This window comes from Enterococcus sp. S86.2, assembly GCF_059834485.2.
Window position 1 is genome coordinate 2,465,687 of the sequence record NZ_CM206813.1, and the last position, 361,602, is coordinate 2,827,288.

General features: G+C 38.1%; 339 protein-coding genes, 9 tRNA genes, 3 rRNA genes, 2 pseudogenes and 1 other annotated feature (1 of these 354 running past the window's edge). Of the genes and pseudogenes, 92 read left to right on the top strand and 261 right to left on the bottom strand.

The genetic code is table 11. The features are described from left to right. A protein-coding gene (gene citG, locus AC6R0T_RS11700) for a triphosphoribosyl-dephospho-CoA synthase CitG (RefSeq protein ID WP_303754085.1) crosses the window boundary here: on the top strand, positions 1-71 show its final stretch. 787 nt of this gene lie to the left of the window's left edge; 71 of the gene's 858 nt are visible here — the last part of the coding sequence; its start codon lies off the left edge, out of view; its stop codon occupies positions 69-71. On the opposite strand, the gene AC6R0T_RS11705 is transcribed toward citG, so the two are convergent. Further along, positions 68-781, bottom strand: a complete 714-nt coding sequence (locus AC6R0T_RS11705) for a response regulator transcription factor (protein WP_303754086.1) — start codon at positions 779-781, stop codon at positions 68-70. The genes citG and AC6R0T_RS11705 overlap by 4 nt on opposite strands. Positions 782-821: 40 nt before the next feature. Between AC6R0T_RS11705 and AC6R0T_RS11710 the strand changes: the two genes are divergently transcribed. Next, positions 822-2,621 carry a sensor histidine kinase gene (locus AC6R0T_RS11710; RefSeq protein WP_303754087.1) on the top strand — a complete coding sequence of 600 codons (1,800 nt, stop codon included), beginning with the start codon at positions 822-824 and terminating at the stop codon, positions 2,619-2,621. 323 nt (positions 2,622-2,944) lie between these two features. On the opposite strand, the gene AC6R0T_RS11715 is transcribed toward AC6R0T_RS11710, so the two are convergent. From AC6R0T_RS11715 to AC6R0T_RS11785, 15 genes are all read right to left on the bottom strand, one after another. After that, positions 2,945-3,601: a CPBP family intramembrane glutamic endopeptidase gene (locus AC6R0T_RS11715; protein ID WP_206903401.1), complete on the bottom strand. Its 657-nt coding sequence runs from the start codon at positions 3,599-3,601 to the stop codon at positions 2,945-2,947. A gap of 123 nt (positions 3,602-3,724) precedes the next feature. Further along, the gene (gene ftsY / locus AC6R0T_RS11720; protein WP_303754088.1) at positions 3,725-5,164 is read right to left on the bottom strand and encodes a signal recognition particle-docking protein FtsY; all 1,440 of its coding nucleotides are present in this window, start codon (positions 5,162-5,164) and stop codon (positions 3,725-3,727) included. Positions 5,165-5,196: 32 nt separating this feature from the next. Further along, positions 5,197-6,006, bottom strand: coding sequence for a Cof-type HAD-IIB family hydrolase (locus AC6R0T_RS11725; protein ID WP_303754089.1), 810 nt, complete (start codon positions 6,004-6,006; stop codon positions 5,197-5,199). Between the two features lie 50 nt (positions 6,007-6,056). Next, complete coding sequence (gene smc / locus AC6R0T_RS11730; RefSeq protein WP_303754090.1) at positions 6,057-9,635, bottom strand: chromosome segregation protein SMC; 3,579 nt, start codon at positions 9,633-9,635, stop codon at positions 6,057-6,059. A gap of 29 nt (positions 9,636-9,664) precedes the next feature. Further along, positions 9,665-10,354, bottom strand: coding sequence for a ribonuclease III (gene rnc, locus AC6R0T_RS11735; protein WP_230711062.1), 690 nt, complete (start codon positions 10,352-10,354; stop codon positions 9,665-9,667). A 220-nt stretch (positions 10,355-10,574) separates the two neighbouring features. Further along, positions 10,575-12,362, bottom strand: coding sequence for an oligopeptide ABC transporter substrate-binding protein (locus AC6R0T_RS11740; RefSeq protein WP_303754091.1), 1,788 nt, complete (start codon positions 12,360-12,362; stop codon positions 10,575-10,577). A 71-nt stretch (positions 12,363-12,433) separates the two neighbouring features. Continuing rightward, positions 12,434-13,363 carry an ABC transporter permease gene (locus AC6R0T_RS11745; protein WP_206903395.1) on the bottom strand — a complete coding sequence of 310 codons (930 nt, stop codon included), beginning with the start codon at positions 13,361-13,363 and terminating at the stop codon, positions 12,434-12,436. Positions 13,364-13,378: 15 nt separating this feature from the next. Then, complete coding sequence (gene opp4B, locus AC6R0T_RS11750) at positions 13,379-14,341, bottom strand: oligopeptide ABC transporter permease (protein WP_206903394.1); 963 nt, start codon at positions 14,339-14,341, stop codon at positions 13,379-13,381. A gap of 1 nt (position 14,342) precedes the next feature. Then, the gene (locus AC6R0T_RS11755; RefSeq protein ID WP_206903393.1) at positions 14,343-15,287 is read right to left on the bottom strand and encodes an ABC transporter ATP-binding protein; all 945 of its coding nucleotides are present in this window, start codon (positions 15,285-15,287) and stop codon (positions 14,343-14,345) included. Beyond that, positions 15,288-16,292 (bottom strand): ABC transporter ATP-binding protein, encoded by a 1,005-nt coding sequence (locus tag AC6R0T_RS11760; protein WP_206903392.1) that lies wholly within the window; start codon positions 16,290-16,292, stop codon positions 15,288-15,290. Between the two features lie 551 nt (positions 16,293-16,843). Next, positions 16,844-17,086 (bottom strand): acyl carrier protein, encoded by a 243-nt coding sequence (gene acpP, locus AC6R0T_RS11765; protein WP_071864237.1) that lies wholly within the window; start codon positions 17,084-17,086, stop codon positions 16,844-16,846. Between the two features lie 112 nt (positions 17,087-17,198). Then, positions 17,199-18,209, bottom strand: a complete 1,011-nt coding sequence (gene plsX, locus AC6R0T_RS11770; RefSeq protein WP_206903649.1) for a phosphate acyltransferase PlsX — start codon at positions 18,207-18,209, stop codon at positions 17,199-17,201. Between the two features lie 85 nt (positions 18,210-18,294). Beyond that, positions 18,295-20,331 carry an ATP-dependent DNA helicase RecG gene (recG, locus tag AC6R0T_RS11775; protein ID WP_303754092.1) on the bottom strand — a complete coding sequence of 679 codons (2,037 nt, stop codon included), beginning with the start codon at positions 20,329-20,331 and terminating at the stop codon, positions 18,295-18,297. 228 nt (positions 20,332-20,559) lie between these two features. After that, the gene (gene fakA, locus AC6R0T_RS11780; RefSeq protein WP_303754093.1) at positions 20,560-22,248 is read right to left on the bottom strand and encodes a fatty acid kinase ATP-binding subunit FakA; all 1,689 of its coding nucleotides are present in this window, start codon (positions 22,246-22,248) and stop codon (positions 20,560-20,562) included. A gap of 45 nt (positions 22,249-22,293) precedes the next feature. After that, positions 22,294-22,656, bottom strand: a complete 363-nt coding sequence (locus tag AC6R0T_RS11785) for an Asp23/Gls24 family envelope stress response protein (protein WP_206903389.1) — start codon at positions 22,654-22,656, stop codon at positions 22,294-22,296. 319 nt (positions 22,657-22,975) lie between these two features. On the opposite strand from AC6R0T_RS11785, the gene rpmB reads away from it, so the two are divergent. Beyond that, positions 22,976-23,164 (top strand): 50S ribosomal protein L28, encoded by a 189-nt coding sequence (gene rpmB, locus AC6R0T_RS11790; protein WP_016173549.1) that lies wholly within the window; start codon positions 22,976-22,978, stop codon positions 23,162-23,164. Between the two features lie 499 nt (positions 23,165-23,663). After that, a complete protein-coding gene (locus tag AC6R0T_RS11795; RefSeq protein WP_303754094.1) occupies positions 23,664-26,282 on the top strand; it encodes a YfhO family protein in 2,619 nt (872 codons plus the stop codon). Positions 26,283-26,391: 109 nt separating this feature from the next. Here the strand turns inward: AC6R0T_RS11795 and truA are convergent, their stop codons facing one another. From truA to AC6R0T_RS11965, 34 genes are all read right to left on the bottom strand, one after another. Further along, positions 26,392-27,135: a tRNA pseudouridine(38-40) synthase TruA gene (gene truA / locus AC6R0T_RS11800; protein ID WP_206903387.1), complete on the bottom strand. Its 744-nt coding sequence runs from the start codon at positions 27,133-27,135 to the stop codon at positions 26,392-26,394. Between the two features lie 10 nt (positions 27,136-27,145). Continuing rightward, on the bottom strand, positions 27,146-27,943 hold the full coding sequence (locus AC6R0T_RS11805; protein WP_206903386.1) for an energy-coupling factor transporter transmembrane component T family protein: 798 nt from the start codon (positions 27,941-27,943) through the stop codon (positions 27,146-27,148). Next, a complete protein-coding gene (locus AC6R0T_RS11810; protein WP_303754096.1) occupies positions 27,940-28,797 on the bottom strand; it encodes an energy-coupling factor ABC transporter ATP-binding protein in 858 nt (285 codons plus the stop codon). Before AC6R0T_RS11810 ends, AC6R0T_RS11805 begins: the two co-directional genes overlap by 4 nt. Further along, a complete protein-coding gene (locus AC6R0T_RS11815) occupies positions 28,773-29,612 on the bottom strand; it encodes an energy-coupling factor ABC transporter ATP-binding protein (RefSeq protein WP_206903384.1) in 840 nt (279 codons plus the stop codon). Before AC6R0T_RS11815 ends, AC6R0T_RS11810 begins: the two co-directional genes overlap by 25 nt. Positions 29,613-29,966: 354 nt before the next feature. Beyond that, on the bottom strand, positions 29,967-30,347 hold the full coding sequence (gene rplQ, locus AC6R0T_RS11820) for a 50S ribosomal protein L17 (RefSeq protein ID WP_016173543.1): 381 nt from the start codon (positions 30,345-30,347) through the stop codon (positions 29,967-29,969). A gap of 32 nt (positions 30,348-30,379) precedes the next feature. After that, positions 30,380-31,318 (bottom strand): DNA-directed RNA polymerase subunit alpha, encoded by a 939-nt coding sequence (locus AC6R0T_RS11825; protein ID WP_071864228.1) that lies wholly within the window; start codon positions 31,316-31,318, stop codon positions 30,380-30,382. A gap of 82 nt (positions 31,319-31,400) precedes the next feature. Next, a complete protein-coding gene (rpsK, locus tag AC6R0T_RS11830) occupies positions 31,401-31,790 on the bottom strand; it encodes a 30S ribosomal protein S11 (RefSeq protein WP_016173541.1) in 390 nt (129 codons plus the stop codon). A 27-nt stretch (positions 31,791-31,817) separates the two neighbouring features. After that, on the bottom strand, positions 31,818-32,183 hold the full coding sequence (gene rpsM / locus AC6R0T_RS11835; protein WP_173103860.1) for a 30S ribosomal protein S13: 366 nt from the start codon (positions 32,181-32,183) through the stop codon (positions 31,818-31,820). A gap of 18 nt (positions 32,184-32,201) precedes the next feature. Beyond that, positions 32,202-32,318, bottom strand: coding sequence for a 50S ribosomal protein L36 (gene rpmJ / locus AC6R0T_RS11840; protein ID WP_002288710.1), 117 nt, complete (start codon positions 32,316-32,318; stop codon positions 32,202-32,204). Between the two features lie 32 nt (positions 32,319-32,350). Further along, a complete protein-coding gene (gene infA, locus AC6R0T_RS11845; protein ID WP_010754744.1) occupies positions 32,351-32,569 on the bottom strand; it encodes a translation initiation factor IF-1 in 219 nt (72 codons plus the stop codon). A gap of 183 nt (positions 32,570-32,752) precedes the next feature. Then, complete coding sequence (locus AC6R0T_RS11850; protein WP_206903383.1) at positions 32,753-33,397, bottom strand: adenylate kinase; 645 nt, start codon at positions 33,395-33,397, stop codon at positions 32,753-32,755. Between the two features lie 65 nt (positions 33,398-33,462). Beyond that, on the bottom strand, positions 33,463-34,758 hold the full coding sequence (gene secY / locus AC6R0T_RS11855; protein WP_206903382.1) for a preprotein translocase subunit SecY: 1,296 nt from the start codon (positions 34,756-34,758) through the stop codon (positions 33,463-33,465). Next, a complete protein-coding gene (gene rplO, locus AC6R0T_RS11860) occupies positions 34,758-35,198 on the bottom strand; it encodes a 50S ribosomal protein L15 (protein WP_016173537.1) in 441 nt (146 codons plus the stop codon). Before rplO ends, secY begins: the two co-directional genes overlap by 1 nt. A 38-nt stretch (positions 35,199-35,236) precedes the next feature. Further along, positions 35,237-35,416, bottom strand: coding sequence for a 50S ribosomal protein L30 (gene rpmD / locus AC6R0T_RS11865; RefSeq protein ID WP_071864224.1), 180 nt, complete (start codon positions 35,414-35,416; stop codon positions 35,237-35,239). 14 nt (positions 35,417-35,430) lie between these two features. Next, positions 35,431-35,931 carry a 30S ribosomal protein S5 gene (gene rpsE / locus AC6R0T_RS11870; protein WP_016173535.1) on the bottom strand — a complete coding sequence of 167 codons (501 nt, stop codon included), beginning with the start codon at positions 35,929-35,931 and terminating at the stop codon, positions 35,431-35,433. A 20-nt stretch (positions 35,932-35,951) separates the two neighbouring features. Beyond that, positions 35,952-36,308, bottom strand: a complete 357-nt coding sequence (rplR, locus tag AC6R0T_RS11875) for a 50S ribosomal protein L18 (protein ID WP_016173534.1) — start codon at positions 36,306-36,308, stop codon at positions 35,952-35,954. A 111-nt stretch (positions 36,309-36,419) separates the two neighbouring features. After that, the gene (rplF, locus tag AC6R0T_RS11880) at positions 36,420-36,956 is read right to left on the bottom strand and encodes a 50S ribosomal protein L6 (RefSeq protein ID WP_173103863.1); all 537 of its coding nucleotides are present in this window, start codon (positions 36,954-36,956) and stop codon (positions 36,420-36,422) included. Between the two features lie 29 nt (positions 36,957-36,985). Beyond that, positions 36,986-37,384 carry a 30S ribosomal protein S8 gene (rpsH, locus tag AC6R0T_RS11885; protein ID WP_173103864.1) on the bottom strand — a complete coding sequence of 133 codons (399 nt, stop codon included), beginning with the start codon at positions 37,382-37,384 and terminating at the stop codon, positions 36,986-36,988. Positions 37,385-37,416: 32 nt separating this feature from the next. Continuing rightward, positions 37,417-37,602: a type Z 30S ribosomal protein S14 gene (locus tag AC6R0T_RS11890; protein WP_016173531.1), complete on the bottom strand. Its 186-nt coding sequence runs from the start codon at positions 37,600-37,602 to the stop codon at positions 37,417-37,419. An 18-nt stretch (positions 37,603-37,620) separates the two neighbouring features. Beyond that, on the bottom strand, positions 37,621-38,160 hold the full coding sequence (rplE, locus tag AC6R0T_RS11895) for a 50S ribosomal protein L5 (protein ID WP_230711069.1): 540 nt from the start codon (positions 38,158-38,160) through the stop codon (positions 37,621-37,623). Between the two features lie 23 nt (positions 38,161-38,183). Beyond that, positions 38,184-38,495: a 50S ribosomal protein L24 gene (gene rplX, locus AC6R0T_RS11900; RefSeq protein WP_016173529.1), complete on the bottom strand. Its 312-nt coding sequence runs from the start codon at positions 38,493-38,495 to the stop codon at positions 38,184-38,186. 34 nt (positions 38,496-38,529) lie between these two features. Next, a complete protein-coding gene (gene rplN, locus AC6R0T_RS11905; protein ID WP_016173528.1) occupies positions 38,530-38,898 on the bottom strand; it encodes a 50S ribosomal protein L14 in 369 nt (122 codons plus the stop codon). 51 nt (positions 38,899-38,949) lie between these two features. Next, complete coding sequence (gene rpsQ, locus AC6R0T_RS11910; protein WP_016173527.1) at positions 38,950-39,213, bottom strand: 30S ribosomal protein S17; 264 nt, start codon at positions 39,211-39,213, stop codon at positions 38,950-38,952. 24 nt (positions 39,214-39,237) lie between these two features. Continuing rightward, entirely contained in the window at positions 39,238-39,426 is a 189-nt protein-coding gene (rpmC, locus tag AC6R0T_RS11915) for a 50S ribosomal protein L29 (protein WP_002288664.1), read from the bottom strand. After that, a complete protein-coding gene (rplP, locus tag AC6R0T_RS11920) occupies positions 39,416-39,850 on the bottom strand; it encodes a 50S ribosomal protein L16 (RefSeq protein ID WP_010742757.1) in 435 nt (144 codons plus the stop codon). The genes rpmC and rplP overlap by 11 nt, the downstream gene beginning before the upstream one ends. Before the next feature lie 2 nt (positions 39,851-39,852). After that, the gene (gene rpsC, locus AC6R0T_RS11925) at positions 39,853-40,518 is read right to left on the bottom strand and encodes a 30S ribosomal protein S3 (RefSeq protein WP_206903380.1); all 666 of its coding nucleotides are present in this window, start codon (positions 40,516-40,518) and stop codon (positions 39,853-39,855) included. A gap of 13 nt (positions 40,519-40,531) precedes the next feature. Continuing rightward, positions 40,532-40,879: a 50S ribosomal protein L22 gene (rplV, locus tag AC6R0T_RS11930; RefSeq protein WP_173103866.1), complete on the bottom strand. Its 348-nt coding sequence runs from the start codon at positions 40,877-40,879 to the stop codon at positions 40,532-40,534. Between the two features lie 22 nt (positions 40,880-40,901). Then, on the bottom strand, positions 40,902-41,180 hold the full coding sequence (gene rpsS / locus AC6R0T_RS11935) for a 30S ribosomal protein S19 (RefSeq protein WP_071864217.1): 279 nt from the start codon (positions 41,178-41,180) through the stop codon (positions 40,902-40,904). Positions 41,181-41,222: 42 nt separating this feature from the next. Then, entirely contained in the window at positions 41,223-42,056 is an 834-nt protein-coding gene (rplB, locus tag AC6R0T_RS11940) for a 50S ribosomal protein L2 (protein ID WP_173103867.1), read from the bottom strand. A 37-nt stretch (positions 42,057-42,093) separates the two neighbouring features. Then, complete coding sequence (locus AC6R0T_RS11945; RefSeq protein WP_173103868.1) at positions 42,094-42,384, bottom strand: 50S ribosomal protein L23; 291 nt, start codon at positions 42,382-42,384, stop codon at positions 42,094-42,096. Further along, positions 42,384-43,007, bottom strand: a complete 624-nt coding sequence (rplD, locus tag AC6R0T_RS11950) for a 50S ribosomal protein L4 (RefSeq protein WP_206903379.1) — start codon at positions 43,005-43,007, stop codon at positions 42,384-42,386. Before rplD ends, AC6R0T_RS11945 begins: the two co-directional genes overlap by 1 nt. Before the next feature lie 28 nt (positions 43,008-43,035). Beyond that, positions 43,036-43,665, bottom strand: coding sequence for a 50S ribosomal protein L3 (rplC, locus tag AC6R0T_RS11955; protein WP_206903378.1), 630 nt, complete (start codon positions 43,663-43,665; stop codon positions 43,036-43,038). A gap of 28 nt (positions 43,666-43,693) precedes the next feature. Next, positions 43,694-44,002 (bottom strand): 30S ribosomal protein S10, encoded by a 309-nt coding sequence (gene rpsJ, locus AC6R0T_RS11960; protein ID WP_002290443.1) that lies wholly within the window; start codon positions 44,000-44,002, stop codon positions 43,694-43,696. 433 nt (positions 44,003-44,435) lie between these two features. Further along, positions 44,436-44,873, bottom strand: coding sequence for a MarR family winged helix-turn-helix transcriptional regulator (locus AC6R0T_RS11965; protein ID WP_303754107.1), 438 nt, complete (start codon positions 44,871-44,873; stop codon positions 44,436-44,438). A gap of 77 nt (positions 44,874-44,950) precedes the next feature. Between AC6R0T_RS11965 and AC6R0T_RS11970 the strand changes: the two genes are divergently transcribed. Further along, positions 44,951-45,514 carry an NADPH-dependent FMN reductase gene (locus AC6R0T_RS11970; RefSeq protein ID WP_282462025.1) on the top strand — a complete coding sequence of 188 codons (564 nt, stop codon included), beginning with the start codon at positions 44,951-44,953 and terminating at the stop codon, positions 45,512-45,514. A 164-nt stretch (positions 45,515-45,678) separates the two neighbouring features. Here AC6R0T_RS11970 and phnE (AC6R0T_RS11975) read toward each other — a convergent pair whose 3' ends face one another. From phnE (AC6R0T_RS11975) to thiD, 6 genes are all read right to left on the bottom strand, one after another. Beyond that, positions 45,679-46,488, bottom strand: a complete 810-nt coding sequence (phnE, locus tag AC6R0T_RS11975; protein ID WP_206903377.1) for a phosphonate ABC transporter, permease protein PhnE — start codon at positions 46,486-46,488, stop codon at positions 45,679-45,681. Between the two features lie 9 nt (positions 46,489-46,497). Then, the gene (gene phnE / locus AC6R0T_RS11980) at positions 46,498-47,298 is read right to left on the bottom strand and encodes a phosphonate ABC transporter, permease protein PhnE (RefSeq protein ID WP_206903376.1); all 801 of its coding nucleotides are present in this window, start codon (positions 47,296-47,298) and stop codon (positions 46,498-46,500) included. 9 nt (positions 47,299-47,307) lie between these two features. Then, entirely contained in the window at positions 47,308-48,060 is a 753-nt protein-coding gene (gene phnC / locus AC6R0T_RS11985) for a phosphonate ABC transporter ATP-binding protein (protein ID WP_206903375.1), read from the bottom strand. 248 nt (positions 48,061-48,308) lie between these two features. Then, entirely contained in the window at positions 48,309-49,367 is a 1,059-nt protein-coding gene (locus AC6R0T_RS11990; RefSeq protein WP_303754111.1) for a phosphate/phosphite/phosphonate ABC transporter substrate-binding protein, read from the bottom strand. Positions 49,368-49,739: 372 nt separating this feature from the next. After that, on the bottom strand, positions 49,740-50,288 hold the full coding sequence (locus tag AC6R0T_RS11995; RefSeq protein ID WP_206903373.1) for an ECF transporter S component: 549 nt from the start codon (positions 50,286-50,288) through the stop codon (positions 49,740-49,742). Beyond that, entirely contained in the window at positions 50,285-51,109 is an 825-nt protein-coding gene (gene thiD, locus AC6R0T_RS12000) for a bifunctional hydroxymethylpyrimidine kinase/phosphomethylpyrimidine kinase (RefSeq protein WP_303754112.1), read from the bottom strand. Before thiD ends, AC6R0T_RS11995 begins: the two co-directional genes overlap by 4 nt. 191 nt (positions 51,110-51,300) lie before the next feature. Between thiD and AC6R0T_RS12005 the strand changes: the two genes are divergently transcribed. Both AC6R0T_RS12005 and AC6R0T_RS12010 read left to right on the top strand, forming a co-directional pair. Beyond that, complete coding sequence (locus AC6R0T_RS12005) at positions 51,301-52,734, top strand: aminotransferase-like domain-containing protein (RefSeq protein WP_206903371.1); 1,434 nt, start codon at positions 51,301-51,303, stop codon at positions 52,732-52,734. 32 nt (positions 52,735-52,766) lie between these two features. Beyond that, positions 52,767-53,489 carry an NADPH-dependent oxidoreductase gene (locus AC6R0T_RS12010; RefSeq protein WP_303754114.1) on the top strand — a complete coding sequence of 241 codons (723 nt, stop codon included), beginning with the start codon at positions 52,767-52,769 and terminating at the stop codon, positions 53,487-53,489. Positions 53,490-53,870: 381 nt separating this feature from the next. Here the strand turns inward: AC6R0T_RS12010 and tuf are convergent, their stop codons facing one another. From tuf to rpsL, 4 genes are all read right to left on the bottom strand, one after another. Further along, positions 53,871-55,058, bottom strand: a complete 1,188-nt coding sequence (tuf, locus tag AC6R0T_RS12015; protein WP_303754116.1) for an elongation factor Tu — start codon at positions 55,056-55,058, stop codon at positions 53,871-53,873. 152 nt (positions 55,059-55,210) lie between these two features. After that, on the bottom strand, positions 55,211-57,295 hold the full coding sequence (gene fusA / locus AC6R0T_RS12020; protein ID WP_206903368.1) for an elongation factor G: 2,085 nt from the start codon (positions 57,293-57,295) through the stop codon (positions 55,211-55,213). Between the two features lie 103 nt (positions 57,296-57,398). Then, positions 57,399-57,869: a 30S ribosomal protein S7 gene (gene rpsG, locus AC6R0T_RS12025; protein WP_071864205.1), complete on the bottom strand. Its 471-nt coding sequence runs from the start codon at positions 57,867-57,869 to the stop codon at positions 57,399-57,401. 63 nt (positions 57,870-57,932) lie between these two features. Beyond that, positions 57,933-58,346 (bottom strand): 30S ribosomal protein S12, encoded by a 414-nt coding sequence (gene rpsL / locus AC6R0T_RS12030; RefSeq protein WP_003127956.1) that lies wholly within the window; start codon positions 58,344-58,346, stop codon positions 57,933-57,935. 430 nt (positions 58,347-58,776) lie between these two features. Here rpsL and rpiA point away from each other — a divergent pair, with 430 nt between their 5' ends. The 3 genes from rpiA (at position 58,777) to AC6R0T_RS12045 (ending at position 61,097) form a co-directional block, all read left to right on the top strand. Next, positions 58,777-59,460, top strand: coding sequence for a ribose-5-phosphate isomerase RpiA (gene rpiA / locus AC6R0T_RS12035; protein ID WP_230711072.1), 684 nt, complete (start codon positions 58,777-58,779; stop codon positions 59,458-59,460). 229 nt (positions 59,461-59,689) lie between these two features. Beyond that, positions 59,690-60,274 carry a recombinase family protein gene (locus tag AC6R0T_RS12040; RefSeq protein WP_206903366.1) on the top strand — a complete coding sequence of 195 codons (585 nt, stop codon included), beginning with the start codon at positions 59,690-59,692 and terminating at the stop codon, positions 60,272-60,274. 136 nt (positions 60,275-60,410) lie between these two features. After that, complete coding sequence (locus AC6R0T_RS12045) at positions 60,411-61,097, top strand: 2,3-diphosphoglycerate-dependent phosphoglycerate mutase (RefSeq protein ID WP_173103883.1); 687 nt, start codon at positions 60,411-60,413, stop codon at positions 61,095-61,097. Positions 61,098-61,316: 219 nt separating this feature from the next. On the opposite strand, the gene AC6R0T_RS12050 is transcribed toward AC6R0T_RS12045, so the two are convergent. The 17 genes from AC6R0T_RS12050 to AC6R0T_RS12130 all read right to left on the bottom strand — a co-directional run bounded on the left by AC6R0T_RS12050 (position 61,317) and on the right by AC6R0T_RS12130 (position 77,596). Further along, positions 61,317-61,547 carry a hypothetical protein gene (locus AC6R0T_RS12050; protein ID WP_206903365.1) on the bottom strand — a complete coding sequence of 77 codons (231 nt, stop codon included), beginning with the start codon at positions 61,545-61,547 and terminating at the stop codon, positions 61,317-61,319. 16 nt (positions 61,548-61,563) lie between these two features. Beyond that, the gene (locus AC6R0T_RS12055; RefSeq protein WP_282462020.1) at positions 61,564-62,748 is read right to left on the bottom strand and encodes an iron-containing alcohol dehydrogenase; all 1,185 of its coding nucleotides are present in this window, start codon (positions 62,746-62,748) and stop codon (positions 61,564-61,566) included. A 204-nt stretch (positions 62,749-62,952) separates the two neighbouring features. Then, positions 62,953-63,660, bottom strand: a complete 708-nt coding sequence (deoD, locus tag AC6R0T_RS12060; RefSeq protein ID WP_206903363.1) for a purine-nucleoside phosphorylase — start codon at positions 63,658-63,660, stop codon at positions 62,953-62,955. Between the two features lie 66 nt (positions 63,661-63,726). Then, positions 63,727-64,545, bottom strand: a complete 819-nt coding sequence (locus AC6R0T_RS12065) for a purine-nucleoside phosphorylase (RefSeq protein ID WP_282462018.1) — start codon at positions 64,543-64,545, stop codon at positions 63,727-63,729. Between the two features lie 115 nt (positions 64,546-64,660). Continuing rightward, positions 64,661-65,827 (bottom strand): phosphopentomutase, encoded by a 1,167-nt coding sequence (gene deoB, locus AC6R0T_RS12070; protein ID WP_206903361.1) that lies wholly within the window; start codon positions 65,825-65,827, stop codon positions 64,661-64,663. Positions 65,828-65,969: 142 nt separating this feature from the next. Further along, positions 65,970-66,923 (bottom strand): ABC transporter permease, encoded by a 954-nt coding sequence (locus AC6R0T_RS12075; RefSeq protein ID WP_230711076.1) that lies wholly within the window; start codon positions 66,921-66,923, stop codon positions 65,970-65,972. Continuing rightward, positions 66,923-68,074, bottom strand: a complete 1,152-nt coding sequence (locus AC6R0T_RS12080; RefSeq protein WP_242595821.1) for an ABC transporter permease — start codon at positions 68,072-68,074, stop codon at positions 66,923-66,925. Before AC6R0T_RS12080 ends, AC6R0T_RS12075 begins: the two co-directional genes overlap by 1 nt. After that, positions 68,067-69,629, bottom strand: coding sequence for an ABC transporter ATP-binding protein (locus AC6R0T_RS12085; protein WP_206903648.1), 1,563 nt, complete (start codon positions 69,627-69,629; stop codon positions 68,067-68,069). The genes AC6R0T_RS12080 and AC6R0T_RS12085 overlap by 8 nt, the downstream gene beginning before the upstream one ends. A gap of 250 nt (positions 69,630-69,879) precedes the next feature. After that, the gene (locus AC6R0T_RS12090) at positions 69,880-71,001 is read right to left on the bottom strand and encodes a BMP family lipoprotein (protein ID WP_206903358.1); all 1,122 of its coding nucleotides are present in this window, start codon (positions 70,999-71,001) and stop codon (positions 69,880-69,882) included. A gap of 78 nt (positions 71,002-71,079) precedes the next feature. Continuing rightward, complete coding sequence (locus tag AC6R0T_RS12095; protein ID WP_303754120.1) at positions 71,080-71,478, bottom strand: cytidine deaminase; 399 nt, start codon at positions 71,476-71,478, stop codon at positions 71,080-71,082. A gap of 89 nt (positions 71,479-71,567) precedes the next feature. Further along, positions 71,568-72,230 (bottom strand): deoxyribose-phosphate aldolase, encoded by a 663-nt coding sequence (deoC, locus tag AC6R0T_RS12100; RefSeq protein WP_230711077.1) that lies wholly within the window; start codon positions 72,228-72,230, stop codon positions 71,568-71,570. A gap of 140 nt (positions 72,231-72,370) precedes the next feature. Further along, the gene (locus AC6R0T_RS12105; protein ID WP_303754121.1) at positions 72,371-73,672 is read right to left on the bottom strand and encodes a pyrimidine-nucleoside phosphorylase; all 1,302 of its coding nucleotides are present in this window, start codon (positions 73,670-73,672) and stop codon (positions 72,371-72,373) included. 124 nt (positions 73,673-73,796) lie between these two features. After that, a complete protein-coding gene (locus AC6R0T_RS12110; RefSeq protein ID WP_230711079.1) occupies positions 73,797-74,816 on the bottom strand; it encodes a LacI family DNA-binding transcriptional regulator in 1,020 nt (339 codons plus the stop codon). A gap of 180 nt (positions 74,817-74,996) precedes the next feature. After that, positions 74,997-75,920, bottom strand: a complete 924-nt coding sequence (locus AC6R0T_RS12115) for a LacI family DNA-binding transcriptional regulator (protein ID WP_303754122.1) — start codon at positions 75,918-75,920, stop codon at positions 74,997-74,999. A 24-nt stretch (positions 75,921-75,944) separates the two neighbouring features. Continuing rightward, a complete protein-coding gene (locus AC6R0T_RS12120) occupies positions 75,945-76,223 on the bottom strand; it encodes a hypothetical protein (RefSeq protein WP_303754123.1) in 279 nt (92 codons plus the stop codon). 190 nt (positions 76,224-76,413) lie between these two features. Continuing rightward, a complete protein-coding gene (locus AC6R0T_RS12125) occupies positions 76,414-77,019 on the bottom strand; it encodes a class I SAM-dependent methyltransferase (protein WP_303754124.1) in 606 nt (201 codons plus the stop codon). A gap of 4 nt (positions 77,020-77,023) precedes the next feature. Continuing rightward, positions 77,024-77,596 (bottom strand): SGNH/GDSL hydrolase family protein, encoded by a 573-nt coding sequence (locus tag AC6R0T_RS12130; RefSeq protein WP_303754125.1) that lies wholly within the window; start codon positions 77,594-77,596, stop codon positions 77,024-77,026. Positions 77,597-77,833: 237 nt separating this feature from the next. On the opposite strand from AC6R0T_RS12130, the gene coaA reads away from it, so the two are divergent. The 5 genes from coaA (at position 77,834) to AC6R0T_RS12155 (ending at position 84,731) form a co-directional block, all read left to right on the top strand. Further along, positions 77,834-78,757 carry a type I pantothenate kinase gene (coaA, locus tag AC6R0T_RS12135; protein WP_230711082.1) on the top strand — a complete coding sequence of 308 codons (924 nt, stop codon included), beginning with the start codon at positions 77,834-77,836 and terminating at the stop codon, positions 78,755-78,757. Between the two features lie 82 nt (positions 78,758-78,839). Continuing rightward, positions 78,840-80,405 carry a glutamine-hydrolyzing GMP synthase gene (gene guaA / locus AC6R0T_RS12140; RefSeq protein ID WP_206903348.1) on the top strand — a complete coding sequence of 522 codons (1,566 nt, stop codon included), beginning with the start codon at positions 78,840-78,842 and terminating at the stop codon, positions 80,403-80,405. A gap of 414 nt (positions 80,406-80,819) precedes the next feature. Further along, positions 80,820-82,091 (top strand): HNH endonuclease, encoded by a 1,272-nt coding sequence (locus tag AC6R0T_RS12145; protein ID WP_303754126.1) that lies wholly within the window; start codon positions 80,820-80,822, stop codon positions 82,089-82,091. 6 nt (positions 82,092-82,097) lie between these two features. Beyond that, positions 82,098-83,423, top strand: coding sequence for a hypothetical protein (locus tag AC6R0T_RS12150; protein WP_270273007.1), 1,326 nt, complete (start codon positions 82,098-82,100; stop codon positions 83,421-83,423). Positions 83,424-83,426: 3 nt separating this feature from the next. After that, positions 83,427-84,731 carry a DNA methyltransferase gene (locus tag AC6R0T_RS12155; RefSeq protein WP_270273009.1) on the top strand — a complete coding sequence of 435 codons (1,305 nt, stop codon included), beginning with the start codon at positions 83,427-83,429 and terminating at the stop codon, positions 84,729-84,731. Positions 84,732-85,076: 345 nt separating this feature from the next. Here the strand turns inward: AC6R0T_RS12155 and AC6R0T_RS12160 are convergent, their stop codons facing one another. Beyond that, positions 85,077-85,715 (bottom strand): hypothetical protein, encoded by a 639-nt coding sequence (locus tag AC6R0T_RS12160; RefSeq protein WP_270273011.1) that lies wholly within the window; start codon positions 85,713-85,715, stop codon positions 85,077-85,079. 181 nt (positions 85,716-85,896) lie between these two features. Between AC6R0T_RS12160 and AC6R0T_RS12165 the strand changes: the two genes are divergently transcribed. The 8 genes from AC6R0T_RS12165 (at position 85,897) to AC6R0T_RS12200 (ending at position 90,618) form a co-directional block, all read left to right on the top strand. Further along, positions 85,897-86,238: a hypothetical protein gene (locus AC6R0T_RS12165; RefSeq protein ID WP_270273012.1), complete on the top strand. Its 342-nt coding sequence runs from the start codon at positions 85,897-85,899 to the stop codon at positions 86,236-86,238. 66 nt (positions 86,239-86,304) lie between these two features. Further along, a complete protein-coding gene (locus tag AC6R0T_RS12170; RefSeq protein ID WP_270273014.1) occupies positions 86,305-87,603 on the top strand; it encodes a type IV secretory system conjugative DNA transfer family protein in 1,299 nt (432 codons plus the stop codon). A 147-nt stretch (positions 87,604-87,750) separates the two neighbouring features. After that, positions 87,751-88,266 carry a hypothetical protein gene (locus AC6R0T_RS12175; protein ID WP_526159433.1) on the top strand — a complete coding sequence of 172 codons (516 nt, stop codon included), beginning with the start codon at positions 87,751-87,753 and terminating at the stop codon, positions 88,264-88,266. Next, on the top strand, positions 88,253-88,447 hold the full coding sequence (locus tag AC6R0T_RS12180; protein WP_061053617.1) for a replication initiation factor domain-containing protein: 195 nt from the start codon (positions 88,253-88,255) through the stop codon (positions 88,445-88,447). The genes AC6R0T_RS12175 and AC6R0T_RS12180 overlap by 14 nt, the downstream gene beginning before the upstream one ends. Continuing rightward, positions 88,444-88,935: a hypothetical protein gene (locus tag AC6R0T_RS12185; protein ID WP_303754127.1), complete on the top strand. Its 492-nt coding sequence runs from the start codon at positions 88,444-88,446 to the stop codon at positions 88,933-88,935. The genes AC6R0T_RS12180 and AC6R0T_RS12185 overlap by 4 nt, the downstream gene beginning before the upstream one ends. Beyond that, positions 88,920-89,138, top strand: a complete 219-nt coding sequence (locus tag AC6R0T_RS12190) for a hypothetical protein (protein WP_270273019.1) — start codon at positions 88,920-88,922, stop codon at positions 89,136-89,138. Before AC6R0T_RS12185 ends, AC6R0T_RS12190 begins: the two co-directional genes overlap by 16 nt. Before the next feature lie 70 nt (positions 89,139-89,208). Continuing rightward, the gene (locus AC6R0T_RS12195; protein ID WP_061053614.1) at positions 89,209-89,403 is read left to right on the top strand and encodes a DUF3173 domain-containing protein; all 195 of its coding nucleotides are present in this window, start codon (positions 89,209-89,211) and stop codon (positions 89,401-89,403) included. A gap of 9 nt (positions 89,404-89,412) precedes the next feature. Beyond that, complete coding sequence (locus AC6R0T_RS12200) at positions 89,413-90,618, top strand: tyrosine-type recombinase/integrase (RefSeq protein WP_303754128.1); 1,206 nt, start codon at positions 89,413-89,415, stop codon at positions 90,616-90,618. Positions 90,619-90,890: 272 nt separating this feature from the next. Here AC6R0T_RS12200 and AC6R0T_RS12205 read toward each other — a convergent pair whose 3' ends face one another. Together AC6R0T_RS12205 and AC6R0T_RS12210 are read right to left on the bottom strand one after the other, a co-directional pair. Continuing rightward, positions 90,891-91,619, bottom strand: coding sequence for a LytR/AlgR family response regulator transcription factor (locus AC6R0T_RS12205; protein WP_303754129.1), 729 nt, complete (start codon positions 91,617-91,619; stop codon positions 90,891-90,893). After that, the gene (locus tag AC6R0T_RS12210; RefSeq protein WP_303754130.1) at positions 91,616-92,890 is read right to left on the bottom strand and encodes a GHKL domain-containing protein; all 1,275 of its coding nucleotides are present in this window, start codon (positions 92,888-92,890) and stop codon (positions 91,616-91,618) included. Before AC6R0T_RS12210 ends, AC6R0T_RS12205 begins: the two co-directional genes overlap by 4 nt. A 145-nt stretch (positions 92,891-93,035) precedes the next feature. On the opposite strand from AC6R0T_RS12210, the gene AC6R0T_RS12215 reads away from it, so the two are divergent. From AC6R0T_RS12215 to AC6R0T_RS12265, 11 genes are all read left to right on the top strand, one after another. After that, positions 93,036-93,257, top strand: a complete 222-nt coding sequence (locus AC6R0T_RS12215; RefSeq protein ID WP_303754131.1) for a hypothetical protein — start codon at positions 93,036-93,038, stop codon at positions 93,255-93,257. 64 nt (positions 93,258-93,321) lie between these two features. Beyond that, on the top strand, positions 93,322-93,792 hold the full coding sequence (locus AC6R0T_RS12220; RefSeq protein WP_303754132.1) for a hypothetical protein: 471 nt from the start codon (positions 93,322-93,324) through the stop codon (positions 93,790-93,792). 12 nt (positions 93,793-93,804) lie between these two features. Beyond that, positions 93,805-94,098, top strand: coding sequence for a hypothetical protein (locus AC6R0T_RS12225; RefSeq protein WP_303754133.1), 294 nt, complete (start codon positions 93,805-93,807; stop codon positions 94,096-94,098). Between the two features lie 57 nt (positions 94,099-94,155). Continuing rightward, positions 94,156-94,458 carry a hypothetical protein gene (locus tag AC6R0T_RS12230; RefSeq protein ID WP_303754134.1) on the top strand — a complete coding sequence of 101 codons (303 nt, stop codon included), beginning with the start codon at positions 94,156-94,158 and terminating at the stop codon, positions 94,456-94,458. A gap of 73 nt (positions 94,459-94,531) precedes the next feature. Then, on the top strand, positions 94,532-95,236 hold the full coding sequence (locus AC6R0T_RS12235; RefSeq protein ID WP_303754135.1) for an ABC transporter ATP-binding protein: 705 nt from the start codon (positions 94,532-94,534) through the stop codon (positions 95,234-95,236). Continuing rightward, on the top strand, positions 95,226-96,350 hold the full coding sequence (locus tag AC6R0T_RS12240; protein ID WP_303754136.1) for a hypothetical protein: 1,125 nt from the start codon (positions 95,226-95,228) through the stop codon (positions 96,348-96,350). The genes AC6R0T_RS12235 and AC6R0T_RS12240 overlap by 11 nt, the downstream gene beginning before the upstream one ends. Continuing rightward, entirely contained in the window at positions 96,347-97,432 is a 1,086-nt protein-coding gene (locus AC6R0T_RS12245) for a hypothetical protein (protein ID WP_303754137.1), read from the top strand. Before AC6R0T_RS12240 ends, AC6R0T_RS12245 begins: the two co-directional genes overlap by 4 nt. Before the next feature lie 642 nt (positions 97,433-98,074). After that, positions 98,075-98,446, top strand: coding sequence for a hypothetical protein (locus tag AC6R0T_RS12250; RefSeq protein ID WP_303754138.1), 372 nt, complete (start codon positions 98,075-98,077; stop codon positions 98,444-98,446). Then, positions 98,421-99,452 carry a replication initiation factor domain-containing protein gene (locus AC6R0T_RS12255; RefSeq protein ID WP_303754139.1) on the top strand — a complete coding sequence of 344 codons (1,032 nt, stop codon included), beginning with the start codon at positions 98,421-98,423 and terminating at the stop codon, positions 99,450-99,452. The genes AC6R0T_RS12250 and AC6R0T_RS12255 overlap by 26 nt, the downstream gene beginning before the upstream one ends. A 14-nt stretch (positions 99,453-99,466) precedes the next feature. Next, complete coding sequence (locus tag AC6R0T_RS12260; RefSeq protein WP_010745209.1) at positions 99,467-99,673, top strand: DUF3173 domain-containing protein; 207 nt, start codon at positions 99,467-99,469, stop codon at positions 99,671-99,673. Then, positions 99,666-100,883 (top strand): tyrosine-type recombinase/integrase, encoded by a 1,218-nt coding sequence (locus AC6R0T_RS12265; protein ID WP_303754140.1) that lies wholly within the window; start codon positions 99,666-99,668, stop codon positions 100,881-100,883. Before AC6R0T_RS12260 ends, AC6R0T_RS12265 begins: the two co-directional genes overlap by 8 nt. A gap of 287 nt (positions 100,884-101,170) precedes the next feature. Here the strand turns inward: AC6R0T_RS12265 and AC6R0T_RS12270 are convergent, their stop codons facing one another. From AC6R0T_RS12270 to AC6R0T_RS12360, 19 genes are all read right to left on the bottom strand, one after another. Next, positions 101,171-102,091 carry a hypothetical protein gene (locus AC6R0T_RS12270; protein ID WP_230711084.1) on the bottom strand — a complete coding sequence of 307 codons (921 nt, stop codon included), beginning with the start codon at positions 102,089-102,091 and terminating at the stop codon, positions 101,171-101,173. Positions 102,092-102,363: 272 nt separating this feature from the next. Further along, on the bottom strand, positions 102,364-103,161 hold the full coding sequence (locus tag AC6R0T_RS12275; RefSeq protein ID WP_303754141.1) for a hypothetical protein: 798 nt from the start codon (positions 103,159-103,161) through the stop codon (positions 102,364-102,366). Between the two features lie 141 nt (positions 103,162-103,302). Continuing rightward, entirely contained in the window at positions 103,303-103,524 is a 222-nt protein-coding gene (locus tag AC6R0T_RS12280) for a hypothetical protein (RefSeq protein WP_230711086.1), read from the bottom strand. A 454-nt stretch (positions 103,525-103,978) separates the two neighbouring features. Continuing rightward, on the bottom strand, positions 103,979-104,371 hold the full coding sequence (locus tag AC6R0T_RS12285; protein ID WP_303754142.1) for a hypothetical protein: 393 nt from the start codon (positions 104,369-104,371) through the stop codon (positions 103,979-103,981). A 218-nt stretch (positions 104,372-104,589) separates the two neighbouring features. After that, entirely contained in the window at positions 104,590-105,024 is a 435-nt protein-coding gene (locus tag AC6R0T_RS12290) for a hypothetical protein (RefSeq protein ID WP_303754143.1), read from the bottom strand. Positions 105,025-105,248: 224 nt separating this feature from the next. After that, positions 105,249-105,458, bottom strand: a complete 210-nt coding sequence (locus AC6R0T_RS12295; RefSeq protein ID WP_206903327.1) for a hypothetical protein — start codon at positions 105,456-105,458, stop codon at positions 105,249-105,251. A 319-nt stretch (positions 105,459-105,777) separates the two neighbouring features. Continuing rightward, entirely contained in the window at positions 105,778-107,247 is a 1,470-nt protein-coding gene (gene abc-f / locus AC6R0T_RS12300) for a ribosomal protection-like ABC-F family protein (protein WP_303754145.1), read from the bottom strand. 491 nt (positions 107,248-107,738) lie between these two features. Next, positions 107,739-108,605 carry an NmrA family NAD(P)-binding protein gene (locus tag AC6R0T_RS12305; protein WP_303754146.1) on the bottom strand — a complete coding sequence of 289 codons (867 nt, stop codon included), beginning with the start codon at positions 108,603-108,605 and terminating at the stop codon, positions 107,739-107,741. Continuing rightward, entirely contained in the window at positions 108,598-109,029 is a 432-nt protein-coding gene (locus tag AC6R0T_RS12310) for a MarR family transcriptional regulator (RefSeq protein WP_303754147.1), read from the bottom strand. The genes AC6R0T_RS12305 and AC6R0T_RS12310 overlap by 8 nt, the downstream gene beginning before the upstream one ends. A gap of 163 nt (positions 109,030-109,192) precedes the next feature. Further along, the gene (lepB, locus tag AC6R0T_RS12315) at positions 109,193-109,864 is read right to left on the bottom strand and encodes a signal peptidase I (RefSeq protein ID WP_303754148.1); all 672 of its coding nucleotides are present in this window, start codon (positions 109,862-109,864) and stop codon (positions 109,193-109,195) included. A gap of 12 nt (positions 109,865-109,876) precedes the next feature. After that, positions 109,877-110,482: a signal peptidase I gene (gene lepB / locus AC6R0T_RS12320; protein WP_303754149.1), complete on the bottom strand. Its 606-nt coding sequence runs from the start codon at positions 110,480-110,482 to the stop codon at positions 109,877-109,879. 10 nt (positions 110,483-110,492) lie between these two features. Beyond that, positions 110,493-111,152 (bottom strand): hypothetical protein, encoded by a 660-nt coding sequence (locus AC6R0T_RS12325; RefSeq protein ID WP_303754150.1) that lies wholly within the window; start codon positions 111,150-111,152, stop codon positions 110,493-110,495. Between the two features lie 12 nt (positions 111,153-111,164). Then, a complete protein-coding gene (locus tag AC6R0T_RS12330) occupies positions 111,165-112,256 on the bottom strand; it encodes a WxLIP family cell surface protein (protein WP_230711093.1) in 1,092 nt (363 codons plus the stop codon). 90 nt (positions 112,257-112,346) lie between these two features. Further along, positions 112,347-113,138 carry a WxL domain-containing protein gene (locus AC6R0T_RS12335; RefSeq protein ID WP_303754151.1) on the bottom strand — a complete coding sequence of 264 codons (792 nt, stop codon included), beginning with the start codon at positions 113,136-113,138 and terminating at the stop codon, positions 112,347-112,349. A 19-nt stretch (positions 113,139-113,157) separates the two neighbouring features. After that, on the bottom strand, positions 113,158-113,922 hold the full coding sequence (locus AC6R0T_RS12340; RefSeq protein WP_303754152.1) for a WxL domain-containing protein: 765 nt from the start codon (positions 113,920-113,922) through the stop codon (positions 113,158-113,160). After that, positions 113,919-114,278, bottom strand: coding sequence for an LPXTG cell wall anchor domain-containing protein (locus AC6R0T_RS12345; protein WP_206903317.1), 360 nt, complete (start codon positions 114,276-114,278; stop codon positions 113,919-113,921). Before AC6R0T_RS12345 ends, AC6R0T_RS12340 begins: the two co-directional genes overlap by 4 nt. A 17-nt stretch (positions 114,279-114,295) precedes the next feature. Beyond that, positions 114,296-118,477 carry a pectate lyase-like adhesive domain-containing protein gene (locus AC6R0T_RS12350; RefSeq protein ID WP_303754153.1) on the bottom strand — a complete coding sequence of 1,394 codons (4,182 nt, stop codon included), beginning with the start codon at positions 118,475-118,477 and terminating at the stop codon, positions 114,296-114,298. 70 nt (positions 118,478-118,547) lie between these two features. Beyond that, positions 118,548-120,305 (bottom strand): glucosaminidase domain-containing protein, encoded by a 1,758-nt coding sequence (locus AC6R0T_RS12355; RefSeq protein ID WP_303754154.1) that lies wholly within the window; start codon positions 120,303-120,305, stop codon positions 118,548-118,550. 23 nt (positions 120,306-120,328) lie between these two features. Next, a complete protein-coding gene (locus AC6R0T_RS12360) occupies positions 120,329-121,102 on the bottom strand; it encodes a V-type ATP synthase subunit I domain-containing protein (protein WP_303754155.1) in 774 nt (257 codons plus the stop codon). A gap of 535 nt (positions 121,103-121,637) precedes the next feature. On the opposite strand from AC6R0T_RS12360, the gene AC6R0T_RS12365 reads away from it, so the two are divergent. Continuing rightward, a complete protein-coding gene (locus tag AC6R0T_RS12365) occupies positions 121,638-122,660 on the top strand; it encodes an LLM class flavin-dependent oxidoreductase (protein ID WP_206903313.1) in 1,023 nt (340 codons plus the stop codon). Between the two features lie 187 nt (positions 122,661-122,847). Here the strand turns inward: AC6R0T_RS12365 and AC6R0T_RS12370 are convergent, their stop codons facing one another. The 5 genes from AC6R0T_RS12370 to AC6R0T_RS12390 all read right to left on the bottom strand — a co-directional run bounded on the left by AC6R0T_RS12370 (position 122,848) and on the right by AC6R0T_RS12390 (position 126,012). After that, entirely contained in the window at positions 122,848-123,108 is a 261-nt protein-coding gene (locus tag AC6R0T_RS12370; protein WP_206903312.1) for a metal-sensitive transcriptional regulator, read from the bottom strand. Further along, on the bottom strand, positions 123,095-123,397 hold the full coding sequence (locus AC6R0T_RS12375; protein ID WP_303754156.1) for a rhodanese-like domain-containing protein: 303 nt from the start codon (positions 123,395-123,397) through the stop codon (positions 123,095-123,097). Before AC6R0T_RS12375 ends, AC6R0T_RS12370 begins: the two co-directional genes overlap by 14 nt. Then, positions 123,390-125,042: an FAD-dependent oxidoreductase gene (locus tag AC6R0T_RS12380; protein ID WP_303754157.1), complete on the bottom strand. Its 1,653-nt coding sequence runs from the start codon at positions 125,040-125,042 to the stop codon at positions 123,390-123,392. Before AC6R0T_RS12380 ends, AC6R0T_RS12375 begins: the two co-directional genes overlap by 8 nt. After that, entirely contained in the window at positions 125,042-125,356 is a 315-nt protein-coding gene (locus AC6R0T_RS12385; RefSeq protein WP_303754158.1) for a rhodanese-like domain-containing protein, read from the bottom strand. The genes AC6R0T_RS12380 and AC6R0T_RS12385 overlap by 1 nt, the downstream gene beginning before the upstream one ends. 188 nt (positions 125,357-125,544) lie before the next feature. Further along, positions 125,545-126,012: a TspO/MBR family protein gene (locus tag AC6R0T_RS12390; protein WP_303754159.1), complete on the bottom strand. Its 468-nt coding sequence runs from the start codon at positions 126,010-126,012 to the stop codon at positions 125,545-125,547. 207 nt (positions 126,013-126,219) lie between these two features. Between AC6R0T_RS12390 and AC6R0T_RS12395 the strand changes: the two genes are divergently transcribed. Then, positions 126,220-126,414, top strand: a complete 195-nt coding sequence (locus tag AC6R0T_RS12395) for a hypothetical protein (RefSeq protein ID WP_303754160.1) — start codon at positions 126,220-126,222, stop codon at positions 126,412-126,414. A gap of 114 nt (positions 126,415-126,528) precedes the next feature. After that, positions 126,529-127,422, top strand: coding sequence for a diacylglycerol/lipid kinase family protein (locus AC6R0T_RS12400; protein WP_303754161.1), 894 nt, complete (start codon positions 126,529-126,531; stop codon positions 127,420-127,422). A 99-nt stretch (positions 127,423-127,521) separates the two neighbouring features. Here the strand turns inward: AC6R0T_RS12400 and AC6R0T_RS12405 are convergent, their stop codons facing one another. Next, the gene (locus AC6R0T_RS12405; protein WP_303754162.1) at positions 127,522-128,985 is read right to left on the bottom strand and encodes an aldehyde dehydrogenase family protein; all 1,464 of its coding nucleotides are present in this window, start codon (positions 128,983-128,985) and stop codon (positions 127,522-127,524) included. 316 nt (positions 128,986-129,301) lie between these two features. On the opposite strand from AC6R0T_RS12405, the gene rsxC reads away from it, so the two are divergent. The 3 genes from rsxC to AC6R0T_RS12420 are packed head-to-tail and all read left to right on the top strand — an operon-like array spanning position 129,302 to position 132,206. Beyond that, positions 129,302-130,630, top strand: a complete 1,329-nt coding sequence (gene rsxC, locus AC6R0T_RS12410) for an electron transport complex subunit RsxC (RefSeq protein WP_303754163.1) — start codon at positions 129,302-129,304, stop codon at positions 130,628-130,630. Further along, positions 130,617-131,618, top strand: coding sequence for an RnfABCDGE type electron transport complex subunit D (locus AC6R0T_RS12415; RefSeq protein WP_230711102.1), 1,002 nt, complete (start codon positions 130,617-130,619; stop codon positions 131,616-131,618). Before rsxC ends, AC6R0T_RS12415 begins: the two co-directional genes overlap by 14 nt. Positions 131,619-131,630: 12 nt before the next feature. Next, positions 131,631-132,206, top strand: coding sequence for a hypothetical protein (locus AC6R0T_RS12420; RefSeq protein WP_282461990.1), 576 nt, complete (start codon positions 131,631-131,633; stop codon positions 132,204-132,206). Positions 132,207-132,476: 270 nt separating this feature from the next. Here the strand turns inward: AC6R0T_RS12420 and AC6R0T_RS12425 are convergent, their stop codons facing one another. Together AC6R0T_RS12425 and AC6R0T_RS12430 are read right to left on the bottom strand one after the other, a co-directional pair. Continuing rightward, on the bottom strand, positions 132,477-133,031 hold the full coding sequence (locus AC6R0T_RS12425; RefSeq protein ID WP_206903301.1) for a chromate transporter: 555 nt from the start codon (positions 133,029-133,031) through the stop codon (positions 132,477-132,479). Beyond that, positions 133,032-133,586, bottom strand: coding sequence for a chromate transporter (locus tag AC6R0T_RS12430; protein WP_303754164.1), 555 nt, complete (start codon positions 133,584-133,586; stop codon positions 133,032-133,034). It lies immediately after the preceding gene. A gap of 132 nt (positions 133,587-133,718) precedes the next feature. On the opposite strand from AC6R0T_RS12430, the gene AC6R0T_RS12435 reads away from it, so the two are divergent. Further along, entirely contained in the window at positions 133,719-134,582 is an 864-nt protein-coding gene (locus AC6R0T_RS12435; protein ID WP_526159895.1) for a LysR family transcriptional regulator, read from the top strand. A 107-nt stretch (positions 134,583-134,689) separates the two neighbouring features. Here the strand turns inward: AC6R0T_RS12435 and AC6R0T_RS12440 are convergent, their stop codons facing one another. Then, a complete protein-coding gene (locus AC6R0T_RS12440) occupies positions 134,690-135,385 on the bottom strand; it encodes an N-acetylmannosamine-6-phosphate 2-epimerase (RefSeq protein ID WP_303754166.1) in 696 nt (231 codons plus the stop codon). 230 nt (positions 135,386-135,615) lie between these two features. Here AC6R0T_RS12440 and AC6R0T_RS12445 point away from each other — a divergent pair, with 230 nt between their 5' ends. After that, complete coding sequence (locus AC6R0T_RS12445; RefSeq protein WP_303754167.1) at positions 135,616-136,110, top strand: GNAT family N-acetyltransferase; 495 nt, start codon at positions 135,616-135,618, stop codon at positions 136,108-136,110. A gap of 212 nt (positions 136,111-136,322) precedes the next feature. Continuing rightward, positions 136,323-137,939, top strand: a complete 1,617-nt coding sequence (locus AC6R0T_RS12450; protein WP_206903296.1) for an FAD-dependent oxidoreductase — start codon at positions 136,323-136,325, stop codon at positions 137,937-137,939. A gap of 130 nt (positions 137,940-138,069) precedes the next feature. On the opposite strand, the gene AC6R0T_RS12455 is transcribed toward AC6R0T_RS12450, so the two are convergent. Continuing rightward, positions 138,070-138,705: a LemA family protein gene (locus AC6R0T_RS12455; RefSeq protein ID WP_206903295.1), complete on the bottom strand. Its 636-nt coding sequence runs from the start codon at positions 138,703-138,705 to the stop codon at positions 138,070-138,072. A 230-nt stretch (positions 138,706-138,935) separates the two neighbouring features. Beyond that, positions 138,936-139,541: an ECF transporter S component gene (locus tag AC6R0T_RS12460; RefSeq protein WP_206903294.1), complete on the bottom strand. Its 606-nt coding sequence runs from the start codon at positions 139,539-139,541 to the stop codon at positions 138,936-138,938. Positions 139,542-139,638: 97 nt separating this feature from the next. Between AC6R0T_RS12460 and AC6R0T_RS12465 the strand changes: the two genes are divergently transcribed. Then, complete coding sequence (locus tag AC6R0T_RS12465) at positions 139,639-140,241, top strand: TetR/AcrR family transcriptional regulator (protein WP_230711113.1); 603 nt, start codon at positions 139,639-139,641, stop codon at positions 140,239-140,241. A 172-nt stretch (positions 140,242-140,413) separates the two neighbouring features. Here the strand turns inward: AC6R0T_RS12465 and AC6R0T_RS12470 are convergent, their stop codons facing one another. After that, positions 140,414-141,295: an alpha/beta hydrolase fold domain-containing protein gene (locus AC6R0T_RS12470; protein WP_303754168.1), complete on the bottom strand. Its 882-nt coding sequence runs from the start codon at positions 141,293-141,295 to the stop codon at positions 140,414-140,416. A gap of 63 nt (positions 141,296-141,358) precedes the next feature. Between AC6R0T_RS12470 and AC6R0T_RS12475 the strand changes: the two genes are divergently transcribed. Beyond that, positions 141,359-142,348: an acyltransferase family protein gene (locus AC6R0T_RS12475; protein ID WP_303754169.1), complete on the top strand. Its 990-nt coding sequence runs from the start codon at positions 141,359-141,361 to the stop codon at positions 142,346-142,348. A gap of 284 nt (positions 142,349-142,632) precedes the next feature. Here the strand turns inward: AC6R0T_RS12475 and AC6R0T_RS12480 are convergent, their stop codons facing one another. From AC6R0T_RS12480 to AC6R0T_RS12550, 15 genes are all read right to left on the bottom strand, one after another. Beyond that, positions 142,633-143,997 (bottom strand): MFS transporter, encoded by a 1,365-nt coding sequence (locus AC6R0T_RS12480; protein WP_303754170.1) that lies wholly within the window; start codon positions 143,995-143,997, stop codon positions 142,633-142,635. 321 nt (positions 143,998-144,318) lie between these two features. Further along, positions 144,319-144,615: a hypothetical protein gene (locus tag AC6R0T_RS12485; protein WP_206903289.1), complete on the bottom strand. Its 297-nt coding sequence runs from the start codon at positions 144,613-144,615 to the stop codon at positions 144,319-144,321. A gap of 4 nt (positions 144,616-144,619) precedes the next feature. Further along, on the bottom strand, positions 144,620-145,210 hold the full coding sequence (locus AC6R0T_RS12490) for a TMEM175 family protein (RefSeq protein ID WP_206903288.1): 591 nt from the start codon (positions 145,208-145,210) through the stop codon (positions 144,620-144,622). A gap of 12 nt (positions 145,211-145,222) precedes the next feature. Then, positions 145,223-145,741, bottom strand: coding sequence for a GNAT family N-acetyltransferase (locus AC6R0T_RS12495; protein WP_303754171.1), 519 nt, complete (start codon positions 145,739-145,741; stop codon positions 145,223-145,225). Beyond that, positions 145,728-145,952, bottom strand: a complete 225-nt coding sequence (locus AC6R0T_RS12500; RefSeq protein WP_303754244.1) for a hypothetical protein — start codon at positions 145,950-145,952, stop codon at positions 145,728-145,730. The genes AC6R0T_RS12495 and AC6R0T_RS12500 overlap by 14 nt, the downstream gene beginning before the upstream one ends. A gap of 278 nt (positions 145,953-146,230) precedes the next feature. Beyond that, positions 146,231-146,851: a PepSY domain-containing protein gene (locus AC6R0T_RS12505; RefSeq protein WP_206903286.1), complete on the bottom strand. Its 621-nt coding sequence runs from the start codon at positions 146,849-146,851 to the stop codon at positions 146,231-146,233. 235 nt (positions 146,852-147,086) lie between these two features. Next, positions 147,087-153,512 (bottom strand): Cna B-type domain-containing protein, encoded by a 6,426-nt coding sequence (locus AC6R0T_RS12510; protein ID WP_303754172.1) that lies wholly within the window; start codon positions 153,510-153,512, stop codon positions 147,087-147,089. Positions 153,513-154,208: 696 nt separating this feature from the next. Beyond that, positions 154,209-156,059, bottom strand: coding sequence for a C40 family peptidase (locus AC6R0T_RS12515; RefSeq protein ID WP_303754173.1), 1,851 nt, complete (start codon positions 156,057-156,059; stop codon positions 154,209-154,211). Between the two features lie 426 nt (positions 156,060-156,485). Next, complete coding sequence (locus AC6R0T_RS12520; protein WP_206903283.1) at positions 156,486-157,583, bottom strand: lactate oxidase; 1,098 nt, start codon at positions 157,581-157,583, stop codon at positions 156,486-156,488. Between the two features lie 701 nt (positions 157,584-158,284). Then, positions 158,285-159,832, bottom strand: coding sequence for a bifunctional metallophosphatase/5'-nucleotidase (locus AC6R0T_RS12525; protein ID WP_303754174.1), 1,548 nt, complete (start codon positions 159,830-159,832; stop codon positions 158,285-158,287). A 400-nt stretch (positions 159,833-160,232) separates the two neighbouring features. After that, complete coding sequence (locus tag AC6R0T_RS12530) at positions 160,233-161,519, bottom strand: extracellular solute-binding protein (RefSeq protein ID WP_282461978.1); 1,287 nt, start codon at positions 161,517-161,519, stop codon at positions 160,233-160,235. Positions 161,520-161,522: 3 nt separating this feature from the next. Next, entirely contained in the window at positions 161,523-162,824 is a 1,302-nt protein-coding gene (locus AC6R0T_RS12535) for an MBL fold metallo-hydrolase (RefSeq protein WP_303754175.1), read from the bottom strand. Beyond that, a complete protein-coding gene (locus AC6R0T_RS12540; protein WP_206903279.1) occupies positions 162,808-163,626 on the bottom strand; it encodes a carbohydrate ABC transporter permease in 819 nt (272 codons plus the stop codon). The genes AC6R0T_RS12535 and AC6R0T_RS12540 overlap by 17 nt, the downstream gene beginning before the upstream one ends. 1 nt (position 163,627) lies before the next feature. Beyond that, positions 163,628-164,512: a carbohydrate ABC transporter permease gene (locus tag AC6R0T_RS12545; RefSeq protein WP_206903278.1), complete on the bottom strand. Its 885-nt coding sequence runs from the start codon at positions 164,510-164,512 to the stop codon at positions 163,628-163,630. Next, positions 164,512-165,585, bottom strand: a complete 1,074-nt coding sequence (locus AC6R0T_RS12550; protein ID WP_230711124.1) for an ABC transporter ATP-binding protein — start codon at positions 165,583-165,585, stop codon at positions 164,512-164,514. The genes AC6R0T_RS12545 and AC6R0T_RS12550 overlap by 1 nt, the downstream gene beginning before the upstream one ends. A 657-nt stretch (positions 165,586-166,242) precedes the next feature. On the opposite strand from AC6R0T_RS12550, the gene AC6R0T_RS12555 reads away from it, so the two are divergent. From AC6R0T_RS12555 to AC6R0T_RS12565, 3 genes are all read left to right on the top strand, one after another. Then, positions 166,243-167,211, top strand: coding sequence for an ABC transporter substrate-binding protein (locus AC6R0T_RS12555; RefSeq protein WP_206903276.1), 969 nt, complete (start codon positions 166,243-166,245; stop codon positions 167,209-167,211). Positions 167,212-167,453: 242 nt separating this feature from the next. Then, a complete protein-coding gene (locus AC6R0T_RS12560; protein WP_206903275.1) occupies positions 167,454-168,365 on the top strand; it encodes an ABC transporter permease in 912 nt (303 codons plus the stop codon). Further along, positions 168,362-169,165 carry an ABC transporter ATP-binding protein gene (locus AC6R0T_RS12565; protein WP_303754176.1) on the top strand — a complete coding sequence of 268 codons (804 nt, stop codon included), beginning with the start codon at positions 168,362-168,364 and terminating at the stop codon, positions 169,163-169,165. Before AC6R0T_RS12560 ends, AC6R0T_RS12565 begins: the two co-directional genes overlap by 4 nt. Before the next feature lie 80 nt (positions 169,166-169,245). Here AC6R0T_RS12565 and AC6R0T_RS12570 read toward each other — a convergent pair whose 3' ends face one another. The 12 genes from AC6R0T_RS12570 to AC6R0T_RS12625 form a co-directional block, all read right to left on the bottom strand. Next, positions 169,246-170,067, bottom strand: a complete 822-nt coding sequence (locus AC6R0T_RS12570) for a histidinol-phosphatase HisJ family protein (RefSeq protein WP_303754177.1) — start codon at positions 170,065-170,067, stop codon at positions 169,246-169,248. A gap of 12 nt (positions 170,068-170,079) precedes the next feature. Further along, positions 170,080-170,724: a bifunctional phosphoribosyl-AMP cyclohydrolase/phosphoribosyl-ATP diphosphatase HisIE gene (hisIE, locus tag AC6R0T_RS12575; RefSeq protein ID WP_230711128.1), complete on the bottom strand. Its 645-nt coding sequence runs from the start codon at positions 170,722-170,724 to the stop codon at positions 170,080-170,082. A 14-nt stretch (positions 170,725-170,738) separates the two neighbouring features. Then, complete coding sequence (gene hisF / locus AC6R0T_RS12580) at positions 170,739-171,494, bottom strand: imidazole glycerol phosphate synthase subunit HisF (protein ID WP_303754178.1); 756 nt, start codon at positions 171,492-171,494, stop codon at positions 170,739-170,741. Continuing rightward, entirely contained in the window at positions 171,491-172,210 is a 720-nt protein-coding gene (hisA, locus tag AC6R0T_RS12585) for a 1-(5-phosphoribosyl)-5-[(5-phosphoribosylamino)methylideneamino]imidazole-4-carboxamide isomerase (protein ID WP_303754179.1), read from the bottom strand. The genes hisF and hisA overlap by 4 nt, the downstream gene beginning before the upstream one ends. After that, positions 172,207-172,830: an imidazole glycerol phosphate synthase subunit HisH gene (gene hisH / locus AC6R0T_RS12590; RefSeq protein ID WP_303754180.1), complete on the bottom strand. Its 624-nt coding sequence runs from the start codon at positions 172,828-172,830 to the stop codon at positions 172,207-172,209. Before hisH ends, hisA begins: the two co-directional genes overlap by 4 nt. Before the next feature lie 271 nt (positions 172,831-173,101). Further along, on the bottom strand, positions 173,102-173,692 hold the full coding sequence (gene hisB / locus AC6R0T_RS12595; RefSeq protein ID WP_303754181.1) for an imidazoleglycerol-phosphate dehydratase HisB: 591 nt from the start codon (positions 173,690-173,692) through the stop codon (positions 173,102-173,104). Between the two features lie 40 nt (positions 173,693-173,732). Further along, entirely contained in the window at positions 173,733-174,785 is a 1,053-nt protein-coding gene (gene hisC / locus AC6R0T_RS12600) for a histidinol-phosphate transaminase (RefSeq protein ID WP_303754182.1), read from the bottom strand. Then, positions 174,782-176,059: a histidinol dehydrogenase gene (gene hisD / locus AC6R0T_RS12605; protein ID WP_282461973.1), complete on the bottom strand. Its 1,278-nt coding sequence runs from the start codon at positions 176,057-176,059 to the stop codon at positions 174,782-174,784. Before hisD ends, hisC begins: the two co-directional genes overlap by 4 nt. Then, positions 176,052-177,608, bottom strand: coding sequence for an ATP phosphoribosyltransferase (gene hisG / locus AC6R0T_RS12610; RefSeq protein WP_303754183.1), 1,557 nt, complete (start codon positions 177,606-177,608; stop codon positions 176,052-176,054). Before hisG ends, hisD begins: the two co-directional genes overlap by 8 nt. 65 nt (positions 177,609-177,673) lie before the next feature. Next, positions 177,674-177,984: a binding site (T-box leader), on the bottom strand. Between the two features lie 222 nt (positions 177,985-178,206). After that, positions 178,207-178,917, bottom strand: coding sequence for a B3/B4 domain-containing protein (locus AC6R0T_RS12615; protein ID WP_282461972.1), 711 nt, complete (start codon positions 178,915-178,917; stop codon positions 178,207-178,209). Between the two features lie 20 nt (positions 178,918-178,937). Further along, positions 178,938-179,456 carry a GNAT family N-acetyltransferase gene (locus AC6R0T_RS12620; RefSeq protein ID WP_303754184.1) on the bottom strand — a complete coding sequence of 173 codons (519 nt, stop codon included), beginning with the start codon at positions 179,454-179,456 and terminating at the stop codon, positions 178,938-178,940. After that, on the bottom strand, positions 179,440-179,904 hold the full coding sequence (locus AC6R0T_RS12625; RefSeq protein WP_230711138.1) for a MarR family winged helix-turn-helix transcriptional regulator: 465 nt from the start codon (positions 179,902-179,904) through the stop codon (positions 179,440-179,442). The genes AC6R0T_RS12620 and AC6R0T_RS12625 overlap by 17 nt, the downstream gene beginning before the upstream one ends. A gap of 184 nt (positions 179,905-180,088) precedes the next feature. Between AC6R0T_RS12625 and AC6R0T_RS12630 the strand changes: the two genes are divergently transcribed. Continuing rightward, positions 180,089-180,499: an Ohr family peroxiredoxin gene (locus tag AC6R0T_RS12630; RefSeq protein WP_206903261.1), complete on the top strand. Its 411-nt coding sequence runs from the start codon at positions 180,089-180,091 to the stop codon at positions 180,497-180,499. Positions 180,500-180,852: 353 nt separating this feature from the next. Here AC6R0T_RS12630 and AC6R0T_RS12635 read toward each other — a convergent pair whose 3' ends face one another. Both AC6R0T_RS12635 and recQ read right to left on the bottom strand, forming a co-directional pair. Beyond that, positions 180,853-182,982 carry a HelD family protein gene (locus AC6R0T_RS12635; protein WP_303754185.1) on the bottom strand — a complete coding sequence of 710 codons (2,130 nt, stop codon included), beginning with the start codon at positions 182,980-182,982 and terminating at the stop codon, positions 180,853-180,855. 379 nt (positions 182,983-183,361) lie between these two features. Then, positions 183,362-185,107: a DNA helicase RecQ gene (gene recQ / locus AC6R0T_RS12640; RefSeq protein ID WP_230711140.1), complete on the bottom strand. Its 1,746-nt coding sequence runs from the start codon at positions 185,105-185,107 to the stop codon at positions 183,362-183,364. Positions 185,108-185,628: 521 nt separating this feature from the next. On the opposite strand from recQ, the gene AC6R0T_RS12645 reads away from it, so the two are divergent. From AC6R0T_RS12645 to AC6R0T_RS12670, 6 genes are all read left to right on the top strand, one after another. Beyond that, entirely contained in the window at positions 185,629-186,663 is a 1,035-nt protein-coding gene (locus tag AC6R0T_RS12645) for an ABC transporter ATP-binding protein (protein WP_303754186.1), read from the top strand. 51 nt (positions 186,664-186,714) lie between these two features. Beyond that, positions 186,715-187,992 carry an ABC transporter substrate-binding protein gene (locus AC6R0T_RS12650; protein WP_303754187.1) on the top strand — a complete coding sequence of 426 codons (1,278 nt, stop codon included), beginning with the start codon at positions 186,715-186,717 and terminating at the stop codon, positions 187,990-187,992. A gap of 61 nt (positions 187,993-188,053) precedes the next feature. Beyond that, a complete protein-coding gene (locus AC6R0T_RS12655; RefSeq protein WP_242595805.1) occupies positions 188,054-188,857 on the top strand; it encodes a carbohydrate ABC transporter permease in 804 nt (267 codons plus the stop codon). Continuing rightward, positions 188,858-189,676: a carbohydrate ABC transporter permease gene (locus AC6R0T_RS12660; protein WP_303754188.1), complete on the top strand. Its 819-nt coding sequence runs from the start codon at positions 188,858-188,860 to the stop codon at positions 189,674-189,676. Continuing rightward, complete coding sequence (locus AC6R0T_RS12665; protein WP_303754189.1) at positions 189,673-190,623, top strand: prenyltransferase; 951 nt, start codon at positions 189,673-189,675, stop codon at positions 190,621-190,623. Before AC6R0T_RS12660 ends, AC6R0T_RS12665 begins: the two co-directional genes overlap by 4 nt. Next, positions 190,623-191,453: an ABC transporter substrate-binding protein gene (locus AC6R0T_RS12670; protein WP_303754190.1), complete on the top strand. Its 831-nt coding sequence runs from the start codon at positions 190,623-190,625 to the stop codon at positions 191,451-191,453. Before AC6R0T_RS12665 ends, AC6R0T_RS12670 begins: the two co-directional genes overlap by 1 nt. A gap of 286 nt (positions 191,454-191,739) precedes the next feature. Here AC6R0T_RS12670 and AC6R0T_RS12675 read toward each other — a convergent pair whose 3' ends face one another. The 10 genes and pseudogenes from AC6R0T_RS12675 to AC6R0T_RS12720 form a co-directional block, all read right to left on the bottom strand. Then, complete coding sequence (locus tag AC6R0T_RS12675; RefSeq protein WP_303754191.1) at positions 191,740-193,077, bottom strand: hypothetical protein; 1,338 nt, start codon at positions 193,075-193,077, stop codon at positions 191,740-191,742. Next, positions 193,068-193,394, bottom strand: coding sequence for an SWIM zinc finger family protein (locus AC6R0T_RS12680; protein WP_303754192.1), 327 nt, complete (start codon positions 193,392-193,394; stop codon positions 193,068-193,070). Before AC6R0T_RS12680 ends, AC6R0T_RS12675 begins: the two co-directional genes overlap by 10 nt. 120 nt (positions 193,395-193,514) lie before the next feature. Beyond that, the gene (locus AC6R0T_RS12685) at positions 193,515-194,273 is read right to left on the bottom strand and encodes a type I restriction endonuclease subunit R, EcoR124 family (protein ID WP_500559749.1); all 759 of its coding nucleotides are present in this window, start codon (positions 194,271-194,273) and stop codon (positions 193,515-193,517) included. 32 nt (positions 194,274-194,305) lie between these two features. Continuing rightward, positions 194,306-194,485, bottom strand: a pseudogene (locus tag AC6R0T_RS12690) (type I restriction-modification system subunit M N-terminal domain-containing protein); the annotation flags it as partial. Positions 194,486-194,729: 244 nt separating this feature from the next. After that, positions 194,730-196,544, bottom strand: coding sequence for a DUF262 domain-containing protein (locus AC6R0T_RS12695; RefSeq protein WP_303754193.1), 1,815 nt, complete (start codon positions 196,542-196,544; stop codon positions 194,730-194,732). Between the two features lie 337 nt (positions 196,545-196,881). Next, the gene (locus AC6R0T_RS12700; protein ID WP_303754194.1) at positions 196,882-197,268 is read right to left on the bottom strand and encodes an HIRAN domain-containing protein; all 387 of its coding nucleotides are present in this window, start codon (positions 197,266-197,268) and stop codon (positions 196,882-196,884) included. Positions 197,269-197,682: 414 nt separating this feature from the next. Beyond that, positions 197,683-198,234: a hypothetical protein gene (locus AC6R0T_RS12705; protein ID WP_206903242.1), complete on the bottom strand. Its 552-nt coding sequence runs from the start codon at positions 198,232-198,234 to the stop codon at positions 197,683-197,685. 28 nt (positions 198,235-198,262) lie between these two features. Beyond that, positions 198,263-198,820, bottom strand: a complete 558-nt coding sequence (locus AC6R0T_RS12710; RefSeq protein WP_303754195.1) for a hypothetical protein — start codon at positions 198,818-198,820, stop codon at positions 198,263-198,265. A 225-nt stretch (positions 198,821-199,045) separates the two neighbouring features. Next, positions 199,046-199,951, bottom strand: coding sequence for an Rgg/GadR/MutR family transcriptional regulator (locus AC6R0T_RS12715; RefSeq protein ID WP_303754196.1), 906 nt, complete (start codon positions 199,949-199,951; stop codon positions 199,046-199,048). 262 nt (positions 199,952-200,213) lie between these two features. Beyond that, a complete protein-coding gene (locus AC6R0T_RS12720) occupies positions 200,214-201,023 on the bottom strand; it encodes a hypothetical protein (RefSeq protein WP_526159459.1) in 810 nt (269 codons plus the stop codon). A 24-nt stretch (positions 201,024-201,047) separates the two neighbouring features. Here AC6R0T_RS12720 and AC6R0T_RS12725 point away from each other — a divergent pair, with 24 nt between their 5' ends. Further along, entirely contained in the window at positions 201,048-201,281 is a 234-nt protein-coding gene (locus AC6R0T_RS12725) for a hypothetical protein (protein ID WP_526159461.1), read from the top strand. 398 nt (positions 201,282-201,679) lie between these two features. Here the strand turns inward: AC6R0T_RS12725 and AC6R0T_RS12730 are convergent, their stop codons facing one another. The 19 genes and pseudogenes from AC6R0T_RS12730 to AC6R0T_RS12820 form a co-directional block, all read right to left on the bottom strand. After that, the gene (locus tag AC6R0T_RS12730; protein WP_303754198.1) at positions 201,680-202,081 is read right to left on the bottom strand and encodes a hypothetical protein; all 402 of its coding nucleotides are present in this window, start codon (positions 202,079-202,081) and stop codon (positions 201,680-201,682) included. 484 nt (positions 202,082-202,565) lie between these two features. Beyond that, positions 202,566-203,378, bottom strand: coding sequence for a metallophosphoesterase (locus AC6R0T_RS12735; protein ID WP_303754199.1), 813 nt, complete (start codon positions 203,376-203,378; stop codon positions 202,566-202,568). A 281-nt stretch (positions 203,379-203,659) separates the two neighbouring features. Next, entirely contained in the window at positions 203,660-203,935 is a 276-nt protein-coding gene (locus AC6R0T_RS12740; RefSeq protein ID WP_303754200.1) for a hypothetical protein, read from the bottom strand. A gap of 904 nt (positions 203,936-204,839) precedes the next feature. Next, positions 204,840-205,868 carry a hypothetical protein gene (locus AC6R0T_RS12745; RefSeq protein ID WP_303754201.1) on the bottom strand — a complete coding sequence of 343 codons (1,029 nt, stop codon included), beginning with the start codon at positions 205,866-205,868 and terminating at the stop codon, positions 204,840-204,842. 79 nt (positions 205,869-205,947) lie between these two features. Beyond that, positions 205,948-206,163 carry a hypothetical protein gene (locus AC6R0T_RS12750; RefSeq protein WP_303754202.1) on the bottom strand — a complete coding sequence of 72 codons (216 nt, stop codon included), beginning with the start codon at positions 206,161-206,163 and terminating at the stop codon, positions 205,948-205,950. 306 nt (positions 206,164-206,469) lie between these two features. After that, positions 206,470-206,985 carry a hypothetical protein gene (locus tag AC6R0T_RS12755; RefSeq protein ID WP_206903233.1) on the bottom strand — a complete coding sequence of 172 codons (516 nt, stop codon included), beginning with the start codon at positions 206,983-206,985 and terminating at the stop codon, positions 206,470-206,472. 361 nt (positions 206,986-207,346) lie between these two features. Continuing rightward, on the bottom strand, positions 207,347-207,472 hold the full coding sequence (locus AC6R0T_RS12760) for a hypothetical protein (RefSeq protein ID WP_526159464.1): 126 nt from the start codon (positions 207,470-207,472) through the stop codon (positions 207,347-207,349). Between the two features lie 282 nt (positions 207,473-207,754). Further along, positions 207,755-208,799, bottom strand: a pseudogene (locus tag AC6R0T_RS12765) (Fic family protein). Between the two features lie 272 nt (positions 208,800-209,071). Next, positions 209,072-209,896, bottom strand: a complete 825-nt coding sequence (locus AC6R0T_RS12770) for a DUF1129 domain-containing protein (RefSeq protein WP_303754203.1) — start codon at positions 209,894-209,896, stop codon at positions 209,072-209,074. Further along, positions 209,886-210,230 (bottom strand): PadR family transcriptional regulator, encoded by a 345-nt coding sequence (locus AC6R0T_RS12775; protein WP_230711166.1) that lies wholly within the window; start codon positions 210,228-210,230, stop codon positions 209,886-209,888. Before AC6R0T_RS12775 ends, AC6R0T_RS12770 begins: the two co-directional genes overlap by 11 nt. Positions 210,231-210,850: 620 nt before the next feature. Beyond that, positions 210,851-213,070, bottom strand: a complete 2,220-nt coding sequence (locus tag AC6R0T_RS12780; RefSeq protein ID WP_303754204.1) for a peptidase domain-containing ABC transporter — start codon at positions 213,068-213,070, stop codon at positions 210,851-210,853. Positions 213,071-213,083: 13 nt separating this feature from the next. Beyond that, positions 213,084-214,541, bottom strand: coding sequence for a beta-barrel domain-containing protein (locus AC6R0T_RS12785; protein WP_303754205.1), 1,458 nt, complete (start codon positions 214,539-214,541; stop codon positions 213,084-213,086). A 236-nt stretch (positions 214,542-214,777) separates the two neighbouring features. Then, positions 214,778-215,161: a hypothetical protein gene (locus tag AC6R0T_RS12790; protein WP_303754206.1), complete on the bottom strand. Its 384-nt coding sequence runs from the start codon at positions 215,159-215,161 to the stop codon at positions 214,778-214,780. A gap of 73 nt (positions 215,162-215,234) precedes the next feature. Beyond that, positions 215,235-215,693 carry a hypothetical protein gene (locus tag AC6R0T_RS12795; RefSeq protein ID WP_303754207.1) on the bottom strand — a complete coding sequence of 153 codons (459 nt, stop codon included), beginning with the start codon at positions 215,691-215,693 and terminating at the stop codon, positions 215,235-215,237. Between the two features lie 218 nt (positions 215,694-215,911). Continuing rightward, on the bottom strand, positions 215,912-216,052 hold the full coding sequence (locus AC6R0T_RS12800) for a hypothetical protein (RefSeq protein ID WP_303754208.1): 141 nt from the start codon (positions 216,050-216,052) through the stop codon (positions 215,912-215,914). Beyond that, the gene (locus tag AC6R0T_RS12805; protein ID WP_303754209.1) at positions 216,028-216,633 is read right to left on the bottom strand and encodes an accessory gene regulator B family protein; all 606 of its coding nucleotides are present in this window, start codon (positions 216,631-216,633) and stop codon (positions 216,028-216,030) included. Before AC6R0T_RS12805 ends, AC6R0T_RS12800 begins: the two co-directional genes overlap by 25 nt. Before the next feature lie 103 nt (positions 216,634-216,736). Beyond that, entirely contained in the window at positions 216,737-217,474 is a 738-nt protein-coding gene (locus AC6R0T_RS12810; RefSeq protein ID WP_303754210.1) for a LytR/AlgR family response regulator transcription factor, read from the bottom strand. A gap of 1 nt (position 217,475) precedes the next feature. Then, the gene (locus AC6R0T_RS12815; protein WP_526159468.1) at positions 217,476-218,651 is read right to left on the bottom strand and encodes a sensor histidine kinase; all 1,176 of its coding nucleotides are present in this window, start codon (positions 218,649-218,651) and stop codon (positions 217,476-217,478) included. A 168-nt stretch (positions 218,652-218,819) separates the two neighbouring features. Further along, the gene (locus tag AC6R0T_RS12820) at positions 218,820-219,683 is read right to left on the bottom strand and encodes a helix-turn-helix domain-containing protein (RefSeq protein WP_303754212.1); all 864 of its coding nucleotides are present in this window, start codon (positions 219,681-219,683) and stop codon (positions 218,820-218,822) included. A gap of 182 nt (positions 219,684-219,865) precedes the next feature. Between AC6R0T_RS12820 and AC6R0T_RS12825 the strand changes: the two genes are divergently transcribed. The 4 genes from AC6R0T_RS12825 to AC6R0T_RS12840 all read left to right on the top strand — a co-directional run bounded on the left by AC6R0T_RS12825 (position 219,866) and on the right by AC6R0T_RS12840 (position 222,942). Continuing rightward, the gene (locus tag AC6R0T_RS12825) at positions 219,866-220,216 is read left to right on the top strand and encodes a hypothetical protein (protein WP_095803328.1); all 351 of its coding nucleotides are present in this window, start codon (positions 219,866-219,868) and stop codon (positions 220,214-220,216) included. 204 nt (positions 220,217-220,420) lie between these two features. Then, positions 220,421-221,266, top strand: a complete 846-nt coding sequence (locus AC6R0T_RS12830) for a rolling circle replication-associated protein (RefSeq protein WP_303754213.1) — start codon at positions 220,421-220,423, stop codon at positions 221,264-221,266. Positions 221,267-221,305: 39 nt separating this feature from the next. After that, a complete protein-coding gene (locus AC6R0T_RS12835) occupies positions 221,306-221,581 on the top strand; it encodes a helix-turn-helix transcriptional regulator (protein ID WP_060815436.1) in 276 nt (91 codons plus the stop codon). Positions 221,582-221,646: 65 nt separating this feature from the next. Then, the gene (locus AC6R0T_RS12840) at positions 221,647-222,942 is read left to right on the top strand and encodes a site-specific integrase (RefSeq protein WP_303754214.1); all 1,296 of its coding nucleotides are present in this window, start codon (positions 221,647-221,649) and stop codon (positions 222,940-222,942) included. A gap of 711 nt (positions 222,943-223,653) precedes the next feature. Here the strand turns inward: AC6R0T_RS12840 and AC6R0T_RS12845 are convergent. The 10 genes from AC6R0T_RS12845 to AC6R0T_RS12890 all read right to left on the bottom strand — a co-directional run bounded on the left by AC6R0T_RS12845 (position 223,654) and on the right by AC6R0T_RS12890 (position 234,449). Then, positions 223,654-224,721 carry a Fic family protein gene (locus AC6R0T_RS12845; protein ID WP_172843735.1) on the bottom strand — a complete coding sequence of 356 codons (1,068 nt, stop codon included), beginning with the start codon at positions 224,719-224,721 and terminating at the stop codon, positions 223,654-223,656. Between the two features lie 339 nt (positions 224,722-225,060). Continuing rightward, the gene (locus AC6R0T_RS12850; RefSeq protein WP_016173365.1) at positions 225,061-225,831 is read right to left on the bottom strand and encodes an ABC transporter permease; all 771 of its coding nucleotides are present in this window, start codon (positions 225,829-225,831) and stop codon (positions 225,061-225,063) included. Continuing rightward, complete coding sequence (locus tag AC6R0T_RS12855) at positions 225,824-226,759, bottom strand: ABC transporter ATP-binding protein (protein WP_303754215.1); 936 nt, start codon at positions 226,757-226,759, stop codon at positions 225,824-225,826. Before AC6R0T_RS12855 ends, AC6R0T_RS12850 begins: the two co-directional genes overlap by 8 nt. Before the next feature lie 294 nt (positions 226,760-227,053). After that, entirely contained in the window at positions 227,054-228,715 is a 1,662-nt protein-coding gene (locus AC6R0T_RS12860) for an FAD-dependent oxidoreductase (protein ID WP_029487387.1), read from the bottom strand. A 14-nt stretch (positions 228,716-228,729) separates the two neighbouring features. After that, positions 228,730-229,815, bottom strand: a complete 1,086-nt coding sequence (gene arsB / locus AC6R0T_RS12865) for an ACR3 family arsenite efflux transporter (RefSeq protein WP_303754216.1) — start codon at positions 229,813-229,815, stop codon at positions 228,730-228,732. A 10-nt stretch (positions 229,816-229,825) separates the two neighbouring features. Further along, the gene (gene arsB, locus AC6R0T_RS12870) at positions 229,826-230,884 is read right to left on the bottom strand and encodes an ACR3 family arsenite efflux transporter (RefSeq protein WP_016173360.1); all 1,059 of its coding nucleotides are present in this window, start codon (positions 230,882-230,884) and stop codon (positions 229,826-229,828) included. A 91-nt stretch (positions 230,885-230,975) separates the two neighbouring features. Beyond that, on the bottom strand, positions 230,976-232,703 hold the full coding sequence (gene arsA / locus AC6R0T_RS12875; RefSeq protein ID WP_029487386.1) for an arsenical pump-driving ATPase: 1,728 nt from the start codon (positions 232,701-232,703) through the stop codon (positions 230,976-230,978). Positions 232,704-232,737: 34 nt separating this feature from the next. Continuing rightward, positions 232,738-233,112, bottom strand: coding sequence for an arsenite efflux transporter metallochaperone ArsD (arsD, locus tag AC6R0T_RS12880; RefSeq protein ID WP_029487385.1), 375 nt, complete (start codon positions 233,110-233,112; stop codon positions 232,738-232,740). Next, complete coding sequence (locus AC6R0T_RS12885) at positions 233,090-233,437, bottom strand: ArsR/SmtB family transcription factor (RefSeq protein WP_016173357.1); 348 nt, start codon at positions 233,435-233,437, stop codon at positions 233,090-233,092. Before AC6R0T_RS12885 ends, arsD begins: the two co-directional genes overlap by 23 nt. Before the next feature lie 187 nt (positions 233,438-233,624). Continuing rightward, a complete protein-coding gene (locus AC6R0T_RS12890) occupies positions 233,625-234,449 on the bottom strand; it encodes a helix-turn-helix domain-containing protein (protein ID WP_029487384.1) in 825 nt (274 codons plus the stop codon). A 218-nt stretch (positions 234,450-234,667) separates the two neighbouring features. Here AC6R0T_RS12890 and AC6R0T_RS12895 point away from each other — a divergent pair, with 218 nt between their 5' ends. Both AC6R0T_RS12895 and AC6R0T_RS12900 read left to right on the top strand, forming a co-directional pair. After that, a complete protein-coding gene (locus tag AC6R0T_RS12895) occupies positions 234,668-234,958 on the top strand; it encodes a helix-turn-helix domain-containing protein (protein ID WP_003128904.1) in 291 nt (96 codons plus the stop codon). 47 nt (positions 234,959-235,005) lie between these two features. Continuing rightward, positions 235,006-236,193 (top strand): tyrosine-type recombinase/integrase, encoded by a 1,188-nt coding sequence (locus AC6R0T_RS12900; RefSeq protein ID WP_071857945.1) that lies wholly within the window; start codon positions 235,006-235,008, stop codon positions 236,191-236,193. Between the two features lie 91 nt (positions 236,194-236,284). On the opposite strand, the gene rpsI is transcribed toward AC6R0T_RS12900, so the two are convergent. Together rpsI and rplM are read right to left on the bottom strand one after the other, a co-directional pair. Then, positions 236,285-236,677 carry a 30S ribosomal protein S9 gene (gene rpsI / locus AC6R0T_RS12905; protein ID WP_206903211.1) on the bottom strand — a complete coding sequence of 131 codons (393 nt, stop codon included), beginning with the start codon at positions 236,675-236,677 and terminating at the stop codon, positions 236,285-236,287. Positions 236,678-236,692: 15 nt separating this feature from the next. After that, positions 236,693-237,139: a 50S ribosomal protein L13 gene (gene rplM / locus AC6R0T_RS12910; RefSeq protein ID WP_303754245.1), complete on the bottom strand. Its 447-nt coding sequence runs from the start codon at positions 237,137-237,139 to the stop codon at positions 236,693-236,695. 463 nt (positions 237,140-237,602) lie between these two features. On the opposite strand from rplM, the gene AC6R0T_RS12915 reads away from it, so the two are divergent. From AC6R0T_RS12915 to AC6R0T_RS12930, 4 genes are all read left to right on the top strand, one after another. Beyond that, positions 237,603-238,817, top strand: coding sequence for an argininosuccinate synthase (locus tag AC6R0T_RS12915; RefSeq protein ID WP_303754217.1), 1,215 nt, complete (start codon positions 237,603-237,605; stop codon positions 238,815-238,817). A 301-nt stretch (positions 238,818-239,118) separates the two neighbouring features. Beyond that, positions 239,119-240,510 (top strand): argininosuccinate lyase, encoded by a 1,392-nt coding sequence (argH, locus tag AC6R0T_RS12920; RefSeq protein WP_303754218.1) that lies wholly within the window; start codon positions 239,119-239,121, stop codon positions 240,508-240,510. Between the two features lie 414 nt (positions 240,511-240,924). After that, complete coding sequence (locus AC6R0T_RS12925; protein ID WP_303754219.1) at positions 240,925-241,494, top strand: RNA polymerase sigma factor; 570 nt, start codon at positions 240,925-240,927, stop codon at positions 241,492-241,494. Then, positions 241,491-242,855, top strand: a complete 1,365-nt coding sequence (locus tag AC6R0T_RS12930; RefSeq protein WP_303754220.1) for a hypothetical protein — start codon at positions 241,491-241,493, stop codon at positions 242,853-242,855. The genes AC6R0T_RS12925 and AC6R0T_RS12930 overlap by 4 nt, the downstream gene beginning before the upstream one ends. A gap of 768 nt (positions 242,856-243,623) precedes the next feature. Here the strand turns inward: AC6R0T_RS12930 and AC6R0T_RS12935 are convergent. The 14 genes from AC6R0T_RS12935 to AC6R0T_RS13000 form a co-directional block, all read right to left on the bottom strand. Continuing rightward, complete coding sequence (locus AC6R0T_RS12935; protein WP_303754221.1) at positions 243,624-244,376, bottom strand: TIGR03915 family putative DNA repair protein; 753 nt, start codon at positions 244,374-244,376, stop codon at positions 243,624-243,626. A 41-nt stretch (positions 244,377-244,417) separates the two neighbouring features. Further along, positions 244,418-245,737 (bottom strand): putative DNA modification/repair radical SAM protein, encoded by a 1,320-nt coding sequence (locus AC6R0T_RS12940; protein ID WP_303754222.1) that lies wholly within the window; start codon positions 245,735-245,737, stop codon positions 244,418-244,420. A 96-nt stretch (positions 245,738-245,833) separates the two neighbouring features. Beyond that, positions 245,834-246,361 (bottom strand): GNAT family N-acetyltransferase, encoded by a 528-nt coding sequence (locus tag AC6R0T_RS12945; RefSeq protein WP_206903204.1) that lies wholly within the window; start codon positions 246,359-246,361, stop codon positions 245,834-245,836. Positions 246,362-246,602: 241 nt separating this feature from the next. Then, complete coding sequence (locus AC6R0T_RS12950; protein ID WP_303754246.1) at positions 246,603-248,078, bottom strand: helix-turn-helix domain-containing protein; 1,476 nt, start codon at positions 248,076-248,078, stop codon at positions 246,603-246,605. Beyond that, positions 248,062-248,649: a hypothetical protein gene (locus AC6R0T_RS12955; RefSeq protein ID WP_303754223.1), complete on the bottom strand. Its 588-nt coding sequence runs from the start codon at positions 248,647-248,649 to the stop codon at positions 248,062-248,064. Before AC6R0T_RS12955 ends, AC6R0T_RS12950 begins: the two co-directional genes overlap by 17 nt. A gap of 21 nt (positions 248,650-248,670) precedes the next feature. After that, the gene (locus AC6R0T_RS12960) at positions 248,671-249,438 is read right to left on the bottom strand and encodes a class A sortase (protein ID WP_303754224.1); all 768 of its coding nucleotides are present in this window, start codon (positions 249,436-249,438) and stop codon (positions 248,671-248,673) included. Beyond that, a complete protein-coding gene (locus AC6R0T_RS12965; RefSeq protein ID WP_303754225.1) occupies positions 249,413-250,510 on the bottom strand; it encodes a WxLIP family cell surface protein in 1,098 nt (365 codons plus the stop codon). Before AC6R0T_RS12965 ends, AC6R0T_RS12960 begins: the two co-directional genes overlap by 26 nt. Before the next feature lie 178 nt (positions 250,511-250,688). After that, positions 250,689-251,426: a WxL domain-containing protein gene (locus AC6R0T_RS12970; protein WP_282461937.1), complete on the bottom strand. Its 738-nt coding sequence runs from the start codon at positions 251,424-251,426 to the stop codon at positions 250,689-250,691. Between the two features lie 19 nt (positions 251,427-251,445). Further along, the gene (locus AC6R0T_RS12975) at positions 251,446-252,225 is read right to left on the bottom strand and encodes a WxL domain-containing protein (RefSeq protein WP_206903199.1); all 780 of its coding nucleotides are present in this window, start codon (positions 252,223-252,225) and stop codon (positions 251,446-251,448) included. A 46-nt stretch (positions 252,226-252,271) separates the two neighbouring features. Next, positions 252,272-252,946 carry a WxL domain-containing protein gene (locus tag AC6R0T_RS12980; protein ID WP_303754226.1) on the bottom strand — a complete coding sequence of 225 codons (675 nt, stop codon included), beginning with the start codon at positions 252,944-252,946 and terminating at the stop codon, positions 252,272-252,274. 25 nt (positions 252,947-252,971) lie between these two features. Beyond that, complete coding sequence (locus AC6R0T_RS12985) at positions 252,972-253,322, bottom strand: EF2685/EF0750 family sortase-dependent surface protein (protein WP_303754227.1); 351 nt, start codon at positions 253,320-253,322, stop codon at positions 252,972-252,974. An 8-nt stretch (positions 253,323-253,330) separates the two neighbouring features. Beyond that, entirely contained in the window at positions 253,331-255,991 is a 2,661-nt protein-coding gene (locus AC6R0T_RS12990) for a pectate lyase-like adhesive domain-containing protein (protein WP_303754228.1), read from the bottom strand. 622 nt (positions 255,992-256,613) lie between these two features. Continuing rightward, positions 256,614-257,081 carry a Dps family protein gene (locus tag AC6R0T_RS12995; RefSeq protein ID WP_206903195.1) on the bottom strand — a complete coding sequence of 156 codons (468 nt, stop codon included), beginning with the start codon at positions 257,079-257,081 and terminating at the stop codon, positions 256,614-256,616. 189 nt (positions 257,082-257,270) lie between these two features. Next, positions 257,271-257,978, bottom strand: coding sequence for a DUF5105 domain-containing protein (locus tag AC6R0T_RS13000; protein ID WP_303754229.1), 708 nt, complete (start codon positions 257,976-257,978; stop codon positions 257,271-257,273). 139 nt (positions 257,979-258,117) lie between these two features. On the opposite strand from AC6R0T_RS13000, the gene AC6R0T_RS13005 reads away from it, so the two are divergent. After that, positions 258,118-258,834 carry a prepilin peptidase gene (locus AC6R0T_RS13005; RefSeq protein WP_303754230.1) on the top strand — a complete coding sequence of 239 codons (717 nt, stop codon included), beginning with the start codon at positions 258,118-258,120 and terminating at the stop codon, positions 258,832-258,834. 299 nt (positions 258,835-259,133) lie between these two features. On the opposite strand, the gene rpoC is transcribed toward AC6R0T_RS13005, so the two are convergent. Continuing rightward, the gene (gene rpoC, locus AC6R0T_RS13010; RefSeq protein ID WP_206903192.1) at positions 259,134-262,805 is read right to left on the bottom strand and encodes a DNA-directed RNA polymerase subunit beta'; all 3,672 of its coding nucleotides are present in this window, start codon (positions 262,803-262,805) and stop codon (positions 259,134-259,136) included. A 102-nt stretch (positions 262,806-262,907) separates the two neighbouring features. Continuing rightward, positions 262,908-266,522 carry a DNA-directed RNA polymerase subunit beta gene (gene rpoB, locus AC6R0T_RS13015; protein WP_230711185.1) on the bottom strand — a complete coding sequence of 1,205 codons (3,615 nt, stop codon included), beginning with the start codon at positions 266,520-266,522 and terminating at the stop codon, positions 262,908-262,910. Between the two features lie 924 nt (positions 266,523-267,446). Between rpoB and AC6R0T_RS13020 the strand changes: the two genes are divergently transcribed. Then, positions 267,447-268,409 (top strand): biotin--[acetyl-CoA-carboxylase] ligase, encoded by a 963-nt coding sequence (locus AC6R0T_RS13020; protein ID WP_206903190.1) that lies wholly within the window; start codon positions 267,447-267,449, stop codon positions 268,407-268,409. 143 nt (positions 268,410-268,552) lie between these two features. On the opposite strand, the gene menA is transcribed toward AC6R0T_RS13020, so the two are convergent. The 4 genes from menA to AC6R0T_RS13040 all read right to left on the bottom strand — a co-directional run bounded on the left by menA (position 268,553) and on the right by AC6R0T_RS13040 (position 273,917). Further along, positions 268,553-269,509: a 1,4-dihydroxy-2-naphthoate polyprenyltransferase gene (gene menA / locus AC6R0T_RS13025; RefSeq protein ID WP_303754231.1), complete on the bottom strand. Its 957-nt coding sequence runs from the start codon at positions 269,507-269,509 to the stop codon at positions 268,553-268,555. A gap of 151 nt (positions 269,510-269,660) precedes the next feature. Continuing rightward, a complete protein-coding gene (locus AC6R0T_RS13030) occupies positions 269,661-270,743 on the bottom strand; it encodes an FAD:protein FMN transferase (protein ID WP_303754232.1) in 1,083 nt (360 codons plus the stop codon). Positions 270,744-271,474: 731 nt separating this feature from the next. Then, the gene (gene pplA, locus AC6R0T_RS13035; protein WP_230711187.1) at positions 271,475-272,410 is read right to left on the bottom strand and encodes an extracellular electron transfer flavoprotein PplA; all 936 of its coding nucleotides are present in this window, start codon (positions 272,408-272,410) and stop codon (positions 271,475-271,477) included. Positions 272,411-272,762: 352 nt separating this feature from the next. Then, positions 272,763-273,917 carry a peptidoglycan-binding protein gene (locus AC6R0T_RS13040; RefSeq protein WP_206903186.1) on the bottom strand — a complete coding sequence of 385 codons (1,155 nt, stop codon included), beginning with the start codon at positions 273,915-273,917 and terminating at the stop codon, positions 272,763-272,765. A gap of 260 nt (positions 273,918-274,177) precedes the next feature. On the opposite strand from AC6R0T_RS13040, the gene AC6R0T_RS13045 reads away from it, so the two are divergent. The 4 genes from AC6R0T_RS13045 (at position 274,178) to AC6R0T_RS13060 (ending at position 278,708) form a co-directional block, all read left to right on the top strand. Then, entirely contained in the window at positions 274,178-276,205 is a 2,028-nt protein-coding gene (locus AC6R0T_RS13045) for an NAD(P)/FAD-dependent oxidoreductase (RefSeq protein WP_206903185.1), read from the top strand. 450 nt (positions 276,206-276,655) lie between these two features. Further along, positions 276,656-277,075, top strand: coding sequence for a NusG domain II-containing protein (locus AC6R0T_RS13050; RefSeq protein ID WP_303754233.1), 420 nt, complete (start codon positions 276,656-276,658; stop codon positions 277,073-277,075). 16 nt (positions 277,076-277,091) lie between these two features. Next, positions 277,092-277,640 (top strand): Gx transporter family protein, encoded by a 549-nt coding sequence (locus tag AC6R0T_RS13055; RefSeq protein ID WP_206903183.1) that lies wholly within the window; start codon positions 277,092-277,094, stop codon positions 277,638-277,640. 81 nt (positions 277,641-277,721) lie between these two features. Continuing rightward, entirely contained in the window at positions 277,722-278,708 is a 987-nt protein-coding gene (locus AC6R0T_RS13060) for a polyprenyl synthetase family protein (RefSeq protein WP_303754234.1), read from the top strand. Between the two features lie 107 nt (positions 278,709-278,815). On the opposite strand, the gene AC6R0T_RS13065 is transcribed toward AC6R0T_RS13060, so the two are convergent. The 4 genes from AC6R0T_RS13065 to AC6R0T_RS13080 form a co-directional block, all read right to left on the bottom strand. Then, complete coding sequence (locus tag AC6R0T_RS13065) at positions 278,816-279,451, bottom strand: DUF2812 domain-containing protein (protein WP_303754235.1); 636 nt, start codon at positions 279,449-279,451, stop codon at positions 278,816-278,818. Beyond that, the gene (locus AC6R0T_RS13070; protein WP_303754236.1) at positions 279,451-279,762 is read right to left on the bottom strand and encodes a PadR family transcriptional regulator; all 312 of its coding nucleotides are present in this window, start codon (positions 279,760-279,762) and stop codon (positions 279,451-279,453) included. Before AC6R0T_RS13070 ends, AC6R0T_RS13065 begins: the two co-directional genes overlap by 1 nt. Before the next feature lie 157 nt (positions 279,763-279,919). Then, positions 279,920-280,888, bottom strand: coding sequence for an ABC transporter substrate-binding protein (locus AC6R0T_RS13075; protein WP_303754237.1), 969 nt, complete (start codon positions 280,886-280,888; stop codon positions 279,920-279,922). After that, entirely contained in the window at positions 280,888-281,631 is a 744-nt protein-coding gene (locus tag AC6R0T_RS13080; protein ID WP_303754238.1) for a polysaccharide deacetylase family protein, read from the bottom strand. The genes AC6R0T_RS13075 and AC6R0T_RS13080 overlap by 1 nt, the downstream gene beginning before the upstream one ends. A gap of 103 nt (positions 281,632-281,734) precedes the next feature. Between AC6R0T_RS13080 and AC6R0T_RS13085 the strand changes: the two genes are divergently transcribed. Beyond that, positions 281,735-282,442 carry an ABC transporter ATP-binding protein gene (locus tag AC6R0T_RS13085; protein WP_303754239.1) on the top strand — a complete coding sequence of 236 codons (708 nt, stop codon included), beginning with the start codon at positions 281,735-281,737 and terminating at the stop codon, positions 282,440-282,442. Continuing rightward, the gene (locus AC6R0T_RS13090; RefSeq protein ID WP_230711194.1) at positions 282,439-283,173 is read left to right on the top strand and encodes an ABC transporter permease; all 735 of its coding nucleotides are present in this window, start codon (positions 282,439-282,441) and stop codon (positions 283,171-283,173) included. Before AC6R0T_RS13085 ends, AC6R0T_RS13090 begins: the two co-directional genes overlap by 4 nt. A 379-nt stretch (positions 283,174-283,552) precedes the next feature. On the opposite strand, the gene gor is transcribed toward AC6R0T_RS13090, so the two are convergent. Then, on the bottom strand, positions 283,553-284,902 hold the full coding sequence (gor, locus tag AC6R0T_RS13095) for a glutathione-disulfide reductase (RefSeq protein WP_303754240.1): 1,350 nt from the start codon (positions 284,900-284,902) through the stop codon (positions 283,553-283,555). A 293-nt stretch (positions 284,903-285,195) separates the two neighbouring features. Between gor and gloA2 the strand changes: the two genes are divergently transcribed. Continuing rightward, a complete protein-coding gene (gene gloA2, locus AC6R0T_RS13100; protein ID WP_303754241.1) occupies positions 285,196-285,582 on the top strand; it encodes an SMU1112c/YaeR family gloxylase I-like metalloprotein in 387 nt (128 codons plus the stop codon). Between the two features lie 260 nt (positions 285,583-285,842). Here gloA2 and AC6R0T_RS13105 read toward each other — a convergent pair whose 3' ends face one another. The 16 genes from AC6R0T_RS13105 to AC6R0T_RS13180 all read right to left on the bottom strand — a co-directional run bounded on the left by AC6R0T_RS13105 (position 285,843) and on the right by AC6R0T_RS13180 (position 297,547). Continuing rightward, entirely contained in the window at positions 285,843-287,087 is a 1,245-nt protein-coding gene (locus AC6R0T_RS13105) for a peptidase U32 family protein (RefSeq protein WP_230711197.1), read from the bottom strand. A 161-nt stretch (positions 287,088-287,248) separates the two neighbouring features. After that, positions 287,249-288,172, bottom strand: a complete 924-nt coding sequence (locus AC6R0T_RS13110) for a peptidase U32 family protein (protein ID WP_303754242.1) — start codon at positions 288,170-288,172, stop codon at positions 287,249-287,251. A gap of 255 nt (positions 288,173-288,427) precedes the next feature. Beyond that, a complete protein-coding gene (locus tag AC6R0T_RS13115) occupies positions 288,428-290,926 on the bottom strand; it encodes an ATP-dependent Clp protease ATP-binding subunit (protein WP_206903171.1) in 2,499 nt (832 codons plus the stop codon). A gap of 5 nt (positions 290,927-290,931) precedes the next feature. After that, positions 290,932-291,399 carry a CtsR family transcriptional regulator gene (locus AC6R0T_RS13120; protein ID WP_206903170.1) on the bottom strand — a complete coding sequence of 156 codons (468 nt, stop codon included), beginning with the start codon at positions 291,397-291,399 and terminating at the stop codon, positions 290,932-290,934. A 408-nt stretch (positions 291,400-291,807) separates the two neighbouring features. Continuing rightward, positions 291,808-291,881, bottom strand: a tRNA-Arg gene (locus AC6R0T_RS13125). 71 nt (positions 291,882-291,952) lie between these two features. Continuing rightward, positions 291,953-292,026, bottom strand: a tRNA-Pro gene (locus AC6R0T_RS13130). Positions 292,027-292,045: 19 nt separating this feature from the next. Next, a tRNA-Arg gene (locus AC6R0T_RS13135) sits at positions 292,046-292,119 on the bottom strand. 10 nt (positions 292,120-292,129) lie between these two features. Continuing rightward, positions 292,130-292,215: transfer RNA gene (locus AC6R0T_RS13140), tRNA-Leu, on the bottom strand. Between the two features lie 20 nt (positions 292,216-292,235). Beyond that, positions 292,236-292,307 (bottom strand) — tRNA-Gly (locus tag AC6R0T_RS13145). Positions 292,308-292,317: 10 nt separating this feature from the next. Further along, positions 292,318-292,390: transfer RNA gene (locus AC6R0T_RS13150), tRNA-Thr, on the bottom strand. Positions 292,391-292,396: 6 nt separating this feature from the next. After that, positions 292,397-292,478 (bottom strand) — tRNA-Leu (locus AC6R0T_RS13155). A 10-nt stretch (positions 292,479-292,488) separates the two neighbouring features. Continuing rightward, positions 292,489-292,561, bottom strand: a tRNA-Lys gene (locus tag AC6R0T_RS13160). Positions 292,562-292,564: 3 nt separating this feature from the next. Then, positions 292,565-292,637: transfer RNA gene (locus AC6R0T_RS13165), tRNA-Val, on the bottom strand. Between the two features lie 8 nt (positions 292,638-292,645). Then, positions 292,646-292,761, bottom strand: a 5S ribosomal RNA gene (rrf, locus tag AC6R0T_RS13170). A 78-nt stretch (positions 292,762-292,839) separates the two neighbouring features. Next, a 23S ribosomal RNA gene (locus AC6R0T_RS13175) occupies positions 292,840-295,753 on the bottom strand. A gap of 234 nt (positions 295,754-295,987) precedes the next feature. Further along, positions 295,988-297,547: ribosomal RNA gene (locus AC6R0T_RS13180) — 16S ribosomal RNA — on the bottom strand. The 16S, 23S and 5S rRNA genes sit together here with 9 tRNA genes alongside, the layout of an rRNA operon. A gap of 742 nt (positions 297,548-298,289) precedes the next feature. Here AC6R0T_RS13180 and croR point away from each other — a divergent pair. The 5 genes from croR (at position 298,290) to AC6R0T_RS13205 (ending at position 304,444) form a co-directional block, all read left to right on the top strand. Continuing rightward, entirely contained in the window at positions 298,290-298,979 is a 690-nt protein-coding gene (gene croR / locus AC6R0T_RS13185) for a response regulator transcription factor CroR (RefSeq protein ID WP_206903056.1), read from the top strand. Further along, complete coding sequence (locus tag AC6R0T_RS13190) at positions 298,969-300,186, top strand: sensor histidine kinase (protein WP_206902888.1); 1,218 nt, start codon at positions 298,969-298,971, stop codon at positions 300,184-300,186. Before croR ends, AC6R0T_RS13190 begins: the two co-directional genes overlap by 11 nt. Positions 300,187-300,588: 402 nt before the next feature. After that, the gene (serS, locus tag AC6R0T_RS13195; protein ID WP_206902890.1) at positions 300,589-301,866 is read left to right on the top strand and encodes a serine--tRNA ligase; all 1,278 of its coding nucleotides are present in this window, start codon (positions 300,589-300,591) and stop codon (positions 301,864-301,866) included. A 357-nt stretch (positions 301,867-302,223) separates the two neighbouring features. Next, positions 302,224-303,687 carry a polysaccharide deacetylase family protein gene (locus tag AC6R0T_RS13200; protein WP_230709912.1) on the top strand — a complete coding sequence of 488 codons (1,464 nt, stop codon included), beginning with the start codon at positions 302,224-302,226 and terminating at the stop codon, positions 303,685-303,687. Between the two features lie 301 nt (positions 303,688-303,988). Continuing rightward, positions 303,989-304,444: a DUF2798 domain-containing protein gene (locus AC6R0T_RS13205; protein WP_303753249.1), complete on the top strand. Its 456-nt coding sequence runs from the start codon at positions 303,989-303,991 to the stop codon at positions 304,442-304,444. A gap of 202 nt (positions 304,445-304,646) precedes the next feature. Here AC6R0T_RS13205 and guaB read toward each other — a convergent pair whose 3' ends face one another. The 11 genes from guaB to AC6R0T_RS13260 all read right to left on the bottom strand — a co-directional run bounded on the left by guaB (position 304,647) and on the right by AC6R0T_RS13260 (position 317,215). Continuing rightward, positions 304,647-306,131, bottom strand: coding sequence for an IMP dehydrogenase (gene guaB, locus AC6R0T_RS13210; protein WP_206902893.1), 1,485 nt, complete (start codon positions 306,129-306,131; stop codon positions 304,647-304,649). Between the two features lie 186 nt (positions 306,132-306,317). Continuing rightward, complete coding sequence (locus tag AC6R0T_RS13215; RefSeq protein ID WP_206902894.1) at positions 306,318-307,007, bottom strand: DUF1129 domain-containing protein; 690 nt, start codon at positions 307,005-307,007, stop codon at positions 306,318-306,320. A 71-nt stretch (positions 307,008-307,078) separates the two neighbouring features. Then, a complete protein-coding gene (gene ychF, locus AC6R0T_RS13220; RefSeq protein WP_206903057.1) occupies positions 307,079-308,179 on the bottom strand; it encodes a redox-regulated ATPase YchF in 1,101 nt (366 codons plus the stop codon). Between the two features lie 268 nt (positions 308,180-308,447). Further along, positions 308,448-308,636: a DUF951 domain-containing protein gene (locus AC6R0T_RS13225; protein ID WP_071865595.1), complete on the bottom strand. Its 189-nt coding sequence runs from the start codon at positions 308,634-308,636 to the stop codon at positions 308,448-308,450. Positions 308,637-308,680: 44 nt separating this feature from the next. Beyond that, positions 308,681-309,571: a ParB/RepB/Spo0J family partition protein gene (locus AC6R0T_RS13230; protein ID WP_206902895.1), complete on the bottom strand. Its 891-nt coding sequence runs from the start codon at positions 309,569-309,571 to the stop codon at positions 308,681-308,683. Beyond that, on the bottom strand, positions 309,561-310,325 hold the full coding sequence (locus AC6R0T_RS13235) for a ParA family protein (RefSeq protein WP_206902896.1): 765 nt from the start codon (positions 310,323-310,325) through the stop codon (positions 309,561-309,563). The genes AC6R0T_RS13230 and AC6R0T_RS13235 overlap by 11 nt, the downstream gene beginning before the upstream one ends. A gap of 463 nt (positions 310,326-310,788) precedes the next feature. Continuing rightward, complete coding sequence (gene rsmG / locus AC6R0T_RS13240; RefSeq protein WP_206903058.1) at positions 310,789-311,502, bottom strand: 16S rRNA (guanine(527)-N(7))-methyltransferase RsmG; 714 nt, start codon at positions 311,500-311,502, stop codon at positions 310,789-310,791. 272 nt (positions 311,503-311,774) lie between these two features. Further along, complete coding sequence (locus tag AC6R0T_RS13245) at positions 311,775-313,205, bottom strand: glycoside hydrolase family 1 protein (RefSeq protein WP_206902897.1); 1,431 nt, start codon at positions 313,203-313,205, stop codon at positions 311,775-311,777. A 12-nt stretch (positions 313,206-313,217) separates the two neighbouring features. Continuing rightward, the gene (locus AC6R0T_RS13250; protein WP_303753248.1) at positions 313,218-315,086 is read right to left on the bottom strand and encodes a beta-glucoside-specific PTS transporter subunit IIABC; all 1,869 of its coding nucleotides are present in this window, start codon (positions 315,084-315,086) and stop codon (positions 313,218-313,220) included. Beyond that, entirely contained in the window at positions 315,083-315,934 is an 852-nt protein-coding gene (locus tag AC6R0T_RS13255) for a PRD domain-containing protein (RefSeq protein ID WP_303753247.1), read from the bottom strand. Before AC6R0T_RS13255 ends, AC6R0T_RS13250 begins: the two co-directional genes overlap by 4 nt. 264 nt (positions 315,935-316,198) lie before the next feature. After that, entirely contained in the window at positions 316,199-317,215 is a 1,017-nt protein-coding gene (locus AC6R0T_RS13260; protein WP_303753250.1) for an NADP-dependent oxidoreductase, read from the bottom strand. A 252-nt stretch (positions 317,216-317,467) separates the two neighbouring features. Between AC6R0T_RS13260 and AC6R0T_RS13265 the strand changes: the two genes are divergently transcribed. Both AC6R0T_RS13265 and AC6R0T_RS13270 read left to right on the top strand, forming a co-directional pair. Further along, positions 317,468-317,806, top strand: a complete 339-nt coding sequence (locus tag AC6R0T_RS13265; RefSeq protein WP_206902900.1) for an ArsR/SmtB family transcription factor — start codon at positions 317,468-317,470, stop codon at positions 317,804-317,806. Next, positions 317,803-318,480, top strand: coding sequence for a type 1 glutamine amidotransferase domain-containing protein (locus AC6R0T_RS13270; RefSeq protein WP_303753246.1), 678 nt, complete (start codon positions 317,803-317,805; stop codon positions 318,478-318,480). The genes AC6R0T_RS13265 and AC6R0T_RS13270 overlap by 4 nt, the downstream gene beginning before the upstream one ends. Positions 318,481-318,585: 105 nt before the next feature. Here the strand turns inward: AC6R0T_RS13270 and AC6R0T_RS13275 are convergent, their stop codons facing one another. The 3 genes from AC6R0T_RS13275 to AC6R0T_RS13285 all read right to left on the bottom strand — a co-directional run bounded on the left by AC6R0T_RS13275 (position 318,586) and on the right by AC6R0T_RS13285 (position 321,802). Then, positions 318,586-319,617 (bottom strand): Gfo/Idh/MocA family protein, encoded by a 1,032-nt coding sequence (locus AC6R0T_RS13275; RefSeq protein WP_303753245.1) that lies wholly within the window; start codon positions 319,615-319,617, stop codon positions 318,586-318,588. A gap of 87 nt (positions 319,618-319,704) precedes the next feature. Then, positions 319,705-320,673, bottom strand: coding sequence for a sugar phosphate isomerase/epimerase family protein (locus tag AC6R0T_RS13280; protein WP_303753244.1), 969 nt, complete (start codon positions 320,671-320,673; stop codon positions 319,705-319,707). A 49-nt stretch (positions 320,674-320,722) separates the two neighbouring features. After that, positions 320,723-321,802 carry a Gfo/Idh/MocA family protein gene (locus AC6R0T_RS13285; RefSeq protein WP_303753243.1) on the bottom strand — a complete coding sequence of 360 codons (1,080 nt, stop codon included), beginning with the start codon at positions 321,800-321,802 and terminating at the stop codon, positions 320,723-320,725. Between the two features lie 464 nt (positions 321,803-322,266). Here AC6R0T_RS13285 and AC6R0T_RS13290 point away from each other — a divergent pair, with 464 nt between their 5' ends. From AC6R0T_RS13290 to AC6R0T_RS13300, 3 genes are all read left to right on the top strand, one after another. Continuing rightward, positions 322,267-323,127: an AraC family transcriptional regulator gene (locus tag AC6R0T_RS13290; RefSeq protein ID WP_303753242.1), complete on the top strand. Its 861-nt coding sequence runs from the start codon at positions 322,267-322,269 to the stop codon at positions 323,125-323,127. Positions 323,128-323,377: 250 nt separating this feature from the next. Then, a complete protein-coding gene (locus AC6R0T_RS13295; protein ID WP_303753241.1) occupies positions 323,378-324,019 on the top strand; it encodes a hypothetical protein in 642 nt (213 codons plus the stop codon). 30 nt (positions 324,020-324,049) lie between these two features. Continuing rightward, the gene (locus tag AC6R0T_RS13300) at positions 324,050-324,613 is read left to right on the top strand and encodes a hypothetical protein (RefSeq protein ID WP_303753240.1); all 564 of its coding nucleotides are present in this window, start codon (positions 324,050-324,052) and stop codon (positions 324,611-324,613) included. Between the two features lie 54 nt (positions 324,614-324,667). On the opposite strand, the gene AC6R0T_RS13305 is transcribed toward AC6R0T_RS13300, so the two are convergent. The 4 genes from AC6R0T_RS13305 to AC6R0T_RS13320 form a co-directional block, all read right to left on the bottom strand. Next, a complete protein-coding gene (locus tag AC6R0T_RS13305; protein ID WP_303753239.1) occupies positions 324,668-325,054 on the bottom strand; it encodes an MmcQ/YjbR family DNA-binding protein in 387 nt (128 codons plus the stop codon). Between the two features lie 256 nt (positions 325,055-325,310). After that, on the bottom strand, positions 325,311-326,741 hold the full coding sequence (locus tag AC6R0T_RS13310) for an alanine/glycine:cation symporter family protein (protein WP_303753238.1): 1,431 nt from the start codon (positions 326,739-326,741) through the stop codon (positions 325,311-325,313). A 297-nt stretch (positions 326,742-327,038) separates the two neighbouring features. Then, a complete protein-coding gene (locus AC6R0T_RS13315; protein WP_230709868.1) occupies positions 327,039-327,188 on the bottom strand; it encodes a hypothetical protein in 150 nt (49 codons plus the stop codon). A 181-nt stretch (positions 327,189-327,369) separates the two neighbouring features. Next, on the bottom strand, positions 327,370-327,978 hold the full coding sequence (locus tag AC6R0T_RS13320) for a TetR/AcrR family transcriptional regulator (protein WP_206902910.1): 609 nt from the start codon (positions 327,976-327,978) through the stop codon (positions 327,370-327,372). A gap of 148 nt (positions 327,979-328,126) precedes the next feature. Between AC6R0T_RS13320 and AC6R0T_RS13325 the strand changes: the two genes are divergently transcribed. Further along, positions 328,127-331,000: a YhgE/Pip domain-containing protein gene (locus tag AC6R0T_RS13325; protein ID WP_303753237.1), complete on the top strand. Its 2,874-nt coding sequence runs from the start codon at positions 328,127-328,129 to the stop codon at positions 330,998-331,000. Positions 331,001-331,174: 174 nt separating this feature from the next. Here AC6R0T_RS13325 and AC6R0T_RS13330 read toward each other — a convergent pair whose 3' ends face one another. Continuing rightward, a complete protein-coding gene (locus tag AC6R0T_RS13330) occupies positions 331,175-331,807 on the bottom strand; it encodes a FusB/FusC family EF-G-binding protein (RefSeq protein ID WP_303753236.1) in 633 nt (210 codons plus the stop codon). A 970-nt stretch (positions 331,808-332,777) separates the two neighbouring features. Here AC6R0T_RS13330 and AC6R0T_RS13335 point away from each other — a divergent pair. Next, positions 332,778-333,476: an LCP family glycopolymer transferase gene (locus AC6R0T_RS13335; protein ID WP_303753648.1), complete on the top strand. Its 699-nt coding sequence runs from the start codon at positions 332,778-332,780 to the stop codon at positions 333,474-333,476. A 55-nt stretch (positions 333,477-333,531) separates the two neighbouring features. On the opposite strand, the gene AC6R0T_RS13340 is transcribed toward AC6R0T_RS13335, so the two are convergent. Next, positions 333,532-334,416, bottom strand: coding sequence for an SPFH domain-containing protein (locus tag AC6R0T_RS13340; RefSeq protein WP_242595786.1), 885 nt, complete (start codon positions 334,414-334,416; stop codon positions 333,532-333,534). 52 nt (positions 334,417-334,468) lie between these two features. Then, complete coding sequence (locus AC6R0T_RS13345) at positions 334,469-334,684, bottom strand: hypothetical protein (RefSeq protein ID WP_206903061.1); 216 nt, start codon at positions 334,682-334,684, stop codon at positions 334,469-334,471. A 174-nt stretch (positions 334,685-334,858) separates the two neighbouring features. Here AC6R0T_RS13345 and AC6R0T_RS13350 point away from each other — a divergent pair, with 174 nt between their 5' ends. Further along, a complete protein-coding gene (locus AC6R0T_RS13350) occupies positions 334,859-335,773 on the top strand; it encodes a hypothetical protein (RefSeq protein WP_303753649.1) in 915 nt (304 codons plus the stop codon). Between the two features lie 204 nt (positions 335,774-335,977). Beyond that, a complete protein-coding gene (locus AC6R0T_RS13355; RefSeq protein ID WP_303753650.1) occupies positions 335,978-337,171 on the top strand; it encodes an amidohydrolase family protein in 1,194 nt (397 codons plus the stop codon). A 153-nt stretch (positions 337,172-337,324) separates the two neighbouring features. Here the strand turns inward: AC6R0T_RS13355 and AC6R0T_RS13360 are convergent, their stop codons facing one another. The 7 genes from AC6R0T_RS13360 to mnmE all read right to left on the bottom strand — a co-directional run bounded on the left by AC6R0T_RS13360 (position 337,325) and on the right by mnmE (position 346,057). After that, positions 337,325-338,344, bottom strand: a complete 1,020-nt coding sequence (locus tag AC6R0T_RS13360; RefSeq protein WP_230709855.1) for a WxLIP family cell surface protein — start codon at positions 338,342-338,344, stop codon at positions 337,325-337,327. Positions 338,345-338,358: 14 nt separating this feature from the next. Then, positions 338,359-338,991, bottom strand: a complete 633-nt coding sequence (locus tag AC6R0T_RS13365; RefSeq protein WP_303753651.1) for a hypothetical protein — start codon at positions 338,989-338,991, stop codon at positions 338,359-338,361. A gap of 17 nt (positions 338,992-339,008) precedes the next feature. Further along, on the bottom strand, positions 339,009-339,584 hold the full coding sequence (locus AC6R0T_RS13370) for a WxL domain-containing protein (RefSeq protein WP_303753652.1): 576 nt from the start codon (positions 339,582-339,584) through the stop codon (positions 339,009-339,011). Further along, the gene (locus tag AC6R0T_RS13375; protein ID WP_303753653.1) at positions 339,577-339,855 is read right to left on the bottom strand and encodes an LPXTG cell wall anchor domain-containing protein; all 279 of its coding nucleotides are present in this window, start codon (positions 339,853-339,855) and stop codon (positions 339,577-339,579) included. The genes AC6R0T_RS13370 and AC6R0T_RS13375 overlap by 8 nt, the downstream gene beginning before the upstream one ends. Positions 339,856-339,865: 10 nt before the next feature. Next, positions 339,866-342,349 (bottom strand): hypothetical protein, encoded by a 2,484-nt coding sequence (locus tag AC6R0T_RS13380; RefSeq protein WP_303753654.1) that lies wholly within the window; start codon positions 342,347-342,349, stop codon positions 339,866-339,868. 229 nt (positions 342,350-342,578) lie between these two features. Next, positions 342,579-344,471, bottom strand: a complete 1,893-nt coding sequence (gene mnmG / locus AC6R0T_RS13385) for a tRNA uridine-5-carboxymethylaminomethyl(34) synthesis enzyme MnmG (RefSeq protein ID WP_230709846.1) — start codon at positions 344,469-344,471, stop codon at positions 342,579-342,581. A gap of 188 nt (positions 344,472-344,659) precedes the next feature. Next, entirely contained in the window at positions 344,660-346,057 is a 1,398-nt protein-coding gene (mnmE, locus tag AC6R0T_RS13390) for a tRNA uridine-5-carboxymethylaminomethyl(34) synthesis GTPase MnmE (protein ID WP_230709844.1), read from the bottom strand. A 465-nt stretch (positions 346,058-346,522) separates the two neighbouring features. On the opposite strand from mnmE, the gene AC6R0T_RS13395 reads away from it, so the two are divergent. Both AC6R0T_RS13395 and AC6R0T_RS13400 read left to right on the top strand, forming a co-directional pair. Continuing rightward, positions 346,523-346,852, top strand: a complete 330-nt coding sequence (locus AC6R0T_RS13395; RefSeq protein WP_206902924.1) for a heavy metal-binding domain-containing protein — start codon at positions 346,523-346,525, stop codon at positions 346,850-346,852. Between the two features lie 198 nt (positions 346,853-347,050). Then, entirely contained in the window at positions 347,051-348,829 is a 1,779-nt protein-coding gene (locus tag AC6R0T_RS13400; RefSeq protein ID WP_303753655.1) for a glycerophosphodiester phosphodiesterase, read from the top strand. 212 nt (positions 348,830-349,041) lie between these two features. Here the strand turns inward: AC6R0T_RS13400 and AC6R0T_RS13405 are convergent, their stop codons facing one another. The 7 genes from AC6R0T_RS13405 to AC6R0T_RS13435 all read right to left on the bottom strand — a co-directional run bounded on the left by AC6R0T_RS13405 (position 349,042) and on the right by AC6R0T_RS13435 (position 356,214). Further along, on the bottom strand, positions 349,042-349,893 hold the full coding sequence (locus tag AC6R0T_RS13405) for a MurR/RpiR family transcriptional regulator (RefSeq protein ID WP_282461900.1): 852 nt from the start codon (positions 349,891-349,893) through the stop codon (positions 349,042-349,044). A gap of 14 nt (positions 349,894-349,907) precedes the next feature. Beyond that, positions 349,908-350,594: an N-acetylmannosamine-6-phosphate 2-epimerase gene (locus tag AC6R0T_RS13410; RefSeq protein WP_230709837.1), complete on the bottom strand. Its 687-nt coding sequence runs from the start codon at positions 350,592-350,594 to the stop codon at positions 349,908-349,910. Positions 350,595-350,612: 18 nt separating this feature from the next. Further along, complete coding sequence (locus tag AC6R0T_RS13415) at positions 350,613-352,187, bottom strand: PTS system mannose/fructose/sorbose family transporter subunit IID (RefSeq protein WP_303753656.1); 1,575 nt, start codon at positions 352,185-352,187, stop codon at positions 350,613-350,615. Positions 352,188-352,242: 55 nt separating this feature from the next. Beyond that, complete coding sequence (locus tag AC6R0T_RS13420; protein WP_282461897.1) at positions 352,243-352,710, bottom strand: PTS sugar transporter subunit IIB; 468 nt, start codon at positions 352,708-352,710, stop codon at positions 352,243-352,245. A 19-nt stretch (positions 352,711-352,729) separates the two neighbouring features. Further along, on the bottom strand, positions 352,730-353,113 hold the full coding sequence (locus AC6R0T_RS13425) for a PTS sugar transporter subunit IIA (protein ID WP_303753657.1): 384 nt from the start codon (positions 353,111-353,113) through the stop codon (positions 352,730-352,732). A 196-nt stretch (positions 353,114-353,309) separates the two neighbouring features. Next, the gene (locus AC6R0T_RS13430) at positions 353,310-355,196 is read right to left on the bottom strand and encodes an endonuclease MutS2 (protein WP_303753658.1); all 1,887 of its coding nucleotides are present in this window, start codon (positions 355,194-355,196) and stop codon (positions 353,310-353,312) included. 847 nt (positions 355,197-356,043) lie between these two features. After that, positions 356,044-356,214, bottom strand: a complete 171-nt coding sequence (locus tag AC6R0T_RS13435) for a hypothetical protein (RefSeq protein ID WP_303753659.1) — start codon at positions 356,212-356,214, stop codon at positions 356,044-356,046. 617 nt (positions 356,215-356,831) lie between these two features. Between AC6R0T_RS13435 and AC6R0T_RS13440 the strand changes: the two genes are divergently transcribed. Next, the gene (locus AC6R0T_RS13440; RefSeq protein ID WP_303753660.1) at positions 356,832-357,701 is read left to right on the top strand and encodes a hypothetical protein; all 870 of its coding nucleotides are present in this window, start codon (positions 356,832-356,834) and stop codon (positions 357,699-357,701) included. A gap of 116 nt (positions 357,702-357,817) precedes the next feature. Here the strand turns inward: AC6R0T_RS13440 and jag are convergent, their stop codons facing one another. The 4 genes from jag to rpmH all read right to left on the bottom strand — a co-directional run bounded on the left by jag (position 357,818) and on the right by rpmH (position 360,895). Next, positions 357,818-358,597, bottom strand: coding sequence for an RNA-binding cell elongation regulator Jag/EloR (jag, locus tag AC6R0T_RS13445; protein ID WP_230709821.1), 780 nt, complete (start codon positions 358,595-358,597; stop codon positions 357,818-357,820). Positions 358,598-358,612: 15 nt separating this feature from the next. Next, positions 358,613-359,404: a YidC/Oxa1 family membrane protein insertase gene (locus AC6R0T_RS13450; protein WP_206903062.1), complete on the bottom strand. Its 792-nt coding sequence runs from the start codon at positions 359,402-359,404 to the stop codon at positions 358,613-358,615. A 68-nt stretch (positions 359,405-359,472) separates the two neighbouring features. Then, positions 359,473-359,805 carry a ribonuclease P protein component gene (gene rnpA / locus AC6R0T_RS13455; RefSeq protein ID WP_206902928.1) on the bottom strand — a complete coding sequence of 111 codons (333 nt, stop codon included), beginning with the start codon at positions 359,803-359,805 and terminating at the stop codon, positions 359,473-359,475. A 955-nt stretch (positions 359,806-360,760) separates the two neighbouring features. Then, the gene (gene rpmH / locus AC6R0T_RS13460; RefSeq protein ID WP_010766794.1) at positions 360,761-360,895 is read right to left on the bottom strand and encodes a 50S ribosomal protein L34; all 135 of its coding nucleotides are present in this window, start codon (positions 360,893-360,895) and stop codon (positions 360,761-360,763) included. Positions 360,896-361,602 lie beyond the last annotated feature (707 nt).

Here is a 361,602-nt window from a genome sequence, read left to right on the forward strand (position 1 = left end):
GGAGTCCTGGGGGTGCCGCCGATTTATTATCCCTTGGCATCTACTTTGCCCTTTTAGAAGGACTATTTTAAATAGTTGCGACAAATGTATAACCGATTCCCCACACTGTTTGCAAATATTTTGCATTTTTCGGATCATCTTCAATCTTATTGCGTAAATGATTGATAAAGACCATAATAGTGTTGGCATCGGTTTTTTCTTCGTCCCAAACACTTTGGTAAATCTGTTCCTTTGAAAAAACCTGGTTGGGATTTTCCATAAAAAACTGCATAAGTTGTGTTTCTTTGGAAGATAGTTTAAGTGCTACATCGTTTTTATAAAGCTGGTAGCGTTTTTTATCATACGTAAATTCACCAATTTTTAAGACATTGCTGGTTTTAATTTGTTGACCATTATGTTTTTTTAACACCAAACTGCGGTCTAAAGAAGCCAAGACTTGCGCCTTTAAAATAGCAGGCGAAAATGGCTTGGTCAAATATAAGTCCGCCCCTGTTTCAAGGCCGGTAACGATATCTTGATCTTGTGTTTTACCACTTAAAAAAATAATGGGCACGACGCTGTTTTCATTGCGAATCATTTGTGCTAAGTGATACCCGTCATTTTCATATTCCAAACTAATATCTAATAAAAATAAATCAAATTCCACCCGACTCATAATATCAATCGTTTTTTCAATTGAATCACTTTGATAAATCAGGATACCAGTCGATTGCAGTGATTTCCAAATTAAGCGGCGAATCGCTGGATCATCGTCAACTACTAAGATTTTTTCATTGCGCATCGCAAATTCCTCCAAGTTAAAATGAAAGGCTTACCAAAAAATGAAAAAGTTAACTAAAAAAATGAATGCACTTTTTATCACGGTGATGGCGATAACTTTAACAGGTATTCTCATCACGGCTTTAGGCTATCATAACATACAACAAGAAGCTTTAAAAATGGGAAAAACACAATTAGAACAGGTCAATGAGGTAAGTACCAAATTAATTGTAGCTGAAATTACAAGTAGTGCCAGCGACTTGGACAGTTTTGTAACGGATACAATTAATACGGATACCGCCTTACAACTACCACAGCAAAATAATCTTATTACGCAATTTTTTATGCGCAATCACGCTTTTTCTGGTATCTTTCTTTTTGATAAAGAGGGGCAACCATTAGAAAGTCATTATTCTGCTAAAAATCAGGTGACCAATAGTACCTTAAGTAAAAAAATGACTACGGATCCTTTCTTTCAAAAAGCACTAAAAGGACAAGTCAACCAAAATGGGAAGGTCTATTTTATTCAGCAAAACTCTTTTTTTAATCTCTACCATCCAATTTACAATACAAAAAAAGAGCTACAAGGGTTAGTTGTCGTACCGTTAAATTTAGAGCAATTATTCTTAGATAAAATTCAACCAACGGATACAGAACAACGTTACCCTCTAATGAAAAATGAAAAAATGGAAGTCGTCATGCATCCGGCCCGAGAACAAATAGGATTAAATATTATAACTGGCCGTAAAAAACGGTTTCCTAACCTAGATTATACTGATTTAGAAAAACTCGATGTCTATCAAAAAAAGCACGAAAAAGGCAGCCTAAGTTATCATTCTTATTGGTGGAATGAGTCGGATTTAACTTCTGTTTTAAAACTCAATGCCTTTCAATGGGTAAAAATTGGCGAAGAGCGCTTTGTCATTGCCAATACAGCAGACTTTTACCAAGATAACGGTTGGATTTTGCACGATCTACTGATTAATTTAGGGCTTGTTGTAATTTTGTTAATGGTTGCATCGCTTTTAGTTTTGATGGTCCGCCTGCTTGCCAAACAACAGCACACAACTAATGAAAACCAACGCTTAAAAGAAAAACGGCAATTAGAAGCTGAAAAACACCAATTGGAAAAAAGTCTCCTACAAGAGTCAAAAATGGAAACAATCGGTCTTGTTACAACCGGAATCGTACATGATATGAACAATTTTTTGACGCCTTTAATTGGTAATATTGAGCTATTAATGACAGAACACACAGATGATCCAGAACTTATCGCAGATTTAGAAGATATGCACTATGCCGCTAAAAAAGGGCAACAACTTTCGCAACGAATTTTGCATTTTTCAAAGGAAAAAGATCAAACGAAAAAAGTACAGTCTTTAAATCAAGCAATCGAAGAAGCTGTTACAACGATGAAAATTCTAATTCCAAAATCTGTCACCATCATAAAAGAAATCGACCTTTCAGCCGATGCCTTATTCCAACAAGACGATGTTCAAGTTTTACTCTATAACTTAATCACCAATGCCTATCAAGCGAAATCGGACGCGACTATTACTGTTTCACTGACCACACCTTCTGCTGTGATGCAGGCAAAAATTACAGAAGGCGCGTTTATTTATCAAAATAAAAAATTAGCACTGATTCAAGTTTCAGATAATGGTCCTGGTATTGATAAAAGTATTAAAGATCAGATCTTCACACCATTTCTAACTACTAGAAAAGAAGCAGGGGGAACCGGACTTGGTCTTTTCATTGTCTCTTCCATCGTCAAACGCAACAGCTGGCTAATGGAGGTCACAAGTTCAAAAGAAGGCACTACCTTCAGTTTGATCATTCCTATCAGTAGTAAAGAATCATAGTTTTAAACTGCAAAAAGACCGGAAAATGTCGCATCTCACGCTGCATTTTCCGATCTTTTTTACTAGTAGGAGTATCCCTACCCAGCTTTTCATACTAGCTTTCTTTGGCTTTAAGTTGAAATTTTCCAAAATTTAAGAAGCAATTTTCGAAAATTCCATCCTTATTTTTTGCAGTCTGAGCAAGTTTGTTCAGCTTTTCTTATTGGCTAGCTTCACATACTAGTCCGCCAAGAAATAAGTTGAAATTTTCAAAAATTTAAAGAGCAATTTTCGAAAATCCCATCCTTATTTTTTGCAGTCTGGACAAGTTTGTTCAGCTTTTCTTATTGCAATGTTAAAAACATACCGACAAAGCCTAAACCGTTATAGAGCATATGCACCAGCATTGAGCAACGTAAATCTTCTGTTTTTTGATACACACTTGCCAACACAATTCCTAAAGTCATATATAAAAGTAATGCCATTGAAATGCGGGGTTCATGCATTAGACCAAATAATAATGCCGAAGTGAGTACCGCTAAAACTTTTGCACGGGCAGTATCTTTATTCCAAAAGTAATTCATAAAGATCCCGCGAAACAGCAATTCTTCAATTATCGGGGCTAAAATCACACCATAGACAGTCAGGGTGATGGGATTTACCAAAAAGCTTTGATTAATCCCGGCTTGATTTTCCGTTGTTTCTGGCAAAAAATTTGCTAACACAATATTAGCAGCAAACATCGCCAAGACACCTAAAAGCACATACTTCCATTTTCCTACGACTTTTTTTTGACCAATTGCGCGGGGGTTGTAGACCAGCAACTGCTTTTGGTAGCGCGTTGTTAAAAAATAAATAAACCCGCCAGCGACTAACACACTAATTAAAGCGAGCAACACATCGCTAATTTTCGGCAAAAAGACCACCGTTGAAACAAGATTTTGTAATAGAATAAAACCACAATAAAAGATTAAACGTTTTAATAAACTTGTTTGTGTCATACCATTCCTCCAGGTTTTTATTCAAAGTTAAAGACAAAGGTGAAATTTCACCCAGATAGCGAGTAAAACTTCACCTTGCTGTTTTAAAATACCTTTTAAAAAATGCTAGTCATCAGGCTTTTTTTATACATCCTTTATTAAGCCTTTAAACAAGCCGACAATAAATTCATTAGGATCAAAAGGTTCCAAGTCATCGATACCTTCTCCTAAGCCAACTAATTTAACCGGTAGATGCAATTCATTTCGAATGGCTAAAACAATCCCACCTTTAGCAGTTCCGTCTAATTTTGTTAAAATCAGCCCTGTCACATCCGTCGTTTCCTTAAATTGCTTAGCTTGAACCATCGCATTTTGTCCAGTGGTGGCATCTAAAACCAATAGGACTTCATGAGGAGCATCAGGTGCTTCCCGCTTGATAACACGCTTAATTTTTTCCAATTCATTCATTAAGTTGACTTTATTTTGCAATCGTCCCGCGGTATCAACTAATAAAATATCCGCATTTTGTGCCTTCGCTTTTTCCATGGCATCATAAACTACCGCAGCCGGATCCCCTCCGGCATTGCCACGAACCACTTCTACACCAGCGCGCTGACCCCAAACCACTAATTGGTCAATCGCACCCGCACGAAATGTATCCGCTGCAGCTAAGAGTATTTTTTTTCCGGCTTGTTTATACTCATAAGCCAATTTACCAATGCTTGTCGTTTTACCGACACCATTTACCCCAACAAAAAGCATAACTGTTAAACCATTAGGTTGAATATTTAACGTATTGACCTCATCGCTACCGGCTTCATCATACAAATCAACCAATTTTTCAATCATAACATTTTGTACTTCAGCTGGCTTTTTCACGTTCTGTAATTTTACTTCTTGGCGTAAGTCGTCGGCAATTTTCATTGCTGCTTCAAAACCAACATCCGCACCGATCAAGGTTTCTTCTACTTCTTCAAAAAACGCTTCATCCACACTACGGAAGTTGGCAAACAATTCATTTAAGCGTTGCCCAAAAGTTTTTCGTGATTTTTTTAACCCTTTGTCATATTTTTCCTGTACATTTTCTGAAGCAATTGGCTCTTTTTGTTCTTTAATTTCTTCTACTTGTTCTTCTTCGGAAACAAAAGTAGCAGCTTCACTGACAGGTGGTGTGAAATCAACAGTTTCTGGCTGATTGGCATTTGCTTCAACCGTTGATTTTTTTTCAGTCTCGGCTGGTTCAGTGACAACAAAAGCAGCACTATCTTCTGCAGAATCTTCTTTCTTTTCGACCTTGGAATCGGTAATACTTTGTTCTTCTGAGATTTCTGCTGGGATTTCAACTTGTGTAGTAGCAGGTATTTGGGCTACTTTTTCAGCAGCAGCCGGTATATCCGCAGCATTTTCTGTACTTTCTGTACTTTCTGTACCTTCTGTACTTTCAGCTGACGTATCGGGGTTTGATTGCGGTCTGTCATCAGACAGATTTTCCTTTGTTTCTTCGGGTGGCACTTGTGTTTCTTCGGGAGTTTTTGGTTCAGCTTCCCCCATTAAAGCCTTTTTAATCTTATCGAAAAAGCCCATATTGAACCTCCTTATCGTAATTTTGCTTTCATTTATTGTAGCACGTATTTTTCGACTACTTGTGCTACGCCGTCTGCGACATTACTAGCAGTGATAACGTCCGCAGCTTCTTTGACCATCGCTACCGCATTATCCATTGCCACACCCATTCCCGCGTATTCAATCATCGGTAGATCATTTTCTTCATCACCAATCGCCATGACTTCCGCAGCTGTAATGCCAAGATGCTCTGCTAACAATTTACAGCCATACGCTTTGGTTACGCCTTTTGGCATGAATTCCAGTAAAACATCGCGTGTTTTGATAATTTCATAACGTTCTTTGAACTCAGCTGGGATTTTTGCCAACTGTTGATCCAAGTATTCTTGCTCAAAAGCAACCACTGCTTTGTTGTATAACAATTCTTCCGTTAATTCTGCTTGTGAAAAGGGTTGGAAGTGTAACAATGGATTTAACTTGGAATAAATAGATTGGTGATCTGGAGCTGTAGGCAGAATATAAACGACTTCATCGGAAACAATATCTAATGGTAACGCCAAATCACGCGCTAATTTTACCAATTCTTGTACATTATCATAGCTTAAAACAGATTTCGCCATTACTTCACCAGTATCGTTTTTTTGCACGATCCCTCCGTTAAACGTAATACTGTAATCTCCAGCCTCTTTTAACTCCAATTCCTCTAAATAAGGTCTGATTGCCCGTAAAGGTCGTCCTGTACATAAAACAATCTTTACCCCTTGTGCTTTAGCCTTTGCCAAAGCCTCTTTATTACGTTGACTAATTTTCTTTTCCTGATCTAGTAACGTACCATCAAGATCAATAGCGATCATCTTAATCAATCAAATAGACTCCTTTCTAAAAGCTTTTGTAATTGTTCAGAAAATTTTTCTTACACTTCTGTTTTAATCTTACCGCCTTCACTGACGTCTTCTAAACGGACAGAAACAATTTTAGAAACGCCAGATTCTTGCATGGTCACCCCATAGAGCACGTCAGCGGCTTCCATCGTTCCTTTGCGGTGGGTCACTACGATAAATTGCGTATCATCTTGGAAACGACTTAAATAGTGCCCAAAGCGGGTAACGTTAGCTTCATCTAAAGCAGCCTCTACTTCATCTAACACACAAAACGGTACCGGACGTACTTGAATAATTGAAAACAGCAATGCAATTGCCGTTAACGCACGTTCGCCACCAGAAAGTAAACTTAAGTTTTGCAATTTTTTACCAGGTGGTTGGGCTTCAATTTCAATCCCTGTATTTAATAAATCTGTCGGATCTGTTAGTGTCAACTCTGCACGACCACCACCAAACATTTGTGGAAAGACTTCTTTAAAGCGCAAACGAATTGCTTCAAAAATTTCACCGAAACGAACTTTCACTTCTTCGTCCATTTCATCCATTGTTTTAAATAATTGATCTTTGGCTGCTAACAAGTCATCTCGTTGACTTGTTAAGAAGGTATAGCGTTCTAGCACCTGCTCATATTGCTCAATGGCGTTTAGATTGACTGGCCCTAAACGTTCAATTTCACGTTTGTAGCGTTGAATCTCATTTTTAGCTTGTTGACTATCTGAAACTATGTCATATTCTCTAACAGCTAATTCAAAGGTGATACTATACTCTTCTTGCAGATAAGCCAAAAGATTGTCCAAATGAATATCAGCGCGGTTTTTGGCTACTTCTTCTTTGGTTTTTTGCGATAAAAATGTTTTTTGTTCCAAATTCAACTGCGTCATTTCTTCATCTGCAGCGGTGATAACTTGTTGCAACACACTGCGCTCTTGCCGGTTTGCTGCCAATTCGCCCTCTAAATCGGCTTTTTTCTGCCGAAGATCTGCAACTTTTTTTTGCAAGGCTTCTTCAGACAGTTCATGATCACTTGAGTTGGAGTTTAAAGCAGCCATTTGATTAGTTAAACTTTCATGGCGCCTATTTGCTTCTTGTAACGCGGCGTCATTTCTTTCAAGCGTTTGTTTTAAATTGCTGACTTTTTCAACCGCTACTGCTAATTCTGCTTGTTTTGTTGCTAAAGCAGCACTAGCCACTTGTCTTTTCTCTTCAATCACATCTTCTTGTTGGGTCAATTGTTGAATCTCTTTGTTGATGCTTTCTCGTTTGCGGTCGACTTGTGCTTGTTTTGCGGTTAACTCTGCTTTTTGTTCTTCATATTCGGTTAAAAATTGCTGCACTTCTCGATTTTCATAAGCGAATACTTTTTGCTCTTTTTCCAAGCGCTGTAATTCTTGGGTCACATTTTTGACTTGATTGGTTAATTCTTGCTCTGTTAAGCGGGCGCTTTCGCCACTATTGCGTAGTTGCTCCAATTGAGCTGTCTTTTCTTTTACCCGTTCTTCGATGCGCTGAACTTGTTTTTCAGTTGCTAGTAAGCGCGTATCCAGTGTCTGAAGTTCCGTTGTTAAGTTTTGCAATTCATTGGTTTGACTAAAAAGACTCCCTTGATTGCCTCTTTTAGTCGCCCCCCCGGTCATGGAGCCACCAGCGTTCATAACATCGCCTTCTAATGAAACAACACGGTAACGAAATTGCACATCGCGGGCAATTTCATTGGCACTCTTTAATTCTTGGGCAATTAAGGTGCTGCCTAATAAGTTGTCACAAATCGGCTGCAATTTTTCTGCAACTTTAACTAATTCACTGGCTACGCCTAAAAAGCCCTTATTTTTACTTGCCATATTAATGACCGCTTCACTTAAATGGCGACCTTTAATTGTCGTCAAAGGCAAGAAAGTTGCACGGCCAGCGCGACGTTCTTTTAAAAACGTGATCGCCTGTCTTGCATCGCCTTCATTTTCCACGACAACGTGTTGCGCGGCTCCTCCTAGAGCTGTTTCAATTGCTAAGGTGTATTCAGTTGGCACTTGAATAAGCTCTGCCACAGCGCCTACAATTCCTGTCAGCTGCTCTTTGTTTTGTAAAACAATTTTGACCCCTTGATAAAAACCAGTGTAATTGTCTTGAATATCTTGCAAACTTTTTTGCTTTGCTCTTACTTGTTGCACTTGTTGCATCAAGCTATACATTTTCTTTTGTTCCATTTCAAACTCTTGTTGTAACTTTTGGGCTTGCTGTTGGACCAAAATGTAATTTTTACGCTGTTCTACCAAATTTTCTTCAGCTGCTGTTAATTTTTCTGCTAGTGTTGTTTTTTGCACTGAGAGCGTGGCGATTTGGTTATGCAACTCCCCTTGTTTGGTCATTGTTTTCTGGTTTTTAGCATTTTCTTGTAAATATTGACGTTCTAAATATTTTAAATCATTTCCAATATTTGCGTGCTCCTGCATTTTTTCCACATATTGCCCCCGCAATTCTTCTAAGAGCTCTTTGGTGGATTTTTGTAGCCGCGTTAATTCGTCTTTTAATGCTGCAACGCTTGTTTCTAAGTTTTGTACTGCCCCATTTTTAGCTGAAAGTTCATGAATAATTTCTTGTTTCGCATTTTCTAGCTGTTCAATTTTTTCTTTATTCTCTGCTAAATTTTCTTCGTATTCAGAAAAACTACGTTGCGTATGTTTCGAGCGCTCCAACAAGACTTCTTGCTGACCTTCTGCTTGTTTTAAGCTTTCAGTTAGAAAAAGTAATTGTTGATTGGCATTTTCTAACCACTGATCCAATTCTTGTCGCTTTTGGCGCTTATTTTGCAATTGATTTTCTGCTGTTGTCAGTTTATTCGTTATAGCTTTTAGGTCTTGATTTAACTGTTGTAAACTTTCTTCTGCTTTGTCCCAAGTAGCTTTCGTTGTTTTGATTTCTGTGACTGTATGGGCCACGTCAATGCGCTTTAATTCTTCTTTCAGCCGCAAGAATTCTTTTGCAGTGCGACTTTGTTCTTTGAGGGGAGTCAGTTGATCTTCTAATTCATAGACGATGTCTTGGACACGGCTTAAGTTGTCTTCTGTTTCAAATAATTTTTGCTCTGCTTTTTTCTTCCGTTGTTTATACTTTAAAACTCCCGCGGCTTCTTCAAAAATCCCGCGGCGATCTTCTGGTTTACTGGCAAAAATCGCCTCAACTTTACCTTGAGAAATGATAGAAAAGGACTCTTTACCAAGGCCTGAGTCCATAAACAAATCTTGTATATCTTTTAAGCGACAGCTTTGCTTGTTAATATAAAAATCACTTTCACCACTGCGTCGTAAGCGGCGTGTCACACTGATTTCACTATAGTCAAGTGGCAGGTAATGATCACTATTATCCAGTACCACTGTGACTTCTGCGATATTTAATGGCTTGCGGGAATCAGAACCGGCAAAAATAATATCGGGCATTTTGCCACCGCGCAAACTTTTGGCTGATTGCTCGCCTAAAACCCAGCGAATTGCTTCGGTGATATTACTTTTACCACTACCGTTTGGCCCTACAACAGCCGTTACGCCATTTTCAAAGTCGATTACAGTTCGATCTGCAAAAGACTTGAAGCCTGCGATTTCAATTTTCTTTAAATACACGAAAGCTCCGGGCTCCCTTCTGATCTCTACTATGCAAGTTTTTCTAAGGCGTTATTGGCCGCCGCTTGCTCGGCTAATTTTTTTGATTTTCCTTGGCCTTTACCAATTAAACGATCATCGCAATATACTTCTGTCCAAAAAATCCGTTCATGAGCCGGACCTTCTTCTTTGACCAGGCGATAATCAATCTGCACGTCGCCACCTTTTTGCAAGACTTCTTGCAGACGTGTTTTGTAATCCATCTCATGTGAAAAAGCACCCGCAGCAACTTTAGGGAAAATCACTTTTTGAATAAAAGCTTTAACTGTTTCTAAATCTTGATCCAAATATAACGCCCCTAAGAAAGCTTCAAAAAGATCACATAAAAGTGAAGGACGAGTTCTGCCACCAGAGTTTTCTTCCCCTTTACCTAACTTTATTGCTTTGTCAAAATCACATTCTTTAGCAAAAGCAGCTAAACTTTCCTCCCGCACAATAGACGCCCGCATTTTCGTTAGCTTTCCTTCAGGTAAATCGGGATATTGGCGATACAAGTAACGAGAAACCAATAATTCCAAAACGGCATCCCCGAGAAATTCCAGACGTTCGTTGTCGGCTAAATTCAAATTGCGATGCTCATTGACATAAGATGAATGGGTAAATGCTTGTTCTAATAACGATACGTTTTTAAAAACAATCCCAAATTTTTCTTTTAACATAGTTTGTAATTGATTATCCATTATTGACAGTCCTTTTTAGGTTGGATTTTGTTTCAATACTCACCTTCCTATTATACTGATTTTCTAGCGATTAGGAAATGTTATTCACGATATCTCCGTTGATTTACAACGAACTTTTAACTATTTCACCTACAAAAAATAAAAAACACGCTTTTTTTTAACAGACGTTTTTCCCATAAAAAAATGACCACGAAAATTCGTGGTCATTTTTTATCAATTATTAACGTTCTTCAGAACTTACACCGATTGTAGCCCATGGATAAGCATCGTATTGACGTTGAATAGAGAAATCTACGACACGATCACTTACAGGACGTAGTGTGTACATATACATTGTTGGAATTGCAAATGCTTGATCAAAAGCATATTCTTGCCATTCTTTATACATTTCTACTTGTTTTGCAGAATCTAATGCATCTTCAGAAGACATTTCTTCTAACAACTTCGTATTTTCTTCAGATTCAAAACGAGTAAAGTTAAATTGTGCAACTGTTCCGTACAAACCACTTGGATTTGGATCAAAACCAGTTGACCAACCAGCTTGGTAAACGTCGATTTCAGGATCGTCAGCACCTAATTTGTCGTAGAAGCTGTTTACCTCCATCAAACGGCCGCCAGATAATTTAACATCTAAACCAATTTTTTTCCATGATTGGATATAGTAATCTGCAATTGATTTTGCTACACCAGAATTGTCACGGAAAGCAAAGTTGATTGTTAATTTCTTACCGTCTTTGTCTTCACGTAAACCATCGCCATCAGTATCTTTAAAGCCAGCATCGTCTAATAGTTTTTTCGCTTTATCTACATCTTGTGTGTAGCCTTTAAGATCTTTGTCATATAAATCACCAAATGGCGGGATGATTAATGAGTTAGCAGGTATTTTCAACCCAGCAAAGAAACGGTCGCCGATAATTTTATTATCTAGGGCATAACCCATTGCTTGACGTAAGTTTTTATCTGCCATTTTAGCATTTTGATCCATTACAACTTTACCTTTATCAGCATCCCATTTACCCATCTTGAAGCCGATGTAGTCATAGGCATTGTCTAATTGACCTAACATTTGGTAACCTTTGTTGTCTTTCCATGAATCATACGTGTTTGTTGGCATTTCATAGAACATGTCATATTTTTTAGACTTCATAGCTTCAGCTGCTGCAGCTGTACCAACTTTGGTCATGACAACTTTATCTAATTTTGGTTTTTCACCATAGTAATGTTCGTTTGGAACAAACTCAACAGATTGTCCGGCAACGATTTTGTTAATTTTATAAGGTCCCATTGTAACAGGATTTTTACGAACTGGATCAGAACCTTCCATATCTTTAATCGCAATGCCTTCAAAAGCATGTTTTGGCATAGCATAACCTAAGATTGGGTCATTACCACCTTGTAAAATTGAAGGTAGGAATTTTTTGAATTTGATTTTGATTTCTTTGTCGTTAACTTTTTCAATCCCACTGATTGAGTCTGCTTTGCCATCGTGGTATTCTACCATACCTTCGATTTGTTGTAGGGCATCACTGTAACGTACACCTGCGTAGTCTTTGTGTCCGATTACTTCATATGGGAAGATCATGTCGTCGGCTGTAACGTCTTTGCCGTCACTCCATTTTACGCCGTCTTTAATCGTCATGGTAACTGTTTTACTATCTGGATCCATTTTAACTGTTGAGGCTGGATTGTCTTCTTTGATTTTCAAATCTTTATCAACAGAAATCAATGTTTCTTGTGCTGGTTCACTAAAGTAGTCATCCAATGTGATTTGGCTAAAGGCAGGACTAAAAATACCAGTAAAGTCAGTATCTGATACGACTGCTACTTCTAAAGTGCCGCCGTCAATTGCCTTTTTATCATTTTTTGTTGCCATTTCAAAAGATGTGTTTGCTGCTTTGTCACCTGAACCACTGTCATTATTTTTGCTGTTGTCTGAACCGCCAGAACCGCAGGCAGCTAATGCAAAAATACTGAACAATGATACCATACCCATGATTTTTTTCTTCATTTCCGTTCCTCCCATACATTTACTAAAAACTTTTTTTATACAAACATCTGTAAGAGATGGTTATACCGCAATTAACCTAGACGTTGACGCGCATCTGCTGAACGTTTGAATGCTTGTCCTACGTAGTTGATGGCTAACATTAAAACTAAAATTAGAATTGAAGCTGGTACCCAAACCCATTGTTTGTTTACCAAGACATCAGAATCGGTTGCAAATGAAATCAGTGTCCCCAAACTTGGTGTTTCGTTTGGTAAACCAAAACCTAAGAAAGTCAATGTTGTTTCAATCCCGATATTACCAGCAAAGTTCATCGTCAAGTTGGTGATAATTAATGAACTTAAGTTAGGCATGATTTCTCTAAACATAATTTTAAAATCATTTGTCCCCAATGTTTTTGAAGCGGAAACGTAATCCCGTCGAACTTCAGACAATGTTTTAGCACGAAACAGCCGTGCTTTAGCCGTCCAATAAAACGCACTCATGATGATAACCAAACTTAGTGCTGTATAGCGTGGAATAATGGTTACTAACACAATGATGATTAATTGGATGGGTAAAATCATAACGAAATCGACTATACGCATCACGATCATATCGAAAATGCCACCAAAGTAACCCGACATAATTCCGATACCCACACCGATAATCGATGTCGCAATCGTAATTGCAAAACCAATAAAAATTGAGTTACGTGCACCGATTACAAGCAAGCCTAAAACATCACGACCACCATCATCAGAACCTAAAAGTAATTTATGACCTTCCATGGAAATTGATCCTGGTTCCAAATAGCGGTCAATTGGGTTAACGGTATTGACCAAACTCTGGTCAAAGAACAACGCCCCCACAAAAGCAAAAAGTAATAATAAGACTAAGACTATCAGTGAAAAAAGTGCCAAACGATCTTTAACAAATTCGCGGGCAATCATTCGAATTCCCATTGGTGGAACCGATACTTTTTCAACTGGAGCCGTTTTTTCTGTTGTATTTTTTTCAGACATTCTACTATCCCCCTACTACTGAATGCGGATCCGCGGATCAACGATACTCATCACGATATCAGACACCAATGTCCCGATCAAAGTAGCAATCCCGAAAATCAACGTCAAAGCAGTGATGATAGCATAATCCCGTTGTTGGATACTTGAAATGAACAAGTTCCCAATCCCCGGATAGTTAAAGATACGCTCGATAACCACTGAACCAGAAATCAATGCGACAATTTCATACCCCAATTGTGAAGCGATTGGTAATGATGCGTTTCGGAAAATATGGCGGGTAAACACGCGGTTGGTTGGTACCCCTTTAGAACGGGCAGTCCGCACATAATCCATTTGTTTTGCATCGACAACTTCACTACGTAAGTATTGGATGGTTACAGCTGTTCCCAGTAACGCTTGAACAATTGCCGGCAACGCGACGTGGTATAACTCATCTAAGAAGTACTTAAAGGACCCAGCACTGGAGTTAATCGAGACACTCCCCGTGGTAGGGAACCAATCTAGACGGTAACCAAAAATTAACAACATAATCAAAGCTAATACGAATACTGGAATCGCAAAGCTGATGAAGTTATATGCAACAACAAATTTATCAAACCAAGAGTTCTGATATCTGCCGGCAAATAACCCCATTGGAATAGCAATCAAATAAGTCAAAATAACTGTAACAATCGCCAAGCGAACCGTATTGCCGATCCGTTGTCCGATAACTGTCGTAACGGCATATTTGTAGTTATAACTAATACCAAAGTCACCTTTTAAGGCGTTACCAACCCAACGAACATATTGTTGCGGCCATGGATCATTTAAACCAGCTTGTTCTCTTAGTTCTGCAATCCGTGACGGTGAAGTCGTAGGACTGATCAACCCGGTAAATGGATCCCCAGGCATCATTTTGGCTAACATAAAGATTAAAATACTCAAAATAATAACTTGAGGGATCATTAAAAGTACACGTCGTAAAATTGTTTTCCACATTTTATTTAGCCCCCTCGTTTAATAATGCGACAGAATGGGTATCTGTAATCTTGCGTAAATCATAAACGCGCCCCGTATTGTCGTAATAATCTTTTTGATGTTTGATGTATTCTTCTTCCACGTGACGGCGATTTTCTTTATGCGCCTCACGATTTGGTACATCAATTCGAGGAATGGCAGATAATAAGCGTTTTGTATAAATGTGACGTGGATCATTGTAGATATCTTCCCGACTGCCAATTTCAACAAATCGGCCTTTATACATAATAGCGATATTGTCACACATGTGTTTGACTACACCCAAGTCATGGGAAATAAATAAATAACTCAAATCATATTGCTGCTGGATGCGTTTCATGAAATTCAACACTTGTGCTTGAACGGATAAGTCCAAAGCAGATACAGGTTCATCGGCTACAATTAGTTTTGGATTTGTTGCAACTGCACGGGCAACACCTAAACGCTGTCTTTGACCACCAGAGAACTCATGGGGATATTTGTATAAGGCATCTTCTGGCATCCCGACGATATCCAATAATTCTTTTACGCGATTTTTTTCTTCTTGATCGCTTAAACGTTCAAAGTTGCGTAACGGTTCTGCAATAATATCTAATACGCGTTTTTTCGGGTTCAAAGAGGACATAGAATCTTGGAAGATCATTTGAACGTCTTTGTTGTAATTCATTTTTTTCCGGACATTGCGTTTTGTGACATCCTGTCCGTTATAAATAATTTCTCCGCCGGTAACTTTTTCTAATCCTAAAATCGCTTTACCGGTTGTAGATTTGCCTGAACCTGATTCCCCTACAAGACCGTATGTTTTACCTTTTTCGATGACAAAATCAACACCATCAACGGCATAGACATGGTCTGTCACGCGGTTAAAGAAACCGCTGCGAATTGGATAGTGGATTTTCAGATCTTTAATCGTAATTAATTCTGACATTTACACTTCTCCTTCGTCTTTAAAATGGAAGTGCTTGTAGCAAGTACAACGCACCAAGTGATCTTTTCCAACTTCGTGTAAGGTTGGATTTTCCTCGTGATCACTTTCTGGAATCCAAGGAATCCGTGGTGCAAAACGGCAACCTGTCCGTGGCATTTTCACCAAGGTCGGTACAATCCCTTCAATTACATGAAGTTCATTATCGTGATTGTCTTCTTGCGGAATTGAGTTTAAAAGTGAACGGGTATACGGATGTTGTGGGTTGTTAAACAACTCTTCTACTGGTGCCACTTCAACAAATTGACCAGCATACATTACCGCTACTCGGTCAGCCATTTCAGCTACGACACCCAGGTCATGGGTAATCAAAATAATGCCAGATTCCGTTTCTTCTTGTAAATCTTTTAACAAATCTAAAATTTGCGCTTGGATGGTTACGTCCAATGCAGTAGTTGGTTCATCGGCAATCAAAATCGGTGGCTTTGCTGCAATCGCAATCGCGATAATAACCCGCTGACGCATCCCACCAGATAATTCATGGGGATACTGGCGCCCTACTCGTTTGGGATTTGGAATTCCAACTTGATCCAGTAATTCCATCGCCCGTGCTTGCCGTTGCTCTGCGGTCATATTGGTGTGATAAACCAAACCTTCTTTAATCTGGTCTTCAATTCGCATCAAAGGATTTAAGGCTGACAATGGATCTTGGAAGATCATCCCAATATCATTTCCGCGAATTTTGTTATATAAAGTTTCATTTAAATTGGCTAAGTCCAAATCTTTATAAAGCATCTCACCAGTGATACGGGTGTTTTTTGGATCATGCAATCCCATAATGGTCGTTGCAAGTGTACTCTTTCCACAACCTGACTCACCAACAATCGCTAAAATTTCGTTACGTTCTAAAGTAAATGACACACCGTCAACAGCATCGTAGTATTCATCTTTAATACGAAAGCCCGTGTGCAGATCTTGAACTTCTAATAATTGATTATCTTGTGACAATCCAATACCCCTCTTTCGCTAATGCGGAGATTTTTTGCCGGAAAATGTAAAAAAGCATGGGAGAGATGCTGTCTTCTCCCAGTCTCCAATTACTCCCGCTAATATTTCTTAATAATTATATAGAAAGGTGTATCATAATGCAAGTTAAAGAGCTGTGAAAGCAGAATTTTCAGAAAACTCCCAAAATTAATTTTGATTTCTCGTAAATTTGAAGAAAAAGTTGCTATTAAGCTAATCTTTTATAAAAATTAAAGCGTAAATTTCAGCTACAATTCATGCAATTTCACAAAGATTCCCTCAACAAATAACTTTAAAGATTAATTTCCTCGCTAAAAAAGCACTTTCACGTAAACTCACCAGTGAAATTCCATACAAAAATATTTATTTTTATGTATTTTTATCCTACCATAAAAAAGCATTTAAACAACAAATAATGCGCAAAAATGCCAAAATGATTTTGTTTTTTTTTAAAAGAAAAAAAGAGTAAAGAAAATTTTAGGTAAACTTTCTTTACTCTTTTAGTGACAAAAGATTCAGTTTTAACTGGTTTCTTATGACAAGTGGCTGGCAATATAATCTACTGCACTACCTACTGTTTCGATTTGTTCGGCATCTTCATCAGAAATTTCGGTACCAAATTCATCTTCTAATTCCAAGACAAATTCCATCACGCTAATGGAATCTGCATTCAGGTCGTCTTTGATGCTCATAGTATCAGTAACTTGATCGGCATCCACGTTAAAGTGGTTTGCAATCACGGCTGCTACTTTTTTAAATACTTCTTCACGCGTCAAATGTATTCACCTCCACGTTTATGACAATATCAAAAGATAGCTACCAAACATTTTAAGGGTTTCTAAATACTTTGTCTAGCCTTTTTTAAGTAATTGTCGTTTTAAAAGCTTTTTAATTCGCCTTTTCATCTTCCCGCGCCTCAAATTGTGCGACTAATTGTGGGACCATATCCGCTTGTAACATGGTATGAATTTGACGAATTGTATAGCTGACCGCCTCTGGTCCTGTAGCACCATGGGTTTTAATTACTGGTGCTTTTAAGCCAAATAAAACAGCACCACCATATTTGGCGTAATCCATTTCATTTTTCAAATTACGCAAACCATCTTTTAACAGCAATGCGCCCATTTTCCCTTTGAAGCCTTCTGCTAAGATAGATTCTTTTAAAAGCGCCATCATGTTTAACGCTGTTCCTTCAATTGTTTTTAAAACGGCATTGCCGGTAAAGCCATCGGTCACGACAACATCTGCTGCACCGTTTAAAAGTTCTCTTGCTTCCACATTACCAATGAAGTTAATGCTTTTTTCTGATTTTAAGAGTTCAAAAGCTTTTTTCGTTAATTCACTACCTTTGGTTTCTTCGGTCCCATTATTTAACAAACCAACGCGAGGATTTGTAACCCCTCTGACATGTTGGGCATAAAAAGAGCCTAAAATGCCATATTGCAATAAATGTTCTGGTTTATTGTCGGCATTTGCTCCAAGGTCTAACATATCAAAACCGCCCTCTTTACCAATTACTGGTAACGTAGACATTAGACCGGGACGTTCGATTCCTTTAATCCGCCCAACGATAAACAAACCGGCTGCCAATAATGCTCCTGTATTCCCCGCAGAAAAAATAGCATCTGCTGTGCCATTTTTCACTGCTTGTGCTGCTAAGACCATCGAAGCTTGTTTTTTACGACGAATTGCTTTAACCGGTTCGTCATCACTATTAATTTTTTCATCCGTGTGAATAATTTTAACGTTTGTTTCATCGGTTACGAATTTTTTAATTTCTGCTTCTTTACCATATAATTGAAATTCAATATCAGGAAAATCTTTTTTTGCCAACATGACACCTTCGACAATTGCTTTGGGTGCATTATCGCCGCCCATCGCATCGACTGCGATTTTCATCATTTCGTTATTACCTCCTGTAAACCATTAACTACAGCCTATAAGCTGGTTATAAGCTTTTCATATGCTACAAAGTATAGCATAATCAATCAAAGAATTGCGCACTGGTCTGATTTTTTATTGCTGCAGCCAATCCGTGATATTCCGGTAATACTTGCCAGTTTTTCATTCGCCAAACATTTTTTGCTTCACTTTGGGCTACTTCCAAAATATTGGCATCTGCGACTAAATCACCGGCTATAAATTGCGGAATCCCTGATTGCCGGAAACCAAATACTTCTCCTGGGCCGCGTAGTTTCAAGTCTTCTTCACTTAAAATGAAGCCATTATTTGTTTCTGTCATAATTTTCATCCGTGCAGCTCCCGTTTCATTTTTAGGATCTGCAACTAAAATACAATAAGAAGCCTCTGCGCCTCGCCCCACTCGGCCCCGCAATTGATGGAGTTGTGCTAAACCAAAACGTTCGGCATCAATAATCAGCATCACAGTTGCATTGGGCACATTAACGCCAACTTCAATGACAGTCGTGGATACTAGCACTTGCATTTTATTGTCCTTGAAATCAGTCATAATCGCTTCTTTTTCTTGGTTTTTCATTTTGCCGTGAAGCATCCCCACTGCATAATCATCCCCGTAAAAAGCTTGTAGATGTTCATAAATCTCCGTCGCGTTTTTAACATCCAATGTTTCTGACTCCTCAATTAATGGGCAAATAACATACATTTGATGTCCTTTTTTTAACTCGCGATAAGACCAATCCAAAATAGCATCTAACTGACTCGGTCGCACCCAGCGTGTTTCAATTGGAATCCGACCAGCTGGCAGTTCATCGATAACAGAAACATCCATTTCCCCGTAAGCCGTAATCGCTAAGGTTCGCGGAATTGGCGTAGCTGTCATAAATAAGACATCTGGGCGCAAGCCTTTTTCCCGTAATACACGACGTTGGTTTACCCCGAAACGGTGTTGTTCATCGGTAATCACTAAGCCTAAATTTGAAAACGTCACATCTTCTTGGATTAGCGCATGGGTCCCAACAATGACGTCAATTTCACCATTTTCCAATTGTGATAAAATAAGCCGGCGTTCTTTGGCCTTGGTGGATCCTGTCAAAAGAGCCGTAGAAACTTCCAACGGATCAAACAATTGGTTTAGACTTTCCATGTGCTGCTGAGCCAAGATTTCTGTTGGTACCATCAGCGCCCCTTGAAAGCCAGCTGTCATTGTAGCATATAAAGCAATCGCCGCCACGACCGTTTTCCCGCTACCGACATCTCCTTGCAATAAACGTTGCATATGTTGGGGACTCTTTAAGTCGGCACAAATCTCATTGGTTACTTTTTTTTGCGCACCTGTCAATTCAAAGGGTAGACTATCAATAAAAGTTTTCAACCGCTTGACATCATATTGAATCGCCAAACCATTGATTGCAGCTTTTTCTGCTTGCTTTAGGGCTTGCAACTTCATTTGGAACAAGAAAAATTCTTCAAAAACAACGCGCCGCTTGGCTTGATGACTTTCTTCTTTATCCCGTGGAAAATGCATGGCATACATCGCTTTGTCACGATCGATTAAGCGATATTTTTCTTTTAAGGATACAGGCAGATTCTCGTCAATTTGATTTTGATAAAGTTCAAAAGCTTGGCGAATTAAATCGATTAACGTTTTTTGTTTCAAACTTTTATTGACGTGATAAATTGGGGCGAAATCATCATCTGCGCCAGAGCCCAAAATTTTCATACCCGTCATTGCTTTTCGCTTGGCATCCCACTTGCCATAAACTGCCAATTCTTCACCTAAAACAACTTTGTCTTTTAAATAGGGCTGATTAAAAAAAGAGACATTAAAAACCACATGATCTTGCATCATGCGAAATTTCAACATTGATTTTTTGTACCCAAAGCGATTCACCACAGCCGGCGCCACTACGACACCTTTTAAGGTAACTTTTTCTTGATCAGAAAGCTCGGTTAAGTCACGTTCTTTAATATCGTCATAGCGAAAAGGGTAGTAGCTTAGTAAATCTTCTACCGTCACAATCCCAAGGCTAGCTAAATCCTGCGCTCTTTTTGGTCCCACACCTTTTAAATAAGCAACTTCTGTTTTTAGTCCTGCAGTCATCTGTTCACCTCAATTTTCGTAAAAAATAAAAAAAGTCAAAATAACTTGGGCAACTTTTTAGCAATAAACCAAAATAAAGACTTAAAAAAATGTGTTGGCTTTCACTCGTAAGATCTGCTGCATTATCTGTCTGGAAATTTTATTCTTTTCCTATAGAAAACAAAAAGTGAAACCAGGCTCATCTTTTGGAAGTAGCTGGTTTCACCTGCAATTTGTCAAATTTATTTTCTATTCTGCTGCAAACAGGTATGGATATACCGGTTGATTGCCTTCGAGAATTTCGACTTCTAAATCACCATGTTTTGCAAGTAATGCTTCGGACAGTTTTTCGGCATCCTTTTCTTTGGCTTCATCACCAAAAATAATGGTAATAATTTCAGTCTCTGGTGTGATCATTTTTTCCAAAGTCGTCAAAGCTGTCTGCATTTGATCTGGATTTGAAATAACAATTGCACCGTCGACCATTCCTAAAAAGTCGCCTTCATGAATTTCAATCCCATCGATGTTGGTATCGCGAATTGCATGCGTCACTGAGCCTGAGATAACATCTTTTAAGGAATCTGTCATCGCTTGTTTGTTAGTCTCAAGGTCTGCTTGTTCGTTAAAGCTCAACATCGCAGTCATACCTTGTGGAATAGTTTTAGAAGCAATTACTGCTACTGGAATTTCTGCAACTTCTGCTGCTTGATCAGCAGCCATGAAGATGTTTTTATTGTTTGGCAACACAATTACTTTATCGGCATTAACTTTTTTTATCGCATCTAAAATATCTTGTGTGCTTGGGTTCATCGTTTGACCGCCTGAAATCACATAGTTTGCTCCTAAGCTCCGGAATAATTCTGCTACTCCTTCACCCGCTGCAATTGCGATTACAGCATAAGGAACCCGTGGTAAATTAGCTGGTTCAGTGGCAAATTCTTCAACTTGATGGTCATGTTCTAAAATGGTTTCGTGTTGCAAGCGCATATTGTCTACTTTAACTTTAACTAATGCCCCAAATTTTTGACCATAATTCATGACTTCACCAGGATGTTCTGTATGCACATGGACTTTGATGATTTCATCGTCATTGACAACTAATAATGAATCGCCTAAACCATCTAGGTAATTACGGAAAGTTTCATAGTCAAACTCACTGTCAACAGTTGGTCCTTCACCGATATTTACCATAATTTCAGTACAATAACCAAATTTAATATCTGCTGTAGCTAATTGCCCTTGCACGCTACGGTGATGTTCGGCATTGACCATTTCATCCATGGCAGCAGGGGTTGGTTCAAATGTTTCATCCGCTTGATATTCTCCAGTTAATGCAGATAAAAAACCTTCATAAACATAAAGTAAACCTTGACCACCACTATCCACTACGCCAACTTCTTTTAAGACTGGCAATAAATCTGGTGTTTTGGCTAAGGCGCGTTTTCCGCCTTTTACAACTGCTTTTAAAACTTCTACACAGTCATCTGTTTCAGCTGCTTTTTTCTCGCCGTATTCTGCCGCAACGCGAGCCACAGTTAAAATGGTTCCTTCAACTGGCTTCATTACTGCTTTATACGCCGTTTCCACACCATGGGTAAATGCTTTGGCTAAGTCTGTGGCATTTAATGTGGCCACATCTGGAATTTGTTTTGAAAAACCGCGGAACAATTGCGATAAGATAACACCGGAATTTCCTCGGGCTCCCATTAACAATCCTTTAGCTAAAACATTGGCTAATTCCCCAACATTTTCTGATGCAGAATCTAAAACAGCTTTAGCGCCACTGGTCATGGACATATTCATGTTGGTTCCGGTATCGCCATCTGGCACCGGGAAAACATTCAACGAGTTGACATATTCTGCATTGACTTGCAGACGACTAGCACCAGCCTGGACCATTTCCTGGAATTGACTTGCGCTTATTTCCGTTACTTTCACTGATAATCCTCCTTAGAATCGATCCCTCAAAAGCTGATCTCCTGCCTAATCTGGCAGTACACGTACACCTTGAACGAAAACATTAACGGAATTAGCCGTTACACCTAACATACTTTCCAAATTGTACTTCACTTTTTCTTGTACATTACGAGAAACTTCCGAGATTTTCGTTCCGTAGCTGACGATGGTGTAAACATCCACCGCAACGCCGTTTTCTTCTTGTCGCACGATAACGCCACGGGAATAATTTTCTTTACGTAAAATTTCATTGATATTATCTTTGATTTGACTCTTGCTGGCCATGCCGACAATGCCAAATACGTCAGTAGCAGCGCCACCGACCACTGTGGCAATCACTTCGTTTGTAATTTCGATTGTGCCAGATGCAGTATTAATTTTTACAGCCATAAAAATAAGCCCCCTTAATTTAAGCTTTACAAAATTTGTTCCCTTGAATTTCTTCAATTGAATATAACAAAAGAGGGGCACAAATTCCCCCATTTTCTTCTATAGTATTTTATCATAGCTACCCTTTAAATAAAAGAAAGAGCTAACGGCAGTAAAAACTTTGATAAAGCCTGCAACGTTGTTTAATTTACATGGTTTAAAGATAAAAGTCAATATTTGCCGGCAAATTTAGCTTGCATAATTGTATCGTTTGTGGTAAATTCAGTTAGTATGAGCCCTAATATGCGCTCCATAGCAAGGCAAAGGAGGAACTAGTCACATGGCAAAAGTTTGCTATTTTACAGGTCGTAAAACATCAAGTGCAAATAACCGCTCCCATGCGATGAACGCTACAAAACGTACAGTTAAACCTAACTTACAAAAAGTTCGCGTTTTAATCGATGGTAAACCTAAAAAAGTTTGGGTATCAGCTCGTGCTTTGAAATCAGGAAAAGTTGAGCGCGTTTAATTGACACTAGACTACAATACACCGTCTGAGGAAACTCAGACGGTTTTTTTGTATCTTTTTGCGTAAAATCCTAATTTTTTTACAAAAAGTGACCAATAGAAAAAGAACGTTATTATAAAAATAAATTTGAAACCCACTAACAAAAACATCACAACCTACAAAAACGCAAAAAAAGACTGACACAAAGCCAGTCTTTTTTATAGATATGTGCCAATATTAACCGTGTAATATTGAGACGAAATATGTTTTTTTAATACCCTAAAAATACTGCATTTTTTGTAAAGTGTCAAGACGCTTCACCCCCCAAAATGAGAATATACCAATTCGCATATTCGCTTTTTTCTTGCTGATTTATTTGACTATTTCACTTTTTGTACCCCCATTCCTTCTTCAAATTTTAAAAGAGTTTTTTCTTTTTTTACCAAAGCTTTCAGCGACACAGAGTTGTGATAAAATATAGACGAGTTTTAATTTTAATCTAGAGAAATTTGGTGACCTAATGCAGCAAGTGAAGTCTTTTCTAAAAGAAAATCGCCTTTTAATGTTGGCGAGTTTTGGCCTGCCTTTTTTTATTTTGGCCTTTATTTATTTAACCATCGGGATTTATCCCGGTAGCAGCCGGAGTATTTTAGCCAGTGATGCTTTTTCTCAGTTTTCTAACTTTCATGCGAGCTTCCGCAACGCAATGCTCGGCAAACAGAGCTTTTTGTATTCGTGGCATACTTCTTTGGGGCTAAATTATCTTTCGTTAATCTCCTATTATTTAGGTGGAATTTTTACACCCTTAGTGCTATTTTTTCCAAATCAGTTGATGCCAGACGCCCTCTACTTTCTAACTTTATTAAAAGTCGGCAGTGCCGGTTTGGCCTTTTGGTTTTATGCCAAACATACTTTTAAGCTTGATAAATGGGCTCATGTCGCCTTAGCGACAACATATGCCTTAATGTCTTTTATCGTTGCCCATTCTGAAATTATCATGTGGATTGACGCCTTAGTATACCTGCCTTTAATTATTTGGGGTATCGATCGACTCATATTATTGAAGAAACCGCGTCTTTTATTTTTTAGTTATCTGCTCTTATTTATTTCCAGCTTTTACATGGGTTTTATGATCGGTATTTTTTCTGTTCTTTATTTTCTTGTACGCCTTATTGGCAATTTCAAAAAGAACAAAAATGCAATTCTACCTTATGGCATAACTTCTTTATTAGCTGGCGGAGCTGCCATGATTATTATTCTACCGGCTGTTTTAGATTTGCGGACCAACGGTGAGGAACTTACCCAGATTACCCAATTAAAAACTGAAGCCACTAGTTTTTTAGATATTATCATGAAAAATATGATTGGGGTCTACGATACTACCAAATACGGGAGTATTCCTTTTATTTACATTGGTTTATTGCCTTTAGCCTTTTGTTTGTTTTATTTTGTTACCAAAGCGGTTGCCCGCAGGGAAAAAATTCTTTTTGCTGCTTTATTTGCCGTTTTAATTGCCAGTTTTTATCTAGTCCCATTGAACTTATTCTGGCAAGGAATGCATGCACCGAATATGTTTTTATTCCGTTACGCCTACTTATTTTCTTTTTTAGTGATTATGTTAGCCGGTTATGGCTGGGAACAATTCAAGGTCCAACACTGGCCCAAACTAGTAGCAATCATGATTGGTTTGATGCTTGTATTCTGTTTAGCCATGGGGCTTAGAGGCGATCATGAATACACTTATGTAAAATTTGGTTCTTTTGTCTTAACGATTTGCTTTTTACTTTTATACATTTTAGTTTTTACTTTTACTGCTAAAAATAGTTTCACGAAAAAGACCGCGCGCATTTTACTGTTGGCAGTTGTTTGCAGCGAAGCGGCGATTAATACCAACGGCATGGTACACGGCATTTTAAACGATTGGAATTACGCTTCCCGCAGTCTTTATACTGAACCTTATCCGGCGATTAAAAATCTTGTAGATCAAACCCAAGCCGCAAACAAGACATTTTATCGCTTAGAAAATCTTGATCCTGTTTCTAGTAACGACAGCTTTAATTATGGTTACAGTGGGATCAGCATGTTTTCTTCCATTCGGAATCGTCATTCCTCCAGCTACTTGGATCAATTGGGTTTTCGTTCGCGTGGTACCAACCTAAATATCCGCTATACGAATAATACCTTATTAATGGATGGCTTGACGGGGATCAAATACAACTTAACGAAAACACCGTTAAATAAGTTTGGTTTTAAAGAAAAGGCCAAAAATGCTGACTATCAATTATATGAAAACGATTATGCCTTACCTTTAGCCTTTTTAACGGATAACACTGCCGCAAAAATCGTCCAACCGCCCAACGATAATTTGACAAGTCAAACAAACTTAGTGAATAAATTAAGCGGCGAAAATCTCCGTTATTTTGACTTTCTCCCCTTATCTTTAGTCAAAACCGATAACGCGACTGTAACAGATAATGGAAACTTTTTACGCCTAACAGAGCAAAAAGCCAATTTAGCAAAAGATATTACTTGGAGCGTGACCATACCCGCCCATCAGCAAGCTTACCTAAGTCTTTATCCAGAAGACTTCGCTGAATTAGAAAGCTCGACTGTCACGATTTTAATCAACGGGCAAAAGCGCAAAACGCAAATTAATATTAGCGGTCAATATTATGATCTTGGCTATTACGACAAAGAGACCACGATCACCTTTACTGCTAGTTTTTATGGGACTAAATCCATCGGGTTACAAAACCCACAAGTCGTCACATTAGATACGACTGCTTATACAACGGCGATGAAACAATTGCAAGCTAATGGCGTGCCACTAAAAACCGGAAATCGCAGTGCCACCGGTAACTTTACAGCTACCTCTGACCAATTACTCGTGACGACGATTCCCTTTGATAAAGGCTGGCAAGTCAAAATCGATGGCAAGAAAGTCCCAGTTACTGCCTTTCAAGATGCTTTTGTCAGCGTCAAAGTAAAACAAGGAAGTCACACCATTACATTAAGCTACTTACCACCAGGTTTTATCCTTGGTGTTGTTCTGTTTATCACTTGCCTTATCCTCTTTTACTTCTTTGACCGCTTTTATCAAAGAAAAGCGGAACAAACTCGCTTAGTCCACGAGCATTAAGATTTAATTTCACTAAATTGTTCTTCAAATTTTGTGGAATTTTAGCTACGTGGCCATTATAAAAAGCGTTGTTACACTGTCTGTATTCAGACAGCGCAACAACGCTTTTTTAGTCGTATTTCACTTCAACCAAATACAAACCTTCTGGATGAGCTGTTGGTCCTGCTAAATTACGATCTTTAGCTTTAATGATGGCGGGAATAGCATCTGCTTTTATGTGGCCATTGCCAATCTTTAATAACGTTCCCACCATGATCCGAATCATTTTGTATAAGAAGCCATCCCCAGTAAAAGTGAACGTCAATTCATCGCCACTATCATTGACGGCCATTTTTGCAACCCGAATGGTGCGAACTTTATCTTCCACTGAACTACCAGAAGCACAAAAAGAAGTAAAATCATGGGTGCCCAAAAATGCCGGCAGCGCTGCTTCAATTTTTGCCAAATCAAGTGGATAAGGATAGTAGCTGGCATAAAAGCGACGAAATGGACTGCGGGGTTTACCGATATCCACTTTAAATTGATATGTTTTCTCCTTAACTAAATAACGAACATGAAAATCGTCTGGAACAATTTCAACACTTTTACAAGCGATATCCGCTGGTGACTGCGTATCTAGTGCAAAGCGCATTTTTTCTAAAGGCCGCTCTTTGGGAAAGTCAAAATGAATGACTTGTCCTAAGGCGTGTACTCCAGCATCTGTGCGACCGGAGCCTTGAACTTCGACAAAATTGCCGTTATTTATTTTCGTTAACGTTTTTTCTAATTCTGCTTGGACAGTCCGCCCTGACACTTGCCGTTGAAAGCCGTGAAAGTTTGTACCGTCATAAGCAATGATAGCTTTATAGCGCAAATTTATTTCCTCAATTCCGAATCAAAATCAACAAGACTGTAACTGCTGCAAAGACGACTACCACCATGGTATCGCGCAAATGCCAATCCAATTTCCGATATTTTGTCCGACCTTCGCCCCCAGAGTAGCCTCGTGCTTCCATGGCAGTTGCTAGATCTTCCGCACGGTTAAAACTAGAAACAAACAATGGAATTAAAAGCGGGATAATAGCTTTCATCTTTTGAACTAAGTTGCCTTCGCCAAAATCAACACCACGAGCCCGCTGTGCATTCATAATTTTCTCCGTCTCGTCCATTAACGTTGGTACAAAACGCAACGCAATTGAAAGCATTAAACTAACTTCATGAACAGGAAAATGCACAACATTTAAAGGGCGCAAAATATATTCAATAGCATCTGATAACTCCAACGGCGCTGTCGTTAACGTCAATAAGGTTGACATAAAAATGATCAAAATAAAACGGCAGAAAATGAAAGCACCATTTAGCAATCCGTAATCTGTCACCGTAAAGACCCACCAATGCCACAAGACATTTCCACCCGTGGTAAATAGGACTTGCAACAAGACAGTAAATAAAATCAACCAAATTAAAGGTTTCACACCGCGAATAAAAAAGGAAAGCTTAACTTTGGAAAGCGCAACACAGCCTAAGGTAAACAGTGCCAAAAAGGCATAGCTCTGCCAATTATTAGCAAAGAAAATAACTGCGATAAAGTAAAAACTAGCAATTAGTTTCGCCCGCGGATCTAAACGATGAATCAAAGAATCTCCTGGGATATAGCGACCAAAAATCAGTTTATTCATCATTTTTTGCCACCTCCTGCCAATAGCATATCTGCTAACTCTTCAGCAGTAATTGGCAAACGATCAAAATGCATCCCTTTTTCTTGTAAACGCAAAGCAAAATCTGTCGCCATCGGCACGCCAATTTGTTTTTCTTGTACCCATTTAACATCTTGAAAAACATCTACAGGCCGACCTGATTTTACTAAGGCACCTTTTTCCAATACATATACGTAATCAGCAAAATTTGCGACATCATCCATCAAGTGGGTAACTAGAACAATTGCAATATTTTTTTCTTGGTGTAGTCGCAAAAACATCTCCATCATATCTTTACGCCCTTTGGGATCAAGCCCTGCAGTTGGTTCATCTAAGACTAAGACTTCTGGTTCCATCGCTAAGACCCCTGCAATCGCCACCCGCCGCATTTGACCACCGGATAGGTCAAATGGTGAGCGCTCCATGTAAGAGGCGTCTAAGCCAACTAAATCGAGGTATTCTTCAGCCAAAGCTTTCGCGGCTTCTTCTGAGACACCAAAATTTTTCGGCCCAAAAGCAATATCTTTGGCGACTGTTTCTTCAAAGAGTTGTGCTTCGGGAAATTGAAAAACTATACCTACTTTTTTGCGAATTAGTTTTAAATTTTTATTATCTGTCGTAGCGATAATTTTACGGTCTCCAATTGTAACTGCGCCGCTAGTGGGCTTTAATAAGGCATTTAAATGCTGCAATAAAGTTGATTTACCGCTTCCGGTATGACCAACAATGGCAGTATACGATCCTGTGGCAATTTCTAAATCAATATCATACAAAGCGCGTTGTTCAAATGGTGTCCCCGGTTGATAGGTAAAGCCTACTTGTTCAAAACGGATGTCCATAACCACTCCACCATCCCTTCTTCAGTCAAGTATTCAGCAGGTACAGCAACGCCCCGCTCTTTTAAGGCCGCTTTTAATTTTTCAGGGAAAGGTAAATCTAAACCTAGTTCAATTAATTTTTCGCCAGCAGAAAAAATTTCAGCCGGGCTTCCTTCTTTTACCAATTTTCCTGCTTGCATTACTAAAATTCGGTTTGCGTTGGCCGCTTCGTCAATATCATGGGTAATGGATAAAACCGTCAAATTATTTTGATCTTTAATTTTTTTGATGGTCGCAATAACTTCTTCTCTACCTTCTGGATCTAGCATGCTGGTCGCTTCATCTAAAATGATAATATCTGGACGCAGTGCTACCACACCAGCAATGGCTACCCGTTGCTTTTGGCCTCCGGATAAACGTGCGGGTTCTCTTTGTTTGAAGTCGCTCATACGGACCTGCTCTAGCGCATCTGTCACCCGTAATAACATCTCTTCACGAGGAATTCCTTGATTTTCCAGCCCAAAGGCGACATCGTCTTCAACCGTTGAGCCAACAAATTGATTATCAGGGTTTTGAAAAACCATTCCTACCATACGGCGAATGTCCCAAACGTTCTCTTCATTTAATAAATTCTTACCGACTGTAACGCTTCCTTGTTGTGGCAACAGCAAGCCGTTAATTGTTTTAGCCAAAGTAGATTTACCAGAACCGTTATGGCCCACGATTGCAACCCACTCGCCTTTTTTGATACTAAAGCTAACACCATCTAGTGCATTTCTTTCAGCTTCTGGATCGTAGCTGAATTTAATATCTACAAGTTCAATAATATCTTCCATGCCGACTCCTGTCCTTTAATCCTTAGTCTTGTTCACAAAATGAACATTTACTGGTAAAAAAGCTGATTTGAAAGCTTTTCCTACTAAATTTAGCAGAAAATAAGGGCAAATACAAATTGTTATCACTGAATGTCTCCTAAACAATCTTTCATTTTTTTAACTGTTAAAAAATAATTTAGGAGGCATTCTGTTTTAAAACTGTCTTGACAGTAAATTTTGGGTAAAAAAAAAGCACTTTATGATGAGTGCCTGCCCCTTAGTAAAACTAAGGGGCGGCGCTGAGCTAGACTCGGAATTTACTTCCAACATCATAACACTCTAAAGGACATCGATAAAGTGATGAAAAGTGTGATATTAAACAAGTTCTAGGATAACCATTGGTGCTGCATCGCCGCGTCTTGGTTCTGTCTTCAAGATGCGAGTGTAGCCACCTTGGCGTTCTGCGTAACGAGGAGCGATATCGTTAAATAGCTTTTGTAAAGCTGATTCAATAACGATTTCTTCGTTTTCTTCCCGTACACTTGCTACTTCGTTACGTACGAAAGCAGCAGCTTGACGACGGGCATGCAAATCGCCGCGTTTACCTAAAGTGATCATTTTTTCAGCAGTTGAACGAACTTCTTTAGCACGAGCTTCAGTCGTTACGATACGTTCGTTGATCAATAAATCAGTTGTTAAATCACGCAACATCGCTTTACGTTGGCTAGATGTGCGTCCTAATTTGCGGTAACTCACGTGGAATTCCCTCCTTTTTGATTCTGCGACTATTAGTCGTCTTTACGTAATCCTAAACCAAGATCGTGTAATTTAGCTTTCACTTCTTCAAGTGATTTACGGCCTAAATTACGCACTTTGATCATTTCTGGTTCAGATTTGTTGGTTAATTCTTGTACTGTATTGATGCCAGCACGTTTCAGACAGTTATATGAACGAACAGACAAGTCTAATTCTTCGATTGTCATTTCTAACATTTTTTCTTTTTGTGTTTCTTCTTTTTCAATCATGATTTCAGCATTTTTAGCTTCATCAGTTAGATTCACAAAAATATCCAAATGTTCAGTCATGATTTTCGCAGCTAAACTCATCGCTTCCATCGGCATGATAGAACCGTCAGTCCAAATTTCCATCGTCAATTTATCAAAATCGTCACGACGGCCAACCCGTGTGTTTTCTACTTGGTAGTTAACACGATTCACTGGTGTGTAAATTGAATCAACTGGGATAACACCGATTGGCATATCTTCCCGTTTGTTTTCATCAGCTTGCACATAACCACGACCAGGTCGAACAGTCAAGCGGGCATGAAAAGTAGCCCCTTCAGAAACGCTACAAATATACATATCTTTGTTTAAAATTTCTACATCACTGTCAACGATAATGTCACCAGCAGTAACAGTCGCTGGACCGGTAATGTCGATTTCAAGGGTTTTTTCTTCTTGCGTGTACATCTTAAGAGCAAGACCTTTGATATTCAAAATGATTTGTGCGACATCTTCGCGCACACCTTTGACGGTGGAGAATTCGTGTAAGACGCCATCAATTTGAATACTTGTGATCGCTGCCCCAGGCAATGAAGATAATAAAATACGACGTAGGGAATTGCCTAAAGTAGTCCCATAACCTCTTTCTAGAGGCTCAACGATGAACTTGCCATAATCTTTTTCTTCATCAATTTTTGCAACTCTTGGTTTTTCGAATTCAATCATTCTTATCTTTTACCCCTTTCAAAACGAAAAGTGTCTTGTTCAATGACGTAAAAATGTAGAAACTCAAATTGAGCAGCACTCATTAAACACGACGGCGTTTTGGAGGGCGGCATCCATTATGAGGAACTGGAGTCACGTCACGGATTGCAGTCACTTCTAGACCTGCTGCTTGTAATGAACGAATTGCTGCTTCACGTCCAGAACCAGGGCCTTTAACAGTTACATCAACTGTTCTTAATCCATGTTCCATTGCTGCTTTTGAAGCAGTTTCAGCTGCCATTTGAGCGGCAAAAGGTGTTGATTTTTTACTACCTTTAAAACCTAAAGCACCAGCAGATGACCATGCTAAAGCATTACCATGAGTATCTGTGATCATTACGATTGTATTGTTGAATGTTGAATGGATATGCGCAATACCGGTTTCAATATTCTTTTTGACACGGCGTTTACGATTCACTTTTTTTGCTACCATGAAGTTTTAACCTCCTTCACTAGATTATTATTTTTTCTTACCTGCAACTGTTTTAGAAGGACCTTTACGAGTGCGGGCGTTGTTTTTAGTGTTTTGACCACGAACTGGCAAACCACGACGGTGACGGATACCACGGTAAGAACCGATTTCCATCAAACGTTTGATGTTCAAGTTGACTTCACGACGAAGGTCACCTTCAACTTTTAATTTGTCAACTGCTGCACGGATAGCATCTGTTTGTTCATTCGTTAAGTCACGAACACGAACATCTTCAGATACGCCAGCTTCAGCTAACACTTCTTTCGCAGTAGTGTTTCCGATACCATAGATGTAAGTTAAAGAAACTACTACGCGTTTATCACGAGGAATATCTACTCCTGCAATACGTGCCATATTTTGTTACACCTCCGATTATCCTTGACGTTGTTTATGTTTTGGATTTGCTGGGCAAATCACCATAACGCGTCCTTTACGACGAATTACTTTACAATGTTCACACATTGGTTTTACTGATGGTCTTACTTTCATGATAATACCTCCTTGAAGTTTACGGAGTACAATTATTTAAAACGGTATGTGATCCGACCACGTGATAAATCGTATGGCGATAATTCTACCGTCACTTTATCACCGGGCAGGATGCGGATGTAGTGCATACGGATCTTACCTGATACCGTAGCGAGCACTTGGTGTCCGTTTTCCAATTCCACTTTAAACATTGCATTCGGCAAAGTTTCGACGACTGTACCTTCGATTTCGATAACATCTTCTTTTGCCACGCACAGTACCTCCTTGTACTTGTTTCGCTTTACACGATAAAATGGCGGAAACTTGGCGTTCCCACCTGAGATTCTCAAAACTTGCCTTTATTTAACGCTAAAGGCGGACTGACATATTCTATCATAATATATCACACTTAGCAAGAGAAAGTTTCTTTGCAAGTCGGTAGCTGTTTGCGCGTGTTACCCGATGATCTTTTGCACGTCGGCAAAGACTGCATCGATATCACGATCTCCATCAATCGACTGCAATAAACCTTGATCTTTGTAGTAACTTAAGATCGGTTCACTGCTTTTAATGTTGACAGCTAGACGATTCTTGACTGTTTCAGGTTTGTCATCTTCTCGTTGATAAAACTCATGGCCTCCACAACGATCGCAAGTGCCTTCAACTTTAGTTGGGTTGAAGATTTTGTGATACGTCGCGCCGCAATTGCGACACATATAGCGACCCGCTAAGCGTTCAACTAAGATTTCTGACGGAACATGGATTTCAACGACGGCATCTAATTTTTTTCCAAGTTCTGAAAGCATTTGATCTAATGCTTTTGCTTGATCAATTGTCCGAGGAAAACCATCTAACAAGAAGCCCTTGTCAGTATCAGGTTCTGCTAGGCGCTCTTTTACGATACCATTGGTAACTTCGTCAGGCACTAATTCACCTTTATCCATATAAGCTTTTGCTTCCAGGCCGAGAGCTGTTTCATTGGCCATAGCCGCCCGAAACATGTCACCTGTTGAAATGTGAGGAATTTGATACGCCGCAACGATTCTTTCAGCTTGCGTTCCTTTACCTGCACCAGGTAATCCCATTAATACAAGGTTCATACTAACTCCTCCTGTAAGTTTATGGTGGGGGTGTTGAGGAAGACCCTCAACACTTCACCTTCACTCTAATTGATAAAACCAGTATATTTCCGTTTCAGCATTAGACCTTCTAACTGTTTAGCAGTTTCCAGTGCAACACCGATTACGATCAATAGACTTGTACCACCCAAACCAATTGATTGTGGTAAGTTCCAGACCATTTGTGCAATGATTGGTAACAAAGCAACTAGACCTAAGAACAAAGCCCCAACTGCGCTTAAACGCATCAATAAGCGGGAGACATAATCTTCAGTACCTTTACCAGGTCGGACCGATGGAATATAACTTCCTTGCTTTTGTAAGTTTTCCGCTAATTTCTCAGGGTTAACTTGCACGAAAGCGTAAAAGAACGTAAATGCTACAATCAATAATGTATAAATCGTTGCCCCTGGCACCGTATTATAATTAAAGATTTGCATCATTACTTCATACCAACCTTCGCCACGATACGAGCCGCTTAAAGCTTGTAAAATGGCATTCGGGGTAGCAATGAAAGAACTGGCGAAAATAACTGGAATAACGCCGGCAGCGTTAACTTTAAGCGGTAAGTAACTGCTTGTTGGTGCGCCAGCAACTCGTTTTGTATATTGGATCGGAATTTTACGTTCTGCTTGTTGGACATAAGTGACCAACGTGATAATTACTAAAACAGCAATTACCAGAGCAAGCATAAATAATGCCGATTTCCAAATTTCACTTGATTCGATATTAATGAAGTAATCTTCAACTAATTGTTTAATCGCATCAGGTAAACGAGAGATAATACCAGCAAAGATGATCATAGAAACCCCATTGCCGACACCTTTTTCAGTAATTTGTTCTCCCAACCACGTTACAAACATTGTACCGGCAGTTAAGATTAAACCAATTACAACAAAAGTCATCACATCTGGGTTATCCACAAAGCCAAGCTGTGTCCAAGAATTAAATCCAGCTGTAATCCCGACTGATTGAACAAAGGCTAACACCAATGTCAAAATGCGCGTAGCTTGATTTAATTTACGTCGACCTACTTCCCCTTGTTTGGACCATTCAACAAATTTTGGCACGATATCCATCTGCAACAATTGAATCACAATTGAAGCAGTAATATAAGGTGACACACCCATTGAAAAGACTGAGAAATTTTGCATCGCGCTACCACTTACCATGTTTAACATGTTTAAAAATGGTAGTTCTGCGATACTTTGCAGGCGACTAGCATCAACACCAGGAACGGTGATATGTGCTCCTAGACGAAAGACGAATAAAGCAAAAACGGTAAAGAAGATCTTTGATCTAATATCTTTAACTTTAAAAGAGTCTTTCAACAGTTTAAACATTAGATCACCTCAATTGACCCACCGTTAGCTGTGATAGCTTCTTCGGCTGTTTTTGAGAATTTAGCTGCTTTCACAGTTAATTTCTTAGTCAATTCACCGTTGCCTAAAACTTTGATTCCAGCTTTTTCGTTTTTCACGATTCCAGCTTCTACTAGAGTAACAGGTGTTACTTCAGTACCGTCTTCAAAGCGATTTAAGACATCTAAATTGATTACTGCATATTCTTTACGGTTAACGTTAGTAAAACCACGTTTTGGCAAACGACGGAATAATGGTGTTTGACCACCTTCAAAGCCTAAACGCACACCGCCACCTGAACGCGCTTTTTGACCTTTTTGTCCGCGACCAGATGTTTTACCGTTACCAGATGAAGTACCGCGACCGACGCGATTGCGTACTTGGCGTGATCCTTCTGCAGGTTGTAATTCATGAAGTTTCATAGGGTTGGCACCTCCTTAACAAGTTAAACTAAGTTTGATTAAATTTCTTCAACGTCCACTAAGTGAGAAATAGTGTTAACCATACCTTTGATTGCATCATTAGCAGGTTTCACTACAGTTGTATTCACTTTACCTAGACCCAACGCTTTAACAGTATCACGTTGGTTTTGAGGACGTCCGATAACACTGCGTTTTAAAGTAATTTTTAATTCAGCCATTATTGTTGTCCTCCTTATCCGATAATTTCTTCAACTGATTTGCCACGTAATGCAGCAACTTCTTCAGCACGTTTTAATTGAGATAAACCTTCAACAGTTGCGCGAACAACGTTGATTGGTGTGTTTGAACCTAATGATTTAGAAGTAATATCTGAAACGCCTGCTAATTCTAAGACGGCACGGACAGGTCCACCTGCAGCAACCCCAGAACCTTCAACAGCTGGCTTCATTAAAATGCGGCCACCGCCAAAGACGCCGATAACTTCATGAGGGATAGTTGTTCCCACCATAGGTACTTCAATCAAGTTTTTCTTAGCACTTTCGATCGCTTTACGGATAGCTTCTGGTACTTCTTGTGCTTTACCTGTACCAAAACCTACGTGTCCGTTTTTATCGCCAACTACAACTAAAGCTGCAAAACGCAAACGGCGTCCGCCTTTAACAACTTTTGTTACACGGTTGATCGCAACAACGCGGTCTTCTAATTCCAAATGATTTGGATCGATGTAAGTCATGAATGGTGTTCCTCCTTTTCCTAAAATTCTAGTCCATTTTCGCGCGCAGCTTCAGCTAAAGCTTGCACACGGCCATGGTAAAGGTAACCACCACGGTCAAAGACTACTTCTTTAATACCTTTAGCAGCAGCACGTTCAGCAACTAATTTACCTACGGCTTGCGCTTGTTCTGTTTTATTTCCACCTGAAATTTCTTTATCCAAGGCAGAGGCACTTGCTAGCGTTACACCCGCTACGTCATCAATAACTTGCGCGTAGATGTTTTTGTTAGAACGGAATACGTTCAAACGTGGGCACTCAGCAGTACCAGAGATTTTGTTACGGACACGGCGATGACGCTTTTGACGTGTCTTGTTTTTGTCTGGTTTTGTAATCACAATTGTCACCTCTTCTATTTGCTGGCCTAAGCCGCGAAAAGTATATAGTCATCTTCAAAAAAGGAAGATGTGAAGCCGTAATTTTCATACGGGCTTCGGCTATATCCTTTATTATTTACCAGTTTTACCTTCTTTACGACGTACGAATTCGCCAACATAGCGGATCCCTTTGCCTTTGTAAGGTTCTGGAGGACGTACGCCACGAATGTTCGCAGCTAATTCGCCAACTACTTCTTTGTTGATTCCTTTAACGATCACTTGTGTGTTCGCTGGAACTTCGATTTCAACGCCAGCTGGCGCTTCGATCTCAACTGGGTGAGAGTAACCCACGTTTAAGACTAATTTTTTGCCTTGTAATTGGGCACGGTAACCAACCCCGATAAGTTCAAGAGCTTTTTGGAAACCTTCAGAAACACCTACGACCATGTTGTTGAAGTTGGCACGAGTTGTTCCGTGGATTGTTTTCATTTCTTTTGTGTCATTTGGACGAGTGAAAGTTACAACGTTTCCTTCGACATTCATAGTAATGTCAGCAGAAAAAGTACGTGTAAGTTCACCTTTAGGACCTTTGACTGTAATGTTGTTGCCATCTTGCTTAACTTCAACGCCAGCAGGCAATTCAACGATTTTATTACCGATACGACTCACTTAAAGACACCTCCTTGTAAAAGATTATATTACCATACGTATGCGACAACTTCGCCGCCGACATTTTTTTGACGCGCTTCTTTATCAGTGATTACACCGTCAGAAGTCGAGATAATGGCGATACCTAAACCATTTAATACTTTTGGTACTTCGTCAGCTTTAACGTAAGCACGCAAGCCTGGTTTAGAGATACGTTTCAAGTTAGTGATAACACGTTCACCGTTTTTGCCGTATTTCAGGAAGACACGGATCACGCCTTGTTTGTCATCTTCGATATATTCAACATCACGGATGAAACCTTCGTTTTTCAAGATTTCAGCGATGTCACGCTTGATTTTTGATGCAGGCACTTCTAAAGATTCGTGCTTAACCATGTTAGCATTACGAATGCGAGTTAGAAAATCTGCGATTGGATCTGTCATGACCATGGGTTCTTTACCTCCTTTATGCGAGTATTTGTTTACCAGCTAGCTTTCTTCACGCCGGGAATTTGACCTTTATAGGCAAGTTCGCGGAAGCAAATACGGCAAAGTTTAAATTTACGATAAACTGAATGTGGACGTCCGCAACGTTCGCAACGAGTGTAAGCTTGTGTTGAATGTTTAGCAGGACGTTGTTGTTTAGCAATCATTGATTTTTTAGCCACGTAGTTCGCCTCCTTTAATTATTTTTGGAATGGCATGCCTAATTGTGTCAGCAATTCACGTGATTCTTCATCAGTGTTGGCTGTTGTCACAATAACGATGTCCATCCCGCGTACTTTGTCGACCAAATCGTAATCAACTTCAGGGAAGATTAATTGTTCTTTGATACCTAAAGTGTAGTTACCGCGACCATCGAATGATTTTTTACTTACACCATGGAAGTCACGGACACGTGGTAGTGAAACACTTACCAATTTGTCTAAGAATTCATACATGCGTTCGCCGCGCAAAGTAACTTTGGCGCCGATTGGCATACCTTCACGTAAACGGAAGCCGGCAATAGATTTTTTAGCTTTTGTAATCAATGGTTTTTGACCAGCGATTAAAGTTAATTCTTCTACTGCTTTATCTAAATTTTTCGCATTTGAAACAGCATCACCCACACCCATGTTGATAACAATCTTCTCAACTTTTGGTGCTTGCATCACTGAATTATAATTGAATTTATCCATTAAAGCTGGAACTACTTCTTTTGAGTATTTTTCTTTCAGGCGGTTCATTTAGTTGCCCCTCCTTCCTTAAATTATTTATCTAAAACTTCACCGGTTTTCTTGGAAACGCGGACTTTTTTACCGTCAACTTCTTTGTAGCCAACCCGAGTAGCTTCACCGTTTGATGGGTCGATGATCATGACATTTGATACATGAATCGGAGCTTCCATTTCAACGATTCCGCCTTGCGGAGCAGCTTGAGAAGGTTTTTGGTGTTTTTTCACGATGTTAACACCTTCGACTACAACTTTATCTTTTTTCGGGAAAGCTTCTAAAACAACGCCTTCTTTGTTTTTGTCTTTACCAGTGATAACTTTGACTTTGTCGCCTTTTTTAATAAACATTACTGTTTCGCACCTCCTTTTAAAATAGGTTTTCTTATAATACTTCTGGTGCTAGGGAAACGATCTTCATGAAGTTGTTTTCACGCAATTCACGGGCAACAGGGCCAAAGATCCGAGTTCCACGAGGGCTTTTATCGTCACGGATAATTACCGCAGCATTTTCATCAAATTTAATATAAGAACCGTCAGTACGGCGCGCACCTGATTTAGTGCGGACGATGACCGCTTTGACAACGTCGCCTTTTTTGACAACCCCACCTGGCGTTGCTTGTTTAACTGAAGCAACGATCACGTCTCCGATGTTAGCAGTTTTGCGACCTGAGCCACCTAGGACTTTGATCGTCAAAATTTCACGCGCACCTGAGTTATCAGCAACTTTTAATCGGCTTTCTGATTGGATCACGGTTGTATCCTCCTTTATCGCTTTATTTATCTACCAAGTTTCAAAGTGTAATTAGATAATTACAGCTTTTTCAACGATTTCTACTAGACGGAAACGTTTAGTAGCAGATAATGGACGAGTTTCCATAATTTTCACGATATCGCCAACTTTTGCTTCGTTGTTTTCATCGTGCGCTTTGTATTTCTTAGAGTAGTTCATGCGTTTACCGTAGATAGGGTGGTTTTTCTTTGTTTCTACAACGACAGTAATGGTTTTATCCATTTTGTCAGATACCACGCGACCTTGGTAAACTTTACGTTGATTTCTTTCAGTCATACCGCTAATGGCCTCCTTCCACAATTACTTCGCTTGTTCACGCAACACAGTTTTGATGCGTGCAATCGATTTACGTACTTCTTTGATACGTGCAGTGTTTTCTAATTGACCGGTTGCTAATTGGAAACGCAAGTTGAACAATTCTTCTTTCAATTGTTTTTCCTGATCAAGCATTTCGGCAGTGGTTAATTCTCTGATTTCTTTAACCTTCATTCGATTCACCACCCATTTCCTCACGTTTTACGATCTTCGTTTTCATTGGTAATTTGTGAGAAGCAAGACGTAATGCTTCACGAGCAACTTCTTCAGGAACGCCGGCGATTTCAAACATGATTTTACCGCGTTTAACTGGTGAAACCCAACCTTCAGGAGCCCCTTTACCTTTACCCATACGTACGCCAATCGCTTTAGATGTGTATGATTTATGAGGGAAAATTTTAATCCACACTTTCCCACCACGCTTCATGTAACGAGTCATAGCGATACGTGAAGCTTCGATTTGACGGTTGGTGATCCAATGTGATTCAACAGCTTGTAAGCCGAATTCACCAAAAGCAATCTCTTTACCGCCTTTTGCTTCTCCGCGCATTTTACCACGGAATTCACGACGATGTTTTACACGTTTAGGTACTAACATGTTTATTTCCCTCCTTTCTTAGTGTCTTGAGCGTTCTTTTTCGTTGGCAAGATTTCGCCACGATAGATCCACACTTTAACTCCTAATTTTCCGTAGGTAGTATCTGCTTCTTCCCAAGCGTAGTCGATATCGGCACGCAATGTATGAAGTGGAACAGTACCTTCTGAGTAGCCTTCGCTACGAGCGATATCAGCACCGTTTAAACGGCCAGATACCATTGTTTTGATCCCTTTAGCGCCTGAACGCATTGTACGTTGGATCGCTTGTTTTTGAGCGCGACGGAACGCAACCCGGTTTTCTAATTGGCGTGCAATTCCTTCACCAACTAATTTTGCATCTAAATCTGGTTTTTTGATTTCCACGATATTGATGTGGATACGTTTGCCAGTTAAGCTGTTTAATTGTTTACGTAAGTTTTCAACTTCTGAACCACCTTTACCAATTACCATACCTGGTTTAGCAGTGTGGATAGAAACGTTCACGCGGTTAGCAGCACGTTCGATTTCAACAGTAGAAACTGCAGCGTCAGCTAATTTAGTCGCGATAAACTTACGGATTTTCAAATCTTCGTGTAAGAAGTCAGCATACTCTTTTTCAGCATACCATTTTGCATCCCAGTCGCGGATGATGCCTACACGCATTCCAATTGGATGTACTTTTTGACCCACTGATTATCCCTCCTTATTTTTCTGATACGACTACAGTGATATGACTTGTACGTTTGTTGATTGGTGAAGCTGAACCTTTAGCCCGTGGACGGAAACGTTTCATTGTTGGTCCTTCGTTAACAAAGGCTTCGGAAACAACTAAGTTTTCAACATCTAAGTCAAAGTTGTTTTCTGCATTCGCAACTGCTGACATCAAAACTTTTTCGATGATTCCGGCAGCTTTATTTGGTGTGAACTTTAAGATTGCAATTGCATCAGCAACGCTTTTACCTCTAATTAAATCAATCACTAGACGAGATTTGCGAGGAGATACGCGAATTGTTTTCGCAGTTGCTTTAGCTTTTGTAATTTGTTCTGCCATGATGATATCCTCCCCTCAAATATTAACGTCTTGTTTTCTTATCGTCGGCAGCGTGCCCGCGATAAGTTCTGGTTGGTGCAAATTCACCTAATTTATGTCCTACCATGTCTTCTTGAATGTAAACTGGGACATGTTTGCGTCCGTCATAGACAGCAATCGTGAAACCGATAAAATTCGGAAAAATTGTTGAACGACGTGACCAAGTTTTGATGACTTTTTTCTTTTCGGCACCTTGTTGTGCTTCGACCTTTTTCATCAAGTGTTCATCGACGAAAGGCCCCTTCTTTAAACTACGACCCATGGTGAACCTCCTTCCAAAATGTAGACCACATGGTCAAAAACCTTATTTAGCTTTGCTACGACGTACGATAAGTTTGTCTGAAGCAGCTTTTTTATTACGTGTTTTGTAACCCAATGCAGGTTGACCCCAAGGTGATACTGGAGCTTTACGTCCGATTGGAGCTTTACCTTCACCACCACCGTGTGGGTGATCGTTAGGGTTCATTACGCTACCACGAACTGTAGGACGTTTACCCATCCAACGAGAACGACCAGCTTTACCAATGTTAATCAATTCGTGTTGTTCGTTACCAACAGAACCGATTGTTGCACGGCAAGTTGCTAAGATCATACGTACTTCGCCTGAGTTTAAGCGGATTAAGACATATTTGCCTTCTTTACCTAATACCTGAGCGCTTGTACCAGCTGAACGGATTAATTGTCCGCCTTTACCTGGTTTCATTTCGATGTTGTGGATAACAGTACCAACTGGGATGTTTGCAAGTGGTAATGCATTCCCAACTTTGATATCAGCTTCTGGACCAGAAACCACTGTCATACCTACTTCTAAGCCTTTTGGAGCTAAGATGTAAGCTTTAACACCGTCTGAATAATGTACTAACGCGATGTTAGCAGAACGGTTTGGATCATACTCGATTGTTTTAACAGTAGCAACAACGTTATCTTTGTTACGTTTGAAGTCGATTACGCGGTATTGACGCTTGTGACCGCCGCCTTGGTGACGTACAGTGATACGACCGTTGTTGTTACGACCGGCATTGTTTTTCAACGGTGCCAACAAAGTTTTCTCTGGAGTGCTTGTTGTAATCTCAGCAAAATCAGAGCTTGTCATGTTACGGCGACCATTTGAGGTAGGTTTGTACTTTTTAATTGCCACGCCTGTTTCCCTCCTATTTAGTAGTAGAATTTAATGCTTATTCAGCTTCGAAAATTGTAATTTCTTTTGATGCTTCAGTTAAAGTAACGATCGCTTTGCGACGTTTCTTTGTGTATCCTGCATATTTGCCCATACGTTTGAATTTCGGACGCACGTTCACGATATTAACGTTTTTCACTTTAACACCGTCAAAAGCAGCTTCAACTGCTTGTTTTACTAAAGTTTTGTTCGCTTTAGTGTCCACTTCGAAAGTGTATTTCTTGTCATCCATGGCAAGCATAGATTTTTCAGTGATCACTGGGCGTTTGATAACGTCTAGTAAGTTCATTATGCAAGCACCTCCTCAATTTGAGTCAGAGCAGCTTGAGTTGCTAACAATTTATCGCTTGAAACTACGTCCAATACAGATACGTTGTTTGAAGTAACAACAGTCACGTTTGGTAAGTTACGAGCTGATAAAGCAGCAAAGTCGTTGTCTGCTTCAAGTACAACTAATACTTTAGAATCAACTGACAAGTTAGCTAAAACTTGTTTGAATTCTTTTGTTTTTGGTGCGTCAAAGCTTAATGCATCAACTGCAACCATTTTGTTTTCAGCAACTTTTGCTGATAAAACAGATTTCATTGCTAAGCGACGAACTTTTTTAGGAAGTTTGTAGCTGTATGAACGTGGAGTTGGTCCAAAGACAACGCCACCGCCACGCCATTGTGGTGAACGGATTGAACCTTGACGAGCACGACCAGTTCCTTTTTGGCGCCATGGTTTGCGGCCACCGCCTCGAACTGCGCTACGGTTTTTCACAGCGTGTGTTCCTTGTCGTAATGAAGCGCGTTGCATGATGATTGCATCGTAGACAACACTTTCATTTGGTTCAATTCCGAAGATTTCTTCGTTTAATGTGATTTCGCCATTTTGGCTACCATCTTGTTTAAATAATGCAATATTCGGCATTCCTAAGTTCCTCCTTCCTTAAGTTTACTTATTTTGCTTTCACAGCAGATTTAATAGTAATCAATGATTTTTTCGCGCCAGGAACGTTACCTTTGATTAGGATTACGTTACGTTCAGCATCAACACGAACAACTTCCAAGTTTTGGATTGTTACGCGGTTGCCACCCATGCGGCCTGCTAGACGTTTGCCTTTAAATACCCGGTTAGGTGCTACAGGACCCATTGAACCAGGACGACGGTGATAACGAGAACCGTGAGCCATTGGTCCGCGGCTTTGGCCGTGGCGTTTGATTACGCCTTGGAATCCTTTACCTTTAGTTGTACCAGTTACATCGATGACATCTCCAGCTTCGAAAATATCAACTTTGATTTCTGATCCTACTTCTAAGCCCTCTAGCTCAACATCCTTGAATTCGCGAATGAAGCGCTTAGGAGCCGTGTTTGCTTTTGCAACATGACCTTGCGCAGGTTTGTTTGATAAAACTTCACGCATATCTTGGTAACCGACTTGAACTGCTTCATAGCCGTCGTTTTCCACTGTTTTAAGTTGTAATACTACGTTTGGAGTAGCTTCAACAACTGTTACAGGTACTAACTCACCAGATTCAGTGAAGATTTGAGTCATTCCCACTTTTTTCCCTAAGATTCCTTTGGTCATGATTACACCTCCATCTTAATTTGATTAATTATAGTTTGATTTCAATGTTAACGCCGCTTGGCAAGTCTAACTTCATTAAAGCATCAACTGTCTTCGGTGTTGGATTCACAATGTCGATTAGACGTTTGTGAGTACGCATTTCGAATTGTTCGCGAGAATCTTTGTATTTATGAGTCGCACGAATAATTGTGTACAAGCTGCGTTCTGTTGGTAATGGAATTGGACCTGACACAGAAGCTCCAGTTCTTTTTGCAGTTTCTACGATTTTATCCGCTGATTGATCTAAAATACGATGTTCATACGCTTTTAAACGGATACGAATTTTTTGTTTTGCCATTGTTTTCCCTCCTTCGCCTATTTTGAAAAGTAGACATAGCTCCACGAAAATTTCCGTCACGCTCGTCCATGGCAAAGCGTCCGGGCGTGTCGCAACCTCTCGTTTCGTAGCCGGTAGAATAAAACCTTATCCCACCAGTGCTTTTCACACATTTGTAAGCAGCACCTTTATGATTATAGTATATCTAAGTAGTGTTGGCAAGGATTTTTTATTGATTTCATGCACTTTTCACCACTTTTTATTTGCAAAGGCTTTCATTTTAAAAATAAAAAAAATCTCTGTTTTTTCTATTAACTTGTTACGCTGGATAAAAAATAGCCAACTAGCTTTATTAAAAATAATTGACGTAAAATGAGCACACTACACCGCAAAGACCATACTAGAAATGGTTAATTTCTTTCTTGTCTATGCGGCGTAGCGTATTTTAATCGGCTTATTTATTTTTTTCAGCTAATATTTTTGCTAACTTTTGTAGACTAACACTAATCTCTTTTACTTCAGTATAAGTAAAGTGAGTAAGCAACTCCTCCATCACTTCACTTCTCGCGTTAGTCAATTGGGTATAAAGTTTTTTTCCGTCTTCGGTTAAGGTTACGATTCTAACACGCTTATCTTCTTTACTTGGATAGGAAAGTAAGAGGCCTTTTTCCACAAATTTATCAACCTGTCTACTTGTCGAAGAATGATTTTTTCCTAATTGCGCTGCTAATTCTCCCACACTTATTGTTCCACTTTTACCAACACGAACAACTACTGGTAATAAATTTTGATCATTGCTTATCCCTGCCTTCTTTAAAAGTTTAGCATCGTGTCTGGGATCATTAAAGAAGTTGACAATTGTGAAAAGCGCGTCAAATATTTCAGTTTTCATATTTGCAATTATAGCACACATCAACTACAATTTATTGTGTGCAAGTTGCACATAATAAATTGAAATGAGATGAGCAAATGGTTAAAAAGATTGGCATCATTTTAGGCAGCAATCGTCCTAATCGCATTGGTGGCGATATCGCACGTTGGGTACAAGACAAAATGAAACACGATGCGCTAATGGTTGATATTATTGATTTAGCTAAAATCAATTTACCTTTTCTTGATGAGCCACAAATTCCTGCAAAAGGGCATTATCAACAAGCACATACAAAACGATGGAGCGCCCTAATTAAAAATTATGACGGTTTTGTTTTACTCTTCCCACAATACAATTGGGGGTATCCTGCCGTGATGAAAAACGCGCTAGATTTTTTATATGAAGAATGGCAACACAAACCCGTTAGCATCATGGTCTACGGAGGGCACGGTGGTTTCCAAGGATTACTTGCAATGAAGTTGGTTACCCAAGGTTTGAATATGTATAACATGTCTGTCAACCCACCACTAAACATCGCCAAAGAAATGTTTGATAGCAACAATCAGTTCATCGACATCAACGAATCTTTCAAAATGATTGCACCTCAAGTACAGATGGTGACAGAAGAATTTATTCATCTATTCTCACTTCAAAGAGGATAATCCAGGCAATAGCACAAGCAAGGATGTAATGTGCAAAAAATAGACTGGCTAATCTGAGGACATTTTATCCTTTGAAGCTTAGTCAATTTATATATAGGCAGAAACTCGTTATGGGTAATTTCACAAAAAAGGCGATGACAAAAAAAATGTCATCGCCCTTACTTTTATCCATTAATTAATTTTGCACGAATTTTATTTGAAACGACTTCAACGATTAAGATTAAAACGATTAAGCCGATTAAAATTGAGCCAACTTGATTCCACTTATAACCGTTAATAGCAAACATCAACGGTGAACCAATACCACCGGCACCAACTAAACCTAAAATCGTCGCATCCCGTAAATTCATATCAAAACGATAAATCGTAATCGAAACAAAGTTACTTAGCAATTGCGGTAAAATTCCAAAACGGATTTTGTCGAAGGTCGTAGCCCCAATTGAGGTCATTGATTCCAAAACGCCAGTATCAATTGTTTCAATTGCATCAACATAAAGCCGAGAAACCATCCCAATCGAAGTGACTGACATCGTCATTACCCCAGCAAAAGGACCCGTCCCAGTTACCCGTACGAACATCAACCCATAAACCAAAGCCGGCACAGTTCGGATAATGACCACCAAAAAGCGCGTCAAAATGTAAACTGGTTTAGGCATAATACTAGGTGACATCAAAAAGGCAATCGGAATTGAAAAGATCGAACCTAAAATAGTTCCTAAAAAACCGATACAAATTGTTTCAAATAATAAATAGGCAACCCCAGTACTAGAGAAATCAAAAAGAAAATTCAGATCCGGTGTCACAATCCCTTTTAAAATATTCAAGGCAACTTGGGAGCCATCCGTACTGGTTTTATTAATTTTAATGGCCGTCAACGACCAGATAAACATTCCGACAACGATTAAAGCAATCGTAGCGTATTGTACTTTTTTATTGGGCTCTTTTGCCAATTGTTTTTCTACTAATGTATTCATGGCGTCCCCCTATTTTAATTTCTGACGCAAGTATTCACTTAACATCTCGATTAGCGCAACAGTGACAATTAACATCAATAAAATGGAACCAACACTGGCATAATCGCGCCAGCCTAAACGTTCATTTAACAATAAACCTAAACCACCGGCACCAACATAGCCTAAAATAGACGCATACCGGACATTTCCTTCAAAACAGAAGATTGAAGTCGATAAATAGTTAGGTAAAATTTCTGGTAAAATGCTATATCGGAAAGCTTGAATCTTAGTTAAACCGAAAGATTCCATCGCTTCAAAAGTTCGCATATCAATTGTTTCAATTTGTTCGTACATAATTTTACCAACATAGGAAATGGTAAACATAAAGATAGCGATCGTACCGGCAAATGCCCCTAAACCTAAAATGAAGGTAGCAATCAAAGCAACGACTAAAGTTGGCAATGTCCGCAATACGCTCAAAATAAATTTGAAAATACCGGCAACGAACCGATTTTTAACAATATTAATAGAAGATAATACCGCAAAAGGAATCGCCAATAGCGAACCGATAATTGACCCGAGCAATGACATTTTAATTGTTTCTAATAATGGTCCCCAGACCCGATTCATGTATTTCCAATTTGGCGGAATCATGTCGCCGATAATCACAAAGAACTGTTTACTTCTTAAAATTAAAGTGCTAAATGAAAAATTCGTTACGTCTGCTGCTACAAACATGAAGATTACTGTAATTAAAATATAAATTGGCAAAAATGACCGTTTGCTCGTCACTTGTTTGCCATTACTTAAAGTTAATGTCTTTTTAAACAAGCTGACCACCTACGCTTCCACAGGTTGATTTTTGCCGTAAATTTCATCCAAGATGCTTTGATTCACTACATCGGTTGGTCCATCATAAACGATTTCACCTTGACGAATCCCAATAACACGATCACAATATTCTAACGCTAATTCCACATGGTGAATATTCAACAAAATAGAAACATTCATTTCTCGATTGATACGACGTAAATCTTCCATAACTGATTTTGCTGTAACAGGATCAAGAGAAGCTACCGGTTCGTCAGCTAAAATAATGCCTGGCTTGCGGGCTAGCGTGCGGGCTAAAGCGACCCGTTGTTGTTGCCCACCGGAAAGTTGATCTACTCGAGTATAGGCTTTGTCTAAGATCCCAACATTATCTAATGCTTCTAGCGCACGGATTTTATCTTCTTTGGGGAAAATCCCTAAGGTCCGACGCCACAAAGGCATGTCTGGCACTGAAGAAACCAAAACATTTTTTAAAACCGTAGAACGTGTTACTAAGTTAAAAGATTGGAAAATCATCCCAATATTTTTGCGGAATTCACGAATTTCTTTTCCTTTTAATTGACTAACATTGACATCATTAACAAGTAACGTGCCAGAATTAATGTCGTGCATGCGGTTAATACAACGAATTAAAGTAGACTTCCCTGCGCCGGAAAGGCCGATAATTGCCACAAATTCACCTTGTTGGATTTCTAAATTAATGTCTTTTAGTGCAACGGTACCGTTAGGATAAACTTTTTGCACATCTTCAAATTTAATCATTGCTGTATCCTTTCACACTGAAGTTTTAATAATTACTAATTACTGTCGAAAAACACTTTTTCCCACAATAAGACGAAATTTTAATTTCACTGCAAAGCCATTCTGCTTCAGGTAAAAGCTTTTACTTGGCAAGAACCATTAAAATTTCGGCTTATCCCGTAAAAATTTCCAGCATTGCAAACAGAAAGGAAGGGATTGTGTTAATGAACACAACCCCTGCTTTACTATTTTTCGTGCTAGTTGCGCGATTATTCGCTAATTTTTTTGATTAATTCTTGTGCTTTTTTCTCATCGTCGTAATCAGAAGCATTTGCTTCTTTATAACCTTCGTGGTTGTAAATGCTGATTACTTTTTTACCTTCATCTGTTTTACCAATTTCAATAAAAGCTTTGCTTAGTGCTTTTTTCAATTTTGCGTCCATGTTTGGTGCATTTTTGCTGACGCTGATTGTGTCGTTATAGATTGGGTCTGTTACACCGATAACGTTTGTTTCAGACCAAATATCATTTTTACGACCAAATTCTTTTGTCCAAGTGTCAACATAGTCTAAACGTGCATCGGCATAGGCCATCACAACGTCGATTTGACCAGCTGCTAAACGGGCAAATGAACTTGCATAAGAGTCAGATTGAACCGCATCTTTTAAATCTAATAATGTTTTATCGTAGTTTTTGTTCATCCACAAGGTTGGGTAGATGTAACCTGCTGAAGATGAAGAGTTTGCCATTGCCCAAGAAGCACTGTTTAAATCATTCCAAGTCAATTTTTCACCAGCGTTAACTTTTTTAGCTAAAGCTTGGCCTTTTGCTGAAGGACCTGCAATAATCAATGCGCGGTAGTAAGCAACTTGTTCGTCTGTGTTTTTTGTTGGTTTTTCATCGTTCCAAACTTTCGCATCGTCTGAATCAATGGATAAACCTTTCCGTGTTGCAGTTAATAATACGTCTGTTCCATCTTCGTATAAGACATACGTCCCACCTGGAATGAAACCAACATCAAGCGTACCAGAAGACAATGATTCACCAACCGCTTCATAACTCGTACCAACAGAGATATCCACGTTTTCGATGTTATAGCCTTCTTTTTTCATTTGGTCTTTCAAAAGATTTTTCAAAGGTTCAGTAGCTGTTACGATTTCATCTGCGTCACGAGACGGTACAAAACCAATTGTCAGCTTTTCCAACTTGATGTTACCATCGGCATCTTTTTCACCTTTGCTATCATTTGATGAAGAATTACCACAGCCAGCTAGTAAAAGCATCGCTGCCGCACTTGCCAAACCCACTTTCAAAACTTTTTTAAACATAATATCCTCCCATAATGAATAACTACAGCACAGATTTCACTGCGAACAAATAATAACATAATTTAAACTGCTTGAAAAGACGAATATTTTTAAAAAAGGCAGGGAATTTGTCTAGTTTTTAGGTAAATAATACTTGAAAGATTCCCTTCACTTTTATTATTCAATAATGAAAAGAAATTTCTTAATTGCTAACCATAACCAAAAAAGGCTTGTTAATATTTTTTTCTAAGAGATAATCGCTTTTTACTACGCTGAAAACCGGATAAAACACGAACATTCACTACTTAGTAAAAAAAACTACAGTCTGTATTCTATGGTTTTAGCGCCTTAACACTTCGCCAAAAACTATTTTTACAAACAGTAGCTTTTAAATTAAACAAAAGAACGTTTCATCGTAGCAGTCAAAGCTTTTCTTAGCGGAAAGTACAAAAAGGCTACAATCAAAACAGTCATGCTAACATTGATTAACGTTGCTGGTAATTTCGCCGCTGCGCCTACAAAAGCTGCCTGTACGTCCGCTCCGGCGATGACTAACATCACTGTATTTTTGATTTGGGTCATTGCCACTTTTGCAATCCCTGTCACACAACCAATGACAACAACTTGCCAAAGCGCTGTTGGTTTTTTCTTAAAAAGAAGTAACGCCCCATAGGCTGCTGCACCAACAATAAAGCTCTCCAAAATAAAATACGGTGCTTCTGTGGCGTAGCCGTTTAACATATCAAAGATGAAAAAGCCCAACCCACCTGCTAATGAACCTTTAAAGTAGCCTAATAATAAAACTGCCAATAATAATACCGCATTGCCTAAATGGACAAAAGCTCCGGTGGGTAGTGGAATTTTAATCGTGGTTCCGATTACAGTCAAAGCAGTAAACAACGCTACTAAGACAATTGCTTGGACGGAAAAATCTTTTTTCATTGGATGGCCTCCATTCTTTTTTGCGCCTTGTTGTAAGCGCCATGCCAGACGTGTCCGACATAAGGATTAATCTGCACGCCTTCTTTAATAGCAGCGGCGACAAATTGTTTAGCCATCGCCACAGCTCGTTTCATCGGAGCCCCTTTAGCCAGACCGGCTGTCACTGCCGCAGCAAAAGTACATCCCGCACCATGATTGAAATCGGTTTGGTACAATTCATTTTCAAAGGTGACAAATTCAGCCCCGTCGTAAAATAGATCAATAGCTTTATCACTTCCTAAGCGATGACCGCCTTTTATGACAACGTTTTTTGCCCCTTGTTGCCAAATGGCCCGGGCCGCTTTTTTCATATCCGTAAGATTGGTCAAATCACCTAGCTCCGCTAAAATTCCGGCCTCTACTAAATTAGGGGTGGTAATCGTCGCCAGCGGTAATAAATATTTTTTGATTGCCGTAACTACTTCCGGTTGCAAAATTTGCGCCGTACCTTTACAGGCAATAACTGGATCGACGACTATATTTTCCACCTGCTGCTTGTCCAAAAAATCAACAGCCGCTAAAATATTGGCATCATTTCCCATCATCCCTGTTTTCAAAGCTGCCATATCCGCTCCGGCAAAAGCAGAAATAAGTTGCTTTAACAACAGTTCAGCCGGTAATTCCGTCACTTCATGGGACCAACCTGTTTTAGGATCCATTGTGACGATCGAAGTAATACTCGCAAAACCAAAAACACCGTATTCCTCGAAGGTTTTCAAATCGGCTTCCAATCCGGCACCACCGGTAGAATCAGAACCCGCAATTGTTAATACCTTTTTCATTTGACCACTCCTTTTTAAATACCTATTATTAGCCCATTTTTGCTAAACTCATTTTTGCGGGATACTAATTTTAAGTATAGGGCTTGTACTTCTTGACGGAAACGACCAATTGGTTTATTTTGAAACCAACCAATTAATTTTTGGACTATAATTTCTAGAACGTAAAATCTTAATTTTACAAAGGAGCATTTATGACTTTAAACCGTAAAAGTAAAACACCTTTGTTCCAACAACTAATGGAAGTTATCATCGCAGAAATCGAATCTGGAAAATTAGCCCCTGGTGATCGCCTCATGCCCGAGCGAAAAATGGCCGACTTTTATCACGTTAACCGTTCCACTGTCAACCACGCATTAGAAGAGTTAACCAGTTTAGGCTGGCTTGTTCGCAAACAAGGCAGCGGAACCGAAGTCGCCAAAGGTCGGTGGGGCTCGCGGCAAGCACCACAATTTCAATGGCAGCATTTACTGGCCAGTCGCAGTCAGCAAGATCCTTACAGTAAAGCACAAAACCAATTGCGTAAAAACTTGCAAACAATCGATTTAGCCAATGGCGAGCTACCCCAGGACTTAATTCCGGCTTTTAAATTTCCGGCTTTATCCTGGGATCAAATTATTAAAGAAGAAAAAAATTTGCGGGATACTGGCTATTTGCCCTTAAAGGCTACAATTACAAAAAAATTAGCCCAAAAATTCCAGCTCTCCTTAAAAAATCAGGACTTATTGATTACTGCTGGCTCGACGCAGGGAATTTCACTAATTTTGCAAACACTCTTACAACCTGGTGATGTGATTGCCACAGAAGATCCGTCATTTTTATTTGCACTACCTCTTTTTCAGTCGCTGGGATTACGGCTAGAAGGCATTGCCACCGATCACGAAGGAATTATGCCCAGTGAATTAGAAAAGCAGATTTTAGCAAAAAAAGTAAAACTACTCTATTTAAACCCTACTTTTCAAAATCCAACTAGTCGCTGCCTTTCTTATGAACGTCGGCTAAAAATCATTGAAATCTGTCGCAAGTATTACGTCCCCATTATTGAAGACGACATCTTTGGCGAGTTAGATTTCACGACTCCAATTCCTAAATTAAAGGAAATTGCGCCCGAACAAGTGCTCTACCTTGGTTCTTTGTCAAAAATTTTTGGTTCCAGTATTAAAATTGGCTGGCTGTTGGCTCCTAAAAATTTGATTTCTTCCCTCGCTAATACGAAAAAGTCATTGGATAGCGAAACCAACTTATTCACCCAAATATTGGCCAACATTGCCTTAAGTAGTCCTGAATACGATACCCAACACGCCCAACTCATCAAAGAACTTGAACAACGCAGCCAGCTATTGTGCGAAACTTTTGCCCCCTTTAAAACAGATTGGGAATTCACAAAAATTAAAGGCGGCCTTTATTATTGGTTTACGTGGCAACACCAAAATTTGAACCGCAAAGATTGGCAACTATTTTTCGAGGAAAATTTATTGGTCGCCCCTTCTTTTTTCTTTAGTAATGATACAATGTCTATGCGAATAAATTATACCCAGCTAACGCCGGAGCTGGTAACGACGCTGGCAGAAAAAATGGAACGAATTACTCGCAAGCTTTTACGTAAGACACCTTCAACAAAGGCATAACACAAACAATTTCTAATTTTAGGAGGCAAAAAATGAAGGACGTTATCACATTATTGAAAAACCACCGTAGCTATCGCAACTTTGACGAAAACTACGAGCTAAAAGATGAACAGCTACAAGAAATTTTAGCTGCCAGTCGCCAAGCACCGTCTTGGATGAATGGTCAAGCCTACTCGATCATTGTGGTAAAAAATAAAAAATTGCGGGAAAAACTAGTTGAATTAAATCCTAGTAATCCCCACATGCTCCACAGCTCTGTCTTTTTATTATTTGTGGCCGACTTACAGCGCACACAATTAGTTGCTTTAAAACAAGGCGTGGATTATGCCGTAACAGATAGTTTGAACCCTTTGATTATTGCAACGACAGATGCCAGTTTAGCATTGCAAAATGCGGTCACTGCAGTAGAAGCATTGGGTCTTGGCAGCGTGATTGTCGGCAGTGTACGTAATCAAATCGACCAAGTCAGTGAACTTTTCAATTTACCACCTTACGTTTACCCAATCGCTGGTCTTAGCATTGGAAAACCCACTGTTGAAATGCAGGTAAAACCTCGCCTACCAGAAAAAGCCGTCATTCATTACGACACTTACCAAGCATATGACTATCAATTAATCGAAGATTACGACCAGACGATGAAAAAATTCGGCGAGGCCCGCGAAACAAAACTTTGGACTAAAAAATTCGCCGACTACTACAAAGAACCGCGGAACGTTCATTTAAACGACTATTTAAAAAAACAACATTTACTTTAAAAATCAACTACCACACGTCATTTTTTCACACAAAAACCCTACAATTTGAAGAGGACGCCACGCAAAGGGCTTGTTTTCAAATTGTAGGGTTTTTACTTTTATTTCGCCTATTGTACTCGTTTTAAGGATAGCTTACGAAATAAACTGCAGCAAAAAACAGACTCTTTACTAAAAAATCTGCTGTGAATTGCTGGATACTCCTATGTAAATAATAAAAAAAGAAGCAGGAATCCTGCTGGCTCTCACCTTATGGTCTTAGATATCTATTTTTAAAGCACGGTTTAAATCTAACAGTAAAAAGCCGCTATAGGAAATTTTCATTTTTTCTTATAGTCAAAAAAAGAAGCAAAATCCGAAGATTTTGCTTCTAAAGTTCAAGAATTATTTTTCGATTGTTGTAACAACGCCTGAACCAACAGTACGTCCGCCTTCACGGATTGAGAAACGAGTACCGTCTTCGATCGCGATTGGGTGGATTAATTCAACGTCCATAGTAACGTTATCGCCAGGCATAACCATTTCAGTACCTTCTGGTAATTCAACAACGCCTGTTACGTCAGTTGTACGGAAGTAAAATTGTGGGCGGTAGTTTGTGAAGAATGGAGTGTGACGTCCGCCTTCTTCTTTAGTTAAAACGTAAACTTCTGCCGCGAATTTTGTATGTGGAGTGATTGAACCTGGTTTAGCCAATACTTGACCACGTTGGATGTCTTCACGAGCCACACCACGTAATAATGCACCAATGTTGTCGCCAGCTTCAGCGTAATCCAACAATTTACGGAACATTTCAACACCTGTTACAGTAGTTTTAGCAGTTTCTTCAGCGATACCTACGATTTCAACTTCGTCACCAACGCGAACTTGTCCACGTTCAACACGACCAGTTGCAACAGTACCACGACCAGTGATTGAGAATACGTCTTCGACTGGCATCATGAATGGTTTGTCAGTATCACGAACTGGAGTTGGGATATATTCGTCAACTGCAACCATTAATTCTAAGATTTTTTCTTCGTATGAAGCGTCGCCTTCTAAGGCTTTCAAAGCTGAACCTGCGATAACTGGAGTGTCGTCGCCTGGGAAGTCGTATTCTGACAATAAGTCACGAACTTCCATTTCAACTAATTCTAATAATTCTTCGTCGTCAACCATGTCCATTTTGTTCAAGAATACGACGATGTAAGGAACACCAACGTTACGTGACAATAGGATGTGTTCACGAGTTTGAGGCATAGGACCATCAGCAGCAGATACTACTAAGATCGCGCCGTCCATTTGAGCAGCACCAGTGATCATGTTTTTAACGTAGTCCGCGTGTCCTGGGCAGTCAACGTGAGCGTAGTGACGGTTTTCAGTTTCATACTCAACGTGAGCAGTTGAAATTGTGATACCGCGTTCGCGTTCTTCAGGTGCACCATCAATTTGATCGTAAGCAGAAGCTTGTGCTAGACCTTTTTTAGATAATACAGTTGTAATTGCAGCTGTAAGAGTAGTTTTACCATGGTCAACGTGTCCGATAGTACCGATGTTTACATGGGGTTTAGAACGGTCAAATTTTTCTTTTGCCATTTTAAAATGTTCCTCCTAAAAATACGTAATAGTTTTTATTTTTTGATAGGTAAACTGCCGCAAGCGACAGTTTGCCCTTATCATCGTTAATTATTGTACACGAATTTTTTTAAAAAATATAGCTCTTTTAAAAAAATCCTAATCATCAAAAATTATTCAGCTTTGCCGCCGTTTTTCTTAATGATTTCTTCTTGAATAGATTTTGGTACATCTTCATAGTGGTCAAATACCATCATGAAAGTACCGCGACCTTGTGTAGATGAACGCAATGTAGTTGCGTAACCAAACATTTCTGCTAACGGAACGATAGCATTAACGATTTGGGAGTTACCGTGTGCTTCCATACCTTCAACGCGACCACGACGAGCAGTTACGTGACCCATAATATCACCTAAGTAATCTTCTGGAACAGTAATTGTAACTTTCATCATTGGTTCTAAGATTGCAGGTTTTGCTTTTTTAGCAGCAGCCCGCAATGCCATTGAAGCAGCAACACGGAAGGCAGTTTCACTTGAATCGACATCATGGTAAGAACCGTCGTAAAGTTTTGCTTTAATATCAACTAATGGATAGCCAGCTAAGACACCGTTGTCCATTGCATCTACTAAACCTTTTTCAACAGCTGGAATGTATTCACGTGGAACCACACCACCAACGATGGCGTTTTCGAATTCGAAACCGGCACCTTCTTCGTTTGGCGTAAATTCAATCCATACGTGACCGTATTGACCTTTACCACCAGACTGACGTACAAACTTACCTTCTGCTTCAGTAGCAGCACGGAAAGTTTCACGATAAGAAACTTGAGGAGCACCAACGTTTGCTTCGACTTTAAATTCACGACGCATACGGTCAACTAAGACGTCTAAGTGCAATTCACCCATCCCTGAGATAACAGTTTCACCAGTTTCAACGTTTGTTTCAACACGGAATGATGGATCTTCTTCTGCAAGTTTTTGTAATGCAATACCCATTTTATCTTGGTCAGCTTTTGATTTAGGTTCAACAGCAACTTGGATAACTGGGTCAGGGAATTCGATTGATTCTAAGATTACTGGAGAATCTAAGGCACAAAGAGTGTCCCCTGTTGTTGTATCTTTCAAACCAACGGCAGCAGCGATATCACCGGAATAAACGCGGTCGATTTCGTTACGCGTGTTGGCGTGCATTTGCAAGATACGTCCGATACGTTCTTTTTTGTCTTTTGAAGCGTTCAATACATATGAACCACTTTCTAAGACACCAGAATAAACACGGAAGAAAGTTAGGCGACCTACGAATGGGTCAGTCATAACTTTAAATGCTAATGAGGCAAATGGAGCTTCGTCGTCAGCTGGACGAGTTGTTTCTTCGTCAGTCTTTGGATCGATCCCTTTAATTGCTTCAACATCTAATGGTGAAGGCAAGTAGTCAAGAACAGCATCCAACATTAATTGAACCCCTTTGTTTTTGAAGGCTGAACCAGCCATTACAGGGAAGAAGTCAACGTTGATTGTTGCTTGACGGATACCAGCTTTTAATTCAGCTTCAGTAATTTCTTCGCCGTCTAAATATTTCATCATTAAATCTTCATCAGTTTCAGCTACTGCTTCCACTAATTTTTCGCGCCATTCTTGCGCTTGTTCTAGGTATTCTTCAGGAATTTCAGTTTCTTGAATTTCAGTACCTAAGTCGTTTGTGTAGATTTCAGCTTTCATTGTCACAAGGTCAATGATACCGGTGAAATCTTCTTCTGCACCAATTGGTAATTGGATTGGATGAGCGTTAGCACCCAAACGATCGTGTAATGTAGAAACTGAGTACAAGAAGTCTGCACCGATTTTGTCCATTTTGTTACAGAATACAACACGAGGTACGCGGTATTCTGTTGCTTGGCGCCAAACAGTTTCAGTTTGTGGTTCAACCCCTGATTGAGAGTCAAGGACAGTAACCGCACCATCTAATACACGCAATGAACGTTGTACTTCAATTGTGAAGTCCACGTGTCCTGGTGTGTCGATGATGTTGACACGGTAACCTTTCCACTGAGCAGTTGTCGCAGCAGAAGTGATAGTGATACCACGTTCTTGTTCTTGTTCCATCCAGTCCATTTGTGAAGCGCCTTCGTGGGTTTCACCAATTTTATGGATTTTACCTGTATAATAAAGGATACGTTCAGTCGTAGTAGTTTTACCTGCATCGACGTGAGCCATGATACCAATATTACGAGTTTTTTCTAACGAAAATTCTCTAGCCATTTCTTGCTTGTGCTCCTCTCTTTAAAAAGCGGCAAAAGAAATCTTTTGCCCGCTTACTTGGTGTAACAATCGAATTGTCTTTTTTGCAAGAGCAAAAAAGATCTTACCAACGATAGTGGGCAAAAGCACGGTTGGCTTCGGCCATTTTGTGTGTGTCTTCGCGTTTTTTCACAGAAGCACCAGTGTTGTTTGCTGCATCCATGATTTCTTTTGCAAGACGTTCTTCCATTGTGTGTTCTCCACGCAAACGTGCGTAGTTAACAACCCAACGTAAGCCTAAAGTTGTACGACGTTCAGGACGAACTTCAACTGGGACTTGGTAGTTAGAACCACCGACACGGCGAGCTTTAACTTCTAAGACAGGCATGATATTTTTCATTGCTTGTTCAAAGACTTCTAATGGATCGTTACCAGTAGATTCTTTAATAATGTCAAAAGCATTATAGATAATATTTGCAGCAATCCCGCGTTTGCCATCAACCATAACACGGTTGATCAAACGGGTTACTAATTTTGAGTTATACATAGGATCTGGTAAAACATCGCGTTTTGCAACTGGACCTTTACGAGGCATCCGTAACTCCTCCTTTACGTAGTCATTTTGTATTGTGTTCTATATAATAGTCTGTAAACTAGATTAAGCTTTAGGACGTTTTGTACCGTATTTAGAACGAGATTGTTTACGGTCGTTAACGCCAGCTGTATCTAATGCACCACGAACGATATGGTAACGTACCCCTGGTAAGTCTTTTACACGTCCACCACGTAATAAAACAACGCTGTGTTCTTGTAAGTTATGGCCGATACCTGGGATATAAGCTGTTACTTCGATCAAGTTAGACAAACGAACACGGGCATATTTACGCAAAGCTGAGTTCGGTTTTTTCGGTGTCATTGTACCCACACGAGTGGCAACCCCACGTTTTTGCGGAGAGTTCACATTCGTTTGAGCTTTTTTGAAACTGTTATATCCTTTGTTCAATGCTGGTGAATTTGATTTTTCAACCTTGGATTTACGAGGTTTACGTACTAATTGGTTAATTGTAGGCATCCCTTGTTTTCCTCCTTCCTTGATTCGCCTTTCTAGCTCCACACATCCAGGTGGTTCTTTTTCAGCGATAAAAAATAATGCAGCCTTGTGCATAATCGTCAGTTGTACTTTTCTTACAGTCAGCACGTCTGTTTTAAGAGACCTGTAGACAAAGCACCTTTGTTAGAATAGCATGATTGAAAATAGGTGTCAATAAAAAACGCAAAGCTTTTGCAAACTTCTTGAAAAATTTTTAAACAGCCGATTTTTCTCATTCCCATGACGCCTTCTTTGTATTTATCTTATAGAAGTAAAATTTTTATGAAGCCCATTTTGAATAAAGTTGCTTTATAGTTTTTTTAACTGTAAAAGAAACGCCAGAAAGCTATCATTTCCCGTAAAAAAGCTTTAAAATGAAGTCAAATTAGTTTGTAAAGGGGTAAAAATTACGATGGACTTAAAAGAAATGGTTGGCAAAGAAGCCTGCAAGCATATTAAAAGCGGTATGACAGTCGGACTTGGAACGGGTTCAACTGCTTATCACATGGTGGCAGAAGTGGGTCGGATGATTAAAGAAGAGAATTTACAAATTACCGGTGTGACCACTTCTACCCAAACTTTAATTCAAGCCAGAGAACTAGGGATCCCATTGGCCTCAATTGATGAAGTCGATCACATTGATATTACCATTGACGGTGCCGATGAAGTTGATCCTAATTTTTTAGGAATTAAAGGTGGCGGTGCCGCTCTCTTATATGAAAAAATCGTTGCCACGTATTCTGATAAAGTGATTTGGATTGTTGACAGCTCTAAAATGGTCGAAAAATTGGGTAAATTTCCCCTACCAGTTGAAGTGATTCCTTTTGGCAGCCAACAAATTTTCAACATTTTAGCCAAACAAGGCTACAACCCCACTTTCCGTAAAACGAGCGATGGCGAGTTTTTACACACGGATAGCGGCAATTATATTATTGATTTGCATTTAGAGACAATCGCCGATCCTCACGCACTGGCTGAAGAATTAATCCACATGACTGGTGTAGTGGAACATGGCTTGTTTTTAGATATGACGCAGTTGGTAATTGTCGGTGAAAAAGACGGCCCTAAAACGTTACACAACCCCGCTTTTTCTTAATTAAACATTTCAAGGTTGGGATAAACGACAGGTAGTGTTTATCCCAACCTTTTTTTGACCAAACAAAAAAACAAGTAAATATTAAAAAAGCTTTTACCTTATAAAGATCTACTTTTGAACTTTCCTCTTCTCAGAAGCTTTTTTGCGTTTTTTTGCAAGAAACGGTACCATTTTGACGGAGTTTATGCTACATTTTTCTTAATGAAAATGAAGACTGTGAGGATTTATCATGACAATTTTTGGCTATGCCCGCACCACAATCAACGACAATGATTTAGATTCCCAAGTGAAGTCTTTGACGGAATATGGCTGTGGCCCAGTATTTTTAGATACTTTTGAACAAAAATACCACGAGGAAAATCACGCCGATTTAGATACTGTGATTGCACAAATGCAACCAGGTGACGCCTTAGTCGTAAGCGACTTGCACCGTTTGGGCCGTTCTACGCGTCAACTGACCGAATTAACCAGCTTATTTAAAAATCGCAACTTGCATTTAGTCAGTTTGACTGAAAGCATTGACACCAGAAGCCAGATGGGTGACATCTACTTCAATTTAATGGAAGGCTTAGCACAAATGGAATGTGCGCTGATTAAAGAGCGTACCCTTGTCGGTCTAAACAAAGCCCGCCAAAAAGGTAAAATTGGCGGTCGTCCCAAAATCGATGGGAAAACGGTGAAAAAAATTCGCCAGCTTTATTACGATAAAAAAGAAACAATTCAATTCATTTCTTCTAAGTGTGGTGTATCAGTGGGAACCTGCTATAAATACATTAATTTAGCTCCTGAAGAATTGGAAAAAATTACGAATTAAATTGCTGCACAGCGACTTGTCTTTTTCAAAAGAGCAAGGTGCTGTGCCTTTTTTTAGTGGCAAAATGCACTAAAACAGTGTACAATGTGGAAGGAATTGAAAATTTCAGAAACCAAATGACAAAGGAGAGTTATTCATGCCAAAATTAGTATTTTCTCGTCACGGTTTGAGCGAATGGAATGCATTGAACCAATTTACTGGTTGGGTTGACGTAGACCTAGCTCCAGAAGGTGTTGAAGAAGCAAAAGAAGGCGGCCGCAAAATTAAAGAAGCCGGCATCGAATTCGATATCGCTTATACTTCTGTATTAAAACGCGCTATCAAAACTTGTAACTATATCTTAGAAGAATCTGACCAATTATGGGTGCCACAAGTTAAATCATGGCGCTTAAACGAACGTCATTACGGTGCATTACAAGGTTTGAACAAAAAAGAAACCGCTGAAAAATACGGTGACGAACAAGTTCACATCTGGCGTCGTTCATACGACACATTACCTCCATTATTGGATGCAACAGATCCTGGTTCTGCAGCAAATGACCGTCGTTACGCTATGTTAGATCCACGGGACGTTCCTGGTGGAGAAAACTTAAAAGTTACTTTAGAACGTGCTTTACCATTCTGGCAAGATGAAATCGCGCCAGCATTAAAAGACGACAAAACTGTCTTAGTAGCTGCACACGGCAACTCATTACGCGCTTTGGCTAAACACATTGAAGGCATCTCTGATGATGATATCATGGATCTTGAAATTCCAACTGGCCAACCTTTAGTTTATGAATTAAACGACGATTTATCAGTAGCTAAAAAATACTACTTATAAGCCATTTATATAAAGAGGCTGCAACAAAAGTGCATCGGTACTTTTGTTGCAGCCTCTTTTTTTGCAGGTAACTGGTATTTTTAAATACCAATCAGACAAATACCCAACCTGCAATTTTTAGCTTATTTCTTAAAATAAATACTGCTGCCATGGCTTTTTTCACTTACCTGTTAAGACAAAATGCACAGTAATGCCAGCTATCTATTCTACTTTTCAAAATTACTTTAGCATTTTAGCAAAACGGGCCATTGCTGCTTGTACTTCTGGTTGGTACTGCGGTGCAATCAGCGGGACTAATTTTTCACTGACAGCAGCAAACTCTTTTACCGTAAACTCATCGGTTGCTAATTTGGCAAAAGCCGCTACTAAAATTTCTGTTGCTGGTTCTTCTTGACCTGCAACTACCCGCTCTTTAATGAACTGCAAAAACAGCTCTTGCTCTTTTAACATTTCACAACAGCTCCTTTTACAAATAGTTTTGTTCAACCAAACTGTCTTGGTAAATTTTCACAACATCTTCCACTTGTAAGGGTACAAAAGCATCGGTTGCAATTTTGCTATAAGCCACTGCTTGCTTGGCCATCACTTCAAATTTGCGATCATCTTCAATACCAACTTCTGGCAGTGTCATCGGAATGCCACAGGCTTTGAAATAATCATATGTTTTTTGAATCGCCATGCGGGCTGCCATCATCGGTACCGTTTCATTAATTTGCCAAACATTGCGGCCATATTGGGCAAACTTCACTGCAGTCTCTTCATTTAACACATGATGCATCCAACGGGGAGTTAAAATGGCTAGGCCAATTCCATGGGTAATGTCATAAAAGGCACTCAATTCATGTTCCATTGCATGACAGGACCAACTACCGCCTTTCCCACTACCAGTTAAGCCGTTTAATGCCAAGGTGCTGGCCCACATCAGATTTGCCCGTGCATCATAGTCTGTTGGAGTAGCTAAAGCAATTGGGCAATTTTTCGTTACTGTCCGCATCAAGCCTTCACTGATACCGTCTTGCACGTCTGTTGCAGGCGTTGTATTAAAGTAGTTTTCAAATAAGTGGCTCATAATATCTGCTGAACCGGCTGCGGTTTGGTATTTCCCTACACTAAACGTATTTTGCGGATCTAAAAAGGAGACTTTAGGTAATAAGTTTTCTCCTCCCATCCCTAATTTTTGGTTGGTCTGCCAATTGGTAATCACAGCACCGCGATTCATCTCGCTACCAGTTGCGGCCAACGTCAAAATCGTGACGATTGGTAATGCAGCTCCAGCGTAATTTCTTTTTTCAATTACCGCCCATGGCTCTTCATCAGGACTACCATGGACAGCTGCGACGGCTTTGGCACAATCAATTGTCGACCCGCCACCTACTGCTAAAATCACGTCAATTTCATTTTCAGCACATAATTTTGCGCCTCTTGCCACAGTTTCAATGCGCGGATTTGGTTCTACTCCTGCCAGTTCAACAATTTTAAAGTCCGCCAGTTCCTTTAAGACACGGTCATACAAACCGTTTTTCTTAATACTGCCACCACCATATACAAGTAATACCCTTTGGCCAAAATTTTCTATCACTGCGGTCAATTCATGCAGCCGATCTTTACCAAAGCGGATATCTGTTGCAACATTAAAAGTAAAATTATTCATACTTGTCACTCCTTTGAAATTAATCTACATTCTTACTTTACCCTTAAGCTACTATAAAAGAAAGCGGTATCTTAAATCTTACATTACACAAGAAAAAGAGGCTGCTTGAAAGACAATTTTTTGACAACCTTAGAAGATTAGCTTTTTTCCTCTAACTTTTTAAGGTTGTTACAATTCATCTTTTTCAAACTAGCCTCTTTTGACTTATTCTTTAATTGCCGTTTCCAAACCAACTTCAATCATATCGTTAAATGTGATTTGACGTTCTTCTGCGGTGGTTTCTTCACCGGTAATCATATGATCACTAACTGTACAAATAGCAAGTGCTTGCACGTGGAATTTCGCTGCTAGATAATAAAGAGCAGCTGCTTCCATTTCCACGCCTAAAATCCCTACATCAGCTAAAGCAAAAGTTTCAGCCAAATCATCTTTATAAAATGTATCTTCTGATAAAATATTCCCAACATGGGTGGTAAAACCTTTTGCTTTTGCAATATCATAAGAATTTTTCAATAATTCAAAATCAGCGATTGGTGCATAATGGAAAGATTGAAAATTCTTTTGCACAATTGAGGAGCTAGTCGTAGCCGCTTGGGCAATAATCAAATCCCGCACATGCACATCTTCTGATAGCGCACCACAAGTCCCAACGCGAATTAATTTTTTGACACCATAGGAGTTAATCAACTCATGGGCATAAATACTAGCAGAAGGCATCCCCATGCCAGTTCCTTGCACGGATACCCGCTCACCTTTATAAATACCGGTATAACCTAACATTCCCCGCACGTTATTGTAACAAATCGGGTCTTCTAAAAAAGTTTCGGCAATATATTTTGCCCGTAATGGATCTCCTGGTAATAAAATTTTATCGGCGATTTCACCGGCCTGTGCTTCAATATGAACGCTCATGAATAACTTCCTTTCCTTTTTCGTTGGTGATAATTATTTATTGCTAAAATTATTCTGACAGTTTTTTTATAATTTTGCTAGTGTTTCTTTCACTAATGCTTTAAATTCTGCCTTCACACGCTCTGTTGTTTCCACCACTTCTGCATGGTTTAGATTTTTTTGCATGCCCGCAGCTAAATTAGTGATACAAGAAATACCCAATACTTTTAAGCCACTATGAGCCGCTACGATAACTTCTGGCACGGTTGACATTCCGACTGCATCTGCGCCAATTGTGCGAGCAAACCGAATTTCAGCTGGTGTTTCATAAGTTGGACCAGAAAAGCCCATGTAAACACCCTCTTTTAAATGTAAGCCCGCCGCTTTTGCGACTTCTTTTGCCACTGTCATATATTCTATGCTATAGGCTTGGCTCATATCTGGGAATCGTGGTCCCATACTTTCTTCATTAGGACCAACTAAAGGATTTGCCCCCATGAAATTAATATGATCTGTAATTAACATCAAATCCCCGGGTGCAAATGTTTCGTTCACACCACCACACGCATTGGTCACAACCACAGAATGTGCGCCAAGTGCTTTCATCACGCGGACTGGATAAGTGACTGTTTGCATCGAATTGCCTTCATAATAATGAAAACGCCCTTGCATCGCTAAAACTTTTTTTCCTGCCAAATCGCCATAAACCAGCTGACCAGCATGTCCCACGACTGTTGAGATTGGAAAATGAGGAATTTCATTATAGGAAATCACCACTGGATTTTGAATTTCTTCAGCTAATTCTCCTAAGCCAGAACCTAAAATCAAGCCAAATTCAACTGCTTTTACACCTTGTTCTTTGATAAAATCTGTCGTTTCTTGTAATTGTGCTAAAATCTCTGTCATAAAGACCTCCCATGATTGCATTAACCTGTTGTGTAATGTTTTAAAACTTAACAAAGGCAATACTGACAGCAGCAAAAATAATACTATTTCCTACTGTCAGTTTTTCTTAAAAATTTTATTTTAAAGCAGCTAAGAAGCTTTGGCCGTTTTCTGTTGCCGGTACAGCAAAGTTTTCTGCAATAGTTGCCGAAATATCAGCATAAAAACCTTGTGGCAATGCGCCTTTTCCGGTCATTTTTTTGCTATAAGCAAGTAATGGCACATATTCACGGGTATGATCTGTACCAGGGAAAGTTGGATCGTTACCATGATCGGCAGTAATTAACAACAAATCATCATCGGCCATATTGTCCAACAATTCTGGAATCCGCAAATCAAAATCTTCAATGGCATGTGCATACCCCACGACATCGCGGCGGTGACCATACAGCGCATCAAAATCTACCAAGTTTGTAAAACTTAAACCGGTAAAGTCTTTTTTCATTACTTCTAATAATTTATCCACACCGTCCATATTACTCTTTGTGCGAATTGCTTCTGTAACACCTTGGCCGTTAAAGATATCGTTGATTTTACCCACAGCAATGACATCTTTGCCGTTATCTTTTAATGAATCTAAGACCGTTTTACCAAACGGATCTAAGGCGTAGTCGTGACGATTACTTGTGCGGGTAAAATTACCAGGTTCACCTACATAAGGACGTGCAATAATGCGGCCGATCATATAAGGTTCATCTTTTGTAATATCGCGAGTAAATTGGCAAATACGATACAACTCTTCTAAAGGAATAATTTCCTCGTGGGCTGCAATTTGTAAAACTGGGTCTGCAGAAGTATACACGATTAAATCTCCAGTTTTCATTTGGTGTTCACCATAGTCGTTAATTACTTCTGTGCCGGAATAAGGTTTGTTGCAGACGACTTTACGCCCAGAAAAATCTTCAATTTGTTTTAATAATTCATCGGGAAAACCATTTGGGAAAACGCGGAATGGTTTTTTAATATTTAATCCCATAATTTCCCAGTGGCCAGTCATTGTGTCTTTGCCCACAGAGATTTCTTCTAATTTAGTGGCATAACCTTGATGATCTTTTTCATCTTTAACACCTGTTAGAGGGCGAATGCTCCCTAAACCTAATTGTTCCAAGTGCGGGATAGTTAACCCAGCTTCTTTTGCAATGTGGCCTAATGTATCTGCTCCAACATCACCAAATTTTTCGGCATCCGGCGCTTGACCGATACCCACTGAATCCATGACGATTAAATGTACACGTTTAAACATTTTATTCCCTACTTTCTATAATTTTAAGCTACCTCTATCTTACTAGAAGTCACCCTATTTGGCAGTTATAAACAACTTTTTGAATCCATAGAAAAAGAGCAGGACAAAGCAACAATGTCCCTTAGTCCCACCCTTAAACAAACTATTTTGATTTAATATAATTGGTACCGTTGGCCTTGGGACCTGATGCTTTTCCTAAGAAGATTACCAACACTAAAATTGTTAGAACATACGGTGCTGCCTGCAAATAGACATCTGGAATTGATGAAATAATCGGCAATTTAGCACCGGCAATACTGATGTTTTGGGCAAAGCCGAAGAATAACGCCGCTCCCATCGCACCCAGTGGATTCCATTTTCCAAAGATCATTGCCGCCATGGAAATGAAACCTTGACCAGCAATTGTCGTAATGGCAAAACGACCAGAAATAGATTGCGCAAAAACTGCGCCCCCCATCCCGCCTAAAAAGCCAGAAATCAACACTCCCGAATAACGCATTAAATACACGTTAATCCCTAGCGTATCTGCAGCTTGAGGATGTTCCCCCACTGAACGCAAACGTAAACCAAATTTTGTTTTAAAAATAATAAACCAAGCTAAAACAGCAATCAAAATGGCAACATATGCCGGTAAAAACGTATCTTTAAAGAAAATTGTTCCAATAACTGGAATGTCTTTTAAGACTGGAAAACTATAATAACCAAGTGTTCCGCTGATATTATCCGTTTGTCCTTTACCATAGATAGCTTTGACTAAAAAGACTGCCAAAGCTGGCGCCATTAAGTTCATAACAGTACCAGAGATAATATGGTCGGCGCGAAAGTTAATCGTTGCCACTGCGTGTAATAATGAAAAGACAATCCCTGCTAACCCTCCGACTAAAATTCCCAGCCACGGTGTCATTGCGCCAAATTGATCGTACATTTCCAAGTTAAAGACAATAGAGGTGAAGGCCCCCATTACCATAATACCTTCCAAACCAACGTTTACAATCCCACTGCGTTCAGAGAAAACTCCACCTAATGCAGTTAAGATTAAAGGAGCGGAATAAATCAAGGTTTGGGTTAAAATTGAGGCAATTAAATCAATACTCATTAGATTTTCCCTCCTTCTTCATCCTGGTCGCTTGGACTAGCTTCCACTTCAGTTACGACAGCAACTTCTTTTTTAGGCCCAAAGAATTTTGCTAATGCAAAGCGAATAACAAAGCTAATGCCGACAAAGAAGATGATAATGGCAATATCCACATCCACCAATTCTGATGGAATACCTGCAACTTGCATCCCTTGTCCGCCAAGTTTCAAGACACTAAACAGTAATGCTGACAATAAAATCCCTACTGAACTGCCGCTTCCTAGTAACGAAACCGCCATTCCGTCAAAACCAATGGATAGAGAGGTTCCTTGAATAAAGAAGTTTTGGAATGTACCTAAACCTTGAACCACACCACCAAGACCAGCTAAACAACCAGAAATGACCATTGAAACAATGATCGTCCGTTTACTACTCATGCCGGCATATTCAGACGCAAATGGGTTCAAACCCACCGAGCGAATTTCATAACCTAATGTCGTTTTCTTCATTAAGAAATAAACCAACACCAAGAAAATCAAAGCTAAGAAAATCCCCATGTTTAACCGAGAATGATTGGAAATATTGGTTAAAAAGTCCGTTCGTAACGAACCGTTTGCACCAATCATTTTTGTGACCCCTTTGTTACTCATCAATTTTTCGTCCATCACATTGTTGACAATATGGGTACTTGTATAAAGCAAAATATAGTTCATCATAATGGTTACAATTACTTCACTTGTACCAAAGAAGGCGCGTAAAATACCAGGAATTGCCGCTGCGATTGCACCAGCTAAAGCCCCAACAATAATTGCTAAAGGTAAAACTACGATTTTGGGCGCATCAGGCAGAGCCAAAGCGACCCAAATACTAGCAACCCAGCCACATAAAGCCTGACCCGAAAGACCGATATTGAAAAAGCCGGCTGAATTTGCCACCGAAAACCCTAATGCTGTGAAGATTAACGGACCCGCCGTTACAAAAATTTCCCCAATATTCCGCGGGTTAATCGCACCTGTTTGCGGATTTAAAAAGGCGGTCTTCAACATTTGACTATAACCGGCAATCGGATTAAAACCAAAGGCCGCCATAATAATGCCACCTATGATAAACCCAAGTAAAACCGCAATAACCGGTACGAGGAGATTTCTGATTTTTTCAGAACGATTATTCAACTGCCTCACCTACTTCCTCCGTTTGCGCTTGTGTGCTTTCTTTGGCTAATTCTGCCCGTGCTTCTTCTAAAGAATAGCCCGCCATTAATAAACCAAGTTCTTTTTCGCTCGTTTCTTGCGGTGTAACTTCCCCGACAATTTCCCCAGCGTGTAGCACAACAATTCGGTCGGAAACATTTAGAATTTCTTCTAGTTCAAAGCTAACTAATAAAACAGCCTTAAATTTATCCCGTTGTTCAATTAAGCGTTTGTGAATAAATTCAATCGCACCAACATCCAAACCGCGCGTTGGGTTAGCAACAATTAACAAGTCTGGATTTCGATCAATTTCGCGGGCGATAATGGCTTTTTGTTGATTACCACCAGACAATGCTTTGGCTGGAACCAATTCATTTGTCGTTCGCACATCGTATTCTTTGATTAAATCTCGCGCTTTTTCATTGATTTCACCATAATTCAAAAAGCCGTTTTTACTTAAAGGCTCTTGGTAATACGTTTGCAACGCCATATTTTCAGCTAATGTCATCTCTAATACCAAGCCATATTTGTGGCGGTCTTCAGGTACGTGACCTACACCTTTTTCCACGATTTGGCGCGGTTTTTTATTGGTGATATCATCGCCGTCTAAAAAGACCTTGCCACTTTCAACTTTGCGTAAACCCGTTAGCGCTTGAATCAATTCTGATTGACCGTTTCCATCAATACCAGCAATCCCTAAAACCTCACCTGCTCTAACTTGCAAGCTTAAGTTTTTCACAGCCTCTAAACCGCGGCTTTCTTTGACCACTAGATTTTCAACCGACAAGATAACTTCTTGTGGATTGGCATCTTTCTTCGGTGTTTTAAAGGAAACTGCGCGGCCTACCATCATATCAGCTAATTCTTGACTGGTAACATCTTTAACTGTTACGGTACCAATTCCTTTCCCACGACGAATAACAGTACACTGGTCCGCCACTTTTTTAATTTCATCTAACTTATGGGTGATTAGAATAATCGATTTACCCTCTTTGACTAAGCCATGCATAATGGTGATTAATTCATCAATCTCTTGTGGCGTTAATACCGCTGTTGGTTCATCAAAGATCAATACTTCGGCACCACGATACAATGTTTTTAAAATTTCCACCCGTTGTTGCATCCCCACCGAAATATCTCTGACATAAGCGTCTGGATCAACAGCCAAACCATATTGCTCTGAAACGCGCATAATTTCTGCTCGCGCTTTTTTGCGGTCAATCACGCCAGCTTTTGTTGGTTCACTACCTAAAATGATATTTTCTGTCACAGTAAAAGCATCCACTAACATAAAATGCTGGTGCACCATTCCGATACCTAATTTGTTGGCAGCCGTCGGACTGGTAATATTTACTTTTTGTCCATTCATGAAAATATCACCAGAAGTTGGTTCTAATAATCCTGACAAAACATTCATCAATGTTGACTTACCGGCACCATTTTCGCCTAAGAGAGCGTGAATTTCGCCTGGTTTGACCCGTAGATTGATATCGTCATTGGCTTTGAAATCGCCGAAAGCTTTGGTGATATGCCGCATCTCAATGACATATTTCTCTTCTTGTGCCAAATTTTTTCACATCCTTACTTTTCGTCTTGCGCAACTTGTAAAATTGAATACGTTATCTATAAATGCAAAAATTTTTGCGGCGCTGCCGCTAGGAAATTGCTTTCCTTAAAGCTGGATTTGAAATTTTTTACCTCATGTACGTAAAGCCAAATTCACCTTTAAAGAAATCAATTGAAAAATCAGGTCTTGCCCGTCAAACAGACAAGACCTGAAAAATAAATTATTTAACGTCTTTTGGTACTTCTGGTACTTCGATTTTGCCGTCAGCAACTTCAGTTTTAACTTCTTTAATTGCTGCTTTTGCATCGTCTGATAAGAAACCTTCAGTCAAGTCAACGCCACCGTCTTTAAGACCATATACCAAGTGTTCGCCACCAGGGAATTTGTCTTCTAAAGCACGGTTAGAAATATCTTGTACCGCAGCACCTACACCTTTAAGTGTAGAAGCTAATGTACAGTTATCGTCTTTACCATCAGAAGTTTGGAATTTACCTTCTGCTTCTTGATCACTATCCACACCTAAAACCCAAACTTTTTTGTCTTTTAATTCTGCTTCAGTAGATTTTTTGTTTAATTCTTTTGCTTCAGAGAAGACACCAGCACCAGTACCGCCAGAAGCGTGGAAAATTACGTCTACGCCGTCACGGTACATTGCTGCTGCTAAAGCTTTACCTTTAGCGGCATCGTTAAATGAAGCAGCATATTCGTTTTCGATTGTAATTTCTTTGTTTAATTTTTTCGCTGCATCTTTAACACCTTGCGTAAAACCAGCATCGAAACGATCGATTACAGCACCTTCTTCACCACCGATGAAGCCGACTTTATTTGTTTTTGTCGTATAGGCTGCAGCATAACCTGCTAAATATGAAGCTTCGTTGTCTTTAAATGTTGCAGAAACAACGTTCTTTTTGCCATCAATAACACTATCAATAATAACGAAATTATTATCAGGGTTTTGATCTGCTGCTTGTCCGATTGAATCAGTTAATAAATACCCTACACCAAAGACTGTTTTGAAACCATTTGAAACGGCATTGTCAATGTTTGTTGTGTATTGAGATGCATCGTTTGATTGGAAGTAGTTAAAACCACCCACACCTTTTTTCAAATTGTGTTCTTTACCCCAAGCTTGTAAACCTTCCCAAGCTGATTGGTTGAAAGAACGGTCATCGATTCCGCCGATGTCAGTTACGATTGCAGCACTATGTTTTGCATCTGTGCCCTTATCTGAACCGCCACCAGTGCTGTCTGTACTGTTACTTCCGCCGCCACCGCAGGCACCTAACAACATAATGGATGCTAACGCAACTGTTGCCAGACCAAATAATTTTGCTTTTTTCATTTCTGTAAAGCCCCCTAAAAGTAAGTTTTTTTCAACAGTCTATTGACTGAATGAACATGTTTTAGCGACCAGTTGTTACTAGTCAAAATCTTTATCGGTAAAAGAATATGGTAATAATTCTCCTACTGTGGTTTCTTTTGTCACACCATGATCGCCAACTAACGTCACGGGCATCTCTGGTGAACAGAATTCTGCCATCACCTGCCGACAAGCGCCACATGGTGAAATTGGTTCTGGTGTATGTCCTGCTACTACTAAATGACTAAATTCTCTTTCGCCTTCTGATACGGCTTTAAAAAAGGCAGTCCGTTCGGCGCAGTTTGCTAGCCCATAAGAAGCATTTTCAATATTCAAACCTTGATAAATTTTTCCTGCTTTGGTGACCAAACACGCCCCCACCGGAAAATGTGAGTAAGGCACGTAGGCTTTATCTAAAGCTTCGGTTGCCACGTTAATCCATTCTATTTTTGCTTTCATTTTTCCACCTGACCTCAAATTTACCTATTGTAATCGTAATTGACGTTTAGTAAATTCAATCGAAATATCTTGTTTTATTTGTCCAAATTTTAGTAGCCGCCGCCTTGGGAGCCAGTCACGATTGCTACACTAGCCGAAGTACCCAGCCGGTTAGCGCCCGCTTCTACCATTGCCATTGCTTCTTGTTCATTATGAATGCCCCCAGAAGCCTTCACACCCATTTCTGGTCCGACTGTTTGACGCATCAAGCGTACGTCTTCTACCACAGCCCCCCCAGTTGAAAAACCAGTTGAAGTTTTCACAAAATCTGCTCCTGCTGCTTTAGCTAATTCACAAGCTTTTACGATTTCTTCGTTATTTAGTAGCGCTGTTTCAATAATCACTTTAACCAAGGCTTTATCTTTCGCTGCCTTTACCACCGCTTCAATATCTTGTTGAACTTTTTTAAATTGGGCAGATTTTAGCGCACCAATATTGATTACCATATCCACTTCATCTGCACCATTATTGATGGCATCTGTTGTTTCATAGGCTTTAACTTCTGATGTGTTTGCCCCTAAAGGAAAGCCAATCACCGTACAAACAGCTGTCGGTTCACCTTTTAACTGTTCTGCCGCAAAACTTACCCAAGTTGGGTTGATGCAGACAGAATAAAAATGGTATTGTTTTGCTTCTTCAATAATACGTAACACATCTTCTTGTGTTGCGTCTGCTTTTAAAATTGTATGATCGATCATGCGATTTAATTCCATGTTTTGTACAACTCCCTAAATATTTTAATTGCTAAATTTTCTTTGAACTATAAAATAAATCAAATTTTTAATTAAAAACTTTTATTATGACTATTTTACCATGTATCTCGCAATTCAAAAAATGATTCTTGAAACGGCAATCATTTCGTGATGATGTCGTGAATTAGCGGAGGTTCAGTGGCCGTCGCGCCAATTTCAATATTTTGATAAAGTAACGCTTCTACAGCGGCAACATCTTCTGTATTGCTGTAAATGGTCAGTAGTGCCTCGCCTTCTGCAACTTTATCACCAATTTTTTTGTGCAATTTTAAACCGACAGCATAATCGATTTCATCTTCTTTTGTCTTACGACCTGCCCCTAAAAGCATTGCTGCAATACCGATTTCATTGGCTACTAATTTTGTGACAACACCACTTTTTCTAGCTGGCAATTTTATTTCATATTGGGCAGTTAGTAAACGTTCTGGCTCATCTACGACGGTTTCATCTCCACCTTGGTTTTTAATCATCTCTTTGAATTTTGTTAGTGCTTTACCAGAAGTCAGGGCTTCTTCTAACATTTCCCGCGCTTCTTGTAGCGTCTGAGCTTGTTTGGCTAACACGACCATTTGGCTGCCCAATGCATAACACATTTCTACTAAATCAGCCGGTCCAGCGCCTTTTAGCGTTTCAATCGCTTCAACGACTTCTAAGCTATTTCCAATTGCCTCACCTAAAGGTTGTGACATATCCGAAACAACCGCCATTACTTGACGATTGGCTAAATTACCGATGCGCACCATCGTGTGGGCCAAGCGCCGCGCGTCTTTTATATCCCGCATAAAAGCACCATCACCAGTCGTAACATCTAAAACAATGGCATCCGCACCAGAAGCAATTTTTTTACTCATAATTGAGCTGGCAATTAACGGAATCGAGCTGACGGTTGCAGTGACGTCCCGCAAAGCGTAAAGTTTTTTATCCGCTGGCGCCAAATCACCTGATTGACCAATCACAGCCACTTTACTTTCGTTTACGATTTTAATAAATTCTTCGTCTGAAATTTCAATTTTGAAACCTGGGATGGCCTCTAATTTATCTAACGTTCCGCCAGTAAAGCCCAAACCACGACCAGACATTTTTGCAACAGGAACTCCCACACTTGCCACCAGTGGTGCGAGCACCAAAGTAGTAGTATCTCCCACCCCACCGGTAGAATGTTTATCTACTTTGATTCCTTCAATTGAAGATAAATCGATAACTTCTCCAGAATGTGCCATCGCTAAAGTTAAGTTCGTAATTTCTTCATCTGTCATATCTGTAAAATAAATCGCCATCAACAAAGCGCTCATTTGATAATCTGGAATATCACCTTTTGTGTATTCTGTAATAATAAAGTCAATTTCTTCTTTAGATAACAATTGACCATCACGCTTCTTTTCGATTAAATCGACCATTCGCATGCCTTTTCCTCCTTAAGTCCAGTGTTATTATACAACAATAATTCAATTGGTAAACCACTTTAGTAAAACAGTTTACCTAATAAATCCCAACCTGTTAAAGCGCTTACAGGAGCAATATACTGTATTACTCCTCACTTGTCAAGGTCATCACACTCTCACGAATAATTAATTTAGTATCAAATACTTTATTCGGAATTCGTCGTTTGGGAAACTCGATTGCGTCGACTAAAAATTTAGCGGCGTAAAAACCAATATCAAAAGCTGGTTGCAAAACGGTAGTTAACGGAGGTGTCACGTATTCCGTCAAATTCAAGCCATCAAATCCAATCACCGAAATATCTTCTGGCACTTTTTTTCCTAATTCATAAATTGCCTGGTAACAGCCGATTGCCATCGAATCATTGCTACAAAAAATAGCTGTTAATTCTTTTTGTCGCAATAGCTCCTTAGCAGCTTGGTAACCACCAGCTACTGTTAACTCATTTTCTACCACATAGCGTCCTTTATAGGCGATACCGTGATCTTTTAAGCAATGGCGATACCCATTAAACCTCTCTTGCAATTGGTAATAGCCGGTACTTTCTTTTAGCATACCGATGTTTTGGTGTCCTTGTGCGATAAGATAACTTACAGCTTGATAAGCACCTTCGTAATCTTTGACAATTAAACGGCCATTGCTGCGTTGGTTAATCCCGCGATCAATTAAAATCGTCGGCATGTTGTGATAAATTGGGCTCCCAATTTCATAGCCACTTGGCAATAAATGCGGCGTTGCAAATAAAACCCCGTCTACTGAACGGTGACTAAGTTCTTCTAAATACGTAATCTCTTTTTCTTGGCTTTGCTGGGAGTTACACAAAATAATCATATAGCCAAGCGGATTAACATAACGTTCTGCCCCTTCGACTACTTTTGAGAAGAAAAAATCTGTCACATCTGGAATAATCATCCCAATTGTTTTTGAGCGACGATTAATCAAATTAGACGCAAAAAAATCAGGCTTATAGTGATATTTATTTACGATATCCCAGACCCGTTGCCTAGTTTCATTACTAAAGCGCGTCCCTTTATTATTTAAAATTTGCGAAACCGTTGTCACAGATACCCCTGCCATTTCCGCAATTTGTTTAATGGTCATCTTCATTTTAATCCCCCCACAAGCCCTAGTGTACCAAAATCTACTTTAAAAAAATAGCGGGTGAATTATTCTTGCGACAAATTTTCTGATGTCTTTTTACCTCATGGAAATAAAGTAATACAAAACTTTTCCCAAAATTTTCAGCAGCTAAAAAGACCTCTATAGAAAAAACTACAGAGGTCTTTTTTATCGAATTATCAACTGATGTGGAATTGTTATTTGCGCTTTTTTTTCATCATAAAAAAGTTGGAAGGCTGCTTTGCCACATTGCTTTAATTGATGATCAACGGTTGAAAAATGAAGGAGTTGGCTCACCAATAAATTTTCCCGACCAATGACCAAAGGCTGTGCATCTGAAGGGTATTGCGCTAAAATCATCGCAGCGACTTCATCGCCATTGGTGATAATTCCATCCACTGCTTGCTCTTTAAAAAATTCTGCCGCTTGAATGCCGTCTTCAGCATGAATACAGTCCCAAAAAATGTTGTCTGCTGAAAAATTAGGAAAGTATTTTTGGCTTTGTTCAATGGTTAAAATAGAATTACCACTTATACGCTTACTGCGCCCTAGCGTTAACCCCAAGCGCTTCACACCCTGTTCTTTTAAGTAGAGGATGCTTTCTTTTAATGATTTAGCCAAATCAATGGCAACATAACTGATTTCTTTTAAGCCAGAAGCCTCACAAAAAACAATATTATTTTTTTTAAGATAAGGTAAAAAAACATCCATGTGATTGGCTCTGGTTGTCACGATTAACCCGTCAAAACTTTTAGCTGCTAACTCTTCTAAATAACTTTTTTCTAGCTTTTTATCATAATTAGTTGGCAGTAATGTAATTTTATATTGGTGGGCAAAAGCGGCCCGCATAATGCCTTTTAATAACTGATTATAAAAAGGATGATCTACAAAAGGGACAATGACCCCCACATTACGCGTCCGGCCTTTACTTAAATTTTGCGCAGTCCGATTCGGTTTATAATCCAGCTCTGCCATTACCTGCAAAACTTTTTGTCGCTTATCTTCTGCCACATAGGGATGATTGTTGATCACCCGTGAAATGGTCGTCACCGAATAGCCCGTTAGCTTTGCAATATCGCGGATGTTTGCCACTTTTTCCACCTCGTCTCTTACCTGTTATACAGCTACTTGTAATTGATTATATAAATAGTCTATCACAGCAAGCCCCGCTTCATAAACTTGGCAACTCATCTCATCTTTGCCAAATGAAAAACGTCGTCCGCCATAATATTCATCAAAAACTTGCCAATCTAAATCACAAATCTCCTCAGATAAAATTTGGTGCGCTTGCAAACCACTGACATCATTTAGCGTAATTTTGCCATCTGCAATTTCCACTTGCACATAATAAAGCTGGGTACAACCATTTTTAGTTAATTTCACATACGTAAACATCTTTCATTCCCCCTATTTTTTGTTTCATATTTAACATTATAAAAAAGCACTTTCTTTGCTTTCTTCCAACTACATTTAGAGCATAATGTATGAAACTCGTTTCAGAGCAAGGAAAAAGTTTATTTTTTTTTACAGCAAAAAAACAACTCTTCCCATTTAAATTTCCCTGGGAAAAGTTGCTTTTTATTCATTAATCTTCTTTTACACTTTGCAAAATATAGTAGCCTTTGTCTTTTGTTAAAATTTCACAGTTGCCAAAGACTGCTTGCATTTTTTTCTCGGCGCTAGGAGCACCTTGTTTTTTTTGAATGACCACAGTCAATGTGCCGCCTGGCATAAGTAAGGAATAGGCATCGCTTAAGATAGCATGAACAACTTTTTTACCGGCACGAATTGGCGGGTTACTTAAAATTGCAGCATAGCTTGTCTTTTTTACGTCTGCATAAATGTCACTTTCATGAATGTCGACATTTTCAATTTGATTGCGGCTCGCATTGCCACATGCCAAGTCAATTGCCCGCTCGTTAACATCCACCATTTCAACAAAGCGATCGGTTGTCGCCGCTATCGCCAACCCAATCGGGCCATAGCCGCAGCCGACATCAAGCAATGCTCCGGCTGGCAAATTAGTAGCAGTAAAGGTTTCAATTAAAACTCTCGAACCATAATCGATTGTATTGCGGGAAAAAACGCCGCTATCGGTCACAAAGCGCAATCTGCGCCCTTTTAGTTCAAAATCAAATTCAGCAAAGTCGTGGGCTGCATTGGGTTGATTGGTATAATAATGATCACTCATAATTTCATCCTAATAGTTTATTTTTAATATCCCGCGCAATTAGCGCTCCTAATAGATGATACCCGAATTTTGATGGATGTAAACCATCACTTTGTAAAAATTCAGCTGGGTCTGGGTAAACTTCCATATGATGATACATATCAATGTAGTTCACACCAGTTTCTTGTGCGATATCTTTTGCCATTGCAATATATTTCACGAGTGTTTCTTTATTTCCGGCGGTTTTAATCGTCAGATCTACCCAGCTTGGGCCAACTAAAATGACTTTTTCAGCTGGAAAAGCCGTAATCATTTTTTTCAAGTTTTCGCCGTATTCTTTCACGTTCTCACGATTGTTGATAGCATCATTAATGCCAACATTAATTGCGACAAAATCAGGATTTTCAGCTTCTGCTTTAGGTAATTGTTCCAAAGCTGTAGCACTTGACGCACCACGTTCTCCCAAATTAACGACCGCATAATCTGGAAAGCCCATCCCTGTTAGTGTATCTGTCACATATTCATTTAATAAGTCTGTGACTTGCCCTTCAAAAAAACCGGCTGCGATACTATCGCCCATTATTACAATTTTTTTCATGTTCCTCGCTCCTTTAAAATTTTTTTAAATTCAACGTAAACCTATTTTACAGCTTGCCCTGAAATATCATCCATCTTTATACTAGCAGAAAGACCGTTAAACTGCATTTATTTGTGTTTTTACTGATAATAGCGACCATTATGTGTTAAAATGTTCGCGAAGTCCTAGCGCATATTGTCATATCCGCTATGGAAATGTTGTTGGCTTTTTCTGAAAAATAGCCAAAAGGAGTCGCTCATGGAGGAAAAAATGAATTACTACAAAATTTCCCGTCAAGAATGGCAGGGATTTTACAATAGTAACAATATGCCCTTAACCCAAGAAGAATTGGATGGCATCAAGAGTCTAAATGACCGCCTATCGATGCAAGATGTCGAGGATGTTTACATTCCGTTGTGTCATTTGATTCATTTATATATGAAAGAAGCAGAATCACTCAACTTAAGTAAAGGTCTCTTCTTACATCGTTATGTCAAAACACCACCTTTTATTATCGGAATTGCAGGTTCAGTGGCGGTGGGAAAATCAACCACTGCTCGCCTAGTCCAAACATTACTTTCGCGGCTATTTCCTAGACGTAATGTCCAACTAATTACAACCGATGGCTTTTTATACCCAAACCAAGTATTAGCCCAAAAAGGGATCATGGATCGCAAAGGTTTTCCCGAAAGTTACGACATGGAACGTTTGATCCAGTTTTTAAATGAAGTAAAATCTGGCAAGAATTCCATTCAAGTACCTGTTTATTCCCATAATGTTTACGATATTATCCCCGATGAATTTGAATTGATTGAACAACCAGATATTTTAATTGTCGAAGGGATTAATACGTTGCAACTGCCACAAAACCAACAAATTTACGTTAGTGACTTTTTTGATTTCTCACTTTTTGTCGATGCTAAGCCCGAATTAATTGAACAATGGTATTTGGAACGTTTTGAGCAATTACTGGATACCGCCTTTTTAGATCCAACCAATTATTACTATCAATTCGCCATTGGCGATCGCAAAAAAGCGGTTAAAATGGCTGAAAGCGTCTGGCAAAATGTGAATTTGAAGAATTTAGAAGAGTACATCTTGCCTACTAGAAGCAGAGCAGATATAATTCTCCATAAAACAAACCATCATTTAATTGATGAAATCTATTTGCGAAAATATTGATTTTATTTTCATGCCTGTTAAACTGCTTGTAAGAAGCTTACTTCTTTACAATAAATAATCTGAAGAATCGAGGGATTTAACTGTGACAAATGTTGACCACCTGCCGACAGTCGAAAAGATTATCGTTTTGGACTATGGTAGCCAGTACAACCAATTGATTACACGCCGCATTCGTGAATTTGGTGTCTTTTCTGAATTGATGAGCCACAAAATCACCGCAGAAGAAGTCAAAGCCATTAATCCAAAGGGAATTATTCTTTCCGGCGGACCAAACAGCGTTTATGATGAAGGCGCCTTTGGCATTGATGAAGAGATTTTGAAATTGGGAATCCCAGTTCTAGGTATTTGTTACGGCATGCAGCTAATCACTTATAAATTAGGTGGTAAGGTTGAGCCCGCGTTAAACAAAGAATACGGTAAAGCTGAATTAGAAGTAACTGCCGATGATGCAGAACTTTTTGTCGGTACACCGAAAAAACAAAACGTTTGGATGAGCCACGGTGATTTGGTAACACAAACACCAGCAGGTTTTGAAGTTGTAGCAACAAGTAAAGATTGCCCAATCGCTTCTATCCAAAATAAAGAAGACAAAATTTACGGTATCCAATTCCATGCTGAAGTTCGTCACTCTGAATACGGCAATGAATTATTACGTCACTTTGCAATGGATGTCTGCCAATGTAAAGGCGACTGGTCAATGGATAACTTCATCGAAATGCAAATTGCGCAGATCCGTGAAACTGTCGGTGATAAAAAAGTATTACTTGGATTATCCGGCGGCGTTGACTCCTCTGTTGTTGGCGTCTTATTACAAAAAGCCATTGGGGACCAACTAACGTGTATCTTCGTTGACCACGGTCTTTTACGTAAAGATGAAGGCAAACAAGTAATGGAAAGCCTTGGCGGTAAATTTGGCTTAAACATCATTAAAGTTGATGCTCGTGATCGTTTCTTAGACAAATTAAAAGGTGTTTCTGATCCTGAACAAAAACGTAAAATTATCGGTAACGAATTCGTCTATGTCTTTGATGACGAAGCAACAAAACTTGCCGGTGAAGAAGGTATCTCATTTTTAGCTCAAGGTACTCTTTACACTGACGTCATTGAATCTGGTACAGAAACAGCACAAACCATTAAGTCTCACCACAATGTTGGCGGTCTACCAGAAGATATGCAATTTAAATTAATCGAACCATTAAACACGTTATTTAAAGACGAAGTGCGGGAATTAGGAACACAGCTTGGCATGCCTGATGCTATCGTTTGGCGCCAACCATTCCCAGGCCCTGGTCTTGGCATTCGTGTCTTAGGTGAATTAACCGAAGAAAAATTAGAAGTCGTGCGGGAATCAGATGCTATCTTACGAGAAGAAATCGCCGCAGCCGGCCTTGACCGTGACATTTGGCAATACTTCACTGTCTTACCTGGTATTCGCTCAGTTGGCGTAATGGGAGACGGCCGTACGTATGATTACACTGTCGGTATTCGTGCCGTTACTTCAATCGACGGCATGACAGCAGACTTTGCTCGTATCCCTTGGGATGTCTTACAAAAAATCTCTGTCCGCATCGTCAACGAAGTAGACCACGTAAATCGAATCGTGTACGATATTACCTCTAAGCCACCTGCAACTGTAGAGTGGGAATAAAAAACCAATATAATATGGATGGGGAATGCCGATATATCAACATTTTTCAACTCTTAAAATACTATATTTACATTAAAGATGATATGGTTTCCTACCATTTCCCTACCAAAATTTGGTAGGGGTCTTTTATTTTTCTAATTAATAAATTTATTGCTTAAATAACTATCTATATCAAAATCTATAACTCATATAGTTATTCAGGGTCATGAAATAAAGTTATATTTGGCTTTTGTTTAATGTTAGCTTTACATTTTATATAATAAATAACTCTGTAGATATTACTATGAGCAACCTTAACGTTGATGGATTATCATATTTACAGAAGAAAAAGGTATATTCTTGCATAACTAAATACTTAACTACAATTTTTCTGTTAAAATAAGTAAGACAAAAGCGAAGTTTAGGAGGTTTTTTATGCCAAAGTTTGAAGGAGACTGGTTCCATTCAAGAACCGGTAGCCAGCTTTCAGAATTAGCCGCAATTCAATTGCTTGTGGCTTCAAGTATGAAAACTGAATTTATCGGTAAAATTTGGGGAGCAGATAGAAGAAATCCTAAAAATGCTTGGATTTATGATTTTTCAGCTACAGCCAAGTTAGGAAATGAATCCATCCAACCATCAACGATGCAAACAAAAATTAGAAACTGGATTCGTCTAGGTTTTATTAGAGACAGTAATCAACTTCCTTTACAGTGGACTACCATGGGTTTATTATGGTCTGATGCAGTTGATGATGGACGAGGTGGAGATGCAAATTTACTATATAGACTAACAATTGCAAATGCTCTTGCAACTGTTTCTTTTTCTCCTGATAGTAAAAGGTTTGATAGTATTCCAGTTGAAAGTGGTTTGTTAATTAAAAGGCTCATAGAGGAATTGAACTCTAACAACGGTGCTTTGGACAGAAATAGATTAGAATATCTTATAGACGGAGACACTACAAGAAAAAAAGGGAAGAATTATTCATATTGGACAACTGATTTAGTACAGTCAGCTTTGTTTATTAAGAACCATAATGGTGGCTTGGAGTTTGGTAACCAATTTCCAAATATGCTTGAAGCAATAAGAAATTACGTTCCACAGCCAAAAATTAATGCACAAGAAATTAAGAATAATCCATTGGCTTTAGGTGCACCATTTAGAGAAGCATTGCTAAGTGAATTTAAAGAGTATGGAACTCCTCAGCTTATAGATGCAGTTGAAGGATTATCTACGTTTAGAATTACACTTAGCAAGGAACAGCTAGAGAAACGTTGGCAAGCAACTAAACAATCAGAAAGAACATCCACTTGGTCTAAAGCAGTCAAAAATAACTATCATTATCATTGTGCGATTCCAGGTTGTGATGCAGAAGGAACACTATTTATTCAAGCTGCTCATATCATGCCCTTTAGCGCCGAAGATACAATAACTAATAATAAGCATAGAAGTGATGTAGAGAATGGCGTTGCATTATGTTTAAGCTGCCATAAAATGTTTGACGCTGGATTATTTACTTTTGATGGATATGGAAAAATCGTCCCCTCAAAATTTATATATTCATCAGAATTAATTAAGACCGAAAAACAAATAAATGTTATGCGTATTCTGGACAGTCAAGCGAAACAATTAACACTACCAGAAAAAGTCCACTTTAATAGAGTCTATGCGTTATACCATAGAGAAAATGTATTTTTAGGAGAGTAGATTCACGTGGCATATGAAGATAAAATTTTTTTAGAAAACCTCGAAAAACAATATAATATAGTGCTGGATCAGTCGTATTCAAATTTAGTCCATTTCCAAACAACTAATGAAATCCCTTTTCAACGCTGGTATTCTTATCGAGAAGGATACTCTTATAAATTAGTTCAAAAATTTATTACTAAATATAATGTTACTGGTTCCATTCTAGATCCCTTTATGGGGAGTGGTTCCTCCATTCTCGCTGGTAGATTTAGCAATCTAAAAACCTATGGAATAGATGTAAACCCTATTTCTTTATTTGTTTCAGAAGTTGAAAATAGAAATTATTTTGAAGAGGATATTAAAAGTATTCAAAATGAGCTGGGAATTTTCCAAAAATTGAAACGTGACTCCACATTACGTGCTACAAACTTTGAATTAGCATATAAATATTTTAATACAGATATATTGCAAACCATACTTCAGTTAAAAGAACATATCACATCAATTGACAACTCTCACACAAGGGATATATTCTTCTTATCGTGGCTCTCAAATATTGAATCTATTTCCAATGTAAAAAAAGAAGGTAACGGATTAAAGTATAGAAATAGACGAAGAAATAAAAATGGTTATATTAATATACCTATACAGCAATGGGAAGAAGAGCATTTTCCAAAAGATAAATTTTCTTATGTTCTAAATAAAATTATTAACAACATATATAATATTTTAGAAGATTTACAAAGCAACCCTATTTCCGCTCCAGAACCGACTATGCTATTAGGTTCATCTATGGAGAGAGTCTTGGATATTCCCGAGCAAATGGAATTAACAATTTTTTCCCCTCCATACGTGAATTTCTTTGATTACTTTGAAATCCACAAAACTGAATTATGGTTAGGAGAATTTATAAAGAGTCAAGATGAGTTAAAGCAACTTAAAAGAACTGGATTACGTTCAAATGCAAGTGCTACAGTTTCAAAATTATTAGTAAATGCTAACGAATCTGTCTCACATCTAACATCTATTTTAGAAACAAAAAAGTTATGGAGCAATAAAATTCCAGTAGTCGTATCCGGTTATTTTGACGATATGGAGACTTTGATACGTAACCTATATGTAAAAACACAAGATAAAGGTAGAGTAGCTATAGTAGTTGGAAATTCTGCTTATGCGGGAATCATTATCCCATCTGACTTATTAATAGCAGAAATAGGGGAAAAAATAGGATTCGAAGTGGAAGAAATAATCGTTACCAGACATTTAACTACGAGCTCTCAACAGAGAAAATATTTAAAGGACGTAATGGGATTCATGAGAGAATCCATTGTAATCCTTAGAAAAGAGTAACCTATGACAATTTTACACTTTGAAAAATTACCTAGTGCAATACCAAATAATGCACTAGTGAGTATTGACACTAATATTGTCACACCGTTGACACATGGTTTTCATAAGTATCCAGGAAAATTCATTCCTCAGATACCAGAATGGGCAATTAATAACTACCTTAATGATGAAAAACAAATAGTCTTAGACCCTTTTGTAGGTAGTGGGACAAGTCTAGTAGAATCAACAATATTAGGTCATGATTCTTTTGGTATCGATATTGACCCACTTTCTTGTTTAATTTCAAAAGTTAAATCAACTCCTTTGGATCCGAACCAGTTTTCAATTATCAGTGACTGGATTATGAATAACAAGGAAACTGTCGAAGCAAAATTTATGCCTGAAGTTGAAAATTTAAATCATTGGTTTACAGATGATGCAGTAATAAAATTAAGTAAACTTAGAGGGTTAATTGATGAAATCCCTATAATGTTTAAAGATGTTATCAATATATCTGATTATTATGACGCTTTTATTATCGCTTTCTCAGGAATAATTCGTCGTGCATCAAATGCCGATAATCAATCACAAAAAACATATGTTTCTGGAACAAAACCTAAAAAACCCTCTGAAGTGTACTCATTATTTGGAAAACAGTTAGGAATCTTTTTGAACGGTTTTCAGGAATTCAATCTTTTATGGAATAATAAAGCAAAAGCTAGCGTATTTAGAACAAACGGAGATGCTGATTTTTCTAAATTAATTCCTAAAAAAATTGATTTAATAGTTACTTCGCCCCCTTATATTAAGTCAATCGACTATGTATATAATCAGATGGTAGAATTATTCTGGGTTGGAGACTTATTTTCCATGAATACCCAGACAAAACAGAACAAAAAAAGAAAGTTGTATACGGGCACGACACTAGTACCTAAAAAAGAATTTTCAAACTTTTTTGTTGAAGAACGTTCATTAGGCATCCCACTGATGGATGACAGTATAAAAAAAGTACTTGAAGATAAAAAAAATGGTGAGAAACACGCCTATATCATATATAAATACTTTGAATTCATGGAGGAACACTTCAAGTCTTCCATAACCACAATGAATAGCGGTGCTCACTATATTATGGCCGTAGGAAACAGTACTGTTAGTAATGTCGAAGTCAATACTGCAACTATACTCGTACAACTTGCAGAAAAAAATGGATTAATATTAGAAACAAGATGGAGTTATATTATTAAGAATCATTTCATGGGATTTGATCGTGCAAATCGTGGCGGTAAAATTAATGTGGATCATGTATTAGTCTTAAAAAATAAAACATAAAACGTTTATTTATATAATTCAAACTTTATTTCCATAAAAAGATCTCTACCAAATTTGGTAGAGATCTTTTTTCAAAGCTGGATTATTGTCATCCCTAAAAATACATCTAACCAATAAACTTTGCCAGATTCTCATGATAGATTTAGAGTTGAAACTATTTCAATTTCTATCCCTAATCCCACTCTTGACTACACCTTTCAATTAAAATAAATTCTTTTTCAAGATTACCCTTTTAAATATTTATTTAACAAGACTATATCGCTATCTAAAACTTTGATTTCTAACAGAACAACTTATTCATTCGCACAACTGATTATCAATAGAACATGAATAATTTAATAGTCATCATTTCTTTTTATAATAGTTTTCAGCATAATCTATTCTTGATAAGCTTCGAATAATTTTATGATCATGGGCATCATATACTAAATGCTTAGCTTTATTTTGAATATCTACCATCAAATTTTCTTCATTCATTTCAAATTTATCATTAAATAATGCTTCAAGCATTATTTGATACTTTCTTTCTTTATAAAGACTGTCGAATGTAATATTATAGTCCACACGTTGATTTTGTAACTCGAGCTCCTCGTTGGTAGGAGCTGTGCCACAATTTTGAAATATTTCTTTCATTTCATCATCAGACAAACGTTCCATATTGTCTAATTCATATGAAATATTTTTAAATTTCGAATGGTTTTCTAAAGCTAAGCTCTTTTCTTCATCAGATATTACGGAAAATGATGCGAAATAGCGACCACAATATTCTATTAACATATCAACACTCTCTTGGTTATAAATTTTTGGTTTTCCCTTTTTGTGATACTCCTGACGAACATAGGGAATATTTTTTTTAGTCATCATATTCTGTATATATCGTTTTATTGACTTCCCATCACCTTCATGTAATTCAATATATTCAGTTAAATCAAACTCACTCAATATATAGTTATACACATCGTTAATTGTATACTCTAATTCCATATTAACCACCTTTTCCTATGTATAAAAAATAAAAATGAACAATACCTCCAATTGATGACTAATAAGTAGCTTTAAATCAGTCGGATAGCAATGATTGATGAATAACCGCCTAAAAATACTGTGTTATCATATTACTAAGTTAAGTAGCTACTAACTAATAAAAAACGAAAGGACAAAAGTAATGAAAGGATTACGAGAATACCAACAATTTAATGCCAAAAAGTTTTTTCAAGATAAAACCTTGTTAGCGTTGAAAGCTGAGCTATGGTCAGAATATAAAGAAGGGAAGATCACTAAAGAATTAGGAACTACGTATAAATGCGTTATTGCATCTGATAATTCTACCTATAAAAGTGGAATTAAAGATTTGAACGCCGGAGAACAAATTAATGTAAAGGTAAATAAACCTGCTAAATCTTTTAAAAAGATGACGCCTGTAACTTTGATTAATCCGACAGCAACAATTTATGGTCAATATCAATCAGAGCTCTCAGTAAAAGCAGACGATATTGAATTTCAATAATCAGGCATTGGTTAAAGGGGGGCTTCGCCCCCTCTAACTATTCCTAACTTATGAGGTTTATCAATAATGAAAAAAACGTACCGAATGATTCGCGGCATACTATCCTACTCCATTATAGTGACAGCTATATTGACGTGGTTAGTTTACACAACTGTTTATACGAAAATAAAACAACAACCATTGTTCTCAACATTACCGACTGTTTCTTCCAATATTTTTTTGATGATAGCTCTATCTGTTTTTATTATCAACATTATCAGTTGGTGTTATCGCAATAAAATTTGGCACGGCCTTAGTTTTTCCTTAAATCATTATAACATGATTTTAAATATCCGAAAACAAATCAAACAAGCCAGATTTGAAACTATAAACAACTTCGAATCAAAATATGTACACATTCCTAAAATCATCGTCCAGTTTGATGACAATGGAAAACGAGAAACAGGCTTCATCAAAATCCGTAACTCTATTAAGTTTGATAAACAACTTGAGCAAGTAAGACTGGACGGAGCTTTAAAAAGATGCATTATAGAACGAAGATTTCTCTCACAGGATCGAAATTGGTACATCTTTGAATTCTATAGAATAGATTTATTTACTCAAGAAAATTTTCACAGTAAATCTGACTATGTGGAGTGGTCATCCAAAGAAACTGATGCATATCATTTGCGTTTAGATAATCGTTCAACAATTCCGTTACACCATATAGGACTAAGCGGTCAAACAGGTAGTGGGAAAACTTTCTTCCTTGAGATGCTGTGTATTCAAATTTTAAATAAAAAAATTGAGCATACACTTTATATAATTGATCCTAAAAAAGCAGATTTATTTCACATATTTAAAGAAACAAGAGCAACTGTAGTCGATAGAAATAAGTCACTGGAAACAATATCTTTATTTCATTCAAAAATGATAGAAAGGCAAACAGCCTTGCAATCCTTCTTTCTTAACAATCACAATAAAACTTACAAGGATGCTAACTTACCTGCAATAATTCTCTTAGTAGATGAATTTGGTTCTTTACGGGAAAGTTGGAAGCTATTATCAAAAAAAGAACGTGATGAAACTGAGAGTAAGCTGGCTGATATTGCTTTCATTGGAAGACAATTAGGATGTTTCCTCTGGATTTCTACACAACAACTGAATGCTCAAACATTACCTACTAGCATAAGAGAGCAATTAGTAATCAAGATAGTTCTTGGCTCTAGCGATGAGCAAACCTATCGCACATTATTTTCTTCTAGTGTAGAAATACCACTATTAGACTTAAAAGCTGGTCAAGGTCTAATTAGTTGCCCTTCTATTGCAACTGTTGATCATCCCAAAATGGTAAATATTCCTTATTGCAACTTTTTGGATACGTAATTAGTAATTGTCAAAATGCGAGCGATAGCAGAGCATTTTGACTTAGAACTGGGGTAATGGTAATCACCCCAGTTCCACTTGCAAGAGAAATAACTACTAATATTGATATACCAAGGGTTTCAGCTGATAAAACTTTTATAAAGAAAAATGGAGAAGAAAATGGAAAAACACATTGAAGTAGGTGTCGATCAATTTACGATGGTATTGCAACCTACAAATAAGAATTTTAATTTTGATGATTGGAGATCAATAATTGCACCACAGATAATTGAAGAGTTTATTCATAAATCTAAGATGACACAACTCTTCAATGGGTTCGATAAAGCTGATGTACGAATTCCAGATGGATATAACATAGGATACTCTTTTAATAATTCACCTTTTTACTTTTGCATCGCATATCATGAAGCCTTTTATAAGATGGGGATTATCGTAAAGTTTAGTGCATATTCCTGGGAGGAGTACCGCAAACGATATGAGTTAATGTTCAACACTTCAATTCATATCCATACTTTTTTTCGATTAATTGAATCAGATATGTATGATTATCGTCTATCACGTATTGATCCTTGTGTAGATTTTTTTAACTATAACATCAATATCGCTCAATTGAAGCGTTCACTTGAAGCAGGAAGGACTGAGATTAGATATGGAAAATATTAGCAATACCCCACTTGAAAAAATCATTCGTGAAAACCAAAAAAAGCCTTATCGAAAGAACAATTCTAAACTCTCTGACATTTCAAAAAGTTTTAATGCAGAAACAATTTATATTGGGTCTAAATCTCGAAATACAAATGCTCATATAAGAATTTATGATAAAAAGAAAGAACAAGAATCATGAAGCACAAACGACATATTGCAAAATCAGTAGATAACTGGACCCGCATTGAAGCAGAATACAGCGGTATCTATGCACATAGGCTAACCGAAGAAATCCAGAAATGCAAATCCGATGAAGATCTTAAGAACCTATTGCTTAATTCTATTCTAGATAAGTATATGTTTTTTTACACAAAATCCAACAAACCACATCTTATCACAAAACTCATGCTTGAAGCTCTGAATGATAAAAACTTTCAGTTTAATACTCCTTCGTCACGTAACAATTTACTTGAACAATCTATTGATCATCTTGTAAAAGGTTCGGGTTTACTTCCAACATTATACAAAATAGATCAAATATGGGGTTCTCATGCTTCGGAAGATTTATTAATTTATTTATACAAACAATACTACGAAAATTTTATTCCCAATCAAGATCATATAAGTTGGGTAAACAAGTATAAACCATACTATCTATTGGAGGGAAAACCGTGGAAAAAGAATTAGAGAATGCAAAAATTAAAATGATTTATGAGATTAAATCGGTCTATAGCACTATCGACACCATCAAAGCTACTATTTATATGAATCAGAATATGATTGAAGGATTTCCAATGAGCAATGAAGAGTTTATCCACCAAACAAATATTAACATTCAGGAGGTACAGGCTCGATTAAACGATTTATTAATCGAACTACAAAATTTGTAAGAACGATACACTAAAAACTGTACTATATTAATTACAAAAATTTATCTAGTTATAAGAATGGATGATAAAAATGAATAACATGATTTCAAAAAAAGAACTCGAAAAAATGGGATTTAAACCACATCAAGCTGCGTCAATCATTCGGCAAGCAAAATTTAATTTGGTTTCAAATGGCTTTTCATATTATAATAATAAACGACTAGGTGTTGTGCCTCGTCAAGTCGTTGAAGAAATTATCGGTATTCCTCCATCGCAGGAGGAGTAATTAATAAACATGGCAAAGACAAAGTATTCTTGTGTATACCAAGATAAAAGTGGTCGCTTCTTCTATCTAGTTGAATTGGGAACTGACCAAGTGACTGGTAAGAGAATCCAGAAAAAAGGAACAAAAGATTCTTTAGGAAAACGATTTTCATCTGCTCGCGAAGCACATAAAGAAGTCATGCGCATCAAAAATGAATACATGATGACAAACGGATATGCTAATTATGATCTAAGCTATAAGAAATTCATGGAAGAATCTTATATCCCTTACTACAAAGCCAGCGTACAAAGAAGCACTTGGCACTCTCGTGAATGCGGATTAATTCAGATTACCGAGCATTTTGAAAACAAAAAATTGCGTGAAATCAATGTAAGAGATTGTGAAAATTATCGAATTTGGTTATTAAATAATAGTGGTTACTCACAATCATATTGTTCACTTATCTATGGAATGTTCCGTAAATCTCTCGACTATGCAGTTACTCTACAATTCCTAAGCGAAAATATTTCTAAAAGAACAAGAGCAATCCCAAAAGGCAAATCCGTTGTTTCTTACTGGACAAAAGAAGACTTTGAGAAAGTCTTGGCTACAGTCTACAAAGACGATTTTTATGAACATATGTGCTTTGTGCTAATTTGGTTATACTATATGACCGGTATTCGAGTAAGTGAAGGATTAGCGTTGAACTGGAATGATGTAGATTTCAAGCGAAAAAAACTAAGAGTTCATCATACTTTAGAAATGACAAACCAATCTAATTTTATTCGAAAACCCTATACGAAAACTGAAAGCGGATTGAGGATCATTTCTTTAGATGATGACACCGTCAAAGTATTAAAAGAGTGGAAGCAAGTTCAAAAGTATCATGGAGTTAAAGAGTTTATTCTCAGCTATACTGATCTTCCTCTTTATCGCTCAACGGTTCAACGAATCATTCAACGATATGCAAAATTAGCTAGAGTCCCTCTAATTCAAGGTAAAGGATTACGTCATTCTCACGTCAGTTACCTAATCAATGAGTTTAATGCAGATATCTTAGTGGTGTCACAACGATTAGGACACTCTAGTCCAGAAATCACTTTGAAGCATTATGCACATTTGTGGAGTCGGAATGATGAAAACATAGCTAAAAAAATGACTGGTAATATCAAGTTTATCTACGCAAAGGAATCAAACATACCACACTTTAATGGGAATCAAGCAGTAAAAATATAACCCTACCATTTCCCTACCTTAATGTAAGGCAGGACGTATAAATGCTGGTATATCAACGTTTTCGTGAAGCAACTTACATCGAGTGGGAATAAAGTAGTAACCTCACTTGGTTGCGAAATGTTGATTTAACAACTTTTTCGTTCACTTAGAATGGATAAAAAGGACCTATTTTAACTAGGTTCCCCGCCAAAATCCCGCCAGAGAAATCTGACGGGATTTTTGATTTAGGCTTTATTTGACGTTTTTTTCTTTCACACTCAATAGAAAAAATCTCACGTTCTAAGATATTCCAAAACTTTTCTTCGATATCGGTATGCAATGTCGCATTGTTCCCCGCTCAACATAGTCAATATTCTATTTTTCTCGTCTATTTTCATAATATTAATGGGATTTACTAGAATTCCTTGGTGTATTTGAAGTAGTTCAGGATAATCTTTCAAAATATCTTTCAATGTCCCCCTGAATTCTTCTATTCCCTGACGAGTATGAAGTTCAATTATATTCTTTTTCCCGCTAGTACAAAGAATCATCACATCTTGAAATGGATATCGATATAACATTCCCTTACTCTCAATTACTAAGTAGTGTTGATTAGCATAATCTATCCTAGATACTTGATTGATGCATCTGGAAAAAGCTTCCATGAGATTATCCTCTTGATCTTTTAAGATATAATCCAAGGCCTTTAATTGTAATCGAAAGGTAATAGGCATCTGTTCTCCATCTGTTGTTAAAAAAACTAGTTCTCCTTGAGAATCGAACCGTCTAATCTCTTTTGCAAGCTCAATTCCATCCATATCAGATGATAAATGAATATCTAATATGTATAAATGTTTTTCTTCAAGTGAGTAGTTTTGACTACACTTCTCCAACAAAGAATAAGGATTTGAAAATGAGTAGACTTCTCCCTTCCACTTACCCTCCTGGAAAATTTTCATAATTAGTTCTACATAATACTCTCTTTGATGATGATTATCTTCACACACAAACACTTTGATCATTTTGACTCAGACCCTTCAATAATAATAACTTGAATAAATCGTTCTGATGAAATTTGTGTTCTCAATAGAAATGGAAAGTCCGATAAACAATTTTCTAAACTAGCTAACCCTAAACCCCGGTTCGAGCTTTTAGTTGAATAGCCAACACTTTGAAGTTCATAAAGTGGTGGTAAATTTTTCCGGCAGGAATTTTCAACAGTTAACTGAATATCCGTACCATTTTGCTTAACCCCTATATTTAACTCTCCTCCACCTAAAAAAGCCAGTTCTTCAAGTGCATTATCCAGAATAATCCCCAAACCTCGAATCAGATTGGATAAGTAGGATTCCGAAAATACTATATTATCGTCAATTTCTATTACCAAATGAATAGATTTTGAATCTATTGTTCCTAGTTTCGCATACAGTAAGCTTTTTAGTGGAACACTCGTTAATTTTTCTAACGCAGAGAGGTTATATGCAAGTGTTGAGAGTTGTCTGCTTGGTTTTTCTATATATTCTTCAAAGTATTTTGAAATTTCGTCAATTTCACCTTTTTGAATCACCAACTCCATTCCAAGACAAAGATTTTGAAAATCATGCTTAAAATTTCGGATTTGTTGGGCGTTTTTTGCTAGTTCTTGATAGTAAATTTTACTGTTTTCCATCTCTACTTTTTCTTGCGCTACTTTTGTTCGATCTAAAATTGTTCGCTGTGCAAAAAATAAAACTACCAACAGAAACAGGAAGACCGCACATAACGCTGCAATTATTGTAATTCTCAGAAGGGTTCCCGATTCAGCTGCATTGATTCCCGGTAAATCATTAAGCCAAATGCTATATAAAAAACCAATTAATGCTGACATAGCGATTATAATCTTCACTATTTCTGTATCCACATACTTTTCATAAAACCATACCTCTAGTTTAGATAGAGAAAACTGGAAGAATACATAAAACCCAGCTTGAAATATAACTATCATCCACCATTCCATTTTCATTGAAAGAATAGAAATTATGGGAGATACAATAATCTGCAATACCAAATTATTTAAGAAGAATGTTGCAGAGTAAATAAATGCCGTGATGAGATCACGGTCTGAAGATAATAGGAAAACAAAGATAAGTAAAAATGTAGCAATTGTTCCAACCACTGGAAAAGTGTAATTTTGAAAAATAAAAATACCAATAAAAACAGCTAACAAAAAAAATGGATGCTTCTTCTTTCTACTATTCAGTAGAAATGGAAGAACCGGAATTGTGGAGCAAAACGATAAGAACAAATAGTTCATGCCTTCACCTACTTTTTTACTATAACAAAATTATACTACGATTCGTGGAGACGAATATCCTCCAAAACCAGACGAACAGCCCCGTCCAGTATTTAATATATTGCTGGTTTGATACACTTTGAATAAAGAGAAAGGAGGAAAAAAATTGAAAACTGTGTTATTTACCTTAGCTTGCTCCTTAATGATAGGACCAGGTGTACTTGTGAACAATGGTGAGGAGGAGATACAAACAAATCAAGCTATTGAAGGAACTGCATTATACTCTTACAGATTCCCTTCAATCCCTCCCAAAAAATTTGCTGGTAAGACACTACTCTACTATGAGTACATTAGCTCCGGAAAATACTATATTGGTTGGTACAGTTAATTCATACTCCCCTTAGATTTCCAATCAGTATATTAGACAAATTCTTTTTGACAAGGAGATCATCATGAAAAAAATAATTATTGGTATTTTAGCTATGACTTGTCTTCTCTGCGGGACTGGACAAATTGTAGCCTCTGCTGCTGAAAATTCAGATATTTCAGGTCTAACTGGTAATTTTACTGTTGATTCTAACGGATCAACGGATTCACCAGATAAAATCAGAGTTAACAGTGACACTTTGATTGATAATACTTTACTACCAGAACCAGATTCTAGATTACGATCTAATCCCTCATCATACTATGTAAGTTCGTATACTTATACTGACTGGGGAGCAGATCCACTAAAACCAATGCCTACCTATATCAATGTAACAGCTGACGTAAAAAACTACTACGACGGACTTAAAGGAAAATGGATTTACGATCATTATGCAGGAAGATTGAAAATTTACAAACAATATCGAAACACTGGATACTACTCAGGCACAATGTACAAGCAATCTTCAGCTCTATTATCCACGCCAATGAAATAGGGTGCACTTACTATGAAAAAAAAGAAAGCAACTGTTTTTACTATTCTTACCATCTCCCTAATTTTGTCTTTAAGCATAATCTACAATCAAACTACTTTAAAGAAGAATCTTTCCATGGATGATCCGAAGTGGTCCTCGAAAAATTCTCCTAATAGTTCATTTTTTCAAGATGAGTTAACAATGAAGACTATTAAAGACGGAAAGGTTGTTGGTACCGGAAAAGCAAAGATTATTAGACGAAAAATTGATCCAAACTTTTCTAAAGATGAAACTTCTAACGATAATAAATTTATTATTAATAACTAAAAATGTATTTCTTCGATAGTTACACTATCTCAAACTAATTAGCTAAGGAGATTTCAAATGAAAAAATTTATTACTTCCTCACTATTAGCTTTAGGCTTACTTTCCATAGGTAGTGCAAGTTATGCTGCGACTGCCTCCAACGACTTAACACCAACACCCAGAGTTAAAATAGCCAATGTTGAAGATTATTATACTGTAACTCAATACAGTAATGGAAGCTATGGGGCAAAACGAGATATAACCAGACGTGATTTGCGCTATAACACCAGTTTTGTCCGTACAGGATATAATAATATCAGTAGTAAACCATCTGGAACATCCACTATCTGGAGACGACAAAATACTTACAACGTTTGGTAAGATGAAAAAATGGCTTCGATATATTTTCGAAGTCATTTTTGGTTTTATCACTTGAAATACGGGAGGAAAGTAAATGCTAACTGTCCATAATCTTACAGTGAACTATAAGAAACAAAGTATTCTAACTCAGTTGGATTTTTCGATTGAAGGGAGTGAAGTAGTGGGATTAGTCGCTCCCAATGGCACAGGTAAAACAACATTCCTAAAAAGTCTCGTTGGCTTGCTTCCGCGACTAGATGGGACACTGACGATTGATGAAACAATTGAATTAGCGAATCAACGAGAGAAGTATTTAAAACAAACCTTTTTTCTGGAGAGTGCCCAAAATCTTTATCCTGATTTAACAGTGAAACAACATCTAGAAATGATCAAAGAACTTTGGCACTCTACTATCCTACTATCAGAGACATTAGCCCTTTTTCAGATTGCATCCTTTCAAGATATGAAAGTCCGGAACCTTTCTCTTGGAATGAAGCAACAACTATTACTTTCTTTATACTATATTAGTGATGCTCATTTATTGTTCTTTGACGAGCCCTTGAATGGACTTGATCCTACAAACACACAACTTTTTAATTCTTTTATTAAGAAGCTTGCCAAACAGAATAAAGCCATCATTATGTCTTCTCACAATCTGGAAAGTGTGGCTGCGCTTTGTACACGGGTTGTCTTTTTACATAATGGAAAGCTCGTGGAACTATCTGATACATCTGACAGCCTTCAAGAAAAATACAATGAATTATTCGGTGTTCCAGGAGGATTCGACTATGAAAATTGAGAGTTGGAAAATAAATAAATGGGTTGTCCTCCTTCTTACACTCGTCTTCATTCTGGTAGGAAATTCCCCGCTCATTCAGGATCAGAAGAAACAAGCAGATTTAACCAGCCAAAAGATTAATTATATCAAAGAAAATCGTGAGCTTCTGCAGGCTGCAATTGACTCCATGAAGGAACAGAGTGCCCCTGAATATTTAATCAAAGCTTCCGAAGATGAATTACAGGCCTATCAACAAATTCTGACCGGTGTTCGAATGCACGATGAAAAACAGTTACTCTCAGGAGAATCTGCGGTAGCTAAAATTCAACTGGAAAAAGCTGAAAAAGGAAACTTGATTGGTGCAACGATTCCCGAATTGAAACGAAACTATGAAGAACTGCGCTTTTTTCAATCCTCAGATATAAAATGGATTGATCCCTTTTATACGGCAGAATTACCCGCAAGCAATTTTTTATTTGCGACTTTTTTTAAATTACCCTATCCCCTGCTTCTTAGTTTAGGCGCTTTGTTAATTGCCTTATTCTGTAGCTATGAACACCGCAAGAAAACGAACGATTTTTTAATGAGCACACCCCAAAGTATGTTGAAAATTATGAGTAACAAGTCCGGTTTACTTTTGATTACTTTAGCGAGCTTGTTGATAGTGGGGACAGCTGGTATTTTTGCAATCACTGCCGTAAAAAATGGGATGGGCAATCTCAATTATCCGATTTTTTACCTTAATCAAAATGAAATTGTCCACCAAACCACTATCATTCAATATGTAACACGCCTATTAGCTTGCACCTTACTTTTCTTTTTCCTGCTAATTTTGATTGGGTACTTGCTTCAATACTTTTTCAAACAATTTATTCCAATTTTTTTATGTTTAGAAATTCTGATTTTACCTTTAGCTCTTGGAAACTTGCCTGATTTTCTCCCAGCAACAGTCGCAAAATTTCTTCCAACAAGCTACTGGGATTTCCCGAGATTGTTGGTTGGCACCACTCCCTTTTCCTCTGCTGGGATTACGCTTGAAAAAGGTTTGTTGATCCTTGCTGTATTAATTGTTATTTTCTTGATAAGTAACCTCTTTTTAGCAAAAAAATTAGCCAAAGGTAGGATTGTGTCATGAAATGGGAATGGCAAAAGTTTCGATCAAAAAAATTGAATTTCTCACCAATCTTGTTGTTCTTGATCCTACTTCTTATTCCTTTGATTTTTCAGTTCAGCAGTTCCCAAGAAAACCGCGATGCACAAGAAATCATCGATGCCCAATCTACAAAAACAGATCTAGAAGCCGAAATTGACCGTTTAACGAAACAAGAGGGAAATCCCACCAGAATTGCTACACTGACAAAAAAAGTTGAAATGTATCGAGCGCTTCTTAGCGCATTGGAAAACGGCGATGATAAGAAAGTTTTACAGGCTCAAAGCGAGATTGCACAAGAAGATTATCAAGAAATGATTGCTTCAGGGCAGACTGGTGAACAAGTCAAGGAGCAAAAACTCCTTAGTGCTAAATTGAAATACTTTTCGAATCATCAGCTGGCACTAATTGAACCATTGCATACCCAAAAATTGCCATTAATTAACTATTTTGTCTTTTTTATTCAACTAATTCCCTACTCGACTCTTTGGTTAATGGCCCTTCTGTTTCTCTGTAAATACTTTACCGACGAACAAACAGATACTGCTAGTGTGTGGATATGGCTCGCTCCGCAAAAACCAGTTACTCTTTTCTTCAAGAAGATGATCCTTTACTTTGCCTTCCTATGTGCGAGCTTTGTTTTTCCACTGCTTGTTGTTTCAGGCATTGTTAGTATTTTTTCGGGAATTGGGATGAAGGAATATCCATTATTCTTTTTAGGCGAAACAGGTGAAATCGTTAGGAAGACCGCTTTTACTTATCTGATTGAGTATGTCATTGGAACAATCCTCTTGTATCTACTTCTTACTGTTCTTTGCGCAACACTCTCGCTTGTCTTCGAAAAATTCACAATTACCTTTGCCGTTAGTGTATGTTTGATAACTTTGGGGCAACTACTCTTGAAAGACCAAAGCAATATTTTGAACTTATCAGAAATTATCTCTACTTGTAGTAGGAACGAATTTCTGAAACGAATACTAATGTTAGGCCTATTAATTTCCTGCTCAATTTGTGTATTCTTTGTTCTTATTAGAGTGAAAGAAAAAGTAAAATCCTTTATACCTTAGCAAATCACCCCCGTTAGTAACACGGGGGTACCGAACTCATTGGAAATCCCTCTGAGGGTTGCTACAAAAGGCTTCACGAGCATTCTTCAAAGATTCTATTTTTGTCAAAATTAGCTAAATAGAAAAGCAAAAGACGTGTGAACGGACCGGCTGCCAGCGGCAGAGCCGAGTTCGTTTACACGTCTTTTTTGTGTTTTCTCAAAAAAGAAACTTTTTCGAAATGAGGCGATTAAGAAGCAAATAGTTTAAGAATCTCTTACAAGTTAATTCAATTGCCTGTTGTTTCGAAAAATTGCCCTACTCAGATTGTAGTAGTAATGGAAGGGAAATCATCCATAAAGAAAATTATGAGAAATTCCACATTTTTTGGAAAATAGGGGGTTCCAAATTGTTCTTGTTAGTGAAAGGAGGAAATTTTATGCATCTGATTCGTGCACCCACTCTACTTTATTTTAACCAATTAGAACAAAGACTAAATTCAAAACAAAAGGAGAAATACACATGTCAAAAAAATTAATGATCCAAAAAGGAACCACTATCTCCCTAAACGATTCAGAAACGATCAATCTAGCCAGCCTTCGCTTCGACCTTAAACAATTCAAACTTCCTCAACGTTTTGTCGTGGCCAAAAGCGATATTCAAATGCGTATGGAACGTGAACAAAACCATGTTGGGGAACGTGTAGAGACTGGGCTAATGACCATCACCTTCAAAGTCTATGATCGAGCCTTTGTCGAACTAGTTCTAAATAATGGCGGGACAGAACTCGGCTCCCCAATTACCATTGTCGTCGAACACCAAGAAGAATTACCAATTTTAGATAACTATGAAGACGGCGAATTGATTCCCATTCGATTCAATAGTTTAAATGTCTATCCTCGAAAAATTCAGAAAAAGTCGTTTGTGGGAGAAGGCCAACCGATGATTGATACGTGGCAATTTGCAGCGTTGAAAATCAGCGCCACCTCCTATCAACTAGGAGAAGTGAATGAACCAAGCACCCCAGCAAAGTAACGAATGTCTGATCGATTTTCTACGCTTTTCATTGCCGGATGCTTCAATGGAAAAAGTTGCGGATTTATTGGGAATTGCCCTTTCTGACTTTACTTCGGAAAAGAAAGGGAGTCCTTTTCCCACTTATGATTCTCACTATTCCTTTGCAGATATCATCATCCATCAAAGCGACCACCATAACAATCTGTTAGTAAACTTATCGGGGCAAGGGTGTCGTCAATATGAAGAATATATGTCCAGCGTGGAGGGTTGGCATTGGCAAAAATTTTTAGCCACCATTTTAAAAGCCAAAGGAACTATCACCCGTGCAGACTTAGCGATGGATTTATTTGATGGCTCCTCTCCTTCTGTGGCTATGCTCCAAAAATATGTGAAGAACGGCCAACTCAGCTCTCAAAGTCGCCACTTTCGAGAAGTGAATAGTGGTCAATTGCAGGATGGCATTCTGACAGGCCACACGCTTTATATTGGTGCTCAACCTCAACTACTGCGGATTTACGATAAAAAGCAAGAAATTCGAGATAAAACAGGGGAAATCGCCCAAGTCAATGAATGGGTTCGCTGGGAATTGGAATTAACCGATCAAAAGGCTCGACAAGCCGTAGAGAAGATTGCGAAAGGAATACCACTAAATACGGTCATTCGTGGCATCTTAGCTTCCCACTACAGCTTCAAGACCAAACCCAAAGGACCGGTCAATTATCACAATAAAGCTCGTTGGCCCAATATGAAATGGTGGGACAAATTTGTGGGGGGCATTCCAAAAATTCCCTTACGTGTAATTCGTGAAAAGCCAACCTTTTCCAAGAAGAAAGCATGGTTAGAAAGTGCCACTTCGAAATCACTCGCCATGATTTATGAAGCTTTTCTACAAGCCTATGGTCCAGAACAAGCAGAAGTCTATTTGAGAGAATTACTAGCCACAGGAAAAGAAAAATTCACGGAAACAGATCAGACCTTTATCGAACAAAAAATACTGGAATTGGAAAATGAGGATTCTTACTAAGTGAGGTGAAATTGATGGCAGCATTCATTGATAAAAATGAACTAATGGAACAGGGATATCCAAAACATACGGCACAAAATATCATTAGACAATCAAAAGAAATCATGGTACAACGAGGATATCCATTCTATATGAACAAGCGCGTTGGTCGCGTGCCAAAAGAAGTTGTTGAATCCATTCTAGGTTGTGAACTAGAGTCGGAGGAAAACAGCAATGGCTAAAACGAAATATGCAGGAGTTTATGTAGATAAAGAAAATCAGTTTTACTATGAAACAGAGCTAGGCACCGATCGTATAACAGGAAAAAGACTGCGCAAAAAAGGCAGAACGGAGCAATCTGGAAAAAAGTTCACGTCTGCTCACGCAGCCTACAAAGAATTGATTAGAATAAAGAGAGAATATCATCAAGTCCAAAAATATGCAAACTACCATCTAACCTATGGTGAATTCATGGATAAGGTCTATATCCCGGCATACAAAACAGATGTAGAAGAAAGTACTTTTTCAGTCCGAAAAAAGACCTTAGAAAATATCCGTGACCGCTTTTCAGACAAACCTTTACGCGAAATCAATGTAGAAGATGTACAATCCTATCGAACTTGGCTACTAACCGAAAAGAATTCTTGTGGTGCGGGTTATTCTCAAAGTTATGCTAGTCTGATTTTCGGTATGTTCAGAAAAAGCTTAGATATGGCTGTGACTATGCAATATCTTGAGAGTAATATTTCAAAACGTGTGAAGGCTATCCCCAAAGGAAAATGCAATGTTGCTTATTGGACAAAAGATGAATTCGAAAAAGTGATTGCAACTATTTGCATCGATGATTTTTACGAACATTTGTGTTTTGTCATGCTGTGGGTGTATTACATGACAGGAGTGCGTGTAAATGAAGGCACGGCTTTGTGGTGGGATGACATTGATTTTAGGAACAAACGTCTTAGAGTCCATCATATGCTAGTTACACGAAGTCGCACAGACTGGGATCGTAATGATTACACGAAGACAGATGATGGTAAGCGCACAATTGTCTTAGATGATGATACTCTTGCAATTCTAGCAGCTTGGAAAAAGCGTCAAAGCCAAGTAGGAATCCATGATTTTGTCTTCTCGTATGATGGACTTCCAATGATTAAATCCACTATTGGTAGAATCATTGAGCGTTATGCAAACTTTGCCGGTGTTCACAAAATCCAAGCAAAGGGATTACGGCATTCTCATGCTTCTTTCCTAATCAATGAATTCAATGTTTCAGTACTAGTCCTTTCCAAACGAATGGGTCATTCAAGCCCAGAAATCACACTAAAGCATTATTCACATATGTGGTCGGGTGCAGATGAAAGTATCGCAAAGGAAATGGCCGGTAGTATCAAGATTCAAACTGCTAAAAAGACAAAGATTGCTTTTAACGGGAATCAAACCATAAAAAAATAAGAATAATCTAGTTTCCCGCCAGAATCCCCGCCAAGAAATATACAAAGTGCTAGAATCACTGATTTAACAGTGTTTTAAGCTCACCTGTGACATTGGAGTGGGAATAAAGAGCCAACATAATATGGATGGGGAATGCCGATAAATCAACGTTTTTCAACTATTAAAATGCTTGATTTTCATTAAAAACGAGATGGTTCCCTACCATTTTCCCTACAAAAAATCCTTTGTCGGTCACTCTGACAAAGGATTTTTTATTTCAATTCTACGATAAAGTTTACAAACCTTAGCTATTTCTTACTTTTCATTTCTATTTCTTGTAAAAATTTCTTCTCTTGAGTTAAGATTTTACATGATTCCTCTTTTATGCTCAAAAATATTCTTTTGAAATATTCTTTTATGTCAAGAACATGTAGAATACCTGTTTCTTCTTCAAAATCATAAATTAAGAGATTGTCTTTTACAAAATTTTTCGCAGACAGATCATCTGTCACATCCTTCAATAAATCATTCAAACTTGTTATTCTAACATTCAAAATAGGTTCAATTTCATTTAGAAAACTATTATAAATATTTGTGATAGCTAAATTATACTCAGCAATAGTACGCACATATGAAATGTACGGAGCATCTCCGTAAGTCTCGCGTATTTCTTTTTTTATACTTTCCAACTCTTTACTCATCGTACTTGAAATACTAAAATTTTTTACGTCTAAAATTTTACGAAAATCAAAACAAAATTTCCCTTCCAAATCAAAATCAACTGCTAGGTGTCCGTGTTGTGTAAAGTTTCTTATTTGGTTAAAAAAACGATATGAAAATTTCTCATCATAGGTTTTACTAAGAAAATCTTTTTTGAATTTATTGAATAGTATTACATCGTTATTTTTGAGCCATTTCTCTATTGATTCGGTTAATGTCCGCGCAGAACTAATATAATTGTTTGTCCATGCATTTACCAAGATATAACTATCCTCTGTAAAACCTATATTTTTATTTCTTTTTAAAGCACCATTTAATCTCAATTCAAAAGTATTAAGAATATTAGTTAAGTTACATCTAAAAATAAGGAATAAACTATTTACCTCTTGCACGTATCTCGTTATCTCGACATACTTTTCAAAAATTTCTTTATCTTGGGAGTTCAATTCCAGAGCATACAGATTCTCCAAAGAAACTCCTAAATCATCAGGCATATAATATGAATCCATGTTCAAACGATCTCCTTTGACATTTCTTTTGATTAATTGTGTAGGCTTAGTTGTTTTTACTGATGTTATCTTATAAAGTTGGAAAAATCATAAATCGAGGTCTTAAAATCACTTTTGAGAATAGTATCAACCATTTCTTTAATGAAACTATTTACAACATCTAACGCTCTACGCGCATCTTCTTCAAATATTTTTTTCCCTTCATGAACAGCTTCATTTCTTAATAAATATACTAATCTCCAATAATCATTCAGAATAGTTCCGTTTTTCTCTCAATCAAAGGAAAGTCCATTTTTTTTAAAAAAAGGAGCTAAATGTTGATCAATTAAATTCTTAAAATTAGTCCTCTTCATAACATTAGAAATTTTCTTTTTGGTCTCTCCTTCATGAATCATAATGAATTTTGTAACTGTGTATAGAAAGATCTCCATTGCTGTTTGCAATTTTATTAGACCTTCTTGGTAATATCCATGATCTATATCATACCTTCCTCTACTATGATATCTTGTTGATGATAAGAACACTTCATCTGTTTTATTCTCCAAAAAGTTGGCAACTTCTTCAAGTTGCTCCACATTCAACATAGGTATAGGAAAAAGAGAATTATCATACTCCTTGTTTACAAACATCATCGTTCGAATTTTATTTTCATTAATTATTGATGAAGGTAAATAAAATACTGGGAAATGCTGTGGTAAATCCAATCTCGAAATTTCTCTTAATTCCGTATATTGATGATAGTTAAGAATACTTTCTATTGTGTTATTTATAAACTCTATAGAATCATTCAGATAATCGCTTAAAAGATCATCAGAAAAATCTAATCTACCGGATTTTAATAGAAAACTCACAACTTCAATGCTTGAATAATACTGCTTTGTAGTCTCGTTAATTTCACGATATTTTTCCCTACAAATAATCATTTTTTTCGCATAGGTCGATCCTAAATTAATTCCCTTAGGAACAGGTAACTGAAACGGCAAATCAAACTGAAAAGATAAGTACCCACTAGGTTTAATTCTTGAAATATTTTTATTTATGCGGCTACCAACAAGATAACTTTTTTCCATTTAAAATCCTCATTTCTATTTTTTAAACTCACAGAATACCAGCGTATTACTGTAGAATTGAAATCAACAGTAAAAGTAATATCCTATCTTCTTAATTTTTTAGTAGTTTCTATTTATTCTCGTTATCTAGCCCTAATATTATCAAAGCAAACAATATTGTATCCGATTAGAAATTTGTTGAACTGAATTTGGAACCCATTCAGCGGCATTTGCTTGTGTAGAGTTTGTAACCAACATGCCTCCACCAAGCAAAGTCGCAAACAACATACCTTTGATAACCCAACCTTTTTTCCCTTTGACCATTTTCGCGCGATATTTTTCTTCTACAAAAAATGATTTAGGAAAACTTTTTATTTTTCTCATATCTTTCTCCTTTTTTAATTTTCCACACAACTACTAATCATTATATAATAATTTTCTAATCAATTACAAATGTTTCGGAAAAGTAATCCGCTGGTTTTGATTCTAATGTTCCAAATCCAAAGACCAACTCTAAATTTAGCATCAAAATCTACCGTCAATTTTGTTAGATTCATGGCAATCCTATGAGTGTGCTATTTATAGACTTCTCAAAGAAAACAATTGTAATTGAGTGGAAATAAAAATAAGCCTAGAACGTTGTCTGATATGCTCCCTATAAAGTAGACAAGGAAAAACAAAAATTCCAAATCTACTTTATAGGGAGTTTTTGTATGTCTAAGAGAAGTCTTTATTCTCCAGAAGAAAAATATCCTATCATTTCAGAGGTGATAGATGGTCGTCGTAGTATGAACAGTATCGCTAACTATACCTGTTAGAAATAATTTATACGCATAACCTATTTATCAAAAATAATATAAGACTCAAATACTAAGGGATTACTCTCTTTTAAATAAATATCTAGTCCTTTATCCTGTGCAATAATATATCCCTTAGAATCAGAAAGCTCGTATACACCATTGCCAATAAACTTATACTTTGAGCTTAGAATTATTTTTTCTTGAAAAGTGGTTACTTCAATACTTTGATCATCTTTAGTGAACAGATAGTACCCTTTAGGATTACTACTATCCCACTTTTTGGAATCACGCTTTGGTATATAAGTATGAGAACTCAGGATTTTTGTATTTAACATTACCTTAGTGTCATTCGCTTTGACAAAGAATGTAATCGTTGTACCTATCAACAAAATATTGAGTATCAGACTTAATATCATACCTTTATTCTTCATTATTTTCATCCTTTTTTATGAGCCTCCCCAACATAAAATTTTGAGATTATTATTAGATATATATAAATATAAACATAGTGCCAAAACTTGTCGGATTTATTAGATAAGTTAGGCTAAATTTAAACTAACAAATAGCCTTACCCGAGCAAAAAAAGGATCACCTATATCTCTAAACTTTTACACAATCATAGTCATATTAAACTCTAGTACGTTAGTAGTTATATCCGATTTATCTCAATACTTTCACCCACTAAATGTAATTTCATTCTCGAAGTAAAAAGAAGTTCATGTTGTAAATATTTTTCATCATAAGCGGTGATCTCATCTTCTGCAACAGTCCCATATCCATCATCCGTAACATAATCATCCAAATTGGAAAATTTGTACTTTGAGTAATCATACTGAAAAGAAAATTTTTTGATATTTTTCCATCTAATAATATAGTCAATATTTTCATAAGGATTACGTAAACACAGATTAACTTCTATTACTAAATTTTCTAGTTCTTTTACTTCCGTCTTTACTAATCGATAGTCGTGAAAAGAATTATCTTTTAGGAATTGATATGAAGTACCCAAACGTTTTGATAACTGTTCTAAATTTTTATAATAACCCTCAATATCCCAGTGTTCATCATTAACAAAATATTCCATTTACCAACATTCTCCTTATCTATATGAATACTAAGAAAAACGCGCCCCAACTAGCCACTGCTGAAGCAGCGAAAATTGCAAAATCAACTACAGCAATAAATATTCCAATTGCAATTACAATATCAGTCGCTTTCTTCATATTTAATTTTCGAGCTTTAATTTTTGAACGAGCAGCATTCATATTTTTTAAATTTTTTTGAGCCTTTTTGTAATCGTTTAGTCCTTTAACCTTTCCTTAAATCATGCCACTGTCCATAACCACGTGTCAACGCTTCGTTTTTTTCTGGTGTCCAATACGATTCGGAGATATCTACATCATAATTTTCTAATATCTCTTGTAATTTAATTACTTCTTTTTCTTGTTCGTTCAGATTAGTTATGCTTGCAACTAACTCTGCCTGATTAAGTAATTTTCTTGCAGTATTATTTTCCATGTTTGATGCAAATACTTGATATGGATAAATCAATAACAAAATGAGCGTCGAAAATAAAATCATTTTTTCTTCATAGTAATTAGTTCTCCCTTCTTTTTATAGAAGCAAATGCTTTCTCCACTTTGTTTTTCTATCGTTTATGCTAGTATGAATCTTCCTTTAAATAAAAAAGATCACGCTGAATATACTGACTCCCAGAAGTTAGATTTTTGGTCTAACTTCTGGGAGTCAGGTCATTTTCTGTAAACTCTTCCTATATTTTTTTCAGTTTGAATTCAATCCATTTGTCGAAAAAATCGGACCGTAAGGAAAAAAAACATCAATTTTTTAATATTAATTGCTTATTATTTAATATATATACTTCATCTGCCAATTTCTCAACAAAATGAGAATCGTGAGAAGTAAACAGGACCGTTCCGGCATATGCCTTTATTAATTCTTCCAATGCTTCAATCGTTGTCAAATCTATAAAATTAGTTGGCTCATCTAAAATCAAGACATTGGAGGGTATAGTAAAAACTGTAGCTAATGAAATCCGTGTTGATTCACCCCCACTTAGAGAAGTCAATGGTTTTCCAATATCTGTTTGAGAGAATCCTAAATTACTTAATATACTTCGAACAACTGCTTCTGAATATTCAGTACGCTCCATTAAATAGTACAAAATACTCTCTGATTCACTAAATTTATAATCCATCTGTCGATACACTGAAAAGGTGACCTTGGGAGAAAGAATAATGCCTTCTCCATTTGATACAATATGATTTAATAGGGTTGTTTTTCCAGTCCCGTTGTCCCCAACAATAGCAATTTTCTTTTCCAAGGAAAACTGAAAATCACACTTCTCCAACAAACTCTTCTCTCCCTTTTTTAAAGATACTTGCTCTCCACGTATAGGAAATTTGTTATGGATTTCAACTGATTTAACTTTTGGAAATAGAATGTGCTTTTTGCTCTCGGGTTGGATAGGCTCATCTAGCTGGGCTAAACGAGATTCCATTGACTTAAACGATTTTTGAAGCCCCTTTTGAACAGTATCTTTTTGCTTTGAAGAAGATAGACGGTCAGGTCGAACATTCTGCTTTTTTTTCTTGGCAGATACTTTTTCAGAATTGGCTGCCTGCTTCTTTTTTTGAAAAATTGCAGCTTCCAACTTCTTTTTTTCTTTAGTATAGTTATTAGCCGCCCTTTGCCGCTCTAATTTCTCGCTTTCTTTTTGCTGTTTATAGGCATCATAATTACCAATATACTCGGTAACTTGACCATCCCTAATCTCCCAAATTTTAGTTGCTAATTGATTTAGAAAATAGCGATCGTGACTAACAAAAATAAGTGTGCCATAATAATATCTTAACTCTTCAATTAAATAGTCAACCCCATTACGATCTAAATGAGTGGTTGGCTCATCTAGTAACAGACCCATTTGATAGGTAGATAGGGTCTGAGCTAAGCGATATTTGGTCTCTTCACCACCACTTAATGTGTTGATTTCATTTTTGGGAACTTTAAAGCGACTAACAAGCTCCCAATCCATTCTCTCAGAATCAATGACCTTTGTTCCTTTTGGTATTTGTGAAAAATAACTAAAAGATACTTCCCGTTGAATAGAACCGGTTTCTGGTACTATTTCGCCTTGTATTATCTTCAACAGAGTAGATTTTCCCGTCCCATTATCACCAATAATACCAATGCGATTATTTTCATAAACTGTCAATTCTTGTATATTTACTACTTCTTTTGTACCCAAATTTTTTCGGATATTCGTTAGTTTAAGTGCTAAGTTTTCCATTAATTTCCTTCTCTTTCTTCTCGGGAAAAAGAGTACACAAAAAGGATAGTCTAGGACTATCCTTTGATTTCTATATTCAGGAAAAGTACACACTAATCCCTTGAAATCGCTCTTTCCAAGACTTTTGAATTTATTTAATTAGCTATTCAAAAGTTCAATACGCAATTTCATGGATGCAGTCATAATATACAATCTCCTCTTTGTTTTATTCAGTACTGTAATACTACTGTATCCTGACTAGAAAGTAAAGAGAATTAAGACCTTTTTTCATTAATACCATTTACCTAATGATTTGATTTACTTGTATGTTAAACTATCCAATTATCGAAATAAAAGCCTGCCATATAAAAAGAAAAGTGACAGTTTTGAATTGTAAATAATTTATCTGTACAACTTATTTGATCATGTTGATTCTTCATTACAATTTCAAATATAAAAAAACTTATCCGATTTTTTCGTTATTTAATTCCCTAGTGATCACTAAGTTTTCTTTATTGCCAAGCGGCAGCATTTTTTTTGACAAACGTTGCAAAGCTGCGAGGATTTTTACCCATGATGACATTAAATGTATCCGTGACTTTCTTAGCTGTTCCTAAGCGTGTCATCATATAAAGCATCCCCATCACTGTCGCATATTCTTTGTCTAGTCCGCGAATGGTGATCCAATATTTTTTAGCCAAACGTGGCGCAGGATTAGCGTAAGAAATTTTGCGCTGTAAAACTTCACTTAATGTGTCTGCAACTTGATCGTAGTCGATCGCTTCACTACCTGTGATGGCATACGCTGTATTTTGATGCTTCGCTGGGTTAGTCAAAACCTTTGCTATCAATTCACCAATATCTTCAGCATCAATAAAACTAGTTAATGCTTTTTTAACTGGTACAACAATTTTATTGAAATGTTTAATTTCAAAAGCGTGTACACCACTTAGATTTTGCATGAAAAAACTAGGGCGAATATGGCAATAAGGGACGCCAGATTTTTCAATATATTTTTCAATTTTATAATGAGGAGGCACAGGATTATGTTCAATCCCGATCAATGATAAAAAGCTAATTAATTTGATTTTACCGCTGTTTTTTAATGCATCAATAAAAGGATACAAATCAGCGGGATTGCCTAAATGAGGCGGACGCATGATAAAGACTGCTTGTACATCTTGCAACGCTTTTGCATAGGTCTTTTCATCCATAAAATCAAAGGGTACAACGCGGACATTTTCATTATTGCCAAACATTTTTGTTAACGTGTCTGGATGTGTCCCGGCAGCAGTCACTTGCTGGCCATTTTTTAGTGCATATTCTACGACGTACTTGCCGACATTTCCCGAAGCTCCGGTTACTAAAATTCTACTCATGATTCTTTTTTTCCTCCACTAAAATTTCGTTAGCTCTTTCTAACAAGTCAATAAATTCTGCAAACTTTTCTTTTCCCATTTTTTCTTGCAACAATGTCATTGTTTTAAAGTATTCTGTATATGCGCTCTCCACTAATTCAACAGCTTTTTTCGTTGGAATTAAGCTAAAACTGCGCTTATCTATCATCGACTGTTCTTTTGCAATATATTCTTGTTTTAATAAAGAGGTCGTCATATTAGTGGCCATCGCTTTTGTCACATTAAAAAACTTTGCCACTGCATTGGGTGTCTTCTCTCCTTCTGTTTTAACTAAATAGATCAACATTCCCATCTCACTAGAACGAATTGGTAAATTTTTTTTCACGTTAACATTCATGCGACAAAAAAGCGCGATTTCTTCTGAAGCGTGTATAAAATTATCCATCACTATTTCTCCTCACTAATTTAGTACATCTAATTTACTAGATGCGATTATAATACACTTGATGTACTATTTCAACATTAATTTCAATATAAAAAAAGACTAAGCCCATTAGCCTAGTCTTAAAAGTTCTGTATTTTAAATTATCATACTATTAAAATATTGTTCAGTGTACCCAGCCAATTTTATCAAATGGATAAAAACGTAATTTCATAACTCCTTCGATTGCGTTTTTTTGTACAAATCCAATAATACGGCTATCTTCAGAGTTTTTGCGATTATCCCCCAATACAAAATAAGCATTTTTAGGAACCTGTGTCTGATTCCGTAAATTGTCAGCAAGTTTTTTATCTAATTCAAAAATCTGCGTACTATCCGGCAAGTTAACTGAATATCGAAGAGCATCGTATTCTGTATCAATATTTTTTTGGTTAAATAAATACAAAGTTGAGCCCTGAACAACAAATTTATCACCTGGAACACCAATCACACGCTTAATATAAGTCTTGCCTTGTGAGTCATTGCCGTCTGGTGTAAACGTCACAATGTCATAGCGTTGGACTTCTTGTGTTTTTTTTATTAAAATTCGGTCTCCATTATGAAGCGTTGGAATCATAGACTCACCAACAATTTGATGCGCTTTAACATTTATTAAGAAAAGAACACACACTACTATTGTCATTAACAGTAAGAATAGATCCCAGTATTTTCGTATTTGTTCTTTTCGCCGACGCTGCAAAATTAGCTCTATTTGCTCTGAGGTCAGTTTTTTTCGCATCTTTTTTTTTGAAGCCACTTGCGACACAATTTGAGGGTTTTCTTGTTTTTTTTCTGTCATAACTTTCAACTCCTACAATTGCGTCATACGGGAAACTGGTAAAAATATTGCTGCGCCAACACCAAGAATATTTTCCTTTGGTACTAATCCGTAATCCCGACTATCAACACCAAAACTACGATTATCCGCCAAAACTAAATAATGATCAGCGGGAATTCGTTGATTCTTTACACCTCTAATATCACTGGTAGTAAAATCTGGTGTCAGCTGATACGCTTTATCTTTTGCTGCAACTAAATCATCACTTAAAAAGCGTTCGGGTATTTCCCGCGTACCTACGTATAAAATATCTTCATGATAGCGAAGTTCTTCTCCTGGTAAACCAATAACACGTCGAATCGATTGTTGTTTTCTTCCTGGAATTTGAAAAGCAACGATATCAAACCGCTCAATCTTCTTATACTTTCCTAAGATCAACCTGTCTCCCGCTTGCAAATTTGGCAACATGCTGAAGTCATTCACTGTCTGTATTTGAAAAAAAATAAAGAATACTCCCATAACCACTGTAACAAAAATTCCAAAGGTAACAAATAAATCTTGAAGGTAGCGCCTGCGCCTTTTTTTCCGGATGCTTTGCGCAAGTAGTTGTAATTGTTGTTGATTTAATCTTTTTTTCATCAGTTCCCTCCTAATCTTGTTGGAGGGCTGATTTATCTACTTTAAAGTGATTAAAAACTTGTTCTTGAGCAGCTTGCGTTCGCTTAATGTCGTTTAAATAGCCGGAATTAACTTCCTTATTTTTTAGCTGTTTGATGGAAAGTCCGGCTAAATTGATACCCAACTGCTTCATTCGTGTATACAACTGTTTCAATACCAATTTTTCATCTTTTCCTAAACGAGGTTCCGGAACATTCGAACCATAACTAACTAAACGAGAAGATAAATCGTAGATTGTGCTTTGCGCTTTTTTTTCGTTACTGGTGGTTGATAGTTCTTTTAACTGTTTTTCCAATTCTTGAACAATGAAGTAGCCTTGAACAACATTTTCAGAATCCGTTGCCGTTAAACTTGTGGATTGGTAATAGCGGATATAATAGCTTCCACCTGCGAATACTATTGAAAAAATCACAGCAAAAATCACATTATTTCTATTTTTACTTACCTTATCCATCAAATCAACGCAATAGCGCAACCAAGCCCGACGTTGTTTTTTGCTGGGCTTCATTGCGCTGACTTTATTTAATTTCTGCTGGTTGGTTACCCAAGCAGCAATCGAAATAAACATAAAGATGATTGCAAAAATTGCAAGGGAGAGGAGGATTATAAAAAGCCAGTCTAGTAGTTCCATCACTCCTCGCTCCTATCTTTTTTTATTTTTTGCAGCTAGCTTTCGCTCGATTAATTTCTTCTTTTCACGCTCTTTGTTAATTTTGCGAACAATGAAATAGATGATAAGTAGTAATACTAGTAAACCACCGACAATCATTGCTATCAACCGCCAATTAAGGCCTGGATCTTGAACCAAAGTCAAATCCCGTGCATTATATTTATCTGCTTCTTCATCAGTAATGGTAAATTTTTGTTCCCACTCCCAGCGTCCGCCTTTTTCTGTCGTTACTAATATTTTAGCACGATAATCTCCAGGTATCATCTCCGAGCCTTCCAAGCTAACAGGAAAATCAATCATCGTATTTGGCGCCATCCGCATTTGTGATTTTTTAGCGTCATATACGACTTCATTTGAATCTCCCTTCATGATTTGAACATCTGTTGTCATATCATCTACAAAAATCGGCTGGATATTTGAATAATTTATACTAATTACATTACGATGATTTTTTGACGTCGCATAAACGCGATTTAATTTCATTTCTTCTTTATTTGTATTTGGATTTTTTTCACTCAATAGCATCCCAGTTAGATAGGCAAACTTGTTAACAACCATCCCTTGTTGACTTTGTGATTTTGTACCTTCTGCATCTTTTTCCTGTAGTAAAATACCTCCAGCAATGTAACCATCAAATTCAGATTTTGGCATAGTAATGTCAATATTTAAATCTTGTGAAGAATTTGCAGCTAACTTAACTTCTTTGGGTACTTTTACGACGGATTCAAAAGGATACTTCAACGACTTGTCATTTTCAATAGCATTGTTGCTGTACTCGATTACACCACTACTATTAGTCTTTCCTCCATAGGCACCCACTAAAATAGTAATTTCTTTATCTCCAGTATTATGCAGTTTTATTTTGACAGTCTGTTTTTGTTCCGGCTCCATTTTCAAATCAAAGTAGCCGACACCTTTATCAATTTGATTTTCCGGTCGAACAACCTCATATGAAAAACCACCTTGAGCCTCAGCACTATCAGCAGCATAGCTAACTATCGTATTTCCAAGAAATAATCCCATTATGTAGACTAAGATTATTCCCACCCAGGCCTTTTTATTCATGGTACACACCCCTTTAGTCATTAATCAGACGACTGCTTTCACACTGACCACACAAAGCAGTCGTCTGATAGATCAAACTATGTTTCTTAATTATCGCGCATCTTCAATTGTCCACGTAACTTCACCAGTATAGACTCCTGTTAGCATATTAACCGCAGCTGGTACCTCTAATGACACGCCTCTATATGCTTCTTTAGTGTATTCTGATTTATCAGCTTTTTTATCAAAAATAATATCGAAAACACCCCGGCCTTTACCCGCTTCTTTATTTTCTACAATTATCGTTTGCACATCTTCCTTAATTTCTGCGCTTGCCGCATCTTCTACAGCTGTAGCCGACGGTGTATTCGTATCATTCGTACCGTTTCCTGCTTCTAATGTGATTTTCTTGTACAATAATTTTGCTCCATCTAAAAATTTTCCTTCATGATCATTATGAGCAAATTGTTGGGTTAATTTTGCTTTAATTGTATGATGGTTTTCAAATCCGTCGGCACGAACATCCATATAACGAACAAAGTGTGCTGTTTTGAGAGGAGTTTCTTCCTCTCCTTCTGGAGCAACTTCCGTTGTCTCAAATGGCAAAACATCATAAGACCGAGCAGCATTCCCCACTGGTACTTCATTAATATCAAAATCCATTTCTGTTACAGAAACGATTTTCAATGGGTTGGGATCTGGATTAGGTGTTGGTTTTGTAATTTCTGGACCTTCTTCCCCCCCTGGTGTTGGATCTGGATTTTCCGGTTTCTCTTGTTTAAATTCAATATGTCCTTTCCCGATTACATCTGGACTTGTTTCTGCATGTGCTGCTGGAGCTACCACGCCTAATGCAATTGTTCCCAATAATGCTGCTGTAGTTAATTTTGTAATGTTTTTCATCTTCTTTTCCTCCAATTTTTTATGGTAACTCAGATAAAATCCAAGTCAGTTCCGTTTTGTAAGGCTTACCTATAACTTTTTTAGTTCTTCCAGGTACCGATAATTGAACAGCGGAGTTAAAAAATAACGGTTTATTATATCTAGTATCAATAGTCACCTGGTTGTTGCTATCTCTTCTTGGTTCCAAAGTATTCGCCACACCAGCTGAGTTATGCTGGGAAGCGCCAAACGAGATAAACCAAGTTCCGTCACCCGTACCTTTTTTAGCGTTCGCTATTTCTTGTGTCTCACCAATTTTCATTTCAATAATGTCTTTTTTTACAATTGGCGTTCGACTTTCATCAGAGCCATTTGCCCAAGAGTAATCAAAAGAAAGCATCGCACCATCCAATTCAACTTTTTCATCTGTTGCAAATTGCTTTTCTTGTCTCACGCTTACAGTCCAACCAGCATTTGTTCCCCTTCTGTCAGTCACTTGAATGAATTGCGCCCGAGGTGTCGTCTCATCTTCAAACATCATGGCATTGGCGGCATACATTTGATCTCTTCCATCACTTTTCTGCGTTGCAAAATTTAAACTTGGAACATAATCTAAACGCAAGGGATTGGAATTAGGTGGAATAGGATTTTCCGGCTTTATCGGTATGGTTGGATTTTCTGGATCTGCTACTTGTTGCTTGTCTGTGAACTCTATTTTTCCTGTACCTATTCCATCGCTTTGCGCTTGTGCTGTAACTGGAAGCGTGAATAAAAGTAGTGAAGACAGTAAAATGATTCTTTTCATACTTTGTCCTCCTCCTTTTTACGTTTTTTCCAGAATAACAAGAAGAATAAAGCGATTAATCCAATGCCTAGATACATTAAGCTCTTTTTCACTATTTCACCTGTCGCAGGATAACTTTTACCAACTGGTTTTGGTGTACCAGTTGGTTTTACCACGGGTGTAATGCTTTGAGATTGTCCTGTGGAATCTTGTACTTCATCGGTTCCTTCCTCAAAGATAATTACGCCTTCTGTTGTGACACTTTGAGATTTCTGACCTTGTTCTTCAGCATTCGCTACACTAAAGGATGCGAAAAACGCAAGAAAAATAACGACAGTTGTTACATTTTGTTTAAGACTAAAAAATCTTCGTTTCATTTTTTCTCACGTCCTTTCTACCTTGCGTCCCCTAATGTCCAAAGAATTTCAGCTTGATATTCTCCCAGCTTTTTCACTTTAGAAACAGGTGTTTCAAATTTCAACCCTGCCCCGTCTTCAGTCCATGTATCGCTGATGTTATACTCTGCCTGCTCCTCGGTATGCTTCGCTGTAAAAACAGGCTCGGCTTGATCATGCAATAGTACTGCACTTGTTTCTTCATCGGTTACTTGATAACTTAATACATCTGTTAAAACAAAGTTAGGATCTGCCTCATCACCATTTTTAAGCGTAAAATCTTTGGTTAAAGTAGCTGTTAAGGTCCAGTCTGCTTTTGTCCCGCGATTATCCCAAATCACTAATGGATTTTGATATTGTGGCTTATCCACACGTATATTAGAAAACCAGACTTCATGTGTTTTAAAATCCAGTACCTCTGGATAAGATGAAATAAACAACGTACCATCAAATTCGTATTTCACAATTTTCCCAGTTGAAGTAACTTCGACTTCTGTTTCATCGTCTGGCCTTGTTAAAAGCTGATAATTCAAATCTTCTGCATCTTTTAAGGCCCTAAGAACATCTTGATTTTGTGTTAGGTCTACTTTATTTCCAGGAATCTTGTCACTTATCACAACTGCTGTCACAATATCTTTATCCTTGCTGTCTACAAAACGAATGGTAAGACTATTATCAAAGACATTGATTTCAACATTAATCGTTGCTTTATTACCTGCCTCATCTTCAATATCAATCTTTAAATCTTTCTTACCAGGAGTTTCAACCATCACAGCAAAATCTTGCCCTGCAGTATAGCTTACTTTGATCTTATCTTCAGTACTGACATTGTCCTTAATATTACTAAGAAAAACATTCGGATCACTATCCCGTATGGCAGCTACATTACCAATGTTGATATCCGTTGGTTTTGGATCAGCTGTTGGTGCAGTTTTATCGTTAAAAGTAACTTTAATAGTTTGAGAAATATGATCTTTGCCATTATCAATTGTTAAAATAATCTCCATAGGTTGTTCTTCATGACCGCTATCAACAGTAACGTTTGTATCATCGATACTAATTTTATCGAAATCAGTAACTGGAGTAACTACGCCGCCAATCATTTCCAAAGCTTGAACTTCTCCTTTATTTAGGATGAAATCTTTCAAGGTATTGTTAGCGTCAGCCTCTTCCCATTCACTTCGATCTATACGGAAATCTTGTCCTGTTATTGCGACATCACCGCTCACTTCTCCTTTAACGACAGGAATTGGAACATCAATTGGCTCACTTGTATTCTCCGCTTCATCTGTTAAAGTAATCTGTATCGTTTTCTCACCAACTGTTGCAACTAAATCTGCAATACCATCAGGATCAACTAAGGCAGCCGTAATATCTTCGTTAGCCGAAACATTATCGCTGTACTCTGATAAGAAGGTTTTTAAATCTGCTTCCGTAATATATTCTGGCTTATCAAGTGGTACTAGTGTTGGCTTGCCTGTTCCAGTTGGTGGAACATCATCGCTAACGGTTACCACGAGTGTCGCAGATAATGGTGCATCTAACCCAATACTTGGATCAGCAGCAACGCTAAGTGTCACCGTATAGTCACCAGGCGTTTGTTTAAGACCACCTAAATCTGTGATCTCGATTTGCTCGGTTAAATCGTTATTAGCCCCCTCAAATAATTTGAAGGCGGACAACTTGCCGTGATCACGAACGAGTTCTTTCAATTCATCTTCTGTTTTACCAGCAACATCATTGGATTTAACACTAAAATCCTCACCTTTTAGCTCTTCGCCAAGATCCCAGATAATTAATTTAGAAGTAATCGTAGCTCCATTTTTAGCATTATCAGATACAATGATATCTACATCATGTCCTTTCTCTGAAGGAGTATTCAATAATGCATTTACTTTATCTGGATCAGCATAAGCATAGGTAAAAGTTTGTTCTAATGGATTGGTATCCTGAACATTCTCTACTAAGGCCCTTGGATTAGGTGCAGCATCACCGACACTAATAATGTACGGCTTCGGATCAGCAGTTGGTGCAGTCTTATCTAAGATTGTTTGCTCTGCCTCATCATACTTACCTTCTAAGAAAGCCAATACTTTTACCTTTCCTTCAGTTACTAACTTTTTACCATTAGGAATGGTGTACTCAAAATTACCGGTTGTAAGATCTGCTTGTAAAGTGAAGTTGCTTGTGAAATCAGGATCATCTGGCTTAGGTGAAGCCATTTCAGCCGGACTTGCAATTGCGTTATCAGCCGGATCCATCGCCGCCTCAACTGTATTGTTAACTGGCACATCCTTAATACGAACATAAGCTCCCGGATTGGTGTTTCCTCGAATAACATAAGAGGAATCATCATTGACATTATCAGTTGCTACACTGTTGATACTAACGTTTACGTCAGGAATATATTCAAACAAAACACGCTGGGTGTTATCTGTTTTAAATTCATCCTTGAACGTATTTGCTGCATCTTCCGTGAGGGAAGCTGCTTGTGCGACAGTTGACGTTCTACCGTTATAAACAATTTGCATACCATACATTGGTGTCCAAACCTTTGTAGGCGTTGCACCAAGCTCACCTTGATTCCACCGACTTACTTTCTGGATATCGACATCTAGGCGTCCTCCATTACCACCAATATAAATTAGCCCATTAGATGTGCCACTTATCGTACCTGTTCTCTCCAAGTTAACACGTTGCGCATCTGCAAAAGTAAAAGTTGAACTGTTGTTAGAGAAATACAGCAAGTTTTGGGAATTGGATGTACTATCACTTACAATATTGAATATTCCCTTTTTCTTCACCTCAAACGTAGCAGTACCATCTACATAAACGATACTAGAATTTGAGCTTCCCATTTGTTTTGCCGAAATATCCAAAGTACCTTCTTCGTCAACAGTTACAGTCGCTCCAGCTGACAGACGTAACAGATTTCGATAAACATAGTCATCATTATTGGTGTGACCTACAGAATCAATTTCGAACTTCGCGTTCTTCCCAATAACCACTGAGCTACCACTAGATCTTAAAGTAACTGCACTTCGGTTTAATTTAGGTTGAACATACAGATATGCTCCTTCATCCATAATGATGCTCCCCCATAAATCGAGAGCAACACCTTGATATTCATCACCAGAATCAGTCTGTGCTGCGTGCACAATCATTTGAGAATTTTTCCCCATTGTTAGTGAACCTTGATTTTCAAGACGTACATTACCCGCCTGTAAAGTACTCATCTCAAAAACAGCATCTTCAGCAACATGTAAATTGGTAATAAGCATGTTATACTGATTGGTTGCATTATTTTCCCATGAAATAACGTTTCCATCTGCATCTGTTCTAAGGCCTGAGGTAAATGGACTTTCTTGTTTAGTAGAAACTTGGCCTTGAATCTCAACATCCGTATAAGGAGAATGAATCATTTGATTTCCAATATTCGTCAAATCTTTGTACGTGATTTTACAATTTTGTTGAATATTGTTACTCAAATCATTCAATGTCGTAAAGCCATAGAAGTTTCCATGATAAATAGTTCCATTTTGCCAAGTAATATCCCAATTTCCTCTACTACCGGCTCCGGTTATATTTGCATCACGAAAAATAATACATACACCACCAAAATCGATAGTGCTACCATTCAAATCGACAACTAGCTTTCTGGCTATACCAGCGGGCTGCATCCTGGGATAGGTTGCTCCTCCGCTTGAAGTTGAATAATCTCGTCCAATATAGGTATTAGCTTCTGCAGTAGATGCAAACCCTTCCCGTAAATCAGTTGGGATAGCAAAGTCATTTTTAACAACGATACGATCCACAGTAACTGTACCAAATGCTTTAACTAATTCTGCCCAGTTTGTGACTTCAGCAACCACTTCGTCAGCTTGAACGCCAATATTCAATGGCTGAATAGCGTTATCTGTTTGCAAAGATTTTTCATCTTCATTAGTAAGATTATCCGAGTTTTCAGAACCTTCTATTATATTTCCACTAGTTTCTGTTGTTTCACTGGTAGCTTTTAACGTTTCTTCAATTGGCGAACTTAACATGCTAGAACTTTCAAAAGTAGTCACTGTTTGCTTTTCTTGTGCAAACAACGGGTGTAACCAACTCACAGAATTGCCTACCACTAACAACCCAACAATCATTACTATTGCAACAAACAATTTTTTCTCTATTTTCATTCAATTCTCAACTCCTTTCTATACTAATTTCTGCTCATTGGAGAAAGGCAATGGGCGTTATTTTCAATCACTAAATAGTGATGAAACCTTGGCTAAGCGGATCATTCAACCAAGGTGTTAACCGCAGTTGTTGTCCTTCGTAGATTAAATAGCTATTTAAATTATTCCATCTTCGTAGCGACTGAACCGATATCCCAAAACGTTTTGATATCTTAGCTAACGTATCACCACGTTGAACACTATAAAAACCAGCAGGACGTTCTCTGTAGGCCTTGACGGAATAATTTTTGAAAAAGGGTGTGTTCAATCTCAAAAACAGATCTTTTCCTGCTGGCTTACTAAAATGCTCAAGGTTCATATCAAAATATCCTGTTGCATAATCTAATTTCTCTTCTTCTTTCAGCCGAATTGTTTTACCAATATCTAGTACTTGTCCCACTGTTATAAGGTAACTGCTTAAATCATTGTGTGAAACAATTTGATTAAGCGGAACTTGATACAAGCGACAGATTGAAATCAATGATTCACCCACTTGAACCTCGTGATACACAGTTGCTTTGTTTTCTATTTTTCTTGTTTCTTTTTGTTTCCTTTGTATTTTGGTTGGTGTAGTATTTCTATTTCTAACATCTGCTACCTCATTTTTTTCACTTAAAATAATAGTAGAAGCAATATTTTCAATTTTTCCATTGGGTGTATCATAAATGGTCAAATTGTAGGCTTTAATCAAACCATTCAGCTTTGCAGCATAACTAGTATCGGTTGCGTAGCGCCCCATTAAAAATCGAGTGGCATCTTGATATGTTTGTGTATTACTTTTCCACACACCACTGTAAAAGCCATGATTATAAGGCAATCCCCCCCGAATCAGATGAACGTAATCTTCCAATGACTCTTTGTATGAAGGGTACTTTCTAAAATTTGCTCGAATAGTAAAATGATTGCCACTTCCGTCATCTTCTTGCGTTGCAAAATTAACACTTGTCCCATGATAGCTTCCCTTAATACCAAATAAATTATAATTAGGCGGGCTTGCAAGCGAACTATTACCTGACGCACTTTCTAAAATTGCTTGCGCAATCATCACCGATGCGTATAATCCGTGCTTTTGCCCTAGTCGCCTAGCGTCTTCCCCAATAACCTGAACAAAGCGTTGCGTTGTGAAATTGGGTGAAAAAGTGTAACTATTTTCACCGATGTACTCGTTACCGTTGATTCCACTTGACTTGTTTGTAACTTTTGTAGGTATGAAGGAAGCCTGTTTTTTAGATGATGGATAAGCACCAACTTTTTTACTTTTGGGACTCGTTACTTTAGTCGTTTTCTTTGCGATTGAACCCTCACTTTGTTTCGTAGCAGATACCGGGCTATTTTTTTCAATGGCAGTTGGTGAACTAACTTGGGGTGAATTTGTATTAAAATTGGAATCTGATGTTGTTTTATCACCTTCATTGCTTGTTTCAGACGATTGTTCCGTTGTAACACTTGTAGTTTCAGATGAAGCGGATTCTTCGGGTTCTTCGGATTCCGTTGTCGACTCCTTTGTTTCCTCTTGAGATTCTTCCATTGCGTCAGAAGAATCCTGATCCTCTTTCACTTCAGCCGTTTCATCCTCTTTTTCTGCTTCATCTAATTCTTTTGTTTCATCTGTTTTATCTAACGCTTCACTACTTACGAGGGGAATTTCCATTTTATCGTTTTCACCCTTCTCATCTTGACTACTAAAATCTTCATCAAGATTTTTAGCTCTTGTCTGCTCTGCAAAGAACGTTGTAAAAGAAGAAACAGCAAAAAATGTACCTGTTAAAAGTGCGAATGTTTTTTTCATGGATATCCCCCTCACTTTGTTTATTATTTTGTTGCGCGCTGTGATTGTTGTAGCAATTGATCCAACAATACGATTGATTCATCCCGCATTTTTTCAATATAATTTTGATAACGAATACAACCTTGCTTTAGTTCATCTAATTCTTCTTCGGACTTCATTTTTATGTCATGAGCATCAAATTCAGCCTTTCGCACAATTTCCTTAGCTTTAGACTTTGCTTCTATTAAAACGTCTGCTAATTCATTTTTTGTAAGTTCTAACTCATCCTGTACTGAATTGGATTTTGACGAAATTAACTCTTCTTTTACTCGTTGGTAATCTTCTTGAACTTTTTGATATTTCACTTGCAATTCAGTTAACTCTATTGGATCAATTTTATCTTCACTACTGGCTTTAAGTTCGTGACTTTCCAAACGTTGCGTTAGTTCCATTGCGCGGTTACTCGCAAATTCTAAATTGTTTGTTAACTGTTTATTCTCCGCCTTAAGTGTTTCAATCTTTTGGTTTAATCGCTCCACTTCTGCCACACGTCCATCATAATCAGCTGGGATTGCCTGAACAGAAGCTAACTCGTTTTCCATATTCTCAATAGTAGTTTGTAATTTTTCTTTTTCATTTGTTAAAGTCAACTTTTCTTTTTCTATTATTTCGTTTTTTACTTTCAACGCTTCTATTTCTTTGCTGAGTGCAGTATTCTTTGCTTCTAATTCTGAAACCACTTCGTCATCACCGTCACTCTGAAATCCTAATTCCTCCAATTCAGCCAATAAATCATCCTTTTTCTTCTTACCAAACATGTTCGTTCCCCCTCTTCCTTTTTATATTCCGTCTGTTTATTTAGTAAAACCAACGACCTAAGCCAGTTTTACCTACACCTAATTTTTTTAGGCCACATTTTTAGTATATAAAAATTCTTGAAACCCATTTCTCAAAATTAATAAAATAAATCAATAAAATAAAAAAAACACGCCCTCCTTTTTTTCAAAAATTCATAGATTTACAAAAAAAAATGATAATTTTATAAAAAGCATCACTTTAATTCCTGCATTTATTTAAACTCGCAAAATATATCGGGTACTATTGCGCTATAGTCCCCAATCAAATCTTTCCGACAAAGATAAAAAAAAGATTGATTGGAAAAACTATTTTTTGCGTAAACATTACTACACTCAATGTTGCATTTTCTAAAAAAATAAATATGAAATTCGATCAATATTCGCAATATTTTTCTTTCCGGCACAATTATTCGTCTTTTAAAAAAAATCGTAGTAAACTCATGGTAATTTATCAGCAAGGTTATGCTGATAAAAGAAATAAAGGAGGATATCCATCATGAAAAAAATTGGTTTTTTGAGTTTTGGTCATTGGATGGACCGGGGGTCATTGGTTAAGACCGCTAAAGATGCTTATTTGCAATCGATTGAATTAGCTGTTGAAGCCGAAAAAATCGGCATTGACGGTGCATACTATCGCGTTCATCACTTTGCACCTCAAATTGGTTCACCATTTCCACTTCTTTCAGCAATTGGTGCTAAAACAAGCAAGATTGAAATTGGGACCGGTCTAATTGATATGCGGTATGAAAATCCGTATATGATGGCTGAAAATGCTGGCTTAACAGATATTATTACCCAAGGACGCGTGCAACTTGGCGTGGGCCGTGGTTCACCAGAACAAGTTTTAGATGGTTGGAAATATTTTGGCTATGACTATAGCGAAGATGAAATAAAAGAAATTACGCGGGAACGGACATTAGAATTTCTTGATTTATTAGAGGGCAATTATTTTGCCGAACCAAATCCTCAACCGATGTTCCCACAAGGACCTGGTAAATTGCGGATTGAACCTTATTCAGAAGGTTTGCGTCAACGTATTTGGTGGGGTGCTGGTTCAAAAGAAACTGCGATTTGGGCAGCGAAACACGGAATGAACTTGCAATCTTCTACTTTGGTAAATTATGAAAGTAATGAGCCTTTCCATGTACAACAAGCTAATCAATTACGTGCATTTAAACAAGCTTGGAAAGAAGCTGGTCACGATTTTGAACCACGTACCCTCGTTACTCGCTCAATCCAACCAATTACAACGGACTTGGATCGTCAATTATTCGGCCAAGACGGACAACCGCAACAAGACTCCGTTGGCTATTTGGCTTACCACCGCAATCCAACCATTTTTGGTCGGACATTTGCTGGTGAACCAGACAAATTAGTAAAAGAATTAGCTGAAGACGAAGCAATCAAAGAAGCCGATACTGTCCTAATTACAATTCCAAATACGCTAGGCGTTGAATATAACATGCATATTTTGGAAACAATCATTAAAGATGTGGCCCCAGAATTAGGCTGGCGCTAAGAAAAGATTTAAAACTAGAACGCTCGGAAAGTTTTAAAAACTAGACCACTCGAAAGGTTTTCTTCGTACTTTTATAGTCAGGCCTAGTGGGACCTAGTATTTCTAAAAGCTCATTTAAAAAGCGACGAACCTACAAGCTGTATTTATTGAAGGCAATCTTCATACAGCGGTAGGTTCGTCACTTTTTTTATTTTTTAATAATCATTTGAATGGCCTGATCAATTTTTTGTTGCTGAATTGTTGCATTCGTTGTTGGGTTTTCCAAACAATTTTTTAGGTTTTCTGCCACGATAATGCCCATGACACGGTCAATACTAGAACGAACAGCACTTAATTGGGTAATCACATCCACACATTCTTTTTCATCTTCAATCATCTTTTGAATGCCGCGAATTTGACCTTCCGTGCGCTTTAAACGATTTAATATGTTTTTATCACAAGTGGCCATCGGTTATTTCCCCTCTCCATTCCACCATTCCGCCTAAAACATTCGTCACATGATAGCCTTTTTGACTTAAAAAATCGCATGCTAGTCCCGAACGTCTGCCAGAATGACAGATAACATAATAATGGGTGTCTTTGTCTAATTCTTTAAAGCGGCTTTCTAATTGGCTTAACGGAATATTTTGGGCGCCAGGGATATGTCCGGCGACAAATTCATCGTCTTCTCGCACATCCACAAGGGCTGCATTTTGCCATAATTTAGCAAATTCATCATTTGTAATTGTTTTATTCATATTCAATCTCCTCTGGTTTGACCATTTTATACAAAGCAAAAGCGCCATCTAAATTTACCACATCAAAGCCATTTTGCTTTAAAATTCGCTCGGCGATATAGCTGCGTAACCCACTGTGACATGTTACAATGTAGGCTTTTTCTTTATCCAGTTGTGCTAAATTATCCCGTAATGTATCTAAAGGAATATTCACAGCTTGTGAAAACTTTCCATTTTTAGTTAATTCTGCTTTATTCCGGACATCTAATAATAGCTTGCCTTTTTTCATTTCCTCAGTAAGTTCATGCCATTGAATATTTTGACTGAAGCCTTCTACGATGTTCAAAGCGCTATAACCCAACATGTTGACTGGATCTTTGGCCGATCCAAAAGGTGGCGCATAGGTGAACTCTAATTCTGGTAAGTCAAAAATAGTCTGCCCGCCTTTAATTGCCGTCGCCAAAATATCGATGCGTTTGTCGACACCTTTGGCTCCCACACCTTGAGCCCCGTAAATAGCGCCCGTTTTAGGATTAAAAATTAATTTCAAAGTTAATTCAGCCGCATCAGGATAATAGCCGGCATGATCTTTCCCGCTAATATGAATAACCTCATAATCTAATCCTGCTTGTAGGGCGCCTGTTTCACTAAGTCCAGTTGCTGCCGCACTTAAATGAAAGACGCGGACAATTGCGGTTCCAATACTTCCTTTATTTTTGCGAGGCAAACCAAAAATTACATCGGCAACTTGGCGCCCTTGCCGATTAGCCGGTGAGGCCAACGAAATTAACGTATCTGCGTGGGTGATTTGTTGTTTTGTCACAACGGCGTCTCCCACTGCAAAAATTCCCGCTAAATTCGTTTGATAATTTTCATCAACAATAATGCCACCTTTCATACCTAATTGAATGCCGGCTTCTTTAGCCAGCGTCGTATCTGGTTGAACCCCCACAGATAAAATTGTGATGTCAGTTGTCAAACTACTGCCATCTTCAAGAATAATTTTATCTCCGGCTTGTTGGAATGCTACTGCTGATTGACCCGTAATCACTTTAACCCCATTTTCCACCAATTCTTTTTGAATAAAGCTTGCCATCTCTTGATCGAATGGTGGCAAAACATGTGGTGCTTTTTCCACAATTGTCACTGCTAATCCGGCTTTTTGTAGATTTTCCGCCATCTCCAAACCGATAAAGCCCGCACCAATAACCGTTGCCCGTTTTACTTCAGGTGTTAACGCCTGCATAATTTTGTCTAAATCTGGTACATTGCGAAGTGTGAATGTATTTTTTGCCTCCTTTAGTCCTGTAATTGGTGGGATAAAGGGTTTTGCCCCCGGCGATAAAACTAAAACGTCATAATTTTCACGATAGATTTCATTTTGATTTTGAATTGCTACTTCTTTTTTTACGGCATCGACTGCTATTGCTTCATTAAATGGGCGAACATCCAGATTAAAGCGGGCTTTCAGGCTTTCGGGCGTTTGCACAAGCAACGCTTCTCTTTCTGTTATTTCACCTGAAACATAATAGGGCAGGCCACAGTTGGCAAAAGACACAAAGGGGCCTTTTTCCAAAATAATAATTTCTGCTGTTTCATCCAAGCGGCGAAGTCTTGTTGCTGCTGACATACCACCAGCAACTCCCCCTACAATAATTACCTTCATTATTTTCCTCCTCTAACTTTACCAGACCACTGATTCATGCCGCCTTTAACATTGATTACGTCATAGCCTTTTTGTTTTAATTGTTTTGCTGCTTGTTTACTACGCATGCCCGACTGGCAGATCACGTAAATTCTTTGGTCTGTTTTTTCTTTGTAGGCCGCAATTTTATTTAGCGGAACATTTTTTGCTTTTGCAATATGCCCCTGCCGGTATTCAGAAGGCGTCCGAACATCTAACAATACAATGTTATCGGCTAATTTTGTTGCTAACTCTATTGTTGTAATATTTTTTATCTTTGAAAAAAAAGAAAACATCGCTTCGCTCCTTATATACCCTAATAGGTATATTTAATAGTAGAAAAGGCTCTTTGTCAAACCAAGTGCCAGATTTACTTAGGAAAATAACACTCCAACGAAATTTCAGCATACCCATAGTAGGTATACTGAAAGTTTACGAACAAAAAAAACTACTGCTAAATCCAGTAGTTTTCTCCTCATTTTTTTTAATTTTTGATAGCCAAGCCGATAGCCAAGTATGCGGCATACACACACCAGATAAAATAAGGGGTAAATAAAAATGTCGCCAGCTTTTGAATTGCATAAAAGTAAATGAGGCAAGCCAAAACTACTGCTAATAGCAATAAAACAATGACTACGCCCACCCAAAAATTCGTTGCGCCAAAGAACACAATACTCCAAATAAAGTTTAATAGTAGCTGTAGGAAAAATAAAAATAAGGCGTGATTTTTCACTTTCTTACTTGTCTTCGCCTCTAAAATGAAAAATAGCGCCGTTCCAATTAGGCCATACAAAACTGTCCAAATAATTCCAATAATATTTCCCGGTGGTGAAAACGGAGGTGTGTCCAATTTTGCATAGGTAGCCGCAATATCCCCCGCTAGCAATCCTGATAAAACCCCAACGACTTCAACGCCGATTACACACAACAACCACTGTCCAATTCTCTTCATCTTCTCGCTTTCTTGCCTCCTTTTTATAGTCAAAAGCTAACTTTAAAATAGCTACTTTTATTCATCATACGCTTTTTTCCCACGACAAAAAATCAATCTGCTCAAATTTCAAATAAATAATTCGTAATTTTGCCACTTATAAGACGAATCATTCGATTATTTTATCTAAATGGGTTATTCTACCTAAAAATGAAGGACTGTTGCCTAATGACAAACATGAATGAAAAAAAAACATGCCAAGCTAAAATAGTCGGTTTAGAAGGTGTCCATGAAGTTATTTTTGTGAAGGAATATCAGAATGTGGCCATCGTGGAATGCTTAGATACAAAAGAATTGGCGGTAGCACGCCTATGCGATTTTGTCACCCCAAATAAAAATGAAGTGAAAGAAACTCGCCAATAGGCGTGCTGGCTTCAATACTTTAGAATTTTAATAAGCTGATTAAAAAGTAAATTTAGGCGCTTTTATTCCTTATTTCCAGCTAAAAAGTGTTACCCTTAAGAAGAGGTGATAGCAATGTATTATGCTATTTTTTATAATCCAACTGCAGGACGTGGCGATAATGAAGCAACCGCAAAAAAAATTGCCACAAAATTAAAGAAAGCAGGTCATACATCTGAAGCTTTGACTGCACCCAATCCTGAAGAAGCCGTCAAAAAAATTCGCAACTCGTTAACAGATTACGATGCGCTGATTTCAATTGGTGGTGACGGAACGTTAAACCTAGTAGCCACGGCTTTCTTACAAGCAAACAAAACGATTCCGCTGGGGATTATTCCCGGTGGGACAGTCAATAATTTTGCTACTCGTTGGGAAATCCCTACAGATTTAAATCAGGCAATTTCTTTAATTTTAGCGCAAAAGCTACAACATGTCGGGATCGGTTCTTGCCAAGACGGTCAAAAAGCGATCGTTAGCTCCTTGACTTTCGGTACGTTAGCAGATATCTCCAACCAAGTTCGTCAAAGTGAAAAGCGAAAATTTGGCTTACTGATTTATCCATTAAAAGGTCTAAAGCAGATTAGTCAAAAAGCTTCTTATCATGTTCACATTCAAGCCGAAAATTTCGATAAAAAAATGAAAGTCTGGATTTTCTTACTCACCACCACGCACTTAGTTGGAGGTATCGATTACGTTGCTTCCAGTCCCCACGCGTTTCATGTTAGTATCTTGCACAATATGCGTCTAGGAAAATTATTTCAGTTGCTATTTTTTGTACTGACTGGTAACTTGCGTCAAAAAGAAAATAATACTTTAACTTATTTGAAACCAAAAAAAATTACTGTCAAATCTTTGGAACAAAAGTCCATTTATAGTCGTATCGACGGCGACAAGGGACCGGCCTTACCTTTAACAATCGAATTTTTAGACGGCTTTTTGCCAATTTATACAGCTGGAAAAAAAGATTAGTCAAAAAAGTTTACGCTAAAAATCAAAACAGGCAAAAACGACCTGCTTTCTATTAAAGAAAGCAGGTCGTTTTTTCACACTATCAACTAAAAATCTAACTTATTCAATATGCATATAAATATTTTTGGTTTGAGAGTAGGCATCGAGAATTGTTTTATAGGTTTCTCGTCCAATCCCCGATTTTTTATAACCGCCAAAAGGTGTACCTGCCGGCAGCTCTCCATAGGTATTGACCCACATCGTTCCTGTGCGAACAGCTCTCGCTACACGGAAAGCTTTGTTGATGTTTTCAGTAAAGACGCCCCCAGCTAATCCGTAATCTGAATCATTCGCAATCGCAATGGCTTCTTTTTCCGTTTCAAATTTAATCACTACAATTACCGGACCAAAAATTTCTTCTTGGGCGACGCGCATATCATTTGTAACATCGGCTAAAATTGTTGGTTTAACAAATGCCCCCTGAGACAAAGGACCATCCGTATAACGATCTCCACCTGTGACGACGCGAGCCCCTTCTTTTTGGCCAATGTCAATATAATCTAAAATCGTTTCGACTTGTCCTTCATTAATTTGTGATCCCATCACCGTATCTTCTTGCCAAGGCAAGCCCACTTCTACTGCTTCAAAGCTTTCTGCTAACTTAGCGATGAAATCATCGTAAATATCGGCTTGTACTAATAAACGGCTCCCAGCAGAACAAACTTGGCCTTGATTGGTTAAAATACCATTTTTAGCAAACTCTAAAGCCCTTTTTTGATTCGCATCACTGAAAATGATATGGGCTGATTTTCCACCTAATTCAAGCGTAGCTGGAATTAAATTTTTAGCAGCTCCTTTTGCGACCTGATAGCCTACTTCAGTCGAACCCGTAAAAGCAATTTTGGCAAAACCAGGATGAGTCAACATATAATTCCCTGACTCTGAACCTTTGCCTGTAATCACATTTAATACCCCTTTTGGCAACAGTGGCCCTATTAATTTTGTTGCTTCTAATAAGCTAAGGGGTGTCGACGACGAAGGATGAATGACAATTGTATTTCCTGCAGCCAATGCCGGCGCAATTTTCCACGCTGCCATTAATAAAGGGAAATTCCAAGGCACGATTTGTCCGACAACGCCAATTGGTTCTTTTAAAACCATCGTCAGTGTATGCTCATCTAGCTCTTTGATCGTACCTTCTTCTGAACGAACAAGTGCGGCAAAATAACGGAAATGATCGACAACCAACGGAATATCCGCATTTTTAGTTTCCCGCAATGGTTTCCCGTTATCGTAAGTTTCAATCCACGCCAATTTTTCTGCATTTGCTTCCAAGACGTCTGCAATTTCTAGCAAAATTTTACTACGTTCTTCAACACTGGTCACACTCCAAGTAGCAAATGCTGCTGCTGCAGCTTTTACCGCATTATCCACATCTTCTTCTTCTGCGCTAATAAAAGTTGCTAAAGTAGTACCATCACTGGGGTTTTTAGAAGTTAACGTTTCTCCTTTAACACCTTGGGTCCAATTTCCATCAATGTACAACAAATACTTGTCATCCAGTAATTCTGCAGGTTTTTTCACCGAATCTCCTCCTATTTAACTTGTTTTACTTAAGGTCAGGTAAATCGTAACACTTTACATTTACCTCGCTAATTTCAGTATAAAGAATAAAGGAAACACACTTCAAACAATATGTATCCGCTTTCTTTTTTTAGTTGAAATAACTTTTATCTAAAACTTGCCCTATCCGAATTTCAGCAATACTTTTTTATTTTTTAAGATTTTATTAAGGCGGCTTTGCGCTTTTTTCACCATTTTGGTTTTTCCCATATTTCTTTTGTGATTTTTTTCCTTATGTTACGATAAATATATAGCGTTTTCAAAAGGAGGGACAAGCATGAAAATAAAGCAATTTTCTGGTGGTTTCTTTTTTGACGCCAGTACGAATAAATTAAAAGAATTATTTCAAGTAAAGCAAAACAACGTCGCCTACTTTGAGCCTGAAAAAGTCGTTATCCCCTTTGATCAACATATCGGATCTCCCAATAAATTAATCAAAAAGGTCGGCGACTTTGTCACAAAAGGAGAGATTATCGCCAAAAGTTCTGCCGATATTAGTGGTCATGTCCATACTTCTGTTACTGGAAAAGTCATCGCTGTTTGCGAAGTACCTGCACTTGGTGGCAAAACACAAACAGCCGCAGTAATCAAACGTGATCCGTCTAAAAATACTGCCGAAAGTTTAATTTCTCCTGATTTTTCTTTTGAAAAAGCTGTCCGGGCAGCCGGCATTGTCGGTCTTGGTGGTGCAACATTTCCAACTCACGTCAAATTAAATCCCGCTAGTCATATCGATGTCCAAACGATCATTTTGAATGGTGCTGAATGTGAACCGTTTATCGCGTCTGACGATTTTTTAATGCAAAAAGAAAGCCGAAAAATTTTGCGCGGCGGTGAAATTGCCAGAGAAATTTTAGGTGCTAAAACGATTTTAGTCGGCATCGAAAAAGATAAACCAAAAGCTATTACAGCGATGAAAAAAGCTGCTGTAAAAATCCCCAATTGCCACGTCATCCCGCTGCCAGTGAAATATCCTCAAGGCGGTGAGGGACAGCTCTTGGAAACTTTAATCGCTGCTGAGTCTCCTCTTGATGGTCGTTCGGTTGAAACGGGTGCCTTTACGATTAACGTGGCCACGGCTTTTGCGATTTCAGAAAGTGTCGATGAAAGAAAAGCCTTGACCCATCGTTACGTTACTATTTGCGGCGATGTTAAAATGCCACAAGTAATTTGTTTCCCACTTGGTACACAAGTGAAAGACTTAATTGACTATTGTGGCGGTTTTATCGGAACACCTTCTCGCGTTATTCACGGTGGACCCATGATGGGAAAAAGCGTCACAGATTTAGCGCTCCCTTTAACAAAAGGTAGTAACGGCATCATTGTTTTTAACGAAGCTCACGATGGTAAATACCCTGAATCCCCGTGCATTCGTTGCAATCGTTGCGTAGAGGTTTGTCCTGTTCGCTTAGAACCGCAAAATATTGATCTAGCTTATCGAAGTGGCGATTTATTTACCTGTGATCAATTATTGGCCACAGCTTGTATTAACTGTGGTTGTTGTACGTATGTTTGTCCGGCTAGACGCAATTTAGCAGCCAATATTACGCAGGCTAGTGGTGAAATTAAGCAAGAAAAGGAGGCGCTAGCAGATGCCAACAAATAAAATTTCGTTAAAGATGGCCGACTCCCCTCATTTACACGGAGATACCACCACCAGAGAAATTATGAAATGGGTCTTAATTACTTTACTGCCAATTGTGCTTACTGCTGGTTATTTCTTTGGTTGGCGCATTTATCTGTTGTTTTTAATCGCAATTGTTACGGCCCAATTGTGTGAGATCATCTGGTTTAAATTTTTGAAAAAAGATTTAACTTGGGATTTGAGCGCTATTGTGACAGCTGTATTAATGACCATGAACTTGCCCCCTTCTGCCCCTTGGTATTTCCCTGTGATTGGCGCTGTTTTTGCCATTATTGTTGTAAAAGAGTTTTTTGGTGGCTTAGGCTATAATTTTTTAAATCCTGCATTGGGCGGTCGTGCACTATTAGTCGGCTTATTTTTCCAAGATATGTTTAAAATCAGCTGGCCCAACCCACCATTTGCCAATTTCTCTCCAGATGTTCTTACCAAAGCGACACCACTAGCACAGATGAAAACAGAAACATTAAGTCCAGCCCAATTGTGGCAAAATTTCTTAGGGGTGACTGGCGGAAGAATTGGCGAAACCAGTAGTCTGCTGATTTTAGTGGCGGGCTTGGTTTTATGGCGTAAAAAAATTATTCAACTCCACATTCCCCTCATTATTTTAATCACTGTTGCTATCGGCGCTTGGCTTTTTGCTGGCGACGGTAGTTTGGCACCGTGGCAAACAGTGACCGGGCACCTGTTTGGTGGCGGATTACTATTAGGTGCCATTTTTATGGCTACCGATTACGCTTCTAGTCCTGCTTTAAAATTTGGCGAATGCCTCTATGCTTTTGGCATTGGTTGTTTGATTATTGTCTTTCGTTTTTGGGGTGCGACAAGCGAAGGAGTCAGCTATGCAATTTTAACTATGAATTGTGCCACACCACTTATTGACCGCTTATTGCGCCGCCGAGTTTTAGGTGAACAAACTGGACTGCCTTTTGGGTTAAAATTAAGAAGATAGGAGGCAAAAGCAATGACTTTACCTTTGCGTTTAACCTGTTTTTTCGTTATTTTAGTACTTCAACTGGTCGTTAATCAAACCCCAGCAAAAGTCGGTAAAAAAGAAACTACTCCGTTTTTAAAACAAATTCAACTCACCTGTTTAATTGTAATTGCTGCTTTGGGCGGCGCTAGTTTATTTTGGCTCTACTACCACTTAGTCGGAATAAATGGCAGTAATGAAGTAGTGATGCTCCCGTTTTTAGTCGGTTTGATGAGCTTTTTAATAAGTGGTGTTATCCTCATGTTTACAAAGAAAAAATTAGGTACTACGTTACAATCTTGTCTTGTGATTTTACCGCTGATTTTAAATTTGGCGCTCGTACCTGTAGATCAAATAGACCGCTCTTCTGATTTTTGGTACACCTACTTACTTAGCTTATTGTTCTTTTTAGTTGTCAGTATGTTTTCTGCGGGTATTTTAGAGCGGCTTAAAATTGCACCCATTCCACGACTTTTACAAGGTGTGCCGATTCAGTTTACCGTTTTAATGCTGATCTTTTTGAGTCTTTCCTTTTTCAAAGGCGTTTTCTTTGGTGAATTATTTTAACCGTTTCACTGCAGGTAAACTACCAAATATAAGAAAAGCCGCACGAACTCCCTACGGCATTAAGTTCTAATTTTAAGAAATTTGAGGAGCAATTTATTAAAATGAGCCCTTACTGCTTGGGAGTTGTACGACTCTGTAAAACTTTTCTACTTGGCTAATTTTACAGACTAACTCCCTACGGCATTAAGCTCTAATTTTAAGAAATTTGAGGAACAATTTATTAAAATGAGCCCTTATCGCTTGGGAGTTGTGCGACTCTGTAAAACTTTTCTACTTATAAACAAGGCCGCCGATGATGCCGGCTGCGATCATTAGTACGATGGGATTGATTTTAGTTTTTCGCATAATAAAAAGTGAAATTGCCATTAAGATTAAGGCAATCCAATCCAATTTGGCCCAATTGAAACGCGCCAAATCACTATTATTAAAAAGTGTTAGCAATAAAATCGTTAACCCCGCTGACATGATTAATCCAACCGAAGCTGCCTTTAAACCAGCAAGTAAGCTTTGAACAGGTTTTGATTCTCGCTTTTTTTGAAAAAAGGCTGCCAAGGCTAAGGAAATAACCACTCCGCCGGCAATACAGCCGACCGTGGCCACGACAGCCCCTGGGATACCAAAGAGCTGCATGCCCACAAATGTTGAAGTATTCACAGCTAAAGGTCCTGGCGTCATTTGCGAGATCGTAATAATATCGGTAAAAACTTTTTCTGATAGCCAATGAAGTTCAGTCACAATTTGTTCTTGGATTAACGGAATAATCGCATAACCACCACCGATGCTTAAAAAACCAATGGTTAAAAAGCGCCAAAATAGTTCCAACATTTAGAACTCCCCCTTTTTGTAGACTGTTGCGAAACACAAGACCGCCGTAATGCCCAAAATCACTAAGACATTGACTTGAAAAAAGGCATTGGCGATAAAACTAAAAGGAATTAATCCGATTAGTAGTAGCTGTTTTTCCTGCACAATTACCTGCACCATATCAATGAGCAAATCCACAATCATCGCGGCCACACAAGCTTGCATTCCCCGCAAGACGGCCATTACCATTAGATTTTGACTAAAGGCAACATAAAAACTGGAAATCACTGCGAGAATCACAATAGGAGGAATAATGCCACAAACAGCACTTAAAATCGCTCCTGCATAGCCGCCTGCTTTTTTTCCTGCTAACACACTTAGATTAATCGCAATTGCACCTGGTGAAGATTGAGCAATCGCCGCCATTTCCATCAAGTCGTCTTGGGAAAAATATTTTTTTTCATCTACATAAAATTTACGAATCATGGGTACCACAACATAACCGCCACCAAAGGTAAAGGCGCTAATGTATAAATTAACGCGGCAGATCCATGCGTAAAATTTCAACTTCTCCATTTTTTCACCTCATAAAATTTCAGTCATTTTTACCTATCATCTATTTAAGTATAGGGTTTGTTTTCACATGTGTGAAATGCTATTATTTGCATAATAACATGAGTAAAATTCATGCAAAGTGAGGTGAATTTGATGCAATATCGTCAATGTTTAATTTTTTATACTGTGGCAAAAGAAAAAAGTTTTACCCGGGCGGCTACAAAACTTTTTATGACCCAATCTGCCATTTCCCATACCATGAAAGATTTAGAGGCAGAAGCAGGCATCCCTTTATTTGAACGCCTCCATCGTAAAATCGAACTGACCGCAGCCGGTAACACGCTACTAACTGCTGTTACACCGTTGGTCGAAAAATTTCAGCAAGTCGAAATACAACTACAAAATTTGGAACAAAGCGCACCTTTGCGGCTGGCTTCCTGCATTACATATGGTGAAATCACCTTGCCTGAAGTATTGCAGCAGTTCAAAAAACAACTACCGCAGCAAAAAATCACTGTGCATATTTCTCCTGCTGATGATTGCTTTAAGAAATTAGCGGCAGGAAAAGTCGAGTTAGCCATTTTAGAAGGCCGGGTTCCCAGTGAAAAGTATCAGCAAAAAGTAATTGCCAACTACCCCCTCGTTTTTGTGGCGGCACCAAATTTTTTACCCACAGCAACTGGCAAGCTGACTTTGCCGGAACTTTTAAATCAGCCCTTGCTGCTAAGAGAACGCGGCTCAGCTGTAAGAGAAACCTTCGAAGCCTTCCTAACGCTAAAAGGACTACGCTGCTATCCTCTGTGGGAAAGTACTGACTCGGCTAGCTTAATTGCCGCCAGCAAGAAGAAAATGGGCATTAGCTTATTGCCATACTCTTTAGTGGCCAACCAACTAGAAAAAAAGGAACTGGTAGAAATCTCCGTCTCTAAAATAAAGCTTCATAATGAAATTACGGCGTTACGCCCTGCTAGGGATAGTTATCTGCCTGCGTTAGAAAAATTGTGGGAGTTATTGTGAGGATGAGCCCTATTTTTTTCTACTGCATAGTCTGATCGCTCTTTTTGCGATTTTGTAAACGATAAAAAAACTTAGAAACAGTAAAAGCTACTATTTCTAAGTTTTTTTTATTTTGGCAATGCTGCGACAAATTTTTGTGTAATGAGTTGCGGCCGGGTAATCGCACTACCCACAACTGTTGCATATGCGCCTTTTTTCATTACACGTCCTAATTTTTCGGGTGTATCGATGTTGCCTTCGACAATAAGTGGTCGCTGAATTACTTTTAACAGCTCATCTAGCAAAGCAAAATCGTCATCGGCAATATCTTTACCACTAGTTTCAGCCGTATAGCCGTAAAGAGTGGTGGCAATTAGATCAAAGCCTAATTTCTGCGCATATTTGGCCTCTTCTAGCGTTGCACAGTCAGCCATTAATAAAGTTTCGGGATATTCTTTTTTAATGGTTGCTACAATATCTGCTAATTTTTCGCCATTTGGTCGTTTTCTTGTTGTTCCATCCATCGCTACAATTTCACAACCAATACTGCATAATGCCCGCACTTCTTTTAATGTTGGTGTAATGAAGACGGGATTATCGCCATATTCTTTTTTGATAATTCCAATTATCACCGTATCATTGGCATCTTTAATACATTGAATATCAACAATCGAATTGGCTCTAATTCCCTTAGCCCCTGAGGCTAAAGCAGCTTTCGCCATTCGACTCATAATAAAGGGACTGTGCAGCGGCTCATCTGGCAAAGCTTGGCACGAAACGATTAATCCGCCTTTTATCTGCTGCAATACTTCATTTGATTCCATCGATGTTCCTCCTGTCAACTGGTAAGATTAGTGCACTTTGACAATCTTACTATAACACGTTTTAAAACTAGCTTAAAAAAGTGAGTCCCTTTTCCTATTCAAATTTTCTCTTTCCAAATTCTTCGTTATTTATAATTTTTGAATTCCATGTTAGAATAAAGCTTATTGTTTATTTCATAATTCCAAGTGAATTATTTATTTTTTTCTATACCAAAGGAGTTTAATAATCCATGGATTACAAATTAAAAATTTTAACCAACCAAGATTTACCAGCTATTACTACACTTTGTCAAGAAGCTAGTGATTATATGACGCTGGCTACTGGACAATCAAATCCAGCCAAAGAAGCACAAGATTTACTCACATCTTTGCCCCCTCAAAAAAAAGTAGAAGATAAAACACTTTACGGCATTTTTAATAATCAAAATAGTTTAATCGGTGTTCTTGATCTTGTGAAAGATCATCCCACGCCAAAAGCTTGGATGATTGGCCTATTGCTGCTTACGCCCAAAATGCGGGATCAAGAAATTGGAAAACACGTGCATGACCAAATTATGGCACAAATAAAAGCAGCGGGGGGCACCGAAATTCGGTTGGGTATTTTGAAAAATAATCCGCGGGCACAAGAATTTTGGCAACGACAAGGTTATACTTTCCAAGAAGAAAAAATCGGGACTGTGGCTGGTGTCTTAATGCCTGTCTATGCTTTTAAACGCAAATTATAATTCGTAACAAACTTCACGATGTTAGCTTTTCAAGCTCGTTTGATTTTGTGCAAAAACCACCATTTTTCTTTTGAAATTTGGTGGTTTTTTTATGCGCATAAAGTGCATTGCAGCAAGCTTTTGACGCTTATTTTTGGTAAGTGTTTTTCTTTGCCACCCTTTTAAAAAACAGTTACTATACAAGTAAGTCAGAAAAAAGGAGCTGTTTTCTTGTGAAAATTATCGTTGTTGGCGGCGTAGCTGGCGGACCTTCTTTTGCCACTCGTTTACGTCGTTTAAATGAAACTCATGAAATCGTTTTATATGAACGTGGTGAAAATATTTCGTTTGCTAGTTGTGCGTTACCTTATTATTTAGGCGGTGTTATTAAAGATCGCGATAGCTTGATTGAACGGACACCCGCACAATTAAAAGAAAAAAATAATATCGATGTTTTAATTGAACATGAAGTTACGAGCATCGACCCAGTTAACAAAACTGTTGTTGTGAAAAATTTGGCTGATAATACCCAAAAAATCGACAATTATGATCGTTTGATTTTGGCATCAGGCGCTCGTCCTACACTTCCGCCAATTAAAGGTGCCGACGAAGCTAAAAATGGTTTCATTTTACGAAATGTAACCCATGCTGATAAAATCATGGAATTTTTGAATAACGAAAATCCAAAAAGCGTGACAGTTTTAGGTGCCGGCGTAATGGGCTTGGAATTAGCCGAAAACTTTAAAGAACGTGGATTAGATGTAACGTTAATTGATCAATTACCACAGGTTGCTTTCCCGTATGATACGGAAATTGCTGATTTAATTTATGATCATTTAATTGAACATGGCTTAAATGTCGTTTTAAATACGACGGTCACAGAAATCAGTGATCATGGCCACACTGTTCACCTATCAAATGGCGATACCCTAAAAACAGATATGATCATCTTTGCAACCGGCGTGGCACCAAACAATGAATTAGCTGCCTCCGCTGGTATCGCATTATCAAAAACTGGGCAAGTAAAAGTTGATAATCGCTTGCAAACAAATGTTGAAGACATTTATGCCATTGGCGATATTATCGAAACAACAAGTATCGTAACTGGGTTACCAACACCAAGTATGCTTTCTAGTGCAGCTAATCGCCAAGGCCATTTATTAGCTGACATCATCAATGGTGCCGATCTTCATTATCGTGGTTACCTTGGTAGTGGTGTAGCGAAAATTTTTGATTATACTGCTAGCTATACTGGTTTAACTGAACATATGCTAAAAGCTGCCGGTATCACAAATTACAAATCAATTTTTATCACACCATTTGACCACGCCTATTTCTATCCTGGTGCGGAACGATTAAACTTGAAATTAATCTTTGACGGACAAACTGGAAAAATTTTAGGCGCTCAAGCAGTTGGTAAAAAAGGTGTCGACAAACGGATTGGTCAACTATCTGTTGCCATTACCGGAAACTTGTCTGTCTTTGATTTGCCAGATCTTGAAATCCCTTATTCACCACCTTACTCTTCTTCTCGCGACGTCGTGAATATTGCCGGTTATGTGGGCATTAACCAAGTGACCAAAGTGGCCGAAACGATCCAAGTAGCAGCTATTTCCAAAGAAGATTTAGCCAATGCTTATTTCCTAGATGTGAGAGAACCCGGCAAAGCCAAAAGTGGTAGCGTAGAAGCAACAGCTAATATTCCTTTAAGTCAGTTGCGGGAACGTATCGCTGAAATTCCAACGGACAAAAAAGTTTACTTAACTTTCCGCAAAGGCTTAAACACCTATACTGCAGCCCGCATTTTAGCAGGTTTTGGTATTAAAGCAACAATGATCGAAGAAAACTAGTTGATCAAGTCAATATACGTAAAAAGCACGAAAATCTGTTTAGACTTTTCGTGCTTTTTATTAACAAAATTATAGGTTTCTCCTTAAAAAATGACATTATTTCAATAGCGCAGATGCAAGCGTAAGTTTTCTAGAAATCTAACATTTCATCGGTTAACGTTACTGACTCAAGGTCGCGCTCATAATACGCGATTTCTTCAAAATGGAATACACCCTTTAATACTGACAGGGGGATACTATTTATAAGGGAATTGTAGCTTTCGACATCCGAATTATACCTAATTTTGAAATTCGCAAGTGTATTCTCGCAATCTTTAATTTGGTTGAGTAATTCCGATATATGCGCATTTGCTTTTGTTTGAGGGTGGTTTTCAATAAAGTTTTGAAACTGCAATGCTCCCGTTACTGTAAAAGTAGTCGGCTCCTCTTTATTTATCAGAATTTCTTTTTCATGTGCCAAATATCTTTCAACCACTTTATTGGCCTTGTCCAATAAAGAATCTTCCCGCTCTTCTACGATTAAAATATTACTTTTAGCCGCTTTAATTTTTTGTCGCTTCTTCGTTGCCTGGTTGTAATTTAACCCAATGGAAATAAGTAAGCCTGTACACAAACCTAAAACTAAGCCAAGTTTACTTAACACTTCAGAAACTTCTTGTGCTTCTTCTGGAGTGAAGATAGCAAATATAAACAACCAGAATAACCAGCCCACAAAACTCAACCCAAACAACTTTAGTAAAAATAATAATACACTTTTCTTTTTCATCTCGACTCCTTTTCGACTGCTTTTCTTCATGATAGCAATTTTTATACATGAATCCTAGCATCAGCCCTAAAATCCGTTAATTTCATTGATAACTTTCTAAAAATCAGTGATTTTAACAAAATAGCGTCACATTTTTTTGCAATTTATGTTTTAAGTACTTGAATTTTTTTACTTTCCTGATAGAAAAAAACAGCAGGACTACAATCATCCTGCTGTTTTCTTCGTATTAATTATGAATGATACGCTGGTTTTAAATGCGTTGCTGTAAAAATCGCTTTGACCAAAATCGGAGTTAAAATAACCGCACCAATCACTTCGCTGATACCATTTGTTGCAACGATTGTCGCCAAAACTTTTAATAAACCTGAGGGATCAACGCCATAAGCTGAGGCAACCGGTCCCGTGTAAAGCGTCCCCATAAAAGTTAAGACTAAAATCGTATTGGTTAATGTGCCCCCAATAGCAGCTAAAATAGATGCGACATATAAATTGCCTTTTTTCTTATACCACCAATGGAATAAAACCCCCGCCACCAAACCAACAAGAATCCGAGGTAAGACTGAAACAATCGGGTTGGTAAAGACCATTGTATCAATAGGGGTCGTCGGTGAAGTAAAGGCCCGGATAATCGTGCAAATTCCCCACACTAAACCAATAAACATCCCGTCTTTGGTTCCCAAAACGATTGCCGCGACAATGACTGTAATATGAATAATCGTCAAGCTCGTAATCCCCAATGGAATAAAACCTAAAAACGGCACCATTGCTTGTAAAATAATAATAGCAGTCAAAATAGCACGAATGGCAATGCGATAACTTTTACTTTTCGTATTCATTTGAGTTCTCCTTTTAATTCAATTATAATGACACTAGTGTCATTGAAGTGATTATACAAGAAAATGACACGCGTGTCACTAATTTTGAGGTGAGAAAATGAAAAATTTATCCAACGCCGAACGTAAACGGCAAAAACGAGAAGCCATTTTAAATAATGCCCGAGAAGTTTTTCGCCAAAAAGGCTTAATTGATGTGACGATGAAGGATATTATCGAAGCAACTGGTATCAGTCGGGGCGGTATTTATTTATACTTTGATTCGGTTGATCAAATTTTTATGGAAGTTATTAAACAGCGCTCTAATCGTAAATTTGATGATATTCGGTACGCGATTACTAAAAATCCGCCTTTTGAAGAGTTACTAAATGACTATTTTGAAAGCCACGAAGATCGCCTTTTAAATCAAATGGAAAACAGTCTACTCCGCTCGATGTACGAGTATTATTTCACCCACAAAACGGCTGCTGATCATAAATTTCAGCAAGAACAACTTGCCGCAACAAAAAATACCATCTTGGCAATTTTAGAATTAGGGGTCGCACAGGGTGTTTTACAAGATGAAAAGATTCCTGCCATTGCTGAAAATTTCATGTTCGTCATTGAAGGGATGAGCGTCATGGCACTTACCGGCGGAATTACCCACGAACAATTGGCTGCTCAATTTGACTTAATGAAAAAAATGCTGCCAAAAAGAGCCTGATCAAACTATTAAAAAAGGCTAAAGGAAATCCTTCTGCCCTAAACCATAAGCGCTAAATTTGCAAAAATGGCTTTTTCATAGAGAACAAAGTTAAAACTGCCGCAAGGAAAACTGTAAAATTCCTTGCGGCAGTTTTTATTTTAAGAGTTAAAGGTCGTCTGGCTAGCTTTTTTCATTCATCTTCTGCAAAAAACTCGCCCATTTCATCAACATACTGCAACGATTCTTTCAAAGGATAAACCACAAAATCATGCATCATCTCTGGAACAATGACTAAACTTAACGTTGTCCCAGCAACATTTGCAACTTTTTCTTTTAAGCGCAAAACATCAGGATACAATATTTCATCTGTTCCACTAATGACTAAAAGCTCCCCTAAGTTTTCAAACGTCCCGTAAATCGGTGAGACTAACGGATCATCGACAGCTAAATTCCCCGCATACGTCGCCCCTGCTTTAGTTAGCAGATCTTTTTCCAACAAGACATCTTTTTCTTCTAGTGCACTAGAGCGGGGATCGCTCACGGAAACATCTAACCAAGGGGAAGCCAGCGCTAATTTTTGCGGCCGTTTTGCAGCTGCTTCATCCCGTAAATGCTGCGCTAAACTCATTGATAAACCGCCCCCAGCAGAATCTCCAAAGATATAAAACGCATCATCTGGATATAAGTAACGCAGGTGATAAAAAGCTTCCTTTGTTGCCGCTAGGGTTTGGACAGCTGTCGCTTCTGGTGCCAGCGGATAGTCAAAATAGCTTACTTTTAAATTAAAGCGTGTAACAAAACGTTCTTGAATTTGTTTATGAAAAGGCGATGCTTCTAATGCATAGCCGCCACCGTGTAAATAAAGCACATGCTTATTGGTCACATGGGGTGGAAATAATGTAATCAGTTCACGACCACTAATTTCACTGCGCTTTTGCGGCAAGTCGCTGTTTTCCAACTGTCGGATATTGATATTGCGGCGCTTTGGCGGTGCCACCATGGACATCCCCACTAATTTTTTCATTTGAATTACTTTAAAAACCTGTTTGACAAATTTTGCCGAATAACGCATCTCATCCCTCCTTGAAAAAGTGGTACAATAGTGTTATCTCTAGCATAACTGACGGACTAGGAGGTGTCCATTATTTCAAAACAACGAGAACTGCTTTTTGATAATTTAAGAGGTGTCTTAATTTTTTTGGTGATTTTAGGTCACGCTTTGGAATACTTTCGGTTAAACAACCAAACAGCAGAGTTCTTCTACGTTTTTATTTACTTGTTCCATATGCCGGTTTTCATTTTTATCTCCGGTTATTTTTCCAAACGGGTACAAAAGGGGCGCAAAAGCGCGGTCAAAACTTTTTTGATTCCCTATCTTATTTTGAACTTTATTTTAAGTATCATCTTGTTATTAATGGGTAAAATTGAAACGATTACTATTTTAAATCCCGGCTGGACGCTATGGTACTTGTATTGTATGTTCATTTGGCGGCTGCTCTTACCTGATTTAATCAAAGTACGCCATGTTTTACTTTTTAGTTTTATCGTCGGTATTTTTTCCGGTTTATTAACAGAGTTTGGTACTTACATGGCCATGGCTCGTACGCTAGGTTTTCTCCCATTCTTTTTAGCCGGTTATTATACCGACCGGAAAATGATTGAAAAACTACGGCGTTTCCCTTTTTCACGCGTGTTAGGATTACTAGTGGTAATCTTAGGACTGGTGACTGCTTTTATTTGGGTAAAAGCCCAACTGCCTCCAGAAATTTTATGGGGTGATCGTGCTTATGACTTATTTGAAATCCCCCTCTGGCAAAATATCCTAGCTGACATGTGTCTTTATGCGTTAGGCTTTGCTTTTGTTTTTGCTTTTTTAGTAATGGCAACCGAAAAGCGGCATTTTTATACGGTTTGGGGCCAAAATACTTTGGCAATTTATCTGCTGCACATTTATCTGATTGCTCCGGTCGTTCAATTAGGCGAGTTTATTCAGAATCCTTTGTTACATGGCTTAATTTTAGTTGGCGGCGCTCTTTTAACGGTTTATATTCTATCCCGTTCAAAAGTTACCCACGCCCTAGCTGTCGTCTTAAAAAAAATCGATCAATTGATTATGCCTGAATAAAGAAAGGCTTTTTGTACGCGTTTTACTCGCCAGCAATAAGGCGGAATTACAATAAATTGTTTTTCAAATTTCTTGAAATTTTGACTTATTGTCACAGCGAGTTAGTTCAAAAAGCCAGACAGATAGAAAAGCTTTTTGTACGCGCTTTACTCGCTAGCAATAAGGCGGAATTACAATAAATTGTTTTTCAAATTTCTTGAAATTCTGATTTATCGTCTTAAAAAAATGAAAACTGGACACAAGCTGCGCCAAAATTTTGGCCGACGAGTTTGTGCCCAGTTTTTTTATTTCGCCGTAGCTTTAAAGTAGCGTAGACAGCCGATAAAGACGAAAACAACTAAAACAAATAGAAAAATCAATGATAGCTGCGAACCTAAAATAGTCCCAGCTTGGTAATCTGATTGACTTTTTTGCGCTAAATTAATAATCGTTGCCACAATTGCAGTGGCAACAGCACCGGAAAATTGTTGCAGTGTGTTGAAAATCGCATTCCCATCTGCAAACATTTCTGTTTCAATTTGGCTCATGCCAGTTGTCATCATATTGCTATAAGAAAAACCAATGCCAATCATATAAAATACATGAGCTGCCACAAAACCCAGTAAAATTGGTGTGCGTAACAAAAGCGTCAAGGCCAACCAGCCAATTGTCACCAAGGTTAAACCAAATAGAATTGGCTTTTTAGCCCCATAATTATCCAATACTCGTCCAGAAATAGGTGCTAAAACAGCCCCCACAGCAGCTCCTGGCAACATCACAAGTCCAGCTACAAAAGCATCTTTGCCCATTACAATTTGGACAAAATTGGGTAAGACAAAAGAAATTCCCAACAGTAGAAATTGACAAACCAAAAAGCCTAATAAAAATAAACGAAAGCCTTTATTTTTTAAAACAGTTAAACGAATTAGCGGCTCTTTAACCGTTGTAGCTCGGTGATAAAACAAAGCTAAGCCTAAAAGTCCCACGATAAGCGGAATGATACTGAATAATGAGCCAAGTTGATTTAAGAACAATAAAAAGCCCGTGAACATCAAAATAATACCTGCCATGCTGAAAAGATCCAACTTGCCGCCTTTTTTGATTGCCATTGCCGGAATCGCATATAATCCTAAAATTAGAGAAAGCAATAAGACCGGCACTAAAAATAAGAAAATATAATGCCAGCTTAAAGCTGAAGTTAACACACCGCCATAAGTTGGCCCAATTGCAGGTGCAATGGAAGTAGTTAAATTTCCAATGCCAATCATTGCACCTCGCTTTTCAATTGGCGTATAGGTTAAAATAATATGAAACATTAGCGGTAACGCAATCCCCGTACTAATACCTTGTAATAGACGTCCAGCCAGTAATACTAGAAAACTTGGCGACCAAAAATCAATCAAAAGTCCGGCAATAAATAAAAGATTGGACGCCAAAAACAACGTGCGGATTTGAAAGTTTTTCAATAAATAAGTTGAAAAGGGCACAATAATTGCAATAATCAACAAATAAATCGTCGTTACCCATTGTACTTGACCAGTAGTAATCCCAAACTCGCTAATTAAAGTTGGAAAGGTGACATTCATCGCTGTTTCAATTAAAACGCCGGCAAAAGACATCATCCCAGTTGCCAAAACAGCTAATAATAAGTGAATTTTTTTCTCCATCAAATTCCTCCTAATTCTCCAATAAGTACAAAAACTTGAGCTGTCTGAGGAAGGTTGGCTTTCAAATTTACACGCAGAGCATTTATGCGCTGTTAGCTTTACAAAAAGTCACCCTTAAGCCCAAAAAAAGAGAAGCAGTTTCTACCGAAATAGAAACCGCCTCTCTCTCGACACGTCAAAAACGTGTTATCTGTACGATTTGAAAATATTCACAAAAGTCATTGTACTGACTTTTTCCAGCTTGGTCAAGAGGACAGCTTACTTTTTAGGGTAAAAAAGCTGCTGGATAAAGCTAGTGCGTATATTTTACATTTTTTACTAGCGTTACGCCTTCGTATCGATAGAAAAACCGTCAAAAGTTTCCCCGTCATAATATTTTAACAGTTGTTCGGCGCTTAATAATGACGTGGTTTGCGCTTCTTCGCGACTTTCTTCAACCAAACTTTGCCGATATGCTGCATACCCTTCAGCCAATTGCCGGTACAATTCTTGCCGGGAATGTCCTTCACCGACAATTTGGGGCAGTTCTCTTAGAAAACCCCGATAAACAGGAGAATTATCTTCCAGCTCCACTGGCATCTCCGTGACATGCAAATTTAACTGTGCAAAGGTTTCAAACATCTCATCACTTTCTTTCGTTTAAATGACTCAACTCTTCAATTTTCTTTTCAGGAATAAACCACATTACCAACATCAACGCATTTACCACTAAAACGCTGACAGGATGAATTAACCAGCCCGCTAATAAGGCGATGATGTTCATGACCAATGTGATTTTGATCTTTGGATAATGGGCAAAAAGTTTTCCGACTTCTGAATTTTTACCATTCACCCGCACCAAGGCAAAGCCTAGCAGGCAATACGCCAGATCCGTGCCGAAAATAACCAAGCCATACAACAATTGCGGCGCTAACTCAGTCGGATAATCCCCAATCCAAGCTGTCGCAAACGGGAATAGCGTCATCATGAGGATAAATAAATTATTCGCCCACAAGACCCAGCCATCAACTTTTTTGACGATATTAAATAAATGATGATGATTATTCCAATAAACTGCTAAAGAAACAAAACTAATTAAATAAATCGCAAATTGATGTTCCACCCCAGCAAAAGCACGCCAGGTACTGCCGTTTGGTTCATGTAATTCTAAAACCAAAATGGTCATTACAATCGCAATAACCGCATCGGTAAATGCCTCAATTCGTGTTTTGGGCATTGTAACCACTCCTTATTCTTTAATTTCCAATTCTCCGTTGATATCAGCCAAAACACCATGAACCAATTCTTGCCCCAAAATGAATTGATCAGGTATCGTGCTTTTGTTTTTCAAGCCAAAAGCTTGAATTTGAGAAAAACCATAGCGACTGTAGTAATCTGGATTTCCCACTAAAAAAACAGCATGACGTTCTAGCGCAACAGCTTTTTTAAATGCTGTTTCCATCAAAGCTCCCCCAATTTTTTGATTGCGGTAATTAAAGTCGACGCTTAATGGTGCTAACAGTAAAAAGTTGCGCATATGGGTATCTTCAGTCTTTACCTCTTGTTCACTTAACATAACATGACCAATGATTTTACCTTCTTCAACTGCTACAAATTCCAATTCAGGAATGAATGTTGTCTTTTTACGCAGAGCTTCAACAAAATCTTGCTCTGTCCCATCGGATACTTGCGCTGTTTTAAAAGCTTGTTGTACATGTTGGTAAATAGCCGGATAGTCCCCTGGTTGCGCTTGTCTAATTTCCATCATTTTTTTCCTCTTCATCTGCATATTGGTTCATCACTTTTGCTAAGACATCTTCTAAAATATCTTCTTTGGAAAGTTCCGTCAAAGCTTGTGCTAATAGTGCTTCATCGACCTTCACAATACTGTCAGCCTGTAAATTATTTTTGGTTAAAAACTCCTGACTTAAAGGCAATACTACTTGATTTTCTACTTGCATCAGGCGTTTTTTTCGCATTTCTGCCAACGGACTCCCCCCTTTTTTACGTATTATAACAAATATTTGCAAAAATCATGACAATTTAGTCTAAATGCTGTTTTCCAAAGATTTTACACCTAGAAAAAATTGACGAAAGGTCTCTGGCACAAAAAAATTATGCCACAGCTTATTCTTTGGAAAAATCGCGCGAATTTTTTCGTATTTTTGATTAGGTCCCGTTATTCTTACTGTAAAAAAATTTTGTACTTTTCTCAAAATAAAAAAAAGACTGCAACAAATAGTCACAGTCTTAGGTTTTAATCATCTATTTCTTTACTTAAAACCTTGCCACCTTGTGCATCCAGTGTAATTTCAATTTCTTGATTGGTGTGTAATATCTTTAGTTCCCATTTGGTCACACCATCATCTTTTTCCAATTCAGCAGAAGTAATTGATCCATCCGCTTGCTCTTGTGCTTTTTTGATTGCATCTGTCAAAGTCAGCACCGCATCGGTTTTCACTTCATCTTCTTGCCAGTTTTTATCATCGTTAACTTTGCTGGTATCGCCGATTAGTTTGCCACTATGATCAAAAATCATGTTGTATTCTTGGCTACTGTCTTCGCCTTCAATCTCAACTTGACCGGTTGGCCCTTGCGCCTCCCATTTAAAGTTGGTAATAATCGCTTCTGTATGGGCAGATTTAAATTTAGTTAACGTTTCTTCAAACAATTCATTTTTCGGCATGATAATTCCATTTTTATCAGTAACCGTTGATTCTACTTTGCTACTTGAAGTTTGATTTTCACTTGTTGCTACACTTGAGGTTACCGTCGTACTTTCGCTACTTGCATTGTTATTATTTTTGTCATTATTGTTTTGACAGCCAGCTAAAATTAACCCGCTCAATACAACTGTGGTTAAAATAAGTTTTTTCATATCCCTTCCCCCTTGTCAAAGTATACTCTCATTAAATTCATGTTACCTGTTTTTGACAAGAAATGCTACTGCCAGGAGCTATTGTGCGTTATTTTTAATATTTAAAAAAATATTTTAGGCTTGCTTGCAGTCAGACTAGCTGACAACTAGCAGCTTACTAAAAAAAACAGCCCTACCAAGTAAGCAGTAAAATTACTGTTTACATCCTAGTAGGTACTGTTTTTTAACTACATGATTATATTTTTCTACGGTAAACAAACCAGCCACAAGCAGCAACACTAAGCAATACTAGTAAACCATAAAATGGTAAAGCAGTATTTTTGCTTCCGGTATTTGGTAAACGGCGGCGCGTCGTTGTGCTTGTTGTATCAGATAGTGTGCCCGCTGTTTGCGGCAATCTTGCCCGCAGTGAAGTAGTTGGTGTATTAGTTGGTGTCGTAGGCGTTGTTGGTATTACTGGTGTAGTAGGTACAACCGGCGTAGTCAACAACGTGTTGGTTACCACAAAATCATTTCCTTGTTGTGCATAGGTTACACCATAGCCATTTGGCACCTCAACTTCCACAACTTGATAGTTGATCACCTGATTATTTTCGTCAATTTGCGGCATTTGTTCCCACGTATACTGCCACGAATTATCAGCAGACAAAATAGCAGTCGCCACTACTTGGTCATTGGCAGTTAACGCGACAGAAATTTTATCTGGTCGAGTACTTGCGTTATTATCGACCCAAACTTTTTGGACATTGTAGGTCACCTTCTGCAAGTAATTTGTAATGTCCATGTCTTTGACAATGGCTTCATAACCGGTCGGGATATCCAATTCTTTGACGGAATAAACATAAGCTTTGCCATTTTGATCAAATTTCGGCAGGTCGCTAAATTCATAACGCCAATCATTAGCAGCGGTCACAATTTTCCTGTAAGCTGCACCACTCAGAGCTTGACCATTTTGCAAAAGTTGGACTTTAATTTGGGTTGGACGAGCTTTGGCCGCATCATTGGCATCTTGCCACGTTTTCTTTCCTGCAACGCTGGTGGTAATTAGCTGATTTGTAATCACTTGACTGCCATCAGCAGAAAAATTCGTTACAGCTTCATAGTTAGCGGCAGTCTTTACTTCCACAAATTTATAATGCAACGTTTTTTGCGTATGATCGGCTTTTGGCAACCCACTGACTGTCACCGTTCCATAATCTGGACCGCTTAATTGATAACGGCCTGTCTTGTTTGTCGGCGTTTTTACAACTTGGGCTAATGCTTCTGGTGTTCCTTCTGGCCAAGACTGCAATTCAAAGGTTACAATTTCGGGTCTACTTTCAAATTGATTATCAAAATCTTGCCATTGTTTGGTCACACTCACTGAGATTTCCCGCAGACAATTGGTAAACGTTACCCTTCCATTTTCGGCAACTTCTTTTACGTAATGGTCGGCTCCAGCTTCTTCATCTTGCGGGGTATAGGCTTCTTTAATCCCCACTAAATTTTCGGCTACACCGTATTGTATCAAACTTCCAGCGGCATCGTATTTTGGCAGATCGGTAAATGTACCATGCCAAATATTATCGCTATCACTGCTATGCAAGGTGATTTTTTTGTCAACTTTAAAAACATCTTCAAAATCTACCCACTGTTTTTCAACTTTGACTTTTAACGTAAAGTCTAGTCCATCTGGGCGCATGCCATAGTGATCACTTTGATCAAGCCAAATTTTATCAACGCTAACTTCTGTCGTCTCCATTTCATTGTGCAAATTGTATTCATTGGCATGACTTACAAAACCAGTAGGGACATCTTCTTTCACCCGATAAGTTAGGCGATTTTCTTGTTCATCATACAACGGTAAATCGGTAAAACTATAGGCCCACTTCGGCGCTGTCACGACTGCCTTAACAGGAACTTGGTTGCGTCTGAAAGCTTGCCAGTTCTTTCCATTATCGCAACTAACCTCTAAATTCACCGTAATAGAAGTTGGTATGACCGCATATTTTCTAGCCAAATCATCCCAAGTTTTCTCACCACTAATATTTTGAGTCTTTAAAGTATTGGTAAGTGAAGTTCCTGTAACTTGGCTGTCAAAACCAGCTAAGGGAACTTCTTTTATCCGATAGCTAAATTTCACACCAGCAGCGGCATCAACATCATAAACTGGTAAATTACTAAATTGATAGTGCCACCCTTTTGTCGCATTTGTCTTAACTTCATCAACAATTTGATAATTTGCATCCGGTGTGTTTGCTTGTTTTCGTTCCAATTGAATTGTAATTTCATTTGGCACGACGCCCGCTTCATCATTGCCTTTTAAATTCCATATTTTAGTACCGGCAATTTCAGTCGTGATTAATTTATTGGTCACAGAGTATACTGCCTCTGTTAATTCTTTACCTGCCACTGTTACTTTTCCTTGTTCATTTAAAGCGATCTGGGTTAAGACAAAATCGCCTTTATAACCATTGGGATTTTTTGTCTCCGTAATTGTATAAGTGTAGCCATACGCTAAATCAAAACTAAAGCTACCATCTGCTTCACTCGTTTTAACCACAGGTGTCTGAAGGGGCTCACTCGTTAAGGTGAATTCCGCTCCTTGCAATGCTGTTAACGTTTTTTCAGCAACTTTTTTCAACTGAATCGTACCTTTTAAAACTTCATTTGTCTTGGTTACAGTTGCTGTTTGCGTTGCGTCAGCTTTTACTTGCACCACTGTGCTATACAAATCTTGCGGTAATTCATAGCCTGTTGGCGCTGTAATTTCTTTAAAAATATACTTACCCGGAAGTAAATTTTCGACCAAAATAGTACCGTCATTTTGCGTGGTGAAATAATGGGTAGCCGTTGCACCTAGTTTTTTACCATGCGCATCTTCTGTAACTTGGGTTGTGGCATTGCCTTTTTCATCTGCATGATACAAGGCAAAAACGGCACCTGCTAATTTCTTATCTTTTGTTTCAGCATCACTTTTTATCAGTTTTAAATTTCCGACTTGCTCATTTGTGTAGCTCAAAGAAATGGTTTGCGCTTGAGAATTACCATTTTCTTTGATTACTACGCTTATTCCTGCTTTTAATTCTGGACTGATATAATAACCACTTAATGCTTGGCCTTCTTTTATGATATATTCTCCATAAGTTAGTCCTTCAAATGTTAAATTTCCTGAAGTATCTGTCTGCTTGGTATCAATTGCTTCGTCAGATCCTTTGCGATACAAATCAAAACGAACATTTTCCAGCGCTGCTTGGCTATGCTGATCTTCTTTGTGCAACGTGATTTTATGGGTAACACCTTGTGCGGTCCCACCAGCATCTGAAATTTTGAATTTATCTTCTGTTGTATCTGTGATTTCTTTTTGTGTAATATTATCACCTGTTACTTTGACAGTATTTTTCAATTGGATTTCTTTTCCCGGTTGTCCAATTGGATTGACCTCTGCCTTATAGGTGATTTGTAATGTTTTTTCCAATTTTTCATATGGACCTGTCAGTGTAATAATATAACCTCGCGGTGTAACGCTCCCCGTGTAGTCTTGATTTAATTTCAACTCGTAGTTATCGTCCATAATTTTAAAACTTGCTGGAATAAGATTTAAAAATTCATTTGGTTCATCCGCAACATTCACGTTGTACAAGATGAAGCCCGCTGGATTTACTGTGACCTGATAGGCTGTAATCTTTTTACCCGGGTAATCCGGATCATTTGTCACAACCCCTGCCGCATTTTTTTCTTTGGTAACGTAGGCTTTGTTATTGTCTAGACTAAGCTGTGCGTCTTTTTTAATTTCTGCATTATTACGATCGCTATATTGTACTGTGTTTTTCACGATTCCAGAGGGGATATTGCTTTCATTTTCTAAATCTTTTACTACTACATCAAACGTAACTTTATAAATTGTCTGCTCGCCAGCTTTAAAACCGGTAATCGTTAACTTTCCATTATCATTTTGCAGCTTCAAAGGTGGATTTTCTGTAACTTCTTCAAAGTTATCCCCTTTTTTAACATAGACTTTAAAACTATTTTCCACATATGTTTGCCCCGGGTTTAAGACATCGACGACCTGTGCATCTTCACCATAATAGTGCCCTTGTGCGTTAATCGTCACGCCCCAATTTACATAGTGTTTTTTAGTATTCTTATCATAGCGGTACGTGCCGGCTTTATCTAAATCAATATTGTAGTAGCTTTTATGTTCATATTTACCTTCTCCATTTTGTTGGCCTTTTACGCCGTTACTTGAATAGTTATAAACAACCTGATTCACCATCGTATCGGCTAATGTTTCATAATTTGATTTAAATCGAATTATAAAGTAATCGTCAGAAGCTTTTTCTAGCGTAGAACTAACGGTAAATTTAGTAACACCATTGGCATTTTTTTCATCGATGGTAACGGTAAAATTAGTAAATGACCCTACTAACTTATTATTCTTGTCATAACGGGTAACGGTAATTTTTCCTTTTAAATCTGCTGCAGTGCTAGCTGGAATATACATGTCATTTTGCAATGTATCGGTGATTGACCATTTATCCAATTTGATTGCATCATTTTTACCACTGCGTTTTTTATTAATCGTAATTGCCCAAGGAATGGTTTTATTCGTAAAGTCAACAGCCTTACCATTGACTTCTTTTACCACCCCACTGGTTAAATGATGTGTGCCTTTACTGCCGCTATTATCAGTAAAAGAAGCAGTATTGGCTACTGAAGTTGCCGTAGCACCTGTTTTTAATTTGGTGTAAATCGGAATGCTCACTTGTCCTTTTGTTCCTTTTGGAATCGTAATAACATATTTGCCGGCATCTTGTCTGACGGTAACTTGTGTTTTGGGTACTGTTATTTCTTGCAAATAATCTTGCAGTTGCTTTGCCGTTGTAATTGGTGTTCCATCTTTGGTACAAAAATCTTGATTTCCATCCGGTAATTCATAAATATCGACTGCTGGCAAACTGGCATCTTTTTGCTTGTAAACAATATTCCAGTTAATAATCTCGCCATATTGTTCCACATAACTTTTCGTCACAGTAGCACTGCCCACGACAGTAGTAGAGGCCACTGCCGTCAAATCTAAACCTTCTTTTGCAGTTAAGTGTGCTTCATTTTTAATATCTGGACTGGTATAAGTCACTTTTTTTCCATCAGTGCTCACTACTTTATCCAAAGAAAGTTTTGTTAAATCAATTTCTGTTGCTACCACAACTTTATAAACTTTACTTGTCGGCGTTGGTAAGCCCACAGCGACTTTGGTTTTGTCACTGCCAATGACAACCGACTTGGTAACATCTTTGCCGGTACCATTTAATGTTCCATCAGGCTTCACATCGGCTACGTCGTATTCATAAACCGTAATTTTAGTCCACGTCAGATGTTCAGGTAATGTATCTGTAATTTTACCGGCTGTCATTTCTGTGCCATATTTATTGCCGATAATTGTCCACGTTACATTGGCCTTTTCACTACTGCCATAGCTTACTTTACCAACAGTTTTTTCCAAAGCTTTGTAGTCAGGTTCTTCAACATGAACTGTCGTATCGCTATCTTCTTGGACAAAGGGAACTTTTACCTCTACATTTCCCGTTGTATTTCCTTTTACGTCACTGACAGTACCAGCGACATAAAATGTGCCGGAAATATCGTTGCGTCTTTCAATATTATCGGAAAAATGAAGGGTTACCGTTCCATCTGCTTGAATATTAAAACGACCAAAACAAATCCCCTGCCCATCTTTTAACTCGCCTGAAATTGTTTGATCAGCTGTTGTAGGATGAATGTGGAAATTTTCTGGCAATTTAAAAGTAAAATAATCCCCTTGAAAGTCATTGTCACCTGCATTAGCTGTATAACCCAGCATTTCTTTACGCAGACCTTCAGGTAATTGCCAGTTATATTCCAAAAGAATATTCTGACCAATCACAATGCTATCGCCATCTTTAATTTCCTGATTTTGATCGTCTTTTAAAGTAGCATTCAATAAAATTGTTTGATTATCCCCTAAAAAATTTCCTGTATCTAAGTCCACCAGATTGGCTTCATTGCCTTTTTCTTTTGTACGCGCTGTAGCGCGTTGTAGCACCTGATTTTTGGCGTTACTCCTTGTGCTATTGTTTTCATTGCCTTTTTCTGCAGGTTTACTGGTTGACTGCGTTTCTTTTTTGGCAGACAGAGCTGGCAGTGTTACCGTTAGCGGTGTGGTTTGTGCTAATAAATCTGTTTTTCCACCTTTTAAATCATAAGCCAAAATTTGCGGTGTAATCGTCAGTTGATGTCGATATGGCGTAGTAAAAGCAACTTGATGGCCTAATTGTGCTGTTTTTTCAGCGGCGGTCTGTAAAAAACCAGCGGCATAAGTAAAGATGTCACCTGCATTACTTTGAATTGCCGTTGGTGTCACTTCTTCGTTGCCACTTTTAAGCGAAAAACCAATAGCGCGGGGTAATTCACTAGCAGCCTTGTTGTAATCTATCAACCACTGTATTTCCTTATTTTTTTCATCCACACTATAGGTGATTCGGGCATTACCTGCTTCATTTTGAAAAACAGTATGCGTAGTTTTATCTGTTGCTGTTGCCGCTAAAACTGCTCCGCCACTAAAAAGTGCCTCCCCAAACGGAAAAAGCGTCAACAAGATTGTCAAAAATGTTATCCAGTTAAATCTTTTTTGTTTTCTTTCCATAATTGCATCCTCCCTTATTTCCCAAAAAAATGTTATTCCCCCACAATATTTCGTTTTCTTCTGCTGCTAAAAATTCAGTAAAAACGAAAATAACGCAAATCACTTTTTGATTTGCGGTCAAAATATAATTGTCTTGCTTGTTTTTAAATTTGTTGGAATCCTCGCCTCCCGTCTCCCTTGCTTATCCAGCATAATAAGAACTGCTTATTTTACTCATTTTATAAAAAACAAATCTTATATAATGGTTGTTATATAAAAATCTACCATATTTTTATTTAATTGTGAATAAAATCACTCCCATTTTTTTAATAAAAAGTTTGTTTTTTAGCAATTCTTTATTTTTCAAAAATAATCATTTCTAGACAAAATAACGATAATTATTATCGTTAAAAAATTATTATCATCTAGAATATTGCAATTTATCAACAAAAATAATTTTCTCCGCTATGAATAGCGTTTGTTATCCCAATCAAAATAAAGAAATATTTTTATTAACTTTGACTGACTTTTTCCATTAAAAAGAACAACAATAAATAAAAATTTCACAAATAAAACTAAAGCTCGTCAACTAGCTGATCGACTTTAAAAGCTAGCAAAATTCCTGTTTTATTGGTTAGCATTACCACTAGAGCAAAAAAAGACAGAAGCAAAAGTCATCCTACTTTTGTTTCTGTCTTTCTTTAATTTTCACCAGACTTACTTCCCTTTAACATCTGCTTCGTAATACCATTTGTTACTACCGTTAACTTGATAGGCGCGAATGCTGCCATATTTTTTGCGAATATCTCGTACATTTTTGATGGTAAAAGTTTTTTTATAGTCGCTTTTCAAGATCCAACCGCCGCTTTGATAAGAGCGCGCTGAAGTTTTAACATTTAACCGTTGTCCTTTTTTTAACGCTTTAAAACTACTCGTTTGTAAAGTCACATCCCCTTCGTAATACCAGCGGCTTGAGCCTTTCATCTTATAAATACGCATATGAATGCCTCTTTTGGGAATCAAACGCATTCTTTCAATTTGGTGGACTTTATTCTTATCCCCACTTGTAATTTTGCCACCTGTTTGATAATGCGTAGCGCGGCTAGTCGTCACAACTTTAGTTCCGACTTTTAACTCTTTAAAGCTGCTGGTCTGACGTGTCACGTCACATTCGTAATACCAACGATTACTCCCTTTGGCACGATAGGCACGAATGCTACCAAATTTCTTGGGGATATAGCGGACGCTGTCGATCACAAAAGCACTCTTTTTGTCATTTGCCGTAATTTTGCCGCCACTTTGATACGAACCCGCCGTCTTTTTCAAGCTAAACACTGTGCCTATTCCAAGTTGTGAATAGCTGCTAACCTGACGTGTCACATCACACTCGTAATACCAACGATTACTCCCTTTGGCACGATAGGCGCGAATGCTACCAAACTTTTTGGGGATATAACGAACACTGTCAATCACAAAAGCACTCTTTTTGTCATTTGCTGTAATTTTACCGCCACTTTGATACGAACCCGCCGTACTTTTTAGACTAAAAATAGTGCCGTTGCCTAGTAATCCATAGCTACTCGTTTGCGGTTGAACATCTAACTCATACAGCCATTTTTTGGATTCTTTAACGGCATATATTTTGCGGCTGCCCCATTTTTCAGTAATTTTTTTATACCCGGTAATTGTATAGGCCCGATTGCGATCAGCACTTTGAATCCAACTGCCATCTGAATAACTCAACGCACCACTTTTTATCGTAATACTCGTTCCGTTTTTAATAACGGGTAGTTCATCTTTGATTATTCGACGAGCAAAATCTGGATAAAAATATTGAATGGCAAAAGCAGAGACACGCTGACCAGGATAAGGGGCATGAATCGCAAGTCCGTCTCCAATGTATAACGCCACATGGATCGTGGCATTCCGGGGACCATAAAATAGTAAATCCCCTGCTTTCAAATTTAAATTTTGCCCTTTTGCACTACTTCGCGCAACTTCTGTACCTTGCTTTTCTTGTTGGTAAGTCACCCGCTGTAAGGGGATATTTAAACTTTTCAAATAAGCGTATTGAACTAACCCAGAGCAATCAAAATCATTGGGACCGGCTGCTCCCCAACGATAGGGTTTATTTAAGTGACGCTTTACTTCGGTCACAATTTTTTGCTGCTCTGTCGTCATTGTCGTGCTACTCCGCGCATAAAGATTGCGATTGAGCTGTGCTTCATTTACTGCTGGTAACGCGTTAATTTGTGCCTTTTGTGCAGCAGTTAAAGGTGATTGCAGAGGAGCAGAGCTTTTAATTTCTGGTAATTTCCGTTGGGCGCGGGGCAAATTATTGGCATCTGTTGTTTCTGTTCCATCTGGTTCAATCACATTACTACTTGCAGTTGCATCACTTATCTCTTCACTTTCCTTTGAGGCTGAACTTTCAGTAGTACTGGCTGAAACATTCGTTGTAACCGTCTCTTTTTTTGTTTCAACCTGTGATGAATCGACAGTTTCCGGCGGTACAATTGCCATTTGAAAACCTAGTAAAGTTAAAAGTAATCCCATACTCCACTTCATTTTCTCATCCCTCTCTCATTTTACTCCCTTTTATTTTAGCATGTTCTTTCAAGAGACTTCAAACAATGCGATTTTCTTTTTTTGTTCGAAAAATGACACTCGTAATAAAAATTAGCAGAAAACAACGCCTACCGTATCTGAATAAATCAATTTAATACAACAACCTCGTTATATAGCAACAGTTATTTTAAAACAGCTACTTACCTCCTTGACTATTTTTTTAGCTTTCTATTTTCTCATTTTGCTTACAATCACTGCAACAAAAAAAGCTAGAACAAATAACTTGTCCTAGCTTTTTAAGCGATAAAATTTGGCTTACTTGTAATTGCTTAAAGTAATTGCGATTAAAACAAAATATAAGAACCTTTTTTGAGAATGCACTTATTTCTTAAGGTTAAATATTTTCATTACAGCCACGTATCAAAATTAATCAATTAATTTTGTTTTCTTTACATCTGCAATTGTTTTCGTACCAGCCAATTGCATCGTGATTGATAATTCTTTATTTAAGTGATCAAAGACAGATTTCACGCCTTCAGCCCCACCTAAATTCAAACCATAAATAACGGGACGACCGATAGCCACTAGATCAGCACCACTAGCTAAAGCTTTAAAGATATGTTCCCCACGACGTACACCAGAGTCAAATACAATTGGCACACGTTTGTCGACAACTTCTGCTATAGCAGGTAAAACTTCAAAAGAAGCAGGACCGCCGTCTAATTGACGACCACCATGATTGGAGACCCAGATACCATCTGCACCAGCTTTAATCGCTAAATCTGCATCTTCAGGTGATTGAATTCCTTTAACAAAAACAGGTAAGTGTGTTAAATCTTTAATTTTTTTGATATCTTCTGGAACTAAACCTTGTTTTGCAGCCGCATAAATTTCGGCAATCCCTTTACCTTCACCGTTACCACTTGCACTTTGTTCAGAATAAGCAGCTAGATTAGGCATTGGTAGTGGAAATTGGAATTGGTTGATAATATCTTCTTCACGATAACCACCCAATGTTGAGTCGGCAGTTAAAATAATTGCTTTAGCACCAGCTTTAACAGCTTTGTCTAAAATAAATTCATTGAAGCCGTCATCTTTACTCATATACAATTGGAAAAATTGTGGTGCATCAGGAGCTGCAGCAGCTGCATCTTCAATGGTTGTGTTCGCGTACGTACTAATTGAAAAAATAGAACCCGCAGCAGCAACCCCTTTTGCGGTATCCGCTTCACCTTTTTCATGAGCCAAACCTTGGGCTGCAGAAGGCGCTTGAATAATTGGTGTCTTCAAATCAATATCCCACAATTTTGTTGATAAGTCTGCATGATCAATACCTTGTAAAATACGCGGCATAATTTTTTTATTCATAAAAGAAGCAGTGTTTTCTTTCATCGTCCATTCGTCTTCAGAACCGCCACGAATGTAACCAAAAGCGCCAACTTCCATGCGTTCTTTCACGCGGCCTTCCAATGAGGCAATATTCACGATATCAATAGGATGTTCTTCATTACTTGTATGATACATAAGACTTTCCTTCTCTCTTGTAAATTACGTGTTTATCTTAACTCTCTTATTAAAAGTAAGCAACTATTTATACTTGGAAAGGAAAAGCTTTGCGAACTCGTTTAACTTCCAAGTATTAAGACGGAATTTTAATAAATTGTTTCTCAAATTTCTTAAAATTTTGACTTAATACCGAAGGAAGTTAGTTCGTAAAGCTAGACATGATGAAAAGCTTTACGAACTTGCACAACTCTCAAGCAATAAGATGAACGCTTGATAAATTGCTCTTCAAATTTCTCAAGCGTTTGGCTTATTGTCGCCGAGAGTTAGTTCGTAATGCTAGACATGAGGAAAAGCTGAAAGGGCCGTTTAGCTCTTTGGAAAAATGTCGGAAATTTGCATTCTGATGTTCTTTATCAGAATCTAAGTTTTCGAATTTTTCCCAAAGAGTTGGCACTTGAAGCTAGACAGCTAGAAAAGCTTTACGAACTCGTTTAACTTCCAAGTATTAAGACGGAATTTTAATAAATTGTCTCTCAAATTTCTTAAAATTTTGGCTTATTGTCGCCGCAAGTTAGTTCGTAATACTAAGCACTAAGCAGTCACGCAATACTTTTTTTTGTAAAAAATATACTTTCTTTACACAAAAAGCCCCACATTTAATATTTTCCCACCTGTTAAACAGGTGGGAAAAACAAAAACGTGAGACTTTTATGCTGTGATTATTTCACACTAAAGTTATGGTTTACTTCTGCTTTTAAAACAGGATGGGCTTGCAAGTATTCGGCAATTACTTCTGTCATATCCCGCGGAATTTCTTTAACGATTTTATCTGCGCTAAACATAGCATAGTTGCCCCCGCCAACTGCGCGGTATTGGTTCATGACAACTTCCAATTTGTCATCAGGTAAAATATCTGCACCGGCTAATTGTAATTTCGTGATTTTTTCACCATAAGGTTTACTCAAATCAATAGCATAATCAATACCTTCATACATATCGTAGTTATAATATTGTGGCTTTGGATCAATAAATTTCGGGTTAAAGACGATTTGGCCATCTTCTAACACTAAATAATTTGCCGTTTGTTCTAAAGCTGCTTTTAAATCTGCACCGGTAATTTTTAGAACAGCTAATGTATTTGGATAAATATAATTGGTGATGACATCTCGCATCGTGATAACTTCACCAAAGCCTTTTCCTTCATTATTAAACAAGGCTGTACCCGAAATTTTAGCCCCACTGGCCCACATTTGAACGCGATTAATAAATTCAATATACGGATGTTCACTAATTCGCGCCCCCATTGGATCAGTGATGTGCATATCCCCTTGAACTTTACCCACAGGCTGATCCAACCAATTTTCCAACTCGTGATCCAATTCTTGAATTAAGCCAACAACTTCTCCATCCGCCTTTGCATCTTTTGTCGCCACAATTTCAGCAGCAGGATTGCTTACTTGCCACTTGTCACCGGTTTTATTTAAATCTAACGTAATTTTACCAATGTAATTTCCCCGAAATCCTGGTTGAATGACCGGCACACCGTTAACCACCGTAGCAATTTCTCTGTGTTGGTGGCCTGTTACAAAAGCGTCAATGCCACTGACAGTTTGCAACAATTCGTATCCTTCATTTTCTCCAGTCAACATTTCGGTCGCTTCACCTGTCACTAAATCTTTTTCAAAACCACCATGATAAGAAACAATAACAACATCAGCTAGCTCGCGCAATTTGGGCACGTATTCTTTAGCGGTTGCCACTAAACTTTTAAAAGTTAAATCCTTAACAGTTGCTGGTTGCTCCCAATGGGGAATATATTGTGTCACCACACCCAAAATCGCAATTTTGACGCCTGCTTTTTCTAAAATAACATAGGGATCGCCAAAATAAGGTTTGCCATCTTTGTCTAAAACATTTGCCGCTAAAATTGGGTGATTATAGCTTTTAATTGCTTTTTCTAAATAAGGTAGTCCATAGTTAAACTCATGATTTCCCAACAATCCCACATCATAGCCCATATGATTAATGACTTTCGTAATTTCTGCTGGGTCTTGCTTTTGTTTGGCTGCGTAATAACTTAACGGTGAACCTTGAATAAAGTCACCATTTTCAATTTTAACGACCGGTCCATCTGCTTTTGCTGTTAGTTCTTGCATTTTAGTCGCAACTTTGGCCGTACCAAAAGGTAAGTCTGCTCCTTTTTCCGCATAGTTGGTTGGTTGAATGTAGCCGTGCATATCGCTTGTGGCTAAAATAGTTAATTTCATTTTTTCTTCCTTTCCTGCATTTTTTATAAAAGATTTACAAACTTTCTCACAATAAGCTACAATTCAGCTAAATTACGCCTTATTGTCAGTATTTAGCACGAAGAGTTTGTTTAGTATTCAGACATTCACAAAAAAATTGATCTTAGCGAGCAATAGTAAATCGGTAATTTTGCTTCTTTATCAAACCTTTGTAGCCTATACAATCACTGAAATTTTTAAAGTTTTTCCTTTGTCATCATACCATAAAATACAAAAATTTTTACTTGAAGACCAATTGTTCTCTTAGAAATTAAAACACTAGATTTTAGCGAAAAAAAGCTAAAAGAACCCTCCAACTCTAGGACATAAGACAAAAAAAGCTCCGCTAACCAAACAAGTCAGCGGAGCTTTTTACTATAAATTATTGATTCCACGCATCTTGTAATTGTGGCACAGAATCTTTGATTAATTTGTTAGTATCTTTGTCTGGGTTAGACAAGATATTTTCCATGATTGCCCGAACTTCATTGTAAGCAGGGTCAGCATTTTCTTTCACTGGAATCGAGAACAAGTCTTTGGTTGCATCTTCTAAGATTGCAGGTACTTTCGTGTTTGGTGATTTTTTGTATTCATCACTTTCCAAGACAGATTGCAAGATTGGCATGTAGCCGGTTTGTTCAGCCCAGTATAATTGTACTTCTGGTGAAGACAAGTATTTCAAATACATGAAAGCAGCCGATTTTTGTTCCGCAGTTGCACTGTTGAACATGTAAACATCAGTACCTTGTTGCAAGTTAATTTTTTCTGGACGTGGTGCAACGCCATATTCAAATTTACCTTCAGTATCTTTTTTCACATAACCTTCACCGGCGATTGAACCGATAAACATTGCAACTTTACCGTTTGCAAATGGGCCAGATAAATATTTGTCTGAACCTGCGATACGGAAGTAACCATCTTTCACGCCATCTAAATAGTAGTCAATCACTTCTTTTGATTTTTTAGAATCAAATTTTAAGTCTTTGGTGAAGTCTTCCCCTTTGTTTTCCATCCCGATAACATAGTAGTTATTTAGTGAGTCAAAACCAGCACCAACTACTTCATGATTTGATTTTTCGTAAATTGTTTTAGATGCTTCTTTTAATTCAGCTAAAGTTTTGGGAACTGCAACATCATATTTTTTCAACAAGTCAGCATTGTAAACCAAAGCTTCTGTTGATTTATTAAATGGAATACCGTATTGTTTGCCTTCGATTTGCGCACCTTCTAATAAAGGTTTGCGAATTGCTTCTTGGTCGCCCCAGCCGATGGTTTTGTCATCCATGTAAGGTTTCAAATCCACTAACATATCATCTTGTGCAGCGTTCCATAACCAGCCTGGATACGCTTGGCTGATTGTTGGTAAATCATCTGGAGAAGGTAGTGTTGAGTTGATTTTTGCTTGTAAGTCTGAGTATTGTGATTGGTTTTGCAATTCAATTTTGATTTTTGGATTTTCTTTCATGAAATCCTTGGTAATTTTTGTTAAAGCTTCTTCTTGTGCGCCATTCATTGCATGCCAAAATGTAACCGTTGTGTCTTTGTCGATTGACGTTACGATTTTGTCGCTGTCGCCTTTAGAACTTTCTTTTGAACCGTTGCCACAGGCTGCTAATGCAAAAACTGCGGCAGTTGCCAATACTGCTGTACCCAATTTTTTGAACTTCATTTCTTACTCTCCTTTGAACTCAGTGATTTTTTCCCCACGGGTGGGAAGTATTCTTTTGCCATACGGATTTTCCAGTTTTTCTGGTTTTAACGTATGGATTGGAACCAAAATTTTAGGCTCGATCATTGAAACAATGGCATCGAGGTCTTGTGGAAACGCATGTCCTGAACAAGCCAGCCGGACAAATTCCACTTTCTTCAAGGCGAGTAAATCCAAGAAGACTTGATATTTGGGATCAAAATCCCCCAAAGGCTGCGCGTCCATGTGGAAATACAGACCGCCGCTTTGTAATTTTTCGAAGTTTGCTACGGCTTGCCACAAATATTTGTGGTCATCTGCCAGTAGTTCTTCATAAGAAATTTCTAGTTTTGAATCTAGGCTAGAAATAGTAGTATCAGAATTTAACGGATAATAATAAGGAACGTCCATGCCAAAGATATCTTGCATCAAAGCTGCCATATTGGCTTCTAAAACAACCGTGCGCGGAGACTGTTTAATAATTTGTTCAAAGCGTTTCACATTGGCAGGATAACCATTAAAGGTCAATTGACGCTTTTTATTTGCTGCAATTTGTGTCACAAGTTGCGCGATTAAATCTTCTTCGCTGAAAACTTTGATATCTTCATCGTCTCTTTCATCAAAACTAATGCTGACGCCTTCCATCATTAGTAAATCGGTATGCCGAGCTTTTTGACAAAAGTCCAGCGTAAATTGACGATCATAGCCATGTAAACGTAAATCACCAGTATAAGTAATGAAAGAATCCGGTGTATGAATTAATAATGCGCAAGCGCCATAGGCATCGTGATCCACTGGCACCAATTCCACTTTAATTTGGCCTACTTCCACCACATCATGGGCCATAAGACCAGTCATTTCACGGGTAAAGTTAGCTTTTTCAAAAGGTGAAGGGATTAAAAAGTCCCCATTACGATTTAAACTTTGTAAAATCTTTGCTGTTTCTTTTAAGGTGTATAAGGGAATTGCAGGGTCTAAATAATTAATCATTTTAGAATGATCCAAATGAGCATGGGATAAAAAGACTGCCGTCTCATTATATTTTTGCTCATCTTCGCCGTGGTACGTATAATTTAACCGCGGATCATAGACACCTTTTAATTCTGGTACTAAACGATTTTTCAAAAGTGTTGCCAGACTATCGTCTTTTAAGCCCAATTCTGGTCGGTATTCCGTACCAAAATCAAAGAAAATATGCGCATCTTCATAGCTGACCTCAATAATAGTACCGCCGATGGTTAAAATACCACTATGAAAAGTGATGGTGGTTTTACCCTTTGATACCATTTTTTGCCACTCCTCGAATAATTTCTTTTCTAAAAATCAAATAAATAATTAAGATGGGAATTACGGTTAATGTTGCAGCTGCCATTTGCAAATGCACATCGCTCCCACTTTCGGTCGTAAAGGCTGCAAGTCCATTATTTAATAAGCGATATTTTTTCTCGTTGGTCACAAGTAATGGCCATAAAAAAGAATTCCAGCTGGAAATAAATGTTAAAATCCCGACAGTCACTAACGCTGGACGAGACATTGGAACTAAAATACGCCAAATATATTCTAAATCAGAAGCACCATCAATTTTTGCTGCTTTATAAAAGGTGCTTGAAATTCCTTTTAAGTAACTATTCAAATAATAAATGTAAAAAATACTTGTTAAAAAAGGAATAATTAAAGCGGCATAACTGTTTAATAGCCCCATTTTGGCAATCGTATTGTAGTTGGTAAAGATGATCGATTCATAAGGTACCATCAGTAAGGACACCATAATCCCCACAACTAAACCTTTAAACTTAAATTCCAAACTAGTTAATGCAAATGACGCCAAAACCGAAGTAATCAAGGTTGCAATGGTTGTCACCAAAGAGACAAAAACTGTGTTAATAAAATATTGTAAAAAAGGTGCTTTTGAAAAGACCGCTGCATAGTTAGCCCACTGGAATTTTTCTGGGATAATGGTCGGCGGAATACTCGTAGCCTCGCTATAGGTCATAAGCCCTGCTAAAACCATGTAAACAAATGGGAACAAGGTGATAATGCCTAGCACTACTAAAAAGACTAACGCCACAATGGTTACGACTTTTTTCACGCTACTCCCCCACTTTCTTCATGATTTGACGTTGGATAAACGTACAGAACAAAATAACTAAGAATAAAATGACAGTCGCTGCCATGGCAATGCCAGGTCGCCCGGCAATGTGGAACTTATCGTAAATATAATAAACGGCGGTCGTCGCGCTTTTGGCAATCCCGGGCTGCCCGGCAAACAATGCATAAACTTGGGTATACACTTTAAAAGCGCCAATAATATTAACCGTTAGCAAAAAGGCAATAGTTGGAACCAATTGCGGCAATGTAATCCGACGGAAAATTTCACCATCTTTGGCCCCAAACATCTTCGCAATTTTATAATGTTCTGGATCAATATTCCGTAATCCAGCTAATAAAATAATGATATTAAACGCCAAGCTAGTCCAAATACCAAAGATAATCAACGTGGTCATGCTCATGTCCACATCATCTAACCAATTAATAGCTGGAATACCAACTTTACTCAAAAGAAAATTGATAATCCCATAGGAGCCGTTAAAAAAGTAACGAAAAACAATCCCGATCGCAATCGTACTGGTGACATAAGGCATGAAAAACAGCGTTTCAAAGAAACTTTTGTGTTTCACTTTTTCAAAAATAATCCAGGCAATCGCAAGACCGATAATTAATGCGATTGGAACAACGGTAAAGGCATATAATGCGGTATTTTTTAAGGCTTTAAAAAATACCGGATCAGATAAAACTTTTTGATAGTTTTCAATCCCAGCATATTCTTGATTAATTAGCGTCCCTTTTTGAAAACTCATAAAGAGCGAACGAAACAATGGATAAATGCTGAAAATCATAATGACGATTAGCGAAGGCAGAAGGAAGAGCCATGCTTTCGGCTGATTTTCAGGATTATAATGATTTTTTTTAAACATTAGTAGATCCGCGTCCCATCTGCTTTAAAGATAAAGGCTTTTTGGTAAGCAAAATCAAAGGTCAGCTGCGCTCCTTCTTGAATATCTTCTTCGATGCTGACAATCGATTTTAAGTGATGGGAATCAATATCAAAGTTTAAAATACGTTCCCGGCCAATTAATTCAACACCGGCAATAACTGTTTGAAAAGCACCGGCGCCATCTACTGGCAATACATCTTCTGGACGAATTCCGATAAAGTAGTCGCCATCTGGCATTTCTTCTTTAAAACGAGCCGCCATAAAACGATCAACTGGCACACTAAAAGCATCGTGGTGCATCATGCCATTTTTTACTTCGACGGGCAAAATATTGATAATTGGATTACCAATAAATTTAGCTACAAACAAATTATTTGGTTCTAGATAAAGATTTTGGGGGTCATCATTTTGCTGAATGACACCTTCATTTAATAAAATAATCTTGTCAGAAATCGATAGTGCTTCTTCTTGGTCGTGGGTAACAAAAATCGTTGTAATCCCGACTTCTTTAACCAAGCGACGAATTTCTTCGCGAATTTTCAAACGTAAGCGGGCATCTAAGTTAGACAATGGCTCATCTAATAATAGAACTTCTGGATTTTGTACTAAAGCGCGGGTAATGGCTACCCGTTGTTGTTGTCCTCCAGAAAGTGTACCAGGTTTTTTGTCCTTCAACTCTTCAATGTTGGTTAACGCCATGTATTTTTCCGCAATCTTCATCGCTTCATTTTTAGGCATTTTTTTATCCCCAACCGTTAATGGAAACATCACATTTTCAAAGACAGTCATATGGGGATAGAGGGCATAGTTTTGGAAAACAAAACCAATATTACGATCTTTAGGTTCTGTTTTTACTACAGAGCTACCCGCAAAGCGGATATCACCGTCAGTAGGACTTAATAAACCTGCGATCAAATTTAAAATTGTCGATTTGCCACAGCCACTTGGACCTAACAAACAAACCAGATCACCTTTTTCAATGGTGAAATTTACAGACTTTAACGCTTCAAAACCATTATCGAATACTTTTTTAAGATCGATAACTTCAATCATGGGAAATCCTCCCTTTTTTATTTTTACCTGCAATGCTAATTCTAGCATTTTTCATAACAGTAAGTTTATAGAGTTCGATGAGAGATTCTTTTATTTTTTTCTCATTTTTCTTTTCCCTGGAAAATGAGTTAAGTAGCGCTAAGCACGTTTTTCACAAGGATTTCCGGCCTTATTTTGTTTTCAGCAATTTGGAAAAAATCGGAAAATTTTAGTTATTATTTCATACTCTTCAAAAAACAAAAAAATTTTATTTTGATGTTGGTTTAAAAAAATCTGCGAAATTTATTTCGCAAAAATATTCAGAAAATTTCAAAAATATTATTGACTTTGCTAATTATGTTCCCTTATACTGATACTAATTCAAAAAGTGGAGGGATTTTTATGAACAGCAAATTAAATCATGTAAATACTTTCTACTTTAGCTATTTTAGATAGTGCTGTCACTGTGAACATCATAGAGACAGCAGGCACAACTTGCTTTTATCTATGATGGCTAGAGCTTTTTAGCAGGCCATTTCAACTAAATGGTCGCGAAAAATTATGAAGAAGTTTTCCCGCCCATTTAGACCCACGTGTCTAGATGGCTTTTTTTTACTCACAACTTTTTTACAGTGACCGATCTTTTAGCAAAAATCAGATATTATAGGAGGAAAAAATATGAAAATGAAAAAATTAGGCTTGTGTTTATTAACCATTGCAACCTTAACTTTAGCGGCATGTGGAACAGAAAAGAAGGCTAGCGAAAAAGATGGCGTAACTGTCGGTGTTTTACAATTGGTGGAACACGGTTCGCTGGATGCGGCTTATGATGGGTTTAAAGAAGGCCTGGCTGCCGGTGGATACAAAGAAGGCGATAATTTGACCTTAGCTTATCAAAATGCCCAAAATAATCAGGACAACTTAAAAAGTATGAGTGAAAAATTACTCAAAGATAAACCTGATCTTCTGTTAGGGATCGCTACCCCAGCGGCACAATCTCTGGCTAACGAGACCAGTGATATCCCCATCGTCGTAACAGCTGTGACCGATTTAAAAGAGGCAAAGTTAGTAGCCAGTGATAAAAAACCAGGAGGAAATGTTACCGGTACTTCTGACATGGTGCCAATCAAAAAACAAATTCAATTACTCTTAAGTATCGTCCCAGAAGCGAAAACTGTTGGCTTAATGTACAACGCCGGCGAAACCAACTCAAAAATCCAAGCAGATCTGGCAAGCGCGGCTTTAAAAGATGCCGGCGTGAAAGTAAAAGTTATGACCGCCAACACTACAAATGACGTACAGCAAGTCACAACTAGCTTGGCAAAAGATGTCGATGCCATTTATGTTCCCACTGATAACACCTTTGCCTCTGCTGCAGCAGTTGTCGGCGAAGTCGCAAAACAAACGAAAACACCCATTATCGCAGGTTCCGTAGAACAAGTAGACGGCGGCGCATTGGCAACTTTTGGCATTGATTATAAATCACTAGGCAAACAAGCCGGGCAAATGGCAGCAAAAATTCTCAAAGGCGACGAAAAACCAAGCACTACGCCAGTTGAAACAGCAAAAAAATTAGAACTTGTAATCAACGACGATATGGCCAAAGCCATCGGCATCGACCCAGCATCCATCAAAACCCCAGAGTAACTAGAAAAGTTTTACGAACTTGCACAGCTCTCAAGCAATAAGATGAACGCTTGATAAATTGCTCTTCAAATTTCTCAAGCGTTTGGCTTATTGTCGCCGAGAGTTAGTTCGTAATGCTAGACATGATGAAAAGCTGAAAGGGCCGGTTAGCTCTTTGGAAAAATATCAGAAATTTGCATTCTGATGCCCTTTATCAGAATCTAAATTTTTGAATAAAAATAATTAGGATTTGAGGAAAGTGTATGAATATTTTAGACACGATTTTTATCTTAGTACAGTCTGCCACATCTCAAGGAGTATTGTGGGCACTGTTAGGTATCGGCGTCTTTTTAACGTACCGCATTTTAGATATTGCCGATTTAACAGCCGAGGGAAGTTTTCCCTTAGGCGCGGGTATTACAGCAATTAGCATCACCAATGGTATCCATCCTTTTGCAGCTAGTCTATTAGGATTTTTAGGCGGTGTTTTAGCAGGCTTAGTTTCAGGGATTTTACACACCAAATTAAAAATTCCTGCTCTTTTAGCGGGGATTATTACCATGACGGGGCTTTATTCCGTTACCAATCGCGTAATGGGTGCACCCAATATCTCATTGTTAGGGGAAAAAACCGTTTTTTCTGGGTTGCAAGCTTTAGGCATTGAAAAAGTTAATGCCGTCATTATTGCCGGTGCTGCTTTTACGTTGCTAGTTGTCTTCATTTTATTTTTATTTTTCCGCACCGAAATCGGGTTGGCTATTCGTGCGACCGGTGATAATTTGGCCATGAGTGAGGCAAACGGAATCAATACCGACAATATGAAAATGATTGGATACATGCTTTCAAACGGCTGTGTTGCACTTTCTGGCGCTTTGTTAGCGCAAAATAATGGCTTTGCCGACTTGAATTCTGGCGTGGGAACGATCGTTATCGGTTTGGCTTCCATTATCATCGCAGAAGTTTTATTCCACAATAAAACCTTATTGGTGCGCATGCTAACAATTGTTTTAGGCGCGATTATTTACCGGTTAATTTTAGGGGTTGTTTTTGAATTTAACGTCGAACCAGGGGATGCAAAAATTGCCTCGGCTATCGTTTTAGTTATTTGTCTGGCAATGCCACAATTCCGCCAAAAATTCCTGCCAAAAGCTGGTAAAGGAGGCCAAAAAGCATGAGTGAAGTCTTAGCAATCCAAAATTTACAGCAAACTTTTGAACGAGGCACAATTAATGAAAATCACGTTTTAAAAGGCATCAACTTAACCATGAACAAAGGCGACTTTATTACCATTATCGGCGGAAACGGTGCAGGTAAGTCCACGCTTTTAAATAGCATTGCAGGCACAATTCCAACTGAAACTGGAAAAATTATGTTAAATGGGACTGATATTACCCGCCAGTCTGTTACGAAACGGGCCAAAGATATTAGTCGGGTTTTTCAAGATCCAAAAATGGGGACTGCCGTTCGTTTAACAGTGGAGGAAAATTTGGCTTTAGCCATGAAACGTGGCCATTCTCGCGGCTTTTCAATGGGCGTCAAACAAAAGCAAAAAGAATTTTTCAAAGAAAAATTAGCTACGCTACATCTAGGTTTAGAAACACGTTTAAATGCAGAAATTGGTTTATTATCTGGCGGTCAGCGCCAAGCGATTACGCTGCTCATGGCGACCTTACAACGTCCCGAATTAATTTTGTTAGATGAACACACGGCTGCCCTTGATCCGAAAACTTCAGCGACAGTTATGGATCTGACAGAGCGTTTAATTAAGGAAGAAAAACTGACGGCTTTCATGGTGACCCATGACATGAAAGACGCCATTCGTTACGGCAATCGTTTAATCATGCTCCATCAAGGCAAAATTGTCGTGGATATTGCCGGCAAAAAGAAAAGTCAATTGACAGTACCTGATTTGATGACGCTGTTTCATCAAAATAGCGGTGAAAATTTAAAAGACGATCAGTTATTACTAGTTTAAAAAAGATACGAGATTTTCTGTCCAAAAAAAAACCTCCAGCAAAAAATACTAACTTTGCTGGAGGGTTTTTTTGCTTTTTATTAAAAGGCTACAGGGACAAATTTTCGCTCCTTTAACTGCCAACTGCTGCTAAAGCCAACTGACTGTAGAATCTTTTTCGTTTCCTCAAAGGCATATGCTAAGGTGTCTACTTGATGTGTATCACTGGTGATTATGATTGGCACTTCTTCACTGGCTAAATAGTTCAACAAAAATTTGGCCGGATACGCCTGCTTTGTCCACCCTCGACTCATGCCACCAGTATTGACTTCCACCAAACCATCATATTTTTGAATGACTGCGACAACTTTTTTCAAAGCAGTTAAAGCAAGTTGTTCATAGGCATCTTGATTTTTAGCGGTTAGATACTGTAACGTATCATTAAATTTTGTAACCAAATCAAAATGACCAACGATTTTGGGCTGGTTTTGTGTAATATGTGTTACAACTAAATCGTAATAATCTTGCGCCAAAGCTAAAAAATCACCGTCATACCACTCCTGTAAAGTTTTAGCAAAATTTTCCGGCGTATCATCCACACTGCGATACACACCTGCTCGCGGGGGCAAATAGTGGACAGAACCGACAAAATAATCATATCCGCTAATCGGTGTCTTACTAAAATAATCCCATTCCAATCCGCAACTAATCTGTAGCAAACTTTTTTCAGCTAAACTGCGTACGGCTTTTTGATAGGCACTTTCGTCTTTCACACCTGAGCAGGTAAGATCAAAAGGAGCTGATGAATGACTGGTGAAGCCTAAATCGGTAAAGCCTAGCTTTTCAGCTGCTTGCGCCATTTCCGCTAAGGTATTTTCTCCGTCACACCAATTGCTGTGAGTATGGGCGTTTGAATAAAACATTGTCGCACCCCCTTATTTCATCGTCTCTTGCTTGGTCTTTTGATCCACCACTTGACGACGGGAAAGTTCGGCCATAATTTCAGCTGGCGTAATGTTGTTATTGGCCATTAAAACGAGTAAATGATAAATCAAGTCAGAAATTTCATAAGTTGTCTCTTCCTTGCTTTCTTTCATCGCGCCAATAACCACCTCTGTCGCTTCCTCACCGATTTTTTTCAAAATCTTTTCATTTCCTTTGGCAAATAAATAGCTGGTATAACTTTTTTCCTGCGGTGCCTCTTTACGCCCTAAAACCAATTCGTAAAGCTCTGGAATCGAAATATTTATTTGGGCACTGTCTTTAAACAAAAGTTCATTAAAACAACTTTCTGCCCCCGTATGGCAAGCCGGTCCTGCCTTAATTACTTCTGCTATTAACGCATCTTGGTCACAGTCTGCTTTTAAACAAATCAACGTTTGTCTATTACCACTTGTTTCTCCTTTGCGCCATAGTTCTTGCCGACTGCGGGAGAAAAAAGTCATTTGCCGATCTTTCAATGTGGCTTGTAAACTTTCTTCATTCATATACGCTAGCGTCAGTATCTCTTTTGTATAAAAGTCTTGTACTACACAAGGAATCAAGCCATTTTCGTCAAAGTTCAAGTTTTTTACTTCCATTTGGTTGTCCCCTCTCAGTTGCGGATTGGAATATTTTTCTCTAGTAAATATTGCTTTAACACTGGAATTGGAATCTCATCATAATGAAAAATAGAAGCTGCTAGTCCCGCATCAATTCGCGGATTTTGAAATAGTTGATAAAAATCAACCTTACTACCTGCACCACCAGAAGCTACAATTGGCAATTGGGAAATATCGGCCACTGCCTGCAACAAGTCCAAATCAAAGCCTGTTTTCACGCCATCGGTATCCATCGAATTAATGACCAATTCGCCAGCGCCTAATTTTTCTCCTTGTTTAATCCATGTCAAAGCATTAATCCCGGTATCTTCTCTGCCGCCTTTGGTAAAAACGTGCCACTTGTCCGCAACTTTTTTTACATCCACTGATAAAACGACGCATTGGGAACCGTAACGTTGTGCCCCGTCAGCAATCAGTTGCGGATTTTTGATTGCCCCTGAATTAACGCTAACTTTATCGGCGCCGCATTTTAATACCCGATCGAAATCATCAACTGTATTAATGCCCCCTCCAACCGTTAGAGGAATAAAAACTTGTTTGGCCACCGCTTGCAAAATATCAGTAAACAAGCCGCGATTTTCCGCTGAAGCGGTAATGTCATAAAAAACCAGCTCATCTGCGCCTGCTTGATCGTATTTTTTTGCCAGCTCTACCGGCGACGCCACATCTTTAATTCCTGCAAAATTAACACCCTTTACTACGCGGCCATCCCGCACGTCAAGGCAAGGAATAATTCGTTTGGCAATCATTTTTTCACCTCCGCGGCAAAAAGACACGCCGCTAAATCCAGTTGTCCACTGTACAAAGCTTTTCCGACAATCGTGCCATATGTGTCTACTTGAACAAGTCCTTTGATATCTTCTATTGTTGCCACACCACCAGAAGCTACGATATTACAGCCCAACTGATTTAATTTCTGATAGGCAGTAATATCCATCCCCGCGCCAGTACCGTCTTTAGCAATGTCTGTATAAATAATCGTCTGACAACCTGCTGCCACTAATTCTTGGCAAAACGTGTAAGCGTCTGTTTGGGTGGTTTCAAGCCAACCGTTAACAGCCACCATTCCCTCTCTGGCATCGACACCAACCGCAATTTTTTCACCGTATTTGGCGATCATCGCTTTTGCAAATTCTGGTTTTTTTTGTGCAATCGTTCCTAAGATAACCCGCTTTACGCCGACTGCCAAACAATCTTCAATATCTGCTTCGCTACGGATACCGCCGCCTAATTCAACAAATAAATCCGTTTGCTGTACAATTTCTGCTACCAAATCAAATTGCTTTTTCGTGCCTTCTTTGGCCCCATTTAAATCAACCAAATGTAAATATTTTGCACCCGCTGTGGCAAAACTTTTGGCAAATTCAAGGGGATCATCGCCAAAAACTTCCTGCTGGTCGTAATCTCCTTGATAAAGTCGTACAACTTTACGGTCGTATAAATCAATTGCCGGTAAAATAATCATCCCTTCACCTCCGTAAATGCCCGTAAAATATTCAAGCCCACTTCACCACTTTTTTCAGGATGAAATTGGGTACCAAAAACATTTCCCTTTTGTACCAACCCTGGAATTTTCACCCCATAATCGCTAAAAGCCGCCACACTTTTGTCACACTGACTGGCATAATAACTATGGACGTAATAAACGAAATCCCCTTGTACTACATATTTTAATAGCGGTGAATCTTGTTTTAGAACTAATTTATTCCAACCAATTTGTGGTACTTTTAATTCAATTTGCTGCTTGTCAAAGGCCGACTTCAAAGAGACCACCCTGCCAGAAATTAAATCCAGACCCTTGTGAACACCAAACTCATGACTTTCAGAAAAAAGCAGCTGCATCCCTAAGCAGATTCCTAACAATGGCTTTCCATTTTGTGCCTCAGTTTTCACTACGTCTGCCAAACCACTGTTCTGTAATTTCCCCATTGCATCGCCAAAAGCCCCCACTCCCGGCAATAAAATTTTATCTGCCTGTTGAATTTTTGCCACATCACGTGTGACGATCACATCCGCGCCAATAAAATGCAACGAGCTCTGCAAACTAAACAAATTCCCCACACCATAATCAATAATCGCAATCACGAAAACTTCTCCCCCCTTTAGATGTTGTCTCAAGTTCGGGGTAACAGTGAGCATTATACACAGGCAATTTATGTGACGGTTTTGGTCACCTGAATTGACTTTTTTAATGCCGAACTGTTTGAACTTACGACAACTCGCTTTATTAGATGTTGTCTCAAGTTCGGGGTAACAGTGAGCATTATACACAGGCAATTTATGTGACGGTTTTAGTCACCTGAATTGACTTTTTTAATGCCGAACTGTTTGAACTTACGACAACTCGATTTATTGCCTACAAAATTGTACCTTTTGTTGAAGGAATCTCATCTGGTGCTACTTCATTGATCTCACAGGCCTCTGCTAATGCGCGCCCAAAACCTTTGAAGCAAGCTTCCACAATATGGTGACTATTTTTTCCTGCTAATTGTTGCAAGTGAATGGCACCTCCCAGCTCTCTAGCAAAGGCGATAAAAAATTCCTCCACTAATTCCGTATCAAAGCCGCCAATTTGGCTAGCGGGAATATGCACGTTCAAACAAGCAATGCCTCGTCCGGAAATATCTAGTGCGGCCATCACCAGTGTCTCATCCATAGGCAAAATCATACTGCCATAGCGTTTGATTCCTCGTCGATCGCCCAAAGCTTCTGAAAAAGCTCGTCCTAAAACAATGGCGATATCCTCTGTTGTGTGATGCCCGTCAACTTCTATGTCGCCATCACATTCCAGTTCAATATCAAAGCGACCATGACGGGTAAATAATTCCAACATATGATCTAAAAAACCAATTTTTGTTTTAATTACTTGCTGACCGGTGCCATCGATATTTAGCTTCAACTTAATTTTTGTTTCACTCGTATTGCGGATAATTTCTGCATGACGCATTTTTTTGGCCTCCTTTTGTATCCTGCATTTTTATTTGAACTTAAACTTCTGCTTTTATAATTTGGGCAATTGCCACTTGGCATTGCTGCATCTGCTGTGGTGTGCCGATCGTGATGCGGATATAGTCTTTAATTTGGGGCTGATTAAACCAGCGGACAAAAATCTGCTGTGCTTTTAATTTTTCATAAATCACTTCACCACTAATTTTAGGATGGGTGACAAATAAAAAGTTGGTTTGACTAGCCAATACGGTAAAGCCTAGTTTTTTTAATGCGGCGGCCGTTTTTTTTCGTTCGCTGATAATTTGCGTTAAACAGTTAGCGTGGTAAGCACTATCAGCTAACGCGGCAATGCCAGCGGCGGCGGTCATGGTATTAATACTGTATGGATTAAAACTAAACTTCAATTTATTCAAGGCGGCAATCAGGGCTGGTTGCCCCACAGCATAGCCTAATCTGGCTCCTGCTAATTGCCACGACTTGGAAAAAGTGCCGACAACTAAAAGATTTTCGTATTCTTTCACATAAGAAATCATAGATTCACCACCAAATTCCACGTAAGCCTCATCGACAATCACGAGCCGTTCTGGCTTTTTTGCCACAAAAGCCGCAATTTCTTTTGCTGGTAAACCCAGACTTGTGGGTGCATTGGGATTTGCAAAAATTACGGTTCCTGTTTCATCTTTGTAATCCGCTAAATTCAATTTGAAATCCGGTGCTAAAGGAATTTCTTTTGCCGCAATATCATACAGTTGGCTAAAAACTGGATAAAAACCGTAAGTCAAATTAGGATAAGCCACGCCTGCATTCATTAATCCTTGAAAACAAAAGGCCAAAACTTCATCACTGCCATTGCCGACAAAAATTTCTGCTGGTGTAACGGCAAAATGCTGCGCTAGGGCTTGCCGCAGTTTTTGGCAATCAGGATCGGGATAGCGGGCTAAAGTTTTTGCCGCATCTGCGATTGCCTCACTAACAGCTGGGGCCGGCGGATACGGACTCTCATTCGTGTTTAGCTTAATCACTTCAACTTGTGGCTGTTCACCGGGAACATAAGGCGCAAGTGTTGCAAGTTTTGCTGCAAAATAATTCATCGACTACCCCCTCGTACTTTCATAGAATTTGCGTGGGCAAATAACATTTCCGTTTCAGCAAATAAAATCACATCGTCACAGACTGCTTGTAAGGCAGATTCTCCGTAATATAAATAACTGGAACGCTTTTGAAAATCTGCTACGGATAACGGAGAATAAAAACGCGCGGTTCCTTCAGTTGGTAGCGTGTGATTGGGGCCTGCTAAGTAATCACCTAAAACTTCGGGTGTATTGTTGCCCAAAAAAACACTCCCCGCATTCGTGATAGCACCTAAAGCTGCAAAAGGTTCTTTAATGCACAATTCTAAGTGTTCTGGTGCCACTTCATTGGCAATCGCTAAAGCAGCCGCTAAATCTGACACTACGATAATGCAACCTTTATTTGCCAAAGACGCGGTAATAATTTCTTTACGCGGTGCAGTTGCCGTTTGTTTTTTGATCTCTTTTGCTGTGGCGTGGGCAATTTCATTACTGGTAGTGACTAAAATGGCTTGCGCATTTACGTCATGTTCGGCTTGGGCTAATAAATCAGCCGCTAGAAAATTCGGCTTCGCGCTTTCATCTGCCACAATTAAAACATCGCTCGGACCGGCAATCATATCAATGTCGACTTGGCCGTATACGAGGCGTTTAGCAGTTGCGACATAAATATTCCCCGGCCCTGTAATTTTATCTACTGCCGGGATGGTCTTGGTCCCGTAGGCTAGAGCTGCAACAGCTTGGGCACCGCCGACTTTATAAATTTCATCAACGCCACAAATTTTAGCAGCGGCTAAAATTGCCGGAGCAATCGTTCCGTCTTTTTGCGGTGGCGTCACCAGCACAATTTTTTTGACACCGGCGATTTTAGCCGGGATGACATTCATCAAAACGGTGCTGGGATAAGCAGCCGTCCCCCCTGGCACGTAGACACCCACTTTAGCTAAGGGAATCACCCGCTGCCCCATCACAGCACCTTCTTTTTCGAGCATAAACCCATTTTCTATTTGTTTTTCGTGAAAGGCGGCAATATTTTGTTGTGCTTTTTTTAAAACAGTTAAAAAGGCGGGGTCACACGCTGTCATAGCCGCTTTTATTTCTGCTTTGGTTACTTTAAAATCAGAAATGACTGCGCCATCAAATTTTTTAGTATATTCCGTTAATGCCGCATCTCCATTTTCTTGTATGTCTTCAATAATTGTTTGTACCACTTGCGTATATTCAGCGGTATTTCCAGATGTGCTCGTGGTAATTTGCGCTAAATCTACTTCTGACTCTGGTAAAATTTTAATCATTTTTTGCCCCCACTTTCTGAATGATTTCTTTAATCTGCCTTTGTTTAAAGCGCCAAGATGTTTTATTTACAACTAAATGGGCCGATGAATCCGTAATCTTCTCCAAAACAGCCAAGCCGTTTTCTTTTAAGGTGGTGCCGGTTTCGACAATGTCCACAATCACATCTGCTAATCCCACTAAAGGTGCTAACTCGATCGAACCATTTAAATAGATCAATTCCACTGGCTGGCTTAAGCTACTAAAATAAGTTCGCGCGATATTGGAATATTTGGTCGCCACTTTTAGCGGACGACTCGTATCTTTTTGAAAATTTTTAGGGCCGGCAATGGCGATATCACATTGCCCAATCGCAAAACGCAAAACGTCTAAAACATTCGCCTTTGTTTCCAATAAAATATCCCGACCAACAATCCCGATATCCGCAGCACCGTGTTCAACACAACTAGCCACATCACTGGGCTTCACTAAGAAAAAGCGAAGCTGTTTTTTTTCATCGGTAAAAATCAGCTTCCGACTTTCATCTAACAAATTTTCCTGACACAAACCGGCATCGTGGAACATTTGATAGATCTTTTCTCCCATTCGCCCTTTTGGCAGCGCAATATTGATGACGTCTTGTTCACTTTTTAGACTATCTTGTTTATTGCCAATGGCATTTAAATGAATGCCAAAACCTATCGCAGCTTGTGTTTTACCTAAAGATTGCAGCAAGCCATCATAACGCCCGCCAAATAAAATCGCCTGTGGCACTTGCGGGACAAAGCCTTGAAAAATAATCCCGCTATAATAATTGGTATCGTTGACTGTCGATAAATCAAATAACAAACGGGGCGTAACTTCTTCTTTTAGTAATGCTGCCGCTAACTCCTCTAGCTCTAATAACGCTTGGTGCGCTTGCGGCAAGCCTTTAGTTAGTTCCAAAGCTATTTTCAAACACTCATTGATTTCACCACTCAAACGCAAAAGTGCTAATAAATTTTGCGTCATATCTTTTTTTAAATTGGCCGTTTGCGCCAATACTTTCAAATCTTCGCCATTTTTACTTTTAATACTGCTGAAAACATCCCCTTGAAGGTTATCAGGAAATAAAGCCAAAATTGCAGCTACTAAACCACTGTGGGAAAATTCCAATTTTGCTTGACCAATTACTTCTAAAGATGCAATCGCCAGTTGAATCACTTCTAATTCGGCTTTACGGCACACGTCGCCAATAATCTCGATGCCGGCTTGATTCATTTGTTGATATTCATTCGTGTGGCGATTATGGCGATAAATATTTTCATTGTAATATAGGCGCCTGCTTTCATTTGCTGGTGTATTTTTGACAATCGATAGCGTGACATCGGGGTTTAAAGCCAACAATCTCCCGTCAGCAGCATTAAATTTAATCACATCGTCATCTGCTAAAAAATCTTTCTTCTCCAAATAAAAGTTGTATTCTTCAAAACTATTTAAGCAAAACAAGTTAAAGTTTGCTTTTTCATATAAAGCCCGCAACTTTAAAGCTGCTAATTCTTCTTGGCGCAAAATATTTACTGGAATCTCCATTAAATTCCCTCCCCTGGCAAAAATTTTATACTTTAATAGTTGAAAAAAAGCGCCCCCTGACAAAGTCAGAGGACGCTAAAATGCGTGGTTCCACCTCAATTTATCTATCCAAAGATAGACCTCAAGCGATCAAGCTAACAAACGGTGCATTTTATTGCTTTCATAAATGTGCGTATCTTGGCACTTTTAGTCGTCAGCCTTTTTGTCTAGTCATCCAACAATGACCGCAGCTGTAACGGGCTAACCCGGCATCTTTTACTTTTTTTCAAACATGCAACTCCAAGATGTGTTTCGCAAAAAGTAACTGTCCTTTTTTCACCAACCAAAGGCTCTCTTTACAGTATTTTTTTACTACTCTTCTTTTCACCGTCAAAAATATAAAATTGGTTGTGTTATATTCTAAGTTGAATTGTCAGAAAAGTCAAACACTTTTTTGTGAATATTATCACTTCTCACTAAAAATTTTAGCTAGCTTGATAAAAATTTGCAAATAATACGATAGTTATCCTTTTTATTTTTAAAAAAAGAAAAAAACTGCAAAGAAATTACTTGCTGGCAATACAATTGCCTGCCACTTTCATTCTTTACAGTTTTTTTATTAAATTTGTTGTTCCGGTGTTTTTTTAGTTAACGTTGCGGTAGTTGTTTTAACTTTAAAATAGCCCTCTATCAGCTGGCTTAATTCGGCCGCCGCCATCTTAGCCCGCATAGCTTGTTGCGCATTGATCGCTTCAATGACCAAAATTGCGTCCGTTGTATTTTCCTGTAGCATCGTGCGTTGGGCTTCTCGCCAGTTAAAACAGCGACAAACAGCACCAACTTCATCATAATAAATGATTTCTTCAGGGAGCGCCGGGGCATCTTCGTTAGCTCCCAGCGGTTTGAAACTTTCGCCCCCTTTGGCTTTACCCAAATGCAAATCCCCTGAAAGTGAGGCGATATCTTCTCCTCCACAAGGAACGGCGTATTTCAATGAGACACTGTTATACAAGTCCACCAAAGGATTAATGGGATTAAACGTACGATCTTGGCTCGCCCGTTTTAATAAAGCCTCAATTGACGAACGGGCACCTTTTTTAGTTTTAAATTGGCTAAATGCCTGGCGCCATTCTTGAATGACTTCATTTTGACTAAAAGAGTCTGCCGTCAAAAATTTTTGCGCATCGTGTTTGCCTCTTGCTAATAAATCAGAAAAATACGGATCATCTTCTTCATTAACCTGATTATTAATTTCTTTTGCCGTTACGATAAAAATTTCAGCTTCAGGAAAGAGCTCCCAAAAGTTTTCATCTACAATAATTTTTTTCATCTATTTCCCTCCAAGATTTTTTAATTCAAATATTTTGTCATGACCCAGTCTGTTTGATCATCTGTGCCAATCGTAAAAACGTGTTCTCCTTTTTTGACAAACCCCATTTTCTTATAAAAAGCAATTGCTACTGGATTGTATTCCCAGACACCTAACCAGATTTCTTTTTTCTGTTTTTCTTTTGCTACCTTTTCTGCAAATTGCATTAGCTCATGGCCTAAACCTTGCCGTTTAAAAGCCGCCAAAATATAAATACGCGCAATTTCTAGGCTTTCGCTGCTACTTTTTTCACTTTGCGCCTCGCCGATATTTAGCTTTAAATAACCAGCTAATTGCGCGTCTTGATAAATAAAATAAAAAAAGGAATCGCCATTGTCCAGCTCTTGTTGGAGTTGTTTCAAATTATAATTTTGCTGCAAAAAAATAGCGAGATCTGCTGGCGTATTGTCTTTTGCAAAGGTTTCTTTAAACGTTGTCTCGCTGATTTCTTTTAACGTTTCAAGCTCTGCTTGTTTTACTGCACTAATCTTCACTGTCATACTGTCGTGTCACACCTTTTTTCACTAATTCCCACTCTGAAGCGATATTTTCTTCTACCCGTGACAAATAGGCCGCCAATTGCTGCATTTCTGGTTCGCTAAATCCTTTTAGTGCAACTTTATTGGAATATTGGTTTTCCGCCTGAATAACTGGGGCCAATTTTGCTCCTTTATTGGTCACAAAAAGTGATTTATTTTTTTTATTGTCAGATTGCGGCTGCTTTTCAATTAGACCATTCTTTTCCAATTTCCCAATGGCCCGGGCTGCTGTGGTACGATCGACTTTAATCATCTCGGCTAGTTTTTCTTGAATGATTCCGGGATTTTCATAAATCCGAACCAAATAAAGATATTGCCCGCGGGTTAAAGCAAATTCCTTAAACTCAATATTCGCGATAGAATCTAGTGCTCGCGCAATTTTACCTAAATCACGTAAAATATCCGTCATATTTTTCCTCATTTCAGTTTAGCGATAAGTTTATCTTAAAATATTTTTATTGTATTTGCAACAAAAAAAACACAAGCACTTCATTTTGTTTTTATTTACAATCGTGATACGGTTAATTTGAAGGTGAAAACGCCTTATCGTTGCAAATGTTTAAAGCATTATTTTTTGAAAGGAAGGAAAACAGATGAAAAAAATGTCAACTTCAACAGTGATTAACACAGGTGGTCGCGAAGGAGAAAGTAAATCTGTCACAGGGTCTTTGGATGTCTTAACAACAGGTGTAAAAAAAGAAGGTTATACCAACCCTGAAGAATTATTTGCCGCTGGTCTTTCCGCATGTTTTAACGGCGCAATGCAATTTCCACTAGAACGTGATGGTTTAGGTGATAAAAAACGTGAAATCCGTGCCGAAGTCAGCTTGCTTGGCGACTTGCCAGATTTTACCACCTTGCATTTAGAAGTCCTTCTAATTGGCAAAATTGAAGGCTTAAGTAAAGAAGACACCATAAAATATATGGCAGAAACCGAAAATATTTGCCCCTATACAAAAGCCATCAACGGCAACGTCACAGTAAAATTTGACGCCGAAGCATAGAAAAGCTGAATGCACCGGAAAGCTCGCAAGTAACAAGACAGGATCTTGATAAATTGTTTCCCAAATTTCTCAAGATTTTGGCTTGTTACCGCAGAGAGCTGGTGCATGAAGCTAGATCATAGAAAAGCTGAATGCACCGGAAAGCTCGCAAGTAACAAGACAGGATCTTGATAAATTGTTCCCCAAATTTCTCAAGATTTTGGCTTGTTACCGCAGAGAGCTGGTGCATGAAGCTAGATCATAGAAAAGCTGAATGCACCGGAAAGCTCGCAAGTAACAAGACAGGATAGAATTTCAAAAAAACTTAAAATCCGCTGTCAAAGCACTTAAACGTGTTTTGACAGCGGATTTTTTTAGGCTAGAAATTTAAGGTATGGTGTTAATCCGTCAAAATACGTAATCGTAAGCTCCTGCATTCCTCTGGAGGCTGCCGTATATAGCATTTTACGTTCGCGATCGTTAGCATAATTTTCTTTTGTGGTATTGTACAAAATTACGCGATCAAATTCCAAGCCTTTAGCCAAACTGATTGGTAAAATAGTGACTTCTGCTCTTGCCTTAGCTTCTTTTTTTAAAGCAGCATTTTGACCTTGCCACCATTTAGTTAAATCATCGGCCTCTTTTTGTGTTTTCGTAATAATCGTCACAGGCTTCATTTCATTTATTATGTTTCTTAAATCTGAAAGTTTGGCGAGGTGTTTTACTGTCACTGCTTTACCTTTGGGACGCACAGGCACAATAGTAAAGTTTTCTTGGGCTGCTAATTGCTGGAAGACGGCTGTAATTGCACCACTGGACCGATAGCTATTTAATAAATCATAGCGGGTAACTTGTCTTTTAGAAGTTTCAAAGATCGCCGCAATCGTCGCAAAGTCCGTATTTGTATTAAAAATTGCTTGGTTGCTATCTCCCACTAAAGTAAAACGGCTGGCTTTAAACAATTGGCTTAGTAGAAAAATTTGCGCCGGTGTATAATCTTGCACTTCATCTACTAAAACATATTGCATCCGGCTAAGCGAGCTGGCTTGGATAAAACGGTGTTGGATGAATAACGCAATCGTCGCTTCATCGACAGTCATTACTTTTGCGGCCAAATAGGTTTCATTGGTGTAGGCTTGATATAAATCTGCCAACATTTTTTCTGGTTGGAGCCACGAAAAGTCGGCAATTTGTGCCGTGACAGCAGCAAATTTTTGTTGCAACAGCTTGTGTGTATATTTTTGTAGTGTTTTAGGTGACTCATCTTGCAATAGGTGTCCAAAATATTTTTGTTGTTGCGTTTCCGATAAGGCTAAGAGACGATCTTGCCACGCTTTTTTCTGCGCTTGCTTTAACAAACGTCGCTGCCAATAACTATTTAATTTGGCTGCTACCCCTTGAAGTCGCTCGGCAAAACCTGCCTCTGGTGGCGTCGTAGCAAACATTTCGGCTAATAACTCTGCTTTAATAATCACTTTTTTCTTTAGTGTGATTGCTTGAAAATAATTCCCCTGTTGCAAAATAGAACTGCCATTGGCAACAAATTCAGCAAATTTTCGACTACGGAGAATTTCTGTCTGGTCAGAAACGTCATTTTTCGTAATCCGCTCAAAGTAATCACTTTCTGTTTCCAACTCTTTATCTAACTGCCACACCAGTAACTTACGCCACGTCAAATTCCGAGGATTTTTCTCACCTAAGGCCGGCAAGACGTGGGATAAATATTGAATAAATTTATCATTGGGGGATAAAATCAACACGTCATCGGCGCTAATTTGTTGGCGGAAAGAATAAAGTAAATAGGCGATCCGCTGCATAATCGTAGAAGTTTTTCCACTTCCTGCAACACCGTTCACCAAAATAATTTCAGCAGCCAGATCACGAATAATAACATTTTGTTCTTGCTGAATCGTGGCTGTAATAGCTTGCATCTGCTCAGTGGCACTATTTTCTAGTGCCGCAAGTAAAACGTCGTCTTCAATAGCGATATTGGTATCAAAATAATGCTTTAACTGATCATAGGCAATGACAAACTGCCGCCGCAAATCGATGGAAACAAAAATTTCTGCTCCATTAGCCAAATAGTGGGATTTCCCCAAAACGTTATTATAAAATAACTCAGCAATTGGAGAACGCCAATCATAAACTAAATTTTCATTCTCCGAACTAAAACCATTGATGCCAATATAAAAAGGCTGGCTTTTTTCATTGTCGAAATAATCCACCGCAACTTTACCAAAATAGGCTTGGGGCAATAAACGTTCCACTTGCGCGAGGCGATTTGCTGCGGTTTCTTGCTTTAAGTTCAGTTGGTCAATTTCGCGATTTTTCATTTCCAATTGGGCATAGGTATCCAGATTATCAGCAAAATTATCAAAATTTAACCGCACATCCTGGGCCATCTCTTGTAAAGCAGCAATCCCAGCACTTTGCCCTTGTGCTAAAGTTTCAGTCAATTTTTCTTGTTCTTGTTGCAAGGCGTGATAAACTTTTTTCAAATACATTTCTTCTGCTTGTGTGTCGATGCGAACACCACTCCTAAATTTGCATTTGTGTCGCTATTTGTAAGCGGAAAACTATTCTACACCCCTACTTCTATTATCGCAATCTTTATGCTGTTACTTTTCATAAAGCACTAAATTTTTTACAGCTAAACTTCGTTAAAAAAAATTCCTATCAATGATCCGCTCTCAAAAATAAGCACAAAATATTTCTATATTCCTTCATTACTACACAAATTAAGATTTTTGAACAAAAAAACTCCTGTAGGCGACATTTTTAAAGATAGGAACTAAAAAGTCAAAATGGGAACTTTTTGTTTACTTTCAAAATGTTGCTACCAGAGTTTTAAATCAAATTTGGTTACTTCGTTATAAACAAAGCTTATTTTTGTAATACTTCCAAAAAGGCTTCGCCATATTTCGCCAATTTATTTTCTCCCACCCCTTTAATTTGCAACATCTCTAATGTAGTTTGGGGCTGAACTTCTGCTAATTCATACAAAGTTTTATCGGAAAAAATAACATAAGGAGGTAAATTTTGCTTTGAGGCTAATTCCAAACGTAATTGCCGCAGCTTTTCAAATAGTTCATTATCTGGTGCCAATTTTTTCACTACTTGTGCTCTGCGCATCACTTTTTGCTGACCCAACAACACATTTTTACCTGTAGCTGAAATTTTTAGCAAAGGAAATTGTCCCTCCGTTGGCGTTAAATAGCCTTCTGCCGTTAGAAAGTCGATCAATTGGCTGACATCTTTTTGACTCCAGTCTTTCATCAATCCATAGGTGGATAACTTTTCAAAATGCCATTGGGTAATTTTTTGATCTTTTGAGCCGGTCAAAACTTTGCTAATTAATGCTTTACCAAAGCGTTCTCCCATGCGCTTTACACAAGACAACACTTTTTGCGCATCTAAGGTAATCTCTTCAACTGCCCGTTCGTCTAAGCAATTACTACAATGTCCACACTCAGGACCGTCTTCGCCAAAATAGCGTAAAATATACCGCTGTAGACACATTTCAGTATGGGCATATTGACTCATTTCCCGCAATTTCAAATATTCTTTTTGCTTATAATCAATCTCCATATCGGAATTATCAATAAAAAATTGCTGTACCTGTAAATCTTGGGGCGCATACATCAAAATCGCTTCACTGGGTAAGCCGTCTCGCCCTGCACGTCCTGCTTCTTGATAATAAGATTCAATATTTCCCGGCGTTTGCGCATGAATGACAAAACGGACATTACTTTTATTAATCCCCATGCCAAAAGCGTTGGTTGCTACCATCACTTTAATTTCATCAAATAAAAAAGCCTCTTGTGCTCTAGTGCGGGCTGCTTCTGTTAAACCGCCATGGTAGTAGCCGGCCGCAATTTTTTTGCTTTTCAACAAGTGATACACCCGCTCAACTTCTTTTCGCGTACTGGCATAAATAATACCCGCTTGATTGGCATTGACCCGTAAGTATTCTAATAAATAGCTGTCTTTGGCATCTTTTACCACTTGAAAAGCCAAGTTTTCCCGCGCGAAGCCGGTTTGTACTTTATTGTTAGCTGGAATTTCTAAACTGTTTTCAATATCTGCCGCAACTTGGGGCGTTGCCGTAGCCGTTAGCGCAATAACTGCCGGCCTTTGAGGCAATGCTTTAATCTCTTTTGCTAACTGCAAATAGCTGGGGCGAAAATCGTGCCCCCATTGGGAAATACAATGGGCTTCGTCCACTGCAATGAGACTGATTTTTTCTTGTTGCAACAATTGCTTAAAAGAAAACATCTCAAATCGTTCCGGTGCCACATAAACCAATTTATATTTTCCGTAAGCAGCATCTTTTAGCCGCACACTCACTTCTTCTTGTGACAGACTGCTGTTGACAAAAGTTGCCGCAATTCCCATTTCATTTAATGCATCCACTTGGTCTTTCATTAAAGAAATTAAAGGAGACACAACTAACGTCAAGCCATCTAATAAAAGAGCCGGCAGCTGATAGCAAATGGATTTGCCGCCACCAGTTGGCATAATTCCCAGCACATTTTCGTTTTTCAAAACTTTTTGAATTAACTCCAATTGACCTGCGCGAAAACTTTCATAGCCAAATTTTTCTTTTAATAATTGTGTTAAAACATCCACGTATAATCCTCTTCTCACTACTTTTTACGGCTTTTGATTCAGCTTCTCTTGTCACTCATCTTAACATGGAAAACTTTGTAAAAAAAGGTTGTAAGAATTCGGCGAATGGTTAGCAGATAAAGTGCTGGGACATTCATTTGTCTGAAATTCCTATTTGCGTATAAATGCTGTGCTAAAAGGAGCTTCTTTGACCATAAGTGAAAACTTCTTAAAGCTTGAGGTGTAGTCTAACATCTTTTGGATTGTGATTTGCGCAAAAATTATTGAAAATTTCCGTTTCTTACTAAAAAGCTATTCCTCAAAGCTACTCATCTTAGTGCACCGCAATTATTATTTGGTGTAGCGTGTTTTTACTCATTAAATTCTTCGCTACAAATAATTACGCAATAAAATGACAATATATTTTTATTTTTTCTCAGTTTTTTTTCATACATATTTTATTTTGCTTGTCGTATTTTGACGCATAAACAAAAAAAGTGTAAGCTTGGTGAGGCGAATTTCAGCTAACAGGAGGTTGTGCTGTGAGTTATTTATCAATCCAAAATATCAGCAAGCTTTATCCCCATAAAAAGACAAAAGCGCTGCAAGATTTTTCTTTAGATGTGGCAAAAGGTGAATTTATTGCCATTGTTGGACCCAGCGGTAGTGGAAAATCGACGCTTTTAAATATTTTGACCGGTTTTGAAGAACCCAGTAGCGGGCAAATCACTTTAGCTGGCCAAGAAATTACAAAATTGGCACCTAAAGACCGCGATATGGCGTTAGTCTTTCAAGAGTATGCCTTATTTCCCCACATGACGGTGGCAGAAAACATTACTTTTGGCATGAAAATTCGAAAAACAGCAAAAAAAGAACGACAAGAAAAATTAGACTGGGTAACAAAAGAGTTAGGTTTGACAGAGGTAGTAAATGTTTTGCCCAAAAACTTATCTGGGGGACAAAGACAGCGGGTTTCCTTAGCGCGGGCAATCGTGCGTAACCCCAAGCTATTTTTAATGGACGAACCTTTATCCAATTTAGATGCCAAATTACAAGATCAAGTGGGGGATTTAATTTTAGCTACCCATAAAAAATTACAGGCGACGACTTTGTTTGTCACCCATTCCCAAGAAGAGGCCATGTCATTAGCCGATCGTATCATTGTTTTAAAAGACGGCCTTATCCAGCAAGTTGGTACACCCCATGAAGTTTATGAAATACCCCAGAACCGTTTTGTGGCAGAATTTATTGGCCGCCCTGCGATTAATTTATTTCCTTTTAGTAAATTGCCGCAAAAATTGCAGCAGCAATTTCCCCAGGAGTCAAAAAAATTAGTCGCCATTCGCAGTGAGTATCTTCATATTCGTGAAATTTCACACAAAGATGGTGGATTTACGGCTCCTTTAGAAATAGGGGTCGTCACAGAAATTCGGTATTATGGGGGCAGCAGTATTTTACAGCTTGCGTGGCAAGATAGCATACTTTCAGTCAAAACATACCAGGATACCAGCAATTTAATGGGCCAACGCGTTCATTTTACTTTTGATACCAGCAAACTACTCTTTTTTGATTTGTAAATTTTAGCTGACCAAACAGCTATTTATTTTTATTTTATTGGAGGAAAGAACATGAAGAAAATTTATTTAGGGATGGCAGTAGCGGCGGCAACTTTATTTTTAGCAGCCTGCGGCAATTCTAAAGCAGCAGACACAAAAGAAAACGATAAAGTCAGCGGTGAATTGACCGTTGTCACCAATCGTACAGATGCAGATAAACTCTATGATCAAATGGAAAAAGATTTTAAGAAAAAATATCCTGAGATTACAGACATTAAATGGGAGTCTGCTGGCACTGATTACGATCAATACATCGCCAATCGCATGAACACCAAAGATTATGGTGACGTTGTTTTTGTGCCTTTTTCAATGGCAGGCAAACCACAAGATTACAGTAAATACTTTGAAGAGCTAGGCACAACAAAAGCGATGGAAAAAGATTATCTGGACGTCACTGAAGCTGATTACGACGGCAAAGCATACGGCTTGCCGACTGTTTTAAACTCATTGGGTTTAATTTACAATGAAGCAGTTTTCAAAAAGGCCGGCATTGATAAATTACCCCAATCAACCGATGAATTAATCACAGACGCTAAAATGATTAAAGAAAAAACTGGTGCGATTGCCTTTTATACCAATTACCAACGCTTAGCTGTTTGGGCAGGCGCGTTGTCTTCTTATGGTGGTGAAGACTTCAAAAAAGAAATGGTGACAAGTAAAACTGCCTTTAAAGACGGGCAACCAATTCGGGAAGTCATGGATGTTATTTACGAATTAGCAAAAGCTGGTTTAATTGAAAAAGATCCCGTTACCCTAGAAACCCAACAAGCACAACAACAATTAGCTGATGGCAAAATCGCCATGCTAATGAGTGGCTCCCAAGATGTCGCCCCAATTCAAAAATTAAGCAAAGATACCATCAACATTATGCCATTTCCACATTTATTAGCTGGTAAAACCAGCTTAGCTCTTGGTGCACCTTCTGTGATTGGCATTAACAAAAATTCTAAAAATAAAGTCGCTGCCAAAGCTTTCCTAGACTTTTTCATTGATCCTGCTTCTGGTTTTGCCAAAGATATGGGCGGCATGACACCTGTTAAAGCCAAATTAAATGAAAGCCAGCAAAAAGCGATTAAAGAAAACAACGTCATCTTAACCGCCCCAGCAACAGACCCTGCTATTGAAGCCACATATAGCGCTATTGCAAATGAAGTCGGTGTTGGCCGCTTAACGGATGTTTTACAAAAAACTGTAAACATCGCATTATACCCTGATCAAAATGAAAGCTATCAAGATTATGTCGCAAGCCTAGAGAAAAAATGGGAGGCTGCAGCAAAAGCCCATGAATAAGCGCAGCCTAAAAAGAGAGGAGAAGCAGACCATTCTGCTTTTTCTCTCTTTACCGCTTTTATTGTTACTAATTTTTGGCCTCTTGCCGATTGGAACGTTAATTTACAATAGCTTTACCGATTGGGACGGACTTTCAGTTGAAAAAAACTTTGTCGGCTTTAAAAACTATATCACCATTTGGCAGGACCCGGTTTATTTTCAGGCTTTTAAAACCAATCTCTTTTACTTAGGTTCTGGTCTTTTACAAATCATGATAGCCTTAGCTTTAGCCATTTTATTGTCGACAAAAACCTACGGCAAAAATATTTTTAAGGCTGTGATTGTTTTTCCCATTATGATCAGTGGTGTGGCCACTTCTTTGATTTTCCGCCTGTTCTTTGAACCAGACGGCTCATTTGACCAGCTTTTGCAGTTTTTACATTTAGGCAAATTTATTCGCTTATGGCTGGGGGATCCGGCGGTGGCCAATTATACATTAGCTTTTATTTCCTTATGGCGCCATTTAGGAACGAGTTTTTTACTGTATTTTGCCGCCATTCAAGGTCTGCCTAAAGTGTATCAAAAAGCTGCTAGTTTAGAAGGCGCCAATTTATGGCAACAAACCCGCTATATTATTTTGCCAAACATTCGCACCGTTTTAAAATTGAACTTTATTTTACTCACCATTGGGGCTGTTTCCGCCTTTGAAATCCCCTTGATTATGACCAATGGTGCCAATGGAACCGCGACTTTTTTAGTCCAAACAATAAAAGTCGCCTTTGATCAAAAATTAGTCGGCCTAGGCTCTAGTCTAGCAGTTTTAATGTCTTTCATTGTGATTTTCTTAAGTTTAGCCCAACAACGCTTTCAAAAGGAGGAGAAATAAATGCGAATGATTGCCAAAACTAGTAAATATTTCTTTTTAATTGCCTGGCTGTTTATTTGCTGCTATCCGCTTTTGACCGTTTTTTTTGGCTCTTTTAAAACTTACCAAGAATTTAACGCCACCCGCGGAATTACCCCGCCAACACAGTGGCACTTTGAAAATTATCGGCTGGCTTTTACCACTGGCAATCTGCCCCAAGCCTTTATCAACACCTTCATTTTAGTTTTTTGCGGTGTCTGCGGCAGTGTTTTAATTGGCTCAATGGTCGCTTATGTTTTAAATCGGTTTGATTTTCCTTTTAAAAAGCTGGTGATTGGGGCTTATTTTCTAATTTCGATGGTCCCGATGGTCGTCTCCCAAATTTCTACTTTCAAAATTATCACCGCGTTAGGTTTTTACGATCGCCTAATCGCCCCGGTTGTAATTTATTTGGGAGCAGATGTTGTCATGATTTACGTCTATTTGCAAATGTATGAAAAAATCCCCGTTGAATTAGATAAGGCGGCACTTTTAGAAGGGGCTAGTTATTTTCAAATCTATCGCAAAATTCTATTTCCATTATTACGGCCAGCCACTGGCACAGTGATCGTTTTAAAAATGATTAGCATCTACAACGATTTTTATATTCCATTTTTATATTTACCTGGTTCAGAGAACGGGACAGTTGCTACTGCCCTTTACCGCTTTATGGGTCCTAATCAAACCAACTGGCAAGTGATTTGTGCCTTGGTGATTTTAAGCATTATTCCGATGCTACTGGTCTTTTTAGCATTGCAAAAATATATTTATGAAAGTTTGGCAGGAGGTGTCAAAAGTTGAATGTTCTAACCTATTTACACGGTTTTTCAAAACGTGCTTATACTGTCATGGAAGTGCGGACTGGCTTTGCCACCGGACTGCCGGTTTTAAGCGGGAGCTTTTTTGGCGCATATTTAACGGGAGAAATCCATTTTTTATATGTGATTTTATTTTTTATTGCCGGCTTTTGCTTTAATATTGTCGCCAATACCGCCAATGAAATGCGCGCTTATTTAGCCAAAGAAGAAAATGAAGCAACCTTTACCCATCACAAAGGGAGCGAGGGCTTGGTTCGTGGCGATGCCAAATTTTTGGATGCTGTCTTTGTTTTACTCCTCATGATTGCCCTTGGCGGCAGCTGTGGTCTGCTGCTGGTTTTTCTCACCAAAGATTTGTGGCTGCTCGCTTGGGGATTAGTTGGTTTATTGGCGGCAATTACGTATTCCTTAGGTCCAAAACCTTACCTGCTTTATCCAGTAGGAGAAATCGTCTCTGGCTTTTTTGTCGGTGGCCTTGCCTGCTACTTAGCAGCTAGGGTGCAAATTGGCAGTGGCAGTTGGCAGCTACTTGTATATAGCGTAATTCCCATGATTTTAACCGTCTTTTTAATGTCCACCAATAACGTGGGCGACTACGAAAAAGATCGCGGCGTGCGGGTAACATTGCCTCACGTCATCGGTTTTCGCAATGCCATTTTACTTGTGATACCTGAATTTTTGCTCTTGTTTAGCTGTTGGGTAATTCTTTTGGCAACGCAAACCATTCCCTGGTGGCAATTTTTAGTCGGCTGTTTGATTTTTTACCGCCAAGGCTGGCAACGTTGGTACAAAGACTATTGGAAAATTCCGGCTGTTTACCCTGAAATGGGCAAAGAATATGGCCCTCGCCCCTTACTGTTGATTTATCACTTTAACACTTGGATGAGCCTTTTATTTTTCATCCAAATCATGGGAAGGAAGTACTTATAATGGAAAAAATCCGTTTGGTTCAAAATAAAATCAATCCCCTCGTGTTACCTGTAATTTTTGCCGATAAACTCGGTTACTTTAAAAAATTTGGTGTCCCCGTTGACTTAACCATCGCCGAAACCTTCCAATTCGCACAAAAAAGCAGTTTTGTCGCCGGTGATGTGGATGCTATGATGGGGGATTTAACCTTTTACTTTAACTACCGCCAGCAAGGAAAAGACGCTGTCGTCACCACTGATTTGACCCGCACCATTCAACTGCTAGTAAAAAAAGACGCGCCTAAAAAAGGGCTGCGCATCGGGGTCGCCCGTAAAGGACTGTTTCCCTTTTTTATGGCTCATGATTTAAAAAACATCCTCAACCAGCCTGAAATCGTGTGGGTCGATAACACCTACGAGCGGATGGACCTGCTGCAAAATGGGAAAATTGACGGCCTCGTTGCCATCGAACCATTTATCACAGACATCTTAAAAAGTCAGCCCGATACTGAAATTTTATGGCACTCCAAAAATTCGGACAAAAATATGGTGATGTGGTGCTTTGATCGTAAATTTTATGATAACAATGGCGAAACAGTTGCCAATTTCCACCGTGCCTTAGAAGCCGCGGCCCAAGACTTCAACGCTCTATCAGCTACTGAAAAATGCGCTCAAGCGATAAAAGTTGCCCACTATACACCACAAGCCGCCGAAAACTTGCGCCACTTCACATTTGAAGAACAGCACAATTATGCGGCTAAAGATTTTGAATTATTAGCAGATTTCTTGTGGCAAACAGGCGAAGTAAACCAGAAGTATCTAGCAGCCGATTGCTTGCGGAAGGTGTTTTAGAGGAAGTTATTTTTGACAGGAAATTTTGACGTTGCGGTGTTTTGTTGCAGAATTTTCATGGGAAAATATTGTTGGGAAATTTGGGCGGAAATTTTGACGCAGAATCTTTTTGAAAAATTTTAGCGCGAACTTTTGCGTAATAATTGTTACGCAAAAGAGCAGGGATATTCGTTGGTTTGGAATGAAAAGCCTCTAAACTAAATGTGTTAGAAAATACGAGGGGTAAAATCGTTTTTTCTGCTACGTTTAGTTTAGAGGTTTATTTATTGGTTCTTATGACACACATCTACACACGACGCAATTCGTCTTTCATGGCACTACGCCGAGGATATTTTTGCAGTAATTCCTCTTTTAAAAGACTGGCTGCCACAATGCCACCAGTAATTTTTTTCAATTTCTGTAATTTTTGCGCGATTTGCTGATACTTCGGCCGCGTATCGGCTGTTTTTGCCTCTGCTCTAATGACCTCAGTAAAAATTTGAATTAACTCTTTGGGAAACGCTGCTTTAATTTCCTCCGCATGTCGTAAGACTAATTCAAAATTCCCCGTTTGTTTCGTGTGGTCCAATAACAAACGCCAATCTGCTTCCAGCGCGAATAACTTTTCAATCTCATTTGAATCTGCTAACTTTTGATAAATTTTTTCTTTTACCGCTGGCCATTTTTCAGCCCCAAAATGATTTTTCATTTCAAGGAAAATCGATTCAGAACCTTTGTTGTGAACTAACAGTAATGCCCACAACTCCCCTTCATACTTTGGGATATCCTGCATTTGCAAATACAATATTTTCAATAGTTCGTGCCACTCACTCAACCAGTATGGGGCAGCTTGATCAATTACTAAATTTTCCTGTAATAATTTTTCAACTTCAGATAATTTGCCCTTTTCCCATAAAATATCTGCCTTAAAATTCCGCACGTTGGGTGAATCCCAATATTTTTGATACACCTTTTCACGTTCTTTTTCATTGGCCGCAAATTTCAACTTTATTTCCAACCACAGCACAAAAGTATAGGCAAACTCACCCCCTGCTTCTATCTGTTGCATTTTCTCATCCGCAAATTTGACAATTCTAGGGGCAAATTCCAATTTTTCTTCACCTAAATTGGTCAAAACCGCAATTAAGTCTTCTGTAAAAAAGTCTTCTTTGTTATTTAATCGTTGGGTAGCCCAGATAAAAAAAGGCTCTATGTCTTTAGCAGTAGCAAATTCCATGACTTCTTCCCACAATTCAGTGATATAAGTCAGAATTGTTAGCATCACGCCATTAGAATCATCAATATCAATTTCGTGCAGTACTTCATAACTAGCTTGCCCTAATTCAAAAGCCGCCGCAAAATTCCGACTAGCAATCAAATTTTCCCCTTCTGTTGCTAGATAATCAGTCATATCAGCTTCAAACTCACCCGTTACTTCATAATCCATAAAACCATCATAATCAGCATACGTATCAAAAATATCTTGCACTTTCTCGCGGTAAAATTCAAATTGATTCTCCCCTGTAGGCCGATTTTTTTTACCAAAGCGTTGTAAAAAAGCCGCCTGTAACGCTACAGTGTGAGCCATTTCAGCTAATAAAAATGCTCGTAATTCACTACCCTCTACATTACGAATTAAAGACAAACTTCTTCATAAGAAGCTTGCTGTAAGTATTCTTTTTTATTTGTCGCATAAAAACAAAAGGCCGTCGCCGCTGCGTGCTTACAGTGCCGACCAGATTCTGCGTAGGGACAATCACAAGTCATCGCTACTAGACTCTGCTTTGTCTGATCCAAACGAAGATAAACTTCGTAGTAGACTTCCCCAGCAGAACTTTCTACCTCAGCAAAAATCTCACTACCCTTTATTTCAAATGAAATTACTTTATCTTCTTCAAATAATTCTTCACCACGAAATAAAATTTGTGGTTCAAACAACGCTTGCCAGTTTACTGACTGCACCTCCTAGTTTTTCATTGGAACATACTTTGATACGTTGATTATCGTGGAAAATATGGAGAGGGGAAATGAATATCCCTTCAAAAAAAGAGTGGATTTCTCCACTCTATAAATTGCAACTACTTACCGCTTTTGTAACGGTAAAATTTCTTTTTCCATTAATTCATTAAAATCACTGCAAACTTGCTTGCGATATTTTATCCTTGATAATGTTTGTCCTGAGGTTGATTTGTAGCGTTCAAAGTTTTCAGGACGGACAAGTTCTTTTTCGCCAACTTGATGTTGCTTCTTCGGATTATAGTTTGCCACCAGATAACGTGCATCACTTTCATCGACTTGCCATTTTTTTGAAAAATTTTTGACCATCTGATATTGTTTGTCTTGGATCATGGTCTCCAAAATATTGGAAATATTTTGATCCCGATAGTTTTCCGGGTTCAAAATGACACCTTGCCACAACTTACGGATCAGACTTGCAAGTTTTTCGTTGTTTTTTGCTAAATCATCAATATAACGATTTACTTCTGCTGTCGCCTTTTGATCTTCTTTTGCCACTAGTTCATATTCGTCATCGCCACTAGGTACGAAAGCTTGAATCAGCAGCAAGATATACTCATAATTGATTTCTTCAGTTTTGACAGTTGCTAATTCGTAGAAAATATCGATATCAACTACCTCGGGACCATCACCTCCACGTAATTCTTCAATCGCATTCACATATTTACCGTTATACTCTTCAATTTCTCTTACTTGAATGGGAAACTCTGTGCCGATTTGTTCTGGCTCAAAATCAGTGTAACCTTGAATTGCTGCATAAGTCCGATCAAATTTCTGATACGCCTTTACAAATTTCTTCAACTCAGCAGCATTCAAATTATCCACTTGGATGGCACTAGGCTGATTGGCAACTTCACGTAAATTTTTTGTGCCTCGTTTAAATCAGCAACTTCTACTTCTAATAGTTCAGCTGCGGAATATAACATTGTGTCAGATAAATACTTATAGAAAACTAAACCCAATAAATAATTTTTATATTCAATTGCATCCATTTTTGAACGCAAAATATCCGCGCTATTCCATAATGCTTGGTACAGTGTCTTTGAATTTAATTCTGCCCTTTCCCAATCTCCTCAATTTTTCTTATAGCATCCAATTGTCTGTAAAACAATTATCTTAACCTTTAAATTTACCCTTGTTTTTTATATTTGCTAGTCAAATGTGCATAAGAAGCTTGGTTATGCTGAAATGATCTCTTTGTCCGCATAACCAAGCTTTTCTTTTATAGTATATTTTTAAGTTATATTCTATTTTACTTACATAAAGATTGTTTGATAAAAATTATTTCAAATTTTTCATTAATGAATTAAGGATTGAATTCCCCCTGTTTTTTATTACCGATTGTGTATTAGAGTAATCGCCTCCTTTTTTCTCTATTTCTATTTTGACATCCGTTAATTGAGCTTTAATTGGATAATAATTTAAGTCAATGAACTCCTGTGTAAGGACACCGATATTATCATCTATATAGTTATACATAAATTGTTCCTTCTTACCCCTATTAGTTGACGAATCTAAAAACATTAAATTTCCCAATGTTCCTCCTGGAATTGTATGAACAGTAGAAATTTTATTAATTAATTTTTTAGGAATCACATGTTCTAAGTCGTAGCTAGTTGCTGTGTAGTTATTGTAATTAAAAGAAGCATTAATCGTATATAACATCTTTGCGACCGGCTCAAAATTTATTGACCTTTTTTGCAATTGCTCGTCGTACCATTTTTGCATAGAATCATTAAGAGTGTCTGCTGAAACTTCCTTCAGGTACTTATTGTTATGCTCGATTGCAATCTGATCTAACTTACTATCTCCAGTACCTGACCAATTTCCTTCTAAAATATCATATACATACCATTTAATTAGATTACTTCTAATAGCCTTCGTTTCTCTATTTGATCCGTTAATTGTCTGCAACTTACGTTGTATTTTATCCAATTTATAGCGAGTATTCCAAAATGCGGCAAAAAAAGATAATATTTGAAAATTTGATCCTATTGAATATTTAAAGTTAGACGGATCTCCTGGAGTCTGAAGATATTTCTGAAATAATCTGTTTATATCTTCATATATCGCTAAAGAAGAATACAGCAGAGTCTCCAACATATCAGAATCATCAAATAAGCCTCTATTTTCATTGGATATAATCGTACTTAGATCTTTATTTCTAATTTCCAACATAATCGCCATCGTTGAGTACCCAATTTCATTTGCCAAATCATCGTTTTTAAAATTCCAAAAAACTGGCACCCTTTCTAAAATCATTTTCCCAAAAGCAAAACAGAGTTCAGCAATATTTATCTCTCCATCTTTTTGCATAGACTCTGGATTAAAATTTTCTATTTCAATGCCACGTTCTTCTACAAGTGTTTCATACCATTCAATCGTTTTTTCTAAGAGAGTTTTTGCATATTCCTTATTCGAAAGTTTCACGCTATATTTGTCCCATTGCGCTGCAAAAACTTGATATTTTGATAACTTTTTTCCCCCTCGATTTAGATTTTCAAAAACGGTAGCCAGCTCTGTATCCGAACCGGTAAAAACAATGGTAGGAATAGCGATTTCATATATATTTAAATACCCATCAAGATCATTAATTACCTTATCCTGAATTTTCACTATTTCTTCTAACTTATCAACTTTTACGCCTACCGCTTCGAAATCACCCTTCAAAAGCTCAAATAAAGCCAGTGAATTACTATTTTTCTCATCTCGACTCGCAATGAATTTCTTCAAACTTTTTTCAATGATTTTCTTATGATGCTCTCTAGTTGGTCTAGGAAGATCCTCACTCGAAATAATATTAAACAATTCTTGGATAAAATTCTCAATTGGAATATACTCGTGAGGATTATCACGATAATCTCTAATTGTTGTAAACCGTTGCAAACCATCGATCAAAGATAATTTAGTTTCATTAGGATACTTATATACCAATATTGATCCAAATGGATGTCCTCTATGTAAAGTTTCTATGAAATTCTTTTTTTCCATCTTAGACCACACAAGTTTCCTTTGAAAAGACGGTAAAATTAACATTTTATCTAAATCGCTAAAAGTCGTAGCTTCAATTCTATATTTTGATTCTCGATTTACCATAATTATCCTCCCTAACTTTACTAATTCCATAATAGCGCATACATAAATTATAGCATTAGTACCTCTTTTTGCTTAATATTTTACATAATAACAAAAATAATACTTTTAAGAGGAGTGTATTAAGTATTAAAAACAACCCGTAATAACATCTTACAAAAGTAATATTACAATAAATACTGTCAGTTAAACTTACGAAGAAATTTTCTGATTGTAAATGTTCAAAAATACCCTATAAAAACAATTTTTTATTATAACATTTACCTATAAATACTCCCATTTCCAGCGAGAATAAAAGCTCTTTGATCCTGCCTACACAGATCAAAGAGCTTTAACACTGTTATTTTTCTTGGCGGTTATCTTTTATTCGTACCACTACGCGGAATTGTCGTTCAGGATGGTTTTCAAGATTGACAGTTTGAATGCGCGCCTCGAATAAATCACTGTGTCCAAAATACAAGAAAGTACTGAACATCGTATTTTTACTGCTAGGCATATAACCTAATTTTTTCCCTTCATAATAAATAGCAACTGCTTCAGGATCACGAGGATTATCTGGCTCGCCTACTAGATTTACCACCCTTCCTATCTTTAAATTCTCAATAACTTCCAAGCCATCATAATAAGCAAACCCAGCAATATGGAAGTCCATAAAAAAACGACTTGGCTCATAACGTTGTTGCCGAATCGATTCAAAAGCAGCCTTTGGTGAAAATTCTTCTGACATCTTAAATACCTCCACCTCTTCTTTTCTTCTATTATAGCAAATTGCAGACTAAATTCTGGCTGTGAGCCACAATCGAAAGATAGATCCTTTGTCCTACTTTTCCTTTTGTAAAAATTTCTTCAATCACAAAAGACAGTTAGCAGCAATGAGCCTACTTTCACAACTAAAAAAAGATAAGTTAAACAAAAATAAATAACAGACATCTCATTTATTGGAGATGTCTGTTGTACTTATTGATTTTGTAAGAATTTCAACCAAAATTGCATAAAGGTCAATCCTCAACGTTTTTTTACAATATTTTTTTGTAGCGTAGCTAGGATTGATTTTCCTTTTTATGGAGCATAATCAACACCTAAAATAATTTTTCAGTAAGACTATTTCATAAACAACAGTAGCGTTTACTCTACTAAACTTTTAGCTTCGTTTGTACGTAAGATAATGGTTTAAAACAGCTTGGAATAAGCCATTACTCATGCTTTTATTTACTTCATCCCATTGCGGTTGTTGTTTGTAAAAGGCAATTTTATTTTCGATCAAATCCGACGTTGGTAAAGCAAAAAATTTGCTTGCTGTTTCATTTGGAATATTTAATTTATAGATTCCTTTTGTAATAACATCTGCCTTATTCGATTTTGCTAAGTCGTTATCGCGTAACCATTTTTCAAATTGCGCTTGTGCTTTCGTAACAAATTCTCTTTCCTTCATAAATTCACTATAGTGATTTAGAACTGCCAAAAATAAGCCGTTGCTGACAGCCTTATTTACTTCTTGCCAATTTGGTTGTTGCCGATAAAAAGCAATCTTCTCTTTTACCGCTTCTTCAGTATCCAGCTTGTAAAAATCAGCTTCTGTTTCACCTGGAATATTTAATTTACTAATGCCCTTGCCAATCACTTCAGCTTTATTGGATTTCGCTTGTTCAGTTAACCTTAACCATTTTTCAAATTCTGTAGCTCTTTTATTCATACCAATTCTCCTTTACATCTCAATAATTTTATCTAATAAAAATAAAATAAATAATTACCAAAATAATCAAAATACCAGCACAACCTACCACTGCCAAAGAACCATCTTCTTCAGCCTTATTTGTACTTTCTGGTCTTGCATTATTAGATCTTCGCGGTGATAAATCTGGTCGGTAAGGTGTAGTCGTAGTCGCATTTGCTTTTTGTTGTGCATAATCTAGTAGTACAGATCGGAAACTTGGACTTGCAATATATCTATCGCCTTCAATATAATACGAAGACAGATTATGTAAATAATTTCCCCACAAATCATAAATTTCATCATCGCTAATAGCGGGATGGCTCTGCTTGAATTTTTTTATCCAATTTGGACCTTTGTCCGCTCCATTTCCAAAAAATCCGACATATCGCATCACAACATTTGTTGTAATTTTCGGATTACCAAATTTTGCATCAGCTGCGTCTACGCTACCACCCTTCAATAAGTAATAACTTCCCGAATCTATTGATTGACGAATATAGTTATTAATATTTTGAAACTCTTTTTCTGTAATCCCTGGTACAGTATTTCCGCTTAACTCTGCCATCTCACAATCTCCTCACTTACTTTTTAGCAATACCTTACGATTTCTAAAAACGATACTCTTTCTAAATGTGAAACCATTTATTCCATACAAGAATTCCTGACCTTAAAGTCAGAAAGCATTTCAAAAAGTAGTTAACATACACACTATTTATTTTATCTTTGTTTCTGCAATGCCTTTATCATTTATTGTTGGGCATTACTCGATTAATTGAGACAATACATTTTCCTATTTGGTTCCATTTTGACTGTTATTCACCTCTGACAACGCCTTGTTTAAATCTATAAACAAACTATTGATCGTCGTCGGATAATTACCAATCAATTTCAACGCCTGGATATATCCCTCACATTCAGCTTTCCCCTCCGCTACATTTCCTTGCAAAATTTTAATCAAGGCTACTTTACTTTTATAGATGACACGATAAAAGAGATCGGTCGGATCATCATCTACTTCCATATATTCTCTTGATTCATTAATCACTTCTTGCGCCAAATCTAGTCTTCGACGATCAACAAAAAAACTAACGATAAAGGTAATTAATTGAACTGTCTCTGGCCTATCATCGATATGCTCTTTTCTTTGTCGCTCAAAATTTCTGGCTACACGCTTGTAGTAAAGCATCACATCTTCTGCTGGCAAAAAATGAATAAAACTACCAAAAATAAAGTTTTCATATTCATACCAGTTATCAATCTGCTGCAAATGCTTACGTATGGACTTAATATCTTGATCTGAAATGGTCTTATTGATGTTGTAATAAAACCCTGCTTTTATAATTAGGCTAAGATGAAGATCTTTAGCAAATCCGTCACTTTCGTATGCTTTTTCAAATTGCTTAGCAAGTTGGTCAAGTTCATAGTACTTTTTCGAATAGATTAACTGATTTGCCACATTACTGAATTTCTCAAGTTGATCAAGCGTGTTGCCATCATGAATTTGCATGAATTCTTTCCATGACATAAAGATTCGATTTAACAGTAGTGTTAAATTATCAACCGTTATTTTTGAATCGCCTTTTTCAAATTTGTTTAAAAATTGCGGGCTTACAATTCCATCAGTTACTTCTTTAACTGTAAAACCTTTACTTTTACGGATTTTTCTAAAGGTTTCGCCATAATTTTTTTCCGTCATCTGATGACACCTCCATTCACGTTTGCTTAAATTTACTAGTTTCAGTTTACCTCAAAAAAATATCGTTAAAAAAAAAGCGAAACTATGCTTGCTATTTTTTCCCATATTGGTGGTCTACACGATAAAAAAGAAACTAAATTTACTTTATCTAAGCTAAATTATTTCTCAAGTTAAACAATCGTTACCTTATTTTTAATATAGTGAGCAAACAAAAAAGATACTCTCTCGCAATAAAAACGCTTCCAAAATGTTGCAAAAGTTTTTAAGGTAAAGTTACCTCTATTGGATCTGATAATACTCCCCCACCGTTTGAATATCTGGATACCATTCTATCTTTTGTTACTAGAAAATAGCCCTTTTTTGCTTTTTCAGTAGGGTCTTGACTGATAAAATATACCTGAAAATTTTCTTCGCTATCTTGTATTGTTTGCATATATTGTAATGCCCAGCCTAAAGTTTCTTGATTAAATTTTTCTGCATATTGAGCTGCATTTTCAGCAGTAACCTGCTGCGTTTCATTTTTCGAATGTAACGCATATCCCCCACTTTGTAGCTTGTTGATAGCTTCTTTTTTTGCTTGACTAGCTTGCTCTTGCGAAATCCAACCTTGCTCAACTGCATTCCCATAATAATCAATTATGCCCCAAAATCTATCACCATATTCAGCACCTTCTAATCCAGATGCAGAATATATTTCATTACTTACAGTAAGCCCTCGTTGAGTTGGAGGAAAAGGGTTACCTTGCATGGTAAACTTATTGTAAGCGTCTACATATTTCTGAACGTTATCAGTAGATAGAATTTCTTTGACATTAACGGACTGTATGTCTTTTTCAGTCTCACTAGTGAATTCCAAGGAGTCGCTGGTAGAAGTTTTTAAAGAGGTAGATGAGCTAGATTCTAATGTTTCACTTGAATCAGAAGTATCCTCTTTCTTGGTAGCAGATGTAGTATCACTAGAAATTTTAGACATACTTTGTTTTTCATGAGTATTGCACCCTACTAAGAATGTTAAGGATAATAAAGTTGCGCTTAACATAGCAGCATATCTCATTCTTTTCATAATATTCACCCTTAAATTATTTAAAAAAACATCATGACAATTGTTCCACGCTTTGATAGTAACCTAACAATATACTCGCAACCGGATTACTTTCTAGAAAAGAATTACGCAGGAGTTATTGAAATAAGAACAAAATATGTTCCATGTACCAATCCAGAATACTATCTGAAAAACATCCCAACTAAATACAATAAAAATACAAACTTTATTTTATCGTATCAAAATATGGCACTTTATCAATTTCAATTTTCTTCTGAATATACATGAAATTTGACTACTAGTTTGAATGCTTATTCAGCCTAACAAGTGAGGTAGTTCATTTTACAAGCTCTTAAAATAAAAGTCAGCATAAATAGTACAACGTCTTATCTAATCAATTTCCCACTCTCAAATTCTTCTTGAACTGTATCTATCCAAATCATAAGCTCTTGGCATCCATGAACTTTCCCTCTAACTCTTTTCTTTTGTTGTTTTTTTCGATGCGATTATATTCTGTGTGCTACAATAATTCTACAATTTCAAATATCTGATTTATACGGCTCTTTATAATTTTAGTATTGCTATGAGACTTGGGAGATCACTTAATTATTTCAGTGCAAACTTTTTATTATCCTTCAGCCGTTTTAAAGAATACTAGCTTTTTAGACTTTATATTTCTTATGCTTTTAGCGATTTCCTAAGGTATTGAATAGGAGCAGATAACCTGCAAAGTCTCCCCATCTTTTTCGATTTTTTTTACGATCACCTAACAAATTTCCCCACTCAAAATCCTGATCACTTTTTTTATAAACATAACGAATCATTGGTTCTAGTGTAGACATGTAAGCATTATGTTGTGCTGAACGAGAAGCATCAACACTAATCCGTTCATCTTGTGTTTGGAGGGCCCATTTAGAACGGACTATTACATACTTACTTGCTTCATCTATTAAATCTTCCCATAATGTACGAAAATCTTCGTCCTCTTTATCAGCTTGTCCCATAATGCCATTATAAATTTCTAACGCCTCATCAATTCTCATAGCACTATCTTGTTGTAAATAATTTTCAAAAGTAAAATTAATCATTTAAACATCTCCAATTTCATTAAACATCTAACTGCTGTAAATTTATCAATACTTATTTTATCTATATCTTTATACATCAAATTTCCGCCTCTAGTAGGCAACAATAAGTTTTCCTGGTATAGCATAAAATTTCATTCCTATCTCAAAAATACTTATAGTCAATTCATTAAGCAGCTTTTCGTTTTAAAATAACGAAATTTCTAAATTTTTTTTCTGCTATTTTACCCATATAAATAGTTTTAAAATCGACTTCGATTAATCGGGCTATTGGCAAGGTTAAGCGGTGCTCATTTTCAAATTAGAAAATATCTTTGATTATATCTTCTCCACTATATAAATCTAACCTATTGTTTAATAGGTACTCAGACTTTTTTATTTAGATCAATCGTTAAAGTGTGAACATCTCCATTAATATTTTGACCCACATCCTTCTATTTATTCAAATTCGATATTTTCTCACATACATTAAGCCTTGATTATGCAATCACTTAATTTCATATTTAATTAAGGAATCGGTTTCAGTATTTTTTTCAAAGCTGAAATACTTTTTTGTTTCTGTATCATATTCTAGAACGGGAATATTTTTTGTAGCCAAAACATTGCCATCAATAAAGAAATGACTTTCTCCATCCCAATATACTTTTCCGGCATACGATAAATCTTTCGATACCTCAGTGCTCCAAACATGTCCAGCGATAATATCTTTGTAAAAAGACCCCGTTTTAGGTGGATACATATTAGTAAATTCTTCGTCAGCAGTAGCATACTTCCAGAGTCCATCCGGGTACTCAGCAATTCCAGCATGAACGAATATTTGATTATCGGTTTCAATAAAACGTGAAGCGGCGTCTTTTTTATGTAGCCATTTTATAAGACCCGTTTTATTGCCTACAGACTTGATTGCAGTAATCAAGTCCTGCACCATAGCACGTTTTGACTTACCGTCTGCATTCTTAACTATGATATTGTACTCCTCTGGGTTATCTCTAAAAAAACTTTTAATTGTGGAAACACCACCACTACTCAAATAACCAAATAAATCATTATCTTTTTGTTCTAACCAATTCATAAAGGCTTCATCATGATTGCCCCACAACACTTTTATCTGCTCTGGGTATTTCTGTTCTAGTTTCATAATCTGTTTTAATATACGATAGGAATCTTTACCACCATCAACATAATCTCCTAATAAATATAACTGGTTCTCTTTTGAAACACTCAAATCAATTAATCGTAATACTTGTCTAAAAGCTTTATAGCAGCCATGTATATCACTAACAGCATAAATTTTTGCCATAACTGTTACTCCTTTGTCAAAAAGTGTATTGAATAGTGAATAACTTATTTCCAAAAATTTTAGTTTATCAAAATTAAATCCACATCATTGCACAACTAGAGATAGAATAGCAGACAAAATTTCACTCAATCTAAACTCAAAAAATTGAAATATATTTTGATGCTCATCATAAAAGTCTTCAGATCAGTTTGTCACTCAAATATTTATTCTCCTCGTTGCAAGTACAATCGTTCCAATGTTTTCTTCTTACTCCAATCAGCTTTTATCACACTTACCTATCACTAGACTATTTCTAAAACTTTTGAAGTAATACGTGTAGTTACTTCTCCTTTGCCAAGAGGTTCAAGAACAAACACAGCCGATAGGCCTACCTGTAATCGCACGATTTCTTGGACATACAATTTTTCGTTATCTCGTCTTAAAGACAAGTCACTATTTTCATTCTTTCTTTCTAACCACACTTTTCGATTTTCATCAATTATTAAAATATAAGTACTTCCTGATTCAGTAAAAAAAGTATATTTTCCTTGAAGGCTTTGCTCATTAATTTCGTTCATATTTTCCTCCACCTTAATAAAAATAATTTTCAAGTTGATTGATCCTCGATCGAATCTGCTTGCCTTGTTTGATACTTTCGTATTTAAAATTAGCTATAGAGATATACTCACTCTTATCATACTTATACTTTGAGTGCTTATGTCTCTTTGAAATTATGTCCTCTTCAGTTAGCATTTCCAACAACCTCAAAATAAGCACTAGACAGTGCTTTAAGGCACTCTACATCTGCGCTGAATGCCATCAGTCTCTGATTTCCCGAAAGTCCTTTTTTTCTTTCGATTCGAGACAAATTGTTACATATTTTTTCAAAGTATAGATTATCGCCACCATAAATTCTAAAAGTAGCCAGTCAATGTAAAATTCTTTTCAAAATTATCACATTAACTTTTTCAATCAAAAAACTATTTTATGAATATAACTATACAAGTAGACTAAGTTAACAAAATTACTATTACATCCTTAAAAGAAAACGAAATAATAATCAAGCTAGCAGCTGCAATTACTATTAAAAATCTAAAACATTGTAATAAATTAGGATATTCTAAAAAGTTATCCTTATTTTTTTGAAAGTTTGAGGGGAGAGAAGAGAAATTTGTTTTTTTTCTAATACATTCTTGTAGCAGATAATAGAATCTCATTTCTTTCTACTGTCCACGAAAGAATGCGATTATATTTTTAATACGTACTTTTGCTTCAAAATATAGAACAAGTACTGCTAAAATTGTTCCTGTAGTTCCAAAAAGTATTTTTGTTGTGGTAAAGCAATCGTTAAAATTAGTCGTACAGCGAATACAAAGACTATATTCTCTTAAAATTTATCGCTTATTTTAAAAATCCCTTTATTTTATTTACTAGCACAACAATTATTTTCAAGTAAGGAAGCAAGGTCATTTTTTTACCTTGCTAAGTTTGTCTATTAATAATGTCATTAAAAAATCGAATCTTTTCCATGTTCACCAAATCATCCTTGTAAAATTCTAAATTTGTTAAGTTGAGTTTCTCACAAAGTATTTTAGTCATCCATTTTCCTCGTTCTTCAATTAGCAAATTGACATTCCGGTAAAATTGCTCAAAGTCATCAATATTTTCTGGGTATATCCCCTTAACAAAATGACCTTTCCATAATTCGCCAACAGAATAATTATTGTTTACAAATGGTTGTAAATAATATTTTTTAACAAATTTTTTCCAAAAATCTCCACCTAAATTTCCGTTATCAATATTCAAGAAGAATTCCTTTAAATCTTTCAAAGTTAAATCCCAATAATCACCTACATTCCCAATACCTCTACCCTGATTCATCCAAGATAACATCACAGTATAGTTTCCAACAGAATGAGTTAATGAAGCAAATTTTTCTATCTCCTCTAACAAATTAATTTTTGTTTTATTATTTTTTATTCTTACTTGATTTTCTTTATTGAAATAAAATTTCGTGATATTTTTAATCTCACTCTTTTCAGACCAAGTCTTTAATTTTGTCTTTAAATTTGGTACTTCGTCAAATAAATCCATCCAAATTTTAGTATTCTCTATAGAAAACGGTGTTCTAGAAATCGAAAGAAGTGGTGTAAATGTTGTTGAAAAAGAATTCATAGAATCTCCACAAATAGCATTGTGTTCTGTTTCTTGCCATTTCAATATGTTATATATCGGAAATGCTACTTTGTCGGGATCACGAAGCATGGCATCTTCAATATTTTCATCTTCGTATATTTTTTTTAAAGAATCGGTAAATGGATTAGATTTAGCTTTATTTAACTCCTTCGTATATTTATATTTTAGCCATGATTCTAAGTGAGAAGTATCATTACTATTAGCGCTCGGAAATATTTCGCTCTTGTAAAATTGTTTAAAGTCAAATTCCCATGGTGGAATTCCATTTTCATCACAAGTTTTTAACCATATTTTTACCCATTCCGTACTGTTCATCGCATTTTCTCCTTTGTATTTATATAAATAAAAAGCAATTAAGCCTTTTCTCTTAGTGTAAATTCAATTATTCAATCTATTATTTTTCTTTCATTAGATATTCTACAATCATGTAGCAGATAATCACCAAAGCTTGCTCTAACGTAAAAACATCATAAAGACCACATAGTTCTGGCTTGCTCAATGCTTTAGCAAACTTATTATAATCTTGCAACAATTCTATTGCTTGATCTTCAATCTTATCTTCAACCTCATGCTCATCATTAAAAACATAACTGAAATTATAGTTTCCCAAAGCTTCATAAGTTCCGTTGCATAAACGGTTTGTTTTATTGTGCTACGTGTAAATAAATCTACTGACATAATAAATATCTCCGTTATAACCTTAGTTAGTGTATTTCTTAAAAAATCTTGAAGAAGTTTGTTAGCGAGTATCTATTCAGTTGTCAAAGATCGCCATCCTGAAATTCTCCTGTATTTCTCCTTTTTATATCTGAATAATACACCTTCTTACAAACCGTTGTCAACATCTATTTCTCCATTTAATTGACGTTTTTTTGAATAAAAAAAGAACTCCTAATGAGTTCTGGAAATTACAAAACTATAATAAATCATTTACTTCAAGCTTGATCATTATTTCGTTAACAAATTCTTTGAGCACATTCTTAGTTTCTGCAGATATATCTTTTTGGTCAAAACTATCCAATATTTCAAAAATTACAGTCTCTACAGAAATATCATTTTTATTTTGAAATTCATATATGGCCAGTCGTAAAACAAATTTAATCGCTGAACCAATAGTTACATAATTAGTATTGACACTTTTTTGTATCATTTTTTTTAATTCTTCAATTTTAGGTTCTATATTCTTAGAGATTTGGAATTTAGGTCGTAATGCCCCAGAAGAAATCTCATACTCTTTATCAAGAGTTATTGGTAAATTAAGTATCTTGTTCCAATCAGTTTCTTTCCATGTATCATAAGTATCTAAAATTGCTTTTGACAATACTTCACCCTTAGTAAAATTAATTTCATTATGCTCTTGGTAATATTCTTTCAGCAATTCAAGCATTTCTGCTGTTTCATAAGCAATTCTAACTTGTAATTCTATTTTCACCATCTCCTATTCTAAGTTGATATCTTTATTTGTTAGCTAGATTTTTAATCACACCTATTCCACCCGACTGATTCTCCATTTAATCTCAACATAAATATATACCATAAAATCATGAACTTCAAATATATTTCTCAATACAAATAGCTATTTGTATATTCCATATGAACAAATTACATTATACATCCCCGATATCGTCCCAATTTATAAAAAAAGACACCCTCCAAAAAATGGAAAGTGTCTAGAATCGTTGATATAACAACGATTAACGTTTTGAGAATTGTGAAGCTTTACGAGCTTTTTTAAGACCTGGTTGGCAGTTCCGTCGCTTCAAACAATATTATTGAATGTCAAAAAGACCGAATCAACAAGCATTTGAAATAATCAAATCAATTTGGATTTCAAGCACTTGTAACCATAGTTCGTAACCAAAAAACATCGGCATATCAGCATCACTACAAGTTTTTAATTCTTCCACTACATAACTCACATATTTAAAATCGAAGCGAAATCTTTAACCATTGCTAATACTATCCCAATTGGCAGGCAGTTTTGCCTCAGCAATACCTGCTGTGGAGCTTAGCCTTTTGCAAAATGGCGCAAACCATTTTGCATTTCCCCCCATATCTAACAGGGAGTACAAAAACATCGAAAAACTACAAAAAACAACGCTGAAACCTTGGGGCACAAGGACTTTCAGCATTTTAGCCAAATGTGACCTATAGGCTAAACAGTTCACACTTTTATTCAATGCGTTTCATTGGATTTTAAATCAAATCAGTCGACGGTATTTAGTTGATCGTCCTTGCCCGATTTTCTCGATTTTACCTGCTGTTTGCAGCTCTGATAATGCACGTTCAATCGTTCTTCGGCTGATATCAGGCAACAGAACTTCTAAATCTGCTCGGCTAAGCGGATCAAATGATTTTTGCAATTCTTCCAACAGTCTTTCGGTCGGTGTCAGTTCACGATTGATCACAACTTCAAAACGTTCTGAAAAATCTTCATAAGCTTTTAAAATAATTCCCAATAAGTAGCGGACAAACGGCGTATAATCTTGTTTATTTTTCAGCCACCCAATGGAACTTGCCTGCAACGCTTCATAGTAAGTTTGTTTCGACTTTTCAATCAACATTTCGATACTGATATACTTTCCTACCAAATAACCAGATTTGTACAACAGCAGTAATGTCAGTAAGTGCGACATCCGACCATTTCCATCGCTAAGATAAAAAGTCCAAAACAAAGCATGGGATCAATAATAATGGGTCAATTTCTGCTTTCTGGATCGCTTGATTATATTGATAACACAAATTGCCCATTAAATCGGGTGTCAAATAAGCAGGTGCAGGCACAAACCGAACGCACTCATTTCCGTCCAAATCTTTTTCAGTGATAACATTGTCGCTGCTTTTGAATTTCCCCTTATAGCTTTTAGCCGAGTAATTATAAAGATTTTTATGCAGCGTCAAAATATCATTGGGCACGACATTGATATTTTCATAGTTGTCATGGATCAGTTTTAAAACATCACGATACCCTGCGATCTCTTCTTCATCTCGATTACGCGGTTTGACTTTCTCTTCCACGATTTGTTTCAAACGGCCATCTGTAGTCGCGATCCCTTCAATTTTATTAGAAAATTCGGTACTTTGGATTAAAGCCATATCCGTCAGTTTACTTAAAATTCTCGGATTTGTCGCGAGATGCAGCTCCTGCTTGCCTTTATATTCATGGATCTTTGTCAGCATATTCAGCAAATCATGACTAAGCGACAACTTTTTCAGCTCTTGATAATTGGATTCTTTCACCGCCATCCACCTCTTTTCTCCGCCATTTTATATCATTTGGCGGAGAAAAAATTACGTTCGATCGTACTCTTCTGCATATTCTTTTATTTGAGTTTCTTTTCTATACTGTTCCAAACCTTTTTTACATTCTTTTAAATAAGATTTGTGATTCCCCACTCAAAATCTTGATCACTTTTTTTATAAACATAGCAAATCATTGGTTTTAGTGTAGACATGTAAGCATTATGTTGTACTGAACGAGAAGCATCAACACTACTGACTTCAAACTTTTCTTCTGACTACTTCACTTGCTTAGATTTGCGGCCGATCCAAAATAACAACATAAATTGAAGAAACAAAGCAATGCTCAACGTAATAATGAGAACAATTTTTCCTTGTTGTGTTGAAAAATCAAAGAAGTTTGAAAATATCGGTACACGAGAAAGAATACCCAATAATGCACTTGTGCTTAAAATAGGCACAAACGGCAACCAAAGTTTTTTGTCAGCCTGCTTTGATAAAATATACCCGATAATAAGCGCGATTATTAAAATAACAACACTTCCCAAGAGGCCATTAAAATAAACTTTTAACGGGGTAGAAATGCGCATACTCAGCGCTATTCCTCCAATAAATAAAAGCGCTCCAAGAAGCGCTGCCGTCACTTTGAAAAGTCGTTGTGACTGATAGATGCTTTTTCCTAGCAACCACAAAGCTGCAACCGAGAAAAATCCTACATAAATACCTGTGACAAAAAAAGTTCCCAAATCAAAAGCTGACGTTGGATTGATTAGGCTCGGTAATGCTGAAAATAAAAAATAAGCCCCTATTGCATAAATGACTAACTTACCCGTATCTATAAGATTGACGGACAACTGCTGCAAAATTTCGTCAGCAAATTTTTTAGGGTTTTTACCAAAATATTCTTCAGCCGTGATATCACTTTTTTGTGCATCTAAAATGTCTTGTAAAATACTTAGTAATACTTCCTCTGTTTGCTGCTCATCTCGCAAAAAAGACATTGTACGCACATAGACCAAAAGATCACCGTAATACTCTTCATTTACTTTTGTCAGCTTAGTTTGCAAGTCAGCATTTAATTGGATTAAATCTTCAGTTTTCATTTTTTTCATCTCTTTCTATTAAAGAATCTACGTTGCTTTTTAGCTGTTTCCACTGCCGAATGAAGCTATTTTTTTCTTTTATTCCTGCTTCAGTTAAAAAATAATACTTTCGCTGGGGACCATCCGGAGAAACTTCCATACGTCCTTCAATGTATCCTTTTTTTTCCAGAGTAAGCAATAACGGATAAACTGTTCCCTTGGGAATTTCCGCAAAACCAAAATCTGCTAATTTTTCACTTAATGTGTATCCATATAAAGATTCTTCAGCCAAAAGAATCAAAATACTACCAGACAAAATTCCTTTTAACATTTGCGATGATGATTTTTGAGCCATGTCGTCTCCTACCTAACTTGTTTTACAATATAGTCACAGTATAAAGATATTCAACTAGTTTGTAAAGCAAGATAGTGCCTCTTATAAATATATCTGAGTAAAAATGACATCCGCAATCTTACCGGCTGTACATAGTATTTAATTGTTGGTATTACAGATTGAAGTGCTGAATTTACAATTTTTTGATTATCGTAGCGGCAAAAATAGACCTGCTGTAATATTTTTTAAGCAATCCAATTCGATAGCAATTATTTAGCAAGTAAACAAAAAAAGACACTCTCTCGCAATGAGAAAGTGTCTGAAACGTTTCAGTTGAATGGTACTCGATTTCTTGCAAAATCTCCGTCCCATACTGTATTCGTAAGCAAATAAATTCGCAACGACTCCAGTAATTAACGTTTTGAAAATTGAGAAGCTTTACGAGCTTTTTTAAGACCTGGTTAGCCCAACCATTTTTTCAAACAGCTTCACAATGCTTTAATAGCAATGATTTAAAGAGATTGAAACATGAAAAATTTTATTGACTTTAAAATTATTTGAAAACAATGGTGTCAATTACTTGCGAGCCAAATCGATGCTATTGGATACACACACATAAAGTGTTTATGAAATATAATCATTCAATATAGAATCTCCTCTTCCATACTAATTTTACTCTTTTTATTCTCCAAGTGCGGTATCTCGTTTCCATATTGATGACGGATCATCTTTGCATATTTACCGTTTAAGCTCATTAACGTATTATGATTTCCCTGCTCAATAATTCTTCCGTTCTCCATATAAATAATCAAATCGCTCGAAACTATTGTTGACAGCCTATGCGCAATAATTATTGTAGTTTTTTCTTTGGTCGCTTCATTTAGAACATTTTGTATTTTTTGTTCACTGAAACTATCTAAATTCGAAGTGCTTTCATCAAAAATATAGAGGTCTCTCTTTTTTAGAAACGCGCGAGCCAATGCAATTTTTTGTCGTTCCCCACCTGAAAAATTGGTTCCATTTTCTTCAACCGATGCGTATAATCTCTGTGGTAACTTTACAATAAAATCATAGGCTCCTGTCATTTTAACAGCGTTCAAAACTTCCTCATAAGTCGCACTTTCATTGCCGATTTTAACATTTTCAAAGATAGTTCCTGTAAAGAGTTCAATGTTTTGTGGTACATAACCAATTTTCGTCCTCACAGCATCTATTTTCATATCATCAATAGAATAATTTCCAATCTTAATTGTACCTTCGCTAATATTATAGAATTTTAGTAGTATCTTTGCCAATGTAGATTTTCCAGAGCCACTTTCTCCAACTATTGCTAGCTTTGTGCCCGTTTTAATAAATAAATTAAAATTTTGAATTATAGGAGCACGGCTTCCGTAATGGAACGTTACATTACTAAAATCAATATCTCCCGTTAGGTCTATGTTCTGGAGAAGCTGTCCATCCGTATTTTCCACTTCTAACTCCATTATCTCTCCTAAGCGTTTCATAGCTATTTGCGCTTCTTGGTAGGTCAATTGGAGATTCACTAAATTTTGAACTGGTTGAGTAAAATACCCGGACAATGTTTGAAACACCATTAAATCACCTATCGACATTTTACTATCAATAATTGCCAAAGCCCCTATTACCATCATAGCAACGCTTGTTATATTTCCGAATCCCGATGATATGGTTCCTTGAAGTTGACTAATAATTCCTTCACTATAGCTGAGTTTAAGAGATTTTACGAACTTATTTTCTAGTTTTTCTAATTGTGAATTCTCATTTCCATACGCTTTTATTGTTTCAATATTTTGCAAACTTTCAATCAATTGAGAGTTCAAAATAGAACCTGCTTCCATCTGATCATAATTTATACGCTTGTAACTGGCCTTAAAAAAATATATTAGTAAAATATCTACCATAACTGAAATGGCGGTAATAACGAATAGTGATAAATTTATACTTATCAGGGCAACTCCTGTCAAAACTGCAAGCGTTATATCTAATACTAAAGAAATGCTCACTTGACTAAAAATGTCTTTAATTTCCATTGCATCTTGAAATCTTGTCAAAATATCCCCTGTTTTTCGAGTACTAAAAAAATTATACGGTAATCTTAAAACGTGGTTATAATACCCTAATAGAACGGGTAAATCAATCTTTCTTGATAAAAATAGCAATACATACGAACGAAACCAAGATAAAAAAATTTGAATAAAACCAATAACTAGAAAAACTCCAGCATAAATAAACAATGTATTTTTTAACTGGTACGGAATAATTTCATCAAATACTACCTTACTAAAAAAGCTTGATATAATTCCTAAAATAGTTAAAAGTGCACTCATCAATATTACAGTTAAAAGTAATCTTTTCTGAGGAAGCATTATTTGCTTAAATAAGCTTCCCATTGACATTTTATATTGCTTCACTACTTCAAACTCAGTTTTTGGAACTAGTAAAATCACAACACCTGTAAAAATTTTTTCTACCTCTTCGCGCGTCCTCCTCTCGTAACCGATAGCTGGATCCATTATATAGAAATTATTTTTTCTTATTTTATAGACTACAATAAAATGATTATCTCCATTTGCATTTGTTACGTGGAAAATTGCTGGCAAAGTATATTCTTGGGTAATATCTTCGAATTTCATCTTGATTGCTTTAACATTAAAACCAATTTTTTCAGTTCCTTTTACAATTCCAGAAACAGAAGTACCATTAAAATCTGTACAAAGAATTTCTCTCATTTTTGTAATTGAGGAATCTCTTCCATAAAATCGACAAATAGATGAAACAGCCGCAGCAGCACAATCCGACTCATCATGTTGTAAAACGACTGGATGTTTTTTATCTAGCAATCTTATCCCCTCACTATTTAAAATTTAATTGTTTCAAAAACCATTCCCAGTAAGTTTCTTTGTCATAAATAATGTTCATCTGTACTGGCATAGATGATTGAATCGCTATTTCATCACTACCCGAACGCAACTTCGTATCTTTTAACAAAACGTTTACTTGATAAAAAATTTGTTGTTCGTTGTTAACTGTCTGAATCAAAGTACCATTACTTATGGAATAAACAGTTCCTCTAAGTAACCCGTACTTTGCGCTATTAACTCCATTAACCGATATTGTCACAGAATTTTTCAAATTAATTTTTGTTCGATCTTGTGCTGAGATATATGCTTCGACGATTAACTCATCATTTTTTTCATCAATAATCTGTGCGATTGGTTGCAGTGCCTGAACCCCCAATCCACTTTTAATTAAAGATAAGTAATGTACCGTTCCACCTTTATCAGTAATCACATCAGTTAAATTATCAGTGCTACCTTGGATATTCTTTTGTGATTCTAATTCCACAATTTTTGTTTCATTACTTGTACGCGTTGCTCCAAGCTCACTTATTAGTTGTTGAAAAGTAGTTAAAGAACTTTCGCTTGTTTGTGATTTCAAATCTGAAATTTCTTGATTTTTTGACTTGATTTTTTCATTTTGAATTTTTGTTTCATCGTTAAGTTCGCTCTCAGAAGTATCAGATATATCTTCTAACTCACGCCGAAATTGAACAACATTTTCGTTTTGAGCTTCAATCTCAATTTCTTTAGCGCTAATTTCACTTTTTAAAGTACTATCTTTTCCTTCATCTTTTTTGTTAACTTTTGTATTTAAAGTCTCTAACTCACCAACTAATTCCTGTAACTTCGATTCAGCTTTGTTCAAATCACTAACTTTTCTTTCATAGTTTTTAGTGTACTCTGAATTGATTTCTGTCTGTATTTCACTCAGTTCCGTTCGCAATTCTGCTAAGTCATTTTCTTTATTTTTAATATCCACTCTAATTTTTTCTGAATATTTTTTATCCTCATTCACCTGAGATAAGTAATATTCTACTTTGCCATAAAATGTCTGTTCCTCTCCCGAATTGTCTAAATAGTTCTTTTTTTCTTTAAGAGACTTTTCATATTCATCATAAATGCTTCTATTTTTTTCCAATTTTTTAATTTGTTTATCAAGTTCACTCGTTTCAATGCCATTAATACCAGTAGAAATTTTAAATAAAATATCTCCTTTTTCTACATCGCTACCTTCAGGCTTTTCAATAGAAGTTATATTTCCATTTATAAGTGGCGTGATGTATATTTTATTGTAAGTTTCAATAGTACCTGTTCCTTTAACAATATAAGTTTTTGTAACAAAGCGGGAAATGATGAGTAAAGATATACAAACTAAAACGATAAAATAACTTAGATACAGTAAATAATTAGCCGGGTTTCTATCAAAAAAAATCCGACTACTTTTCAATTGATCTTTTGTATAAAATTTCATACTATTTCTCCTCATAAATAAAACCCCGACCGTGTTCGGGGTTAGATAGGTGTAATTTCAAAATAATTTAATGGCCATTCTTCCACAAACGGATAAATACAAGAACTATAAACACAACTAAAGATATGTTATAAAACCAACTAACTATACCGGGAATTGGTTTACCTTGTATCGCATAAACATTTTGAATAAGAGTTATTATCAGAAATATTATTAATGAAATCCACAAATTTTGATTACTTTTTCCCATAATTGACACCGGTAATGCCTCCAACAAACGTTACCACCTGTAAATAATACTGTGTTTTTGCGGTTTGGCTCTTACCGGAGAAATAATTGTATGCCCCACGAAATTCATTGGCTACAAATGCACAATAAGCTGTTCCTAATCCTGCTATCCATGCTACGGTCATTCCTACACCAGAGGCAGCGGCCGCAGCTGTAGTATAACTATAACCTCCAGCCAAAGCCCCCCATGCAGCCATTTGCGTACTTGCACTTCCTTTAAGCGTTTTCGCTGTTCCATAAGTTGTTTTAGTACCACCTTCTAGATACACCATTTCATCTTCCGTCAAGTCTAGGTAACTAGATGGCATGTTAAGCTCGCAGGTCATTTCCACATAAATCACTCCTCTTTTTTAATTTTCGTATAACTTTTGACACGGTACGGGCAAATACATTCCCTTAATCAATCTAAATAATAGGTCTGAAAATATCTGCTATTAGTTTTTCACCACCGTTTTTAATATGAACAACATACTCTTCTCCAGTTGTTAATATGTTATTTTCCCAAGCATATAATCCCAGCTTTTCTTGTGAAAAATGAAAATCTTCCGATAACCCATCGAAGTGAGCATACAAGCAATTGCTCACTTTATAAACTTCTGAATATTCTAACCCTTCAATTTCACCACCGGAAACCGTTTGTAATATAATGTCGTAATCAATTAACAATTTACCATCTGAAGTTACGTGAGTCCTCTTCATCCTAGTTATTAACGGTCCACGTACTTTAATTCCTGCGACTTGAATAAGGGTTAACATTTTTTGTATTTCATGATCTAAATCAATTAAATCAACTTGATCTAGTTCCTTAATCAAAACTTTCATTAATTTTAAAGTTTTTTCCTTTTGAATATCGACTTTTTCCATAAGTAACCACCCAATAAATAGATTTAGAATTGAAAATGAAATTGACTAGTGATTGAAGTCAACCTATGTCTTTCAGTAAACCAACATATATATGTTTATACGCTTGTTGATAGTAGGATAAATTACCAATTTTACTTACTAAAGTTCTTGAGTCTCACTAACATCTACCTTACAAAATATTTTTCAATATCTAATTACCATTTACTGTTGTAATTTCCCTATTTCTTTGTATTCTTAGTTTCCATTAAGATTCGAGGTTTCTTAGGTTCATAGAATCCCAATTGACATTTAGCACCATCTCCAAAAATAAAGCCTAACTTTCCAACGACCTTCCCTACAACTCCAATTTTCTTTTCCATCTTATTCCTCCTCGTATAGTATAATTTGGCAACAGAAATAGTAACGCTGTTCCCATGCCATACATCATTAACAGCCCTATCTGAGCTGGAAATATCAATGAAATTCCAAGTAAACCCAGAAATGTTATTAGACAACTAAATTTTAAAAAGTGTACTCTATCTGTATCCTTTGTATATGAATTTTCAGTAAAAGACGGTGCAAAAAGAAGAATAAGGATCACGCCCAGTATCCCAAATAAAAGGAAACAGGAAATATTTAAGTGAATATCCGTGAGTTGAATGATTTTGCTTAAAATAGAAGGTGCAATCGAAAAAAGCAATATACTTGATAGATTACAGATAAAATTATTCTTCGCATGATAGCCAAAACCTGAAATACGTAAAAGACAGAAAGAAATATAACTGATCAACGTTTCTTCTAAGGAATAAAGAAACAACGATGTTATCAATACCAGCAAAACTTTAAATAAGTTATAAAACAAGACTGTCCATCCATAAATAATTTTTGTACGTTCATACTCAGAATAATTTGCTTGAGCCACGTATTTCTTGCACACCAAGTTTGCCAACCATTCTTCCACAGTTTCCCCTCCGTTTACTGGTATCTTAAAGTAAAGAAAACGCATTTTGTTGATTTTTGCCCAAGATGTCGTTTTTTATGCCCAAGCGTAAAAAAAAACCATCTTATAGATGGCTTTTGAATTGATTCAGAATATTTTTTTGGAAACGGAATGACAGATAACAGCTTTCACCATTCACAAAAGTTAATGTTCGTTTTGCCACATCAACACTTACCACATTCTTGATATTAACGACATAGGATTTATGACTTTTCATTAAGGTTGGACTTAAATCCATTAAATCAGCTAGTTTGCCATAAAATTCAAACTGGCGATTATTAAAATGTGCTTCAAGGCAATGGGATTTGGCAGAACTCTCAAAAAACATTACTTGATTAAGTGGGATTTTTTCAACTTTATTCTCGATTTTTAAAATAATCGCTTCTTCTGTCAACCGTTGTTGTAAAAATCGTTCAGATGCTTTATCGATACACGCTTTAACACGTTCTTCAACTGCTGACAGATGACTTTTTTCAATATAATCTAATACTTCTAGTTGATATTTGAAGACCAACGACGATAATTCCCCGTGAGTTGTAATAAAAACAATTTTTGCGCTAGAATTAATGCTTTTTATCTTTTCAGCTACATCCATTCCGTCAATCATCGTTTTTAAATCCACATCTAAAAAGAACAGACTATCTATTTCGCTATCTTGTTCAAAGTTCGTAAGCAACTCCTCAGGTTTTGTCGTACTATATTTCAGGGTCATTCCTACATCTTTAAACAAAATATATTCACGAATGACTTTAACAATTTTATTAAGATAAACAGGTTCATCATCACAAACGAAAATATTCATTTTAGCCCTCCTCATTCATCTGAATCACAATTTTTTGAGTAAACCGATTATCTTCTATTTTCGTTTCTAAAAACAGCTGTGTAGAATTACGAACTACATTTTGTAAAATAGAAAGGCCATTTCCCCGCCCCTCTCCTTTTGTAGAAAAACCAGTTTCCTTTAATTGATGAATTGGGGGAATTGTCGACAGACAAGAATTTTCAACAATAATAGTCAGAAACTCCTTTGTCTGAATCAATCCCATCTTCACACTAGGATACTCTGTCGTTGCTGCACCTTCAATTGCATTATCCAAAATAATACCTACTCCTCTAATCACTGGAATAATCTGTTTATCGGATAATTTCTTTGTTTTTTCGGGCACCTCAACAATGGTATCAATTCCCTTTTGTTGTGCGATAAGAGCTTTATGAATAACTAAGCTTTTCAATTCCTTACTCTCAATATTGGTCGCTTTTGAAAGTTTAAAGCCCTCTTGATTTAGCTCAGAAATCATTGGCAAAATCGACGTATAAAAATAATGTTGAAGCTCGTCATAACTTTTTTCTTTAAGGAAAGTATCCATCGTCAACAAGATATTTTTATAGTCATGACGAAAGTTACGAATTTCATTGTTGGTATTTTCTAAAAGCATCATGTATTCCGTTAAACTCTGGTGCTCTTGCTCTAATAGTTTATTCCTTAGCAACTGACGAATTAAGCCTACAGAAAAACCGGCTCCCACAATCAATGCACCGCCATACAGCATGATAAAAAATAAATGTGTCAGCCCCTGATAAGAATGGCTGTCAAAATAGTATTCATCAAAAATTAATGCGTAATAACTGCTCAATGTCAAGGAACAAAGAGCTGTCAGAACCCAGCCTGTTTCTTTTTGACTTGTTAGATGAAGGAGAAACTCTTTTATTTTTACCGAAATTAGCGACCCAATCAACAAATACATGATGAGTACCATACCCACAACTTGAAGTAACGTCAGAGCATCATAAACTTTAACTTTAGTTAATAAGAAACCCAATACATAGTTCAAGAAGACATAGAGACTTATTGAAAGGGTACTACTAATGACAGCTACAAATTTATTGCTCTCAAAGTTAAAAGCTAAAATTGCTAAAAAAATTCCAAATAATGCAGAAGAAATTGGACCAATGAAATGGAATATTCCAACATTTATCACTATCAAAGCAAATAAAAATAAAAAATAGGAACGTAAATATTTTATTTTCAAAAAACGCGAATTCATAAACCCAATTACTAAAAACTCCCCACTCAGTAACAGTGTCTCTTGTAATCCCCTCATATCCCCCTCATTCCTTCCTTCATGAAATTTCTTACAAAATTTTATTTACTTCTCAAACCAATCTTCCAACTCATCCGTACTAACTTTACTATAAATTCTGATTAGTACCGGACGTAACGTTTCAAATGCTTCTATCAATTCTTCTCCTCCAAATCTTGTGGAAAAAGATTTATTCGTTAATTCTTCGGACAATTGATTGATTAATTCTCCAGTTTTTTGTTGGTCTGCCAAGATATTTATTAGTTTTCCCACTAAATACCGATCTTCAAAATTACTGTTCGCAAAAAAATCGTACTTATCGACTTCCTGCTTAACCAGTTTAATCATATCATCTTTATCTTCATAATTAAATTCGCCGGCTACATCCATGTATTCGATGATTCCACTTGTAATAATGGTGACTGCCTCATCTTTCTTCTGTTTAGATAATTCATCGGCAATCGGTAATTTTTTTATCTGATCACGTACCATTTTTTGAAGTTCTTCTTTAATGACTTCTTGCTGCAATTCATAAAAATAATCATCCATAAACTCCTCGCATGGATAACCAACTTCATTTTCCCATGCAGGATTTTTAAACTTCCCAGTGTAAAACTCTTCTTTAATTGCTTTCACAACTTCTGGATGTTCTTGCACAATCCTGTTCTGCCCTTTTAACTGCAAGTAGTCCGCAATATATTCTTCAATATCGCCAAAGTAAAACCAGCCTACTGGTTTCCCACTAATACTAGATAATTGATTAATGACACTTTCAGGAGCTAGCGCATAGCCTTGAACATAGGAACTGATTGTTGGTTTCTTTATCCCCAAGCGATTTCCTAACTCTGTAAAGGACAGATTCATACTCTCTTTGATTTCTTTGATTCGTTGTCCTACCTTCACTTTATCAGGTTGTAATAAGCCAAACATAGATTACTTCCTCCTTGTCATTTTTCCCTATTATACCATTCGTATAAAATTTCGTATATATTTTTTTGCTAATTCTCTTGACTTCGTATAAACAAACGTATAAAATACAAATCATAGATGGCCATCTATCTTTTTTTAAACCAATCGTATAAATTATCGTATATTAAAAAGGGAGGGCTATTATGCCAATTAAAATCAATGATCTCACTTTACCAAAAGAAAAACTCGAAAAAGAATACCAAGTTGTCAATGTTACTCGCTGGCAAAAAGACGGAGAAATTTTAGGTTGGAGTTATGAATGCATCCTACCAAAACTTCGCTACGAAAAAATCAGTGTCAAAGTCAAATCTGAAAATCCCGTAATTACTCCGGAAGAACTTACTCAACAAGGTTTAGCCATGGTTACATTTGCCAATTTAGTGATTGCACCTTGGGGGCGCTCTAACGGTCAATTCGTTAGCTATGGTTTATCAGCCACGGCAGATGCGGCAACTTTGATTCCGAAAAAACAAGGCCCTGCTACGCAAAATTAATTTTCCTATGGGTTTGTTGGGCGGTTAGGACGAAACGGCGGGGCAGCGCCATAGAGCCGCTTCTGTCCGTTAAGACCGCCCAATAAATCCATAGGCTGGAAGGACTGCTTTGCAGGACTTCCCCTTAACTTGATTTATAGAACAACATCAGGCGAAAAATGATGGTTCTTTGACAACTGAATACACATCAAGGAGTGATGATTTTTGAAAGCTTATAATCAGAAAATCATTGAAACTCCCACGTACCTTGAAATTTATGATTATGAAGCAATCATTACTCCTAAACAAAAAACAGAAAATATTGAAATCAATCCAAAACGAAAAAAAGAATTAGCTTGGCTTTATGAAGAAGAAAATCCAACTAGCGATAAAAGAAAAAACTATGATGAACTATCCGCTCAAGGACAATACGACAGCTTAAAACGAAAACAAAAATACTATCAAAATATGCGTTTTGAAATTGCCCGACTCGTAGATATGAACTTTGACAATCAGACAAAATTTTTAACCCTCACTTTCAGAGAAAACATTCAAGACATTGCCTATGCGAATAATGAATTTAAAAAATTTATCAAGCGACTAAACTACGAACTCTATCATACAAAAAAAGCAAACCTGAAATACCTTGCCACGTGGGAAAAACAAGAACGAGGTGCTATCCATTACCATATCATCCTATTTGACTTTCCCTTTATCTCCGTCAATCGTCTTACTACTATCTGGGGACATGGATTTGTCAAAATCAACAAGATTGATGTAGATAGTATCGAAAATCGCGGGCGCTATATCAGTAAATATTTCGATAAGGACTTAGATTTGAAAGAGCATAAGAAGAAGGCATTCTTCAAATCCCGTAACCTCAAAGTACCCAGCGTCACAAAGCAACTCGTGGATCAACCTTTTGACATCACAAATCAAGAGGTACTTTATACCAATGAGTATCTCGTAAGACGTCCAATATTTTACAGTGCGATAAATGAAGGTGGAACTCCTGAACAAGTGATGGATTTTCAAGAAAGCATTGTTCGTTATACCAAGATAAAAAAATAATTCATTATTCCCTACGCAAAATTCAAAGGAAGTGAGAATATGACCGAAATGAAAATTTTACTCAGTGATGACCAGATGGGCATCATTTCTACTCAACTATCTGATTTAATCACAACTGAAATCGAAAAAATTAAGACACAGGAAAATCTGCAACACCGCTATATGAATAAAAAACAAACTTGTAACTATCTACAAGTTTCCAATAATACGTTAGATGGCTGGATTAAAGATGGCTTGCCCTTCATTCAAATCCACGGATCAAATAGATTTGACCGTATCGCCATTGATCAATGGCTAGCAAGCCTAGCAAAATAATTCCGACATCGTTATACTCCATATATAGTATTTGATTTCGGCTCGCAAACTCGGAGGGAAATACTATGGCAATTAGCAAAACAGAAAATGAGACTTACCGTTTACGACTTTACTATCCACAAGATATCCAAGAGATGATAGGTGTGAACAAACTTTATTCCAAAACTTTCAAAACTAGAAGGGAGGCAAAAGCAGCAGAAATCGATTTTTATGCCAAAATTAAAGAGCTACGGGAAAACAAAGAAAAGAATGCTTTTGAACTAGGTGGTGAAGCACTGTTCAAAGATTTCTATGAAGATATCTGGGTTGATGCTTATACAGCTGGTTTAACTTCTCGAAACACGAAGTCCCCCACTCCTGTTACAATCGCGAATACAAAAGATATTTTTCGACTTCATATCTTACCCATGTTCGGAAAATACACATTGAACTATCTGAATCAAAACAAAGCCTTTGTTCTAAAAATCATGACGCAAAAGGCTGCCGAATACGCAAACTTCAAAATACTACGTAGCTACGTTAATTCTATTTTCGATTGGGCAGAAGAACTTGAATACATTGAACGGAATAAACTAGAAAAATCGCTCAAACGGATCAACGCTACTAAGAAAAACCAATTGCAAGAAGCTAAAAAAGAAGAAGATTTGTACCTCTCCTTTGAACAACTTCAAGAATGGCTAACTGCCGTCCAAAACGATTATGAAAGTGGGCAATTGACTTTACAGGACTATGTATTATTTCTGACTACCTTCTTTTTATCTGATCGCAAATCAGAAACTTATGCCATCAAATGGAAGAACGTGAATTTCACTACTTCCCAGATTACGATTGGCAAAGCCTTGGATAAATTTGGCAATGAAAAAAGCACAAAAGGGAATAAAACGACAATCTTCCATATTCCAAATGAGCTAAAGCAATTACTTCAACAGTGGAAAGTCCAGCAAAAAGAAGAACTAGCTCAATTTGAAATCGAACAAACCGAAGAACAGCTACTCTTTACCTTCTTTGATGATAAAGGGAATATCAATCAAAGGCTTCATACAGATTATTTGAACTACCGCATGAAATCCATTGAGCGACGACATAAGCACCTTACCCATGCGACTCCACACAAGTTACGGCATACTGGCGCAACTTTAGCCAAACAAGCTGGTGTCGCTCTAGAACAAATTTCTGAAGCATTGACTCACAGCGATACCAACATCACAAGAGCTTATGTAAATACACCAAATGTGATTCAAATGCCTATTGGTGAAATTGCCTATCGTAAATTATCTCAAAAAGAGTCAGATCGGAATGGTGTCAACAATGGTGTCAACTCAAAAAAAGACGCTTCGCAAAGTGAATTGCGAAACGCCTGAAAGTACTGATATGAAGCTGTTTTTAACGCTTAGAGAATTGAGATGCTTTACGTGCTTTTTTAAGACCTGGTTGGCAGTTCAACTGTGTTATTTTAAATCAATGAATATCAAAAATGCTGATTTATCAGTATTTTTCGCCTCAAGATTTGTACTGGATTTCAGTCGATTTTAGGCACTCGTAACCACGATTCGTAACCAATTTTGAACGTAAGACAATTTGGTTACGACAAATTCAGAGCATATCAGTATCTACTACACTTCTTTTTTATCTTTCCATTGAAGAAACTGCATGGTAAACCCATGTGGTCTTTTTAACGTTGCAAAGTCAAAGATAAAAGAACAAATCCTCCAAATGTTAGGCGCTCTTTGCGGAGGGGTTCGCCTCAAGCGAATTCCCCTTCGTAAAGAGTTCGCCTTGGACACGAGTGGGCGCTAGCCCGCGAGTGTTGTTTCACCCCCCCTATCTAACAGGGGGGTACAAAAACACGAAAAACAATCGAAAAACTACGTACAAACACTGTTATACCAAGGAAATAAGCACTTATTGACAAGTGTAAACTAATTTAAAAAAGTTCACACTTTGTTTTCACTGGTTTTAGCGAGTTTCAAATAGTGTATTGAGCTAATATTTTTAGTTATGCAAGTTTCAATTAGCCTCATTGAATTTTAAACTACCGATTTTGTGCTTCTATTAATGGCCCGTGAATCGTATTACGATTTGAATTCATTTATTAGCTGATACTTAGTCGAACGGCCTTGCCCGACTTTTTGAATCTTATTCTCTGTTTGTAGCCCAGCCAAGGCCCGTTCTATCGTTCGCTGGCTAATATCCGGCAACAAGTTCTCCATGTCAGCTCTGCTTAGAGGTTCAAAAGACTTCTCTAGTTCTTCTACTACCCGCTCTGCTGGTGTTAGCTCCTGATTGATAATAATCTCGAAACGCTCTGAGAAGTTTTCATAGGCTCGCAAAATGATTCCCACAAGATAGCGAACAAACGGCGTATAGTCTTGTTCATTTTCCAACCATCCCACAGAACTCGCCTGTAACGCTTCATAGTAAGTTTGCTTCGATTCTTCAATCAGCATCTCAATACTGATGTACTTGCCGACTAAATAGCCCGACTTGTACAGCAACAGCAATGTCAATAAACGAGACATCCGCCCATTTCCATCACTAAATGGATGAATTGAGAGAAAGTCTAAAACAAAGCAAGGAATCAGCAGTAAGGGATCAATCTCAGCCTTCTGAATGGCTTGATTGTATTGGTAGCACAGCTCATCAATTAAATCAGGTGTCAAATATGCAGGCGCTGGTACAAACCGAACTCGCTCGTTACCATCTAAATCTTTTTCCGTAATAACATTATCGCCACTTTTAAACTTACCTTTGTAACTTTTAGCCGAGTAATTATATAGATTTTTGTGTAACGTTAAAATATCGTTGGGCACGACGCGAATATACTCGTAACTATCATGAATCAGTTTCAACACATCTCGATAACCGGCAATTTCTTCTTCATCCCGATTACGAGGTTTTACTTTTTCCGCTACGATTTGCTTCAAGCGGCCATCTGTTGTTGCAATTCCTTCAATTTTGTTGGAAGCCTCTGTACTTTGAATCAAAGCCAAGTCTGTCAGTTTGCCTAAAATCTCTGGTTTTGTGGCAATATACAGTTCTTGTTTCCCCTTATAATCATGAATCTTGGTCAGCATATTTAGCAAATCATGACTAAGAGAGAGCTTTTTCAACTCATGATAATCAAATTCTTTCACCGCCATTCACCTCTTTTCTCCGCCATTTTATCTTATTTGGCGGAGAAAAACAAATAATGGCGGAGAAAACTATATTTCATCATCACATTAGTTTTACTATTCAAATACAAAAAGCCCTAAAAGTATTTCACAAATTCAATTCAAATAAACTAAGTTTTAGTGAGCTTCGATAATCCAATTTCTTTTAACTGGTAGATTTTTTAGGAAAAAGAGTAAATTCTACGTAAGAGCTACAATTAAAGCTCTAAATGTTGATATTGCTTTTATCAGTTGTGACTGATCTTCAAAAAAACAACTATTCGATGTTAATTTGTAGCTTTTAAATGGGATATCATTGTAAAAGCATTAACTTCTTAACCCTCTACCTGTATCGACTAAATAGTAACAAATAGAATAAAGAACAACAATAAATAAAATAAGTATTGTAATCGACATAGCTATTGGTACATCGGTTGTTCCTAAAAATCCATATCTAAACGCTGAGATCATATAAACAATTGGATTTATTTTTGAAACACCTTGCCAGAATGGGGGCAACATCGATATCGCATAAAATACTCCTCCTAGATAAGTTAACGGCTGTAAAACGAAGGTGGGTACGATCGATACGTCGTCATAAGATTGAGCAAAAACACCGTTTATCAAACCAGCTAATGAAAATAATATTGCAGTCATTAATAACGTGAGAATAACAATAATCCATGAATGAACATTAAGTGGCACAAAAAATAAGGAAATAATCGTTACAAGTGATCCTACGAGAATACTTCGTCCTAACCCACCAATAACAAATCCCCAAATGATGATATGTGTTGGTACTGGAGCAACTAATAGCTCTTCAATATTTTTTTGGAACTTTTGAGAGAAAAAAGATGAAGATACATTAGCGTATGAGCTTGTGATTGCTGACATCATAATTAATCCGGGTACGATAAATTCCATATAAGTGAACCCACCCATATCTCCAATTCGGCCACCAATCATTTTCCCAAAAATGATAAAATACAACGATGTCGTTATAACTGGTGGCACCAGAGTTTGTACCCAAATACGTAGATAACGGTTAGTTTCCTTAATAGCAAGACTTTTTAAAGCAGTAAGATAAATATCACGCATTGGTTTCCTCCAAAAATCTTTTTTCTTCGGTGATTTTCAAAAATAACTCTTCTAAACGATTAGATTTATTCCGCATCGATAAAACTTTCATCCCTTGATCACTGAGTTGATTAAAAATATCATTTACTCCTTGATTTCGTTCAACTTCCACTGATAAAGTCAGATCGTCTTCTAAAGAATACGTATATCCTTCTATCTTAGGAACTGCATCATGAGGTGCTAGATCTAAAATAAATGTTTCAAATTGTAATTTGGATAGAAGTTCTTTCATACTAGTATTTTCAATCAATTCTCCTGATTGAATGATCCCTATGTGTCGACAAAGCATTTCAGCTTCTTCCAAATAATGAGTGGTCAAGATAATAGTGGTTCCATTTTCGTTTAATTCTTTTAAGAAGGACCACATTTCACGTCTCAGTTCAATATCCACCCCAGCGGTTGGTTCATCCAAAATTAATAGCTTTGGTTCGTGCATTAGTGCTCGAGCGATCATCAGCCGGCGCTTCATCCCGCCAGAGAGCATCCGAGCACGTTCGTTACGTTTTTCCCATAAATTTGATTGCTTCAAATACTTCTCACTGCGCTTCAATGCTTCTTTTCTCGGAACACCATAATAACCTGCCTGATTCACTACAATTTGTTGAACAGTCTCAAATGGATTGAAGTTGAATTCTTGTGGTACAAGACCAATTTGCTGCTTTGCTCTTTCTAAGTCTTTATCAAGATCGTAGTCGAAAACTTTTACCATTCCAGATGTTTTATTGACAAGAGAAGTAATAATACCAATGGTTGTCGACTTCCCAGCACCATTGGGCCCTAAAAGGGCATAGAAATCACCCTCTTCAACCTGGAGATCAATTCCACGTAATGCCTCAACACCTGTTCCATAGATTTTTTTTAAATTCATTATTTCAAGTGCATATTCCATATACTTTTTCCTTTCGTAAAACAATTCTTAAATTAGAAGTCGCTCTAACTTTTATACTGTAAAAAGGCATGTGGTCAATTGACCACATGACCTTATTTTTTCTTACTTTGTCTTTCTTTCCTTTTGGCCAATAAATAGAATACCAAAATTAGCGTAATAAAGTTGATAAATATTCCAATACTAATTGGATAATTTAGTAATTTAGCTAGAATAAATGCCAGTGACATCCCAAATAATCTAGCAACGGCTCTCTTTTCTTCAGACATAAATTATATTACCTCAGCAATTTACTATTTAATCAATATTCTCATAAATTTCTTGATAATTTTTGTTTCCTCCGGAAAGATTGTACACGTGTTTGAATCCTTCGTTTAACAGTATATTTTGTGCAGCATTCCCGGTAACACCTTTATTACAGTACGTAATTGTCAAAACATTCTTGTCTAACTCATCGTAGCGTGTCCTCAAATCAGATAATGGAATATGAATAGCTCCTTTAACCTTTGATTTTTCGAATTGCTTTTTGGATCTTGTATCAATTATCTGTAACTTTTCTTTTCTGTGTTGTCGTTCAATTAACTCAATCGGGGACATCAAAGGCGCTCTTCTCTTCACCGCGTTATCTAAGGCCATTCCAGTATAATGAACGGGATCCTTGGTTGTTGAAAATGGTGGTGCATAAGCTAAATCTAAATCAAACAGTTCTTCCGCCAATGCTCCAAAGGAAATAGCCGTAGCAAGCACGTCGATTCTTTTATCTACTCCGTCATAACCGATAATTTGGGCACCCAGAACTCTACCGCTGCTTTTATCTGCTATTGCTTTGATGACCATTTCTTTGCCATCCATGTAATCAGGTTTATTTGGTTTTATATTGTATAAAACGGCAACTTCTAATCCTTCTTTAAGAGCTTCCTTTTCAGTAAGACCCGTTTGTGCAATGGCTAAATCAAAAAAGCGCAAAATACCGGTTCCTAATATTCCTTTAAATCGTAAAGAGCCACCAGTAATTGTGTCACCAGCAATTCTACCCATCTTGTTCGCAGTCGAAGCCAAGGGACGATAGATTGGTTGTTGAGTAATGCGATTGTAGCTTTCTGCTACATCCCCTACTGCATAGACATTTTTCAAATTGGTTTCCATTCTATTGTCTACTTTAATTGCTCCCGTTTTGCCCAACTCTATTCCTATGGTTTGAGCCAATTCTGTATTTGGCCTTACTCCTGTTGCCAATACAAATAAATCGGCTGATAATTCATTCCCTTTTGAAGTCTTAACAGCAGTTAGTTGTTCTTCACCTACTAATTCAACAACCGTTTCTTTTGGCCTAAAATCAATCTGTTGTTTTGCTACTTCGTTCTCTATTCTTATAGCCATATCCCAATCTAAATGAGACATTGGATGGTTGCCTCGTTGCAGTAACGAAACAGCTATTCCTTGTCTCTGTAATTGTTCAGCCATCTCTAACCCAATATATCCAGCACCTACAATAACAGCTTTTTCTACTTTATTAGTCTTAATAAAGTTGTGAATATTTTTACCACTGGAAACATTTTTGATTTGAAATACATTTTCAAATTGTCTATTAGAGAATATAGCCGGTGTATTGTAAATTGAACCTGTTGCAAATACTAATGCATCATAATCATCTGAAAACGACTTTCTAGTAATCAAATTTAGTCCGTAAATACGTTTCTTTTTATGGTCAATACGTTGTACTTCATGCGAAGTATGAATATCTACGTTGTATCTCTTTTTGAACCACTCAGCATTCCGTGGAGTCAATTCATCGAATTTTTCAACTTCTCCTCCAACAGCATATGGAATTCCACAAACAGAATATGAGATGTCGATATCTTTATCATATAGAATGATTTCCGCTTCTTCTGTGTTCCTTCTCGCTTTTGCAGCAACACTTGTTCCTGCTGCAACAGACCCGATGATTATTATTTTCATACTATGCACCCCAACTACTCATATAGATTTTCAATTTGGTTAGTATCACCTGACTTAACAAACCATGACTTAGTATTGTTGGAAATCTTTACTAATAGCAACATGATCGGTACCTCAACTAACACTCCTACAACTGTTGCTAAAGTCGCGCCAGACTGTAGGCCGAAAAGTGAAATCGCAACAGCAACCGCTAGTTCAAAGAAATTGCTCGCACCAATCATTCCAGCTGGTGAGGCAATCTCATGAGGCAACTTCCAAAACCTTGACCACCCATAGGCAATAGTAAAAATTAGTAGCGTTTGAATGGTTAGTGGAATTGCAATTAATAAAATATGAATTAGATTGGCTAATATTTTTTCACCTTGAAAAGAAAAAATAATAATCAACGTTAGCAATAATCCAATGATTGTAACAGAGTCAAATTTCTTTAAAAAGACATCTTCGAAATAGTACTTACCTTTATTTTTTATTATCATTACTCTAGTAACGAAACCTAGAAGTAGTGGCACTACTACAAAAAGAACTGTAGATAATAGCAATGTTCCCATTGGAACAACAACATTGTCCACACCAAGTAGAAACGCTACAATGGGTGCGAATAGAATCAAAATAATTAAATCATTGATCGCTACTTGTACCAGAGTGTATGCTGCGTCACCTTTCGTTAGATAACTCCATACAAATACCATAGCTGTACAAGGTGCAGCACCTAATATAACAGCACCAGCAACGTACTCTTTTGCTAATTCTATAGGTATAAGATTCTTAAAAATCACATAGAAGAAAAAAGCGGATATAGCATACATTGTAAAAGGTTTGATTAACCAGTTTGTCACGCAGGTAACAACTAATCCTTTAGGCTTTTTGGCTGCACTAACAATACTAGTGAAATCAATCTTCAACATCATTGGATAAATCATTAACCATATCAAAATTGCTGTAGGTATTGATACCTGATAATATTCAAACTTACTTAAGGTGTCAGGAACGCTCGGCAAAAATTTTCCAATTAGCACCCCAATAACCATACACACAATTACCCATAACGTCAGATATTTTTCAAAAATACCTAATCCTTGTTTTTCATTCTCTGAACTCATTTATTTCCTCCTAATGGCTTGCGCCTTCTTTCGAAAAATATTTTTGTTTAAATTTTAAAGCAACATTCACTAAAGCAATTAAAACTGGAACTTCGACCAAGGGGCCAATAACCGCCGCAAATGCTTCACCCGAATTGATCCCAAATACACCTACTGCTACGGCTATCGCTAGTTCAAAATTATTACTTGCAGCCGTAAAAGATAACGACGCCGCGATTGGATAACTTGTGCCCATTTTTTTTGAGAGTAAAAATGATACAAAAAACATAATTACAAAATAGAATAGTAGTGGGATAGCAATTCGAACTACATCTAATGGCAACTCAATCACTTTTTCACCCTTTACGGAAAACATTACGATAATTGTAAATAGTAATGCAACCAAAGTTATTGGGCTTATTTTAGGGATAAACTTAGTTTCAAACCATTTTTTCCCTTTCATTTTGATCAAAATAAATCTTGAACTAAAACCTGCAATAAATGGGATTCCCAGATAAATAAAAACGCTTTTGGCAATTTCTCCCATTGTAATATTAATCGTATGTGTCTCTAAACCAAGCCAGTTCGGTAATACTGTGACAAAGATATATGCAAATAATGAGTAAAATACAATTTGAAAAATAGAATTAAATGCTACTAATCCAGCTGTATACTCGTTGTCTCCTTGGGCAAGCTCACTCCAGACGATTACCATAGCAATACATCGAGCAAGCCCAATCATAATTAACCCAACCATATAACTTGGATAGTTGTGCAAAAAGACTACTGCTAAAACAAACATAATAATTGGACCGACAATCCAATTTTGAACTAGTGAAAGTAAGAGTACCTTCCAATCCTTAAAAACACGCCACATTTCTTCATATTTTACTTTTGTAAGTGGTGGGTACATCATCAAAATTAAACCTATTGCAATTGGAATCGAAGTCGTCCCAACTTCTAAATGATTTATTACTTTAGGAATATTGGGAAAAAAATACCCCATTCCTATACCAATTGCCATTGCAATAAAAATCCATAATGTCAAATATCGATCTAGTAAAGACAATTTCTTAGTTACTTGATTCATTTTTCCATCTCCAGCAGAATAAAAAATTTATTTTCCTCAAACGAATAGATGAACCTATATATAGATTGTCATCTATATATAGGTCAAAAAATTAATGAACTAATTTTGCGTCAAAGTTAGGAACCCACTCTGTTACCGCAAAATGCCCATCTGAAAGATCTTTTACTTTATTGATCCACTCAATTTCATTTGTAGCGCGCGCCTTTAATACTTCATTGGACGTATCGGTAGCATACATACTTTGATTGACTAGCCACCAAGTATGAGCAATCTTTGCACGATTCAAATCTTCATCTAAACGCATCGATTCGTACACTGGCGTTGTTTCAGGCAGAGTAACCATCAATACTTCCGTTTCATTGCTATTTTGTAATCTTGGTAATAGCTTTTGAATCGACAATGGCACTTCGCCAGAACTTCTTTCAACTTCTTTGGCATAGCTTTGCGTGGAATCCAAAAGAAGCAATGTGTGTCCTGTTGGAGCGGTATCTATTACCACAATTTCATTTTCTGACTTATCTACAATTTCCGCAAATGCTCTAAATACTGCAATTTCTTGCGTGCAAGGTGAACGAAGGTCTTCTTCGACATAAGCGACATCATCCGCATTCATCGTCAGACGAGCTTTTGAAAGAACCTCTTTTTTGTAAGATTCTAGTTCCTGTTCTTCATCGATATGGCTGATTGAAATTGGCAACTCATTCGAAATAAAAAGATTTAGATGATCGGCAGGATCCGTTGTCGCTAAACGAACTTTTTTACCTGATTGTGCCAATTTTTCTGCGATTTGAATAGCAACAGTTGTCTTGCCAACGCCACCTTTTCCCATCGTAAAAATAATCTTTTTATTCGTTCGAATAAACTCACTCACAATAAAATCTAACGTTGGAAACTCAATCGGTTCCTGTTCATGTTGGTGAACAGCTGGCTGTTGATTACTCAATAAAATTTGAAGCTTATCTATTCCTGCAACGTTATATGGGCGAAGTGGAATATAGTACTTTTCTAATTTGCTCAAAGGCTTTGGCATTTCTTCTAGATCACTTTGTTGTTCACCGTAGATTACCTGAGAAATCACATCATCAGGATTATTCAATAATCCGTTAACCACTAGTAATTGATTCTTAATCCCTAATTTCAATAGTTCCTCGGAAGCACGTTCAGCTTCAATTAGTGGTGCTTTTTGCGGTCTGGTCACTAAAATTAAAGATGTTTGGGTTGCATCTGTAAGTGTCTCCACTGCTTTTTCATATATCTCTTTTTTATCACCCAATCCGGATAATTGTCCCAAGCAAGAAACTCCAGTTGTATTTTCATCCAGATAATTATTCCAAGCAGAAGGTAATTGTAGCATTCTTAGCGTATGCCCAGTGGGGGCGGTGTCAAAAATTACATAATCAAATTGCTCTGCAACTTCTTTATCAGTTAAAAAGTTCGCAAACTCGTTAAAAGCAGCAATCTCTACTGTACAAGAGCCTGATAATTGTTCTTCCATATTAACTAGTGCACTATCTGGTAAGATTCCCCGATAAGGACCGACAATACTCTCTTTGTATTCTTCTGCCGCTGTGATTGGATCAAAATTTGCAACTTTCAAATGGCTAATTCCGTCAACCGTAGTCGGTTTATTTGTTAATTTTGTTTGGAAAACATCTTGCAGGTTTGAAGCCGGGTCTGTGCTGACTAGCATAACCTGGTTGCCGTCTTCCGCTAAAGATGTCGCCGTGGCACAAGCCGTAGTCGTTTTCCCAACCCCACCTTTACCTGTGAAAAACAGATATTTAGTTAATTCTATCTTTTTTGGTATATATTGAAGCATTGTATCTCCTCCCTTTCCCTTTTAAAGAGGTCTATTAACAACAGCCTTCGCTCCCATTATTCCCTCCACAGCAGCTACCAGAACTAGCTGATTGAACTACAAAGCGAACCTCTCCATACTTTCCGAATTCCTCTAAGGTTGGATAAGAACCTTCTTTGACAATTTTTCCATCTAATAAGGTTATCGGCAAAATATCATTACCATTTTCTTGAAGCAACTTCAAGATTGTTGGATTTTTGACAAAAGCATCTGGATCACTGGTTAAATTGTGACGAGAAGCGTCAATTGAATCCAGTCCTTCGAAATTTTCAAATACTGAGGTTACCATTAGTAATTCTTCATCAACTGATGGACCGCAGACTCCTGTTGAACAACACATTGCTGGTTCAAATAGCTCCAATTTTTTCATCATTTTTTTCCCCTTTACAATTACAATTTAGTTTATTACAAATGCAATCATCTTTATCAGAAAACAATTGCATCATTGAACCCATAAATTGATCGGCGAAGCTTTCCGTTAATTGATAATGATGCCATATTTTATCCTTAGTCACTGTGACAATCCCAGCCTTTTCTAATACTTTCATATGATGTGAAAGAGTTGGCTGAGTGAAGTCAAAGTGATCTAAGATATCGCAGGCACACAAACTACCGCAAGACAATATATCAATGATTTTTAAACGTTTTGGATCAGCAAGAGCCTTAAGCATTATCGATATTTCATCATAATTCATATCTTCTACTCCTTTACATAGATGGATGTCTATGAATAATATAGATGAACATCTATATATTGTCAATCGCTTCTGTCTTTTTATTTCTTACTTTACTTTGAAACCTTTACTGCAAAAATGTAAATACTACCTATCACTCAAAAAGTAATAGATGGTATTTATCAAGTAATTATACGTATCAACCGCACTATTTCAATTTTAAAAAATAAATTTGCATTCTACTTGCCTCAGATTTAAAAGCCTTGTATATAAAATTCGTAGTATCTTCGTTCTTAACTTCAAATCGTTTTGACTGGCTGTTATAACTATACTCAACAATATTCAATTTTTCCTGCGCACGTTCAAAGCCATAGTAAATAATTCTAGACTTAGTTAAGTCTACACCTAGCATTGGAAAAGCTCGTGTAAAATAATCAATTTCAATTTGATTCCTTAAATCCGGAAAATTATGGTATAGATATTTTTGTCGCTTCGCAAATGTATAAGGCAACAAATGAACTCGGTTGTTCTTAACGTCTACATAGGCATAATAACGTGGTGATGGATCCAATGGGTCATTAGCCGCGGCCGCCGTATAAAGAGAATCTGTTCCTTCAACTTTGGAATACGTTAGATACGGATCATTTCTCTCCACTAACATACCGGAATCCATAATTCCTTGCAGAAACTCCATAATCGTCATTTCATCATAGACATCCACTTTTTGCTGTTTCAAGAATACCAACATTTGTTGTAGAAATGCTGGATTCACTTGTAACTGAAAATGGTCCTTCAATAAATTTGTTAGTACTTCCTCTGGCGTCCCATACAATAGCTCTTCTACCGTCGTCTTACCCAATAAGGCGATTTTTTTTAGTTTATCTTCTTTGGGCAGATTAATTCCTCGCTCCCAATTATTAACTGTGGTTTTGGGAGAATTACTGATTAGCTCACCAAACTGAGCCATACTGTAGCCTAAATCCGTCCTTATTTCACGGATTTTTTTTGCTACTCTTTGTTGATCAACTTTCATAGTCCTCATCACTCCGATATTTTTCTAGTTTAATCATATCAAACTTTCTTAATAATCGAAATACAAAAGTACTTATTTTCGGACTTTATTTTATTGACATTCTATCGAATTGGGTGTACGATAAACAAAAGTACTTTTATAAGTACTTTTGAAATGCCCTTTGAAAACTGAATAGCACCTTTCTTCTTTTCACTTCTAGATCGGAGGTAGATCAATCAATGGCAGTTGAAATTACACTTTCGCCTGATCAAGAGACGAGTTTAAGAGAATATATGTATACCTTAATGGTAGATGAAGTGAGAAACGCACGAATAGCCGTACATTTAGAGAATCGCTATTTATCAAAAAAAGAGACTTGTGAGTATTTAGGTATCGCCAACAACACGCTTGATAAATGGATTGATGCAGGACTTCCCATGATACATCTTTGGGGTGTTGTACGATTCCAGCGAGAAGAGATAGATAAATGGCTAAGGGAGTATTCCAAAGCACAGCAAGGCGCTGTATGATGAGTGTGTAGTGATACTGATATGCCATTTTTGAAAGGAAGATAGAAATGGCAATTAGTCTAATGGAAAATGGCTCGTATAAAGTCAATGTTTATATGGGGGCAGATGCTTCTCGATACGTGGCTTATGCGGACAGCAAACACGAAGCAGAGATTTTAGAAACAGAAGCAAAATTAAAAAAATTGAAAGGAGAAGTGAAAAAGAAGAAAGGTTCTTATACATTCAAAGAGGTTTACCAAATGTGGTGGGATAAGAAATACACGGTAACCCAACATCATGAGCAATCCACCTTGGATCGAACTAAGACTTGTTTTAAGAAGCGGATTCTTCCTTACCTAGGGGATATTCCAATTAATAAGATTACCTATGACCTATTAGAAGATACCCAAATTTTGTGGGCATTTGGCAATGAGGAAAAAGGGATTAAACCTTACGCTAACTATAAACACTGTGTCTCCTACACCAAACAAGTATTACGCTATGCCCTAGTGAAAGGTTATATCCAGAAGAATCCCTATGATTTGTTGGAGATGCCTGTAAATGCAGACCTAAAAAACAAAAAGGAAGAAAAACGTCAGCAAAAATATTATTCCAAGGAACTCATTCAACAGGTGTTAACTTTGATGAAACAAGAATATGGGGTGCGAGACTATACGTTACTTTCTTTGGTTTATCAATTAGGAGCAGCCAAAGGAGAAATTTATCCCTTGGTCTGGTCAGATATTGATTTCAAAAACAAGACGATTTCCCTCATGCATAAATTGGTGAAAAATAAAGCTACCGGAAAATACGAACGTGTAAAAGGAATGAAAAACTCCTATCGCTTTCGGACGATTCCAGTAGCAGATTCCGTCATTGATTTATTGGCAAAATGGAAAAAGGTACAATTCAATGAACTTCAACAAGTCAATATTTTCCCAACCGATGATCAATTTATCTTCACCTATACGACTCAAAAGGGAGAACTGAATCAACCTTTGCATCCAGACTATCTTAACAACAAACTTGATGCCCTTTCAAAGAAATTCGGCCTTCCTAAAATAACACCACACGGCTTGCGGCATACCTTTGTCAGTGACCTTTTAAACAATGGTGTCGATGATTTAATTGTAAAATCTCTAGTCGGTCATGCGGAAACATCTGAAATCACACGAAATGTTTACGGACATGTAAATCCAGAAGTTCAAAAAGAAACCGTCAAACATTTGGAGGATTATCGGCAAAAAACAAGTTGAGAAAAATAGTCGTAACCAAACTCGTAACCAAAATAAAAAAAGCACCTCCCAACTGAATGGAAAGTGCTTGAAATCGTTGGTATAACAACGATTAACGTTTTGAAAATTGAGATGCTTTACGTGCTTTCTTAAGACCTGGTTTTTTACGTTCAACCATACGAGCGTCACGTGTTAATAGACCAGCGCGTTTTAATGCAAGACGGAAGTCAGGATCAACTTCTAATAATGCACGAGAAATACCGTGGCGGATTGCGCCAGATTGTCCAGCATAGCCCCCACCGTTTACGTTTACGATTACATCGTAAGCGCCAGTTGTTTCAGTTACGCCAAATGGTTGGTTGATAACTAAACGTAGGTCAGCATGTGGGATATATTCTTCAACGTCTTTTTTATTGATAGTAATTTTACCAGTACCTGGTACCAAACGTACGCGAGCTACTGCATTTTTACGACGGCCTGTGCCGATATATTGAGCTTGTGCCAATGAAATTCCCTCCTATTAAATTAAGTTTGTGATGTCTAATACTTCTGGTTGTTGAGCTGCATGTGGATGTTCAGCGCCACCGTAAACGTGTAGCTTCATGCCTTGTGCGCGACCCAAAGTGTTTTTAGGAAGCATACCTTTTACAGAAGTTTCGATCAAACGACGAGAATTTTTAGCACGCAATTCACCAGCTGAAACTTGTTTCAAGCCGCCAGGATGATTTGAGTGACGGTAGTAAATTTTATCAGATGCTTTTTTACCTGTTAATTTCACTTTGTCAGCGTTAATGACGATTACAAAATCACCTGTATCCACATGGGGGGTGAAAGTTGGTTTGTTTTTACCGCGTAAGATTGAAGCAACGACTGCTGAAAGGCGTCCCATTGGAACATCAGTAGCGTCTACTACATACCATTTACGTTCTACTTCGCCTGGTTTGGCCATATATGTTGTACGCAAGATTTTTTCCTCCAATTTCAATTTCGAATGTTTACAATCACTTGAGTTTCCGGGGCTCTTTGTGGGGTAAACAATACCATTTAACATAATAACGGTAAAACTGCGCAAAGTCAATCAAAAGTCGCGGCTTTTCCCAGTATTTTTAAACTTTATTTTTTCCTGCCATTATTTCCCTACTATTAATAATCAAATTTTTTAGAAAAAGACATTTTCAACAAACAGTCCTTGTTACATTTTATTCCATCATTTTTCAGAAAATGATTTTTAGATTTCTTTAAGCAATTTTGTTCTTTTATACAAACTAAACTTTATAAATCACCTATTTTTGTATAATTTATGCTTTTTTAAAAATATTTTGTATAAATATTTATATTTTTGCTTGCTTTTTAATTTTCAATTTGATACGATAGCGTCAACACATTTTTACTCACACTGAAAAAAGCACAACAGAAAGGGCGTATTTATTATGAAAGAGAAGGTTGTATTAGCATATTCAGGAGGACTTGATACCTCCGTATCCATTAAGTGGTTGACCGATGAAGGGTATGACGTCATCGCGTGTTGTTTAGATATTGGGGAAGGAAAAGATACGGCGTTTATTAAGGAAAAAGCGTTGCAAGTGGGGGCAATCGCCTCTTATGCCATCGATGCTAAAGACGAGTTCGCCGAAGAGTATGCCTTAATTGCATTGCAAGGCCACACTTTTTACGAACAGTCTTATCCTTTAGTATCTGCACTATCCCGACCGTTAATTGCGAAAAAATTAGTTGAACTAGCCCGATCAACTGGCGCTACAACGGTTGCACATGGTTGTACTGGTAAAGGAAATGACCAAGTGCGTTTTGAAGTTGCAATCAATTCTTTAGCGCCAGAATTAAAAGTGATTGCACCTGTCCGTGAGTGGAAATGGTCTCGTGAAGAAGAAATTGCTTACGCCGCCAAAAAAGGTGTACCAATTCCAGCGAATTTAGATAATCCTTATTCGATTGATCAAAATATTTGGGGACGTGCGTGTGAGTGCGGCATCCTTGAAGATCCTTGGGCAACACCGCCTGAAGGAGCTTACGAAATTACCACTGCCATTGAAGATACACCTGATACAGCTGATATCGTGGAAATTACCTTTGATCAAGGCGTTCCGGTGGCATTAAATGGCGAAACCTACAATTTTGCTGACATTATTATGGAATTAAATTTAATTGCCGGCAAACATGGCGTGGGGCGAATCGACCACGTGGAAAATCGTCTGGTTGGCATTAAATCCCGCGAAGTCTACGAATGTCCCGGCACAGTGACTTTAATGAAGGCGCATAAAGAATTGGAAGACTTAACTTTTGTCCGTGAAGTAGCCCATTTCAAACCGATGATTGAACAGCAATTAAGTAACATTATTTATAACGCATTATGGTTCAATCCACTAACTGACGCTTTAATTGCTTTTCTAAAAGAAACGCAAAAATATGTCAACGGTATCGTCCGCGTTAAATTACTAAAAGGCAACGTGATTGTGGAAGGACGTAAATCTGAAAATAGTTTATACTCTGAAAACTTGGCGACTTACACATCTGCTGATACCTTTGATCAAGACGCAGCAGTTGGCTTCATTAAATTGTGGGGCCTGCCCAGCAAAGTTCACGCTGAGGTTCAAACACAAATGCAAGCAGAAAATTTGGTAAAATAAAGACAAACAGGATATTTATTTTACCGACAATCAACTTTAAGACAAATGGCTGTGCCATAAGTTAGGTAACGATACAAACTCTAAAATTTAACAAATCGAGATTGGAATAGACGTGTTCAGCTTAGAGAAGCTACTGCTGGACCCTCGTTTATCCGTAAATAAGCGCTGTGATTATATTAATTCACAGCCCCAAGATTCGTTACAAATCCAGCGGACTGTAGTTATTTCCGGTTGGATTTATCCCAGAGTTTTCTTACAACTTATGTCGCAGCTTTTTTAACTGACAAACGAGGTGGAGAAAGTGGCAAAATTATGGGGTGGCCGTTTTGACGGTCAAAACGAAGCATGGATTGACGCATTTGGCGCATCGATTTTATTTGATCAAAAAATGGCAACACAAGACATCAAGGGCAGTTTGGCCCATGTTAAAATGTTGGCCAAAACAGAAATCATTACCGCTGAAGAATCTGCTGAAATCCAGCGGGGGTTAGAAAAACTGCAAGAAAAACTAGCAGCCGGACAATTAGAATTTACCATTGGAAACGAAGATATCCACATGAACTTGGAATCTTATCTGGCCGCAGAAATCGGGCCGGTTGCCGGCAAGCTCCACACTGCCCGCAGTCGTAACGACCAAGTGGCGACAGATATGCATTTATATTTAAAAGATATCGTCAAACAATTGCTACCAAAAATTCAGCATTTTCGCAATGTTTTAGTGGAAAAAGCAGCAGAAAACGTCCACACCGTCATGCCTGGCTACACGCATTTGCAACATGCACAACCTATTTCTTTTGCCCATCACCTGCTGGCTTATTATGAAATGTTGACCCGCGATCAAACGCGTTTTACTGAAAACTTACAGCGAATTGATAGCATGCCACTAGGTAGTGCCGCACTTGCGGGTACGACCTTTCCAGTCGACCGCTTTTTTACGGCTAATGAACTAGATTTTGGCAATATTTATGCCAACAGTTTGGATGCTGTTAGTGATCGTGATTTCATTTTGGAATTTTTAAGCAACAGCGCCATTATGATGATGCATCTCTCCCGCTTTTGCGAAGAGTTGATTTTGTGGTGCTCCCATGAATTTAAGTTTGTGGAATTAACCGACAGCTTTTCTACCGGCAGCTCAATTATGCCCCAAAAGAAAAATCCCGATATGGCCGAGTTGATTCGCGGTAAAACTGGTCGCGTTTACGGCAACTTATTTGGTCTTTTGACCGTTATGAAAGGCTTGCCCCTTGCCTACAATAAGGATTTTCAAGAAGATAAAGAAGGCATGTTTGATACAGCGGAAACGATTTTAACTAGCCTGGATATTATGGCAGGCATGATTGATACCATGAAAGTTAACAAAGAAAATATGGCGCAAGCCACTGAATCGGATTTTTCCAATGCAACAGAACTAGCCGATTACTTAGCCAACCACGGCGTGCCATTCCGCAAAGCCCACGAAATTGTCGGCAAGTTAGTCCTAGCCTGCATTCAACGGGGGATTTTCCTCCAAGATGTGCCGCTGGAAAAATACCAGCAAATCGCACCTGTCATTGAATCGGACATTTATGAAAAATTATCTTCTTATAACGCCGTTAAAAACCGCCACTCTTATGGTGGGACCGGTTTTGATCAAGTAGACAAACAAATCAAAGCCGCCAAAACACAACTGCAAAAAGAAAAAGCTGCCGATTAAACTACGGGCGCAAATATTTAACATAGTCCTGACAATTTTTATCATATAAAAAGTTAAAATACCTGTATTATAGAAGAAAACTTTTGGTCGCTTGCTTTCAGCACCAAAAGTAATCGCCCCATTCTTGCAACTGTGAGCTTTGCGGCAAACTTCTTAATCCAGGTATTTTTTATATTGAACAATAAAATGAACTCAAGGTATCGCGAGTGCGCGTAATACGATAAAATTTTGATAATTTGTTTTTCAAATTTAAACGTAAAGCACCAGCAAGTTTTCCAAAACAAAAAACTACATATTTCAAAAAAAAGTGAGGAATTTAATCTTTTGGGTTTGTAGTATAAGTGAAGTCAGGAAATACCAAAAGCAAACAAAATAGTTTTAATTTGCAACGTATCTTAACAAGGTGGTGAAGTAATGGAAAAAATTGAAAACACCCTCTTTTATCGCAGGGTGAAAAAGCGCGATGAAGCGGCCTTTAACACATTAATTACCGCCTACAGTAAATTATTATGGGCAGTGGCTAGTCGCAGCGGCGCGGCAAACGGCATGGATTTAGAAGAAGTAGTCAGCGATGTCTTCTTACGCTTGTGGGAACAGCCGGAAAAATTTGATGAAAAAAAAGGGAGTCTAAAAACTTATTTATGCATCATGACTGAAAGTATGACAAAAAACAAATTACAACAAGCACGCCGGCGTCAACACGAAACACTAGCGAACATTGAAGAAAACACAGATGAGTTAGTTAGCAGTGAGTTAGAAGAAAAAGCGGCTTGGCAGGAAATTTACAGTCTTATTATGACTTTTGATGAGCCAACGCGGCAAATTTTACTTTGGCGAATTTTCTACGAACTAACGCCCCAAGAAATCGCCAAGAAGTCCGGATTGCCGGCAAAAGAAGTCGACAACCGGTTGTATCGGGGGCGAAAAAAATTACGCAGTTTGGTAGAACGCAATTCCTTTTTCAGAGAGGTGGAAAATACATGAAAAAACATCCTTTAGAATACTTAGACGATACCCAGTTAGATGAGTTGTTACATTATAACGAACAGCCCTTTGATAAAGAAAATAAAAATAACATCCACCAAAAATTTGCTACAAAAAAAGCTTTGGTTAAAAAAAGAAACCAGCGACGACGCCGCTGGTTAATCAGCGGTGCCACAGCTGCTTTAGCTTTAATATTAGTCGGCTTTACTTTCCGAGATGATTTATCGGTGGCTTACAAAAAACGCTTTGGCAATCAAACAGAACTCCTTTTATTAAATTCTGATAAGTTAAGTCAAAACGTTACCGATCAAGGATTGGAACTAAAAGCCGTCGCTTCTTTTAAAGACGGAAGTAATCAATATCTTGTCAGCCAACTAACCGATCTAACCGGCGAACGCTTGGACGAAAGCACCATGATTGATCGTTGGCAAATGTTTGGCGGCGGGAATACTCAAATGACCCATTATGATGCCAGCACCAAAACGGCGACTTTAGTAACCAGTGCAATCGGCGCTGATGATACGCCAAATTCAGGTTTTCAATTAACGGCCTTTACCAGTGGAAAAAAAGACTTTGCGACAACCTATCAGCCAAATTGGCAAAACTTACTACAAGCCAAAAAGAGCTGGATTGATTTAACGAAACAACAAGCGCAAGGAGGCGGTCTAAATGAAGAAGTTGCCAAAAATTATGGTGTGTCTTGGAATGAACTGGTGAAAACTGGCCTTAAACCTTCACAAGTAAACGAAAAATTAGATAACCAGTTTACAATTTCAAATATTGCCTACAAAGACGATTTACTCCATCTGCAATTAAAAATACCCAATACACCCAAAATGGCGGCAGTTTTCCCGCAGTTAGTAATAAATGATAAAAAAATTGATTCTTTCGCTGATTTTAGCGTCGATTATGGCACCCATAACAACAAAACTGGTCGCGCAGATTATCAAGAGTACATTTTCCCAGTTAAAAAAGCCGATTTAACTCAGGCAAAACTTGTTTTAACAGGTTGGCGGTGGGAAACTTACCAAGAGGGAGATTGGGCCATTCAACTGAAAAAAGCCAAAGAACTTCCGTTAACTAAAATCTCCTCTCAAACGCTCACAACGCAACAAGGAGAGTTAAAATTAGATAACATCCAGCTTTCACCTATCGCCCTTGATTTTAACTACACCGGCAATTTAAACGGTACGACGATTACATTAAACTATGAAGATGGCACAAAATTTGCAACCACCGTTGAATATGCCGATCAGCTCAATCACAAAAAAGCCGAAAATTTTCGTTACGAATTCGGTCTAAAAGATAACAAAGAAATCAAAAGCATCACCTTTAACCAACAAAAATTAAAAATGAAATAAGAAAAGCGGAACAAACTGCCCTCAGCTCTCAAAAAATAAGCGCGGGATTTCTTAAAATTGTTTTTCTAATTTTTAGAAATTTCGTCTTATTTCTTGGAGAGCTAGTTTGTGACGCTAGACAATAAGAAAAGCGGAACAAACCGCCCTCAGCTCTCAAAAAATAAGCGCGGGATTTCTTAAAATTGTTCCTCAAATTTTTAGAAATTTCGTCTTATTTCTTGGAGAGCTAGTTTGTGAAGCTAGACAATAAGAAAAGCTGAGCAAACTGCAATCAGCTCTCAAAAAATAAGCGCGGGATTTCTTAAAATTGTTCCTCAAATTTTTAGAAATTTCGTCTTATTTCTTGGAGAGCTAGTTTGTGACGCTAGACAATAAGAAAAGCGGAGCAAACTTGGTTAACTCGCTAGCAATAAGGCAGAAGCTTGATAAATTTTTTTCTAATTTCTCAAGTTTTTGCCTTATGGTCGCTCTAATTCTTGAAAACTTCATTTTTTCCCTTAAAATAGAAAAACAAAAAAAGCAGCGCGCCACTTCCTTGTCGCTTAAGTGAAAGACCCCAAATTTATTTGGATCTTCAACTTAAAAGATGGGTCGCCTGCTTTTTTGCTTTTTAGCTTTTTCAGGAGGTTTTTCTACTAGTTTTACTTGGTTTTTACAGCGTTTTTTGATTGTTTTTTTCCTCTTTGCTTTTCAACAAGTTTTCCACTAGGCCCTACTGGGGTCTGACTACTTTTTTCGTAATTTTTCCACTGAGCTCTCAAAAAAAGTTTATTGAAATTCTGTCATTTCAGAGCGGAAACGCAATGGTAAGTGATTGCGTTGGGCGCTAGGGTTAATGCGCTCTTTAATCGTCACAGCGGCTAAAAAGGCGCGCCACTGCTCCCCTACGATATCATTGCCTTGTAAAAACTTATCTTTTGGCAGCGTGATATTTTCTAATAAACGATAGCTGCCATTTTCCAGACAGGCTAATAATTGATGGGTTTCATCGTAAATCATGACCTTTTCATTGGCGTAACGCTTTGCAAAGTGTGGGCAAATATACGGCAGACAATAGTGCTTTGGCGTAATTTTAGCAAACAAAACGTCCTCCACATATTCAAATCGAACAAAACCTTTGTACTGGTGGGCCTCACCATACAAAGCACGGACTGCTGTATCTAGTGCTAAAATTTCCGGTTTACCAATAAAGTTCTGCAAATTATCTTTGGTATCAAGGCCAATATGTAACGCGTGAAGCAAGTAGGTCTCCTTGTTTTCCAAACTCGTATTAAAGCCGTCGTGAAGAAATACATAGTTATTTGGTGTTAGAACTTCTTGCAGGCGACGGGCAATCTTTTCGGCTTTTTTTTCATCAGTTTTAATCCACTCCGGCGGAAATAAATTATTTTCCGTTGTAGCCGGATTTAACACGACAGCCGGAAATTGATGGCGGCGAAATGACAGGTCAATGACGGTATAAAAACCCGCCAATGTCCCATCGTATTCCAAAATGTCGATCGTTTCTTTCATCCACACCATCACAAATCCCTTCTTTCTGATGCTTTAAATTGTATATTGTCTTATTGCAACGCAAATTGGTGCCGCTGGCCTTTTTGCCGCTCAAAACGTTCGACATCAAACAAGCTCATCTGCTCACCAAAACTTTGGGTATTAAGAGCCTGCAGCTGTTTAAATTGGCGTTTTGAAATCAAGGCTTCAATAATCCACTGGGGATCTTGCACTAAGCCGGGAAATTTTTCGTGGTTGCAGCTGACAAAGTATTGGGCACGTTTTACAACCACGCCTAACTTTTTTAAATCGCTCAAATGAAGACGATAATATTTGCGGGCGCGTAATATATTGCGGGCGCTCTTTGGCCCTACGCCAGGAATGCGCAAAAGCGTATTTAGATCTGCGGTTTGCACATCAACAGGAAAACGATCCAAATTTTGAATTGCCCAGTTGGCCTTGGGATCGAGATACAAATTGAAATTGGGTTGTTCTTTTTTCAAAATTTCATCGGGGGTAAAATTGTAAAACCTCATGAGCCAGTCGGCTTGATACAGACGATGCTCCCGCAACAAAGGCGGCTTTTGCGTTACAGCGGGCAGGAGTGAATCATCATTCATCGCAATATAAGCAGAATAATAAACGCGTTTTAGCTGATACTTTTGATACAAATTGCCGGAAATTTTTACTATTGCACGATCTGTTTCCGGGCTCGCCCCGATAATCATCTGGGTAGATTGTCCTGCTGGCACAAAAGGCGTCTTGTGACGGTAAAGTGCGGGCAGTAAATTTTGTTCTTCTTTTTTTAGGGCAATTTGTTTCATCGGCTTATATAATTCATAAGGATCTTTATCCGGTGCCAAAAGCTGCAGGCTATCTTTTGAAGGCAGCTCTACATTTACACTCATACGATCTGCCAGATATCCCAAGCGCTCGATCAAAAGGCTATCCGCCCCAGGAATCGCTTTGACGTGAATATAACCGCGAAAGCCTTTTTCAAAGCGTAAAATTTCCAGTGTTTTAATCATCAACTCACAGGTATAATCCGGTGATTTTACAATCGCCGAGCTTAGAAACAGGCCTTCAATATAATTTCGCAGATAAAAATCAAGCACTAAATTCGCCAATTCCGCTGGTTTAAACGTAGCTCGCGGGCGCTGATTGGAACGACGATTGACACAATAATGGCAGTCGAAAATACAAGCATTGCTAAACAACACTTTCAACAACGACACGCAGCGTCCATCCGCGGTAAAAGAATGACAAATTCCAGCAGCTTCAGTACTGCCGATTGTCCCACTGCGACTCGTATCACTCACACCACTGCTGGAGCAAGAGACATCATATTTGGCTGCATCCGCTAAAATACCGATTTTTTTCGTTAAATCCATTTTGGGCACCACCTTTTCTGACAAGACAAACCGAACGTATGTTTGTATTTTAACAAGAAAAAAGACGCCTGTCAAAAGACGTCTGCTGTAAATTTTTTAGAGTAGCAATTCGTACAAATCACACGTATCTGTGCCCCGGTCATCAAAAGAACGCAATTCTTTACGCTCCCGCCATAAGTAACCGCATTTTTCATAGAGACTTTTTGCCGGTAAATTATCCGCAAAGACATCGAGGCGAATGGCCTGACAGCCTTTTTTTAGCGCAACTTCTTTAGCACACGCTAACAAACTACGTCCAATATTTTGACCTTTAAAATCAGCATCTGCCAATAGCGTATGAATGACTAAAAACTCTTCATCCAAAAGGTGTTGATTTTCCCAAGCAATTTCGGAATATTCTACTTCATGCTCATGATTTAAAATAACACTACCAACAATTTGACCGTCAATTTCTGCGACATAAAGTTCCTTTTTAGACAAGGCGGCTGTCATATCACTTACCAGTGGGTAGATTTTTGGTACCCAACTTACGATTGGATAATTGATTTGTGCCATTCCTTTGTTAAAAAAAGCTATGACCGCCTCTTTTTCAGCCTCGTTTGCCAAACGCGTTTTTACTGCCATCTGCTCACCTTCTTAGCCAAATTTCTAAGTATTTTCTTAACTCAACTATACCATTGTCGAAGCTAAAATGCAGAAATGTTTTGCCCTAACTGCAGCTTTTAAGCTTAATTTCTACTATTTTAAGTCTCTTAACAGTGATAATCTTAGGAAATCAATCAATTTTTTAGTAAAAATTAGCGGCCTCTTTACTGCTGAAAAGCACAAATAATAGTAGCAAACTTCCCCAAAAAATTTGCTACTATTATTTGTAAGTACCACCAGTCCCTGTGACAGTTAAATTCTCCCCATTGTATTTGGCCTCTCTTTTTTGAATTACCTTTTGAGCCAGGTTGGCCCAATCCAAAGGTCGTGGCGGTGCTAACCAGACAACACAATCTTTTTGGTAATCCTGCCCTAACTCCCGTGAGTCTGTCAGTAGAATATCCGCATCCTTGATTGTCGGAACAACATTTGCGCCGATCTGTTTAAAAAAATCGAGGTTTTTTACGATAAATTGGTTGTACAAATTGCCGTATGAAAAATCGACATACACATTGATCGTTTCCAAAATCAATTTTTTAGGAAACGAATCCAAAATTAAAAAGAGATACTGCAGTAAAAGCTGTTTTTTCTTGCGATACAAATCAGGTGCTGTTTGCTTAAGATTGCTGATATAACGCCTGCAAAATGCTAATACGCGCGGGAAATTTTGCTGAAAATAAATAATATTTATTTCCGGCTGAATACTTTCAAATGCCGTGCTTGTCTCTAACAATTGAAAATGTAAATAACGGCTACGGGTCAAAAATCCAGCCAAACTTTCCGTTTCCTTGATCAATTTTGGGAAAGTTTGAATTAATTGGGCAAGTAAGTTTTGACTCCATTGATTGATCTGTGGACTTTCTGCAAGTGCAAATGTTAGTCCGATCTCTTTGGAACGCGCTCCGTAATAACAGTAAAACGCCGCCGCTTCAGCCTCCCGGTATTGCGAAGGAACCCGGTAAAAAAAGGCTGTTTGCATTTCTTTTTCCAAATTTTCCGGCAACAGAAAACTTAAGTCTTGCCATTCTACATACTTTTTTTGCTGAATACGTAAATTGGTTACGTGTAAGTAATGCATCAACTTCATTTTTTGATGCATCGTCATTTTGATTAAATCCAATACTTCTAATTTCGTTTGAATCATATTTTGGTCGGCCACAGGATAAATATCTTGATCATTTTTAAAAATCCGGGCAAATAACTCGGTTAAAAATAAGCGCACGTTCTTTTCACTTTTACCGGTTAAACGAAACTTTTTATCAATCGTGATGTCGAAATTTTTTAAATACGTATTCAAATTTTTATAATTGCTATGGGCAATTGGGTAACTGATCAACTTTTTTTCGGAAAGATCATTCAAGGATTTGAACTGCCCTAAAGCAGCCCCTGCTAAAATTTGAAAACTCGTTGATTCTGCCACGTATTTTTCTAACAACGTTTCAGAACTTGCACTTCCGGTAATTTCCAGTTGCAAAAAAGGTTCCTCGACAAAAAGATTTATTTCTGGTGCCAGCTGATAATGTTCCAAATCTAAAATCAGCTGATCAATCAGGCTTTTTAATACATAGTTGGAAATTCCTAATTCTTCCATTAATTCTTTTTTTGTTAAAGCAAAATACGGGCTGCGTTCTACTTTTTTCAAGAGCTGATATTTACGCCACTCTTCTTTTGCTAAAAAATTAGCCAGCAAAGTCATCACTCACTCTCGCTTCTAATTTTCCATTTCCTTGACCGTACAATACCAACCCCGATAATACATAGGCACTTTGCGCAATTTCTGTCCATTCGTCGGCATCATCTCCTCCAGTTGCATTTCCTTCTGGCAATAATGCTGCGATTTCCATGGGGGCAAAAAATTCGTCGTTAAGCATTAAAACTTGATTTTTTCTCCGCCCTTGTAAAGGTGATAAGTAGTAAGGCTCACTTGGAAAGACAGCTGTTTTTTTACTTTTTGTCTGTTGTTTCTCTAATAAATAAGCGTCTTTTGGCACTACGTCTTGCATCACTTTTTTTGCCTCTATTATTTTTTTAGCGGATTTTGGCGAGACAACGATAGGTGAGCTGGCTGCCTCTTTCTCCAATGCTAATTTTCCATCTGTCTTTTGGGTGTTATTGGTTTCAATTTTTTGTTCTTCATTTGCGATTGGTGTAATCGCATTATGCGGATCTAATGGATCATAAATAACCGTATTGGCTAAGGCGTGTTCTGAAAACAAGAAAATTGAAGCCCCTACTGCTAAAAAGACCGAACGCGTCATTTTTCTCATTACATCACCCCTTTTCTAAAATTATGAACTGATTTTTTTAATGATGATAATTCCCAGTACCAAGCAAAGTAAAAACGATACGATAACGCCGATGCCATACCAGCGATTTTGTTGCTGATTTTTTCGCGTAATCGTTTTTGCCTGTTTTACCATTTGTGCCTTTATTTGTGACTGGGTATTATTTTGAACCAGCTTGCCGTACACCACATAGCGCCATTGCGTTTGCGTTGGTTTATCGCAGGTGATTAGTGTAATCTCTGTTTGATTGTGATCATCCAGAACTTGCAGTTCACTTTGATGCACGAGTTTTGTTTCCTTTACTTTGTAATGATAAAAATTATTTTCGTAGCGTAAATAAATGCTATCGCCTAATTTCACCTGGAGTAATTTGCCAAACAGCAAGTTCTCACGCCCAAGATGATGACCAATCAAGACAAAATTATGATCTTGTGGCGAGTGCTCTGGAAAAAGCGAACCTGCTCCTACTAATAGTTCTTGGTTGGTCACACCGTTAAAAACAGGCACGCTGATTCCTACTGCCGGTAATGTTATCCCGCCGCTTTCTTTGAAGACGGCCGTTTTCTTAAATGCTAAAACATCAGCTAAATCCGGTGGCTGCACAGCTTCTAAAGCCACACTTTCTTCACTTGTATGCAAAGGACTTGTTTTAAGTGTGACATTATCGGTTTGATAAATTAACAATGCCTGCTTTAAAAAAGGTAAAAAAAGCAGGGTCACTGCTAGGACATACAATAAAATCAGACTAATTTGAACTTTTTGCTTCATCATCTTCTTTATTTTTCTTTCTGCGCCAAATAATAAAGAACAAAATTAACAAGAGCAGCAATAAAATACCGATTAAAATATATACCCAGGTATAGTCTTTTTTGATGGTGACATCTGAGTCGTTTAATTTTTTGGCTACTTCAGCTTTAATTTCAAAGTCTTTTGACAATGACCAATGGTAGTGATAATTGGTTTCTTTATGACCATCTCCAATAAATTTAAACTGTCCTTTTTCATCTTGCTGCCCATAGGCTTCGATTTTCATGGTATACTTACCGGCTTTTAAAGCTTCACCATTTAATGCTACAGCTAAATCAAAATTGGAATTTGGTGCCATTTGCATGCCTTTTTTTTCTGACGTATAAAGTGCTGTATCACTGCCTTTTTTGCTAATCGTTGTTTTTGTCGCTAATTGATTTAAATAGGTAGGATTAGGATTTTGTAAATTCCCTTGAATGACATTTCGTGCATTGCGCTGATCTGCGGCGACCTTCGTTAGTTTCAAGTCCGGCGCGCCATTATCTGTAGTTTGGCGCATCAATAACGCCACAACATAGGAATACTCATTTTTAATTGCCAAGCCTTTATCTTCTTGCTTGGCAGTGGAATTATCTGTCTTTGCGGCTTTTTCTTTAAACGTGATGCCCCCGGCAATTACACCAGAAAATTTCTCATTGGGCATCTGTATTTTAATTTTATATTCCGCTGCAGAATGAGGCGCCAAGCTAATCTCACTTGGTGCTTTTACAAAGTCTTTAATATTATATTGCAGCGTCTCATCTGCTTTGATCTCATTTTGGCTGTATTCAACAACCCCATTGCCATTAGTAGTGGCACTATTGATTTGAGCTTCTACGACTACTTTTTGATCCGTGTCATTGCGTAATGCAACGGACAATTCATCTGCTTGGTTTGGTGCCAACAATAAATCAAAATACGTCTTTGTCTTATCAATTTGATTAGCAGAAGTCTTTGGTGTCACAGCAAAGTTAAACTCCGAGGCAAAACTCGGCTGTGGTAATAACAAACAGCAAAAAACGGCTGCTAGCAACATGATTATTTTTTTTACCTTCATTTCTATAATCCTTTCAATGAAAAAATAGTTAGTAATTAAAACAGATTACCCGAACAATTGAGACATTTCTCTATGCTAAAAATCACGCCATAAACAGCGTTTTTAGCACGTTTATCTACTATTGTCCGGGTATTTTGTCTTATTTTAATTTTTTATTCTATTTCCCATGTCTTAAAACTTAATTTCCTGGTGCGTCAGTTAACACCCAAGTAAAGGTGGTTGTATATTTTTTAGCGTATTTCGTTGTTGCCCCCGGTACGCTTAATTCAATACTTTCTGCTGCTGTGGTAGCATCTGTACCCCAATCTAGTAAGTAGGTCCCGGCACCTTGCCCTGCTGTTGCAGACATTACATCTTGCAAAGCACCACTTGGATCAGCAATAATAGTCGCTTGACCGGTAGGCGCTGCTGAATCAGAAGCCGTTACGACATGGCCGTTTTTAAAAACAATTTCAGCCCCAGTTAATTCTTCATTATCAGCTGTTTTAAATTGATTATTTTGTTTCATTTGTAACGTCCAGCCAGCTTCTGTCCCCCGGTTGTCTGTTACTTGCACAAAGTTAGGTCCTGTTTTTTCTACGGCATCTTTGTCCACATATTTTTGTGCTTTTGCTTTGTAGACTTCGTTTTTAGACGTAATTTTTTGCGAGCCAAAATCTAAACTTGAAGCATAATCAATCGATAATGGGCCAGCAGTTCCTGGATTTGGGCCAGCTGGATCTGTTGGATCAACGGGTTCCACTGGGTCTACTGGATTGATTGGATCAACGGGATTGGTAGGATCTGTGTTTGGTGTAAACGTAATAATCCCATTTGAATCATAATTGGCGCCATCGGCTGCTAAAGCTGTCGTACCACTTAGAGCCACGCCTGCTAAAATACTTGTTGTTAGAAATAAATAACCAATTTTTTTCATTGTAATTGCTCCTTTTTTATTAATTTCCTGGTACGTCAGACAAACTCCATGTTAATGTCGTGCTGTATTTTACCGCATCTTTTGGTGTGCTACCTGGCACAGATAACGTAATAGCTTTGGTTACTTGCGCATCTACTTGTGTCCCATCTTTGTCTGTTTCTTTAACAGTCTCAACACTACCCCAACGATCAACATAAGTTCCGGCACCTTCACCTGCTTTAGCCGACATAACCAAACTTTCGCTGGCATCTGGATTTAATTCAATCACACTGGCTGCGGTTGGATGAACCGCAGTTGAGTTACTCGCAACTGTCGGGCTCACTAATTTCACTACTGAACCAGTCAATGTATCATTTAACGCACTTGCAGCTTTGAATTGACCATTTTGTTTTACTTTTAAAGTCCAGCCGGCATTATTCCCGCGATTATCTGAGATTTGCACATAATTCGGCGTTGCGGCTGTCCCATCTTTATATTGTTGTGCCCGTGCATAATACACTTGATCACTATTGGTAATTTTATTTATCCCAAAGTCTAAAGAAGAAGCGTAGTCAATGGATAATGGGCCATCGGTACCAGGTTTTGGACCGTCTGGATCTGTTGGATCGACTGGCTCAACCGGATTGGTAGGATCTGGATTGGTGGGATCAACTGGTTTGGTGGGATCTGGATTGGGAATAAATTCCACCACCCCGTTTGAATCATAAGCTACTGAAGCTGCGTGAGAAACCAACCCACCAGCCATAGAAAGTGATAAAGCTGCTAGAGCTGCCACTGTCATAAAGCGGATATTTTTCATGTCTATTACTCCTAACGTTTTCTAAATATTTTTTATTTATTACTTGCTATGGAACATCTTTTAATGTCCATGTTAGTGCTGTTTGATATTTTTTAGCGTACTTCACTGTTTTCCCTGGAACATGCAACGAGATAGCTTGTGCCCCTGTCTTTTCATCTGAACCAAAGCGATACAACCATGTTCCAAGCCCTTTATTTTGATTTGCAACGACTACATCTATTTCACTGTTAAGCGGCAACGTATAGGAAGAAACTGGGATTGGTGCGAAATCATCCGCAAGGTTTGACACCATCTCTCCTTGACTAAAAGAAATTTCGGCACCGGTAAGTAGTTGTCCTTCTGCCGTTTGAAATTGTGTCGCCTGTTTCACCGCTAAATGCCAACCACTACCTGTCCCCCGTATATCAGTTACTTGTACGTAATTGGGGCCTACCTTTTTTACGCCATCAAAATCACTATATTCTTGTGCTTTAGCATAATAAGTTTCGTTTCTTGTTGAAATTGCTTGATTGCCAAATTGAAAACCAGAAGCAAAATCTAATGAAAGGCTGCCACCTGTCCCAGCGACCGGACCGCTTGGATCAGTGGGATCAATTGGTGTTACTGGCTTTGCAGGATCTGGTAAAAGTGGGTCTAGTGGTTTAATTAGTGTATCTTCACTACTTTGATATCTGATATGAGTCCCAGTATCAGATCCATAAGCTTTTATTCCACCAATCAAACTAAAGGATAGTAGGCAAAGAAAACTAAGTATTTCGAATTTTTTCAGTGTACCCGCCTCCTTTTAGTTTGAAAAAAATCATCGCCAATAATGCAATACCCATTATTGTCGTGAATTGATAGGAGACATCCCCTGTCACTGGAATAATCACTTCTTGTCCTTTATAAGTCGGTAACGAACTTACATCGTTAGTTGTCTGTGGGCCTGGCGTTAAAATTACTTCAGGTTTTTTGTCATCTTTATTCTTTTTATATTCATATTTACCGTAAAAAGAAGTGACACTGTTACTATCATAGTTTTTTTCTGCCGCAAAGACGGGGATTGTGGTGAAAACAAACAATACCGTCAATACAGTGCTGATTATTATTTTTTTCATCTAATCACCTAATTTCCTGGGACATCCTCTAGTTGCCATGCTAATTTGCCTGTGTAATCTCCGATGCGTTGTTTTTCAACAGGAACAGTTAATTTAAATCCTTGATTTCCTGTCCAATTCGCAGAAATTTCTTTGCTACCATCGGTTGTAAATTCACCAGATTCCACAATTTGCGTAGCTGTTGTAATTTGTTTTTCCCCCAGCGAAGAAGTGTAAGATAAGTCATCTTCCAATGAAACTGTACCGTTTTTTAAAGCTTCAGATTGATGTAACGTTAAGCGCCATGGCTTTTTAGCACCGCCACGAGTATCAGAAATCACAAGCTTACCGTTTATTGTTGGTTGATAGCTTTGCGTTTGATTAGAAATGTTATTGCTCCCAAATTCAAGTTTATCTGGCACTGTATCTAATGATAAATTTCCCACAACGATAACCTTAGTTGCTGCCTTAAATGTGGCGTCCCGATAATTTAAATCTTCTTTAGGATTAATGTTACCAATATCATTATTTGTACTTGGCCGTTGATCCTCACTTAATTGTGTAATTAAACCACTTTGATCTTGCAAAAAGATTTGGATAACATCGCCTCGCGTAATTTGTAAGCTGGAAATATCAAGTTCCCATTTTCCTTGGGAATTTACTACTTGTGATGTATTTGCCTGTGGTTGACCGTTAACAGTTAGTGTTATAATACTATTAGGTTCCCCAGTGCCCGTTAATTTTGTCGTAATACTTTGGATGGCGTCCGAATTATCGACTTTAGCGGGTTCTGGTGGTGTAGCATCAATTACTGTAGTTGCGCTAGCTGTCGGTGTTATCCACGGGCCTCTTTTCGCAATACCTGTTATTTTTTCTCCAGCTTTTTGAAATTGAGCTGGATTACTTGTCTCTTTATAACGGATATACCCATTAGCATCCGTGGCTAAATCACTCCGAATATTCCCATAAGTATCTGTCAATGTAACCTGCGCTTGATTTTCTGAAGCATACACGGGAATATATTTGATCTCCCCATCAACTAACCCGTTATTATCTGGCACTTCCCCAATTATGACGCGTCCTTCAATCGTTTTATCCGCATCCGTTACCGGCGTCCATTCAATTTTAGGATTCTGATTCATCCCTGAAATCCGCCGATAATTGGCTTGTTTGAATTGCTGCAGACCACTCACTGATGTACTTACTACTTCTTTTGTACCACTACCTGCAACAGACAAACTTGGAACTTTTGCATACGTTTCACTAGAAGGCCCTAAAACCGGCACCCCCACATTCCACAAATCAATATCCGAATCAAAAATATAAAAATTATTATCAGCACGGTTCCCATTCGCGACGTTCACCGCACTCTTTGTATTGTTTAAGTTTCGCAAATCATATTGAGCGGGACTATTTAAAGTAAAGGTATTCCCGGTACGCGTAATATTTCCGGTACCTAAGCCGTTAGCTGAAACATTAATTAACGGTTGGCTACTCGTGCCAATTACATAAAAATAACTCCCCGGCTCAGCATTTAAATAGGTATTATTATTACTAAATGCTACAACTGATCCTGAGTCTTGTTTACTAGTTAAGTTAACAATTGCACCTTTTTTAATCGTCATTCCAGCCCCATCATCATCAAACCGAACGGCATTTCCCGGCATGTCTACGTTATAAACACTATTTTCACCAACCGTTAATGCTAGATAATGACTATAAACCGCAGGATAAGTTCTCCCTGAAGTTTGTGTTTGTCCTGCGTCCACGCGACAATTATTGCCGATTGTAAATTCTCGTGATGCTCCTGTTGACGTAGCACTAGCAGCAACGTTATACCAAAAAACAGAGAAGTTATAATAATTAACGTTGCCTTTATATTGGGTACCGTCTTCCATAATCATGCTACCTAAATAAAAATTTTCTGCGCGGGTATCAATATTCATCTTGCCATATACTCTTACTTCTGAATGAGAGGCACGTGCCAAGCGTTGCACGCCAGGCTCTGTCGTAACATTTCCAAAACGGTATTTCCATTTTGCACCATACGTATAATTCAAACGTGTCCCGACGATATCTTCTGAGTTAGCCCCAACATATTTTTGATTCAAAACAATATCGTGCATATGGAAATTACCAATCGCATTTTGTGGGCTCCCCAATCGAATCGATGCATCTTTAAAATGGATGCGATTCCCTCGACCATCAATCTCCAAATCATTTTTTCGTTGATAACTAGATAAGTTGGAATCAGAGGCACTTGGATTTTCAAAACTGCCTGTTAAACTAATTTTTGTAATTGTTTCATCGCGAACCGCACTGACAAAAGCCGTCCAAGTGTTTACTTCCGCCTCATTTGCTGCCAGACGGGGGCGCATTTTTTCTTTGACTTGAACATCTTTACTTTCCTCAGTTGTTTGCTCCTGACTTTTTGTCGTCGTAGCTGTGCTGGTAGGATTGGTTTCTAGCGTAGTTGCCACATTACTTTCACCACTACTGAAAGGTGGTGTCGTAGTGGAAGTCTCGCTCTTGTCTGTTTCAAGAAAAGTAGAGTCTACAGTTTGTGCACTACTACTAACAGTCGTATCTTCTTTACCATTTTCATCTCCTAGCGCTGCCGCCAATACTGGGTTGGGCACAGTTGAAAGTAAAATAGTAAATAATAATAAAAATTTTATTTTACAGCGCATCTTTTTTCATTCACCTCCTTCACGGTCTAAATAATATCACAGCAATTCTTCTGTTTTTATATTTTTTTTTATTTAAAATGACAATTATCTTATAATAATTATTGAAATGACAAAATTTATTCAAAACCAAAATTAGTTTTGTTTAACTAATTTCCGTTAAAGAAAAACCGTTATATTACAAAGAAAAACAAACAAAAAATGAAACATTAGCAATTAAATTATCATTATTTTATTGATAAAAATTATAAAATAACTATTTTTTAAAAAAGGACATTGTTTAAAACACAACGAAATTCATCTATACCAAAATATTCTTAATTTTTCTTAAAAAAAATGAAATAATTGTAATTTAGGCTGGAAATAAAGGCTATTTTTACTGATTAAATGAGATTTTTTTCTGTTTTTTCACACAATCATCATTTACTTTCTTGAATAGTCTTTTAGGTAATGGAAGTTTGATAACATTTCATACAAAAAATCTGATTTTGACAAAAAAATAAAAAGACAAAAATAGATTTTAATAGCACATCGCAACTGTTTTTTTATTTTGACTTTCCATAATTTTAAACAAAAAAAGATCCAGCGACATACATCGCTGAATCTTTTAGATAGTATTTAAATATTAAGCATCAATTTCAGGCGCTTTGCCTAAGTGTGCTTGAATCATCCAAATGCGTTTTTCTGTTGCTGTTTTGAATTCGATGAAGATGTCTTGCGTTGGATCGTCGCCTTCTTCACCAGATACTTCAATCCCTTTTTGGTATAAGTCAGCCAAATAGCGGTAACCTTCAACCAAAGTAGCTAAGCGTTCTTCCATTGAACGGTCCCAACGACCTACTTCATCAGGAATTTTAGTATTTTCAGCCATTTCCTTCAATGTAGAAAAAGGGGCGCCATCTAATGTGATTAAGCGTTCAGAAATTTCATCTAATTGGTCGTTCACATCATCCATGAAATCGTCCATCATTGGGTGTAATGTCAAGAAACCAGGTCCTCGCATATACCAGTGAGTTTGGTGAATAACCATTGACATTTGACTTAAGTCTGCCACTAATTGGTTTAATACTTCTTTTGTTTTTGCAAATTTCATTTTTCATCCTCCTTCAAATTGTTTACATTAAAATGATAGTATGAAATCGGAAAAAAGTACAACAAAACACTCTTTGGCGTTATTTCAAATTTTGTCATACTTTTAAAAAATAAGTAAATTTGCGGAATCTTTACTGAAAATCCCCCGTTTTAAAAATGACCTCTTGTTTTTTAACAAGAGGTCATTGGGTCATTTCAATTCTGCTTGTACTTCTTTTGCGACTTCTTCCATCGCTTTATTCCAATCACTTGTCAGTGTTTCTTGATCTTTAACACCCGCTACAAAGGCAAAGTATAAATTATTAATTTGGTCTCTTTGTCCTCTGACAATAGTCCACTTTCCTTTTTCAGGTTTCATTTCGATCATAATTGGAACAGCTGTTTCTTTGGCTTTAGCTGTTTTAATATTTTCTCTTAACAGCTGTAACGTTTCTTCAATAATCTTATTTTGATCGTTGGCTAGTTTATTATCTGCAATCATTTTTTGCGTAATCCCTTTTGAAGTTTCCTTCATGATGGCAGCAAAATCTAGACCCTTCACTTCATATGTCACATTGGAGATTTTACCTGCTTCTTTTACCTTTACGTCATAGGAGGTAACTTCTTTGATTTGATGATTTAATAATTCCGTTAATTCATTGGCTTCATCTTTGGAAACGGCATCACCGACACTGATTAACCCCGCTGTAAAATTATCTTTGAAATTGGCCTCATTTTCTTTAAAGCCTTTATTCAATTCTTCTCCATTTGCAAAGTTCTCTGTAAATTTTTTCGTATCTTCGTCATAGACGACGCGATCAACGAACAGCTCACCCGCCTCTTTGGCAGCAATAGCCTTATTACACCCCGCTAAAACAAATAATGCCACTAGTATGAGTGGTATCCAGATTTTTTTCATACGAACACTCCCAATCTTTTGATAAATAGCTGCTAATTTTAAAACATTAAAACAAAATTTTTGCTTTGGTGAAATCATATATTTTTTCATAAATAAGTTACATATTTTTTGCGTAATTTATTTTGAAAGGAGAATGGTTATGACTTTTATTATTGGCTGTTGCTTTGGCTCTTTTGGTTATCTTCTCGCGACGCGTCTGCCTAAAAATAGCTCACTTTTTCCTCCCTCTCATTGCGAGGCGTGTAACACGCGTCTTAGCTGGTTGGAATTGATTCCACTGTTAAGCTTTCTCTTACAAAAAGGACGCTGTCGTCACTGCCAAACAAAAATCCCCTTTGATTACCTTATTGCAGAAACTACTTGCGGACTGCTCTTTACTTTATGCTTAAATTATTCGCCGGTAAACCCGATCATCACTTGTTTTTGGCTATATTCTGCTTGGCTTTTGAGTATTTCCGACTACTATTTCAAAATTTTAGAAACCAGTATCTTCTTGGTAACAAGTCTTGTGCTATGGCTTGGGCAGTCTTATTTAAAGATGCCTTTTCATTGGCAGACATTCCTTTATTGCCTCCTATTTGCAGCGCTTTTTAGTTATTACTACCGTGAGAAATTGGGGGTTGGTGACCTTTTATTATTGCTGGCGTGGAGCCCTTGGTTATCTTTCTGGCAATTTTCTATGCTGCTTTTTCTTAGCAGTAGTTTCGGACTTTTGTACTTTATCGTAGCAAAACTACTGCAAAAAAATAGCGACAGATTGCCCTTTATCCCTTTTTTAAGCTGTGGGCTTTTCCTCGTCCTACACTTTAACAAAACGATACATGCTCTCTTTATTTTAGCATGGGAGTTCCCTTGACGGCATCTTTTAAACTTGTGACTTTGAAAATTCCATAATTTAACTTCATTTTCAAAAAATTGATTATAAAAATCCTAAACCTAGCTGCTAAATTTCTGATTTGGCTAAGGTTTATTTATCCTGCCTATTTTCTTGCGGTACAAGCAGGCTTAGAAAAAAAGATAATTTATTCCTACGACAATCCCTACTTTTCTTATAATCAAAAAAAATGAGCCAGGACAAAAATTTTGTCCTGACTCATTTCCAAAAATAAACGGCATTTTCGTAAGCGTTCTGCCGCGACTTTTAATACTAACGCATTAGTCTTGGTTGTTTAAGGCATCTTCTGCCGCCATTTGGGCTTCGATGTCTGAAATGCTATACACATTTTCAGAAGCAACCGTAACTTCTTTTGGTTCCATATTGCGGTAACGTGCCATACCAGTACCAGCAGGAATGATTTTCCCGATGATAACATTTTCTTTCAAGCCTAGTAATGGGTCACGTTTACCACGGATTGCAGCGTCTGTTAACACTCGTGTTGTTTCTTGGAATGACGCAGCAGATAAGAAACTATTTGTTTCCAATGATGCTTTTGTAATCCCTAGTAACACTGGACGAGATGTCGCAGGTACGCCACCAGCAACCAATGTGTTGTAGTTTTGGTCTTTAAAGTCGGCAATGTCTAATAATGTACCTGGTAAAATTTCAGTATCACCTGGGTCCATTACGCGAACTTTACGCAACATTTGACGAACCATAACTTCGATATGTTTGTCACCGATTTCTACCCCTTGCATACGGTAAACACGTTGTACTTCCCGTAATAGGTAGTTTTCAACGGATAAAACATCGCGAACTTGTAACAATTGTTTTGGATCGATAGAACCTTCAGTTAGAGGCGCACCACGATGGATGTAATCTCCTTCAGTCACTTTCATACGTGCTGTATACGGAACAGTGTAGGTCCGTGTATCGGTCGTACCTTTGATTGTCACTTCTTTACTACGTGTTGCAGCATCTTCAGCGATTTCAATGACTTCACCTGTAACTTCAGTGATGACAGCTTGCCCTTTTGGATTACGGGCTTCAAAAATTTCTTGGACACGAGGTAAACCTTGGGTAATATCGTCCCCGGCAACCCCACCGGTATGGAATGTACGCATGGTCAACTGAGTACCTGGTTCACCGATTGATTGGGCAGCGATTGTACCAACTGCTTCACCAACTTCAACTTCAGCACCTGTTGCCAAGTTACGACCATAACAATGTTTACATACACCATGTTTTGTATTACATGTGAAGACAGAGCGAATTGAAACAGTTTCAATCCCAGCATCCACGATTTGACGTGCAATATCTTCGGTGATTAAGTCATCAGAACCAAGAATTAATTCGCCCGTTTCAGGATTTACGACAGATTTATGTGTATAACGTCCTACTAAGCGTTCTTCCAAGGATTCGATGATTTCGTTGCCTTCGCGAATTGCGCTGATATCTAAACCACGATCGGTACCACAGTCTTCTTCACGAATGATAACATCTTGAGCCACGTCAACCAAACGACGTGTAAGATAACCGGAATCGGCAGTCTTCAAGGCGGTATCGGTCATCCCTTTACGAGCACCGTGAGTAGAGATAAACATTTCCAAGACAGAAAGTCCTTCACGGAAGTTTGAGATGATTGGCAATTCCATGATACGACCATTTGGAGCGGCCATCAAACCACGCATACCAGCAAGCTGCGTAAAGTTGGAGATGTTACCACGGGCTCCAGAGTCACTCATCATGAAGATTGGGTTTTTCGCATCTAAAGATTCCATCAATTTTTGTTGGATTTCATCTTTGGCTGCATTCCAAACACCAATAACGCGTTCATACCGTTCATCATCTGTAATCAAACCACGACGGAATTGTTTAGTGATTGTTTCTACTTGTTTGTGGGCATTTTCAATGATGTCATGTTTTTCAGATAAAACCATGATATCAGCGATCCCTACAGTGATACCGGCATGAGTAGAGTGTTTGTAACCTAAGTCTTTCATACGGTCCAACATTTTAGAAGTTTCTGTAACTTTGAAACGTTTGAAGACTTCTGCAATGATATTTCCTAAGTTTTTCTTCTTGAATGGTCCAACGAGCTCTTGTTCTTTGATGAAACTTGGAATATCTGTACCTGCTTCAACAAAGTACTTGTCAGGTGTTTGGATTGTCAAGTTGAAATCAGTTGGTTCGTTTAGGTAAGGGAATTCTGGTGGCATAATGGAGTTAAAAATAACTTTACCAACCGTCGTTACCATCAAACGATTTTTTTGTTCTTCAGTGAATGGCTTGTCCCCTAGAGTTCTTGGGTTAACTGCAATCCGAGAGTGTAAATGCACATAGCCATTGCGCCATGCAGTTACAGCTTCATCCATATCGCGGAAGATCATGCCTTCACCTTCACGGCCATCTTCTTCCATCGTCAAGTAGTAGTTCCCTAAGACCATATCTTGAGAAGGGGTTACAACTGGTTTACCATCTTTTGGATTTAAGATGTTTTGTGCCGCTAACATTAACATCCGCGCTTCTGCTTGCGCTTCGTCATTTAACGGTACGTGAACAGCCATTTGGTCCCCATCGAAATCGGCATTGTAGGCTTCACACACTAATGGGTGCAAGCGGATTGCGCGACCTTCAACTAAGACTGGTTCAAAGGCTTGGATACCTAATCTGTGCAAAGTAGGTGCCCGGTTCAATAGAACTGGATGTTCTTTGATGACGTCTTCTAAAACGTCCCAAACTTCATCTTCCATGCGTTCGATTTTACGTTTTGCATTTTTGATGTTTGAAGCGATTTCTCTTTGGACTAATTCTTTCATAACAAATGGTTTAAACAATTCGATTGCCATTTCTTTTGGCAAACCACATTGATACATTTTTAAGAAAGGTCCAACAACGATAACGGAACGACCAGAATAGTCAACACGTTTTCCTAGCAAGTTTTGACGGAAACGACCTTGTTTCCCTTTCAACATGTGAGAAAGTGATTTCAATGGGCGGTTACCTGGTCCTGTCACAGGACGGCCACGACGACCATTATCAATCAATGCATCAACGGCTTCTTGTAACATCCGTTTTTCATTTTGCACGATAATAGATGGTGCATTTAAGTCCAATAAGCGTTTTAACCGGTTGTTACGGTTAATCACACGACGGTACAAGTCATTTAAGTCACTCGTTGCAAAACGGCCACCTTCTAATTGCACCATTGGACGTAAGTCTGGCGGGATTACAGGAATAACATCCATAACCATCCAGCTTGGTTTGTTGCCAGATTTTCGGAATGCTTCCAAAATATCCAAACGGCGGATTGCCCGTGTCCGTTTTTGACCAGAAGCTGTTTTTAATTCTTCTTTTAATTCAGCTGCTTCGCCGTCTAAGTCAACGCTGTCTAACAATTGTTTAATTGCTTCAGCACCCATCGCAGCAGTGAATGTTTGACCGTATTGTTCCCGTTTTTCACGGTATTCTCTTTCAGTCAATAATTGTTTTTTCTCTAGTGAAGTATCGCCTGGATCGATTACGACATAAGAAGCGAAGTAAATAACTTCTTCCAATGCCCGTGGGCTCATGTCTAAAACTAAGCCCATCCGTGATGGGATACCTTTGAAATACCAAATATGTGAAACCGGAGCAGCTAATTCAATGTGACCCATACGTTCACGACGTACTTTTGAGCGTGTTACTTCCACGCCACAACGGTCACAGACGATGCCTTTGTAACGGATGCGTTTGTATTTACCACAAGCACATTCCCAGTCTTTAGTAGGACCGAAGATGCGTTCGTCAAACAAACCTTCCCGTTCCGGTTTTAGCGTGCGGTAGTTGATGGTCTCAGGTTTTTTAACTTCCCCGTATGACCAGCTTCTGATTTTCTCAGGAGATGCCAGACCTATTTGCATGCTTTCGAATTTATTTACATCGATCAAAAGGGGTTCCCTCCATTTCATTTCTAGCGGGTTGCAACTGAATATAAACGTAAGCTTTTAAGGGAGTTTTGACACTTGACAGTCTATGACTGAAAAGTGCCAAATGCTCCGTTAAATTAAAGCTTATTCAACGTCTTCGGCAGTTTCGATTTCTTGATTTAAATCTTCTTCTGCAGTTTTTTCTTCAGCGGCAGCTGCCTGTTCAACTTCTTTAGCAGATTGTTGTTCGGCGAATTTCGTCAAAGCATCTACTGTAATTAAATCATCATCATCGTCATCCATGTCACGAAGTTCAATTTCTTCATCTTCGATATCAAGGACGCGCATATCTAAACCTAATGATTGTAATTCTTTCACTAATACGCGGAAGGATTCTGGTACACCAGGTTTTGGAATTGGTTCACCTTTAACAATTGCTTCGTATGTTTTCACACGGCCTACAACGTCATCTGATTTATAAGTCAAGATTTCTTGCAAGGTGTAAGCTGCACCGTAAGCTTCCAGTGCCCAAACTTCCATTTCCCCGAAACGTTGTCCACCAAACTGCGCTTTACCACCCAATGGTTGTTGGGTAACAAGTGAGTAAGGTCCAATTGAACGGGCATGCAATTTATCGTCAACCATGTGGGCTAGTTTAATCATGTACATAACCCCAACGGAGATACGACCATCAAATGGTTCACCAGTACGGCCATCGTAAAGAACAGTTTTGGCATCACTTGCCATACCTGCTTCTTTAACAGTTGCCCAAACGTCTTCATCATTTGCACCATCAAAGACTGGTGTTGCAACATGAATACCTAATTGACGGGCAGCCATCCCTAAGTGTAATTCCAATACTTGTCCGATGTTCATCCGTGATGGCACCCCTAAAGGATTCAACATCACGTCAATTGGTGTACCATCTGGAAGATATGGCATATCTTCTTCTGGCATAATCCGGGATACAACCCCTTTATTACCGTGACGACCGGCCATTTTATCCCCTTCATGGATCTTACGTTTTTGCACGATGTAAACGCGCACTAACATATTAACCCCTGGTGATAATTCGTCGCCAGCTTCACGGGTAAAGATTTTCACGTCGTGGACGATACCGCCACCGCCGTGAGGAACACGAAGAGAAGTGTCGCGAACTTCGCGGGCTTTTTCACCGAAGATAGCATGTAATAGACGTTCTTCAGCTGATAATTCCGTTACACCTTTTGGCGTTACTTTACCAACTAATAAGTCGCCGTCTTTTACTTCGGCACCAATGCGGATAATCCCCATTTCGTCCAAGTTCTTCAATGCATCTTCCCCAACGTTTGGAATTTCGCGGGTAATTTCTTCAGGTCCTAATTTTGTATCACGAGCTTCTGATTCGTATTCTTCAATATGAATCGAAGTATAAACATCATCTTTAACCAAACGACGGCTCATGATGATGGCATCTTCGTAGTTGTAACCTTCCCAAGTCATGAAACCAATTAAAACGTTTTGTCCTAAGGCCATTTCCCCGTTCTCCATGGAAGGTCCGTCAGCTAGGATATCGCCTTTTTCAACTTCTTCCCCTAGTTTTACTAATGGGCGTTGGTTGTAGCTAGTACCTGAGTTTGAACGACGGAATTTTGTAACAGAGTAGACATCTAATGCCCCGTCTTCACGACGAACACGAATTTCAGATGCATCACAAAATTCAACGACACCTGGGTTTTTACATAATAAAGCAGCACCTGAGTCATGAGCTGATTTATATTCCATCCCAGTCCCAACCCATGGTGATTTAGGGTTAATCAACGGCACAGCTTGACGCTGCATGTTGGCACCCATCAAGGCACGGTTGGAGTCATCGTTTTCTAAGAAAGGAATACATGCAGTCGCAACTGCAACTACTTGTTTTGGCGATACGTCCATGTAATCAATTTTATCAATCGTTACTTCTAAGTTTTCAGAAGTTGCACGGGCCATCACTAATTCTTCTTTGAAACTACCATCTTCATTTAATGGGCTGTTTGCTTGGGCAACCACGTAATGGTCTTCAATATCGGCTGTTAAATAGTCGATTTGATCCGTTACACGGCCAGTTGCACGGTCCACACGACGATATGGTGTTTCAATAAAGCCATATTTATTTACTTTTGCGTATGATGCCAAACTATTGATCAACCCGATGTTTGGACCTTCAGGCGTTTCAATTGGACACATACGACCATAGTGAGAATAGTGAACGTCTCGAACTTCATAGCCGGCACGATCCCGTGTCAAACCACCAGGCCCTAAGGCTGATAGACGACGTTTGTGGGTTAACTCACCTAATGGGTTTGTTTGGTCCATGAACTGTGACAACTGAGAAGAACCAAAGAATTCTTTGATACTTGCCACAACTGGACGAATATTGATTAATTGTTGTGGTGTTAGCGTTTCAGTGTCTTGAATAGACATCCGTTCTCTTACCACACGTTCCATCCGGGCTAAACCGATACGGAATTGGTTTTGTAATAATTCACCAACGGAGCGAATCCGACGGTTACCTAAGTGGTCGATATCGTCAACATTGCCGATACTTTCCATTAAGTTGAAGAAGTAGCTCATAGCAGCAATGATATCTGCAGGGCGAACTGTTTTCACAGAAGCGTCAGGATAGCCGTTACCGATTACGTTAACTTCTCGTTCTGGATCTTTTGGTGAAAATACTTTAATCACTTGAACTGTCATTGGTTCTGTCACGACACCATCTTCTGAAGGATAATACGTAACAGCATTCAAACCGTTATCTAAGAAAGGTGCTAATTTGTCCATTTCTTGGTGAGACAAAACAGTGCCTTTTTCAACGATGATTTCACCTGTTTCAGGGTCAACCAAAGTTTCAGCTAACGTTAAGTTCAATAGACGTGTTTTAAGGTCTAATTTTTTGTTTACTTTGTAACGACCGACATTGGCAAGGTCGTAACGTTTTGGATCAAAGAAGCGGGCATTCAAAAGGTTACGAGAACTGTCCGCAGTTTTTGGTTCTCCTGGACGTAGTCGTTCGTAAATATCTTTTAAGCCTTCTTCAGTACGAGAATCACTTGCGTTTTTATGCAAGTCTTTTTCGATTGTGTTGCGTAATGATAAGCTTTCGCCAAAAATTTCAAGAATTGTATCGTCGGAGCCAAAACCTAACGCCCGAACCAATACTGTTAATGGAATTTTACGTGTGCGGTCAATCCGTACATAGGAAATATCTTTGGCGTCTGTTTCCATTTCCAACCATGCACCACGGTTAGGAATAACAGTTGAACCAAAGCCTTCTTTACCATTTTTATCTACTTTACCGTGGAAATAAACACCTGGTGAACGTACCAACTGTGATACGATAACCCGTTCAGCACCGTTGATGATGAATGTACCTTGTTCGGTCATCAATGGGAAATCACCGAAGAAAACTTCTTGTGATTTAATTTCGCCAGTTTCCCGGTTTGTCAAACGCAAAGTAACATGTAGTGGCGCCGAATAGTTTGCATCATGCGCGCGAGCTTCTTCAACTGTGTATTTTGGTTCCTTCAAGTCGTAATCAACAAATTCCAGTGACAAATTACCGTTAAAATCATCAATTGGTAAGATGTCTTCAAACATCTCACGTAAACCTTCATCTAAAAACCATTGGTAAGAGTCGGTTTGAATTTCGATCAAATTCGGTAATTCCAATACTTCACTGATTCTAGCGTAACTTCTACGTTCGCGATGTTTCCCGTATTTTACTACGTGTCCAGCCAAGCTCTTCACCCCTCAAAAATTTCTTTCAAAAAGGCTATCCAACTTTCGTTACAAAAAGATTACAAATATTAAACTTTCGTAACAAAAAGCATTTTTTGCGGCTTTTGGGCATAAAAAAAACCAAAAGATAGAACGTTCAAATTGACCTTTCTACTTTTGTTTTCCTATGGCAAAGCCGAAACGGACAATAGATCGTTCCTGCTTCCTTCTTTTCATCAGATAGTTTTTGCTCTGTCGATTATACAGACCAAATACCATTTTGTCAATGGTTTCTCCCAGTGCCGACGGCTTTCCTTAATAGTTTGTTAAAGATTCATTCTTTCATTTGATTCTTTTCAAAATGGTGAAACAAATTCTTTTCCTTTGAAAAAACTTAGCCGCTCTTGTTCAATTATTAACAATTTTTTCGTGACTTTCTACAAAAAAATATAGTTCAATAGGAAAGCCAAATGAACTCGATTAACTTGCAAGCTTTAAGGTGGAAGTGCAATAAATTGTTTTTCAAATTTTTTGAAGTTTTAACTTAAAGCCGTAGAAAGTTAGTTCATGAAGCTAACACAATAGGAAAGCCAAATGAACTCGGTTAGTCTTTTGGCATTAAACTGAAGCTGTCTGGCTTTACAGCAAAAAATTGAATCTTTTATTTGGAGTGTTTTGTATGGAGAAAATTAGCGGCCTCATTTTTTGGGTACCGGTGCTACTTTTTCTAATTATTGCTGCCTTTTTTATTAAGTGGGACCGCCACAAAATAATTTTAGCCGTTTTGCTGCTATTATTATTATTTTTCTTCAGCCAAGTGCTGAATCACCGGCATTTTGAGTCCCCAACGATTTTATTAATACGAATTGGCTGTCTTTTTGTTTCTTTTTTAGCATTAATCCTTTATCTTTTATATGACCATAAAAATAGATAGGAGGTTTTTTCTTGACGACAAAAGACCGCGTATTACAACTTTTAAAACAAAATAACGCCACTTTATCCGGAGAAAAAATTGCCCAAGAATTAGCTATTTCCCGTACTGCTGTCTGGAAAGCAATTAAAGAATTGGAAAAAGTCGGTTATACTTTTGAGCATTTAAAAACAGGTTACCGTTATTTACCACAAGATCGCTTGGATGATGTAGCCATTGCCGCTGGTTTACCTGATTTAGCAGTGGCGACAAAAGACATCTCGGAATCGACGATGAAAGATGCCAAACTTGCCCAAGTTAGTGGTATTAAAGCACCCTTTTTAGTCGTAGCCGATATGCAGACAGCGGCGCACGGCCGCTTTAACCGCCCGTTTTTCGCGCAAAAAGGCGAAGGCATTTACATGAGTTTACTACTAACTCCTAACCAATCTTTTGCGGAATTACCCCAGTATACCGTTTTGGCGGCTGTGGCTGTTTGCCAGGCGATTGAAAAATTAACAACCCGCAAACCACAAATTAAATGGGTCAACGATATTTATTTGGAGGGGCGTAAAATTTGCGGCATCCTTTCAGAAGCCCAAAGCGATTTTGAGTCTGGCATTATTTCCCACGTGATTATCGGTATGGGCTTTAACTTTGCCATTCCACAAAAAGATTTTCCAAGTGACCTGCAACAAAAAGCCACTTCCCTTTTTGCCGAAGGGGGTACGCCACCTTTTGAACGTAATCAATTAATCAATGAAATTTGGCGGCACTTTTTTGACCTATTAGCGCAATTACCCAAGCAAGATTTCTTAACTGAGTATCGCAAGCGCTCTTTTGTTTTGGGGCAAAATGTCAGCTTTACGCAGGGCGGAAAAACGTATTCCGGTATTGCTAAAGATATTACCGATGAAGGCCAGCTAGTCGTAGCTACGCCACAACAAACCTTCACCTTAAACTCTGGCGAGATCAGTCTCAGCTCCATTGGCAAATAAGGCAGAAAAGTTCAGTTAAAAAGAGCACTAACTTTTTTTGTGAAAGTAACGCGTATTTATTTTGACATAAAAAACGCCCAGCAAAGCAGACTAGAAATTTCTAGTCTGCTTTGCTGGGCGTTTATTTGGTTGGGTTTTATCTGTTAGCGTAGCAATTGCCAGATTAAAGACAAGCCTAGGCAGATAACATAGGCACTATTAAAGAGCACCATGTTTTTCAAGGAATAAACAAAACTATGGGGTGCAGGCAATTCTTTTTTGTGGGCAATTAAATTTTGGCGGATTTTTGGCAAAGTTAAAAAGACCAAAAGCAGCGGCCAAGAGAAGACTTGCAGTAACACACCGACCAAAATTGCCACGTAACTGGCATACATCAAATACGAAAACAAGTGAATTCCGTGCTCGCGTCCAATGTAATAAACCAAAGTATAGCGATGGTTTTTAATATCTGTTTCCAAATCTCGCAAATTATTTGCCAACATGATATTGGCAATCGTACAAATTAAAGGTATTGCGGCTAAAACTAGCGCTGCAATCAGCCAGAAATTTCCGTCAAAGGAAAACTTACCGCTCGCAAAATCAACGTTTAAATACATCACGTTGCTACTCATGGTATTGATATAAACTACCATAGCAGTAATCCCCAATCCCATTGTTACACCACTGAAAATTTCTCCCAATGGCATCCGGGATAACGGTACTGGGCCATAGGTGTAAAAAACGCCGATAAAACAGCACACCAAACCTAACACGAGCAATAACCAGCCTGTTTGATAGGCTAGAATAAAACCTAAAAGAGCAGCGGTTAAAATCATTCCTACAATCATTTGTCGCACCAATTTAGGCGACACATTTTCCCGCCCAATCACATTTTCGTTAAACTTATAGGTTTGTGAATGGGCTTTTTCAAAGTCCATATAATTGTTAATTGCCGTTGTCGTCATATCAAAAATTAACATGGCAATAAAAAATAATAGCGTATAACCAAAATGAAAGGAATGATAAAACGTAGCTGAAAACAGTGCCCCAACTAAGAAGGGGAAAACACTGGCAATTTTAGTCTTAATCTCCACGATTTCCAAAAATACTTTTAAAGACATACCACAAACTCCTTTTTCCATCTAAAAGGCGGCAATAAACAATTCAAAATAATAAGCCAAATTTAGCCGCAATTTTCCTAATTTTAGAAAACTGGTGCAAAATTTTGGCTTATCACCTGTAACTAAACGCGTTTAGAACCGCCCCACCTTTTTATTTTAATTCACTACGATTTCCCATGGTATAACCAGAGTCTTTCCCAATTTTGAAATTATCTTTAATTCCGTCGGTCACATAAATTTTATCGTCTTTGGTAACAAAAATTGCATCGCTGCCTTTTTCATGTTCTTCAATAAATTTCAACCCTTCTTTAACCCCCCTTGCAAATACAGAAGTTGATAAGGCATCGCCGTCAATGGATTTATTCGTAATAATAGATACTCCGGCAATATCGTTATCATAAGGGTAACCTGTTTTAGAATCAAAAATATGGTGATATTTTTTACCATCCACTTCCAAGAAGCGTTCATAAATACCAGACGTTACAATCGTCCGATTCTTTTCTTTGATACTGCCGACAATGGAGCCGCGGCTCTTATTAGGATCTTGAATACCGACATTCCACGGATCTTTTTGGCCACGGTTGCTATGACCTAAAACATAAACGTTCCCGCCAAGGTCAACAATAGCAGACGTTACACCTTTATCTTGTAAAACTTTTACTACTTCATCTGTAATATAGCCTTTGGCGATCGCACCAAGGTCGATGATCATTCCTTTTTCTTCCAAATAAACCGTTTGATCTTGGTCGTTGAATTTCACTTTATGAAAATCAATTTTTTTCAAAGCGGCATCGATTTCGCTTTGGGCTGGTTTTCTGGCATCGTCAAAGCCGATCCGCCACAATTGCGTGATCGCACCGATGGTCATATTAAAGGCTTCATCTGTTTCTTCACTATATTTGTAGGCTTCTTTTAACAAGTAATACATATCCGAAGTTACTTTCACCGGTTTAATACCCGCTTGTGCATTAATCGCATCAATTTCTGATCCTTTTTGATTAATGGTGATCTTGTCAGCCAATTCTTTTACCCGATCAAAAGCCGGTTTCATCGCGTCTTCTTTCCCTTCGTCGTAAACGCGAATTCTAACGTAGGTTCCCATTAAAAATTTTTCCTGGTAATAAGGTTCTTCTCGTAATTTTGCCGTCTTTTTCTCGCTGTCGCCTTTGCCACAACCAGCTAAAAAGAAAATGCCGATAAAGGCAATAAACAGCAGGCGCCAATATTTTTTCATGTTCCTTCCTCCTTAAAATCAACGTTTACATCATAGCGGTTTTTAACTTGTTTGCAAAGTCACAAGCTTATAAAAAAAGCGGAATATTTCATTTTTTTAAGAAAATGAAATAACAAAATAAAATAAAAATTCCTTTGTGCAAATTAAACCGTTGGAAAAAGCTGTGATCCGTCAAAGTTAATAACTATTTTATCCATTTTTTTCACAATGGTTTTCGTTATATTAGCAAAAAATGAAAACTATCACTTTCTTTTAACCAAAGTGGCATTTCTAACAGCTTTCATTATTTTATAATCAAAAAAAAGTAGAAATATAGTTAAACTTGACCAGTGACCACTTTACTTTCCCTTAGGATTTTTCTACGGCAGAAAAACGCCTAGTTGAAGTCGCAGATTCCTCTTACTTCAGTATTTTTTTAATTCAAAAAAAATTTATTTTCGCTTCCCATACGATTCAACTACGGCAGAGAGCGCCTAGTTGAAGTCGCAGATTCCTCTTACTTCGGTATTTTTTTAATTCAAAAAAAATTTATTTTCGCTTCCCATACGATTCAACTACGGCAGAGAACGCCTAGTTGAAGTCGCAGCTAGCTCTTACTTCAGTATTTTTTTAATTCAAAAAAAATTTATTTTCCCTTCCCATACGATTCAACTATGGCAGAGAACGCCTAGTTGAAATCGCAAAAATCCCGACTGCTAAAAAAAGCAGCCGGGATTTCATCAGGTGATAGATTATTCAGTTACAATGTTGTCAACTTCGATTGGAGTTGTGTCACCTTTTTCAGCGGCATTGATTAATTGTTCAGCGTAGATGATGAATGTATGTGAGCTGTGAGTTGCACCAGTTACAACGTCCATATCAGCAGGTGAACCGTCTTCTTTGCCCATTGCAGCTAAGAAGTTTTTGTTTAAGTCTTCGATATATTCTTTAGGACCAACGCCAGATTTGTCTTTCATATTCTTTTCGTAGTCAGCGTCATCTTTTTTAGATTTGCCGTCTGCGTTTAAGTTATCGTATTTAGATTCAGTAATTTTACCGTCTTTAACTACGATTGAAAAGTCAACGTGGTAGCCGTTTTTGTCATTTTTTTCTTTCAATGCATATGTGCCGTCTTTAAGTTCTGCACCATTGTCAATTTCAATTGTATCTGTTTTACCAGCTTGAGCAGCTTGGATTAATTGTTGCGCATAGTTTTGGAAAGATTCAAATGAATGTGTCGCACCTGTAACAACGTCCATGCTTGATGGATCTTGTGCTGCAACTAATTCTTCGTTGAATTTAGGAATAAATTCTTCTGGTGAGATACCAGCTTTGTCTTTCATTTGTTTGTTGTAGTCAGCATCTTCAGTTTTTGATTTGCCAGCTTCATTGATGTTATCGTATTTAGATTCAGTAATTTTACCGTCTTTTACAGTAATTTCAAAAGTTGCACGGTAGCCGTTTGAATAGTTCTTTTCTTCTAACTTGTAAGTACCGTCTTTCATTTCGCCGCCAGCGATAACTTTAGCTGCTTCTTCTTTTGCTGCTGAAGATGAAGCTGTTGTTTGTTCTGTTTTAGCAGATGAGCTTGCTGCGCTATCATCTTTTTTGTCTGCACTACATGCGCCTAATACTAAAGCAGAAAACGCCAAGACTGTAAAACCCGCTACTAATTTTTTTGATTTCATTTTGTATTTCCCCTCTTCATTTCACTTATTCTTGTCACATACTAAGCATGTGATACATATTACATTGTAATTAATCTTACATAAAAGTCAAACGTTTCCATGATTGTTAACGATTCACAAAGCCTGTTATTGTATCTTCGATTCGCCATTTTTCTTAATTTCGTTTCATTTTGAAAAAAATTTCACATGAAAAACTGCCATTTTTTTCTTTTTCTAAAAACTGGCAAAGCTGTGTTCTGACAACTATTGTTCTTTTTGTGTTTTTATTTGAAAAAGCATTGCCCCGCCTTTTTTTCACAAAAAAACTTCCAGTCGTAAAAGACCGGAAGTTCAAAAATTTTTTTAATAAAAATTATTCTGCAGCTTTTTTAGCAGCGTCGATAATTCCTTGTAAGTAACCAGCTGTATCAGCAAATGTCGCACCGGAAACAACGTCAGAAACTTTACCGTCTTCGCCTTGACCTTTCAAGTCGCTAACAGCTTTTTCTAATTCTGCCACTGTTTTACCTTTTGCAAAGGCATCAACGGCGTGAATATTTTCTTCCCATGTTTGTGTAGCTTTTGCATGGTCTTTCATCATAGCAGAGTATGCTTCATTGTTAGCATATTTAGAACCTAAAACCAAGTTGTCTTTAATGCCTTCGCCAAATGCAGCATTTGAGTTTGGCACGCCACCGAAGTCTGCTGGGTCAACATATTGGAATTCATCAACAAAGGTTGCAGCTACTTTGTCACCGTCTAAAGCAACTGTTACAGTAGCAAATGATTGATCGCCATGAGGAGCAGCTAAAATCATCGCTTCTTTCAAATCAGTGTTGCTTGTTTTTTCGCCAACTGAAACCATACCTGATTTAGCAGCATCTACGATTGATTGCAAGTAACCTTTAGTATCAGCAAACGTTGCCCCAGAAACAACATCGGCAACTTTTGCATCTTTGCCTTGTGCTTCTAAATCTTTAACAGCTTTTTCTACTTCTGCAACTGTTTTACCTTTAACAAAGTTTGTGATTGCTGTCATGCTAGCATCCCAAGTTTGCGTTGCGCCACCATGATCTTTCATCATAGCAGAGTATGCTTTGCTGTTTTCTTCTTTTGCAACTAAAATATTACCTTTCGGGAAGTTTTCTCCCAATTTGCCGTCTGAATTTGGCACGCCAGTCCAGTCGTCACCTTTTTCAACGTATTGGAATTCATCCATCCGGGCGGAAAGAATTTTGTCGCCATCTAATGTTACATTGACAACTGCAAATGATTTGTCTCCGTGAGGGGCTGTGTATAATTGACGCATAACAATTGTACCTGCTCCAGGAACTTCTGCATTTTCTGTTTTACCATCGGCAATTTTAACGTCAGCATTTGCCGCTTTGCTGGATGAAGCTGTTGTTTGTTCTGTTTTAGCAGATGAACTAGCCGCGCTATCATCTTTTTTGTCTGGACTGCAAGCGCCTAATACTAAGGCAGAAAACGTCAAGACTGTAAACCCTGCTACTAATTTTTTGTTTAACATGGTATTTCCCCTTTTCATATTCTTCTCACGTGACAAGCATGTGATGCACATTACATTGTAATTAAAGCGACGTAAAAGTCAACCGTTTACAGCTTTGAGAAAAATTCACAATAATGGTCTATGTTCACAAGCTCATTTTCAGCGAAAAACCTCATTCTAATGAAGTTTTTAGAATAGACAAATGGCGAACAAGTCTGTATAATGGTGTGGATTGTGTAATAATTATCATACTATTTTTATATTTTAAGGAGCGATTTTCAATGACAAAGAAAAACATTGTCGTTGTGGGTGCGGGTTACGCAGGTGTAGCCGCTACTAAATTCATGGCCAAGAAATTGAAGAAAGATGATGTGGAAATCACATTAATCGATCGTCATTCTTATCACACCATGATGACAGAACTACACGAAGTTGCCGGCGGCCGCGTGGAACCAACTGCTATTCAATATGACTTACAACGCTTGTTTGCCCGTAAGAAGAACGTCAAATTAGTAACAGATACTGTAGTTGGTATCGACAAAGATCAAAAAGTTGTCAAAACACAAGCTGGCAGCTATCCATTTGATCACTTAGTAATTGGTATGGGTGGCGAACCAAATGATTTTGGTACCCCTGGTGTCAAAGAACACGGCTTCACACTGTGGTCTTTTGAAGATTCTGTCCGCATTCGCGAACACATTGAACACACCGTTGCCAAAGCAGCAATTGAACCTGATGCTACAAAACGTAAAGCAATGTTGACATTTGTTGTCTGTGGTTCTGGTTTTACCGGAATTGAAATGATCGGTGAATTAGTGGACTGGAAAGACCGCTTAGCTGAAGACTACAAATTAGATAAAAGCGAATTTACATTAAAAGTTGTTGAAGCAATGCCAACAATTTTAAATATGTTAAATCGTAACGATGCCAACAAAGCTGTTCGTTACTTGGAAAAGAAAAATGTTGAACTTGTTTTAAATGCACCAATCGTTGAAGTTGACGCAGATCATATTAAATTAAAAGACGGCTCTACTATTCCAACTCACACTTTAATTTGGACAGCCGGTGTTAAAGCAACCTCTGACGCAGCTGACTTTGGTTTAGAAGCAGCTCGTGGTAACCGTTTAGTTGCCAATGAATATATGGAAGCAAAAGGCTACGAAGATAAAAACATCTATATTATTGGGGATTTGGTTTACTATGAAGAACAACCAAATACACCAACACCGCAAATCGTACAAGCGGCTGAACAAACCGGTCACTGTGCGGCAGCAAACGTAGTATCTGCTATTAAAGGTGACGGTCAAAAACATAAATTCAAGAGTAACTATCAAGGATTCATGGTTTCTGTTGGTGCGAAATGGGGCGTTGCGGAATTATTCGGCAAAATCCATTTAAGTGGTTTCTTAGCAATCATTATGAAACACATCGTCAACTTGAAATACTTCTTTGATATTCGTTCTGGCTATTATATGTTCCAATACATGATGCACGAATTCTTCCACATCAAAGACGACCGCAACGTAACACGAGGTCATTCTTCTCGTTACGGCAATGTTTTGTGGAGTGTCCCATTACGCGTTTTCTACGGTTTAGTTTGGTTTATTGAAGCCTTCAAAAAAATCGTCGGAAACGGCGAAGTATTAAAACCATCTACTTGGTTTGGCGAAGGTTCTTGGTTTACAGGTAACTCTGTCTTCCCTTGGACTTGGGAATATGCTAAAGAAGCTGCCACAACCGCATCTTCTGGTGCTGACGCTGCTTCTGGTGCTTCGGCTACCGCGGCAACGACTGCTTCAAGCGTAGCCGACGCTGTCGGTGGTGCTTCTGCAACTGTTTCTTCTGGTGCAGCCGATGCAGCAACAAATGCAGCTTCATCTGGTGGTGCAGAAGCTGCGGCACATGCAGCCCACTTTGGCTTAAGCTACGGTTACGGCGAACAACCAATGGCTGTTTTAGACAAAGCACCTGACTGGTTCAGCAGCATCATGAAAGTGATGATGCCAAATATGGACGTTGCGATGTTCTTCCAAAAAATGATGGTCTTCGTTGAAATCGGAATTGCACTTTGTTTAATGGCTGGTTTGTTCACTTGGTTAATGAGTGGTACAACAATCATCTTAGTTGCCATGTTCTGTATGTCTGGTATGTTCTACTGGGTTAACATCTGGTTCATCCCGGTTGCCTTTGCCTTAATGAACGGCTCTGGTCGCGCAGTCGGTTTAGACCGTTGGGTAATCCCATGGATTCAGAAAAAACTAGGCGGCTGGTGGTACGGCAAGCCGAAATCTCTTTACAATCAAAAATAAACTTGCTGTTAGGCATGTAAAAAAGACCCGGGCAGTTTTTGTCTGGGTCTTTTCTTAGTTACCAACCAAGTTCCTATGGTAAAATAAAGGACAAAAGAAAAGCGGAAGGTGACGGTTAGCTCTTAAAAAAAATATCAGGAACTTGTATTCTGGTATGCTTTTTACCAGAATCGAGTTTTTGAATTTTTCTTAAAGCGTTGACACCTGAAGCTAGACAAAAGAAAAGCGGATAAAACTCGGTTTACTTCCAAGCATTAAGATAAAATTTTAATAAATTGTTTTTCAAATTTCTTGAAATTTTAGCTTAATGCCGTAGGAAGTTCGTTTTAACTGCTAGATCAAAAAGCGGAAGGTGACCTTTCACGCTTTCGCAAAAAATACACTAACTTTGTATTCAAATGTTTTTTAGCACACGTTTGTAACCCTTTAAGACTTAGAAAGGTGACCTTTTTGAAACTAAAAGAATTTATTAAAGCCAGTAAATTAAAACCCTGGGATTTTATCATCGTTATTATTTTGATTATTGCTTCTTTTATCCCGACCCTTATTTTTGGCTTGCAGCAAACAGATGCTCCTGTTACGACCAAAGTAGCGGTTTTGCGGGTTGACGGCAAAGAGATCAAGACCTTTAAACTTTTTAAAGGACAAATTGAGACGTATCGTTACGAAGATCCTGATGGAGATTATAATTTAATCGAGGTAAAAGACGATCAAATCCGTATCAAAGAAGCAAATTGCGGCGATCAGGTCTGTGTGCGGCGGGGCTGGGCCAAAAAAAATGGCGAGACGATTGTCTGTTTGCCTCATAAACTGGTCATTGAGGTACAAGGCCAAAGTTCAGGAGGTGACGGCGACGATTTAATTTATTAATTAGACGTCCCAAAAAATGAGTCGTACACAAAAAATGATTTATATTGCGCTTTTGGTTGCACAAGGTGTAGTCATTGGCTTAATTGAAAATATGATTCCCTACCCCTTTGCCTTTGCCCCTGGTGCCAAACTGGGCTTAGCAAATTTAATTACCATTATTTCTCTTTTCACCATGCCCAAAAAAGACAGCTTTACTCTAGTTTGGATGCGCCTAATTTTAACTACTTTATTAGGGGGCACACTTTCGACCTTTCTTTATAGTATGAGCGGTGCTATGCTAAGCTATTTTGCGATGGCCTGCTTACGCATTTTGGGACCAAAACGCATAAGCATCATCGGCATTAGTGCCGCCGGCGGCTTCATGCACAATGTTGGGCAGCTTTTAACAGCTTCTTTTATTGCCCAATCTTGGACGGTCATGTTGTACCTGCCGATTCTTTCGTTTTTTGGTATCTTATCTGGAATTGCCATTGGTATTGCTGCAAACTTTTTATTGCAGCGGGTGCAAACATTGCAAAAATTCCAAATTGCCTATGAACATCAAACAAAACAAAGTTGGCGCTAATACGCTGATCTTTTGTGTCAATTGTTGGAAATAAAAGGGAAAAGAACCCTCTGCACCTTTTAAAACCTAAAGGAGAATTTTATGAAGTTACATCCACTGTGGCAGGACTATCCTGTCTTACAACCTGAATTGCGTCAAACTTTGACGCTGATGGAAGATTCTATCAAGTTAAAAAACAAACCTGTTGCAACAGCAATTTTAAGCATGATTCACTCCGGCGGCAAGCTATTGCGCCCTGCTTATCAATTACTTTTTTCACAATTTGGGCCCGAACAAGACCGCAAGAAAGCTGTCTCTTTGGCTGCTTCAATTGAAATGTTGCACACAGCAACGTTAGTCCACGATGACATTGTCGATGAAGCTGATTTGCGCCGCGGACTTCAAACTATCCGCTCTGAATTTGGCAATGCTGTGGCTGTTTATGCTGGTGATTTTCTCTTTGTCTGCTGTTTTAAATTAATGGCCGACTACGCTGGTTCCATGCGCAGCTTGCAAATCAACTCCCGTAGTATGGAAAAAATTTTAAACGGAGAACTCGGACAAATGGACACCCGTTATGCGACCGATGTATCCATTGCCGAATATTTGGAAAATATTTCTGGAAAAACGGCGGAACTATTTTCCCTAAGTTGTTTTGTTGGGGCTTTAGAAAGTGGTACTGGGGAGCGTTTTGCCAAACAATGTGGTGATATCGGTCAAAATATCGGCATGGCTTTTCAAATCATCGATGACATCTTAGATTATTCTAAAAATGCCACCGAGATCGGAAAACCGGTCCTAGAAGACGTGCGCCAAGGCGTATACTCCCTTCCTTTATTATTAGCCTTACAAAAAGCACCACAAAAATTACTACCGCTTTTAGAAAAAAAAGCTGAAATTACCGATACAGAAGTTGAACAGCTTTATCAATATGTCCATGAATATGGCGGCGTAACAAAAGCAAAAGCCTACGCAAAAGATTACACCGATAAAGCGCTAAAAGGGATTCACAAGTTGCCCGAAAATGACTTAAACACCAAAGAGACACTTTTACGTTTAACCCAGACGATATTGGAACGGAACAATTAGACGGCATTTTTTACCAAAAAACGACGCTAAAAATTCAAGGACTATCTCTAATGAAAAGAGACCGTCCTTGAACTTTAACGTCGTTTTTTTGGACCTGTAATGTTTCACTAATACACCAATTTCTTATACCGCTGCATGCGCCAATAAGAATTAAGGAAGACCGCAAGAATGAACAAGAAAATAATCGGCACTACCAAATGATTCAAAATCCGCATCAAAGCAAAAGGTAATTCAAAGAAAAAAGCGCGCCAAAACTCACTTCCCGTTTTCTGCCAGAGACCTGGTGTTAGAAATTCTTTTTGTGGGTGCCACAACACAGAAAGGTCAGTGCTGCTCATAAATAGCGCCACATAAATTGGGACTAGAAAAGACAAAGAGCCAAAGACACCCTTGCGAATTCGTTTTTCCCGTTCAATCAGAGAGGAAATATCTGAAAATAATTGTAAATTTTGGCTGCGATCACTGATAAAATACTGGGTACCACTGTCGTAACGACCATAAATATGCTCCCAGCCAGCATCGGTCATAAATTGCAGATAATCGGTAAAGTCCTCTTTGTTTGTAAACTTACGATAATCAAATTGAATTACTTTGTCGGTATCCTTGACTTTTTTAAAGTGATAAAAAATCCCGCTGCCGGTGATGTCAAATAGCTGAAATCCTTGTGCTAACTTGCGGTTAAGCCAGACTTCTTCTTTTTCTAGCGAAAAAAACACCCGAAATTTTGTAATTGTGCGATTCATTATTTTTCCCCCATTTCTTCAAAAAGCTGTGTACAGTGCCTCATCCGATTCACTTCATCTGTCAAAATATTGCGCCCATATTCTGTGATGTGGTAAATTTTTCTGCGCTCTTGTACTGGCGATACTTGGATAATCATCTCGGCCTTCAACAAATTTTCGATTGCGCCATACATCGTACCTGCTGCAATCCGAACGTTGCCCATACTTAATTCTTCAATTTTTTTAATCGCCAAATAACCATAAGTCGGTTCGGAAAATACCAGCAGCAGATAAAAAATCGTTTCCGTTAATGGTAATTGATCTGTTTTCATAAAAGTGCTCCCTGTTTTTTATATAGTCAAACTGTATAGTTAAACTATATAGTACAACTGTATAATAGGCAAGAAAAAAAAGCCCCAAAATTTCTTTTCTGAGAAGAAATTTTGGGGACTTTTTAATCAATTGCTACAAAATAGCAATTTTCAGCGACTATTTTGTTAAATGATTAAAGTCTGTTAATGCAGTATAACTATAATTTTCATCAATTTGCTTTTTATCTTTGGCCCATTTGATAATGGCATCAAATTGATCTTTAGGTACTTTTTGCGCATGAGGATAATCTTTTTGCCGCTTATCCAAATACGTACTCATAGCTTCTGGGAATTGATATTTGGTTAAAATATCCGCATATTCACTGGCTTTGTGTTGATTCATATAATCAATAGCTTGATTATAACCTTGATAAAAAGCAGTAATATCTTGGGGACGTTCTTTTAAAATGGCATCGGTAAATTGCAACGTACCGCCGTTAATTTTCGCTTCTTTAGAACTACCTAAAATTTTTGCGCCTTGTTTAGCCAACATGCTGGCTTGGGGCTCAGTATAAACCGCACCGTCCACTTGGCCATTTAATAACGCCTCTGAGCGGGCAGAAAATGAGGGAATATTGACAACTTCATAAGTAAAGCCGTCTTTTTTAGCAAAGTCGTCCATGATATATTCCAAAATAAAATTAGGAACTAAAGTGACTTTTTTTCCCGCTAAGCCCTTCATCTCCGTAATTTTGGATTGGGGGGAAGCCAACACTTTAAAATCTTCCAAAATACCGGAAGTAATTTTCATATCGATTCCATTTTTCTTAAAGGTTGCTTCGGTCATAACATCACTAATTGTGCCGTCTAGCTGTTTGGATTGAACGGCAACATTGCGATCGTTTGGTGAAGCAAAGGATTTAATTGCGACATTGGTTCCAGCTTCTTTGAAGAAGCCTTTTTCTTGCGCCAAAATAATCGGGATAGCCGATTCTGCTGGTAAAATCCCCATATTAATTGTTTTTCCAGTTACTTTTTCAGCTGTCTTCGTCGTTGTTGTTGGCGTTGTTTGGGTATTGTTTTGACCACAAGCCGCTAAACTTAAAACACTGAGTACAACCAATAAACTCGCCGCTATTTTTTTCATTATTTTTCCCCCACGATTTCTTTAAATGCTGATAAAGGTAATTGTGCCGGCACCACATTGCGGCGCAATTCCAACGGATTTGTCTCTTTTTCATTTCTGCCTTTAATGGTGGTAAAGGCTAGTTTAAAGCCCTCTTTGGCCAGAGTTGCTACGTTTTCTTCATCGTAGAGCCCAAATGGATAAGCAAAAACATCCTTCACCGGTACAAATTGATTACACTTCTTTAAATCTAAAATAAAATCAGTTTCACTTTCCCACATCGCTCTAGAAGCAGTTGTCCCTTTACGTTGGTGAAAATGATGGGTATGATTGGCATAAGTAAAAACATCTGCCATGCCCAATAGTTCTGGGAAACTCACCGGACGAGAAACTTCCGGCGCATATAAACTAGGCGTTGCAAAGATCCAACCAGTTGGCACAAATGAGACCGCCGTCAGTTTGCGTTGTTGTAAAATAGGATAAGCATAGCGCAGTTGTGATTGGTAACAATCATCAAAAGTTAACAAGATACTTTTTTTGGGCAGATCAAACTTTCCGGCATAAAAGGCTGCCACTTCTGCCAATGTTAAAAAATGATACTGCTGTGCGATTAAGTAATCGATTTGGGCTGTAAAACTGTCTAAATCATTGTATAAAGGCAACGGCAGTGAATCGGCGTAGCCATCTGCTACTTGAATCGGGCGCATCCCTGCTTTTATCTCAGCAAGTGGCCGGATTTCGTGAAACACTAAAGTTGTAAACATTTTTTTCTCTCCTTAAAAGCTGTCTTTCATTGAAAACCTCCATTAGTATAACACAAGGTTTGAAAAAAGATGCACAAACTACTTAGAAAAGGATACCTATAGCATGCCTATTACCTTAAATAATGTTTCCTTCCATTATGGAAAACAAACTATTTTCACAAACCTAAATTATCGTTTTAAAAATTATCACCGCTATGCAGTCATTGGCCCTTCTGGCAGCGGTAAAACCACTTTATTGCAGCTGTTGCAAGGTTTTTTAGCCCCCACTGACGGCACCCTTACAAAAGATGAAGACACGATTATGACCGTCTTTCAAAATAATCAAATTTTTCCTTGGTTAACTGTTGCCGCTGCCGTAAACTTACCCTTAAAATTAGCCCACGAAAAAAAGGACAAACGCAACCAACAAGTAACACAGCTTTTAAGGGAGTTGCAACTTACCGACTTAAAAGATAAACGGCCGAAAGCTTTAAGCGGCGGACAACTACAACGGGTTGCCATTGCACAAGGCTTGGCCCTTAACCCGCAATTTCTATTACTGGATGAACCCACTTCTTCTTTGGACTCCCAAAGTAAAGAAAAAATTCAAGATTTACTCATCGCCCAACAACAAAGACGCCAAAACAGTCTTTTAGTCGTAACCCACGATATTGAAGAAGCTGCCTTTTTGGGTGAAACTATTTTAATTGTCAAAGATGCCCAACTCATCGTCATAGATAACCCAACATTTACCGCTACCACTAAAAATCGACGGGAAAGTTTGGCCTTTTATGAATTTTGCATTGCTTTAAGAGCAGAGGTGCGACAATGAAAACATTACGACAACACGTAAGTCAACTGCTGCTGGGTGGAATTATGTATCTTTTGTTGTGGCAACTATTAGCCCTAATTACGAAAAATCACGCCATCCCAACGCCCCTTGCTACTTGGCCGACTTTTTGGGCCTTGAAAAAAATGCTGCTGCTTCACAGTGGTGCGAGTTTTTTACGGGTGTTGACTGCTTTAGCGTTGGCCCTTTTAGTCGGTGTTCCTATGGGGATTGTATTGGGCTTATCTAAAGGAGCCAATCGCATCTTAGCTCCTTTCATCTATTTTTTATACCCGCTACCAAAAGTTGCTTTCTTGCCGATTTTCATGCTGTTTTGGGGCTTGGGGAATTTTTCGAAGGTACTCTTGCTCTTTGCGATTATTTTACTGCAGGTAATCGTCTCCATTCGCGATGGCGTTCACCAAATTCCAGCCAACTTCCAAAAGACAATGACGAACTTTCATGCAAATTTTTTACAGCGGATTTATTATTTGATTTTGCCCGCCTTAATCCCAAGCCTCTTAACCAGCTTACGGGTCAGTATCGGCATTGCCTTAGCGTCCTTATTCTTTGCCGAAAATTACGCCACAGAATACGGCCTAGGCTATTTGATTTTAAGCGCATGGACCAAAATGGCCTACTCCGAAATGTTTGCCGGCATTTTTTGTATCGCATTATTAGGCGGCATATTATTCCTTTTATTGGACCTACTAGAAGAAAAGTTCCGCTATTAAAAAAAGCTTTGCGAACTCGTTTAGACCTCTAGCATTAAGGCGGAAACTGGCTAAATTGCTCTTCAAATTTCGCCAGATTTTACCTTAATGTCGCAGAGGGCTAGTGCGAAAAGCTAGATTAAAAAAAGCTTTACGAACTTGTTTAGCCCTCTAGCATTAAGGCGGAAACTTAGGGAATGACTAGAAAACACAACGCTTATAGCGTTGATGTTGCGTGTTATTACTTGGTGCTCCCAAAATTTCGCTTTGTTCTCCAAGCGAATTTCTTTTTAAAACGAGAGGACAATTCTCTTTTTCACCCCCAAATTTTTCAAAAAATTTATGATCAGCACTAAAAAAGTACGACCTTTTAAGCAAATTTAAAAGGTCGTACTTTATTTTAACGCATTGTGACAAATTCCTCGGCTCCGGTTGGGTGAATCGCAACCGTATTGTCGAAATCTGCTTTTGTCGCCCCCATTTTGATGGCAACCGCAAAACCTTGTAACATTTCATCCACACCGATACCAATCGCGTGCAAGCCGACGATTCGTTCTTCTTCTCCCACACAAATCAATTTCATTTCGCATTTTTGCCGATAATCATTTAAGGCAAAATACATCGGGGTAAAGCGGGAACGGTAAACTTTTACTTTTTCAGCTTGATATTTTTCATAGGCTTGTTCTTCTGTCAGCCCGATTGTCGCAATCGGCGGATGGGTGAAGATCACCGTTGGAATCAGATCATAATCCAAATGCAGATCTTTTTTGCCATTAAATAAGCGCTCAGATAAACGCCGTCCGGCAGCAATCGCAACTGGGGTTAAATCAACTTTCCCGATAATATCGCCTACCGCATAAACACCCGGCACCGAAGTATTTTGGAATTCATCCACCGCGATAAACCCACGCTGGTCTAATTTCACCCCGATTTTTTCTAAATCAAGATTTTGTGTATTTGGTAAACGTCCGCCGGCAAAGAGAACTTTTTCAGCCTGTAACTTTGCCCCGTTTTCAAACGTCACTGTAAAAGTATCGTCATCATTTTTAATAATTTCAGTTGCAACGTACTCAGGATACAAAGACAAGCCTGCTTCTTGGTACATTTCCACTAAATTATCACTTAACATCGGATCAAAAGTTCGTAACGGACGCCCTTGCCGATAAGCCCACATGGTTTTAATGCCCATTTGTTGTGCCATACCAGAAAGCTCTGCTGCAATGTAGCCTGCTCCCAAGACCAGCATACTCTCCGGCTTTTTCGTCATGGCAAAAAAGTCGTCTGAATCCATTGCATATTCTCCCCCGGGGATATTCATATGGCTCGGTCTTCCCCCAGTCGCAATCAAAATATGAGGGGCTGTAAATTTTTCATCGCCAACCACTACCGTCTGGGAGTCGACAAATTTTCCGTAGCCCGTTACTACATCAACTTTATTACTGTCTAAACCTCTTTGGTAAGCCCCGTGTAAAAAGGAAATATATTTTTCTCGGCGCGTCACCAATTCTGTAAAATCAAACGCTTTGATATCTGCTGTAATACCGTAACTTGGTGCATCGCGGCGAATCATTTCCAGCATTTCACTAGCCTGCCACATTACTTTTTTCGGTACACAACCAACATTTACACACGTTCCGCCTAAAGCTTTGCCTTCAATTAGCAAAACTTTTTGTCCGTGCAGCCCCGCTCTATTTGCCGATGCAATCCCGCCGCTACCGCCACCGATGACAATATAATCATAACTTTTCACGTAATTCTCCCCTTTATCCTTTTAGAATACGTCTGAAAATTTCAACGACAGATAATTTGACCTTTGTCCTATCAGTCACGTTTTAGTCTTCATTCAAAAAATTTGCTAAAATCTGAAGCCTACTACATTTTCAGACACACTAGGATTCCCATAATTTTTCCAATACCTGTATTGTACTTGAAAGAAAAATGATAAGCTAGTAGGCTGTTTATAGGCTAAACTTACTTAAAGATTACGTGGATATAACCAGTAATTTTTGCGTAATAGTTATTTTCGTATAAAGGAGCAAAATCATGCCGCTAAAATTTACCCAAATTCATCATGTTGCCATTATCGTTTCCAACCTCGCTAGCGCCAAACACTTTTATGTGGACATTCTGGGACTACCGATCATTAGAGAACATTATCGGCCCGAAAAAAATGATACGAAACTCGATTTGCAATTAGATAATTGCCAACTGGAAATCTTTGCCGCAACTCATCCGCCCAAACGACCAAGTTTTCCTGAGGCTTGCGGACTACGCCACTTAGCCTTCAAAACTACCAATATTGAAGCCGAAGTCGCCTACTTAAAAGAACAGGGGGTAAGATGTGAAGAAATTCGGCGAGACACGTTCACAAACGAAAAAATGACTTTCTTCTTCGATCCTGACGGCTTGCCGCTGGAATTGCATGAATAAATAAAGTCGCAACAAATTAACCTGCACCCAATCTATTGAACAAAAAACTCCTGTCTAATTCATGGTCGGCTATCTCATTTAGGTTAGCAATCAAAGCTACCTTAGTGACAGTCATCCATTTAGACTGGAGTTTTTCTATTGTTGAACTAGTTTTATTCACAATAAGCTGAAATTTTGCTTTGCGGAAAATACACCAAAGTCAAGCTTCTGATATTTTTCCCGCCAAGCAAAATAACCTGCCTTGTCTTTTATCCTATTTCCTAATCCTTCTTCTTACGAATCATATCCCCCACCGCAACAGCTTGGGCAACAGGCATCGTTAAAATCATCATCGGATTTGGGGCCCGGTCGATCATTTCCCCTTCATCATTTTTCATCCATGCCACTGATTGTTCAAAATGTTTAAAGCCTGGTGAATAAAATTCAATTTCATCCCCGACAGAAAAGTGATTTCGTTGGCGAATCGTAGCAATTTTTGTTGTAGGATCATAGGCCATGACTTCGCCGACAAACTGATATTGCGGAATTTTACGTCTTGGGCCAAAGAGCTGTTCATTTTCCGTTGGTGTATGGTAATAAAAACCCGTTGCAAGCTCTCGTTGTGCCACTTTCCATAGTTCGTCGATCCACTCTTGTTTGCAAACATAATTTTCTGGATCTGCAATATAGCTGTCCACCGCCGCTTTGTACACGTTTGAAACGGTGGAAACATAGTGAATAGATTTCATGCGCCCTTCAATTTTTAAACTATCCACGCCGTTTTCAATTAAATCTGGAATGTGCTCAATCATCGTCATATCGACAGCACTCATGGAAAATTCTTCATTTACATTTCCTTTATCCGTTAAACTGCGGTGTTGCTCTGTACCAAAGGGCATATCGTATAATTCATATTTCCAGCGACAAGATTGTGAACAGCCGCCGCGATTGGCATCCCGCATGGACATATGGTTCGATAATGTACACCGGCCTGAATATGAAATACACATTGCCCCGTGAATAAAGGCTTCAATCTCAATTTCAGTATTTTTGCGAATTTCAGCAACTTCTGCCATTGAAACTTCCCGTGCTAAAACGACCCGCTCTAAGCCTTCATTTTTCCAAAATTCCAATGTCTCAAAATTTGTGGCAGAGGCTTGCGTTGAAAGGTGAATCGGAAGACCCGGCGCTTCTGTTGCACAAATTTCAATCAATGCCGGATCAGACACGATCACCGCACTAATTCCGACATCCCGCAACTCGCGGAAAAATTCTCCCGCACCTTCTTGATTCCCTTCATGGGTAACCATATTGGCCGCTACGTATACTTTGGCATTGTGTTCTTTAGCAAAAGCTACACCTTCTGCCATTTCTTCATAACTAAAATTCCCCGCGCGGCTTCGCAAACCATACGCGTTCCCGCCAATATAAACAGCATCGGCGCCATAATGAATCGCCGTTTTCAATTTTTCCAAAGTTCCCGCCGGAGCCAAAACCTCCGGCCGCTTCAAGACTCTCTTTGTCATGTCTTTTTGTCACTCCTGCTTTAGATGTGAAAAAGGCTCGCTTAGAAAGTGAGCAATAAGGCAAAAACAGTGTAAGCCATTTTGCTTATCACTGGTTTTACTTATTGTTGAACTTTCTGGCCTTTTTTACTTCATTTATCGTAAATAGTTTCGCTTGCTTTTTAGCGAATCGCTTTTGGATCTAAATAATAAAAACCAGTGTCTAATCCGCGCTTTTCAGGATGCAAGGTCTGCAGTTTTTCATCTAATGCTGCAGCTTGTGCTTCGTCCCACGTCCCAGCTAAGATGGCTGCCTTAGCGGCCACAAATAATTCGGCAATGGCAACAAAATTGGCTTCATCGGTAAACAATCCATCCAGTTTCCACGTTGTAAAACCAGTTTGGGCCAACTGTCCTACTTCTTTCATCAAATCCAAATCATTATCAGCAAAAATATGCGTCCCATGACTATCTTCAAAGATTGAGTAATGGGTTTCTGGTTTTTTTGGTTCCGATAAGAACAAATCGCGTTCACGACTTGTACGCTCATCTTGCTGCGTATAATTATAATAATTTTGTAAAAGTGGCCGTTTTGATTGATGGATACAGGTTGCACCGTAAACTAAAACTTCCGCCGGTACCGTTAATTGTGGCGCCATTTCTACCATTTCCGCAAAAGGCACTTCTCTGGCTAAAACAGCCCCAACAGCACCTTTTTTACTCCAAAAATTAATTTGACGCGCACTGGTCACTAAGGTTTCCCCATCATATATAAAAGGCGTCGCCAAGTTTTCATTTTGCGTCATCACATAGACGACACCAGGATCTCCCACCACAATTTGATCGGCACCACTTTCTTTTACAAAAGCTAAATACTCCGGTACTAACTTCATTTTTTCCGGATGCATAATGCCATTGACGGCAATTGCTGCTTTTTTCCCGGCAGCATGGGCTAAATTTACTAATTGCCTTTGTTCTTTGCGTGAAAATGAATAAGGTAACCGCAAACCAAACGTTTCTTCCCCAAAGTAGATGGTGTCCACACCAGCTGCTAGTAATTTTTCGGCTTGGTCAACAGAGGCTACCGTTGTGACTAATTCAATCATCTTCTTCCCCCTTTGATAACTCAATTATCTTATCACAGGGTGTGGAATTTTAGAAGTAGCAATCAAAAATCCTACTATTTTTAGAAGATTTCCTGATTGGATTTTAAAAATACAACAGAACGCTAATAAGTCTGGTAATTTATCCCCCGAAAGTAAAATGGATAAAACAAAACTTTGCCAAAAAATCGTTAAAAGAGAACTGAACACAAAAACCCCCAAATGTTAGAAAATTACTAACATTTGGAGGCCGCATTTTTAAACGTTTTGCAATTTTTTCCCTTCAGTAGGTTCTTTTACTGTTAAGGTGATTTTCCCTTTTTTAGCACCGATTGTAACATTATCCCCCAAATGAATTTGGCCAGATAATAACGCTTCAGATAAACGATCTTCCACTTCTTTTTGCAGTGCTCTTCTGATTGGACGAGCGCCATATTCTGGATCAAAACCAGCTTTACCGATAACTTCATTGGCAGCAGGTGTGATTTTCAATTGAATATCTTGTTCGGCTAAGCGTTTTATAATGGATTTACTCATGATTTTCACGATTTGTTGAATTTCAGCTTCTCCTAATGAACGGAAGACAACTGTTTCATCAATTCGGTTTAAAAATTCAGGGCGAAAAGCTTTTTTCAATTCTTCTAAAATACGTTTTTGCATAGCCCCATGATCTTTTGTTAAATCCGTTACGTTAAAACCAACATTTTTTTCTTCACGAATTTGCGTAGCCCCAATATTGGAGGTCATAATCAAAATCGTATTACGAAAATCAACTTTACGTCCTTTTGAGTCGGTCAAATGCCCATCGTCTAATACTTGTAATAAAATATTAAAGACATCTGGATGCGCTTTTTCAACTTCATCCAACAAGATAACAGAATATGGTTTAGAACGAACCTTCTCTGTTAATTGTCCACCTTCGTCATACCCGACATAACCTGGAGGAGAACCAATCAGACGGCTCGTACTGTATTTTTCCATAAACTCTGACATGTCTACGCGAATCAGTGCATCTTCACTGCCAAACATCGCTTCTGCTAGCGTTTTGGCCAATTCGGTTTTCCCAACACCAGTTGGTCCTAAAAACATGAAGGAACCAATTGGACGATTTGGATCTTTCAAGCCACTTCTAGCGCGACGAATCGAACGCGCGACAGCTTTAACTGCTTCTTCTTGGCCCACTACCCGTTGATGGAGAATTTTTTCTAAATCTAGGAGGCGTTCGCTTTCTTTTTTCTCCATTTGTTGCAACGGTACACCTGTCCACTGAGAAACGACAGTTGCGACATCTTCTGCTGTCACACGGTCAGCAAAACCAGAGGCTTCTTTTGTTTCCGCAAAGGCTAATTCTGCCAAACGTTGACTTAACTTTTTCTCTTTTTGGCGTAAACGAGCTGCCGCTTCAAAGTTTTGATTTTGAATTGCTTCTTCTTTTTCACTCATCAGATTTGCAATGTCTTCTTGCAAACCGATAATTTCAGAAGGTTCATCTGCTTTATCCAAACGTACTTTTGCTGAAGACTCATCCATTAAATCAATTGCCTTATCTGGTAACTGCCGCGAATTGATATAGCGAACAGACAACTGGACAGCCGCATGTAATGCTTCATCAGAGATTTCAACACCATGATGTTCTTCGTAACGAGGACGCAAGCCTCTTAAGATCTCTTCGGCCTCTTCTGGCGTTGGCTCATCGACTTGCACACGAGCAAAACGACGTTCCAATGCAGAATCTTTTTCAATATACTTTTGATATTCATCTAGCGTGGTGGCACCAATTGTTTGTAACTCGCCACGAGCTAAAGCCGGTTTCAAAATATTGGAAGCATCAATGGCCCCTTCAGCTCCGCCGGCACCAATCAAAGTATGCAGCTCGTCGATGAATAAGATAATTTGCCCGTCATGATAAATTTCATCAATGATTTTTTTCATCCGGTCTTCAAATTCACCACGATATTTCGTACCCGCTACAAGAGAACCCATATCCAGCATCATCAAACGTTTTTGCTGCATATCTTCCGGAACTTCGCCCCGTACAATCTGTTGCGCTAAACCTTCTGCAATAGCTGTTTTCCCAACACCAGGTTCCCCCACTAAAACAGGATTATTTTTCGTTCTGCGCGAGAGGATTTGAATCAGACGTTTTACTTCTTTACTGCGGCCTACCACGGGATCGAGGCGGTTTTCTCTGGCAAGCTTCGTTAAATCCCGAGCTAAGCCGTCTAGCGTCGGCGTACCTTGCTGCATGCCTTTTGTACCCTGAGGCGCTTGTCTGCGGCGTCCTCCTAACCCGTTATTGGGTGCCTTGCTTTCACTTACGCCCATTTTCTTTTTCAAAAGTTGGCGCATTCTAGCTAAGCTCAAACCAAGGTTGACCATGATGCGAGAAGCAAGAATTTCATCATCGCGTAAAAGTCCCAGTAGTAAATGCTCTGTGCCAATATTCGGAGCGCCTAAGCGTTTTGCTTCGTCACCTGCATAGGCAAAAATTTGTTTTGCCCGTGGTGAATACGGTAAGTAAACTCCAGCCGGATAAGATTTCATCGTGCCATAGCCAGTTAAATGCTCAATTTCTTCTCTAACATCTGTTTCAGTAACGCTCATTTCCCGTAACACTTTTCCAGCAATACCATCTTGTTCAATAATCAAAGCCAACAGTAGATGTTCTGAACCGACTGACTGATGTTTGAAAGTTTTTGCTTCTTCTTGGGCAATCGTCAAGACCGCCTTGGCTTTTTCTGTAAATAATTCATCCATCTGACTCACTTCCTATCCTCATAACTTAATCGCTCTAGCACTGCATGTAACATGCCAGCTCGAATTTCATTTTCATTTTTAAAACGTCCCAGCGTACTTTTAGCCAAAGCCGCTAAAATTAAATTACCTTCTGTTTTGGTTAAAATATCTTCTTCGTATAGCTTTTGAATAATGGCTAAAGCATCTTTTTCTCCCAGTGTATCGACAAAAAGTTGATCTACTTGCTCTAAAAAGCGATGATTGTCAGAAATTTTGATTTTTTCAATTCTAATATAGCCACCGCCACCGCGCTTACTTTCAACAACATAGCCCCGTTGAATTGTGAAACGCGTATTAATGACATAATTAATTTGGGATGGTACACAGTTGAATAAATCAGCCATCTCGGTGCGACGGATTTCAATCATTTCGCTATCTTCCAAAATTTTTTTCAAATAAGCTTCAATTAAATCAGAAGTGTTGTGACGACTCATAATGCGATTTCCCTCCCTTGACTAATTCTGACCTTAATTATACCCAACTTAGCTGGATAATTAAAGGAACATGACTGAATCACAACATTCCTTTAAGAATTAGCGGAAGAAAAAATAAAACACGTACACACGAACTGCTTCGTAACTTTTTTATAGGAAATAAAAGTTACTTCTCTATTTTACCGCAACTTTCACAAAAGTAAAAAATCTAACACAATGAATATTCATACATTAATTTGAACTAATCACATACTATTTTTCCTTACAATTCACTGAATAATTTACTAGCTTGTCTATTTTTTAAAACAAAATCATATAATTTTTTTATCGTAGCTAATAAAATTTTGTCCTTGATAGAACTATTTTGATATACAAAAAAACGAAATCCTTAATATGATTTCGTTAAGACGCGCCCAAGAGGAGTCGAACCCCTAACCTTTTGATCCGTAGTCAAACACTCTATCCAGTTGAGCTATGGGCGCATAAATATTAAATTAAGTCTGACAACATTATAGCTTAAATTCATTTAGAAATAAAGCCTAAAATAAAAAAATCGGGAAGACAGGATTCGAACCTGCGACCCCTTGGTCCCAAACCAAGTGCTCTACCAAGCTGAGCTACTTCCCGATAAAAAATAAAAAGACTACGCGCCCAAGAGGAGTCGAACCCCTAACCTTTTGATCCGTAGTCAAACACTCTATCCAGTTGAGCTATGGGCGCATCTTTCTAATGCCGAGGACCGGAATCGAACCGGTACGGTGATCACTCACCGCAGGATTTTAAGTCCTGTGCGTCTGCCAGTTCCGCCACCCCGGCTTTTTTACTTTTTAAAGTAAAGCGGAAAACGGGGTTCGAACCCGCGACCCCCACCTTGGCAAGGTGGTGCTCTACCACTGAGCTATTTCCGCATGGTTTTGATGCCGGCTAAAGGACTTGAACCCTCGACCCTCTGATTACAAATCAGATGCTCTACCAACTGAGCTAAGCCGGCCTTTTATGCGGGTGAAGGGACTTGAACCCCCACGCCGTAAGGCGCCAGATCCTAAATCTGGTGCGTCTGCCAATTCCGCCACACCCGCATATTTCTTATGAGCCGTACAGGGCTCGAACCTGTGACCCTCTGATTAAAAGTCAGATGCTCTACCAACTGAGCTAACGGCTCATATGGGGGTTAACGGGTTCGAACCGCTGACCCTCTGCTTGTAAGGCAGATGCTCTCCCAGCTGAGCTAAACCCCCATAAGTTCGCGTGGCGACGTCCTACTCTCACAAAGGGAAACCCTTCACTACAATCGGCGCTAAGAAGCTTAACTTCTGTGTTCGGCATGGTTACAGGTGTATCCTTCTCGCTATCGCCACCACACTATTTAATTAAGTGAATTTCATTCACTCAAAACTGGATCTTGAAGTTTTTCAAAACTCTTCCGAGTTTTCTTTTACTTTGGTTAAGCCCTCGATCGATTAGTATCAGTCCGCTCCATACATCACTGTACTTCCACTCCTGACCTATCTACCTGATCTTCTCTCAGGGATCTTACTTTCTTTAAGAAATGGGAAATCTCATCTTGAGGTGGGCTTCACACTTAGATGCTTTCAGCGTTTATCCCTTCCCTACATAGCTACCCAGCGATGCCTCTGGCGAGACAACTGGTACACCAGCGGTAAGTCCATCCCGGTCCTCTCGTACTAAGGACAGCTCCTCTCAAATTTCCAACGCCCGCGACGGATAGGGACCGAACTGTCTCACGACGTTCTGAACCCAGCTCGCGTGCCGCTTTAATGGGCGAACAGCCCAACCCTTGGGACCGACTACAGCCCCAGGATGCGACGAGCCGACATCGAGGTGCCAAACCTCCCCGTCGATGTGGACTCTTGGGGGAGATAAGCCTGTTATCCCCAGGGTAGCTTTTATCCGTTGAGCGATGGCCCTTCCATGCGGAACCACCGGATCACTAAGCCCGACTTTCGTCCCTGCTCGACTTGTAAGTCTCGCAGTCAAGCTCCCTTCTGCCTTTACACTCTGCGAATGATTTCCAACCATTCTGAGGGAACCTTTGGGCGCCTCCGTTACCTTTTAGGAGGCGACCGCCCCAGTCAAACTGCCCATCTGACACTGTCTCCCACCACGATTAGTGGTGCGGGTTAGAGTGGCCATAACACAAGGGTAGTATCCCACCATTGCCTCCTTCGAAACTAGCGTCCCGATCTCTACGGCTCCTACCTATCCTGTACATGTGGTACAGACACTCAATATCAAACTACAGTAAAGCTCCATGGGGTCTTTCCGTCCTGTCGCGGGTAACCTGCATCTTCACAGGTACTAAAATTTCACCGAGTCTCTCGTTGAGACAGTGCCCAAATCGTTACGCCTTTCGTGCGGGTCGGAACTTACCCGACAAGGAATTTCGCTACCTTAGGACCGTTATAGTTACGGCCGCCGTTTACTGGGGCTTCAATTCGTACCTTCGCTTACGCTAAGCACTCCTCTTAACCTTCCAGCACCGGGCAGGCGTCAGCCCCTATACTTCATCTTTCGATTTTGCAGAGACCTGTGTTTTTGATAAACAGTCGCTTGGGCCTATTCACTGCGGCTGACCTTGCGGTCAGCACCCCTTCTCCCGAAGTTACGGGGTCATTTTGCCGAGTTCCTTAACGAGAGTTCTCTCGCTCACCTTAGGATTCTCTCCTCGACTACCTGTGTCGGTTTGCGGTACGGGCCGTTGTCTTCTCACTAGAAGCTTTTCTCGGCAGTGTGACATCAGAAGCTTCGGTACTATTATTTCCCTCCTCATCACAGCTTGTCCTTATAGAAATAAGCATTTGACTCATCTCAAGACTTACTGCTTGAACAGACATATCCATCAGTCTGCACTTCTTAGCCTCCTGCGTCCCTCCATTGCTCAAACAAATACAACGGGTACAGGAATATCAACCTGTTGTCCATCGCCTACGCCTATCGGCCTCGGCTTAGGTCCCGACTAACCCTGGGCGGACGAGCCTTCCCCAGGAAACCTTAGTCATTCGGTGGACAGGATTCTCACCTGTCTTTCGCTACTCATACCGGCATTCTCACTTCTAAGCGCTCCAGCAGTCCTCACGATCTACCTTCAACGCCCTTAGAACGCTCTCCTACCAATACACCTTCGGTGTACTCCACAGCTTCGGTAGTATGTTTAGCCCCGGTACATTTTCGGCGCAGGGTCACTCGACTAGTGAGCTATTACGCACTCTTTAAATGGTGGCTGCTTCTGAGCCAACATCCTAGTTGTCTGTGCAACCCCACATCCTTTTCCACTTAACATACATTTTGGGACCTTAGCTGGTGGTCTGGGCTGTTTCCCTTTCGACTATGGATCTTATCACTCACAGTCTGACTGCCGAATATAAATGAATGGCATTCGGAGTTTATCTGAATTCGGTAACCCGAGATGGGCCCCTAGTCCAAACAGTGCTCTACCTCCATCATTCTTAACTTCGACGCTAGCCCTAAAGCTATTTCGGAGAGAACCAGCTATCTCCAAGTTCGTTTGGAATTTCTCCGCTACCCACACCTCATCCCCGCACTTTTCAACGTACGTGGGTTCGGTCCTCCAGTGCGTTTTACCGCACCTTCAACCTGGACATGGGTAGATCACATGGTTTCGGGTCTACGACTACATACTCATTCGCCCTATTCAGACTCGCTTTCGCTGCGGCTCCGTCTCTTCAACTTAACCTCGCATGCAATCGTAACTCGCCGGTTCATTCTACAAAAGGCACGCTATCACCCATTAACGGGCTCTAACTTGTTGTAGGCACACGGTTTCAGGATCTATTTCACTCCCCTTCCGGGGTGCTTTTCACCTTTCCCTCACGGTACTGGTTCACTATCGGTCACTAGGGAGTATTTAGCCTTGGGAGATGGTCCTCCCGGATTCCGACGGAATTCCTCGTGTTCCGCCGTACTCAGGATCCTCCTAGGTGCCTTCCAAATTTCGCCTACGGGGTTTTTACCCTCTTTGACTGACTTTTCCAAGTCATTCGACTATCTGAAAGAACTACCATATTGGAGTCCTACAACCCCAAGATGCAAGCATCTTGGTTTGGGCTGTTCCCTTTTCGCTCGCCGCTACTTGGGGAATCGATTTTTCTTTCTCTTCCTGCAGGTACTTAGATGTTTCAGTTCTCTGCGTCTACCTCGTATACGCTATGTATTCACGTATACGTAACATCCTATAAAAGATGTTGGGTTCCCCCATTCGGAAATCTCTGGATCATAGCTTACTTACAGCTCCCCAAAGCATATCGGTGTTAGTCCCGTCCTTCATCGGCTCCTAGTGCCAAGGCATCCACCGTGCGCCCTTATTCACTTAACCTTATAAGACCTTACGGTCTGGTTTTGAGCAGTTCTTCTAGCGATAGAAGCTTACTCAAGAAAATAAGCAATTGAACTTATTAAAAAACTCATTCAACGCGGTGTTCTCGGTTTGTTTTGATTTTTTCTTCAAGTATCCAGTTTTCAATGAACAAAATAAAATGTTTGAGAGTAGACCTCTCAAAACTGAACAAAGACAAGTTACAAACTGTGTAGTTTCCGTAATATTCCTTAGAAAGGAGGTGATCCAGCCGCACCTTCCGATACGGCTACCTTGTTACGACTTCACCCCAATCATCTATCCCACCTTAGGCGGCTGGCTCCATAAAGGTTACCTCACCGACTTCGGGTGTTACAAACTCTCGTGGTGTGACGGGCGGTGTGTACAAGGCCCGGGAACGTATTCACCGCGGCGTGCTGATCCGCGATTACTAGCGATTCCGGCTTCATGTAGGCGAGTTGCAGCCTACAATCCGAACTGAGAGAAGCTTTAAGAGATTAGCTTAGCCTCGCGACTTCGCAACTCGTTGTACTTCCCATTGTAGCACGTGTGTAGCCCAGGTCATAAGGGGCATGATGATTTGACGTCATCCCCACCTTCCTCCGGTTTGTCACCGGCAGTCTCGCTAGAGTGCCCAACTAAATGATGGCAACTAACAATAAGGGTTGCGCTCGTTGCGGGACTTAACCCAACATCTCACGACACGAGCTGACGACAACCATGCACCACCTGTCACTTTGCCCCCGAAGGGGAAGCTCTATCTCTAGAGTGGTCAAAGGATGTCAAGACCTGGTAAGGTTCTTCGCGTTGCTTCGAATTAAACCACATGCTCCACCGCTTGTGCGGGCCCCCGTCAATTCCTTTGAGTTTCAACCTTGCGGTCGTACTCCCCAGGCGGAGTGCTTAATGCGTTTGCTGCAGCACTGAAGGGCGGAAACCCTCCAACACTTAGCACTCATCGTTTACGGCGTGGACTACCAGGGTATCTAATCCTGTTTGCTCCCCACGCTTTCGAGCCTCAGCGTCAGTTACAGACCAGAGAGCCGCCTTCGCCACTGGTGTTCCTCCATATATCTACGCATTTCACCGCTACACATGGAATTCCACTCTCCTCTTCTGCACTCAAGTCTCCCAGTTTCCAATGACCCTCCCCGGTTGAGCCGGGGGCTTTCACATCAGACTTAAGAAACCGCCTGCGCTCGCTTTACGCCCAATAAATCCGGACAACGCTTGCCACCTACGTATTACCGCGGCTGCTGGCACGTAGTTAGCCGTGGCTTTCTGGTTAGATACCGTCAAGGGATGAACATTTTACTCTCATCCTTGTTCTTCTCTAACAACAGAGTTTTACGATCCGAAAACCTTCTTCACTCACGCGGCGTTGCTCGGTCAGACTTTCGTCCATTGCCGAAGATTCCCTACTGCTGCCTCCCGTAGGAGTCTGGGCCGTGTCTCAGTCCCAGTGTGGCCGATCACCCTCTCAGGTCGGCTATGCATCGTGGCCTTGGTGAGCCGTTACCTCACCAACTAGCTAATGCACCGCGGGTCCATCCTCAAGTGACGCAAAAGCGCCTTTCAAATACTAAACATGTGTTTGGTATTGTTATGCGGTATTAGCACCTGTTTCCAAGTGTTATCCCCCGCTTGAGGGTAGGTTACCCACGTGTTACTCACCCGTTCGCCACTCCTCTTTTTCCGGTGGAGCAAGCTCCGGTGGAAAAAGAAGCGTTCGACTTGCATGTATTAGGCACGCCGCCAGCGTTCGTCCTGAGCCAGGATCAAACTCTCATAAAAAGTGTTTGAACAGTCATAGACTGTTAAGCTCAAATAAAAATTAACTTTGCTAGCTATTGCTTGCATGTTGTTTGCTTCTATAAAAGAAGCGCCCTACACATTGGTTCGTTTGCTTGCTTTGTTCAGTTTTCAAAGGTCTACTTGCAAAGTTAAATGTATTTATCTAACTTGCAGTTGGTTGCTTTTTGAAATGTTTCAGCAACTCTTATATCTTATCAGCTGACTTAATTTCTGTCAACTGTTTTTTTCAAAAAGTTTTAAAAACTTTTTGAAATGATATTTCAGAAGTTCGCCGCTCATCAAGCAACTTCGTTAGTTTAACAGTCGTTGTAGCAACTGTCAACAACTTTTTTTAACTTTTTTCAAAGTTTGTTTTCTTAAGAATCTCGTTCTCAAGGACAAGTAATAATATACCAACTTTGAAAGTTTAAGTCAACGAAAACTTATTGATTTAACAACATTTTTCACAACTCTAAACTATAGATTTGAAACGACGGAAAATCGTTCGTGATTTTTCTGAAATAAAACTTTTTAAAACTAGGTTAAATGAAATTTCGTTCGTTAATTTTTTGAAGCTGATTTTTAAGGAATCGTTAAAAAGGGGCTCTGAGTGTTTTCTTTAGCACTTTTTTGATACTATAGCTGTAGAAAGTACGGTAAATTTTTCTACTTAAATTTGTTTTACAAATCTTTTCTTCTATAGAAAGAACAAATTATTTTTAATACAGGAGGATTTTTTATGATGAAAATTTTAGTTGCTGATGATGACAAAGAGATTGTCGAGTTATTGAGCATTTATATTCACAATGAAGGTTACGAAGCGGTCAAAGCTTATGATGGTAAAGAAGCCCTGTCAAAAATCCGCACAAATCCCGATATTGAGTTAATGATTTTAGATATCATGATGCCCGAAAAAGACGGGATGCAAGTTGTCAAAGAGCTACGCAAGGAATCACAAATTCCGATTATTATGTTAACGGCTAAGACAACCGACATGGATAAAATTAAAGGATTAGTTGCAGGCGCTGACGATTACGTAACAAAACCATTCAATCCATTGGAAGTTATGGCCCGAGTAAAATCTCTTTTACGCCGAACAAAAATGCAAGTTACGCCAGATCAACCTGATATTCTAGAAGTAAATTCATTAATCATTAATAAAGATTCCCATGAAGTGAAAACAATGGATGGTAAAGAGATACAACTAACAGCGTTGGAATTTGGTATTTTATATCTATTGGCTTCTCATCCAAATCGCGTCTTTAGTGCCGATGAAATCTTTGAACGCGTTTGGAAACAAGAAAGTGTTGTTTCAGCTAAAACCGTAATGGTCCACGTGAGTCACTTGCGAGATAAAATCGAAGAAGCCACTGGCGGCGAAAAAGTGATCCAAACAGTTTGGGGTGTTGGCTATAAGATCGATGCAAAATAAAAGCAGACAACGCAAAGTCGAAAAGAAAAAACGCATAACTTTGACATCAAAAGAAATCAGCGAACTTTTGGCTGAGGGAATTGTTACGATTATCTTACTACTATTAGTAAACGTAGCTGTTTTAGTAGTCTTAGCTTCGATTATTAAAAACTCCCCTTCTCTGGAAAACGCCATTTGGGATTCTAAAAATATTTTTGCCCACCGGCTTGATTCTGACTTTTTCTGGAATGGTCGAAATTTTATTTTGCCGCTATTTTTATTACTTGATGCTGGTGTCTTGTATTGGCGGCTGATTCGCCGTTATCGTCAGATGCAATTGCGGCATATTATCAGTGAACTTCACTATATCGCCAACGGAAATTACGATCATCGCATTCCCTTTGAATTAAGCGGCGATTTAAGTCGTGTCGTTTCCAGCATTAACGGTTTAGTCGATAGTACCGTTGCGGCTATTGAAGATGAGCGCAAAATTGAAAAGTCCAAAGACGAACTCATTACAAATGTCAGTCACGACATTCGCACGCCTTTAACTTCTATTATTGGGTATTTGGGGCTAATCGAAGATGGCCAATATCAATCAGAAGCTGATTTGCTAAAATACACCCACACAGCTTTTGTGAAAGCCAAACAGATGAAGTCTCTCGTAGATGATTTATTTGAGTACACAAAAGTACGTCAGCCTAGTGTGCCGATCAACGTTACTTCTTTTGATATGATTCAGCTGGTAGAACAATTGGCCGCAGATTTTGAATTGGAAGCCAAGAAAAAAAATATTACAATTGAAGTTTCTTCACCAAAAGAACAGCTGATTATGGATGGAGACACCGAAAAAATTGTGCGCGTTTTTAACAACTTGTTCACAAATGCTTTTAAATATGGCAAAGGTGCTACTAAAATCGTGATTGAAGTCGATCAAATTGGAACAGAAGCAGTTATTATTGTTAAAAATAATGGCGCGATGATTCCAAAACAAGCGTTAGACTCCTTGTTCGACCGTTTTTATCGTGTAGAAGAATCTCGTAATCAAGCTACTGGCGGAACCGGCTTGGGCCTTGCCATTACGCAAAGCATCGTTGCGCTACACGGCGGCTATATTTACGCTAAGAGTAATCCTAACTGGACTTCTTTTATTATTCACTTGCCGGTGAAAAGCAATGTCTCACCAAAAGCGCGGAAATCTGATCACTATTTGTATCCAAAAGAGTAAGTCTATGCTGTTTTAACGTTTGACGGGTTAAACTTTTCTACGAAGATGCCAGTTGACGAAAATTCAAAAGTTGAGTATGCTAAAGCTAACTTGATAGAAAAACGAGAAAACCTAGTAAATGGTGTAACTTTAAAGAGAGCTGATGGTGGTGTGAATCAGTAGGCCAAACCGTTGAATCCAGTTTTTGTTTACGTACGCTTATGACAAATAAGCGCGGCTGACTGACGATACCAGTCAACAAGGGCAGTGTAAGCTGAACTTGGGTGGTACCGCGAACAAACTATTTCGTCCCAAGCAATTTGGGATGGAATAGTTTTTTTTATTTCTCCTGACGTGATAAAGTTCGCAGCTGTTATACGTTTAAAAAGTCTTATCGAAAAAAAAATAAAGTGAGGGAAAATAATGTTAGATATCAAAATGATTCGCCAAAACATGACGATGGTAAAAGAAAAATTAGCAACAAGAGGTGTGCCCGCAGATGTCTTAGATGAATTTGTTAAATTAGATGAAGAACGCCGCACGCTTTTAGTCCAATCAGAAGAATTGAAAAAACAACGCAATGACGTTTCAGCAGAAATTGCCCAATTAAAACGCAATAAAGAAAATGCCGAAGAAAAAATCGCGGCCATGAAAACTGTCGGCGCAAAAATTAAAGAATACGATACTAAAATCGCGGCAATTGACGACGAATTAAAAACAATCGCGACAACCTTACCAAACTTGCCTAACGACTCTGTGCCAATCGGTAAAGATGAAGAAGATAACGTCGAAGTCCGTCGTTTTGGTACGCCACGCAACTTCGCTTTTGAACCAAAAGCCCACTGGGAAGTAGCAGAAGACTTGGAAATTTTAGATTTTGAACGGGGCGCAAAAGTTTCCGGTAGCCGTTTTGTTTACTATCGCGGTCTAGGCGCACGCTTAGAGCGGGCCTTGTATAACTTTATGCTGGATTTACACGTCTATGAACACGGCTATACTGAAATGATCCCACCTTACATCGTGAACAGCAATTCGATGTTTGGTACCGGTCAATTTCCGAAATTCAAAGAAGATGTCTTCCAGTTAGCAGACACTGACCTAACCTTGATTCCAACGGCTGAAGTGCCTTTAACAAACTATTATAATGGCGAAATTTTAGATGGTGCAGACTTGCCAATTTATTTCACTGCACTAAGCCCATCTTTTCGTTCTGAAGCTGGTAGTGCCGGTCGCGATACCCGCGGCTTAATCCGCCTGCACCAATTTAACAAAGTTGAAATGGTGAAATTCTCTGATGCCGAGCATTCTTATGAAGAATTGGAAAAAATGACCAATAACGCCGAAGAAATTTTACAAAAATTGGGCTTACCTTATCGCGTGGTGGCTTTATCTACGGGCGACATGGGCTTTTCTGCTGCTAAAACGTATGACTTAGAAGTCTGGATTCCAGCGCAAAATACGTATCGCGAAATCAGCTCATGTTCAAACTGTGAAGATTTCCAAGCTCGTCGCGCTATGATCCGCTATCGTGATGCAGAAGGCAAATTGCACTACGCCCACACTTTAAACGGATCTGGTTTGGCAGTTGGCCGCACTGTCGCTGCTATTTTGGAAAACTATCAAAATTCTGATGGCACCGTTACTATTCCCGAAGTTTTAGTCCCTTACATGGGTGGTTTACAAAAAATCGCCAAAGACTAATCCACTATTTAAAAGCACAGTTGGAAATTTTTCTTACCGAAAATTTTCAACTGCGCTTTTTTACTATCAGGAAAATATAAATTTTTTACATAAATAATTGCTTTGCAAACTAGCTTTAACACCCCTAGGTAAAAATGTTTTTGATTTGAGCAATAATTTCGAAATATTCTGGTCCCATTGCCCAAAAATTAAGGCAGACGGGCAGTTTTTTTACTTAAAATGCCAGGAGCGGTTTTTCTTTAAGAAATTTGAAAATGACGATAATGTAAGGCTTGCGCCAACCTTTTTGTGTTGAATGGATAGGCCAGTAATGGTACAGTGAAAATAATCACGGACAATTAGGGAGTTACGCGTAAAATGGAAGAAAACAACAGTACCCGCAGCAGTCGGCACTCGCAAAAACCAAGTAACAATTTGGGTAAAAATATTTTTACCTTGCTTAGCATTTTATTAGTCGTCTTATTCGGCTTTTTCGCCTATACCTTTTATCAAATGAAACAAGCAGAGGCCAAAGCGCAAAAAGTTTTTGAAGAAAAAACGACTGCGCTCTTACAAGAAGTACAAGAAGAACGGAATCAAAGTGGGATTCCTAGCGAAAAAACAGAAAAAAAAGCTACTGATTTGGTGACGGTGACTTACCTACCAAAAGAAGACAAAGTTTTTTCTGCAGCAGATAGTAACAAAGAATTAACCGCCCTAACCAATAAAGCCAAAGAAAGTCTAAAAGATAAAAAAGGCCTGATTGTCGCAAAATTGGAAGTTAATCCTGTTAGCGATCAGTTAGATACTTACGAGTTAGTCGCTGAGCCTTATGTGTGGCACAAGGATAAACAAAGTTTCACCAAAGGTAAACCAGTCAGCAACAAGCCCGCCTATATTGCCCACAAAACTGGCAAAGCTGTAACGGTTAAAGAGCTGATTCCAGAAGAAGGCGACCTACTTGGCATTCAACAAGTGATTCAACAAAAGATTTTCAATGAAGCAAAAGATAAAAAAGCGGTTATCGATAGTATTTTAGATTTACCCCGCATTAATTATCAGAATAAAATTGAATTCACACCAGATGAATTAACCATCGACTTGGCAAAAAATAAAACCGGCGTTGATCAGGTTACGTTGGATTACAAAGATATTGCCGCCTATGTGAATACAGATTTTGTCAATCCAGAAAAAATCAAGGATGCCTTCCCGCAACTTGATCCAAAGAAAAAATACGTGGCCTTAACCTTTGACGATGGTCCTAATCCAGCCACAACGCCTAAAATTTTAGATATTTTAAAAAATAAAAAAGCTAGCGCAACTTTCTTCATGCTGGGTAAAAATGTCAGTGACAACCAAGATATCGTCAAACGTGTTGTAGCCGATGGCCATGAAGTTGCTAGCCATTCTTACACCCATCCGGTCTTACCTAGTTTGTCAGATGCGGCTTTGAAAAAGGAAATTCGCGATACAGATAAAGCTATTTTTGAAGCTTGCGGTATCTTACCACGAAACCTGCGTCCGCCTTATGGTGCTGCAGATGAACGCGTGGCCCGCGTGGCTGGAAAACCCATCATCAACTGGGATGTTGACTCAGAAGATTGGAAATCCAAAAATGCCGGCATGATTCAAGGCCGCATCAAAGCCACTTTAACTGAAAATGCTATCGTCTTGATGCATGATATTCAACCCGCCACCGTTGAAGCATTACCTGGTGTAATCGACAACATGCGCCAACAAGGATTCGAGTTTGTGTCCGTTGATACACTCTTGAAAAAACAACAAAAACCAATGTACGTCTACTTCGGCGCCGAAGACTACCGCTTAGCTAAAGACCTATAGAAAAGCTTTATGAACGCATTTAACTTCCAAGTATTAAGTCGGAAGTTTAATAAATTGCCATTACCAAAGAGCCAATTACTTCCCTCACCTTGCACTCTGCTTTCCATTAGGAAATGCCGAGTACTGCAAGGTGAGTTTTTTTGTATACATTGCGTGTTAACCAAATTATTAAGAAATTCTAAAGAGAGCAAAAAGAACTTACGAAGAAATTTTTCTCTTGATACGATAGCTAACGTTGCAATTGAAAAATAGCGTATTTACAGAAAATTTCTGTCATACGCAAACTGAAAGGAAGTTTTGTATGCCCCAAACAAAAAAAGAAAGTTGGCTTTTCACCTGTAGTATGTGTCTATTCATGGTATTTGGCATGACGATTTATAATGTTGCTTTACATGGCGCGTTATCGTTTGGTGCCGTTTTTGGCGGTTTCCCCTTTGCCTTTGTAATTGCTCTTATTTTAGATGTCTTTGTTGTAGCGAAACCGGCTAAAAAAATCGCCTTAAAATTACCTACTAATAAAGAAAAAATGTGGCAAGTTGGCATTTCCATTAGTGTCTGCATGATTTTAGGCATGGTTAGTTTTATGTCGTTATTTGGCATTGTCGTAGAATCTGGTTGGCACCAGCTAAGTTTGGCAACGTATTTGCATACCTGGTTATTTAATTTTGTGATGGCATTACCATTACAACTATTAATTGTGCGTCCACTCGCTTTGACTATCTTAAGTGCCAGCCGCAAAATAACAGCCTCAGCTTAAGTCGTACCATTAATTTAAGTTATTATGAGCCACTCGTCTAAAAAATTTAGTCCCCAACAAGGCGACTAAAATTCAACTTTTTGTCGCGATAAACGCTATTTTTTATCACGACAAAAAATACCCGAACCTGTTTTCTAGTTCGTCAAAAAGGTGACGACAAAAAGCAGGTCCGGGTATTTTTATTGTTTAATTTTAAAAGAAATTAAGATTCAACTGAGTAGTTTGGTGCTTCTTTTGTAATTTGAACATCATGTGGGTGAGATTCTTTCAAACCATTGCCACTCATTTGGACGAATTGTGCATCGTCACGGAGTTGTTTCAAATCAGCTGCGCCTACATAACCCATCCCTGATTTTAACCCACCAATCATTTGGAAGATGATATCAGACACGCTACCTTTATAGGCCACACGACCTTCAATACCTTCTGGCACCAGTTTGTTGGCTTCATTGACACCACTTTGGAAGTAGCGATCGCTAGAACCTTTTTCCATTGCGCCAAGCGAACCCATCCCACGATAAGTTTTGAAGCGACGACCTTGATAAATTTCAAATTCACCAGGAGATTCGTCCGTACCAGCTAACATGGAGCCGAGCATAACTGCATGACCGCCTGCGGCCAATGCTTTCACGATATCACCAGAATATTTGATCCCACCATCGGCAATAATTGCTTTGCCATATTGGCGAGCAACAGAAGCAGCATCATAAATGGCTGTTAATTGGGGCACGCCAACACCGGCAACAACTCGTGTTGTACAAATTGAGCCTGGGCCAATCCCGACTTTTACAACATCGACGCCAGCATCATACAATGCTTTTGTTCCTTCAGCAGTTGCAACGTTACCGGCAATCAAAGTGGCTTGTGGAAATTTTGCCCGAATTTCAGCAATTTTACGTAGAACGCCGGCACTGTGGCCATGAGCTGTGTCGATTACAATGGCATCTGCTCCAGCGTCAAGTAACGCTTGCGCCCGTTCAAAAGTGTCGCTCGTTACGCCCACAGCAGCCGCAACTAACAGGCGACCGTGTTCGTCTTTTGCTGCATGAGGAAACTCGATTACTTTTTCAATGTCTTTGATGGTAATCAAGCCGCTTAAACGACCGTCTTCATCCACGATCGGTAATTTTTCAATTTTATGTTTTTGGAGGATATTTTCAGCATCTGCTAATTTGGTACCAACTGGGGCGGTAACAAGATTTTCTTTGGTCATCACATCATCAATCTTAATGCTGTAATCTGTCACAAAACGCATATCGCGGTTGGTGATAATCCCAACTAATTTTCGATTTTCCATTGTTTCGACAATCGGCACACCACTAATGCGATATTTTGACATCAAATGTTCAGCATCTTGCACTAAATGATCAGGAGTTAAGAAAAATGGATCGATAATAACGCCAGATTCCGAACGTTTCACTTTGCGCACTTCATCAGCTTGCATCGCGATACTCATATTTTTATGAACAACACCTAAACCGCCTTGACGTGCCATGGCAATTGCCATTTTACTGTCGGTTACAGTATCCATGCTGGCAGAGATGATTGGAATATTTAAACGGATATTTTTCGCTAATTGAACATGCATATCCACTTCATTTGGTAGGACGTGACTTTCACCCGGAATTAATAAGACATCATCGAAAGTTAGACCTTTTTTAGCGAATTTCGTTTCCCAGTTAGACATTGTTAGTACCACTCCTCAGTTTTATTTTTATCTATGAAACTAACAGAAAATAAGCGACAAGTCAACAGCTGTAATTGTTTACGTAATATTCTGAAAATTCGTCGTAACACCTTTAGACAATGTTCGGAAATTACTTAAACAAAAAAACTGACCGGAATAGTTTTTCCAGTCAGTTTTAGCGACAAATTAATTTTTGGGAATTGTAAGGGAACCTTCGATATTGTATTTTTTCTTCAAGTACCAGCGTAATGCAAAGACAGCGGCACCTAAAACCAATTGGATAAATGGATCCAACACAATATTGTATGGCAACATTGCGCTAACCGTAAAGACTAAAATCCATAAGAAGAATACAGGGACTAAAATTAACATTGTTTTCCATAATTTCGGCCGTTTGCTCTTATCTGCCCCTGGGCGTTCGTATTGGTAAATGTATTTATACATTAAGTAAAATGCATAACCCCCGAATAATGAGGCAATAATCAATGTCAATAAGCCGTAAGTTTGTTGTCCGCTATTTTTCGTGAACAGGCGCATTAAGCCTAACATTACCGCAAACAAACCAAAGATGAACATCGCATTATCTGCCCACATTAAAAGTGGTTTGGTTTCTTTTTTAGGTTCTGGCTTGGCCAAAATAGCTTCTGTCCGTTCTGAAACCGTCCCAAATAATTGGCGCGCGGTTTTCCCGCCTTTTTGTTCTTTGACTAAAACCGGCAGAATTTCATTTAAAGCTGTTGCCATTTCTGCTTCGGATAAATTCGCTGCTTCTAAAGATTTCTTCAAATCAAAAATATATTGTTGGTTACGTTTGGTCAATTGCGGTTCTAATTCGCGATTTTGTGCAACCATTGCGCGTAGTGCTTCTGCATCCATGAATGACTTCCTCCTGAACTTCTTTTACAAAGGGCATTTTAACATATTGCAGCCAAGATGACACCGTTTTTTTAAACGTTAAAACGGAATAACATGACATCGCCATCTTGTACGACGTAATCTTTGCCCTCCAAACGAACCCGACCAGCTTCTTTAGCCGCGTGCATATTGCCGTATTTATCCAAATCTTCAAACGAAACTGTTTCCGCCCGAATAAAGCCCCGTTCAAAATCGGTGTGGATAATTCCCGCTGCTTGTGGCGCTTTAATTCCTTTGCGGAAGGTCCACGCCCGCACTTCTTGTTCACCGGCAGTAAAGTAAGTTGCTAAACCTAATAAATCATACGCTGCACGAATCAATTGATCCAAACCAGATTCTTCAATTCCAAGTGCTTCTAAAAATTCCGCTTTATCTTCATCGTCCAATTCAGCAATTTCTTCTTCTGCACGGGCACAGACAACGATTACTTCTGCATTTTCTGTTGCCGCAAAATTCCGGACTTCTTGTACATAGTGGTTATCATCGGCATTGGCTACATCGTCTTCTGAAACATTGGCCACATATAAAACAGGTTTTGTTGTTAATAAGAATAAACTTTTCACGATTTTTTGTTCATCATCGGAAAATTCAATGCTACGAGCAGATTGGCCTTCTTCTAAAACTGGTTTGATTTTATCTAACACCGCTAATTCCGCTACGGCATCTTTGTCTTTTGTCTTCGCGATTTTAGCAATACGAGTGTATCGTTTATTAATCGATTCCAAGTCGGCTAAAACAAGCTCTAAATTAATCGTGTCGATATCTTCTAATGGATCAACCCGACCTTCAACGTGGGTGATATTGTCATCGTCAAAACAACGCACAACGTGACAAATCGCATCTACTTGGCGAATATGGCTTAAAAATTGATTCCCTAAACCTTCCCCTTTGCTGGCGCCTTTTACAATACCGGCAATATCAGTAAATTCAAAAGTTGTCGGCACCGTTTTTTTCGGATGCACAAGTTCTGTCAACCGTTGTAAGCGCCAATCTGGCACTTCAACCATTCCCACATTTGGATCAATTGTTGCAAAAGGATAGTTTGCAGCCTCTGCACCTGCTTTTGTGATTGCATTAAATAAAGTTGATTTCCCAACGTTGGGTAACCCAACGATTCCGGCAGTTAAAGCCATTTTCTTCACTCTTTCTTTTTTTAATTATAAAGTTGAATGAGCTTGTTTAGAAAAGGAGTAATAAGGTAGAAAACGAAAAAGCTGCTCTTTAGCTTTGTAGTTTTCTTACCTTGGTAAGCCTTGGAAACGAACTCGCTACGACAATAAGTTGAAATTTCGAGAAATTTGAAAAGCAATTTATCAAAATTCCACCTTATTGCTTGAGAGTTAAACACATTTACAAAGCTCTCATGTCTTATTACCGACTTTTCTAGCCCATGAAACTGGATTATTTTTCGGGCGCTTTTTCCAGTATTTTTTTCATTTTCTTCTCAAAATCGCGGCGGGTCATCATGACGATGTGGCCACAATTGGTACACTTAATTTTAATGTCAGCACCCATCCGAATAATTTCCCAGCGGTTGGCTTGGCAAGCATGGGGCTTTTTCATTTCCACGATGTCACCTAAATCGTACATTTGAATCCTCCTCGTTTTAATAAAAATTTGGTTTTAACGATAGCTTAGGCCTCGTCAAAGCGAATATCTAAAATATCCAAAATACGGGTCAAATCTTTTTGCGATAAATATTCAATCTCGATTTTTCCTTTGCCGTCTTTTTCTAAAATTTCCACATTCGTACCGAATTTATCCATTAAACGGTCTTCGCCTTCTCGCAAGTAGTAAGGTTTTTCTTTGACCACGCGGGGCGGGGTTTTTTTCTCAACTTTTTTCTCGTTTAACGTATTTACCAACTGTTCTAACTGACGGACGGTCAAGTTTTCCTTCACACAGCGATTGGCTAATTTTAAAATTTGGCTTTTATCTTTTAGCCCCAATAACGTCCGCGCTTGCCCCATTGAGAGGCGGTCATCTTGTACCATTTCTTTAACCAGTTTCGGTAATGTCAACAATCGCAGATAATTGGCGATATACGGACGGCTTTTACCTAAACGCTCCGCTACTTCCGCTTGCGTTAATTTCAAGTTTTTCATTAGCATCTCATAGGCTTCCGCCTCTTCCAGCGGATTTAAATCTTCCCGTTGCAAGTTTTCCAAAACGGCCACTTGCATCATGGATTCTTCGTCAAAATCTCGAATAATTGCGGGAATTGTTTCTCTTTGCGCTAATTTTGAAGCGCGAAAACGACGCTCACCGGCAATAATTTCATAGCCTTTTACTGCCGATTTGCGGACAATAATCGGTTGGAACACACCGGAACGTTCGATAGACGCGGCTAATTCTTGTAAAGAAGACTCATCAAATGTTTTGCGCGGTTGGTAAGGATTTGGGCGCAATTCACTTAAAGGAATATCGACAACTTCCTCGGTTTTTACATCTACTTCTTCTAAATCTTGCAAGTCCTGAAACAAAGCGTCAATGCCCCGACCTAAACCTTTTCCTTTATTTTTCACGGGTCAACACTTCCTTTGCTAGTGCTTGATAAACTTCGGCACCTTTTGAACTTGGATCGTAGTCAATAATCGATAAACCATGACTTGGTGCTTCTGAAAGCCGCACATTGCGGGGGATAATTGTGTCATAAACTTTTTCTTGGAAATAGCGGCGCACTTCTTCCACTACCTCGGCTCCAAGATTGGTTCTGGCGTCATACATCGTTAATAAGACCCCTTCGATTTCCAAACCAGGATTGAAATGTTTTTGCACCAAACGCACGGTGTTTAGTAATTGGCTCAAGCCTTCTAAAGCGTAATATTCGCACTGCACCGGAATCAAAATCGAATCACTCGCCGTAAAGGCATTGATCGTCAAATGTCCCAATGACGGCGGACAATCGATGAAAATAAAATCGTAATCATCTTTGATTTCTTCTAGTGCTGATTTTAGCCGCGATTCGCGGGCCATCATGGAAGTTAATTCAATTTCAGCACCTGCCAACTGAATCGTTGCTGGCACAATGTCCATATTTTCCCGTGAACTTGGTAAAATTGCTTCTTTAATCGGTTCTTCATTCACTAAAACATCGTAAATATCTTTGGCTACATCTGGCTTGCGAATGCCCATACCGCTGGTGGCATTACCTTGGGCATCAATATCGACTAACAATACTTTTTTACCAATAAAAGCCAAACAAGCTCCTAAATTGACGGTTGTGGTCGTCTTGCCGACGCCACCTTTTTGATTTGCCACAGAAATAATTCGTGCCATTCTCTTGTCTCCTTTAATAAAAGTTGAATGAGCTCGGTCGGAAAATGAGGGACAAGAACAAAATAGACGGCTGACGCTTTTTGTCAGTTGGTTATTTTTGCTTGTCTCCGATTTTTCCAACTCATGAAACTAGATACAATAAAAGTTGAAACGGCTTGTTAAAAAAAGAAGGAATAAGTCGGAAAAATTAGAAAGTCGCTTTCTGACTTTTTTATTTTTTTGCTTATTACCGGCTTTTTTAGCCGTTGAAACTAGATACAATAAAAGTTGAATGAGCTCGGTCGGAAAATGAGGGACAAGAACAAAATAGACGGCTGACGCTTTTTGTCAGATGGTTATTTTTGCTTGTCTCCGATTTTTCCAGCTCATGAAACTAGATACAATAAATGTTGAAACGGCTTTTTTTCACCGTTTAAAGATAAAAAGCTATCTAAAATAAAACAATTTTGCTATCGTTTTACCGCTATTTTAACGGCTGCTTATTGGGCGTGCCGGGTTTGCGGGGGTATTTTTTGGGCGTTTCTTTTTTCTTTTGGATCACCAAAATGTGTCGCGTATCACCATTGGGCAAAGCAAGCTCTTTATCTTCAATGAACTTGCCACCAAGTGTCGCAATCGCGTTTTTAGCTTCTGCTAATTCTTCCTCTGATTTTGCCGCTTTTAAAGCAAAGAAAAAGCCGTCTTTTTTCACCAAAGGCAGACACAATTCCGCTAAAACATTCAGACGTGCCACTGCTCGAGCCGTGACATAATCAAATTGAGCACGAAATTGTGGGTTTTGCGCGAAAGTTTCGGCGCGATCGTGATAAAAATCAACCCCCGTCAAATTCAAACTTTGTGCTAAATGATTTAAAAAGGTAATTCGTTTATTGAGAGAATCGACGATAGCGACTTTTAACCCAGGAAAAGCAATCTTCAGTGGAATGCTGGGAAATCCCGCTCCTGCGCCAACATCACAAATAGCAGCCTCTGCTTTTAAATCCACTGCCACACCAAGTAAAATCGAATCGTAAAAATGCTTCAAGTAAACTTCTTTTTTTTCAGTAATCGCCGTTAAATTCATTTTTTCATTCCACTCGACTAACAGCTCGTAATATTTTTCAAACTGTTGCATTTGAGTAGAACTTAATTCAATGCCTTTTTGGGCCAACTGCTGCTGAAATTCTTCTGGTAACATGGCCTTTTCCTTTCTTTTTTGTGAAACAAATTTTTGTTTCACGCTTTCTCTACTTTAACGCAAATGGAGGTTTTTCGCAATGGGAGGAATTGAATTTTAAAGGCTTGTTTAAGGTAAAAAAAGAACCTAGGGTAAAAAGTCGCAATCACTTTTGCCCTAGGTTCTTTGCTTCATAGATTCAGGATGAAAAAACATTTGCAGCTACAAATGCAATTTTCATTCTTTATTCCCCACTAATAAATTTATTGCATTTATTACACGGAACTTTCTATTCACTTTTTTACATTTCCAGCTTTTTTGCGCTCAATAGTTTCTTTAAACCAATAAAATGAATCTTTTTTATATCTGTCCATCTTTCCATTGCCAGCATCATCCAAATCAACATAGATAAATCCGTAACGTTTACTCATTTCACCCGTTGAAGCACTTACTAGATCAATTGGTCCCCAGACTAAGTAACCAAAACATTCTACGTTGTCTTCTTTCATTGCCTTTTCAACAGCATCTATATGTTTAGTGAGGTAATCCATTCTATATTGATCATGAATTGTCTTATCTTCACCAAGCGTATCAATAGCCCCAAGTCCATTTTCAGTGATAATGAGCGGGAGTGAATACTTACGGTATAGATAGTTCATGGTATAGCGAATACCGACTGAATCAATTCCCCAGCCCCATTTTGACTGCGCAAGATATGGATTTGGCATGCCACCAAAAATTGATTTTCCTTCACCAGCTTCTAATTTTGGAGCTGAAACACTAGACATATAGTAATTTAAGCCGATAAAGTCAATTCTACCCATTTTAAAATCTTGTTTATCTTCTTCTGAGATAAATATTTCTATTCCTTTTTTCTTATATTCTTGGAGTTTATATCTTGGAAATGCTCCATTACACATTGCATCAATTTGATAGTAGTCCTCTTCATTTTCTAAATATGCTTTCAACACATTTTCGGGATCACAATTCACAGGATAGATAGGGTTTAATCCAAAAACGCAGCCAACAACATTATCCACGTTTATTTCATGTGCTAGTCTAACTGCCTTTACACTTGCTAAACACATGTGATAGCCGATCATTGCAAGTTCTTCATCAGGATTTTGCATTTCACTGTACTTCAAACCTGCCACAAGATACGTAAAAATATCCGCCTCTTGTGTTTCTGGCACAAGGTGGTTTGTTTCATTAAAGGTTACCCAATATTTTACCTTTCCATCAAAATGTCGCATAACTGTTTCACAATAATGTAAGTAGAACTCCACTAGTTGACGATTCGCCCAAGATCCATAAGCGTGAACTAAATGAATCGGCATCTCAAAATGATACAACGTTACAATGGGTTCGATTTTATTTTCAATAAGCGTATCAATTACCCGCTCATAATAGTCTAAACCAGTTTGATTAGGTAACGTTTCGTCTCCTTTTGGAAAAATACGAGACCAATCAATTGAAATCCGTAACGCAGTAAATCCCATTTCTTTAAACAAAGCAATATCTTCTTGATAGCGGTTATAAAAATCAATCCCTTTATGAGATGGATATTCTTTATCACTCAGAATAGTTGAAGTAATTTCTCGGGCGCTTTGTTTTGAACCTTTCGTAACAAAATCCATAATTGCAGGCCCTTTGTCGCCTGCTTGCCATGATCCTTCACATTGATGGGCAGCAATACTACCTCCCCACAAAAAATTAGTCGCCATTTTTTCCCCTCTTTACATAATAATATTTAATAAAACGCCATCTTCAAATTGACTTGATTTAGAGGCGGGGATAACATCTAGATAATCATGTGAATTAGTAATCACGACAATAACTGTTGGATCAAAACCGGCAGCTACTATTTTATCTACATCAAAACTGCCTAACAGTTGCCCTTTTTTAACCGAGTCGCCTTGTGCTACATTACTTTCAAAATATTTACCATCTAAATTGACAGTATCAATACCGATATGAATTAATATTTCCATTCCATCTTTTCCTTTGATACCATAAGCATGTTTTGTTGGAAATAAAACTGTAATCTCTCCGTCGACTGGTGAAAACACATCAACTTTTCCGCTTGCTGGTTCAATTCCAATACCTTTACCTAAAGCCCCAGAAGCAAATGCTTGATCATTTACTTCATTCAATGGAATAACTGTTCCCTCTGCAATCCGGGAAACAGACATCTGTTTAAGCGATGCTGGATTACTCACTGCAACTTCATTATTTTCAATATTTTTTTCCGTTAATTCTGATTCTTGAGGAATTCCAACACCATAAGCAACCGCAGTAGCTACACCAAAGGACACAATAACGCTAATCATCATCCAGACAAAATTGTGCATGCCACCAGCAAGATAAGTTGGTAATGAAGTCAGTCCCCAAACCATTCCCATCGTTTTTACACCCGCTAATCCTGCAATCGTCCCTCCAATGCCACCACCAATAACTACGGCTAAAAATGGTCGACGATATTTCATAAATACACCAAAAACAGCTGGTTCGGTTACACCCATCAAAGCACTAAAGCCAACTGTGCCAAAAGTTTGTTTTTCTTTACTTCCTTTTACTGCTCTTAAAAAGTACCCTACCATAGCCCCACAAACAGCAATATCTGAAATGGTTGAAGCAACACTGAAAATTGGGTCATAACCTAATTGCGCTAAGAAATTTAAAACAACTGGATAAACAAAATTTGCGGCGCCTAACACAATCAAAAACGGTTGTGCTGCAGAATAAAGTGCTACAACACTCCAATTGCCAATTGTATTCATTAAAAGATTAAAGAATGCGTTCAATCCATCTCCAATCCATGTTCCAATCGGACCGAATACTACTAAAACAACCGGTAGTGTAATTACTAAAGAAAGTGCAGGTACAAGAAAATATTGCAAACTTTTAGGAATAAGTTTTCCCAAATACTTAATTACCAGGCCTAAAAACCACACACCTAACATGATTGGAATAAACGTATTTGCATAACCAATAGCTGGTAAATTGTAACCAAAAATCGCCAAATTTTCTGCGCCATCAATATTTGATGATAATAATGTTACAGCTAAAACAATGGCCAAATAAGGATTGATTTTCGCTCGTTTAGCTGCTGAAGCCGCGATTAGTACCGGTAAAAAATGAAAGACCGATCCTCTTAATGTATCAAATATCATGTAAGTCGGACTTTCAGCAGAAACTACACCTGTCAATGATAAAATTGCCATAAACCCAGCAATAATACCAGCAGCCATTAGGACCTCCAAAATTGATGTCATTGTTTCAGAAATTGCTGCTAAAATTGACTGCACAAATCCCTTAAGATTTTTAGGATGAGCTGAAGCTACCATCGTTGTTTTATCTTCACCTATCATTTCCATCAATTCGTTATAAACTTCGGTTACGTGGGTCCCAATAATAATTTGATAAGCGACTTCGTTAGATACAACATCTACGACTCCGTCAATATTTTTAATTTCCTCTGTTTTCGCAATATCGCGATTATTTAAGTTAAAACGCAAACGCGTCATACAGTGCGCTACAGATTTAATATTCTCCTTACCACCTATTAATTCTAAAATTTGTGTATTTAGATCTTGATAACTCATTTTTCTTCCTCCAATCGTTCCGTTACTCGCCTTATATGCAAAATTAAATACGTTTCCTCATCGATGCTTATCTGAGAATCAAACTGGGACTGAATGTATACTTTTATCTTTTGAACTGCTTTAAAAGCTGCTGGATACAATTGACTTACTTGTTGATAAAGTCCAAGCGTATCTTTTCCTTCGTTATGCAATTCTCCTTTCATCACACGTTGGATAAAATATTGTAAATGATTTGTGAACCTCAAAAAGTTTGTTGAATTTTCGTCTAATTTAACGTGGAAATTTTTCTCAATAATCGAAATAATATCGCCCAAAATTTGCATTTCACTAACTTTGTCTTGTTTTGCAATTTTACTTTCTTCCATGTTTACAAAATGTAAACTGATCGATACCGCTTCGTCATCGGGTAACTGAATCCCTTTTTGTTCTTCAATCATGCGTAACGCCCTAATTCCTACTTGAAAATGTTTGGGGTAAAATCTTTTTACATCCCAAATTAATGGGCTTTTGATGTATTGTTTCTTTTCTACACGCTTAATTAAAAATTCCAAATGATCCAAAAGAGTTAGGCTAAGATAATCACTCGCCTGAAATTGTAATTCTTTTTCTGCATAGGAAATAATGTTATTGATCAAAATAATGTCGTTAGGATCTGAGTGTGATAATAAATAGCTAAAATGATCTAACATATCAAAGGAATCAAGAATATACATTTTATCAACTTCTTCATCACGCACTAGCTGTCCTTTTTGCTTTTTAAATCCGATGCCTTTAGAAACTACAAAAATTTCATGTCCCCCTCTTTTAACTAAAGCAACATTGTTGTTTAAAATTTGTTTGATTCTCATTTTTTCCTCCTTTCCAGAAAAAAGAACCCAAGAATTACAAAATACATAAAGTATCTCGTAATTCTTGAGTTCTGCCTGATTATATTCAGTAACATACTCATAACTATAACTACAGCGCTATAGTTTGATTCTCTTTTCTATTTCTACAATAACAATATACTTTATCAAAAAGCACTTGTCAACGTTTTCATCAGTATTTCAATACAGTTTACTCTTTAAAATCTCTTTTATAAAAAAACAAATAATACATATATTATAGTTATTTTATATAGTTTGTGCCAGTTTTTCATCCACTGCTAAAATAATTTTCCCCTTGGCGCGCCCAGAAGCTAAATTATCGACGGCTTTTTGAATTTCGGCCAGGGAAATAACGCTGTCGATGATTGGTTGTAATTGTTTTGCTTCAATTAGTTTGGTTAATGCAGCTAGTTGGTTGCCGTCTGGCCGCATAAATAAAAAGTCATAGGACACATCGGTTTTTTTGGCTAATTTGGTAATGGGATAACTGGCAATCCCTAAAGCCATTTGCTTCCATAAGGGGAGATTATAATTTTTTGCAAAAGCATAATTAGGCGTACCCGACAAGGTCACGACTTTACCGCCAAGCTTCACGATTTTAAAAGCATCCTTTAAAATATCGCCTCCCATGGTATCGAAAACAAAATCGTAGTCTTTTAATTTTTCGGCAAAATTTTCACTACGATAATCAATTACCTCATCTGCACCAAGACTTTTTACGAGAGTTCGATTTTTTTCACTCGTTGTTGTAGCAACGTACGCGCCGGCAAGCTTTGCCAATTGAATGGCAAGTGTTCCAATCCCGCCAGAACCTGCTTGAATTAAAATTTTGTCTTGCGGTTTAATTTTCATCACTTCATGTAGGGCTTGATAGCTGGTTAAAGCAACTAAAGGAATACTGCTGGCTTTGGCAAATGTCAGATTTTTGGGTTTTAAGGCGACATCTTTCACATCTACAGCTATATACTCCGCAAAAGTTCCGATGCGATTTTTTTGCACCCGACCATAAACAGCATCGCCAACCTGAAATTTTTTTACTTGTTCCCCTCGCGCCACCACAATGCCAGCAAAGTCGCTGCCTAAAGTTAACGGCATTTTATAATGAAGGAGCAACTTCATTTTGCCGTCTTTTGTTTTTAAATCAATCGGATTAATACTAGCGGCAATGACTTTTACAAGTAAGTCCTTCTTGCCAATTCTAGGTACTGGCTGCTTTTTTAAGCCAATTTTTTCACCGTAATTTTCAATTTGTGCTGCAATCATTGTATCTTTCATCATTTATCCTCACACGTCGTTTATTCGTTTAAACTTTTAAACCATTCAAAACTGACAACAGCTTAACGCAGAATTTTTTTATCGTCAAGAATTTGAAACGCGCCTAAAATTCACCGAGCAGATTTTGGCAGATACCCCTTAATCTGCGTTATTTTCTCGCTTTTCCTAAGTTAAAAAAATTGACTTTTTTTTAAGCCTTTGGTTTAATGGTTTAAAAATATCGACCAAAGGAGTTTGCTCATGTCCCCTGATTTAACAAATTTGAAACAAGAATTTACCGAAGTCAGCGATTTTTTAATCGCATTGGGCGATGAAAAACGCCAAGCAATTATTATTGCTTTGCTGCAAGATAAAGCTTGTGAGGGATTGCGGGTGAATGATTTGACTACGGCCACCAATTTATCACGACCGGCAGTCTCCCATCACTTAAAAATTTTAAAGCAAGCTAACTTAATTGATTATCGCCAAGAAGGAACCAAAAATTACTATTACTTATCCCACGACACAACGGAAATTGATAAATTACAAGCATTGCTAAGTCACGTCAGTCAAATTATTGAAAAGGCGGGAAGAAAATGAAAGTATTGATTGTATTAACGAACACAACCCATTATGGTGACACAGAAGATGCCACTGGCTTATGGTTAGGTGAGGCCACTGAATTTGCAGCCGAATTGCAAAAACACGGCATTTCTTATGATTACGTCAGTCCCAATGGCGGATATGTCCCCATTGATCCTCGCAGCATGAAATATACGAATGAAGAAATCATGGACTTTTATAATACAACCGACTTTAAACAGCGGGCGCTAGCAAATTCCCTGCCACTGGAAGTTGTCGACCCCAAAAATTATGATGCGATTTATTTCACCGGTGGTCATGGTGTGATGTGGGATTTTCCTAATAATGATACCCTGCACAAACTTGCCTTAGATATTTACAAACAAGGTGGTTATATAACTTCTGTCTGCCATGGTGTCGCCGGACTTTTGAATTTACAAGATGATGCAGGCAACTATTTAATTACAGACAAAAAAATCACCGGTTTTACCACCAGTGAAGAAATTTTAGCCGGCAAAAAAAGCGTCGTGCCCTTTTTAAATGAACACGTCGCCAAAGAACGCGGGGCGCATTTCCAAAAGAGGCGGCCCTATAGCGAATTTGCCCTCCAAGATGGACAATTTATTACCGGACAAAATCCTTTTTCTGTTAAAGCCGTGGCGAAACTTTTGCTTGAAAATCTTAAGAAGTAAAGAGTTAAAATTACCTCACCAAAAAAATGAGTCCCTATTGTAGCAACCGCAAAATTAGCTTTCGGCTAATTTATCAGGTCTGCTCAAATAGCGGACTCACTTTTTTTAATCTTTTCCTGCTGCTAAAATACTTTCCAGTAAGGATAAAACACGGCGAACTTCACTGTTTTTTACAATTGGGGTTGCATTATGCACAACAACATCGTAAAAATTCGCATAAAAACTTGGATAAGGGGATTCTACTTTAGGAAAAGCCAATTTTTCTGTGGCCTCCTCTTGTGGTGGTGCCATCGTTTTGGTTAAGCCCACGCCGGCTTGAATGGGTTTTGGCGCAGCGATTTCCTGTTGTGTACGCCGCATGATCTCACCGTTTAACGCCCAGTCAGAGATTTTCGCGGTTCCATTTAAACCTTTGACATACCAGCGCGGCAAGGTGACATAGTTTGTCGTTCCGACTTCAATGATCACTTTAACGCCATTTTCAAACGTCAAATAACTATGAAACCCGTCATCCACCTCATCGCCTAAAATGTAACTTAAGTCGGTGTGAATATATTTAATTGGACTGTCAATTAAAAAAAGTAGTTGATCAAATAAATGAACGCCCCAATCTAAGAGCATACCACCACCATGTTTTTTCAAATGACGCCAGTCGCCGGGAATACCGTTTGCTCCTTGAACCCTTGATTCAATTTGGAATAAATCTCCCAGTGGTTTTTCTTGATAGAGTTTGCGAATTAATAAAAAATCTGGATCCCAGCGTCTGTTTTGGTGGACCATGAAGACTTTTTCGGCACTTTCTGCCACCGCTAAAATTTCATCTAATTCTGCTGTATTCATCGCCACTGGCTTTTCACAAACGACGTGTTTTCCTGCCTTTAAAGCCGCAATCGCCAAGTCTTTGTGACTGTCGTTAGGCGTTGCGATTAAAACTGCCTCGCTTTTTTCATCTGCTAAGAGCTCCTGTAAACTCCCATAAGCAAAAAAACCGTCTGCTTTTGCTGCTTCATTGCGTTCGGGTAATAGATCGTAAACACCTTTTATCGCCACAAGTTCTTGTGATTGCGGCATGATGGTCGTGGCGTGGTAAGAACCCATTCCGCCATACCCAATAATGGCAAATTGTAATTGTTTCATTTTTGCACTCACTTTCTTTTGACGTCTTTTTACCACAACAACGTCTTATTTTGTCCGCCTTTTTTTCCTAGTAATTCGCATTGTAATTTACGCCCACCACATATCAGTTGGCGTATCGCAAATCATGACCGAGCGTAAATTCGTGACTGCCCGTTGTAAGCCTTCATCAATTGACATCAACGGATCTTCATGCTCAATGCTCAATACGTGGTCATAACCTTGCAAACGCAAAGCAGAAACAATATCAGACCAAACTTTCAAGTCGTGACCACAACCAACAGAACGGAAATTCCACGAACGAGTTTTAACATTGCCGTATGGCTGCATATCCGTTAAGCCGTACATATTAATATTATCTTGATCTAAAAATGTATCTTTGGCATGGAAATGGTGAATAGCACCCGCGTTGCCTAAAATTTTGATTGCGGCGACTGGATCAATGCCTTGCCACCATAAATGGCTAGGATCTAAATTACAGCCGATCGCTTTGCCCGTTGCTTCCCGCAAACGCAACATCGTGTAAGGGGTATGGGCTAAGAAACCACCGTGTAATTCAATCCCGATTTTCACGCCAGCACTTTCGGCGACAGTATTAATTTCTTGCCAGTAAGGAATTAACTTTTGCTCCCATTGATAGTTATAGCTGTCGCTATATTCTGTTGGCCACGGTAAAACCGGCCAGTTTACTTGCGTATCTGTTGCATTCCCGCCGGCAACACCAGAAAAACCATTGACCACTGGTACGTTCATTAACTGAGCTAATTTAATGGTTTTTTGTAAAAGTTCGTCCGCTTCTTTTGCCACTTGCGCCAGTGGTGAAATTGGATTGTGGTGGCAGCTTAAAGCCGAAATGCTCAGTCCTTTATCGGCTAATTTAGCCAAATATTCTTTGCGACTATCTGAGGAGGCTAATAATTGCTCAATATCTAAATGGGCAGAGCCCGGTGATCCCCCGGTGCCGATTTCCACTGTTTCCAAGCCATAGCTGGCGACTTTTTCAATCATTTCGTCAAAGTTTAAATTATTAAATAAGGGGGTAAAAACGCCTAATTTCATTGTGATCATCCTTTCGGTTTGTATTCTTTTAATTTGGTAAAGTTATAAATTATTGTTCAAAATAAACAGGTTCTCCTGTCGCCGAAGATTCATACATTGCTTCTAAAATTTCAGTGACGACTAAAGCCTGTTCAGGTTTTACTAAAGGTGCTGTGTCATTTAAAATGGCATCGATCCACGCTCTTGCTTCGTTATATGCGGGATCATCTGCGGCACCATTGTAAAAATCAACGCCACCTGGCTCCAATTCAATTTTCTTTTCATACAACGTGCTGTGATCCTCACCATTAATAGTTAGCCCATCATTCATATCTGCGCCAGCTTTTGTGCCACACAATGTTGTCTTTGCCTCTTTAACATCCAAAGAATTTAACGCCCAGCTTGCTTCTAAGAAAATGGTGGCCCCATTTTTCATGGTGATAAAACCAAATGCGCTGTCTTCCACTTTATATTTTTGTGGATCCCAAGCGCCCCACGCATTTGCCGCATTTTCAAGCTCCGCTAATTTACGATAGGCCGTACCCACGACAAATTTTGGTTCATAATTATCCATCATCCACAAAGTCAAATCCAAAGCATGGGTTCCAATATCAATTAAAGGTCCGCCACCTTGTGCTTTTTCATCTAGAAAAACGCCCCAAGTCGGGACAGCCCGCCGGCGAATTGCATGAGCTTTCCCAAAATAAATTTCTCCCAATTCTCCTTCTGTACAAATTTCTTGCAAATATTGGGCATCCTTACGAAAGCGATTTTGATAGCCGATCGTCAACTTTTTCCCAGTCTTTTTTGCCGCTGCCACCATTTCCTTTGCCTGTGCGGCAGTTTTAGCCATCGGTTTTTCACACATTACATGACACCCGGCTTCCATCGCCGCTACTGAAATAGGGGCATGAGAATTATTTGGCGTCAAAACGTGCACTAAATCCAAATCAGAAAAAGCCAACATCTCGTTATAATCCGTAAAGACTTGGGCCGTTTCACTCCCATATTTTTCACAGTTTTTTTCTGCGCGCTCTTTTATCAAATCACAAAAAGCAACTAGCTCAACTTCCTGAATTTTAGCTAAAGCGGGTAAATGCTTACCCTCAGCAATCCCACCACAGCCAATAATGCCAACTTTTAAACTCATAATTATTTCTCCTTTGTTGGAAACGTTTTATTTTCTTCATTATAAAAAACAACCACACAAAATTCTTCCCGCATCCGTAACTAAAAATTCCCACATTTTATCTTTTAAAAAAAATAAATAAAGTATACTAAAATAAAAAGCGGAGCAAACTTGCCAGTCTTTAAAAAATAAGCGCGGAATTTGCGAAAATTGTTTTTCAAATTTTTGAAAAGTTCGCCTTATTTCTTGAAAGACTAGTTTGCGGAGCTAGATTAAAAAGAAAAGCTTCAAAAACGCGTTTAGCTCACAAGCAATAAGATGGAATTTTGATAAATTGCTCTTCAAATTTCTCGAAATTTTAACTTATTGTCCCAGAGAGCTCGTTTTTGCAGCTGAATCTAGAAAAACGAAAGGTAGCATTTAGCTCTTTTTCAAAAATATCAGAAATTCGAATAGTCAAAATTTTAAAAAAGCGGGAGAAAATTATGAGTTTGTATCTTGAAATACCAGAATTGCATAGTGCTTTTCCTTTTCGGACGTTTATTAATGATGGTTGGGAAATCGTCTATCCCCATTGGCATAAAGAAATTGAAGTGATTTATTGTTTGACGGGGACAGTGAAATTGGGGGCCTTTGGGGAGATTTTTGAATTGGCAGAAGGGGAGATTTTTTTCTTTCCCAGTGGCGAGCCCCACTTTTTTCTTGCTTCCCCGGATAGTAAGCGTATTGTTTTTCAGTTTGATCTGCGTTTTTTTTATGAGCAAAACAATCTCGTCACCTCCGATCGCACCTTACTCCAGCTTTTTGATGAAGCGCCCAATTACAGCCAGCAGTGGCCCCTTTTGGCACAAAAAAATCTGAATCACCTGTTGCGGGAGATTTTTGACTGTCAAGAAACAAGGCACGAGGGCTGGCAATATGGTGTGACGGGGCTTTTGACGCAATTTATTTATGCCTTATATCAACTGCCGAAAAAACCGAATGTAAAACAAAATACTGCTAAAGAAAATCTGAAAAGTCGTGAAACCCTCGAATTATTGGATCAAATTTTTGAATATGTTGAAGCTAATTTTGACTCTCCTATCACGTTAGCGGCTGCAGCTAAACAGGTGGGCTTTAGTCAAACATACTTTTCCCGCTTTTTTAAACAAAAGGTGGGACTGCCCTTTTCTCAGTATTTGAAAGAATATCGCATCGAGCAGGCCAAGTTTTTACTAGCTACAGAACATTTGCCCATGAGTGATGTCGCGGCTAAAGCTGGCTTTGCCAACGTCAAAACCTTCCATCATGTTTTTAAAAAAACCGTTGGCTGTGCTCCTTTGCAGTATCAAAAGCAATTAACCTAGGGAACAAACCCATAACTTAATTGGTTATAAAACACTTTGTATTCAAATTTTCAAAATTTCTATTTTTTTATAATAACAACATACTTATATAATCATTATGTTTTTATAAGGAAATATTTTTAATTTATGACATCTTTTTTAATCTAATTGTTCTAAAATAAGGAACGCCAATTGTAATTAATAAATTTTTATTATTGTTTTACTTATCAAAGTTCTTTGGCAATATTAATAAACAAAAGGATGGTATTTCATGTTTAAAAAAATCTTGGCACTCACTGCTATCACTTCTTTAACACTTTTCATGCTAGCTGGTTGTGCCAGTGGTCAAAATAACAAAAAAAGCGATTCTACAATTTCTATGAGTTCAACAAAAAATAACGATAGCTCCGAAAGTTCCCAAGTAGTAACTTCTTCTTCAACGAAAACACAAACGCAATCTTCAACACAGCAAACAGCTGTCGCTAGTACAAATACTAGCTCGAGTGAGACAGTTGAAGCTAACGAAAATGCCGCGAGTTATGGCGTGGATGTTACACAATTTGCGACACCAGTTACCTTTAATTTAAAAGGTATGAATGTGCCACCGGCTATTACTATTGCGACAAATAAAACGACGACCACCGTTACCTTTGATGCTACTAAAAATCAATACGAAGCAAACGTCACAACAATTCCAACAAAAGAAATCCGTGTTTTTTCCCATGCTGATAATACAATCCGAACCGTTAAAGTAAATACACAATTAACTTTGGCAAAAGGTTCAGGACAGTATTTAAATAATACCTTGTATTTGATTGCCAATAATCAAGGCGGCCTCTCACTACTTACGCCAAACTATGCTGGTAATGTAGCCAACGAACAACAAGACGTCATGCTAGAAGCTATAAATTAAAAAATATCCTATCAGATTTGAGGTAATAACGTGCCAATTTTTGACTCTCCCATCATAGTTGGAGCCTATTTATTTAGTGTCTGCCTAGCAGTGCTTTTAATTTTCATTGAAAGATTACTCACCTCTTCTGCGACAAAACGAAAAAATAAAATTGTAAAAAAGACCTATCCTGACTTATCGAAAAAAGATTTAGCCTTTCGCAGGGCGAACCTGCTCAGTTATTATCGCATCTATTCTGCTAGTTCGCTTAATAGCAAAATCATAGTTGCTTTGTATCTGGTGCTGTTTTTGGTTTTTGGTATAACCTGCGTCATTGCATTCACCCCTTCTACTTCAGGGTTTTATTTTGGGATTGGCCTGGTGCTATTTTTAATGGCAATAATCACACTTATTTTACCTAATCGCAGAAAATCACAGGCATTTTGGGAAAATTATTTACAAGAACACCCAGACAATTCGTTACGGGTAATTATTTTCCCGGCTGAAAAAGACCTTAAAATCATTGCATTTGCAAAAATAAGTGCCCTTTTCCGGCTGTTTTGTAGCTGTTTTTCCTTTTACATGGCCTATTGCCTGTTCCAATTCAATCTTTAAAATAAAAAACTTTCTAGCCAATGGGATCTGGGCACCATTTTGCTAGAAAGTTTTTTATTCTTTATCTTTTTTTTCAATTTCCACTTGTATTTTTTGGGATAATTTACTGACGACAAGCTGGTAAGAAGCGGCAATCATATTGCTAATTTCCTCATCAGTTAAGGCTGGACTTGCCAAATAAATGGAATTCCAATGTTTTTTATTAGCATAATAGCCAGGAATGATCACGTCGGGATAAAGCTCCCGTAACTCTTCATTTTTAGCAGGATCATTCTTTAACGTGATAATGGCTTTTTCTGTTTGTTCAGGACTCATCATGCCAAACATTTTCCCCATAATATCAAAATAATAAACGCCCCAATCTTGGCGAAAATAGACTTTGGCTTGTGGCAGGCTTTCGCCATACTGTTTGAATTTTTCCATTCGATTTTTTACAGACATCATCTGACCTCCCTGCCCTTTTTCTCCAGTATACCAAAAGATACGCAAACTGCCCTCAGCTCGCAAAAATAAGCGGGAGATTTTTTTAATTGTATCGCAAGTTTTGGGTAATTTTCCCTTATTTTTTGGAAGGTCCATTTGTAAAATTGATTTTACCAACCTGTAATAAAACAATTTATTCTGGTGAAATTTTTTTGCTTTGCCGACAATTAAAAAAACACCCTCTTCTTTAAGAAGGTGTTTTTTTAACTTGATTTCAATCTTCATCCAAAGAAAGTTCAGGTGCCAAAAGCGGTGTTGCTGCTTTTTTAGTGGCAAAAAATTGGCGGGTTTCTTTGACGACCACCGGGCTTAAAAAAATCAGCGCGATGATATTTGGAAAAGCCATCAAGCCGTTACAAATATCTGCCAGTGTCCAAACCGCTGAAACGGTCAAATAGGGGCCAATAAAAACAGCTGCCACGTATAAAACTTTAAAAGGATTAGCAAATTTATTCGTATTAAAGAGATATGCCAAACAACGCTCTGAATAATAATTCCAGCCCAAAATCGTCGTAAAAGCAAAGAACATTAAACAAATCATCAACAAGAAAGAAACAACCGCCTCAGAGATCGGCAACGCCTGGCTAAAGGCGTAAATGGTGACTGCCGCGCCATCTTTTCCTATTTTCCATGCATCTGTTAAAATAATCGCCATGCCGGTCATATTACAAACAATAATCGTATCGATAAATGTACCGGTCATAGAAACCAAGCCTTGTCGCACAGGTTCTTTGGTCCGCGCGGCAGCTGCGGCAATCGGCGCACTGCCTAGACCAGATTCATTGGAAAATATTCCCCGGGCAATTCCTTTTTGCATAGCGATCATCATCGCCCCTAATGCTCCGCCGGCAGCTGCCTCAAAACCAAAGGCGCTGCGGAAGATCAAAATAATCACACCAGGTAATTTGTCCGCATTTAAAATAATCAGCCACAGACATAAACTCACATATAAAACGATCATTGCCGGGACAATAATTTCTGAAACTTTGGCAATGCGCTTGACCCCACCAATTAAAACACCGGCGACACAAATTGTGACCAACAACCCCGAAATAATCATCGCCCAAGAATAATTGTTGCCAAATAATTGTAAGCTGTGATTTTTATCAGGATCAAAAAAAGTTTCAGCAGCAGAAGTAATGCCGTTAATTTGCGTTAAAGTACCAATACCTAACAGCCCCGCTAAAATACCAAATAAGGCAAAGGCCTTGCCAAGTGGCCGCCATTTTTTCCCTAACCCTTTTTCGATGTAGTAAAAAGGGCCGCCTAATGCTTTTTCGTCCGTATCAAAAGAGCGGTACTTCACGGCTAGTAATCCTTCTGCGTATTTCGTTGCCATTCCCAAAAGACCTGCTAATTCCAACCAAAACAACGCCCCAGGACCGCCGGCAACAATCGCTGTTGCCACTCCGACGATATTTCCTGTACCGATAGTAGCAGATAGCGCTGTACACAACGCTTGGAAACTCGAAACATCCCCTTTGCCGTCCTCTTCATCTTGCACCATGAATTTCAACGCCAAGGGCAATTTTTTTAGCTGAATAAAACGGCAACCAACCGTCAAAATCAGCCCAATCCCCAAAATCAATAAAATCATGGGCGCTCCCCAAATAATATCGTTAATTTTTACTAACACCTTATCCATTTCATTCCCCCTTTTAACGATAAACCCTCAAACTTTCCACTAACTTGTGACGATTTTACTTTTTCACCGACGAAAACAACAACCTTTTTATTTTTTCAATAATCTGAATATTTTGCCATTTTAACAGGTTTTTAACTGACTTTCCACCCATTGATGATTTTTTTTGTCAAAATGTAGCGGAAATGTTCGGGGTTTTACGGGGTAAACACAAATAAAAAAACTGTCGAACCTGCTTTTTTAGCGGAACCTTCGACAGTTTAAAAATATTATTGGTGCAATTTTTGCTTATGTATTCGCTTATTTCTTCCTCCGATAAAGCATAAAACCGATCACCACAACTGCGATAATTACAGCAACTATGACGGGCACAATAAAATTTGACCCCGGCACTAAAATATCTGTTGGCCCATCACTTTGTCCAATAATTTCACTGGTAGTATTTTTCATTTTTTCTCCCCTACGATCAATTTCTTTTTAGTATAGCAGATATTCTAGTGCTAAATATAGCTAAAATGAGCTGTCTGCTAATTAATGTGGCTTATGACAACGAAACAATCTGCCAGCCTTAAATAACCCTAAGGCAGCTAATTATCCCTGCTTTTTTATTGTTTTTCTTGTTTAAATCGCTTTACAAAAGGCTTATTGGTCCTACAATACGGGCAGCGGAAATGATTTCACTGATTTTTTCTGGTGTTTCTTGCATGCCTTTTTCCATCCAGTACAAAATGATTTCAGCAGACGTATCAAAGAGAATAATGGCTAAATAATCATCTGGTACATTGGGAAACTTACTTTTTAGCTGCGGGTAATAATCTTGCAGAAAATACGACAGCAGATCACGAATGGCATTTTTTAACTCGGTAGCAAAATGCGGATCGCCATGTTTGCCTAAGAGCATCATCACAACTTCTTTTTCATTTTCGGCATGTTTGATTGTTTCGACGAGATCTTTATAATCGATAAAAACAGTTTGATTACCAGATAAATCGATTGTACTTGGAGAAAGTTTCTTATCTTTGACACTTTCGACGAAAAAGTGAATATTGCCTTCCCCTAACTCCAAAATCAGATCATCAATATCTTGATAATGTAAATAAAAAGTTGAGCGATTGATTGCAGCTGTGCGACACAACTCTGAAACCGTCACATCTCGAATAAATTTTGTTTTAGACAATTTAATCAATGCTTGATAAATTTTTTTCTTTGTTTGCTTTTTTTTTAAATTTTGTTCTGCCATCGTATTCTTCCTCTCAAATCGACAAAAGCTAAAAATCTGTTGGTTGACTATCTTTCTACTCGATTATATAATTTCCAAGTTCACAAATCAACACGTTGTTGTTTTGCTTTTGTTGTGAGCAGAATTAAATCGGGAAGAAGGCAAAATTATGATAAAACAAGAATGGCGCGCGTTAATCAAAAATAAATTTCTTTTAATCGTCTTGGGGATAATTGGCTTGATCCCAGCATTATACAACCTCATCTTTTTAGGTGGACTGTGGAATCCTTACGGAAATCTTGATCATTTGCCCGTTGCGGTGGTTAATCAAGATCAACCAATTGTCTATCAAGGCAAACAACTCGCCATTGGTAAAAATTTAACCACTAAATTAAAACAAACACACGCATTAGACTTTCATTTTGTCTCCAAAGAACAGGGACAAAAGGGAATTGAAAAAGGAAAATATTATATGATCGTGACGATTCCGGCAAACTTTTCCAAAAATGCAACGACAATCTTAACTAAGCAGCCAAAGGATATGGAAATTACGTATCAAACCTCTCAGGGTACTAATTTGACTGGGGCTAAAATGTCAGATTCCGCGATGACCCAAATAAAAAATCAAGTATCCAGTCAAGTAACCCAAATGTATAGCGAAACATTGCTTTCACAATTTGGCAAAGCCGGCACTGGTATGCAAAGCGCAGCAGCAGGCGGCAAAAAATTAGCAGCAGGAACCGACAAGTTAAATACTGCCAGCCAGACACTTTCAGATAATTTAACAAAACTAGCTGCTAGTTCACTAAAATTTTCTGATGGAAGCCACACATTAAATAAAAGTCTGCAACAATATGTCACCGGCGCTAAAAAAGTTGATACCGGCGCTAAAAAACTTAATCTCGGCATTGCGACTTTAGCGGGTAAAGTGCCGGAACTAACCGGTGGGATCAGTCAACTGACCGATGGTTCTAAAAAGCTTGCCACCGGCGTTTTACAATATACAAATGGTGTCGGCACTGTTACAAAGGGATCTAAAAAGCTAACCCGCGGAATCAATCAATTTGCTACAAATATTCCCAGTTTAACGACAGGTGTGGGGCAATTAGGCACTGGATCGCAAACGTTGCAAAACGGATTAGGTCAATACACAAATGGCGTACAATCCGTCAGTGACAGCACACAGCAAATTTCAGCGGGACTGCAGAGTTTAGCTTCAAAAACGAAACAACTGCCTCAACAAGTAAAAGCTTTAAACGAAGGAACTAAAAAAATATCAGCTAGCTTAAGTGCTGTGCAAATGTCAGTGGCAGAAAAAAATCAGCTTTTAAATTATACAAATAGCGTGAAAAGCTATCTTACACAAGTTGCTCAAACATTGGCCACAACTGATTTAAGCGGTCTAGAAAATATTGCACAGGTCACAGACCTTGTAACAGAACTCTCTAATCAATTAAATAGCGTATCAGAAAATGTTGCTGGAATTAATCAGCAAATCGAAACGACAAAACAGAATCTTAGCGCCAACTACCAAACAGATTTAGCAACCAATGCAAATGCCATCGTTGCTGCCTTAGCCACAAAAGGTGTGACTTTATCCCAAGAACAAAAGGACTTGGTCTTAACAACGATGCAACAACAAGATAGCCAAACTTTGCAGGCCGCAAATCAGCTTTCAATCGATACGACACCACTTTTTGCTTCACTAACAGCTCAAAAACAAGCTTTAGAAAAACTAACAAGTGGCCTTGCCGCCGTCCAACAAATTCCTGTTACGCAAATAGCTGACTTGAAAACTGGTGCAAATCAATTGACCCAAGTCAGCGCTACTGCTAGTAACGGAATTAATAAATCTGTGCAGGGACTTTACGATATTGCCAATCAAGTTGTTCCAGGCATCCAAGCAATTGACCAAGGTACAGCAGCATTAAATAAAAATATGCCAACTCTCACGAAAAGTATTCAGCAATTAGCAACTGGCAGTGAACAGCTCACACAAGGTGCCACAAAATTAGCAGCACAAGGACAAACAATTAATCAGGGCGCTGGAAATCTAACAAACGGGCTCTCTAATTTACAACAAAAAGTTCCTGTTCTAAGTGGCGGGGTCAATCAATTAGCCCAAGGCGCAAAACAATTGGCTAGTGGAACTGAGCGCTTGCAGCAACAATCAGCCACGCTTACCCATGGTTCAAACCAACTAACAGCTGGCTTAAATCAAGTACAGCAAAAACTGCCTACTTTGCGTAGTGGCGTGTCTGCTTTACAAAATGGTTCCTTACAATTAGTGAATGGAACTGGACAACTAGCAGCAAATGGCGGCAGCATAATTTCAGGTGCGCAAAAATTAGACAGTGGCGCACAACAAATTTCAACAGGCAGTTTCCAACTTGCTACAGGTGAAAAACAAGTACAGCAATCTTTAGGAAAAGTCGGAAGTGGGCTAAAGGAAGTGAGCAATCAATTGGCTAGTGGTGCTGATAAAATAAAAGAAATCAACACGCAGAAAGTTTCAGCTGATGCCATGGCCAAGCCTGTAAGCACTATTCACCAAGATTTTGACTCAGTAGCAAATAATGGGACGGCAATGGCGCCTTACATGATGTCTGTCGCCTTATTCATTGGAACCATTACATTTAACTTGCTGTTTGATACGTTTACACCAAAGAAAAAACCGACAAGTGGTATCGCATGGTGGGCAAGTAAAGCCTCGATTTTAGGCACTGTCGGAATTTTTCAAGCTTTAATGGTGTATTTCGTCTTGACCGTCTTTTTAGGTATGACTGTCTTACAGCCAGTCAAAGTGATTTTGTTTAGCATCCTCGTTTCCCTGACCTTTATGTCGATCGTCACGTTGTTCAATTTATTATTAGGAAAACTTGGTTCATTTTTAATGCTTATCTTTATGATCATTCAATTGGCAAGTTCTGGTGGAACGTATCCAATCGAATTAAGTGGCGCATTTTATCGGGTTATTTCTAATCAGCAATCTCTTGATGATCGCCTTTTTTACCAAAAAGAAAAAAGATCCCCGCACTTTTGATGAAGAAATGTCCGAAGTTTAAAAAGCGGGCGTGTGAATCTATGAAAATGGTCTAGCGGATAAATTTAAGTTATTGCTACCACTTTTTTACAGTGAAACCAGCTAAAAGGCTAATAAAAAGACAGAAGGATTTCCCTTCTGTCTTTTAAAATTTATAAATTGTAAACTGAAATTTTATTTTACTTTGTTAGCAAAATCTAGCAACTGTTGCTTATCATAAAGTTGATGATTGCATTTGTCGCTGTCGACGCAAATATAGTTACCACGTTTGGTATACGTACCGTCGCCGCCTTTTTTAGTCGTGGCTAAAAATAGCGCCACTTCACTGGTTTTATGACAAATGGAACAAACATTTTTCAAAATATTACTAGAAAAATTGCCTTTTAACCCTTTTAGGGCACCATTTTCATAATACAGCATAAATTTTTGCTGCTGCCCCGGATCATTCCAGCCAATATAGGTGTGCTCTTTTAAATCCATCGCGTCAAAATTTGGTAAACGCAATTTTTTCGTCTTGCGAAAGACTTTTTCCACTTGTTTAGCACTTGGCGCAACAAAAGGCGTCACTTGTTCTTTTAATTCGTTTAAATAACGTTCAGCTGCGGCTTTTGTCAAATGTGGATTTAAAATAAATTGCACCAATGCTGCTTTTTTTTCAGAATCTTCCGGCAAAATGGTATTAATTTTTTCAGTTGTTAAAGCCTGTACGGCGTTGACTGTTTGTTTGTCATTGACGGATTGATAGACATTAATCAAATCGTCGATGTCTTTTGCTAAAGCAAAAAATTGATAAGGTTCTAAATTCATAAGATTTTCCTTTCTCCAAACCGCTGATGCGCAGAAGAAAGTCACAACTGCGCCATCAGTCTAACTGCCAGCCAATTGTGCGTACAGAAGATACAAATCGTATCATGTGACCACCACCTTGTTCTAATCTTCGTTATCATACCCGCATTTTCTAAAAAAAGCAACGGCCCTACGCCGGTAGTCAAAAAAGAAAAAAATTGATAGAGTAGAAATAGAAAAGCTTTAGAAACTCGTTTAACTTCCAAGCAATAAGACGGAATTTTAATAAATTGTTCTTCAAATTTCTTGAAATTTTGACTTATTGCCGTAGGAAGTTAGTTTCTAAAGCTAGACATGTAGAAAAGTGTAATGTACCGGTTAGCTCTGTGGAAAAATGTCGGAAATTTGACTTCTGGTGTTCCTTACCAGAAGCGAATTTTTGAATTTTTCCCGCAGAGTTGGTACATGAAGCTAGACAATTAGAAAAGCTTTAGGAACTTGGTCAGCTCTCAAGCAATAAGCTGAACTCTTGATAAATTGTTCTTCAAATTTCTCAAGAGTTTGGCTTATTGTTGCCGAGAGTTAGTTCATAAAGCTAGACAATTAGAAAAGCTTTAGAAACTCGTTTAACTTCCAAGCAATAAGACGGAATTTTAATAAATTGTTCTTCAAATTTCTTGAAATTTTGACTTATTGCCGTAGGAAGTTAGTTTCTAAAGCTAGACATGTAGAAAAGTGGAATGTACCGGTTAGCTCTGTGGAAAAATGTCGGAAATTTGACTTCTGGTGTTCCTTACCAGAAGCGAATTTTTGAATTTTTCCCGCAGAGTTGGTCCATGAAGCTAGACAATTAGAAAAGCTTTAGAAACTTGGTCAGCTCTCAAGCAATAAGCTGAACTCTTGATAAATTGTTCTTCAAATTTTTCAAGAGTTTGGCTTTTGAGCATTAAGACGGAATTTTAATAAATTGCACTGTATAAGGAGGAAGCCCATGAAAGTTTTATTTATTTTTGATGACGGTATTTTTTCAACTTTTTTTGTTTATGATTTGCAGGATAAGGGTTCTTTATGGCGCGTTAGTCCTGAAATCATGCTCCACAACATTACCTTGGGAGAATTGTATGTTAAAAATTCGATCACTGATTTTTTAAAATACTTCTCGGTTGCATTTTCTCAGTCGGTAACAAAATACTTCATCTTGAAAAAAGAAGAGGGATTAACCGCGATTAAAGAAGCCGGTCTGGATACAGATGGTACCTTAACGATTACAGTTGAAAAAGATTTTACCGCTTTAAAAAACGGCCAAAAATTTTTATTAGGTCCGCAAAAGTTATCTTTGACAGAAATTGATGCCTATATTAGCTATCAAATTGACGAAGATAAGTCTTTTGACGTTTTTAGCCGTCAGGAAGATTTGATTCGTTTTATGAAATGGAAGACCGTCACGCCCAGTCTTAGCGCTATTACGCAAAACTTTGGTACAGTCAAAGAGCACACCAAAAGCAATCTCGGCTTACGAGATATGTTAAAACTTGGTACAGGTTATTTGGCCAAAGGCAACGCCCGCATGCAAAAAATAAATGTTCCCACCCCAGGAAGTTACACCGTATCCGGTGATTTTCCTTATCGCTTAGACAAAATAAATTGGGCCAAAAATACCATTCAGCTCCATCGGGATTTACAAGCTTAAATAAGTGTGAAACAAAAAAAGTGATGATACCCAAACGTATCATCACTTTTTTGCTTTATTTTTTATCGGTTGCGTCCCAAACTTGTTTAATGGCTGGAATATTGCCGATTTCCGTTAAGTTACTTGGTAGGATAACCGTATTGTGATTATTTTCCACCACGTGTTTAAAGGCTTCAATGCCTAAATAAGATAACATTTTTTCATCCAATTCACTTTCTTGGATGGCTTGGTTGATCTCTTTAATACGTTGTTTTTCAGCTTCTGTTACGACGCGAATGCGTTCGGCTTCAGCGGCGGCATCGATTTTAATGCGCTCCGCTCTGGCAGTGGCATCAATTTTGGTTTGCTTGGCCCGCGCGGCGGCATCAATTTCCATCTCAGAGGCTTTGGCTTCAGAGTCCAAAATGACAGATTGTTTTTTACCTTCTGAAATTGTGATCAAGGATTCTTTGTCGCGGCTAGCTGTGATGAGCTTGTTCATGGAATTCACGATTTCATCGGAAACTGAAATTTCCCCAATATTAATGCGGTCAATGGACAAGCCGTAGCCCGCCGTAATATCTTTGACACTTTCAAATAGCGCCACATTGATTTCTTCGGTCCCATTTAAGACTTCGTTTAAATCCATTTTCCCAATGATACCCCGTAAATTAGACTGACAATCTTGGATCATGGAAACTACAGAATTTTGGTTATCGTACACAAAAGCACGGACGTCGGTTACGTGATATTTAATCGCTTCATCAATTTCAACGATAACATTGTCTTTTGTGATTACGCTTTGCGGATCAATTTGAATCGGAATTTGTTTTAAAGAAACCCGCTGCTTGACGTTGTACAAAACGGGGATCAAAAAATGTAAACCCGGATCAAGCGATTTCACATACTTCCCAAAGCTTTCAACGACTTTGACTTCCCCTTGCTCGACGATAATAATCATTTGCGACAAAATTAAAATAATTAAACCAATCAATAAGATAACAAAAAAGATACTAAAAATTGCCAATGTAATTCACATCACTTTCGTATAATGTATTGTTCACTTTTACCAATAGTGCATTAGGGGTGTAGTCGATAACTTCTAACATATCCCCAACTGCCGGCAAACCTGCAACCACTCTATAATCATACCAGCTGCCAAAAATCCTGACACTACCAGTAAAACTTTCTTTCGTTGTCCGAAAGCATTTGCCTAACGTTTTTTCCATTTGATAATCTGCCAACGAATTTGCCCACCTCCTGTTACCAGCCAAACCTAAAACCCCAACGTGATTGCAATCATTATACCACTTGCAAAATGCTCTTAGTGAATCATTTGTTAATTAACAGCTTTTTCGACTAAAATAGAAGCATCATAAAAAATCAGACAAGGAGGTAAGCCCATGGCTTTTTTTAAAAAAGAACCCACGCAAGCAGAATTATTAAAACAAACGCTAACCTCTTGGCTTATTCAAAATGCAGGTAACGAGATTTTGTTAGCTGATTTAAATGAATGCCTCTACCAAAATAACTTTTTTTCCCTGCATTATTTTGCCCAGGTTGGTTTTCAAGCGGATAATAAACAAGCCGTCTTAACGGCACGGGTAAAAAAAGACGCTGTAAAAAAATTAAATCAGCTAAAAGAAGCGGACTTTAACGCCGAGTTTACTAGTACCAAAATACAAAAATCAATTTTAGACGGTATTCTTACCAGTGAGAGCTCCTATTTTCGCCTTTATGTCGCTCCTTCTGCTTTAAAATGTGGCACCGACTTATTAAAAACATTCGCTGAAACCAAAATTTATCAAGCGGATAAAAAAACTGGGGCTTTTGTTGCCAGCAGCATCCAAGAATTGCTTTATTTATGCTACCGTTTTGATTTAGCGCAAAACCCGCAACTGGCAGTTAAAAATCTTTCTTTAACTAAACTTGTGCCAGCTTCTGTTACCGCACCAATTTTAACGACTTTGACTGCTATTTATAATAACACGATTTCAGAAGTTGATTTACAGTATTTATTCACGTGGGTGCTACAATACAGCGCTACGATTACGGCTACCAGTACACTGTTTGCCTCTTATTCCGCCAGCGCTTTGCCGCCAGAAGTCATGGCTAAAACACAGGCGATCGTTCGTGAGCTGTCCAAAAATTTTGCCGCCAGCACCACTGTCTTAACGTCTCATGCAACGCAAGATGCACTGGGTGTCACTAGCCAATTACTTAAGCAAATTCCCGCCTTATTTGAAGAAGCCAACGAAAAAATGACCACTTTAAGGCAAAAGCTGCAAGCAGCCGCTGAAGATGAAAATAAGCCATAACCTGACTGTTACGCCTTAAGCTTTTTTTCATGTCTACTGCTGTAAAATCAATTTTTTATTGTAACAAAAAATGTGACAAAAAAGTTTCATGTGAAACATTTGCTTGCTTACCTCTTTTTTGCGGCGTAAAAAAACATCTGAAAGCAAAAATTCGCTTTTTATTTGTCTTTGGAGTACCCTTATGAAAAATAAGCGAGGTGTATTATGAAAACTGTACTTCAGAACGTCAGAATTGAAACAGATTATCTAAAAAACGCTGGTTTCACTTATGGAACCAAGACCAAAAAAGTAGCGATTACTTTTGAAGATGGTGTGATTACTGCTGTTAGTGATTCAGAGGAATCTTTTGATCCTAACAGCGCCATAATTGATGGTAAAAATGCTTTAGTCCTACCGCAGTTACGCGAAATGCATGTGCATTTTGATAAAAGTAAATTAGGGATTCCTTGGTATCCCGTTGAACCAGCTGATAGCTTGGTGCAGCGTTTTACCAAAGAATTTGAATATTTAGAAAGTGCGCCTTTATCTTTTGAAGAGCGCATGAAAAACTTAATTGAATTAGAGCTGGCTCATGGTGTAACTCATTTTCGCTCCCACATCGACATTCATCCCAAGGTTGGCCAACGCTACTTGGAATCTGCGCAAAAAGTTTTAAGTGCGTATACTGATAAATTGGATTATGAATTGGTTGCTTTTCCGCAGCATGGTCTGCTTTTATCTGATGCCTATGATGAGATGAAAACAGCGCTGCGCAATGGTGCTACTTTAGTTGGCGGGGTCGATCCGGTCTCCCTTGACCAAAACTTAGCTCTTTCTTTAAATCAAACTTTTGAATTAGCCACTCAATTTAATGTGCCCATGGATTTACACATTCACGAACGCGGTGATAATGCGCGGGCATTCTTTTCTAAATTGTTGGAGCTGACCAAAGAAGCAAACTGGCAAAATAAAGTAACGATTAGTCACGCTTATGGTTTAAGAGACTTAGCTGATACAGAACAAGATGAACTTTTTAGTGCCTTAGCAGAAAATGGGATTACGATTATTTCCAGCATTCCTTTAAATTTTGTTATTCCACCATTAACCAAACTAAAAGCTGCCGGTGTCAAAACCTTTATTGGCTGCGATAACATCTATGATTGCTGGTCACCTTTTGGCAATGGTGATGTGATGGATAAATTAAATCGCTATGCTGAAATTTTTGACCAACTATCACAAGAAGAATTAACCGAAAGTTTGGAACTTGTAACCGGCCAAAAAGCACTGGCTTTAGACGGCTGGCTTAAAGTGGGGATGGCAGCTAATTTCACTTTAGTAAACGCTGACTCTACGGCAGAATTTGTCGCCCGTAAAATTCCGGTTTCGGCCAGTTACTTCAACGGAAAACAAGTAAAATAGTAAAAAGACTTGGCAGAAATGGTGAAAGTAGCAAAAAGTTAGACGACAAAACTAACTTTTTTTGCTACCGCCTTTCATTTTGCCGGTCTTTTTTTTCTAAAAAATGGTAGCGGTGCTGACTTGTCAACACCGCTACCACTTTAAAAGATATTTTTAGCTGTTTAATTCTTTGATGGCCTTAGCCTGCGGGCGGCGGGATTTTAGTAAAACACCACTTACTAAAACTAATAACGCTGCCAACGCACCGACTAGCCCATACAGCCATGGCGGTGTCTGAGAACTAGCTGCCACCGGAATAATCGCACTGTTAACTTCTTTGGCGTTTTTACTGCTCACTGTAAAAGACTCGTTTACTTGCCAAACATTGCCTTTGCCGTCGGTTACTTGTAAGTGAAGCTGATAGGCGCCTGGTTTAATTTCTTGATCGTTCATTGCAAAGACCAAATCAAAATTTGAGTTAGGTGCCATGGAACGATTTTCCCAGTTTATTTTTTGCAGCGCTGTTTTTTTACCCGCTTCTGTAATTTTACCGGTGTAGGTCATCTTGCCAATCGCGTCCAAGGTCATATTTTCCACGTTCACACTAAAAGCTGTCTCGCCAAAGGAAATAGCGGCTTTAGGATTGGTAATTTTCAGCTCTCGCTTCACTTGTGTTAAAGTATTGCGCAGCTGCAATCCCAGAATATAGCCAAATTGACTCGTGACAGCTGCCCCATCTTCTTCAATCAATTTTAAAACTTGAATCCCCGCCATAATTCGACCAGCGAATTTTTCTGTTGGCATGGTTACAGAAAGTGGCACTTGTATTTCACTTTGTGGTGGTACGGTTACGGTTTTGGGAGCTTGAACGACATCTTCAATTGGATATATCGTTGCAGCAGATGGCGCCTTTTTACTACTGTAATCAATTTGACCACTGCTATTGGTGGTGGCTTGATTAATATTTACCACAAATTTTTGAGCTACAGCAGCATCGTTTTTTATTGCGATTTTGATTTCTTGTTTTGCACCAGGCTTTAATAACAAATCAAAATAAGTTTGCTCTTTATCAATTTGATTTTCCGGTAAGATACCACGAATGCTAAATTCTACATTGCCACTCGCCTGCGCTGTTGGCCCTAAAAATAAGAATACAAAAGTTAAACATACCAAAATCCAGCCGCTTTTTTTCATTATTGCCTCCTAAATTACTCCGCAACTTCCGGCAAAGCCGTTAGCGTGAAGAGTACCAAATTTTCTACGTCAATTTTATCCCCTTGTTTTAATTGGAAATCATGATCTTTGAATTCCATTGCGCCGCTTTCAAATTTTTTCATTAGGAAACCGGCTTTTTCTGTCACATCTTGACTAGAAAAAATAATGTCGCCATCCGCACCGGCACCATAAATCTTTTTGCCTTCGACTGTAAATTTGGTAATCGTCACCGCTTTATTGCCAGTCGCAATATTGGTTTTACCAGCTTCATCAACTTTATCTTTGTTTAAAGAAGCTTTTAAATTCCATGAAACACTTGGCGTATCATTAAAAACAACGTAATTATTTTTGAAAACTTTCTTGATCGCACTATCGCTGTCATCTTTAATATTTTGATCGGTAAAGTCTACTGTGTAATTCCCGGTAGCATTAAGGGTGGTTGTTTGTTCAAAACGGTCGGGAACATTGATTAATTTTAGTTGTTGCAATTCCGGATTTTCATTGGCTAAAACGGTAATATTCAAATCGGTACTACCTTTTGTATCGCTTTCCACCTTGGCAAATGCCGAATTCCCACAACTTAATAGTGTCATTGTCATTAAACCTGCTGCTAAAAATTTTTTCATCTTTATTTCGCTCCTTTTTATATGGTTGGTACATTTTGTAAGACAATAATTTGAGTGGCCTTGTATAAACCAGCGGCAGCGTCAGGAGAAATTGTTAGCTGAATGTCTTCTTTTTTGACCCGATATTCATAAGAAATCGCTCCTTGATCTGTTTCGCCAGTCTTTTTCACAATTGTATTTCCTGCTTGTTGCTGCCTTGTTTTAAAGGGTTGGCTTTGAAACTGGGAACTAACTTGCCACTGTTGTTGATTTTTTTTTCGTAATTTGCCTGTCCCTAACTGATAGTAGACGTCTTTTGCTAGATACTGTGCTTCTTTTTTGAAAGGTTGGAATTGATAAAGCAGCTGCCAACCTGCTTGTTTGCTGTAACGACTATCTGTAATTTGAATCACTAAATCCGTCTTGGAAGTGATCGTAAAGCGCTCCTTGCGTATTTTATGCCGGCCAAAATCTGGCGGCTTTACCATTTGTAATTGCAAGTCTTGCTCCATTACTTCAATAATCAAATTACTTGCGGCCAATCCTGTCGGCGGCCGGATAAAGAGGCTGCCAAACACGAGCAAGCCAACTAAATAAAGCCAGCATTTACGCATCTTTACGCCTCCTTTGATAAGATAAAACTGTGCCGCCAACTAGTAGCGTCCCCACAAAAGATAGCCCCATTTGTAAAACTTCTCCTGTTTTTGGCATAAAAATCAGCGGATTGTCTTTTTTTGAAGTTAAATCATTTATATTTGCGTTGGTTTTTTCTTGATATAATTCCAAGGGTATCGTTTTTTGATCTTGATCATAGGTTATTTCTGCCCCTAAAGCACGCACTGGAAATAGGCCGCAGACTAGCACTAAAAAGCATATTCTTTTCACCATTTTCCTCCTACTCCACTATCGGGACATCATGTAGCTGCCACTGGACTTTTATTTGATTAAGCTCTGGTTTTACTTGCATTTGAAGGGGATTGGTTTTGAGCAGTAGCCCTTCTTCTTTGGCATATTCCCGTTGACTCAAATAATTGTCTTCCGTTTGAAAATTTGCCGCATTTATCTGAATCGGCGCATTGGGACGATTTAGTTCTTGTTCATCGTCGTCTCTCCAAATGAAACTGTACTGACCAATAAAATCTTCTGCTGGCATCAGCTGCAAAGTAAGATACCAATTGCTCCTTTTATTTTGCGGGCGTGTATCTAAAATTTCGATGCGTAAATTTTCTTTACTCTGGTGCGACAAAATTTCAGCCTGGGCTTTTAACGGGACCTGCCAATGAAGCTGATCACTGACATAAGTAAAGCGCAGCTCTGGTGTATATTTTGTTTGCAAATAAATCTTGTTGGAAACAAGGGGGAGCGTTTTACCGCTGGCATCACATTCAATAACTTGTAGACTATACTCGCTATCTGATTGCACATGTTCAACAAGCTCTGCGGCAAGTAAGGTCTGCTGTTTTATTTCGCTGTTGTTGGCGATCATTTTGGTCCAAATGACCGACTCTTCTTTCCCCTCTTTTTTAGCCAACTGGACTTTTAGCGTCTCATTTTTTTTCACTTCATCTTTTAAATAAAAATTCAGCGGAGTCTTTAAGTTGGGACTAGTAAAATCAAACTGACGAATTTTGGTGAACTGATTTAATTTTTCATCCCAAGCAATCACCGGTGGCGTATCTTCTGTCACGGTATATTGCAACGCTTCGGTCGTAAACTGTACCTGCATCGTGTTGCCTTCTACTTGATAGCTTCCTTTTAATTTCGGAATTTTAGTGATCGTAGTTCCCTCAGGTACTGCCTTGATTTTTGTGTCATAACGTAATGTCAGTTTTTCTTTGGGTTGTACAACAATTTTTTGTTGCGGATAAAACTGGCCATTCTGGTATGTGCCGGCAATTTCTACCCCGTTTTTTTCAAAGGGCAGATTACCGCTGGTATGCTTGAAAGTGACCTCTTGTTGTAAAACATCTTCTTTTTTTACCAATTTGTTTGCCAGCGAGGTAGTTAAATCCGTTTTTAAAAATGCATCTTGCTGCAAAATTCCGGTCATGGTGTGATTAGGATTTTTAAAATCGGAAAAGAAAATCATGTTTTTGTTTAAAAACTGCTTGTTAGTATTTTGTAGTGAAGTATCCATCGTCGCAGTAAAACCCCAAACTAATTGAGGCGGCTGCTGTTCATTGTAGCCATCAATATAATGGCGTAAATCAACATCAAAACTAGCCAGATTTTCTTCTGTCGTCGCCGTAAGCAATTGAATACTAATCGTAGCGTAATGGGCTCTAATATTGGCTAAACTGAATTTAAACCATTTTTTATTAAAGTAGCCATTTCCGGCATAAACTGCCCAACGTTGAGCAGCACCATTGCGATTTTCATTGGCTAATTCCGGTTTAAAAACATGGGGTTTATTGCTGTTATAAACCGATAAATGGGATTTCCCCTTCGTTTCACTATTGGCTAAAGATGAATCAGATCCTAAGTGCGTGTGTCCGTCATTGGACCAGTTATCAAAAGCAACTAGCATGGCATCTTGGATACCAGTAACGCGATTTTTTTGTTCCGGATTTTCTTTTGAACCATGATAATAGGCGCCTAACCCTTGCACTTCATACTTTGTCGAATCTGCGCCTTGATAATCGTAATAATCAGCTGAGGAAATTTGGCGTTGTGGTCGCATAAAAAAGGTCAAACCTTCTGTATATTCCGCCATATACAGATACGCATTAAAAACTGTGCCACTATTTCCCTGACTAAAATCCACCGTATTCTGGGATTGCGCCATACCTGCGCGATAGTGATTGAAATAGGTTTGTTTACGAAATCGCGTTAAATTAAGCGTGTCACTAACTGTATCCGCCGCTTCAAAAGGTGTGGCAAGCGCACTTTCAATTTCCCTTTCATTTTCTTTACTTCCACCAAGAGCCGCAGCATTAAAAACACGTCGCCCCTCTACTTTTTCCTCGTCCAAGTATCGCTTTACTTGTAAAGGAATCGCAGCCTGCTGCGCGCCGACACCAACGCCAGTGCCCTGATCAATTCCCCGACGATTCAAAAAAGCATCCTTCACTTGAAGCGGTGCATATGACAAAATCGACTCCTGATTATTTTCTTCTTTAATTTTGGGTTCATTTGTTTTTGTACTTTGCAACAAAGAACCCGCTTCATTATTCCCATTCAAAACATGAGAGTCTCTAGAACTTCCCTGTTGGTTAATGAATTCTTGATTAGAATTTTTCGGCGCAAACGTCTCCGTCTTTTTTCGGTCTTGCTTTGCTGATACTGCTTGAGCAAAATCAGATTTATTTACGCTGACAACGGATAATAACAAACAAATCATCATACCAAAATGAAACGTTCGTCTTTTTAAATTCTTCATTTTCTACACCTTAATTCATTTTATTATCACTTCTTTTTAACTATATCATTATTTTATCATCATTTTCAAATTAAAATTATTTCAATCGCACTAAAATGGCTCGTTATTTTATTTCATAATAAAAAAACAAATTTAACAAAACGCGTCCTAATCGAAATTTAGGCAAAAAAAAACAGCCCGAAAAAAATTTCAGACTGTTTAAAAAATTTTTAAAATTTGTATAAGCAAACTAATTCGCAACTTTAGCAATTCTACCTTGTTCAATGTAAACCATTAAAATACTCAAGTCAGCAGGATTAACACCACTAATGCGGCTCGCTTGGGCAATGGTTTCGGGTTGAATCTTGGTTAATTTTTGACGCGCTTCTGTCGCAAGACCATTAATGGCCGCATAATCAATGTTGGTTGGAATTTTTTTGGCTTCCATCCGTTTTAATTTTTCAACTTTTTCTAAGGCTTTTTTGATATAGCCTTCGTATTTGATTTGAATTTCAACTTGTTCGATCTCTTTTGGGGAAAGATTCTCGTCAGCAGGGATAAATTGTAATAATTCAGCGTAGCTAATTTCCGGACGGCGTAAAAATTCATTGGCTAAAACACCATCTTTCAATTGTGCTGCACCCTTTGTTTCTAAAAAGGCTTGAACTTCAGCCGTCGGTTTAATCCGGATTTTCATTAAACGGGCAATTTCATTTTCAACCGCTTCTTTTTTGGCTAAGTAAGCTTGGTATTGTGCTTCTTTTACTAACCCAATTTCATGGCCCATTTGTGTTAGACGCAAATCGGCATTGTCATGGCGCAAAATCAAGCGATATTCCGCGCGGCTGGTTAATAAGCGGTAGGGTTCTTGAGTGCCTTTTGTAACTAAGTCGTCAATCATCACACCGATATAACCATCGCTGCGTTTTAAAATCAATGGTTCTTTACCTTGAACCTTTAAGCCTGCGTTAATTCCGGCAATCAAGCCTTGGCCGGCAGCTTCTTCATAACCAGAAGTACCATTGGTTTGTCCTGCCGTATAAAGATTTTCAATTAATTTTGTTTCCAAAGTTGGACGCAATTGATGTGGCACGACCACATCGTATTCAATCGCATAACCTGTCCGCATCATTTCGACATTTTGCAGTCCCGCAATCGAACGCAACATTAAAACTTGCACATCTTCTGGCATTGAAGTAGATAAGCCCTGCACGTAAACTTCTTCTGTATTTAAGCCTTCTGGTTCCAAGAAAAGTTGGTGACGTTCTTTGTCTGCAAAACGCACAATCTTATCTTCAATTGACGGACAATATCTCGCCCCTACACCTTCTACAATCCCGGTAAACATTGGCGCGCGATGTAAATTATCGCGAATAATCTCGTGGGTTTTAGGACTTGTGTAAGTCAACCAACAAGGTTCTTGATCTTGTTTATAGGCACTATCCGGCGTTGAATAACTAAAGTGATTGGCTTCTTTGTCTCCAGGTTGGATTTCTGTTTGCGTATAATCAATTGATCCAGATTTGACCCGTGGTGGTGTCCCTGTTTTAAATCGGGCAATTTCAAAACCTAATTCTTTTAAGCTATTGGCAAGTCCAACTGATGGTTGTGAATTATTCGGACCAGAAGAATATTTTAATTCCCCAATAATAATTTCACCTCTTAAAGCTGTACCGGCTGTAATAATAACCGCTTTTGCGCTGTAACGTGCACCTGTATTGGTGATTACGCCTTTACAAACACCATCTTCAACGATCAATTTTTCTGCCATTCCTTGACGCAGGGTTAAATTTTCTGCTTGCTCAATTGTATGCTTCATTTCTTGTGCATATGCATGTTTATCTGCTTGTGCCCGCAATGCACGTACTGCCGGGCCCTTACCTGTATTTAGCATCCGCATTTGAATATATGTTTTATCGATGTTCTTGCCCATTTCGCCGCCCAGCGCGTCAATTTCCCGCACCACGACACCTTTTGCTGGACCACCGACTGAAGGATTACATGGCATAAAGGCCACCATATCCAAATTAATCGTCAAAAGCAGCGTCTTATTGCCCATACGCGCATTGGCTAACGCCGCTTCACTACCCGCATGACCCGCGCCAACAACAATAACATCATAACTCTCCGCTTGATATTCCATGAAATAAATCCGCTCCTCTTAGCTGCTGTATAGACTGAGTAATAAGTCTGTCTTCGTTTCACTACGCCTGCAGTTCAACTAAATAGAAGACATTAAGTTGAACTTGCATATTGTCGAACTGTTAAGTCTATTACAGCGCGATTTAAATTAACTGCTCAATTTTATTATTTTAAAATTTTTAACCGTTTTTATTTGCCTAGACAGAATTGGCTGAATAGTTGGGTGATAAGTTCGTCTTGTACGCTATCGCCGACGATTTCGCCTAAGAAATCCCAACAGCGGGTCATGTCGATTTGAACCAAATCGACTGGCATACCAGCTTCTATTCCTGTTACCACATCTCCTAGCGCTTGATTGGCTTTTTCCAACAAGGCGATGTGACGGGTATTGGAAATGTACGAGGCATCTTTTTCACCGGTTTGCCCAGCGAAGAATAATTCTGCGATTGCCTGTTCCAATTGATCCAGACCTTCATTTTGCAAAACAGAAACAGCAAAAATTGGGGCATCGGCTGCGAGTTTCTGTAATTTTTCTTGTTCCAATTTAGCTGGTAGGTCAGTTTTATTTAGCAAAATAATTCGTTTGGTATCTTGGGTTAATTCCAATAATTCCAAGTCGGCTTTGGTTAAGGCTTCACTTTGATTTAATACCAGTAAAATCAAGTCTGCTTCTTCTAACGCTTTGCGGCTGCGTTGCACGCCGATTTTTTCAACAATATCTTCTGTGTCGCGAATTCCGGCGGTATCGATTAATTTTAATGGCACCCCTCGCACATTCACGTATTCTTCAATGACATCTCGCGTTGTGCCGGCAACGTCTGTTACAATTGCTTTTTCCTCGGCTAATAAATGATTCAAAAGACTAGATTTTCCGACATTTGGTCGCCCGATAATCGCCGTACTTAAACCTTCCCGCAAAATTTTCCCTTGTTGGGCGGTTAAAAGTAATTGTTCGATTTGCCCTTGCACTTGATTGGCTTTTTCCAGCAACAAGCGCGTCGTTAATTCCTCTACATCGTCGTATTCTGGGTAGTCAATGTTGACCTCCACTTGCGCCAATGTTTCCAAAATTTCTTGGCGTAGAGAACGAATTAAGCTGGATAAATTTCCATCTAATTGATTCAGCGCCAAATTCATCGCCTTATCGGTTTTCGCCCGAATTAAATCCATCACGGCTTCTGCTTGGGATAAATCCACCCGCCCATTTAAGAAGGCCCGCTTGGTGAATTCGCCTGGTTCTGCTAGCCGGGCGCCTTGTCGCAGCAATAATTGCAAAATTTGATTCACCACGACGATTCCGCCGTGACAATTAATTTCAATCACATCTTCTCTGGTAAATGTTTTTGGGGCCCGCATCACGGAAACCATTACTTCATCTACCATCTGCGCTGTCGCTGGATCAAAAATATGCCCGTAGTGAATGGTATGGCTTGCAACATCTGCCAGACATTTGCTGCCGCTGCGATAGACTTCATCTGCAATTTTCACTGCATCATCCCCACTTAAACGGACAATACTAATCGCCCCTTCGCCAGGCGGCGTGGAAATTGCGGCAATCGTATCAAATTCTTGGGTAATATTTGCCATTAGTTAAACTCCTTTTTTTAACTGTATCGCCTGCAGTTAGTGATTAAAACTATTTTTGTTAAAATAAATTTTAAAATAAAAATTTGCGATAATCCGCGGTCTAAAAGGATTCTGCCACGATTTATTGCAATAAAAAAAGTGCTTCATCTTTTGCAAATAGGAAAAAAACTTCTACTTAGAGAAGCTTCCGGCGATTTACAAAAGACAGCGCACTTTGACTGCAAGTCCTTAAATTCTGGTCATAGACTAGCATAAAATTAGCCGTCTTGCAAGATTTCATGCCAGAATTTGTGAGAGGTTTTAGCTTTACTTAAAGGTTCTTATCACGGTAAAATTAAATTACAGTTAATTTCAGCTCTTTTGGGGCTGTTTGCAACAATAAATTTGGTTTTTGCTGGTGAATTATTATTTCGCAATTTTGACAAAATAATCATTTCAGCACCAAACCTACAAGGAGTGAGCGATATGACATTTGACAAACAAAAAGAAGACGACATGCGCATTCACGAAGTTATTATCTCCACTGGTAACGTCAACCGTAGCTACGCTGTGCGGGACGTAATTTTCGTTGCCGAAAAATTTGAAACAGATTTATTTGATGAAACTGTCGACCCCAACGAATCACTGCAAGATATTATGTTGATGTTAAAGAAAAAGGCCTTTTCTTATGGCGCCAATGCTGTCATCAACTGCCATTTTGATCACGATCACGTGCAAGTTGACGGCAAAACGTATTTGGAAATTTTCGCTTACGGCACCGTCGTCCAATTTATTGAAACAACCGTTGGCGGCTAAGTACAAACAGCTAAAAACTTATTGTAAGTCTGTGCTACAACAAATTAGCTTTAATTTGTTTAGTTCAGACTTTTTTTTCAGATACATTACATTAATAAAGCAGAAGAATTTTTAGACAGTTAAAAAAACAAGTGGTAAAATTCAGCCCACTTTTTAACTAAGGGCTTTTTTTCTTCTCAGCCAGAAAGGAAAACAATTATGAATCAATCCATTCGTGCCAGTACCAAAGAGTTTTTTCACCACTGGGGCAGTTATGTTTTATTAGTTTTGACAATGAGTTTGGCTTTGGAGTGGCTCGTTATCCCTTTAGCCCGTTTTCTAACAGAATACGTGTTAAAAGCTGGTCGCATTCCTTATCTAACCATTACCAATCTGCCCACTATATTGATTAGCCATCCTTTTGTCACCTTGGGGCTTTTAGCTGTCGTCTTTTTAATTTTAATCGCCTTATTTTGGCAATTTTCTTTTTTGCTCTACGGCATCAGCCTCATTCAAAAAGAAGGCAGTTTAAAACCAATAGCGCTCATTCGTTACTCGGTGAAAGAAATTTTTCACTTGCCTAAGAGCACCTTCTTTTATTTTTTGATTTACGGCTTTCTAATTTTACCTTTTGCAAATTTCTTTTTCCAAAGCGTGCTTTTAAGTAAAATTAAAATTCCCGATTTTGTTTTAACCTTTTTAATTGCCAAACCGCTTTTTGCCGTTTTAATTTTCTTGTTCTTTTTGGCGATGGGCTATCTCGGGTTGCGTTCTCTGTATTTTTTACCTAATTTAATCTTGCAAAAACAACCAGCACGCCAAGCCTTCTTCAATAGTTGGCAAAAAAGCAAGGGGCATCTAATCAAAGTCTTTTTCCGTTTGTTTTGGCTTAACTTATTAACAGCTATCTTAACGATCGTCGTTGTTTTCTGCTTGTATCTACTTCAATTGGGACTAGATCAGTTACCAAGCTATTGGCCATTAGCAGGTGCGACTGTGAATTTAGGCATCATGGAAATTGCCACACAGCTGATTACATTGTGGGCTATGGTTGTCTTTTTCCAAATGATTTTACCCAAAAACATTTTGTTACCACAATTAGGCACAACAACCAAAAAGCACCGTTTTTCTACGCGCGTTTTGGCTGGGGGCGTCATATTTTTCATCACCATTGTTGTCATGATTTATAATGCCCTCTTTCTAACCGGCGCTATGACTACTTTACCGCTAACGATTTCTCACCGCGGTGTCAATGGCGCAAATGGCGTGCAAAATACCATTCCCGCGATGGCAGACACGTTAAAAGAAAAACCCGACTATATCGAAATGGATATTCACGAAACCGCAGATCAACAATTTGTCGTGATGCACGATGAGAATTTATCTGCATTGGCCGGAGTAAATAAAACGCCCCACGAATTGACCTTGGCACAGCTCACAGCGCTAACAGTCCGGGAGAATGGCCACAAAGCCAAAATTGCTAGCTTTGATGATTACCTGTCTTATGCCAATCAACACAAGCAAAAATTATTAATTGAAATTAAAACAACACCCCACGACTCACCAGTAATGCTAAAAAACTTTATAAAAAAATACCAAGCAACGATTTTAAAAAATCAGCATCGCATTCATTCACTGGATTATCGCGTCATTACCGGCTTAAAAGCCCAAGCGCCCAACCTATTTGTTAGCTTTATTTTGCCTTATAACTTTGTCTATCCCAATACCAAAGCCAATGCGTATACCATGGAGCAGACAACGTTAGATAACAACTTCATCATGCACGCCCAAGCTTGGAAAAAACAAGTTTACATTTGGACTGTCAATAACAGCACTGAAATGGATAGCCTCTTTTTCATGGATGTCGACGGGATTATTACAGATGATCTTTCCACTCTAAACGCAGAAATCCGTTCCTTTAAAGACAGCCCATCTTATGCCGATCGCTTGCTTTTATATGTCACGCAGCTTGCAAGTTGGAACAATCAAGAAAACTAAAAACAAGCCAAATTCTACTGCCAAAAAATTGCCGCGATTCTGACAAAAACTAGCGATAGTCTGGGATTTTCTAATAATTTTATCCTTTTTTGATAGTGCAAAAGACCTGCCAAATATTAGCAATGACACTAATATTTAGCAGGTCTTTATTTTATTGCCTGTAAATGAAATAAGGTTTTGGGGTATTACCTTAAGTGTTCGTTTTTCATAAATCACTTCCCGCGAAAGCGCTGAATGGCATGATGCAAATCGTACAATTTATCAACAGCAACTTCGCCTAATTCCTCATACAACCCCATATACAAAACATCCACAACAGCCAACTGTGAAATTCGGGTGGCCATATTTGCTACTCGAAAATATTCTTCTAAAACTGGTGTGGATAATTTAATATCTGCCAGCTTTGCTAATTTTGAATTTTGTAAAGTTGTAATTGCGATCACTGTGGCACCTTTTTCTTTGGCTAGCGTTACTAATTGCACCACTTCAGCTGTCTTTCCCGTAGTTGAAATAACTAAGAAAATATCTTCGGCTGTTAAATTCAATACTAAGGCCAACATCTGGTGGAAATCGCGATTAAAACTGGCTGTAACACCTAGTTTACTAACCTTGTGGGCGAAATCTTCGGCTACTACCGCAGACGCCCCCACGCCATAAACTGTCACTTTTTGTTTATCCTTTAATAAAGTAATTGCTTTTGCTACTTCTTTTAAATCGAGTGTATTCACTAATTGCTGAACTGCCAATTGATCTAATGCCATGGTGTTAAAAAAGACGTCATTTATCGATAACTTTTCATGTTTTTCTTTTTTTACAATATTAAATTCATTTTTACTATTACTAAATAATTCTTGGCTTAGCGCTACTTTAAAATCGCGAAACCCTTTCACTCCAATCGCCTTGCAAAAACGAACGACACTAGCCTCGCTAACCGCCGCCCCGGTTGCAAATTCTTTAATTGTCATCCTGGTTACCCGTTCAGCATCCTGCAAGACAAAATCAGCAATTTGACTTTCAATTTCCGAAAAATTTTCTTGTTTTTTTAGCGCTGGGAGTAAAAACATTTCTTCACCTCAAATTAGTTTTCTAAGCTTGTTACAAATTTTTTTGTAATTACTTCTGGTCGTGTAATTGCTGTTCCAATTACAACAGAATAAGCACCAGCTTTATATGCTGCTTTTAAGTCATTCACAGAAGTAATATGTCCTTCTGCAATAATTGGCACTGTAATTTTTTCTACCAATTCACAAATCAGATCAGGGTTAAACGTGGTATTATTTTTTGTTTCCTCTGTATAACCTGCTAAAGTAGTTGATACGAGATCTGCACCACAATTTTCAGCATATACTCCACTTTCGACACTATCACAGTCAGCCATTACAATGATCTCTGGATATTGTTCATGAACCTTCGCAATAATATCAGCCAATTTTTCACCATTGGGTCGTGGCCGCTTCGTACCATCTAGTGCGACGATATCTGCACCAGCTTGAATAATAGCTTCACAACTCGCAAAAGTCGGAGTGATATAAACATCGTAGCCTTCAAACCACTGTTTGTAAATACCTATCATTGGTAGTTTTACTTCTGTCTTAATTGCTGCAATATTTTCCGGTTCGGTCGCTCGTATTCCCACAGCACCACCTACTGCAGCGGCATTGGCAAAAGCAGCCATAATATCTTTGCCATACATTGGCCAGCCTTTACGTGCCTGACATGAAACAATCACACCATTTTTAATTTGTGCCATAACTTCTTTTTTCATCTGCATTCTCCCATTTGTCTATAAAATTCCCGTTAATTTTCCAAGTAAGCCAATTACAAAGCAGGCTAACATCAACCAATAAATTGCTTTTTTATTCTTCATTAAGGCCCAATAAAAAATAAGCGTGATGATTAATGGTAAAAGACCTGGAAAAATTTGATTAATTAAATCCTGCAAGACAATTTCTTTACCGGCATTGTCCCATTGAGCAGTCAGTTCGATTTTGACAAAATTAACGACCATCGAGCCTGTAACCATCATCCCCACGATGGTCGCTCCTTGAACAAAGTTTTTAATTAAATCTGAATTTTTCATCTTGGCAATTAATTTAACCCCAAATTTATATCCCCAAAATACACCTAGATAACGCGTGGCAACATTTAGAAAAATATTAGGAACGATAAAAATTATTGGTCCCAAAATGTTCCCGTTTAGAGCTAAACCAGCCCCCACAGCAGCAAAAATTGTCATAAATGTTGCTTTAAAAACAGAGTCGCCAATTCCAGATAAAGGACCCATTAAGGCCGTTTTTGTTGATGAAATCGTTTCGTCTGTAATTGGTTTTCCTAATGCTTTTTGTTCTTCTAAGGCAATTGAAACCCCCATAACGATATTGGTGGTATACGGGTGGCAATTAAAGAATTCATTATGTCGTTGTAGTGCTTTTTGGTACTCGGTTTCGTCTTTATATAATTTTTGCAAAACTGGAATCATGGCATAATCAAAGCCTAAACTGATGTAACGCTCGTAATTGATCGTCGCCATACTGAAAAAAGAACGGGCAAAAACGCGCCATAAATCTTTTTTAGCCAAGAGATTGTGATCTGTTGGCCCTTCTTCTGTTGGTAAATTTTGCGCCGTTTGATTCTCTCCTTTTCTCAAAGCCCCAGCCCCCGCTGCAACACCGGCTCCCAATAAGGAAACAGCCAACACATCTAATTTCAAATAGACAGATAAAACAAAACCAATTAAAAAGAAAGGCCAAAACTTTTTGAAATCCATCATTTTTAATAGCATGGCCATCCCAATTGCCGGTAAAAGACCAGATGCAATCGTTAAGCCACCTGAAACCCAAACTGGTAAAGCATCATTAATTTGTTTTACAAACTCGCTACCAAATTGAATGGCCATAAAAGAGGCCACGAAAAACACACTAAAGAAAACGAGCACGCCAGCCAAATGTAATTTTTCTAGCGTTTTTGTTTTGCCTTCTTTAATTGCAGAATCAGCCTTATGAACCAAGAAAATATTAATGTTCCAAGCTAACATGATTAAAAATTGCGCTAAAATCCCAATTGGTAGTGCCAAAGAAATACCAAGAGCTGGTGAACCAGCTTGGATGGCGTAAATCGTACCAATAATACCGGCAATTTGTGCATTAGGTGGCACAGATCCCCCAATTGGTAAAACTCCCATAAACATCAATTCAACACTTGCTCCCACTTGCAGACCAGTTTGTAAGTCACCCATGACTAACCCAATCAATGGACCGGCAAAAATAGGTCGTGAAATCATCCAATAGCCATAACCATAATTTTCTGTAATTAAAATTGCGACAAAAATACTCAACAAGATCCCGCTGAATAAAGTCATTATTCTCCCCCTATGCTAATTAAACTTCCCCGTCAAAATTTTGTATTTCTTAAACTTAAATCACACTACTAAGCTCAATTGATTTGTCTCCAGGCGCTGTTCTTACGTCTAATTTCACACCTGCGTGGGCTAATTCTTTAAAAACGGCAACATCTCTTTCATCAACATATACTGTTTTAGTAATCTCTTTTTTGCCTTCTTTAAAGTACATGCCCCCAACATTGATACTGTCAAAATAAATTCCTGCCTTTACTAACTCATAAATAATTGCCGGATCTTTAATAACCAGAAATGATTTCAAGCCATTATCGTTTGAAAAATATGCAATTCCTTCAGCTACAGTAAGTAATTTAAAGCCTTTTCCTTCTGGTACAGCCATTTCCAGTAACATTTTTTGCATCTCATCATTTGCTGCTTGATCATCAATTACCACAATCTCGTCACAAGGATAAGCAACAGACCATGAATAAGCCACTTGTCCATGAATTAGCCGTTCATCGATTCTTGTTAAATTAATACTCATTCTTTTTTCCTCTTTTCTTTTATAAGTTAAACTCTTGAATCATTGGCGTCGTTTCGAAAATTAAATCGCTTGCATTTTTTTGTACATCTAAACAGCTGGATAAAATCAAAGCCAAATGATACCCCATAATCAATTGACTGCCATTTAATTGTTGCTGTTTACTAACTAATGCTGCTGCTTTTGCTGGTGTCCCTCCTTTTATGTCTGCCAAAAATAAAATTCGAGTGTAATCCTCATTCAATTGCTGACAAAAAGCAGTCAATTTTTCAATATAGTCTGTACTATTTTCTTCTGGTTGTAACGGTACTGCAAAAAGGTTCTCCTGTTTTCCCAAAATCATTTCCGCCGACTGTTGCATACCGGTGCATCCAGCCCCATGGCCTACCAATACAATTGCACGCATTTTATCTTCCTTTCTCATATTTAAATCGATTACATTTTTTAGCGATTTATTTCTTGCTATGCTTGCATCATACAATATCAGAAATTTAGTTTCAATATATTTTTAAAAAATAAATAAATTTAATTTCAAAATATGTTTTATTTACACCGCAAAAAAAAAAGAGCAGAAAATATTCCACTCTTTTTCTAGCACTATTCTAAAGCTTTTCTCGTCGCGCTTTTTCCATTTTACGTAATTTGTGATGCGCTTTTTTGGAACCCCGTGTTAAATCTCGTTTGAATTTTTCTTCGTGAAAATCGTGAAACAAACTTTCAACGTCATAATCAAGGGGATATAGTTTTTCCGCTGCCATTTCCAGATGCAAGCGCCGCAGCGGGACTGAAAAGAATTCGTTATTCGAATACAAAATTCCTTCTTCACCATCTGCTTCATAAAACAATGCGGTCACATTTTCTGGTGCAACGACCCGATCACCTTTTTGAAATTGTGGCAATTTCGCCCGTGATGCATTGCCTTGGCTAATATTTTTGAATTCTCGCTTTTTCCCTCCATATTCTTTTTGCTGCAATAATTGACGACTGCGATCAATCACGTCTTTTTGCAGCTGCATTTTTTCTGCAATCCAAAAAGCGTTACTGCTGCCCACAGCATTCATCAAAAGTTGATATTTAGGCGTTAAGGTTTTCGCATCAAAAGCCATCGCCGCTGTTTTAAAATCTTCATGGGCTAAGGCAAAATCTTTAATTTCGCCATAATGGGTGGTCGCCACTACCAGTGCGCCATTTTGATACATCTGCTCCATAATCGCAATGCCTAGCGCTGCACCTTCATTGGGCTCTGTCCCGCTACCAATTTCATCGAGTAAAACTAAAGTCTGACGTTTGGTGTGGCGTAAAATTTCGGCGATATTTTGCATATGACCCGAAAATGTACTCAAAGCGTTCTCCATATCTTGTTGATCGCCAATATCAATTAAGATCTCTTTGAAAATCGCGATGTTGCTATTGCCATCATGATGAACCAACACGCCAAAAGCTGTTAGTAGACACGTTAATGCCAGCGTTTTTAACACCACCGTTTTTCCCCCTGCATTGGGACCGGTAATAATCAGCCCTCTGGCATCTTTGCCTAATGAAACCGATAATGGTACGGCGTTTTTGCCTAATAAAGGATGGGTGACATTTGATACATGTAAAATTTCTTCATCGTTGACGGCGATTTTCACGCCATCAATACTGCGGGAATATTTGGCCCGGGCAAAAATAATATCTAGTTCCACCACAATTTCTAAACTATAAGAAATTTTATCTTGGGACGCTGCCAATAAGCCGGTCAAATACGCCAAAAGCTGATAAACTTCTGCGACTTCTTCTGCTTGTGCCAAAATTAATTTTTCATTCAGACGGGCAATATTACTAGGTTCCACAAAAACCGTCGTCCCTTTATTGGAGCGTTCAATAATCGTACCGGCAATTTTATTTTGAAACTCTGCTTTGACTGGTAATGTGTACCGCTCGCCTTTTTTCAAAATTAAGCGTTCTTGTAAATATTTTTGCGTGGTACCATTGCGCAAATATTTTTGTAAGGCTGTTTCGATTTCTCCTTCAATTTTTTGCACTTGATTGCGGGCTTTGCGTAATTGGCGGCTACTGTCGCTATTTAAGCGCGTGCCGTTGACCATTCCCGTAATTTCTCTGGTAATTTCGGTAAAATCCCCCAGCTGCTGACTGTAAGCAAAAAGATTCGGCACTTGATAGGAATTTTTTTGTAATAATTTTTGAATCAGTTGAAAGGAGCGTAAAAAATCGCTGTATTCTGTTAACTCACTTGGCTCTAAAATTTGCCCCTTTGAAACTTTTTGCGTTAAATGACCAATTTGCGTCAAACCCATCAAAGGAATATGCTGACCAGAAGCTAGAATTGTCATAGCCTCTTGTGTTTCCTCTAACCAATTGCGTACAGTGTGGATTTGTGTGGCAGGATCTCTTTTTAAAATGGTTTCTTTCCCTTTATCACTAATCGCCGTCTGGCTGATTAAAGTTCGAATTTTGGTAAATTCCGTTTCAGTTAATACGTTTTTCATTTGAATTCCTTTCTTGCTTAGACCCTATTCTAAACGCAAAAAAGCCTCGTTAGAATGATGATAGAAAAGCTTTACAAACTTGCTCAGGCTGCAAAAAATAAGAACGGGATTTTTGAAAATTGCTCTTCAAATTTTTGAAAATTTCGACTTATTTCTTGGCAGGCTAGTTTGTAAAGCTAGACACATAGAAAAGCTGTACAAACGCGTTTAACTTCCAAGCAATAAGACAGAATTTCATTAAATTGTTTCTCAAATTTCTTGAAATTTAGCTTATTGCCGTAGGAAGTTCGTTTATAAAGCTAGACATATAGAAAAGCTATCTGCACGCGATCAGCTCGCTCGCAATAAGACAGCAATCTTGATAAATTGCTCTTCAAATTTCTCAAGATTTTGACTTATTGTCACTGCGAGTTCGTGCATAAAGCTAGACACATAGAAAAGCTGTACAAACGCGTTTAACTTCCAAGCAATAAGACAGAATTTCATTAAATTGTTTCCCAAATTTCTTGAAATTTAGCTTATTGCCGTAGGAAGTTCGTTGGTAAAGCTAGACACAAAAAAAGACGATAGTTTCCCTATCGTCTTTAAAATCTTGCGCTTACGAATAGGCATCTAGAGCATCACAAATAAACCTTTTGTTTACTTGTTTTTAAATTGCTGATTAGATACCTGTTACACTCACAAATAGCCCTCTTTTTCTTCTAACGAGTTATTGATTACTATTTCAGTATAAAAGAGACCACTAAAAGTTGCAAGTTGGAAGATAAAAGTTGTCCTTGCCACAATTCAAATAAAAGCGTAGGCAAAAAGTGAAAGCAACTTCAGAATTGCCTTTGTTCATAATCGATTATGTTAGTGCCTGTAAAAAGAAAAACCCACCAAAACAAATAACTGCTAATAGGAAAAAACCCAGTAGACCTTTTGTCTTTTTTGAAATGAGCATCTGAATAATTTTAATCACAACACTGATTCCCATAACTAAACAGGAAATAGTAGGTATAATTAACCAATCCGCCACATGAATCCTTCTTTCTTGCGTAATACATATTACGAATTGCGTATATATGACAGCTGTAATAAAAACCATTATAACTCATAAATTAAGGAATTATCTTCCCTCATTTACTTTTATAGGCAACAAAAAAACGTCTGTTAATGGCGTAACAGACGTTTTCCAGACCAAAGTAATGACTACGGCATCGTATCTTACTTCGATAAGAATGATTTCTAGTAAAATATACTTGGTTTTTTTCGGGATGTCAATGAAATGCGGGTGAGTTTATGCTGAGAAAAGCCCATAAGATCGGGATTTCTTACTCCTTTTCGATTATTTTTTCTAGGATAAAAAACAACGTTAAAAAAGTTTATTAAACTAAAAAGAAGCCTATTTAGCTTGCCTAGTCCTCTTTAACTGCCAAAAAATTCCGACTAATTTTCTTTAAAAGAACTGAAAATAAAAGACTGGCAAAAATAAAAAAAGAAATAGGCAGACATAAAAGAGTTCCATTACAAAAAATTATCTTTTTTCTTTGACTCTTTCAGCCCTTCTTCAATTTAAGCTTCATCATCTATAAATATTCATAACTATTTTGCTGTGTTAAAATTTAGTTATCAATCTTTTTAGGAGGAAAAAAGATGGAAGACACAGCTTTGTTATTAAGAAAACTGAATGATCGCAAAGAATTCCTCACTGAAAACACGATAGATTATTTATTACATCAATCACAACTGATTAAAAAGCTGACAAAAGATTATGAACCAACTGCTCTTTTTAATATTTTTCGCTTAGTAAGCCTTGCAGAAATTCCTTATGTAAATCGACTTTCCTATACACAAACCATTATTCATTTTATTGACAAGCATATAGCTACAACGGCGGGATTTTCCTACACTGGAAAGATTGAAGATATTGTCCCTTGCTACAACGCAATGCTATTGGAAGCGTATGTGCGCTTAGATAAAATTGACTCTCCAGAGGTTAAAAATGCTTTGGATTGGATAAAACAATATCAGCTTTTCCAACGCAATAAAGTAACAAAATGGCCCTATAAAGGAATATGTAAATTTGGCGGCTGTATGAAAAGCACGCCTTGTTACATTGGTATTGGAAAAACCGTCAGAGCGCTAATAACCTACTCTGAATTTGCTAAAACAAAAGATGATAAAGTCGAGCAATTAATCGAGCAAGGTATTGCCTACATGTTAAAGCATCATATGTATCAACGATTATCAAATAGTCAGCCAATCAGTAAACATATTACGGAATTAATGTTTCCACAAGCTTATATGCTTTCTTTGACCGATTTAGTTTATATCGCAAATAACCGTAATTTGTGGCCAGACCAGAGAACGAATGCACTAAAAGCGTTTGTTGCCAGTAAAATGATGCAACAAAGAAAATGGAAAATAGACTATATTTATAGCCACAAAGGCTACAAAGCTTTTGAAACGAGGCGCACTGCTTCTTTGTGGATTGAATATATTTTTGACGATTGTCCTGTTTAAGAATAGAAAAACTTTTGTTCCATTAATTCCCTGCTGATCAAAAATAGAGGGGAGAATCAGTTTTCACTGGCTCTCCCCTCTATTTTTAAATCTTTTTTACTCCCGCTTTTGGGGGCTTAATAATACTTTTTATTTGGTTCCACTACTAAATAGCGGTAAGGTTCGTCCCCTTCAGAGTGGGTCTTTACGCTGTCGTCATGACTTAAAGCAGAGTGAATTTGTTTACGTTCAAAAGCTGGCATCGGCTCTAAGAAAACCGGCCGTCCTGTTCGTTTCACTTTTTCTGCTGTCCGTTGTGCTAGCCGTTCTAAAATGGCTTGACGTTTTTGGCGATAATCGCCGACATTGACTACAACCGAAAGTTTATTTTTCGCAACGCGGTGAATGAAAACTTGAGCCAAATATTGTAAAGCATTTAACATTTTACCGTGTTTGCCAATTAGAATCCCTTGCTTTTTCGTGTCCAAATGGAAGATAACCAACCCATTTTCCCGCTCTGTTTTGACCAAGGCAGGTGCATTTAATTCGTTGGTAATATTGGTTAGATAAAGCGCAAGTTGTGTTAAAGCTGCTTCGTCGTCTAAGTCAGATAAAATTTCTGCAGTTGTTGGCGTGATCTCTACAATTGTTTCTTCTGCAGCTGGTACTTCAGCTGTAACGACTGGTGTTTTGTCAGCGGCAACGAGTACGTCTTCAACGGTTTGGCTGACAGCTTCACTAATATCTTCTGCCACCGAAGGCTCAATTGAAACGCGGGCATTTTTCTTTCCCATTCCCAAAAAGCCTTTTTTGCCTTCATCTAAAATCTCAATTACAGCTTCGTCTTTTGAAATTCCTAATGCAGTTAAACCGGCTACTACTGCTTCACCACTGGTTGCTCCTTCATAAATCGGCATCAAGGTAACCCCCTTTTATTTTTTACGTTTTTTCTTATTCGGATTCATCGCACGTTCCAAAGCACGCTCCCGCGCTTTTTCTTGACGAAGTGCTTCTTCACGTTCTTTTCTAATCTTAAATGGATTGTTGATTAATAATGTTTGCACCACTTGGAATGCATTGGAAATTACCCAGTATAATGACAAACCACTGGCAAGTCCTAGCCCCATCATTAAAATCATCAATGGCATTGCAAAGTTCATAATTTTTAAGCTGGCATTTGCTTCTACTTGGCTCATACTTGAAAGATATGTGCTGGCAAAAGTAAATACCGCCGCTAAAATCGGTAAAATCAGATAGGGATCTTTTTCCCCTAAGTTCAACCATAAGAAATGACCTTGAGATAATTCTGGTACCCGTTGAATCGCTTGCCATAACGCCATCAAAATCGGCATTTGCACTAACAGTGGTAAACACCCCGCATAAGGATTGACGTTATTTTCAGCGTAAAGCTTTTGCGTTTCTTCTTTTAATTTTTGCTGCGTTTCCATATCTTTAGCAGCGTATTGAGCTTGCAGCGCTTTGATTTTTGGTTGTAATTCTTGGGTTTTCCGCATACTTTTTGTTTGGAAATGCATCAATGGCATTAAAATAATCCGCACGACTAAAGTAAATAAAATAATCCCAATTCCGGCATTACCAAACGATAATGCTTTAATAGCGCGGGCAAAGTTCCAAACGATGTAACGATCCCAAATTCCAGTACTGTTGGCACTTACTTCTCCGGTGGCACCACAGGCTGACAAGAATACTACCAGTGCCAGCATGCCGCTTAAAAGCAGTGCTTTTTTGACATGTTTCTTTTTCACGAGGCATGATCCCTTCTAACGATTATTTAAATAATTTTTGCGAGTTTTAGTACATGTTTCAAATTTTGCAGCAATTCTTCACTATCTAATTCACTCACAGTTGGTCGAGCGATGATAATAAAATCAAGATTCGGATCAATCTGATCTTTTAGAGTATACAAACTAGCACGGATTTTCCGTTTCACACTATTGCGCATCACAGCATTGCCGACTTTTTTCCCCACCGAAATACCAACACGAAAATGGTCTTGTTCTTTCGGGAGTTTATAGACAACAAAACGGCGATTCGCACAAGAGCTGCCTTGCTCAAATACCCGTTGAAAATCTCGTTCTTTTTTGACACGATAGGCTTTTTTCATGACGTTTCCTTCACTTCTTCTAAAATCATTTGCTCATACCTTTCAATAATACCATAATTCCCCCCTAAACTTTACCCTAAAAAGAAAAGTTACGGGGACTCTTTTAGCTCGCAAGCAATAAAATAAAATCTTGCTAAATTGTTCTTCAAATTTCGCAAGATTTTGGTTTATTACCGCCGCGAGTTAGTCACTGTAGCTGGATCAAAGAAAAGCTTTTCGAACTCGTTTTACTCGTCAGCAATAAGGCAGAATTTCAATAAATTGTTTTCCAAATTTCTTGAAATTTTGACTTATTGTCGCCGCGAGTTAGTTCGCAAAGCTGGATCAAAGAAAAGCGAAACAAACTTGTTCAGTACGCTAAAAATAAGCGCAGAATTTTCAGAAATTGTCTCTTCAAATTTTTGGAAATTTTGACTTATTTCTTAGCGTGCTAGTTTGTGCAGCTGGATCAAAGAAAAGCGGAAAGCGCTGGGTAACTCTTTGGAAAAATGTCGGAAATTTGGATGCTGATGTTCTTTATCAGAATCAAATTTTTGAATTTTTCCCGAAGAGTTGGTGCTTGAAGCTGGATCTAAAGAAAAGTTATCGGAACTCGTTTTACTCGCAAGCAATAAAATGAAATCTTGCTAAATTGTTTTCCAAATTTCGCAAGATTTTGGTTTATTGTCGCCGCGAGTTAGTTCCTATAACTGGATCAAAAAAAAGCTTTACGAACTCGTTTTATTCGTCAGCAATAAGGCAGAATTTCAATAAATTGTTCTTCAAATTTCGCAAGATTTTGGTTTATTGTCGCCGCGAGTTTGTCACTGGGGTCAAATCTAAAACAAAAAAAAGCCACTCCAATTTCACCTGCCAAAACCTCTACCATGATGAGATTTTTTTACGTGATCTTGAAGTGACAACTTTATTTACTATGTTAGCCAACATAAAAAAAATACCACTGGCAACCAGTGGCTTAAGCTGACAATACTTTACGTCCTTTAAGACGGCGGCTAGCTAAGACGCGACGGCCGTTTTTAGTGCTCATACGTTTACGGAAACCGTGAACTTTTTGACGTTTACGTTTGTTTGGTTGGTAAGTTCTTTTCATTTATTTCCACCTCCGAGGTAATTCTCATATCCATCACTACAGACATACTTTGATAGTATAACGACTCCGATTGCTTTTTGTCAACTACAAAATCACGCTAAAACAGTAAAAAAGTTATCCACATTTCTTTATAAAGCCTGTTGATGGTTGTGAATTCACAAAAAATTTTTGAAAGTTAAATTAAAGTTTTGGAAATAATTATCCACACTTTCACACAGCTTAAAAACTTTTCCACAAGCAATTATTTTTCTGTGGATATACGTTACAAAACGCTGTTACAATCCACTCTTTTATCCAAAAGACCTTGTGGAAACTTTTCAAAAACTCAAATTTGTCCACATTTTTTTTAGGCCTGTGGATTATTTTTATACCTGCTGTTAATTCACATTTTCATCTTCTTGTTTATTTGTGGAAAACTTGCTGAAAATAAATTTTTTTCTGCTTTTTGCTCTCTGCCTGTGGAAAACTTCTTTAAAAAGTGATAAATTAGGGATACCTCTTTTTGTCTGCTTCTTTTTAAATTGGCAGCAATCTAGAGTTCGTGAAATTTCACAAAGTGCCGCCAGATCCTCGTAATTTATTACTAGGTGTTTTTTGAGGCGCTCTTTTGCTTTTTAAGCCCGCTTGGGATGTCTTAACTATTATGAATATACGTAAATTAAAACGCAGGCCGTTTTATTGATTGGAAAAAATTAAGGAGGAAACTC

What these genes read in the sequence shown, in the direction of transcription:
- AC6R0T_RS11705 (WP_303754086.1), bottom strand. Translation starts at nt 781, where the DNA reads ATGCGCAATGAAAAAATCTTAGTAGTTGACGATGATCCAGCGATTCGC.
- AC6R0T_RS11710 (WP_303754087.1), top strand. Translation starts at nt 822, where the DNA reads ATGAAAAAGTTAACTAAAAAAATGAATGCACTTTTTATCACGGTGATG.
- AC6R0T_RS11715 (WP_206903401.1), bottom strand. Translation starts at nt 3,601, where the DNA reads ATGACACAAACAAGTTTATTAAAACGTTTAATCTTTTATTGTGGTTTT.
- ftsY (WP_303754088.1), bottom strand. Translation starts at nt 5,164, where the DNA reads ATGGGCTTTTTCGATAAGATTAAAAAGGCTTTAATGGGGGAAGCTGAA.
- rnc (WP_230711062.1), bottom strand. Translation starts at nt 10,354, where the DNA reads ATGGATAATCAATTACAAACTATGTTAAAAGAAAAATTTGGGATTGTT.
- AC6R0T_RS11740 (WP_303754091.1), bottom strand. Translation starts at nt 12,362, where the DNA reads ATGAAGAAAAAAATCATGGGTATGGTATCATTGTTCAGTATTTTTGCA.
- AC6R0T_RS11745 (WP_206903395.1), bottom strand. Translation starts at nt 13,363, where the DNA reads ATGTCTGAAAAAAATACAACAGAAAAAACGGCTCCAGTTGAAAAAGTA.
- opp4B (WP_206903394.1), bottom strand. Translation starts at nt 14,341, where the DNA reads ATGTGGAAAACAATTTTACGACGTGTACTTTTAATGATCCCTCAAGTT.
- AC6R0T_RS11755 (WP_206903393.1), bottom strand. Translation starts at nt 15,287, where the DNA reads ATGTCAGAATTAATTACGATTAAAGATCTGAAAATCCACTATCCAATT.
- plsX (WP_206903649.1), bottom strand. Translation starts at nt 18,209, where the DNA reads ATGAAAATCGCAGTCGATGCGATGGGCGGCGATAATGCACCCAAAGCA.
- recG (WP_303754092.1), bottom strand. Translation starts at nt 20,331, where the DNA reads ATGACTGCAGGACTAAAAACAGAAGTTGCTTATTTAAAAGGTGTGGGA.
- AC6R0T_RS11785 (WP_206903389.1), bottom strand. Translation starts at nt 22,656, where the DNA reads ATGGCTGTAAAAATTAATACTGCATCTGGCACAATCGAAATTACAAAC.
- rpmB (WP_016173549.1), top strand. Translation starts at nt 22,976, where the DNA reads ATGGCAAAAGTTTGCTATTTTACAGGTCGTAAAACATCAAGTGCAAAT.
- AC6R0T_RS11795 (WP_303754094.1), top strand. Translation starts at nt 23,664, where the DNA reads ATGCAGCAAGTGAAGTCTTTTCTAAAAGAAAATCGCCTTTTAATGTTG.
- AC6R0T_RS11805 (WP_206903386.1), bottom strand. Translation starts at nt 27,943, where the DNA reads ATGATGAATAAACTGATTTTTGGTCGCTATATCCCAGGAGATTCTTTG.
- AC6R0T_RS11810 (WP_303754096.1), bottom strand. Translation starts at nt 28,797, where the DNA reads ATGGACATCCGTTTTGAACAAGTAGGCTTTACCTATCAACCGGGGACA.
- AC6R0T_RS11815 (WP_206903384.1), bottom strand. Translation starts at nt 29,612, where the DNA reads ATGGAAGATATTATTGAACTTGTAGATATTAAATTCAGCTACGATCCA.
- AC6R0T_RS11825 (WP_071864228.1), bottom strand. Translation starts at nt 31,318, where the DNA reads ATGATTGAATTCGAAAAACCAAGAGTTGCAAAAATTGATGAAGAAAAA.
- rpsK (WP_016173541.1), bottom strand. Translation starts at nt 31,790, where the DNA reads ATGGTAGCAAAAAAAGTGAATCGTAAACGCCGTGTCAAAAAGAATATT.
- rpsM (WP_173103860.1), bottom strand. Translation starts at nt 32,183, where the DNA reads ATGGCACGTATTGCAGGAGTAGATATTCCTCGTGATAAACGCGTAGTA.
- rpmJ (WP_002288710.1), bottom strand. Translation starts at nt 32,318, where the DNA reads ATGAAAGTAAGACCATCAGTAAAACCAATGTGTGAACATTGTAAAGTA.
- AC6R0T_RS11850 (WP_206903383.1), bottom strand. Translation starts at nt 33,397, where the DNA reads ATGAACCTTGTATTAATGGGATTACCTGGTGCAGGTAAAGGAACGCAA.
- secY (WP_206903382.1), bottom strand. Translation starts at nt 34,758, where the DNA reads ATGTTTAAACTGTTGAAAGACTCTTTTAAAGTTAAAGATATTAGATCA.
- rplO (WP_016173537.1), bottom strand. Translation starts at nt 35,198, where the DNA reads ATGAAACTTCATGAATTACAACCTGCAGAAGGATCACGCCAAGTACGC.
- rpmD (WP_071864224.1), bottom strand. Translation starts at nt 35,416, where the DNA reads ATGGCTGAATTAAAAATTACTTTAAAACGCAGTGTTATCGGACGTCCT.
- rpsE (WP_016173535.1), bottom strand. Translation starts at nt 35,931, where the DNA reads ATGACTTACATCGATCCAAATCATTTGGAATTAGAAGACCGCGTTGTT.
- rpsH (WP_173103864.1), bottom strand. Translation starts at nt 37,384, where the DNA reads ATGGTCATGACAGATCCAATCGCAGATTTTCTAACTCGCATTCGTAAT.
- rplE (WP_230711069.1), bottom strand. Translation starts at nt 38,160, where the DNA reads ATGAACCGCCTGAAAGAAAAATACTCAAAAGAAGTAGTTCCAGCTTTA.
- rplX (WP_016173529.1), bottom strand. Translation starts at nt 38,495, where the DNA reads ATGTTTATTAAAAAAGGCGACAAAGTCAAAGTTATCACTGGTAAAGAC.
- rpsQ (WP_016173527.1), bottom strand. Translation starts at nt 39,213, where the DNA reads ATGACTGAAAGAAATCAACGTAAAGTTTACCAAGGTCGCGTGGTATCT.
- rpmC (WP_002288664.1), bottom strand. Translation starts at nt 39,426, where the DNA reads ATGAAGGTTAAAGAAATCAGAGAATTAACCACTGCCGAAATGCTTGAT.
- rplP (WP_010742757.1), bottom strand. Translation starts at nt 39,850, where the DNA reads ATGTTAGTACCTAAACGTGTAAAACATCGTCGTGAATTCCGTGGTAAA.
- rplV (WP_173103866.1), bottom strand. Translation starts at nt 40,879, where the DNA reads ATGGCAGAACAAATTACAAAAGCTAAAGCAACTGCGAAAACAATTCGC.
- rpsS (WP_071864217.1), bottom strand. Translation starts at nt 41,180, where the DNA reads ATGGGTCGTAGTTTAAAGAAGGGGCCTTTCGTCGATGAACACTTGATG.
- AC6R0T_RS11945 (WP_173103868.1), bottom strand. Translation starts at nt 42,384, where the DNA reads ATGAACTTACTAGACGTTATCAAACGCCCAGTGATCACTGAAAAATCT.
- rplD (WP_206903379.1), bottom strand. Translation starts at nt 43,007, where the DNA reads ATGCCGAATATTGCATTATTTAAACAAGATGGTAGCCAAAATGGCGAA.
- rplC (WP_206903378.1), bottom strand. Translation starts at nt 43,665, where the DNA reads ATGACCAAAGGAATCTTAGGGAAAAAAGTGGGAATGACTCAAATCTTC.
- rpsJ (WP_002290443.1), bottom strand. Translation starts at nt 44,002, where the DNA reads ATGGCAAAACAAAAAATTCGTATCCGTTTAAAAGCGTATGAACATCGT.
- AC6R0T_RS11965 (WP_303754107.1), bottom strand. Translation starts at nt 44,873, where the DNA reads ATGAAAACTGAAATATTTGACGCGCTTTTCACAATTGTCAACTTCTTT.
- AC6R0T_RS11970 (WP_282462025.1), top strand. Translation starts at nt 44,951, where the DNA reads ATGGTTAAAAAGATTGGCATCATTTTAGGCAGCAATCGTCCTAATCGC.
- phnE (WP_206903377.1), bottom strand. Translation starts at nt 46,488, where the DNA reads ATGAATACATTAGTAGAAAAACAATTGGCAAAAGAGCCCAATAAAAAA.
- phnC (WP_206903375.1), bottom strand. Translation starts at nt 48,060, where the DNA reads ATGATTAAATTTGAAGATGTGCAAAAAGTTTATCCTAACGGTACCGTT.
- AC6R0T_RS11990 (WP_303754111.1), bottom strand. Translation starts at nt 49,367, where the DNA reads ATGTTTAAAAAAGTTTTGAAAGTGGGTTTGGCAAGTGCGGCAGCGATG.
- AC6R0T_RS11995 (WP_206903373.1), bottom strand. Translation starts at nt 50,288, where the DNA reads ATGAAAAAAGATTTTTCCGTCCAAGCAATTGTCTTAGTAGCGTTGTTT.
- thiD (WP_303754112.1), bottom strand. Translation starts at nt 51,109, where the DNA reads ATGAAAAAGGTATTAACAATTGCGGGTTCTGATTCTACCGGTGGTGCC.
- AC6R0T_RS12005 (WP_206903371.1), top strand. Translation starts at nt 51,301, where the DNA reads ATGACTTTAAACCGTAAAAGTAAAACACCTTTGTTCCAACAACTAATG.
- AC6R0T_RS12010 (WP_303754114.1), top strand. Translation starts at nt 52,767, where the DNA reads ATGAAGGACGTTATCACATTATTGAAAAACCACCGTAGCTATCGCAAC.
- tuf (WP_303754116.1), bottom strand. Translation starts at nt 55,058, where the DNA reads ATGGCAAAAGAAAAATTTGACCGTTCTAAACCCCATGTAAACATCGGT.
- fusA (WP_206903368.1), bottom strand. Translation starts at nt 57,295, where the DNA reads ATGGCTAGAGAATTTTCGTTAGAAAAAACTCGTAATATTGGTATCATG.
- rpsG (WP_071864205.1), bottom strand. Translation starts at nt 57,869, where the DNA reads ATGCCTCGTAAAGGTCCAGTTGCAAAACGCGATGTTTTACCAGATCCT.
- rpsL (WP_003127956.1), bottom strand. Translation starts at nt 58,346, where the DNA reads ATGCCTACAATTAACCAATTAGTACGTAAACCTCGTAAATCCAAGGTT.
- rpiA (WP_230711072.1), top strand. Translation starts at nt 58,777, where the DNA reads ATGGACTTAAAAGAAATGGTTGGCAAAGAAGCCTGCAAGCATATTAAA.
- AC6R0T_RS12040 (WP_206903366.1), top strand. Translation starts at nt 59,690, where the DNA reads ATGACAATTTTTGGCTATGCCCGCACCACAATCAACGACAATGATTTA.
- AC6R0T_RS12045 (WP_173103883.1), top strand. Translation starts at nt 60,411, where the DNA reads ATGCCAAAATTAGTATTTTCTCGTCACGGTTTGAGCGAATGGAATGCA.
- AC6R0T_RS12050 (WP_206903365.1), bottom strand. Translation starts at nt 61,547, where the DNA reads ATGTTAAAAGAGCAAGAGCTGTTTTTGCAGTTCATTAAAGAGCGGGTA.
- AC6R0T_RS12055 (WP_282462020.1), bottom strand. Translation starts at nt 62,748, where the DNA reads ATGAATAATTTTACTTTTAATGTTGCAACAGATATCCGCTTTGGTAAA.
- deoD (WP_206903363.1), bottom strand. Translation starts at nt 63,660, where the DNA reads ATGAGCGTTCATATTGAAGCACAGGCCGGTGAAATCGCCGATAAAATT.
- AC6R0T_RS12065 (WP_282462018.1), bottom strand. Translation starts at nt 64,545, where the DNA reads ATGACAGAGATTTTAGCACAATTACAAGAAACGACAGATTTTATCAAA.
- deoB (WP_206903361.1), bottom strand. Translation starts at nt 65,827, where the DNA reads ATGTTTAAACGTGTACATTTAATCGTCATGGATTCAGTGGGTATCGGT.
- AC6R0T_RS12075 (WP_230711076.1), bottom strand. Translation starts at nt 66,923, where the DNA reads ATGAGTATTGATTTAATTGCCTCAATTTTAACCCAAACCTTGATTTAT.
- AC6R0T_RS12085 (WP_206903648.1), bottom strand. Translation starts at nt 69,629, where the DNA reads ATGCGGCATATCACCAAAGCTTTCGGCGATTTCAAAGCCAATGACGAT.
- AC6R0T_RS12090 (WP_206903358.1), bottom strand. Translation starts at nt 71,001, where the DNA reads ATGAAAAAAGCAAAATTATTTGGTCTGGCAACAGTTGCGTTAGCATCC.
- AC6R0T_RS12095 (WP_303754120.1), bottom strand. Translation starts at nt 71,478, where the DNA reads ATGAAAGCAAAAATAGAATGGATTAACGTGGCAACCGAAGCTTTAGAT.
- deoC (WP_230711077.1), bottom strand. Translation starts at nt 72,230, where the DNA reads ATGGAATTAAATCGCATGATCGATCATACAATTTTAAAAGCAGACGCA.
- AC6R0T_RS12105 (WP_303754121.1), bottom strand. Translation starts at nt 73,672, where the DNA reads ATGCGAATGGTCGATTTAATCGAAAAGAAGCGTGATGGTCAATTGTTA.
- AC6R0T_RS12110 (WP_230711079.1), bottom strand. Translation starts at nt 74,816, where the DNA reads ATGAAGATGACCATTAAACAAATTGCGGAAATGGCAGGGGTATCTGTG.
- AC6R0T_RS12120 (WP_303754123.1), bottom strand. Translation starts at nt 76,223, where the DNA reads ATGTTTACGTATGTGAAATTAACTAAAAATGGTTGTACCCAGCTTTAT.
- AC6R0T_RS12125 (WP_303754124.1), bottom strand. Translation starts at nt 77,019, where the DNA reads ATGAGTGATCATTATTATACCAATCAACCCAATGCAGCCCACGACTTT.
- AC6R0T_RS12130 (WP_303754125.1), bottom strand. Translation starts at nt 77,596, where the DNA reads ATGAAAAAAATTGTAATAATGGGCGATAGTATCGCAGCCGGTTTTTTT.
- coaA (WP_230711082.1), top strand. Translation starts at nt 77,834, where the DNA reads ATGGAGGAAAAAATGAATTACTACAAAATTTCCCGTCAAGAATGGCAG.
- AC6R0T_RS12145 (WP_303754126.1), top strand. Translation starts at nt 80,820, where the DNA reads ATGCCAAAGTTTGAAGGAGACTGGTTCCATTCAAGAACCGGTAGCCAG.
- AC6R0T_RS12155 (WP_270273009.1), top strand. Translation starts at nt 83,427, where the DNA reads ATGACAATTTTACACTTTGAAAAATTACCTAGTGCAATACCAAATAAT.
- AC6R0T_RS12160 (WP_270273011.1), bottom strand. Translation starts at nt 85,715, where the DNA reads ATGGAATTAGAGTATACAATTAACGATGTGTATAACTATATATTGAGT.
- AC6R0T_RS12165 (WP_270273012.1), top strand. Translation starts at nt 85,897, where the DNA reads ATGAAAGGATTACGAGAATACCAACAATTTAATGCCAAAAAGTTTTTT.
- AC6R0T_RS12170 (WP_270273014.1), top strand. Translation starts at nt 86,305, where the DNA reads ATGAAAAAAACGTACCGAATGATTCGCGGCATACTATCCTACTCCATT.
- AC6R0T_RS12175 (WP_526159433.1), top strand. Translation starts at nt 87,751, where the DNA reads ATGGAGAAGAAAATGGAAAAACACATTGAAGTAGGTGTCGATCAATTT.
- AC6R0T_RS12180 (WP_061053617.1), top strand. Translation starts at nt 88,253, where the DNA reads ATGGAAAATATTAGCAATACCCCACTTGAAAAAATCATTCGTGAAAAC.
- AC6R0T_RS12185 (WP_303754127.1), top strand. Translation starts at nt 88,444, where the DNA reads ATGAAGCACAAACGACATATTGCAAAATCAGTAGATAACTGGACCCGC.
- AC6R0T_RS12195 (WP_061053614.1), top strand. Translation starts at nt 89,209, where the DNA reads ATGAATAACATGATTTCAAAAAAAGAACTCGAAAAAATGGGATTTAAA.
- AC6R0T_RS12200 (WP_303754128.1), top strand. Translation starts at nt 89,413, where the DNA reads ATGGCAAAGACAAAGTATTCTTGTGTATACCAAGATAAAAGTGGTCGC.
- AC6R0T_RS12205 (WP_303754129.1), bottom strand. Translation starts at nt 91,619, where the DNA reads ATGATCAAAGTGTTTGTGTGTGAAGATAATCATCATCAAAGAGAGTAT.
- AC6R0T_RS12210 (WP_303754130.1), bottom strand. Translation starts at nt 92,890, where the DNA reads ATGAACTATTTGTTCTTATCGTTTTGCTCCACAATTCCGGTTCTTCCA.
- AC6R0T_RS12220 (WP_303754132.1), top strand. Translation starts at nt 93,322, where the DNA reads ATGAAAAAAATAATTATTGGTATTTTAGCTATGACTTGTCTTCTCTGC.
- AC6R0T_RS12225 (WP_303754133.1), top strand. Translation starts at nt 93,805, where the DNA reads ATGAAAAAAAAGAAAGCAACTGTTTTTACTATTCTTACCATCTCCCTA.
- AC6R0T_RS12230 (WP_303754134.1), top strand. Translation starts at nt 94,156, where the DNA reads ATGAAAAAATTTATTACTTCCTCACTATTAGCTTTAGGCTTACTTTCC.
- AC6R0T_RS12235 (WP_303754135.1), top strand. Translation starts at nt 94,532, where the DNA reads ATGCTAACTGTCCATAATCTTACAGTGAACTATAAGAAACAAAGTATT.
- AC6R0T_RS12240 (WP_303754136.1), top strand. Translation starts at nt 95,226, where the DNA reads ATGAAAATTGAGAGTTGGAAAATAAATAAATGGGTTGTCCTCCTTCTT.
- AC6R0T_RS12245 (WP_303754137.1), top strand. Translation starts at nt 96,347, where the DNA reads ATGAAATGGGAATGGCAAAAGTTTCGATCAAAAAAATTGAATTTCTCA.
- AC6R0T_RS12250 (WP_303754138.1), top strand. Translation starts at nt 98,075, where the DNA reads ATGCGTATGGAACGTGAACAAAACCATGTTGGGGAACGTGTAGAGACT.
- AC6R0T_RS12255 (WP_303754139.1), top strand. Translation starts at nt 98,421, where the DNA reads ATGAACCAAGCACCCCAGCAAAGTAACGAATGTCTGATCGATTTTCTA.
- AC6R0T_RS12260 (WP_010745209.1), top strand. Translation starts at nt 99,467, where the DNA reads ATGGCAGCATTCATTGATAAAAATGAACTAATGGAACAGGGATATCCA.
- AC6R0T_RS12265 (WP_303754140.1), top strand. Translation starts at nt 99,666, where the DNA reads ATGGCTAAAACGAAATATGCAGGAGTTTATGTAGATAAAGAAAATCAG.
- AC6R0T_RS12270 (WP_230711084.1), bottom strand. Translation starts at nt 102,091, where the DNA reads ATGGATTCATATTATATGCCTGATGATTTAGGAGTTTCTTTGGAGAAT.
- AC6R0T_RS12275 (WP_303754141.1), bottom strand. Translation starts at nt 103,161, where the DNA reads ATGGAAAAAAGTTATCTTGTTGGTAGCCGCATAAATAAAAATATTTCA.
- AC6R0T_RS12280 (WP_230711086.1), bottom strand. Translation starts at nt 103,524, where the DNA reads ATGAGAAAAATAAAAAGTTTTCCTAAATCATTTTTTGTAGAAGAAAAA.
- AC6R0T_RS12285 (WP_303754142.1), bottom strand. Translation starts at nt 104,371, where the DNA reads ATGAAGAATAAAGGTATGATATTAAGTCTGATACTCAATATTTTGTTG.
- AC6R0T_RS12290 (WP_303754143.1), bottom strand. Translation starts at nt 105,024, where the DNA reads ATGGAATATTTTGTTAATGATGAACACTGGGATATTGAGGGTTATTAT.
- AC6R0T_RS12295 (WP_206903327.1), bottom strand. Translation starts at nt 105,458, where the DNA reads ATGGAAAATAATACTGCAAGAAAATTACTTAATCAGGCAGAGTTAGTT.
- abc-f (WP_303754145.1), bottom strand. Translation starts at nt 107,247, where the DNA reads ATGGAAAACTTAGCACTTAAACTAACGAATATCCGAAAAAATTTGGGT.
- AC6R0T_RS12305 (WP_303754146.1), bottom strand. Translation starts at nt 108,605, where the DNA reads ATGAGTAGAATTTTAGTAACCGGAGCTTCGGGAAATGTCGGCAAGTAC.
- AC6R0T_RS12310 (WP_303754147.1), bottom strand. Translation starts at nt 109,029, where the DNA reads ATGGATAATTTTATACACGCTTCAGAAGAAATCGCGCTTTTTTGTCGC.
- lepB (WP_303754148.1), bottom strand. Translation starts at nt 109,864, where the DNA reads ATGACAGAAAAAAAACAAGAAAACCCTCAAATTGTGTCGCAAGTGGCT.
- lepB (WP_303754149.1), bottom strand. Translation starts at nt 110,482, where the DNA reads ATGAAAAAAAGATTAAATCAACAACAATTACAACTACTTGCGCAAAGC.
- AC6R0T_RS12325 (WP_303754150.1), bottom strand. Translation starts at nt 111,152, where the DNA reads ATGGAACTACTAGACTGGCTTTTTATAATCCTCCTCTCCCTTGCAATT.
- AC6R0T_RS12330 (WP_230711093.1), bottom strand. Translation starts at nt 112,256, where the DNA reads ATGAATAAAAAGGCCTGGGTGGGAATAATCTTAGTCTACATAATGGGA.
- AC6R0T_RS12335 (WP_303754151.1), bottom strand. Translation starts at nt 113,138, where the DNA reads ATGAAAAACATTACAAAATTAACTACAGCAGCATTATTGGGAACAATT.
- AC6R0T_RS12340 (WP_303754152.1), bottom strand. Translation starts at nt 113,922, where the DNA reads ATGAAAAGAATCATTTTACTGTCTTCACTACTTTTATTCACGCTTCCA.
- AC6R0T_RS12345 (WP_206903317.1), bottom strand. Translation starts at nt 114,278, where the DNA reads ATGAAACGAAGATTTTTTAGTCTTAAACAAAATGTAACAACTGTCGTT.
- AC6R0T_RS12350 (WP_303754153.1), bottom strand. Translation starts at nt 118,477, where the DNA reads ATGAAAATAGAGAAAAAATTGTTTGTTGCAATAGTAATGATTGTTGGG.
- AC6R0T_RS12355 (WP_303754154.1), bottom strand. Translation starts at nt 120,305, where the DNA reads ATGAAAAAAACATTCGCACTTTTAACAGGTACATTTTTTGCTGTTTCT.
- AC6R0T_RS12360 (WP_303754155.1), bottom strand. Translation starts at nt 121,102, where the DNA reads ATGTTTGGTAAGAAGAAAAAGGATGATTTATTGGCTGAATTGGAGGAA.
- AC6R0T_RS12365 (WP_206903313.1), top strand. Translation starts at nt 121,638, where the DNA reads ATGAAAAAAATTGGTTTTTTGAGTTTTGGTCATTGGATGGACCGGGGG.
- AC6R0T_RS12370 (WP_206903312.1), bottom strand. Translation starts at nt 123,108, where the DNA reads ATGGCCACTTGTGATAAAAACATATTAAATCGTTTAAAGCGCACGGAA.
- AC6R0T_RS12375 (WP_303754156.1), bottom strand. Translation starts at nt 123,397, where the DNA reads ATGAATAAAACAATTACAAATGATGAATTTGCTAAATTATGGCAAAAT.
- AC6R0T_RS12380 (WP_303754157.1), bottom strand. Translation starts at nt 125,042, where the DNA reads ATGAAGGTAATTATTGTAGGGGGAGTTGCTGGTGGTATGTCAGCAGCA.
- AC6R0T_RS12385 (WP_303754158.1), bottom strand. Translation starts at nt 125,356, where the DNA reads ATGTTTTCTTTTTTTTCAAAGATAAAAAATATTACAACAATAGAGTTA.
- AC6R0T_RS12390 (WP_303754159.1), bottom strand. Translation starts at nt 126,012, where the DNA reads ATGAAGAGAATTGGACAGTGGTTGTTGTGTGTAATCGGCGTTGAAGTC.
- AC6R0T_RS12395 (WP_303754160.1), top strand. Translation starts at nt 126,220, where the DNA reads ATGACAAACATGAATGAAAAAAAAACATGCCAAGCTAAAATAGTCGGT.
- AC6R0T_RS12400 (WP_303754161.1), top strand. Translation starts at nt 126,529, where the DNA reads ATGTATTATGCTATTTTTTATAATCCAACTGCAGGACGTGGCGATAAT.
- rsxC (WP_303754163.1), top strand. Translation starts at nt 129,302, where the DNA reads ATGAAAATAAAGCAATTTTCTGGTGGTTTCTTTTTTGACGCCAGTACG.
- AC6R0T_RS12415 (WP_230711102.1), top strand. Translation starts at nt 130,617, where the DNA reads ATGCCAACAAATAAAATTTCGTTAAAGATGGCCGACTCCCCTCATTTA.
- AC6R0T_RS12420 (WP_282461990.1), top strand. Translation starts at nt 131,631, where the DNA reads ATGACTTTACCTTTGCGTTTAACCTGTTTTTTCGTTATTTTAGTACTT.
- AC6R0T_RS12425 (WP_206903301.1), bottom strand. Translation starts at nt 133,031, where the DNA reads ATGTTGGAACTATTTTGGCGCTTTTTAACCATTGGTTTTTTAAGCATC.
- AC6R0T_RS12430 (WP_303754164.1), bottom strand. Translation starts at nt 133,586, where the DNA reads ATGGAGAAGTTGAAATTTTACGCATGGATCTGCCGCGTTAATTTATAC.
- AC6R0T_RS12435 (WP_526159895.1), top strand. Translation starts at nt 133,719, where the DNA reads ATGCAATATCGTCAATGTTTAATTTTTTATACTGTGGCAAAAGAAAAA.
- AC6R0T_RS12440 (WP_303754166.1), bottom strand. Translation starts at nt 135,385, where the DNA reads ATGGAATCAAATGAAGTATTGCAGCAGATAAAAGGCGGATTAATCGTT.
- AC6R0T_RS12445 (WP_303754167.1), top strand. Translation starts at nt 135,616, where the DNA reads ATGGATTACAAATTAAAAATTTTAACCAACCAAGATTTACCAGCTATT.
- AC6R0T_RS12455 (WP_206903295.1), bottom strand. Translation starts at nt 138,705, where the DNA reads ATGAAAAAGAAAAGTGTATTATTATTTTTACTAAAGTTGTTTGGGTTG.
- AC6R0T_RS12460 (WP_206903294.1), bottom strand. Translation starts at nt 139,541, where the DNA reads ATGAATACGAAAAGTAAAAGTTATCGCATTGCCATTCGTGCTATTTTG.
- AC6R0T_RS12465 (WP_230711113.1), top strand. Translation starts at nt 139,639, where the DNA reads ATGAAAAATTTATCCAACGCCGAACGTAAACGGCAAAAACGAGAAGCC.
- AC6R0T_RS12470 (WP_303754168.1), bottom strand. Translation starts at nt 141,295, where the DNA reads ATGCGTTATTCGGCAAAATTTGTCAAACAGGTTTTTAAAGTAATTCAA.
- AC6R0T_RS12485 (WP_206903289.1), bottom strand. Translation starts at nt 144,615, where the DNA reads ATGTTTGAAACCTTTGCACAGTTAAATTTGCATGTCACGGAGATGCCA.
- AC6R0T_RS12490 (WP_206903288.1), bottom strand. Translation starts at nt 145,210, where the DNA reads ATGCCCAAAACACGAATTGAGGCATTTACCGATGCGGTTATTGCGATT.
- AC6R0T_RS12495 (WP_303754171.1), bottom strand. Translation starts at nt 145,741, where the DNA reads ATGATGGAAATTAGACAAGCGCAACCAGGGGACTATCCGGCTATTTAC.
- AC6R0T_RS12500 (WP_303754244.1), bottom strand. Translation starts at nt 145,952, where the DNA reads ATGCGAAAAAAACGCCTGATGCAAGTAGAAAATCAAGTAGTATTGCCT.
- AC6R0T_RS12505 (WP_206903286.1), bottom strand. Translation starts at nt 146,851, where the DNA reads ATGAAAAAACTTATTTTAACCACAGTTGTATTGAGCGGGTTAATTTTA.
- AC6R0T_RS12510 (WP_303754172.1), bottom strand. Translation starts at nt 153,512, where the DNA reads ATGGAAAGAAAACAAAAAAGATTTAACTGGATAACATTTTTGACAATC.
- AC6R0T_RS12515 (WP_303754173.1), bottom strand. Translation starts at nt 156,059, where the DNA reads ATGAAGTGGAGTATGGGATTACTTTTAACTTTACTAGGTTTTCAAATG.
- AC6R0T_RS12520 (WP_206903283.1), bottom strand. Translation starts at nt 157,583, where the DNA reads ATGTATCATACAAGTAATGAAGAACATCCTATTGATATCGTGAATATT.
- AC6R0T_RS12525 (WP_303754174.1), bottom strand. Translation starts at nt 159,832, where the DNA reads ATGAAATTAACTATTTTAGCCACAAGCGATATGCACGGCTACATTCAA.
- AC6R0T_RS12530 (WP_282461978.1), bottom strand. Translation starts at nt 161,519, where the DNA reads ATGAAGTTCAAAAAATTGGGTACAGCAGTATTGGCAACTGCCGCAGTT.
- AC6R0T_RS12535 (WP_303754175.1), bottom strand. Translation starts at nt 162,824, where the DNA reads ATGGTATCAAAGGGTAAAACCACCATCACTTTTCATAGTGGTATTTTA.
- AC6R0T_RS12545 (WP_206903278.1), bottom strand. Translation starts at nt 164,512, where the DNA reads ATGTTTAAAAAAAATCATTATAATCCTGAAAATCAGCCGAAAGCATGG.
- AC6R0T_RS12550 (WP_230711124.1), bottom strand. Translation starts at nt 165,585, where the DNA reads ATGATTGAAGTTATCGATCTTAAAAAAGTATTCGATAATGGTTTTGAA.
- AC6R0T_RS12555 (WP_206903276.1), top strand. Translation starts at nt 166,243, where the DNA reads ATGAAAATGAAAAAATTAGGCTTGTGTTTATTAACCATTGCAACCTTA.
- AC6R0T_RS12560 (WP_206903275.1), top strand. Translation starts at nt 167,454, where the DNA reads ATGAATATTTTAGACACGATTTTTATCTTAGTACAGTCTGCCACATCT.
- AC6R0T_RS12565 (WP_303754176.1), top strand. Translation starts at nt 168,362, where the DNA reads ATGAGTGAAGTCTTAGCAATCCAAAATTTACAGCAAACTTTTGAACGA.
- AC6R0T_RS12570 (WP_303754177.1), bottom strand. Translation starts at nt 170,067, where the DNA reads ATGTTTTATTCAAACGCCCATACTCACAGCAATTGGTGTGACGGAGAA.
- hisIE (WP_230711128.1), bottom strand. Translation starts at nt 170,724, where the DNA reads ATGGAAGTAAAAAACTTGAACTTTGACGAAAATGGCTTGATTCCTTGT.
- hisF (WP_303754178.1), bottom strand. Translation starts at nt 171,494, where the DNA reads ATGATTGCCAAACGAATTATTCCTTGCCTTGACGTGCGGGATGGCCGC.
- hisA (WP_303754179.1), bottom strand. Translation starts at nt 172,210, where the DNA reads ATGATTATTTTACCGGCAATTGATTTATACGACCGTAAAGTTGTACGA.
- hisB (WP_303754181.1), bottom strand. Translation starts at nt 173,692, where the DNA reads ATGCGTCATGCAGAAATTATCCGCAATACGAGTGAAACAAAAATTAAG.
- hisC (WP_303754182.1), bottom strand. Translation starts at nt 174,785, where the DNA reads ATGAATTATTTTGCAGCAAAACTTGCAACACTTGCGCCTTATGTTCCC.
- hisD (WP_282461973.1), bottom strand. Translation starts at nt 176,059, where the DNA reads ATGATTAAAATTTTACCAGAGTCAGAAGTAGATTTAGCGCAAATTACC.
- hisG (WP_303754183.1), bottom strand. Translation starts at nt 177,608, where the DNA reads ATGGAGATTCCAGTAAATATTTTGCGCCAAGAAGAATTAGCAGCTTTA.
- AC6R0T_RS12615 (WP_282461972.1), bottom strand. Translation starts at nt 178,917, where the DNA reads ATGAAAAAAATTATTGTAGATGAAAACTTTTGGGAGCTCTTTCCTGAA.
- AC6R0T_RS12620 (WP_303754184.1), bottom strand. Translation starts at nt 179,456, where the DNA reads ATGACAGTGAAGATTAGTGCAGTAAAACAAGCAGAGCTTGAAACGTTA.
- AC6R0T_RS12625 (WP_230711138.1), bottom strand. Translation starts at nt 179,904, where the DNA reads ATGACGGATATTTTACGTGATTTAGGTAAAATTGCGCGAGCACTAGAT.
- AC6R0T_RS12630 (WP_206903261.1), top strand. Translation starts at nt 180,089, where the DNA reads ATGAAAAAAATGTCAACTTCAACAGTGATTAACACAGGTGGTCGCGAA.
- AC6R0T_RS12635 (WP_303754185.1), bottom strand. Translation starts at nt 182,982, where the DNA reads ATGTATTTGAAAAAAGTTTATCACGCCTTGCAACAAGAACAAGAAAAA.
- AC6R0T_RS12650 (WP_303754187.1), top strand. Translation starts at nt 186,715, where the DNA reads ATGAAGAAAATTTATTTAGGGATGGCAGTAGCGGCGGCAACTTTATTT.
- AC6R0T_RS12660 (WP_303754188.1), top strand. Translation starts at nt 188,858, where the DNA reads ATGCGAATGATTGCCAAAACTAGTAAATATTTCTTTTTAATTGCCTGG.
- AC6R0T_RS12670 (WP_303754190.1), top strand. Translation starts at nt 190,623, where the DNA reads ATGGAAAAAATCCGTTTGGTTCAAAATAAAATCAATCCCCTCGTGTTA.
- AC6R0T_RS12695 (WP_303754193.1), bottom strand. Translation starts at nt 196,544, where the DNA reads ATGGTAAATCGAGAATCAAAATATAGAATTGAAGCTACGACTTTTAGC.
- AC6R0T_RS12700 (WP_303754194.1), bottom strand. Translation starts at nt 197,268, where the DNA reads ATGTCAGAAGAATTTTCACCAAAGGCTGCTTTTGAATCGATTCGGCAA.
- AC6R0T_RS12705 (WP_206903242.1), bottom strand. Translation starts at nt 198,234, where the DNA reads ATGAATAAAAGAGCTACAGAATTTGAAAAATGGTTAAGGTTAACTGAA.
- AC6R0T_RS12710 (WP_303754195.1), bottom strand. Translation starts at nt 198,820, where the DNA reads ATGGCAGAGTTAAGCGGAAATACTGTACCAGGGATTACAGAAAAAGAG.
- AC6R0T_RS12715 (WP_303754196.1), bottom strand. Translation starts at nt 199,951, where the DNA reads ATGACGGAAAAAAATTATGGCGAAACCTTTAGAAAAATCCGTAAAAGT.
- AC6R0T_RS12725 (WP_526159461.1), top strand. Translation starts at nt 201,048, where the DNA reads ATGACAATTGTTCCACGCTTTGATAGTAACCTAACAATATACTCGCAA.
- AC6R0T_RS12730 (WP_303754198.1), bottom strand. Translation starts at nt 202,081, where the DNA reads ATGATTAATTTTACTTTTGAAAATTATTTACAACAAGATAGTGCTATG.
- AC6R0T_RS12735 (WP_303754199.1), bottom strand. Translation starts at nt 203,378, where the DNA reads ATGGCAAAAATTTATGCTGTTAGTGATATACATGGCTGCTATAAAGCT.
- AC6R0T_RS12740 (WP_303754200.1), bottom strand. Translation starts at nt 203,935, where the DNA reads ATGAACGAAATTAATGAGCAAAGCCTTCAAGGAAAATATACTTTTTTT.
- AC6R0T_RS12745 (WP_303754201.1), bottom strand. Translation starts at nt 205,868, where the DNA reads ATGAACAGTACGGAATGGGTAAAAATATGGTTAAAAACTTGTGATGAA.
- AC6R0T_RS12770 (WP_303754203.1), bottom strand. Translation starts at nt 209,896, where the DNA reads ATGAAAACTGAAGATTTAATCCAATTAAATGCTGACTTGCAAACTAAG.
- AC6R0T_RS12775 (WP_230711166.1), bottom strand. Translation starts at nt 210,230, where the DNA reads ATGGCTCAAAAATCATCATCGCAAATGTTAAAAGGAATTTTGTCTGGT.
- AC6R0T_RS12785 (WP_303754205.1), bottom strand. Translation starts at nt 214,541, where the DNA reads ATGAAATTTTATACAAAAGATCAATTGAAAAGTAGTCGGATTTTTTTT.
- AC6R0T_RS12795 (WP_303754207.1), bottom strand. Translation starts at nt 215,693, where the DNA reads ATGGAAAAAGTCGATATTCAAAAGGAAAAAACTTTAAAATTAATGAAA.
- AC6R0T_RS12800 (WP_303754208.1), bottom strand. Translation starts at nt 216,052, where the DNA reads ATGGAAAAGAAAATTGGAGTTGTAGGGAAGGTCGTTGGAAAGTTAGGC.
- AC6R0T_RS12810 (WP_303754210.1), bottom strand. Translation starts at nt 217,474, where the DNA reads ATGAATATTTTCGTTTGTGATGATGAACCTGTTTATCTTAATAAAATT.
- AC6R0T_RS12820 (WP_303754212.1), bottom strand. Translation starts at nt 219,683, where the DNA reads ATGTTTGGCTTATTACAACCTGATAAAGTGAAGGTAGGACAACGAATC.
- AC6R0T_RS12825 (WP_095803328.1), top strand. Translation starts at nt 219,866, where the DNA reads ATGCCAATTAAAATCAATGATCTCACTTTACCAAAAGAAAAACTCGAA.
- AC6R0T_RS12835 (WP_060815436.1), top strand. Translation starts at nt 221,306, where the DNA reads ATGACCGAAATGAAAATTTTACTCAGTGATGACCAGATGGGCATCATT.
- AC6R0T_RS12840 (WP_303754214.1), top strand. Translation starts at nt 221,647, where the DNA reads ATGGCAATTAGCAAAACAGAAAATGAGACTTACCGTTTACGACTTTAC.
- AC6R0T_RS12845 (WP_172843735.1), bottom strand. Translation starts at nt 224,721, where the DNA reads ATGGCGGTGAAAGAATTTGATTATCATGAGTTGAAAAAGCTCTCTCTT.
- AC6R0T_RS12850 (WP_016173365.1), bottom strand. Translation starts at nt 225,831, where the DNA reads ATGCGTGATATTTATCTTACTGCTTTAAAAAGTCTTGCTATTAAGGAA.
- AC6R0T_RS12855 (WP_303754215.1), bottom strand. Translation starts at nt 226,759, where the DNA reads ATGGAATATGCACTTGAAATAATGAATTTAAAAAAAATCTATGGAACA.
- AC6R0T_RS12860 (WP_029487387.1), bottom strand. Translation starts at nt 228,715, where the DNA reads ATGAAAATAATAATCATCGGGTCTGTTGCAGCAGGAACAAGTGTTGCT.
- arsB (WP_303754216.1), bottom strand. Translation starts at nt 229,815, where the DNA reads ATGAGTTCAGAGAATGAAAAACAAGGATTAGGTATTTTTGAAAAATAT.
- arsB (WP_016173360.1), bottom strand. Translation starts at nt 230,884, where the DNA reads ATGAATCAAGTAACTAAGAAATTGTCTTTACTAGATCGATATTTGACA.
- arsA (WP_029487386.1), bottom strand. Translation starts at nt 232,703, where the DNA reads ATGCTTCAATATATACCAAAAAAGATAGAATTAACTAAATATCTGTTT.
- arsD (WP_029487385.1), bottom strand. Translation starts at nt 233,112, where the DNA reads ATGAAAAAATTGGAGCTATTTGAACCAGCAATGTGTTGTTCAACAGGA.
- AC6R0T_RS12885 (WP_016173357.1), bottom strand. Translation starts at nt 233,437, where the DNA reads ATGAATTATGATGAAATATCGATAATGCTTAAGGCTCTTGCTGATCCA.
- AC6R0T_RS12890 (WP_029487384.1), bottom strand. Translation starts at nt 234,449, where the DNA reads ATGAAAGTTGATCAACAAAGAGTAGCAAAAAAAATCCGTGAAATAAGG.
- AC6R0T_RS12895 (WP_003128904.1), top strand. Translation starts at nt 234,668, where the DNA reads ATGGCAGTTGAAATTACACTTTCGCCTGATCAAGAGACGAGTTTAAGA.
- AC6R0T_RS12900 (WP_071857945.1), top strand. Translation starts at nt 235,006, where the DNA reads ATGGCAATTAGTCTAATGGAAAATGGCTCGTATAAAGTCAATGTTTAT.
- AC6R0T_RS12915 (WP_303754217.1), top strand. Translation starts at nt 237,603, where the DNA reads ATGAAAGAGAAGGTTGTATTAGCATATTCAGGAGGACTTGATACCTCC.
- AC6R0T_RS12925 (WP_303754219.1), top strand. Translation starts at nt 240,925, where the DNA reads ATGGAAAAAATTGAAAACACCCTCTTTTATCGCAGGGTGAAAAAGCGC.
- AC6R0T_RS12930 (WP_303754220.1), top strand. Translation starts at nt 241,491, where the DNA reads ATGAAAAAACATCCTTTAGAATACTTAGACGATACCCAGTTAGATGAG.
- AC6R0T_RS12935 (WP_303754221.1), bottom strand. Translation starts at nt 244,376, where the DNA reads ATGGTGTGGATGAAAGAAACGATCGACATTTTGGAATACGATGGGACA.
- AC6R0T_RS12940 (WP_303754222.1), bottom strand. Translation starts at nt 245,737, where the DNA reads ATGGATTTAACGAAAAAAATCGGTATTTTAGCGGATGCAGCCAAATAT.
- AC6R0T_RS12945 (WP_206903204.1), bottom strand. Translation starts at nt 246,361, where the DNA reads ATGGCAGTAAAAACGCGTTTGGCAAACGAGGCTGAAAAAGAGGCGGTC.
- AC6R0T_RS12950 (WP_303754246.1), bottom strand. Translation starts at nt 248,078, where the DNA reads ATGACTTTGCTGGCTAATTTTTTAGCAAAAGAAGAGTGGCGTAAATAT.
- AC6R0T_RS12955 (WP_303754223.1), bottom strand. Translation starts at nt 248,649, where the DNA reads ATGAGAAAAATGACGCGTTCGGTCTTTTTAGCAGTAGGGGCTTCAATT.
- AC6R0T_RS12960 (WP_303754224.1), bottom strand. Translation starts at nt 249,438, where the DNA reads ATGATGAAGCAAAAAGTTCAAATTAGTCTGATTTTATTGTATGTCCTA.
- AC6R0T_RS12965 (WP_303754225.1), bottom strand. Translation starts at nt 250,510, where the DNA reads ATGAAGGTAAAAAAAATAATCATGTTGCTAGCAGCCGTTTTTTGCTGT.
- AC6R0T_RS12970 (WP_282461937.1), bottom strand. Translation starts at nt 251,426, where the DNA reads ATGAAAAAAATTGGTTATTTATTTCTAACAACAAGTATTTTAGCAGGC.
- AC6R0T_RS12975 (WP_206903199.1), bottom strand. Translation starts at nt 252,225, where the DNA reads ATGAAAAATATCCGCTTTATGACAGTGGCAGCTCTAGCAGCTTTATCA.
- AC6R0T_RS12985 (WP_303754227.1), bottom strand. Translation starts at nt 253,322, where the DNA reads ATGAAAAAAATAATAATCAGCACTGTATTGACGGTATTGTTTGTTTTC.
- AC6R0T_RS12990 (WP_303754228.1), bottom strand. Translation starts at nt 255,991, where the DNA reads ATGCGCTGTAAAATAAAATTTTTATTATTATTTACTATTTTACTTTCA.
- AC6R0T_RS12995 (WP_206903195.1), bottom strand. Translation starts at nt 257,081, where the DNA reads ATGAAATTTGCAAAAACAAAAGAAGTATTAAACCAATTAGTGGCAGAC.
- AC6R0T_RS13000 (WP_303754229.1), bottom strand. Translation starts at nt 257,978, where the DNA reads ATGAAAAAAATCTGGATACCACTCATACTAGTGGCATTATTTGTTTTA.
- AC6R0T_RS13005 (WP_303754230.1), top strand. Translation starts at nt 258,118, where the DNA reads ATGACTTTTATTATTGGCTGTTGCTTTGGCTCTTTTGGTTATCTTCTC.
- rpoC (WP_206903192.1), bottom strand. Translation starts at nt 262,805, where the DNA reads ATGAAATGGAGGGAACCCCTTTTGATCGATGTAAATAAATTCGAAAGC.
- menA (WP_303754231.1), bottom strand. Translation starts at nt 269,509, where the DNA reads ATGTCTTTAAAAGTATTTTTGGAAATCGTGGAGATTAAGACTAAAATT.
- AC6R0T_RS13030 (WP_303754232.1), bottom strand. Translation starts at nt 270,743, where the DNA reads ATGAAAAAATATTGGCGCCTGCTGTTTATTGCCTTTATCGGCATTTTC.
- pplA (WP_230711187.1), bottom strand. Translation starts at nt 272,410, where the DNA reads ATGAAATCAAAAAAATTAGTAGCGGGTTTTACAGTCTTGGCGTTTTCT.
- AC6R0T_RS13040 (WP_206903186.1), bottom strand. Translation starts at nt 273,917, where the DNA reads ATGTTAAACAAAAAATTAGTAGCAGGGTTTACAGTCTTGACGTTTTCT.
- AC6R0T_RS13045 (WP_206903185.1), top strand. Translation starts at nt 274,178, where the DNA reads ATGACAAAGAAAAACATTGTCGTTGTGGGTGCGGGTTACGCAGGTGTA.
- AC6R0T_RS13055 (WP_206903183.1), top strand. Translation starts at nt 277,092, where the DNA reads ATGAGTCGTACACAAAAAATGATTTATATTGCGCTTTTGGTTGCACAA.
- AC6R0T_RS13060 (WP_303754234.1), top strand. Translation starts at nt 277,722, where the DNA reads ATGAAGTTACATCCACTGTGGCAGGACTATCCTGTCTTACAACCTGAA.
- AC6R0T_RS13065 (WP_303754235.1), bottom strand. Translation starts at nt 279,451, where the DNA reads ATGAATCGCACAATTACAAAATTTCGGGTGTTTTTTTCGCTAGAAAAA.
- AC6R0T_RS13070 (WP_303754236.1), bottom strand. Translation starts at nt 279,762, where the DNA reads ATGAAAACAGATCAATTACCATTAACGGAAACGATTTTTTATCTGCTG.
- AC6R0T_RS13075 (WP_303754237.1), bottom strand. Translation starts at nt 280,888, where the DNA reads ATGAAAAAAATAGCGGCGAGTTTATTGGTTGTACTCAGTGTTTTAAGT.
- AC6R0T_RS13080 (WP_303754238.1), bottom strand. Translation starts at nt 281,631, where the DNA reads ATGTTTACAACTTTAGTGTTTCACGAAATCCGGCCACTTGCTGAGATA.
- AC6R0T_RS13085 (WP_303754239.1), top strand. Translation starts at nt 281,735, where the DNA reads ATGCCTATTACCTTAAATAATGTTTCCTTCCATTATGGAAAACAAACT.
- AC6R0T_RS13090 (WP_230711194.1), top strand. Translation starts at nt 282,439, where the DNA reads ATGAAAACATTACGACAACACGTAAGTCAACTGCTGCTGGGTGGAATT.
- gloA2 (WP_303754241.1), top strand. Translation starts at nt 285,196, where the DNA reads ATGCCGCTAAAATTTACCCAAATTCATCATGTTGCCATTATCGTTTCC.
- AC6R0T_RS13105 (WP_230711197.1), bottom strand. Translation starts at nt 287,087, where the DNA reads ATGACAAAGAGAGTCTTGAAGCGGCCGGAGGTTTTGGCTCCGGCGGGA.
- AC6R0T_RS13110 (WP_303754242.1), bottom strand. Translation starts at nt 288,172, where the DNA reads ATGATTGAATTAGTCACAACGGTAGCCTCTGTTGACCAAGCCGAAAAA.
- AC6R0T_RS13115 (WP_206903171.1), bottom strand. Translation starts at nt 290,926, where the DNA reads ATGGATGAATTATTTACAGAAAAAGCCAAGGCGGTCTTGACGATTGCC.
- AC6R0T_RS13120 (WP_206903170.1), bottom strand. Translation starts at nt 291,399, where the DNA reads ATGAGTCGTCACAACACTTCTGATTTAATTGAAGCTTATTTGAAAAAA.
- croR (WP_206903056.1), top strand. Translation starts at nt 298,290, where the DNA reads ATGAAAATTTTAGTTGCTGATGATGACAAAGAGATTGTCGAGTTATTG.
- AC6R0T_RS13190 (WP_206902888.1), top strand. Translation starts at nt 298,969, where the DNA reads ATGCAAAATAAAAGCAGACAACGCAAAGTCGAAAAGAAAAAACGCATA.
- serS (WP_206902890.1), top strand. Translation starts at nt 300,589, where the DNA reads ATGTTAGATATCAAAATGATTCGCCAAAACATGACGATGGTAAAAGAA.
- AC6R0T_RS13200 (WP_230709912.1), top strand. Translation starts at nt 302,224, where the DNA reads ATGGAAGAAAACAACAGTACCCGCAGCAGTCGGCACTCGCAAAAACCA.
- AC6R0T_RS13205 (WP_303753249.1), top strand. Translation starts at nt 303,989, where the DNA reads ATGCCCCAAACAAAAAAAGAAAGTTGGCTTTTCACCTGTAGTATGTGT.
- guaB (WP_206902893.1), bottom strand. Translation starts at nt 306,131, where the DNA reads ATGTCTAACTGGGAAACGAAATTCGCTAAAAAAGGTCTAACTTTCGAT.
- AC6R0T_RS13215 (WP_206902894.1), bottom strand. Translation starts at nt 307,007, where the DNA reads ATGGATGCAGAAGCACTACGCGCAATGGTTGCACAAAATCGCGAATTA.
- ychF (WP_206903057.1), bottom strand. Translation starts at nt 308,179, where the DNA reads ATGGCTTTAACTGCCGGAATCGTTGGGTTACCCAACGTTGGGAAATCA.
- AC6R0T_RS13225 (WP_071865595.1), bottom strand. Translation starts at nt 308,636, where the DNA reads ATGTACGATTTAGGTGACATCGTGGAAATGAAAAAGCCCCATGCTTGC.
- AC6R0T_RS13235 (WP_206902896.1), bottom strand. Translation starts at nt 310,325, where the DNA reads ATGGCACGAATTATTTCTGTGGCAAATCAAAAAGGTGGCGTCGGCAAG.
- rsmG (WP_206903058.1), bottom strand. Translation starts at nt 311,502, where the DNA reads ATGTTACCAGAAGAATTTCAGCAGCAGTTGGCCCAAAAAGGCATTGAA.
- AC6R0T_RS13245 (WP_206902897.1), bottom strand. Translation starts at nt 313,205, where the DNA reads ATGGCGACTAATTTTTTGTGGGGAGGTAGTATTGCTGCCCATCAATGT.
- AC6R0T_RS13250 (WP_303753248.1), bottom strand. Translation starts at nt 315,086, where the DNA reads ATGAGTTATCAAGATCTAAATACACAAATTTTAGAATTAATAGGTGGT.
- AC6R0T_RS13255 (WP_303753247.1), bottom strand. Translation starts at nt 315,934, where the DNA reads ATGAGAATCAAACAAATTTTAAACAACAATGTTGCTTTAGTTAAAAGA.
- AC6R0T_RS13260 (WP_303753250.1), bottom strand. Translation starts at nt 317,215, where the DNA reads ATGATTGCAGCACAAATTGAAAATTACGGTGAAAAAATTGGCTTAAAA.
- AC6R0T_RS13265 (WP_206902900.1), top strand. Translation starts at nt 317,468, where the DNA reads ATGTCCCCTGATTTAACAAATTTGAAACAAGAATTTACCGAAGTCAGC.
- AC6R0T_RS13270 (WP_303753246.1), top strand. Translation starts at nt 317,803, where the DNA reads ATGAAAGTATTGATTGTATTAACGAACACAACCCATTATGGTGACACA.
- AC6R0T_RS13275 (WP_303753245.1), bottom strand. Translation starts at nt 319,617, where the DNA reads ATGAAACAATTACAATTTGCCATTATTGGGTATGGCGGAATGGGTTCT.
- AC6R0T_RS13280 (WP_303753244.1), bottom strand. Translation starts at nt 320,673, where the DNA reads ATGAAATTAGGCGTTTTTACCCCCTTATTTAATAATTTAAACTTTGAC.
- AC6R0T_RS13285 (WP_303753243.1), bottom strand. Translation starts at nt 321,802, where the DNA reads ATGAGTTTAAAAGTTGGCATTATTGGCTGTGGTGGGATTGCTGAGGGT.
- AC6R0T_RS13290 (WP_303753242.1), top strand. Translation starts at nt 322,267, where the DNA reads ATGAGTTTGTATCTTGAAATACCAGAATTGCATAGTGCTTTTCCTTTT.
- AC6R0T_RS13295 (WP_303753241.1), top strand. Translation starts at nt 323,378, where the DNA reads ATGTTTAAAAAAATCTTGGCACTCACTGCTATCACTTCTTTAACACTT.
- AC6R0T_RS13305 (WP_303753239.1), bottom strand. Translation starts at nt 325,054, where the DNA reads ATGTCTGTAAAAAATCGAATGGAAAAATTCAAACAGTATGGCGAAAGC.
- AC6R0T_RS13310 (WP_303753238.1), bottom strand. Translation starts at nt 326,741, where the DNA reads ATGGATAAGGTGTTAGTAAAAATTAACGATATTATTTGGGGAGCGCCC.
- AC6R0T_RS13315 (WP_230709868.1), bottom strand. Translation starts at nt 327,188, where the DNA reads ATGAAAAATACTACCAGTGAAATTATTGGACAAAGTGATGGGCCAACA.
- AC6R0T_RS13320 (WP_206902910.1), bottom strand. Translation starts at nt 327,978, where the DNA reads ATGGCAGAACAAAATTTAAAAAAAAAGCAAACAAAGAAAAAAATTTAT.
- AC6R0T_RS13325 (WP_303753237.1), top strand. Translation starts at nt 328,127, where the DNA reads ATGATAAAACAAGAATGGCGCGCGTTAATCAAAAATAAATTTCTTTTA.
- AC6R0T_RS13330 (WP_303753236.1), bottom strand. Translation starts at nt 331,807, where the DNA reads ATGAATTTAGAACCTTATCAATTTTTTGCTTTAGCAAAAGACATCGAC.
- AC6R0T_RS13335 (WP_303753648.1), top strand. Translation starts at nt 332,778, where the DNA reads ATGAAAGTTTTATTTATTTTTGATGACGGTATTTTTTCAACTTTTTTT.
- AC6R0T_RS13340 (WP_242595786.1), bottom strand. Translation starts at nt 334,416, where the DNA reads ATGATTATTATCGTCGAGCAAGGGGAAGTCAAAGTCGTTGAAAGCTTT.
- AC6R0T_RS13345 (WP_206903061.1), bottom strand. Translation starts at nt 334,684, where the DNA reads ATGGAAAAAACGTTAGGCAAATGCTTTCGGACAACGAAAGAAAGTTTT.
- AC6R0T_RS13350 (WP_303753649.1), top strand. Translation starts at nt 334,859, where the DNA reads ATGGCTTTTTTTAAAAAAGAACCCACGCAAGCAGAATTATTAAAACAA.
- AC6R0T_RS13355 (WP_303753650.1), top strand. Translation starts at nt 335,978, where the DNA reads ATGAAAACTGTACTTCAGAACGTCAGAATTGAAACAGATTATCTAAAA.
- AC6R0T_RS13360 (WP_230709855.1), bottom strand. Translation starts at nt 338,344, where the DNA reads ATGAAAAAAAGCGGCTGGATTTTGGTATGTTTAACTTTTGTATTCTTA.
- AC6R0T_RS13365 (WP_303753651.1), bottom strand. Translation starts at nt 338,991, where the DNA reads ATGAAAAAATTTTTAGCAGCAGGTTTAATGACAATGACACTATTAAGT.
- AC6R0T_RS13370 (WP_303753652.1), bottom strand. Translation starts at nt 339,584, where the DNA reads ATGCGTAAATGCTGGCTTTATTTAGTTGGCTTGCTCGTGTTTGGCAGC.
- AC6R0T_RS13380 (WP_303753654.1), bottom strand. Translation starts at nt 342,349, where the DNA reads ATGAAGAATTTAAAAAGACGAACGTTTCATTTTGGTATGATGATTTGT.
- mnmG (WP_230709846.1), bottom strand. Translation starts at nt 344,471, where the DNA reads ATGGAATATCAAGCGGAGAGTTATGATGTTATTGTTGTTGGCGCGGGT.
- mnmE (WP_230709844.1), bottom strand. Translation starts at nt 346,057, where the DNA reads ATGGCAAATATTACCCAAGAATTTGATACGATTGCCGCAATTTCCACG.
- AC6R0T_RS13395 (WP_206902924.1), top strand. Translation starts at nt 346,523, where the DNA reads ATGACATTTGACAAACAAAAAGAAGACGACATGCGCATTCACGAAGTT.
- AC6R0T_RS13400 (WP_303753655.1), top strand. Translation starts at nt 347,051, where the DNA reads ATGAATCAATCCATTCGTGCCAGTACCAAAGAGTTTTTTCACCACTGG.
- AC6R0T_RS13405 (WP_282461900.1), bottom strand. Translation starts at nt 349,893, where the DNA reads ATGTTTTTACTCCCAGCGCTAAAAAAACAAGAAAATTTTTCGGAAATT.
- AC6R0T_RS13410 (WP_230709837.1), bottom strand. Translation starts at nt 350,594, where the DNA reads ATGAAAAAAGAAGTTATGGCACAAATTAAAAATGGTGTGATTGTTTCA.
- AC6R0T_RS13415 (WP_303753656.1), bottom strand. Translation starts at nt 352,187, where the DNA reads ATGACTTTATTCAGCGGGATCTTGTTGAGTATTTTTGTCGCAATTTTA.
- AC6R0T_RS13420 (WP_282461897.1), bottom strand. Translation starts at nt 352,710, where the DNA reads ATGAGTATTAATTTAACAAGAATCGATGAACGGCTAATTCATGGACAA.
- AC6R0T_RS13425 (WP_303753657.1), bottom strand. Translation starts at nt 353,113, where the DNA reads ATGCGTGCAATTGTATTGGTAGGCCATGGGGCTGGATGCACCGGTATG.
- AC6R0T_RS13430 (WP_303753658.1), bottom strand. Translation starts at nt 355,196, where the DNA reads ATGAAAAACGTATTAACTGAAACGGAATTTACCAAAATTCGAACTTTA.
- AC6R0T_RS13440 (WP_303753660.1), top strand. Translation starts at nt 356,832, where the DNA reads ATGGAAGACACAGCTTTGTTATTAAGAAAACTGAATGATCGCAAAGAA.
- jag (WP_230709821.1), bottom strand. Translation starts at nt 358,597, where the DNA reads ATGCCGATTTATGAAGGAGCAACCAGTGGTGAAGCAGTAGTAGCCGGT.
- AC6R0T_RS13450 (WP_206903062.1), bottom strand. Translation starts at nt 359,404, where the DNA reads ATGCTGGCACTGGTAGTATTCTTGTCAGCCTGTGGTGCCACCGGAGAA.
- rnpA (WP_206902928.1), bottom strand. Translation starts at nt 359,805, where the DNA reads ATGAAAAAAGCCTATCGTGTCAAAAAAGAACGAGATTTTCAACGGGTA.
- rpmH (WP_010766794.1), bottom strand. Translation starts at nt 360,895, where the DNA reads ATGAAAAGAACTTACCAACCAAACAAACGTAAACGTCAAAAAGTTCAC.